We start from the raw sequence: 370241 nt of genomic DNA, 5'->3' as shown, positions 1-370241 counted from the left end.
CCACACCTGTTCCCATGCCGAACACAGCCGTTAAGCTCTCCAGCGCCGATGGTAGTTGGACATACGTCCTGCCAGAGTAGGACGCTGCCAGGCAAATAGTTAAGATCCGATCCCAGTGATTGGATCTTTTTTTGTGTTGTTTTTTAGTATAGGAAAATTAAAGCAGCCGCAGGATGTATCCTGCGGCTGCTTATCGATCAGCTTACTCTCATACTGCAGGAGGGCCGATGACTTTATCTGCCAGGCGACGGCAGTTTTCCTGATCAAAATAATCGAAGTAATACTCCGCCTTCTCATACCAGGGATTTTTATTTTCGCCTGTGACGATTTGTTCCAATATATTAATGACTTCTTTTATATCACTTGCTTTGTATCCATATAAATCCTTATTCAGGTCGAGATAGCTGCCACGTTTTTCCTCCAGCACTTTCTGATCAAACATATAAAAAATGATTGGTTTGTTCTGATATAAAAAATCCCATGAAACACTTGTGTAATCAGTCAACAGCATATCAGCATCAATCACTTCATCTTTAATGGAAGCTTCATCAAAAGTGATCAATGAGACCCTGGTTCCATTCTCTAAAGGCTTGAAATAATCTTCGTAAGTTTTCATAAAAGGATGTAATACAACTTTTATATTAAGGCGATAAGTTGCAATAAGCTCTTTCAATTCAGGATCGTTCAACAGATTCACCATACACCGGAAGTAATCACTTTCCAAAAACTCTTCTTCGGTAAGATCAAGCAACCATTCTCTCCATGTCATCATTAAAAGTATGTTACGTACTTTCTTTGACGGACTGTCGGGCTGTAAACGGTCAAAGCGAGCCATGCCTGTAGTAATCAATTTTTCTTCCGGGAATTTCCAACCATTTAATTTTATATCGCGTTCATACTCGGAAGCGCAATTAAAAAAGTCAGTTCGATTAAGAAGGGGTTTATCTTCAGGTTGTATTAATATTTTTTTAAAGCCTTCAATTCCATGGCTGACATGTGTCATCACCGTTTTTTTATTGAGGTGGATATACTCATCCATATTCGGTGCAATATCATAAAGGATGGAGTGGCCATGGAATGTATAGTCAGCTCTGAAAAACAATAAGTAATTCTTAAAGCTGCCAAGTGGGACGGCATACGGGATATTTTCTGCTTGGACGTAGTCAAAATTCTTGTCATACATCCAATATGTCTTTAGATCCTGGCGGTTTTCAACGAGATATGTATGGAAAACCGATGCATTGTCTTCGTATTTCTCTCCTAAGTTTCCTCCGACGAGTACTATTGGATTCTTATTTTTCGGCATCACTTTGGCAACAAGCCGTGCGGCAGTTATTTTAAGATTGATGAATAGAGATTCGTACCATTTAAAAGTTTTAAGTTTCATAAATCATCTCCTCCTTTACGTTAATACATATTCGTTCACCCTATATATTTATACCCATATTCATAGTTTTTTACTCTGTGAGTTGTTTAAGTAGTTGCATTTCGGGTATAAAACGGATACTCAATGTAAAGAATGTGTTAAAATAAGGATACGACATTTCAGAATATTGGTAAAATTAACGTTCAATGTAAATATCATGTTAATTACAACGTGATATTTCTAAATATTAAGGAAAGGGTGGAGTCATTTGAATGTACGAAAAATATTGTTCATTTCAGATCATGGTGACCCACTTGCGGAATTAGGTGGGGAGCAGGCGGGTGGCCAGAATAACTACGTCAAACAACTGGCGAATTACCTTTCTGATAGTGGACTGGTGATAGATGTGGTCACTCATTGGAGCGATGAAAATGCCCCCCGGATAGAAAGGTTCGGCAAATCATGCCGGGTCATTCGTATCGCAGCGGGGAGGAAAGGTTTTGTCCCAAAGGCAGAAATAGCAGATCTTCTCGATGATTTCTATAAAGAAATGAAATCGTTACTTAATTTAAAAGAGTATGATATTATTCATAGCCATTACTGGATGTCTGGACTTCTTGGACTTGCTGTAAAAGAAGAATTCGGCATACCAGTCGTGCATACATCACATTCACTGGGTGTCGCAAAAGCTGCAGCCACAGGAGTACCCGAAGGAAGACGGCTGAGAGCTGAAAAAAGGGTGCTTAGAAATGCAGATTGCGTCATAGCGACGACCCCGACTGAAAAGAAAATCATTAAAAGATTTGCTGGCCCGAAAGCGGTTATCTCTGTCATTCCTATTGGAGTAGCGGAAATCTTTGAAGAAACGCCGCTTCACAAACCGCCCGTACAACCGCTCTTTGTCTACGCCGGTCGTTTTGAAGAAACTAAAGGTTTGTTCACTCTCTTAGAAGCTTTTCAAAACCTTGTGAAAGAGGGCCAGGAAGGCCAATTGATTCTTGCAGGGGGAGACGAAGATGATATTGACGCAACGACGGGTGTACCCATCACCGCTGACCTTTGTGAAGCCATCAATGGTATTGAAGACAGGGTGACTTTTCTTGGACCAAAATCACAGGAAGAACTCGCAGCGTTGTTCTCCAAGGCGACAGCCGTTATTGTGCCCTCTTATTATGAATCGTTTGGCATGGTGGCTGCAGAAGCACAAGGATGCGGTACACCAGTCATCGCTTCTGAAACGGGCGGATTGAAAGATGTGGTAAAAGACGGACAAACCGGAATACTGGTGCCACCTGAAGATTCAGAAGCACTCGCACGAGCAATGCATAAGATGGCAGAAGAACCGGACTATGCTGAGACCTTGGGGCGGGGAGCAATGAAGCGTGCTAGGCTGCTGTTCACCTGGTCGTCCATCGCGAATTTGACGCAGGACTTATATGAGGTGGTATACAATGAAGAAAATTCGTCATTTGTTAGCGACGGATCTTGATGGTACTTTTGTAGGGGACAGAACAGGATTAAAGAACCTTTTATCTCATTACGAAACGCTTAAAGAACTTACATCGCTTGCATATATTACAGGACGGCACCGGGATTCTGCAGCTAAGCTCATCTATGAAGAATCACTGCCGATTCCGGATTTACTCATTACTGACGTTGGGACAGCCATCTACTCAGGTTCTGATTTTTCAGAAGATAAAGAGTGGAAAAAGAAAATGACCATTGAATGGTACCCGGATGAAATTCTTAAAGCTGCAAAAAATATTCCCGGACTCACGTGCCAGAATCTGCCTGACAAGAGACGTGTCTCTTTTTATTCAGACGGGCCCCGCCCTGCAAAAGCGTTGGAAGCAAAACTTTTAAAAAGACAAATACCCCACACTTTCATTTTCAGTTCAAATAGAGATGTGGATATTTTACCAAGGGGCGGCGGCAAAGGCGAAGCACTCAAGTTTTCAATCAATAAATATGTAGAAAAAGGTGCGAATATTCTTGTGGCGGGCGATTCGGGCAACGATCTGGACATGCTGACGGCAGGTTATCCGGCTGTAATCGTCTCGAATGCACGGGCAGAGCTGGCAGAGATAAAGGAGAATGATATGCTCTTTCGGGCGAATTATCCCCACGCACAAGGCATACTTGAAGCATGGCAGCATTTCTACGGAACAGGCAAATAGCTTTGTATTTATTGGAGATCAAATGTAATATGTAAAGAGACCGGTATGGTCTCTTTTTTTATATGTATTATTTATTTTTTGATATAATGGTTGAGGAACTTATGGATAGGAGTCATAATGATGGAAAAAGAAATTATTGTATCTTCTTTAGACGATATGGAGCGTTTAGCCGGACTGTTCGGTGAAAAAGTATATCCGAATCTCGTCCTCCTTTTATCCGGTGACTTAGGCGCAGGGAAAACGACATTTTCTCAATTCCTGGGGAAGAAGCTTGGGGTAAAACGGCATATCACTTCTCCTACATTCAATATCATTAAATCCTACAAAGGGGATCTGCCCATTCATCATATGGATTGTTACAGATTGGAAGATAGTGATGAAGATTTGGGTTTTGACGAGTATTTCAATGACGGTGCTTTAGTCATCATAGAATGGTACATATATATAGAAGAATTTTTGCCGGAGTCATATATAACTCTGGATATTAAAATGATGGATGATCAGAGGATCATAACGCTTGAAGGCACAGGGAGTAAAAATGAAAGAGTGGTCAAAGAAATTTATGAAGAGTTTACTGATTGATACATCCGATCAAGTATTATCGATTGCAGTCACTGATGAGATCATATTGGGTGAAATCAATATCAATATAAAAAGAACACATTCGGAAACACTGATGCCGTATATTGCTGAGTTGTTGGATATGGTTAAGGTGGAGAAAAATGAATTGGAACAAATCATCGTCTCAAACGGACCTGGATCCTACACCGGAATAAGAATCGGGGTGACGGTGGCAAAAACCCTTGCTGTGGCATTGAACCTCCCTTTATATACTGTTTCCAGTCTTTTTGTGATGGCGGCAAGTTACCGCGGAGTAGTGGCCCCTGTGATTGATGCACGCAGAGGAAACGTATATGGCGCAATCTACGAGCTGGACGGTAATTCTTTTGATGTAATAAAGGAACCGGAACATATGGATTTCGCAGCATTCAATGAGGAAGTAAAGAAATATGGTGCGCAGATAATCATGAACACTGCATTAAAAAGGAATTTTGAAGCGGAAGTCACCCACGTGATGAGCCGCATCGGTAATGTTGTGAATTATAAAGGCGCTTTGGTACCTGTGGACGCACATGAAGTGGTGCCGGAGTATTTAAGAATATCGGAGGCCGAGAAAAATTGGATGGAAAAGAATCAATAACGATAAGGCCGATGGGGATTGAAGATATCGATGCCGTCCACACCATAGAAACGGCGTCCTTCACCAAATCATCATGGACGAAAGAAGCTTTCCTGAGGGAAGTCGCGGCCAATAAGTTCGCACATTATTTCGTCATGGAGAAGGATTCCGAAATCATCGGATACTGCGGCCTCTGGCTGATACTCGACCAGAGCCAGATCACGACGATCGCCATCAGGGAAGACCAGCGGGGTCACGGATTTGGTCATCAATTACTGAAGTTCATTAAAGAGTACTCGGCGGAATCCACGACGACACTGTCACTGGAAGTGAACGTCGATAATGATTCCGCTAAAAGCCTTTACGAAAAAGAAGGATTCTCCTACGGGGGAATCCGGAAAGACTATTACGGACCCGGAGAGGATGCACATGTCATGTGGGTGAAACTGGATGAATGAAAATATAACAATATTAAGCATTGAGACAAGCTGTGATGAAACAGCGTGCAGCATCGTGAGGAACGGCAGTGAATTGCTGTCGAATGTCGTCGTCAGCCAGATAGAGAGTCATAAACGGTTCGGCGGCGTAGTGCCCGAGGTCGCTTCCAGGCACCATGTGGAATCGATCACGCTTGTGATCGAGCAGGCATTGGAGGAAGCTTCCATGACACCGGACATGCTGGATGCTGTCGCGGTGACGGAAGGGCCGGGGCTCATCGGGGCGCTCTTGGTGGGCATCAATGCAGCGAAGGCATTCAGCTTTGCACATGACCTGCCCCTCATTCCCGTCCATCACATCGCAGGCCATATTTACGCAAACCAGCTGGAGGAGGAACTGACCTTCCCATTGATGGCTCTGATCGTCTCAGGCGGGCACACTGAACTGATTTACATGAAGGACCACCTGAATTTTGAAGTCATCGGTGAAACGCGAGATGATGCAGTGGGGGAGGCATATGATAAAGTGGCCCGCGTCATCGGGCTCCCTTACCCGGGCGGCCCTCATATCGACCGTCTGAGCAAAGAGGGGCAGGATACGTTCGACTTCCCGAGAGCTTATCTTGAAGGCAGTTATGACTTCAGTTTCAGCGGCTTGAAATCCGCCGTGATCAACTCACTCCACAATCACAGGCAGAAAGGCCTTGAAGTGGATCCAAAAGATGTCGCATCATCATTCCAGCACAGTGTGGTGGACGTGCTCACCAGCAAGACGATGCAGGCGGTTGAGGAATATAAAGTCAAACACCTCATCATCGCAGGCGGCGTGGCTGCAAACAGCGGTCTGCGTGCAAGGTTCGATCAGCTCGCAAGAATGCACAATATCACCCTGCATATACCGGCCCTCAAATTCTGCACGGATAATGCAGCGATGATCGGCGCCGCTGCATATCAACTATATTTGAAGGGTCATTTCTCAGACCTCAATCTGAACGGCCGCAATTTCATAGATATTGAAGAATACACACATTAATACATTCAGCGCCCTGGTCTGTTCCACAGATCAGGGCTTTTGTATAATTATCTCTTCATAAAAACGTTTTCTAAAAATTACTATTTGACAGAATATTCATACCCTGTTAGTATGGTACTTAACTTAAAAATGAATAGATTCCTTATCGAGAGCCAGGGGAGGAAATTGGTCCTGAGATCCTGCGGCAACCTCACTTTTTTAAAAAAAGTTGAAAGGTGCCCATTCCAACAAGCGTCATGCTTGAAAGATGAGGAAGAGCAGCTTTCATCAGTGCCTCTTCCTCAGGAAGAGGCCTTTTTTTATTCCTGGTTATCCGCTAAGAATTAAGTTGATCAATGATATGAGGAGAGGTTATTATGAAAAAACAAATTCGTCTGAATGGTTTCACTCAAAATACTGTAGCGCCGCATTCCCCTGGATTATGGCGCCATCCAAAAGACCAGGGCCACCGCCATGGTGATCTGGATTACTGGACCGATCTTGCGAAACTTCTTGAAAAAGGCAAGTTCGACGCGATGTTTTTAGCAGATGTGATGGGTATTTATGACGTATTTGGCGACAGTCCGGATGCTGCGGTAAAAAATGCCGTGCAGGTGCCGCTACATAACCCGCTGCTCCAAATATCAGCGATGGCCGCGGTCACGGATCATCTGAGCTTTGCGCCGACGTATTCTGCTACTTACACCCAGCCATATAAGCTTGCACGCGAATTTTCAACATTGGATCATCTGACGAAAGGCCGCATAGCATGGAATGTCGTCACCTCCTACCTGGAGAGTGAAGCGGTCAACCTCGGAATGAAAGGGCAGATCGACCATGATACAAGGTATGACCGTGCGGATGAATATATGGATGTCGTTTATAAATTGTGGGAGCACAGCTGGGAAGAGGATGCAGTGGTGGCGGATAAAGAGACCGGAGTCTATACGAATCCTGAAAAGGTGCACCCGATAAACCATGAAGGTGAATTTTTCAATGTACCGGGCGAACACCTGGTGGAACCTTCACCCCAGCGCACACCTGTTTTATTCCAGGCAGGCGCTTCATCAAAAGGGAAGGGATTTGCCGCAAAACATGCAGAAGCCCTGTTTACGACACTCGCAAGCGACCTCGATGAGCTGAAGGCATTCACCTCTGAAATGAGGGAACGTGCAGTGGAGAACGGCAGAAATGCAGACGATATCAAGATATTCCCGGGCATCGTGCCGATTGTCGGCCGTACGAAAGAGGAAGCGCAGGAAAAATATGAAGAGCTTCTGACGTACGTCAGCTATGAAGGGACGGCGGCAATGCTTTCAGGCCATACAGGCGTCGATTTTTCAAAATATGACCCGGACGAGTATGTAGAGGATGTCACGACGGAAGCTTCCCACGGTTTCCTGAAGAAATATTCCGCGAGCACCACAAGGAAATGGACAGTGAGGGAAGCGATACTCCATCACGGCCTCGGCATCGGCGCAACAAAGGTCATCGGCACACCTGAACAGGTTGCAGATGAGCTGGAAGCCATGGCGAACGAAGGTGATGCAGACGGCTTCAACATTATACAGGCATCAAGCCCTTCAACTTTCGAGGACTTCATCGAGCTTGTCATCCCTGTGCTGCAGGAGCGCGGCAGTTACAGGACAGAATATGAAGCATCGACTTTAAGGGAGAACCTTTTTGGAAAAGGCAGGGTGAGGATCCCTGAGAGCCATCACGCAAGAAAAGTGAAATTGGCTGATAAGGTGCATATTTAAGTATATTTAAGGCAGTCCTGATTTCAGGACTGCCTTTCTTCATACTCATCTTTCAATATCGAATAATACACATCATTGAAATATTCGCCCTGCTTCCATTTATGTACGTGCCTCAATACGCCTTCCTTCTGCATGCCGAGACGTTCAAGGACTTTCCCGGAAGCGGTGTTCCGCTCATCGAACATCGCCGCGATGCAATCGAGACCGAGGACTTCAAAGCCCAATTCCAATATCGCTTCAGCGGCTTCGGTCATATGCCCTCTGCCATGGTGGGTTTTATTCAGGGTATAGCCGATAATCCCCCTCGAATCTTCGGTTTTTCTTCTCAGTTCAATCGTCCCGATCATTTTGCCGGAATCCTTCAGTTCAATGCCGTACTTTCCAAGCGGGCGCTCCAGGAAATACTCCACAATCGCCTTCTCCGTGTCAGCCTGCGATTCATGGCGGTCAAATACATAATACGTCGTTTCTTCATCCGAGGCATATTCGTGCATATCCCGGGCATCCTCCAAAGTGACCGGCCTTAGGATCAGCCGCTGAGTCTCCAGCCGCTGATGTTTTGCAAGCAATACTTTGTAATCGTCCATTGAAATCCCTCCATATCTCTTTTATTTATCCTAATGATAACAAAAAGAAGGCCGGAGGCCTTCTTTAAAATTGGTATTTTAAATTTATCTGTACTGGTTGAACTGATTGTTGCCTTTTTCCTGTTGGATTTCTTCTTCCTGGGCGTTTCTGCTGCCCTGTGTCTCATCCTGCTTCGCCCAGGCTTTCGTGTCATCATCTTTGAAGTTGCCTTGTCCCGGCTGAGCTTTCTCTTTCATCTGTGCTTTTTGTTCCTGGCCTTCTTCAGCCTGTTTTCTGGCTTCTTCCCTCATCTTTTCAGCCTGATCCTTATGTTCTTCAGTCATTATTACACGCTCCTTTGAATCATTGTATAGTTTGTTTACCATCATTCCGGTATTCTTAAACACCATTCACCGCACCGGGTGAAAAGCATGGGTAACTCTCATCTTCGATTTTGCGAACATATATTCTGTCCTCAGACGGCTTACTCTTCATTTGAGTTTGTCAACAGGGAACATTTGTTTTATCCACAACCTGTGGATAACTTGTGGGCAACTTTAAAAGTCCTGTTGAATAAGTTACCCACAGCTGTGGGTAAAAGTGTGGATAACTTTGCGTGTTTATGTGGAAATTGTGGATAACTCCTTGAAATAGCGCTATAATCACCTTGCTTTTGTGTATAAATCTGTGATGATCTATAATTCTGACTAGTCACCTTATACACCGAACACCCATAAAAAAAGAAGCGGATGGTCATGGACCAAACGCTTCTTCTATGATTCCGTGAGCAGTTCTTCACTTTCCGCCCACTCATCCATGACCTGCTCAAGTCTTTCATTCTTTTTGATGAGCTGTGTATTCAGCTCTGCAGACTTGGTGTAATCATTGTATATATCAGGATCCAGAAGACGGGTCTCCAGATCCTCTATCTCGGTTTCCAGCAGGGCGATTTCCTCTTCGTACTGTTTGACCTGCTTTTTCAATCTGCTGATCTCATTACGGAGTTTTTTCTGTTCCTCATAATCGAGGTTCTCTTTCGGAGATGCTTTCTCTTTCGCCGAAGCAGGGGGAACTTCCATCTGCCGCTTCTCCTCTTTTTTATGAAGGAAATAATCATAGTCGCCGTTCACGAGGAAGACATCTTCTTTTTGTATCTCGAGTATGCGGTCGGCAATGCGGTTGATGAAGTATCTGTCATGTGAGACGAAGATGATCGTGCCTTCAAAATCATCCAGTGCATCCTCCAGCACTTCCTTGCTGTCTATATCCAGGTGGTTCGTCGGCTCATCCAGTATCAGGACGTTATTCTTCTCAAGCATCAGCTTTGCCAGCTGTATCCTTGCCTTTTCCCCGCCGCTTAAATCATTCACGCTTTTCAGCACTTCATCCTGTGTGAATAAAAAACGGCCCAGAATTTTTCTGATGTCGCTTTCCTTCATTTCCGGGTACTCGCTCCACAGTTCCTCAAGCACGTTCTTATCGGAAGTGAACTCGGCCTGTTTCTGATCGTAGTAGCCGATCGAGACATTGGTCCCGTAAACGATTTCCCCGCTGATTTTGGAAATTTTCTTTGCGATGGTTTTTACAAGCGTCGATTTGCCGATGCCGTTCGGACCGAGTATGGCGAGTCTGTCGCCTTTTTCAACGCTGAAGCTGATGCCGCTGTTCAGCACTTCGTCATAACCGATGGTGAGGTCCTTGACCCGGAAGACGTCATTGCCGCTTTCCCGCCGGATTGAAAATGAGAAATCGGCATTTTTATGGTCCTGCCTCGGTGCATTGACCTTCTCCATCATCTCAAGCTTTTTACGCCTGTCTTTCGCCATGCCGCTTGTCGAGGCCCGCGCAATATTCTTCTCAACGAAAGTTTCAAGTTTCGATATCTCTTTCTGCTGACGTTCGTACTGCTTCATCTCCAGCTGGTGGCGCTTTTCCTTTTCGATGACATATTTTGAATAATTCGAGTGATAGAGGGTGCCTTTCCCGAGCTCCACTTCAAAGATCTTATCGACGGTCTTGTCCAAAAAGTACCTGTCGTGGCTGATGATGACGACCGCACCCTGGAAATTCTTCAAATAGTGCTCAAGCCACTCGACGGTTTCCACATCCAGATGGTTCGTCGGTTCATCGAGGAGGAGCACATCGGGCTTACGGAGGAGCATCTGTGCCAGTGACAGCCTCGTCTTCTGGCCGCCTGAGAACTCATCCACAGGACGGTCAAGATCAGCAATGTCAAAATTCAGGCCGGTCAGGACCATTTTGATGCTGGAGTCGATATTATAGCCATCTGCATTTTCAAAGGCATTCTGAAGCCTTGCGAGCTTATCCACATACTCCTCGTACTGTGGATGCGAATATTCATTATCGCCGAGCCAGCGGGTGACCGTATCCATTTCAGCCTTCAGTGCCAGAAGATCTTCGAATGGACGCATCATTTCCTCACGGACCGTGAATTTTGATTCCAGCGTCATCTGCTGGGTCAGGTAACCGATCGACGTCCCTTTCGGCATGCTGATGCTGCCGCCGTCATAACCCATTTCACCGGCCATGATCTTCATCAGGGTCGTTTTACCGGCACCGTTCTTGCCGACGATGCCTATATTTTCACCCGATTTGACTTCGAGGGTGACTTTATCGAAGACCAGATCGGTGACAAAAGATTTTCTTAAATTGGACAATTGCATTACAATCATAAAATTCCCTCACTTTCCTTCAGTTTACAATACTATGTGAAAAAAGACGATGGAAAATCATTGACATTATTATGTATGATTGCAGGGTGTGTGCTATAATGGATTACATTAGCACAACAGGCAGGTGTAATTGATTGTGAATACAAAGAAGAGAATTCCTAACGCCACCATGAAGCGGCTACCTCTGTATTACAGATATTTTAAGCAGGCGGAAGAAGCAGCTGTTGACAGGGTGTCATCAAGAGAAATAAGTGAAGCTTTGGATATCGACTCAGCCACGATCCGCAGGGATTTCTCATATTTCGGTGAGCTTGGACGCAAAGGATACGGTTATAACGTTAAGAGTCTTTTGAACTTTTTCATGGAACATATCCAGGGTACGGACAAGAAGAACATCATACTTGTTGGTGTGGGTAACCTTGGCAGCGCATTATTAAATTATAAGTTCAGTAATTTAAGTGATAAGATGAATGTTGTTGCAGGCCTCGACAGCAATGAGGAACTGATCGGCACCAAAATCAATGATGTCGAGGTACATCATGAAAGTGAACTTGAAGACATCATCGAAAAAGGGAATGTGGAAGTTGCAATCCTGACTCTTCCGGTATCAGCAAGTCAGGAAATGGCAGAGAGGCTTGTCGATGCAGGTGTCAAAGGCATTTTGAACTTCACGCCGACCAGGCTGGATCTGGATAAGGACATCTATGTACATAACATTGATTTGGGAGTAGAACTACAGGCATTATTCTTTTATATGAAGAATCTATAGGAGGGGAATACAGCATGCTTACATTTTTATTACCATCAACATTAATGATGGCCGTCGGACCGGTGAGTTTGATCGTCATCGCAGTAGTGGCCCTGATCATATTCGGGCCGAAGAAGTTACCGCAGTTCGGACGCGCGGTCGGGTCTACATTAAAAGAGTTCAAGGATGCGACCAGGGGACTTGCGGACGATGATGACGAGGAAGAAGAAAAGAAAAAAGAGCCGAAGAAAATTGAATCTGATACGAAATAACAGTGGTGGCGGAAGCCACCTTTTTTTAAGAGGTGACCCTGATTATGCACAATGAAGAAAAGAAGGAAATCATGGAGCATTTGGATGAGCTGAGGAAGCGGCTGCTCATCATAATGTATTTTTTTGTTGCTGCATTGATTGTCGGCTTTTTTTTATCCCAACCTTTAATTTATCAAATGCAGAATGCACCCTGGACGGCCAATATCCAGATGCATGCGTTCCAGGTTGCCGATCCGATTAAAATATACTTGATGGTCATCGTGATCATCGCTTTTGTGGTCATTCTCCCTGTGATACTTTACCAGCTATGGGCATTCATCTCGCCAGGGCTTTACAGCAATGAACAGAAAATGACCTTGAGCTATATACCGATAGTGATGGTCCTGATGCTTACCGGCATGGCATTCAGTTATTTCATCGTCGTGCCTTACATCGTCCATTTCACTTTCGACCTCTCGGAACAGATGGGTATTGCGACCACGATTGGAATCAACCAGTACTTCGGCTTCCTGTTCCGTACAGTGCTGCCGTTCGGCGTCATATTCCAGATGCCGATCCTCGTATTGTTCCTCACACAGCTCGGCATCATCACACCGATGCTGTTGAAGAAGAACAGGAAATATGCTTATTTCATTCTCTTCATCATTGCTGCAGTCATTGCTCCGCCGGACTTCATGACACACATACTCTTGACCATCCCGATGATTTTACTGTATGAGGTCAGCATCGTCATTTCCAAATATGGCTATAAACGATATTTGAAGGCAGAAGAGAAGGCATTGGAAGAATCATTGAACGAAGATTAGGGGGGAGACCGGGTGGACAGACATGAAGATATTCAGTTGAAGGCGTTGGAAACTTTGAGCCGTGACGATCTAAATTCGTATATTGAACATGTCAAAAGCAGCCCGTGGCGTCAAAAATACCATATAGGGAGTGTTTTTGGCGCTTTAAATGCACCTGCTGCAATATTTTATGATGCAGCAGGTGATATGTATCATCTGTTTTATACATGGCTTCCCCTGCTTGATGAGGATGAGCAGTACTGGTACCATGTGACCTCGAAAAACCTTGCCGATTTTAAGAATGCAGGCGTGAAACTCAAACCGGACACACTGTTCGACAGCGGGGGGCTGTCAGCGGGCTCCGCTGTACATATCAATAAAGAAAACCATCTCTTCTATGTGGGCCGCTCTGATGTCCGCAGCAGATGCACATATAAGGTGCTTGCGGCTGCCATGGATTTGGATCATAAGCTGAAGAAACATACTGTGCCATTGATTGAAGGTTTTGAAGCATATTACAGGCAGATGAAGGACCCGGCCATGGTGGTGTCGGGGGGCAGGTATTACATGCTCATCGGTGCAGAAACACGGGATGGCAGGGGACGCATCGCGGTCTTTGGTGCGGATGAATCATCCACATTCAATCATATGGGTGATCTTGATACCGGATTCGATGAGTTCGGGTGGCTCTGGGAGTATCCGGGACACTTCACGGCGGATGGCCGGGATGTGCTCGTATTCTCTCCCCAGGGCGTTGACCGGTACGGTGACTTCTTCAGGAATAATTACCAGTCCGGTTATATGATCGGTTCGATCGATTTTGAGGATGCTGTGATGACCCACGGCGACTTCAGGGAATTCGATGCAGGATTCGATTTTTATGCACCCCGGATATTCACTGACAAGACCGGCCGCCGGGTGATGATCGGGACACTCGGAATGCCGACCACCACGTATCCGGATGAAAAATTCCATGTCAGGCACACTTTGAGCATCCCGCGCATACTGGAGGCCGAAGGTGATCAACTGAGGCAGACACCGCACCCCGACCTGCATGAGTTAAGGGTGAATGAAATGACTGCACTCGGTTATTTCAAGCATTATAACAAGCGTATGAGGGATTTTTACGGGGATGCCTACGAGCTTATCATCGATTTCAACGAATATGATGCCTCTGAAATATACCTCCATCTCCGTGTGGGGAAAAGGGATGAAACACGCCTGATCTATGAGGCGGACGAGCAGAGATTCACCCTGGACACTTCCTTCAGCGGTGAACAGCCGGAAGGCGTGGAGGATTTCGACCGTTCCGTCCGGCTGGAAGAACCGTTGTATAAACTGCAGATCTTCATGGACATTTCAAGTGTCGAAATCTTCATCAATGACGGCGCAGCAGTGATGTCTGCAAGAATCTTCCCCGAAAAAGATGCGGTCGGTGTGGAACTTGCCACCCAGAGCGGGCAGTGCTACGTCAATTTGACGCGCTATGATTTGAAACCTCTGCCGCATGAAGAAATAATATATCAAAATTAAAAGCTGAAATATGTAAAATTCAGTAATAATTTGTTAAATTATAATAAAGCAGTCCAAACCATGTTATAATTGCTTAAATATTTTCTGAGTGTGACGGATTGAAAAAGTTTGGAGGAAAAAATATGTTTTCGGTACTGAGCCAGATCAACAAAAGACAGGAATACATGACGCCGGTGGAGCAGAGAATTGCTAATTTCATCCTGGAGAATCCAAGGAAGATCATTAATATGCCAGTGAAGGACATTGCTTTCAACAGTAACACAAGCGATGCGGCGATCGTCCGTTTTGCCAAGAGGGTCGGGCTTGCAGGCATCAAAGAATTGAAAGTCGAATTGGCGAAGGAATTACATACACTGGAAAAAGAAAAGATCTCCAGAGTCATCGATCTTGAAGCGGATAATCACAGGGATATATTCGACAAAGTGTTCAAAAACACGATCCAGGCACTGTATAACACCGAGAAGATCGTCAGCCGTGAAGTGATGGAGGAAGCCGCACATCTGATTCTGAAGGCGGATAACACTTTCATCTTCGGCGTCGGTGATTCGGCGAATGTCGGCCATGATATAGAGCAGAAACTCCACAGGGTGAACGTCAATGCATTTTTCACAGCAGATAAGTACCTATGCCTGACACGGTTGTCCAATGCCAGGGAAGATGATGTTTTATTCGTCATCACCTTATCCGGCAAGACGGCGGAAGTCATAGAAGTCGTCAAGAAGGCAAAAGCGCTCGGCATAAAAATCGTGATCCTCACACAGAACCATGCTTCGATCGCAAAAAGGCATTCCGATCTTGCGATTGAAATCACGGAAGAAGAAACGAATATCCAGTATATGAATATGACGAGCAGAATCGCACAGCTGGTGATATGCGACGTTTTATTCTTCTATGTATGCCGGGAACTCGGGAGTTCGGCCTACGATACCATTATGAAAACATATGATGCTACACATTAATGCCGGAGAGGGTGGATGACACCCTCTCTTTTTTTTTGCGCCGAATATTACAAAAGATATTTATTGAAACAAAATTGAAACATAAGCCGGGTAGTATTAAGGGTGTGTTACATCTTTCAAATTATGTAGATACGAATATGCATATTCTATATACTGAGTTTAAGCATTTTGAACAGTATATACATGTTTGAAAGTATGGAGGGAAAGATATGGACAAAAAGCACTTGAAGATCACACTAATATCCATACTCATCACATCAACACTTTTCAACTCGGCAAATGACCATATTGCCGAGGCGAATGAAGATATAGATGAAAACTATCAGGTAGAAAATGATATAGATGACGGTGCAGAAGATGCACCGTTGGATGAGGGTGAAGAGGCTGCAGAGAGTCTGAATGAAGCAGGAACAGTGCCGGAGGACGGTTCGGCAGAAACGGTGGAAGATATACCTGCAGAAGCATCCCGGGCCTCTGAAGATGAAGCCATTTTACAACCAGCCGATGGTGTCGAGGCAGAGGCATTTGAAACAATCGAGGAAGAGACGCTTCCGGTTGAGGTTGAAGGACCTGAAGAGCCTGTAATTGAGGAGTCCGGAACCGAAGAGCCTGTCATGGAAGATCCGGCCGAGGAAGCCCCGGCAGATGAGGATTCTGTAATTGAGGAACCTGAAGCCGAAGAACCTGCATTTGAAGAGCCGGAAGAGATAACTCATGGCGAAGGAAACGAAGCGGATGAATTCCACGGCGGGGGAGATGAGGAGATCATCGGTGACGGCGGCAATGTGGATAACGGTGAGCCTGAGTTCAATGATGCACAGGAAAATCCGATTGAATCCGGACAGCCGGTACAGGATGGCAATTTCACCGACGACGAACCTTCACAGCCTGTTGAAGAAGAACAGAGTGAAACTTTAGAGAGCTATGAATATCATTATGAAGAGCCGTCCGCAGAACAGCTTGAGGATGCCGGCAGCTGGAATACAGAGGAATATGAGGCTGCAGAGGCAGAAGAAGCCTTGTATGAAAATCATCCCGGCACGGCAGGGAAAAAACTCCACCGTTATGACCACGGGGATATTCTGAGCGGGATCAGCTTCAGTCCGGGGGAATCGGATGAATCCCTTGAACTCCTCGACAAGAGGGTCAACCGCATCATGACTTCCAAAATCCTTGAAGAGGATGAAGTTTCCGAAGAGGATGTCCTGGAACTTGAAGAAGAGATCAAAAATGAAGCGGGCATCACATCGTCGGATCGTGATGTATTGCCGAATACCGGTGAAGCAAGCAATTATAACTACTTATACAGCATCATGCTGATTGCGGCCGGCACCATCCTGTTCTTCATGACCAAAAGACCGCGGCAGGAATAACTTGATCAACAAAAGAACGGGCGCTTCCCAGCAGGGGAGCGCCCGTTCTTTTTCATTCAGGGACGGTTTAAATTAAAGTTTCGTATCATCTATCGCTTCCAGATAGCGGTCGGCTTCCTCGATGACCTCTTTCAGGCTGCCTTCCTCGAATGGCGACCTGAGTCCGGCGACATTGACTAAAGCGTTGAACGGCAGTGAACCGCCAAGTTTGCACAGTGCGACATAATCTTTCCATGCTGCTTCAAAGTCTTCGTTCGCACGTTGCCAGAATTGGAGGGCACACACCTGTGCCAGAGTGTAGTCGATATAATAGAACGGTGCACCGAACACATGGCCCTGGCGGTGCCAGAAGGAACCATCCACAAGGGGCTCAATGCCATCGTAGTCCCTGTGCGGCAAATATTTTTCCTCAAGCTTCTTCCATTCATTGCGGCGCTCTGCGGGTGTCATTTCCGGATTTTCATAGACGATGTGCTGGAATTCATCAACCGCCACACCGTAAGGGAGGAACGATATATTGTCCGCCATATGGGAAAATTTGAATTTATCCGTATCTTCTTCAAAGAACAGGTCCATCCATGGATAAGTGAAGTATTCCATGCTCATTGAATGGATTTCCGCAGATTCAAATGTCGGGAGCTGATATTCAGGAACGTCGAAGCGTGACATATATGTCTGGAAGGCATGCCCCGCTTCGTGTGTCAGCACCGTCACATCATCCAGTGTACCGTTGAAGTTCGAGAATATGAAAGGCGAATCATACTCAGGGATGAACGTGCAGTAGCCGCCGCCTTCCTTGCCTTTCTTCGCTTCGACATCGAATAATTCACGATCGGTCATGAAAGTGTAGAATTCATCCGTTTCCGAAGACAGTTCCTTATACATCTTCGCACCATTCTCCATTATGTCCTCAGTGTCACCTTTCGGTGCGGCATTGCCGGTGAGGAAATCGAATGATTCATCGTATGATTTCAAATCTGACAAACCGATGCGCCTGCGCTGGCGTTCCTTCAACTTCGTGACAAGAGGCACCACGTACTCCGCTACCTGATTTCTGAACTTCTCGACCATGTCGCGGTCGTAGTCAATCCTGTTCATCCTGACATACCCGAGTTCAACGAAGTCCTCGTAACCGAGCGTTTTGGCGATTTTATCCCGCGTCTTGACGAGCCTGTCATAAATATCGTCAATCTCATCCAGTTTATCCCCCATGAATCCCTGGACGGCGAGTGTCGCCTCTTTGCGGGTGTTGCGGTCGGAGTCCTGCATATATGGGCCGAATTCGGATAAGTTCAATACTTTACCGTCGAATTCTATCTCTGCAGCAGCCAGAAGCTTCGAGTACCTGGTGGAAAGACGGTTCTCTTCCTGCACCAGCTCCTTGATCGATGAATCGTAACTTTTCAGCTCATTTTCAGCAAGCGCAAAAAGCTGTCTGCCGTACAGATCCTCCAGCTCGAACCGGAAATCACTGTTCAGTATCGCATCATAATACTTGTTGTTTATTTCAGTTATGACAGGATCGTACTCATCAAAGAAGTTCCTTTCCGTATCATAGAACTCATCTTTTGTGTCTATGGATGCACGGATATTTGCGAGTGTCTCCATCGTATCCAGATGGTTGAAGATCTTATTGAGTTCATCGACGACTTTACTCTGCGCTTTTGCGCTGTCCGCCGCATTGAACTTTTCGATCAATTCCGATACTTCTTTGGAGATTTGCTGTAAATCGGGCCTTTCATATTTATAGTCATGAAACTTCGTGACCATTCTGTTTCCCCCTTATTGTTTGTCATGAATATTCTATCACACCCATACATGACAATCTAAAATTTAAGGACGGGGCGTTCATTAAAGTCATCATTTTTCGGGTAGAGTAAAGAGATGAAAACAGAAAGACGGGAGGAAAGGTGAATATGGAAATAGATGAAGAATTGGAATACCAATTAGGTGAAGTGACAAGAAAGACCCATGATATGGAAATTCCGGTCATGATCATAATAGAAGGACCGCCGGCATCAGGCAAATCCAGGCTGTCGAATGCACTGTATATGGCGCTCGATGCCAAATATACGGACTTCATAGCGACGAGGCCGGCGAGGGGGATCGACCTGAGGTATCCTTTCATGCAGCGCTTCTGGAACCACCTGCCGAAGGCCGGTGACATCAACATACATTTCAGAAGCTGGTATGCCCAGTATATAGAGTATAAGGAAGCGGGCATCACCGAAAACGTTGCGGTGGATTATGGTGAAATCGCAGAAGATATGCAGAACTTCGAGAAGATGCTGCACAACAACGGTTATGAAGTCCTGAAATTTTATGTCAATACTTCTGAGGAAGTCAGGCAGAGGCATCTGGAAAAGCTGAAGGAAAACCCGGTCCTCAAATGGAAGGCTGAGGAATTTGAAGAAAACCTTGAGCTTTTCAATTATGAGGAAGAGATGCAGGACTTCGTGGAAGAAGATCAGCTCATTCCATGGACTGAAATCGACTTTGAAAATAAAAATGAAGCGATCAATACAATGTTCTCCACAATCATTGAAAAGCTGGAGGCAAGGATCGAAAAGGAGAACACGACACCGGTCCCGAGGATCGTCAGTGACTTCACGCGGTACTTCGAGACGGAACTGTTCACGTTCGACTTTGAAAAAGAGAAGATTGAAAAATCCGAGTATAAGGATATACTGCCTGACCTGCAGCTGAAAATGCGTGAAATCCAGTTCAGGCTGTATCAGCATAAGATTCCACTGATTCTCGTATATGAAGGTATGGATGCAGCCGGCAAGGGCGGCAACATAAAACGGACCCGTGAACGGCTCGACCCGACGGGGTATACGGTCAATGCAATCAGTGCACCGACGGACATGGAACTTGCACACCATTACTTATGGCGCTTTGCGACGAGCATCCCGCGCAGCGGACATATCGGGTTCTTCGACAGGAGCTGGTACGGCAGGGTACTCGTGGAACGGGTCGAGGGATTTGCGAGCCAGAAGGAGTGGACGCAGGCGTATGATGAAATCAAGGACTTTGAGAAATCCCTCTGCAATTCCGGCGCCGTCATCCTGAAATTCTTCCTATCCCTGGATAAGGATGAACAGCTCAAACGTTTTGAAAAGCGCGAGGACAACATTGAAAAGCAATGGAAGATCACCAGCGAGGATTGGAGGAACAGGGAGAAATGGGATCGGTATCTGGAAGCGAGTGAAGATATGATCAAAAAGACGGATACCGATTATGCACCCTGGCACATCATCCCCGGAAACGACAAGAGATACGCACGTATCGAAGTGCTGAAGAAAATCATCTCCGCATGTGAAAAAGTGCTGGAAGATGAGTGATCCATCACTTTAATGTATAATCCATATAGTAAAACATTAAAAGAAAGAGGAAGAAAAGATGAGGAAATTATTATTACCCATAGGGATCATTGTTGGCTTAATCATCATTTTTGCGATTCTTGTCGTTCCGAGATACAACACACTGGTCAACCTGGATGAAGATGTGCTGCAGGCGGAATCCAATATCCAGACCCAACTGCAGAGGCGTGGTGACCTGATTCCAAACCTGGTCAACACCGTCCAGGAATATGCAGACCTTGAGCAGGAAATCTTCACTGACATCGCGGAAGCGAGAAGCAACATCACGAATGCGGATGATATGGAAGAAGTGTCTGAAGCGGATACGGAAATGCGTTCCGCCTTATCCAGGCTGATTGCGATCACAGAGGATTATCCTGAGTTGCAGGCAAGTGAACAGTTCACAGGTCTGCGTGACGAGCTTGCCGGTGCGGAGAACAGGATTGCCGTGGCAAGACAGGATTACAACTCCACAGTCCAGGCCTTCAACAGGAATGTGAGGACATTCCCGGGGAACATGATTGCCGGGATATTCGGATTTGAGGAAAAACCGTACTTCGAGGCGGATGAATCCAGCCAAGAGGTGCCTGAAGTGAACTTCGACTCAGGCGGGGACGAGTCCGGTGATGAGTGATGAAACGCTTTTTGCCGATCGTTGCAGCTTTATTACTCGCCGTGCTGTTCAGCCAGGACGTGATGGCACGCGAGGAACTGCCCGAGCTCGATACAAGTAATTATTTCATACAGGATCATGCAGATGTCCTCGGCCTCCAGACGGTTGAAGAATTGAACGCACTCGGTGCACATCTTGAAGAAGGCACCGGCGCGGAACTTCTGCTGATGACGATGCCGACCATCGGCCAGGAGCATAGGCAGGATTATGCGCTCAGGGTACTCAGGGAATACGGTGTCGGGAAAGCGGAGCATGACAACGGTATCGTGATTTTCCTGAATCTGGACAATGGGAATGAATTCAATAACCGGGGCGTCGACATCCAGGTCGGTTACGGCGTCGAAGGGTATTTGAACGATGCGAAAATCGGCAGAATCATCGACAACACCGCAATGGAGAGTTTCCAGAACGCAGCAGGTGCATCCGATGAAAGCACTGCAAATGCGTATTATGAAGAAGGGCTCGTGAACCTCTACAATGCCATCTACCAGGAATCCCTGGATGCATACGGCTTTGTCGACGGGGAATTCACGAGGGAAACACCCCAGGATGACGAGGAGGCGCTGAGCCTCTCCGGCAGCATCATAAGGATTTTGATCGCCATGGGTGCGATATACCTGCTTTATAAGATATTTTCCAACCGGGGCGGCGGGCCGGGCGGGCCGCGCGGACCGGGAGGCAGAAACAGGCGCGCAAGGCGCCGTGGCGGACCGATTGTACTGTTTCCGCCATCCGGCGGTGGCTTCGGTTCCGGCGGTGGATTTGGCGGCGGCGGTGGCTTCGGAGGCTTCGGCGGTGGATCCGGCGGAGGCGGCGGTGCCGGCCGGGGATTCTGATACACGACGAAAAAGAGACTGGAATCAATTCCAGTCTCTTTTCTTATGCCTTGAATTTAAAAATGGATGTGGCGTATGACCGAAACAATCACGGCCATCGTCTCCTCCAGCTGCTGCAGCTCATCGATGTAATCACCGAGGAGGACATTCAGTCCGACGACGAGGCTGTTCATGATCATATGCACAAAAATCGGGACGAGGAGGCGGCCGGTCATCACATACAGGAAACTGAATGTGTAACTCATGGCAAGGTAAATCAGTATATGGGTGAAGTCGAGATGGGCGACTGCGAATATCAGCCCGCTGACGAGTCCCGCAATCAGGAAGGCAAGCACTTTATATCCCGTATTATGCATGGGGAACAGTGTGTACACTTCACCGAATATCGCACGCCTGAATACATATTCCTCTATGATCGGCCCGAGTATCGCGACGATCAGGATCATCAGGGGCATGGATTCGATCATGTTGATGATTTCATTCGTGTTCTGGCTTTCAAGCGGATTGCCGAGAATATAGACGTTGATCATGCCGGCAATCACCTGGGAAGCATAGGCAAGGACGACACCGCCGATGATCCAGACGATGGTCACGGGGATGTCCGTCTTTTTACCCTGTTCAATGGCATTTTTATTATAGTGCATGCCGCCGATGATGATGACCAGTATCGTTCCGATCAGAAATGCTGCAAACTGATACGGTATGATGGAAGTGACGAGTTCGTCGGGGGACAGTTCCGGACTGGTCAGCCCCATGATGATGCCGACGGGGAGGACGGCGAGCTGCACACCGATGAATATGATTAAAATTAAAGCGCTGTTGATCTGACGTTTTCTGAACAAATTTTTCAAGTGATTCCCTCCAATGACAATAAAATAATTCTACATGAAAATTATCTCAACTTAAAGTGATATAAAATACTTGCATTTTTGACCTTCTTTGATTATCATATTAATTGTTAGCACTATCGGTAAGAGAGTGCTAAAATTATAAATGGAATGATGATATAAGGAGGACATTAAAGTGTTAAAACCTTTAGGAAATCGTGTAATCATTGATTTGACTCAAGAAGAGGAAACAACGAAAAGCGGTATCATCTTAACAGACTCGGCAAAAGAGAAGCCCCAGGAAGGTACTGTGGTTGCTGTCGGGACAGGAAAAATCCTGGACAACGGTACACGTGTGGAAGTGGAAGTGAATGTCGGGGACAAAGTCGTCTATTCCAAATTCGCCGGTACTGAATTGAAACATGAAGATAAAGATTATTTAATTTTAACTGATAATGAAATTCTAGCAATCGTTGAGTAAAAGATAAAACATTATAACTCAAATCATTAGGAGGCAGAATAATGGCAAAGGAAATTAAATTTTCAGAAGATGCACGTCAGTCAATGCTGGACGGTGTGGATAAACTTGCAAATGCAGTGAAAGTGACTTTGGGGCCGAAAGGTCGTAACGTTGTTTTGGATAAACAGTTCACATCACCTTTGATCACAAATGACGGTGTGACGATCGCCAAAGAAATCGACCTTGAAGATCCTTATGAAAATATGGGTGCGAAGCTGGTTGCAGAAGTCGCCAATCAGACGAACGAGATTGCCGGTGACGGTACGACGACCGCGACGGTCCTTGCACAGGCCATGATCCAGGAAGGCCTGAAAAACGTGACGAGCGGTGCGAACCCTGTCGGCATCCGTACAGGCATCAACAAAGCCGTTGAAGCTGCAGTGGAAGAGCTTAAAAATATCTCACGTCCTGTACAGGACAAAGAATCCATCTCACAGGTGGGTGCAATTTCAGCAGATGATCCGGTGGTCGGGGAATATATCTCTGAAGCCATGGAAAAAGTGGGTAAAGACGGCGTCATCACAATCGAAGAATCACGCGGATTCAAAACTGAACTTGAAGTGGTTGAAGGTATGCAGTTTGACCGCGGTTACACATCGCCTTACATGGTGACGGATTCAGAGAAGATGATCGCAGACCTTGAAAACCCATATATTCTGATCACTGATAAGAAAATTTCAAATTTCCAGGATATACTGCCGTTACTTGAGCAGGTTGTACAGCAGTCACGTCCGATCCTGATCATCGCAGACGATGTGGAAGGCGATGCGATGGCGAATATCGTCCTCAACAAACTGCGCGGCACGTTTACGGCAATCGCTGTAAAAGCACCGGGCTTCGGTGACCGCCGTAAAGCGATGCTTGAAGATATTGCGGTACTGACGGGCGGACAGGTCGTTACTGAAGATCTCGGTCTTGAACTGAAAGACACGACGATTGATATGCTCGGTAATGCTTCCAGAGTCAACGTCTCCAAAGACGATACGACAATCGTTGAAGGTGCCGGGGATACGAACAATATCGAAGCACGCATCGGCCAGATCAGATCACAGATCGAAGAGACGACTTCAAGCTTCGATAAAGAGAAGCTTCAGGAAAGACTCGCCAAACTTTCAGGCGGTGTTGCAGTGATCAAAGTGGGTGCTGCGACTGAAACTGAAATGAAAGAACGCAAGCTCCGCATCGAGGACGCATTGAACTCGACACGTGCAGCAGTCGAAGAAGGCATCGTATCCGGCGGCGGTACGGCACTCGTTACAGTGCATGAGAAAGTCGCGGAGCTTCAGGAATCAGGTGACGTACAGACAGGCATCAACATCGTGCTTAAAGCACTGGAGGCGCCATTGCGTCAAATCGTTGAGAACGCCGGTCTTGAAGGCTCCGTCATCGTTGAAAAACTGAAGTCCCAGGAAGAAGGTTACGGCTACAATGCTGCAACCGACGAATGGGTGAACATGGTTGATGCAGGTATCGTCGACCCGACGAAAGTAACACGCTCAGCACTTCAGAACGCAGGCTCCGTTGCTGCAATGTTCCTGACGACTGAAGCAGTCGTTGCAGACATCAAGGAAGACGATGCAGGCGGCGACATGGGCGGCATGGGCGGCGGAATGCCGGGCATGATGTAACCATTAAAAATAATAAATTAAAAGCTTCCCAGAGATTATTTACCTCTGGGAAGCTTTTTTTAATGAAATAAATTCCGCAAACATTGGTTTCAAAATTGGAGGGGCGATTACTTTCACATTCTAGGTATATCTAATTCACTTCAAAAAATACGTCACTATCAGGATAAGCATCATACTTAATCAGGAAATCCTGGTCTGCCGGGACCAAAGCGGAAACATACCCTGAGCTTGTTCCTCCTGAGTAAATATGCTCTCCACCATACGAATCGGGTGTAACTGCACTTTCGCGTGGTGCAGAGGAGCCATCTTCTTCGACGATTTCAAACCTGTCCATGACATAATAGGCATAATCATCGGTCTCAGCCTCGACTAGTTCTGAAGTAGCATGGATAAGCGCCCATTGATAACCTTCAGGGGCCGGGTCATTGTTTGGATTTTCTTCCACCAGCATATTGTAGGCTTCATCTCCGATTATGATGTCATTAACGGTCAGATCAACTGATGCTTCAAACCTTTCGTCAAAATCATCACCGGTGATGCTGGCCTCCAATTGTGCGGTATTTCCAATTTGCAGTGGGTTGGAACGCGTACCTTCTCCAGTTGAGGACGATTCGCCTGAAGTTTCTTCACTATCTTCATCATCTTCAGAGTCAGTGTCGTCCTCAGCAGCTTCCTCATTTATAGTTTCCAGCATATCTCCAAGCTCATCGTTCTCTTCTTCCAGCTCGGCCACCCTTTCCTGCAGAGCTTCATTTTCTGTTCTCAACTCTGCCAGCTCTTCTGAATTATCAGGTGCTGATTCCACTTCTGTAGTTGCAGTGCTTTCTTCCGCTTCGATCTCTTCACCTGCCTCCGGTTCTTCATTACCACATGCTCCCAACATCAAAACGGCTGCCAGGCCGCCTGTCAAAAGATATTTTTTCAATATTATCCTCTCCACCTAATACAATTTTAAATATTTCACTAATTTATATTGTACTATATATTATGGTAATAAATTACTTAATTGGTCATTTAAAGAGAGAATAGAAGTTCATTATTCAAGAAATAAAAGAGATGTTCTGTTGCCAAAACTTCTCTTGTGAAAATTTCACAAGAGAAGTTGATAATACTTCGGCTTATTGTTATAGTTAAAAACGTGTCGTAATAGAATTGTGAATCAACTCGCGTATAATAGGGTCAAAAATAGAAATTATTATAACAGGGAGTGGATTTTTATCAATTCAACTGATCATATAGAAGAGGCGGGACAGGGTGATGATTACTCACTCGAAAGAGTCCCCAGAAGTAAGAGGAACATGGGTTGGCTGAGCATCACAAACATAACATTCGGAATTGCCACGGCAATTTTCTACTTCCAGCTTGGAAGTGTCATGGCATTGCAGTTCGGAGCGATCAATGCGCTCATTTCATCTGCTTATGCCATTGTTGTAGCAGGGATACTTAGTACTTTTATATCTTACTTATCTGCTAAAAGCGGTTTGAACGTCAATCTGCTTTCAAGAGGTGGCGGATTCGGTTATATCGGGGCGTCACTCACATCTCTCATTTATGCATCAAACTTTATTATGTACTGTGCTTTTGAAGGTCTGATATTGGTTTATGCCCTTCATGCATTTTTCCCACATATCCCAATCTGGGTGTATATTCTAATTTTTGGAACAGTGGTAATACCTCTGAACTGGTTCGGCATTAAGCAGCTGGACAAGCTTCAGAAATGGTCGCTTCCGCTGTTCTTCATCTTCCTGGGTGCGGCAATCGTCATGGCATTCATCGTGACGCCGGTTTACAGCGGGAACGTCTTCACCTATATGCCTGAAGGGGTGCAGGTGGGCGGTACGGCCTTGTTGATGTGTATGGCGATGCATCACGGTATCATGGGACTGACTGCACTGATACCTTCGGACTACGCACGTTTCCTGAAGCCAAAAGATATTAAGGCGACGATTGCGATCGGATTCATACCCCAGATCTTCTGTTACGGATTCATGGGGATCCTCGGCATCTGGTTCGGCGTATTGCTTGCTGAACCCAACCCGGGCGTCTACATCGTTTACCTGCTGGGTGCCGGCGGTGCGTTATTCACACTGATCACCCAGCTCCGGATCAACGTGACGAACATTTACAGCAGCTCGCTGTCACTTTCGAACTTCTTTGAGAATGCTGTGAAATTCTCACCGGGACGCCGTTTCTGGGTTGTCGTAAGTGGAATCGCTGCGATTGTATTGATGCTTGGCGGCATCGTGGACCACCTTGATGCAGCACTGACATTCCAGGGCGTTGTCCTTCTGTCATGGGCATCAATCCTCGTGACGGATGCAGTATTCGTTAAAAAGCTGTTGAAGATCGGCCCAGGCTATTATGAATCCAGACAGTCCAACCTGTTCAAGTGGAATCCGGTGGGCGTCACCGCACTGATTGTTTCCAGCGTGCTTGGAACAGTGGCAGCTTTCGGATTCATGGGACCTTTCCTTGAGAGCACCGCAGCATTCTTTGCGGCCCTGCTTGCGGCAATCCTTACAATCATCATCGCACTGGTGACTAAAGGAGCCTACTATGTCAGGCAGGAGGCCCACGATATACCTGCGGAGGACCATATTGCATAAAATAATATAGTTTCTTTTATCCATCCTTCCAAAACCGGAAGGATGTAATCTGATATCGATATGAGGATGACCATTATATGCTTCTGCTTTCTTATTACGATACTTGATCTATTCATTCATATCCATGATTTGAAATCAGAGTCTGTAATCAATTATTCATAAAGATAAAAGAAACCGGCCCGTATGCAAAGCATACATATTACAGGGCCGATGTAAGGACCGGACATTCGGATGAATGTCCGGTTTTTTATTATCACTTCTTAAATATTAAATTAAAGCCGATGATCATAAGTCACCCCAGCCATTTTTTGTTATACTCAACTAAAGATTAAATATTCTAAAAAGATGGACGTCCGAATACAAAGGGGTTATATAAGTGCAGGGGAAAACACAATTTATAAAAGGGCTTGGCATGCTGTCGCGCATACTGGCCGTCGCCTTCTCAAGTTTTGTCACGATACTTTCAACATCCATTCCGCTGATTTTATTTTATCCGGAGGTCAGTAACACTAATACTCTGATCCTGATTGGCATTCTGCTGCTCGGTTCTTTCCTGACGCACGGTCTGCTGACGCATATCATCAACGACCTTGCTGATTTCAAATCGGGCACGGACGAGTACAGCCCCGGCGTGCTTTCCGGCGGGAGCAGGGTGATTCAGACGAAGGTGTTTACCTATGCACAGTTGAAGCTTTTCGGTGTCGTGCTCACAGCGGTGATGGCTCTCGCGGCGGTATTGTTCTTCATTTTCGGTTATACGGTGCTCGGCATCCTCACGATTCTCGGTATGTGGGGGGCGATTTCGTACTCGATGAGGCCGTTCAGCTTCGCCTATAAGCCGCTTGCGGGGGAATGGCTGAGCCTTTTCCCTTCGATGCTTGCCCTGGGACTTGCAGCGCCGTGGATCATGCTTGATTCGATACCGGTGTGGGCATGGTTCAACGCCGCGATCAACGCAATCTGGTGCATGGCCTGGGTCATGGTCCACCATATCCCGGACATGGATGCAGATCAGAGGGCGAAGCCTGTCAAGAACACGAGTGTGCTGTATGCGGCCAACAGATGGGGCAGGCGCGCAGCACATCTCCCTGCCGTCCTGTACCTCGCCATCATCGGGGTGCTCGCCGTCATCATGACTTTCACCCGCCCGCTTGCGGGCATCATCACACTCATTCTCATCATCATCACGATACTGATGCTTTTTGATACGGACAAACGTGATGTTGAAGCGGTCACAGAGACGGAGAAAAAAATGCTGATCATGGCGGCCCTGACCGCATTGATGCTCGGTTTCATCATTTAAAGCCGCCTTTTTATAGTGTATAATGAAACTGAACGGCCGGAGGTTTTCGATATGGAGAAATCTTATTTGAAAAAACGGTTTCTGGCACTGCTGATCGATTACATCATCATCTGGATCTACCTGATTTTACTGTTCCTCACTTTTTCAATCATCTATATTTTATTCTTTGATGAGTTTCCGGAATTCAATGAAATCTCAGCACATCTGATGGCATTTTTCACGACCGTGTTGCCCGTGACCCTGGCGTTTTCATATATGGAGTCAAGGCATCCTTACGCGACGCCGGGGAAGAAAAGGACTGGGCTCGCAGTCGGGAATAAACTTCCCCTGCTCCCTTCAAGCCTCCTCCGGAATGCATTTAAGTTTCTGCCGTGGCATATCGGCCACACCGGCGTGATCCGTGCAATGTATCAGGATTATTCCGTATTCTGGTTCATGGTGGGGAATGCGGGATTTGTACTCGCGGGAGTTTATGTATTGATGGTGCTCTTCAGAGATGACCACAGGCACCTGCCGGATATGATTGCGGGGGCAGAAGTGGGTGCGGGGAGGGTCGGATCATGAAGAAAAAAAGAAAACTTCTTATGATGCTCGGCGGGCTGATACTGGTTTTTTTCGTCATCATACCTTTGATTGCCGGCCTTTTCATCTATTTCAGGGACACACCTGAAAACATCACGTATGAGAGTGAAGTCTACAACACTGATTCGCTGGAGTTCCTGTACGATTTGACGTATGCGGACGAGGCAGGGGAGGAGGTGCACGAACAGGAAATTTTTGATGAAATTTTCCTCATGATCGAGGAAGCGGAGGACTTCCTGCTGATTGACATGTTTTTATTCAATGATGACTATGACCATGCGGATCCCGAACTTGATTTCCCGCAGCTCTCACAGGAATTATCGGATACGCTGATCCGGAAGAAGGAGCAGAATCCGGACATTGAGATCATTTTCATCACGGACCCGATCAACACCTTTTACCGGACTTACCTGCCGTCACATATCGAAAATATGAAGCGGGCCGGCATACAGGTGCATCAGACGGACCTTGGTCCGCTCCGGGACTCGAACCCGCTGTACTCGAGCTTCTACAGGGTGTATCTGCAGTGGTTCGGTGACTCCCAGGCGGGCTGGCTGCCCAATGTATTGAGGCCTGAAGGTCCGGAAGTGAACCTGCGTTCTTATTTCAGCCTTCTCAATTTCAAGGCGAACCACAGGAAGACCATCATGAATGAGAGTACTGCGATCATAACGTCGGCGAATCCGCATGATGCGAGTTTCTACCATTCCAACACCGCATTCAAAGTGGGCGGCCCGGTCCTCGAAGATCTTATGGCGAGCGAGCGTGCAGTGCTCGATATGGCAGGTGTGGATACTGAGGTGTTCGACGGATTTGATATCGACACGGGTGATGATACCGGCGAATATGAAGTGCAGCTCGTCACCGAAAGCAGGATCAAAGCACAGATGCTTGAGATGATTGAAGGGACCGGGGCGGGGGACGCCATCCGTACAGGCATCTTCTATATATCCGACAGGGATGTGATCCAGGCATTGAAAGATGCCCTGGACCGTGGTGTTGAAGTGCAGATGGTGCTGGATGTGAATCAGGATGCCTTCGGCAATGAAAAGATAGGGATACCGAACAAACCCGTCGCGGCAGAACTGATGGAGCACGATAATCCGCCTGGGATCCGCTGGTATGAATCGCACGGGGAGCAGTATCATGCGAAATTCATGATGGCGGAGACTGATGAGGGCATCACCGTGACCGCCGGGACCACGAATTTTACAAGGCGCAACCTCGACGACTATAACCTTGAGACGAACCTCGTCGTAACCGGCAGCAAAGAGTCTGAAGTGATGCAGGAACTGACGGCATATTATGAGCGCATCTGGAATAACGAGGAGGGGACGTACACGTCCGATTATGAGGTGCACAGTGAAGATATATGGTGGAAGAATATATTATACAGGATACAGGAAGGCCTGGGCACATCAACTTTTTAGCATGATGTTTACACCGGTACCCGGGGGGTAAAAGATAGTATGAAAGATGTGACAAATTTTTATAGGAGGCGTAAAAAATGAGAAGTATTATATATATTATCGGTCTTATTGTCGTCATAGCAGCAGTACTATCCCTAATCGGACTGATATAATTGAACGTTTCAACCCAAAAACTGAAGATGAAATTTAAAAATTGACCACGCATGCATCCCGTAATATGGATGGTTTCCATGCGTGGTATAAAAATGCCTTTTTTTAACCCTCCAAGGCGAATTCATATCTCACTTCGCCGTTCTCTTTCCCTTCTTCATAAGTCCTTTCGACAAAGGTCACATTATCCGACTGATCGATCAATATGACGGTCGAGCACCTTGTGCCGTATTTATCCATGTTGATGAAGAGAGGGGACAGGTCCCGTTCAAGTTCTTTTGAAAGGCCGGTGTCAGGCAGCCCTGAATCTGCGGTCTCATCATCCCTGAGGAGCCTGAACAATGCCTCGACATCTGCATCCTGGTCTTCCATGACCGACTTCAGGCCGTTCCTGCCCTTGACGACTTTCGGCCACGGCGTGTCAAGATGGTGGTTGGAAAGGCCGTGCACCCCGTCTTCGATTCGGACGACTTCGTTTTCATAATTATTCAGATAGTATAAACCATCCTTATCGCCGACGAGCAGGTTGAAACCGGCATAATCCCCGCCTTCTTCTGCGACTTTCTTCAAGTATTCCTCCGGCCGGTCATCGCCGGTCAGAAAGTTCCTGACCAGGTGCCCGCGTGATTTTGAATGGGTGGAGAGCAGCTCTTTAGTGTTCCGGACATTGGTGAGTGCGGAAAATCTGCCATCTTTTGTGATGCCGAGCCATGTGCCCATGCCCCGGAGGTCGCGCCCGCCGAGCAGGTCCGGGTGGTCCTCCCAGAAATGCGCCGCTTCCGTGGGACGGCTGTACTCCTCGTCACGGTTTGCCGCCATGACGAGCTTGTATCTGCTGTGGCTGTTCAGCTGGAAATTAATCAAACACATGAAATCAGTCCTATCGGGTTATAAGTTACATATTATTATACTGGAAAACGCGGACCCTCTCCAATACGCTGTTTCATGCAAAAAAACGGATGGCACAGAGCCATCCGTTTTCTGATATATCATCGGTGTTTATTTGAAAGTCTTATGGACGGATGCATCGAAGATGTCTTCGACCGCCTTATCGAGTGAAGTGTTGAATTCATCGTCCGATAAGTCCGCTTTCAGGTCGGAAGCGAGCGCCCTTGAGAAGCTTGCGATCAGGCCTTCGTTCTCTTTAAGCTTATCGTTCGCCTGACGGCGTGTATAACCGCCGGAAAGTGCGACGACCCTGATGACTTGCGGATGGTCGATCAGTTCCTTGAAGAAGTTCGCTTTCGTCGGGATGGTCAGCTTCAGCATCACATGCTCATCGTCGTTCAGTTCATTCAGATGGTTCATGATTTCGTCTTTAAGGATTCTCTCGATCTCTTCCTTGTCTTCAGCATGGATGCTGACTTCAGGCTCGATGATCGGTACGAGGCCGGACTGGGTGATGCGCTTGCCGACTTCGAACTGCTGGTCGACGACGGCTTTGATGCCGGACTCGTCCGCCTCAAGGATATTGGAGCGCATCTTCGTGCCGAACATGCCGCGTTCAACCGCACGGCGGAGCAGATCGTCAAGGTCAGGCATCGGCTTCATCAGCTGTGCGCCGTTTTCCACATCGGCAAGTCCTTTGTCCACTTTGACGAACGGGACGATGCCTTTGTCCGCGAGGTAATCACCTGTGTATTTACCCTCGATTTTACGATCCATCGTCTGCTCGAATAGAATCGCTCCAAGGATCCTGTCTTTGTTGAAAGAAGGTGAAGTGATGATGCGGGAACGCATCTCGTGGACCAAATCAAACATTTCCTCTTCGCTTGAATACTGGTCCTCATCCACGCCGTAAGCTTTCAGCGCTTTTGGAGTACTGCCGCCGCTCTGGTCGAGCGCTGCGATAAAGCCGTCATCATTTTTCATTCTGTTGAACTGTTCCTGATTCACTTATAATCACTCCTAATTTTTTTACTCTTCACTTATCATTATGCTAAATAAATACAATTCATGCAATGATTTAATGGACCTCACCCTTTATAGAGGATGAGCACTGCAAATACGTGGCCGACGGAAAACTTCACATCGATGACTTCAATGTGAGGATTCTCATACATGAAATCATCAAATTTCTTGTCCAGCCCCTTTTCCGTCATTGCACTCAATGTTTTCGTCTTCATGATGTTCCCCTCCCATACCATATCATTTACCCGGAATGTTATAATTTTAATGAACTTTGCCTCTTATTTTTAAGGATCGGCGGTGAATGAAGTGAACGAAGCTGTGGCGAAAGCTATTGCTCACTGGGAAGTTCGAATGAGCGATGGGGGTGTTCTATCGCTCACCGAGAAGATTGAATGAGCGATGGGGCGGTTCTATCGATCACTGGGGAGACTGGATGAGCGATGGGGAGTTTATTACAGGAGCAGGGTGATCATATGGATTTAACAATCAGGAAAGTGACCGTGGAAGATGCAGAAAGGGTCGCGGAAATCTGCAGGACGGGCTGGCTGGATACGGTGGAAGGTATATTTTCGGACACTTATAAGCGTAAGACCGTGGAATTCTGGTATGCGCCCGGCAAAGTGGAACAGGATATTAAGAAAGGCCACTATTCATATGTCGCCGAAGCCGGAGGGGAAGTCGCCGGCGTGATCGGCGGTGGTATGACCGGCAGCTCTGTAAATGAAATATTCGTCTTCTACGTTGACGGCAGGTTCAGATATATGGGGATTGGGAAGAAGCTGCTCGAAACTTTCACCGCACATTTCAGGAATAAAGGTGCGCGTCAACAGTGGGCGTCCGTCCAGGAAGGGAATACACTCGGCCTGCCGTTTTATGAGGCGCAGGGTTTCCGGTGCGAAGGCATAAAGGAGACACGGACCGGTACCGGGGAGATACAGCGGTCGCTCAGGATGAAGCGGGAGATTGGTTGATTGAGGAAGAACGCCTCTATTGGCCAAGTGGGGCTTCGTTTGGCCGATAATCACCACCACCCTCCCACAATAATTTGCTAAAATAACGATATATGAATAATTCGCATCTTACGATGGATGCAGAGTGGTTACGGGATGCCTTTTCATGTAATTTAAATTATAATGAAGGCATACAGAATGACGTGTTTCTACTAAACTGGAGGATGTAAATGATGTCAACGACTAGAATATTCGGCCATCGGGGCGCCAAGGGCCATTATCCCGAAAATACGATGCTCGGTTTCAATAAAGCCTTTGAAATGGGTGCGGACGGTATTGAAATCGATGTCCACCTGACTAAAGATAAAAAGCTCGTCGTGATTCATGATGAAAGTCTGGACCGTACGACAACCGACAGGGGGCTCGTCAAGGACTGGAAGATCTTCGACCTGAAAAACGTTAAAACAGGCGTGAGATTCAAAAATATGTCGAAGTATAATATGACATGGGATAAGGAAAGGATTCCGGAATTGTTCGAAGTGCTTGCACTTTTCGCCAGGGAAAATACCGTCATCAACATTGAGCTGAAAACGGATGTATATGATTATAAGGGTATAGAAAGGGAAGTGCACCACACCGTTGCGACACGGGGCATGCTCGACAGGGTGGTCTTTTCCTCATTCAATATGGATACTCTCGACCGGCTGAAAAAGCATGATCCGAATGTGAGGATTGCCTACCTGGTCAATGAACTCCCCGAAAACTATGAGAAGCTGATGGAAGATCATGACTTCGAAGCGTACCACTTAAGGGTGGATTCGGCACTCAAAAATATGGATATCATGAAGGAGAAGGGGATATTCTTCAGGATCTGGACTGTGAATGAAAGGGACCATATCAAGCAGCTGATCGATGCGGGTGTCCGTGGAATCATCACTGATTATCCGGATCTCGCACTCACTCTTCTGGACGATTAAAAGACCGCCATCCACAAAAGGATGGCGGTCTTCATATTTAGAGGCTCCAGTAATGGTAGCCTTTTTCTTTGCATTCGTTCCTGTCCAGTGTGCCTTTCACATCCACGATCACTCTCTGATCGTTCCTGAACAGGCCACTCAGGCTGTCCAGATCGAAATCCTTCAGATATTCCTCGTGGGGCACTGTCAGCACCACGCAGTCAAGGTCCTTCAAATCTCCATCACTGACGAGCTCTATACCGAGATCGCGCTTGACCGCTTCCGGCACCGCCACGGGATCGTGTACAAGGACATTGACGCCGTAATCTTCAAGCTCATCGATGATGTCGGTCACTTTGGTGTTCCGGACGTCGGATACATTCTCCTTGAAAGTCAGGCCGAGTACGGCCACCCGTGCATCCGCGACCTGCTGGCCGGCTTTGATCATCTGCTTGATGATGTTGCCTGCGATATATTTACCCATATCATCGTTCACTTTCCTGCCGGAGAGGATGATTTGTGAATGATAGCCCAGCTGTTCTGCCTTGTAGGTGAAATAGTACGGGTCCACACCGATGCAGTGGCCGCCGACAAGCCCCGGCGTGAACTTCAGGAAGTTCCATTTGGTGCCGGCCGCTTCAAGCACGGCATTCGTATCGATGTCCATCTTATTGAAGACCATCGAGAGTTCATTCATGAAAGCGATGTTGATGTCCCTCTGCGAGTTTTCGATCACTTTTGAAGCTTCAGCCACTTTGATGCTCTCCGCTTCATGCACCCCGGCTTCAATGATCGAGCTGTAGACGTCTGAGACTTCCTTCAGCGCTTCCTCATCGGAGCCCGAGACAACTTTGACGATCCGGGTCAGTGTATTCACCCTGTCGCCGGGATTGATGCGCTCCGGGGAATAGCCGACTTTGAAGTCCTCGCCGAACTTCAGACCGGACACTTCCTCGAGTATCGGGATGCATATCTCCTCGGTCGTCCCCGGGTAGACTGTGGATTCGTATACGACGATCGAACCTTTCGTGAGGTTCCTTCCGACCGTTTCACTCGCACCGATGACAGGTTTCAGATCCGGTGTCTTATCCGTATTGATCGGCGTCGGCACCGAGACGACGAAGAACTTCGATTGCCCGATGTCCGCCTCATCACTCGTGAACTGCATCGTCGTATTCCGGATCACTTCATCCCCGACCTCGTCCGTCACGTCCGTGCCGCCCAAATACTGGTCCAATTTTTCCTGATTGACGTCAAAACCAATCACATCATACTTCTTTGCGAACTCAACAGCAAGCGGCAGGCCGACATACCCCAGCCCGATGATGGCCATTGATGCTTCTTTTGCCTGCAGTTTTTCAAATAAACTCATACCATCTCTACCTTCCTTGATCCACTTTTTAAATGTGGAAAATCTATCTTAGTCATTATACAATCAATAATGTTTCCATGCACTACATCTACCCTAAAAAGTAGAATAATAAAAGAGCCTGTGATAAAATTAGTGGATGCAATTTATGAGATTAAATTTGAAAAATATATGATATAAATGGAACGATCAGGCTGTATATCAGTGTTCAGTAAAGACTGGGAGTGTAAAGTTTTATGGATATTGCAGTAATTGGTACAGGCTATGTCGGCCTGGTGACCGGGGCGTGTCTTGCCGAGGTCGGCAACCGGGTGACATGCATCGACATCGATGAAGAGAAAGTGGCAACATTGAAGCAGGGCATCAGTCCGATATACGAAGCGGGGCTTGAGGAACTGCTCCGGGAGAACATTTCCAGATCACGCCTGGATTTCACGACGGATTATGAAGAGGGGCTCGCTGGGAAGGACATCGTCTACATCGCAGTCGGCACCCCGCAGAACGACGACGGCTCTGCAGATCTGACCGCCGTTGAAGCAGTCTGCCGCTCACTGTCAAGACACCTTACACAGGATGTCATCATCGTCACGAAAAGCACGGTGCCGGTCGGGACGAACGAATACATCAAAGCCCTGATCGAGGAGGATTTGGAGGGGGATGTGACAATAAACATCGCCTCCAACCCGGAATTTTTAAGGCAGGGTTCCGCCGTCCATGACACGTTCAACGGGGACCGCATCGTCATCGGTGCCGATTCACCGGAAGTGCTGGATGTGCTCGAGACAGTCAATGAGGGCTTCGGCCTGCCGATCGTCAGGACGAACCTCCGCAGTGCGGAAATGATCAAATATGCCTCCAACGCATTCCTCGCGACGAAGATCAGCTTCATCAACGAGATGGCGAACCTTTCCGAGCGGATCGGGGCGAACATCGACGATGTGTCAAGAGGCATGGGGATGGACCGGAGGATAGGTGAGGCATTCCTGAACGCCGGCATCGGATACGGCGGCTCATGTTTCCCGAAAGATACGCGGGCGATCATATCGGTCGCAAGGGAAGCTTCATATGATATGCAGATCCTTGAAAACGTCGTCGACTCCAATGAGCGCCAGAGGGGCATCATCGTCGACAAAGTCATGGACCGCTTCCAGTCAATCAAAGGCAAAAAAGTCGCCGTCCTCGGCCTCGCCTTCAAACCGAACACGGATGATGTCCGTGAGGCGCCTTCGATATCGGTCATCGAAAAGCTGCTCGGTGAAGGCGCCGAAGTGCACACATTCGATCCTGCAGCCATGGAGAATGCCCGTAAAGTGCTGCCGGAAGGTGTACATTACACGGACAGCATCGAAGCGGCCGTAAAGAATGCGGAGATTGCGATCATACTGACCGAATGGAAGGAAATCAAAGAATTCCCGATCGAAAAGTATGAAGCGCTGATGGCGAACCCGGTGGTCTTCGATGGCAGAAACTGTTTTACGCTTGAAGAAGTCGCGGGGACCGGTGTGGAATACCACTCCATCGGCCGGCCGTCCATTGGAAATTAAGCCCGAAAGCCGACGTCGCTGTCGGCTTTTTTTATTAGGGCCATCCTGTGGCGGACAGGCGTTTATTTGTATACTGGACCTGCTGTGATATAATACACGGGATGAAATATCGGATTTCCCGGGAAGGCTTGAACATTTATGGAGAAGAAGAAAATACTGTTTTTCATATACCGGATGGGCGGCGGCGGTGCGGCAAGGACGCTTTTGAACATCATCAACAACATCGACCGGACACAGTTCGCACCCCTTCTTGTGACGCTCGACCGTGAAGGCGGGTATGAGGAGTATGTGGCTGCGGATGTCCCCTTCATCAAGCTCGGAACGAAGCGGCTCCGGGGTGCCGTGACCCGGCTCGCAGAAGTGATTAGGGAAGAACGTCCCGACATCGTCTTCAGCACGATACCGAATTACAACATCGTGGCACTTCTTGCGACGAAACTCTCACGCACGCCGGCCGTCAATGTGGTGAGGGAGGCGGCATACCTCGGCGGCACGGTGAAGGAGGATGCCAAGCTGCGTTTCGCAGGTTTCCTGTACAGGCGTGCAGCGAGGGTGATCGCGCTGTCGGAAGGCGTCAAAGAGAATATTATTAAGCGGTATAAAGTGAATTCTGATAAAATTGATATTATATATAATCCGGTGGACGTGGAAGGCATCCAGGCGCTGATGGGGCAGGATGATATTGAACCCGGGCATCAGGCTGTCTTCCATAGCGGCGGCAAGGTCATCATCACCGCGGGGCGCTTCCACCGTGATAAAGACCAGAAGACTTTGCTCGAAGCATTCAAGCCGGTGCAGGAGGAACTCCCGGGCACCCGGCTGATGATACTCGGCGAGGGTGAGCTTGAAGCGGAACTGAAGCAGCAGGCAGAAGACCTGGGGATAGCGGACGCCGTCCATTTTACGGGCTTCCGGCGCAACCCGTATGCCTACTTCGCACAGTCGGATCTGTTCGTATTATCCTCCGTCCGGGAAGGTTTCGGCCATGTGCTGACCGAGGCGCTCGCAACGGGCACGCCGGTCGTCTCCACAAAAGCACACCCCGGGGCCGGGGAAGTGCTGGATGGCGGGGAATTCGGATTGATGTGCGAACCTTCCGATCCAGAGGCCCTTGCGGAAAGCATTTCATATATGCTGAAGCTGGATGAGGCAAAAAGACAGGCCATCATTGAAAAAGGGCTCCGGCGCGCCGGGATGTTCCATGCAGAAAAAATAGTGAAGCAGTACGAACGGATGTTTACGGATGTACTGAAAAAAACTTGAAAAACAGGAGAGTCATTATGGAAAGAAAAAAAAGCGTGATACATATGACGACCGTCCATCACCCTTATGATCCAAGGATCTACCATAAGCAGTGCAGATCGCTCCAGGCGGCCGGCTTCGACGTCACACTGATCGCAAGGCGCGATCCGAAGCGGAACGAGGCGGGCAAAACCATTCCCCACATCATGCTGAAGACGTATAAGTCGAGGCTTGCCCGCATGGTCTTCGGCACTTATGATGCGTACAGGCAGGCGAAATCCCTGGGTCCGGACATCATCACTTTCCACGATCCGGAGCTGATGCCCGCAGCGTGGGCCCTTAAGAATAAAGGTCACACCGTGATCTATGACATCCATGAAGATTACATCACGAGCATCATGCAGAAGGATTACTTGAGCGAGCCCGTCAAAAGGATCGTCGCTTCCGGATATAAGTTGATGGAGAAGTTCTTCACCAGGAGCATGGGTCTGTCGCTTGCGGAGAAGTATTACGAAGAGCGCTACCCGGATGGTGTCTGGATACTGAACTATCCGACGGTGAATGAAAAATTCCTGCAGCACGAACGCACCGGACCCGCGGAGGACCGGGTGCTGTACACCGGGAACGTCTCGCATGTCAGAGGCGCACTGCAGCATGCGAAGCTGCCGGTGCTGGATCCGGATATCGAAGTGCACTTTGTCGGCAAGTGTCCGGGCGACCTCGCAGAAGAGATGTATGAAGTGGCCGGCAGTGCATCCGGCAGACTGCATATAGAAGGCATCGACAGCTTCATTGAAAAGGAAGTCATCGAGGAAAGGTATCTTGAGCGGAACTGGCTTGCGGGCATCGCGCTGTTCCCGCCGACGGAGCACTACAAAAAGAAGGAACTCACGAAATTCTTCGAGTATATGAATGCAGGACTCCCCGTCATCTGTTCCGATTTCCCGGTATGGAAAGCATTCATCGAAAAATATGAATGCGGCATAGCAGTCGATCCGGAAGATGACGCGGCGATCAAAAATGCGCTCGATTATTTGCGCGAACATCCGGATGAGGCCGCCCGCATGGGTGAAAACGGGAAAAGGGCCGTGATGGGGGAACTGAACTGGGAGACCCAGGAAAGGAAGCTCGTACGCTGGTACGATGCGCTCGGAGGGTCCGGGACTTCCGGTGAGGAACAGGAGGCATGAAATGATGAATCAGGACATACCGACGGTGTCGGTGATCACACCTGCATATAATGCGGAAAGATTCATAAAAGAAACGATACAATCCGTCCTCGACCAGACATACTCCGATTGGGAGATGATCATCGTCGATGACCAGTCCAAGGACAGGACGGTCGAATATATAAAAGAGATGCAGGCAGAAGACGACCGCATCCGGCTGATGGAGCTCGAAGAAAACTCCGGCTCCGCAGTGGCGAGGAACACCGCCATCGAAAATGCGAGGGGGCGCTATATCGCCTTCCTTGACAGCGATGACAGCTGGACGCCTGAAAAACTCGAACGCCAGCTCAGGTTCATGAAGGATAAGGATATCGCGTTTTCATTCACAGCATACGTACGCACGCTGGAAGACGGCACGGAAACGGATTACATTTCAAGGACACCGGCGACGGTGGACTGGGATGCACTGATGAAGCGCTGTGTCATCGGCTGCCTCACCGTCATGCTCGACCGCGGGAAGACGGGGGATGTGAAGATGGTGGACATCCGCACGCGTCAGGACTATGCACTATGGCTTGAACTGACACGCCGCGGATTCACGGCCCACGGCCTTGCGGATGTGCTCGCGAAGTACAGGGTCGTCGGCGATTCCATCTCGAGCAACAAATGGAAAGCGGCAAAGCGCAACTGGTATGTATTCAGGCACATCGAATCCCAGAGCCTTCCGAAGGCGCTGTGGTATTTCGGGCACTATGCAGTGATTGCCGTGAAAGATCTGATCAATTACAAAATTGCTTTGAACAGAGGTCCGGGAAACAGAAACCCCGGACGCGAGTAAACTAGGCGGTGTCATTTTAAATCATGAAAACTTATTTGAAGGAAATGCTGAGTCGTAAAGACTTGCTATATTATCTTGTGAGGTCCGGCCTGAAGGCGGAGCACCGCAACAGCTATCTCGGCTATTTGTGGTGGCTGCTCGATCCGCTCCTGAACGTATTGGTCTTTTATTTTCTCATCGTCATCATACTGGACCGCGGGGACACTGAAAACTTCCCGCTGTTCCTCGTCATCGGACTGATCGTCTGGCGGTGCATCAGCTCGACGCTGAACTCTTCTTCAGGGTCAATCATGCGGTACAGTTCGATCGTAAGCCAGGTCTACTTGCCGAAATCATTGTTCCCGATATCATTCACGCTGACGCAGCTGTTCAACTTCGCTTTCGGGTTCGTCGTGATTGCGGCGTTCCTCGCATGGTTCCGTGTGATGCCCGGGTGGGAGATCGTGTTCCTGCCGCTCCTGATCATCATACAGACGACGTTCCTGCTCGCCATCGGGATGATCCTCGCCTATGTGACGGTGTTTGTAAGGGACATCGAAAACGTGCTCACATATGTCACGCGGGCGTTCTTCTATGCTTCACCGATCATCTGGGAAGGTGGCAGGCTGCCGCCGGAGTACGGCTGGGCGGTCACATACAACCCGATCGCCGTCATCGTCACTTCCTACAGGGATATACTGATGTATGACAGCCTGCCGAACTTTTTGGGACTCGGCATCATCTTTGCAGTATCGCTTGCGGTCATAGTGTACATGCTGTGGTACTACAGCAGGAACGAATATAAGATTATCAAGGCGCTGTAAGGCTTGAAGCAGAAAACGAATTTTAAAAAAGAGGGTTTTTGAATTGACTCTTCATGAAGATTCAAAACTGAATGAGAACACACAGGAGAAAAAGACGGTCATCAAATCTGAGGGCACCGGCATCACCTTTTTCTCGGGCAACCATGCCGCCGATTTCAAATCGAGGATACTCGACTTTTTCCAGACTTGGAAACTGCCTGAAAGGAAACTCGTCCACCCTTTGAAGGACATCACCTTCGAAGGCAGGGAGGGCGAGATCCTCGGCATCATCGGCTCGAACGGTGCAGGCAAGTCGACGCTCTCCAAAATCATCGCAGGCATCTTGAGGGAAGACTACGGCGTGATGGACGTCAAAGGGAAAGTGACGGCGCTATTCTCTTTCGGGATGGGGTTCAACCAGGAACTGCCCGGGCGTGAAAACGTCTATTTGAACGGTCTGATGCTCGGCATCGAAAAGAAGGAAATCGATAAATACATCCAGGATATAAAAGACTTCTCGGATCTCGGTGACTTCTTCGAGCAGCCGATGAAATATTACTCGAGCGGCATGAAGTCGAGGCTCGGCTTCAGTGTCGCAGCAAACCTGCATCCTGAAATACTCGTCATAGACGAGGCACTGAACACGGGGGATGCCAAGTTTTCGCAGAAAGCTTCAGCGAAGATGAAGGCCCTCGTCAAGGATGCGAAGATGGTCATCCTCGTCACGCACAGCCTGAGGTATGCACAGCGCAACTGCAACAGGATCATGTGGCTCGACAACGGGGAAGTCCGTGAAATCGGCGACCCGAAGACGGTGATCGCGAACTACCGTGCCAGTGTGCCGAAAAGGCCCCAGAGGAGAAGGCAGGGCAAGCTCGAACTCCGGAAGACCGAGACGGAGATGAAGGACAATGTCGTCATCCGGGCAAAAGATGTCGGTGTGAAATATAAGCTCACGACCGGTGACTTCTGGGCTTTGAAAGATGTAAATTTCGAAGTCAGGGAAGGCGAGGTCGTCGGCATCATCGGGCATAACGGAGCAGGCAAAAGCACGCTCTGCAAGACGCTGACCAAGATCCTCCGTCCGGATGAAGGCGAAATGGAGCTGTACGGTGAAACTTCCGCACTCCTCGGGTACGGTACAGGATTCAACCCGCATTTGACAGGGGAGGACAACATCTACCTCAATGCCCTGCTGCTCGGCATACCGAAGTCGCTTGTGGAGGAGAAATTCGATGACATCATCGAATTTTCAGGCCTCGGCGCAAAGGTGAAGAACCCTGTTAAGGACCTCTCCAGCGGACAGAAGGCCCGCCTCGGGTTCAGCATCGCTGCAAACCTGCAGCCGGACATCTTCATCGTGGATGAAGCGTTGTCGACAGGCGACCTTGCGTTCCAGCAGAAGGCCAGTGAACGCATCCAGGAGATGATGAGCCGTGCGAAAGTCGTCATCATCGTCTCGCACAGCCTCGCCTTCATAGAGAAGATATGCACGCGCGGCATCTGGATGGAACAGGGCAGGGTGATGTTCGACGGCACTGCAGAAGAAGCGGTGTACAAGTACAAGGAAGCCCAGGGCCTCCTGAAGCCGCCCGTACAGAAGCGGCAGGTCCGAAAGCAGGGTGCTGCCGGCAACAGGCAGAAGCCTGTGAACAAAAGAGCGGGTAATCAGAACGTAAGGAAACAGGCTCAGAATCAGAATGAAGCGACGACTCACAAATGATATATGAAGGTGGTGCCTTGAATGCTCAAGAAAATAATATCGAAGCCGGTCGACTGGGTGGTCTATTCGCTGCTTGACGAGAAGCAGCGTAAAAGAATCGGTGATGCACTTTCGAAAAAGCAGAAAGAGAAGATCATACGCCTGTTGAACGGGAAGAAATTTCATCAGAGGAAAAAGCTGAAAGCGTTGAAGCACCATCTTTATAATCTGGGTTTTACGGAAAAGGCTCTGAGTGATATGGAAGGCTTTCTGGACCAGACGGATAATAGTGAAATCAGAAGACTCATCTCCTGGGAGATGAGTCTCTGGCATGCCAACAGAAATGACTTGGAAGGTGCAAAAGCGGCGGTAAAATATCTGCCGATCGCGACAGAAGGCGAAGACAGCCCGGATCAGCAGAGAAGAATCGTCATCGTCACTGCAGAGTGCTTCGACCGTCTGTCTCACAGGGAACATGCGCTGGAACTCCTGGAAGGCCAGCTGGATAAAGCGCCCCATCCCGACTTGTATCTGGCGATGGCGAACCTCGAGGAGGACCTCGAAAAACGGATGGCACTCATCAATAAGGCATTCCTGATGTATGACCTCACACCGATCGGTTTCAATGCGGACTTCGATAAGGCGACTTATGACGACCTCATCACCATGCCATCCGATGAAACAGTGGAGGAAGGGCCGAAAGTTTCCGTTATCCTGCCGGCCTACAAAGCGGAAACAGGGATCAGGGTGGCCATCGAATCCATACTGGCACAGTCATGGCGGAACCTGGAACTGCTGGTCGTCGATGACTGCAGCCCTGATACGACCGTGGAGACGGTGAAGGAATATGTGAAAAAAGACCCGAGGGTCAGGCTGCTGTCGACACCCAAAAACAGCGGGCCGTATGTCGCGAGGAACATTGCGATGAAAGAGGCGGCGGGAGAATTCATCACGATCAATGATGCGGATGACTGGTCCCACAGGCAAAAGATCGAAATACAGGTCAAGCACCTCATGGACAATCCGAAAGTGATGGCAAACACTTCCGAACATGCGCGGCTCACCGAGGAACTGAAACTGTACCGGAGGGGGACGCCGGGGAAATATATATTCCCGAACATGTCCTCGATCATGTTCAGGAAAAAAGAAGTGCTTGAAAGAATCGGCTACTGGGACAGCGTGCGCTTTGCCGCAGACGGCGAGTTCAAACGCCGCCTGATCAAAACGTTCGGACAGAAGAGCTACGTGGACCTGAAGTCGGGACCGTTATCGCTGCCAAGGCAGTCCGTATCATCATTGACGGGCAGCTCGGCATTCGGTTATGACGGTTTCTTCATGGGTGTCAGAAAGGAGTATGTCGAAAGCCTTGAGCATCATCATGAAAGGTCCCACAGCCTGTACTACCCTTATCCTCAAGCCGTACGGCCGTTCCCGGTGCCGGAACCGATGTGGCCGGAACGGGAGGAGAAACCGGACGGCTACAGGACGTTCGATGTCGTCCTTGCAGGGGATTTCAGGCAGAACAGCACGTTCCATATATATAAGATCAAAGCATTGAAAAAACAGCACGGCCGCATCGGCCTGGTCCAGCTCTATGAATATAACCTCGACATCGAAGGCGGCATGCAGCAAGATCTGCGCAACATGCTCGACGGGGAGAGCCTGCAGATGCTCGTCTATGGCGAGAAGATCAGAACGAAAGAACTGATTGTCACAGATCCCGGAGTGCTAAAGTTCCATCAGAAATACCGTCCGGAGATCCGGACGGAGAAGGTCACGGCGGAAAACCTGGAAAATCTCCAACCCGAGGAGCGGGAAGAAGTCCAGCACCGTATGGAAGAATATTTTGGCATGAGGGCGGAGGATGTGTCGCATGATTGAAAATGAACAGCTCACGGCCGAGCTGCAGGCAGCACGGGCGAGGCTTGCAAGAAGTGAAGCGGACAGAGACGAATCGTACGGGGAGCTGGCAGCTGCACAGGCGGAATTCAGGAATGCAGAAAGGTTCATCGAAGGCGCAAAACGCCTGCCGCAAAGTCTGAAAGGTTTCGTCCGTGCGACGGGCGCATACGCGCTCGGCAGGCGGAACCGTAAACAGCTGTACAGTCCGTCCTACAGGCAAAAAGATGCCCGCAACAAACTCAAACCCTACATCTATCACCTGTATGACCTTGGGTTTACCGGGAAAGCACTCCGCGACCTTGAAGCAGTCCATGCCGCATCGGACGGCAGCCTGAAAAGAGCGGCCGCCTGGGAACTCGCCCTCTGGCACGCCAATAAACACACCGAAACCGGTGCAAGGCGTGCTTTTGAATATTTACCGGGTGCCGTAAAGGGTGTGAAAGACGCTGACTTCCTGCGTCGTGCGGCGATCATGGCAGCGGAGTGTGCAGACCGTGCAGGCAGCAGAGATGCTGCAGGGCGGATACTAAAAACCGTGATGGATCAGGCGCATCCGGATCTCTATCTTGCGGCAGCGAATCTGGAAGATGATCTGGATAAGCGGGCAGAGTGGATCAACAGAGCCATGACCGTTTACGGCATCGCACCAATCAGATTCGACGGCAGCACGTATGAGGATCTTTCGGCAACAGCACCGCGTGAAACCGGGGGGCCCAAAGTCACCGTCATCATGCCGGCATATAACGCGGCCGAAGGCATCGCAACAGGAATGGAATCGATCCTGAACCAGACATGGCAGAATATCGAGCTCATCGTCGTGGACGACTGCAGCCGGGATAACACCGTTGATATCGTCAAAAAGTACGCAGAAAGGGATCCGAGGGTCAAACTGCTCTCCACCCCGACCAACAGTGGGCCGTATGTGGCGAGAAATATTGCGTTGAAAGAAGCGACAGGTGAATTCGTCACCATCAATGATGCGGATGACTGGTCACACCCCGAGAAGATCGAAACGCAGGCGAGGCATCTGATGGATAATATAGACACGATCGCCAACACTTCGGCGCATGCAAGGCTGACCGAAGAATTGAAACTCCATAGAAGAGGTACACCCGGTACTTATATTTTTTCAAATATGTCATCCTTGATGTTCAGAAGACGGCAGGTTTCAGAAAATATCGGTTACTGGGATACTGTGCGTTTCGCCGCCGACAGCGAATATAAAAAGCGCATTGCTGTCGTATTCGGCAACGATGCAGTTGTGGACCTCGACAGCGGACCGCTGTCGTTCCCAAGGCAGTCTTCGGGGTCGCTCACCGGCAGCTCCGCCTTCGGCTACAAAGGGTTCCTTGCGGGTGTGAGGAAAGAGTATGCAGAAGCCCACGGCCGCTTCCACAGGAAGGCAGATAAGCTGGAACTGCATTACCCTTACAACCAGACGGAACGGAAATACCCCGTCCCGGAACCGATGTGGACCGAAAGGGAAGAGAAGCCGGATGGCTACCGTCATTTTGATATCGTGATCATTGCAGATTTCAGGATGGGCAATGCACATCACCAGGAAACGATCAAGGAGATCCAGCTCAACAAACGGCGCGGACTCCGTACCGGGCTCGTCCAGATGGCCCATTATGATTTCAATATGCCGAAGGGTATCGACGAGGGCATCCGGCAGGTGATCGACGGCAAAGCTGTGCAGATGCTGGTATACGGGGAGTACATCAAAGCAGATGTGATGATCATCAAACACCCCGGCGTATTTTTGGAAAATCAGGAATATATCCCTGTCGTAAAGGCACGGGTGGTGCGCGGTGTACTCGAGGAAAATTTCAAACATCTAAGGCAGTGTACACGTAATGCTTCAGAATATGCAGGCAAAGAGGTAAAATGGTATCCAATGGATGATACGGTGCGTGAAGACATCAATGAAAAACAGATCAGGCTCTCCGCGGAGAACTGGACGGACTATATATCCAAACTGGATGAGTGGATCATATAAAATACCCTTATAAATATGGCGGTGAAAAACATGGCGGATGAACGGAAAAAAGAGAAGCGGGCGCTCATCAGGGCATTGATGGAGGCGGAAGCCGAGATCAATAAGACGAACCGGGAAAAAGAGGCGGCCGATAAACGCATCAAACAGATCAAAAGCAGCAGGACGTATCAGGCGGCCGGTCCTGCGAAAAAGTTCAGGACCGGTAAAGACGGCGGACAGGAAATCACCCTGCTCCGGGAAGAACTGGACAAAGTCAAAAAGGAGCTTGAAGAGACGAAGGAAGCGCTGCACCTTTCAAAGCTCGACAGCCGTTCGATGAACAGCATCAAAATACGTCATTCCGTCAGGGAGATGGAAAATGATGCACGCCTCCTTGATTACATCGATGAAGCGGTCAGGCAGAAAATCAAGCACGATGAAAATTACATCGATGCGCTGACGTATGCCGCAAGGCTCTTTATGAACGACCGGGACGAGTACAGGGAAGCGGTTTATTCAACGCTCCTGTCCGGTCTTAAAATCGAGGATATCCCCGAGTTCATGATGCGTGAAGCAATGACCGGCAGCCTCCAGCTGAAGCAGGCGGCCTCATTCAGGGCGGCCTTGAACATGCGGATCAGACAGTATCAGCTGACCGGGACGTTGCCGGAATACGTACTCGATGATAAGCAGACGGCCTATGCGTTCATGGATAAACTCGCAATCAGAAGGCCGTGGACTTCGGATCAGACTTACAAGGCGGATGAACTGCCGCTTGAACCCCAGACGGTTGTGAAGCCGAGGGACGGCGCAGGCGCGAGGGGCGTGTACCTGATCCATGACATTAATGATATAATCGACCTCAAGCGTGCGAAGGCACTCGACAGTAAAGAAGCCCTGATTGCGAGCATGAAGGCAGACGTTGAAAGCGGCTGGGTGGAAGAAGACGACTGGATGATGGAAGAACTCATCATGGAAGACAGGGAGAATAAAATCCCGGGAAGCGACATCAAATTCTACTGCTTCTACGGTGAAGTCGGCCTGGTGCTTGAGATCAAGCGATATCCCGAACTGAAATACTGCTGGTGGACCGCGGAAGGTGAGCGGGTGCATACCGGCAAGTATGACAACGAACCGTTCAAAGGTGCAGGGGTCACCCGGGAAGAAATTGAAATGGCACAAAAAATCAGCAAAGAAATCCCTGCACCGTTTATCAGAATCGATTTCCTAAGGTCCGAAGACGGACTCGTGTTTGGTGAATTCACGCCTAAACCCGGCAATTATGATGAGTTCGATGCGGAGACGGACCAGTGGATGGGGGACTTGTTCCTTGAAGCAGAAGGCCGGTTGTTCAGAGATTTAATGGAGCAGAAAACGTTTGATACTTTTGAAATGACTTAATAAAACAGAGCAGAAAATAATTTTAAAGTGAGGGAATAATATGGTTAAAAATCAATCAATGTACAAAAGACTAGGAATAAAAACTAAATCAGGCTCTTTTAAAAAATGGTATGGAGCCGGTTTATTGAATGAAGTAGATGAGAAATTTGTAGCCGAAGTTAAAGAATACTGGAATGATAAGACAGACCGCACACTGGATCCAGCTTTGCATCTTGCTTTTATGAACCTCAATGGTAAAAAAGAACCGAAGTTGCTATCCTACGGTGTTATGAATTATGAAGTTTATCCGGTTTTTAATGATTATAGTGTGACCAATTTTTACGGTGATAAAAATATATATGATCGCGTAATCCAGCCTTCGAATACAGTCGTAACAGTTTTAAGGGGAATAAGAGGGAAATACTTTGATGCTTCATATAACTACATCGATTCTTCAGAGGCACTGGAAATATTAAACAAAACTGATAAAGACATGATTATCAAGCCAAGCAGGTCAAATAACGGTTCTGGCATTTCGAAATTTAAGATAGATAATAATCGAGCATATTTTAGTGATGAAACTGTGAGTATCGATGATTTACTCAATGAATTTGGTGGGAATTTCATAATTCAAGAGATGCTTGAGCAGCATCCCAATATGGCTGAACCCCACCCTGACTCTGTGAATTCGTTAAGAATGGTCACCTTCAGGTGGAAAGGTGAGATAAGATATTTACTTGCTTATGTAAGGATAGGCAGTAATGGTGACATCAGAGATAATGGTGATACAGATACTGATCCACGAGTCGGTGTTAAGGATAATGGGGAGTTCTTCGACTTTGCACTTTCTCATGATGGTAAAAAGCATTTTGAACATCCAACGACCGGGTTTAAATTCTCTGAACTTAAACCTATACCGAATTATGATGAATTCATTCAATATGTAAAGGAGTTGCATGAGAACTTCTTACATCTGGATATCGTATCTTGGGATATCGCTGTGGGGAAAGAGGGTCAGCCTGTGTTCATTGAAGCAAACTTTGCTGGGCCTATTCCCTTCTATCAATTAGTGAGTCAGAAGCCGATGTTTGGTGATTTGACCGAGGAAGTTATGGAGTATGTTCAGAAAAAAAGGGCACAACGAAAATTCAAATTGATGAGTAAGCATGAAAAAGTTCAAATAAAAAGAGAAAAAAACAGGACACGCAAAGAGCTGAATGATAACAGAAGGCTTGTAGCAGAACTCAAGGAAGAAGTTAACAGATTAACAAATGAGAACTTAAAGAATGAAGAAGTGAATAAAAAGAAAAACTCTAAACTAAAACAAGAGAAGCAGACACTGGCAAAAGAAAATCGTGAGTTATTAAAAGAAAAAACTGGATATGAAAAAGAATATAAGAAAATGAAACAGAGCAACAGTTGGAGAATAACAGCGCCTGTACGCTTCATCAGTTCAAAATTCAAGAAAAAATAAATTGGATTTAACCGCTTTCGAAATCATATAAATTTAGTTGTGAGGAATTTTATGAATAACACATACCCTTATTGGTTGACCGAAAGAATGCTTCACGGAATACGCAGATTCAACATAGATGCCTACCTTGTGGCTCTGGAGGGATGGAGAAGAGGATTGTCCCTGACTTTTTATGAGCATAACACCACAGAAACAGATTTGAAATTGATTGGATTTGATCCAATCGGAAAGCTTTTCTCACTCGAGACGGAAATAAAGAAGCATTTCTTCTACCGTACCCGCGGAGACAAGATAACGAAGGAAGCCGTGGATATAGGTACTGATAAAGAAGCAGCAAAAAATTATTTGTCAGAAGCCGGTGTTGATGTTCCGCAGGGATTCAGCTTCACAAGTGAAACTCCTTTGGAAGAAGTTCGTGAAAAACTCTCCCGGTTGAAAGGGCCATTGGTATTGAAGCCTACATTCGGAAGTCTGGGCAAAGGTGTGACCACCAATATAAAGTCTGAGGGAAATTTTTTCAGCAGCCTTGAATATATCCAATCGACATATGATTACACGGATTTCCTGGTTGAAGAGTATATCACCGGGGAAGATGTGCGTGTGTATGTGGTCGGTGATGAAGTTGCAGCTGCAACCAAAAGGATCCCGGCCAACGTCACAGGTGATGGATCCAGCACCATCAGACAATTGATTGAAGAAAAAAATGAAAAACGTAAATTGAATCCGCACACATCTACACGTCTTATAAAGGCTGATGACAGAGCAAAAGAATACTTATCCCGGCAGGGGTTTGATTTGGAAAGCGTACTGGACGAAGGACAGACAGTATTCTTGAAAGGTGAAAGCAATATATCAGCAGGGGGAGACTCCATAGATATTACTGAGACACTGAGTGAAAGTGTAAAAAAAGTGGCAGTGGAAGCAGTCGAAGCCATTCCGGATCTTCATCATGCCGGGGTCGATTTAATAGTGAATGAAGACCGCGGCGCCGTGATTGAAATCAATTCAACCGGCAGTACTGCATTGCATACTTTTCCACTTTACGGTGAACCTCAAAACGTCGCAGAAAAAATCATTAACTACTACTTTCCTGAAACCAGGAATGTGACAACAAGTGATCAACTATTTTTTGATTATAAAAATATCTTGAAACAGTTAAGAGCGAATCAGCTTAAGAAAATTGAAATCACTGATGCACCGGTTGGTGAGTTTTATGCTAAAAAGTATATCATTTCAGGAAAGGGCCAAAATATTCATTACAGAATTTGGATTGAAAATCAAGCAATAGCTTATGGTTTGCATGGTTATGCTCGGAATATTAAGAATGATAAAGTTGCGGTGGTTATCGGAGGAATAGATAAAGAAGCTATTCAAATGTTTGAAGAAACTTGTTATGAAAATGCTAAAGTTTTGGATATAGATTACGTAAAGAAATGCGATTGGCATAAAGAGATTAATATTGGTTTTCAGATTTAAAAATGATACTAATACAAATTATAAATTTTGATAAAAGAACTATGTGAATACATTATTTAAAGAGTTTTATGAAAAATGAATACACTAATATAAAAAAAGAAATATGACTGGTAGATTAATTTATCGGAAGTTTAAGTAAGCAGGGTAAACATAAGTTAGATTTAATTAGTATTTTATTTATGAAATAATATGAAATCAAATAGCATTTAGTACCTTCTCTTATAGTTTGAAATCCGTAAGCGGAAAAAGAAAAATGATTACTAGGTAATCAAATTGCTTTCGCTCTCTATAATACACAAGGACTGTTAGTGAAGATAGTACTCTAAAAACGTGATTAAATAAGTTTCTAAATAGTTTAAATAATCGAATGAACGTGTAGTAGAATATAAGATATTATATAAATATGTTTCCTACACAAAAGTACTAAAAATCGATATTATCTCAAGGAGTGTTAGCTTGATGAACAATAACCCGAATTGTTTTTCAGAATTAGAGGACATAGTTCCAAAGACTGCATACGGAGAAGCCTTCACTATATACATGGTAGCATATGAAGCTTGGAGAAGAGGTTTAAATGTAAGTTTGGAAAATGTGTACTCAAGTACAGAATATAGAAACCATATACACTATAGAGTATTTGATAATGAAAACGATGAAAGTTTTACTTGGGAGAGACCATTATCAATGCCAAAAAGCACACTCAGAATTATCTCAAGTAAATCAAAGACAAGAAGAATTCTTACTAAAGAAGATGTTCCAACAGTTAAAAGTAAAGTTCTTAATACTACAGACCCCGATCTTATTACTTCTAGATTGGAAGGTTTTCTCTTCCCTTTAAGAATATCATCAATCGATTCGCCTGAACATAATGAAGTAAACTATATAGTGAGTGACTTTCAAGAAATCAAAACAATTATAAAAGAGAAAAAAGAAGAGTTCAAATCTAACAAAATGTTAATAGAGGAATCTTTATCTCATGAGCATTGTCATGCTTATATAGTGAATGGTGAAGTAGTAGGAGCGTATAGAAATGTACCTCTATATATCAAGGGAGACGGTAAAAAATCTGTTAATGAACTTTTAAAAGAGATCAATGAATTATTAAATAAAATTCCCTCTGATAGACAGTTCACAATTCGAATAAATAAAGAGATCGAAGAGATATTAAATCAACAGAATCATTCTCTCAACTCGGTTCTTAAAAAAGGAGAAATTATATTTTTAGACAAAGAGGATGAAAAAAATTTTTCTGTTGATATAACCGATAATTTACCATCTAATTTAAAAAATGATTTAATAAAGGTTATTAGTTTGATACCTAATCTTTCTCAAGGTGAAGTAGAATTTATATATGACGAAGAATATGATAAATATAAAATATATGCTATAAATACTCAAGTAAATTTGAAAAAATATTTATATCCTATAGAAGGATCAGCCAGATTTATCCCTAAAGCAATAATAGATTATTATTTCCCTGAAACCCAAGAGAAATACTTAAGTGATGACACCCCGAAATTTTATTTTGATTATGAAATTATTGAGGATGAAATACAAAACGCTCGATTATCAAAAGCTGTAATACCACAATATCCTTATGAACCAAATTTAGTGGCTAAATTAATAACTTTTACCTCTTCTTATGACGGTATTAAAGAGATAATTAAAAGTAATTTTTTTAAACTCAACATTAATGGTGAATTTAATGTTATAAATGAGAATCAATTTGAACTTATTTTAGCAGGGAACTATCAAGATGTAGCTTATTTTCATGATTTTCTCAAATCACAACCTTATTTTGAGAATATAGAATTTAAAGATCATCATTTTGGGGTTAGAGTGGGATACTCTTTCAATGGATTACCTATACCTAAATCGAATGTTCTAAATACCACTGAGAATCAAAATATTGAAGATCAAGAGATTACTTCCTCACTAAAAACGAATTATAATAATAATAACTTGAGAAAAACACCTAAAACTATAAAAAATATTATAGAAAAAATCAAAAATAAATTTTAGCAAAGATTATATATTTTAGGAGGATTTTAATCAATGGAGAAAACACTTTATCTAGATAGACCCACCGTAGCTATCACAGGCAGCTTCGGTAAAACAACTGCTAAAGAAATCACTGCATCAATACTCTCAGTAAAATATGATATTTATAAATCTAATAATAGTAACACTATTAATGCCGTAAGAAAACATGTAAAAAGAATAACTGATAAACATGAAGCTATAGTATTAGAGATGGCAATGAATATAAAAGGCACGGGTAAAACTAAATGTACAATGATACAGCCGAACATCGGTGTGATCACTTCCGTTGGTCATGCGCATTTTAAACATTTTAATTCTATCTATGAAATTGTGAAATCTAAATCAGAAATGATGAAATATATGGATCCTAAAGGAACACTTTATTTAAATTTTGATGACGAATATTCACAATTTATTGATACACAATATTTTACAGGAGATATCGTTAAATGCGGAGTTTCCTCTGGTGCTGATTATAGAGCCACAGATATTAGGTTCAACAACGATGGCATGGAGTTTTTTGTAAAATTAAAAGGTGTAAAGGAACGGATGTTTGTCCCGGTTCTCGGGGAACACAATGTCATTAATGCACTTTTTGGTATTGCTATAGCTGATAAATTTAATTTTTCAGCAGATGAAATAAGAAAAGGATTAGAAAATGTTGAAGTTCAAAAAGGGAGACTGGCATTGGAGCATCTTGAAGGCAATCGTAAATTGTTAGACGACTCTCATAATGCAAACCCTGCTTCAATGATTGCAGGATTAAAAGTTTTGAACAATTATATAGATGGAGACAAAAAAATTGCTTTATTAGGAGATATGGCAGAACTTGGATCTTTTAACCGTGAAGGTCATGAAAAGGTGGGAACAGCTTTAAAAAAATTTGAATTTGATAAGGTATATTTGTATGGACAAAGTAGTAAATATATATTAAATAAAGCAGTAGAAGTTGGTTTTTCGGAAAATAAACTATTTCACTTTGATAATATAGATCACTTAATAGAAGAGATTGTTAAAGAATTTGAAGAAAACACAACATTAATGGTAAAGGCATCACATGCTACAAATTTTAGCAAAGTAGTTGAGAAAATACTTGATATATATAAAAGAGTAGAGTAAGAACAGCCTTGCATAGGATTGCTTTATATAGAAAAAGAGTTTCTAAAGAAGAAATTAATATAGTTATAAAATTTGAAATGAACGGGGCTGGGACATAAGTCCCTGCCCATAACCAAAAATCCCCGGGTTAAAATGTGAATTTTAATCCGGGGATTTTTATATAAATATAAGACAAAAACAAGGCACAATCTTATAATGTAAGTAACCACACAAACAAAGGAAGAGGCGCCTGATGTAGAAAGATTATAACATGAACCAACTCACAATACCATTGGATATCGAAGTGATGATTCCGGAAGATGACATCGCGGTTGCGGTGAATGAGATGGTGGAGAGCATCCTGGAGGGGCCGTTCAAAGCATTCGAGCATGATCTCGGGGCATCCTCCTACCACCCGAGGATGATGATGAAGATCATCCTGTGCGGGTATGCCCAGTCCCTATGGTCCGGCCGGAAAATCGAAGCCGAGCTCAGCGGCAGCCTGCGCATGATGTGGCTCGCCCAGCACCAGCGCCCCTCTTACCGGCCCATCAACCGGTTCCGGGTGCATCCCGCCATGGCGGCCCTCATCAAAGAGGCATTCATCCAATTCAGGATGCAGCTCCAAGCCCATGATCCGATTGATGCGGATGCGATTTTCATCGACGGCACGAAACTCGCAGCCAATGCCAACAAATATACCTTCGTCTTCAGGAAAAGTGTCGAAAAGCATCAGGAGAAACTGCGGGCCCAGTCCAGGCTGATGTATGATACAATCCATGAACAGATGATCATCCCGGCGCTGCTTGAGGAATCGGAGTCACTGGTCACAGCCGGACACCTGGACACCATGCATCAGGCACTGGAGACGGTGAAGACCGGACTGACGGAGACCATCGATGCGACTGCGGCTGTCGAAGACCGGAAAGCCGTGCGGGCCAAGCGGGCCATCATCCGGAAGACCAAAAGGAAATGTGCCGACCTGCGGGCCCGGGAAGAGAAATACACCGAACAGCTGGCCATTCTGGGCACACGCAACAGCTATTCGAAAACCGACCTGGATGCGACGTTTATGCGGATGAAAGAGAGCCGGACGATCTATCAGCAGAGGCAGATCGATATCGAAATGGTTTTCGACAATTTGAAAGCGAATTTGGCGTTCAAACGATTCTCGGTCCGGGGCGCACGCAAGGTCAAAATTGAAACGGACCTCGCGTTACTCGCCCTGAATCTGCGGAAGTTCCGGCAGGTTCAGGCGGCTCCACCTGCAGGCATATAGAAAAAGCGGCGATCCGTCTGTAAACCCAGATGGATTGCCGCTTTTCTCAGGTGTCGAAGAACTTTATGTCCCAGCCCCGTTTTTTTGAATAGCAACAATACAATCACATTATTTTATAGCAAGCTATACATGCACTAATATTATGTTGAGTAAAATCATTACGTAAAGTGATATCTTTAAATTTATTATAAAAAGCCCCTAATGAAAGAGATTTATTTTGGAAGTGCATGATCGACTCTTCTCGTAATTGCATTTGTAGTTGAAACTGTACTCCTAAAATTATTGCTTTTTTCATTCTTTCAGCCTCTTCTTTATAACCAAAATCTTTTGCGATGATATACGCGTTGCTCAAACCTTCTGTGCGGCAGGCCACCGGAACAGATTTTGGTAAAGTACCAGCCTGAGGAGGATAACCACCTATAAATTCTTCTTCCTCTGTATTAACTTCAGTATATTGAGTATCTATAATGGAATCACTCATCATCAATAGATGTTTAATGTAAATCTCTTTTTTACGTAATCTATATAATCCATTCAAGCCATAAAGAAGCCAATGATCATGGTGTATAGTTGATTTAGTTGCATCTTTATTTTTGCTCAGTATAAGGTAGTCGGCGGCTTTTTCAGCAACATCTAGCCATTCTTCATTGTGATCCAACGTATATAATTTAGTCATGGCAAGTATCGCTTCTCCAATATAAAAATCTGAAACAAAATCAGTGGCCTCACCAGTGCTATAAATTTGTTTATGGACTTTAAAGTTACCAGTATTATCTTGCATTTCCTTAATCCATGTGGCTAAGTCTTGCATAAGAGGAAGATATTTTTTATCTTGAGTAACTTCTGTATAAGATGCTAGAGCTACTATTGCAAGCCCGTTACCTCCAATCTTTACAACGTCCCTTTCCACAATCACTTTCCCTTTTTCATCAACTATTGGTTCTTTGACTTTATTAGTAAGGAATTCAAGAGCTCTCTTAACCTCTATCATTATTTCTTCGTCTTGAGTCAATTCATAGGTTTGGATCATGGAAAATATTGTCCCTGCATGTCGTAGGATATTGTATTTTTTTTCTGCGATATCCTCGGCTGGGTTATAAGTATAGATGAATTTTCCTTTTTTATTAACTACATGTTTGAAATAATTGTCCTTTGTAAGAAGAATTGCTTCATATATATCTTCTTTTTCAATATTTTTAAAAATACGATGACCACGTGTGAGTTCGTAATAATTCTTTCCATCTGTGTAGAAGGTTTCAGTTCTAAACTTTATCGGCGTCCCTAAATTACTAAACGATATATCATTCCATTTTTGTTTTATTGCATTCTGCATATTTTTGACATCTAATTTTCTGTTGGAAACGATATTGTACCCTGTTACTTCAAGAGGGGTGAAAGATTTATGGAGTTCTCTATCGAAAGCAATACCATCTACCCCTTGGTTAAAGAGCAAAGTATCGGTTTCAATGTCAACATTCTCCTTAAAGGGTATTATCCGTGTGACCACATCAAGTTTTAAATGGTCTGGCTTGAATCCCGATGGCTTTTTTGACTTATAAATCTTCAAAGCCTCCTCGAGAGCCTTTACAAAATTCTCAGCTTGAGCCCTCACTACGTATGCTTTATCATTACTTTCATTAAGAGAAAGAAAAACAGTGGATACTCCATTAATTCTGTACTTTTCTTCATTGAAATCTAGAGAGTTGATGTCTAATTTCTCATCAGTGATTATAGCTTTGTATAAATTTTTCATAATGTCTTCCATGTATTTGCATCCTCCAATAGTTGTATAAGCAAAACTGTTTAATTAACCCAGACATATCAAAAAATTAAATTCCAAAACTGTTCATATTCATTTTTTAAATGGTGTCGAAGTTAAATGACTAATAACATCATTAAAGATAAATTCAGAGTAATTATATCATATTAAACAGTCCTAAACTAGATTCAGGAAGTTTACTAATAAGGGGATTTCATCAAACGCCTATTACTTGACTGGATAATAAATACTTAAATGAATAGAATATATATGCCTCAATTTAGTATTAAAATAAAGTAATCTTAAGATGATATAAATAACTCAATATAATAAAGGTACTCGGTATCTTAAAGATTGTCGTGTTGATATGAACACGGCAAGATAGACAATTGTAAAGTGATAGGTCTCTTTTGTAAAAGAAACGAGAAAGTATTGAGATGATGCTAATATGTAGGATCAGAACTTTTTTGAGAAGAGAATAAGATAAAATATCATTAATCCTGTTAAATAGATAACATTTCATCTTTATTTAATTTAAAATAGTTGGTGGAAACAATTTAAAGCAGTAATGGCTTTAATTCTGTAAATAGCAGTATTAAAATGGTTTTTACACTAGTTTGGAAAGTATATATATGCATGTATTGTAGGGCAGAGAGGCATTTTTATATTAGGCGGGCCAATAAAGCATGCGATGTTGCAACAGTTCAAAACCGGCACCCCCATACATCATTCTTTTAACGACGTTCAACTGATTGACATCGTCTTCGACGAATTCATTGCTTTCAGTATAAGTGATGATATTCACTATTGAGTTGAAATTACTGAGCAGTCTTCGAATGAAGTGTTTTGTCAGGGCATCATTGCGTTGTTGTTTATATAGTATGAGTTTAATGAAATGCGCCTCGTCTTTTTTGCAATCATGTCACAAAAGCCGGCAATGAATGCATAGATGGAGACCGTTTCAGGACATGGTTGATGGTGTCAAGCACTTCTGCGTTTGAGAGGGTATTCTGCCAGGGCAAGCAACGGCTGTCCCACTGGCTGTGATACTCAGCGTCCCGGGACATATCTGCCCGCTTTTTCTTTCTGAGTGTGGCAATCAAAACAGTGACCGCACCATAAGCCCTGGTATATCTGAGACGCTGATTCTTCTCATAAAAGAGTTGGAACGGAATGCCCTGCTTCTTCCAATTGAATGAACTGCTAATGATGAGTATTCAAAAGCTTGGTCCCTTTCTTTTTTGATGTGTCAGGCAGTCCCGTTATCTCAAGATAACACTTAAGCATCCTCGGGTTCATGTTGAACGGTTTGGAAAGGCGGGCAACCGAGTACCCCTGTTATAGTATTTTTGAAGTATCTGCGCCTGTGCTCACTTCTTTCGGAGTTTTTCCGCCTGCTAACCCTCTTTGTCTGCAACGGAAGGGATGAGTCTGGACCGGGAGATGGGGAAGCCATTCGAACCGTTTGGTAAACACTTTGGATCCGCAAAAAGGACTGGCACAAAACCATTTACGGATTTTCAAAAAAGATGGACCGGTTTCCTTTAGATAAATAAGTCACTAATGACACGCACCTAGGCACTATACTGTTAATGGGAGATGTGTTGACATTTTGAGCATCTGACTGATTTTGGATCTATGGTAATGGTATAGGTCAATCCATTAGGTGCTTCTGTCGGAGACAAAGTGATTAAACGGAGATCCAAATCTAAGGAATGGGGGTTGCATGATCATCATTCCTTTTTCCTGATAACACACTCCCGTTTTCTCAAAATTAGCGTAAGAACCACTTTCTTGATGCGAAACACACTATGGGTGAATTCCGGTCACTGAGTACAGAAAAGACTTCATCTTCATTAAATATGTATGGAGGGATATTGTGGATATAACATTACTGAAAAGAATATTGGAAGAGCATTTTAATGATGTCGAAATCAATGAGTATGATGAGAAAGGTGCTTCTGTCATTAAAATAGCTGAAGAAGCTGTCAATAATACAGAAAATTTCAGTTATAAAATAGTCAATGACTCGAAGATATTATTCTTCTATAAAGGTATTGAAGCAGGGGGCATAAATGGGCAGAACCTTTTGACCAATAAACGGGAAGGGACGCTCATCGCGAGGGATAAGTTCAAAGCCGAAGAGCACCTGAAAGAGAAGAATATTAAAACCACTTCCTCAATAATATACGACCTCAATCAATTTGAGGATGCAAAGATTGAAATACAAAATCATCAGGGACCATTCGTATTGAAGCCATATAATTTAAGTTCGGGAAAAGGTGTCTCATTGAATGTTGATGCCGACAATATAAAAGAAGCCTGGGAGAAAAGTGTTGATGCATATGGGGGAGACACTACCGGAGCCAGTTTAATAATGCAGCCGCAATTACCGGGCATCGAAGCCAGGTTTTTGGTGATCAATGAAAAGTTCAGTTCGGCGATTTTGAGAGTGCCGACAAATATGGTGGGTGATGGCAAATCGACGATAGAAGAACTGATTAAACAAAAAAATCATTTGAGGGCAAAAAACCCACATCTTAAAAAGTTCATGATTAAGAGTGACGATGAACTGGAAAATTATTTGAAGAAGAGAGACTTATCCCCTGGCTCTGTATTGGAAAATAAAGAGCTGGTTTTCTTCACTGAGGTCTCAAACATTGCGCTTGGAGGAGACACACTGGAAATCAGCCACTTGGTTTCAGATGACTTGAAACATCTTGCCGAAGCGGCCGTAAAAGCTATTCCTGCCTTGAAATCAGCCGGGGTTGATATCATGTTTTCAAGTTTTCAAGATAAAGAAGCATCGGTACTGGAACTCAACCATGCTGCCAACTTGATAATGCATTACTATCCATGGAAAGGACAACCGCAGCAACCGATACATGACTACATTTCAAGTCTTTATGAAGAGATGACCATTAATGATTCATTCAAGAACAAGGGGATCAATCTTTTGAAAAAATTGTTAAGTAAGTAGGAATGTTCATCCGGCGGAGATCTCTGCTTCTTCCATATATAAACAGTGTAAGTAATTTAATAGATAATCCGTATATGGTATAATGCTTTAAGTTCATTTAGAAGAAAATCGACTTCAAATATATAAATCAAGGAAATAAAAACCAGGTGTTGGATGAAGAGGAGATCTTCATCATTAATACAAACATCATTGGCGTGGAGGCTACATAAGATGAGTGATACAAGTTTCAAATGGAGGTGGATGCCTCATCACGAGGGGGCTGTACCGAAAGCAGGGCAGGGTAATAGAATCAGCACCTATACAGTAGCACTGGAGGGATGGCGCAGAGGACTGGATTTAAAGTTTTACGGCCATTATGATGAAGAACAAAACTTTAATGTCCGCTACTCTTTGAGCAATGAAGACAGGACCCATCATTTCCAATTGTCCATGGGTGATGGGGTTACAAAGGAAGCATTCGATATTTGTGATAATAAAGAAATTACCAAACAATATTTGAGGAGTGCCGAAGTCCCTGTGCCCGTCCCTGAGGGGAAGGTGTTTGATGAAACTTACACCGACGAGGACATCCTGGCTTTTGCGAAAACGATGGAGCTTCCGATAGTTTTCAAACCGACAGACGGTAATGCTGGAAACGGTGTATTTGCGAACATAGAATCGCTGGATGAACTGGAAGAAATCATTCCATATGTACGGGAAGAACTGGAATTTAAAGAAGTGATGGTTGAGGACTATATTCCGGGCAGAGAGTACAGGGTTTTTGTAATTGATGATCATGTATTGGGTGCGATGATACGCCGGCCGGCGAGCGTGTTGGGCGATGGTGAAAGCACAATCAAGGAATTGATTCATCAGGCGAATGAGGTCAGGATGACCAATCCGCATTTAACCAGCCGGCTGATTAAAGTGGACAGGGAAATCAGATCGATACTGAAGCGGAAGGGTTTCAAGCTGAGTACAGTCCCAGGGGATGGCGAACGTATATACCTTCGGGAAAAAAGTAATTTGTCCAAAGGTGGGGACGCCATCGATGTGACAGATAAATTGACTGATAATCTAAAAACCATTGCAAGAAACGTCGGCAAAGCAATTCCGGGCCTCAAACATTATGGAGTGGACATGATAGTGGATGAAAAGAATGACACCGGTGTCATTCTGGAAGTGAATACCCGACCGGGATTCGGCGGGCATCTGTTTCCCATGGAAGGGAAGCCGAGAGATGTTGCAAAAGATATTATAGATTTTTACTTTCCTGAAACTAAAGATAAAGGCAGATCGGGGTTATATTTTGATTTCGACAGTGTCTTGGAGCCCATTATAAATGGAACGACTTTATCCGTGGAAATCATCACCATCACTCCGGATCCACTTTATGGAAAGAAACTGATTTTAACCGGTGATGTCAACGTCTCAAGCTTTCATAACTGGATTAAACGTCAGGCGAAACGCAGGAATTTGAATGGTTATGTGCAGAATCAGGATGATGGTAAACTTCTGATAGTGGTTGCAGGAACAGGCCGGGCGGCAGTGGAAGACTTCATAAAAAAGTGTTCCAGTGGAACCGGGGACGTCGATATAAAATCGATTGAAGAAGACGAGTGGCATAAGCCGGTTAAAATGTCCTTTGAAATCAAGAGGCGTAAAACCGATTTAAACCCGGTCCAGCTTGAAAGAGAGATTGAAAAGCTGAATAAGGAAATCGTGAAGTTGAAAGAGAGCAATTCATGGAAAGTGACCAGGCCATTAAGAGCTTTTGGTGAAGTCAAAAAGAAACTTAAAAAATAAATGAATGATTTGGTCTGATATGTATAATTGTAAATAAACGTGATGGATATTATGAAGATGAGTATTCAAGAAGGATTTAGAAAGGCTGTTATCATGGATAATAGTGTGGAGGTTACATTAAATGAGTGAAGTGGAATTTAGATGGATGCCGCATCATGAGGGGGCCGTGCCACCAGCCGGCCAGGGGAAAAGGATCAGTACTTACACAGTTGCACTTGAAGGATGGCGCAGGGGATTAGACTTGAGGTATTACAGTTATTTTGATGAAAATAATCTGCTGAAAGTACGTTATTCATTAAGTGACGGCAAGAAGACACATCACTTCCAATTATCTATGGGTGACGGTGTTACACAGGAAGCGTTCGATATTTGTGACAATAAGGAATTGACAAAGCAGTATTTAAGTAAAGCAGAGACGTCGGTGCCGGTACCGGCAGGTAAAATGTTCGGTGCAGATTCAACTGATGAGGAGATTCTGTCATTCGCAGAAACCATGAATTTTCCGATAGTCTTCAAGCCGACGGATGGCAACGCCGGTAATGGAGTATTTGCAAATATCCAGACGATTGAGGAACTGAAGGACATCATTCCCCATGTCCGCGAAGAGATGGGCTTTAAAGAAGTCATTGTTGAAGATTATATACCTGGACGGGAATTCAGGGTTGTTGTGATCGGCGACAGGGTTCTCGGGGCAATGATCCGCAGACCGGCAAGTATACTTGGAGATGGCAGACATACCATCAAAGAACTGATTCATCAGACGAACGAAATCAGAATGACCAACCCGCATTTAACGAGCAGACTGATAAAAGTGGACAGAGAGATCAGAACAATGCTCAAGAGAAAGGGATATAAATTAAAAACGGTCCCTGCAGATGGTGAACGCGTGTATTTGAGGGAGAAAAGTAATTTATCCAAGGGCGGAGACGCCATTGACGTGACGGATAAGCTGACTGAGAACCTTAAGAATATTGCCAGAAATGTCGGTCCGGCCATACCTGGCCTTCAACATTATGGTGTGGATATGATTGTGGATGAAGAAAATGATACCGGCGTTGTGCTTGAAGTCAATGCCAGACCAGGTTTCGGTGGACATCTGTTCCCGATGGAAGGTACACCGAGGGATTTTGCCAAAGAAGTCATTGATTTCTATTTCCCTGAAACTAAGGATAAAGGCAGATCTTGGTTGTATTTTGATTTTGACAGTGTGCTTGAACCATTAAACAAAAGAACTGCAACGGAAGTTCAAGTAACCCCAATTACGCCTGATCCACTTTATGGCAAGAAATTAATCTTATCAGGGAAGGTGATCGTCCCTGGCTTCCGCAGGTGGGTCAAAGATCAGGCAAAGTACAGGAATTTAAACGGTTTTGTAGAAAATCAGGAAGATGGAACAGTTTTAATTGTTGTGGCAGGGACTGACAAACTTAAGGTCGAAAAATTCATTGAAAAATGTTTTAAGGGCCCTAAAAATGTCGAAGTCACATCAATTGAAGAAGAGGAATGGAATAAGCCGGTCAAGATTTTCTTTGAAATTAAAAACAGGAAGACTGATTTAACTCCATTGCAGTTGGAAAAAGAATTGGAAAGGCTTCAAGCCAGAAATATTGAACTGGAAGCCAGATACCAAAGATTTAAAGCCAGGAAAACATGGAGAATAATGGAACCTTTCAGGAAGGCATATAAAGTGATCAAAAGGGAAAAGTAGCTGCTGCACATTGGCATCGATAAGACTTATTACCACATAGGTGCATCAATCTTTATAAATACAATATATGATGCAGATTTATATCAAGTCTGGGGGATACTGAATGAATACAGAAAATGCTGAATGGCTCAACCACTTGAAGGAAGCTGTACCAACGGAAGGCTACGGCAATAAATTAAGCATGTACCTCATTGCACTGGAAGCATGGAGAAGAGGCATAAAAGTTAACTTCTTCACTATTGATAATCCAGAAAATAAGGTTTTAATCAGATATTCATTGGAGTATGAGGGAAAAAAACATTATTTCGAATCATCTCTTGGTGATAAGCTGTCACCGGAAGCTTTCGATGTCTGTGAGTATAAAGATTTGACCAAGAAATATCTGGCTGATGCCGGCATAAAAGTCCCAAAGGGGAGAGTGTTCAGGACTTCATCAAATGAAGAAGAATATCTTAGTTTTGCCGAATCATTAAATTTTCCAGTAGTCGTAAAACCAGTGGACGGGAATGCCGGAACAGGTGTCTTTTCCAATTTGAACTCAGAAGAAGAACTATTGGATGTCATAAACCATTTAAGGGATGAAATGAATTACAAAAATGTGATAATTGAAGAATTTATCCCCGGGGATGAATTCCGTGTTCTGACAGTAGATGGAAAGTTGACGGGGGCAGTAAATAGAATTCCTGCGAATATTACAGGGAATGGTAAAGACAGCATTAAAACCCTAATCAAAAGAAAAAACAGAACCAAACTGAAAAACCCGTCCTTATCAAAAAAGAGAATAATGATTGATAGAGAAGTGAAGCAGAATATCGAAAAGAATGGCTACACATTGGACAGCGTTCTGGATGCCGGGAAACAACTGTTTTTAAGAAGGAATTCAAACGTCTCAACAGGGGGCGATCCTGTAGAGGTTACTGATGACTTACCTGATAAGTTAAAGGAGATTGCTGAAAAAGCTACTCAAGCTATTCCAGGCTTGACTGTCGCCGGGTTGGATCTCATCGTTAATCCGGAAAATGATGAACCTACAGTCATTGAAGTCAATACTAAACCAGGGATATGGCTGCATGTATATCCGGCTGAAGGAAAACCGAAGGATGTAGTCCGCCCTATAGTTGATTTATATTTTCCTGAAACCAAGGATGTCGAAAGAAGTAATTTATACTTTGATTTTGACTCTAAGATTGAACCATTGGACAATATAACAGTATATGAAGTACAGGTTCATCCATTGAAACATACAGGCATATATCGGACTAAAAAGTTCATCGTTAAACTTGAATATTCGAGTCCAATCTTGACGACAGAGATCAGGCTAGAAGCTTTAAGGCTCGGCATTCATGGATATGTTAAAAAACTTAATCCCACTCAGTATCAGGTTATTGCAGCGGGTGAAAATGATGAAGTATTAATGAAACTCAAGAACTTCATTTCCAGTGAAGTTAAAGGTTTCGGTGTGAGTGACGTTGAAGAGCTGGAGTGGTTTAAGCCGGTGAATACAGGCTTTATCATCGAAAAGGAGTCCATTAAGGAAATATCTGAAAAGCTTAGAAAAAAAGAACGTGAAAATAAGGCACTTCAAAGTAAATATCAGGATACTGAAGAAAATTTATGGGATGAAAAAGAAAAGAACACAAATTATCTGAGCCAACTGGAGTATATACAAAGTCAGCTGAATGAACTGGAAGAGGAAAAAGAGGCTTTAACTATAAAGGTTGGAGAGAGTGAAAGAGCCCGTATAAGTTCAGAAAACTCACTGTCAACAAAAATACAAAATTTGGAAACAGAATATGCCACCCTTTGGAAGAAATATAAGAATACTGTAAATAGTAAATCTTGGAGAATAACTAAACCTTTAAGAAAGCATAATATTTTGAATAAAAAAGGAATATCATCGAGAAAAAGTAAAAAACTCAAATAAAAATACCTTCTTTGGCAAGAACTATTGTCAAAGAAGGTATTTTATTTATCAGATTCAGTAGTATCATGATGTTTTTTGTAATATACTATTCACATTATCTGGGAAATGTAAGCGCTTGTGATAGAAAGATTGTACTATTATAATATTTTTTTAGCTTGTGTGATAAATACTGGGGGAAATCAAAATGAAAAATCAAGAACAGGAAAGTAAGGATTACAGCCAACTGAGTATGAACACAAAATCGATCGCTTTCAAACGATGTAAAGAGAAGGGCGTATTGAGTGACATTGATGAAAGTTTCATAGGCGAAGTACAACAGTATTGGGAAAAACACTATGGTAAGAAAATTGATCCCACTCTTCATGTCGCTCTGATGAATCTTACCGGTGATAAAACTCCAGAACTTTTACCCAATCAAATAATGAGACGTGAAATTCTCCCTTTTTTAAATGATTATGATATGACCCCCGGTTATATTGATAAAAATCTCTATGATGTTTTCATCAATCCGCCAAGATCTGCTGAAACTGCCATAAAGAATGTGAGCGGTCAATATTATGATGCGTACAACAACAGTATCGATAAGGATCGAGCAGAAGAGATTTTTAAAGAAGCTGATGATTATCTCATTGTCAAACCAAGCCGAAAGAATAACGGAAAAATGATTAAAAAACTGGATGCCAGAGGAGACAAGTTGTTTCTTAATGGAAAGCCCATCGATCTTAAAAGATTGGAGAAATTATATAGGGAAAATTTTATCGTACAAAAAGCGATCAGGCAACATGAAATTATGGCCAGACCGCATCCGTCCTCGGTCAACACGCTCAGGATGTATACAATGAGGTGGAATAATGAAATCGTATATATATCTTCATTGGCCAGATATGGTGTCAACAATGATGTGAAAGATAATATGGGAGCCGGTGGTCTGTGTCTCGGTATCAAGGATACAGGTGAATTTTTTGATATTGCACTGGATGACCGGATGCAGACTTACACCCACCACCCCACGACAGGAGTGTGTTTTGGCGACTTGGATCCTCTAAGGAATTTTGAAGAGATAAAACAGTTTGCAAGGGATTGTCATAGAAATATACTCCATATAAATTATATTTCGTGGGATATAGCGATACGTGAAGATGGCAAACCGGTCTTTATAGAGGCAAACTTCACGGGTCCGCTCTGGATTGGGCAGCTTATCACCCGTAAGCCTGCTTTGGGGAATCATACAGAGGAAATACTTCAGTATGTGAAGGAGAAGATGCAAAAAACACAGCCAAAACTGATGCGCAAAGATAGGAAAAGAGAAGCAAATATGAAAATCAAAAGCCTTGAGGAGGAAAATATGAAGTTACGCATTCGTCTGGAAGAGAAGGAAGCAGAAATCATAAGAATGAAGCTCAGTAAAAGATGGCAGTACGCCTCAAAACTACAATCTGCAGTACCTTCTTTCATTAAGAAGAATAAATCGAAAGTCAAAAAGACGGAACCGAAATGAATCGGTTTCGTCTTGGGAGAATATAAATTTTCTTATATCATTTCTTCTGAAACGTCATAAACCTCATGATAAGGTTTCGACTTCAGCACACTCTCATCGCGGTCGAGACCTTTATCTGTACCTCGCTTCTGATGTGCATGTGAATAGGCTTCGGAGTCCTGCCAGTTCCTGAAAGCCTCTTCGGATGTCCACTGGGTCAGGACGATATAGGTATCGCCATCAAGCGGCCGGGAAACTCTTATGGCCTTAAAGCCTTCTTCGTTTTCGATTTTCTTCGGACGGTTCAAAAATCTTGCTTCGAATTTCTCCCGGCCTTCGGGTTTAACGGGTATGCAGTTCAAGACGACGGCGCCGCTGTCTTCCAGGCTGCCGGCCTGGTCGATGACTTCATAGTGGTCATCGCCGATTTGAATGTTTTTGCTTTCTTCTTTTACCTCGATCGTCTCATCAGTGTTTTTCTGTTTAAGCAGTATATTAATCACGTTCAGCCTCCAAAATAATATTAAATGTCATTAAAAATGCAATCGCTCTTCCATTTCCCCGAAAGCTTCCAGCAGTGTCTTCTGCCTGAAGTCAAAAATCTCCTCAAGGCGCTTTTCAACCACCAGTTTGTGGGCGGCGCGTCCGATGATCTGGAATGGAAGGATGTAATTCACCGTATCGATGATTTCCACACCGCCTTCAATTTCGCGGAAATGATGCTGGTGATGCCAGAATTTGAACGGGCCGAAGCGCTGTTCATCGACAAAATACTTCCCCTCTTCAACATGTGTGATCTCAGTGATCCATTTGACGGGGAACTTCGGGAAGGGTTCGATGTTGTATTGGATGATCATCCCGGCGTACATGCCGGGGAAGTCCTCACCAATCATCTTGAATGGCATGTCCCCCGGGGTGATTTCCTCGAGTTTCTGAGGGTTGGAAAAGAATGCCCAGGCTTCTTCGGGGGTGACGGGCAGTGTCTGATGACGGGTCAAAGTATACATCTTCATTTGGATATACTCCTTCTCAGATTCACTTTTATGATGCAGTTTATACATCTGAATCTTTTTGTAACGATTCCCCTCCCTCTATAAATTGAAACGTCCGGAGGATTACGTATATAATTCATTATAAGGTAAAGAAGGGGAAAGAGGCGATTTGAATGGCATTGAAAGCACTTGATATTTACGAAGATATCATGCTGAACCATCCTGTGGAAGCACAGGGAGCGAGCATCAGCATGTACAGGATGACACTTGAAGCATGGCGGCGGGGGATTGAAGTGAGGTTCATGACGGTGTACGTGAAGAACCGCATCAAGATCCGGCATAAGCTGTCCTACGGCGGCAGGGAATACAGGTTCCAGCTGTCCCTCGGCGATAAGGTCGCAAAAGAGGCAAGGCAGATCGGCAAGAGCAAGGAGCTGACGAAGCAGCATCTGGCTGCAGCGGGTGTTTCCGTGCCGGAAGGTAAAGTTATCTCAGTTCAAAATAATGATTTTGAAGAAGCCCTGGAATATGCGGAATCAATCGGCTACCCGGTGATCGTCAAGCCGGCACACGCGAGCCTTGCGATCGGGGTGCGGACGAATCTTATGGACAGGGGGTCACTGTCTGCGGCCCTGGAACATGTCCACGGTGAACTGGGGTACACTGAAATTATTGTCGAGCGTCATGCAGAGGGGTTCGACACGAGGGCGTACGTCATCGAGGACGAAATGATTGCCGCATTCAAACGGATCCCGGCCCATATTGAAGGGGACGGTGAACACTCCATTGGACAGCTGATAGAGCTCAAAAACCAGCGGCGTAAATTGAATCCGCATTTGAGCAACAGCCGGATCAAAATGGATGACACCCTCACCGATTACATCGGCCGTCATGGCTATACTCTTGATTCAGTGCCGGAAAAGGGTGAAAAAATCAATTTAACAGACAGTACATTTGCGAGCAACGCGGCGGACACGGTGGATATCACCGATAATGTCACCGAAGATTATAAAATGACCGCAGTCAACGCAGTGAAAAGCATACCCGGTATGAACATGGGCGGGGTCGATATCATCAGGGATGCGGAAAATGATGTCAACAAAGTGCTTGAAATCAACTGCAGACCCGATCTCGGCGGTCATATGTTCCCGATTTACGGGGAATCAAGGGATGTCGCAAAGAAAATCGTCGACTACTATTTTCCAGAGACTGCATCAATGGATACCGGCATCAATGAATACTTCACCTTCGACTTTGATGGTATCTTCCGGTTCCTTAAAAAAGGTATAGTGAAAGAAGTCATATTGCCGCCGCTGCCGAAGAGCAAGGTTGAAAATGTCCATCTGGAGCTGAACGGCAATATCAACTATTACCGGAACGTCCTGCTCAACTCGGCGGCAGGCCACAGGCTCGGCGGAAATATAAGGATGCTTGGGAAGAACAGGGCGAAGATGGTGGTGGCAGGGACGACGAAACATCTGACATCATTTCTGCAGGAACTGATCAAGATCGCCCCTAAACTGAACGTCACGGTCACCGCCCAGAATGAATGGGATTCACTGCTGATGTATAAATTCGAAATGCCGGAACAGACGGCATCTATCCCTCTAAATCGCCTGAGGAGGGAGAATATGGAGATGAGGGAAGAAATTGAAGCCTTGAAAAAAGAGCTCGCCGCCGTGAGAAACGGCAGCCCTTTATAAAGAAAATATAAAGAAGGTCTCAGTCATAATTTCTGACTGAGACCTTCTTTATTTACTCCGTCACCTGTTCACCGATTGGTGTTTTGACCTTCTTCCTGGATTTCAGGTAGCCCATATCTCCGATATGGTAGATGAAGTTCAGGACGATGGCGGTCGTGCTGCCCATGACGATGCCGCTTTCAGTGATCACCTTAAGGTTGTCGGGGACGATTGCGAACATTTCAGGGACGACGGTCACGCCGAGGCCCATGCCGATGGAGATCGCAACGATCATCAGGTTCCTCTGGTCGCTGAAATCGACGCGGCTGAGCATCTTGATGCCGTAGGCGATGACCATGCCGAACATGGCGAGCATCGCGCCTCCGAGTACGGAAGTCGGGATGGCGATTGTGATGGCCCCGATTTTAGGGACGAGGCCGAGCAGTATGAGCATGCCGCCTGCGATATAGATGATCTGGTTGCTTTTGACGCCGGACAGCTGCACAAGTCCGACGTTCTGCGAATAAGTCGTGTAGGGGAATGCGTTGACGAGTCCGCCGAGGATGATGGCGATGCCTTCGGCACGGTATCCTCTCTTCAGGTCGTCACCTTCCACTTTCTTATCTGTGATGTCGCCAAGGGCGAAATAAACACCCGTTGCTTCGACGAGGCCGACTGTCACGACAAGCATCATTGTAAGTATCGGGATCAGATGGAACTCAGGTGTCCCGAAATAAAAGACCTGCGGCAGATGGAACCATGACGCTTCGCCGACTGCACTGAAATCGACCATGCCCATGAATCCTGCCACCACGGTGCCGATGATGATGCCTGAAAGTATCGAAATCGATTTGATGAAGCCTTTACCGAAACGGAACAGGATCAGTATGACCGCGAGTGTGCCGAAGCCGAGCATAAGGTTGGTCATCGAGCCGTAATCTGCGCTGCCCTGGCCGCCGGCGATATCATTCATCGCGACCGGCACGAGGGTGACACCGATAATGAGGACAACAGCGCCCGTGACGACCGGCGGGAAGAGCCTCACCAATTTGCTGAAGAACGAGCCGATCAGGATGACGAAAAGGCCTGCGGTGATGATTGCCCCGTAAATTGCCGGTATGCCGTAAGTGTTGCCGATGGCGATCATCGGACCGACGGCCGTGAATGTACAGCCGAGCACGACAGGGAGGCCGATGCCCGAGAATTTCTTTTTCCATACCTGCAGGATCGTCGCAACGCCGCACATCATGATGTCGATGGCAATCAGGTAGGTGAGCTGTGCGGCTGTCAGGCCGAGGGCGCTGCCGACGAGGAGCGGCACGACGACTGCACCTGCATACATCGCGAGAACATGCTGGAGTCCGAGTGAAAGCTGCTTCGTTTTGGATAACTGCATCAGTTTTTCACCTCATCGACGAATTTGATCTCTCCGGCACCGAGCGACCGGATGCGTGCGAGTGACTCCACGTGATAACCGGCCTCACGCAGTTCATTGCCGCCTTTTTGAAACGATTTTTCAATGACGATGCCGACGCCTGCGACTGTGGCTTCCGCTTTTTTGACAATATGTATGAGTGCATTCGCCGCTTCACCGTTTGCAAGGAAGTCATCGATGATGAGCACATTGTCTCCCGGCTGGATGAATTTTTCTGCGACCGCAATATTGTTCGTCTCCTGCTTCGTATAGGAGTAGACGTCCGCCGTCAGAAGCCCGTCGGTGAGCGTAAGGGATTTCCGCTTCCGTGCGAATACGACGGGTACGGAGAGCTCAAGTCCCGTCATGACGCTCGGGGCGATGCCGGATGACTCCAGCGTCAGGATTTTATCGATTTTAACCCCTTCGAACCGTGTTTTGAATTCTTTCCCGATCTCCACCATGAGCACCGGGTCGATCTGATGGTTCAAAAACTGATCCACCTTCAAAACCGTTTCCGATAAAGCCGTACCATCTTTGATGATTCTATCCTTCAGTAATTCCACAATGACACCTCATTCTTATAATTAAAAAAACACCCGGAGCGTTTCATCATAGGATGAGTACACTCCGGGTGCAGACAGACCACGGCAGCCACCCACCCATAGTCGGGAATTTTAAGGCTTCCCGGTAGAAACTTGCAGACCATATCACTGCGATTATATGAGTGTCGGTTTATTTGATTGATATTTATAATAACATAGAACACGAACTTATCAAGGTCATTATCTGGGTTTTTTAATCAAAATAACGTTTTCATTAAATTTATGAGGCGTAACTTTCGTGTTTTTATAATCGAGGTGATAGAGACATACGTCTTTACATTTAGTACTTACGTTGCTAATATATAATCAAGAGGTGATGATATTGAACAAGGAGTTAAAGGTTTTTAAGAGCGGCAACGGACAGGCGATATCACTGAAGAAAAAAGCAATGGAAGATATGGGGCTCGAGATAGGAGACACATTAGTCTATTCAAAGTATGAAGATGGCATAGTCATTACTAAAAAAACTGAAAAAAATTTCGAGGAAAGATGGAATGAGTTCTTTGAAAATGGAGGCTCGTATCATGATAAAGAATCTTATGACTGGGGAGAGCCGCGCGGGAGAGAAATATGGTAAATCAATATGATGTCATAATGATTGATTTAGACCCGGTAAAGGGACGTGAAAAAGGAAGATACAGACCATGTGTAGTGGTAAGTAATTCAACTTATAATCAACGGGTTAGAAAGGTATGGGCAATTCCGGTGACAAGCCGTGATTTGAAATATCCTACGGATGTTCCCATTGAAACGATAGAGGGGAACATTCACGGTGTCATCGACTGTTCAGAAATCCGTACATTGGATTTAATTGAACGTCCATTCAAAGTGAAAGATAGGATCAACATGGCTTCTATAGTAAGGGTGAATGATGTTATCACTACAATAATGCAACTTTAATAAAAAGGACCGGCATATGGGTGGAAATGCAGTTTCATATCAGTAAAAATCGGCTTCCCCGGATTAAAATTCATATTCTAATCCGGGGAACCTTTATATGTAAAGCTTAATTGGCGTATGTACAGTACATCTTGTGTGCTGCTGTTGAAATTAAGGGCGAAGTATTAAAAGTTCATGATACAGGAAGATTTTCTGTATAATTTAAGGTGAACACTACTGTTCAAAGGGGAGGAATATAATATGATTCAGTCTTTAAACGATTTTTTCAGGAAAACATTCCAGTTCAGGGGGAGGGCGACAAGGAAGGATTACTGGCTGCCGACTTTTGCCCTGGTGGTGGCGAGCGTGTTGATACGTTCATTGAACCTGCCGCGCCGGCTGGAGGATGTCATCGGCGTCATTTCCGTCCTGCCGTCGATCAGCCTGACGTCGAGGCGATATCAGGACGCAGGGGTGTCGGGCTGGTTCCAGCTCCCTCAGCTGCTGTCGTTCCTGCTGCTGCCATTGGTGTTCATGAATTTTGTGGCAAAATGGATGAAAGCCGTCATCATCACCGTCATCGCACTGTTCAATACAGTCGGCATCATATTGACACTTCTGCCGAGCGACCGGCTTAGGAAATAGAGGAAAGGTCTGGTGACGATATTCGTGGATGAACTCCATATTTCTAAAGAGAACATCATAAGGAACGCACTGCAGGAGCAGATCATCAACCATACGCTGCAGCCGGGGGATAAGGTGCCGAGTGAAAATGCGCTCGCTGATGAATATCAGGTGAAGCGGATCGAAGTCCGCAATGCCCTAGTCACGATGGAAAAAATGGGCTTGGTTGAAAGCAGGCAGGGGGTCGGGCGTTTCATCAAGAAGAAGATACCAACGATTGAACTGGATATTTCCGGACGTGTCAGCTTTTCCGAGAAGATGAAAAACCAGAACCTTCCATATAGAAGTGAAGTGATCCATGCAGATTATGCATCCGACGAAGAAATCCAGCTGTATGCCGACCGCATCAACTGCGATCCGGATGAGCAGATATTCAAAGTTGCACGGCTCAGGATCGTCTATGATATCCCTTGCGCCATCCATATTTCATACATCCGGGAGAAGTTCGTTCCTGATATCGAGAGGGATAAAAATCAACTCGATTCGGTCTTCGGATATTACCAAAAAGAAGGTTTTACAAATTTAAAATCAAAGACATCCGTCATTTCTACGGCATTTCCGACAATCGATGAGCAGCAAATATTAAAGTGTAACGAATTGGTACCGCTCTTCATATACGAAACGGACACTCACGATGAAGAAAGAGGCATCCAGCTCGAATTTGTCCGCATCCTCTACAGAAGTGACCTTTTCAAACATAAACTGATTACAACTCAGTAAAAGTAATATTGATTTGCTCTGTCAAAAGACTTTGATAAGCGCTTTAAATTTCATAAGACTTTTTTTCATTAAAATATCCAGATCCCTGATGATGTGCATCAAGGTCTGGACATTTTTTATTTATGAATTTTTATTTTCACCACTATTTTACGCATTTCTAATATCTTCCAATAGCTCTTCATCATCTTCAAAATTGAATATGGAGATTTCATTTGAAGACAGTAACTTGATGAAATCCTCCTTTGGCATTTCAGCAAGTTCAGCACACTGCCCCAAGGAGAGTTTTCTTTCTTTGTAATACTTCACTGCCAGTGTCTGTTTCATATCTTTTACAATATCTTCATCACTTGTTCTTAAGGAAAGTACTATGTCTTCTGGAATGGTGATCTTCGTTTTGTATTCCATAAAAATCACGTCCTTTCATAATATCATTATACCTTAAATTTACTGAAGTCAGAATATTTTTGACTTTCATAGCTCGAGTCCCTTATGAAATCATCAGCGGACGCAAAATCTCATTGTAAAGATTTTGCGCACGTTTTTTCATTTTACCCGCTGATTGTATTCCAGTCTTTACATACTTTACAGACTCTTAAATGTTTTCAGCTTGGCAACAAGTTAGCATTATTCATGAGGGAGGCGGATGACATGAACAAGAAAAAATGGACAACCTTATTTATCCGTTACGGAAAAGAAGAAGCGGCGGAATTCTACGCCTTACATAAAGATCAGATGGAATGTACCACGGTCTCGGGACCGATGGAGGGACTCACGATGATCAAGGTGCGGGAACATGCACAGAATTCATTGTTCTACCTCGGTGAAGTGCGGGTCACCGAAACGAAGCTCAGGCACGGGAAGGAAATCGGTCTCGGTGTCGTGAAAGGCGACGAGCCGGAACTCAGCACCGCGCTCGCATTCATCGATCTGTGCTTCAAGACAGATCAGTTCACCGATACCCTGAACAATATTTTAAGTGATCTGGAAGACCGTGAAACAGAAGCGGTGCATAAAAAAACACAGGAAATTCTACGTACTAAAGTGAATTTCGACATGATGAACGATTAGGAGGCAGTCAATTGAATACACAGATCCATCAGACGCAGAAACATTACAGGACACTCGTCGACATATTCAGCTATCCGGGCAAGATTTCCGCAACGATGGAAAGCATGGATAACTACAGCACATTCGGTGACGGGGTGCTGATGACGGCGGTGACGCTGCTCGACAACGAAGTGACATTCCATACGACATTCAAAAGCGACGGCCAGGAGATCTCCCTTCTGACGGGGAGCGAACCGGGAGCGGACATTGGAAGCTCGGATTATCTGATCGTGAAGGAGAAAGATCTGGAAGCTCCGATGTTTGAAGAGGCGGCGGCAGGCACGCTCGCTTCACCTGAAAAATCGGCCACATTGGTCATCGAAGCGGACTCGCTGCACGAAGGCAGCCGGTACCGTCTGACGGGCCCGGGCATAAAGGAAGAAACGACCATCAATATTTCACTGGAACCGCGCTGGATTGGACTCAGGAATGAGAAATGTAAAGAATATCCGCTCGGCGTGGATATGATACTTACAGACAGTACGAACAATATGATGGCAATACCAAGAACTACGAAAATCGAGGTGATATAAATGGGTTACGTTGCTGTAAAGGGCGGAAAAGAAGCCATTGAAAAATCCGTTGAAATGTACAAATCAAGGCGTTTCAGGGAAGGGCACGACATTGAAGTCGAAAACATAAAGACGAACATGCGCCAGCTCATCAACCAGGTCATGTCGGAAGCGAGTTTCTACGACAGGGATTTATGCGCGCTCGCGATCAAGCAGGCGGAAGGGAACATGGAGGAAGCGGTCTTCCTGATGCGTGCCCACCGCTCGACACTGCCTAGGCTGTATTATTCCACGGTGACCAATACGCGGGAAATGTTCGTCAAAAGGCGCGTTTCTGCGAGCTTCAAGGATATACCGGGCGGCCAGATACTCGGTGCTTCCCCGGACTACACCCACCGCCTGCTGGATGACGCCCTTCTGGGGCTGCAGACGCTCGCGGATTATGTGACGGATGAAGACGAGGAAGAGATCGAATATGAGTACAAGCTTGATGCACTGCCGAAAGTCATCGACTACCTGGAGGCGGAAGGCCTTTATTCGAAGCCTGAAATCGATGATACACCGCCGGATGACATCACGAAGAAGTCGATAGAGTATCCGTCATCGAGGAGTGAACGGCTGCAGTCGCTCACACGCGGCCAGACCGGTGCGGTCACTTCGCTCGGTTACGCCGAAATCAGGGGCTACGGCTTCTCGACGCATCCGAACATCGGCGAATGCCGGGTCGGGGATCAGCCGATCCATATCGGTGATATGGACGGGGAGGAATATTTCATCGGGGATATCGAGCTCACCGAAATCGATGCTTTCCTGCCGGATGAAAAAGAGAGCTCGGATAAAGAGGATTATCAGTCGGAGATGACGTTCAACATCGGCTACGGCCTTACATTCGGACAGAATGAGACGAAGGCGATCGCGATGAGCGTGCTCGATTACAGCCTGTCGCATCCGGTGGAGAATGCACCGACGACGGATGATGAGTTCGTGCTGTACCATATCGATTCAGTCGAATCGACGGGTTTTATTTCACATTTGAAGCTGCCGCATTACGTGACGTTCCAGTCGAAGCTGGACCGCATGAGGCAGTCGGGAAGGAAGTCGGAATAATGGTTCAAAATTTTGCATTTCTCGATGAACATTCGAAAAAGGAGATCCGCCGCAAAACATTGAAGGCGATCGCGGTACCGGGCTACCAGGTGCCGTTCGCATCAAGGGAGCTGCCGATCGCACGCGGCTGGGGCACAGGCGGCCTGCAGCTGACGCTCTCGCTCATCGGGCGGGACGACATCATCAAAGTGATCGACCAGGGGTCTGACGAATCGGTGAACGCGGTCAATATCAGGAAACTGATCCAGGACACCACAGGTGTTCCGGAGACGATCGATATGAATGAGGCGACACTGGTCCAGTCACGCCACAGGATACCGGAAGTACCGCTCCGTCCGTCGCAGATACTTGTGCTTCAGGTTCCGATGCCTGAACCGCTCCGGGCGGTCGAGCCATCCGAACGGGTGACGAAGGCGCTGCACGGCGATAAGGAATACAGCGGTGCATGGATCAAGATGTTCGAACAGATCATGAAGTACGGCCATGTCACGGATGATGCGGACTATCCGGTGCTCGTGAACGGAAGATACGTCATGGCACCGAGCCCGATCCCGAGGTTCGACAACCCGAAGATGAACGACAACGAAGGATTGATACTGCTCGGGGCCGGCCGTGAGAAGAAAATCTATGCAGTGCCGCCGCATACGCATGTGGCCTCCCTTGCATTCGACGACCATCCGTTTGAGATCGAAGATTTTTCAGATAAAGTCTGCCGGGAGTCCGGTGTAAGCGGCGTCTTCATGGACGAGCTCATCGATCCGGATACAGGTGAAAACTATTATGTCACAAATGATACAAGCTACATGCTTGAGCAATTGAACAAGGAGGAAGAGCATGTCAACTAATGATATCGTGATGTCCATCCGCGACGTGTCAAAACGATTCGGCGAAGGCTGTGAGGTCTGCCGGGAGGATACATCCACATTGAACGGCAACATCTGTCCCAACTGCGGCACCGTGCATGCGGTCCGCGACATCTCATTCGACCTGCATGAAGGTGAAATACTCGGCATTGTCGGCGAGTCCGGCAGCGGCAAGAGTACGCTGATGAAGATGATGTACTTCGATCAGGAGAACACATCGGGGGACTACTACCTGCGCTCGTATGAGGAAGGCGCTGAAAACGTCTTTGACGTGTCATCCCAGAAAAAACGCGAGATCCGAAACGAGCAGCTCGGCATGGTCTACCAGAACCCGCTGCACGGTCTGAAAATCAACTTTTCGTCGATGACGAACATCGCCGAGAAATTGATTGCGGGCGGCAGCAGGAACGTCGGTGAAATGACGGCGCGCGGTGATATGTTCCTTGAAAAAGTGAACATCCCGTTATCGAGGAAGTTCGAAGCGCCGAAAAACTTCTCGGGCGGCATGCAGCAGCGGGTACAGATCGCAAAAGCGCTGTCCAACTACCCGCCGATACTGCTCCTTGATGAAGTGACGACGGGGCTCGACCTGTCGGTCCAGGCGGATGTGCTTGAACTGATCAAGGAAATCCAGAGGGAGATGGGCGTCAGCATGATTGTCGTTTCCCATGACCTCGCCATCATCCGGATGCTGTGCGACAGGACGATGGTGCTGTTGAACGGTGAAGTCATCGAAAGTGGCATCACCGATCAGATTTTGGAAGACCCGCAGCACGAATACACACAGCAGCTTGTCTACTCGATTCTTTAGGAGGAACCATTTTGAAAGTAATCATAAACGGTAACATCATTTTGGAAGATGAAATGCTCGAAAATGGTGCAGTCGTCATCGATAAGGACATGATCATAGATATACTGCCTGCAGCAGAGGCGGGGAATTATGTCAAAGATGCATCTTCAGTCATCGATGCGAAGGGCGGCTACATCACGCCGGGCTTCATCGACATCCATTCAGATTATATAGAGGGTATCGTCGCCCCGCGCCCGACGTCCATGATGGACGTCCACCTCGGGATACGCGAATCCGAACGCATTCTGAGCTCACACGGCATCTCAACGATCTTCCATTCACTGTCGATCTATAAGAAGGATATGTTCGGCCATAAGCCGGTCCGGTCGCCAGAGAATGTGGATAAGCTCATCCGGGCGATTGATCAGACCCACAATGAAAAAAGGCTGATCAGGCATCGCCTGCATGCGCGTTTTGAGATCGATTCGGTCGAACAGGTCCCGATGATCAGGGAGCACATTGAAGAGGACCGTGTCCATCTTCTCAGTTTCATGGACCACACGCCGGGCCAGGGGCAGTACCGGGATATTGAAATGTACCTGAAGACGATGAAAGGCTACCAGGACTTATCCGATGCCCAGATCGTGCAGGTGATGGAACAGAAGCAGAGCCATGACACATTGTCATTTGAAGATATGAAAGAGCTTGCGGATCTCGCCATCAGCAAGGGGATCGCCGTCGCGTCTCATGACGATGATTCAACGGAGAAAATCGACCTTGCCAGAAAGCTCGGCACGACGATCAGTGAATTTCCGATATACATGGATGTCGCAAAATACGCCCACGGCGGGGACATGCATACGCTCGCCGGTGCACCGAACATCATGCTCGGCGGCTCGCACTCCGGAAACCTGAATGCGCGTGAAGCCATTGAAGCGGGCTGCATCTCCATACTGTGCAGCGACTATTATCCGGCATCGATGCTGCACGGCGTTTTCCAGCTGCACCAGCAGTACGGTGTGCCGCTCGCGGAAGCGGTAAAGCTGATCACCATCAATCCGGCAAAAGCGGTCAATATGGATGATGAAATCGGCTCGATCCAGGTCGGCAAAAAAGCGGACATCAACGTGATCCAGATGGATGATGACTATCCGATGATCACAGAATGCATCGTCAACGGCTTCACCGTGAGCCGTTATCATTACAGAGTGGAGTGAGAGAATGTTAACAGTTGAAAATTTCGGCAAATCGTTTACGACCCATCATTTGAACCAGACGCGTCAGGCTGTATCCGGCATCTCCTTTAATGTTGAAAAAGGTGAATTCCTGGGCATCGTCGGGAAGAGCGGCAGCGGCAAGTCGACGGTGTTGAAAAGTATCTACGGCACTTATAAACCGAATGAAGGGCAGATCCTCTATGATTCCGAGCGCTTCGGCACGGTGAATCTGCATGAAATCCCGGACCATGATCTGATCAGGCTCAGGAAGACTGAAATCGGCTATGTATCCCAGTTTTTGAAAGTGATGCCGAGGACGACGTCCTTTGAGCTTGTCGTATTGTCACTGCTTGAGATGGGCGTGGACCGGGTGACGGCGGAAGTGACCGCCGAGGAGACGCTCCGCCATTTCGACCTGCCCGAGGCATTATGGCACAACTATCCGAACACTTTCTCAGGCGGCGAGAAGCTCAGGCTGAACATCGCATGTGCAGTCGTCAAGGCACCGAGGCTTTTATTGCTTGATGAACCGACAGCCTCGCTCGACCAGGCATCGAAGCTTAAGGTGCGGGAGGCCGTCTCAAAGCTGAAGGACAGTGGCACGACACTGATCGGCATCTTCCACGACCTAGAATTCATGGAAGGGCTGTGTGACAAAGTGTATGACATGTCCGCACGTGCAGTGAAGGAGACGGTATGATGCGTGTCGACCTTCATGTACACAGCAGCCATTCGGACGGGGCCGACAGCCTGGAGACGGTGATTGAGAAAGCCCGTCATGCGGGAGTCACCACACTCAGCTTCGTCGATCATGACATCACCGGGACTTATGAGGCGGCACTGCCGGCGGCGGAAGAAGCGGGGATCGACCTGATCCCGGGGATTGAAATTTCTGCCTATGACTTCAAACGGAAGAGGAAAATCCATGTGCTCGGCTACAGCTATGACCTGGAGGCCCCGAATATCAAAGCGCTCACGGAACCGCTGCTTGAGCGGCGCCATAAGCATTCACTGCAGCAGATCGAAAGCATCAACGCAGCCGGCTGCAGAGTGGACGCGGAGGCGATCGCAGAAATTGCGGCACCGTCCCGTGTGATATACAAACAGCATATCATGCGGTATTTGACGGATAACGGCTATGAATCGGAAGCCTACCAGCATCTTTACAAATCCCTTTTCAAAGGGGACGGTCCTGCAGCCGGGGACATCGAATACATCGATGCACGGGATGCACTCCGTGCAATCAGGGCGGACGGGGGACTTGCCGTCATCGCCCATCCCGGCCAGATGGACAGCTACGACTTCATCGAAGAGAATACGGACCTGATTGACGGGCTGGAACTGCTCCATCCGGATCACAACGAAGATGACCATGCGCGCATCCGGGAAATTGCGGATGGATATGGACTCGCGCTAACGGGCGGCAGTGATTACCACGGCAGCTTCGGTGTAGAAGTGCCCATCGGTGTCGACGCCGAAATGTTAAGGTTTGAGCGGCATTTGTTGGGAGATTCTTAACTTGTGTTAAGAGATGGTAAATCGTATTTACGCGCGGATGAATATCGTTTTTAATGAGGTAGGAATACAAAATCAATCACTAAGGAGCAAGTCTATTCATGAGAAATTTAATGTACTTATTATTGGGTCTCACAGTCTTTCTTGCAGCATGCGGCAATGGTTCAGGTGAGGATGCTTCCGCTGAGGGCAATCCGGATGAATCGGACAGTGCTGAGGCGAACGATGATCCGATCGTCCTCGTATGGTATCCGAACGAATCGGGCAACGAGCTGGAAGACGGCCGTGATGAAATGGGCGCAATCATCGAAGAGGCGACCGGACGTGAAGTTGAACATCAGCTGACGACGGATTATGCGATCGCAATCGAAAGCATCGTCAATGACAACGCAGACCTTGCATTTACAGGCGCAGAAGGTTACATACAGGCAAACGACAGAAATGACGCAATACAGCCGCTGGTCGTGCCATCAGGCCCGTCAGGGACTGAAGAAGACGCACTTTACTACAGCTGGTTTGCGGCTACCCCTGAAAACATGGAGGAATATTCGGACGGCGAAGGCGGCTATGCCCTCGATAACTTCGAAGACAAGAACTTCTCGTTCGTATCATCGTCATCCACATCAGGATTCAGGGTACCATCCTCCACACTGGTCGCACACTTCAGTGAGCAGGAAGAATATGCAGATCTTGAAGCGGAAGACCTTGCTGAAAGCGGCACGCTTTTCAATGAAGTGATGTTCGGCAACACGCACCAGGGTTCTGCAGTGAACCTCTTAAACGGCAGGGCGGATATCGCGGCGTTCTGTGATACGTGTGTCGAGAACTACGTTGAAGTGGTCGACGGCGAAGAGAATACGGCAGGCGCAATCTACCAGATCTCAGAAGATGCTGCACAGCCTTTCGAGAGCATGGGCGGCGAAGAGTTCGGCATCATCTCAGCAACCCCGGTACTGAACGCACCGTTCATCATGAACACAGGCACATTGAGCGAGGAAGAAGTTGCATCGCTGAGTGAAACGATGACTTCGGACGAAGTCGCAAATAACGAGAAAATCTTCGTCCCTGAAGATTCCGATGCACCGGCACTGTTCACGAAATCAGCGGATGAAAGATTCGTCGAAGTTGAAGATTCATGGTTCGACCCGATCAGGGAACTCAACCAGTAATTTATAAGAAATTCATAAAAGAAGGGAGATGGCTCCCTTCTTTTAATTAGGAGGAATATGAGTGGCCACCCAATTGAAAAGCCGTTCAAAAGTAACAGAAAAGAAAGCCGATCCCGTCATATTCAATTTTCCGGAAGAAGCACAGCTTGAGGAAACCATTGAGCGTCCGGTCATCATGCAGGTGAAGAATCTGCACAAAAATTATACGAAAGACACCAAAGTGCTGAAGGACATCAATTTCGACATCAGGGAAGGCGAGCTTTTGTCGATCATCGGACCTTCGGGTGCCGGTAAATCGACATTGTTGCGCACGATCAACCGGATGATCGAACCGACCAGCGGCGAAATCATCTTCGGTGATGAAAATATCACAAAACTTAAGGGCAAAGGTCTAAGGAAAATGCGTACGGACATCGGCATGATCTTCCAGCACTACAACCTGGTCGACCGTCTGAGCGTATTCGAAAACGTGCTGCACGGCCTGCTCGGCTACAAGAACAGCCTGCAGGGTATACTCTCCCTTTATTCAGAGGAGGAAAAGGAAAAGGCACTTGAGATCATCACGGAACTCGGAATCGAAGACCACATCTATAAGCGCTGCGATGAACTGTCCGGCGGCCAGAAGCAGCGTGTCGGCATCGCAAGGGCATTGATCCAGGATCCAAAAATCATACTCTGTGATGAACCGATCGCTTCACTCGACCCGAGGGCATCCATGGTCATCATGGAATACTTGAAACGCATCTCGCGCGAGCGCGGCATCACGGTCATCGTGAACCTCCACCAGGTCGACGTCGCCAAAAAATATTCCGACCGGATGATCGGACTGAACGCCGGTGAGATCGTCTTCAACGATGCCCCGGAAGTGATGGATCAGGGCATCGTCACAAAAATCTACGGCTCCAAAGCTGATGAACTGATAGTGGAGTAGGGTGAAAAATTATGAGCAGTAAATCATCGACACAACATTTATCCAGGGTGAACATCATCCGGAAGAAACATATCAGGCTGACGATCGCGGCCCTCATCATTCTTGGGCTGATCATCCTCGCGGGTGAGATCACCAGTTATGATCATATCGACGGTCTCTTAAGCATCCCGGCAGCAATTTCGTGGCTGTTTTCGAACATGCTTTTCTCCGCGGGGACGCTTGCGAACTTCCCGACGGTCCTCAGGCTCCTGTGGGAGACGATCCTCATCTCGATCGTATCGACGACGACGGCTTCAGTGTTCGCGCTCATCTTCGCCCTGCTCGGTTCACAGCTGACCCAGGTGAATACATTTCTGATGTATGTGGCGAAACTCGTCGCTTCCGTCAGCCGTAACATCCCGGTCGTGGCCTGGGCACTCATACTTGTCCTGAGTTTCGGGACGAACTCGGCAACAGGATTCCTTGCATTGTTTTTCGCGACATTCGGCTTCCTCGTCCGGGCATACATAGAAACGATCGATGAAGCGAGCAGCGATTCGATCGAAGCCCTGAGGGCGACCGGGGCGACCTATCCGCAGATGATCTTCAAGGCGGTGCTCCCGGGCAGCATGCCCCAGCTCTTCAGCTGGACGCTGTTCATGATAGAGACGAACATCAGGAGCGCCACACTCGTGGGGCTGCTCACAGGTACGGGGATCGGTTATTTATTCGACCTCTACTATAAGCAGCTGAATTACGAAATGGTTTCCCTGATCACGCTGTCGATCGTCGTTGCGGTATTGATCATTGAAGCGATTTCGAACCGCATCAGAAGGGAGATCATTTGATGGATATTCAATTGGACCGTACAAATGACGGCAAAATAAAGATCAACCGGCCCACACGCGGACAGAAATCCCTGAAATGGATTCTGATCGCGACGGCGATATTCACGGTTGCCGGATTCTTCATGATGGATTACAGCGGGCTTGTGCTGTCACAGGCGATCGCCGACACCCTGAACAACCTGTATCAGATGTTCCTGCAGCCTGAACTGAGCCAGGTCGGCTTCGGGACGGCGATGTCACAGGTGGTGGTGACGCTGTCGCTCGCATTCCTCTCGACCATCTTAGGTGCGGTGATTTCACTGTTCCTCGCATTCGGGACGGCAGTGAATCTATCCAAACCGTGGCTCAGCACTCTGATCAAAGGCGTGATCACGATCGCCCGTGCAGTGCCGACCGTCCTGTGGGTGCTCATATTCGCAATCGCAGCGGGGCTCGGTTCCATTGCGGCGGTGATCGGCATGATGTTCCACTCGGTCGCCTATCTCGTCAAGGCATACTCCGAAGCGTTCGAGGAGATCGATGAAGGGAAGATCGAGGCACTGCGTGCAACGGGTTCGAGCTACTGGCAGATTCTTTTCCAGGTCGTCATACCGGAGACGAAGAGCTACCTCATTTCATGGACGTTCCTGCGCTTTGAGATCAACTTCGGCGTCGCGGTCGCCATGGGTGCTGCTGCAGGTGCAGGCGGCATCGGTTATGAACTCTTCATGTCGAGCACTTTCTACTATGATATGAATGAAGTGGGCATGATTACGATCATCATACTGATCGTTGCGATCATACTCGAGCTCATTGCGAACAGGCTGAAGATCAAAGCTTAAAATTATATGGATATGAAAAAAACCGTACGCCGCTTCCACAGGAAGTCCGACGTACGGTTTTTAATATTCTCAAAAGAACTGCAGTATGAGTATCCCGGAAACGATGATCACAGCGGCGATGATGCGCCTCGGGCCGATCGGCTGCTTCGGCAGCCCGAGCAGTCCGAAATGATCGATCAGCAGACCCATGATGATCTGTCCGAAGATGGCCGACATCATCGTGAGCGTCACCCCGAGGTAGGGCATCAGGAGTATGTTCATCCCGATGTAGAGCGCCCCGAGCAGTCCGCTTGAAAAGTGCCATGGCTTCAGTGAAGTGCCGCCTGCTTTGAAATTGAAGGATAACCTCCGGTGCACGATGAGCGCGATGAAGAAGAGGGCGATCGTCCCCATCAGGAATGATATGAACGCTGCAAACAGCGTCGAATCGATTTCCCGGCTGAGCGCGCTGTTCACTGCGGTCTGCATCGGCGGGAGCATCCCCGTGAACAACCCGAGGAATACCCAGGCCCGGGAGTGCTGTTTCCCGACCGCGAGCTTTTTATTGATGTTCATATAAATGATGCCGATGATCAGCAGCATCACACCTGCAAGGTGCATCGGATGGAACGGCTGGGGCACGGCTTCGAACCAGCCGAAAGTGTCGATCATGAGGCCGATGATCATCTGTCCCGTCACTGTCACGATCACGGTGAGCGCCGCCCCGATCCGCGGCAGCAGCACGATGTTCGCCGTGAGGAAAACGACGCCCATCAGTCCCCCGACGAACCATATGTATGAATAATCCTGCGCACCGAAGAATGATGCGGAGAACTTTTCGGTGTTCAGAGCCAGGTTCACGGCGAATAAAGCGATCGTCCCGACCAGGAATGAATAGAATGATGTGATGAAGACGGCCCTTGAAAACCTTGAGAATTCTGCATTGATGGAAGTCTGCAGCGGTACGGCCATACCGCCGAGGACACCGAGCAATATAAGGAGGTACACGGCATTGCCTGCTTTCTTTGTAGGCCCGGACGCTTTGGATCCAGGCATAGTTATGATATCTGATATGACAATCATATCATTTTTCCAGTATATCAATTGAGAGTTTTTCACTAAACAAGTAATATAGTAAGGTGATACTGACCATAGGAGAGATAACCAATGAATGTTTCAGATGCAATCAGGACAAGAAGAAGTGTGAAGATCTTTAAGGATACGGAACCGCTTGACCGTGAAACCGTTGAAAGTCTGATCGAAGCGGCCACATGGGCTCCGAACCATTACTTCACCGAGCCGTGGAGATTCATTGTGGTGCAGGGCGAAGGACGGAAGCAGCTGTCGGATGTCATGAAGAAATGGGCAATTGCGAAAGCGGATGACCCGGAGTCGCCTGAAGCCGAAAAACGCATCATGAAAATGGCAGCGAAGCCGCTGCTTGCCCCGACGATCATCATCGCCGTACTTTCAAGGGACCTCGACAATAAGAAGGCGATTTATACGGAGGACGTCTGTGCAGTTGCAGCCGCCGTGCAGAATATGCTTCTTGAAGCCCACAGCAAAGGCATCGGAGCAATCTGGAAAAGCGGGCCGGCATATCATGCAGAGCCGGTCAAGGATTACTTCAATCTGCGTCAGGATGAGGAGATCCTCGGTGCAGTATTTTTAGGCGAATCCGCGATGAAGAAAGATCTCAAAGTCCACAGGGTGGCGCATCAGGAGAAGACTGAATGGATTACAGGTGAAACGGAATAATGAGGAAAATCCTGGCAACAGTCTTATTCTTTTTGGGTACATTATTAATGTTCGGAACGATGACGATCATTCCGGAAAACTGGATCATCCCCTCATATATCGGGGTGGCCATACTATTCATCATCGGCTTGTATATGAGTTATTCGGCCGAACTTTAAAGGAAACGGAGACTGTAACGTGAAGAATATATTTGAAGTCCTATTGGAACGCAGCCGTCTGCTGGTGATTCTGATCATCACCATCGCACTGCTCGGCGTATACACATTTCTTACCATTGAGAACAGGGAAATACCTGAGGTCGAAGTCAACATCATCAATATAACGACACCATGGCCCGGCGCCGACAGGGCGGATGTCGAGACGAACATCACCAATGTGATTGAAAGTGATATATTCGGTATAGATGGCATCGACACTGTGTCATCCGTCTCACAGGATGATATTTCAGTCGTCACCATGGAGCTCACGGATGAAGCTGAGCCGGACCAGGTGGAGAATGATATCAACAACCTGGTCGGCCAGGTATCCGGCGACCTGCCGGAAAATGCAGCCCAGCCGCAGGTGGAAAGCGTGAGCAATGCGTTCCCGCTGCTCAGCTACATATTCCAGAGTGAAAACGGGGAAGGGCTCGAAGATCTGAGGAACCAGGTCGATGATCTGGCCCTTGATGTGACGCAGATGGATGGCGTCAGCGATGTCACGATCAAAGGGTACGATGACCGTACGGTCAATATCGACCTCGACCGTGAGGCGCTGGAGGAAAACCAGATCACCCCGGATCAGATCATCCAGGAGATCGACCAGTCCTTCAATCCGGTCATCCTCGGAAGCCAGGTTGAAGATGATGAAAACATCCGGCTGAGTTTCGAGAGCATGGCCCCGCTCGAGACGTTCGAAAGCATCCGGATCGGGGATGATGACACACTCCTTACGGACATCGCGTCCATAGAACTCACTGCTGATGAGCGGGAGGACATCATCGAACATAACGGGGAAGAGGCTGTATCATTCACAGTGTTCCTGAGCCCCGGTGAGGATGTGCCTTCGACCTCGGAAAGCGTCGAAGCGGTCGTTTCAGAGCATACGGACCAGTTTGATGAAAATATATCCGTCACGACGATATCATCGGAGCGTGAGAATGTTGAGGACATTTTCGTCGGGCTGTACACATCACTCCTGCTCGCGCTCGTCGCAGTGATCATCGGTACATCACTCGGATTATCGTTCATCGGTTCCGCCGTAGTGATGATCACCGTCATACTGTCCATCTTCATCGGCCTGATCCCGCTGCCGTGGCTCGGGGTCGACCTGAATCAGATTTCCGTCATCGGGCTGATCATCGCACTCGGTATACTCGTCGACGACTCGATCGTGGTCAACGACAATATCGAACGCCGGCTGTCGGTCGGTGACAGCAAGCGAGATGCAATGTACAACGGCATGAAGGAAGTTGCGCCTTCCGTCATCGCCTCGACGCTTGCGATCGTCCTCGCGTTCTCGCCATTGCTTCTCCTGTCCGGAGCGAACGGTGAGTTCATACGCGCACTGCCGAGCATCCTGATCACGACGATCATCGTTTCGACGATACTTGCGATCTTCCTTGTGCCGGCATTGAGGTACCTCATGCCCGTCAAGAACATTTCTGAGAATGCAGGGATTTTCGGCAAGGCGTTCACGGGACTCTCGAACTGGTATGCGGACAGGATGCTGCCGAAATTCATCAGGCGGCCTGTCATCACGTTCAGCATCGTGCTGGTCATCGGTCTGCTGTCACTTGGACTTGTGCGGTTCACGCCATTTGAATTCTTCCCTGAGGCGGACCGGTCGGAAGTGACCGTGGATGTACTGTTCGATGACGGACAGACGATTGAGGAGACACATGAACGCACAGGTGATATCGTCGATTATCTGGGCGAGAACATCGATAACCTGGAAGGCGTGACCCGGTTTACGGGATCAGGGCTTCCGAACCTGTTTGGTGCATCCCTCGACCAGTCCGGCGAACACACTGCCCAGATTGCCTTATACATCGATAAGGAAGTCATGAGTGCTTCAGAGGTCATCGACACTTATGAAGCGGATCTCCGTGAGGAATTCCCGGAGGCGAAGATCTTTATGGACACGATCGTCCAGGGCCCGCCGGAAGGTGCGCCTGTGACGCTCGACGTCTACAATCAAGATCTCGGCCTCCTCGAAGAGTCACTTGAGACCTTCAGGGAAGGACTCGAATCGGAAGGTGCAGTCGTCACCTCCAACATGGGTGAGCCGGTGGACACCGTCAAGTATGCCATCGACCAGGAGGCACTGGAAGATGCAGAGCTTTCCGTCTCCCAGGTGAAGAATGAACTGAACCTGCTCGGACAGGGCATACCTGTCCAGGAAATCATCGTCGAGGATGAGCAGGTCGAATCGACGATGAAGTATTCAGGTGAATATGACCTGGAAGATATAGACATCATCAAGTTTTCAGGGGAAGAGCCTGAAACGTTCCCGCTTGCTGATTTCGTCGACCTTGAAGAGACGAACGAATACCAGACGATCGCCCATGATAACGGGGACCGCCAGGTTTCGATGGAAGTCTACAACCTGGAGGAAAATGAAGTCGGGGAAATCGTGGACGGGCTTTCAGGGGATCTGAACGATTCGACTGAAATCGTCGTCGGCGGGGAATCCACAGATCAGACGGATTTCTTCGTTGAAATCGGCGTCCTGTTCGCAGTGATCGTCGTGCTCGTCTATCTTGTGATCGCATTCGAGTTCAACTCGCTCGTGCTGCCGCTCGTCATCGTATTCAGCATCTTCCTTTCCATCAGCGGCGGATTCATCGGCCTGTTCGTCACCCAGACGCCGCTGTCCTTCATGGGCGTCATGGGTATGGTGTCCCTTGCCGGAATCGTCGTGAGGAACGCGGTCGTGCTGGTCGACTTCATCGAGGCGCGCAGGAAGGACGGCAACTTCGTGATCAATGAAGCGATCATCGAAAGCGGACGTGCCAGAATGAGGCCGATCCTGCTGACGACGATCACGACGATCATCGCGCTGCTGCCTGTCGCACTCGGCGGCGACCCGCTGTTCGAGCCGCTCGCCATCACCATCATCGCGGGCCTTGCGTTTTCATCGGTGCTGTCGCTGATCGTGACGCCGAGCCTGTATATGATCTACTACAGAATAAAGTACAAAGATTGATGAAATGGATCGCCTCCTGCCTGGTGCAGGGGGTGATTTTTATTATCTGAAAATATAATTGTAAGCGGATACAAAAAGATTGTAACAACCGGAATTATCGGATAAAATTGAATCATATCAAACAAAGGGGTGTATTAAATGGCATTTGAATTTCCGAATGAAGAAAATGCTCAATACAAAATCAAGGACAAGTACCAGAATTTCATAGGGGGAGAATGGGTCGACCCGGTGGACGGCGAGTATTTCGACAATGAATCACCGGTCATCGGCCAGGTCGTGTCACAGGTGCCGCGCTCGAAGCAGGCGGATGTGGATAATGCGGTGAAAGCTGCACACGAGGCGCAGAAGTCATGGGGGAAGACTTCTCCGGCCGAAAGAAGCATGGTTTTATTGAAGATTGCGGATAAGGTGGAAGAACATCTGGAGGAGCTTGCGGTGCTCGAGACATTCGAGAACGGCAAGGCGGTACGGGAGACGCTGAATGCGGACCTGCCTCTGGTGGTCGACCATTACAGATATTTTGCGGGTGTGATCCGTGCACAGGAAGGCGGCATCTCGCAGCTTGATGAGGATACCGTGGCATATCATTTCCATGAGCCGCTCGGTGTAGTGGGGCAGATCATACCATGGAACTTCCCGCTGCTCATGGCTGCGTGGAAGCTCGCACCGGCACTTGCTGCAGGCAACTCGGTCGTGCTGAAGCCGGCGGAGCAGACACCGACGACAATCCTGCATTTCGCAGAACTCATCCAGGACATCGTGCCGAAAGGTGTCCTCAACATCGTGAACGGTTTCGGCGCTGAAGCTGGGCAGGCGCTTGCGACGCATCAGGACATCAATAAAATCGCATTCACGGGCGAGACGACGACTGGCCGGATCATCATGCAGAATGCGAGCCAGAACATCATCCCGGTGACGCTTGAACTGGGCGGCAAATCGCCGAACATCTTCGCAAAAGATGTCATGGATGAAGATGACGGCTATCTGGATAAGGCGATCGAAGGACTTGTGATGTTCGCACTGAACCAGGGCGAAGTGTGTACATGTCCGTCACGTGCACTGATTCATGAGGACATTTATGATGAATTCATGGAAAGGGTCATCAAACGGGTCGAAGAGATCAAAGTCGGCAACCCGCTGGATGAAAATACGATGATGGGTGCACAGACTTCCCGCGAGCAGAAGGAGAAGATCACCTCCTACCTCGATATCGGCAAGAAGGAAGGCGCCGAAATTCTGACGGGTGGAAACGTCAAGGAGATGGACGGCGACCTCGGTGAAGGTTACTACATCGAACCGACGATCTTCAAAGGCAACAACAAAATGAGAATCTTCCAGGAAGAGATTTTCGGACCGGTACTTGCGGTCGCAACTTATAAAGACGATGAAGAAGCGCTCGAGATTGCGAACGACACCATGTACGGACTGGGTGCAGGTGTATGGACGAGGTCGCAGAACAAGGCGTACCGTTTCGGACGTGCGATCCAGGCAGGACGTGTATGGGTGAACACATATCACGACTACCCGGCACATGCTGCATTTGGCGGATACAAAATGAGTGGTATCGGCAGGGAAAACCACTTGATGATGCTGAGCCATTATCAGCAGACGAAGAACCTGCTCATCAGCTACGGGGAATCACCTAAAGGATTCTTCTAAATGACGACAGATAACAAATCTGTAGATGCAACACAATCCGCCAAGGATCTGATCAAAGAATTGAAGGAAGAGCACGGCGAACTCGTCTTCCACCAGTCAGGAGGATGCTGTGACGGTTCGAGTCCGATGTGTCTGAAGAAGGACATGATCATCATCGGCCCCGCCGATGTGAAGCTCGGGGAAATCGAAGGTGTGGAATTTTACATGCACCGCCAGCAATACGAATACTGGAAGCACACAAAACTCACGGTCGACGTCGTCAAAGGCAACGGCGGCATGTTCAGTGTAGAAGGCCCGAGAGGCGTGAGGTTCCACATCCGGAGCGAGCCGAAATGATTTAAATAAAAAACCTGCAGTGCCTTTTATTGAAAGGGCTGCAGGTTTTGATTTTGTTTGGCTTAACACCTGCTCGTTCCGTCCGCGAGCAGGTGTTGGAAAGTTAATGGATGCTCGTTTCCGTTCACGAGCAGGTGTTGAACTTCCAAAAGCTGTTTTATTCGTATAAAGGCACTCCGAAGTGATCCAGCACATATTTCGGCACGAAGTATCTCGCGGTCTTCTTCGGGTCCACGACCTGGTTGACCTGGGTGTGGCCGGTCAGGCTCATCAGCTTCGCCATTTCATCCACTGATTTTTTGGCATACGGTTTAAGGAACCTGATCATCTCCTTGACGCTCTGGTCGACCGCGGTGTCGAGATCGACTTTGGATACATTCATGAACGCGCCTTCCTCATTGACGAGCAGCGGGTGGGCGATGTAGATGTCTTCAACGACTTCGAGTTTCACCGTCACCTCGGATTCAACTTCAAGCCCCGATACGCCAATTTCCCCGTCGCCCATGGCAGCGTGGACGTCACCGAGTCCAAACAGTCCGCCTTCATGAAAAGCGGGCAGGTAAAGCGTCGCGCCTTCGGTGATCTTGATGGAATCCATATTTCCACCGTGGTCGCCCGGTGTACCATTGTTGACCGGATCTGCTTCAGGTGCGACACCGATGACGCCGATCATTTTATTGACCGGGATCTCAAGACCGTCGAAATCGACCGTCTGCTTCTCTTTGTCGATCGGCAGGATCTTCCGTGTGAATTCAGTGAGCTCATCACCCATGACACCGGACTCAGGGCCGGTCACGACGATGCCCTCATCACCGACATCGATCTTCTCGATCGTCACTTTCAGCACATTGCCCGGCTTCAAGCCGTTCACATAGACGGGGCCGGTCGCAGGATTGATCTCATCCCAGTTCAATCTTGTCGTCGTATCCTCCTCCGAAGTGATCTGGCCGGTGAAGCAGTCGTGTGCCTCCATAACGACCGTGTCCCCGGAATCGACGTAAAGTGCAGGTGCATTGTTCTTGTCCATCGCGTAGAATTTGTTGTCTTTTGTTAAATTATGATGCATGATTACCCTCCGTCAAATATATTTTAAGTTTTGAACCTTTATATATAGGATACCTTTAAAATAAGGATATATATAGTTTTTTGAATTGGACGGTGTTCATGGCACCGAAGTGAATTCACGCAAAACATCAAGCAGGGAGCAGGGTGGAAATGTCCGGTTATATCGTTTATCTCACAATATTCATATTAGGTGCAATACCGCTCTTCGAAGCGACATTCGTCGTGCCGATCGCCGTGCTCGGCGGGTCGAGCCTTGTGCCGTCACTGATCGCAGGCATCCTCGGCAACGCTCTGACGATCCTCCTGGTCGTCATCTTCAGTGAGAAGGTGAGGGACTGGTTCATGAAGAATAAAGAATCCAAAAGGAGCCGGCGCGCTGAAGGCATATGGAAGAAGTTCGGATTCTACGGTTTCGTGTTCCTCGGGCCGATCCTGCTCAGCTCACATGTCGCGGCCATTGCGGCCGTGTCCTTCGGGGCGACCAAGACGAAGACCGTGGCATATGTCACTTTGAGCCTCATCCTCTGGACAGTGCCGCTTGCGATACTCGCCCATTACGGTATGGATTTCCTGGGACTTGAGGAGATGCAGTTCCTGCAGCAGTATTTGAACTAAAAAAGGGCCCGGAGGCCCTTTTTTAGTTCGGATTTGGTTCAATCGAGACGATTTCACCGATTTCATAGTTTTCCCTTAACGGCAGATGCACAATCACCGTCTGTCCATTGACATCGACCGAATAGTGATATTCCTTCCCCTGGAATTGTTTTGTCATGACCGTACCTTTCAGCATGCCGCCTTCGGATTTGGCAAGGCTGATCTGTTCGGGGCGCAGGGGATAGATCCCTGCCTTCATGAAGTCTTCACTTATATTACTGTTATGCCATATGAGATCCGTATTTTCCGGCTGGAAGCCATCGTCTTTCCATTCTCCTTTGAAGAGGTTGGCTTTACCGACAAAGGTTGCCACGAACGGGGTTGCGGGATTCGAGTAGATTTCCTCGGGTCTGCCGATCTGTTCTATGCGGCCTTCGTTCATCACGATGATGCGGTCTGCCATGGCAAGGGCCTCCCCCTGGTCGTGGGTGACATAGATGATGGAGGCCTCAGTGATGTTATGGATGTTCTGGATCTCTCGCCGCATTTCAATCCTGAGCTCGGCATCCAAATTGGATAATGGTTCATCCATAAGCAGCAGTTTCGGCTTTGGCGCAATCGCCCGGGCCAGGGAGACCCTCTGTTTCTGCCCGCCGGAAAGATCCCCGGGAAGACGGTTTTTGAACGCTTCCAACCCGACGATGGAAAGGACCTCATCGATCCGTTCATCAAGCGCCGCACCGGACAGCCTTTTCATATGACGGTGGTGCTGCAGTGCAAACTTTATGTGGTCCCCGACATTCATATGCGGCCAGAGGGCAAATGACTGGAAGACCATATTGAGGTTCCTTTTCTCCGGTGGGACCGAGTTTTTATTGTTTCCGACCAGGACATCATCCATATATATTTCACCATCCGTCGGAGAGGTGAAACCTGCAAGCAGGCGGAGGAGGGTGGTCTTCCCGCAGCCTGAAGGTCCGAGGATCGCAATGAATTCGCCTTCCTCTGTCGTCAGGTTGATATCTTTGAGTGCCTGGAAATCCCCGAAGAATTTATTCAGGTCATTTATTTTTGTGGGCATCAGATGCCACCTTCTTTCTGATGATGTATTGAATGACGAAGAGGAGGAAATAAACCCCGATGATCGCCACGATGATCAGCGTTGAAAATGCATTGGCAAGCAGAGAATACCCCGACTGCTGGAATGAAAGTATGGATACGCCGATCGTCTGTGAAGTTGATGAATAGAGCAGGGCGGAGACCGTGAGTTCCGTCAATGCCGTCAGAAACACGAGGACCGTGCCGCTGAGCACGCCCGGCAGTATCAACGGCATGAGTATTTTACGCCATTTGGCCACCGGCCTTGCGCCGTTGACCTGTGCCGCCTCCTCGATTTCAATATCCACCTGCTGGAACGCTGTGATGCTGCCCCTGACCTGGAGCAGCAGGAAGCGGGTGAAGTAGGCGATGTACATGATCATCGCCGAGCCGTATATTCCGGGATTCCAGTCGACGCCCGGGATGGGGTTGATCCAAGTGAATATCATCGCCAGGGCAAGCACGGTGCCCGGCAGTGCATAGGGGATCGTCACCGCGGTTTCAACGAACCTGATTGTCCTCGTGCCTTTACGCACCCTGATGTATGCGATGATGGTGCCGAATAAAATGCCGAGCAGCGCTGTGACACCTGCAAATTTGATGCTGTTCATGATCGCTGCATAGGAAGAGCTGCTCGTCAGTACAAACTCGAAATTATCGAGTGTCAGGTTTTCCGGTGAGTAACTCAATCCAACCGCGTTCAGGAAAGATGACGCGATCATCGACAGCAGCGGGAAGATGCTGATGAATAAAAAGAATACGATAAGCAGAATTTCAACAGGCAGCTTCTTTTTACCGAGATGGTACCTCGGCTCCATATCGAGCTTCGTCGTCTGGATCCTCTTTGATTTCCTGAGGAAGAGCCACTGAATGAGCAGTCCAACCACCGCCATGACGCCGAGTATGACGGAAAGGACGGCCGCATTATTGAAACTGGAAGTGCCGAATCCGATAACCTGCTGATAAATATACGTCGACAGGACCGTAATGTTTCCCGGTATGCCGAGAAAGGCGGGGATGCCGAAATTGTCGAGACTTCCAAGAAATGCGATGAATGTCCCGCTCGCGATGCCGGGAAGCGCCATCGGCAGCAGGATCTTCCTGAATGATGCCAGCCTGCCGGCACCTGATGCCCGGGCTGCGAGCTCCATCTCCCTCGGTATTCTCCTGAGGACGTTCACTGTGAACAAGTAGACGAGTGGGGCATGACTGATGCCCATCACTACAATGATTCCGGACATGCTGTACAGATTCCAGCCGGATATTTCCATGCCGATCTGCTCGAACATATTGACGATTGTGCCCTGGCCGCCGAAAAAATCCACCCACGCAAGGGATATGATATAGGAGGGGATGATGAAAGGCAGCAGGATCAGCAGCTGGAACAAATTTTTCCAGCGGATGTCAGTATAGGCGATGAGCCATGAAAAAGTGACCCCGAGCACGGAGGAAATCAGTGTTGAAAGAATGACGATGATGGTCGTGTTGACCAGTACATTCCATGTCCTTTCCGAGAAGAGCACCTCGCTGTAGAATGCCAGTGTGATCCCGTCATCACCGGTGAAACTCATGAGGATCAGCCGGAAGATGGGCAGCACAAAGATGAAGAATATCAGAATCAGACTGATGACTTTCAATGCATTTTTAAAAAACGAAGGGTAGACTGCACCGTGCAGCCTACCGTCTTTATTTTTCCTCATATATAATCACCTGATGGTTTAATTATTGAACAATTCATCGAACTGATCTTTGTCGCTTTCGCGATTTTCATAAAGCTCTTCCACCGGAGCGGTCAGAGCGTCGATTTCTTCGAATGACTGGAGACCTTCGGGTGCATCGATGCCTTCTCTTATCGGTGTATAGCCGATATCACTCTGAAGCTGTTGTCCTTCTTCGGAAAGTACGAAATCGACGAAGGCTTCCGATGCTTCGAGATTGTCGGAATCTTTCATGATGCCGATCGGTTCGGTGATCACCGGGACGCCCTCGGAAGGATAGACCAGTTCAACCGGGGAACCATCCTGCATTGCACGTGCAACGAGGTAATCGACGACCATGCCGTAATCCTGGGCACCGGAGGCCACATTCTCTATGACGGCGCCGTTGCCTTCAGTGATCATCGGATTATTATCTTTGATGCCTTCATAAAATTCCCAGCCGAAGTCATCACTGCGTGTGAATACACCAAGGTTGTATGCCGCTGCTCCGGAATATAACGGACTCGGCATGACAATATTTTCATGAGCATTGTCTTCAGTCAACACCTGCCATGAATCCGGTATTTCATCGACATTTTCACTGTTGACGGCCATTACGGTCGCCATGATCTTGGTGCCGTAATAAGTGCCGTCTGGATCGGCGAATTCTTCAGGGATCGATTCCGCTTCCGGCGATTCATATTCGTGCAGCAGGTCCTCCTGCTTCAATCCTTCGAAAGTGGCATCGTCAGCGACAAGCAATACATCCGCAATCACATCCCCGGCTTCGTTTTCAGCATTGACTTTGCTGATGACTTCCTCGGTGCCTGAACGGAAGAGGTTGATGTCGACTTCAGGGTACTGTTCATTGAAGGCATCAATCAACTGTTCGGCGTCGATATCCGGCTGTGATGTATAAAAATCAAGCGTCCCGCTGATGGAGTCATCCGGATTCCCGACATTTTCAGCCGATGTATCTTCTTCATCCGTTCCTCCATTGCCGCATGCTGAGAGCATCAGTACGAAAACACTCATCAATGAGAGTGTGAACCATTTATTCATCTTTTTTTCCTCCTGTTTTTATGCTTTAAACTTTATCATATAAAAGCAATGTTAAGCCATTGTTAACTTATCATTTAGTAACAGTATGATTTATGTAAATATAAATTGAAAAAAATGCCACTTTGAGTCTGTACTCAAAGTGGCAGCTCCTGCTTACTCCGGGAATGAAACATTTTCCAGCCTGATGATGCCGACCGGATCCAGTTCAACGCCTTCCACGAGCGTATCGTTCACACCAATGCCGAGCTCACCGTAGTAGAGCGGGGCGATCGGCAGATCTTCAACGAGTATCTCCTGCGCTTCGGCATACGCATCTTCGCGTTCGCCTTCATCACTTGCCTGTCTGCCCGCTTCGAGCAGTTCATCAAGTTCAGGATTCGAATAGTTCCAGCGGTTGCCCGAGCCGTCCTGGCTGTCGGTGTGGAACATCGGATACAGGCCGTAATCCGCATCGCCCGTCACCGTGATCCACTGCAGCATGAACATATCATGGTCGCCCTGGTCGGCCATCTCAAGGAACGTGCCGAACTCATACTGTTCAATCTCCAGATTGACGCCGATTTCGCTCAATGTATCCTGCATGAACAGTGCGATGTCCCTGTTCACTTCGGAGTCGGACATCCAGATCGTCGCATCAAAGCCGTCCGGATGGTCCGACTGTGCCATGTATTCCTGTGCCTGTTCCAGGTCGTATTCCATTTCGTCCTGGGAATCGTCATGGCCGAAGACCGGCGGTGCGATATGCGTCGAGGCGAGGATGCCGCGGCCGTCCAGCATATCATTGATGATGCTGTCACGGTCGATCGCGTGTGAGATCGCCTTCCTGACATTTTCATCGTCAAAAGGTTCTTTTTCATAGTTGAATGCGAGGTAGGTCATGGACAAACCGTCCTGATCGATGATGTCGGTATCCTCATGATCCCTGACACGCGGCATGTTTTCGGCATCGACGCTGTCGTTGACCGCAATGCCGCCTGTCTCGAGTTCAGCGAGGCGCGACTGGTTCTCAGGGATGACCCTGTATGTCACCGTGTCGAAATTGCGCTCATCACCGTGGAAATCCTCAAAGCGTTCAAGGACGACATTGTCCCCCGGATTCCTTTCGGACAGCTGAAGATGATTGGTGCCGTCCGGGTTTTCAGCGATGACCTGACCGAGGTCCGCAGCGATTGCCTCGGAAACTTCCTCGAATTCATCCCCGCCTTCTTCCCTCAGTTCATAGTATTCTTCCAGTGTAACTTCAGATTCCGCATTATCGAGTGCATTCTGGTAATCTTCATCGATGACTTCCTTGCTCAGTATGCCTGCGGTGTTATGCGCAAGGTTGCTGAGGAGTGGTGCGAACGGATACTCCGTATGCAGTGTCACTTCATGGTCACCGGTGACTTCGACATCTTCAACCATTTCAAACATGAATGCCACCGATGCACCGACGCTCGGGTCGAGCAGGCGGTCGAACGTCGCTTCGACATCTTCTGCCGTGAAGTCGGAGCCGTTATGGAACGTCACGTCTTCTTTCAATTCAAAGCGCCACGTGTTGTCATCGACCTGTTCCCAATCGGTCGCAAGCCCCTCGCCGATTTCCATATCCAGGTCCTGGCTGACAAGCGTGTCGAAAATCTGTGTTCTCAGCTGTGCAGACGGAATATCATTGGATCCGTGCGGATCCATCGTGACAGGCTCGTTGATCAGCCCGATCGTGAGATCTCCCCCTTGGCTGCCTTCCTCCGCCGCATCGTCATCCGCTTCAACCTCTTCATCCACGCTGCTGTCGTCGCTGCATGCCGCCATTACAAGCATCAGCGCAAACATCAACGGGATGAGCCAAAATTTCCTCTTCATCTAATTTCCCCCTTGTTTGAATTTAAATATATTATACCTAATATGGAAGCGCTTCACAAAATTAATTTAAAATATTCAGTAAACTGTCGAATGCAGGAAAAAACGGGGCCAGTAAGGACTGACCCCGTGATTCAGGCATATTGGCGGACCGCCGCCGCAACGAAGGCGTGGAATATTTTCTTTGAAGCCTCGTCATTGAAGTAAGTGCCCTCCGGGTGCCACTGCAGCCCGATGACGAAGTCATGCACCGTGCTCTCCACAGCTTCGACGACGCCGTCGGGGGATAATCCTGAGATGATGAAATGCTCCGGCACATCTTTATTGGCCTGATGGTGGAAGGTGTTGGTCTTGATCGAGGTCTTGCCGACGATCCTGTGCAATAAAGAACTCTCTTCGATATCGACCGTGTGGGCAAGGTAATTCCTTGCCGCTTTCTGCGTGTGCTGGCTCAGTTCGCCATCCATCTGGCTGTATATATCCTGATACATCGTGCCGCCCTGATGGATGTTCAAAATCTGGGCGCCGCGGCATATGCCGAGTACGGGGATGCCTTTTTCGAGTGCGTGTTCGATGAGCGCACTTTCATACTCGTCGCGGCCGGGTTCGATCTCCCCGAGGTTTTGATGGGGTTCCTCGCCGAAGAGGGCGGGCTCGATATCGTTGCCGCCCGTAAGCAGCAATGCATCGATATTGTCGATCTGGGCTTTTATTTTCCCGGGGTCCTCTGTTTTGGCGAGCACCATCGGCACCCCGTCTGAATCATTGATGGCATCGATGTACGTCGTCGGCAGCGTCAGTCCTTTTTCAGAGATGAAAGTCGTGATTCCTATGATCGGCTGTGACATGGATAAGCTCCTTTAAATATATTTACAGACAAGGGTAGCATACTGCAGGCACACCGGCCAGCCCCGGAATCCGGACATAAAAAATAAGACCCGGAGGTCTTATTTCTTATCGTCAGAGGCGGCTTTGATGAACGCCTCCATGATCTTCCGGGAAGGTTCATTGAATTCGAACGCATCCTCCGGATGGAACTGGAGCCCGATGACGAAATCATGCTCCTTGCTTTCGATCGCTTCAATAACACCGTCCGGCGCGACTGCAGCGACTTCGAAAGAGGCGCCGATATCATGGTTTGCCTGATGGTGGAAGCTGTTGACGGACATCTCCGTCACACCGGTGATGTCGTGCAGCTTCGTCCCTTCGAATATCTCTATCTTATGGTTCAGGAAATCCCGGTTCGAAGTCTGCCTGTGCTGGATCAGCCCCTCACCGTATTCCGAATCCAGATCCTGATACATCGTTCCGCCGGCCACACTGTTCAGGAGCTGGCTGCCGCGGCAGATGCCGAGTATCGGGAGGTCCTTTTCAAGGGCGAGGTGAATCAATTCAAGTTCATACTCGTCCCGGCCGGCCTCGACGTTTTCAAGCTTCGGATGCGGGTTCTCGCCGTATGTCGCGGGGTTGATGTCATTCCCGCCGGTGAGGAACAAAGCATCGACATGCTCAAGCTGTCCCTTGATCACTTTTTTATCTTCGACTTTCGGCAGGAGCAGGGGGATGCCCCCGAGTTTTGAAATCGAATAGATGAACGAAGCGCTCAGTTCCAGATGGTCGCCGTCGACGACTTCCGTTGTGATGCCGATAATGGGTAATGTCATAATGATCTCCTCTTTTAAAAAGTGGTTTGTACACCAACTATTACCCTTTATCGCATGCATTAATCCACGGGGCTATTTATTACCGGATATATTGCCGTAGGCGGGGATTTTCCCCTGCTCGTAACTGCCGAGTATATTGACGTAGGCGCCCCTCCGGGTGATCTCATCCAGCGCCCTGGAAAGACCCGCTTCCTGGATGCCTTTCTCCACATCGATGAAGAAGCCGTATGAAAACGGCCTGTTCTGGATCGGCCTCGACATGAGGTAGACAAGGTTCACATCATTTTCCTTGAAGATGCTCAAAATCCCATGCAGTGAGCCCGTGCTGTGGCCCGTTTCAATGTAGAGTGACGTCTTGTCCTTGAAGTCCGGCGAGCTGCCGTTCTTATTCTTGAAGAATAAAAACCGCGTCGTATTCAGCGGATTGTCGCTGATGTTGTCCCGGATGACCGTCATGCCGTAAAGTTCTGCGGCATGGCGGCCGGCGATGCCTGCAATCGTCTCATCCGGCGAATCCTTCACCATCCGCACCGCACCTGCGGTGTCCGGGTATTCGAGCACCTCGATGTTCGGATAGCCGCTCAAATACGTGTAGCACTGCTCGAGCGCTTCAGGGTGGGAGTACACCTTCGTGATTTCCGATGGCTCGACCGGGTTCTTCGTGATCAGGGCATGGTCGATCTTTACATACACTTCGCTGACCGCTTCCATATCCAGATATTTCATCAAGTCGATCGTCCGTGTGATCGGGCCGCTCGTCGAGTTCTCGACAGGGAGCGCAATGTAGTCGACTTCCCTGTTCTCGAGGGCCTCGACGAGCAGTTTGAACGTCATGTATCCTTTCGTTTCATAATCTCTGCCTTCAGCAAAATTTTTACAGGCCACTGTCGAATAGCTGCCCTCAACGCCTTGATAGCCAATGATCATTTTTTACCTCTCCTTAATCGGACGCATGCGTCCATTTACGAAAATCTGTACTGGGCATCGTGCAGCGCCCTGTAGTGTCCATCATTGATATTCACAAGTTCTTCATGTGTACCGCTCTCTGCAATCCCGTCCTGGTTCACGACCATGATGCGGTCCGCGTTTTTGATCGTGGCAAGACGATGGGCGATGACGAGTGTCGTCCTGCCTTCGGACAGGCGGTTCAGCGCCTTCTGTATCTCGAGTTCGGTTGCGGTGTCGAGTGCGCTCGTCGCCTCATCGAGTATGAGGATCGGCGGATTCTTCAAAAACATCCGCGCAATCGAGATGCGCTGTTTCTGCCCGCCGGACAGTTTCACGCCGCGTTCGCCGACCACCGTATCAAGCCCTCTGGAGTAACCGTCCACGAGTGATTTCAGCTGCGCTTTTTCAAGCGCGGCATACACTTCTGCGTCCGTTGCGTCCGGCCTGCCGTAGGCGACGTTGTCCCTGAGCGTCCCTGAGAATAAAAACACATCCTGCTGGACCGTGCCGATATTCTGCCTGAGCGAGGATAAGGTATAGTCGCGTATATCCGTGCCGTCGATCTTGATCCGTCCGCCCGTCACGTCATAGAAGCGGGGGAGGAGGGAGGCGAGCGTCGTCTTGCCGGCACCGCTCGGGCCGACGAATGCGACGGTTTCACCCGGCCGGATGGTGAGCGAGATGTTTTCGAGTACATGTTTGTTCTCATAGCCAAACGTCACATCTTCATATTCGATATGACCTTTAACATTACGCAGTTCAACGGCGTCCTCATGCTCTTCGACATCCGGCACTTCACGCAGTATCTCTGTAAAGTGCTTGAACCCTGCGATGCCGTTCGGATACAGCTCGATGACCGCATTGATCTTCTCGAGCGGCTTGAACAGTATGTTCGAAATCAGTATGAAAGCCGCAAATTCGCCGAATGTGAGCTCACCCTGCATCGTGTAGTATGCACCGGCGATCAGTATGAAGACGGTCACGAGGCGCATCAGCATGTATGTGGACGAGTTGTTGAACGCCATGATTTTATATGCCTTCAGTTTGGTCGCCCTGAATGCTTCGTTCAGGCGTTTGAAGTTGTCCATTTCACGCTCTTCATTCGCATATGCCTGGACGAGGCGGATGCCGCCGATCTTGTCCTCGATCATATGGTTGAAGTCCGATACGCGGGAGAAGAGCTCCCTGAAAGCGACCGTCATCTTTTTATTGAAGTAGATTGCGATGATCAGTATGAACGGCACGATGATGAATGAGATCACCGCAAGCTCGGGATGTATGGATAACATGATACCAAAGGCGCCGAGGAGAGTCATCACGGCGATGAACAGGTCCTCGGGACCGTGGTGTGCCATCTCGCCGACGTTCATCAGATCGTTGGTCAGGCGGGTCAGGAGCTTACCGGTCTTCGTATTGTCGAAGAAGCGGTAGGACAGGCGCTGGATATGACCGTACAAGTCATTCCGTATATCACGCTCGATGTTCGTCCCGAGCATGTGGCCCCAATATGTAACGATGAACTGCATGAACGTGTTGAATGCATAGATGAGCAGGAGTCCTGCAGCTGCGAATATGATCCACCGCCAGTTTCCGGAAGGCAGCAGCTCATCGATGAACAGGTTGACGATCAGCGGGAATGCAAGCTCCAGCAGGCCCACGAGCACCGCGCTGAAGAAATCCGTGAAGAACAGTAACTTATAAGGCGCATAATAAGAAAAGAACTTCCGCACCGGCATGACCTCTTTTACTATATAATCATGCCTATCATTATAGCACGGCCGGCCGGGTATTTTGACACCGGAAATGAAAAAAACACCTGCTTCTGCAGGTGCCTTCATCCGCCGGTGATGCCGGCGAACCAGGAACGGTAGTCCTCGAGCTCACTTTCGCATGTGTTCCTGACCACGATCGGGGAGATTGTAATATAATTCTGCTGGATATAGAAGAGGTCGGAGCGTTTATTCGAAGGGAGGCTGTTGGCATCCTCCAGGAAATAAAAGATCTCCGAATCGAGTGAGACGAGTTTTTTGAAGCGGTATTTCGAGGCGTCCGCATCCATCGGCAGCACCTTCGTCCCGCGGATGTTCGCCTTCACATCATTCGGGATGTTGATGTTGAACGCCGAACGGCTGGGGAGGTGTCCGGCCATGAGGGAGGATAACAGTTCGTATATGGACTCCTTTATTTTGGAGAAGTTGATGTTGCAGGCCCTGCATTCATCGATGGCGATCGCCGCAGCCGGTATGTCGTGCAGGTACGCTTCCTCCACCGCCCTTGTGGAAGGCGATTTGAAGGCGTCGCGCCCGACGTTCGCCCCGAGGTTGATGCCTGAGAATACGAAGTCCGGGAAACCGTCCGTGATCTCCTCGATGCCGAGCTTCACGCAGTCCGACGGTGAACCGTTGATCGTGAAGGCATTGATGCCGTCCGGGTATTCGACCCGCTTCAGGCGGAGCGGACGGTTGAGCGACGGCTTCACATTATCGATGTAGTCATCATTCTGCGGGCAGATGACCGTCACTTCCCCGAAGTGGGTGAGCAGTTCACTCAAAGCCATCACACCGGCCGAAAAGATGCCGTCTTCATTGGTGACTAATATTTTCAAATAAAACATCCTTTCCTTGAAGCGGTAATTGATGTGTAAAGCTTTTGCCTCACTATTAATGTAAAGCATGATTATTAATTTTTTGTGAAGTTGCAATTACATATTGTAAATTTATATGCATTTTGAATTTACAGCGGTTTTTTATTTTATAAAAAAAGCGACTGGAAGCGGCTGATATGATAATATGATTTAGAAAAGTTTTGTATGAAATGCATGGAAATCGATAAAGATCTGGAGTGGTTCTTATGAAGAAATTGAATATCGGCCTGCTTTACGGCGGCAGATCGACGGAGCACGAAGTCTCGATGCGTTCGGCGGAAAGCATACTTGCGGTGCTGGACAGGGAGAAATATGATGTGAATCTGATCCACATCGCGAAGGACGGCGAGTGGCTGCTCGCACCGGACAGTGAGGAAATCAGGGATCTCGGCGGTGATGCGTCTGCGAAAAAACTCACTGTGCGGCCGTCAGGTCAGCTTGAGGGACTCGACGGGCTCGATGTCGTCATCCCCGTGCTGCACGGCACGTTCGGCGAGGACGGCACGGTGCAGGGACTGCTTGAGATTGCGGAAATCCCCTACGTCGGCTGCAACGTCCGGAGTTCGTCGGTGTGCATGGACAAGGATATGACGAAGCGGCTTTTGAAGCTTGAAGGCATCGATGTCGCGGAATCTGTCCTCTTCAAACACCATGAAAAGGATGATGTGGACTTTGCCGCGGTCGAGGCGAAGCTCGGCCTGCCGATGTTCGTAAAGCCCGTCAACCAGGGATCATCCGTCGGCGTCTCCAAAGTGACGGATGAGGAGAGCTTCCATAAGGCACTCGCCCTCGCATTCAAATTCGACACGAAAGTGATGGTGGAGAGCGCTCTAGAGGGCCGTGAAGTTGAAATCTCCGTGCTCGGCAACGCCGACCCGTTCATCTCAGTGCCGGGTGAGATCATCCCGGACGATGGTTTTTATTCCTATGATTCCAAGTACCTCGACGAAAACGGGGCGGCACTGGAAATCCCGGCGAAGCTCGATGAGGCGACGGTTAGGAACCTGCAGGATGTTGCGCGCAGGACTTTCGGTGCGCTCGACTGCGAGGGGATGGCGCGGGTCGACATGTTCCTTTTGGAGGACGGACGGATCTTCGTCAACGAAGTCAACACCTTCCCTGGCTTCACGAGCATCAGCATGTACCCGAAGCTGCTTGAGGCCTCGGGCGTCAGCTACACCGAACTCGTCGACCGCCTGATCGCGCTCGCACTCGAACGTCACGAGCTGGAAGCAGGCCTCACGACCGACTTCCTGTAGGGGTTGGCGTGTGCTTTCGCAAGGTTGCGCCGGCTTTGCGGTGAAGGTTACGAATTGCGGGTGTGTTTTCGCAAGGTTGCGCCGGCTTTGCGGTGAAGGTTACGAATTGCGGGTGTGTTTTCGCAAGGTTGTGCTGGCTTTGCAGTGAAAGTTGCGAATTTCGGGTGTGATTTCGCAAGGTTGGGGCGGTTTTACGGTGAAGGTTACGAATTGTGGGTGTGTTTTCGCAAGGTTGTGCCGGTTTTACGGTGAAGGTTGCGGATTTCGGGTGTGTTTTCGCAAGGGTGCGCTAGCTTTGCAGCGAAGGTTGCGATTAAAAATCGAACATGAGAATAAAAACCGGACAGCCGTGCGAGCACCGGTGCCTCCGTCCGGATGCAGCAACAAAATCCGGACCGCGGGACCAGCATCGGTGCCTCCATCCGGATCCGGCAACAAAGTCCGGACAGCGGCGTCAGCACCGGAGTCTCCATCTGGATGCGGAGACGAAATCCAGACAGCGGCGTCAGCATCGGGATCTCCGTCTGGATGCGGAGATGAAATCCAGACAGCGGCGTCAGCACCGGGATCTCCGTCTGGATGCGGAGACGAAATCCAGACAGCGGGGCCAGCACTGGCACCTCCATCCGAATCCGGAGACAAAATCCAGACAGTGGGGCCAGCACCGGCGTCTCCATCCGAATCCGGCACCCGTAGCCAACCCGACAACAGAAAAAGAGGCCCTCAGGGCCTCTTTTTTCATTCCATATCTTTTACGGCGTCGCGGACAATCGGGGCGACTTTTGTGCCGAAGAGTTCGATGGTCCTAAGCACCTGCTCATGAGGCATGGTGCCGACGGGGGTCTGCAGCGTGAAGCGGGTGATGCCCATGCGTTTCCTGAGGTCGATGATCTTCGCCGCAACGGTCTCGGGGCTGCCGATGTAGAGTGCACCGTCGGGTTCAATCATCCTTTCGTAGTTCTCCCTGGAATATGCACCCCAGCCGCGCTCGCGTCCGATGTTCGTCATCGCCTGCGAAATCGCCGGAAAGAACAAATCTTTCGCCTCTTCATCGGTATCCCATATGAAGCCGTGGCTGTTGGTCGCGACCCGGAGCTTCTCCGGCGGGTGTCCTGCCTGCACGCCGATCTGCTTGTAGAAGTCGACGACCCGCTGGAACTGGTAGGGGCTGCCTCCGATGATCGCGAGTACAAGCGGCAGTCCAAGCTGGGCTGCGCGTGCCGCGGACTGCGGGGTCCCGCCGCTTGCGATCCATATCGGGATTTCATCCTGCACAGGTCTTGGGAAGACTTCAATATTCTCCAAAGGGGCGCGCATTTCACCCTGCCAGTTGATCTTGCCGCCTTTCTGCAATTTCAATAAAAGGTCAAGCTTCTCATCGAACAGCTGGTTATAGTCATCCAGATTATAGCCGAACAATGGGAAGGACTCGATGAATGAGCCGCGACCCGCCATGATTTCCGCGCGCCCGTTCGAAATGCCGTCCAGGGTCGCGAACCTTTCATACACCCTGACCGGATCGTCGGATGACAGTACCGTGACACCGCTTGATAAGCGGATGTTTTCCGTCCTTGCCGCACCTGCCGCAAGCACGACGTCCGGTGAAGTGACGGCATAGTCCTCCCGGTGATGCTCGCCCACCGTGAATATATCCAGCCCGACTTTGTCCGCCATCTCGATTTCCTCCACCATATTCTGGAGCCTTTCACCATGTGTGATGGTTTTGCCGGTCTGCGGGTCGAATATCGTGTCGCCGAAAGTGTTGATTCCGAGTTCCATAAAATAAAATACCTCCGTCATTTTTACATCATTTTACCATGCACATGTTAAAATGGAGATGATAGTGCCTATAAGGAAATCTTAAATACAATTGGAGTGGACAGCAATGAAAGAGAAACTGATCGAAAGACTGATGCGCTACGCAAAAATTGATACACAGTCTGATCCAAAGAGTGAAACGACGCCTTCAACCTCGAAGCAGTGGGATTTATTGAACGAACTGAAAAGTGAGCTCGAATCGATCGGGCTTGAGGAGATCACCCTCGACGACAACGGCTACCTGATGGCATCGTTGCCTGCAAATGTGGAGAATGCACCGGTCATCGGCTTCCTTGCGCACGTCGATACGGCGACGGATTTCACCGGGACGGACGTCAATCCGCAGCGCGTCGAATACGGGGGCGGGGACATCGTCTTAAATGAGGAGAAAAACATCGTATTGTCGCCGGATGAATACCCGGAGCTGAAAAGGTATATCGGCCACACGCTCATCACGACGGACGGGACCACACTCCTCGGTGCGGACAACAAGGCGGGCATCGCCGAGATCATCACCGCAGTGGAATATCTGAAGGACAACCTGGACATCAGGCACGGTAAGATCCGCATCGCCTTCACGCCGGATGAGGAGATCGGCAAGGGGCCGCACAAGTTCGACGTTGAAGCGTTCGGCGCAGAATACGCATATACGGTTGACGGCGGGCCGATCGGTGAACTCCAGTACGAGAGCTTCAATGCCGCAGCGGCGGAAGTCACCTTCACCGGCAACAGCGTCCATCCGGGCACGGCGAAGGGCAAGATGGTGAATGCCGGCAGGATGGCGGCGGAACTCGTCATGATGTTCGATGAATTCGACACACCGGAACATACTTCAGGCTATGAGGGCTTCATCCACCTTGTGAACCTCGGCGGTGACGTGGAAAAATCGACGGCACAGTTCATCATCCGGGACTTCGATAAGGAGAACTTCGAAGCGAGGAAGATACTGATGGAGACGAACGTGAAGATGCTGCAGGAGAAATACGGTGAAGGCCGCATCCACCTCGACATGCATGACCAGTACTACAATATGAGGGATAAGATCGAGCCGAAGATGTACATCGTCGACAATGCGAAGCGGGCGATGGAGGCATTGAACATCACGCCGGTGATCGCACCGGTCCGGGGCGGCACGGACGGTTCCCAGCTGTCATATAAAGGGCTGCCGACGCCGAACATTTTCACCGGCGGGGAGAATTTCCACGGCAAATATGAATACGCATCGGCCGACGACATGGAAAAGGCGGCACGCGTCATCATCAAGATCGCAGAGTTTGCACATCAGTAATGAACATAAAAAATGAGGTTCCGGATACCGGAACCTCATTTTTTATTTACGATCAGGCATATCATCCTTATCGACCATCCTCACCCTCGCGCCGCCCTGTGATATGTTGGAGCGTGCAGTGACACGCTTCAGGAAGAAGGAGAGTATCATCGATATGAAGAGCAGGATCGATGCGATGAAGAATGACAGGTTGATGCCGTCAAGCATTGCCTGGTTCACCTGCTCGGGTGACGGGTCGGGGATGCCTGCAATCCTGAAATTGCTCCAGCTCTGCATGATCGAAATGAGCAAAGCTGTACCGACGGCGCCGCTGACCTGCTGGAGCATGCTGTTGAGCGATGAGCCGTGCGGAGTGAGGGCTGACGGCAGGTCATTCATGCCGTTCGTCATCACCGGGGTGTTGACCAGTGTCAGCCCCAGTGCACGTATCGCATAAATCGTGAGCAGGTAACCGAAGCCGGTCTCCATCTCGAGCCGGCTGAAGAAGAACGTCGTCGATGCAGCCAGGGCGAGTCCGATGACTGCGAGCACCCTCGGCCCGAACATATCGAACAGTTTGCCCGACAGGGGACTCAACAGCCCCATGATCAAAGCACCGGGCAGTAATAAAAGTCCCGTCTCAAGCGGGGAGACGCCCTGGATATCCTGCAGGAAGATTGGCATCAGGATCATGCCGGAAAACAGTGCCATGTTGTTCACGCCGATGATGATGGCGGACAGGCGGTACATCGGGAAAGTGTATACTTTGAAGTCGAGCATCGGCTGATCCATCCGGACCTGCCTCATGACATAGAAATAAGTCGTGATGATACCGATCAGAAGCGTCAGCATGACGTCGAGTGACAGCCATCCGCTGTTCCCGGCCGCACTGAACCCATACAGTATGCCGCCGAATCCGATGGTCGACAGGATGACCGACGGAATATCAATTTTGGCATTGTATTTATTGCCGATCTCGGGCAGTTGGAAATATCCGACTGCGAGAACGATGAGGAGCACCGGAATCATCATGTAGAAGAGCCAGTGCCACGAAAGCGTCTGGACGACGAAACCGGATAATGTCGGACCGATCGCCGGCGCAAAGAACATGACCAGGCTGAAGACGCCCATGGCCGTGCCGCGCTTTTCAGGCGGGAAGCTCGTGATCATCACATTCATCAGGAGCGGCATCAGTATCGCAGACCCCGAAGCCTGTATCATGCGGCCGAGGATCAGTATGGCGAACGTCGGTGAAAAACCGGCGATGATGGTACCTGCAAGGAACAGGAGCAGTGCCGCTAAAAACAATTTCCGTGCACTGAATTTCTGCATCAGGAAAGCGGTCGTCGGCACCACTACACCTGAAACGAGCATATATGCAGTGGTGACCCACTGGACCGTGGAGGTGGAAACATCAAATTCATCTTTGATCGAAGGCAGTGCGACGTTTAAAAATGTATTGGATAAAAAAGAAACAAAAGCACCGGAAAGCAATATGATGATTAATCTGTAATCCGGTTTTTTCTCGTGTTGTGCTGACATAAATACATATCCCCTAAATTAGAATATATATAATTATATTCCGATTATCGAAATAAGCAAGCGATTCAAACCGTCTAACCGATCCGGTTATCGATTTGAATGTATATGAAAAAGCCCAGGCTAACGCCGAGCAGAAGTGCGAGGGGAATGCTGTAGCCTGCAGTGGGCGGGAACAATCCAAGAACGAATTCGAACACAAGGACGAGCACCGCCATCAGGATGAGCACCAATAAAGTCTTTGTCATTTATAAACCTCCTGGCATCAATATATAAAAAAGGTATAATATAAGGAAATACCATTATCAATTTTAAAGAAAGAGGGATCATTATGCAAAAAGAGTTACTTACATTCCAGTTGAAGACGGTCAGGGGATGGGTGAATTATCACCTGGAGGATACGGATGAAAGTCTCATGGACATCGTGCCGGCCGGATTCAATAACAATCTGCACTGGCAGTACGGGCACGTGGCCGCAAATTTTGAAACCGAGCTCGTCAGGCTTCTCGGTAAAGACAGTACGACGGCGGATGCATTCAACAAGTATTTCGGCACCGGCACAAGCCCTGATGACTTCGATGAAGGGACACCGTCCATCGAGGAGATCAAGGAAGTCCTTGAGCGCCAGCCGGGTGAGTATGAGAGTGTCACCGAGGAACAGCTGCAGGAGAAGATGGATGAGCCTTTCCTGGGCATGACGATGAGCTATGAGCGGGCAGGATTCGCGATGCTGCACGAAAGTCTCCATGCCGGAAAAATCCAGGAAATGAAACGCCTCCTCGAGAACCAGTATTAAAGTGGAAATTTACGGTATCCATATGACTTTTACATTTTTATAACAATCTTAATGATGCTATTATAAATGTAAGAGGTGAGAGAGATGAAGAAGATGTATGATGCCGTTGCAGATGAATATATAAAATACCGCAATGACCTCCCTGAGATGCTTCTGCCGGGCCTGGAAACCAGGGGGATCGATTTCAGCGGTGCCAAAGTTGCAGATTTTGGCGCAGGCCCGGGTTTTTTAAGCGAGCAGCTGAGTGCGAGGGGCGCAATCGTCGATGCCGTGGAACCTTCCGGGGAATTCTACAGCCATGCCGTGGAGATGTTCAAAGACAACAACAAAGTCAACTTCAACCTATCATATGGTGAAAAGTCAGGCCTTCCAGTGAAGACTTTCGATATCGTCATCTCCCTCAGATCATGGGACTGGTTCGACCGTCGGGAAGTGCTGGAAGAAGTGCAGAGGATTCTGAAGCCGGATGGTTATCTGATCATCGCGGATTTCGGTTTTACCGATTCATCGGAAACGGTGAAGGAGTCGGTGAAAGTAATCAGGAAATGTGCCAAAAAATATAAGGTCAAATCAAAAATACATAAACAGGAAACTGACGGACTGATCACCGGTTTTCCGCTTGAATGGATAGAAGAATGGCAGGAGTACAGGTTCGACATACAGGATTTATATAAGCGGAGTTATAAGATGGAGTTCACGCATGAAGGATGGATCGACCATCTCAGCCCGCTGTCGAGCCTTGTCCCATTTAAACCGAAGCACCGGAGGAAGACTTTGAAGAAGATCAGCGAGCATCTGAAAGATAAATATGAAGATGATGTATACAGGATCGGTCATGAGATGAATGTGGCCATCCTCAGGAACAGAAGCTGAATATCGCAGACGGGGAAGCAGAACATGCTTCTTTTTTTTTGCATTTTCACGTATTCAAAAAGTGTAAAAAGAATGAAAAAAGAAAAATATCCATGAAAGCGTGAACATTCTGCATATGCATGCAGAATCAGGGTGTTTATGCAGAATGCCGGTTTCCGGATGAAATAAAATGACGCAATGACAAAATTATTATTAAACTTTCAAATTATTTTAAATAGATTTACTTTATGAATTTAATCACATATTATTTGAGAAACATTGATAATACTGGTATCATAGTAATTGAAGATAAGTCGTGGAAGACCTCTGTGTATAAAATAAATTTCAAATTGGGAGTGTGGATTTAATGTTTGCAACAGACCGTTTCTCAGCAGACCTGAAAGTTCAGGAGTATAAGAACATTGCGATGAACAATGCAAAGCTGGATAAAAAGAAGGCAGCGAAAAAATCGTTCGCAAGCCGGCTCGTTAGCATCATCAGCCTGTAAATAAGAGAACCGTCCCTGAAAAGAAGAGGGACGGTTTTTTTATTTGATGAAATTGAGCTGCCATGACAGGCCGAAGCGGTCCTGGACGAAGGCGAAATACCTGCCGGTCCCGTATTCATCCAGCGGCATCAGTATTGCGCCGTCCTTTTTGAGTTTCCTGTAATACAGTTCCGCTTCATCCATACTCCCGCATTCGATATAGAATGACATGCTCGGTGTGAAGCTGAATTCTTCCGGAGTCCGGCTGTCATTGATCATCAGCCGCTGCCGTCCGATTGAGACCACCGCCTGCATGACTTTCCCTTCGAGTCCGGGGGTCTCCTTCCCGAATTCCTGCAGAAATTCAATCTCCATATCATGGAAGGTGTCCTTGTAGAAAGTCAGGGCTTCCATCGCATTGCCGTTGAATGTCAGAAAAGGTAAAAATGACTTCATGTTCTCACCGCCTGTAAGTTATTTTACTGCATGCATATATGGTATACTACTAATAAACTTGACGCATTGTCAGTTTGGAAATTTCCTATATAATCTGTAAAGAATCGGGACGTAAAAATGATTAGAATTCTAATATCAAGTGTCATTATCGGCACAGTCACAGGACTGGTACTGCTGTTGTTTTTTGCCTACATTCAAATGCTGACGGGCATCGGACTGATGAATCTGCTGCTGGACATCGACTTCATATATGCGGGTTCCCTGAGCCTGTTCACGGAAATACTGCTGCATCTGCTGACCTCAGTCATCATTGCGCTCATATTGAAGACCGTCCATGTCCATAAGCGGTGGTGGTATTTACCGGTGGTCATCATGATGCTCCTCATCACTGTGGCGCTTTATTTCATTCTGCAGTGGGCCGGGAACACATCAATTTCGGATAACAGCATCGGTTTCATACTATGGGTCATTTTCCATATCGGTTATTTCGAATTGATCTATTATATGCATAAAAGCGGGTATTAGATGGGTAGTCGGATTTTTGATTTTAATGTAAGGGAGGATGGTTATGCGTAAAAAAGCTGTCGATGTAATGGAAGAGATGCTCAAAGTGAGGGAACGGGTCACCAGGGACGGCGAGGAACTTTACCGTTCGTGGGAGGAATATGATATCCGGGAATCCTACCGGGTGAGCGCCCGGAACCTGGCATATTATATGGCGTTCAGGCAGAAGGATATGCGTCATCTGCAGGAGGAGCTGATCCCCTGGGGCGTATCCTCCCTTGGAAGGCTGGAAGCCGATGTGATGGGGACGCTCAATGCCGTCTGCAAGACGATGAGCCTCATCACGGATACAAAACTTGAAGATCCGGATATCGATTACCACTCCATGCAGACGTTTGAAGAACGTTACAACTTATTGAATAACCACACCGCAGAAATTTTCGGCGACGCGGTGGATGACCGGAACACGCATGTGCTTGTGACGATGCCGACCGAAGCCGCCGAAGATAAAAAGCTCGTCCGCGGCCTGATTGACGCCGGGATGGATATGGCACGTATAAACTGTGCCCACGATGACGAGCACACCTGGGGCAGGATGATAGAGAACATAGAGGAAGCTTCAAAGGAAAGCGGCCGGAAATGCAGGGTGCTGATGGATATCGGCGGGCCGAAGATCCGGGTGAAGACACTGCTGACTTCAAAGCGAAACCCGAAACTCTACGTCGGTGAGAAGTTTTTATTATCGAACCAGGAAGCAATGACACTGTCGGCCGGCGTCGAGATCGCGATCAATACGACGGTCCCCGAAGTGTTGAAGAAAGTGGATAAGGGCCAGCTCATCAAGCTGGATGACGGCCATATCGAAGCTGAAGTCGTTGAGATCAAGGACGAGGGACTGATATGCGAAACGACGAAGGCGGTCAAGGAGAACGGTGTGAGAGTCAAAACCGAAAAGGGCATCAACTTCCCAGATCTCGACCTCGACCTTTCGGTGCTCACTGAAAAAGACTATAAGGATTTGGAATTCGTCTCAAAGCATGCGGATGTCATCGCATTCTCGTTCATCAAATCGGCAAGGGACATGCAGGAGATCGAAGCGGCGCTTGAAGCGGTGCTCGAGGGGGAACGGGCGGACCTGCCGATCGTCGCAAAGATAGAGACGGTCGAGGCGATCGACAACATGCCTGAGATCATCGTGAGCGCCAGCGCAAAAAGACCGTTCGGCGTGATGGTCGCACGCGGCGACCTTGCGGTCGAAATCGGCTATGAGCGGCTGAGTGAGATACAGGAAGAACTCCTGTGGATCTGTGAAGCCGGGCATACACCGGTGATCTGGGCCACACAGGTGCTGGAATCACTCGTCAAGAGCGGCATACCGACCCGTTCGGAGATCTCCGATGTCGTCGCCGGCTCAAGGGCCGAATGCATCATGCTGAACAAGGGCGACTATATCGTAAGCGGCGTCCGGGCAGTCGATGACATCTTAAGGAAGTTCGAGGATCACCATCATAAGAAGACATCGATGCTCCGTGCATTGAATATCGCAGAACAGCAATTCTGACACAACCCTCCGGGGTTGTGTCTTTTTTGATTGGACGGGTGTTTTATTTGGATGAAAGCAGCCATGGAGCGCGGGAATTCTGGTAAACTTTTGTATATGATATATGAAAAGGCGGGATGACATGAAGCAGGCGCTCGTTGTGATCAACAGGAAATCCGGACAATTTAAAAGACGCGGGATTGAATCGGCGCTGATACATCAGCTGAACGGGACCGGTTATGAAGTGATGATCAAACAGACGCCGGAGAGCGGTGCGGGCGGCATCATTTCAGCCCATGCTGCAAATAAAGATCTCGTCATTGCCGTCGGAGGGGACGGCACGATCAGTGAAGTGATGGATGCGGTGCTGAAGGAGGGGCTTGAAATCCCCATCGCCGTCATCCCGACCGGCACGGTGAATGACCTCGCCCGCGTCCACGGCATCCCGCTCGATGCGAAAAAGGCGATCCGGATACTCGGGGCCTCCACCCCGGTCCCTATCGACATCATCAGGATGGATGACAGGCATGCGAGCTATCTGATCGCGCTCGGTGCATTCATGACGGCTTTTGCCGAAGTGGATGCACGCATCAAACATAAGACCGGCCGCCTCGCATACCTATTCGCCGGCATCAAGATGCTCCTCCGCTTAAAAAAGTACAGTGTGACGATAAAGACCCGTGATACGGAAGTGCAGTCGGCCTCGGTGCTCACGATCATCTCAAAACTGCGGTCGGTCGGGAGCCTCGGCCGGCTCATCAAAGAAGCGGAGGCGGAGGACGGCCTGCTCCATATCATCAACATCGAACCTGTGAATGTATTCGAAGCCCTCCATCTCGTCTTCCTCGCAGTCAAAGGCAATCTGACGGACCATGAAAAGGTCACTTACCTCACCGCCGGGGAGGCTCGAATCAGGGCGGCCGGCCTTTCCCATATGAACATAGACGGGGACGTCCACGATTACAGGGATATGGACATTTCAGTGGCGCGGGGCGCTGTCTCACTGATGAAACCCCGGAAGTAGTGGGAATACTTAAACTTCTCCTCCAAATATTGAAATATTATACCAAAAGCTATATGCTATAGCGGTGATAATTATTATGGAGGAGGCGGCCCGATGAAGATCAGGAAAAAGCTCAAACAGACGAATTTTGAAAAGAAGAAGATTTCTTTCAACCCTAAAATCACTCAGCAGACGATCATCAATTTCATCACGATCATCGTGGGATCTTTTTTATTCGCAATAGGCGTCAACTCGTTCATGATTGCCGGAAACCTTGGTGAAGGGGGCTTCATCGGGATATCGATCATCCTCTTCTACGCATACGGCATCCCGACGGCGCTCAGCAACCTTGTGCTGAACTTCCTCATTCTGATCGTCGGTTTCAGGTTCCTCGGCAAGCGGGCGATGTATTATACGATCATCACGATCCCGATGACATCGCTCATGCTGTGGATCACGGAAGACTGGCAGATCGAGTCGAATGAGATTCTTGTGAACACCGTGTTCGGGGGCCTCTTCATCGGGCTCGGCATCGGGCTGATCATCCGCATCGGTTCGACGACCGCCGGAACGACGATACTTGCCCGTATGGCCAACAAATACCTGGACGTCAACGTCTCGTATGCACTTCTGTTCTTCGATCTGATCGTTGTGGCCATCGGCCTGACCGTGATGACGCTCGAGCAGGCGCTCCTCACCGTGATCGCACTGTACGTTGCGACGAAGGTGATGGACTTCATCATAGAAGGTATGAATCCGAAGAAGGCGATCACGATCATCACCGAAAAGCCGGAAGTGCTCGGCAAGATGATCAATACGGAAATCCGGCGCGGTGTGACAATCATGAACGGGCGCGGATTTTATTCGAAGAAGGATAAGGACGTACTATATGTCGTCATCAATAAATCCCAGTTGACGCGGCTGAAGCGGCTCATCAAGCGGTACGATGAAAATGCATTCGTCGTCGTGCATGATGTGAACAGCGTGCTCGGCAACTACTTCATATAAAGCAAAAAAGACAGGGCAACCTGTCTTTTTTTCATCCCTGCTTCTTATGGAAGACCTGGAAGCCCTCGACTTCGGCGACCCTTTTAAAGCCGCGGTATTCGAACCAGTTGATGGTGAAGGCCTTCGCGACCTTCCTGCCCGACATCATGTAGAGGTCCATGACTTCCCGGGTCTCCTCGAGATACATATCCATCATCTTTGAACCGATGCCCTTCGTGAGGTAGTCGTCATGGATCAGGATATTGTTTATGTATTGTGTGAAGATATGATCCCCCGATGAACGGATGATTCCGACGAGCCTGTGGCCGTCCCAGGCCGTCACGAGGTAATCCGATTTCACGACCGCCTCGTACAGCGCATCATCCCGGTTCTCATACTTCTTGATCTGTTTTGCGGAATAAAATTCCAGCAAAGCTTCTTTTGAAATGCCTCTCTCTGTAGAAAGATGAATCATGACGTCCAACTCCTCTTCAATAAACTCATCATAATGGAATGTTCTGAAAAATGAAAGAATAATTGTGTTTTCAAAATATGTTTCTTATAATTGGGTATATTGACGGAGAACCCTATAACAATCAGGAAAGAGTGAATCATATATGGAAATCTACAATTATCAGAAATGGGACGTTTCGGCGACCCCTGAAGAAGTTTTTGAATTCATCAATGACGATCGGAAGCTGCAGGAAGTCTTCGGCATCATCGACAGGATCGAGTACAGCACCAATGAAAAAAGGGAGGAAGGGGCGAAGTTCCTCACAACGCTGAGCGTCAAAGGGAAGACATACCGCTTCCGCAGTGAAGTCGTCGAATACGCCGATGATCGGAAAATCGCCGTCCGCTCAAGATTCAGACAGGCGGATGTGATCACGCACTTCACGGTCGTGCCGAACAACGGCGGCGTGGACATTTCAGTGCGTTCGGAACTGCGCAACGCAAAAACAAGGGCGAAAGTGCTTGCCGGTGCGATGAAACCCGTCATCGGCCTCATCATGAACCGCAGCATGGACAAGCTGGTGGACCATATAGAGAAATAAGCCGCGATGACGGCTTATTTTTTTATTTGAAACAAAAAAGTGAAAATTATCTTTATTCCTAGTCTGATACTATGTATAATATCAATGAATATAAGGAGGGGTTTTATATATGAAAAAGTTATACATATTATTGTTTGGCGCTTTGCTCATGCTCACCGCCTGCGCGGATGACAGCGGGGTCGAAGAGGCTGCGGATAACGGGGAGTCAGCGGAGGAGAATGAGGGTGAACATATCAACTTCAGCCTGCTGTCGCTGCCGAGTTCACTGGATCCGCACGCAGCGAATGACGGGTATTCCCTGTATGTCATGACGAACATCTACGAAACACTGGTGAAGCTCAATCAGGATCTGGAGCTTGAGCCGGGGCTTGCCGAGTCATATGAGCAGATCGAAGAAACGACTTGGGAATTCGTCCTGCGTGACGGCATCACTTTCCATGACGGCAGCGAATTCAATGCCGAAGTGGTGAAGGCGAATCTGGACCGTGTGCGCGACGCGGAGGTCGGCGCGCCGCTTGAATTTTTATTCACCGAAATCTCTGAAGTAGAAATCATCGATGACCGCACTGTCCATATTCATACCGCAGAACCATTCGCGGCGCTCCCGGCACATCTTGCGCACCCGGGCGGACATATGATCAGCAAAGAAGTGATCGATGAGGATTACGCGCAGATGGAGGAAGGCGGGGATCCGCTGACTGAAGTGCACAGGAATCCGGTCGGGACGGGCTTCTTCAAATTTGATGAAATCGTAGAAGGGGATCAAGTGACACTCGTCAGGAATGAAGAGTACTGGGGTGAGCCTGCGAATCCTGCCGGCGTGACATTCAAGACCGTTCCCGAAGATGCGACACGGATCGCCGAGCTATCGACCGGGGATGCAGATCTGATCTACCCGGTGAACCCGGGTGATGTGGAACAGATCGACGGTACCGACGGCACTTATGTCGAGCAGAATGAAAGTGCCAATATGACGTATATGGGCTTCAATACGGAAGTCGAACCGTTCGATGACCCGGATGTCAGACGTGCAATCGCAATGGCGATCGATAAGGAAGCCATCATCAATGAAATGCTTGAAGGCATCCCGGCAGTCGCAACGACACCGCTGAACCCGACGGTGAACGGCTACAGTGAAAACATCGAGCCGATTGAACATGATATCGAGGCGGCAAGGGAGCTGCTTGAAGAAGCGGGGCACGGTGACGGATTCTCTGCGGAGATCGTGGTGAACGACCGGACGAATGCGGACATTGCGACATTCATCCAGGGTGAGCTTTCAGAGCTCGGCATCGATCTGGAAATCAACCAGATGGAGTCAGGGGCCTATCAGGAATACACCGCAAACGGCAGCCATGATGTCTTCATGGGCAGCTGGGGCACGGTGACGCTCGATGCGGATTACGGACTTTATCCGATGTTCCATTCGGATAATATGGGTGCACCGGGCAACCGGACGCGTTATGCGAACGAGGAAGTCGATGCAATGCTGGATGAAGCGAGGACGGAGACGGATGAAGAAGCACGGCTGCAGCTCTATGAAGATGCCCAGCAGATCATCGTTGATGAAGCGCCGCTCGTCCCGGTCTACCATTCCGTGCTGCTTGCCGGACTGAATGAGGACTTGTCTGGCTATTACCAGTATCCGAGCAGTTTCCCATATTTGAAAGATTTGGAAAAATGATAAAAACTTTCTATATCGTTGAATTTTTTATGGTTGAATAGACAACTTCCTGATATAGTACTATTATATGAAAGATTGATTGGAGGTTTACTATGAAGGTCATTAAAGCGCACGATTATGACGCCATGAGTAAAGAAGCTGCAGAAATTATTTATCAGGCTATAAAAAATAAACCGGATATCACATTGGGGCTTGCGACAGGGTCGACCCCACACAGGATGTATGAATATCTGGCGGATATGCTGAACGAAAACAAGATCGACTTATCGAAAGTCCACACAGTGAACCTGGATGAGTATGTCGGTCTCGGCGAGGGCGACCCGCAGAGCTACCACCATTTTATGCACGAGGAATTTTTTGATAAAATCGACCTTCCTCTGGAAAATACACATCTGCCCGATGGCAAGGCGGAGGACCTTCAGGCTGAAGTCGAGAATTATGAACAGCTGATCAAGGACCTCGGCGGCATCGACCTGCAGCTGCTCGGCGTCGGCCGCAACGGACATATCGGTTTTAATGAACCCGGTACTCCATTTGACAGTGTGACCCAGGTCGTCGGACTGACCGACCTGACGATTAAAGATAACTCAAGATTTTTTGAAAAAGTTGAAGATGTACCGACCGAAGCCCTGTCGATGGGGCTGAAGACGATCATGGAGACGAAATCGATCCTCTTCCTCGCTTCAGGCGAAGGAAAGCAGTATGCCGTCGATGCACTGCTGAACGGTGAAGTGACTGAGGACATTCCTGTCACTATACTTCAGAAACATGATGACGTGACCGTCATCGTCGATAAGGAAGCGGCCGGGGAGTAACTTTATTTATGATTGAGAAGAAGCTGGGATTTTTCCCGGCTTCTTTTTTGGCGTTTTGGGAGTATCTTTCGAACGCCGCCGTTCAGATACGAAGATTTTCAAGGCCATCTGAACGGCACGGGCTCCCAAGTGTTTAGTTAGCGTGATTTTTAAGGTTATCTAAACGGCAGAGGCTCCCAAGTGTTTAGTTAGCATGATTTTCACGACCATCTAAACGGCAGAGGCTCCCAAGTGTTTAGTTAGCATGATTTTCAAGGACATCTGAACGGCAGAGGCTCCCAAGTGTTTAGTTAACGTGATTTTTAAGGTTGAGTGAGCAGCTTTATTCTCCTGCTGCTCATTCACGGTGATTTTTAAGGCTGAGTGAGCAGTTTTATTCTCCTGCTGCTCATTCACGGCGATTTTTGAAGCTGAGTGAGCAGATTTGACCCGCAGCTGCTCATTCACGGTGATTTTTGAAGTTGAGTGAGCAGTTTTATTCTCCTGCTGCTCATTCACGGTGATTTTTAAGGCCATGTGATCGCCTCATAATTCAAAAATAAAAAACCCGGGGAGCCCCGGGTTTCCATCATTCGCCTTTATTGAATTTCCTTATATTTTTGATTATGCCCTGGTCCGTCGACAGTATGCTGCCCTTGTAAATCCGGGCGGCGAAGTAGACGGCGATCCCGATGGTGATAAGCACAACGATGATGCCAATCAGCACCGTCACATGCGACGTATCCGGATCTAAAACCCGTAAAGGCATGACGAACGGTGTGAAGAATGGGAAGTAGCTGGTGATGCGGACAAGCAGGTTGCCCGGATCGAACAGGTTGAACATCCCTAAATACATGCCGCCGAGCGACATCATCGTAACCGGCAGCAGCGCCTGCTGCAGATCTTCCATCCGGCTAACAAACGAGCCGAGCAGGGCGGACACCGACAAGTACAACACGAGCCCGAGCAGCAGGAAGATCAGGCTGTAGATGATCATCGGCACGGTGCGGTCATTGGCCTCGAGGCCGAATTCCGAAATCAGCTCCCCGATATCGACGAGGTAGATGACCGCGATGATCGTCACGACGAAGAAGAACAGCTGGGTCAGGCTCACGCAGATGATTGCGAGAATTTTCGCAAACAGGTGATTGACCGGCGAGACGCTCGAGACGATCATTTCGATCACCCGCGACGATTTCTCCATCGCGATTTCCGTGCCGATCTGGCTCGCATAGTTGATGACGATGAAGAACATGACGAACACAGTAATGTAGAAAATGACGACGTTCAGATAGTTCGGTTCGGCACCGGCCTCCACCTCCACTTCACCTTCTGCAGGGGAGACCGAAGTTTCATAATCGACCGAAACCTCAGCCATCATCAGTGCCGCTTCCTCTTCGGAGAGGTCGAGCGTCTCCATCACCATCATCCGGTTCATATCTTCGAGCGCGATCTCAATCTCCGCCTGCTGTGCGGCATTGATGTTGAACTCGCTTTCGACGACCGCGCTGACGGGCACCGTCTCATTGACCGTAATGACGATATCCCCGTCACTTTCGACAACACTCATCTCTCCGCTCATCCGGGAGAGCACCTCGCTGAACTGTTCTGTGAATGCATCGGATGCTTCAACTTCCACCGTCCCGATCTCTTCGGAACCGTCGAATAAATTCATGATCTTATTGAAATTCCCCGCAAGGATGATCAGCAGCATGACGATGATCGTCGTGATGATGAATGATTTCGCTTTGACTTTGGATAAGTACGTATGACGGAAAGTGGTCAGGAATTTATTCATACTGGCGGCCCACCTTCGCAATGAATATATCGTTCAGTGACGGCTCATTCACCTGGAACCGCTTGAAGTAGCCGAGCTTGACGATTTCATGGAAGATGTCCTCCGCGTATTTCTCCTCGGCGATTTTAATGACGCTTTTGTTCCTGTTCTGTTTCATTTCAAGCACGCCCGGAAACTCCTTCAAAAATGAAATGTCATGTTTCCCTTCGATGATCAGCTCTTTCTGGCCGAAGTCCGCCTTGATATCATCGATGTTGCCGCTGACGACCTGGCGCCCTTTATTCAGTATGCAGAGCTCTTCGCACAGTTCCTCCACATGATCCATGCGGTGGGTGCTGAATAGGATCGTGGCACCGTTCCGGTTCAGCTCCTTGACCGCCTTCTTCAGGATCTCCACATTCACGGGGTCGAGGCCGCTGAACGGCTCATCCAAAATGATCAGCTCCGGTTCATGGATGATGGATGCGATCAGCTGGATTTTCTGCTGGTTGCCCTTCGACAGTTTTTCAATTCTCTTCTGCTTGTTTTCAGGCACTTCGAATTCCTCAAGCCAGAAGTCCAGCTGCCGGTCGATCTCCTGCTTTTTCATGCCTTTGAGGCGTGCGAGGTACTGGATCTGCTCATCGACCTGAAGCTTCGGATGCAGGCCGCGTTCCTCCGGCAGGTAGCCGATTTTATCGGTCATGTCATAACCGATTTTCGCACCGTCATATGTAATATCTCCGGCGGTCGGTACGAGCAGGCCGAGCAGCATCCGGAAGGTCGTCGTCTTGCCGGCGCCGTTGCCGCCGAGGAAGCCGTACATGCTGCCGCGGGGCACCTCGATATTTATATCGTCCACAGCTGTGAAATCATTGAATTGTTTTGTCAGATTTGAAAGTACGAGACTCATATTTATTCCCCCCTGAATAGATTTAGTTTATCATATTAGAATACAATCCAAATAGTTAAACCAGAATGAGGAATCAATAATGGAAAATGTAAAGGAAAATAAAAAACCGTCGGCTTCTTTTAAGGACTTCATGTCTTTATTGAACCGGACGGAAGTGAATAAAGGGCTCTTCATCACCGGTGTCGTGCTGTCGTTCTTCGGCATGATCGGTGGGCTCATCGTGCCGCTTCTGACGCAGTCGTTCATCGACGGCTTCGATACGGAGATGTTCACAGCGGGGCTCGCTGCGGCGATCATCGGGTTGTTTCTGATCAGTGCCGTGCTCGACGGCATCTCATATTATGTGCTGGCCAAAGTCGGGCAGACGATCATCCAGCGCCTCCGGGAAATGGTGTGGGATAAGTTTTTGAAGCTGCCCGTGAAATATTATGATGCGACGAAAAGCGGTGAATCGGTCAGCCGGCTCGTCAACGATACCGCCATCATCAAAAACCTGATCACCTCGCACTTCCCGCAGGTGATCAACGGCACGCTCTCAATCGTCGGGGCAGTGATCATTTTATTCATACTGGACTGGCGGATGTCTTTGATCATGTTCGTATCGGTGCCGATTTCAATCTTCATCATCCTGCCGCTCGGACGCCGCATGGGCAGGATATCGAGGCAGCTGCAGGATGAGACCGCGGCGTTCACCGGCACGTCCCAGGAGACGCTCGGTGAAATCCGCCTGATGAAATCATTCAACGGGGAAGCATATGAAAGGAAGACCGGCCGCAGCGGGATAAAGAGGCTTTACGACTACGGTATGAAGGAGGCGGCGATCAACGCGCTGCTTTCACCGATCATGTCGACCGTCATGATGTTCGTCATCATTCTGATCATCGCCTACGGCGGCCTGCGCGTCGCCGACGGCACGATGACGATCGGGACGATGGTGGCCTTCCTTCTATACCTGTTCCAGATCATCATGCCGATGACGATGTTCGCGATGTTCTTCACCGAATTCAATAAGGCACTCGGTGCAACCGAGCGGATCATCAATATACTGAAGATGGATGATGAGCCGGATGCCGCGGAACTTCCGGATAAGGACATCAAGTTCAACAGCATCGAGTTTGAAGATGTGAGCTTCGGCTATATCGAAGGCGCACCGGTGCTTCAAAATATTTCATTCCGTGCGGAACCGAACCGGAAGGTCGCCTTCGTCGGGCCGAGCGGAAGCGGGAAATCGACGATCTTCTCACTGATCGAGCGGTATTATGAAATCGATTCGGGGCGGATACTGATCGGCGGGGAGGATATCACCAACATCCCTTTATACGAACTCCGCAAAAACATCGGCTACGTCGCCCAGGAGAGTGCCATCGTCTCAGGCACCATCCGGGACAACATCACCTACGGCCTGGAAACGGGCGATTATACGGAAGAGGATATCGAGCGGGCCGCCGAAAGCAGCTACGCTTCGGAATTCATCGACGAGCTTGAAGACGGTCTCGATACGGAAGTCGGGGAGCGGGGCATCAAATTATCCGGCGGTCAGCGCCAGAGGATCGGCATTGCCCGGGCCTTCCTGAAGGACCCTGAAATACTGATGCTTGATGAGGCGACCGCAAGCCTCGATTCACGCTCCGAACGGTTCGTCCAGGAGGCGCTTGATGAATTGATGAAAGGGCGCACGGTGCTTGTGATCGCGCACCGACTGAGTACGATCATCAATTCAGATAACATCTTCTTCATTGAGAACGGCCGGCTGACCGGCAGCGGCACCCATACCGAACTGATGCGGACGCATACCATGTATAAGACGTTTACGGATCAGCAATTCACGCAGGAACGGGGCGTAGCGACATGATCGAGCTTTATCATGCATTTGCACCGGTCATCCCGGTATTCTTCATACTGTTCATCGGCATCGTGGCCGTATTTCTGCTGCTCGGCAGGACATCGGGGCACGAGCTGAATAACCTGAAACGGAAACTCACCCTGCTCATTTACATCGGATTCACGGTGAATCTCGTGGGCATGGTGCTGGTCACGCTGATGCCGACGGATTATCCGAACCGTCTTGTGCAGCTGACGCCTTTTTTGAGCATCATTGAAACACTGCAGTATGCGACCCCGAGGGCGATCTTCAACTCGCTATTTTTGAACATCATACTGTTCATACCTTTCGGCTTCTTCACATACATCCTGACGAGGCGGGCGGGGCTTACGGTTTTCCTGTCCCTTTTCGTCTCCGTCACCATTGAAGTGCTCCAATATGTCCTGCCGATCGGCAGGATTTCAAACGTCGATGATGTCATCTTGAACACCACCGGCGGTGTGCTTGGAATGTTATGCGGAGTGCTTGCTTTAAAGATACAGATTGTTTATAATATTCTCACAACGGGAAAGGGAAAATAAAGCAGGTCAAACAAGGGGGTATGCAAGTATGTACAAAAACAAGAATCTGTACGATTTATCAAATATTGAACTTGCAGCACATGAAGCCATCGGCCCGGAACTTGTCGGAACGATTGAATTTGAAAATGACGGAAAGTATATCTTCCAGGGCGCATTGGTGCTGACGACGGAGCGGGTATTCGTCAATATAGAGAATGTTGACGGGGAAATCGAACATCATCAGCTGAAATATACGGATATTTCACTCGTCACTGTGGAAAACCGGGCTTTATCGGGGAAGATCATCCATTTCTGGCTGGGCAAGAAGATCGAAGTGTCCATGAATGTCACCCATGATAAGAACCTTCAGAAGTTTTTGGAGTTCTACCGTAAACACAGAGCCCGTGCACTGCAATATGAAAACTACATTTATGAAGATGCGCGTTGATTATACGGCATCATGATAGGCCGGTTATGCACCGGCCTATTTTTATTGTATAATTGAGGGGATATTTTTTAGGAGCATACATGATTATGAAGATTAAAATTTTAATGTTGCTTGCAGGCGTCCTCATATTGACCGGCTGCAGCAATTTCAGGGAAACAAGTGTATCCGAAGACGGGGAAGTGCGCCGGCTCATGACGGACAACGAAGGCGAGGTGGAAATCCCCGCCGATCCGGAACGCATGGTGCTGATGCGGCCGGTCGATGTGCTCAATGCGCATCTCCTGGATGCGGATATCGCAGCCGTCACAGAAAGTGTGCGCGGCAATGAATTCGTCAATGAACATCTGGGTGACGTCTCATTCATCGGGGAAGCGGATTTCGAAGCGGTGCGCGGGGTCGATCCGGACCTCATCGTCCTCAGCGGCCAGCATATGCACCGGGCGGAGTACGGTGAAATCGCCCCGGTGATCTCACTCAACTACAACGATGAATTCTTCAATTCATACGGGGACCGCGTCTACCTCATGCAGCTTGCCAAGATGGGCGTGATCCTCGGTGAGCAGGAGCAGGCTGCAGCACTTACGGACGACTGGATGGAACGGATGACCGAACACAGGCGGGCGCTCACCTTCGACCCCGCTGAACATGAAGCGGCGGTGCTCGTCGAAGGCGCGGAGGGGTTCTTCATCTATGATGAGTTTTCAGCGTACGGCACCGAGATCATGTACGACCTGCTCGGTTTCGATGTCGCGGGGGATTTCCGCGGATTGAGGGAGGCGGAACCGTTTGAGCAGCATCCTCCGGCTGCGTTTCGGGACCTCGGCACGGATTACGTCCTTGTGAATAAACATCCCGATACCGAAGCAGGTGACCTTGCGGCTGAATTGTCGGCGGCGCTGTCGATTCCGGAAGCCCGTGTGCTCGTCGTCGAAGCGGAGGATTTCATCACCAATGACCTCATCTCGCTCGAAGGCCAGGCCCGCATTATAATTGAAAAACTAGAGTAAGTGGATGCCGTGACGCATCCGCTTTTTTTATGTATGATGAAAGCATTAAGGACGGTGGTAATATGACAATGGAAAATATATATCCTGAAGAGTTCGGCTATCATTTTTCAAACGGCAACTTTGAACGAATCTACAGGCAGACGGCCTCCGTGTTCAAATCCCGGATGAGCATGAACGATTTCGCGGAGGCCGCATCCGAGTTCCGGGACGGCACGGGCAGATTCCAGCTGAAACATCAGTCGCAGCTCGAGCCGGGCATCAAGCGGTTCTGCTGGGTGGATTCAGGCACTGAGCGGATGGTCGTCACCGCCTTCAACGATGCGGGGGAGATCGTCGGCGTCCAGTTCGACATCTACGAAAAATTCAAGACGGACCGGGTGCTCACGATCAACCGCTACCATCTGCCGTTCACGGGTGAATGGTTTGTGCTCTGGGGCGGGGCGAACAACTTCATGAACTACCATTATCCGCACAAACATCAGCGTTATGCCTACGACTTCATCAGGAAAGAGGGCGGCATGGCACACTCCGGCGACGCTGATGATTTGAATGCATACTACGCCTACAGCAGTCCGGTGACCGCCCCTGCAGCGGGCACGGTGGTGCGTGTGCTTGACGGCATCGCCGATAATGTACCGTTCGAGATGAACACCGAAGCGCCGGAAGGGAATGCGGTCATCATCGAGCATGCGAACAATGAATATTCCCTCCTCGCCCATCTCAGGAACCGTTCGATAATGGTCGAGGCGGGTGACGAGGTGGCTGCCGGCGATATGATTGCACAGTGCGGCAACAGCGGTGCTTCCGATACGCCGCATCTCCATTTCCATGTGATGGGCGGCATCGATCCCCATGAATCCGACTCCATCCGCATCCAATTTGCATCAGGCCGCGAACCGGTGCAGGGTGATAATGTGAGAGGCCGTAAATGATGGAGATAAAAGCGCGCGGCCCCTACAGCTTTGAAGAGACGCTCAGGTATATGAAGCGGCAGGACGACTGTCTGTATACGGTGAAAAATGATGCGGTCTACAAGGCCGAATCGTTCGGCGGCCATAAAGTGCTGATGAAACTGACTGCCGGTGCGGAAGACAGTGTGCAGATCGAAGTTTTATTCAATGAAGGGGCATCTTCTGAAGACATCAGGGACTACTGCATCGAATGGCTGGACCTTGGTTATGATCTGGAGTCATTTTATGAGTTTGCCTGCGGGGACCAGCGCCTCGGCCGGATGGTCGAAAAGCGCCATGGCTACCGGATGGTGGGCAAAGTCGATATCACCGATGCATTTTTATGGGCGATACTCGGCCAGCAGATCACGATGAGTTTTGCGTATGTATTGAAGCGGCGAGTCGTCGAATATTGCGGGCACCACCTCGAGTATGAAGGGGAGCGGTTTTTATTGATGCCCCCTGCGGCCGAAATCGCCGCAATCCACAGCGACGTGCTGCGGGAGATGCAGATCTCAAGGCGGAAGACGGAATATATACAGGACGTGATGAAGGGTGTCGATGCAGGCGAACTTTCGAAAGCGCGGCTCGAGACCTTTGAGGACTACGGGGAAGTGCTGAAATATATGACGTCATACCGGGGCATCGGACCGTGGAGTGCGAACACCGTCCTGATGCGCACGCTGAAGTTCAGGAATGCCGTACCGGTCGGAGATGCCGGCATCAAAAATGCGATCCGCCTCGTCGACGGCATGGATGCCGCCCCCTCCCGGGCATATATCGATCAAGTCACGGACCAATGGGGCGAATTCGGCATGTACGCAACACTTTACATGTGGGAGACGCTGTAACAGACCGTCCCGATGTGTGCGATGAGCTGCTGGATCAGTTGCGTCGTCCACGCTTTTTATTCATAAAATGAACCAAAGAGGGGTGCATTCAAATGACTTTTTCCATTACGGCAAGATGTGCAAAAACGAATCAGCTGGGCATCGCGATATCGACCAAGCTCCCTGCGGTGGGCGCATTATGCCCATACGCAAAAGCGGGCTTCGGTGCAATTTCAACGCAATCCTTCATCAATCCTTATATCGGCATCAACGGCATCAGTTACCTTGAAGACGGGCTGGGCGCCGAAGCGGTTTCGGAAAAAGTGCTCGCCGAAGACCCCGATCCGGAAAAGCGGCAGGTGGCCATCGTGGATGGGGACGGCGGATCTGCAGCATTCTCGGGAGAGCAATGTGACGGGTGGTACGGCCATTTGACGGGCACAGGTTATGCGGTTGCCGGAAACATGCTGGTCGGGGAAGAGACGATCATTGAAATGGAAAAGACGTTCAAAAACACTGAAGGTCAGCCCTTATCCGAACGGTTGACGGCTGCCCTCGAAGCCGGGCAGGAGGCGGGCGGAGATAAAAGGGGCAGGCAGTCGGCGGCGTTGCTCGTCGTTGATAAGGAAAAGTATCCGCTGTTCGATCTCCGGGTCGATGATCATCATGATCCCGTTGCGGAACTGCGCCGCATCTATACAGTCACCGTAAAAGAGCTCTCCCCGCTGATGAAGATGCTCCCCACACTTGCGAATCCGAAAGGCGCATTTGTCCCCCGGGACATCAGTCTGATTCAGGACGAGAAATAAAGAACACCGATCCGCCGGAAGCCACGCTTCATCCGGTTGACTGGTGTTCTTTATTATTCATCCTTACCGCTCCCCGGCGTCTCGCGCCGGAAGGCGACGATCAGGCTGACGACGACGATGATGACGAGGCCGATCATCAGGGGGATCTGGAATTGGGCGGGGATGCTGTCGTGCAGGAAATAGTAGATTGCGATCGCTGCGATGAGGGTGAGTAAAAAGTTGAGCCATTTGTAAGCTGCAGTATCCATAAGACCTCCAAAAGTCATGTGATTGATAGTCATCCATTTTCAATAATGTTATCATAAATTTAAAGAGATCATTACCAAATAGGAGGATTTATCATGAATTACATTATGAGCATCCAGTTACTCCCGTACTACCCGGATAAGAATGAGGCATTCTCAAATGTGGACAGTGCCATCGACATCATCGAGAACAGCGGGCTTACGCATTTTGTCGGCCCGATGGAGACGACCGTCGAGGGCAGCATCGATGAGCTGTTGAACCTTGTGAAGAAATTGAACAGTCATCTGGGTGAAGATGGTGCGGCCAGGGTCGTCAACAACATCAAGCTCGTCCAGTCATCAGAAAAGATCTCCATCAAAGAAATCCTGAAGGATTATTACGAGTTCGACGACGAAGAGTAGGCGAACCGGGGAGCGGGGTGGAATCATGGCGAAATGTCCGATATGCGGCCATAAGTGGACGTACAGACAAAAAGTGCTGGGGTATGCACTGAAACCGAGGACGCGGACGAAATGCCCCGACTGCAAATCATATATCGAGCCGTCCACTGCGTCGATCATCGTCGACTATGTGGCGGTCCTGTCGCTCGCGCTGCTCGTCTTCATCGGCATCCCGCTCATGCAGCTGCCGATGGGCACCTCGGTCATGCTGACAGGTGCCCTCATCCTCGTTTATATACTGGGCGTCATCCCGTTGACCGTCCGCTTCAAACAATATGATTACAAAATAAAGACACCCGGATAGGGTGTCTTTATTTTGCCCGCAGGTGGGTTGGGGAATCGCAACGTTGTGCCAAGGTTGCCTCGAAGGTTACGGAAACAGGTGCCGAAATCGCAACGTTGTGCCGGGACTGTCCCAAAGGTTGCGGAAATAGGTGCCGAAATCGCAACGTTGTGCCGGGCTTGTCCCAAAGGTTGCGGAAACAGGTGCCGGAATCGCAATATCATGCCTGGATTGTCCCAAAGGTTGCGGAAACAGGTGCCGAAATCGCAACGTTGTGCCAAGGTTGCCCCGAAGGTTGCGGAAACAGGTGTCGGAATCGCAACGTTGTGCTAAGGTTGCCCCGAAAGTTGCGGAAACAGGTGCCAAAATCTCAACGTGGTGCCAAGGTTGCCCCGAAAGTTGCGAAAACAGGTGCCGGAATCGCAACGTTGTGCTGAGGTCACCCCGAAGGTTGCGGAAACAGGTGCCGGAATCGCAACGTTGTGCCAAGGTTGCCCCGAAAGTTGCGGAAACAGGTGCCGGAATCGCAACATCAGCCCGAAACGACCTCAAAGGTTACGCATCCGGGTGCCTCTCATAATAAACTTCGCCGCGCACGATCGTCATCACGAGTTCTTTATTTTCATCGTACATAACGAGGTCGGCTGGGTGCCCCGCCCGGAGCATCCCGCGCTCATGGATCATCCCGAGTGATGTCAAAGCGTTGAAGGAGGTCATCCTCACGATGTCCATCCAGCCGCAGCCGGTGAACTCGAGCATGTTTTTGACCGCCTGCTTCATCGTCAGCACGCTGCCGGCAAGGGCGCCGCTTTTAAGGCGTGCTGTGTTCCCTTCGACGAAAACCTCCTGACCGCCGAGGTCGTACCGGCCGTCGCCGGCACCCTGTGCGCGCATGGCATCGGTGATCATGATCATCCTGTCGGATGTGATGTTATCGTAGGCGAGCTTCACCATTTGAGGCGTCGAATGCACGCCGTCCGCAATGATTTCCACATAAGCATCGCCCATGAAACTGTAGCCGACCACACCGGGCTCCCGGTGATGCAGCCCGCGCATCCCGTTGTACAGATGGGTGATGTGCGCGAGCCCGTGCCGGTGTGCATCCTCGAGCTCGCGGTATGTCGCATCGGTATGGCCGGCGGAGGGGATGATGCCAAGCTCTTCCATCGCCTGCAGCAATTCAGACTCCGGATCTTCCTCGGGCGCATAAGTCATGAGGCGTATTTGATTACCGGAAGCGTCCTGCAGTCTTCGGAGCGTCTCCGCATCCGGCGGCAGGATGAAGCGGGGGTCCTGTGCACCCGGGTGCTTCATCGAAATAAAGGGCCCCTCCTGATGGATGCCGAGCATCTCGGCACCGCCCGCATACCGGTAGTCCGACAGGTTTTCGATCGCGGCGCGGATCTCGTCAAGGCTTGAGGTCATGGTGGTCGCCAAAAATGCGGTCGTGCCGGTCGAAGGCAGGTGGCGGCTGATCGCCCTCACAAAATTTTCATCCGCATCCATGGCATCCACCCCGGCCGCCCCGTGTATGTGGGTCTCCACAGCGCCGGGGAGAAGATAGTGTCCCCGCCCGTTGATTGTCCGGGCGGCCGCCGGCACTTCACTCATCGGCCCGATGGCGGCGATATTTCCCCCTTCGATCTTCAGCCACTGGTTTTCCATCATTGATTCGTGGGTGACGAGTGTGATGTTTGTGATCAGCAAAGACATGGCAGGCTCCTTTTTAAATATAATTTCACAATAAAATTGTGATTTATCCCTTTTATTTTATGTGGTATATTTATGTAAGATTACATGCTTTACATATTTTATCATTTTTTGATGAGGGGGAGAAATATGAAGGGGAAAAGTACGAAGGGGACAGGTGCGTTTCGTTACATTCAGAACATGGGGCGTTCGTTCATGCTTCCGGTTGCGGTCCTGCCTGCTGCGGCGATACTGCTCGGCATCGGCTATGCAATCGATCCGGACGGCTGGGGGGAGAACAATCTTGCAGCGGCGATTTTGATCAATGCGGGCAACGCGATTTTGAACTATTTGGCGCTGATATTTGCAGTGGGTCTTGCATTCGGGATGTCGAAGGACAAAAGCGGTGCCGCGGCACTTTCGGGGCTGGTATCATTCCTTGTGGTCATCACACTGCTCAGTGCGGATGCGGTCGCAATGTACACCGGCACCTCGCCGGATGAAGTGAATGCAGCTTTCGGGGTCATCGAGAACAACGTCTTGATCGGTATTGTGACCGGTCTGATCGCGGCGGCACTCTACAACAAGTTCAGTGATGTGAAGCTGCCGGAATATCTGGCATTCTTCAGCGGACGCCGTGCGGTGCCGATCATCGCATCATTCGTCATGATTTTCGTGAGTCTGGTTTTATTCTTCTTATGGCCGCTCCTGTACGGTGCGCTTGTGACATTCGGTGAATGGATATTGAATATGGGTGCACTTGGTGCGGGGATCTACGGATTTGCGAACCGGCTTCTGATTCCGACGGGGCTGCATCACGCCCTGAACTCGATCTTCTGGTGGGATACCGTCGGTATCAACGATATTCCGAACTTCCTGTCGGGGTCGGGCGAACAGGGGATCACCGGCCGTTATCAGGCAGGGTTCTTCCCGATCATGATGTTCGGGCTGCCGGGTGCGGCACTTGCGATGTACCACACCGCAAAATCGAAATATAAGAAAGCGGCGGGGTCGCTTCTGCTTACAGCATCACTCACCGCTTTCCTGACCGGGGTGACGGAGCCGCTTGAATTTTCATTCATGTTCCTCGCACCGCTTCTGTACGTCGTACATGCGCTGCTAACCGGGATTTCAATGTTCATCGCGGCAACGTTCGAATGGACCGCAGGATTCGGCTTCAGTGCGGGGCTCGTCGATATGGTGCTCAGCCTGAACAATCCGGTCGCGAACCAGCCGTGGATGCTCCTCGTGCAGGGTGTGTTCTTCTTCATCCTGTACTACGTCATCTTCAGGGCGCTCATTCCGGCACTTGATTTGAAGACGCCGGGCCGCGATGATGCGGTGCTGAGTACTGAAGAGGCAACGGAGGATGACGGGGATGAGGATACGGTCCGGCCTTCACATGCAGATGACAAATACACGCGTAAGGCGGATCAGATCCTGATCGGTCTCGGCGGCAGGGAGAACATCGACACGGTCGACTACTGCACGACGCGCCTCCGCATCAATATCCATGATGAGTCAAAAGTGGATGAGGGGCAGATCAAGGCGGCAGGTGTGCACGGCATTGCGAAACCGGGCAAAAACAATATCCAGGTCGTCGTCGGCACAGAAGTCGAACATGTCGCAGAAGAAATGAAGAAAATGCTGTAAATTCATGAAGCACCTCTTTTCAGGGGTGCTTTTTTCATCGGACGGACGGGTAAAAGTGGTAGTATGATATTTAAAGAAAAGGGGAGGTACATCATGTTTTTATATCAGCATCCCGTCAAGGTCCATTTCGGGCAGGGCGTATTTTCGGAACTGGAAGATATGCTCAGGCCTTATAATTTTTCATCGTACGTCATCGTCATGTCGGCTTCCCAGATCGACAACGGGCTCGACCGCCTTGTGAAATCGCAGCTCGGGGACGACGTCAAAGATGTCGTGACCAACATCACACCGAATCCGACGCTTGAAGACGTCCGGCGCATCGTCGGCGTAATGGAGACGCATGAGGCGGACTGCCTGATCGCGATCGGCGGCGGTTCAGTGATGGATGCGGCAAAGGCGGCCGCAGCAGTTTATTTGGAGAGCATCGATATCGACCGGCTGCTGGAACGGACGGATTTTCAGGTGAGCCTGCCGGTGATCGCCATTCCGACGACGAGCGGGTCCGGGTCCGAAGTGACGCCGGTGAGCGTCATCAGTGATGAGGCGAACAGCCTGAAAGTGCCGCTTATGGGTGAGGGGCTTTATCCCGAAGTTGCAATCGTGGATCCGGAGCTGACTTTGACATGTCCGGCTGCAGTCACGGCGGTCTCAGGCATCGATGTCATCTGCCACGCACTGGACTGCCTCGGATCGGCCGCCCATAATCCGATATCGGACGCGCTCGCCGTTTCTGCTGCCAGGCTTGCATTTGAAAACCTGGAGCGTGCGTACCATGAACCGATGAACAACGGGGTTCGGGAGAACATGGCGGCCGCAAGCCTGATGGCGGGGATGGCCATTTCACAGACCGGGACTTCGGGTTCGCATGCTTTGAGTTACTATATGACCTCCCATTACGGTGTGCCGCACGGGGAGGCCTGCGCGCTCACTGCAGGCGACTGGTACATCATCAATGCACAGGCGAACCCGGAGCTTGATGCGCATGCTGAGATGATTGGGTTCAGTGATGCCCGGGATCTGAACCGGCGCCTTGATGAACTGAAGCTTGCGGCGGGCCTTGCGATGACATTTGAAGATCTCGGCATCGGACATGGCGGTATCGAAGAGATCATCGAGCGGGGGTTTGCAGCAGCGGATATGAAGAACAACATGGCCCAACCGGAGCAGGCGGAAGTGTTCAGATTTTTAAGTCAGAAGTAAATCTGGTATAATGACCGAAAATAGAAAAGGGAATGAACAATGGCAGACAAAAAGTACATCAGGGTCGTCGGTGCGGTCATCGTGAACTCCGATGATGAAATATTATGCGCCCAGCGGCCTGAAGACAAAAATTTAGCGCTGAAATGGGAATTTCCCGGAGGTAAGGTGGAAACTGGCGAAACTGAAACAGAGGCACTTGTACGGGAACTGGAAGAAGAGATGGAATGCCGGATCGACGTACTGGATAAAATAACGACAACCACATATGAGTACGATTTCGGCATTGTGGAACTCACGACTTATTACGCGGAATTGCTTGCAGGAGAAATCAAACTTTTGGAACATGTCGACATGAAATGGATGAGCCGGGAAAATATCGGTGACCTGGACTGGGCACCGGCGGATATACCGGCAATAGAAATGATTCAAACACAAAAGGGAGCTATCAAGTAAATGAAAGTCTCGATAATAGGGGCAGGTAACGGCGGCATTGTAGCAGCGGCGGATTTGACTGAAAAAGGGCACGAAGTGACTTTGTACCACTCGAAAAATGCTTTGAAGGATCCACACCCGAACATAATGGAAGGGCACGTGGGTTTCAAAGGCCGGCTGGTCCGCTTCCAGCAGTACACGCAGGACCCGAAACTCGCTGTGGCCGATGCGGATGTCATCATGACATGCCTGCCGACCAACGCACTGCTCGATATTTTTAAAGAAATCAGTCCGCATCTGAAAGATGGACAGATGATCTATATCAACGGTGCGAGCTCGATGTTCAGCATCCTGATCCACAATTATCTGAAAGAAACGAGACCCGAACTCCAAGTGTATGTCGGCGAATCCATGTCGCTCACATATGCTGCAAGATACGACTACATGGAAAACGAGGCGGCAGTGATCCTTTACAGCCATCACAACCTGTTCAGCGCCTACCCGGCGGCAGACACCAAGGTGATGCTTGAAAAGCTGGATCAATTGTATGACTGCTTCGTGCCGGCGAAAAACATCATGGAACCGGCACTGAACAACGGCAACCCGGAAAGCCATCCGGCGCCTGCGATTTTGAACACGGGGTTCATCGACAACCGGGGCGATGAGTTTTATTTGTATAAGGACGGCGTGACCGAACACACGATCAAAGTGATCGAAGAGATCGATATGGAGCGCCAGGGCATATGCAGGGCGCTCGGCCTCGATGCGGTCAGTAAAGCCGAACGTTCCGTGCGCAGCAAATATTTCAGGGAAAGCGAGTCGTTGCAGGAGCAGTATAATACAAGCCCGATATTGAAAGACCTGCCCGGCCCGTCGTCACTCGAGAACCGCTATATCGTCGAAGACGTCACCAACGGGCTCATGCTCTGGAAGAGCATCGCCGAAGCGGTGAAGGTGAAGACGCCGACGATAGACTCGATCATCCATCTGACGCGGTTGATGCTGGATGAAAAATATTTCCATCACCCGCTGACACTGGAACGCCTCGGCCTCGACGCCGGACGTGATCTGAACGCACAGGTATAAGAAAAGCCGGCTCTGGGCCGGCTTTTTTATTTTGAGATAACCTTCAAAACTTGATCTGGATCAATTTTTTAAAGCAGCAAAGCATCTATAATGAAGTTAAGATCAGATCAATACTAACGGGAGGTTATATGATGAAAACAAATTTGAAGACAGAGGACCTGACATGCCCAAGCTGCATCAAAAAGATTGAAACGGGCATCGGCGGCACGGCCGGTGTCAGCAAAGTGGATGTGAAGTTCAATCTCAATAAAGTGACTGTCGAACACGATGATACCGTGACGGGCGACGAATTGAAGAATACCATCGAAAAACTCGGCTATCCGGTCAAGTCGGTCAAGACATCCGCATAATATGAAAAAGCAGCCCAAGGCTGCTTTTTTTAATCGTTCTTATTATGGACCTTCATATTCGTGCCGCGGTTGTCCGCGATTTCTTTGGCACGCTTTTCGGCATCCTTCTTACGGTCGAAAGTTGCGGACGCCTGTTTTGCGCCGACAGATTTCACTTTCCATTCGTCATCTTCAAAATAAACTTCAACGTCGTTGTCGATCAGGTCCGGCCCGCGGCTGTTGTCATCGTCATGGTCCTGGAGGTCTTTATTCTCGAGCTTTTTAAGGTCTTCTTTGGAAGCGTCCTTGTACCATTCCTGCGCCTGCTCCGTGCCGATCGGGATTGCCCGGTTCTCATCGTAGCCTTCCTCGAGCATCGCATTGATGATGTCGATCGCCTTCCTGCGCTCAAGCCGGTCCAGGTTTTTCAGGGAATCCGGGTAGTCATTCATTGTGTAAGCCAAGATAGTACACTCCTTTTAAAGATTTTAGTATCATTATACCCGAATCGAAATCTTTTAATGGAGGCGGGAGTCATGTTTTTCACTTATGAAGTTGAAACGGCCGAGCGCAACGAATTCGTAAACATCGATCATCTGGCATCGGAGGTCCTCGGGAAGAGCGGAATCACGGAAGGCATCATCACGGCATTCACCCCGCACACCACTGCAGGGGTCACGATCAATGAAAATGCAGACCCGGATGTGACGCGGGATCTCGTCTACGGCATGGGGGAGACGTTCGATAATAAAAAAGAATACCGGCACGCGGAAGGGAACTCGGATTCCCATATGAAATCTTCGCTGACGGGGGCGAGCGAGACGTTGATCGTCCACGGCGGTGAAATCATCTACGGCACATGGCAGAGCCTTTATTTTGCGGAATTTGACGGACCGAGGACAAGAAAGGTTTATTTCAAAGTGCTGGAAGGGTAGAGTATAAAAAAGCCCACACTTCTTAGGAATGAAGTGCGGGTATATTAGGAAATGCTTATGTAATTGGAGCTGTCTATATCTTAAACGCATTTGGGACGGTTGTCCATAAGTTTTTTCCTGTCTTCACAATATTAATGATCAGGAGGTTTTATCATGTTCGGATTGATCAAGGGACTGCTCGGCGTACTGTTCAAACTCTTCATCGTCGGCCTTGCAGCAACGGCGATAGTGGTTGCGGTCGTCGTGTTCCTGCTGAAAAAAGATGTGGACGAAATCAAAGAGTTCACCGACCAGCTTAAGCGCGAAGGACTCGAAGGATTGAAGTTGAACCAGTAATAAGGGAAGGCCGGGTATCCCCGGCCTTTTTTGTATGAGTTTTGAGCAGTGGTGGAGAGAGAGGGGCGGTTTTGAGCCGGACAGAAGTGCGGGTGTTGGTGCCTCCGTCCGGATTGAGAGACGGAATCCAGACAGAGGTGCGGGTGTTGCTGCCTCCGTCTGGATTTGGAGATGGGGTCCAGAGGGAAGTGCGGGTGTTGGTGCCTCCGTCCGGATTGAGAGACGGAATCCAGACAGAGGTGTGAGCGTTGGTGTCTCTGTCCGGAATTGGAAGAGGAATCCAGACAGAGGTGTGAGCGTTGGTGTCTCCGTCCGGATTGGGAGACGGAATACAGACAGAGGTGTGAGCGTTGGTGCCTCCGTCCGGATTGAGAGACAAAATCCGGACAGGGCTGTAATCATCAGTTTCTCCGTCCGGAATCAGAAGCAGAATCCGTATGGAAGTTCGAAGCTCAGTGTCGCCGTCCGGAATCGAAAGAGGAACCCAGACAGACCCGGGAGTACTGCCACCGCCATCCGGTCAAAGACGCTGCACCGAAGAATCACCAACAAAAAAGAGGCCGTAAAGGCCTCTTTTGTCATTCGTTCAAAGCTTGTTCCAGGACGGAGATGTTCTCGCGCATGATCGACTGGTATGTGGCATCGTCTGGATCATCCGCCGTCAGCACTTCCAGGTTGTGGAACTCCAATGGTTCTGTATCAGTGGAATTCTGGATTGTATCTGTAATGCGGGAAGTGATGTTCTGCTCGTACAAAATATAATCTATATTGTGAGATTCGATGTCGTCAACGATGCTCATCAGTTCCTGCTGGCTCGGCTCCTCATTGTTCAAGCCGTTGATGGCGGCCTGCTCAAAACCGTATCTGTCAGCGAGATAACCGATGGATTCGTGGGAGATGTAGACGGTGTCACGTCCAGTTTCTTCAGTGGCGACTGCCAGCTCCTGATTGATTTCCTCCAGGTCGCTGATGAGCGCCTCGTAGTTCTCTTCATACATGGATGCTTCTTCAGGGTTCAATTCGGTCAGCTTATCTTTAATCACTTCCGCCATGGACTGGGAAAATACCGGGTCCAGCCAGATGTGGGGATCGGTCGAGCCGTGATCATGATCATGCTCCTCATGGCCATGCTCTTCATGTTCCCCGTGCCCGTGGTCATCATCTACCTCATGCCCATGTTCATGATCGTACTCCAGCAACTCTTCATCCGAAATGTCTGCAGCAGCGGGCAGGAACTCGGTATGGCCGTCGACGGCATTTTTAATGGTGTTTGCGACCGGATCGAATTCATCTGTCGTGTAGATGAAAAGGTCCCCTTCTGCAAAGCCGACCATATCTTTCTGGGTCGGTTCATAAGTATGGATGTCCACGCCTTCCGGGTAGATGGTCTCGACATCGACGGTGTCCCCGCCGATCTGTTCGGCGAAGCTTTTAAGCGGGAAGACGGTGGTGTAGACTTCGAGTGTCCCGCCGTCTTCGGCGCTGCTGTTTTCATTGCTGCAGGCGGCGAGTGCGAGCAGCATTACAGGTATCAATATTTTTATTATATGAGTCATTCATAGGGCTCCCTTAAATAAGAATCATTACGGTTTAAAGTATATCGTAACGGTTACGATTAATCAATATTTATTTAATAAATTTATTGTGATTACCAGTTGAAAAATCACACATAAGCATGTAGAATAGATGGGTGACTAAAAATGAAGGTCTTGGATATATACGATTCATCCAGCAAGCCGGATGATCAACTGGCCAGTTGATTAGTACACAGACCTCATGTTCAAGAATATTATTTAGGAGGGAATATTGATGAGAGTAAACGTAACTTTAGCTTGTACAGAATGCGGAGACCGCAACTACATTACAACTAAAAACAAAAGAAACAATCCTGAGCGTATTGAAATGAACAAATATTGCCCAAGAACAAACAAATACACATTACACCGTGAAACGAAGTAATGTTTTTAAAAGGTACAAAGTCTAAATATTTAGACTTTGCACCTTTTTTTTGTGAATAAAGCCAGGTGAGCCGAAGTTTGTCCCGGCCGTGCCGTTTTTGATTTGAATGATGTCTATATATGTTATAATCAACTTAAAATCACGATTAAAAAAGGAGTACACAAAATGACTACAATAATGGATGGTAAGAAAGTCGCCGCTCATTTATCAGAAGAGATCAAAGAGGTCGTCGAGAAGTCCCACAGCCTCGGCATCACGCCTAAAGTCGCTCTCGTCAGGGTGGGTGATCTATCCGATTCGATCTCCTATGAAAATGCGGCGGTCAAACGCTTTGAAAAGCTGGGTATCGAGACGGAGCGGTTCTCTTTTCCTGAAGACGTTTCGGCCAGAGCTTTCCTGAGCCGTTTCAGGGAAATCAATGAAAACTATGATATCAACGGCATTCTGCTGCTTCAGCCGGTTCCGGAGCATATCGACATGAAGCGTGTCGTCGAAATCATGAACCCGATCAAAGATATCGACGGCATGACACCTGAGAACATGGGGAAACTCCTCGTCAAAGAAGACAACCGTCTTGAGCCGTGTACACCAGCAGCAGTCATGGAAATGCTCAAATTTTACGATATCGACCTGAAAGGTAAAAATGTCACAGTCGTCGGTGCGAGTGCAGTCGTCGGCAAGCCGCTCTCCATCCTGCTCATGAACCAGGAAGCGACCGTCACGACATGCAACCTGTATACGGATGACCTTGTCTCCAAATGTAAAGATGCAGATATCATCATCAGTGCCGCGGGCGCTGTGAACCTGATCGACGAGCAGCACGTAAAAGAAGGTGCAGTCGTCGTCGATGTGGGCATCAACTTCAACGATGAAGGTAAACTTGTCGGCGATGTGAACTACGAAGCGGTCAAGGACAAGACTTCCTTCATCACACCGGTTCCCGGCGGTATAGGCGCAATCACGACGACTGTGCTTGCCTACCACCTGATGCTTGCGACAGACTATCAGAAAGAGCCTGTCCTGTTCCTGGAAAAACAATTGTCATAACATGACGATATCCAATATATCGATGAAAGAAATAAAAACCATCTCCTCATCGTCAGTCCTCTGACCAACGACCATCATGCTCCAGACGTCTACGGAGATGACTTTCAAGTCGACGGGGAACTTGTAGCCGTCATGGTAATATTCAATGCGCACCTGCCTTTTCAAGGCAAGTGCGTTTTTTAATGTGCGGTCGATCTCCTCCAGACGGTCGTCGGACAATTCGGGACGGCTGATCTTCACCTGATCCTCCTGCATCTTCCGGACATTTTCAAATTGTTCCGGCATCGTGGCGAAGGGTGCCCATTTAATCATGCCCCGGCCTTTGGGGATGTTTGAATTCAGCGATTCTCTCGGCATATCACGATAGTCCATCACAATTCCCTCTTTCTTCATGTTCTATTTGTTATCCACATTATACGAACATATGTTCTATTAAGCAAGAGGAGGAATTTATTCACAGCTCATAAAAGCATGTTAAAATAAACCTATCAATCAGAAAAAAGGTGACAGGATGAAGAAATTGATCGTAATACTTATACTGCTGGCCGCGGTGATCCTGGTGCTTTCGCTGCCGATCGCACCGGAGACGAGCGACACCGAAAGGGTGATCGTCGACCACACCCTGGGCGTGATGGTGCACCCGGCCTGTTATGAAGACGCGGGGCTCACCAACTTCATAGATGAAGTATCCTACAGCAACGCCGTGGAAAACTATGAATATGAAATTTTGGGAGAATGCTCGGAAGAGCAGCTCGAGACAGGAAGAACAAGTATCTTAAGTAAGATATTTGATTAATAAAAATATATTGTCTTTTCTGATAATTGATGTTATATTATAGCCATACCATTTTTTCATTCTTTCAACTATTATTTGGAAATAGCCTTCCAATGCAGAAAAGGAACCGGGGACGGTTCCTTTTTTGTGTCTTCAGGGAGTGGAGGATGGTTGGGAAACGCAACGTTGGGCTTGAGTTCGGCATGAGGTTGCGAAAACAGGGTGCTAAAACGCAACCTTGACCAGGGAGACATCACAAGGTTGCGAAAATGGGGTGCAGAATCGCAACGTTGACCAGCGACACCCCGCAAAGTTGCGAAAACAGGGTGCTAAAACGCAACCTTGACCAGGGAGACATCACAAGGTTGCGAAAATGGGGTGCTAAAACGCAACGTTGACCAGGAGACACCGCAAGGTTGCGAAACCTACCCGCCGCCACACCGCCCAACGCCATAAACCATCAAAAATAAAGACCGGCCGGAACTGCACAATGGCAGTTCCGGCCGGTCTTCGCTTTATTTAGCCAAGTGCTTTCGTGATGTTCGGAACGACTTGTTTTTTACGGGAGACGACGCCTTCAAGCAGCGCGGTGTCTTCATCGAGGGAGACGTCGAATGCCTGCTCGACGATGCCTGCATCGGAGCCGAGGGCGATGACGGTCGAATTGGATTCAAGGATGTTCGTCACGACAAGCACAAACAAATCGTAGCCTTCCGTTTCGATTTCTTTGTGGATCGCCTCGGTGATTTCCGGTTTACGGTCGAGCACTTCGTCCACATCGACGACGTTGATCTGTGCAATGCGTGTCGTCTTCGGTCCCATGTCGAAAGTTTTCGCATCGGCCGTGACGAGTGATTCGGCGGATTTGTCCTTCGTCGAAGCGCCTGCCTTCAGCATCTCGATGCCGTACTCGTCAGGGTCGACGCCGGCGATCTCCTGGAGCGCACGTGCTGCCGCGATGTCTTCATCCGTCGTCGTCGGCGATTTGAATAAAAGCGTGTCGGAAATGATCGCGGACAACATCAGTCCGGCCATTTCACGGCTGATTTCGAAATCATTCTCCTTGTACATCTTATGCAGGATCGTCGCCGTGCATCCGACGGGCTCAGCCCTGTAGTAGAGCGGGGATTCCGTCTGGAAGTTTGCGATGCGGTGATGGTCGACGACTTTCAGGATGTTCGCCTGTCCGATGTCTTTTGCGGACTGCTGGAATTCGTTGTGGTCGACGAGGATGACATCGTCGCCTTCACCGACGCCTTCAATCAGTTCCGGCGCCCCGACACCGAAGTGGTCGAGTGCGTACTGCGTCTCGGGACCGACTTCGCCGAGGCGTGTCGCGACGGCTTCGTTGCCGAGTTTAGTTTCAATATCTGCGAGTACAATCGCAGAAGTGATCGTATCCGTATCAGGATTCTGATGTCCAAAAATTTTAACAGCCATTATGAAACTCCTTTTTAAAGTATGATAATTTTATTTTAACATTTGAAGTGCGCGCGTGCTACGGTTCGATGACGGCGCCGAGGGAATTTTGGAAATGCTTGAGTGACTCGGTGTGTGCTTCCGGGTTGAAGGAGGCGACGCATGATTCCGGCACGATGATGTCATATCCGAGATTGTACGCATCGACTGCTGTGTGCATGATGCATATATCCGTCACCACACCGGTGAGGACGACCGTATCGACCCCGCGCTCCTGCAGCAGCTGATGGAGCCTTGTGCCCGAGAAGGCGCTGTAGCGTGTCTTATCGAGGAAAAATACATTTTCCTGCGACTTGACCGCCTCGTATTTCTTTAAAACTTCCCCGTACAGCTCGCGTCCCGGCGTGCCGTCGATGTTATGCGGCGGGAACAGCTTGTACTCCGGATGGTAGATGTCATTTTCGAAATGCAGGTCCATCATGAAGAACACGAACTCCCCGTCCCGAACGGCCGAATCGATCCGGCCTGCGATATTTCCTTCGATGCCCATCGCCGGTTCCCCGGCTGTGAGCTTTCCGTCGGGCGCGACGAAATCATATGAGTAGTCGATTACGAGTAATGCCTTGTTCATTTTATCATCCCTTTACATAATCTCGTTTAGTAACCATATACACTATATTCAACAGGAATACAATCAGAATCGCAACGACAAAAAATGAAAAGTACATATTTCCGGCAGTGCCCGTGATGACGGCTCCGCCGATCACGGGTCCGAGTATGCTGCCGACGGAGAAGGCCATGCCCGCGATCAGGTTTCCGGCAGGGAGGTTGTACGACGGCGTCATATCCGCCATATAACTGATGCCGAGCGAGTACATGGAGCCGACGAAGATTCCTGCGAGTATGAATAAAACCATCAGCAGCCAGAACGACGACGTATACACTTCCATCAGGAAAAACGCGCCGGCACCGAGGAGAAGCAGCACGCTGATCAGCCGGCCGCGCCCGACCCGGTCGCCGAGTGCCCCGATCGGCACCTGCAGGAGTATCGCCCCGAAGGAGAACATCGGCAGGATCCACGTGACCTGTGATATTTCAAAATCGTTACGTAAGGCGAACACCGGGAAGTTCGTATTCAATGAACCTTCGAAGATCCCGAAGAGCATCGGCATAAGGAAACATGCCCAGCTCGTGATGATGACGGCTTTGAAGTTCTTCAAAGTGTTGAAGAAGCTGCTCGGCACACCGGAATCCACAGGTTTTGCGCCCGGCGCATCCGGCAGCAGGAAGATCAGCGGCCAGGCGATCATCGTCAGTACCCCTGAGACGATGAACGGCAGCGCTTCATTGAAGACGACGAGCTCCGAGACTTTCGGCCCGATCATGAAGCCGAATGAGAAGAACAGGCCGTAGAACGCGATGATCTTGCCCATCTGCTTGGGCGGCGTCGATTGGATCAGCCACGTCTGCGTGCTGAAGTGGAGTACATTGTCCGCGACCCCGACGATGAGCCGGAGGACGAACCAGAACCATATGCTCTCGAACGCCGGGAATAAAAACAGCGAAATCCCGACGGTGGCGCCGCCGATGATGATCATCGGCATATAGCCGTATTTCCTGAGCGGCGCCTCGATGAACAGCGCGGAGACGAAGACGCCGATGTAGAGCCCGGAGGCATGCAGCCCGCTCAACGTCGGGGATATGCCGCGGTCTTCGAATATGAAGGAGATCAGCGGGAGCAGCAGACCCTGTGAAAATCCGGAAATGCAGACGATGATGGACAGTATGATGAATTTACGTTTAAAACCGGTTGAGTCCATGAAAACCTCCGATGTTTGATTGTTATATCCCGCCGGTCCTGTGTTAAAATGGTGGTGATTGAATTATAACCGATGACACACACCTACAGGAAGGACGGAAATTATGTATCAATATGAAGATGACAGCTTTATGCTCCATACAGATTTGTATCAGATCAATATGACTGAAGTCTATTATAATAAAGGGATGCATGAACGGACAGCAATTTTTGATCTTTATTTCAGAAGTATGCCTTTTGAAAACGGTTACGCCGTTTTTGCGGGACTTGAGAGGATCATCGATTACATCTCGAAGCTCCGGTTCACGGACTCGGATCTCGAATATTTGAGGTCGCTCGACTACAATGAAGACTTTCTGGCATATCTTGAAGACCTCAGGTTCACCGGGAATATACGTGCGGTGGAGGAGGGCCAGGTCGTCTTCAACAATATGCCGCTCGTGCAGGTGGAAGCACCGCTTGCCGAAGCGCAGCTCATAGAAACGGCACTTTTGAACATCGTCAACTACCAGACGCTCATCGCGACGAAGGCGAGCCGGATCCGGCAGATCGCCCCGGATGATACTTTGATGGAGTTCGGTTCAAGGCGTGCCCATGAATTCGATGCAGCGGTGTGGGGCGCAAGGGCTGCGGTCATCGGCGGCTTCGACGGCACGAGCAACGTCCGGGCGGCGAAGCTCTTCAACCTGCCGCCGAGCGGCACGCATGCCCATGCGATGGTGCAGGCATACGGCGATGACTATGAGGCGTTCAAGGCATATGCCACGACGCACAAAGACTGCGTGTTTTTGGTCGACACCTTCGATACGCTGCGTTCGGGCGTGCCGAATGCAATCAAAGTGGCCCGCGAGATGGGTGATAAGATCAACTTCATCGGCATCCGCCTCGATTCCGGGGACATCGCGTACCTTTCGAAGAAAGCGCGCATGATGCTGGATGAGGCGGGCTTCCATGATGCGAAGATCATCGTCTCGAACGACCTCGATGAAGTGACGATACTCTCACTCCAGTCGCAGGGGGCGAAAGTCGACAGCTGGGGCATCGGCACGAAGCTGATCACGGCTTACGACCAGCCTGCACTCGGTGCGGTCTATAAGCTCGTCGCGGTGGAGAACGATGCGGGTGAGCTTGAGAGCCGGATCAAGATCTCCGGCAATGTCGAGAAGGTGACGACACCGGCGAAGAAGAATGTCTACCGCATCATCAACAAGCAGACCGGCATGAGTGAAGGTGAATACATCACCCACTACGGGGAGGAAGTGAACACCGGGACGCCGCTCCTCATGTTCCATCCGGTGCATACGATCAAGCGGAAACTCGTCCATTCATTCGAAGCGGTGGATCTTTTGAAGGAGATCTTTATTGACGGTGAATTGGTTTACAAATCCAATACGGTGGAAGAGATAAGGGAGCGCCTTGATTACAATCTTTCCACTTTATGGGAAGAGTATAAGCGTTTCCTGAATCCGGAGGAATATCCGGTCGACTTGTCCCGGGAGCTTTGGCAGATCAAACAGGATCTGATCGAGGACGCAAGCAATAAAAAACTGGAGTGATAATATGAGACCACGTCAGGAAGAAATCATCAAAAAATTACATGTGAAGAGTGAAATTTCACCTGAGGAAGAAGCAAGGGAGATTATAGATTTCATGAAAGGGTACTTGAAAGACCACCTTTTCCTGAAGTCACTTGTGCTCGGAATATCCGGCGGGCAGGATTCATCACTGCTCGGCAAGCTTGCACAGATGGCGGTGGATGAACTGAATGAGGAGGGGGACACGGACAAATATGCGTTCCATGCATTGAACCTCCCTTACGGCGAGCAGCAGGACAAACAGGATGCGCTCGATGCAGTCGAGTTCATCAACCCGACAGAAATCAGAAAAATAAACATCAAAGCATCCGTGGATGCAAGCATCGATGCACTGCATGAGGCAGGCTATGAAATCAATGACTTCGTCAAAGGCAATGAAAAGGCGCGTGAGCGGATGAAGGCGCAGTATGCGGTCGCAGCAGCGACGGACGGGCTCGTGCTCGGCACCGACCATGGGGCCGAGGCGATCACCGGATTCTATACAAAATATGGTGACGGCGCCTGCGACATCGCACCGCTCGTCGGCCTGAACAAACGTCAGGGCAAAGAGATACTGAAGCACCTTGGCGCCCCGCGCCACCTTTATGAAAAGATACCGACGGCGGACCTTGAGAGCGACCGTCCGATGCTGAGCGATGAAGAAGCGCTCGGCGTCACTTATAATGCGATCGACGATTTCCTGGAAGGCAGGGAAGTGAGCGATGAGGATTATGAGACGATCATCACCTGGTATGAGAAGACGGAACACAAACGCGTCCTTCCATATAACCGCTATCACAAACCTATAGACTAACTTAAGAACCGGAAGGGAAATGTAAGATGCTGGAGATGATTTCCGAAAGTGCAATATTGATGGTGCTCGTCATTTTCACCATCAACATCGTTTATGTCAGTTTTCTGACGCTGCGTACGGTGGCCCTCACCAAGGGCTACCGTTATTTGGCGGCATTTTTAAGTATCATGGAGACGTTCGTCTACGTCATCGGACTCGGGCTCGTGCTCGACAACCTCGATCAGCCGGTCAACGTCATTGCGTATGCTCTCGGTTTCGGTGTCGGCATACTGCTCGGGCTCTACATCGAGGAGAAGCTCGCACTCGGCTACATGGTCGTCAACGTCACGACCGGCCAGCGCGACAGGGACCTGCCGGATCATCTGAGGAGCCTCGGCTACGGTGTGACCCACGGCACGCAGTACGGCCGTGACGGGGAGCGTACGACGATGCAGATCCTGACGCCGAGACGATTTCAGCGGAAGCTGATCGATACGATCAAGGAGCTCGATGACCGGGCGTTCATCATCGCCTACGAACCGAAGACGATCCACGGCGGATTCTGGACGAAGAAGGTGAGCAGCCGCAAAGTTGCGGACTACGAACCGGAACACGTCGAAGAAATTTTGGAAGAAATCTATGAAGAGGAAGCTGTTGAGGCAAATGGCGAAACCACAAAAAAAGAAGAAGTTCAAAGTCGAAAAGAATGAAACCATCCAGGACTGCCTCGCACGCATGAAAGACGAGGGCTACACCCCAATCAGGCGCTTCGAGGTGCCGGTGTTCAAAGAAGAAGGCGGCACACCCGTCGTCAGCCACCAGGAAATACAGTTCGAAGGCAGGAAGATGGAATGATTGGAAGAGGTCGGGACTGGTCCCGGCTTCTTTTATTTTATGTGAAGGGAAGCTGCTTACTCGTCATGGAAATTGCTTCTGAATGAGCAGGCGGCGAGGAAATCTGTTTATTCACCACAAAAATCGTCGCTGGATGAGCAGGCGGGAATAAAATCTGCTTACTCATCGCCAAAATCACCGCTGGATGAGCAGGCGGTGAGGAAATCTGCTCACTCGTCATGAAAATCACGGCTGAATGAGCAGGCGGGAATAAAATCTGCTTACTCGTCACAAAAATCATCGCTGGATGAGCAGGCGGGAATGAAATCTGCTTACTCATCACAAAAATCATCGCTGAATGAGCAGACACTGAGGAAATCACTTCACGACCATACGGAAAATAATCATTATCTGTTATAATGGCAGAGATAATGATTAAAGGAGCGAGCAGTTATGATTTCACGTTACACGAGAGATGAAATGGGTGCCATCTGGACGGATGAGAACAAGTACAAGGCCTGGCTGGAGGTCGAGATACTGGCGGCTGAAGCATGGGCGGAGCTTGGCATCATCCCGAAGGATGAAGTGAAGAATATAAGGCCGAACGCAAAGATTGATGTGGACCGGATCCTTGAAATCGAAGCGGAGACGCGGCATGATGTCGTGGCGTTCACAAGACAGGTGTCGGAGACGCTCGGTGAAGAGAAGAAGTGGGTGCATTACGGCCTCACTTCGACGGATGTCGTGGACACGGCGCAGAGCTATATGATCAAGCAGGCGAACGAGATCATCGAGGCGGACCTGGAACGCTTCATCGAAGTGCTGGGTGAGCGTGCGAAGGAGCATAAGACGACCTTGATGATGGGACGGACGCACGGTGTGCATGCCGAGCCGACGACGTTCGGCATCAAGCTCGCCCTCTGGTATATGGAGATGAAGCGTAACCTGAAGCGCTTCAAAGCGGTGCGCGAAGAGATCGAAGTGGGCAAGATGAGCGGTGCGGTCGGCACATTCGCAAACATCCCGCCTGAAGTGGAGGAGTATGTATGTGAGCATCTCGGCCTCGGGTTTGCCGAAGTCTCCACGCAGACGCTGCAGCGTGACCGCCATGCCCATTACGTCAGCGTGCTTGCACTGATCGCGACTTCAATCGAGAAGTTCGCAGTCGAAATACGCGGTCTTCAAAAAACCGAGACCAGGGAAGTCGAGGAAGCATTCGGGAAGGGACAGAAAGGTTCCAGCGCGATGCCGCACAAGAGGAATCCGATCGGCAGCGAAAACGTCACAGGTCTTGCGCGTGTCATCCGCGGCTACGTATCGACGGCTTATGAAAACGTGCCGCTCTGGCATGAGCGTGACATCTCCCATTCATCCGCAGAACGTGTCATGCTGCCGGATGTGACGATCGCGCTCAATTACATCCTGAACCGGTTCACGAACCTCGTCAAAAACCTCACGGTGTTTGAAGACAATATGAAGGCGAATATCGACAAGACATTCGGCCTCGTCTACTCCCAGCGTGTCATGCTGACGCTAATCGACAAAGGCCTCGCACGCGAGGAGGCTTACGACCTCGTGCAGCCGAAGGCGATGGAATCATGGGAGACGCGGCAGCCGTTCAAGGAACTGATCCTCTCGGACGACCGGATCACGGATGTGCTAGGGATGGAAGAGATCGAGGGTTTATTTGATGAAAACCATCACCTGCAGCGGGTTGATGTCATCTTCAGACGTGCAGGCCTCGAGTAAAATAAAAAGAGGTGTGGATGTGAGATTTACAACCCGTACATTTTTGATCATTACACTGCTCGCAATCCTTGCAGGCTGCGGAGGTCCAGAACCGTCCGACCAGCCGTTTACGGATTTTGAGAAGACCGTTGAAACATACGATGTGACTGAATATGCCGTGCCGGTCTTCCGTGAAGACGACGGTGTCACATACATCAACGACATCCTGATCGTCAACCGCGAATACAGCCTCCCGCCGGACTACAACCCAGGGCTTGAACCTGAAGTCATCGATGCGTACACCCGGTTGATACAGGATGCCGCGGCGGAAGGCTACAGCCTCACCATCGTCAGCGGCTTCCGCTCCTATCAGGATCAGGAAGCGGTCTATGCCGACCTCGCCGGGCGACTCGGTGAGGAGGAGGCGGACCTGATCGCCCTGCCGCCGGGGCACTCCGAACATCAGTCGGGGCTTGCGGTCGATATCGGCTCCGTCGAGAGCGCATCGAACGCGGCGGTGGCTTTCGGTGATACGCCGGATTATGACTGGATGAAGGATGTCGCGCATGAGTACGGCTTCATCGTGCGCTACCAGGAAGGCAAGGAAGATATAACGGGTCTCGATTATGAACCGTGGCATATCAGGTATGTCGGCGAGGAAGCGGCAGCTGAAATATATGAAGAGGACCTCGTCCTCGAAGAATATCTCGGCATAGATTAACAGACCGTCATGATGAGCCCTGCTTATCATGGCGTTTTTACATAAAACGGGGAATTCACATATAATTAATAAAAAGATGCCTCTGAAAATGATATAATATTTTTATGAAATTTATTGGGAGTTTTTAAAATGTTGAAGAATGCTAGACACATATTCAAACTCGATCCGGCTAAAGAAATTACGGATGAAGATCTTGAAATGATCGCCGAATCCGCGACGGATATGATACTGGTCGGCGGCACGGACGGCGTCACCGAGGATAACGTCCTGAATGCATTGTCCAGGGTGAGGCGCTTCTCCAAACCGGTCGCGCTGGAAGTGACGGATAAGGATTCGGTCATGCCCGGGTTCGACCATTACTTCATCCCGGCCGTCTTCAATACGACGAATATCAAATGGCAGCACGGCCTGATGCTTGAGGCTCTTGAAGAGTACAGCCATCTGATCGATTACAGCGAGATGTCGCTTCTGCCGTACCTCATCATGAACGAGGACTGCAAGGCTTTCAAAAAGTCGGAGGCGGAGCGGGTGACGATGGAGATGCTGCCGCATTATGTCGATATGATCGACAAGCTCTACAAGACGGAATATCTGTACATTGAATACAGCGGCATGTACGGCGATCCGGAAGTGATGGAGACCGTGAAGCAGCATGCCGAAAACACGCACATCATCTACGGCGGGGGCATCTCCTCGAAGGAACAGGCCCTCGAGATGGCACAGTTTGCGGACACCATCGTCGCCGGCAATGTCATACATGATGATGTGAAGAAAGCGCTGCGTACAATCATTAATTAAATTGGGGTTTTTAAAATGGATTTATCCTTGATGAATAAAGAACAAAGACAGGCGATCAAGCATACGGAAGGGCCGCTTCTGATCATGGCGGGTGCGGGGAGCGGGAAGACCCGCGTCCTCACACACCGCATCGCATATCTGCTCGCCGAGAAGGGCGTGCCGCCGTACAACGTGCTCGCCATCACCTTCACGAACAAAGCGGCCCGCGAGATGAAGGAGCGGGTCCATAAACTGATACCGGATCCGGAAAAGGCGGAACGCATATGGATTTCGACATTCCACTCGATGTGCGTGAGAATTTTGAGGCGCGACATCAACTATCTGGGTTATGAGAACAGCTTTTCGATCCTGGATCCGACGGATCAGAACTCGGTCATCAAAGGCATCCTTAGGAATCGGAACATCGATACGAAACAGCACCATCCGAGGAAAGTCTTATCCTACATATCGGACAAGAAGAACGAACTGATCGATGCGAAGACTGCGATTTCGGAAGCGGCGGGCTTCACCGACGGGCTGTACAGCGAGATCTACAAAGACTACCAGGAGATACTGTACCGCAACAGTTCACTCGATTTCGACGACCTGATCATGCTGACGATCGAACTGTTCAAAAAGGAGCCGGCTGTGCTCGACTACTACCAGAACCGTTTCCAGTACATCCACGTCGATGAGTACCAGGATACGAACCATGCACAGTATGAGCTCGTGAACCTCCTTTCAGGCAAATACCGCAACATCTGCGTCGTCGGCGATTCGGACCAGTCGATCTATAAGTTCCGCGGTGCGAACATTGAAAACATACTGAACTTCGAAGACGACTATCCGGATGCGAAGGTAATCCTGCTCGAACAGAACTACCGCTCGACGGAAACGATCCTCGATGCGGCGAATGCCGTGATCGGCAACAACACTTCAAGGAAGCCGAAGAACCTGCGTACGGAACGGAAGGGCGGCAAGAAGATCAAGACCATCCTTGCGGATTCCGAGCGGGCGGAGGGCCAGGAAGTGCTGCGTCAGGTGATGGAACTCTCGAGTGAGTATTCCTACAGTGATATGGCGGTGCTCTACCGGGCGAACTCGCAGTCCCGTGCAATCGAGGACGCCTTCGTCAAAGGGAGCATACCCTACAAGATGGTCGGCGGCATGAAGTTCTACAGCCGCATGGAGATCAAGGACCTGATGAGCTACCTTAAAGTGATCCAGAACCCGCATGACGACATCAGCTTCGAGCGGATCATCAACACGCCGAAACGGGGCATCGGCCAGAAGACGGTCGAAAAGCTCCTGGCATACGGCAGCATGAACGGCATCAGCATGTACGAAGCGGTCATGCAGGCGGACTTCGTCGGCATCCCGAAAAGTGCGGTGGTGACGCTCGTGAAACTCGACGAGATGCTGCAGAACTTAAAGGAGAAATCGAAGTACATGTCGATCACCGAGCTGGTCGATGAAGTGCTGGAAGATACCGGTTATATCGATGCGCTTGAAAAAGAGGATACCCTGGAGTCGAGGAGCCGTATTGAGAACCTGGAGGAATTCAAGACGGTGACGAGGGAGTTCGATAACGAAAACGAGATTTCAGATGATCTTTTATTCGACTTCCTGAGTGATATGGCGCTCGTCTCCGACCAGGACAGTGTCGAGGCGGACAGCGGTGTGACACTGATGACGATGCACGCATCCAAGGGCCTCGAGTTCAAGGTGGTCTTCGTCGTCGGACTTGAAGAGGGCATCTTCCCATCGCAGCGGGTGATGTATGACGAGGATGAGCTTGAGGAGGAAAGGCGTCTCATGTACGTTGCGCTGACGCGTGCAGAAGACCAGCTGATCCTCTCCCGGGCGGATTCGCGCATGATCTACGGCAAGACGGAGAGCAACGTGCAGAGCCGGTTCCTGAATGAAATCCCGGCCGAACTGGTCGACGGTGAAGTCGTGGAAATCGATTCGTCGAAATCCAGGAACCCGTTCCAAAAGGGAGGGCGCGCCCATCGCAGGACGCCTACGGTGCTTACGGATAACAGCGGTGTGACGTTCAAGGTCGGCGACAAGGTCGCCCATAAGAAGTTCGGCGACGGCATCATTTCCAACATCAAGGGAGAAGGTGATTCGAAGGAGCTCGACATCATTTTCACAAAAGAAGGGCCGAAGCGCCTGCTTGCGAATTTCGCCCCGCTTGAAAAAAAGGAGTAGATGATTCATGGAAGAGAAGATAAGATCACTGCAGGAGCGGCTGAACCGCTACAATTATGAATATCATGTACTGGATGCACCGACGATTCCGGACAGTGAATATGATAAACTGCTCCATGAATTGATCGAGCTTGAAGAACAGCACCCCGAGTTCAGGACGGCCTCCTCACCGACGGTGAGGGTGGGCGGCGAAGTGCTCGACCGCTTTGAAAAAGTGGCGCACGATACACCGATGCTGAGCCTCGGCAATGCATTCAACGAGGAAGACCTGCGTGCATTTGACAAGCGTGTGAGGGACAGTGTCGGCGACGTCGAATATGTATGCGAGCTGAAGATCGACGGCCTTGCCGTCTCACTCAAGTACGTGGACGGTGTATTCGTCCAGGGTGCGACGCGCGGTGACGGGACGATCGGTGAAGACATCACATCGAACCTCCGTACGATCAAGGCCGTGCCGCTGACTTTGAAGGAGCCGATGTCATTTGAAGCACGCGGAGAAGCCTACATGCCGAAGCGCTCCTTCCAGCGTCTGAATGAAGCGAAGGAGGCGCGCGGCGAGGCGCTGTTCCAGAACCCGAGGAACGCCGCGGCCGGCTCCCTCAGGCAGCTCGACTCGAAACTTGCAGCCGAGCGCAATCTGTCCATCTTCCTGTACAGCGTCAACGACCTCGCCCAGATTGAGGCAACGACTCAAGCTGAGGCGCTCGACATACTGGATGACCTCGGTTTCAAGACGAATAAAGAGCGCAGGCTTGTTGCAAGCATCGATGAAGTCATTGAATATGTCGAATATTGGACGACGCACCGGGCGGACCTCGATTACGACATCGACGGCATCGTCATCAAAGTGAACGATCTCGAGACACAGGAACAGCTTGGCTATACGGTCAAATCCCCGCGCTGGGCCGTCGCATTCAAATTTCCGGCCGAAGAAGTCGTGACTGAGGTCCTGGATATCGAACTCACGGTCGGGCGCACGGGTGTGATCACGCCGACGGCGATACTGACGCCGGTCAAAGTCGCGGGCACGACCGTCGCACGGGCTTCACTCCATAACCATGAACTGATCGAGGAGCGGGATATCCGCATCAACGATAAAGTCGTCATCAGGAAAGCCGGTGACATCATCCCCGAAGTCGTCCGCGTCATCATGGACGAGCGGACGGATCAGGAAGTCTACCGTGCACCGACGAACTGCCCGAGCTGCGGCCATGAGACCGTGAAGCTCGAAGAGGAGGTCGCCATACGCTGCATCAACCCGGCGTGCCCGGCACAGCTTGTCGAAGGCATCATCCACTTCGTCTCGAGGGGTGCGATGAACATCGACGGCCTCGGCGAAAAAGTCGTCAGGCAGCTGTATGATGCAGGCCTGATCCATGATGTGAGCGACCTGTACAACTTGAAATACGATGATCTGATAGAACTTGAGCGCATGGGGGATAAGAAGGTCACGAACCTGCTGAACGCAATCGAAGCTTCCAAGGACAACGATCTGAGTAAAGTGCTGTTCGGCCTCGGCATCCGTTTCCTCGGTGCCAAAGCCTCACGCCTCATCGCGGAGGAATTCAAAGACATCGACACGATCATTTCAAAGGAAGAAGAGGACTTCATCGAGATTCCGGAAATCGGGGAGAAGATTGCAAAATCCATCGTGACGTATACACATAACCCCGACTTCCAAAAACTGATCGGGAAGCTGAAGGAATACGGCGTGAACCTCACCGAGGAAGTCACAGTGCCTGAGAGTACGACTTTCGAAGGCATGACGTTCGTCCTGACGGGCAAGCTCACGAGGCTCACACGCAATGAAGCCAAGGCGCTCGTCGAGAATGCAGGCGGCAAAGTGACGGGCAGCGTGTCGAAGAACACGGATGTCGTCGTGGCGGGCGAGGATGCCGGAAGCAAGCTTGAAAAAGCGCAGTCACTGGATATCACGATATGGGATGAGAATGAATTTATTGAAAAGATGGAGCAATAATTATGAAATTTAAAGCGATAGTGTTATTCATGACCATCCTGCTTGCCGGCTGCAACGCGGCACCCGTGCCGGAAGGGGAAGGTGTGCCAGCCGATGAGGATAACGTATCCACAACAAGTCCGGCCGCCGACCGGGAGGAGACGGTGACCCAGAGCGGGGCAACGGATCATTACCAGACTGTCATCCCTTACGAGATCTCCCCGTCAAGGGGGCTGACCAGCACAAACATGGTTTCAAGCTATAATATAGAAGCATTTGAAAAGGGCCTGTTCGACATCAGCAAGAACGTATTCCCAACTGATGAGTACGTCTTCCGCGAAGGGCAGATCTTCACAGAAGACATGGTGAGGGGCTTTTTGGACCGCCGCTATACACGTGAAGAGATAGAAGACATGTCTGAAGAAGAGCTTGCTGACAGCAACGCCTTCAGCAACCTCGGGCTGAACCCGTCGACGGAAGGCGAAGAAGACCCGGAAGTGATTGCGGAAGAGGCGCCACTTTATTTGTCGCATATACTTGAGCAGAACTATCTGCTCCGTGATGAGGAAGGGGACATGACCCTTGATGGCATCACGATCGGTCTTGCGATGAACAGCACACATTATTACCAGACCGAGGAGTACGGCACAACCTACTCCCGCAGTCTAGATGAAGATGAAGTGCATGAACAGGGCCAGGCGATGGCGAATGAAATCCTCGACAGGCTGAGGGCGAATGAACGTTACAGCGACCAAACGATCACCTTTGCGATCTTCATCCAGTCCGACGGCACCGCCATCACCCCGGGGAACTTCGTTTCCTATGCCGTGGCTGAAGGCGGGGAGGACGAGCTTTCCTCCTTCACGGAAGTCAATGAGGACTATGTCCTCTTCCCTTCATCCGAAGCTGCCGAATTCAATGAACAGATCAACAATGACTACGAAGTCTTCAACCGCAACCTGGGGGCCTACTTCGACAGCTTCACGACATCCGTCGGTTACGGCAGATTCATCGACGGCTCGCTTCAGACGCTGTCGATCGAGATCCCGGTCGAATACACGAGCCACGGTGAAATCATCGGACTCGCGCAATACGTCCAGAACCTGCTCGGCGACCACTTCTCCGGCTCTGCCGTGGAAGTCTCCATTGCAGATAAAAGTGAAACGTATGCTTTGATCACGAAAAACGAGAGCGACGAAATCACTACACACATCTATGAATGATGCTCATCTCTGACGCCCGCCGGCTGTGTCCGGCGGGTTTTTATTTCCGCCGGCGTGCACTTCAATAAAAAGCCGCACTCCATAATAAGAAAGGGCCGAGACATCAGTCCCGACCCTTTCAGAATCCATTATCAGCTTTTAAGAATGCGTTCAGTTTCATCGAATTCAGCTTTCATTGCAGCTTCCTTCTCATCTGTCGGCGTGGCGATCTTACTCACCACGATACCTGCAATCAGTGAAAGGATGAAGCCCGGGATGATTTCATATAACCCCGTTCCAAAGCCATCTGCGATGATCCAGATGATGACGGTCGCAGCACCTGTGACGATTGCGGCCACTGCACCGTTCCTGTTCATGCCTCTCCAGTGGAGCGCAAGGAGTATCGCCGGACCGAAGGCGGCACCGAAGCCTGCCCATGCGTTTGCGACGATGTCCAGGATGACGGATTCGTCGTCCCATGCAATGATGATTGCAACGAGCGATACAAGGATGACGGAAATACGGCTCGCAGCAACGTACATCGTATCCAGCTGTTCACTTGTCTTCGTCTCTTTGCTGATGACTTTCTTACGGACGAGCCTGTAGAAATCCTGTACAAGCGAACTTGATGTCACGAGCAGCTGTGATGAAATTGTGCTCATGATCGCCGACAGGATTGCCGCGAGGAAGAACCCGCCGATGATCGGATGGAAGAGCACCTGGCTCATGAGGATCAGGATCGTTTCCGGATCTTCAATCGCATTCTGCGTCTGGTCGATGAATGCGATACCCAAGAGGCCGGTCAATGATACACCGATCAGGCCGATAACCATCCATGTGATGCCGATGCGGCGTGCCGCCGGCAGCAGCTTATGTGATCTGATGGACATGAAACGCACGATGATATGCGGCTGTCCAAAGTAACCGAGCCCCCATGCGAGGTTACTCAGTATGGTGACGGCGGATACCCCGGTCACCAGAGATAAGTAATCGATATCGGCGACAGCACCGAGCTGGTCTATAGTGACGAAAGGCTCGACTCCGTTCCCCGTCAAATAAAACCATGTAACGATCGGGATGAGCACGATTGCGATGATCATGATGACACCCTGGAACAAGTCGGTCAGGCTCACGGCCAGATAACCGCCGAGGAAGGTGTAGAACACCACGATGCCCGCAGTGATGATCAGACCCCAGTGGTAGGGGATGTTGAATGCGTTCTCTGCAAGCTTGCCGCCCGATACCATTCCACTTGCGGTGTAGACCGCGAAGAAGATGACGATGACAAGACCCGCAACGATCTTCAAGATATGATTATTGTCTTTGAAACGGTTCTCCAGAAAGTCGGGGATGGTGATCGAGTTGCTGGCAACTTCAGAGTATACACGTAGTCTTGGTGCAACCACCCAGTAGTTGACATATGCACCGATCGTGAGACCAATACCAATCCATGCACTGGATAAACCAACACTATACATATCTCCCGGCAGACCCATCAGCATCCAGCCGGACATATCCGATGCTCCTGCAGATAATGCGGTCACCCAGGGACCGAGGCTCCTGCCGCCCAGTGTATATTCATCCATATTGGATGTGGACTGCTTATAGGCATAAATACCTATGGAAACCAGCAATGCAAAATAGAGAAGTATCATGACCACTTCAATCCATCCTGCAGTGAATGTGAAACCATTCATTGAATTCAAAATCATTTTCTCGCCTCCTGATGATTACCATACATAAACGGTTTTCCCATTGCAACAAACGATTCATTTACACGATCGAAGTAAATTGTGCCGAACCTTGCCGTCATAGGGTTTATTGCGTGTAAAGATACACAATTTAGTTTACAGTATTTGGGTTGAGAATACAATAAGTTTTTTGAATAAAGGGAATAATGTAAATAATTTGAGGCGATTGCCGTCAATATGGATATTGATTAGATTTTTACCGTGATATTTGATAAAATTTAAATGTTGTTAAAAAAATGGGAGGGTTACTATGTCTGAAATTACCAGCGATGTCGTAAAGCACGTTGCAAACCTTGCAAGGATCGATCTTCAGGATGAACAAAAGACACAGGAATTCACTGAGGAACTGGATGAAATCCTCAATTATGCAAAGCAGCTGGAGGATGTTCAGCTGTCTGATACAGAACCGATGTTCCATGCAGTGGATCTCACAAACGTGATGCGTGAGGACGAAGCGAAAACGCCGCTCACCCAGGAAGAAGCTTTAAGCAATTCAAAATCCACAGAAGATGGACAATTCAAAGTACCTAAAATGCTGTAAGGAGGCAGACCGTGAATATATATGAACTGACAGTAGAAGAACTCTACGATAAAATTCAACAAAAAGAATTGAAGCCTTCGGAAGTCGTCGGCGCTTTATTTGAAGATATCGATAAAATCGATGAAACACTCGGATCCTTCCTCTTCATAAACAAGGAAGACGCAATGAAAGAGGCGGAAAAGCTCGATGCGCTGCAGGACGAGGGTAAGATGGACGGGGAACTGTTCGGGATCCCGATGGGCATCAAGGACAACATCGTCACCAAAGATGTGCTCACGACATGCGCAAGCCGCATGCTTGAGGATTTCAATCCGGTATATGATGCGACGGTGATGGAGAAGCTCAATGCGGAATCACCGGTCCTGATGGGCAAAAACAACATGGATGAATTTGCGATGGGCGGTTCCAACGAAAACTCCTATTTCAAAATCGTACGCAACCCTTGGGATACGGACGCCGTACCTGGCGGCTCTTCAGGTGGATCCGCAGCTGCCGTGGCAGCGGGACTCGTCCCGTTCTCACTCGGATCCGACACGGGCGGGTCGGTCAGACAGCCTGCATCATTCTGCGGCGTCGTCGGCATGAAGCCGACATACGGCCGTGTATCCCGCTACGGTCTGGTGGCGTTCGCCTCAAGCCTTGACCAGATTGGACCGATCACGAGGAATGTACGTGACAATGCAAAAATATTGAACCTGATTTCAGGATCGAACAACAAAGATGCGACAAGCATGCCGGACATCGATGCTGATTTCCTGAAAGGCATCGACGCGGATCTGACAGGCAAGAAAATTGCACTGCCGGATGAATATGTCGATGAAGGCGTCGACGAAGAAGTCAGGGAGGCCGTCGAAAAGGCCGTTAAAGTCTTTGAAGATCTCGGTGCGACTGTTGAACGCGTCTCGTTCTCCGACATCAAATATGTCGTTGCAGCATACTATCTGATTGCATCCAGTGAAGCAAGCTCGAACCTCGCACGCTTCGACGGCATCCGTTTCGGCCACAGGGCGGAAGGTGCAGAGACGCTGGAAGAGCTTTACAAGAAGACCCGTGCCGAAGGCTTCGGCGAAGAAGTGAAGCGCCGCATACTGCTCGGGACGTTCGTCCTCAGTGCCGGCCATTACGACCAGTATTACATCCGTGCACAAAAACTCCGCACGATCATCGAAGCGGACATGGAGAGGATCCTTGAAGATTATGATCTGATCATCGGTCCGACGACGACAAGTGCGGCCTACGATATCGGAGAAAAGATCGACGATAAGCTGCAGATGTACAAAGATGATATTCTGACGATCCCTGCGAACCTTACAGGAATGCCGGCAATCTCCATCCCGTGCGGCGTCACTTCCAAAAACAGACCGATCGGCCTGCAGATCACCGGAAGACATTTTTCGGAGGCCGAGATCTATAATGCAGCGTTCAAATTCGAAGAGAAGTTCAACCTGCATGAAGAATTAAAAGAAATTCAAAAGGAGCTGAGATAATGCATTTTGAGACAGTGATCGGACTCGAAGTCCACGTCGAATTGAAAACGGACAGCAAGATGTTTTCAGATGCACCGGCTCATTACGGCCAGGAACCAAACTCCAGCCTGAGCGTCGTCGACCTCGGCTACCCGGGCACGCTTCCGGTGCCGAACAAGGAAGCGGTCAACTATGCGATGAAAGCCGCGATGGCTTTGAACATGGATATTGCGGACGTGACAAAATTCGACCGTAAAAACTATTTCTATCCGGATAATCCGACTGCCTACCAGATTTCGCAGTTCGATAAGCCGATCGGTGAAAACGGGCATATAGATATAGAAGTCGACGGCGAGACGAGAAGGATCGGCATCACGCGCCTTCACCTTGAAGAGGATGCGGGCAAATCCACACATAAGGATGACTATTCCCTTGTGGACCTGAACAGGCAGGGGACGCCGCTTGTTGAAATCGTCTCCGAGCCGGACATCCGCTCTCCTGAAGAAGCGTATAAATACCTAGAGAAGCTGAAGGCGATCATCCAGTACACGGGTGTGTCCGATGTGAAGATGGAGGAAGGCTCCCTCAGATGTGATGCGAACGTCTCCCTGCGTCCGTACGGCCAGGAAGAGTTCGGCACGAAAGCGGAACTCAAGAACCTGAACTCATTCAACTTCGTGAGGAAAGGGCTCGAGCATGAGCAGATCCGTCAGGAGAAGACACTCCTGCAAGGCGGCGAGATAGAACAGGAAACGCGCCGTTACGATGAAAAGACGGGCAAGACGATCCTCATGCGCGTCAAGGAAGGTTCGGATGACTACCGTTATTTCCCTGAACCGGATCTCGTCGACATCCATATCGATGAGGAATGGAAAGAAAGCATCAGACAGACGATCCCTGAACTGCCGGATGCATTGAAGAAGAGATATGTCGAGGATTACAAGCTGCCTGAATACGATGCAGAGATCCTCACATTAAGGAAGGAGACTTCCGATTTCTTCAATGAGATGGTGGAATCCCACGGCGCGGATGCGAAGCTTGCTTCCAACTGGCTGATGGGCGGCGTCAGTGAATACCTCAATAAAAACCAGGTGGAGCTTTCCGAGATTGCGCTCACGCCGAAGAACCTGACTGAGATGATCGCGCTGATCGAGGATGGCACGATTTCAAGCAAGCAGGCCAAAAAAGTGTTCACAGTCCTCATCGAAAAGGGCGGCGAAGCAAAATCCGTCGTCAAGGAGCTCGGCATGGAGCAGATTTCGGATCCTAAAGTGCTCACTGAAATGATCACTGAAGTGCTGGATGCGAATCCGCAGTCGATCGAAGACTTCAAGAACGGCAAGGACCGTGCAGTCGGTTTCCTCGTCGGCCAGGTCATGAAGAAGTCCAAAGGACAGGCGAATCCTAAGATGGTCAACCAGATTTTAGTTGAAGAAATGAATAAGAGATAATATATTTGGGACAAACTCACCATGTGGGTTTGTCTTTTTTTATCAGGAGGGGACCGGATGGACACGGAAAAGCACATTGAAAAGTTCGATAAGCAGGTCGGTGTATATGAAAGGATGCGGGATAACGACAGGTTTTATAAGTACCGGAAATCACTCTTCAGCGAGGCATACGGGGAGGTGCTGGAAGTTGCGGTGGGGACGGGCCTGAACTTCCCGCACTATCAGGACATCAGTCATCTGACGGCCGTGGACTTCAGTGCCAGGATGCTCGCCTCCGCTGAAAAAGAAGCGGAAAAGTACCCGTTCCCGGCAGAGTTCATCAATGCAGACATCGAGGTCCTGGATTTTCCGGACGACAGTTTCGATACGATCGTCTCTTCGCTCAGCTTCTGTTCATATGAAAATCCGGTGGAAGTGATGAATCATTTCAACAGATGGTGCCGGCCGGGCGGGAAGATACTGCTGCTTGAACACGGGCTCAGCCGGTTCAAGGCGCTGCAGCTGCTGCAGAAAGCGGCCGACCCCATAACCATGAAATTGATCGGCTGCCATCAGAAAAGGGATATTTCAGCACTCGCCGGTGACTCGGAACTTCATCTTATTAATCTCGAAAGACTCATGTTCGGGGCGGTGTATCTGATACACGCCAAACCGCAAAAAAATGACGACGACAATTTGACAGAAAATTTTTAATCATTTAGAATGAGGTTTAGTAAGTCTTGTAAACGTATCCATGATTTTTACTGGATGAAGCTTTAGCTTATCCGTATACTTATTTTCTAGGAGGTTTAACATGGCTGGAAACCGTGGAGTAGTTTATACTGGAGCAGGTAGCGTTGAAGTAAGGGATATCGAATATCCGGATCTCGTACTCAGGGAAGGCCCGGGGGTACCGAAGGAGAACGTCGGGCGTAAATGTGAACATGGTGTCGTCTTGAAAGTCATTACGACGAACATTTGCGGCAGTGACCAGCATATGGTCAGAGGCAGGACGACAGCACCTGAAGGACTCGTACTCGGGCATGAGATTCTTGGTGAAGTCATCGAGGTCGGACGTGACGTTGAATTCGTCAAAAAAGGCGACATCGCCTCAGTACCTTTCAATATCGCATGTGGCCGCTGTGTCATGTGCCGGGAGCAGAACACACATATCTGTCTGAACACCAACCCGGAACGTGCCGGTGCGGCTTACGGTTATGTGGATATGGGCGGCTGGGTCGGCGGCCAGTCCGAATATGTAATGGTGCCATATGCTGACTTCCAGCTGCTGGTATTCCCGGACAGGGATGTGGCGATGGAGAAAGTATTGGATTTGACGATGCTTTCCGATATTTTCCCTACAGGATATCATGGTGCCTATTCAGCAGGCGTCAAGACCGGTTCTACAGTGTATATTGCAGGAGCCGGTCCTGTTGGACTCGCTGCAGCACACTCGGCACAGCTTCTCGGTGCATCCCGCGTCATCGTCGGTGACCTGCAGGATGAGCGCCTCAAGCAGGCCGAAAGCTTCGGATGTGAAACGGTCAACGTCGCAAAGCATGACCGCTTGAGTGAGCAGATTGAAGATCTGCTTGGAGTGGACGAAGTGGATTGTGCAGTCGATGCAGTCGGATTCGAGGCATCAGGGCATGGTGCCGATGCCGGAGAACAGCCTGCAGCTGTGCTCAACAGCATCATGGATGTTACGACAGCAGGCGGTAAGCTCGGTATTCCAGGCCTCTATGTCACTGAGGATCCAGGAGCTTCAGATAAGGATGCGCAACTCGGTACACTGAAAGTGCGTCTCGGCCTTGGCTGGGCGAAAGCACATACATTCGTTACAGGCCAGACACCTGCAATGAAATACAACCGTGACTTGATGAAAGCAATCCTTTCCGGCCGTGCAGACATTGCGAAAGCGGTCAATGCGACGGTTATCAGCCTCGATGAAGCACCGGACGGATACAAGGATTTCGACAAGGGTGCAGCGAAGAAATACGTCATCGACCCGCATGGTTCACTGAAGTAAAACCTTATATGAATTTATTGATATCCGGGACTGACGTCCCGGATTTTTTTGTGCCGTTTATCTGAGGGAGCCTGGCTGTTTAGTTAGTCTTAAAAATCGGGCTATCTGCACACCTGGAGGTCCTTGCCGTTTAGTTAGTCTTGAAAATCCGGCTAACTAAACACTTGAAGGCCCTTACTGTTTAGTTAACCTCAAAAATCCGGCTATCTGAACACTTAGAGGGCCTGGCCGTTTAGTTAGTCTTAAAAATCCAGCTAACTAGACACTTGGAGAGCCGTGCCGTTTAAATAACCTCAAAAATCCTTCCATCTGCACAGCACCCCCGATTCCGGCCAAATAAAAAAGCGGCCGGGGCCGCTTCAATCAAGATTCACTGATCAGATAATCATATATATTGGCGATGAGTTCATTTTCAACTTCCGGAGCCATCACATTTTCGTCTTCTTCATAATAATCATCAGCCGCGACATCCTGATTGTCGATATAGTAGTAGTCATTTTCGGTGAAGTAGGCTTCATCTTCCGAGAGGACGGCCTCCAAATCGCTGTCTGGATCCACATTCGGGTTACCGAGCAGGAAAACAATCTTATCATTATCATAAATGTTCATGTAGGCGACGCTGAGGGCCTCCTGTTCGCGCTCCGTCAGCATGCCGTCATCGTAGTCCCGGATCTGCAGGGCATCGATGATGACCGCATCACTGTTTTCATTGACGCCCACCTCACTCAACTCTGTAGTGTTCGCATCAAGTGCGAGCCTGTTGAACTGGATCGTCTCCGTCCCGAACTCATCTTCCAGATTTTCCGTGAAATCATCACTGTAATAGTCCGGGAGGAGCACATCGATGATCAAGGCTTCATTGTTTTCTGCCGCTTCTTCATGCAACTCATCCAAGCTTTCCTGGTTGAAAGCAACTTCAGGATCGGACTCTTCCGCAGCCGCTTCTTCATTTTCGGTCTCTTCGGCGCTTCCGCTGTCATCTTCCGGAGCCTCTCCCTGCTCTTCTGCATCATCCCCGGCGATATCTTCTGCGGGTTCCGTCTCATCCACTGAGTCCACCTGTTCTGCGGACGGTCCCACCATAAAATTGACATACAGCCCGCCGGCAAATAGAATTAAAGCAACAACCAATAATATTTTCTTCATGAGGTCCTCCTGGAATGTGTGTATATTATTCTGATGTTTCTGTGATATAATATGTAAAATAAAGAGATATCATACTATATTATACACAAAATGATTTTGATTGATAATATATAAGGATGAATATGTATGCTTACTATGAATGAATATTATAACATAACAAAACACCATTACATGGAAGCATCGATGGAGATGCTGGATCATTTCAGGGAAAACGTCATCGAAGTTCATCACATAGGTTCTACAAGCATCAAGGAAGTGAAAGGTTTCAACGATATCGATGTCCTTGTCATCCTTAAAACTATAACGGATACGTCCGAACTTAAGGAAATTCTGGTCGCTGAAGGCTATGAAATCATCGAGGATTTCAATCAGTATTTCAGTGATGAGATGGTGGCGCGGGGAAAATTCGGCGAGTTCAATGTGAACTTCATCTTTACGCCGCGCGGGCTCAATAAGAAGTCCCAGATTCTCGTCTGCAAAGAGCTGCTCACACAGAATGAGGCGCATCTTAAAAGATTTCAAACTTTAAAAAAACGATATGAAGAAAAGAAGATAAGTGAAGCACAATATCAAACTGAAAAGATGCAGTTTTTTTCCAACCTGCTGGAAAGCGCTGCAGATTTAAAAGGTGTTTAGTTTCCACCGGCATGCCGACCGGTTTTATCGAAGGTGATATTTCTTTCAACAACAGGACCTGGATCACTTTATTCTAAAACGAGTAGGAGAAAGAAATGAAAACTGCGAGGGTAATCTATAATCCGACATCAGGTCGGGAAACTTTCAAAAACGCGCTGCCTGATGTCCTCATACAGCTGGAAAGAAGCGGCTACATCGCGAGTGCGCATGCGACGACGCGTGCAGGTGATGCGACGGAAGCGGCGCGGGCGGCATGTGAGCTCGGCTTTGATCTGATCATTGCGGTCGGCGGGGACGGTACGGTCAGCGAAGTGCTGAACGGCATGGCCGACTTCGAGGCGCGGCCGCACCTCGGCATCATACCGATGGGGACGGTGAACGACTTCGCCTCCGCATTGTATATTCCAAGCGACATCAAGTCTGCTGTCGAGACGATCATCAACGGCCGGGCGATGTTTGTCGACATCGGCAAGATGAACAACAAATATTTCATGAATATCGCAGGCGGCGGCAAAATCACCGAAGTCTCCTACGAGGCGCCGAGCAAGCTGAAGGCGGTGCTCGGGCCGTTGGCCTACTATATCAAGGGGATTGAAATACTGCCCCAGATCACCAGCACGAACATCCGGATCGAATACGATGAAAATGTATTCGAAGGGGAAGTCATGCTGTTTTTGATCGGGCTCACGAACTCCATCGGCGGTTTCGACAAGCTGGTGCCGAACGCGAAGTTCAACGACGGCATGTTCTCCCTGCTCATCGTCGAAGATGTGAGCCTGGTCGAACTGGCACGGATCATGACGATGGCGGCACGGGGTGAGCACCTGAACCATGAGAAGGTGCATTACGCGAAAGCAAGCGACATCAGGGTGTCTTCCTATGATTCAGTGCAGCTGAACCTGGACGGTGAATTCGGGGGGCTTCTGCCTGCGCGCTTCGTCAATTATCAGCAGCATATTGCCATCCGTGTGCCCGATGAATTTTATGAAGAACATATGCATGATGGAATGTAACGGCAGCACAGTGGGGACCCACTGTGTTCTTTAGTCTTTAACCACAGGAGGTCAACATGAAGCTGACTATTTTTGCAACTTCGGATGTCCATGGGGCAATCTACCCCTACAATTACTTCGACCATAAACCCACAGGCCAGGGTCTGCTGGTCTTAAGATCATATATAGAACAGTATAAAAAAGATCATCCGGATGAAATCGTCATCACGGTGGACAACGGGGATCTGCTGCAGGGGGATGTATGGAGCGACTATGACGTCGAACACCCGGAAGGCCCGCTGATTGCCGAGCAGTTGAATGAAATGTATGACGTCATCGGGCTCGGCAACCATGAATTCAACTTCGGCCTGGAGTACCTGGATGCCGTCTACAGCAAAGTGGAACCCCCGATCATTAACTCCAACATCGAATTCCTCGACTCACCGCTCAGTGACAAAATCAAAAAGAATGTGATTCTGGATTATGATACGCCGGAAGGTGCGTTCAGAATCGGGTTCGTCAGTGCAGTCCCGACGCAGATCATGAAGTGGGATAAGCAGAACCTTGAAGGCAGGGTCGACGTCGACCCGATGCAGGACTCGATCGACCGCGAAGTCGCCGCATTGAAGGCGGAAGGTGCGGATATGGTGATACTGTTGTCGCATTCGGGGATGAGCCGTGCGAAGGAAGACCTTGAGAAGTTCGGGGAAAACCAGACGCTCCTCATGACGTTCTTAAAAGATATCGACGGGATCGTCTTCGGGCATACGCATGAACTCTTCCCGCATGACAGCTATGAAATTGATGTGAGCACACTCGACATCGTCAAAGGGACGGTGAACGGTGTGCCAATGGTCCAGCCCGACGTTTCAGCGAGCCATCTCGGCAAACTGTCATTTGAGATCGATATGGAGGACGGCTTCACCATCACCGATTCTAAGGCGCAGCTGATCGAAGCGGGGAAGATCACGCCTTCTGTCCGGCTGCTCGAAAAGTATGAAGGGCACCACAGGAAAGTGCTCAAATTCCTGAGCACCGAATTCGGTGAGATAAGGACGGCCTGGCATTCGTATTTCTCAAGGGTCGCACCATCCTATTCCGTGCAGGCGGTGGCCGAGGCGGTGAAGCATCATACGCATGAAATAAAGGACGGGATCAACCTGCCGGACCTGCCGGTGCTTGCTTTTGCGTCCGCGGTGAAGTCGGGGCGGGACGGCCCGGATGACTATACCGTCATCGATGCCGGACCGTTCACGCTGAGCGATGCGATCGATCTTTACAAGCATGCGAACAGCTTCATGATCATCAAGGTGGATGGGCGTACACTGAAGGAATGGCTCGAGTGGAGCGCTTCCCAGTTCACCTCACCGGATGAAGACAACCTCCTTCATCCGAACCGCTCCCGCGAAGGCTTCCCGGGCTACAACTTCGACTTGTTCATCGATCTCGACTATACGATCGACATCAGCCGCCCGCCGCGCTACAGCAGTGCAGCGAAGCAGATCAGTAACTCCGAACGGATTGTTTCTATGTCGTATGAAGGCGAGCGAATCGCACCGGACGATGAATTCATCATCCCCGCACACAACTACCGGGTCTCATACACACCGTTCCTGCGGGACCGTGAAGTGCTCCACGCATCGGACCAGTCGATACGCGATCTCGTAATTAAATATATGAAGGAAGAACCTGACTTCAAGCTTAAAAATCCAATCACCATCATCCCTGGAGGCAGGTATCACTTCATTTCCGCGACGAAGGCGCAGGAGTATATCAAGGATGAGCCGATCAGGCATATCCGGGAAATCGATGATGGATTCAGTTGGTACGAAATTGAAATGTAAGAGGGATAATAAATGACGCAACCCGTGACGAAGAACAGTTATTATACAAGTACGGTCGAGGACTACACCCATCAGGGACTCGGCGTGGTGAAAATCGACGGTTATCCGGTCTTCATACAGGATGTATTGAAAGATGAAAAAATAGAATTCAAAGTGATCAAGACGAATAAAAAGTTCGGTTTCGGCAGGATGATCAAGGTGATTGAACCATCCAATGAACGCATCATCCCGCCATGCGAATACTATTACCAGTGCGGCGGCTGCCAGATCCAGCCTTTGAGCTATGCCGAACAGAAAGGATTCAAGAAAGGGGCGGTTGAAGCGGACATCAACCGCCAGGCCCGCCTCGGCGTCAACATCCATGACACGATCGGCATGGAACAGCCGCTTTATTACCGGAACAAGTCACAGATGCCCGTCCAGAAAGTGGACGGCGAAATCAGAATCGGGCTCTACAGGCCGAGGAGCCATGATGTGATCGACATCAAGCACTGCTACATCCAAAAGGATATCCATAACGACATCATGAATGAAGTGCGGGAACTCCTTACGACGTTCGAGATCTCCATTTACGATGAACATAAGCATAAAGGCCTGCTGCGCCATCTGATCATCCGTTCGAATCATGATGATTCCGAAGTGCAAGTGGGCTTCATCACGAACGGCCGTAAAAATCCGTTCAGCGGCATCATCCAGATCCTCACTGAAAAATTCCCGATGATTACAAGCGTCGTACAGAACTTCAATATGGACAAGACCAATGTGATCTACGGTTCCGAGACGAAAGTGCTCCACGGCAGTGAATACATCACCGACGAGCTGCTCGGCAAAAAGTTCAAGATCCGTGCCCGCTCGTTCTATCAGGTGAACCATGAACAGACTGAAAAACTATATACCGAGGCATTGAAGCTTGCGGATCTTAAAGGCGATGAGACCATCGTCGACACATACTGCGGCATCGGCACCATCGGCCAGGTCGCAGCGGACCATGTGAAGAAACTCATCGGCATTGAAGTCGTCGACTCCGCGGTCGAAGATGCGCGGGAGAATGCGCAGCTGAACGGCATCAAGAATGCCGAGTATCACCTCGGCAAGTCCGAAGAAGTGATGAAGCGTCTCGTCGCCGACGGCGTCCAGCCGGATGTCGTTTTCGTCGACCCGCCGAGGAAAGGCTGCCACGAAGACTTCCTTCAAAGCCTGATCGACGTATCTCCTGAAAAAATCGTCTATATCTCATGCAACCCGAGCACGCTGCAGCGCGACTTGAAGATACTGAGCGGTCAGGGCGGCTACGAAGTCAGTCCCGTCACACCCGTCGACCTGTTCCCGCAGACGAACCATATAGAAGCGGTGACCGTGCTGACGAAAAGCGAGTAGATGACTGTATGAAAATCATCGATATGTCAAAGCTTGATGAAGCTCAGCTGAACCAGGCTGCAGAGATTTTGACCAACACATTAAACATCGGTTATCCGACGTTCAAAGACGCCATGGAAGAAATAGAAGAACTGCTTGTCCCTGAAAATACGCTGCTCGCTGCTGTGGCAGGGGACGAAGTCATCGGCTGGGGTGGCATTCTTGCGCCTGGATACGACGGCAATGTCTTTGGGCTGCATCCGCTCGCCGTCCGGGAGGATCGGCAGGGGAAAGGCATCGGACGAACAATCGTTGAAGCACTGGAAGAAGAAGCGAAGCGGCAGGGCGGCCTCACCATCTGGCTCGGTGCGGATGATGAGAGTGAAGAAGGCGAGACATCGTTGGCAGATGCGGACCTGTATGACGACCTGCCGTCAAAACTTGCGGAATTCAATCCGGGCACGCATCAGGCGGGGTTTTATTTGAAGATGGGCTATAAGATCATCGGTGTCCTGCCGGATGCGAACGGCCGGGGCAGACCGGATATATTCTTCGGCAAGAGATTATGAAGCGGGTGATGAACCATGGTCAAAAAGAAGAAGTCTGAAGTGATCGACGGCTACACGATCAAGTACCATGCAGACGGCAACTCGATCTGGTCGAAGGGGAAAATCGTCGATGGCCAGCCGGACGGCTACTGGGAATGGTACCGGACGGATGGCACCATCAAACGCTCAGGGCATTTTGAAGAAGGAGAACCGGTCGGTGAGTGGATCACTTATGACAGTGAAGGTGAAAAGTACAAGACGACGAATCGGGAGAAGAAGTGAGCAGGTCGTTGAAGTATCCGCCTGACTCATGTATATTGGCAGTATAACCGAATATGTTTCAGCTGGGGGCAGCCTTTACGGCTTGAGAAGTACCCTTTGAACCTGATCTGGTTAATACCAGCGGAGGGAAGTGGAAATCGCCGATTATTATGAACGATTTAATATAAGGGCATGTCCCTCTCCTCCGTTGTGAATATCATCAACAGGAGGAATTTTTTTATGCGTTTTTCAGTAATGTTGCGGGAAAAGACGAAGGACAGCTGGGAGCAGAGCCTGAACCATCCGTTCGTAAAAGGAATTGTCGAGGGGGATCTGCCGCTTCAGACGTTCAAGAACTATATCATGCAGGATATTTATTATTTGAAGCATTACGGTAAGATCCATGCCTTTGCTGCTGCACATGCGGATGATTTTCAAGTGTCGGCGAGCCTCTCGGAAAAGGCGAAGAATACGGCTGAAGCGGAACTCACGGTCCATAAGGAACATGCGGAAATTCTGAACATCACGGATGCAGATATGAAAGACTTTAAACCTGCACCGACGGCTTATGCGTACACGTCACACCTGTACAGGGCATCGCTTTCAGGCAGCCTCGCCCAGATTGTTTCGGCAATACTGCCGTGCTACTGGCTGTATGCGGATATCGGCAAAAAGTACGCGGATGCAGCCCCGGACACTGAAATTTACCGGAACTGGATCAATATGTATGCAAGCGATTGGTTCCAGGAGTCGACTGAGGAAATGATCGATCTCCTGGATGACCTTGCGGCAAAGGCAAGTGACGATGAGAAAGAGAAGATCATCGAACAGTTCGTCATCGCGAAGGAATACGAACTCGCATTCTGGGAGATGTCGTATACGTTTGAGACATGGCTTTCCGAGAAATGACAGATGTTTCAAATCTCCGCCTCAAGGGAATTATGTATAGGTAGAAAGCGTATACATGAACATCTTTCAGAGGAGGCAAATATATGTCTGTAAGAAAAGATATCAAACGTATCAACGGTATTGAGGACGACATCGGCGTACTGACTTTGTATCTGCATACGGATGCGAGCAATCCGGATCTGAACAACGGTGAGTGGAAAATCCATCTGAAGAATGAGATCAAGGATCTGAAGTACCATGCAGATAACGCAGCACCGGAAGCGGAGAAAAAGGCGTTGAAGAAACTGCTCAAGAACGTGGAGGACCGTGTCGGTGAACTGCAGAGGGATCTGCAGAAGGGGCTCGTCATTTTCACATCGGCTGATGAGAAGCTGTGGGAGGAAATGATCCTGCAGGTTCCGGTGACGACGACGATGCACTGGGATAAAGCACCGGCGGTGCAGCAGCTGCAGGAACTGGTCCAGAGGTATCCGAACACGGGGATCATAGTGCTGCAGCAGCAGGACGTGCGGTTTATTGAAACGGAGCTCGGGTCGATCAAGGACGAGTTCGCCTACAGCTGGGATCTGAACCGTGAAGATTGGCTGGATTACGGGGGTGACACGCCGCCCGGATCGAGGAGCTCGGGACAGGATGATTTCCAGCAGCGCTTCGAGGAAAATAAAAGCCGCTGGTATAAGAATCTGGCCCCGCGCCTCGGCAAGGAAATCAAGGACCGGGGGCTTGAATGTGCATACCTTGTCGGCAACAATGAAAATGTCCGCGACCTTGAGGATCATATGGCTTCAGCGCACCTTAAAGGTGTACTGCCGAAGAACATCGGCATGAAACCAAGCCACGAAATCGTTGCGGAAGTGTATGAAGAATTGGTTTAAAAGTGCAAAACAGGCATTCCATCCGGATGCCTGTTTTATATTTTAAATGAACCAGAATATGAGCACGCCGACCGAAAAGCCGAAAAACGCATGGCTCGCCGTCCAGTTGAACCAGGAGATCCAGTCCTCATGATCGGGCGGCGTCGGGGTCAGGGCACTCAGGAAGTACAGGATGCCGCCGCCGAGGGAAAATACAAAGATGTACGGCCATATCGCATATTCAAGCTCAAAAGGAATGAGGAGGTAAAATAAAACGACCGCGCTCACGATGCACGTCACATAATGAAAGATCAGGCCGGTGATTTTCTTATCCGCCCATTGCTTGAGGCCGGGGATGTAGTCCATATTGTAAAGCAGTATGTCTGCTTTGTTGCCTGTCACTATCCTTACAAGCTTCATGGCCGCAGCCAGAATGACCCCTGAAATTGTGCCGATCACAACCAGCATTAAAAACCTCTCCATCACACCACTCCATTAACAATTGATATTCACTAGTAACTCTCTACCCCGTAGAAACAAGGTGAAATCATGAAATTACGGAATTCGAAGATTTTATTTTGCATGTCCGTCGGCCAAGTGGGGTCTGGTCTGCCCGGTGGAACGCTGTTATAGTTAATAAGGTGAACAAACAGGGTATATATTTGTAATTGAGATTGGAGGCTGAAGAGATGGCGAAAAAAGATGAGAATAAACTGCTGAAGAAAGCCTGGCAGGAGACGAAGCAGCTGAAGGACGGAGAAGTTTTTATTCTAAAAGATCTGTTCAAGGGTTATAAATGGAACAGGCTGCCGACCGAGGTGAGGACTGCCCTCGGCCGTGCATTCCTGGAAAAGGCGGGCGGCAAAAAATCCGTTGAAGTCCTTGGGAAGACGCCCTCCCACCAGCAGCAGTACAAGAAGATAGGGTAGACTGGAAGAGGGGGCATGCCCCCTTATTCTTAATTATAAAGGCTGGTATATATAATGAAATATGTCGGAATCGACCTTGCGTGGACGTATAAGAATGAGACGGGCATCTGTATAATCGATGATGAAGGGCGCGTCGTGCACCTGGACGCGAAAGTTTATACGAATAAAGAGCTCCTCGAAATCATAAAACTGCATCATGACGGGGACATGATCATCGCCGTCGATGCGCCGCTCGTCGTCAACAATGACGGGGGTTCACGCGGGGCAGAAGGCGAGATGATGCGCGCAAAGATCAACGGGCACAGGCTCCGTGCCTTCAACGCCAACAGGAATTATTTCCTGAAGGTGTTCGGTGAAATCCGGGGCGAGACGTTCATGCACACGATTCAGGACGCGATGCCGGATATCCGGATCGGGTTCAGCCATGATGGATCAAGTATCGTGGAGACGTTCCCGACCGGCATCATCGCAGGGCTGTTCCCGGAAATTGCTCCTGTGAAATACAAGCGTAAACCAAAAGCGACTGCCGAAGAGACGGTCCTTGAAATGGGACGTTTATTGGAAAGGTTTAATAAGCTCGAAACGAGGGAAGGTGTGATTTCAGACCCTGGATTATCGGTCAGTGAGGCCGTCACTGTGAAATCCCTGAAGCATCTGGAGGATAAAGTGGATGCGTTCCTTTGCGCATTCGGCATGTATGCCATCCATAAAGGCATCGCGGCTGAAGAGACTTTCGGCACTGTGGACAGGGGATTCATCACCATACCGGTGAAGGATGACTTGAAAAAATAATGAAACTTCGCTGAATGGACATTATTTTAATCTATTTGTGAAAAAAGAAACATGTTAGAATGGACGATGCATTCATAAAAACAAGATTCCACTGGAGGTTATCAAATGGAGGAGAAGCAGACGTACCGTTCAGGGAACCTGATCATACTCGGTATCGTTTTATCCATCATTACTTACTGGCTGTTCGCCCAGGCATTTTTAAACATCGGGCCGCATGTACAGGAGACTTATTCCGGCGCGAGTGCGGGCATCATCAACTTATCGATCAGTCTGACGTCACTGATCACCGGTATCTTCATGGTGGCGGCGGGTAACGTATCGGACAATATCGGCAAGGTGAAGGTCACTTATGCGGGTATCATTTTGAGCATCATCGGTTCGCTTTTGATCATCATCACGGCAAACCCGGCGCTCTTGATCATCGGGCGTATCGTGCAGGGGTTCTCGGCTGCAATGCTCATGCCGGCGACGATTTCAATCATCAATACGATATTCACCGGTGACAGGCGCAGAAGTGCACTCAGTTACTGGTCGATCGGTGCTTTTGGGGGTACAGGATTTGCATCCTTATTCGCCGGGACGATCGCGACATTCATTTCATGGCAGTGGATTTTCATCATATCCATCGCACTGTCCGTGCTAGCACTGTTTTTACTTAAGGATCTGAAGGAAGTGAAGACCACGAAGGTCGAGTCATCAAGATTCGACTATCTGGGCCTCTTCATATTCATCATCATCATGAGTGCGCTCAGCATATTCATCACGCAGGGTGAGGAGCTCGGCTGGACGAGCGGCATTTCAATTGCCCTTATAGTCATCACGATCGTCGCTTCCATTGCATTCTACTTTGTGGAAAGACGCATCAAGGAACCGTTCATCGATTTCTCGATCTTCTCCAATAAAGCGTATATCGGCACGGTCACAGCAAACTTCCTGCTGAACACGACGGTCGGCTCGATCGCCCTGTTCAACATTTACACGCAGTCGGAACTGGAACTCACACCGTTCATGTCGGGGCTGATCACACTGCCTTACGTGGTGCTGATCCTCTTCACGATACGTGTCGGTGAGAGGAGCATCAAGAAGTACGGCGCGAAACGTGCCATCGTGGTTTCACCGCTGATCCTCGCTGTGGGTGTGATACTGCTGTCGCTCACATTCCTGGGTGACACTGCATACCTCATCAGCTGTCTGATCGGCTTCGCGCTGTTCGGCATCGGCATCGGATTCTTCGCAACACCTGCACTGGATACGGCAGTATCCACGACACCGCCTGAGAAGGTCGGCGTGGCTTCTGCGATATTCAAGATGGCTTCCACGCTTGGTGCAGCCTTTGGTCTTGCGATCATCATCTCGCTGTACACGGCGCTTGAAGGCGCGATGGACGTTTCAACAGCGGCAATGATTGCATTCGGCCTGAACGTCGTTGCGATCATCATCGGCTTCCTGTGTGCGAAGTTCGTCATACCGGACCGTGCAGTCGAATAAAGAGATTCATAATCCTTCCTTTCGGGGAAGGATTTTTTTATTGCTGCAGGTTACAGGCCGTGCTATACTACCTAACGTTCGTTAGTAAAAGTGAAGAGGTATAAATCATGAATCAGGAAAATACATCCATATTCAAAAACAGGACATTCATGCTGCTGCTCCTTGCCGGGATATTTGCGGTGACGGGCTTCAGTATGTTCCTGACCACCACGTCGTGGTATGTCATCCGGACGCTCGGCATGCCGGAAATGCTCGGGCTTGTGCTGATCGTAAGCACCGTGCCGCGGCTTGTGATGATGATCTACGGCGGGGTGCTTGCAGACAACTATAAGAAGTCGACGATCATGTTCGGGACGAACATCGCACAGGCTGTGCTGCTCGCCCTGATCACGCTCTTCATCTTCACCGACTTCATGACACTCGGATGGTTCTTGTTGTTCTCGGGGCTCTTCGGCATGCTTGATGCGTTCTTCGGGCCGGCGAGCACTTCGCTGATACCGAAGATCGTGGAGCGGCCCCAGCTTCAGAAGGCGAATGCCTATTTCCAGGGTGTGGACCAGATCTCATTCCTGATCGGCCCGGTGCTTGCCGGGCTGATCATGGAGTTCGGCTCCGTCACTCTGAGCTTCTTTACGGCATTCATACTTGTCGCACTCTCCGCCATCTTCGTATTCCCGCCGCTGATCAGAGAAGGACCGGTGGAGAACACCATCAAACAGACGCCGATGCAGAATTTCAGCGAAGGCTTCAATTATGTGAGGCAGTCAAACTTCCTGAAAATCGGCATCATCGTGCTGGTGAGCCTGAACTTCTTTGTGTTCGGCACACTGCATATCGCGGTGCCGATCCTGACCGACCTGTACGGCGGCACGCCGATCAACTTGAGCATCATGGAGATGAGCCTCTCCCTCGGCCTGCTGGTCGGCACGGTCGTGCTCGGCAATTACTATATCAGGCGCAAAGGGCGGATGGCACTTTACGGACTGCTTGCCACGCTCGTCCTCTACATCATATTCAGCTTCATCGAGAGCCTCACGGTGCTCCCGGTCCTGCTGTTCCTGATCGGACTCGCCATGGCGTCGGTCTTCATCCCGTTCTTCACCGCCGCCCAGCAGATTACGGAAAACAGGATGATGGGTCGGGTCATGAGCCTGATATTCCTTGCCATGAACGGCTTTGACCCGATCGCCTATGCGATCGTCGGCATCATGACATCCGCCGGCATCTCCATCCAGTCCGTGCTGCTCGGTTTCGGCGTGATCGGCCTGATCATCGGCCTCATCATACTTTGGAAGGCCAAAGGCTTCCAGAAACTTGAAACTTAAGGAGTGGGGATTTTGAATACGAAAGAGAAGATTTTAAGGACGGGCAAAATACAATTTGCAGCACACGGCTATGCGGGCACGACCATGGCGATGATCGCAGAGGCGGTCGGCATCAAGAAACCATCGCTCTATGCCCACTACAGCAGCAAGGAAGCGATCTTCAAAGGCGTCCTTGAGGCGGAATTCACTGACTACATCGCGTTCGTCACGGACATTTTGGAAAAAGAAAACCAATCGGCACTCGGGAAGCTCTCCGCCCTCTACATGGCGCATCTCCCGGAGGCCGGGGAACCGGACAGCTCGAACGATTTTTATTACCGTTTTATAAAATTCCAGCCGCCCGGTCTGGAAGAATATATAGCCGGAAAATACCGGGAAGCCGAAGATATACAGTTTGAAATATTCAGCGGTGTGGTCGAGGATGGCAAGAGGGAAGGTGCGATAGATCCCAGGCTTTCCGCCCGGCAGGTATATGAGGCATATTTCCTGCTCCTCGGCGGGATCGATTCGATGCAGGGGCTGTATGATGCTGAATATATACAAAAAAGCGGCAGGGATGCCTGGCAGGTTTTTTACCGGGGCATAAAAGCTTAAATCAGGTATAATGGACTCAACATGTCATTAGGGAGGAACAAGATGAATTCGATTACGTTGATGGATGCATATGCGATTGAAAATTTGCGGAGTTACGGCTACACGAATGAAGAGATCCTGTCGAAGGTGAAGGATAAGGATATTGATGAGTTCAAGAAAGTGAAGGAGAATCTGGATTTCACCTTACTGATTGATATGGAGGAGTCCGTCGGCCTCAGGACTTTATTGGAAGACGGCTATCAGGTGAAATTTCTGACTTTCAATGGTCTGAAGAACCTGATCAAGCTGAAGTTTGGTAAACTGGCGGAAGAGGACTATCATGTTGATGAGTTCACTTTATCCGGCCTCAAGCTGGATGAAGGGCAGGCAGTTGAATTGAAGAAAGCATTGTCACCGAACTGGCAGATGAATGGAGAAGACGGCAGTTACAAAGTACAACCTGTAAAATAATTGATTTCTAGGAGGATTATTTCATGAAAGCAGTATATCATCAGGGCAAGCAGAGTTTGGAAGGCGTGAAATATGGCGAGGTTGAAATTGATGAAATGGGCGAAGGCGATGTAAAGGTCAGGCTGAAGACGGCGGGACTGAACCACCGTGACCTGTTCATTCCAGGCAGGCATGCAGAGGACGATCCGGCACTTGTGCTCGGTTCTGACGGCGCAGGCGTGATCGAAGAAGTCGGCAGCGGTGTGAGTGACGTCAAAGTGGGCGATGAAGTGATCATCAACCCGGCTTTAGGCTGGCGTAAAAATGACGCGGCACCGCCGGAAGGATTTGAAATCGTCGGTTTTCCGTTCAACGGCACATTTGCGGAATTCATCGTGCTGCCTGCGGAGAACGTCCTGCCGAAACCCGGCCACTTGAACTGGGAAGAAGCGGGCGTGCTTGCGCTGTCGGCGATGACGGCATACCGCGCACTCTTCACGAGGGCGAAAGTCGAAAGCGGCATGACGGTGCTGATCCCGGGTGCGACAGGCGGTGCGGGTACGTTCCTGCTTGAGTTCGCAAAAGCGGCAGGTGCGAAAGTATACGTGACTTCACGTTCGGAAGAGAAGCGCGAGGCCGCACTTGAGCTCGGCGCGGACAAGGCGATCGACAGTGAAGGCGACTGGGACGAAGCTTTGGACGGCGAGAAGGTTGATATCGTGATTGAGAGCGTCGGCGCCGTGACTTTCAACAAGTCGGTCGATCAGCTGAAGAAGGGCGGCACACTCGTTGCCTTCGGCGCATCCGCAGGGGATACGGTCGACTTCAACCTCCGCAAATTCTTCTACGGGCAGTACAACCTGCTCGGCTCGACGATGGCGAGCACCGAGGAGCTTGAAGAGATGCTCGAATTCATCGAGAAACACGATATCAAGCCGGTCATGGACAAGAGCTATCCGCTGGACGAATACGAAGCGGCATTCGAAAGGCTGGACAAGGCAGGCATGATGGGCAAGATTGCATTTACGATGTAATTATGGAATAAAGACAGGCGGCTGCACCCGATATGGGGTGAGCCGCCTGTTTTGTGTTGTCCCTGCTCATCCGTGATGACATTCAGTCTTGAATGAGCAGCTTTCCTGTTTCCCTGCTCACTCGCGTTGATATTCAGACCTGAGTAAGCAGAATTTCGTTATCCCTGCTCATCCGTGATGATATTCAGTCTTGAATGAGCAGAATTGTGTTGTCCCTGCTCATCCGTGATGATATTCAGACCTGAATGAGCAGAATTTCGTTATCCCTGCTCATTCGTGATGACATTCAGACCTAAATAAGCAGAATTGTGTTATCCCTGCTCATTGGTGATGACATTCGGGCCTGAATGAGCAGACTTTTGTTATCCCTGCTCATTCGCGATGATATCCAGTCCTGAGTAAGCAGCCGGAGCACTTTATTTCTCCCGGATTTCCATGGAATATTTCAATTGCGCTAAAATCAGCAGCACGCCGGCGACAATGATTGAAAATATCTGTGATTCCCCGGTGAGGAGGGAGTAGAATATCATCAATATAATACCGATCATCAGACCGACCTGGATCAGGCCATGAGTTTTGTATAAACCGTTCAACATGATGTGGCGTTCACCTTCGTCACTCGCTGCAAGCAATTTCTCAGCATATTTCTTATCACCGGGCTTCGGCAGCTTCCTATCCGGATAAAGACGCCCGACTAGGCCGGTGTGCGTGATGGTAAGCCAGAGGGTCACGAGGAAAGCGATCACCGCGATGAGGGTCAGCAGGAAGTGCGACTCAAGTATGACGAATATTCCAACCGAGACTAAAGCCAGAATCATCATCAGGGTGTCCACGACCTGGATGTCGTTGAATTTGTTGTAGCGGTAAACATCGTAGGAATCCATATCCATATATTTCGTATAATCTTTTGAGACCGTATTGAGCTGCCTGTGCAGATAGACGCTCACAAAAATCAGGATGACCGCAATTAAAAGCAGCACAACCCCCGTCACCTGATAAATCCCCGCCATATCAATCTCATCATTCCTGGAAGCAAGCATGCTGATTACAAGCCCGGTGAAAAACCCTAAAACAAGATACATCAAAATCCTTAAAATACGTTTCATCTATAACTCCTCCTCTTCGAAAATAAAAATCTCCTCAATCGGCTCCTCAAATATCCTGGACAGGCGTTTGGCGATGAGCAGCGAGGGGACATATTCCTCGCGCTCGATCAAACTGATGGTCTGCCTTGAAACTTTGGCGCGTTTGGCAAGTTCCGTCTGGTTCAGCCGCTCACGTGCCCGGAGCTCCTTCAACCTGGTTTTCATGCTCAATCACCCTTTGCTTTTATATTCACTCAGATTGTAGCATAAACTTTTCATTTTGACTAATTTAATTGTCATAATGACAAGATTAATTGAACGGATGACTGAAAATTCTATTGACAGTGGAAGAGAGAGATGGTTTAATCTATCGTGGAGCTTTTTATACCTGTTCAAAATCAGGAGAAATTCAAAGCAAAGTATGGCATTTCATACCCGAAAAGCCTTATACTGTATATCAGACTATTCAGATTATTAGGGGGGGGAGGTCCATGAAGGACTTTATATCCGCATATCTTAAGGAACACGAAGCTTATTTCAGAGAGGTCAGTGCATACATATTCAATCATCCCGAAACACGGTTTGAAGAATATGATTCAGCCGCTTACCTTGCTGCAGAATGTGAGAAGCAGGGCTTTAAGGTGGAACGCAATGTTGCAGATATCGAAACCGCATTCATGGCGACTTTCGGCTCCGGTGCGCCTGAAATTGGATTTTTAGGTGAGTTCGATGCATTATCCGGATTGAGCCAGAAGCCGGGGGAAGTGAGCTACCAGCCGATGGAGCGTGATATCGGACACGGCTGCGGGCACAACCTGCTCGGTACGGGTGCATTTGCTGCGGCATGTGCAGTGAAGGCCTACCTTGAGGAAAACGATCTGCCGGGCACGGTGACTTTCTTCGGCTGTCCGGGTGAGGAAGGCGGTTCGGGCAAGACCTTCATGGTGCGCGAGGGCGTATTCGACGGGGTGGACGCTGCATTATCATGGCATCCGTCACCGGTCAACGCGATCATCAGCAACTCGACGCTCGCAAACTATCAGGTCTACTTCCAGTTCAAGGGCAAGTCGGCGCATGCGGCATCAAGCCCGCACCTCGGCAGAAGTGCACTCGATGCGGTGGAACTGATGAACTCGGGCGTGAACTACCTGCGTGAGCATGTCATTCCTGAAGCACGCATGCATTATGCCGTGACGAATACGGGCGGCTATTCCCCGAACGTCGTCCAGGCGAATGCGGAAGTGCTGTATCTGATCCGCGCACCGCGTACGGACCAGGTCGATGAGATCTACAAACGCATCGTTAAAATCGCTGAAGGTGCCGCCCTCATGACCGAGACGGAAGTCACGGTGAAGTTTGATAAGGGCTGCTCGAACTACGTACCGAACCGCAGCCTCGAAGCGCTGCTTTACGACGAGTTCGTGGAAGTCGGTGCCGGCAAGGCAACTGAGGATGAAATATCATTCGCAAAACAAATCTGGGAGACGCTCCCTGAGACGGAGCAGAAGAACTACCTCGACCCGCTGGTCGCATTCGGCTACAGGGGCGACGGCTCGGATTTTGAAGGGAAATATGTTGCAGAGTCCATCTCCACATACAAAGGTGAGGCAGGCCTCCTGCCGGGATCGACGGATGTCGGTGACGTGAGCTGGGTCGTTCCGACCGCACAGCTGACATCAGCCACTGCAGCACTCGGCACGGCACTGCATTCATGGCAGATGACATCGCAGGGGCTGAGCGATTTCGCACACCGCGGCACGCTCCGCGCAGCGCAGGCCATGGCACAGACAGGACTGCGCCTGCTGCAGTCCGAGGAGGAACTGAAGCAGATCAAAGCGGAGTTTGAAGATTTCAGGTCGAAACACGAATACATCAACCCGATACCTGAAGAGGTCAAACCGTCGCCATTGAGCGCCGAATGATTTAAAAATCCAATATAAGAATAAAGAGGTGACCTATGGAAAAGAAGAAAGGCTTTTTTGGAAAAGCGCTCGACGTGATAGAAAGGGTCGGTAATAAACTGCCGGATCCATTTGTACTGTTCGTCATGCTTGCAGCCCTCATCATCGTCCTGTCCGCCATCTTCAGCATGGCGGGCGCCTCGGTCATCCACCCGGGTACAGGGGAGGAGCTCGACATCCGGAGCCTCCTGTCGGGTGAAGGCCTGCAGTTCATGCTGACATCGATGCTTGAGAACTTCACAGGATTCGCACCGCTCGGCCTTGTGCTGGCGATGATGCTCGGTATCGGCCTGGCTGAGAAAGTCGGGTTGCTCGACTATGCGATCCGCAAGACGATTTTGAAATCACCACCGTTCCTGATTACATACACGCTTGTATTTGTCGGTATCCTCGGCAATATCGCATCGGATGCGGCAGCGGTCATCGTACCGCCGCTCGGCGCCCTCGTATTCTATAAGATCGGCAGGCATCCGCTTGCGGGTCTTGCGGCCGGCTTCGCCGGTGCAGGTGCCGGGTTCACGGCGAACCTGTTCATCGCGGGGACTGACGCACTCCTTGCCGGCATCTCGACGGAAGCGGCGCAGATCATCGACGAGTCATTCGTGGTTACGCCGGTGGACAACTGGTTCTTCAACATCGCTTCCGTATTCGTCCTGACGATCGTCGGCGGATTGATCACATCCAAATTCGTCGAGCCGAGGCTCGGTGAATACACAGGCGGCGCAATCGAAGGTGAGAACACGGAAGAGCTTCCGAATGCGAAGAAAGGCTTCATCACTGCAATCATCGCAGGTCTCGTGTACTGGGGCGTTATCGTTGCAGTACTCATGATGCCGGACAGCCCGCTCACGGGTGAAGACGGCACGATCATACCGTCGCCGTTCATAGACGGCATCGTACCGATCATCCTGATCTTCTTCATCATCATCGGCCTGGCCTTCGGTATCGTCACCGGGAAGATCAAGTCCGGCAAGGACATGACTTACTACATGACGGAATCCATCAAGGATATGGCCGGTTATATCGTGCTCGTATTTGCGATTGCGCAGTTCATCGCGTACTTCAACTGGTCCAACCTTGGAACATGGATCGCGGTCAACGGTGCAGAATTCCTGCAGGACATCGAATTCACAGGCTTCGGCCTCATCGTCGCATACATCCTGTTCACGTCACTGCTGAACTTCCTGATCACTTCAGGGTCGGCCAAGTGGGCGATCGAGGCGCCGATATTCGTGCCGATGTTCATGCAGCTCGGCTACCATCCGGCGTTCACGCAGATGGCATACCGTATCGGGGACTCATCCGTGAACATCATCACGCCGCTGTTCCCGTACATGGTCATCGTCCTTGCATTCATGCAGCGCTATGACAAGAATGCGAGCATCGGGACATACATCTCCCTGATGCTGCCGTACTCCATCGCATTCCTGATCACATGGATCATCATGCTGGCGATCTGGTTCTACACCGGACTACCGTACGGCCCGGGTGTCGGCACTTACCTGGAAGGTTAAAATAATTGAATACCATCAGATGACCGGAGACTCTAAGTCTCCGGTTTTTTTATTTAAGACCGTAGGGAAATAAAAACCGGGAGGCCTCAAAAGGCCTCCCGTCATTTTGGGTTCTGTTACAGATTTTTCACCGCTTCATCCACATCGATACCGCCCTGGTTGGCGTCGAACGATTTGCCGATTGTATTATCATGGTCGAGGGAGGCGACGGTCAGGTTCGCCACGTCTTCCCTTGGGATTTCGAGTTTTTTGCCTTCCTGGCGCAGGTGCGCAGTGGCCTCGACCTTCCCTGTGCCCGGCTCGTTCACAAGCAGGGTCGGGCGGATGACCGTGTAGTCCAGCCCTGAATTTTCAAGCCACACATCGGCGTAGTATTTCGCTGCAAAGTAATAGCCGCCGATGCCGTTGCCCTCCATGTTGTAGGACCAGTATTCACGGTCGTCGGCATTGATCGCGCTGACCATGACGTAACGTTTGACGCCCGCATTTTTGGCGGCCTCGATTGATTTGACCGCACCGTCGAGGTCGACCATCATCGTCTTATCCGCACCGGTATGTCCGCCGGAGCCTGCTGCAAAGACGACAGCAGTGACACCGTCCATCGCCTTTTCCATATCTTTTATGGAACCTTCGAGGTCGATGAAGCGTGATTTGATGCCTTCGTTTTCATAAGCCTGCTTCTGTTCTTCCTTGCGCACGCCTGCGAGCACATCATGTGCCGCATGGTCTTTCAGTTTACGTGTGAGGAGCCGGCCGATCTGGCCGTTCGCCCCGATGACAAGTACATTCATTCATCTCGCTCCTTTGTGATCATTTGTCTTCATTTAATATGTTATCTATTCAACCCGGCCGGTTCAACCAATCCGCATAGTGTTTATTTGAGGCACCCAGCGGGTATTTATAATCATATGAAAACAAGTTAATCAAATCATTCATACAATAAAAAATGAAACAGGAGTGAAGTTTGATGGGAAAGTCTAATTTGAACGATCCACGCGAAATGTTCCATACGGACAAGTTCCCGGATCAGGAGCAGGATACACCGGCCCTGCAGAACAGGATGGATCCGAAACCGGACTGCGGCGAGGAATCCTATAAGGGCCACGACCGGCTCGAAGGCCGCAATGCCCTCATCACCGGCGGGGACTCCGGCATCGGCCGTGCAGCGGCGGTCGCCTATGCAAGGGAAGGTGCGAACGTCGCCATCCACTACCTGCCGGGCGAGGAAGAAGACGCTGAAGAAGTGAAGGCACTCATTGAAAAAGAAGGCGGGAAGTCGCTGCTTCTGCCGTATGATCTGCGTGATGAAGGGGCTGCGACGGAAATCGTCGAGAAGACGGTCGAAGCGTTCGGCGCTTTGGATATCCTTGTACTGAATGCAGCACAGCAGATTGCACAGACCGAACTGTCCGATATCTCGATGAAGCAGGTCGAGGATACATTCAAAGTGAATGTCATCAGCATGTTCGAATCGGTGAAAGCTGCTGAGAGACACTTGAAGCCGGGCAGCTCAATCGTCACGACCGCTTCCGTCAACACTTATGATCCGAGCGAGACGATGATGGATTATGCTGCGACGAACGGTGCTGTGGCGAACTTCACGGTATCATGGTCCAAGTATTTTGCGGAAAAAGGTGTGCGTGTAAACGGTGTCGCACCCGGCCCGATCTGGACACCGCTCCAGATGGACAACGGCCAGCCGGAAGGCGCGATTCCCGAATTTGGCCAGTCGACGCCGCTCGGACGCGCCGGACAGCCGGTTGAACTGGCACCCGTTTATGTACTGCTCGCTTCAGACGAGGCAAGCTACATCACAGGCCAGATTTACGGCGTCACAGGCGGTATTCCAATCGATCTGTGACAACAATAAAAATTCATCCCGGACGAAACGTCCGGGATGAATTTTTTATGTCCTTTATACCTTTAATCCTCCGCTTTTTTCCTGCCGAAATGGAAGATGCCGAGCAGCAGCCAGCCGAGTGTGATGACTGCGGTGATGATGAGCATCGGCACCGGTCCGATTGCAACGATGAGCGGAGCGGATGCGGCTGTCACGATACCGCCGCCGACGATGAGGTCAAGGAAGAGCTGCTTATAGCTGAATCCTTCCTTTGCAGGGGACTCGTCGTCCGGGTCCGCAAGCTTGATCATCAGAAGGCCTGCGGCACTGAGCCCCATGCCCTGGCCGAAGTCGCCGATGGCACGTTCGAACCAGTAATCCGGCATGACGCGCGGTGCGACGACGAGGAATGAAAAGACCGACCACCCGATACCTGCGACACTCAACAGGATGAATGGAATCAGGTAGTCCCCGATGACCGTAAGAGATAGTGTCGCTATCGCTGAAGCGATCAGCATATCGAGTGCCAGCCCCTGAATGCGGCTGATGACGCCGCGGTCGACGACGTTGTATTTCACAAAATTGTTCAGGAACAGCTGTACAAGTACTGCACCGACCATTGCGAGCGGGAAGAGCGGCAGATGGGTGAAGACTTCGATCTGCTCGATCCATAACTGTTCCTCAATCCATATCAGACCCTGCAGCAGCGCATAGCCGATCGCGATGGCGAGCGCGATGTAACCGAAATGGACGGTGAGCGTCTCTATGAATTCAGAGCGCGTCGTCTGCCTGCCTGCCGGTTCCTCCTGCTGCTCCTCCTTCGAGAAGAGGACCTTCTTCCTGTCTTCGTCTATATCGTCAGGGTCTTTCAGCACTTCGGTCTCGCCTTTACGGGCCGCCCAGTTGAGCAGTGCGACACTGAGCATCACGCCGACGACAAGGCTGATCGTCGCAAGACCGATGGCGAGATCCAGCCCTTCTTCGAACCCGATTGAAGCGAATGTGTCGGATAAGCCTGCGGCGGTGCCGTGGCCGCCGACGAAACTGATTTCAAGCAGAGCCCCCGCTGCGGGATGCATGCCGAAGAATGGTGTAAGTATAAGCAGTGTCAATGTAATGCCGACCACATACTGCCCCCAGGACAGGAAATGGGCGAAAGTGATCTGAGGACCTGCAATTTCCCATGCGTCTCTCAATTTAGGGAAAGTCATGCCTAAAAACAACGATGCGAAGATGACGTTGATCAGCATGCCGGGCAGTGTGTCCCACACGTCGACCATGACCTGGGGGAACACACCGCCCTTATCAAAGAAGTTGATGCCGAGACGCCCGAGGATCTCCGGGCCGAGCAGCAGTCCGACCGCCCCGGCAATCAGCGAACTCGGTACGAAATAATTCTGCAGAAACGGGGTGAACACACGGATCCATTTACCGATCAGAAGCAGGATTCCAAGGATCAGCAAACTGAATCCAGCGACTTCGGGTGAAAGTTCCATTTACATTCTCCTTACATACAGTTTTAGCTGTAATACCTCTTACCGGATATGTAAAAATTAAACATCCCAGTCACAAAAAGCCCCGCACAGGGTGCGGGGCTCTTCATCAGCCTTTCAGGAATTCATTCTCGATTTCATTCTTGCGTACTTCGCGTTTGAAGATATATTCGCCGCTGCGGACGGATGCGAGCACTTCGGCGCGCTCACGGACCGCTTCATATGCATCATATGCATCGAGCACGATGAAGTTCGCGGGCTTCCCGGCTTCTATGCCGTAGCCGCCGTAGTCCTCATCGATGCGCATCACTGCAGCGCCGTTGAAGGTGATGAGATCGAGTGCCTTATTGATTTCATCAATATGTGTGTAGTGGGCGAGGTGGATGCCGTTGTCGAGTATGTTCATCATATTGCCGTTGCCGAGCGGGTACCAGTAGTCGGCGATGGAATCCTGTGCGAAAGCGACGGTATTGCCGTTTTCAAGCAGTTCCTTCACACGCGTCAAGCCCCGGCGTTTTGGATAGTTGTCGCCGCGCCCCTGAAGATGGGCGTTTTCTGTCGGGCAGGAGATGAAGTTGATCTTCGATGCCTTGAAGAGCCCCATCATTTTATTCGCATAGGAATTCTCGACCGCACCGAAGGAGCATGTATGGCTTGCAGTCGTCTTTTCACCGTAATCCTTCTCCATGACGAGCGCGTTCAGCACTTCCAAAAACCTGCTGTTCGGGTCGTCGTTTTCATCACAGTGGATGTCGATCATCACATCATACTCCAGTGCGAGGTCGACGATGCGCTTCAGCGACTCCACCCCGTGTTCATACGAAATCTCGAAATGCGGGATGCCGCCGACGACGTCCGCTCCCATATCGAGCGCTTTCCTCACCAGTTCCTCGCCGCCTTCATATCTGAAGAACCCTTCCTGGGGGAATGCGACGAGCTGCAGCGTCACAATGTCCTTCAGTTCCTCACGTAATTTGAGGAGCGCCTTCATGCCCGTCAGTTCCGGATCCGTCACATCGACATGCGTGCGGATGTACTGCACCCCGTGGCTCACTTCCTTGCGGATGCCTTCGAGCGCCCGTTCACGCACTTTTTCTTCGGTCAGCGTCTTTTTATTGTCGCTCCAGCGCTGGATGCCTTCGAAAAGTGTGCCTGAGACATTGGCATTCCCTTCGCCGAGGCCGGAGAAGATGTAATCGAGATGCAGATGCGGATCGACATACGGCGGAAGGACGAGCTTCCCTTCAAGGTCGACCACTTCATCGGCATCACCGAGATCCTTGCCGACGGCTGAAAACTTCCCGTCCTCAACCAAAATCTCCGTCGACCCGGTGTCACCGTATATGTTCGCATTAATGAACTTCTTCATACAATAAACTCCTTTTAAATCATTAGTGATATCCATGCCCATTATATCAAAATGCATTTTGAAAGGGGCATAATACCGGCCTGAAGGTGTAGACCTGCACTTAAAGGGTTATAATATAGTAAACATAAGGGGGTGGTGCATCATGCGGTTATTCTTTTTATTCATGTTTTTCACGATCGAGCTCACCGGCTGTACGGCAGTGGGGGATTCCGAAGTCGAGGCGGTGGATGTGGACGCGCTCGATGGAGACATGCAGGAGTATGTGCAGAATGAGGACATCAATAATGTCATACACATCTCGGCGGAAGGCGGGGAGGGCGATTACCTCGCCTTCTACGCACCGGGCGCCACACGGCTGACGGTGGAAGAAGCGGAAGAGGGCATCCTTGATATCAAAATGGAGAAACCAGATGATGCGGAAGCCGAAATCCTCCACGTCTATAAACTTGAGATCGGCACCGAAGTCGAGACGCTCAGATATTACATCAATGACATGGAGACGCACGTGGAAGTATTGCCCAAGTGATGAAATGATTTCGGAAGGCGGGGGATGCCATGGCGGATTACGGGGAATACATCGGCATATTCAGTATCGATCATCTGATCTATATTTTCGGGCTGATTGTTGTTGCAGCGGTCTTCTTCTCGAATATATCACGGGTCAAAGCCTGGAGGCGGACGATCACTGCAGTGATCCTCATCATCATCCTGCTGCAGCAGATATTGTTGTATGGATTCTACTATTTCATAGTGGGGGAAGAGATAGGATTTGACGCATCCGAGGCACTGCCGCTCCATATCAGCCGTATCAATTCACTTCTCGGCATACTTTACCTGCTGACCCGGAACGCTGAAGTCTTCAGGGTGCTCGCATTATTCGCACTGTTCGCCTGGCTCAGTTTCCTGTACCCAAGCCAGGTGTACGGCGTGACACACCCCATCGGCATCAGTTTCTTCGTGAACCACGTCGTCACTTTGCTGCTGCCGTTCTATGGGATGACCGCCTACGGGAAGGAAATAAAAACCGGTGACAGCCTGAAGGTCCTCCCGTGGTTTGTGGTCTACCTCGCCGTCGCTTACGCTGCCAATATGCTGACGGGCGGCAACTACTTTTATCTGAGGGACAGGCCGGTCTTCCAGGGGATTTCCGATACCGCCTATATCGTCGCCTCCATATTGTTCGCCTACGTGCTGTTCAAGGCGGGGGAGATGATGTATAAGAAAGTGCGCCCGCTGCTCGAATAAGAAAAGAAGATGACCCCGGCACTGCCGGGGTCATCTTTTCATGATTAATTGTTATTGCGGTTTTCCTGTATGGCTGATCAGATCCGGGAAGTCGGAGATGATGCCGTCGACGCCATTATCGATGAGTTCGTTGACACGCGTCTGGTCATTTATGGTATATGGTGCGATCTTCAGGCCGTGTGCATGGACGCGCTCAACGAGATTTTCATCCACCATCCTGTGATTCGGGTTGAAGTAATCGGCATAAGTCGCAAACTGTGCAAGTGCTTCATCTGAAATGCCGTCGGTCAGGTTGCCGACAAGAACACCCGTCGGAACGTTCGGAAGCAGTGAATTGAAGTGTGCAACCGAGCCGTGGTCGAAGGACTGGACGATGATCTTGCCGTTGTTCGGCTTATCCATGTTCCTTTCTGCAAGTGCTTCAGCGACAGCCGCTTCAATGCCCGGGTGGGCGGAAGGGTCTTTTATTTCAATCAATATGCCGATCTTTCCGCGGTAGGCATCCAGAATCTCATCCAATGTAGGGATCTGCGCGCCTGCAAATTCAGGGCCGAACCAGCTGCCTGCATCCAGCTGCCTCAATTCCTCCAAAGTGAAGTCATTGACCCTGCCTGAGCCGTCCGTCGTCCGGTCGACCATCAAGTCGTGGATTGCGACGACTTCACCGTCCGCACTCATATGGACATCGATCTCGATGAAGTCCGCCTTCATTTCAAACGCCCTGTCGAATGCCGCCATCGTGTTCTCCGGCGTATAGCCTGAAGCACCCCGGTGGGCGACGTTCAATGTGTGATCGGCAGCATTGGCCGACGCCTTTTTACCATCCATCAATCCTGCTGCACTGATCAAAAGCAGTGCAGCCATCAAAACTTTCAAGAAATTGCCTGCAGAAATGTTCAAAGATGTTTCCTCCTCTTAAAATGTCTTACCTGGATAGTGTAGGGGAGGAATATTCATGGCGGATGAAGTTCCTGTTAACGTGCAGTAAACTTTCAATCCCATTGTAAAGATCCGGAAAACTGATAGAGCTTCGGCAGGCTGCGTCTCCATCCGGATTTCTTCGGGAAGACCTAGCAGAACCCCGTTGGTCGGCGCCTCCGTCCGGAATATCTCATGGAAACCTGACAGGCAGTGAGGCGATGTTTATTCCGTCTGGAAAAACTCCCGGAAACCTGACAGAATGTCTCTGGCAGACACCTCCGTCCGGATTTCTTTGAGAAAACCAGACAGAGGCCCGCTTACCCACGTTTCCATCCGGCAGGACGGGAGAAATCTGTCTAACCGAGCAGGTAGCCGTGCGTCATTTTGATGCAGTCTTCCATAACGGGGGAGAAGTGCCTGTTCTTCATGAAGGAGAGGTACAGGTCGGGGCTCTTCAAGTCGTGCTGAAGGTTGATGCTCTTCACATCGTCGTCGGTGTAGTGCTTGGCGTAAAATTCCGGTATGACGGCGAACCCGAGGCCTTTTTTGACGAGCCGCACTGCGGTGCCGATCGTGTCCACACGGATGATGTTCCTGAACTGCAGGTTATTCTCCTGGAGGAATTTATTGAGCACAGTAGAGTTTTCGATGAATATCAGAGTATGTGCCGTCAGATCCTCAAGCCTCACGACCTGAAGCGGGAAATCCTTATGCACGAGCACCGAGTAGACATTCTGCCCGAGATGGATCGATTCCATGCCGTCTTCAAGGTAATTCAGGGTGGTGAGTCCGAAGTGCAGCTGGTGCGTCTTGACCTGTTTGATGATGTGCGTCGTCGTGCCTTCCGTCAGCTGGATATCGAGGTCGTTGTATTTATCAAGGTAGATCTCAAACAGCTCCGGCGTGACCATCCTGAAAGTTTCAGTGATGCCCACCTTCAGCTTGCCGCTCCCTTTCTTCCTTATATACTGCACTTCGTCTTCCATATTGCCGTACATCGACAGCACGAGCTTCACATGCTGGTAAAACTCGGCGCCGGCATCGGTCAGCTTGAACATGCCGTCGTTCCGTTCAAGCAGCCGGAAGCCGAGTTCTTCTTCAAGTTTGCTCAAAGACATGCTGAGAGAGGGCTGGGAAATATAGAGGGCGTTGGCTGCCCAGCTGATTTTTCCGTGCTTCACGATGGCATCAAAGTAACGCAATTGTTTGATATCCATGGCTTTCTTCTCCTTATATAAATAAAATTTATAGTTACATAACTTTTATATACTATTCAAATAAAATTATAGCATGTATTATGAGATTACGTTAAAAATATCACACAATAACTTCAGTTATAAGTTAGGATGAAACTCATGAAAGCGTCTTCTAAGAAGAATAATATTTATATAGTAGGTATGGTCATGGCCGTGCTGACATTCTGGCTGTTTGCAAACTCGATGATCAACATCATTCCCGCCATGAGCGCGGATATGGATGTATCAGCCGGTGTGCTGAATATCGCAACGAGTCTCACAGCCCTGTTCTCCGGGCTGTTCATCGTCGTTGCGGGTGGTCTCTCCGACCGTTCGGGCCGTAAGAAAATGACTTATATCGGTCTGATACTGAGCATAGTGGGGAGTATCCTCGTGATGCTTGCGCAGGGCCCGCTGTTCCTGATCACCGGCCGTGCGATCCAAGGTATTTCAGCGGCGTTCATCATGCCTGCGACGATTTCCCTGATCAAGACGGCATTTGATGAAAAAGACCGCCAGCGTGCACTCAGCTATTGGTCTTTCGGTTCATGGGGCGGCGGGGGTGTTGCGACACTCGCAGGCGGACTGATCGCAACTTATATGGGCTGGAGATGGGTCTTCGTCATCTCCATCATCGTGGCACTGATTGCAATGTGGATTTTGAGGGACATCAAGGAAAGCAAGGCGAACGACCACAATAAAGCACCGTTCGACTACGGCGGATTCGTTTTATTCGTACTGGTGCTGCTCGGCGTGAACATCATCGTCACCCAGGGTCAGGAGATCGGCTGGACAAGTCCGCTGATGATCGGATTGATGGTCGTGACATTACTGCTGCTTGCGGTATTCTTCGAATATGAGAAGAGAAGGAAGCATCAGTTCATCGATTTCAGCCTGTTCAAAATCAAGCCGTATACAGGGGCGGTCGTCTCGAACTTCCTGCAGAATGGAATCATTGCATCCATCGTCGTTGCGAATATCTACGTACAGGTCGCAAGGGGCTTCACTTCATTTGAAGCAGGACTGCTCACGATCGGACATATCATCACACTGCTTGTGATGATCCGGGTCGGGGAGCGCATGCTCCAGACGATGGGCGCAAGGAAGCCGATGCTATGGTCGATCCTGATCGCATCACTCGGGATGAGCATGGCTGCCATGACATTCCTGCCGGATACAGCGTATATCGTCGTAGTATTCATCGGATTCCTGATTGCGGGTGTCGGGGTCGGCATGTATGCCACACCTTCAATGGATACATCACTCGTCCACATCAATAATGATCAGGTGGGCATCGCCTCAGGCATCTACAAGATGGCGAGCTCACTCGGAAATTCATTCGGCATCGCGATTTCGACGGCCGTATACGGCACAGTGCAGCTGATGACGGACAACATCCATGTCGCAGGTGCACTGGGGATACTCACCGCATTCGTTTTTGGAATCATTTCATTCTGGGTCGTCGCAAAGACGATTTCACCGGAAGAGGGACTGGCTTCGGAATCATTCGAAATGGCAGGTAAAGCTTGATATCAACTTTCATAGGCTGCAGGGCTCACGCCCTGCGGTCTTTTTTATTTCGCCGTCACTGAACTTTGATAATATTTAAATTAAAACAAATTATTAGAAAATTATATTGGTTAAGAAGGGCGATTATGGTAAAGTTTATATAAGATATGCAGTAGCCTACATATTTATGTGAAAGCTGATGTATATTCACAAAAGTGTATAGGGGGAAAAAGAATGAGAAAGTATTTGATGCTTTCATTGATGTCTGTGTTCGTTCTGGTGCTTGCAGCATGTGCGGATGATTCAGATGTCGATGAAGAAGCTGCAGGGGACAACGCCGATGACGGCGATGCAGCGACGGAGGAATCTGTATCCGGTGATATCGTGGTCGCCATGCAGGATGATGCGGTTTCACTGGATCCGCACGGCAGTAACGACTCTGCCTCATCACAGGTGCGTCAGAACATTTACGAAAGTTTAGTGCAACAGGATGCAAATATGGAACTGGTTCCGGGTCTTGCAGAGGAATGGGAATCCGTTGAGGAAGATGTATGGAACCTGACACTCAGGGAAGGTACGACATTCCACAGCGGTGAAGAATTCACTGCCGAAGATGTCAAAGCGACATTCGACAGGGTGCGTGATGAAGCGGTCGCTTCAGAAGTCGCTTTCCTGTTTGAAATGATCGAGGAAGTTGAAATCGTGGGCGACTACGAAGTCAACCTCCATACGGAATATCCTTTTGCGCCGCTGCCGAGCCACCTGGCACACAACACGGGCGGCATCATGAGCAAATCACTGATCGATGAAGACTATCAGAATGCTTTGGATGAAGCGGGTGTCGACATGACTGCCGATGAATACTATGAACTCCGTGAAGAAGGCGGGGACGAGTATGAAGAAGTCATGGATCAGATTTCAGGAGACATCGGCAACGTCATCAGCTCCAACCCTGATGGCACGAACCATGGTGTCCTTGAAGAACGCAACCCTGGACAGGAAACGGTCCTCACGAAATTTGAAGATTTCCAGGGCGGGGAGCGGAACTTTGATTCAGTCACTTTCCGTGTCATCCCTGAAGTGAGTGCAAGGCTTGCCGAACTTGAAACAGGCGGTGTACAGGTTGCACGCGACATCGATGCATCCAACGCACAGCGTGTTGAAAGCGGTGAAAACACCGAGCTGCTGGAGCAGGAGTCACTGCGTACGGACTACCTCGGTTTCAACACCCAGAAAGAACCTTTCGACGATGAGAAAGTGAGACAGGCGATTGCACACGCGATCGATACTGAAGCAATCGTTGAAGGCGTGTACGACGGCATGGGCATTTCGGCAACACACCCGATCCCGCCGGATGTCTGGGGTTATGACGACAGCCTTGAAGGCCAGCAGTACGACCTCGACAGGGCGAAGGAACTGCTTGCTGAAAGCGATCATCCAGACGGATTCTCAACCGAATTATGGGTAAGGGATGACCAGATGATCGTCGATACAGCACTGTATATCCAGGAGAGCCTCGGTGAACTGAACATCGATGTGCAGGTTGAGCAGATGGAGTGGGGCGCGTTCCTCGACAGGACAGGCCAGGGCGACCAGGAAATGTACCTGCTCGGCTGGACGACTGTAACGGCGGATGCGGACTACGGATTATATGCACTGCATCATTCCGATAACTTCGGCGCCGTCGGCAACCGTTCATTCTATGCGAATGACGAACTCGACGAAGCACTCGATGACGGCAGGACCGAATCGGATGAAGATGCACGTGCAGAAGCTTACTCCACAGCACAGCAGATCATCATAGAAGAAGCGCCGATTGCACCGATCGTGCATTCCAACTTCTCAATCGGTGTCGATACAAACCAGGTTGAAGGCGTAGAGCTGGATGCCCTCGGTGATGTAAGACTCGAGAATGTGACGTTCAACGAGTAATTGAAAAAGGTTTCAACAGATGACCCCAAAGCGGATTTTGGGGTCATTTTTATTTTTGGAGGTCTTTATTTCGAAAACTATGTGAATTTTTTAATGAACTTCCGTCACTCAGCACATTAATGTGTTAAAGTATTAGTGATTTTATATGAAGGAGGAATAATGATGAATAAATACATATTGCTTATGATGACGGGCGTGCTTGCTTTGGTGCTGTCGGCCTGCGCGGATGATTCCAATGTGGAGGAAGCGGCGGATGGAGGGGAAGCGGCAGCCGGTGATCTTGTAATCGCCATGCAGGATGACGTCGTCTCCATCGACCCGCACGGCAGCAACGACACTGCTTCTGCGCAGGTGCGCATGAATATATACGAGACGCTGGTGAACCAGACCATGGAGATGGAACTCACCGCGGGTCTTGCCGAGGAATGGGAGACCATTGAAGATGATGTCTGGAACTTCCAGTTGAGGGAGGGTACGACCTTCCACAGTGGTGAGGGATTCACGGCAGAAGATGTGAAGGCGACGCTCGACCGTGTGAATGATGAGGCGGTCGCATCGGAAGCGGCATTCCTGTTCGAAATGATCGAGGAAGTGGAAATCGTCGGCGATTATGAAGTGAACATCCATACCGAATTTCCATTCGCACCGCTGCCGAGCCACCTCGCGCACAACACCGGCGGCATCATCAGCAAGTCGCTGATCGATGAGGACTATCAGAATGCGCTTGATGAAGCGGGCGTCGATATGACGGCAGATGAGTACTACGAACTCCGCGAAGGCGGCGGGGATGAGTATGAGGAAGTCATGGACCAGATTTCGGAACATGTCGGTTCGGTGATCGGCTCGGAGACGGACGGCACGAACCATGCGATGCTTGAGGAACGGAATCCGGGGCAGGAAACGGTCCTGACGAAATTTGAGGATTTCCAGGGTGAAAGCGGCGAACGCGGCTTTGATACAGTGACTTTCCGCGTCATCCCGGAGTCCGGTGCGAGGCTTGCAGAGCTTGAAACGGGCGGCGTCCAGATCGTCCGTGACATCGATTCTGCGAATGCGGACCGGGTCGAAAGCGGTGAAAATACAGAGCTTTTAGAGCAGGAATCATCCCGTACAGATTATCTGGGCTTCAACACTGAAAAGGCGCCGTTTGATGACGTGCGTGTCAGACAGGCCATCGCTTATGCGATCGACAGGGACATGATCGTCGAAGGTGTCTTTGACAACATGGGCATTGCCGCCACACACCCGATCGCACCTGATGTATGGGGTTATGACGATTCACTGGACGGCCGTGAATATGACCTCGACAGGGCGAAGGAACTGCTTGCCGAAAGTGATCATCCGGACGGTTTCTCTACCGAACTATGGGTGAGGGACGATCAGATGAACGTCGATACTGCACTGTATATCCAGGAAAGCCTTGCGGAGCTCGGCATCGAAGTTTCGGTGGAACAGCTCGAATGGGGCACGTTCCTGGAACGGACCGGCCAGGGCGACCATGAAATGTTCGCAATGGGCTGGACGACGGTGACCGGTGATGCCGACAACGGATTATACGCACTGTATCATTCAGAGAATAAAGGTGCGACAGGCAACCGCTCATTTTATTCGAATGACGAACTGGATGCAGCACTCGATGCGGGGCGGAGCGAGGCTGATGAAGGCGACCGTGCCGATGCCTATTCGGCTGCACAGGAAATCATCATTGAAGAAGCACCAACGGTCTCACTCGTCCATCCGAACTTCGCGGTCGGCGTGGATGCATCACAGGTTGACGGCGTGGCGATCGACCCAATCGGCCTTGTGCGCATAGAAAATCTGACATTCAAATAATTTATAGCAGGTCGGGACATAAGTCCCGGCCTTTTTTGCATTTTGAGGATCTTTATGGGGGCGGCGAGGCTTGCTGTTTAGATGGTGCATACGGCGCTGCAGAGTTACCATGAAAACGCGATTTACGATACCATGCAAATCGCGTTTATTGTTACCAGCTGAATCGGCAGTGTGGGTGCCACTTTATACTATCCTCCGTAAAGATGCACCACTCCATCCGTTTCTCTGCGGTAAATCGCCGTCGCCCATTCACGGTCCATTTTCTTTTCCGCATTGTTATCACCGTATGTTCTTGCCTTGCCGATAAGTAAATGTGCCACTTTGCCGAGTTCCATATTATGCCTCCAGCGTTTTAAATTATAGGGTTAAATCACTTTAAACTCATCTGTCAACCAGAATACGTTTTCTTCATCATGATACCTGAAAGCTTTGACGACACGGTAAACACCGCTGTTCAAAGTCAGGTGATACTCTTCAAGATCGATAATGATTTCATCAATTTCTCCAGGTGATATCACCTTACCATAATTATCAAATTCTGAAAAATCAGAAAAGGCCATGTCGTCAAAAGCGAGCATATACCACTCGCTTCCGACTTTCTTTTCAATATAGAAAAACTCACCGTAACCAAATAAAGAGTGGCCGGAATTTATAATATTCAGTTCGATGATTGTCTCCTCCGGCTGCCCGACTGTCATATACAAATCATTTTTTGAACCGGGCAGGTCCTGCCTGGGGCTTGGTTCATCAAGTAAATCCGGAGTGATCGGTGTGATACATGCAGTCAAAATAAATGGAATGAATAACATCATCATAAGGAGTGAATATTTTTTCATTCAAACACCTTCCTCACCCCTATTATATGCCAATATGTAAAAAGGCGAAGAGACCTCCGCCCTAATTTTCCATCATCTTAATATTTTTATCATTGAATTTCGTGATTTTCAGTACTGACAGAGCGATTTTGAGCCTAGTTAATGATAAAGATTATACCAGTTACCACCATTAGAAGCTCTATGGGTGACTGCGTTTTAAATAAACCATGAAATTCGAATTATATTCGATGGGATATTTTTCTAATAAAACAAAGTATTTAAACAGAGACATTTTATGTCACGCATTTTTCATATAAAAAACCCCAAGCATCCCTGTGGTTATAGGATTCTTGGGGTTTGGACCATCAAACTTGAGATATTGATTCCTATGGCACCTGGAACTTCCCCAACCTCGAGATCCAGTTACTTGTGATGCGCATCCATTAGCAACTCCAGTTTTGTATCCACAGCTTCGATGGAAGATTTGTCCAGATGGGAGTCATCGTATTGTATACCATGGCCTCTCAGGACCTGGTTCAGTTTAGGATGAAGGCTCTCCAAAGTATAGTTTTCCATCTCACCCGGTTCGCCCCCGTGGGCCCTGCAAAGATCATTTACTTTAGAGTGTAATGACTCGATAGTGTTTAAATCCACTTCCGTTTCATCAAATTCCACCCCGTGGTCCTTCAAAAGGAAATTCAACTTTTCATGATACTTTTCATAGTCTCGACTATGTTCACTCATAATATTCCCTCCAAGATATATTCATCTTAAAACTTAATTATAGTGTACCCACTTTGGTTGAAATTAAGCCCTTACATATTTTTTGATTCATGATAAAAGATCCCAGACAATCGATGGAATATCTGGGATCAGTTAAAGTGAAAATGATTAATTTGATCAGGCAACTTTTACTTTTGATTTGGTGACCGGGTACCCCAGGTTTTCAATCGCATTTTCTATATTTTCAATCGTTGTGACTGCTTCATCAAAATCTGCTTTGACTTTACTTGCGTTGAACATGACTTTGACACTGTCTTTTTCCACACCGTCCAAACCTTTTACAGCGTTATCAATCTTCTGGATACATGATGGACATGATAAAGTTTCTAATTGAATGGTTGCTTTTTGCATAATATATCTCTCCTATTTATAATTTTTATCCGTTTCTTTCTCTACAATTCAAGTATACGACTTTTTGCCGTTAAAATAATTGATGTAAATCAATTTTTGATTGGTCATTTAAAATTCTTGATTTTCTCAGGCAAGGCGCTTTGTTTCATCATCTTTCTGCTGCATTGGCGCTTCTGCCTCTTGGACGGTAAATCATCAATCTCGTCGCATTGAATGCCATCTCCATAAATGTGCCGAGTGTCACTTGAATGCGACACTCAAAGCATTTATAGCACGCTTACCATTTTAAAGATAATCTGGCATAAAAAAATCCTCAGGATGAGGATAGTGGTGACATATGCTTCGATTCAGGTGGTATCGAGGCGTGCGATTTTGGTGGTAACATTTACGCCGACGCAGTGGTAACATCAGAACGCCGTAAGCAGATGGCCTTAAAAATCTTGCTATCTGAACGTTTGAAGGACCTTGCTGTTTAGTTAACCTTAAAAATCCAACTAACTAAACACCTGGGGCCCCTCACTGTTTAGATAACCTTAAAAATTTCGACTATCTAAACGTTTGAAGGCCCTTGCTGTTTAGATGGCCTGAAAAATTCAGCTGTCTGAACGTTTGAAGACCTTAACTGTGCAGATAGTCCTGAAAACCTCTCCATCTGAACGTTTCAATGGACGGCCGGGGCTTATGTGTGTCTGTTGTACATCTTCAATAACTCGATTATGATGATGTATAAAGGGGGGAGTCACCATGATGAAAGAAGAGATAGACATGCTGGTGCGGCAGCAGTCGACGAAAAACATCTCGTATGTGATCGAACACGAAGGGGAAGTGATCCGTCACCGGGAAAATAAAGTCCACCGCTCGGCGAGCGTCGTCAAAATACCGCTCTGCCTTGCAGCGTTGAAAAAGGCGCACGATGTGGGCAGGGACGACCTGCTGCTCGTTAAAAAGAAAGTCGGCGGTTCGGGGGTGCTTCATGCACTGAATGATGTGGAAGTGATTCCGCTGAAGGATACGGTGGTCCTTGCGATGATCGTCTCGGACAATACGGCATCCAATATGCTGATGGACTATGTCGGATTTAAAAATATTGAGAAATCGTTCAAAGAGTGGGGCATCAACGACTCGGTGCTCGGGCGGCATTTTATGGATACATCGGGGGATGCGCCTAAAATATCGAACACCGCCACTGCCGAAGATATGATGACGGCATTGAACCTTATATATGAAGAAAATAAATTCATCCCGGAGCCTGTGAGGCAGGATATGCAGAAGCATATGCGCAATTCGCAGTTCAACGACCGCGTCGGCGGTGCGCTGAATGACGGCGGGGATGAGGATCATATCACCGTGTCCAATAAGACGGGCACGCTCGATAACCTTGAGCATGACATCGGAGTGCTGCAGTCGAAGGATAAGACCGTGAAATTCTCTGTATTTTCTGCCGGTTGGAACAGCAACCTCGAGGCACGGTATTTCCTGAATAATTTGGGGAAGATACTTCTAAAGCACTTTTAAAATTATCAGAACAGGGTATACGATGAATGCAGGCAAATTTCTACATGCCTTGAAAAAGGGCAGTTTAATCTGCTTATAGGAGGAATTACATTGGGTAAGTTAGATAATAAAGTAGCATTCATCACGGGCGCCGGATCCGGCATGGGTGCGGCACAATCGCTTTTGTTCGCTAAAGAAGGTGCTAAGATTATAGCAGCTGATATTAATCTTGAAGGCGTTAAAAAAATTGTTGAGAAAATTAAAGAAGACGGTGGAGAAGCGGTTGCTGTCGAGATAGACGTTTCCGACAGCTCAAGCGTGAAGGACGCAGTGAAAGAAGGACTTGAGTCTTTTGAAAGAATAGATGTCTTAAGTAATACGGCTGGTGTACTTGACGATTATGCACCGACGTTAGAAACATCTGAAGAACTTTGGGATAAAATTATCAATATTAATCTTAAAGGAGTATACAATGTTACGAATGCAGTGCTGCCACAGATGATCGACAATAAAGAAGGCGTCGTCATCAATATCGCATCCATCGCAGCATTTGTTGCAGGTGGTGGTGGAGCGGCTTACACGGCTGCTAAACACGGCATTGCGGGCTATACAAAACAACTGTCATTCGACTATGGTAATAAAGGCATCAGAGCGAATGCTATTGCACCCGGCGCAGTTGAGTCAGGTATGACAAAAGAGATATTTGAAAGCGGAGATGCAGCTGTCATGGAATCTGTGAACTCTGTACCTGCTGGCCGTTATGGCAGCCCGGAAGAAATCGCCACTGCTGCCTTATTCTTGGCGAGTGAAGATTCATCGTTCATGCATGGAGCAATTATGCCGGTAGATGGTGGATGGTTAGTTAAGTAAACTTCAAATTTCATTTCGAAAAAGCAAACGCACAGTCCAATTTTGGACTGTGCGTTTTTTAATAGCTATTCATATTTACTGGAATTACTCAAGTTCGAGTCCGAATGATGCGCCGTTCCTGTTTTCATCTGTAGAGCCTGTGTAGATGCCTTCGTCAGGATCGTACATGATGCTGCTCACGTTGCCGATCGGTGCCGGCTCGTCAGTGAAGCCGTGGCCCATATCGTTCAACTGTGAAATCACGTCTTCAGGGATGCCTTCCTCATGGAGGTAGTTGTCCGGGTTGTTCGTGAATATCCTAGGTTCGTTCAGTGCATCTTCGAGAGGCAGGTCATACTCATATGTGTTCAGTATCGTCTGAAGCACGGAAGTGATGATCGTCTGACCGCCCGGTGATCCGACTGTGAGCACCGGCTGGCCGTCATTGAAGACGATCGTCGGCGTCATGCTGCTGAGCGGGCGTTTATTCGGCTGAACTTCGTTTGCACCGCCCGGCTCTGCGTCAAAGTCGGTCAGTTCGTTGTTCAACAGGAAGCCGTATTCCGGCACCATGATGCCCGATCCGAAGACCTGCTCGATGGTGGTCGTGTAAGATACGACGTTGCCGTATGAATCGACGACGGAGTAGTGGGTCGTCTGGCCGTCCACCCTGTCACCCGGCTGGGCGACCGCACCCTGTCTTTCGAAGTCTTCCTGGTAAGGCATGACATCTCCCGCTTCAGGATTTTCAATTACGGAATCAAGGCTGATGAGGTTGCGTCTTTCTTCAATATAATCCGGATGGAGCAGACCTTCCACCGGCACATCGACGAACTCAGGGTCGCCTGCATATTCTGCACGGTCCGCATAAGCGAGATGCATCGTTTCAGCGAGCAAATGATATTTCTCGACCGACTTGATGTCGTACTGTGATAAGTCGAAGCCGTCAAGGATGCCGAGCATCTGAAGGAGGAAGACCCCGCCTGAACTTGGCGGCGGCATCGTTGCGATGTCGTAATCTTTATACTGTCCCCAAACAGGCTCATCTATTGTGACATCATACTTCTGCATGTCCTCCACGGCAAGCGTACCGCCAAATTCCTGTACGGTGTCGGCAACCGCTTCTGCGATTTCACCGTTGTAGAAGACATCGGTTCCCTGCTCGCTGATCATTCTTAATGTATGCGCAAGATCCGGCTGGACGAGCATGTCACCTTCAGCAAGTGGGTTGCCCTCACTGAAGAACACTTCGCTTGCGGCACTCCTTTCGAGTTTCTCCGCATGTGTCTCTATTTCACCCGCGAGGAAGTCATCAATCGGGAAACCTTCTTCGGCAAGCGCAATCGCCGGGGCGATCAGGTCATGCATGGCGATCGTCCCCCACATGTTGTGGCTGGTCTCAAGTCCCGCTGCAGTGCCCGGGACACCGACCGAGTTGCCGTGGATTACACGGTCTTCAAAATCCATCGGTTCTCCGTCATCACCGAGGAACATTTCCGGATCGGCACCTCCCGGTGCACGCTCACGGCTGTTGATGATCGTCGTTTCCTTCGTCGCTGCATCATACACCATCATGAAACCGCCGCCGCCGATGCCCGACATCATAGGCTCGGTCACCGTCAACGCGTACTGCATGGCGATTGCGGCATCCACCGCATTACCGCCGGACTCCAGAACATCAAGCCCGACCTGGGAGGCGAGCGGGTGGGCGGAAACAATCATGCCGTCACTGCCGGTCGCCGTATTGTTTTCCGTCCCGTAATCCGGCTGGAAGGATGAAGCGGCCGCAAACTGGGATAAAGTGACGGCCGTGAGCAGCGCCACCCCTGCAATCATGCTGAGACGTCTGAGGAAAGATTTCATAAAAAACACTCCTTAAGATAGTTTTAATGATTCAATCGTCGTGACTGCCGGCTACATCTTACTGAATTCCAAATTTTCAGATAACGTCAATGTAATAATACCATAAAGTGGATATGAGGGGAAGGGTGTTGCGGATTTCGGCAGATATCGAGAAGCAGTTGTTGATTCCAGCACATGCTCGCGGGGTGCACGAGAACGTGATAGACTTCCAGCGCATGTTCGCGGAGCGCACGAGCATGTGATGGGCCACTCAATATAATAAATATCTCCCCCCAACAAAAAACCTGAACGGATTCCGTTCAGGTTTTTGCCATTTCAGCGCCAGTTTCAGATCCACGTTCCGGGGTCTCCTTCTTATACCAGTGGTAGCAGAGGATGATGATCAATACCAAATCCACCACGTCTCCGCCGTAATACATCACCATGGCGCCTGTCCGGCCTTCGCCGGTCGGGACGCCCGGCGGCGGGCTCTGGTAGATCAGCTTCGACAGTGCCTTATGGAAGCCGAGTGCCGCCACGAGTGCGACCGCCCTGTACCAGTAGGCATGTCTGTGTGAAGTGATGTCCACATAGATGATGCTGATGGTGAATAAGTATCCCGCAAGGAACACATGCAGGTGGACGATGATGAAAAGAATCATGCTTTCATGCATCCACACATATAAGTCCGTCATATAAATCAGGAACAGTCCGCCGATGTTCAAAACGGATGCGGTGAACGGATTGGTGATGAATCTGCCGTAGGCGCTGTTCAGCACGCGGCTGACAATCCGCGCATCCTCGGTCGGCAGCGCCCGCAGAAGCAGGGTCATCGGTTTACTGTAGACGAGGAATATCGGCGCAAGCATCCCGAGCAGCAGATGGCCGTACATATGGGCGATGAAGTTTTCATGCGCAGCATCACCGAGCGGCCCGACGAAGGCGCTGGCGGCGGTGACGAGCCCTAAGATCCATAAAAACGGCCGTCTCACCGGCCATCTTCCGAATTTGCGGTTCGAGACGCGCATCGCCATCAGGTAGCCGAGGGTCAGGATAACGGCCGTGACGACGACAGCATCCTGTATCGCATGGAAATGATCGTGCATCTTTTAATCCCCCTGAACCGCGGGGTCATTCTTCCTGACCCTGTACCACAGGAATCCACCGATTGCGAGCAGCAGGATGGCTGATGAAATCCATGCGATATCATAAGGCAGCAGATCCACGTTGTAACGGATCTGGTGGATGCGCAGCACCTTATGACTCACGATCCCGTCAAAAAGCTGGAAGGCACCCATCCCCAAAAACAGCCCGGCAGCCCACCTGACGGTGGAGTAAGTATGGATTCTGACCACATGGGCAAATAAAAATATCCCTGCGACGATGGCGAACAGAGCGAATGAATTCAACAGGCCGTCTGAGAAGATCCCGAACTGGGTCGTATCGAAGTCGAAGAAATGATGCCACTGGAGCAGCTGGTGAAAAATGATTTCATCAACCAGCGCCATTACACCGATCCCGATCAGCACCCCGGAGGTCATGATTTTGCGTCTCGCAGACACCGAACTCTTTTTTCCCTTCATTATAAACAACACCCCTCCATTGTCTATGTATATTACATACAGTACCCTTAAACACTGTTGAAATAACGGGCATCCATGATTTTTATTTTTCAGAGCATGTGTTTATAAAGCTGTTTCATGGGTAAATATGAACTACATGCGAAAGACATTCGCTGTTGTTTAATGATGAAAACATGAATATGAATTAAAAATTTGAGTCTGAAATTTATAATCATCAAAATGGAGGTATTTATCATGCGGAAGATAGAAACATTTGCAACTGAAGAAGAACTGCTGAGAAGGATAGAGCAGCTTAGGGCGGATGGTGTCACTGAAGACATGATGACCGTCGTGGGCAACGAAGGCACTACGACCGATGCATTGAATGATACGGGCGTGAACTACCGTTCCGCCGACGGCAGTGCATGGGATAAGATCGCATCATGGTTCAGCGATGATCAGCCGGAGGACCGGGTGATGGATGACCTCGGCCTCACAAAAGATGAAGAGAATACGTTCATGAATGCACTGGACAGGGGCGAACTGCTGCTGTATGTCAACAACCGTACGACGGATGACGCCTATTATGCAGGCAATGACGGTTCTTTCGAAAAGGATGACGCTGCACCGGGTGCTGTGCCTCCTGCTGAAGATGCAAGGCGTCAGGATAACTTCGACAACCGTACAGTGACGGAAGACGCCGCACCGGGCAAGAGCGAACAGTTCGTACCGGAAACGCACAGGGAAGATCCTTTGAATGAAAGAGGTGCCGATTACGGCATCGATGAACCTGTCCGTGATGACAACTACAGCTATGACGATAATAATATAACGGAGGATGAGAGAATGAGAAACGATAAATTTATTACTGATGAAGAAAGACGTAAACATGATAATTTCGGTGTGACGGATGATGAGTGGAACAGACTTTCCGATGAAGAGCGGATTGAGCTCAGGGAAGAACGTCTGAGAGTGGATAAGGAAAACGTGAAAACCGGCGAAGTCCATGTGGATAAGCATGTGGAAACAGAGCATCAGGAAATTGATGTACCGGTCGAGCGTGATGAAGTGACGATTGAAAGACGTCCTGTCGAAGGCGAGCGGAGAACCGGTTCCATGGATGAGCGGATTGAAGACAATGATTCCATCCACATCCCTGTATCCGAAGAGCGCGTGAACGTCGAGAAGGAAAATGTGGTCGACGAAGAAGTCGTCGTCCGTAAGAATAAAGTCCAGGATACGGAGCACATCTCTGAAGATGTCCGCCATGAGGAAGTCGATATTGAAGAGACGACCAACACGGACCGCGAAACCCGTAACCGTGATGAAGTGAACCGTAGAGACAGAACTGACAGAGACAGAATATAATTTGAATACAAAAGCCGGACAAATTTTGTCCGGCTTTTTCATGTCCTAAGTGATGTCGGCATACTCACCTTCCGTGATCCTGATGAGATCATCCGGTGTCACTTCCACCTGCATGCCCCTTTTGCCTGCGGATACGACGATCGTATCAAGGTCTGCCGCAGATGAGGCCAGAAAAGTCGGGAAGGATTTCTTCATCCCGACCGGTGAACAGCCGCCGCGGACGTATCCGGTCGTCTTCTCAAGCGCATCAATGTCGAGCATATCCACTTTCTTGTTCCCGCTCACTTCAGCGAGCTTCTTCAAATCAAGCTTGGTCCCTGACGGTATGCAGGCGACGATTTCCCCGGTATTGCTGCCGGTTGCGACCATGGTCTTATAGATTTTATGGAACGGCATGCCGGTCTCATCTGCATCATTCTGGGCTTTTTCATTATCATCATTCCACGCATATTGATGGACATTGTAGCCGATGCCGTGATTTTCGAGCTGCCGCATCGCATTCGTCTTCTGTATCTTCTTTTTCTTCATGGAAGCACCCCCTTCGATATTCCATCGGTTTTATTTTAACACAGGCAGATTTTCCTGCCCGGAATAAAGTTTCGGGGGAAGCGCAATTCAGTTGTTTATTTTGTGCCGTTTCGGGGAAGCTGTTTATAGAGCAATCCAGAATATTTGAAAGGGGAAAAGGAATGGCTAAGAAATCGAATAAGAAAAAGACCGAAACCGCGAAAAAACCGGACCTTGCAGTCCATGAGACACTTGAGCTGCATGAGGTGCTGACGGTGAAGCAGGCGGCATACCTTAAAGCGAACATGATGGAAGAAATCGCCAAAGACGAGGACTTGAAGCAGATCATCCGCAAAGATGCGAGGAATTCGAAAAAAGCGATCAAAGAAATTCAGGAACTTTTACCTTAAGGAAGGGGCAGTATAGATGGACTTGATTAAAGAACTCGATAAATCAGGAGAAAATAAAGACCAGATCATCGCAACTGAGCTGCTCGTGACGGCGAAGGCGGCGGTGCGCACGTATGCCGTGGCACTCACTGAAACGGCATCCCCCGAAGTCAGGGATGTGCTGAAGCGCCAGCTGAAGCAGGCGATCGACCAGCATGGAAGAATTGCCGACTACATGATGGAGAACAACATGTACTATGCGCATAATATCGACAAGCAGCTCGAACTCGACAAGAAGAAAGTGAAGACCGCGAAGAAGCTGGTCAAAGATAAATAACACCGGAGGCCCCGAGCCTTTCCGGTTGTGTCCGGACATCCCTTTGGATATCATATCCTTTAGGGATGTTTTTATATTCTGAAAATTAAATGATGGAATTACAGGAGGCACTAACATGACACAGGAAAGTTTATATGAAAAAGGCAACATCAAAAGGTTATCGGAATTCGCAAAACTCGCACCCGATGCGTTCAAAAGCTTCGCAGCATTTGACAAGGCAGCGGTCGCTGACGGCGTGATTCCGAGACGGACGAAGGAACTGATCGCAGTTGCGGTGGCACACGTCACAGGATGCCCGTACTGCATCGACATCCATGTCAATGCGGCAAAAGAACTGAATGTATCAAAAGAGGAGATCGCTGAAGCGGTCATGGTGGCGACCGGCCTGAAGGCGGGCTCTGCGATGGCACACGGCGTGAACGCACTCCAGGCCTACGACGGCAACAACGACGGCGACTTGTATGAGAAGTCCAACATCGACCGCCTCGGTGAGTTCGCAAAACTCGCACCGGACGCATTCAGGGCATTTGCACAGCTCGATAAAGAAGCGGTGAAGCCCGGCAAGATCTCCGGGAAGGATAAAGAGCTCATCGCCGTTGCGGTGGCGCACGTCACGGGATGCCCGTACTGCATCGAGATACATACCGCCAATGCGAAGAAGCTTGATGTGACAAAAGAGGAGATGGCGGAAGCGATCCTCGTCGGCGCAGCACTGAAAGCAGGCTCCGCGATGGCACACGGTGTCAACGCACTGAACGCATTCGACGAATAATATAGTGATGAAATCCGGACAGGGTCCCCTGTCCGGATTTTTTTGCGGAAACGTGATGGGAATAAAGAACCCGCGGCTTCCGTCCGGATATCTCCTGTGTAATAGGACAGACGCAAAGAGTTCCCAGGTGCCGTCCGGATAGCTTACTAAAAATCAGACGGAGGCAAAGACTTCTCCGCCTCCATCCGTTTTCTCCGCTGATTTCCTGACAGCCTGCGGTGGCGGGTGAGCGCCGTCTGGATCTGAGTCCGGATTCCGAATGGAGCCGCTCTCGCCATCAGAAGTGTCCTTTATTCAATAAGAAAAACGGATGGAAATCCCACAAAGGGGAAATCCATCCGTCTGATGACTTAAGCATAATGCCGCTTCGTCAGCTGATCGAGCCTGATCCTCCGGAGCATCTCCTTCGGCACAAGGAAAGTCACGGTGACGACGCCCGGATTCCGGCCAATGTCGATCGAGCCGGTGATCGTCGCGCGGTTCATCACTTCCGGCACTTCTATATCCAACAGTTTCGCTGCGCGCTCAAGCCCATTCTGGGTGGCATCGTTCAATGTCGCACCGGTGCCGATGAAGGACAGCGGATAAGATTCCTCGATCCGCTCGACGCCCCATTGTTCAGCGAGCATCTGGGCTTTTTCCATTTCCTCCTCCGTATACGGTTTTGCGACCGCGGGCAGATCTTCCTTCAACGGCAGAAGTATCGGCCCCTCGACCTTCAAATCTTTGATGACGCTCACGCTGAGATCGACGACACCGGCGACATCGGTCGTATGCCCCGCGATTTCACCGTTCCCCTGCATGGCGTGCATATCACCGAGGTAGACGCCGCCGCCCGGGACTTTGACCGGGCAGATCAGGACCGTGCCTTCACGTACCCTGTTGATGTCCATATGGCCATCCGTCCGATCTTCAAGTTCTTCGACGGTCTTCACATAGTCATGCGGCGCATCGAGCAGGAACTGCCCGAAGTCCCCGGCATTATGGGAGTCCGGGAAAGGGCTAGCAGGCGTCGTGCCGAGCTGGCCGAGAAACGGGATGACCCGGGCGACCGCACCGACGATATCGTGCGGGGCGAATGTGACGACCGGGTTCTGGATGGAATTTTCCGGCGTGCACATGTAATCCTTCGATTTATGCGCGATCCGTTCCGCCGCTTCCCGGTTCAGGGCGATGCCGAGCGACCGCTCCTTGTTGAAGGCCATCGTATAGGCATTGGTGAAAGTGAACGGCGTGACATCTTCATCACATTCCGCGCACCGGACGGCACCCTGGCCGATTCCTTTAATGACGGTCTTCGGGTTTTTAGCTCCGCAGTTCGGACATATGCCTGCGACGAACGGGTCGCCCGTGAATCTGCCTTCCATCGGACGGTCATGTCCGGAAGCGGTCGCGATGGATGTCACGCGGATCGAGTTGATCTTGATCGCGATCGCATCACCGACTTCAGCCCCTTCGACATAGACCGGCCGGGTGACCTCATGGCCGCCTTTCAATTCCGGGGTGATCATCGGACCCCAACAGCCCGGTGCCGTATTGGCGACGATCGTGCCGTTGTTTTTGACATGATAAGACATTTCAATATTCGGGTCGAGTGTGCCATCGGTGAACTGGTCGACGTAAACGGTTTGCTTGAAATCATGGTTACTCATTCTTATCAGCTCCTCTTATCTTTCATTATATTCCAAAAACCCCTGTAAATCATCAATGAACGACGCTCCGGTGGGAATTTCAAGGTTTAACATATGCTCAATCGGTTACAGTAATACTAGACGACATCATTTCAATAAATCGCATAGTAAGGAAAGGATTGAAAACATGTCTGTAAAAGAAGAAGTGATCGATAAGCATCTTGATCATATCGTCAACTTCAGAAGACGGCTGCATAAAAAGCCGGAACTGAGCTTCAAGGAATTCGAGACGACTGATATGATAGTGAACGGACTTGAGGATACGAAAATAAAATTTTACGAGTTGAGTGAGGATACCGGTGCAATCGGCGTGCTGGAAAAGGACCCGGATTATGAATATGTCGGCGTGAGGGCGGACATCGATGCGCTGCCGATCGAAGAGGAGACGGACCTTGAATTCAAATCTGAAATCGACGGCAGGATGCATGCATGCGGACATGATATCCATTCAAGCATCCTTTACGGCTTCGCCAAAGTCATCGATGAATTATATGACGATCTTAAATACAATATCGTCTTCATATTCCAGCCGGCGGAAGAGATACTGAAAGGTGCCAAATACATCAAGGAAGAACTGAAGCGCCTGGAAGTGCCCGTCGATAAAATCGTCATGTACCACACGTGGCCGAACTTGAATGAAGGACTCGTCGGTTACAGGGATGAGCAGTTCTGTGCCGGTGCCCAGAGCTTCAACGTCAAGCTGAAGGCAAAAGGCGGACACGCCGCACACCCGCATAAGACGGCGGACCCGGTGTATCTGGCTGCGGACATCATCCACTTTATCCAGGCAATCGTATCGAGGTACAACAACCCGGCAACGCCCCTCGTCATGACGATCGGGCAGATCCACGCCGGTGAAAGGAATAACGTAATCCCCGACGTATGTACATTCGGCGGAACGATGAGGAGCTTCTCCGAGGAATCCATCAAGGACGCACGGGAAATCATGGAGAAGTACATTAAAGAAGTCACTGCCATGGTCGGGGCGGATTATGAAATCGAATTTAAGAACTACTGCCCGCCACTCATCAACACCCCTGAAGTCGTGGAGGAATTCGTCAACGCAGGTGAGGATGAATCCGTCTATCACAAACTGAAGGAACCATCCATGGGATCGGAAGACTTCTCCTTCTATCTGGACGAATATGTCGGTGCAGCATTCCGCATCGGCACACGCATGGAAGACGTGGAGGAAAGCGGCTATTCACTCCACAGCCCGGAAATCATATTTTCTGAGAAAAGCATCAGGACAGGAATAAAAGCTCTCGTCGACTTTACGACGAGAGCGGGGTAGAGGCATTCAAAAACACAAAATCCTCAATAATAAGAAACGGACGACACCATTCTGATGAGTGTCGTCCATTTTCATTTCTGCTGATCTTCATCAAGGTTGTGACCATTAAAATGCAAGGCAATCACTTTATCGGTATAAAATGAGGTCAATTGTTCATTCATGACTTCTGTTGAAAATATGAAGTCACTTTTGATCCAGTATTTTAGAACGCCGACAGTAGCGTGCAGCTGGAAGCTGAGGAAAAGTTCGTATTCGGTTTCCCCGGTGTCCGATTCACGCTCTACATAAATCTCTTTACTGAACAGATTCCATAAGAAGGACTCAAGGCGTCTGTAGATATCCTGATCACCTTCAATAAGATCCAGGGCTTTAAACAATTTTTTGTTCGCTTCAATATATTCAAATATAAGTTCATTGGAAGGGATGACCCCATCCACAAGAACTTTATCCATATCTTTGTACGGCTGCCTGATGGACTGGTGTATACCTCCGATGGCATCCTCATATAATGCTTCCAGTAAATCTGATTTATTCTGGTAATGGATATAGAAAGTGCCCCTGTTGAAATCGGCCCTGTCGGTGATTTCGCTGACAGTGATGGCATCGGCACCGTCGTTTTCCAGAATAAGATCTACAAAAGCGCTTTTCAGCAACTGTTCTGTCAATTGCTTCTTTTTCATCTGTCGATTTATATCATTCAGCTCCAATCGGTTTTCCTCCGTTTATACACATATATGGTAAACAAAGCGGCTCTGTTTGTCGAGTGCTCAACACATCCATCACCCCTGCTTATTGAGGGTGTGATTGATAATAACTATCATTATATATGAAAGCATTATCAAAGTTTCCATCAAATGCATCACAGTATACAGGAGGAATAATAATGGGACTATTAGACGGCAAAGTAGCGATAATCACCGGCGGAGCGAAAGGCATGGGAGAGTTTCATTCCAGAAAACTTGCTGAAGAAGGTGCGAAAGTTGTAATCGGGGATCTTGATGCGGAAAACGGAGAAAGAGTGGCAAAAGAAATCGGCGGCGATCAGGCTGTCTTTGCCGAGTTGGATGTTACAGATCCGGACAGCTGGGAGAGAGTGGTACAAGAGGCTAAAGAAGCGTTTGGAACCATTGATATATTGGTGAATAATGCAGGACTTGCAGGTGCAATTACCGGACTTCTGGATATAGAAGAGGACTTGTATAAAAAGATAATCGACATTAACCAGAATGGCATATTCTATGGCATGAGGGCAGTTCTGCCGACGATGATCGAAAAGAATGAAGGCTCCATCATAAACATATCTTCACTTGCGGGATTGAGGCATGACATTACAGTCAACCCGGCTTATACGGCATCAAAATTTGCGATCAGAGGACTCACGAAACAGGCAGCATATGAATTTGCGGATAAAAATATCAGGGTGAATGCCGTTCTTCCGGGAGCGATACTCACACCAATGGCGGAAGCCACACTCACTAAGGAACAAATTGATGATGTGTCTCAAAACCTGCTTCCAATGCAGCGTTTTGCACAGCCGGAAGAAGTTTCCGAAGTCATTGTATTTTTAGCTTCTGATAAAGCAAGCTATGTCAGTGGATCGGACTATGTGGTGGATGGTGCAAGAGCCACTATAAATAAGTGATTTAAGCGAAGGTATATAGAGTATTCAAAAAATCTCATATAATGGAGGAAATGAAATGGCGAGATTAGATGGAAAAGTTGCAATCATTACAGGTGCGGCAGGCGGCATGGGCCTGACGATGGCCCAGGTGTTTGCCAAAGAGGGTGCCAAAGTTGTCGCTGCGGATATTCAGGATGAACTTCTTCAGGAAGGCGTGGAGGGCATCAAAGCTCATGGCGGTGATGCGATTGCTGTAAAGGTGGATGTTTCTTCATCTGAGGAATGGAAAAATGTCGTCGATGAAGCTGTTGAAAAATACGGCAAGGTCGACGTACTGGTGAATAATGCCGCCATTCAGATTGGGAAAAATGTCAAAGAAGCGACATTGGATGAGTGGAATAAAGTTCTTACAATCAATGCGACCAGTGTATTCCTCGGCATGCAGACGGTCATACCCGAGATGCAGAAAATGGTAGGGGATCGATCATCAATATGTCGTCGATTGGGGGCATCGTCGGTGGTGCGCCTGACGGTCATGATGTGGCATACAGTGCTTCGAAAGGCGCAGTGCGGTCAATGACCAAGCACGCTGCAAAAATATTGGCGGAAGATAAGATCCGTGTGAATTCCGTACACCCGGGTGTGATCAATACGCCTATGGTTGAGAAATCATTCGAGGAATACCCGGAACTGAAGGAAACCGTAAAAGCGAACTTCCCGCTGCCACCGCATACAGGTGAGCCTGAAGATCTCGCATATATGGTGGTGTTCCTGGCTTCCGATGAATCGAAGTTTGCCACAGGCAGTGAATTCGTCATTGACGGCGGCGCAACATCGACAAGGTAAAAGATTATCAGGAGGAACAGAAATGAAGTTTGGAATAATGGGTGCAGGACCGATTGGGTCCAATATTTCTAAAAAATTAGTTGAAAAGGGTCATGATGTGAAAATTGCGGATGTCCGTAATATACAGCGTCTGGAAGGTAAAGATTTTGCGGGGACGGCTGTGGAAGTGGAGGATGTCACCACAGATATTGATGTACTGATCATTTCACTCCCACTCCATGTGATTCCGGATATTCGGGGAATCGTAAATAATGCCGATGAAGACATCATAGTCATTGATACATCCAATTATTATCCTTTCCGTGACGGTGAGATCACCGAACTTGAGCAGGGGAAGGTGGAGAGCATCTGGGTTGCAGAACAGCTCGGGCGCCCAATCATCAAGGCATTCAGCAATATGGTCGCCCATACTTTGGAATCCAAAGGAAAACCGGAAGGGGCAGAGGACCGTATTGCCATGACGGTGGCTGGTGATGATCTGTCGCAGAAGAAGATTGTCATGGATCTGGTGGATGAACTCGGCTTCGATACGGTGGACAGCGGCAGTCTGGAGGAATCCTGGAGACAGCAGCCGGGGACGCCTGCATACTGCACGGAGCTGACAAAAGAAGAGCTGACTGAAGCATTGGAAAAGGCAGATAAAGAGAGAGCACCTCTGCTCAGGGACAAAGTGATTGAAAACTTCCCGGCTGATGCGACGCATGATGATGTCGTAGAACTTAACAGGAAAGTTTATAAATCCTAAGTCGCAACAGACTCTCAAACCCACAATAATACCCTCTGAAATATATATTTCAGAGGGTATTTTATTATAAAAAATCAAGTTTAAAAGTCACTTTGTTCATTAGAAGGTCAGAGCAATGCCTGCTCGGTCCGACCCCTCGTCCTGATGACATTGACGAGGAGTCCTGCAAGGAGGACAAATCCTACATAGCCCTGCAGCGGGTATACGGTGTTCACAAGTTCGGTGAATCCTATGAAGCTGAGTGAGAACGCAGCGATGCTTAAAATAACGACGCCGATCTTGAAATTCCTTGTATCTGCCTGGATGAAGCGTGCGCCGACGGTGTAGAGGCACGGGACTGCCGTGCTCAGTATCATCCCGAACAGGGCGAGGCCCATCAGTGCGCCGAGCACCGGATGGAACTGGTCTGCAAGCAGCAGCATCGGCATTTCCGCATACTGCAGCACATCGATGTTCGCATACACCGCAAGGTTGATGATCAGCGCGATGAGTCCGAGGACGATGCCGCCGAGGACTGCGCCGCGCTTGGCGGAGACTTTATCCTTTTCATTCGCCCCGATCATCATCATGATGCCGAAGGCGATGACGATGTTGAACGATACATGGAGCAGCGCGCTCAGGAACCAATGGGGTGAAGCGGCGAGCTGCTGTGTCGCGACACTTTCAAGCGTCGCAATGTCCGTACTGCTCGTTGTGACAGAGTAAATTGCGATGATGATGACGAGCAGGAATGCGAACGGTGTGATCCAGCTGATGACCGTGACGATCCTGTTGAGACCGAGCGTCATCACGAGCATCACAAGCAGCGTCAAAACAATGTTGCCAATGATTGCCGGAATCCCGAACTGCTGTGAGACGAGTGAGCCCGCCCCCGCGACCATCACGACCGCGACGCCGAATAAAAAGAATACGATCAGAATATCTATGACCGGGCCGATGTATCTGCCCGTAATATGATAGAGTGCCCGCTTATGGGATGTCGCTTTCAATTTATCCCCGAGCACTATCAAGTAGTATCCAAGCAGGGGATAGAGGATCATCGTGATGATTGCACCGATGGTGCCGATCCATCCCGAGCTCGTAAAGAATTGGAGGACTTCCTGTCCTGAAGCATAGCCGGCCCCGATGATGGCTCCGATGTAGACGCCGGCAACTCTTAAGGTGTTCTTCATTTTACACTCTCCTGAAAGATTGGACTTGATGATATGAAATGATCCGGGGGGTGAAAATAATGATTGACACCGCTTACAATATATATGAAGATAAATTTACACCCGGTAAACTTCATACTTATCCATGTTAACGCACCTGTAAAAACTTAACAAGTTCATCCACATTTCGCCGATGCTGAAAAACCTCTTTACATATCCATTATAAATAATGTATAATTATTAAGTATTTTTAATAAAATTGAATAAAATCATGTCCCACATAAGAACGGAGGTCTTCATTATGAACGAACCTGATAAAAATCCCGCAGACAGCAGGATCACCACGAAAAGTCTGCTGAGGTTCCTGCTGCCTTCATTGTTCGGCATACTCATCTTCCTGGTGCCGATCACTGATGCGGATGGCAACTTCAACATACTGCTCGGCGTCATCACTGAATTCTTCATCGATTTATTCGCTGATTTCCTGCCGACCGTCATCACGCTCGTCATCATCGTTTCAACTGTATTATCCGTCATTACATATTTCTTCAAGCCAAATTTCATCACCTCGTCGCGGATGCTGAATTCGCTCTTTAATACGAATCTGCTCTGGCTCATAGTTAGGGTCATCGGTATGGTCGTCATCCTGATGACGTACTTTCAGACCGGGATTGAAGCGGTGTACTCCGATGTGACCGGCGGGACGATGCTCGGCCTTCTCACGACTTTGATCATGTGGTTCCTTGTTGCATCGTTCCTGATGCCGTACCTGATCAACTTCGGCATCATGGAATTCACGGGCACACTGCTCAGAAAACTGATCAAGCCGCTGTTCACGCTGCCCGGCAGGTCTGCGATCGACCTGCTTGCTTCATGGATCGGCAACGTCAACGTCGGTGTCGTGCTGACCCGTGAACAGTACGGGCGCGGCTTCTACACGGGGAGGGAAGCGGTCGCGATCGCGACGAACTTCTCGGCGGTATCACTGCCGTTCTGTCTGGTCATTGCGCGCATGCTGGAAGTGGACCATGTCTTCCCGCTGCTTTATCTGACGATCGTCATCACAGGCATCATCTGTGCGATCATCATCCCGAGGATCCCGCCGATTTCAAGGATACCTGACACTTTCGCAGTGGAGAACCATTACACTGAGACGGTGCCTGAAAACAAATCTGTATTCAAATGGGCGCTTGAGCAGGGTGTGGACCGCGCTGCAAAGTCCGGTTCGTTCAAGCAACAGCTGAAGCAGGGTTATGAAGTATTTGTGGACATCTCGTTCGTCCTGATTCCTCAGGTCATGGCGATCGGTACGATCGCTTTGATCATTGCCGAATTCACGCCTGTCTTCAATATCATTTCTCAGCCGATGGTGTATGTGCTGGAGTTCCTGCGCATCCCTGAGGCCGAAGCTGCAGCACCGGCGACGATCACAGGATTCATCGACATGTTCATCCCGGCCGTGCTCGCCACGGGCATTGAAGCGGAAATTACACGCTTCTTCATCGCAGCACTGTCACTCGTGCAGATCATCTATCTGACCGAGATGGCGACGCTGATCATCATTTCGAAAATGCCGGCGAACTTCTGGACGCTGCTGCTCATATTCATTGAAAGGACGATCATCGCGATGCCGATCATTGCGATCATTGCACACATCATCTATTAAGCATCTTCAGAGCAGGGAGGAAAAATCGTGATCAAAGTTCTACGCACCTATGATTTTCCGGGTGCACTTGAAATTGAAAAAGAAATCTTCGGTGATATGATGGAAATCATTGAAGCACCGTCATCCACCGAGGAAGAGCTGATTGAAAACTGCGAGGGTGCCGATGCGGTGATATGCGAATACGAACCGTTCACGAAACGGGTCATCGATGCACTGCCGAATCTGAAACTCATCGCCTTTGGCACAATCGGCTTCAATTACGCAGATGTCGATTATGCAAGATCGAAAGGCATCGCGGTCTCTCACATATCCAAATACTGCATCAAGGAAGTCGCGGATTACACGATCGGCATGATGCTGAACCTGAACAGCCGGCTTCATTCGTTTCACCGTCTCGTCAAAGAGGACAGGAAGTGGGACTTCGAAGCTTTCCCGGGGATACACCGCTTTGATACTCAGACGGTCGGGCTTCTCGGCTTCGGGAATATCCCGAGGCTTGTTGCAGAAAGGTTGAAGCCTTTCGGGGTCAGGGTCATCGCCTACGACCCGTTTGTGGACAAAGAGGAAGTGAAACGTCAGTATGGCGTGGATATCGTGCCTCTTGATGAAGTGCTTAAGGAATCAGATATTTTAAGCCTCCATCTGCCGGTCAATAAAGACACCGGACAGACCCTCAACGACTCGACCATCGCCAGGATGAAAGACGGCGTCATGCTGATCAATTCAGCAAGGGGCCAGCTGGTCGATGAATCAGCGGTGGTGAAGGGGATTGAATCGGGGAAGATCGGTTATTATGCAGCCGATGTGCTGGCGGAGGAAGACCCTGACCTTGAGACGCACCCTTTCATGCAGCATGACAACATCATTCTCACCCCGCATATTGCGTTCTATTCTGAAGAAGCGGTGAGGGAAGCCTCCATTGAGACGGCAATGAACGTCAAACATTTTTTCGAAGGCAATTATAAGGACGCACAGATTGTGAACGGCGTGCACCTCTGAACAAAACTAAATAATTCAATACAAAAAAATAAGCACCCAAGTTTAAAATACTTGGGTGCTTATTGCGTCATTCAATAAATTTTATTTCACTTCCACAAGCTGCCTCGTTATTTTAACCATATGGATCCTTCTGTCACCCACTTCGAGTATCTCGAAGACGAGGCCTTCAGTTTCCAGTGTCTCACCGGTCTCGGGCAGGTAGCCGAGCTCGCCGAGTATGAAGCCGGCGAGGTTGTCATCTTCATCGGGGATATCCCCATCGAGCATGTTGTTCAGCTGGTGAAGCGGGATTTTGCTGTCGCAGATGATTTCATCGTCGGTGTGTTTCTTGACCATGACGCCGTCCACGTCGGTTTCATCCCTGATTTCCCGGCCGATCATGGTTTCGATCAGTTCCTCGTGGGTGAGGATCCCTTCCGTGCCGCCGTACTCGTCGAGTACGATTGCGAGGTGTTTATTCTCCTGGAGCATCCGTTTGAAGACCACGTCGACCGGCTGGAACTCATATACGGTCAGCGGGTCGAGGTCGGAGAAGTCCGTGATGGCTTTCTCCGGCTGATCGGACCATGCGACGAAGAATTTCGTATGGAAGACGCCGATCATGTTGTCCAGGTCACCGTCGTAGACAGGGTAGCGGCTGTACCTTGAGTGAAGCATGACTTTCTTTGCATCCTCGTAGGATATATCCGCGCTGAGTGCGTCGACCTCCGTCCGGGGCGTCTGCAGGATATCCGCAACATTCAGGTCCGGGAAATCGAGCACGCCTTTCAGGCTGTACACTTCATCATTTTCAAAAGTACCTTCAGTATGGCCGATGTCGACCATCGCACGCATGTCCGACCTTGAAATCGTCAGTTCCCGGCCGTCATCTTTTCCAAGGAGCTTGATTGTCGTCTTGGTGATCAGGTTAAGCAGGAATATGAATGGTCTGAGAACGAAGAGTATGGCCATCGTCGGATAATAGACGATATGGGAAATCCTTTCGGGGAAAGCGGCTGCCACTGATTTCGGCAGGACTTCTGCGAAAATGATGATGAGAACGGTGAGGATCGCGGTCGTGATGCCGATGTTCCAGCCGTATTCAATCGCAACGATGGTGACGAGCGACGGCAGGACGATGTTCGGCAGGTTGTTTGCGATGAGGATGCCCGGGATGAAGATTGTCGGGTTGTTGACGAGCTTCAAAAGACGCTCGGATTTTTTATCGCCGCTTCGGGCTTTCATCTGCAGCTTCATCTCGTTGGTGGCGGTGAGTGCCGTCTCACTGCCGGAGAAGTAGCTGGAAGCGATGAATAAAAGAATTATTGCTATGAACAAAACTGTCAAAATGATTCACCTTTTTATAATTAGTTATTTTATGGGTCTGTGTTTAATGTGCAGGATATATTATACAGACTCCCGCCTCTATATGCCCGTATATACGTACCGGGAAACTGACAAATTCAGGCATATATGTACAAAAAGTGTCGGGGAGGGCCGGGAATCCAATAAAAAAGACAGACCGCTTCGGGTCTGTCCATATTAGGGTGATATTCAGCTGTGTGTTGTAATCGGCTCCCTCTGTTTCGTCAGGGCAGTCACGACGAGCAGTGTGATGAGTGACAGCGGCAGCCCGACGAATATCGGGTGCAGTCCGAAAGGGTGCCCCAGGATCTGCCAGATGACGGCTGTGATGAGGCCGCCCCACATGGCTGCAAGGCCAGCGGATTTCGTGACCCGCTTCCAGAAGAGGCCGAGCATGATAGGTGCGAGCAGGCCGGAGACTGTCATCGCCGTCCCGGTCACCATCAGGTTGACGAGTCCGGGGATCGACAGCGCCAGGACAAGCGCCACGACGGAGACGATTAGGACGGATATCCTGCTCCAGATCAGCATCTTCTTATCATTCTGATCCGTGACGAGCGGTCTGATCAAATCATTGATCACTGAGGAGGATCCCGCCAGAAGGAAGGAGTCCGCACTCGATATGACCGCTGCGAGTAATACGACAATCATCACAACGACCAAAGCGAACGGGAATACATCTCCGATGACACCGTAGTAGATGAGCACCGGATCGATGTTCTCGATTCCGAGGCCGTAACGGCTGAGTACACCGATGCCGATTGCAATCGCTCCAATTGCGACGGCGATGATCATGGAGATCAGGTAGCCGTTGCCCGCCGTCTTCAAATCATCAGCCGCCCATACACGCTGCCAGAGATCCTGGCGGACGAACTGGAATACAGCCAAAGTCAGCAGGTATATGAGGATTTCACCCGACGTGATGTTCATCACACTGAGCATATCCCCTTCACCTGCGGCATTGGCATTCGCTGCGATATCCCCCCAGCCGCCTGCGAATGCGAGCACCGTCACGAACAGCACGACCACACCGATCGTCAAGATCGTCCCGTGGATGACGTCCTGCCAGATGACCATCTTCAATCCGCCGAAGTAGGTCTTGAGCGTAAGCAGTACCCAGCCGATGAAGACGCCGAGGATGAAGTCGATTCCGAGCGTGAGGTTCAGGATCGTTGCGATCGCCACAAACTGCATGCCGGTCATTGCACAGTATGAGAATAAAATGCTGATGACCGTCGGTATGCGCGCCGCTTCGCCGTAGCGGAGGGCGGTGTAGTCACCGATCGTCACCATCTTATGCTCCTCACCGAGCTGCCTGATCCGCTTGAGCAGGAACGCGGCAAAGATGAGTATGCATAAGAACATCGTGATATGTATCCACTGCTGGCCCATCCCGAGGCTGTAGCCATTCTCCATATAACCGAGCAGCGTCGATCCGCCGACGCCCGTCCCGATGAATGTCAGTATGATCGGCCAGAACGAGACCGATCGGCCGGCGACGTTGTAGTCTTCATATGTCTTCGTTTTCCGGTTCAAGTATATGGCTGATACAAACAGGAAAATGAAGTAGGCGAAGACGATGACCGCCAATAAAATTCTTTCATCTGCATTGAACATGTAACAAATTCACCCCTGTAAAGTTAAATTCACGGACCGGCCCTAAAGCTTTCAAAATCATTATGTATGTGCCGGCCCGTGATGACCTTTTTTATTTTAACATACAACTCATATCCATGGACTATGAAATGATGCCTCTCCACTATCAATATGATACTTCTTGAAATCAAGTGAGATAAGATAAATTGATAGTATAGTCTAAGGTTGTTAATAACAACAAAATATCATTGAATCTTGCAATTTTTTTGGATGTATAGTAAAAATCATAAAAGTCATCCTTTAACATTCTGTTAAATGTAAGGGTTTTCAATTATTGTTACTCTTATTATTGTCAGACTAATTCAAAAATTTCGGGAAGGAAAACTACATCATGAAGTCAAAATCAATCATTCATCTAAAAGGAGAGAAACTGTAATGAAGGCGACCTTCAAATTACCAAAAACAAAAAAAGGGTGGGTAAGCTTAGGCTTGGTAGTATTTACATTATTACTGGGCATATGGCCGGTTATTCATCTGTTCAACCAGGATATATTAATATTTGGCATGCCATTACTCATGTTATGGTCAATAGTCATAATCATAATGACGACATCTGTAATGATGATTATAAATAAGATTGGCGGTGTAGAGTGATGTATGAATACATACCATTAGCAATCACACTCTCGTACGTCATCATCGCTATATTGCTGGGTTACTTTTCCGGACAAGGAAAGAATATGGACAACGTGGAAGAATGGGGCGTAGGCAGCAGAAGTATGGGGCCGATCATGATGTATCTGCTGATCGGCGCAGGAGGTGTCAGTGCTTACACATTCATGGGTTCTCCGGGCTGGGCATACTCTAAGGGGGCACCTGCATTATATGTGGTCGTTTATCTGACTTATATGGCATTTCTGGCATGGTATTTCGGTCCCAAAGTATGGGAGCTCGGTAAGAAATACAGGCACGTTACACAATCAGCAGCTATAACAGACCGTTATGAAAGCAGGGCTCTAGGCGGCCTGGCCGGAATAGTCACCTCGATCGGCATACTGGCCTATGCAATTATTCAGACGACAGGTGCCGCATACATTTTGAATGTAATGAGCTTCGGTGCCATCCCTATTTGGGTTGGTGTGTTTATATCGCTGGGTGCGATTTCAATTTACCTTTACAGGAGTGGCCTGAAGGCTATAGGTGTAACCAACGCTTTTCAAGGCGCTCTGATGCTTTTTGTATCCTTCTTCATCGGGCTTTGGGCTACTCAACAATTTACGGGTGGATTTTCAATAGCCCCTATCTTTGAACGTGTTAAAGAAGACATACCACAGTTTCTTACTCTTCCGGGTGCGCTGGGAGATATGAATGTTACTTTTTGGACGACATCCATTTTAATCTCCTTCTTTTCGATTTGGCAGACTCACTGGATTCAGTGGATGGGTGCGAATTCCAAACAGTCGATAAGAAGATCGGCAACCATGTTGCCAACATTCTACCTGGTACTCGTACCGATGATTATAGTTGGAGTTATAGGTATTTTCATGTATCCAGACATTGGCAATCCTGACCATGTAGCGATTCAATTGGCTGTTGATACCATGCCTGTCCTTGTGGCAGGGCTGCTTGGTGCTGGAACGCTTGCGGCTTCGATGTCTTCGAGTGAACCCTGTATCCATGCTACTGCACTGACTTACAGTAAAGATGTGTTGCAGCCTATTTTAAATTGGAGTGATGAAGTGGCGGGGAGAGCAACAAGAAGACTGATTTTCCCAATTATGGTACTCATCATCGCACCGATATCGATTATGCAGCCTGCGAGTCTCGTTTATATATTACTGATAGGATATGGATTCATAGCACAAGCTTTCCCGTCCATCGTGGGTATCTTTTTATGGCCGAGAGCGACTAAACAGGGCGCTTTCTGGGGATTATTCGGTGGATTCATAATCACGGTGATCTTCTCCTTCATCATTGTGCATCCTTTAGATATCCACGCAGGCATCTGGGGACTGATTGCCAACGGCATCATCTTCGTCATAGTTTCATTAATGACTCAACCTGCTTCCAGGGAGACCATTGAACGTTTCTTCCCTGAAATGATGGACGAGTTATATGAAGAGGAGGATAAGGCCGCTTCGACTGTGAAGTAAAGTCCCATCGATATTACGTATTAAAACTAAATATCAAATAAATCAGAGGTGCATTAAAATGGATGATCAAATTCTTTTCTTGAATGGAGAAGTTATAACAGTTAACAATAATGATGATGTGGTCGAAGCGGTAGCTGTAAAAGGAGGGAAAATCACAGCAGCCGGTTCGAACGGAGACATACTAGCTTTGAAGAATGATGCAAGCAAAGTAATTGATTTAGAAGGGAAAACTTTAATGCCGGGGTTCATTGACCCTCATTTGCATATTTCCATGTATGGGACGAATACGATATCAATATCCTGTAAGAGCGAAAGTGTGATATCGCTGGATGATCTGATGGCAAAGCTCCGGGAGGAAGTGGAAAGTACTTCCAGAAATCACTGGATCAGAGCATGGGGATATAATGAAACGCTTATTGAAGACCGACGCTTCCCTACGATAGAGGAATTGGATGAAGTCTCAAGAGATCACCCAATCATTATCACGAGGACTTGCGGCCATATCTCAACTGTAAACAGCAGGGCATTGGAAATCGCCGGTATAAATGATGACACCCCTGACCCCGATGGGGGAAAGATTGAAAGGGATGAAGAAGGTAAGGCCACAGGGTTGCTGTTGGAAAATGCGCATATGGAGATGTTTAATATAGCAGCTTTTTCCAAAGAAGAGCTTTCCCGTGCACATGAGGTCGCATCTGCGCACTTCTCAGCAAAGGGGATCACATCAATTCATGATGCCGGAGGATATGGCTTGAGCAATATAAACGCTCTGCAGACGGATTCAAAAAACGGTGTCATCAAGCAAAGGGTATATGTGATGGTCGGCGCACTCTATGACGCCCAAAGTGTCGTGAAGCATATGGTGGCCGCCGGAATCTATACCGGACTTGGAGATCCGAAGTTCAGAATCGGACCCGTCAAGCTTTTTCTTGACGGCAGCAGCAGCGGGCCGACGGTCTGGAGCCGGGAAGGGTATACGAGCGACCCTGAAAATCACGGCATACATTATTTCTCACAGGAAGAAGTAGATGAATTATTCATCCCCGCTCATAAGAATGGCTGGCAAATAACAGCGCATGCTCAAGGGGACGCAGCGATCGATATGCTCCTGAATACAATTGAAGAAGCGAACCGTGTCCACCCGAGGGAAGAAGCAAGACATAGGATAGAGCATGCGGGCATCGCCGCACCCGACCTCATCAGGCGTATGAAAGAGCAGAATGTGATACCGATACCCAATCCGGCATTTTTATATGAGTATGGGGAAAGTTATGTGAAGAATTATGGGGAAAGGGCAGATTACATGTATCCAATGGGCGACTATCAGAGAAGCGGCATACCTGCTGCAATAGCATCCGATAGTCCTGTGACGGACTATGACCCGATGCGTGGGCTACATGCTGCGGTCACGCGGGAATCCAACGCAGGCAACGTGATCGGAGAAGATAAGAGAGTCTCCCTACTTGAAGCGATCCGCATGTATACGCTGAATGGTGCATACGCCTCCTTTGAGGAAGATATCAAAGGGAGCCTTGAACCGGGCAAGGTGGCGGACTTGATAATTCTAGACCGGTCCATCATGAATTGTGACACCGAGGCTTTACCTGAAGTCCAGGTGGAGTACACGATGATAGACGGTGAAGTGGTCTATTCCGGATCGTGACTTCAATCGTCAAGTGAAAAATCAATCTTTAAGGAGGATTATATGAATACTCAAACGCCGCTGATTAATGAAGAACGGCTGCAAGAAACTATTGAAGACTTTGCAGATTTTGGAAGAACCAAAAACGGAGGGGTAACAAGATTGGCCCTCTCTGAAGAGGATATTAATGCTAGAGCGCATTTCAAGGCTCTGTGCGAAGGATCCGGTATGACAGTCAAATGGGATGACATGGGTAATATGTATGCGAGGCTGGACGGGCTTGAAAATAACCGGCCTCCGCTTGTGATCGGATCGCATTTGGACTCAGTGGAGAAAGGTGGTAAATTTGATGGTACCCTCGGTGTGGTAGCAGGATTGGAAATTGTGAGGACATTGAGGGAAAATGACATTACACCGAGAATACCTATAGTTGTCATGAATGTCACAAATGAAGAAGGTGCAAGATTTGAGCCTTCCATGATGTCTTCCGGGGTGTTGTCCGGTTGGTTTGATAAATCTGAAATAATGCAATCCAAGGATGCTCAGGGGACTTCATTTGCAGAGGCACTTCGGAACAGCGGATATGAAGGCTCAGAGGAGAACAGATTGAAAGAGGCACAGTGTTTTCTGGAACTACATATCGAACAGGGGCCGGTCCTTGAGAATGAGCATCTTTCCATCGGAGTCGTTGAAGCGGTGATGGGAATGGTCTGTTATCAATTTGAGGTGACGGGGATATCCAATCATGCAGGAACAACACCGATGAAATATAGGAAAGATGCATTATTTGCAACTAATAACCTGATTACGGAAATGCGTCAGGAAATGGATAAACTGGATGAGAGTCTTGTATATACTGTGGGAAGAATGAATCTGACCCCGAACATCCATACGGTCATTCCTAATAAGGTTATATTCACGTTGGAAGCCAGACATCAGGATATGGAGATAATCAGACAGGTGGAGAAAATCATTCAAAGTCTCCAAAATACTCAAGAGAAAGATGGATGTCATATCAAAGCGGATAAACTATGGGGTAGGAAGACCGTTCGTTTTGATAAAGATTGTATCAATTTAATTGAGGAATCAGCTGAAAAGATGGGCTATTCTTATAAGCGTATGGTGAGCGGCGCGGGGCACGATGCCCAATTCATGGCTGCGAATATGCCGACTTCAATGATTTTTGTCCCTAGTAAAAACGGCATCAGTCATTCTGAAGAGGAATTTACGAGCACTGAGGATTTGGTGAAAGGAGTCAATGTACTTTTGCAGGCGACAATCAGTCTGATAAAATAAGTTAAGAATCATAAAGGTCGAAAGCATAGTGCTTTTGACCTTTTTTCATGCTTCTATAACTTGAAGCCTTTATGTGGGAGCACTATTATTTTGAGCTCATATCACCCAATAGCCTGTGTGCATTGATGGCGAGCTCTATTGCCTGTCGGTTGACTGGCTCCATGAATTGTTCACCCAACAACTCTTTTATCTTTTCCAGACGATAATAAAGGGTTTGCCGGACGATGTAGAGGCGTTCAGATGTCTCTTTTTTGGAACCCATCGTTTCCAAGTAAATTGACAGGGTCAAAAGTAAGTTGTTGTTGTTCGTCCTTTTCTCGAAATCCAATAATGGTCCTAAATAAGCAGAGACGAAGGATTCCAATTCACTTTTATCCAGTTTCATCAGAAGGCGATAAACACCTAGGTCTTCGTAGAATAAAACGTCTTCGAGCACTTCTAAATGCTTTAAACGCAGGACCTCATTCGCCTCTTTATAACACTTGGATAATTTGGAGTAATCTTTGTTCAGGCTGCTGGCGCTAATGTGACATTCTTCACCATTAAATATATTCTTTTCATGTGTTTTTCGGATTGCATCAGTGACAAGGTTGAAACTATGATCTTTTTCTGTAGTCTGCTGATTTTCATAAAATGATGATATTACGGTGATGGAGTTGATGGTTACTGATATAGCGGTTCTGAAACCAAAATTTTTGAATAAATTTCTTAAAATGATTGCTTGAGTTAATTTGATTTCCTCCCAATCCTCCGGCCTAATTTCATCGTCTATATTTCTTTTTTCAATAATCACCACTCTGTAGTAAAGGTTTTCAGAAGGGTAGGGAAGGAATTTCTGGGCTCGAGAGGGGTCGAAAGATTCTTCATGCATTAGCTTCTTTACTATATCCCCCTCCTGGTTCTGCTTTCTTTCTTCTATCGTTTGATTTCGCAGGAGGATCTGCGCAACTGCCAGAGTAGCCCTGTCCAGTATGGAGTATGAGAACTCATCTATGGCCTCTGCTTCTTCCTGGAAATATAAAGTGCCCCAGGAATGACCAAGTCCTTTAATCGGAAATATGGAATAGTTCCTTTTATCCAACGTCAGCGATGTATAGGGTTGTATTTCCATATTGGTATCAATGAGGGAGTGGATATATTCAGCATGCTTTTTAACTTTCAACGGATAGTAATAGAGTTTTTTCTCATCTGTAATAAGTATGACGGTTTTTTGAAAATAGTTATGAACTTTTTTGAGTATTTTTATAATACCATTTGGTTCCAGTGAGAGTTCATTAAATTCTTTCGAGAGCAGATGAAGGTGCTCAAGCTGTGTGTGATGGCTGTTTATGATCAAAGTATGCAAGTCCTGTGTGATATCCACGAACTTCACTGTCTTTTTGAATATGATGATTGGAAATGTGTGTTGATCAGCTAGTTCTAATATTTCAGGATCCACTTTTGTAACATGTGGACCAAGCTCGAGGCAAATACCTGTAACACCGCTTTCGATTAATATTTTGATTTTCGACATTCCGTGAGGTGAGTTGAAGTCAATGTTTGATCCTGTGGTTAAAATTAACTCCCCGCCATTAATGAACGAATCGAATGATTTCATCTCTAAAATATGAGTCCACTTTATCTCACGGTTAAGACCTTTTTTTCCTGCAATAAGTTCAGCATCCATAAATAATTCGCGTCGCAAAATGTCCTCAACAGTAACTTTAAAATTTTCCATTTCCTGCCTCCGGATTGTAAAATCTAACTTATGATATTTTTACATTTCGTTAAAAGATAAATAATTCAAAATATTATAATATAATTATGAAAGAGAAATAAATCATTGTCAACAATCTAATTTTAAAAGCGAATTGTGTTATAGGAGGGTTGACTGGATGAGATTATAAAATAGACACTTCGTAAATATCCAATTCAATAAAATGAAGGGGGGATTCAAATGGAATCTCTGGAAATGAAAAAGACTCTCTCGCTCGAAGAAAGAAATCAAAAGGTAGTGTGGCCGCATATTTCACCATATCGGAAAAAAACCCCACCGATAGTCATTGAAAGTGGTGAAGGGTCTTGGATTGAGGATACGAATGGGAATCGTTATCTGGATGGAATGTCCGGTTTGTGGTGTGTGAATGTCGGTTATGGACGTGAAGAATTGGCGAAGGTCGCCTATGATCAAATGTTACAGATGGCATATACGCCCATGACACAGAGTCATTTACCGGCAATTGAATTGGCAGAAAAAATCAACGAGATGCTTGATGATGATTACATGATATTTTATTCGAATAGTGGCTCAGATGCGAATGAAGTTGCTTTTAAGATTGCACGTCAATATCATCAGCAGAACGGAGAGGTAAACCGTTATAAAGTGGTGTCACGTTATCGTGCGTACCATGGCAGTTCTATGGGCGCCCTGAGTGCCACGGGACAGGCATTGAGAAAATACAAGTATGAACCGCTCTCAACAGGATTTTTACATGTTGCGCCACCAGATAATTACAGAAAACCTGAAAATTTGACGATTGAACAATATAATCTTCAGAAAGCCAAGGAGTTGGAAGATGCAATCATATGGGAGCAAAAAGAAACGATTGCTGCAGTGATCATGGAACCTCTCATCACCGGAGGTGGTGTGTTGATTCCTGATTCGGCATATGTTCAGGAAGTTGAACGCATCTGTGAACGTCACGATGTCCTGCTTATTATAGACGAAGTCATATGTGGTTTTGGAAGAACCGGCAAAGCTTTCGGGCATCAACACTCTGGAATCAAGCCAGATATCATCACTATGGCCAAAGGCTTGACAAGTGCTTACTTGCCGCTTTCTATAACAGCTGTGCGTAAGGATATTTATGAAGCTTTTAAAAAGGAAGAAGAAAATTGCCATTTCCGTCATGTGAATACTTTCGGCGGCAATCCTGCTGCTTGTGCAGTCGCTTTGAAAAATATTGAAATCATGGAAAGAGAATCACTATTTGAGCGTTCTGCAAAGCTTGGCAAGCGACTGTTGGATGATTTGGAAGAATTGAAGAACCATCCTTATGTTGGGGATATCCGTGGATTGGGATTATTAGTAGGCATCGAAGTTGTGGAAGATAAAGAGACGAAAAAACCCGGTTCTGGAGAACGGGTCGGTAAATTAATTGCTGATTGTAAAGCACGGGGACTGATAATTGGAAGAAATGGAGAGACGGTAGCCGGACAAAATAACATTCTGGCGCTTTGTCCTCCATTGTCTTCGACTGACGAGGATATGGAATTCATTGCAGAGACCTTGAAAGAAGTGTTTCATGAAAACATTTCCTGACTGGAAGAAAGATTATAATCAGTCTGGCATGAGGAAAATGGAATAATCAAGCTGAAAGCGGTATTCAAATAAACATATATAAACTAGGAGGATTCAAATTGACACACACAACTTTAGAAGTGTTAAAAAACTATATAGGTGGTAAATGGGTTGAAGCAAAAACTGATAAATCGGAGCCAGTTATAAATCCTGCCAATGGAGAAGTCATTGCTCATGTCCCAGTTTCTTCTCAGGAAGATGTGGACTATGCAGTCGAAGTTGCGAATGAAGCATTTAGAACGTGGAAGGATATAGCAGTCCCGAGACGAGCACGCATTTTATTTAAATATCAGCAATTACTGGTGGAGAACTGGGAGGAACTTGCGAAAATCATCACGTTGGAAAACGGTAAAAATTTAACTGAAGCACGCGGGGAAGTCCAACGTGGCATTGAGAATGTGGAATTTGCAGCAGGTGCACCTTCTCTCATGATGGGTGAACAGTTGTCCTCGATTGCAACAGATCTTGAAGGTGCAGTTTATCACTATCCAATTGGTGTTGTTGGTGGTATCACACCATTCAACTTTCCGATGATGGTTCCTTGCTGGATGTTCCCGATGGCGATTGTAACAGGTAATACCTTCGTTTTGAAGCCGTCAGAGCGTACACCTTTATTAGCAAATCGCTTGGCTGAGTTATTGGAAGAAGCCGGGGTGCCTGAAGGTGTTTTCAACATCGTTCATGGAGCCCATGATGTAGTGAACGGTTTGCTGGACCATGAAAAGGTTGAAGCTATTTCATTTGTCGGCTCTCAGCCTGTAGCAGAATATGTTTACAAGCGCGGAACATCCAACTTAAAACGTGTACAAGCTCTGGCGGGTGCTAAAAACCATTCGATTGTCCTTGGTGATGCCAACCTTGATAATGCGACCACACAAATCATGAATGCTGCATTTGGTTCAGCCGGTGAACGTTGCATGGCGGCATCTGTAGTGGCCGTAGAGGATTCTATTGCAGATGATTTTATTGAATTATTAAATAAAAAGACCAACGAAATTAATATCGGTGATGGACAGGTGGATGGTAATTTCCTTGGACCGGTTATACGGGAAGGGCATAAAGAACGTACTTTGGAATATGTTGAAGCCGGGGAGAAAGAAGGTGCAACAATAATCCGGGATGGAAGGAATGATGAAGAAGTCAAGGAAGATGGTTATTTTGTAGGACCTACCATTTTCGATAATGTTACTTCTGAAATGAAAATCTGGCAGGATGAAATTTTTGCACCAGTGTTATCCATCGCAAGAGTGAAAGATTTGGACGAGGCAGTTGATTTAGCCAATAAATCAAAATTTGCAAACGGAGCATGTATTTTCACCAAAGACGGTGGCAATGTTCGCAGATTCAGGGAGACTATCGATTCAGGAATGCTCGGGGTCAATATCGGTGTACCGGCGCCAATGGCGATGTTCCCTTTCTCAGGCTGGAAAGACTCATTCTACGGAGATCTTCATGCAAATGGAAAAGATGGACTCAATTTCTATACGCGTAAAAAAGTCGTTACCACTAAATGGGTCTAAAAGATAAAAAGTTTGGCTAAAAAATAAGCGCAGCAAATGTTTGAATAGGTGCTGCGCTTATTTTTGTCTGTATTTTTTAGTATTAGATTTGAGCTGATTTTTATATTTGGTAAAGAGTTCACTGGTGCAGCGGGATGAGCCTATTGATATAATCATTTAAAAGGGTACAGGCAGTTTGATACATACAAGGAGGCATAATGATGAAAGAAGGAATAAAAACACTCGATTGCCGCGAGGAAATCCTCGCGATAACGAAGCGGCTCGTCGGCATACGGAGCGAGGTCAATACGGAAGGGGAGCGGGTGATTGCCGCTTCCATCCACGGAATGCTTGCATCACACCCGTACTTTGAGGCGAATCCGTCGCAGTTCGTCATGGCACCGACGGTCAATGATGAACGGAAGCGGTACAATGTCATGGCCTACGTCAAAGGAACAAAGGCGGAAAGCAACCGCACGGTGGTGCTGATGGGGCATATGGATACGGTCGGTGTCGAGGACTTCGGTGCACATCAGGAACTGGCATTCAGGCCGGGGGACTGGATGGCGCACCTGAAGGATGTGGAACTGACAGAGTCCGTGAAATCTCAGCTTGAGTCGGGCGACTGGCTGTTCGGCCGCGGCGTCCTGGATATGAAGAGCGGGGTGGCAAGCAACCTGCACCTGCTCACATATTATGCAGAGCATCCGGAAGAGCTTTCCGGCAACCTCGTCTTCATCGCCGAATGTGATGAGGAGGACAGCTCGCACGGCATACTGTCTGCTCTGAAGACGCTGAAGCGCTGGCAGGAGGAAGAAGGGTTTGAATATGCAGCCGCCATCAATGCGGATTTCGTCGCACCGGCCTACGAAGGGGATGAAAACCGCTACATCTATAAAGGCACGGTCGGAAAGCTTCTACCATCCTTCTTCATCACGGGCGAGGAGACGCACGTCGGTTCCGCCTTCGACGGGCTCGATCCGAACTTCATTGCGGCTGAACTCACGCGCCAGATCAGCTATAATCCCGAACTTTCCGATATGGCGCTCGGTGAGGCGACGATCCCGCCGGTCTCATTAAAGCAGACTGATCTGAAGCCGAATTATACCGTCCAGACCGCACTCTCGGCCTACGTCTACTACAACTTCTTCGTCCATTCATGGGCGCCTGAAAAAGTGCTGGAACTGTTGAAGGCACAGGCTGAGACCGCATTTCGCAATGCGCTTGATACTTTCCAGGAACGCCACCGGAAATACGGCGAACTGAGCGGCGGCGAGGAGCGTGAAATCCCGTGGAAACCGAGGGTATATACGTATGATGAAATGGATGCATTGCTCAAAGACGCACACGGGGAAGAATACGTAAATCATATGAAAGACTTCAAGGCAGAACTTGAACAGGACGAGAGTCTCGATTCCCGCATGCTCGCCGCACGCGTCGTCGAGGAGGCATGGCAGTTCATGCCCGATAAGAACCCTGCAATTATCGTCTTTTACTCATCACTTTATTCGCCGAGGGTCGCGCTGACGGGCGAGGAGGAGAAAGAGCGGAGGCTCCTGGATGCGCTGGATACGGCGATCGAGGAAATGCAGCCAGAGTATGATCATCCCATTGTCGCGAAGAACTTCTTCCCGCACATTTCAGATATGAGCTTCGTCGCGATGAGCGACGACATGTCGGAGATTGATGATATGATCCGGAACACACCGTCGTGGGGCAGGAAACTGTACGTCGAATATCAGGATGTCGCAGATCTGAACATCCCCGTCATCAACATCGGCCCGTACGGCATGGATGGCCACAAGCGCCTCGAGCGGATGGAGATGACCTATTCGCTGGAAGTGGTGCCGAATCTTACGAACAACGTCATCAGGCAGATGCTTGAAGCGGAATAAAACTCATACCGGCTTTGTTCTTTCAAATACCTCACAACGGAAAAAACGGTGAATGTCCTATTAAGGACACTCGCCGTTTTTTAATCGGGACACTGGAGCTGTTGACTGCCAGTATCGCTCTTCTTAATCTACATTTATTCTGCTTCGTATTCAGCCGGGTTGAACCGCCCGCCGGGATTTTCTTTCGTCGGCATCATCGGCATGAAAGGGAAGAGTTCTTCCTTTGCCACATCATACACACGTGAAAGTTCTGCTACAGGGTCCGCGTGTTCATCGACACGGAGATCGACGAGCGGGTATTCTTCTGTGTCGAAGACTTTGAGTGCCGCCGACTGTTTGCCGCGTTTATCACCACCGGCTGCCTGTCCGGCTTCCAATGCCTGCAAGAGGCGTTCTGCCAAATCAAGGTCGCTGTGGTTTTCAAAAGCGCTTTTCATATCGGTCAGGGTCTCTTCGTTGACCAGCATATTGCCGGCAACGACAAAGCCGTCCCCTTCGAAATGGTTATAATAACCGTCGGATTCATCACCTGAGAAAGCCGCTGTATTGCCGTGTTTATCAACAATCGCAAACTGCCTGTGTTCAAGGTTGATCTCCTCTGACATTATCTTCTCTTTCGTTTCTTTTGCAGACATACCCTCTGAAAGGTATTCCAACCCCCGGATACCTATGTATGGATTGACGAATGACTGGGTCGCGATGGCCCCTGTACCAGCCTTCACGAACGGGCAGAGCATGCCGACCGCCGGCAGTTTCGTCGAGACTGCCACGCCGAGCTGTCCCGTCCGGGCACAGCGTGCAGTGATTGAAAACGTATTGAACTTAACCATATTGATCATATCCCCTTTATTTATGATGTGATGCTTTCATGACTCAATTTTACTATATCAATGATGTATTGACATGTATGGTGGTCGAATGGTGATTAAAATAATGATGACAGCGAATCGATAAAATGGAAGCGCTCGACCAGGAGCTTGAGGACACTTTAAATGACGGTAGTGAAAAGCACATCATCGTACCCCATGCAGCATTCGGCTACTGGGATAAGTATGGCATTGAACAGATACCGATTACAGGCTATACAATGACTGACGAGCCCTCTCAAAGACAGCTTGCCGGCCTGATTGACACAGTGAGGGAATATGATCTGGAATATGTCCTCTATGAACAGAATAATACAAACAACATATCCGAAGTCATACAAAATGAGATCGGTGCCGAAGCAGAAATGATCCACAACATGGAGGTAAGGACTGAAGAAGACATCAATAATGATGCAGATTATATATCCTTGATGCAGTATAACCTTGATGTACTTGAAAAAGTGACTGAATAGTCAATTGAATATATGTTGGAAGAACTATTCAATAATTTTTATTTATTTAAGGAGATAGTGTGTAAGTAAATTTTAAAGTTCAAATGCAGATAACAAAAATAAAGCTGCAGAAGATTTTCTACAGCTTTATATATGTGGATTCAATTCTTATTTAACCAAAGAACTCTCATGTTCTCTCAAAAATTCTTCATACTTTATCAAAGATTTGATAGCGGCCGGAGCGTTCATGTGTGTATTAAAATAATATTCTATACCCTTTTTAGTGACATATTTATTTGCTTTAGGGAGCTTTTTACCATCAGGATTTTTATTTGTTTTACTGACTAATGTTTTATTGTCAGTTAAATCCATTGGTCTGATTTCGTATTCTTTCTCCAAGCTTTCTAATGAAGATATTAGGAGGTTTCGAATAGAGTCATTTTTATTTAAAGTATGTCTTTCAATAAAATCCAACTCTTTATCAGAGAAATTTCTTTTTGTTTTCTTCTTTGTATTGTCTTCCTCAATTTTTTCGTCATTTTTTTCATTCAACTGCCCATTTTCTTTGAGCACTGCTAAAATATATTTTTCTAAAAGTCGTTTAATATACCCTTTACTATGGTGAGCTTCGATAAAAATATTATCGGAGGGATAGATATGATAGTTTACAAAATCTTGCCCATTTTTATGTTTAGGAGTTGTATTCAAAAGATATCTGTTACTGGCATCTGAAGAAGACCACTTTTTTATTATTTCTAAGTCGGCTTTCTTTAATCTATCTAAAGTTGTTATAACTAATTCTGCTACTGGAAGTTCTGTTGATTCTTCATCGGTAGGAAACAAATCTTCAAAGTCCTCTAACTCTTGCTCATTCGTCTTTTTTACTTGTGAAATATCAGTGAATTCTTTCTCCTTGTACTTATCATCTTTTTTGTCAGTGTTAGGGTTGAGAATTCCATTAAAATAGATTTTGCTAATTTGATCTTCAACATCCTCAATAGTATCAGATATCTCCGGAACTACTAATTTTATAAAATCTCTGCCTTTCCTCTTTTCAATGGTTAATCTATTTATATAGAAAAGACTTTGTTGTAGTTTGAAAAGAATATGCTTATAAGAGTCGATAAGGGAGTCATTAACTATAATAAAATTATCTTCAGAATCTTTATTAGAATTACCTTCAGAATTTTCCTTGGAATTATCATTAGAAATGTCTTTATCCATACGGATTACATCTGATTTATTATAAGACATGACGTTTTCCAATAATATCATCATTGTAAAAATTGCCTCTTCAATGGTGTCTTTTTCATTGTCTTTTTGTTCACTTTTAGACACTTTTCTTCTTAAATATAATTTTTTATCATCTTTTCCTTCTCTAACCCCTGCACCCCTAAAGGCGTGATTATTATGTAAGAAGAAGTTTTTTTGGTCAATTTCAAAAGAAGGAAACTCTAAATTGACTTTGTTTCTAATACTTTTCAACTTTTCAATATTTTCAAGTCTTTCCTCGCTTGAAGTTCTGTAATTTGAATTTGTTGCTTTAAAGAGAAGAATAGTTTCATCCAAAGCATCATTATACTCGTTCATTGTTGCCTTACTATTTTCTATAAGAATGTTCTTCTCTTTTTGCATAATAGCGTTATAGTTTTCATCAGAACTTTTTTTGTTGGTAAGGTTTGTTGTAACTAATGCACTAATAACCCCTATGACACCAATTAAGATGCCTGATATAATCTCCATATTTTCACCTCGTATAAAGTTTTGTATATTAAAAATATTTAATATACTATTACTATAACCATAAATAGAAAATTAAGGAAGTATCGTAATAATGCTATTTAAAGAAGATTTTAGTCATTATTGTATTTTGAGATTTTGTAGTATACTGGAACCAACTTCCAATTTTATCGAATGGTGGGATGAGATATGAGCACCCAAAGTGAGCTGGCTCTGGAGAGTAAGGTGATGGACCAGCTGGAGAGGGTTGGATATGAAAGAGCGGCTATACATAACAATGAAAGTCTGGAGGAAAACTTCAGGCTTATATTAAATGAAAGACACGCAGATAAACTTGACGGTCAGCCGCTGACTGACAGTGAGTTCAAAAGGCTGATGATCCAGATCAACAATAAGAGTGTCTTCGACAGTGCCCGGATATTAAGGGATAAGTTTGTCTTGAAGCGGGATGATGAGACGGAGCTTTATCTGGAGTTCTTTGATTCGAAGAACTGGTGCAGAAATAAGTTTCAAGTCACCAATCAAATCAGCGTGGAAGATAAATATAAAGGCCGTTATGATGTGACCGTACTCATCAACGGTCTGCCTGTCATGCAGATAGAATTGAAGCGCCGCGGTGTGGCGATCAATGAAGCATTCAATCAGGTCGAACGTTACCGTAGGCACAACTTTACAGGGTTGTTCAGATATACCCAGTTATTTGTCTTGAGCAACTATAACGACACGAGATACTATGCCAACAATGATAAAGAAATATATAAGAGCCATATGTTCTACTGGACGGATGAAGAGAATAACCGTCTCACCAATGTTCACGAGTTCATAGACAGTTTCATGCTGCCGCATCATCTGGCGAAAATGATCGGCCGCTATATGGTGGTCGATGAAACGGATAAGAACTTGATCGTGCTCCGGCCGTATCAGATGTATGCGACAGAGGCGCTGATCAAGCGTGCGTTGGAAACGAACAACAACGGCTACATTTGGCACACGACCGGCAGCGGTAAAACTTTGACGTCCTTCAAGGCGAGCCAGCTGCTTGCCCAGGAGAAGGAGATAAAGAAAGTCATCTTCCTTGTGGACCGAAAAGATCTGGACACCCAGACGCAGAAAGAGTTCGATAAGTTCGAACCGGGTTCTGTGGACTATACAGATAATACAAAGCATCTATTAGAGCAGTTGGAAGATAAAAGCAAACCGATGATCATCACGACGATACAGAAGATGGCGAATGCCGTGAAGTCGAATGCTCCGGTGATGCACCAGTATAAAGAAGATAAAGTCATTTTCGTCATCGATGAATGTCACCGCTCACAGTTTGGTGATATGCACAGGATGATCCGCAGGCATTTCCAGAATTCCCAGTACTTCGGCTTCACTGGTACACCGAGATTTGACGATAATAAGAGCCAGGATGGAAGAAGTACCGCAGATATATTCGATAAGTGTCTGCATCATTATCTGATCAAGGATGCCATAAGGGATGGGAACGTACTGGGCTTCTCCATCGAGTACATCAATACCTTTAAAGATAAGGCAACCTCTTCTGGTGAAGAATATGTGAAAGCCATCGACACAAATGAAATATGGATGGCGGATGATAGAATCGATATGGTGGCAAGGCATATCCACAGTATTCATGACAACAAAACAAAAGACCGTCAGTATTCCAGTATATTTGCGACCCAGAGTATAGACACAGCAATGAAATACTATGATAAATTCAGGGAAATCAATCATGAAGCAGGCAGTAAGCCTCTCAACATCGCCACAATCTTCAGCTATCAAGCCAATGAAGATTTGAGGGAAGGCGATGTCAAGGAACATGCCAAAGACCGGCTTGCGAGAGTCATCGATGATTACAATGAAAACTATAATACGAACTTCTCGCTTGAAACCTACGACCAGTATTTTGATGATATATCCAAGCGGATGAAGAAGGGGATACCGGGTGAGAAAATTGATCTCCTGATTGTGGTCAATATGTTTTTGACCGGCTTTGACAGTAAAGTATTGAATACGTTATATGTAGATAAATACTTGAAACATCATGATCTGATCCAGGCATACTCCAGGACCAACAGGGTGGAAAAGCAGACTAAGCCATACGGTAATATTGTGAGCTACCGTGATCTGAAGAAAGAAACGGATGAAGCCATACGATTATTTTCCAATACTGAGGATACTGATGTAGTATTAAGCAAGTCCTTTGAAGAGTATCTTGAGGATTTCCAGGCAGGCATGAATGAGCTACATACTGTAGTAGCGACCCCTCAGGACGCCTACCACCTGGAAGACGAAGAAGAAATCAAAGCGTTTATCGTCTCCTACAGGCAAACGGCAAGGGCCTTGCTGAAACTTAAGACGTTCGAAGAATTCGACTTCACCAAAACACTCCTGGGCGTTTCAGAGCAGGGCTATGAGGATTATAGAAGCGCATATTTGGACTACTACGATAAGTATGTCCGACAAAAGGATAGTGAAAAGGTTTCGGTCATCAATGACATTGATTTTGAGATAGAAGTGATCAGAAATGACAAAGTGAATGTCAGCTATATTCTCAATTTGATTGGGAATATCGACCTGGAAAATAAGAAGAAACAGGCCGAGGAGCGTAAGCAGATCAAATTGATGCTTGAGCGTGCGGACGATGAAAATCTGCGTCTGAAGGCAGATTTGATTCAGGAGTTCCTGGATGAAGTCCTGCCTAAACTGGATAGGAACGCCAACATAGAGAAGGTCTACCTGGATTTTGAGGAAGATAAAAAACTGCAGGAATTCAAAAACTTTGCAGAGACTGAACAATACCCGGTGGAACAATTACGGAGTTTATATACAGAATATGACTACAGCGGTCTGCTGTACCGTAAGGATATAGAAAAAGGCGTCACCGGCGGGCTTTTGAAGAAGCGGAAGAAAGTGAATAAGGTTTACCAATTTGTAAAAAATGTATCACGTAAATTTGGATTGGTGGAATAGACTCAAGTGGTGCATAAGCATCACTTGTTGTCTTTTCTGTATTAATAGGAGGAACGATTTAAATGATGACAGTAACGGAGAAACAGCGCCAGCAGCAGTCTGAACTGCACAAGAGATTATGGTCTATAGCGAATGACCTCAGAGGGAATATGGATGCAAGTGAGTTCAGAAACTACATATTGGGACTTATCTTCTACAGGTTCTTATCGGAAAAGACGGAAGATGAAGTGAATAGCCTCTTGGAAGAAGATGGGATTTCATACAAAGAGGCCTGGGAAGACGAGGAATACAGGGAAGCCTTACAGGATGAACTGACGACACGCATCGGTTACATTGTGGAGCCAAAGTATTTGTTCAGCCGGATGATTGAGGAAATCGAGCAAGGTGAATTCGATATTGAGAAGCTGTCGGAGGCGATTTCTGCAGTGGAAGCATCTACACTCGGGGAAGCCAGTGAGGATGATTTCACTCATCTGTTCGATGATATGGACCTGACGTCATCAAGACTCGGAAATAACGTGTCCGCCAGAACTAAATTGATTTCCAAAGTAATGGTAAATCTATCGACATTGCCGTTTGTACATAGTGATTTGGAAATAGATATGCTCGGTGATGCCTATGAGTATATGATCGGCCAGTTCGCGGCAACGGCCGGAAAAAAGGCCGGTGAGTTCTATACGCCGCAGCAGGTATCGAAGATTCTGGCGGAAATAGTCACGACAGGTAAGGAAAACCTGAGGAATGTCTATGACCCGACCTGCGGGTCCGGTTCACTTCTGCTCCGTGTTGGGAAGCATGCGAATGTCAGACACTTTTACGGGCAGGAATACAACAGTACAACTTACAACCTGGCACGCATGAATATGCTGCTTCATGATGTGAACTATAAGGCGTTTACGATTGAAAACGGCGATACACTTGAGGAGCCGGCTTTCATGGACATGAAGTTTGAAGCGGTTGTTGCGAATCCACCGTACAGTGCGAAGTGGAGTGCTGATCCGTCATTTAATGATGACGAACGGTTCAGTGGTTACGGTAAGCTCGCACCTAAATCTAAAGCTGACTTTGCATTCGTCCAGCATATGGTGCATTACTTGGATGATAACGGCACTATGGCAGTTGTACTTCCTCACGGCGTACTTTTCAGAGGCGCAGGGGAAGGTACCATCCGAAAGTACTTGATTGAACAGAAAAACTATCTTGATGCAGTGATTGGACTGCCTGCGAATATCTTCTTTGGAACGAGTATTCCAACGACGATCTTAGTTTTCAAGAAATCAAGAGAAACAGATGATGTACTGTTTATTGATGCTTCAAGTTCATTCGAGAAGGGCAAAAATCAGAATCACCTGCGTGATGAAGACGTCGAGAAGGTCCTCGAAACATACCGCACCAGGGAGACTGTAGATAAATACAGCTATGCCGCAACACTCGAAGAAATAGAAGAGAACGACTATAACCTGAACATTCCGAGATATGTCGATACATTCGAAGAAGAAGAACCCGTAGATCTCGAGCAGGTCCAGAAGGACATCAAGGCAATCGATGCAGAAATCGAAACACTTGAAGCAGAAATCGATGGATATTTGAAAGAACTGGGTGTGTTGTATGATGAGTAAACAGAATGTACCTGAGTTGAGGTTCCCAGAGTTTAGTGGAGAGTGGGAAGAGAAGAAACTAGGAGAAATCAGTCAAAATGCTATGTATGGTATGAATACAGCTGCAACTGACTTCGATGGTGAAAACGTATATGTACGAATAACAGATATAGAAGAACAGTCAAGAAAATTGAATACGAAGGACTTTACTAGTCCTTCTGAAATAAACGATAGATACTTATTGAATGAAGAAGATATTCTTTTTGCTCGCACTGGAGCGAGTACTGGAAAGAGTTATTTACATCGTTCTTTAAATCAAAATTTAAAGTATTACTTTGCTGGCTTTCTTATTAAGTTTGAGTTGAAGGGGGGATTCAATCCTAACTTCATCTATCCTCAGACTTTGACTCAGAAATATGATAAATGGGTTAAGGTCATGTCCATGAGATCTGGGCAACCAGGAATCAATGGAAAAGAGTACAGTCTATTACCAATTCATACTACTTCAGAAGAAGAACAAGAAAAGATTGGCGAGTTCTTCAACAAGCTTGATCGACTGATTGAGTTGGAAGAGAAGAAGCTTGAATTATTGGAAGAACAGAAGAAGGGGTATATGCAAAAGATTTTCTCTCAAGAATTAAGGTTCAAAGATGAGAATGGTAATGACTATCCGGAGTGGGAAGAGAAAAAAATAGGTGAGATTGCTAGTTTCAGCAAAGGGAAAGACATATCCAAAAGTGATCTTACAAATGAGGGTGAACCTTGTGTGCTTTACGGAGAACTATATACAAGGTATAAGGATGTAATAAATGAGGTTCATAGTAAAACAAATTTGCCTGCACAATTTTTAAAAGTAGCTTATAAAAATAGTGTACTGATTCCGTCTTCAGGAGAAACACCAATTGATATTGCTAAGGCTACTGCTATTAATGTCAGGAGTGTTTTAGTAGGGGGGGATATAAACATTTTGAATCCAATAAATGGCTATTTAGGAACTTTTATTTCAATGATAATAAATGGAAGATATAAGAAGAGACTCTCTAAGTTTTCTCAAGGGAAGACCGTAGTTCACCTTTATAACAATGATATTAAAAAATTAAAAATTGACTTGCCTACTTATGAAGAACAAAAAAAGATAAGTTCATTTCTAGAAAAATTTAATAAATTAATTGAGATAAGAAACTCTAAGATTGAGCAAATGAAAAATAGAAAAAAAACATTACTTCAAAAAATGTATTTGAGTTAAAAAGTATTGGATGAATAAATGACAACTCACTTAGCCATGAGTCACAAATTTACAGTTATATAAAAAGAGGATGTGAATACAACTTAATTAATAGTAATTTACAAGATACTAAAAGGTACTACTCAAGAATTTTAAAAGATATACTATTTTGCAAAATAAAAATATTTTTATCGGTTATAGGCGCTTTGAAAGTAAGAAAATCAATAAGTGAAATATTTTAAAACTTCTAATCGATATAATATTACATTTATGAAAATTTGAAAATCTTAAGTACTTACAATATTTATTGAGAAAACAATAATTTTATTTATTGCGTAGTAAGGTTCTTTAACAAGCTCTCCTGCTTGAGTATTTTAGTATTCTTATATAGTAATAAATATTGTTAAAAATCTACTTTATAGTTACAATTAAGAAAGAATTATTTTATAATTTAAAATTATCAGATTTAATATGAGTGGGATTGATTATATGGATAAAATAAAAGATTCATTTGTTAAGCCTAGAGATGTTAGTGGTCCTCGCTCTTCAAACAGATTTGATTATCAAAAAGATTGGGCTATTTTAAAAATGATGGAAATGTACGAAATCGAAGAAGATTTCTTATTAATTATGGACTATTATGATGATGTGGTTATTTATGACTCAGCTACAGATCCTGAAAACATTTCTTTTTTTCAAATAAAAACAAGTTCAAAAAATTGGACTTTGAAATCTTTAACCAACAGAAAAGAAGGAAAAAAGGGCCCGTCTTTATCAATTCTAGGGAAAATGTATGAATGCAAGATGCAGTTCCCGGAACACACCTTATCTCTTAATTTCATTTCAAATTATACTTATAATTTGAAGTTATTAAATGGTGGACGGAGCATTGAAAAGAAAAGAATTTGTCTTTCTGAATTAGAACAAGATTCAATTTCAGAAATTATTCATAAAGTTATGGAGGAGCATCAATTAGAAGATGACCCTGACTTTATTGAGTTAACATTTTTTGAGGTTTCAGATCTATTAATAAATAATCGTGAAACTTACTTAAAGGGAAAAATTTCTGAGTTCATTGAAAAACAGAATCCTGACATTAAATATAAGGTTAGTGTAATATATGATGCCCTATTTAGTGAAGTGAAGGTAAAGAATAACTATGAAAATGATATTTCGTCTTTCGAAGAATTAGCAAAACGTAAAGGGATTAGCCGAGAGCAATTTAAAGAACATATCCAAGTATTCTCTTTAGATGATGAAGATCAAAAACTATGGGAATTTATTAGCGACTCTCTGATAAAAGAAAAGATACCTTTTTCAGATCGTCTTAAAATAAAGCAAGAATGGGATAAATTCAGAATTGACAAGATGAATTATGCTAATTTGAAATTGAAAGAAATTATTGATGAAATATCAAAAATGGTACAACCATATAAAGGAAAACAAATCATCAGTCTTCAAGAGGATTTACTGAAACCTGTCTTTAATGATTATATTTCGAGAAACACTCGATCCTTTTACAATGAATTTTATATCAAAGTCATAATCTTAATGGAGTTTAGCAAATGAACGAAAATTTTAGAAGATTAATTCGGAATTTGAGGTTAAATAACTATGAAAAAAATGATTATAAAGGAAATAAATCTAATATCATTCCAAGAAGAAAGAGCAAAGAAGATAATATTTCATCCAAATATAACAGTGATAAGTGGAGATAATCACACTGGAAAGTCATCCTTACTAAAAAGTATTTATTGGACTTTTGGAGCTGATCCTAAAGATCTACATCCTAAATGGAAGGATGCAAATGTTATTTCTCTAGTTAAATTTTCTCTTGAAAAAAAGACCTATTCTATTCTAAGAAAAGAGAAATTTTTTGCTGTTTTTGATGAAGAACTGAATATTATAGATACTTTTGATAATATAACAAATGGTATAGGGCCTTTTATAGCGGAATTATTTAACTACAGGTTAATCCTTAATAATAGACAAGGTGAATCCCAAACTCCACCTCCTGCTTACTTTTTTTTGCCCTTTTACATCGACCAAGATATAAGCTGGACCAGTAATTGGGCATCCTTTAATAACTTAAGCCAATTTAGTAGTTGGAAGAATGATGTAATAAATTATCATACTGGTATTAAACCAAATGAGTACTATGAACTAAATGCAGCCATAAGAAATATTAAAAGAGATATATCTGTTTTAAAAAATACAAAGAAAATTTCTAGTGATTTTACTACTAAAGTTAGTGAACAAATACAGGATGAAATTGTGGCTGTTGATACAGTTCAATTTAAAAAAGAAATTGATGAATTATTATGGCATTACGATGAATTAAATAGAAAGGGCTCTAAACTCAAGCAAGGAATTTTAGAGTTAGAAAATCACAAAATACATATAGAGCAACAAATCAATGTAGTGAAGAGCACTCTCGCTGAATTAGAAGATGATTTTGAATTTGCAATGGAACAAACCGATTCAGTAGAATGTCCGACATGTGGGAATATATATGAGAATTCATTTGCAGAACGTTTTTTTATCGCTAAGGACGAAGATACATGTCAAGACTTACTACTTGAATTGAACTTTAATTACAAAAAGACGGTAAAAGATATTCAAAATGAATATGAAATTTACGATATGAATAATCTTGAACAAGAAAAAATAGAGGAAATACTTTCAAAAAAACAAGGAGCAGTCAAGTTTAAGGATATAATCCTAAATGAAGGTAAACGAGAAATGAATCTTCTTATGAAAAATGAAATAAGTTTATTAAATAACGAAATCGTCAATAACGAAGAAAGAATAGACTCTCTAAAAGAAGAGATCCAAATATTTGAAGACAAAAAAAGGCAAAAAAAAATCAAGACAAAATACTATAAATTAATGCAAAATAATTTAAAGGAGCTTAGGGTATTAACGATGAATGAGAAATCCTATAAATCAATTTACGCAAAAATTTCTGAAACAGGAAGTGGTAAACCGAGGGCTTTACTCGCATACTACTTTAGCATACTCGAAGTAATGAGTGAGTATTCCACTTCGGTTTTTTGCCCTATAGTTATTGACTCACCAAATCAACAAGACCAAGAAAAAGCAAATTTAGATAAAATGTTAGAATTTATTATAGAAAAGAAACCGGAAAATTCTCAACTGATTTTGGGTCTTGTGGAAATGGATGATATAAATTTTGAAGGAAAGACTATTGTCTTGGAAGAGAAGCATAGTTTACTCGAAAAGAGAGATTACACTGAAGTTTCTTTAAAGATAAAAAAACTCTTAGCGAAATGTGTTTAAAATTAACCTGAACTTCTATGCCCATTAATATTATAGAGTTTATTATAATTAAATTGAATCTCTTTGATTATACAATATTTGATGGGTTATTGCGAAAGAGAATCTTGCTTTTTAGTAAGTAATATAATGCTCGTAGACAATCTTTATTTATTTACGAATTAATGTAGATAAATATCATTTATTTTACTTAGCTGAGCTATTATTCTATTTAGTAGAATTTATGGTAATAAGGATAATTAAAGTATGAAGTTGAAAGACGATTAGAAGAATTGCGACTGTTAGATAACTTTGAACAGAAGCTAGCTATCGTCTTTTCTTTATAACTAGTAAATGCATGGTATTTTAAATGGCGAGGTAGTTCATCTTTAATAATTTTTCCAAGCAACTAAGTGGCTTGATTAACTGCTTGTCATTAGTTGTTGGTTAAGTTGCTTATTATAGCTTCTACTTTGACCTAAAACTTATATTCTAAGGGCTTATCCCCTTTCTGTGTGACTCAACTTTGCCAGTAATCGAACAGCGAACCATCTTGACCATACACAGGATCGAACTCAGGCATCGGAACCTGCTTTATATTCTCCACCTTCTCAGGGCGCTCTCCCGGTTCTCCATAGCACATATCAAAACTGACACCTCCGGGGTAGGCACCGTAATTAGCATAATCGTCACTTTCCTCTATCTTCTTATGTCCATAGCCGGCTGGGAGGATGATGACATCACCTTTTTCCGCTTCTACCACCTCACCCTGCTCACCGCCAAGTTGCAGTGCGGCATGTCCTTGTTTGACCGCCAGCACCTCATGGGTGTTGCTGTGGTAGTGGTGGAAAGGGTGGACGGAACCGATCCACTCCCCGGACCAGTTATTGGAGTTGAGGATGGCGGTAATATTATCTCCACCTTCAAACACACCCTTATAGATCAGCAGGGGGAAGTCGGGGTGGTTGGGTATCTTGCTGTCATCTTCGACCTTTATTGGAATGATTTCAATATCTTCAGCACGTTTCATCTTCATCCCTCCATATAGTGATTATTATACTTTTACCGCTTCTGACTGAAACTAACCATTACATCAAAAGTCCATAAAAAAGAAGCAGATTGCTCTGCTCCAATAGATTCAACATATGGGAGTCTCCACAGTGGTGGAGGCTCCCTTTATTTTCCTCAGTCCATCTCATAATACGCACTGAACCGGTCGAGCTCCTCAATGGTCGTGATGTCATGGGGGAGCAGGGGCACGCGGATGAGGTTCTGATCCCTGAAGGTATCTTCAATCTCCTTCAGATACCGCTGTTCATGTTCCCGCCTCTGAGCGAGGAAGGTGCCATCGGCTTCATCAGGCAATACTTTATTGATGATGAGCGTCTTTACATGCAGGTGATACTTGTCGAGGAGGCCCACGGCCTTCTTGGTTTCAAGTATCGGCAGCCTTTCCGGGTTCAGGACGAATATGAATCCCGTCTTGTCGGACTCAAGCATAATCTCCCGTGCCCGGGAGAAGCGGTTCTGCCGGGTGAGGAGGACGTCGTAAATCGGGTCTTCAATTGAATGTCGTCGGATTCCATCGTGTGAATAGGTGGGTTTATTTATGCCGAATAGTGAGTATCGTAAACCGCGTTTTTTGTGAATTTATCAGATGCAGGTACAAAGATCACTAAAAGATTACCTCATAATATTCTTTAGTTTTGCTTCTTCATGAAGTATAACTTCTTCAAACGTGTCAAAGTCGCTTTCCTGGCTTGGGATGCCGAGACCATATTTAATCACATTAACATTCGGATCTCTTGCACTTGTTTCTTCAACACCACTTAATAGCGTTAATGTCTTTTCACCTTTTTTATTCAATCTTTTCTGCAAAGGATAGATAAAGTATCCTTCAGCGGCTTCAAAGCGGTGTAAGTAGGCAACCAACTGCAAATAATCACGACCCCGTATATTATTAATCGGTTTATACTTGGCATCTGCAATTTTCCGATTGATACCGCTTCTACTTATAAAATCAGGGTAGATTAATCCATTAGCATCATTGAATAAGTAATGTCGACCAATGCCTTTGGTATTCTTTGGGTGTATATAGTGGTCTCCAATCAGGGTGTTGATATATTCCTCGAACAACCAGGCGCCATCAAAGAGGATTCCAAATACTTCATTGTTTGAATCCTTTTTAAAATAATTGGATTCTGCCCTCAAGATCGCAATACATAATCTCTGTAATGCCTGATATTCAAAAAAGTACCCATGCCTGACCGGCTTACGAATATTTTGGTGAATTATCTTTGCTGCATGAATGGAGTTAAATTCCAACGAATTTTCTTCTATGATATGAACATTTTCTTTTGTAACATCATTCATGTAGAGCACTTTCCGCAGATCTTTTCTTCTCTTTATATACTCCATCGTATACCTGATCAAATGAATGACATGATTTTCATAACTGAATTCACGGGTATTATAAGCCACTTTGCCGAGAAAAGGGACATTCTCTTTCAATTGTCTTTTGAAGTCAATGACGCCTTTCACGTTTGCTTCATTATGATGACGTACTTTATATTCCTTATACAGCCCTTTTTTCATGGCATTATTCAGGAACTTAGGGAAGAGGGGAATCAACAGCTCCAGAAAGTCACTCTGGTGCTCCATATTCACTTCAGTGTTGATCACGTTCATATTCAACACTTTTTTCAACAAGTAATAGAAGAAATAGTCATTGCCTTCATCAAACCTTGAACCTATAAACAATCTTTCATTTTTATAACCGATCACACCCATGACATTTGTTGTCCTGATTTCATCAATATTCGCCATCATCACAAAATGTGAAGCATCCAGATCGTCGACCTCACTCACTTTGGGCGGAAACAAAAATAAGTTCGAGCTCTCCAAATCCTCAATATTTTTATTTGCGATTTTATTAAGAAAATCCTCACTGATGGTCACATCACAGGTCCTGGTTACTGTATTATCTTTAGTTTTCATAGTCATTCTCCGAAAGCATCCCATCATAAGCAGCTTTCAAGCTTGAGAGTATACTCATTTCATCGAAGAACCCACGGACATATTCTTCTAATAGTGGTTCCAGATAATCCTGCCATAATAATTCGTAGTCATTATTGATATCATTCAATTTCAGGAAGTAACTCGGACCAATATGGTAATGACTGTTCAGTCCTTCGACTTCTAATATCGCATTATTCAATCTGAGCAGACGGCTCACAGCTTCTTCATGATCATCGACTTTATCTTCGAGCATACCGAGCTGGCTCTCGGCAGTCACTTCTATAAATCTGAATCGGCGACGCATCGCAAAGTCAAAGCTTTCAACACTGCGGTCTATATCATTCATAGTGCCGATGATATATACATTCTCCGGTATATAAAGGAATTTATTTTCATCATCGAAAGAAGAGTATTGGGTCCTGACTGCACCGCTTTTTCCCCGGTAGCCGGGATCGATGGCGAAGAACAATTCACCAAAAATCTTGGAAATCTCGCCACGATTGATTTCGTCGATGATGAAGACGAACTTATCTCCTGAACTTTGTCTGGAGATTGCTTTTGAGATGAATTCCTTAAAAATACCGGGTATAATCTCATAGCGCATTTCACAGGTATCTTCATCAATGGTAGGTCTGAAGCCTTCTACAAAGTCTGTATAGTCATAGCTTGGATGGAATTGAATGAATTCGATATTACTTCTATGATTTTCATCCAACTCATCAAAAGATTTGGTTCTTCCACCACTGGCAACTTCAACAGCAATATTTCTTGCAAGGTATGTTTTTCCTGTGCCCGGCGCACCTCTCAAAATGATATTTTTTGAAGAGATGAGTTTACGGGCATATTCGGAGAGGTCTGCATCTTCTAAACTTGGCGAGGGAATATTTTCTGCTTCGTTTATATCTTTATCATTTTTTTGAGTTGAATACCATGCATGGAAAGATAATTCAGGGAAAGTGCTGTATTTGGAACGGCTGCTTTTCAACGACGCACGAGCAGCTTCAATAATAGAGATATATTCTTCGCCGGAAGGCATTTTAGCAATGTATCCATATTTTCTTACGAATTCAGATGACATATTTTCTTCACTTGCGATAAAAGCTCTATTCTTGGCATCAAGGTTGATGAATGCTTCGGGCCGGATCCAATAAAGTCCCATAGTCAGGTTCCATTTCATCCCTTTTTGTCGAATAACAGTGTCAAAATCTTCGACGAACTGCCCTTTGCTTTCTTCTGAATAACTCTCCTCATAATCCAGTGCAGAGTTGAAAACCGCCCATAAGTTGTCTATATCATGTTCATCTCTGTCACCCTTAAAATAATAGAATGTTGCGGCCATATTGTTCACTACAGGGATGCCATCAAAAGATTCTGGAACCTCTGCATCAATGGAAAACTCTTCTTTCAATCCCTGGATAATTCTAATCCTGTTTTTATCTGTAATCCCTTTATTAAACAGGGCAAAAATGGTGAATGGGTCAATATCGACGATATTTCCTTCCCTTTCGAGTGTCGGCAGTTTCATATTGATGGCTTTATAGGTCTCTATTACTTTCTCAATCAGTGCATCTCTGTCATTAAAGTAGGGACGCAGTTTATCGGCAAACTCCTGGTAAAAATGTACCCATGCAAACTGGTTCTCAGACTCTTGCTCCTGCTGTAACAATTCAAACTCATTGAACTGTTCGTCAGTGTAGAATTGATTTTTCCAGTAGTCATCCTTCAGAAAAATACTGTAGTCCTGTTCTACATCATTTAATGTGAAGTCAATCAGATGTCCACTTAATTCACTTTTGTAATCCAGCATCCATATCGCAACCCTTGAAGTATAGAAATACCATTCCTTCATAGTTGTTCGATAGTCCCCGAACCAATCGACCTTAATTGTATGGCCGTCCTCAAGGTTTTCTTTTATAATTCCCACCGCTTTAATCCTCATTACAGAGGCAGTCTTATTGTTCGGGTTGAAAAACGGGAGATTATTTTTTCGGGTATAAGATGCTTTAAGAATAATATAGTCACCTTCACGCATTTGATCATAATAGGTTCGCATGGACTGGTAGTGGTCGTCATCTTCATTTCCTTCCCATCCAAGCCGCCATTCATTGTTTTCCACAAACTCATTGGTATAATCTTTTCCATCGATAGTACTCCCTACGAAGAAAAAGTTTTTATCTTTATAGTTGCTCATTGGAATATTCCTCCTCTATACTACATTGCCGTTAATTTTATGATATCACATCAAAATTATCCCGGAATTATTTTAAGAGAAGGCTACGGTATGAGGCATATGGCGGGAGAAGTGCATTAAACGCTCCACTCGTAATACGCAGTCAATTTTCTCTTTTACTTCATGATTCATTGTCAGTCGTTCCTACGCAGTAGCAGCACATGATTATTGAAAATAATTCAGGGTAGAGAATAGGGAGCCGGGGTTTCCGGTTTCTTATTTTTATGTAAAAAGGCAGTTGCCTTTCTAAAACCAGTCTCTCTGACAGACTGAAATACAGGTAGTATTTACTTCACGCATTTTCGTATGAATCACATGATTTTATGGAAATCTGAAAGGAGCAATTATCAATGCAAAAAAGAGTATTTATTTCACCGAAAAAATATATACAGGGTGCCGGGGTTCTCGCTCAACTTGGAGAAGAAGTCGAGAAAATCGGAAAAGCACCGCTTATTTTATCCGACGAAACTGTGTGGGGTATCACAGGAGATGCTGTAGAGGAAAGTTTTAAAGCTTCGAACATCTCTTACTCTTATGAAGAGTTCGGCGGAGAAGCATCAGTAACGGAGATTGACCGCCTTACTGAAGTTGGAAAAGAAAACAATGCCGATGTAGTGATTGGACTCGGCGGCGGGAAAACAATCGACACGGCAAAAGCAGTCGGGGATAACCTGGACATCGCGGTTGTTGCTGCACCTACCACTGCCTCTACAGATGCACCAACAAGTGCGCTTTCAGTGATTTATTCAGATGAGGGTGTATTTGAAGGATATAAATTCTACAATAAAAACCCTGATCTGGTTTTAATTGATTCAAAAGTGGTTGTTGGAGCACCTATATCCCTGCTGGCTTCCGGTATGGGGGACGCAATGGCGACACTGGTTGAGGCAAAAGCTTCACAAAAAAGAAATTCAGACACAATGGCTGGCGGAAAGGCAACACTTACGGGAACAGCGATTGCTGAAAAAGCAGAAGAGGTTTTATTCACTCAAGGTATTGCCGCATATAAAGCAGCAAAAGAAGGATTGGTCACACCGCAAGTGGAAGCAATTATTGAAACCAATACACTGCTGTCCGGCTTAGGATTTGAAAATAGTGGATTGGCGGCGGCACATGCCATTCATAACGGCTTCACCGCACTGGAAGGTGACATCCATGGCCTGACTCACGGACAAAAAGTAGCGTATGGTGTCCTTACTCAGTTAGTGCTTGAAGGATATTCAGAAATGGAAATCCTACCTTATGTAGAATTCTTTGAAGCGATTGATTTACCGACAACACTGGAAGACCTTCACCTGGAAGATGCATCCTATGAAGATTTAGTTGAGATTGGTAAATTAGCCACTGCAGAAGGCGAGACCTCCCACAATATGAATCCAGAACTTACACCTGAACAGATTGCAGATGCAATTTTGGCAGTTAATGCAATGACCACTGCTTAATCGTTAATCAATTATAAAGTGTATATTTCTCTAAAGGTTCCTTCAGAAAAGTGTCTGAAGGAACTTTTTTGTTCCAGTGCAGTCAACTCCTTTTTCCAGTTACTTATTTTTATATAATCTCATTTTATAGAAAGAAGTAACTCCCATTCAAAAGATATCTCCATTAAACCACCTTTATACTCTCCAACTTCAGAAATAAAAAATGTGTCAGCTGTTCAGCCATATCTTCCGGTGTCTGTTTGAATCCCGACTTCAACCAGTATTGAACCTGGCCAAAAGCAGCATATGCATAGAAGTTCGTATACATGTCATAGTCTATTTCAACATCAGCCGGATTTATGAAAGTGACTTCAAGATTTCTGTTGAAGTGTTTGACCGCTTCAATGAATTTTTCGGAAAACTGGTTGGAGACATCGCTGTTCAACAGTGATACATAATATTTTTTATATTCATAAATATGTTTAAACATTATAAGAGTGGAGGGGAGGGTTTGATCACTCACGTTATAGACCTCCGGTTCCTGTATACTCTCTTCCATTTTCCTTACCAACTCTTCAATGGTTACGTCAATGATTTCATTCAGTACTTTCTCCAATTCATAGTAATGATAATAATATGTGCTTCTATTTATCCCGGCTGTTTTAATGACATCAGTGATTGTTATTTTATGAAATTGTTTTTCCTGCAATAAACACACCACTGCATCTTTGATTTTCTCTTCAGCTGATTTTTCTTTCATCAATTTGTAACACCTCGCTCTTCGACCAACAAAACCGCTTTCATTTGATGGTTGTTGAAATATTTACTTCATTATATAGTTGAAGTATACAACATAGTGTAATCAGAATGATAAATAGTGGAAAGATTAAACCGCAAGGTTGCAATAATTACAGCTTCTGCGAGTGGAATGGACCTGGCGGGTGCTCAGATCTTCATCAAAGAAGGTATAGAGGTTGTCCTTACGGATGTAGCGGATAAGTTGCAGGACCGTGTGGGTGAAATCACGGCTGACGACGGCTGGATCAGCAATTAATTATAAGGGCATATTCTCGTTCGGGAGTATGCTTTTTAAAAAATCATAAAGGAGTTTTATTAAATGGCTAGACTTTCAGACAAGGTGGCAATCATTACTGGAGCGGCACGCGGGATGGGCGCAGTACATGCGAAGAAATTCATTGAAAATGGTGCGAAAGTCATTGTGACGGATATTTTGGAAGATGAGGGTAAGGCATTGGTCAATGAGCTGGGTGAAAATGCGATGTTCATCAAGCATGACGTGACAAGTGAAGAGGATTGGGAAAGCGTGGTTGCCAAGGCAAAAGAAAAATTCGGAACTGTGGACATTTTGGTGAACAATGCGGGAATCGATCTGCCTGCACAGAATATTGAAGATGTAGAGACGGAGCAGTTCAGAAAAATCACCGATATTAACCAAACATCTGTGTTCTTCGGAATGAGAGCCGTTGCACCTGTAATGAAAGAAAACAATAAAGGGTCAATTGTCAATATCTCGTCACTCGCAGGTATCATCGGTGCGAATCAAAAAATTGCATATACCGCTTCTAAATTTGCAGTGAGAGGTATGACGAAAGCAGCGGCTTTGGAGTTGGGTGAATTTAATATTAGAGTGAACTCCGTACACCCCGGCTTTATAGCAACGGACATGACCTATCATCTCATCAATGATGAGCTCGAACAGTCTTTTCCACTGAAAAGAGCTGGACGTATTGAAGAAGTGAGTGGTATGGTAATATACCTCGCATCGGACGAATCAAGCTATTCCACAGGCGCTGAATTTGTCATCGATGGCGGTCTGGGCGCGCAATAGAGTATTATAAAATATAGACTGATAAAGTGTTATGGAACTCTATTCCATCTATAAAAATTAATATGACTAAAGTATCAGTCCACTGTTGTTAACATGATTCACCAACCCCCAATTTATGGTCTGGGGTGCCCCCATAAAGTTGAACTCCAAAATTCAACTTTATGGGGTTTTTGTATTTTAAGTATTCAATAGATGGTTACTTCACGCTACACATCCTAATAACATCGCAGGTCTTTTTAGGGTGAATCGGTTTTCTTTATTAAATATTTGTAAATTACTTTGTCAATATACGAGTATTTTCTTGCTTAAAAGCAAGGTTCTGCTCTATAATAAAGAGCATTGATAAAGCTTGTTAATTATTTGTAAAGAATTTGAGATTGTAAGTGAAAAGATTGAAATGATCAATATAGGACGCTCAAAAGGGATAATGCCTCAATGAAGTGGGGGAAGTCACTGTCTATATAGTGATGATCAGTTGTTACAGCCCTTGGTATTAAAGTTTTTTAATTACTCTTGTCGTCCCTCACCAAACCCTCCGCGCCTAAGTTTGAGGGTTTTTCTTATATCTTACTCTACCTTAATTTACTAAGAAGAATCCGGATAGAATATTTATATATTATTTGAAATTTAGAGAAAAGGTAGAGAATCAGGAAGTGGAAACATGTCAAAAATAAAAGAATTATTGAATAAACGTTATGGATATTTCATCTTATTTCTTTTTTTATTCTGGTTGAAAACATACATAGCTTACTGGATTGAGTTCAGTTTAGGCGTATCAGGTATAATGGAAAACATTATATTGTTCATCAACCCGATTGCCACCGGTGTAATAGTATTGTCCATTGCACTGTTTTTTAAAAGCCCCACTTTAAGAAAATGGGCAATGTTTACATTATTGCTGTTAATGACTCTATTGTTATATGTGAACATTCTATATTACAGGGAGTTCGCTGATTTTCTGACATTCAATATCGTATCCAGTACTAATAACGTGACCGGTGCGTTATTTACTTCCACATTTGAAATGATGAGGATCTGGGACCTATTATACTGGGTCGATATCATGTTGTTTGGTTATTTATTCTTCTATAAAAAGGAGACACCGTTCGCCGAAGATAAGAAGACATATAAGAGGCGTACAAAAACCCTTGTTACATCACTGGGTGTCTTACTTTTGGCAGGGAACTTGATACTGGCGGAAATTGACCGTCCGGAATTATTGACCCGGACTTTTGACAGGAATTATATCGTTAAATATTTAGGTTTGAATTTCTTTACCGGCTATGATGTTTTCCAGGCATCACAAAACAGTCAAATGCGAGTGAGTGCCGACGAGTCGGATTTAGGGAAGGTGTTCAACTTTGCATCCGAAAACCATGCAGCGCCAAATCCTGAATACTTCGGGGTGGCAGAAGATCGCAACGTTATCGTGATTGGATTGGAAAGTGTGCAGCAGTTTTTGATTGATTACGAATTGGAAGATGAGTATGGCGAAACTCATGAAGTCATGCCTTTCCTTTCGAGTATATATGACAATGAAGACTCATACAGCTTCGAAAACTTTTTCCATCAGACCGGCCAGGGCAAGTCATCAGACGCTGAAGTTCTAGGGGAGCTGTCACTGTACGGTCTCCCGCAGGGCAGTGTTTTTCAAACATTGGGATCCACAAATACATTCCATTCAGCGTCAAATATTCTGGAACAGCACGGGGGCTATACCTCAGCTGCTTTTCACGGGAATGTCGGCTCATTTTGGAACAGGACGGATACTTACCGAAGTTTCGGCTATGACTACTTCTTTGATTCTGAGTTTTACGATGTATCCGGGGACAGGTCAATGGAATATGGCTTGAAGGATAAATTGTTTTTCCATGATTCAGTAGAGTACCTTGAGCAGCTGCCGCAGCCATTCTACTCCAAGTTCCTCACTGTTTCCCATCACTTCCCTTATCCTTTGGATGAGGAGAATGTGGAGTTTCCAGCTGCCCAGACAGATGATAATACAATCAATAATTATTTCGTTACAGCGCATTACGCCGACCAGGCGTTGGAAGAATTCTTCAATTATTTGAAGTCTAGCGGCTTATACGAGGATTCAATCATAGTCATGTATGGTGATCATTATGGTATTTCTGATATGAGGAACCCGGAATTGGCACCTTTAGTGGGTGAAGATCCGGAAGAGTGGAATGATTACCATAATACTCAAATACAAAGAGTCCCTTTCATCATGCATGTTCCCGGCGTTGAAAACGGTGAAGTGTTTGACACGTACAGCGGTCAAGTGGACATGCTTCCAACCTTGATGCATTTATTAGGCATAGAAACAGATGGTTATTTATTTATGGGGCAGGATATTTTATCTGAAGAACATGACAATACCGTACCCTTGAGAAATGGACGTGTAATCACCCCGGAATATACTTTCCTTGAACAGGAAATCTATGATACAGAGACAGGGGAGCCGTTGCTGGACCAATTCACCGAAGAAGAATTGGAAGAACTTTATCTCTTTAGAAACGAAGCGAGAGAAGAATTAAATCATTCCAATGAAATTCTGATGAAAGATCTACTGCGTTTTTATAACCCTGAACCTTTGGATGAATTAAAAGAAATCGATTATTTATATCGTGATCAGTTGGACATCCTCGAAGAGCATCCAGGAAAAGAAACGAGCCTGATCGAACAACGTGATGGAGAATCAAGCAGGGATCTATATGAAACAGATGCACCGGAGATGGAAGGAACAGAAAGTAGTGCATCAGAAGAATATTCAAATTCACCCGGCCAACCGGAATGAATCAATGGTGTAATCATGAATAGAATACAGAATTGATGACTTTCGCACAAAAGAAGGACCCGAATATTCGGGTCCTTGTTTTTATACAGTATCATCATTTCTCAGTCCATCTTCACTACAAGCCTTGCCACGTCGCCTTTATGCAGTCTGTCGAATCCTTCGTTGATATCTTCGAGTTTGAGAGTGTCTGATAGCAATGTATCGACAGGTAGTCTTCCCTGCTTATAAAGCTCGATGAATCTCGGGATATCCCGGGTAGGGACACAGCTGCCGACGTAGGATCCTTTGACTGTCCTTTCTTCCGCAGTTAACGTCACCTGCGGGAATGAGAAGTTATGCTTGGGATCGGGCAGGCCGGTGGTCACCGTCATGCCGCCGCGTCTTGTGATCTTATAGGCCACTTCCATCGCGGGCACGACGCCTGCAGTCTCGAAAGCATAATTGACGCCGCCGTTTGTCAGTTCTTTCACTTCCTCCAAAACCGTTTCATCGGATGAATCGAAAGTGTTGGTCGCACCGAGTTTCTTCGCAAGGTCGAATTTATTCGGGTTGATATCGAGTGCGATGATTTTACTTGCTCCGGCAAGTTTTGCGCCGAGTATCGCGTTCAGGCCGATGCCGCCGAGTCCGACGACTGCAACGGTGCTGCCTGGCTTCACCTGGGCGGTGTTGATGATGGCACCGATGCCGGTGATCACTGCACATCCGAAGATCGCGACTTTCTCAAAAGGTATATCCTTATCCACTTTGACCACCGAATTGGCGGATACGACAACATGGGTGGCGAATCCTGATACACCGACATGGTGATGGACATCCTTGCCATCGGCATGCAATCTCACACCGCCGTCGAGCAGTTCTCCTTTTTCGTTGGATTTTGCGCCTTTCTCACAAAGGGCAGGTCGTCCTTCACGGCAGGGGATGCAGTGTCCGCAACTCGGTACAAACACACAGACGACATGATCACCTTCCTGCAGGTCTTTCACATTGTCACCGACCTTGACGATCTCACCCGCCGCTTCATGGCCGAGCGCCATCGGTGTCGGACGGGGCCTTGAGCCGTTGATGACGGACAAGTCTGAATGACACAGGCCGATCGCACCGACTTTAATCATCACTTCATTGCTTTCCGGGTCATCCAGTTCAAGTGTCTCTATCTTTAACGGTTTGCTTTCTGCATAAGGTGCAGGCAAGCCCATCTCATGTAATACCGCAGCTTTAATCTCCATAATTGCCTCCTATTGAATGTGAAGTTTATTCGTAATAGCCTTCAGTGGATTTCCGGAACCCTTCGAACTGTTCACCGTCGTGGCCGAACCATATATCCGCATTCTTCTCTTTTGCCATCTTCTTGATCTTTTCGACGGATCTGGCCCAGCCGATGGAGTCATAGATGATGCCCGGCGGTTTCAAGGTCGGTTCCATGCTGTCTTTTGTATAGATGGCATCGGAAGCAAGGATGAGCGTGCCAAGTTCCTCGGATTTGATTTCAAGCCCGATCATGCCCCAGACGTGTCCGCTGCCGAAGTTCAGAACTTTGATACCTTCAACCAGTTCGAGATCATCCTCATATGGCTTAATAGTCCGCCAGCTCAACTCATTCTTGATCCAGGCATCGATATCCGCCCATATATATGCGCCTTCCTTCTGGTTCCTGGCATACATCTGCATCGTGCCATTCAATTCATCATCATGTACAATCACCAGTGCGTTCGTGAAATACTCAAGGCATCCCGCGTGGTCGAGGTGGAGGTGGGAAGCGACGACATAGTCGACTTCTTTAGGGTCGACGCCGATCTGTTCCAGCCTGTTGGGTAAGTAACATTCTTCAGTGGCAGAGTAGGGGAAAGCTTTCTGGATATTCGGGCCCCAGCGCCCTTCGTGGTCTTCGTTCGCCATACTTTCAGGGTTGCATGCAGTATCGAAAAGAATCTTTGCTTCAGGGTGATCAATGAACACGGTGTAGATCGGGAATTCAATCATCTCGTTCGGTGCATTGGGATTATCGATGGTGGCCTGGTTGGAGTTTGCGATCATCAAGTTCTTGTCCATGCGAAGGGTTCCATTGTCCAACACATAAATCTTCATCCGGCTTTTGTTCACATTTACCACTTGCATCACCTCTTCTGTAAGATATGTCTATTATATAAGAAAGCGCTTACATATACAAAGTAGAAAAATAATTTTTTCAGTTTTTATTTGAAGGGAGCAGAGAAGTAAATGATTTAAATGGATTTTGAGTTTGAAGGAGTTTTGATTAATCACTCTATATAGCTCTCAAGGAAGCTATGGTAAAATTAAAGAGTCATCCAGTTCACTTCCGTGCTTAAAGCATGGAAGGAGGTGACACCATGTTTAGCACTTTAGTTGAATTGTGAATTGCACCGATTATCGTAGGTGCAATCCTCGCATTGTTCTCTTATTGGCTGAACAATCGCGATGAATGACTGGATGACTAGTCGAATACACCAAAAAAACCCCAATCTACTGCCATAGATTGGGGGTTCGGTGTTCCATGTTGAGCACTTTAGTTTGATACTTACATTATAGCACATTAATTTTGGTGTTAAAAGTAAATTATAAATCTGAGAAATTGTAAAATTTTAAAGTACTTACTAGCTAAGTCGGCTGCTTCTGGTTAATTGCTCTTCTAGTATGCAGTATCACTTATCTGTTCAAAATCGATGATTGCATAAGTTTCTGTATCCATGAGGTAATTAACAGTTGAAATGCGCTTGCCGTTTGAGCTGGCATGAGAATAAACTCTTGTTGCATTTAATAGAACTGTGCCGTCGTTTTGCTCTGTAACATCATTTAAGAATACGTCGTAAGTAGAATGATCATCAAAATCTTCCGTCGCCTTATTTGAAGTGATCTTATCATAAGCAGGCGTGCCTTCTTTCAAGTAATAATAGATATCGTCGTAATTATCATAACTATAATAAGTAGCCAGCCTATGCAGATATTCAGAAATCAATCCTTCATATATAATGAAATCATCCGCTGTGATATCTTCGGAGTCCCCTTCGGAACCTTCTACTTCTTCGTCATAAGGATTTTCATCAAACAAAGTCCGCTGTATTATGCCAACTCTTTGACCGTCCGGTGTACCGATGATACCTGTTCCTGTACTGTAATATCTTCCGTCATCATCTTCGCCTTCATAAGCATATGCAGGGAGACCATTTGTAGACCTGGAACCATCATCATAAGAGTCAGGTTCACCCCAGGCTGCATACAATTGAGATTCTGACACTCCTGCATAATAGTAGACTGCTTTTACATAATTATAATCCGGATTGATAGAAGAATCAGAGGCATCGTCTCCTGACCCATACGGTGCACCATATTCATAAACAACAGCTAGATTTCCATAATACGCGGGGGAGGCGCCGCCACCGTCGGCTGTAAATTCATATGGACCATACTTATCTTCTACCTCAGTTTGGGACATACCTGGAGTGATGACATTCTGCTCAAAAGTGCCTTTTGAATTGCCGCCTGTAGTGCCAAGAAGTTGAGACTTCACTTCACTCGAATCCAAAGAGAATTGTAAGTCAGCTTTATTTCCAGTCAGCTGCTTATCTTGTTCTGACTCAGGAGGTGTTTCTTCTGCAGATTCTTCTTCAATATCCTCTTTCTCTTCTTCTTCACTTGCTGAATTTGGTTGGTCCTCAGTTCGGGACTGCTGATTTTCGGAGTCTTGCTCTTCCAATTCTTTTCGTAACTCTTCATTTTCTTTTTCAAGTTTTTTACGCTTCAATTCTTCATTTTCCTCTTCAAGTGCAGCGACTTCATTCTCATCTTGGCTTTCAGATGTTTCAGTAACTTCTTCTGATATTGCACCTTCGTTGCCACAAGCTGCCAGGGCTAGTAATAATAGAGTTAAGGCTAGATATCTCTTCAACCACTCAACCTTCTTTCCATATATTTTAATCAATTATACTCTAAATCTGGAAAATATTATATTAATTCTGAGATTTTATTTACTTTAACATCACTTATCATGTTTAGCTTTCTTGGGGCTCGAGGTAAAGTAATTATAGCTAGAAGTGAACAAACTTTCTAAAGGAGGCATGATTGATGGAAGTCAGAGACATCATGAGGACTGAAGTCGAGACATGCGGGCTTGAAATGACAATTGAGGCAGTGGCATCGATGATGAAGGAGTTTAATATAGGATCCATACCTGTACTTGGGAATGGTGAACTGAAAGGGACGATTACAGACAGGGATATTGTCATCAGTGGAATTGCTTCACACTTCCCTGTGGATACGCCGATAAATTTAATCATGTCCTCTGAGACGCCCCTGATGGGCACCCCGGTCATGACTATTGAAGATGCAGCGGATATCATGATAAAGAACCGTATGCGCTGCCTGCCGATTGTGGAAGATGACAGGGTCGTCGGCGTTCTTGCCCTCAATGACGTGACGGCGGATGAAGGACAGGAGATATTATAAGCAGATGAAGTTGATCGGCATAACAAAGACTGGCGATTTGCCATTTGTGTGTTAAGGTGATCGTCGTCTTTTTTTAATGCAAAAATCTTATAAGAGGGGAGGCGCTGCTGGATTAATTAGATATCCTCGAAGAGAGAACCGATTCTGATAGAACGACATGATGGAGAACTCGCATTGTTCTCTTGATGACTCGTCCAATACACCAAAAAACCCCCAATCTATGGCAGTAGATTGGGGGTTCGGTGTGCCATGCGTAGCACTCTGGTTTGATAGTGAAACTATAGCACGTTAATTTTGGTGTTAAAAATAAACTATAGTGATAAAGAATTTGCCCTCGGATATTCAACTTTTCCCTATGTTGCTGTCCAGTCACTGAAAGCAATCTTTAGCAGCTTTCCTGCCGCTTCATCCGGATTGATGGCTCAACCGTCTTTCAGTGATTTATGCAGATACTCATCATGCTGCGATTCCGCAAATAATCATACTCCCAAGCCCGTAACTTTCATATCTTATTGTGGGATATGAGGCAAATCTTTTTGTTTTGGAATATTGATTACATGGGAATCAACATATTCAAGCATACCTTCTTCGCCGTACTCGCGACCGATACCGGATTGCTTCACACCGCCGAATGGGTAGCGGATGTCGAGACCCTGTATAGCGGCCGTATTGACCATCGTCACGCCGGCTTCGATATGCCTGGATACTTCGATGGCGTGTTCTTCCTCTCCCCATACGGAGCTTGTAAGTCCCAGTTCGCTGTCATTGGCAAGTTCGATTGCATGCTCATCATCTCTGAACTTGAGAATCGGCACTACCGGACCAAACTGTTCTTCGGCCACGACGCGTGAGTCGTAGTCTGCACCGAGCACGACTGTCGGATACATGAAGTAGCCGTTGTTGAAGAAGTCCTCATCGGCCACTTTGCCGACTTCCCTGATTTCGTAGCCATTCTGTCTGGAATCTTCGATAAGTTCCTGGACGAACTCAAGCTGCTGTTTGTTGTTCACCGGACCGACCGTCGTCTCTTCCAGAGTCGGATCGCCGATGCGGAGCCATTTATTCGCAGCTTCCATATATTTCTCAACGAATTCATCATAGATGGATTCATGGACATACATGCGTTTGGCAATCATGCAGATTTGTCCGCCCGTCAGGAAATTCGATATGACGATGCGCCGCATAGCCGCTTCATCATTTACATCAAAATCCTCAAGGAAAATCGCCGGGTCGTTGCCGCCGAGTTCAAGGGTGATGTTCTTGATCGTGTCTGCTGCGGATTTCATGATGTGACGGCCTGTAGCGGTGCCGCCGGTGAAGGCGATTTTGCGGACTTTTTCATTCGAAGTGAGCTCGATGCCGATTTCCGCTTCGCCGTTAACGATATTCAGCACACCTGCAGGGAATTCCTCCGCGATGAGCTGCGTGACGAGTGTCACAGTGAGCGGCGCCATCGGACTCGGTTTCAATACCATCGTATTTCCTGCGAGCAGCGCCGGTGCAATTTTTTCGGTCGACAGCGCCAATGGATAGTTCCACGGGCTGATCGCTGATACCACACCGATCGGTTCATGACGGAGTACGTTCTTACCCCGGTCGTCCTCGTTCACCGTCTCGCTGTAGACTCGTTCCGCATTGTCCACTGCATACTGCATGAACATAAGGGAGACCGTCATCTCACCCTCCGCGTCGTAAAGCGGCTTGCCGTGCTCTTCGGAGAGCAGCTTGACCAGATCGTTCTGGTTCTCCCTGACTTTATCAATCGCTTTCTGCATGCGTTCGATACGCTCGTTCAAATCCGTCTTCTTCCATGATTTGAAAGCTTCATCCGCCGCATCGATGGCACGCTTGGCATCATCGACTGAATTGAGCGGCCAGTAGCCCGCCGTCTCCTGTGGTTTGGCCGGATTCTCACGCGGTTCATGTTGCTCCGACTCCACAATTTCTCCATTTATATAAGCATTCACAGTGAGTGGTGTTTCCGTTTTGATTGTCACTTCTGTCATGCCTCCTAATTTAATGATTGTTCCATTCATAGATTTTCCCATTCGATTCCGGAGTCAAACATGAGTGATATTATAGAAGGGATTAAATCATATCGTGAATTTGAAGTGGTCGTGATTCGTGTTAATGTGACTGCCTGTTTCTCATTCAATAATTAAATTATTGTAAATTAGGGATGAAATTTAATTCTCAAAGTGTTATAATTAAGAAGTGACTGATTATCAGACTAAAATTATGGCCCCGTAGCTCAGGGGATAGAGCAATGGTTTCCTAAACCATGTGCCGCAGGTTCGATTCCTGCCGGGGCCGTTAAATTGTCAAAGTAGTGAGAACTGAATATAGATTCAACTGTAGCTGCATCCATTAGGATGCAGCTTTTTTTTATTTTCGATTCTAAAATAATTGGTTCAACCACAACTTATTAAGGTGTTGTATTCATTAAATAATGAATATTCAAATGTAAAAGTGTCTATGCATTCAGAATCTAGTCTCTGTTTTGTCATAACTTTATTTCGAAATGGATATAAAATAATTAAAATCTAGGGTATAGTATTGTGTGACTTATTTAACATAATGTGGGAAAGGAGAGTAAAATTTTATAGATTTCATAGCTAATTAGAGTTAATTTACTTCTTATATTAATTTTTATTATGTCCATTTATATTATATGAATTATTAACTATACGTGGAATATTTTAGAAATTAAGACTTTAGGCCTATTTTTTATCTCGAATTAGTACTTTTATGGGAAATTATGCTACATTATTCATTGATGTATGTTAGTTGTTTAAAAGACTTCACGAAAAAGTAAATCTAGAAAGAAATTAAACAGGAATCGCAGAGCAGGGGAAGCTAGATTTACTAAAAAAGAAAAGGGACAAGATCCAAGGAGGAAAATTAAATGAAAATGAAGAAACTGGCAGTGAGTATGTTAAGCGCAGGATTGGTTATGACGATGGGGGCAGAAGCGGTGATGGGGAATACGGATGAAGAAAATCAAAATGACCGTTCAGCTACATCAGAAGTCAAAGTTCAATTTTCAGTACCAGATGAAGCAGATGTAAAGTTATATAATCCAGAGAATCTGAAAAAAATTGACAAAGATGATGCTGAAAAATTGGGTAAGGTAACAAATTCAAAAGGCAAATTGACCCTAGATGTTGTTCCACTACTTGATTTTAAAGGTAAAAATATTGATGCTTCTTATGAAGAGTACTTATTCTATACCGAGTCAGACCATCATTTGCAAGTCACCGATCGGAGAGGGACTGGTGCAGGATGGAACGTGACCGCAAGAGCTGAGAATTTCAAAGATGCTACAGGAGCGATGACATTACCAAGTTCAGAAATAACTTTTGAAGAAGGTGACGTACAATCCCCTGTTGATTTTCAAAAAAGTCAAAAACCTACTTCAAATGGATTTACTTTAGAAACTGGCAAAGAAGCAACTAAGGTAGCGAGCGCCAACGCCTCCCCTGAAGGAGAAGCAATTGATAAAGCACAGGGGGTAGGTGCTTGGTTGATTAAATGGTTCAGTAATAACGAAGATGTAGAGAATGAGAAGGTAAAGCTTAAAGTCCCCGCAAGATCCGCTTCAGCAGGTGAGCATACAACTAAGATAATTTGGACGATGGAAGATGGTCCATATAAATCTGGTCAAGTTGCTACAGACACGACAGAGAGTCAATAAAACCAAGTAAATGGAATTTCGCCCCGGCTGTGTTCCCGGGGCGTGCATTTAAAATAGGAGTAAATCAATGAAATTTAAACTTAACTTTATATTATTCTTAACCATATTATTCATGCCGTCTTTTGTAACCGAAGCGAATGAAAGTGTCGTTCCTTACTCTATTGAAGCTGTAATACCAAATAATCAAGTAGATCAGGGATCAACATATTTCGACATTGAAATGGAAAAAGGGGAGACCCAGAAGCTTGAAGTGGTAGTTTATAATTCCTCTGATGAACCGATTACGATTGAAGCGCAGGCCAACTCTGCGACGACGAACAGTAATGGTTTGATCATCTACGATGCAGTGGATTTGGTGCCTCATGACTCAATGAGCCATCCATTTGCCGAAATCGCCACCATCGCTGAATACAAAATCGAAATAGAACCTCAAAGTCAGGAGACGGTTACCATTACCGTGGAAGCGCCGGATGAATCATTTGACGGTCTCATTCTCGGCGGACTTTATTTCAGCCAGGAAGCTGACGAATCAGAAGAAGATTCCGGTGTGCAGATTCAAAATCAGTACTCCTACGCCCTGGCCGTGCAGATCCGGGAGGCAGGCAATGATAATGATGTCGAACCCGAACTCGACCTGCTTTCACTCGAGGCAGGGCTCATCAACCACCGAACCGGCCTTCAGACAAGTTTCGTGAACACTGCCCCGACAATCATCGGCGGGCTGGAGTTTACAGGAGACGTCTATGCCGAAGGGTCGGAGGAGCCGCTTTACACCCGGACGGTCAAGGACTTCAACATCGCTCCGAACTCAGAGTTCAACTTTCCCGTGATGTTTGAGAACCAGGGTCTTGAAGCGGGGGATTATGTCTTCAAAGGGACCGCAAGTAATGGAGACCATGAATGGTCCTTCGAGGAGATGTTCACAATCGAAGCTGAAGCAGCGGAAGAGGCGAATGATGAAGCAGTGGAAATCGAAGAAGAAGAAATTGAAAACGAGTGGATGATGCCGGTATTAATCGGTCTTGGAGTGCTTGTAGTATTACTACTTGTAACTATTATCTACCTATTGGTCAAAAGAAGAAAATAGGAATGGGAGAGAATTGATGTGAAGAAACTTATTATATGGACACTCGCGTTTATTTTGATATTCACGGAAATTCTCTTTCCAATCCAAATGAATGCTGAAGAGATAACAGACCAATGTGAAGACATGGCCTTCAAAGTCGAAGAGCCTATTGCAGTTGATGAGAAACTTGTCGGTGAAGGACAGGCAGGACAGGAAATTGAGGTGCTTTTCAACAATCTTACTGATGTTATAAAAGTGGATGACGCTGGCAGCTTCGAGTATGAGTGGAAAGACGAAGTCCCTGAAGCAGGTGGAAATATCATTCTGAAAAGCGGACCTTACGAAATTGAACTCACCGTCAAAGAAGAAGGTGTTGAGACGGAACCTAGAGAAGCAAAACTTGTGGAAGCCTGCGAAGTGAGTGTCATTCCTGAAGAAGAACCTGTTGAAGAAATTATGGACGACGAAGATCAACTTGACGTCGAAGAAGAACAATCAGGTGCAGTTGACGAAGAGGTTTTTGAAACGGAACAGGAAGTACCTGTAGAATCTTCAGCTGGGGAAGAGGCAACCAGTAGGGAAGGAAATGAGTCAGATAAACAAACTGAATCTGAGGAAGTAAAACCGGAGAAAACTCCTGAGCGAGCATCTGAAACACACGCTTCAGAGGGAGGGGAAGAACCTGTAAAAGCTGATGAAGAAGGTGGCGAAGAAACTCTAGTAGACGAAGCTATAGATGAATCCTCTGAAGAAAAAGAATCGGGAACAGAAGAAACTGGTGATGAGACACTTTCTGATGAATCAAAATCAGATGAAGTGTCACATTTAGAAGGATCTGAAGGGATGCTATCAGAAGAAAACGACCCGGGAGATGAAGCTGACCAAGTAGAAGAGAGTGCCAAGGAAAACTCAAGAGAAGAGGACAATAAAAATAAACTTGAAGATGATGATTCAGAAGAAGGCGAAGAAGATAATGATGAAAGAATTGGAAAATCAGGAAAGAAGAAAACGTTAGAAGTAGATAAAGATGAAGAAAATGAAGCCAGAGACAATAAAATGGTCAAGGGCGCGGGATTTTCTTTATTCAATACTTTCTCTACAGCAATGGCCGAGAGTGAAGTGCCAATTATCATAAGTGAAGACACCAACTCTGTTTATGTAAGTACACCATCTGGATTTAATGACGCTTTAGGTTCAAAAGATGTAGAAAGAATAATTCTTATGGATCATATCCAACAACCAAAGCCGTCCGTTGTTGAATCAGAAACTGGGAAAAAAATCATTGATGGAAATGGAAAGAGCATTGACTTAGTGAATTCTACTATGATATTGAATAATAGTCGTGTATTTAATACTAATGTAACTGAAATGGTAATAAGAAATACTAACCTCCTTACAACAAACGATGATACAGACGGGGGATTTATTAAGAAGGAAACACATAGTGCCAACATTCATCTTGAAAACGTAAACTTTGATACAGGAAATAATGGTAAAAATGGTAAGTTGGGATCAAGTTGGGAGAGTACAATAAACTTTTATGGATCTAATATCATAAATACAAGAAGTTCACAAAATGGAATGGCTTTTAAGCAAGTTATTGTTCATGAAGGTGCAAAGTTAACATTGCATAATGAAGGAAATGGTTCAGCTTTCAAGTTCGAAAACCATTTTTTGAGGAACGGTGTATTTGGTCTTGAAATCAGAAAAAACAGTAATGTTGAGATTTCTTCTGAAAGTAAAATCCTTGAGACAAATCTAACGAGATTAGGTAGTAGAGTTAAAAATATAATTCAAGATGGTGCTCAAGTCATATTTAAGGGGAATCATTCAGACAATCTTTTCGATATAGACACCAATACAAGTTTTATGGTTACAAACGCTAAGTTAGTAAGCTTTAACAATGAAAACCCAAACGGTGGTTTGTTCTCTGTACGAGGTCTTTTCGGGATCCCTATAGACGCGAGCTTTGAAGTATATAATGTTGTAAGAAAGTATTGGTATAAAAAAGATAGGATTGAAAAGAAACCAGATGTTTCTGTTGAAATCCAAGAAGATAAATTCACTCTCGACTCTAACAGTAACATTAGACGTATGGATTTAGAACAGCCTATATATGAACTTGAACCATTTGAAGTGGATGCGGTATCTGACACTCATGCTATGATAACTGGGAAAACACGGCCACGTGCTACAGTTATAATTTATGATATTGAAAATGTAGAGCTTGCCAAAACGGAAAGCGATAGTGAAGGGAATTTCAGTTTTACATTAAAAGAACATGAAAAATTAAAAGATAAGGTTGAGGCCGGGACAGTTTTAACATTCAAAGGTGAGCTTGATAATGCACAGGCAGAAACTGAAATGACGGTGCAAGGGAATCGTTTGCAGTTTATTGAACCACCTCCAGATATCATTTTTGAAACGGCAGAAATCAAAAATGAAGAGAAAATTATTAAGAGAGAATCTCCTCATTATGACTTTGAAGTTGTTAATACTAGAAAAAATAGTGACTGGAAATTGACAGCTCAAGCAGTTGAACCCTTAAATGATGGCAATGGTAACGAATTGAGAAATACCATCAATTACTTTTACGAAGATGGGAATAGTACTCCAATGGAGAAAGAACCTATCAAAGTTGTTTCGAAAAATACAAATGGAACTCAACAAGTGAGTTGGGGACCAGATGAAGGTATACTTCTGAAAATGAATCCAATCCGTGCCGAAGCTGATAAAGAATATTCGGCTACGATAAATTGGACACTTTCCGACGGGCCTTAGTATAAATCAAGTTAGATCTGTTTACTAACTGAACCAGTCTATATATCTTCTCGATATTACAGACGATAAAAAGTGAACCCCATTCCACACTGGAACGGGGGTTCATTTTATTTTACTGCTATAATTTTAAGCTGCCTGCGATTTCCTTATACAATTCTTCCGCTTCTTCCTGTCCATCCAGCCCATACACATTCATCCTGCCGTCTTTGAACAGTGTCATTTCGTATCCATTATAAGAGATAAATTTGACGAAGTGGTTCTCTTTGATGATTTCACCACGCATTTCTTCTTCGAAAATTTCATCATCGAATCTCAACGTGAACACACGGCCGCAGTTCGACTGGACAGGGCGGAAGGTCTCTTTCTCAAGATGATCATACTTGTGTTGTCCGCATACGCCACAATTTTCGTCTTTCAAAGCATCGACGTTCATCGTCTTATAATTCATGCCAAAAGTGTCGATAGTGATCAGTTTCTTCGAGAATCCTGCGCCGGATAAGAAGCGGATGGCTTCAGAAACTTCGATGCCTGCGGTCTGGGTGATGACCGGCGGCAGGACGCCGTTGATTTCACAGCTTTCACCGGTTTGGGGCATGGTTCCCATCAGGCATTTTAGACACGGGCCGTTGAAATCTATGCCGTAGACGCTGCCTTTGCTGCCGACGGCGGCCCCGTATACCCACGGGATACCGAGCTTGTGGCACGCCTCGTTGATCAGGAACCGGATTTCGAAATGATCCATTGCATCGATGACGATGTCCGGTTGATGTTCCTGCAGAATTCCGATGATATTGTGGGAGTTGAGCTCTGTGTTGATGTTCTTTATTTCAACTTCGCTGTTGATCTGCTGGAGCTTTTCCTTCAAAGCTTCGACTTTCGGCTTCATCAGTCGAACGTCTTCTTCCGTGTATAAGGTCTGGCGGTGCAGGTTGGTCAGCTCGACGATGTCCATGTCAATCACAATCAGTTTGCCGGCGCCCATCCGTGTGAGCAGTTCGGCTGCATGAGTGCCGAGGGCGCCGGCGCCCATCACCATGATGGCAGCCTGGCTCAAGTGTTCCTGGCCGGACTCTCCGAAACCGGTGAATCTGACCTGTCTGTCGTATCTCTCCATCACAGGAATCCCAGTCCTTCGGCCGGGCTTGAGGCCTGTGCCGTGTACCTCACCGGTATGCGTCCGGCTTCCTGGCTGAGCATGCCCGCTTCAATGCCGAGCTTCATCGCTTTTGCCATCTTGACCGGGTCTTCTGCACCCGAGACGGCGGTGTTCAGCAGGATGGCATCTGCACCGAGTTCCATCGCGTAACATGCATCTTTCGGTGAGCCGATTCCGGCATCGACGATGACGGGGATGTTGGCCTGCTCGATGATATACCTTAAATTGAGCGGGTTGTTGATGCCGCGTCCGGTCCCGATCGGGGAAGCGAGCGGCATGACGGCGTGCACACCGAGTTCTTCGAGCCTTCTTGCGAGCACGACGTCGTTCGAGATGTAAGGGCAGACCGTATAGCCTTTATCGAGCAGGATTTCGCATGCTTCATATGTTGCGATCGGGTCGGGGAGGAGCGTCTTGTCGTCACCGATCACTTCCACTTTGATCATGTCACATACGCCGGCATGGTTTGCGATCTCTGCGATGCGCACCGTTTCTTCGACGGTCTTTGCGCCTGCCGTGTTCGGGAAGGTGGTGAAATTTTTCAGGTCGATGTTTGCGAGCGGGTTCGGCAGGTCTTTATCATATAAATTCATGCGCCTCACCGCGAAGGTGAGCACTTCGGTCTCCGATGCCTCGATCGCTTTTGTCTGCGTCTCCTCATCTGAAAACTTCCCTGTACCGAGGAACAGCCTTGAGTTGAATTCGAAATCTCCTATTTTAAGCATTTTATCCGCCTCCTACAAATTCCAGCAATTCAAGCCTGTCGTCACTTCTCACGATATGGCTGTCGAATGCCTCTTTTTTGATTAATGTTCCGTTATGCTCCACAATGATGCGGTCCGGGTCGATCTCCATCTGCTCAAGAAGCTGTGAGACGGTGAGTTCCTCATCAAACGTGAATGTTTCATCATTGATGATGCATTGCATCTTTACTCCTCCTTTCAATAGTGAATTCATTTAATATGGCGGGGCGCCTGCCTTCTGTGATCCATTCGCTCATCAATATACCGGTGGCGGGGGATAACAGTATGCCGTTGCGGTAGTGGCCGCTCACGACGAACAGGCCGTTTTCCACCTCATCCATGACCGGTGTTTCTGTTGGTGTATACGGACGGACGCCGGATGATTTCATCAATACGTCCGCGCTTTTCAGCCTCGGCATGTGCTTCAGTATTTCCATCCACAGCCATGTTTCGCCATCCTTCGTCATGCCGGAAGAGAAGTCGCCAAATCTGCTGGTCGCGCCGACCAGGAAACGGTGGTTCCGCTTCGGTATGATGTAGAAGCCGTTCGTCATGAAAAGCGTGTGCTTCAGTCTCACTTCCGGCTGCTCCAGCAGCATGATTTCACCCTTGACGCCGGTCACTGATGACTCGATCCGGAAGGGTGCGAGCAGACTTTGCGACCATGCGCCTGCGGTGACGGCCACTTTTGAAGCGTGGATGTCCCCGGTTGAAGTTTTTAATCGGTAATCCTGTCCTTCCCGGTGGATGGAAATGACTTCAGTGCGGCTGATGCGCGTCACCCCGTGATGGAGCGCTGAAGCGGTCAGTGCCTTTGTGTACTTGTTCGCATTCACCTGGCCGTCATCCGGGATATGCATCGCAAAGTGTTCGCCCGGAGTGATGAACTGGTTGCCGAGGTCCAGGATATCTTTTTCATTTACTGCCTTCACGTTGTCATTATGGCCTTTTAAAAATTGGAACTGCCTGTGCAAAGCTGCCCTGGATCCTTTAGAGTCCGCCATCTTGATCAGCCCGGTTTCCATGTACTCGATATCAATGCCGGTCGTCTCCAACAGTTCTGCGGCGAGCGGCTCAAAGTATCTCCTGGACGCTTTCGCAAGGCGGAATAAAGGACTGTCGTCCGAAAACTCGTTCTGGGCACCGAGCATGCCGCCGGCCTTCCAGGAAGCATGCATCCCCGGCGCGTCACGGTCGATGACCGCAACTTTCAACCCCTTTTTGGCGAGTGCATTGGCGATGGATAACCCCATCACCCCTGCACCCACGGTCACTACATCAAATTTGATAATTCCCATCCCTTTCTGAGTACTTTTATTTCGGAAGGTGCTGCATCCATGAAATATGAAATCGCGGCGATGCCGCCAAATCCTGACGGCAGCTGATGAATCGTCCGCTCATTGATGCCACCGAGCGCGATCACCGGGATATCCGATGACAGCGCCTCGTTGATCTCCCGCTCCGAACGGGGCGGGCGGTCCGGTTTTGAAGCGGTTTCAAAAATATGGCCGAAGAGGACGAAATCCAGGCCGTTTTCCCCGGCCGCTTCAACAGCCCGGGCGGAGTGCGTGGACATGCTGACGGTGATTTCAGGATGCTTCTTTTTATAATCGAAGGCATCTGCATCATTTTCCCTGAAATGGATGGCGTTCAGATCGAACCTCTCCAGCAGAGCCATATCACTGTGGACAAGCAGTTTATTCTTCGGGAAGCCGGCCTCAAGCAGCGATGTTAAAAAATCAGCAGTTTCCCGGTGCGACATGGGTGTCCTGATCAGCAGGTAGTCTATAAAAGGCGTAATGCTGATGAAATGATGGATATCTCTTGAAACGGGCTGTCTGTATGGTGTGATTGCGATGAACATGGGCTCACCTCCATAAAAAAATGCGCTGCTTTCCTTATAGGAAAACAGCGCAATATATATTCATATACTTCGATTCGTTATCGTTACGCCACTTTCCTACGCCAGCATGATCTGGATCAGGTTCCGGAATCCCGAAGTCGCTACTTCGATCTCAGCCTTTTCTAAAAGGCACTTCCAGTGGTCTTTCTATTCGGTTTTGTGATGCATTGGTTTCATGATAACGCATATTTACACATATTACAAATTTAGACTCAAATCATTATTCCCCATTAGCAGGTTGTCTATCACTTAAGAATAATATCCAGATCAGCAATCCAGTTATTAGTAATAAGACCAGGAATAGAACAAACCAACCGGTTTGATAAGAACCTGTATCCACTATCAGCCCAAAGATTAGTGGACCTATAATAACGCCCCAGGATCCGAGCATTATGCTGAAACCACTAGCCGAACCAGCCAGTTTTTCGGGAACATACTCTGTCACTGCATTCATCCAGATACCATTAAACCCAGAGATACAGAATCCGAAAACAAAGACGATAGGAACAAAAATTTCAAAAGATGTACCAGCTGGAAGTGAAAAAAGAGTGAGCGCAGAGATTGAAGATATGATAGCTATAATGACTAAGACAATGATTCTGTTGCCACGGAATAATGTATCGCTGACGATACCCCATACAATTCTGCCAATCGATCCTCCAACCTCAGAAATCACCAGTAAAATTCCCGCAGCCACCAGAGGAATGGCATGGACTTCATAAGTGAATAAAACAATGTAAGTATTCAATATCATCTGCGAGCCATTGAGCGCCATCGCGCTGATACTGACCATCAAATAGAGCCTGTTCTTAATCAAATATTTAATGGAAGAGAGTATATTCTCAGCTGTACCAGCAGGTGATTCCGATTCGATTGGCCTAGGTTCTTCATATATTTTAAATATAATAAAACCCATTACAATCAGAAGGCAGGAAGCGATTAAAAGCACAGGCCGCCATCCCCATTGAGTAGCGAGCGGCAGCAGAATCAGAGCTGCCATGGCAGAGCCTGCTGTAATACCAGTCTGCTTGATTCCCATTGCAGTGCCACGTCTGCGGACGGGGAACCAGTAAATGACTCCCCTGTTTGAAGCGGAGTGCATGGCTCCATAACCGAACCCGCCAACCATAATAAGAAAAAGTATCAAGGGATAAAAAGATGAGAAACTCAATGATGCAAAACTTAACCCCAGGCAAAAAGTCAGTAATAGCAGCATCTTTTTGGTGCCTGCCCGGTCAACCAGAAGACCTGCGGGAATCGATACAAGTGCCTGCCCAAGGAAGAGGGCAGCCGGAAGCATGCCAATCTGAGTTTTAGAGAGGGAGAGATCCGCTTCGAATAATGGACCAAGAGGTGCGAGGCTTCTCCCGACCAGTGCCATAAGCACCTGAATCATAAAAAGGCAGCCAAGCATCTTCCAAGGATCATATTTGCTTGTTGCGTTTATATAATCCATCTGTATCCTCACCTTCCAGGAGTCCGATCAATGAACTGCTTTATAAATACTTATTGTTAAAGTAATTGTTTATAATGCTTACGGTTTTTTTTATTTCTTCTGCAGAGATGTCCTTATATGTGGCCATACGGACTTTTGTATCTGAAATGGCCTGCAACCTCAAACCTTTCTGTTCAAGTTCATTGACCAAATGGGCTGCAGAACGACCGGAAGAAGATATATCTGCAATGATGATATTGGTTTGTACGGCATCCACATCAATTTTCATATATTCAGTGTTGATGTTCCTTGCGAGGTAAAGTGCATTCTCATGATCGACCTTTGATTTTTCTACTGCGTCTTCCAGTGCTACTATGCCTGCAGCTGCAATGACGCCTGCCTGTCTCATTGAGCCACCCAGTATCTTACGCAATTTTCTGGCACGATATATGAAATCCCGGTTGCCGCAGAGCATGGAACCCACAGGCGCTCCCAATCCTTTCGAGAGGCAGAACATCATTGAATCGGCAGGGGAGGTGAGTGCTTTGACATCTATATCGAAATAAGCCGCTGCGTTGAATATCCTTGCGCCGTCCAGATGTACTGGAGCGCTGTACAAATGGGCAATAGCACAAAGTTTCTTCATCTTAGAAACAGAAATACAGGTACCTCCATATGCATTATGGGTATTCTCAAGCAATAGGAGCCTACTTTGTCCATTCTTAACAATATTTTCAATGGCGTCCGAGTCTGGTATGCCATGGTCGTCAACCGGATAAAATTCCGGAGTCAGCCCAAAGAGATGCTCCATGAAAAGTCCTTTTTCGCTTCTGGAAATGTGACTAGATCGATCTGTCAAAATACTGTCGCCACGTTGTGCTTCATGAGTGAGTATGGCAATATAATTAGCCATGGTGCCGCTATTGCAAAAAAGAGCAGCTTCATGGCCGCTTATCTCTGCAGATAAATCTTCGAGTCTGCGGACTGTCGGATCTTCACTCCTTCCGAATGAATCGATTCTGCCGTCGTCTCCGGTTTCAGCTTCATACATCGCTTTTCTCATTTCTTTGCTGGGTTTTGAAAGTGTATCACTCCGTAAATCAATCATCTAAATTCTCCAATCCTACTAATATTCCTGGAAACAGGTGAGATCTTCACAACGTTAAGTTTATGTATCTTCCATGGAAAGAGAAAATCATCTCATGGAAGAATGAATTCATTAAAGCAGTATGCACTTAAAAAGAATTTAAAAATAGTGGAGGAAACATATCCTCCACAAAATTTTTATCTTTTTTTAGCTCTGATTTGTTTTATTATCGGGAAAACAAATGTGAGCAGGGCAACGATGATCAACGAAAGTGCAATCGGATCATTGATGAAAATCATCAGGTCGCCATTGGATATGGTCAGGGACTGACGGAAGGATTGTTCCATCATGCCGCCGAGTATGAATGCCAGTATGAAAGGCGGGGCAGGGAAAGCGAACAATCTCATAAGAAATCCTACAACCCCGAAAAGTAGGAGCATATATAAATCAAAAGTGTTGAAGCTGATTGAGTATACACCGATCATACTGAACATGATGACCAACGAAATCAGGAGAGGACGTGGAATCTGTAATATTTTAGCGAAGTAAGGTATCAGAGGTAAATTTAAGATCAATAAGAATATATTACCTATGTACATACTTGCAATGATACCCCAGAAAATTTCCGGACGATCTGTCATCAAGAGTGGTCCGGGTTGTATACCGAGAACTAAAAATGCACCAAGCATCACAGCCGTCGTACCCGATCCAGGGATACCCAGACTGAGCAGGGGGACGAAGGCGCCGCTGGTAGCGGCATTGTTAGACGATTCAGGAGCCGCAAGTCCTTTTATGGAACCTTTCCCAAACTCTTCTGGATTTTTGGCAAGACGCTTTTCCATGATGTAAGAAATGAATGAGGCAATTGTAGCGCCTGCACCTGGGAGCACACCGATGATGAAACCTAAGAATGATTGTCTTGTAACAGGCCCCTTCATTTCATTCAAGTCATTTTTGGACAAACGCAGGCTGCCCAGCTCTTTATTTTTTGACATGGAAGAGTCTTTTCGATTGATGATCAATGTAGTAACCTCAGCAAGCGCAAATAAACCGAGCGCGATGACAAGAAAGTCCAATCCTTCCATCAAATTGCTGTTGCCAAAAGTGAAACGTGGTGTGCCTGATTGCCCATCGATTCCGATGGTGGCGACCATGAAGCCGACAACGGCCGAAATCAAAGCTTTCAAAGTGGAACCTTCAGATAAACTTGATATGGCAGTCAATCCCATGAACATCAACGCAAAATATGCAGGAGGGCCAAAGGAGACTGCTACACTTGATAGTGCAGGGGCGAGAGCCATAAGTAAAAACACACTGACAGTTCCACCTACAAAAGAAGCAATTGCTGCAATGGCAAGCGCTTTACCGGCTTCCCCCCTCTGTGCCATCGGATAGCCATCAAATGCAGTAGCCACCGTCCCGGAAATCCCGGGAGCATTCAACAGTATGGATGATGTTGATCCACCAAACACTGCCCCGTAATACACCCCCGCCATCATGATTAAGGCTGATGAAGGATCCATACCGAATGTTACCGGAATCATTACAGCAATGGCTGTAATCGGGCCAAGCCCAGGGAGCATACCAATGATGGTACCGACCAAAACCCCGATTGAAACAAATAGTATACCCTGCAAACTGAATGCAGTCTGAAAACCTGTTATGATGCCTTCTATAGAACCCATGTACTACCTCCTCTAAAACGGTAATATTCCTTGTGGTAGATTAATCTGTAAAAATTCAGTGAATGCAAAGTAGAGGATTACAGGGAATAATACAGATACAATGCCATTGGTGATGTAATTTTTATAACCGAGAATCAATGATGAAAAAAAGATGAATAAAAGTGTGACGAGTATAAAACCCAAAAACTCAAACAGAAAAATATATCCGAGAATCAATAAAAATACTATTGCAATCATACCTAGATCTTTCCGCGGTATATCTCTACGGGCTTTTTGTTCTTCGGTCTCTGAATCCTTGGAAAAGAACAAAGCTATGGAGAGCACCGCAAGCAGCCACCCCAAGGCCTTCGGCAGAACATCGGCATCCACATTTGTATATGCGAATGATGGCAGCTGGTAACTCAGATATAAATATCCTATAGCAAGTAATAATAAAATGATGCTTACACGTTGATTAATTGTCTTTAACAATGGATCACCGCCTTTTCAAATGAGTAATTTTAAAAAAACAAGTCAATGGCAGATTCCATTGACTTGATAATGGGCTTATTCTCCTTCACCGAGCCCCAACTCATTCAGAAGTGCTTCCATTTCTGAATTTTGTTCTTCCAGGAAGTTCTGATATTCTTCACCTTCCATGTACATTTCATTCCAACCATATTGATCACGGATTTCTCCAAAGGCTTCGGAGTCACTTAATTCTCTGAATTTCTCCTGATAATATGTGACTGCTTCTTCATCCATATTTGGAGGTCCAAAGAAACCACGCCAATTGATGAATGTGGAATCAATGCCCTGTTCTATCATAGTTGGGAAGTCTTCCAATACTTCACCTTCTAGTCTTTCTTCGGAGGTGACACCCAGAACTTTGATTTCTCCGGCTCTTACCTGCTCAATCGTTTCAGCCACACCAGTGGAAAACACGTCTACACTGCCGTTCAGCAACTGAGTCAACGCGCCGCCCTCCTGATCGGAAACATATCTGATTTCTGTAATATCAACATCTGCAGCATCTGCTATCTGAACGAATTGGATGTGATCCATACTACCGGGGGAGGATGTACCAACGACTGTGACACTGGAAGGGTCTTCCCTCATATCTTCAAAAAGTTCATCCATCGTGTCCCACTCTGCATCGGCACGTACTGCAAAAGCTGCATAGTCTGCAATTAAGTTTGCAATTGGTGTGAAATCTTCGTAAGTTTGCTCAGCCTGTCCATTTAAAGGTACCAGAAGTAATGGTGGGGAACCCACGAACATATGGTGGTTGCTGCCATCCTGGCCAGCGATGTAACTCCATCCTACCGCACCGCCGCCTCCTTCCCTGTTGATGACACCGATATCTTCTTCAATGATGCCTTCTTCATTAAACACCTGTGCTGTCATCCTTGCAGTGGTGTCCCAGCCGCCTCCAGCTCCTGCGGGCGCTACAAATTCAATTGACTGTTCCGGTTCCCAAGCTGTTTCTTCTCCATCTTCTCCTGCGGCTTCTCCGTCGTCTCCGCCTTCATCTCCACCATCTCCGCCGTTGTCCCCTCCGCATGCAGCGAGTATAAGTACAAAACTGAACGATAATAACAGTAAAAATTTCTTCATCGATAAAGCCCCCTTATTTATAATATACTCAAGCTGTTGACCTGAGTTATTCCCCCTTATGTAACCCCTTTCATAATGTAGTAAAAAAACAAAATTTGTATAATCTAAGTATATAGTTGTAATAAGAAACAGAAAAATAGAAAAAATTAATGACTGAGCATAGATTATTTTTATATCAGGTGAATCACTCGGCGAATTTATCAGTTTATAAATTTTTTAAGTCGAGTGTGCGTACAAAGTTGACGAAAGCATCAACTACATTCAAACGTAAAGAATCATTATGAAAGTACATGGAGGTGCTCCTGGTAATACTATTCCCTGAAGCATCCTTTAAAGGTTTAGTTACAAGATCAGGGTAAGAACTTACAGGCAGGTCGGCCAAAATTGCATATCCAAGTCCATTGAGGACCATTTCCCTGCATGCTTCAACTTGATGTACCTGTATGCTTACCTTGGGGTGATGTTTATAATTTGAGTACCACCAATCATCGATAGTGTAGCGCATTTTATCATCAGTGGAATATTCAATACGTGGCAGAGTGGGCAAGTCTTCCCATTGGAATTCCCATGGAGCGGCCACACAGACACTTTCTTCATATAATAATTCTTTCTTATCTTTCCAACTGTAATCTCCGCTTATAAAGCTAATATGAACATCCTGATTCAGAATATTTCTGTACATTTCCTTGCTCCATCCTGTCACCACCTGAAACTCTACATCTGGATACTGTTGTTTAAAGAGAGATAATAGTTTTGGCATTTTATTCAATGCGAAGAAGTTGGAAGCCCCGATCCTCAGTGTACCTGCAACTTCTTTTTTTAAGTTGTTCAAGTCTTCTTCAATTTTAATTTGCTCCTCTAACATCTTTCTGGCATGCTGTGCCAACACTTCTCCTTCAGGAGTAAAAGTGATGCCTCTTTGTTTTCTTAAGATGAGCGGAACATTATAGTGAGCTTCAAGTTTCCTGATCCTTGAAGTTAAAGTGGGCTGTGACAGATAAAGATGCTCTGCAGCTTTGGTTATATTTTCTGTTGATAACAATACATCAAGCATTTCCCAATCCTGGTGTTTCAAAATATTTCCTCCTAAAATTTCATATTGTTTCTGTCATATAAAAAAGCTATGGTAAATTATTAAAATTATATGTTTTTTTAATCTCATAATCAAATTCATAATACGTATAATATTAAAGATACGTATAATTAAAATTTAAAAAGTGGTATAATATAATTATCAAACAATGTTATGAGCATGAGTCACCAAATCCCCATTCTACTGCCATAGAATGGGGGTTTTTTGGTGTATCGGCCATGTACCTTAAAGTCCATTAAAATCTCCTTTCTGTGGTAAACTATGATAATAAAATTGATATTAAATTTCAGGACCGGGTGATTGTTATGCCGTTGGATTATACAAATTCCATCCCGCTTTACATACAATTGAAGGAGAAGATCGAGGAGAAGGTCATGGACGGGACTTACACGGGTAAAGTGCCGAGTGAGCGCGAGTTCATGGATGAATACTACATCAGCCGGAGCACGGTGCGGCAGGCGATTGATGCGCTTGTGCGTGAAGGGACTCTTGTGAAGAAGCCGGGGAAGGGGACCTTCGTTGCAGTGAAGCCCATCAACGACTGGCTCGGAAACTTGAGCAGCACTACCGAGACGATCGAGAATATGGGCATGGACCCGGGTGCGAAGCTGATCAAGGTGCGCACGATTGTCCTGCCGGCGTATCTTCAGAAGATCACCGGTTTGAATGAAGCGGTCCATATCAAGCGTGTGCGCTACGCCGACAGCATCCCGATCGGTGTCGAGAACAACTATTATCCGGTAGGGCTCGGTGAAAAGATCAGGCAGTACGACCTCAACAAAGTGACGCTGTATGACCTGCTCGAACAGGAACTCGGCATCATGTCGATCGAAGCGGAGCAGACCATCAAATCGAAGAAGGTCAAAAAAGGGGATGCCAAACTGCTGGAGGTCTCGCCGAACACAAGCATGCTCATTGCGGAGAGAAGACTCGTCGACCACAACGGCGACTTCATCGAATACGAACGTGCCGCCTATAGGGCGGACATGTATGCCTTCAACATCAAGCTCTCCAGGAAGAAATGCATGGATGCCGCCGTCAATTCCGACGGCGGTGTTTTTATTTCCACTGGTACGGACGTCCTGACCATATTGCCATTTATATGCATCCTTCATTAATATGGACAATATAATTAAAAGATGACTGAGAATTTAAAATACTCAAAAGTCCATTGGAGGAAATCATTTTATGACATTCATGATCGCATTCGGGCTGGCGAGCGTCATGCTCGCCATCGGACTCATCATACGTTCGAAAGTCGGCTTCATCCGGCGCATGCTTGTGCCGACCAGTGTCATCGCCGGCATCATAGGATTTTTTGTCATGAACAGCGGGATGGTCACTGCAGTGGATGCAGGGATGTATATTCAAATTGTGACATTGCTCTTTACGGTCACATTCATCTCGATCGGGCTGACGAGCAATCCGAAGTCAAAATCCACGGCATCAAGCGGCCGGGACGTCGCAAAAGGTTCACTCGGTATGGGCTTCACATGGAATATACTGTATGCCCTGACGCCGTTTGTTGCAGTGGTGATACTGCTCGCCATCGGCGGCATCTTCGGTATGGATGCGGTGTACGGGCTGCTGATTCCGTTCGCATTCACGCAGGGTCCGGGCCAGGCGGCGACATACGGCGCCATCATGGACGCGGCGACTGTTGGTGTGACATTCGCGGCCCTCGGCTTCGTGCTCTGCTTCCTCATCGGTGTGCCGCTCGCAAGGTACGGGATCAAGAAGGGCCTCGCAAAAAGCATGGCTTCCAGGAAAATAGAGAAGCCTGTCGAGCGCGGTTACTACACGAAGGATGAAGAACGTGAATCCCTCGGGGACGAGACGATGTACAGCGGGAACATCGATACGATGAGTTTCCACTTTGCCGTCATCGGCATCTGTTTCCTGCTGGCGATCGGGCTTGCGGAACTTGCGTCAATGATTCCGGGCATCGGCCCGACAATCAGCGGAATGCTTTTCATCTACGGTATGATCGCCGGCTATCTTGTGAAATACGTGATGCGGAAACTCGGCATTGAACATTTCCTCGACAATAAATTCCAGTCGAAGATCACGGGCTGGTCGACAGATTACCTGATCGTCGCCTCATTCATGAGTGTGACATTCAGCGTGATCGGCAACTGGATTGTGCCGATACTCGTCATCTCGGTCGTCGTCACGCTGATCAGCCTGGCAATCTGCCTGTACTTCGGGCAGCGTTACGGCGGCAAGAATGATTACGAGCGGACGATCGGGATTTACGGCACCTCGACCGGGACGGTACCGAGCGGCATCGCACTTGTGCGCATCGTCGATCCATCACTCAGGACGTCCACTTCGGTGGAACTCGGACTGATGAATATACCGATGATGATATCGAACGTCACTTTCGCAACCATCATGCTGATAGCTTCAGGCGTTTTATCGATGCCGCTCGGACTGCTGCTGCTTCTGGCACCGATACCGGTCTATCTGATCGTCATGAGGGTCTTCAAAGTATGGGGACCGAAGACGTATGATCTGAAAGAAGATGACACAGCGTATGTCGGGGACATGGAAAGTGTCCCGTCAAAATAGTAATGGGAGTGTCTGATCATGAAAAAATTATTTTACAACGGGGACATCATCACGATGGAAGGTGAATCGGAAACCGCAGAAGCGGTGCTGGTCGAGGACGGCCTGATCCGGAGCGTAGTGGAAGACGGGATTGATGAGTATCTAGGCGATCCCGCAGTCGAAAAGGTTGATCTCGGGGGCCGGACTTTATTGCCTGCCTTCATCGACCCGCACAGCCACCTTGCGATGATGGGGCCGACGTCACTGCTTGCCGATCTGAAAGGGTGCAGCAACTCCAAAGACATACAGGATACCCTCGCTGCCTACATCAAAGACAACGATATAGAAAAGGGCGGTAAGGTGATTGGTTTCGGCTACGACCCGAATTTCATGGAGGAGCAGGCGCATCCGACAAAAGACGTGCTGAACGCGGTGTCGACAGAACATCCGATCATGATCACTCATGCTTCGGGCCATATGGGTGCCGTGAATGACTATACACTCGAGATGGCCGGGATTAATGAGGACACACCGGATACGGAAGGCGGCCTGATCGGCCGTATCGAAGGCACGAAGGAGCCGGAGGGTTATCTTGAAGAGACGCCTTTCATGAGCCTGAGGCGCAAAGTGTTCAGCGGCACCGGCGGAAATCCGGAAGAGGTGCTTGCCATCGGTGAAGCCGCCTATATCAAAAACGGCATCACCACGGTGCAGGACGGGGCGACCTCCACTGCGACCATCGAACTTTTCAAGTCGTACTCCGATAAATTCAAAGTCGATGTGGTGATGTATCCGCTGGTGGCTGAAAATCCGGAGGACCTGGAGGCGAACCGGGAAATGGTCGGAAAGTACCATAACCGCGTGAAGATCGGCGGCTATAAGATGTTCCTCGACGGTTCACCGCAGGGCAAGACAGCGTGGATGACCGAACCGTATGAAGGCGAAGGGGATTACAAGGGGTATCCGATCTATCAAGATGATGAGGTGCAGAAATATGCAGAAACGGCGATCCGCGCCGGTGTGCAGCTACTGACCCACTGCAACGGCGATGCAGCGAGCGACCAGCTCATCGAAAGTTACGGTGCAGCCCTGGAAGCAGCTGACCATCCAAATAAAAATAATCTCAGGCCGGTGATGATCCACTGCCAGACCGCGCGTGACGATCAGCTCGACCGGATGACGGAACTCGCAATGATCCCTTCCATCTTCGTCTCGCACACTTATTACTGGGGTGATGTGCATCTTAAAAACTTTGGGGAAAAGCGCGGCAGCCGGGTGAGCCCCGCAAGGTCCGCCTTCGACCGGGGGCTTGCGGTGAACTTCCATCAGGACTCACCGATCGTCGACCCCGACATGCTGCACACGATATGGTGCGCGGTCAACCGCATCACACGAAACGGTGCATCAATCGGCCCTGAGCAGCAGGTCTCCGTCTACGAGGCCCTGCAGGCGGTCACGATCAATGCGGCATATTCCTACTTCGAGGAGGACAGGAAAGGCAGCATCAAGGAGGGGAAGCTTGCCGATCTTGTGGTGCTTGATGCCAATCCTTTAAAAGTGCCGAAAGGAGAAATAAAAGACATCAAAGTGCTCGAGACGATCAAAGAAGGGGAGACCATCTACAAGGCTGAGCACGTCTCCATCAGATAATTAGGGAGAAATAAGGGGTATTGAATATATAGGACATCTCGGTCAGAGGTGTCTTTTTTTATTCCACCGGTTTATTGAAGCACTCGAGCATTGTCACTTCACATGACAAGTATTTCATAGAGCAGATCACAGACGACATATAAAATCGAAAATCAAAAATAGTGATTAAATTCACAAAGTTGTAACTTCCAGCATGCGGGGATGACGGATTTTAAGGCTTTGGATGTTATAATTGAGATGTAGAAAAATTCAATTCAGGAGGCGTTTCAATGATTTCTCTGGAAAACAAATCAGCAATCATTACAGGAGCTGCAATGGGCATGGGGAAAGCGACGGCTTTGAAATTCGGTAAAGCCGGAGCGAAAGTGGTCGTTGCAGACATGAATGAAGAAGAAGGCAACAAAGTCGTAGAGGAGATCAAATCAGACGGCGGTGAAGCGATTTTCGTCAAAGTCGATGTTTCCAATGAAGAGTCCGTAAAACAGATGGTGCAGAAGACGGTGGAGGCGTTCGGCAAGCTCGACGTTGCCGTGAACAATGCGGCAATCACGCCGGACGACAAACCGATCGCGGACATGGACTTCGATTATTACGAGAAACTGATGTCGGTCGATTTGAACGGTGTCGCGCTCTGCCTGAAATATGAATTGAAACAGATGGAAGAGGACGGCACACAAGGTTCCATCATCAACACCTCATCCGTCAGCGGCATCCGTCCGCAGCCGACGAACCCGGCTTATGTGGCGGCGAAGCACGGCGTCATCGGCCTCACCAAGCAGGCTGCGATGGACTACTCACCTAAAGGCATCCGCATTAACAGTGTGGCGCCGGGTGCAATCGATACACCGATGCTCCGGGGTGCGCTCGACCAGTTCGGCTTCGATCCGGACGAGTATGCAAAACAACTGAGCATGCTCGGGCGTTTTGCCCAGGCGGATGAAGTCGCAGAAGCGAACCTCTGGCTGGCATCCGACTTATCCTCGTATGTCACGGGTACCGTTTTGAACGTGGACGGCGGCTACACTTCAATGTAAATCAGGATTGAATCAGGGCATCTGCCGCTTCGGCAGATGTCTTTTTTCATTCATGCCGCATTTATCATCCCTGGATGCTATAATTTAATGAACAGTGAATATAAGGAGGTGAGCGGATGGATCAGTGGTACAGGATAGATAATACAGGAAAGATTTTTCATGCGGTCTCGAGTGCGACCAACTCCTCGGTATTCAGGGTGTCCATGATCATGAATGAAACGGTGGAGCCCGAATGCCTGCAGGAGGCACTAGATATCGTCGCGGTGCGTTTTCCGACGCTCACCGTGCGGGTGAGGAAGGGGCTGTTCTGGGACTTCATGGAACATAATGATGAACAGCTGCTGGTGAAGCCCGAAACGGGCCATCCATGCTCACCGATAGACAGGAAGGAGAATAATGCCTACCTGATACGGGTCCTTTATTTCGAAAAGCGGATTTCCGTGGAGATCTTCCATTCGCTGACCGACGGCGGCGGTGCGGTGGAGTTCCTGAAGACACTCGTCTACCAGTACCTGGTACAGAGAGGTGAAGAAGTGGAGACGGACGGGGTGATACTCGATCCGGAAGATGCACCCGAGCCTGAGGAGATGGAGGACAGTTTCGAGCGTTATGCCTCGTCCGATACGGCCTTGCGGCAGGCGGGCCGGGCGGAGAAGGCCTACCAGATCAAAGGCACCGCCTTTGAGCCGCCGGGCATCCATGTCACGCACGGCGTGGTGGACGGCACGGCGCTCAATGCCTTCGCCAAAAGCCGGGGGACATCGCTGACCGGATTTTTGACGAGCGTGCTGATCCAGGCGATCCACGAGGAGAGGATGCGTCGGGATATGACGGATGGCACCGTCTCGATTGCACTGCCGATCAGCCTGCGCCGGCAGTTCCCTTCGGTGACGCTCAGGAATTTCTTTTCTGTTGCGAACATCGGGGTGCCGATGGACGGGTATATGCACCTTGAAGACATCATTAAAGAGGTGACCGGGCAGCTCATCAGCCATACCGATAAAAATATGCTGCAGGCGGGGATCGACCGCTTCGTCTCGCTGCAGGGCAAGTGGATCGTCCGGGCCCTGCCGGTGCTTGTGAAGTATCCGATCATGCGGATCGGGTTCAACCAGTACGGGGAACGTTCGAAGACGATGACTTTCTCGAACCTCGGCAACATCGCGCTGCCGGAATCCCTAAAGCCCCATGTGGACAGGATGGAAGTCATACTGTATCCGACGCGTAAAAGTCCGATCAATGCCGCCATCGGCACATTGAATGGCAGGCTCACGATCACGTTCGCCCGGTCGATTGAAGAGGCGGACATCATCCGTGCATTCTTCAAATCGCTCACCGAAATCACCGGCCTCGATGTCGAGGTATATTCGAACGAATGGGGTGAAGTGCGATGAACCAATGTCCGAACTGTGATGTATGGACAAAAGACGGCCACTGCCCGCTGTGCGGCGAAAACCTCGTCGAGGGCGGAGGGGCTGCATGGTATCCATACTACGACCCCGAACTTCAGAAGAAGCGGACCAATATATCGAGGCTTGCGATACTGCTCGGCGCCCTTGCGGTGTTCATATGCCTCGCCATCAATATCATCGTCATCCCCCAGTTCCTGTGGGTGTTCTATGTGGCAATTGGCGTATTCTATGTCGTGGTGTCACTGACGCATACGATTTTGTCGGCCTCACACATCGGCGGCAAGATCACCGCCCAGGTCGTGAGCCTCACCCTTGTGCTGCTGGTGATCGACTTCTTATCCGGTGATTTCCAGTGGTCGGTGAATTATGCGGTTCCATTCCTCATCGTCGCGGGTATCCTCGTGATATCGATCATCATTTTGACGGTGCGACTGAAATGGACCAGCTACTTGAGCTTCCTGCTCATCATGATTGCACTCGGCTTCCTGCCGCTCGTGTTTTATTTTTCCGGCCTTGCGGACGTGCTCTGGCCGAGTATCATCGCGGCCGTGTTCGCGGTGACGGTATTTACGCTGCTCCTGTTGTTTGCCAACCGGTCATTCATGACACAGCTCGGGAGAAGATTTCATCTGTAACACCGTGCCAAAGGGTGCGGAATCGAAAGGAATGATTGAATGAAACGTGTTTTAAGGACAGCTGCACTCATCGCCGGAGCAGGGGTTTTATACTGTACGGCACGCGCCGGGCGTGCGGCATTGTTTGAGGAGAGGAGCATCGAAAGCAAGATCGTGGAAGACCTGATACGGGTCTTCAACTTCGACCTCGAAGATGTCGATGCCGAGATGCTTGCGAAAAACTTCAAGGAGAACAGGAAAGAACATAAAATCCGGGAGAACCTTATGCGTTCTGATGTCGAATCCTACTATGACAATGGGATGAAGGTGTACAGGATCATGCCTGAGGAGAAGGCCGCCACACGCCGCGTGCTCTACCTGCACGGGGGCGGCTACATCCACCAGCCGTCCGCGTTCCACTGGCTGTTCATCGACCAGATGGTCCAGGAGACGGGGCTTGAATTCATCGTGCCGATCTATCCGAAGACGCCGGAATATTCTTATGAGAGTGCATATGATGCAGTGGCTGGGCTGTATGACAACTTGCTTGAAGAATGCAGCGATGAACTCATATTGTTCGGGGACTCTGCGGGTGGCGGACTCGCTATCGGATTCACCCAGTGGCTCGCCGAGGAAGGGAAGGTCATGCCGGCGGGACTCGTCATCATTTCACCTTGGCTCGATATCACTTTGGAGCATCCCGAGATGGACAAGTACGCAAAAATGGACCCCATGCTTCGGCCGGATCACCTGAAGATCATCGGCCGGATATGGGCAGGGACCTCGGACCCGTCATATTATAAAGTGTCCCCGATCAACGGGGTGCTCGAGGGCCTTCCAAAGATATACTTATTTGTCGGTGAACGTGAAATCTGCCTGCCCGATGCACGCGATTTCGCTGAAAAACTTGAAGCGGCCGGGGCGCCCTATGAATACTATGAGTATCCGATGATGAACCACGTCTTCCCGCAGTATCCGATACGGGAAGGTGCGAGGGCGAGGCGCCAGATCAAGGAGATACTGGAGTCGCTTGTTTGAAGAATATTTTAGATGATTGCCGGGACAGACGTCCCGGCTTTTTTTGTTTTGTGCCGGCAGGGCTGCTGGTCAAGGGATAGTGTTTAGATAGCGTTGGGAATCTGTCTAACTAAACGTTTGGAGGTGGCAAGTGTTTAGATAGCATCAGAAATCAGCATAACTAAACGTTTGGAAGGCCGTAGTGTTTAGATGACAATAAAAATCTTTCTAACTAAACGTTTGAAGGACCCAACTGTTCAGATAGCATTAAAAATTATCATAACTGAACACTTGGAAGCCGGCGGAAAAACATTTAAACGTATTGACGGCAAAAAAAGAACTCTGTGCTGATATCAGCACAGAGTTCTTTTATGTTTTATCAGGTCTCCAGGACGTAATGCCTGCTGAATGCATCGAGCTCATCGAGTGTCGTGATGTCATGCGGCAGCAGGGGCACGTGGATCTTCCTCTGATCCGGGAATGTCTCCTCGATGTCCTCAAGATAGCCCTTCTCATGCGTCCGCCTCTGTTCAAGAAAAGCGCCGTCCGCTTCATCCGGGAGGACTTTATTGACGATTATGGTCCTTACATGAAGATGGTACTGATCGAGCAGGTCTATCGCCTTCCGCGTCTCGAGGATCGGCAGCCTCTCAGGGTTCAGGACGAATATGAAGCCCGTCTTGTCCGATTCGAGCATGATTTCACGTGCCTTCGAAAACCGGTTCTGCCGCTCAAGCAGCACTTCGTAGATCGGGTCTTCGATCGGTTCGCCGTCATTCAAAAGCTGGGTGTAGTTCTCGTTCGTCTTCCTGCGCTTTTTCAAAAGCCCCTCGATCCAGACGCCCATCAGTTCCGGAAGCGTCAACAGCCGGATCGTATGCCCGGTCGGTGCGGTGTCGAAGACGAGGTGGTCGTATTCCTTCTCCTCTTCAAGGATGATGGAGATGAGCTTGTCGAAGAGTGCCGACTCATCCGCCCCGGGTGAGGCTTTTGCGGTGTCGAGCTGGCGGTTGACTTCCTCGATCATGCTGGAATGCACCGTCCCTTTGATGTTCTCCTTCACCTGATTGATGTACTTCGTCGTTTCACGCTCCGGATCGATCTCAAGGGCGTGCAGGTTGTCCGTGACCTTCTCCGTCTCCCCGCCGATCGTCATCGAGAAAATGTCGCCGAGGTTGTGCGCCGGGTCGGTCGAGATCAGGAGCGTCTTTTTATTTTCTTTTGCAAGTTTCCACGCGATGGCTGCAGCGGACGTGGATTTGCCCACGCCGCCTTTGCCGCCGACGAATATTATTTTATGATGCAGTGCGTCCATACGGCATCCTCCTTCAATTTGATCAACAGCAACGGATGCCTGTGAGTGGTGATTTATCCATGCCCATCCTGAGGTGCCAGTCATGGAAATCCTCGATGATGTGCGGATAGAGCTCGAGTGTGTAATAGTAGACCGGATTCGGTATGCCGATCATTTCGGAGTAGAGCAGGAGCAGGAACATATCATCCTGATCCCGGAGCTCCCGTGCAACTTCCGTCCTGTGCGGCATCTCCAGCACTTCCTCATAATACTTGATGAGCTTCTTCATTTTATCCAGCATATTCATCACCTTCCTTTAAAACTTTAATCTCTGTGCTTCTCCAGCTCGTCGTCGAACTTGCCGCTCAGTGCCTGGATGGCTGTGACGATGATCCAGATTGCAAATACGAAAATGATCGCGCCGAGTACGAAGAGCAGCATGTTTGAGCTGTCGCCGTACCATGCCCATTGGAAGAACACCTGCGTGAACATGGCGTACATGGTCATGAAGAGCAGGAAGATCATCGGGATCAGTGTGATGAGATAATTCACACCTTTACGTTTCAGCCAGATCGTGATCAGCAATAAACTGATGCCCGCCAGCAGCTGGTTCGATGTACCGAACAGCGGCCAGATGAGATATCCACCGGAACCGAAACCGCTCGGTCCTTCAGGTATGAGGACAAGTGCGGCAGTCGACAGCACCGCGACGGATGTTGCGACGTGCTTCTTCGTGAGTGCCGGCACTTTATACTCTGAACCGATCTCTGCGATGATGTAGCGCATCAGGCGGACGGCGGTGTCGAGTGTGGTTGCGGCAAAGCTCACCACGATGATGGAGACGATCGTCGTTGCGATATGTGCCGGGATGCCGAGACCCCCGGCAAGAATGGCAGCACCTTCTACGAAGTTGCCGAGCCCGCCGGCGTTCGCCGCTTCAAAGCTCGAGTAGACGGCTGAAAAGTCTGCAGCACTGCTGAACAGCGTCACGACCGCAATGATTGAAATCAGTGCGAGCACGCCTTCACCGACGGCACCGAAGTAACCGACGAAACGTGCATCAGTTTCAAGGTTCAGCTGTTTGGATGACGTACCGGAAGACACCAGGCCGTGGAAGCCTGAAATGGCTCCGCAGGCGATCGTGATGAACAGAAGCGGCAGCCATGAAACGTCGGCATCCGCATTCGTCGCCGGTGCGTTGATCGTCGGGTTCGTGAACAGGAGACCTGCATACAGTATGATCAATCCGACAGACAGCTGATGGGAGTTGATGAAGTCCCTCGGCTGAAGCAGTTTCCATACAGGAAGCGTCGAAGCGATGTAGACATAGACGAGCAGGACGCCGATCCAGATCATGAATGCAGTGGACACCGCACCAAGGCCGAACAACCCTTCGCCGCCTTCACCGCCCATATATGACACAAGGTCGATCTGCAGCCATGAAACTTCTGCGGTCAAAATCGCGGTCGCATACATCACCGCAAGGGCGATCAGGGACGGGATGAGCATCTTCATATTACGCTTGTAGGCTGCATAACCAATCCAGATCGCCAGCGGTATCTGGATGAACACCGGCAGGACGCTTGCAGGGTATGTAATGAAAAGATTTGCGATCACCCATGCAAACACCGCGTTGATCATGAGTACGAGTGTCAGGATGATGAACAGGAATAAAATCTTCCCGCGCCTGCCGATGAACTTTTCTGCAATCGTTCCGATGGACTGGCCTTTATTCCGGACCGACAGTGCCAGTGTGCCGAAGTCGTGCACACCTGCAGCAAAAACGGTACCTAATATGACCCACAGGAATGCAGGCAGCCATCCCCAGTAGACGGCGATCGCAGGACCCAGTATCGGTGCAGCCCCTGCGACGGAAGTGAAGTGGTGGCCCCACAGGACGAATTTGTTCGTCGGGACGAAATCCACGCCGTCTTTGTACTTATGTGCCGGGGTGATGAAATCAGGATCCAGCCTGAAGATCCTTTCTGCGATGTACTTCGAGTAATAGCGGTAACCGAGCGCGAATACCGCAAGGCCGATGACGGCCATCAATATAGCATTCAATATGACTCCCCCTTATGTTTAATATAAAAACAAGCATATCGAATATTCTAATAATTGTAAATACAATTTTTAACGATTCTAATTTAAGTGTTTTGGGAGGTAAGGCACTTCCGGACGGAATCCTTTAAATTGCTCATCTGAACTTATACGATGGATATAGAATTGATCAGGAGGGTGAAAGATGAAAATTGTAATTCTTGGTGCCGCAGGCCAGATCAGCAGGATGCTGACTGACAATTTGAGGCGGGAAACGGATCATGAAATCGTCCTGTTCGCACGGAATGCTGAGCGCCGTCTGGAAATCGAAGATTCCGGACGCGAGACGCTGATTGATGGTGATTTTAATGATACCCAGGCACTGGAAGCAGCCATCAGCGGTGCGGATATCGTCTATCTGAATGAGATGGCGGATGAGACGGGGACGGAAAACATCATCAGGGTCATGGAGAACAGTGGTGTGAAGCGGCTCGTTGCTGCGTCGGTGCTCGACATATATGACGATGTGGCGGGCGAGTTCGGCCGCTGGAACGATCAGATGATCGGGAGCCTTCCAGTGATGCAGGTGTATAAGGAAAAGGCGGAATCGGTTGAAGCATCGGATCTGGACTACACTTTGCTGCGGCTGACATGGCTGTACAATGAACCTGGAAATGAAGCTTACAGCACGACGGACAAGGGCGAACCTTTCGTCGGTGCGCAGGTGACGCGCAATGCGGTCGCGAGGATGGTCATAGACATCATCGAAGATCCTTCGAAATACAGCCGGGAGAGCCCCGGTGTATACGAACCGGGTTCTGAACATATGGATAAGCCGGAATTTTATTAGAAGAAAGAGGATTCATCTTATGTTATGGATGAATCCTCTTTTTTGCTGTACATATTTAGTTTCCTGCAGGTACTCGCGGGGCTTACGAGTTCCTGTTAAACTTCCTGCAGGTATTCGCGAGTGTTACGAGTTCCTGTTAAACTTCCTGCAGGTACTCGCGGGGCTCACGAGTTCCTGCTGGACTTTGGGTTACTGCCTGTCTCAGTCATTCCAGTAGTTGAAGAGCGGACCGTCCTCCCCGAAGATGGGGTCCGCCTCTGGCATCGGGACTTTCTTGATGTTATCAAGCACTTCGGGGCGTTCATCCGACTCGCCGTAGTTCATGTCGAATTCGACTCCGCCGGGGTAGGCACCGTAATTCTGGTAGTCGTCGCTCGACTCGATCATCTTATGGCCGTAGCCCGCCGGCAGTATGATGACATCTCCCGGGCTGACGTCGACCTTCTCCCCGAGCTCACCGCCGAGCTGGAGTGTTGCGGTGCCTGAATCTACGACCAGCACTTCGTGGGTGTTGCTGTGGTAGTGGTGGAACGGGTGGACGGAGCCGAGCCATTCGCCGGACCAGCCGTTTTCATTTAAAGTCTTCGCGGCATCATCTTCGGAATCGAGCGCCTCCTTGTAGATCAGGAGCGGCAGCTTCCAGTGGTTCGGTATCCTGCCGTCATCTTCGACTTCAATCTGTATGATTTCTGTTTCTTTCGCTTCCTTCATGATCATCATCCTTTATTCAGATTACTTATCATTAACCTGTTTGAAGGACTTTTAATCATCCGCCATGGCAGGCGGGGCGGGGGAGTGATATACTTTCATGTATTCTGTAAATAAAATGATCATTTAAGAGGATAATGTCATGACTGTACATATGAACAAAGGAAATGAAAACAAATACTGGATCGTCATACTGCTCGGCGCACTCACGGCGATCGGGCCGATCTCGATGGACATGTATCTGCCCGCGCTGCCGATTGTTGCAGAAGATCTGGAAACGAGCGCTTCCCTTGTGCAGCTGAGCCTGACGACATGTCTTATCGGCCTTGCCGTGGGCCAGCTGATGTTCGGCCCGCTCAGCGACATCAAAGGTCGCAAAAGGCCGCTTGTTTTGAGCCTGCTGATCTACGCCGCCGCATCGGCCGCGCTCGCTTTCACGACGAGCATCGGGCTCTTCATTGCGCTGCGCTTCATCCAGGGATTCACGGGTGCTGCAGGCATCGTCATCGCACGCGCTGCGGCACGGGACATCTACTCGGGTAAAAACCTGACGAAGGCCTTCGCACTCCTCGCGCTCGTCAGCGGGGCTGCGCCGATACTCGCGCCGATTTCGGGCGGGTTCGTCTTGAACTTCGGTTCATGGCCCATCGTCTTCCTGATCATCGCAGGGATCGGTGTGCTGCTCATCCTATCCGTGCTCTTCTTCTTCAATGAAACACACCCGGAAGACCAGAGATCGGAAGGGACGGTGTTCGCTGTCGTGAAGACTTTCGGTGATCTGCTTAAGGATAAAGTGTTTCTCGGCATCTCGTTCACACAGAGCCTCATCATGTCGGCGATGTTTGCATATATCGCAGGTTCGCCGTTCGTCCTCCAAAACATTTACGATGTATCACCACAGCAATTCTCACTCATATTCGCATTGAACGGGCTCGGCATCATCATCGCCGCCCAGGTGTCTGGCAGAATTGCCGGAAAAGTGGAGGAGACGAAGATCATGATGGCCGGGGTGCTGCTGTCACTCGCCGGCAGCATACTGCTTGCCATCGTCGTCGCACTCGGACTGCCGCTCATCTTCATCATCACCGCGCTTTTCATGGTGGTCTCGAGTGTCGGGTTCGTTTCGCCGACGGCTTTCTCACTCGGTTTGAAGAACCAGAAGAAATCTGCCGGCAGCGCATCGGCATTCCTTGGGCTGCTGCCATTCATCGGCGGAGCGGTCGCATCCCCGCTTGTCGGACTTGCGGGTGACGAAGCCGCATGGCCGCTCGCAGTAGTGATTGCCATCTGCAGCATCTCCGCACTTGTCATATTCATGGTGCTTGTCCGCGGAAAGGCCGTGCAGGAGGCATAGTATAAGAAACACCGGAACCTTTTACGGGTTTTGGTGTTCTTTATTTTTCAGGCATAAAGATTGAAGGGGAATTCCTTTCCTGTTATTATAATTACCATTGTGGATAAGTGTTATCCATATTATAAAAATTTTGAGGAATGCGGTGAGTGTCATGCAGATGAAGACGGGTGTCGAACAGTCGGTATACGCAGTGCTCCTGCTCAATATGCTGCCGGAGCGTGCGGTGCTCGACAGTGAGGTCATCAGCGAACAGCTCGGCGCCTCGCCGACATATATGCAGAAACTGCTCAGGAAACTGGTCAATGCGGATATCATCAAATCCGTCACCGGGGTGAAGGGCGGTTTCAAGCTCAATAAAGACCCGGAGGCCATCAGGGTCTACGATATATATGTCGCGGTCGAGGGGCAACAGTCGCTCTACAGTTCAAGCGGCATATTGGACGGGATGCTTGAGCTTGAGAAGACAGAGAGATGCTGCATCCTGGGTGAACTGATGGAGGAAGCGGAAGCATCATGGAAACGGGTGCTTAAGAGGGAAACCATTGCCTCACTCACCGAGGAGATCCAGTCGGAGCGCTTTGCCGGGAATACGGCGGAACTGCAGAGCTGGATCAATGAGAAGATGGTCGTTTAATTCAAATGAAATCAGGTGTAAATATGAACCGGTTTGAAAACCATAAAGGATTCAAAAGGACTTTCAAGGAAAATAAAATGTCGCTCGGCCTGATGTTCCCGCTGGAATCCTATACGGGGAGCTTCCCGGAGATGGATCCGACAGAACAGATGCGGCTTGCCAAAATGGCGGAGGATTACGGATTTGCATCACTGTTTGTAAGGGATGCACCACTTTATGACCCGGACTTCGGTGATGTCGGCGGGCTGTACGACCCGTGGATGTTCTTAAGCTATGTCGCTGCGCACACGGAAGAGATTGCGCTCGGCACCGGCAGTATCGTGACGACACTCAGGAATCCGCTGCATACGGCGAAGTCCGCAGCGACATTGGAAAAATTGTCGGGCGAACGGCTTTTATTCGGTACGGCAAGCGGGGACCGGCCGATCGAGTTCCCGGCCTTCAGGACGGATATCGAAGATAAGGGTGAACTGTTCCGGGAATCCATCGAAGTGATGAAGCAGCTGTGGCGTGAGGAGTTCCCGAAGATACAGACGGAACGCGTGAACCTCACGAAAGGTGATGTCGTCCCGAAGCCTGGGATGTCGGATATCCCGGTCTTCGGTACGGGATACGGTGGACAGACGCTGGAATGGCTCGCCGCAAACACCGACGGCTGGCTGTTTTACCCGCAGGATCTCGGCGGCCAGAAGAAACTCATCAATCAGTGGCGGGCGGCGGCAGGAGGCTTCAAACCATTTGCGATGCCGCTTGCCATCGACTTATCCGAGCGGCCGGGGGAGACGGCAAAACCGCTCCCGGTCGGCTTCCGCGCGGGACGCCATTTCCTGATTGATTACTTGAACGCTTATCAGGAGGCAGGCGTGAACCATGTGATGATCGCGTTGAAGCAGAACAGCCGGCCGGCTGAAGAAGTCATCCAGGAGCTCGGGGAGTACGTCGTCCCGAAATTCCCGGCACACATCGAACCAAAATACAGCTTTTTAAATTTTAAATGAAATGAGGAAATAAAATGATTCAAGGATTGGACAGGATCAACGAACTTGCAAGAATACAGAAGACGGTCGGATTGACCGAAGAACAGAAAGAAGAGCAGAGGGTGCTCAGGGAAGATTACCTGAAGCAGATCAGGGGTCAGGTGCTGGATTCCTTCTCAGGCCTCACCGTCATCGACCCGCTCGGCAATGACGTCACCCCTGAAAAGCTGAAAAAAGAACAGGAACAGGGTAATATATAAATGATGAAACCGCCCGGAACAAAAATATGTTCCGGGCGGTTTTTGATTTGGTGTTTATTTTATATACTGCCTTGCACCTTTCAGCACGCCGAGTACGCTGCCGTTTGAATTCTTCACTTTGGAAGTCAGTGATTTGAAGGTGACATGCTTTTCCTTGCTGATGTGGTAGAGGATGACGTCGTCATCATCCAGGTTCCTGCGTTCAGATGACGGGATTTCCGTGATGTCGTTGTCCTGGATGTACCTGTTCAGCACACGGTAGGTCAGGTCCTCATCACAGAGTATGTGGTTGCGTTCCCAGTCTTCGATCGTCGTATTCGGCACGTCTTTCGGCGGTGCGATGACGTTCACGTTCTTCACCCCGAACTCTTCGCTCAGCACGTTGAAGGCGAGGTTGTTGAAAGTGAATGAACGTGTGAGAAGGAGGCACTGGTCGAAGCGGGTCATATCCTGGAACATGCGCTCTGATTCTGCGAGCAGGCTGCCGGATATCTTCTCTATGCCGTATTCCTCGATATCATACTTCCTGCTTGCCAGCACGTCGGAGATCGCGACGGGTATGTTATGCTCCTTCAGCTTCAAAGCGAGCTTGATCGAGAGCAGATGCTCACCGAGGAGGATGACACCCGGCGGCTTCCGGCTGGAAAGGTCGAGTGCCTTGCTCAGCGGCTTGAAGCTGAAGCCGTACACGACGACCGTGATGAATACGAGTGCGAATGTGACCGGCACGATCATTTCCGCCATTTCGACGTTCATTTCAGTGAACAGCCCGCCGAAGAATCCCGCGACGGTCAGTGCGACGATGCCGCGTGGTGCAACGGCACCGACGAAAAGCCGCTCCTGGATCGAGAGCTCCGTATTGACCGTGGACAACAGCACGGAAGCGGGGCGGACGATGAGTATCATGACCAGGCAGAACAGCAGCACTTCCCATGCGATGACGATTTGGAGCATGTCCATCGTGAGGGATGAGGTGATCAGGATGAACACCGTCGAGACACTGATGAGTGACAGGTCGTCGATGAAATGATCCGATTCCTTGAAGATCAGGTGCTGATTTTTAAGCTGGGCCATGACGAAGCCGAAAATCGTGATGGCGAGCAGCCCCGATTCATGAAGGATCGCGTCACTGATGCTGAATATCAGGATGATGAAGACGAACTGCATCGGCGTCATCAGGTTCTGCGGCAGGATGTCATTGATGAGCAGCACCCTGAACAGCATGGCACCGCCGTACCCGAGTGCCGCCGCTGCGGAAAATCCGATGATGTAATCCATCACGAGCCCCATCTGGAAGCCGTCCGCTGCAAATTGGAAGATGTAGAATGCGAGCAGGGCGAGCATCGGACCGACGGGGTCGAGTATGATGCTTTCCCATCTGAGTATCGAATCGACCGACCGCTTCACCTTCGCTTGTTTCAATAGCGGCTGTATCACCGTCGGGCCGGTGACGATGAAAAGTCCGGCCAGGACGAGTGAGATGGAGAGCGGAAAACCGATGATGTAGTACATGGCGAGCGTGCCGAGCGCCCAGCCGATCAGTGCATTCAAGGTGAGGATGCGCCGCATCGCGATTGAGATGCCCTTCAGTTCACGGGCATTCAGGTTGCTGCTGCCTTCGAACAGTATGATTGCGACCGCGAGTGAAATCACGGTGCCGAACAATTCACTGCCGAGCAGCTCTTCAGGATTGGTCCAGCCGAACACCGGCCCGATCAACAGGCCGACGATGGACATGATGACGATCGCCGGAAATTTCAAAAGCCTCGCCGCCCACTGGCTGAGTATGCCGAGGCTGATGAAGATCGCGACGATCAGGAGAGTCGGCATGGTGTATTCCATTGCGCGCACCTCACTTCCATAAAGTCATTTATATAGAATCAAATTCGTATACTAAAGTCTTATCACGAAAAAAGCAAGGGGTGATTTACTCATCCCTTGCTTTGTTTTTTACTTCATATGATTTTCATGCAGCCACTCGACGGCTTCGTCCCTGGAATTGATCTCGCCGTTCAACACCGCGACTTCAAGGTCTAGGAGTATGCCCCTGAAGTGGGGGCCGGGCTTCATGCCTTCCCGGATCAGGTCCTCCCCGGTCAAAAAGATGGGCATATCGATGCGTCTCTTCAAATAGGACGTGATGATATCTTCATTTTCCATGTTTTCCTTCGCAATCATGAAGATGATCGCCTCGTCCTCATAGTGTTTCAGGAAGCGGTGGAATTCCCCGGGCTCCCTGATGCGTTCGACGCCTTCCATATCCGAGAGGTTCCGGATGTCCTGGAGGAATTTATTGTTCCTTTTGGTCAGTGAGAACTGGCTCATCAAATACATCTTCTTGCTTGTGAAGAAGGGGATCGCGAAATAGTTGAACCAACGTGCCTTCTGCCCGGCGGGAGGCTTATGGATCTCATAGAACATCTTGAGCTGGCCGGCGTGTATATAGCTCTGTTCGGCACTGCCGTCATCCACGCCGAACTGCTGCCAGAAAGTAAGTTTGAAGAGCCTTTTGATCGTCCCCGGCGGATCTTCATCTTTGAACAGCCGCTTCATCTCCTCGACGATCCGGTGGGCGGATAGATCCCGCATCCTCGCCATCGAATTCAGTGCGAGGCTCTCGGTCTGCTTATCCATCAGGAAGTCGAAGCGGGTCTCGAAACGCACAGCCCTCAAAATCCGGGTCGGGTCGTCGATGAAGCTCAGGTTATGCAGCACTTTGATCGTCTTGCTCCTGAGGTCCGCCTGGCCGTTGAACGGGTCGACGAGGTCGCCGAACACTTCAGGGTTCAAACACAGCGCCATCGAATTGATGGTGAAATCCCGGCGGTACAGGTCTTCACTCAGCGTGGACAGCTCGACATCCGGCAGGGATGCCGGGCGCTCGTAATATTCGAGGCGCGCGGACGTCACATCGATGTAGAGCCCTGACGGGTGGATCCATGAGGCGGTGCCGAACGTTTCATGCATTTTGACGCTGCCGCCGTAATCGGTGCGGAGATGCTCTGCAAAGTCGATGCCGTTCCCTTCGACGACGATGTCGATATCATCATTCGGGCGTTCGAGGAAGAGGTCGCGCACAATGCCGCCGATGAGGTAGACGCGCATATCGGCACGCTCCGCCGTCCTGCTGATGTCGGTGAGGAGGGAATTCGTGCTTTCCGGCAGCTGCTTCTCCATCTCCTCTTTCAAGTTTTTAATGTCGGGCCGTCTGAGGTCCTCGCTCAGCTCCTGGTTGTGCATCACTTCGATGATGTCGGTCCTTGTGACGATGCCGATCGGCTGACCGTCCTCCATGACGGGGAGACGTCCGATGTTGTTATCGATGATGAGCCGCTGCATCTCTTCGATCGTCGTCTCCGGTTTGATCGTCCTCGGGTTGCGGCTCATATACGCCTTGATCGGCGCATGGCCGAGGCCGTGGTGATTGGCCTTGTCGAGGTCGCGGCGTGTGATGATGCCGATCAGACGGTCATCCTCGACGACGGGGTAGCCGGAATGCCCGTAACGGTACATGAGGTGGCCCGCTTCCCTGATCTTCGTATCCGGCGGCAGCATCTTCACGGGACTCGCCATGATATCTTCTGCGGTGATTGCAGGCTTTAAGATCAGGTCGAGGTGGCTGTTGACCTGTTGGAGGACTTCTTCAAGCTCCTCCCTTTTGACCGTGGCTGACCCAGCCTGCGGATGCCCGCCGCCGTCGAACTTTTCAAGGAGCGGCAGCAGGTTCACACGGTTCGAATTGCACCGGCCGACGATGTGCACATGCTTCTCCATCTTGACGACCGTGAGCACCATGTCGGCCCCGCTGATGTCGAGCAGTTTATCCGCAATGGTCGCAAGCTCCCGCAGATAGACATCAATCTGATAGGCGCACACGAGAAATTTCAGTCCGTCCCTGTAGTACGTCTTCGCATTGCGGAACAGCTGGTTCAAAAGGTCCTGCTGACCCGGTGTGAGCTTGTAGTCGGCAAAGCGCTGGATGATCTCCAGGTTCATTTCGTTCTTCATCAGGAAGCTCGCCGCCTGGAAATCCCTGTCCGTCGTGTTCGGGAATGTGAAGGAGCCGGTGTCGGTGTACAGCCCGAGCCCGAACAGCGTCGCTTCGAATGATGAGATGGGGATCTTCCGCCGGATGATCTCTTCTATCAATAAAGTGACCGTCGCCCCGACCGGTTCGATCACCCTGCGGGCCGCCTTGACAACTTTCGAGCCCGGCGGGTGGTGGTCGTACACCGTGATGTCCAGTTTTTCGGCATCAAGCTTCTTCGTATAATTGCCGAGCCTTGAGAGTGACGCGGTATCCACAAGGATCAGGCCGGTCACTTCCTCCCATTTGACCAGGTGATCGTCGGTCATGTCGAAAGTATCCCTGTAGATCGTCAGAAACTGCCTGACGGGTGCCGTCTGTTCATTCGGGATGACGACTTTCGCCTCGGGATGGAGCTTCTTCGCCGCGATCAGTGAAGCCAGGGCGTCGAAATCGGTGTTCACATGGGACATGATTATTTGCACAATGATCATCCTTGCTTAAATTATTCCAATATGGTCTGTATCCATTCATATATTATGATACTACAGACAGTGGGGGAGTCACCACATCCATTTCATTCAGAAAATTTCAAAATTTCATTGAAGTGCGTTTTCATTATGTCTACAATGAAATAAAAAGGGGGAAATTTCATATGAAGAAATTGTTGTACCTGCCGTTCATTTTGGCAGTGGTCTTTATTTTACAGGCGTGCACCGATGACGGTGGGGTGGAGGAAAGCGCGGAAGAATCAGGGGAAGAAAGCGGCGGTGAAGCGACCGGTGACATCGTCATCGGCAGTGCGGATGACGTGGTGACGCTGGATCCGCACGGTTCGAATGATTCCGCCTCATCACAGGTCCGGCGGAATATTTACGAGCCGTTGATTTTCCAGACGGTGGATATGGAACTTGAGCCGGGGCTTGCGGATGAATGGGAAGCTGCGGAAGATGATGTATGGAATCTGACATTAAGGGAAGGGACGACTTTCCATAACGGCTCTGATTTCACGGCAGAAGATGTGAAGGCGACGCTCGATAGGGTCAGGGATCTTGCAGTCGGCTCGGCTGTGACGTTTTTATTTGAAATGATCGAAGAGGTGGAAGTCGTGGGGGACTATGAAGTGAACCTGCATACCGAGTATCCTTTTGCACCGCTGCCGAGCCACCTTGCGCACAGTACGGCCGGCATCATTTCAAAGGAACTCATCGATGAAGACTATCAGGCCGCACTGGATGAAGCGGGTGTGGATATGACGCCTGATGAATATTATGAACTGCGTGAGGCCGGGGGAGATGAATTCGAGGAAGTCATGGATCAGATCACCGAACATATCGGCCTGGTGCTGAGTACAGAAACAGACGGCACGAACCATCTCATGCTGGAATCAAGATCTGCAGGGGATGAAGTGGTCACGACAAAATTTGAAGATTTCCAGCGCGGGGAGAGGAATTTTGAAACGGTGACATTCCGCGTGCTGCCGGAGTCGGGTGCGAGGATGGCCGAACTTGAAACGGGCGGGATTGATATTGCGACCGATGTCGATTCATCCAATGCGTCCCGGATTTCCGAAGGTCAGGATACTGAACTCGTCGAGAGGGAGTCCGTGAGGCTGAATTATCTCGGCATGAATGTGGAAAATGAACCTTTCGATGATGTGAGGGTCCGCCAGGCGATCGCCCATGCGATTGATAAAGAAGAGATCATATCCGGTGTGTATGATGATATGGGTGTGCCGGCAGAAGGGCCGCTTGCACCTGATGTATGGGGCTATAACGAAGATCTCGAAGGACGGACATTCGATCTTGAGCAGGCGCGTGAACTGCTTGCTGAGACGGATGTAGCGGACGGCTTCAGCACAAAGATCTGGATCAGTGAAGACCAGGAGATCAGGGACACTGCACTGTTCGTCCAGGAAAGGCTCGGCGAGCTGAATATTGATGTAGAAATCGAACAGTTCGAGTGGGGCGCATACCTTGATATACTCGCAACAGGCGATCAGGACATGTTCATCCATGGCTGGACGACGGTGACTGGTGATGCGGACTATGGGTTATACGCACTGTTCCATACAGACAGCATCGATGCATCAGGCAACAGGACATGGTACTCCAACCCTGAACTGGACGACCTGCTGGATCAGGGCCGCACCGAACCCGATGAAGACGTGAGATATGATGCGTATACAGAAGCCCAGGAAATACTTGTTGAGGAAGTGCCGATGAGCTACATCTTCCATAACAACTTCATGATCGGTGTGAACAACAGCACCGTCAACGGCGTGGAAGTCGACCCTTCCGGTGCAGTCAGGCTGGATGACGTCACGTTTGAATAAAAATCTTGAATCATATTTAAAATCCCGGATGGATACTCTTGTAACGAGTAATCCATCCGGGATTTTTAGTTGGAGTGAGATAGCTTGAATGAAGAGCGGTGTTCTATCCGGATTCCCGGGGGACATCCAGACGGAGCTTCTAGGATGCGGTCCTCCATCCGGAATCTTGGAGAATATCCGTACAGGGCTTGCAGGACGTGGTGTTCCATCCGGAATCCCGGGAGATATCCAGACGGAGCTTACAGGACGCGACCCTCCATCCGGATCCCCGGAGGATATCCGGACAGAATCAGGCTAGACAGCAGCTGAAATCGCATCAAACCCCGGAGCGCGGGGCTTTATTCACCGTCTAAACCATTTGGCGACGGAATCGGAGACGGCTTCCATGATCGAGCGGTCGTCCTCTGTTGCCGCTGGCTTAAGCTGGTCCGGGGTGAACTTCTTTCTGTCCTGGTCGGGCGTCGGCCGGGCAATATCCCCCTGCATGGGTGTGCTGCCGTCGGCAAATCTGATGCGAAACGACTTGGCTCTCACAGCCCTCGCCTTATCCATCACCTGGAAGTGGAGGTGGGGTTCCGATGAGTTGCCGGAGTTGCCGCATTTGCCGAGGGTGTCGCCCTGCTGGACGATATCGCCTTCTTCGACGGTGATCGACTCTTTTTTGAAATGGGCGATCATACTGTATTCCTGATGGGCATGCTGGATGATGATATGGTTGCCGCTCGGTCTTTTTTCATTCATTTCGCCGGGCACATTATCTCGTATATGGTTCACCACTTTGACGACTTTGCCGCCTGCCGGGGCGGTGATTTCTTTCCCGAAGGCGTGGTAATTCTCATTCTGACGAGGGTCCCCTTTATGCGTCTTTCCGTCTTTCATCTGGAGGAGGTCATAGGCGTACCTCTGTGCGCCGTATACATAATGATAATTGATGAATTCATTGTCGCCGCCCCAGAAGACGAGCCATTCCTCTTTTACAGGCATTGAGTACGAAACTTCTGAAACACTTTTCCCATAGTCCTCGAAGATGGTGAATGGTTTCATGGTGAGCATATGTATCATTCCATCCTCTCCGAAGTATACGCTGAGCGCTTTTTTCCTTTTGTCGTCGACCCACAAATAATGTGTATGCATACCGAGATGGGCCACGTGCTTCAAATAAAACTGCCCGATATCCTGATTGAAGGTGACCACCATCTTCTCGAACTGATCGAGTGTGATGACCCCTTTTAAGTCATCGATGAACTGGGTGTAGATGACTTTGGGGCGTTTATTCAAAAAAGCGGCTGCAAAATCGTCGGGTTTGATTTTTTTCTTGCCTTTCATAATCCAATTTCCCCTTAACTTGTTTTACATACCATTATACTGATGTGTGCGGATTATTAAAATATTTCATCATTTCATTTATATATGTTTTCTACATACATTTCCGGGTAAAGTCCTACAGAACATAATTCTTGATTATGAAGTGGAGGGAATTTCGTGGAACACGTCAAAGCACTCGGTATCAAAGGAATCATGACGCTTATCGTTTTATGGATTGTGCTCGGTGTCGGATATGATATGTCATTCTGGCCGATGATCCTAGTGACGACGATTGTACTCGGTGCAATTTCCTACCTTGCAGGTGATCTGGGCATCCTGCCTGCTGCAGGCAACATGGTGGCGACCATTTCCGACCTGGTTGTGACATTCCTGGTTGTATGGCTGCTCGGTCTCGCATTGACCGATATGAGCGGTGGTACAGTTGCGGTTGCTGCAATCATTTCTGCAGTCATCATCGCGGTGGGTGAATATCTATTCCATATTTATCTGCTTAAGAACGGACCTTTCCCGGCAAATGCGAAAGAGAGAAGGAATCCTTCTTAACTTGAATATGATGAAGCCCCCGAAGCCGTTATATGAACGGTTCGGGGGCTTTATTCCATTACATATGGATTCAGTCGTTGTTTTCGGCGAGCAGATGGAGCAGGTCTTTTCCAATGGATGCAGCGGCGACGGCAGTCATCTCCCCGGAATCATAGCTTGGCGTCACCTCGACCAGGTCGGCGGCAACTATGTTCAGTCCGGCGAGGTGCTCCAGGAACAGGCGCATCTCCGTGGTGGAAGGGCCGCCGGGCACCGGTGTCGCGGTTCCGGGCGCAAAGGCGGGGTCGAGTGCATCGATGTCGAAACTGAGGTATACGGGGTTGTCCCCAATGACCGACTTCACTTTTTCAGCAAGTGCTTCCGGACCTTGTGCCATCGCTTCCTTCGCATGGATGATATTGTATTCGAAGTCTTTCGGCATACTCGTCCTGACATATGCCTGAACGGATGCCCCGGGGTCTATTGCGCCTTCTTCAGCGAGGTCATGGGCGAATGAATTCCGTGAAATCTTACCGCTTCCGCCCGGGAGCGACTCCTGGTGGCTGTCGATATGGAGGAGGGATAGTTTCCCATATTTCTCTTTTGCCGCCCGGATCGTGCTGTACGCCACCGTGTGGTCGCCCCCGATGGTCAACAGCTTCGAACCTCCGGAGAAAATCTTGCGTGCATGCTTATAGCTTTCCTCAAGCATGTAGTTGAGCCGTGTCTCGCCAAGGTCGTAACCGACGTCCCCGTAATCGATCAAGTCATTGTCCTCTTTTACGTCATAAGGCCATGGATAGTGCATACTCATATCATGCACCGATGCTTCCCGGATCGAGCGCGGTCCGAACCGTGCCCCGGGCCGCCTTGTCAGACCCAGTTCGAACGGCACGCCCATCACTGTGATGTCCCTGCCTTCAGCCTCCCTTGAAGGGGGCAGGCCCCAAAAAGTCGCATGGCCGGCATAAGCCAGCATATCTCTGCTGCTCACGTGATCACTCCTTATACAGATTTTGTTATTCGTCTACCCGCGTCCCCGGAAAATAAAACTGCGTCATGCCTTCGAACCGCGCAGGGGATTTCAATAAAAATCCGCACGATACCTTCAATCTGGAAGATGCCGTGCGGACATGAATTTCATTATTCTATTTGAAGAGATCTTCGACCGGCGTGTCACCTTCGAGCAGGGTGTACACTTTATTCTCAGCCTTACCGGCATCAACCGCCTGCACGATGACAGAGGCGACATCTTCACGCTGGACATTGCCAAATTCCTGATTCTCTTCGGACAGGCTCACTTTACCCGTGCCGGATTCGTTTTCGAGCATGCCCGGACGGATGATCGTATAATCGAGCCCGGAAGCTTTCAGGTGCTCATCGGCGCGGTGCTTCGCATATAAATAATGTTTGATATCATCGTATTCCTTAGGTGTATCGGCACCCATGGAGCTCACGATGATGAAGTGTCTGACTCCGGCATCCTTGGCATTCTCCATGCTTTCGATGGCACCTTCCTGGTCGATGATGATCGTCATATCCGCACCGGTGTCACCGCCTGAACCTGCTGCGAACACGACAGTATCCACACCTTCGAATGCGTGCGAGAAATCTTCCTGCAGATTGCCGAGCACCGTCTCGATGCCTTTTTCCTTGAATTTCTCCGTCTGCTCTTCCTTACGAACCATGGCAACAGGGTCGTGGCCCTTGTCCTTCAGCTTTTCAACGACCTGATGGCCGATCTGTCCATTTGCTCCTACTACAAGTACTTTCATAAATGAAATACCCTCCTTGATTGATTAATGGTCTATACCCTTAAGGGGTGGGGGTGTTAAACATAATATAGTCATGGTGCTTTTACACTGCTCGACATATAATGAAGGCAGGTCATACCATCAAGGGGGATTTGTGGGGATGGAATCCATTTTAAAGGAACTGGCACAGTTGAATCAGTACGGTGTCGCTTTTCTTATGTCATTCGGCGTGACATGGTTGATTTGCGGGGTTTTCTGGAAAGTGTCTTCTGCGAACACCGCCGGCTATGCGACTTTATTCCAGGGGCTTGCCGCACTCCCTGCCGCACTTTTGATTTCCTATTGGATGGGTGCGCTCACGGAGCGGCCCGGCAGTGACATACTCACTTCGCTGGTGATGACGATCGCCATGAGCCAGATGCTGATCCTTCCGCTGATCATCGTCATGCAGGCGAAGAAGCATCACACTTTGATACCGTTCGTATTCAGCGCGTCACTCACAATCCACTTCGTCATGTATTTCTGGCTGTATCAGACATGGATTTATGTGGCGATGTCGGCCGTCATCGCTGCAGGCGTTGCTTTCATATACTCAAGGGCAAAGGGTGAAGGGATGCCTTCAGGAAGGGACGCTGCAAGATGCTGCTTCTTCACGGGCGGCACGCTGATTACAACGGGCATCATATTTTTATTTTTATGATGCTTCTCCCACGGCATTCACCTTTGCACGCGGTCCTCAGTGCATTGCCGATTGATATTTTCCCTGAAATGTATTATATTTAATACGAACATATGTTCTGTTTTGGATGGGCGGGGGGGTTATCATGTCGGCAAAACATTTTTTCAGTTATGTGATCAGTCTTATTTTCGTTGTGACAGCCTTGATCCTCTTCAGCGCGGGCACCGCGAGGCTGCTGGAGCAGACAGGCATCGGGATCAGCTACATCACCATCATCACCGCCGTCTGCGCCGTCACCGGGTTTTACACGCTGGTTGTGGCATCGGCCCGGGGTTTCAGGTCTTCGGCGGAGAAGATATCACTGTTCGGGCTCAGGTTCAACAACCCGGTGTATGACCCTGAGTTCGAAGATGTGCCGCAGGAGGAAATCAAAAACATCAGGTCGGACAATAAAGCGCTCCAAAACGAGCTCGCACAACTCAAGGAATTCACGGAGACGCTGCTGCATGAACTGGAGCTGAAGGATGAAGAGCTTGAGGACATACAGTATGTCAGTGAAACATATATCAGGCACCATAAGAACAGCAGCCGGCTCATCCGCACCCTGATGGGGCTGATGGCGGATGGGGGGCCGGGCTGGGTCACGGAGTTCTATGACAATGTACTGGATGAGTCGATCACCGTCCTGCACCGGGACCGTGCCGACAAATCCTCGACATTGTTCATGGCGGATGACGGGAAACTGAAGATGGCCGCATACCACAGGGTGAACCTGATTTCGGTGGATACACGGGAATTCAGCCCGGGCGAAGGGTTCGCCGGGAGGATATGGGAGACCGGTGAGGTGGAGCTGGTGAACAACATCAATGAGAGCAGTTATTTTGAAGGGGATTTTTCACCGATCCATAATTACGGCTCGGTCATCGGTCTGCCGGTCAAGATCAACCAGGCGACCGTCGGAGTGCTCTGCATCCAAAGTGAAGGCATCGACGGCTTCATCGAGGAAGATGTCGATACGTTGAAATTTTACGCTGACATTTGTGGCCTCGCATATTATTATGATAATATGAATGTAAAGATCGATGCGGGGTGACTGTATGGTGAGTGCTTCATTCAAGAAATCCAGTAGTGATATCGGCAAGCGTCAGCGCGAGATGCTGAAGGCTTCGAAGGCACGTTCAAAAGCACTGTACAAAAAGGCGGAGGCACTCGGTTTCAAACGCAGGAAAGACTCCGATGACCGCAGCAGGAAAAAAGACACGTGAATACATCAATCCCCATGCAGTCCACTGCACGGGGATTTCTTCATCCATCACTGTGTTTCGAGGTTCCTTTTCGTATAGATCACTGCGGATATGAAGGCGGCGGAGATGAGTACGGTGATGAAGATCAGGATGAGATGGAATAAACTGATCCCCAGGAAATCAAGCGCCATAAGCAGCAGTCCCACCGCCATTGATATGAACAGGGCGATGAAGCCGGTGATGACGCTCCGCCTCACGATCCTGTACTTATCCGTCTCATCATTTTTCCCGAAATTCGGGGCAAGGTAGGAAAAGCAGAAACTCATCACAGCGACGATGAGCAGACTGTAGAAAGTCATGAGCGGCAGGGGCACATCATTGATGAGCAGATTCCCAAGGTGGATGACGGGCAGTATCAGAAAAAATGCACCGTAGACGAGGAATGAAATTTTATTATCATTCATGTAATCACCTCATTAATTAATCACTGGTCACTTTAATGATATCATGCGGAATGCATATGATAAACGGATGTGCACCCGGATTTCATGAGCGCTGCACGGGGTATACTTCAATTGAGGTGATTTCAATGAAGGAATATGAATCGGTGTATGTGGACGCAGGCGGTGTAAATCTGCATATGAAAGTTGCAGGAGAGACGGCGGGGGAGCCGGTCATCCTGCTGCACGGCTTCCCGGAATTCTGGTACGGCTGGCGGCATCAGATCGATGCGCTTGCGGACGTGGGTTTCAGGGTGATCATCCCCGACCAGCGCGGCTACAACAAAAGCGGCAAACCTGAAGGGGTGGAGAATTATCATATCGACAAACTCCGTGATGACGTCATCGCCATCATGGACCATTTCGGTTTGGAGAAAGCGAACATCGCCGGCCATGACTGGGGCGGGGCGGTCGGCTGGCATCTTGCATCGACCCGGTCGGAAAGAGTGAAGAAGTTCATCGCCGTCAACATCCCGCATCCGGCGGTCATGCCGGAGGCGATGAGAAAATATCCCAAACAGATCTTCAAAAGTATGTATATCGGCTTCTTCCAGCTGCCTGAACTGCCCGAGGCACTCCTCACCATGAATGATCATCAGATGATGGTGCGGGCTCTCACCGCCACCAGCAATAAAAACACGTTCAGCGAAGAAGAGCTGGAACAGTACAGAAGTGCCTGGTCCGAAAAAGGGGCGGTGACCGCGATGCTGAACTGGTACCGTGCTGCGCCGAAAAGCTTCCCGGATCTCAGCAGGGATGTGGATGTGCCCGTACAGATCATCTGGGGGACGGGGGATCAGTTCTTATCGAAGGAGCTGGCAGAAGAAAGCTTCAGGCTGCTTAAAAGAGGAGATATCCACTGGGTGGAGGATGTCACGCACTGGGTGATGCACGAACGGCCTGAAATCGTCAATAAACTCATGCTCAGATTTTTGAAAGGATGAAAAAATGCCACCGTGCAGATTGAGGGGCGGCCTCAAAATGCTGCGGTGGCATTTTTCATCAGAGTATTTTATGAAACTTGAATTTGAACCCCATGAATACGAAGGAATACGGGTCGGGCGAGGCATTAACTTCTTCGGTCACGTCATAACTGGCATAATACAGGCTGTCGTCCACTGAATATAGAGTCGCTTTTTCATCGTTCCTGATGAGGAAGTATGAATTTTTCCTCACCCTCGCAGCCAGGGCCGATTTTGAAGTGAAAGGCATGTTCTCGAAGCTTTTGATCGAGAGCTTGGCAAAAGACTTGTCTTTCCTCGGTGCCAAAACGATCACTTCGTCTTTTTCCCCGGCAAGCGCATAAATCTTCTTTTCCTGAGCGTTCATGGCAGACCTCCACTCTTTGGCGTTCTTCTTCCAATATATACCCTTTATATGGTTTTTAAATACATGTCATGCACAATCATTTACAGGGGTCCGAGGTTGAAGTACACGGCGACCGTCAAAAGTATGATTGATGCGAGCGACAGCAGGAGGAACAGCGGCAGAAACCATCTCGCCCATTTCAGCCATGGCACCGCAGCGACCGCAAGGCTGGCCATAAGCGGTCCGGATGTCGGGTAGATCGCATTCGACAGACCGTCCCCGAACTGGAAGGCGACCACGGTCACCTGTCTCGTGATGCCGATCATATCCGCAAGCGGGACCTGTATCGGCATCATGATTGCTGCCTGGCCGCTGCCGGAAGGGATGAAGAAGTTGAAGATCGAGTTGATGACGAACATCCCGATCGCAGTCAGCACCGGCGACAGTGCTTCCAGAGGGGTCGCAAGCGTGTTCACGAGCGTATCGAGTATGTTCGCATTCTCCATGATCACAAGAACTGCACGGGCGAGCCCGATGATCAGTGCACCGTATACGAGCTTTTTACACCCTTCCAGAAATGTGAGTGTCAACGTGTTGTAGTTCATCCCGGCGATCACCCCGGCGACGAGGCCGATGATGATGAAGAATGCGGCCATATGGTCGGTCGTCCACTGGAACTGGACCACGGCAAACACGAAGAATGCGAGTGCGGCGGCCGTCCAGCCGAGCACGAGCTTATGCCTTGCGGTGAATGTATCATCAAGTTCCGGATCATCCGCTTCCGGTTCAAGGACGCCCATCAGGCTCCTTTCGGGGTCATCCATGATCTTTTTACAGTAGCGCCATGTATACCATATCGATATGCCGACGAACAGGACGAATGCGATGACCCTGAAAAGCATGCCCGAGAATAAAGGCACATCGGCGATGTTATGGGCGATGCCGACGGTGTAGGGGTTCAGGAACCCGGCGGTGAACCCGATGAACGCCGCGTTGAACGTGATGGCGACCGCAACGATTGCATCGAGCTTCAAGGCGCGGGCAAGCATGACACCGATCGCGACAAACGGTATGACGGAGTTCGCAAGCGCACCGACGGCGCCGCCGAGTGCGAACAGGATGGTGATGACTGCAATCATCAGGAACTCCTTACCTCTCATGGTGGAAATCGTCGACAGCATGCCGGCCCTGATGGCACCCGAGCGTTCAATGACTTCGAACATGCCGCCTGCGAACAGTACAAGGAAAATCAGTCCGGCAGAATCGACCATCCCGGTCTGGATCGCAAGGAACACATCCATGAATCCTGCAGGGTTTTGTGCGGCTTCACTGAAGGAGCCCGAAATGACGCGCTCCACACCGTCAATCTCTTCGCGGTCAAACATGCCGGCAGGTACGAAATATGTTGCGGCGGTGACGAAGAGCAGGACGAGGAATACGATGACGTACGTATCCGGCATCTCCCATTTCTTCTTCGGCAACTGGTTTTTATTGGATTGATCAGTCATTGGCGGCCTCCAGTCCGAGCAGGTGGTGGGATACTGCAGTCAAAAACACTTTCCCGATGTCGGCCATCGATCGTTCGTCCGGATTGAATTTCGGATGATGCAGCGTGTAGTTCGCTTCTGCATCAGACTTCTGTGCACCGACGAAAAAGAAGGTGCCTGGGAATTCCTTCAAATAATCCGCAAAATCTTCAGCCGTGAGTGCCGGAGGCTTTTCACGCGTTGTAAGTTCAGGCACATGGGTATCCACGAGTGATTTCAATTTCTGAGTCTCGGGGATATGGTTGTAGACGGCATCATACCCTTCCGCGAAGACGACTTCGGCTGTGACGCCGAACTGGTCTGCGGTCGTTTTTGAAATGTGCTCAAGCGACTTTCGCATGATGCTTTTCGTCTCATCGTCGTAACATCTGGAAGTTCCTGCAATGTATGCCTTTGACGGGATGACGTTATGTGAATCGCCGGACCTGATCGTGCCGACGGTGACGACGCCCGATTTCTGGGGATCGAGGTGCCTGCTCACGATATTCTGCAGGTTGCCGACGAGCTGGCAGCCGGCGACCAGAGTATCATTTGAAGTGTGCGGCATGGCACCATGGCCGCCGTCGCCGTGAAGCGTGATTTCAAAGTTATCACCTGCGCCCATGGCATAACCTTCGGTGAAGCCGATCTCACCCGGTGCACCTTCGTCCCAGACATGCGCACCGTAGACGAAGTCGACGTCCTTCAACAGGCCCGAGGCGATGATTTCGGATGCACCGCCCGGCGGCTGCTCCTCTGCATGCTGATGTATAAAGACGACATTCCCGTTCAGCTGGTCCTTGTACTGTACAAGTACGCGTTCGACCATCATCAGGGCGGTTGTATGTATATCGTGGCCGCATGCGTGTGCGACGCCTTCGACCGTCGATTTGTAAGGCACGTCTTTCTCGTCATTCATCGGCAGCGCATCAAAGTCTGCACGCAGTGCCACGCTCGGCCCGGGATGCGCACCCCTCAGTATGCCGACGACACCGCTCGTGCCGACGTTTTCATGAGTTTCAATATCAAGGGATCTCAAATGTTCTGCAATGATGCGCGGTGTGCGCACTTCTTTGAAAGAGAGCTCCGGATGCATATGAAAATCCCTTCTGACTTCTATCATTTCAGGGTATACGGATTCGAGGCTGCCGAACATCTGACCCAGCACTTCTTTGGAAGCAGTTATTTCCATTGTAAAACCTCCTTCAAAAATAAGATAATATTCATAATAATACAGTAAAATGCAAAAGTAAACACAATTTCTGGTGCTGGAGAAATTTATTCATATAGTAAAAACGGTTTCACGGATATTGGGTATAATGGTAGTATGAAAGTAACCTGTAAAAAGGCAGTGGATATGATGGACAAAAAGATGAGCATACGGGTTGTGAGGAAAACCGGTGTTTTTGGATTTTGGAAATCCGTACATTTCAAGCTGGACGACAAGCGGTTCGCAGAAATCAGGAATGAAGAAGAGCTGACCATCGACCTGCACCGTGAAGGGGCGCTTTTCAGCATCAATTATAATGAAGTGTTCGATTTGAGCAATAAAGTCACCGTGAAGAACGGCGACGTCGTCCTGATCCGGCACACGTGGGTGAACTATATACTCTACGCCTTGCTGATATCGATACTGCTGCTGCCGGTCATGTTCCCGATATATGACTATTTCGGCCTGTGGATTTTATTTCCGATTGTCTTATCGGTCATCATCACGGCCAAATATTCGAACACCTTTAAAGTCGAAGTGCTCGAAAACATATTCGCAGCTGAAAAAAGCAGGCGGGCGGTTGCACACGAACGTGAAGAAGCGGAAGAAGAATACGGCGGCGTCATCAATTATGAAAGCGCCCGGCCGAAGCCGCCGCATGAGAGCGGAAAGACGTGAGTACAGCGTGTTTCCGGACAGAGGCGTACAGAAGTGTGGCTGTGTCCGGGTTTAGGGTGGGCATCCTGACAGGAGGGCGCGTGTGCGTGGCTCCATCTGGATTCTGGATGAAGTTCCGGACAGGGCGGCTCGAAAGTCGTGCGCCATCCGGATTTAGGCTGGGTATCCTGACGGAGAGCCCTGCATGCTGTGCGCCATCCGGATTTTGGATGAAGATCCGGACGGAGTGACCTGCACGTCAAGCTGCGTCCGGAATCAGGTTGGGTATCCTGACGGAACAGCACATGCACATGTTTCCATCCGGATTTTGAGTGGGAATCCAGACAGAACGACCTGCACGCCGAACTGCATCCGGTTGAGGACACTAAAGCCGGTTACATAGGAAAGGGGTGAGTCAGCAATGGATATCAAAGTGAAGCGGGAATACAACAAGATCGATTCGGTCACGCCGCTCATCATTACAATCAATGGTGAAGAGGTGGATAAGATAAAAAAGGGAGAGGAAACGACGGTCGCTCTGCCGGCTGAAACGGCGGAGATCGGCCTCGAGCCCATATTCGAAAGGGTGAAGCCGGTCCCGGTGAGGGATGGGGACATCGTCCTGCTCAGCCGCAGGAAGCTCCATTATATCCTGCAGTTCATCGCGCTGTTTTTTGCGCTCGCCCCGGGACTGTTGATGATCATCAACATCGAATACTGGCCGTCACTCATCTTCTTCCTCCCGTTGGTGGGCATCACGTTCCTCATCGATTTCTTCATGAAGACCTACCAGATCGAAGTCGTGGGGAACAGTAAGAAAAAGGGGTATGATTCATGACGGTGAAAGTGATCAGGAAAAAAGAAAGGCTGAACACGCAGTGGACGGAGCTTGAAGTGTACATGGACGGAGAGAAAAAAGCTTCGATATTTGGCAGCGGTTCATCTGAAATCGGACTTGAAGATGAAACGGCCGAACTGAAAGTGAAGCACATCATGTCGAGGGGTGCGGCCAGGCAGGTGAAGCGGGGCGATATCGTCGAAGTATCGAATGCGCCGCTGGCGAATTACCTGCTTTACGCCATGCCGGTCATATTACTTTTGATGTTTGCATCTTCGTACTTCGATCTTTTCAACTTTTGGGTTGCAGTCGTGGTTGCTGCAGTGTTCATCATCGCAGCAGGGAGCATCAAACCGCTTCAGATTAAAGTAATCAGCAACAGCCATGAATCCGGAAAGTGATGAGCAGCCGGGGATGTTTCATCTTTTCCGTAAAAAGGTACATCAATAAGAAAAGACTCACGAAAGGGAGTGCGGAGATATGAATGCACTGTTGATATTCGGTCTCGCCACGGTGATCATCGCCATCATCATCGGGATGGTCTTCAAAGGCATCGGTAAATCGAAAAAATAAAAGTCCATATAAATGACAATTGGCAGCCGGGGAACCCCGACTGCCGTTTTTTTAATTATTCATCAAAATAATGAGTACAAAGACGATGACAATGATTAAAGTGATTGAAATACCATATTTCATAATGAATACCTCCTGCTTGAGTTATCTTTCCATACCCCTATTTACACTTTTGATAACCATTTCCTTAAAATTCATCGCCGGTATGACAAATGTCATATATTATTGCTGACAAACTTGTCTATCCGCTTTCCCGTGCGCACTATATAATTATAGATGAATAGAAAACAGGGAGATGGTTTTTAATGACTAAACAGAAGCAGGCGGAACTGAGAAAGTCGGTCATGCCCTACGCAAAATCTCAAACAAAGACAAGCATCATACAATTACTCAATACAATCGTGCCATTCTTTTTATTATGGTTCCTGGCATACCAGGCACTCAGTGTTTCATTCTGGCTGAGTCTGCCATTCAGCATTCTTGCTGCAGGTTTCATGATACGTTCATTCATAATTTTTCATGACTGTGCGCACGGCTCATTTTTCAAAAATAAAAAGCTCAACAACTTTTTCGGTACATTCACCGGCGTCATCACGCATTTCGCTTTTGACAGATGGAAAACCGAACATGCGATGCACCACGCAACGAGTGGCAACCTCGATAAGCGGGGCATCGGCGATATATGGGTCATGACGGTCAAGGAGTACGAGGAAGCAGGCAGATGGCAAAAACTGCAGTACAGATTGTACCGTAACCCGATCGTATTATTCGGTCTCGGGCCGCTTCACCTGTTCCTCAGTGCCAACCGTTTCAACCGTAAGGCAGCGAAAAGGAAAGAACGATTGAATACGCACCTGATCACTTTTATATTGATTGCAGCTTATCTCACAATCGGCTTCACTTTAGGGTGGCATGTCCTCCTGATGGTCCAGCTGCCGATCATCTACATCGCCGGAATGGCGGGTATCTGGTTGTTCTATGTCCAGCATCAGTTCGAAGATTCCTATTTTGAAAATGAATCGGAATGGGATTTCGTCAAAGCGGCAGTCGACGGCAGTTCCTACTATAAATTGCCGAAATGGCTCGAGTGGATGACGGGAAGCATCGGTTACCACCATGTCCATCATCTGGCGCCGAGGGTTCCGAACTACCATCTTGAAGAGGCGCATGAAAATACACCGCCGCTTCATCAGGCGACGACGATCACTTTGAAGACAAGCCTCGAGTCGATCAAGTTCAGGCTCTTCGATGAAGACCATAAAAAATTCATCACGTTCAGGGAACTGAAGCAGCGTGTCGCTGAGAACGGCATGAAACGACAACAGACGAGTCAATAGAACTTTAAAAGACCTTTCCATATATTGTGGGAGGGTCTTTTATAATATTTAAATGACTCATAAACTGATATAATTAAACAAATAAAATGAAGGGAGGCAGTACAATGAGAGATTGGTATCATATTTTCGCCAAAAATACCGGACTCAGTTTATATATATGGATCGTCTTCTGTGTGCTGCCTTTCTACTTCATATTCCGTTCGACATCATCACTTGAAATCGTCTTCGGCGTTGTGGCCACCGCGTTGTTTTTCGCGGTGTTCTGGCTGACGTATAACGTGGAGGGACCGAAAATATATATCGGTCTCAGCATTGAATTCGTCATCAACATCATCATGACTTATTTATTTGGATATGTATACTTCGCCTTATTCATCGCATTTTATGTAGGCATCATACGTAACAGGGCGGGGTTCATATCCATGTATGTGATCCACCTTGTAACGACGATCGCCGCGATGGTGGTCGGTTTCATCGGCGACTATTCTTTATTCATCAGCCATCTGCCATTTTTGATCATGACGGTGCTCGGCGTCATTTTGATTCCGATCGGCAAACGGAGCCGTATCCAGACTGAAGAGTTGGAAGACCAGCTTGCGGATGCAAATCAGAAGATCGCAGAGCTTGCGATTGCCGATGAACGCAACCGGATCGCCCGTGACCTTCATGATACACTGGGTCAGAAACTGTCGATGATCGGCTTGAAAAGTGAACTGTCATCGAAACTGATTGATATAGATACTGTGAAAGCGAAAAATGAGCTGGAAGATATCCACCATACTTCAAGGCAGGCACTGAAAGAAGTGAGGGAACTGATCGGTAATATGAGGCATAATGGGCTGGCTGAAGAGCTGGAAAGGGTGGGGGACATACTCGATACGGCAGGCATAGACCATGAAATAACGGTGGATGCAGAAATTGGTAAGATTCCCGAGCTGAGTGAAAATATACTGAGCATGTGCTTAAAAGAAGCCGTCAACAATGTTATCAGACATGCCGGGGCAGACTACAGCTTCATAGAATTATCCGAATCGAAAAGGGATCTTCTGCTGAAAGTATCCGATAACGGCACCCGTAACAAGCAATTTCTCAACGGCAACGGCCTGGACGGTATGAGGGAGAGGCTCGCATTTGTGAGCGGTGAGATGCATATCACCCAGACGCCTGAAGGGTTCGAAATCAATGTCTCGGTGCCGAAAATACTAAAGGAAAGGGAGGAAGGATAAATGATACGTATAGTGCTTGCGGAAGATCAAAACCTGCTGCTCGGCGCCCTGGGTTCCCTGCTGGATCTGGAGGATGATCTGGAAGTCGTCGGCAAAGCAGTGAATGGCGAAGAGGCATTGAAACTGGTCGAAGAACTGGAACCGGACGTCTGCCTCATGGATATAGAAATGCCGGTGATGACAGGCCTTGAAGCGGCCGAGAAGTTGAAGGACACAGACTGTAAAGTGATGATACTGACAACGTTTTTAAGGCCCGGATATTTCGAGCGGGCGAAGAAGGCCAATGTGCGCGGGTATTTATTGAAGGACAGCCCGAGTGAGACGCTCGCCGACGCCATCCGGCAGATCATGGACGGCAAAAGGGTGTACTCGCCGGAACTGATTGATGTGGCATTCGAGCTGGATAACCCGCTGACGAAGCGGGAGCAGGAAATCGTCCAGCATCTGGCTGAAGGTGAGCCGACGAAAGTCATTGCGAAAAACCTCAACCTATCGAACGGCACCGTGAGAAATTACATTTCAATCGTGCTGGATAAACTCGATGCAAAAAACAGGATCGAAGCCATATCGAAGGCAATTGAAAAAGGCTGGCTGAAATAGGGTAGAGATAACCGTGTGATAAGCGGAATAGGAGGAATTGCATGTCAAAGAGAATTGATAAGGCCAGTGCCCTGGTTGGTGCACCGCAGGAAAGCATCTACCAGTCGTTCGTAAAAGAGGAAGCCTTCAAGAAATGGATGGCCCCGCACGATATGACGATGGAAATTGAAGCTTTCGATGCCGTCGAAGGCGGGATGTTCACCGTCAACCTGATATACAATGACCGGGAGGCGGCGGGGAAAACTGTGGATAATATCGACCGCTACACGGGTGTCTTCAAAACACTGGAGCCCTACAACCGCGTCATCTTCACCGTGGAATTTGATACAGATGACGAAAGTTTCCAGGAGATTATGGAGCAGGAATGGACGATGATCGGGCAGGGGAATGAAACGGAAGTCTTCGTGACATGCCGTAATGTGCCGGAAGGCATCGACCAGGAAGTTCATGAAAGAGCGCTGATCGTGGCCCTGTACCGCCTGGCCGACCATCTCGGCGTGGAAATCAGATAAGATGTTACCGGAAACCATTGTGGTGTCCGGTTTTTTATTATTGTGTTTAAGAATGAGGACGCAAGGTTGGCGCTGAATTTGGGAGAAGGTTGCGAAAAAAATCTGGATTCAAATAAAAACCCCTACCCTGAGGAATAAGGAGTATAATGTAAATGAGTATATTTACAATATGAGGGTGGGGGATCGTCTATGCTGAGAAAATTCCTGTTGCTTATGGGTATCACACTGCTTGCTGCCTGTAGCGCAAATGAGACGGAAGAAGCGGTCAATGATGAAGAGGATGCTGTTGTGGAGGAAGCGGAGAGTACGGAGGTGGACGAGGCTTCACCGGAAACTGCGGAAGAGGACAACGATACGTCAGAAGAAACGGAATCTGCCGAAGCGGATTTGGCCGAAGTCGAGGTTGAAACCGTTGAAGAGGAAGTCGACATCGCCGCTGCGAGTGCGGATAAAGCGGCTTTCGGTCTGGTGAAGGATGATACGTTCACCAACGAGACCGGACAGGCGGTCTGGGAGAAGTATCAGGAAATGACTGAAGAATACACACTTAAAGATGTCTTTATTCCGGAAGGCAGTGGTTCTTCAAGCGCCGAGGTTGAGGAACTGATGTCTGATATGGAAATTGAACCGGACTCGATGGATCTCGGCAACGGGCATACTTTGATGATCTATCATTTCCCGGACGATGAGCTGGCCCACGAAAACGGGGAGCCGTTCATCATGGCGGACATGACTTTCATTTTCGATGAAGATGATCACCTCATCCATTCTTCGATTGCCCCGGGGTTTTACGAGCTGGACCTCTCCGGTACGCCGAATGCCGAGGATCTTGGGGATGTGATATCGATGGACGACCTCGCAGACGACCATGATCCGCAGGTGTTCGCGGTCGGTGAGATGCTGATCAATGAAGCAACGATTACGCAGGCTTTGATCCCCGTGGATGCGGATGACAATACGCTCGGGCTTTATGTCTACGCGCTCGGCGATACCATCGTCTACAGCAACGGTGATCTGTTCTTCACCATCAGCGCGGATTTCCCGACGTATTCCTATCTTTATTTCCAGGACCTGGTCCAGGCCTACAGCACCATGTAAAATAAAACCTTCCTTCACGGAGGGTTTTATTTGTGGAATCGGCTTTAATTTAATGATGGATCGCACGGTTTCCTATATAATGTGATGAAGAGATGTGCCTCACTGATGATCACCGGAAGAACAGGAATAAGAGGTGTCTGATTTGAAATTTTTAACGCGCCGTCTGAATATGATGCTGTCGGTTCTGATCATCGGATTCCTGCCGCATCAGGAAATGACGGATTACATACCGCTGGAATCGCTTGAAAAAGATGAACAGATCGAAAATCTGATTTTTGAACGGATCGATTACGACACGCTGCATGGTGCCGTATTCATGATTGAGAATGACGGTGAATTGACGGCAGCTGCTTCCGGCAATCTGGATCTTGACACACCTATCAGCATCGCAAGTGTCACGAAGATGTTCACGGCAAGCGTCATCTTCCAGATGATCGAGGCGGACATGCTCAGCATGGATGATACGATCGACATGTATCTCACACCTGAGGAATACTCGGGCCTTCATATATATGATGGGATGGAGTACAGCGGGAGCATCACCATCAGCCAGCTGCTTACCCACACGACGGGCCTCCCGGCCTACGCGGAGAGCGAAGCGGAAGGGCTGACCTTGGTCGAGGATTCAATCGATAACGGGGAAACGTTCACCTTCGAATCCAAATTGGACGACGCCAAAGGCAAGGGTGCCAGGTTCATCAACGGCACAGGTGCCTATTATGCAGACATCAATTATGATATATTGGGTGAGATCATCGAACGGGCATCCGGCGGGACACTGGAATCCCAATATGAAAGCTATATATTCGAACCGCTCGGATTGTCAGATACGGAATTTGCGGATGACGCGGATGCAGTGCCGCCGGTCGCGGTCGACGGGGAGCCTGCGGACATCACGCCGATCCTTGCAAATATGCGGGCAAGCGGCGGCATCGTCAGCACCGCATCCGACCTCCTCACATTCACGAAAGCATTTTTCGAAGGGGAGATGTTCGACACCGTGTTCATCGAAAAGGATATGCAGGACATCCAGTTCCTGTTCCACCAGTACGGCAGCGGCGTCATGAAGTTTGATGTGGCGGAGGAGATACCGGTGCTGCAGCTTTACCCGCTGACCGGGCATGCCGGGATCACCGGGAGCTTTGCCTTTTACAACGAGGGACTTGATGCATACATCGTCGGGACGACGAACCAGGCGGATGACCCGATGCTCACATATGAACTGATCCAGCAGTTTTTGGAAGTGACGGAAACAGAAGAATGAAAGGAATTGACAGATGGACAGGATCAATAAAACATCGCTCATACTCGGAGTGGTATGGGTGGTCGTATCATATCTGATGGTGACCCAGCTTTTATCGGAATGGTTTTACGCCCGCCCGGTATGGCTGATCCCGCTCACCATCATCGGCGGGGTCATCGTGATCAGGATATTATTCGATTACATACTCAAATACGATTTTTTCAATAAGAATTACAAGAAACGGGAGAGAGGGAAATGAGGAACGAGAACACGATGAAATATGTAATATCGGCATTGCTCGGAGTGGGTTTATTCGGCTTCCTCTACATCATCATGGAAGTCATCACCTTCTACAGCTTCCCGAGGATGCTCGGATCGATTGCGGTGGCATTGATCGGCGGCGGTGCGATCGGCACGATCCTGCAGCGGCTGCCGGACAAAGATGAAAAGAATGCATGGAAATATTACGTTGTATGCTTCACGGTGATGGCCGTGATCGCATTCACATATGTCACATTGGTCGACTACTGAAAAACGTCCGGGATCCCCCGGACGTTTTTTCATTTATCATTCACTTTTTCAATTATGAACCCGTCGATCTTGGACAGGTAATAAAAGACCGCCATGGCGAGGAAGACGATGAAGGCGGTGGAGGTGAGGAAGTCATCTATGAAAAATATGACCGCCATCAGCGCAACGAAGAATGCCGTGAAGATCCGGCTGTACTTCTTATTCGTTTTGATCACCACATCGTCGCCTGTTTCGACTTCCAGTGCATTGCTTTTCATGCCCTGCTGGCTGACCGTCAAAGTCGCACGTTTGCGTTTCTTCGGCAGCTCGTAATGCTTTTCTTCAAGACGGTGGATCTTTTCAGCCTCCGCCCCGTCGATATATACATCCATGCCGGTGGCACTGCCGAACCAGCTCGTTTTTCTAGTCAATTTGAAAGACATAATAAACTCCTCAATCATATTTTCTGCATCAGCACCTCTGATTATAACACGAAAAATCAAACGGCACAGTGAAGGGCAATATGTTTGAAAAATATGCCTTTCCGGGTAGATAATAATGAAACAAAGCCAGCAGCACCAAGGGTTTGAAGGATATTAAAAAGTGTGAGCATCCGGGTTGATTTTCTCCTGAAACGGTGTATAATATAGTTATAGTCAAAGATAGTCAAAGTCAAGAACTTGACTATTTATGAATCCAAAAAAAGGAGGCATTTAACCATGAAATGTCAAAATTGTGGTATCAATGATGCGAATGTCAACTTGGCGATGAATATAAATAATCAAAAAATGCAGGTACATCTATGTAATGCATGCTTCCAGGAAATGAAATCAAAAACAATGAACCCGAACAGTTTCTTTGGCGGAAACGGCTTCGGTGGACAGGAATTCAACAACTTCAACCAGTCAAATGGTGGATATAAAGCAGGGGCGCAGACACACACTAAAGCGCCGCAGAAAGACGGCCTTCTCGATCAGCTCGGTACGAACCTCACCGACAAGGCGCGTCAAAACGGAATTGATCCGGTCATCGGCCGTGATCAGGAAGTGAAGCGCGTCATAGAAATACTGAACAGACGCAATAAGAACAACCCGGTCCTCCTCGGTGAGCCCGGTGTCGGTAAGACGGCGATCGCAGAAGGTCTCGCAGTCAAGATCGTCGAAGGCAACGTGCCGACAAAACTGATGAATAAAGAACTCTATATCCTCGATGTCGCTTCCCTTGTTGCGAACACGGGCATCCGCGGTCAGTTCGAAGAGCGCATGAAGCAGCTGATCGAAGAGCTGAAACAGCGTGACGACGTGATTTTATTCATCGATGAAATCCACCTGATCGTGGGAGCGGGCACTGCTGAAAGCTCGCAGATGGACGCGGGCAACATCTTAAAACCTGCGCTTGCACGCGGTGAGATGCAGCTGATCGGTGCGACGACATTGAAAGAGTACCGTCAAATCGAAAAAGACGCTGCACTTGAAAGACGTCTGCAGCCGATCACGGTGAAGGAGCCGACGCTTGATGAAGCGGTCCAGATCTTAAACGGCATCAAAGACAGATATGAAAGATTCCATGAAGTGAAATACTCAGATGATGTGGTGCAGGCATTCGTCAACTTGTCACACCGCTATATCCAGGACAGATTCCTTCCGGATAAAGCGATCGACCTGATGGACGAAGTCGGTTCAAGACTGAACCTCGCAAATGCGGAGAAGGATTCCGACTCCATCGAGACACAGCTTGAAAAAGTGCGGGGCGATAAAAAAGCCGCCGCGGAAGCTGAAGATTATGAAAGAGCGGCAAACCTGCGCTATCAGGAAATGCAGCTTGAAAAGCAGCTTGAGAAATCACAGTCTGCAGACACTGAAAAAGTCATCGATGTGGACGTCACGGATGTCCAGCTGATTGTCGAAGAAAAGACGGGCATCCCTGTAACGAAGATGCAGTCCGACGAACAGTCCAAGATGCGTGAACTTGAGAACAACCTTGCGGAAAAAGTCATCGGACAGGCTGAAGCTGTCGGTAAAGTCGCGAAAGCGGTGCGCCGTTCAAGGGCAGGCCTGAAATCCAAATACCGTCCGATCGGTTCCTTCCTTTTCGTCGGTCCGACCGGTGTCGGTAAGACCGAACTGACGAAGGCACTTGCTGAAGAATTGTTCGGTACACGCGAATCCCTGATCCGACTCGATATGAGTGAGTACATGGAAAAACACAGTGTGTCCAAGATCATCGGTTCACCGCCGGGGTATGTCGGCCACGAAGAAGCGGGTCAGCTGACTGAAAAAGTGAGACACAACCCGTACAACATCATCCTGCTGGATGAGATCGAAAAAGCACACCCTGATGTGCAGAACATGTTCCTGCAGATCATGGAGGACGGCCATCTGACAGACTCCCATGGCAGAATGGTGAGCTTCAAAGAGACCGTCATCATCATGACAAGCAACGCAGGCACCGGAGTGAACACAAACAGTGTCGGATTCGGCAAAAACGAAAGTGACGCCGTTTCAACTCTGGAAAACTTGAGCGACTTCTTCAAACCTGAATTCCTGAACAGATTCGATGCCATCATCAACTTCAACGAACTCTCAGAAGACAACCTGCTTGTCATCGTCGACCTGATGCTTGATGAGCTGAATGAAATGCTCAAGGAAAATGAAATAGAAATGACAGTGACTGACGAAGCGAAGGAAAAACTGGTCAAGATGGGGTATGACAAACGATTCGGCGCAAGACCGCTGAGACGTGTCATCCAGGATAAAATCGAAGACCAGCTGACAGACCTCATCCTGGAAGAGGAAAATGTCGGCAAAGTCATCGCCAATGTCGTAGACGACGCAATCGTAGTCCAAAAAGCGTAATGAAATCCAGAAGCACAACCCATACGGGTTGTGCTTTTTTGTGTTGCGTAAGTAGTATATGCCACGGGATGACCTGATTTGAAGCGTTCATAGCAGGAGAAGATAATTTATGCCATGAACGCTCTTCAAACCCGGGTTTCATGGCAGCGAAGGGCATTTTATGCCATGAAAACGATAAAGGCACGATGTTCATAGCATGAAAGTGCTTTTCATGCCATGAACTACATAGAAATACAGGCTTCGCGGCATGTGATCAATCGGCAGGAATCACTTTATTTTCCACCGCTGCCACAGTCCCCAAAAAACGGGGCCGAGGGCGAGGATCAGAATCAATGGAAGCAGTAATGGTCCGAAGGTGGAGGTGCCGGTGAGGCCATAATTCGTGATTTCAATGAAAACAATCGCAAAAATGATCAGACAGGCATTTTTGGCAAAGTTCGAGATCGTTCTGCTGTTCAAATAAAAGGCTTCCGCATTTGATTCATTCATCCGGAGGGGATAATTATGAACCTGCGGAAATCTCTCCAGGAGTTCTAGCCCGGGTATGAGTATGAATGGGAGGGCGAGCAGGATGATCATTTCATACGGCGAGCCGTACCGGTTCACTTCACCGTCCGCGCCAAATTGCATCGGTATCTCTGCAGGGAGCGAAGGAAAGTTGATGATGACATAGATCGAACCTCCGATGAAGACGCTGTAGCCGATGATGTTTGCGAATTTTTCTGCAGCCGTTTTAGGAATATCCAGTTTCGGTCTTTGCTTGATGTGAATCACCTCTTATAAATTTGATTTTATTATTTTGAACATGTCGTCCGAGTTGTCCACGATGACATCGAACTTATCTTTCAATGGATGCATAAATAAATCATACTGATCACGCCTATGTGATTGTGCATTAATCAATGATTCCAAATCTCGTCCACGGTCCTCAACATCTCTTTTCTTTCTTCGGCTGAGCTCGGTTTTGGAATCCGTATAAATATATATGGAAAAATTAAAGGCGAATGGCTCCAAAAACGCAACTGACATCCCTTCAACAATTGTCACTTTTTTAGAACCCTTCAATATCCTCGCAGAATCCCATGGCTTATCTATTGTTATGAGATCATGCCCTTTTTTTAATAATTCAATGTCCCTTGCCAGACTGTTCAATTCATGCCGTATCGGCATGCATGCAGTAATTTTAGATTTCGAAATATTTCCTTGCGTCTCATAGCAGGCATATGTATTGCTAAGATGATGATTTTCAATGATGTAGGAGTCTGTATGCAGAAGATTATAATCCACATAGAGAGCCTCACAGAGGCTTTTGGAGAAGGTGGTTTTTCCTGAAGCACCATGACCAGAAACTCCAATAAAGAATGACCCCTCTGATGAGTTAACTATTTCTGTTATTTTTTTAATTAATATTTCCATCTTGCACCCCCTTAATCAATTTAATTATCCCATAATGAAAGGACGGTTTACATACAAAAATGCGCACAGATTATCTGTGCGCACTGGATTTAAATGACGTCGCTCTTCGCTGCCTGCTTCTGTGCGGTGAAGTAGGTGACGGCGAAGGTGAGGATTCCTGCCGCAAGCACGAAATAGGGGAGTGTGTACAGGATGAATTCCCACTGCGGTATCGTCGACAGGTCGGCGCCGAGAAGGTTCAGCATCGGCATGTAGTAGAACATGAAAGTGAATCCCATCGGTACAAGGTAGAGTGCAACCATGATGTTCACATTTTTAAACCATTCCGCCGCAAAAAATGTGTAGTAAAGGCTCGCTATGAGCAGGTTGACGCCCGTGATCATGATCATCCCGAACAAGTGATGAAACCCGTCCTGGACGAGGCTGAATGTGAAGATGACGAAAATCGACAGCAGCGTCATGAATATATGGAAGATATAATCCGTCCGGATGATATCTCTTTTATTTGCCGGGAGCGCCATGAAGAATTCGTGGCTCTTATTATAAGTCATAAGCACGTGCACGTTCATATAATTGGCGGTCAAATAAAGTACGATGAACAGATTCGCAAGGTTCAGCACCGGCATCAGACCGGCAGTGTCAGGATTCAGGAGCAGGGCGGATGCAAGGTTCAAAACGATGACAATTGCCGTGAAAATCAGCGTCCATTTGGAGTAGACCAGTTTCAAATAAAAATGCTTATCCATAGTCAGACATCCTTTCCTTTTTTCAGATGGTGCATCAGTTCATCTATACGGAGCTGCTCCGTCAGGATTTGGGAGCCGTATAATTCCTCGAGTGCCCGGTGTTCGTCCGATATCGCCTCGAATCCGACGGCGGTTTTCTTTATTCCGGTGAGCAGGTCTTCCGTTTGTGCATCCAGTATTTCGACGGGGCCTTTTAATTTTTTATACTTTTCCAATAAAAGATCTTTCTCCTCATGGAAGACGATTTTTCCTTCATCGATCATGACGATGTAGTCGGCGATGGAATCGAGGTCGGATGTGATATGCGTGCTGAACAGTATGGTCATGTTTTCATCTTCCATAAGCGCCTGCAGTATTTCCAAAAACTCGATTCGGAAGTTCGGGTCAAGGTTTGATGTCGGCTCGTCAAGCACCAGCAGCTCGGCATTGTGGCTGAGCGCGATCGCAATTGAGAGTTTCATCCGCTCACCGGTGGAGTAGTTTTTAAACTTTTGTTTTTCCCTGATTTTGAATTTCCTGATGTAATGTTCGAACTGCGGCGCATTGAAATCTTCATAGAAGCGTTTCAATATCTTTTTCAGCTGGGGGACGGTCATTTTCTCCGGGAACCTGTCCTCTGAAAAGACGAAGCCGATCCGGTTCAAAAGCGCTTCCCTGTGTGCTTCCACGGCGTGATCGCCGAAGAGGGATATGTCCCCGGCATCCGGCTTTTTGAGCCCGAGGATCAGGTGGATCAGTGAAGTCTTCCCGGCTCCGTTTTCGCCGATCAGCCCGGTGATGAAACCTCTTTCGATATTGAGGTCGATGTTCTTCAGTTGGAAACTGCCCTGGGTTTTGCTGACATTTTTCAGTTGGATGGCTGTCATGTCATATCCTCCTCGATTATTGAAATCATCTCGTCCAGTTCCTCTCTGGAGAGGTTGATCTGCCGTGATGCCAGGAGCATCGCTTCAATATGGCCTTCGATTTCATTTAAAATGCGTTCCTTCTGAAGTTCAGTATTCTGTTCACTGACGTAAGTCCCTTTGCCGACGATGGAATGGACGTAGCCCGCACCTTCCAGATCCTGATAAGCCCGCTTTGTTGTAATGATGCTGATGCCGAGGTCTTTGGCGAGCCGCCGCATGGAAGGCAGCGCATCCCCGGGCCCGAGTTCACCACTCATGATGAGGCGGATGATTTCATCCTTGACCTGCTCATAAATGGGGACGTCCATCGTATTTGATATTTTAATGTTCAGTTTGAACACCTCCACCTTACATAGTGTATATACTTAATATATACACTATATACGGGAAAGTCAAACATTTTTTCGATGCGGCCGTGGATTGCTGGAAAACCCATTAGAAGAAGGCAGATCGGTATATGGCGTTTCGTATAAGTCTGAGGAAAGTTGGAAGTTATGCGAATTTAAGTGCTGAAATCATATAAGTCACGGGAACCTCAAAATTTATACGAATTCAAATAAAAAGCCGGCCAACATAAGGTTGGCCGGGCATGATTTCAATATTCAATTTCCTCAAGCAATTCGAGCTGTTCGAATCCGAGGTTTCCGCCTGAAACAACGAGGCAGACTTCATCATCTTTGTCGACATCGAGTTTGCCGTCGATGAGCGCACCGAGCCCGATGGATGATGAGACTTCTGCCAGGATCTTGCCTTCCATCAGCATGATCTTCTGCGCCTTCAGCATCGTTTCGTCTGATACGGTCAGAAAGCCGTCGACGTGTTTCTGCACGACTTCAAAGTTCAAATCTCCCGGACGGTTGACGACCAGCGCATCGGCAATCGTCTTCTTCGATTCAAGCTGTACGGGTTCTCCTGCTTCCAGGCTTTTCGTGTATCTCGGCAGTTTGTCAGGTTCGACGCCATGCACTTTCCCTTCGAATCCGGATTCCTTCAATGCCGTGGACACGCCGCCGATCAGGCCGCCGCCGCTTGCCGGTACCAGTACATGATCGAATGGGATCTCTTCTTCCATGATCTCAAGTCCCGCAGTACCCTGGCCGGCCATGACGAGATCATCCTCGAACGGCGGGACGATCGTGTAGCCATTTTCTTCAGCCAGTCGTTCCGTCACGATGAAGCGGTCATCGACCGTGCAGAATTCGGTGGCGGCCCCGTGCTGCCTGATTGCTTCCACTTTGAACTTCGGAGCGGTCTCCGGAATCACGATGGTGGCCTTTATTCCGAGGAGTTTCGCAGCATAGCTCACGGCCTGGCCATGGTTGCCGGAAGAGGAGCAGATGATGCCTGCCTCCTTTTCCGTCTCGTCGAGGCTCAGGATTTTATTCATCGCGCCCCGGAGCTTGAACGCCTTCGTGTTCTGCATGTTTTCAAGCTTCGCGTACACTTTGCATCCGGCATATTCATCCAGGTTCTGCAGCCGGATTAAGGGTGTCTTCACGATATAAGGTTTAACCCGCTCCCGGGCTTGGTATATAATATTAAGGGTAATCATCAAAAGACCTCATTTCTTTAAAGTGATGTGCTAATTGATTGACTTCATCAAATAAAAGGGATAAAATTATCTCGAAATCGAAATAATTTTAGTTCGCGATAGAAGGTGAGACAATGGATCGGACGAAGGAGTCTTTGAAAGCATTCATCGGTATCAAGCGTACCAATGAATATTTGGAACGTCATGTGAAGCGGGATGCTTTGCGGCATGGCCTCAACATCACGGAATTTGCCGTCATGGAACTATTATACAACAAAGGGGACCAGCCGATACAGCATATCCGCAACAGAATTTTGATTGCCAGCAGCAGCACGACTTACGTGGTCGATAAACTGGTCGAGAAAGGTTTTGTAGAAAGGCGCCCGGATACGAAAGACAGGCGCATCAGCTTCGCCACATTGACAGATGAGGGCAGGGAGCTGATGGAGAAAATATTCCCGCCGCATGCGGAATTGATCACTGAATTGTTCAGTCACCTGACCGATGGGGAACTGTCGATCTTGAGGGAGACGCTTAAGAAAATTACTATGGAAACGGCTCAGACTAAATAAGTCTGAGTATCGTCCTTGAATTGTATCTCGAAATCGAGATACAATGATTTTATTGATGGAAGGAGTGATTTCCAATGTCCGACAACCGATTGCTGGGCATTCATCATGTGACGGCGATGACGGATGATGCCGTCAGGAATTATCATTTCATGACCAATATCCTTGGGATGCGTCTTGTCAAAAAGACGGTCAACCAGGATGATATCCACACTTACCATACATTCTTCGCTGATGACGTAGGAAATCCGGGCACCGATCTCACATTCTTTGATTTTCCAGATAAAAAGAAAGGCGAGCGGGGCTCTAATGCCATTACCCGGATCGGCCTCCGGGTCCCGGATGATGCAGCGCTTGAGTATTATAAGTTGCGTTTCGGTGAGTTCGATGTGAAGCATGAAGGCATCAGGGATTTATTCGGCAGGAAGGTGCTGCCTTTCGAAGAGCCGGACGGTCAGAGGTACCGGTTGTTTTCCGATGAAGAGGATGAGGGCATACCGGCCGGGATTCCGTGGAAGGGTGGTCCTGTCCCGGAAGATAAGGCGATTTACGGACTCGGTCCGATTGAAATCTCGATTTCCTACCAGGATAAATTCGTCGGCAGCCTGAAGGAAATCTACGGTATGAAAGTCGTTGCCGAAGAGGATGATGCCGTCCTGCTGGAAGTCGGGGCAGGAGGCAACGGCGGCCGGGTCATCGTCCATAAAGACCCCGGCCAGTCTGCAAAGCAGGGTTACGGCGAAGTGCATCATGTGTCTTTCAGGGTGAAGGATCATGACGCACTTGCCGGATGGAAAGAGAGATATGACGACCTCGGCCTGAAACATTCGGGCATTGTGGACCGGTTTTATTTTGGCGCATTATATACTCGGGTCGGTCATATATTGATCGAGCTGTCGACGGACGGGCCGGGCTTCATGGATGATGAACCTTACGAGACGTTGGGCGAGTCACTGGCGCTGCCGCCGTTTTTGGAGCCAAAAAGGGAAGATATAGAAGCACAGATCAAAATATTTGATACGACACGCAGGAAATAATAGAAATTCAGGAGGAAATATTTTATGTTGCACATTTTTAAAGAAGGTAAAAAAGGCGCACCGGTTTTCGTGGTACTTCACGGTACTGGAGGCACCGAACACGATTTGATTCCGCTTGCGGAGATGCTGAATGATGAATACAGCATCCTCTCAATCCGCGGGAATGTACGGGAAGGCGGGATGAACCGCTACTTCAAACGCCATGGGGAAGGGCAGTACGATCTTGAAGACCTTGAATTCAGAGGACAGGAGCTGCTCGACTTCATTAAAGATTCCGCGGAGAAATACGGTTTCAAGACAGAAGATGCGATTCCGATCGGATTCTCCAACGGTTCGAACATCGCCATCAACATGATGCTGCGGGAGGAAGCGGACTTCAAAAAAGCACTGCTATTTGCACCGTTATATCCGGTGGATCTTTCGGACAACAAGAAAGATCTGAGCGGCGCGGAAGTGTTCCTCTCCCTCGGCAAAGGCGATCCGATTGTACCTGAGGACGAGAGTGAAAGAGTGGTCGAAATCTTCAAGGAGCGCGGTGCGGATGTGCATCACACATGGGTGAACGGCCACAGCCTGCCGCAGGAAGTCGCCGAGGAAGCGAAGAATTGGCTGAACCGATGATATACCGATCTTCAACGTAATAAAGCCCACTTGTACTTTAATACAAGTGGGCTTTGTGCTGTCTGCAGGAGCGGTGGAATCGCCACCTTGTCCCGAATTCAGGCCGGCCTTGCGAAAAGCGACCCCGGAATCGCAACCTTGTCCCGGAATTCGGTCCGGCCTTGCGAAAAGCGACCCCGGAATCGCAACTTTGTCCCGGAATCCAGGCCGGCCTTGCGAAAAGCGACCCCGGAATCGCAACCTTGTCCCGGGATCCAGGCTGACCTTGCGAAAAGCGACCCCGGAATCGCAACCTTTGCCGGGAATCAGGCCCTGTGCTCTTTATTCCCAAGGCCATACAAAGTATTTCCCATGCAGATCAGGCATTCACCGGTGCTTCCCGTCTGTTCCGTCTCGACTGCAGCACGAGGATCACGATTCCCGCGAGCAGCATCAGCAACCCGACCCATGACAGGGCGTCGAGGTTCTCCCCGACCAAAAACACGCCGAGGAGTGAGGCGGTGAGCGGTTCTGCGAGTGACAGTGTCACCGCCGTCGAGGATTTCACGAACTTGAGTCCGCTCGAGAATAAAAAATACGCGAGTGCCGTCGCGAGTACACCGATGTGCAGGGCGACGAGCAGGCCGTTCGTCTCACCCAGCCAGCTCATATCATTGATGAAGAAGAATGGTGATAGGATCAGCGCGCTCAGGCTGAAGATCATCGCGACCGATGCGATCGGGTCGTGTGTACGGACGAGCCTCGAGTTCGACATCGTGAAGCTCGCAAACGAAATGCCGGCACCGAGTCCTGCGAGTATGCCGAGCGGATTGACGGTGACGTCATTCGTATTGAACATCAGGATGATGCACCCGGTGATTGCAAGTATCGTGGAGAGCCACCATACCCTTCCAGGCCTGATCTTGAAGATGAGCCATTCAATCAGCCCTGAAAACACGGGTGCACTGCCTATGGAAACGACCGTGCCGACGGCAATCCCCGTCAGCTCCACTGCACTGAAGAAAAAAGGCTGGAAGAGCGCCATGGCCAGGCCCCCGATCAGAAGCGGCCTGACGGGCCAGCCCTTGAAAGTGATCCGCCTCGTCAACAGGGCGATGAGCATGAGGAGCAGGCCGCCGACCGCGAGCCTCACCGCGCCCATCGAAATGCTGTCGACGTCACTTGCGAAGGCTTTTGCAGTGCCCGCCGTCCCCCAAAGCATTGCTGCAAATAATATCATGTAAGGTGCCAAACTCTGTCTCATATGATCTCTCCTAAATTAATTACATACAAACCCTTTATAAGCTATAATATATGTAAATCTGATGAGATGGATAATAAAATGACTTGCGCGGGGTGAGTATTATGCTGGAAGTGATCGCAACGAATTTACAGGACGTCATCGACGCAAACCAATATGGTGCAGACAGGATTGAGCTGTGTGCAAATATGCATGAGGGCGGCCTGACGCCGAGCATCGGACTGGTGGAAGAGGCGACGAAGCTCTCAAAGATTCCTGTCCATGTCATGGTGAGGAGCCATGATCACGGTTTCGTGTACAATGCACTCGATCAGCAGGTGATGCTGAGTGACATCAAACATATCAAAGAGACAAATGCAGCAGGCATCGTCATCGGCGCCCTTACATATGAAGGTGTGGTGGATGAGTACTTCCTTAAAAAAGCCATCCAGCGCGCAGAAGGGCTAGATATCACATTCCACCGGGCATTCGACTCGGCAAGGATCCAGTTCGAAGCGCTGCAGACGCTGATGAAGTACGATGCGGTGAAGACGATCCTCTCCTCCGGCGGAGAAGGGAAGGCGGCGGATAATCTTCCGCTGCTCATCGAGCTGAATAAAGTCGCGCGTGAACATGGCAAGACCATCATGCCGGGGCACGGCATCAATGAAAATAATGCCGGCATGTTCAAGGCGGATTTCGACTGGATACATGCCGGAAGCGGCATCAGGCTGGACGGGACTTTCCAGACAGGGATATCCCAAAAGCTTGTGCATGCATTCCTGTAATCTGAAGCATAGCCTGCGAATGGATTGAAATGAGGTGTCCGAAGTGATGAATATATTGGAAGTCGAAGATGTGACGGTCGGCTACGGCAAAAAAATGATCCTTGAAGACTTTAATATGACCATTCCAAAAAGCACCATCACATCGATCGTCGGGCCGAACGGCTGCGGCAAGACGACACTGCTGCATACGCTCGCCAGGGTGCTCAAGCCGAAATACGGAGCAGTGTCCATCGGCGGGGAGGACATCTTCTCACTGGATACGAAAGATGTGGCGAAAAGGCTGAGCCTGCTGCCGCAGTCATCGGCTGCCCCCGCCGGCCTCAATGTACACAGTCTCGTCAGTTACGGCAGGTATCCGCACAAGTCGGCGTTCGGGGGGCTGAACTCAGAAGATGCCGAAAACATCGACTGGGCAATGGAAGTGACCGGCATCAGGGACCTCGCGGAAAGGTCGCTTGATGAAATCTCCGGCGGGCAGGCGCAGCGCGTGTGGCTCGCCATGGCGCTCGCTCAGAACACCGGCATCATACTGCTCGACGAACCGACGACCTACCTGGACATGAAATTCCAGATGGAGATCCTGAACCTCCTGAAGGATTTGAATGACACGGCAGAAAAGACCATCGTCATGGTCCTCCACGACATCAACCATGCATCGCGTTTCTCGGACGGCATCATTGCGGTGAAAGATGGGGAGGTCATCAGCACAGGCAGCGCAGAAGAGGTCATGACCGGAAGCATTTTAAGCGAGGTCTTCGATATCACGCCGGTGATGGGCCGGTGTCCGTTCACGGATCGTCCCATCATCACATCCTACCGGCTGAGGAGTTGATAGGCGTGGCTTATATCATGACGCTCATCATCTCCTTCCTCCTGCTGGCTGCAGCTATCACCTTAAGCCTTATCACAGGTTCGGTGGAGCTTTCCCTGCATGATGCAGTGAATGCATTCATTGCTTTTGATCCTTCCGACAACGGGCACATCATCATCCGTGAAGTCCGGGCACCGAGGGCTGCTGCGGCCGCCATCGCCGGTGCGGCATTTGCCGTCGCCGGAGGAGTCACGCAGGCGGTGACAAGGAATCCACTTGCCGAACCGGGCATCATCGGCCTGAATGCCGGTGCGCTTTTTTTCCTGACAATCGCCTTCATCTTCATGCCGGGCCTCCCGTTTACATATTTGATCCTAATCTCATTTGCCGGGGCTCTGTTCAGTGCGCTGATCGTCCTCACGGTCTCATTTTTCGGCAGGGCGAGGATGTCGCCATTGAAGTTGATCCTCGCAGGCGTTGCGGTGACTTTATTTTTTGGGTCACTCAGCACTGCATTCCAGCTTTACTTCAATATCGGCCAGGACATCGCTTTCTGGTTTGCCGGTGCGATACAGACCATCGGCTGGGCCCATCTATCCGTAATCATCCCGTGGTTCCTGTTCGGAATTGCGGTTTCACTGTTGCTCTCACCTGTGCTGACCGCGATCAGCTTCGATGAACAGACTGCTGTAAGCCTCGGTGTTTCCGTCAATAAAACCCGCCTGTCGGCCTTGATCGCCGTGGTGATGCTTGCCGGGCTCGGTGTGTCCATCATCGGGGCCGCTGCCTTCATCGGGCTGATCGTCCCCCATATGGCGCGCTTTCTTTCGGGCGGGGACTACAGACGGATACTGCCGCTTTCGGGGGTGCTCGGTGCGGTGCTCACCGTGTGCAGCGACCTTGCTGCAAGGACGCTCGCCGCTCCGGTGGAACTGCCCGCCGGTGCGCTGATCGCGTTGATCGGCGTGCCGTTTTTCCTCTATCTTGCACGCAGGGTGGTGCGTTATGAAGTATAATCGGCAGGGAATCGTTTTGACGGCTGCGTGTGCTTTGCTTCTGGCAGCCATGCTCGTCAGCTTGAAGGCGGGTTACACATATATCGGCTGGGGAGAGATGTTTAAGATTCTCACCGGGCAGGGCGGCAGTGAAGCACATATACTGACCGGGATCCGGCTGCCGCGGGTGATCGCGGCGCTCCTTTCAGGTGCAGCGCTCGCGCTTTCGGGCGCGATACTGCAGAGCATCATGCAGAACCCGCTGGCGGATTCCGGCATCATCGGCATCAATTCAGGGGCGGGGCTTGCCGTACTGTTGATCATCATCTGGGGCGGTGCCGCAAACATATTTTTAATACCCGCAGCAGCTTTCATCGGCGGGCTCATCACCGTCCTCATCGTGACCGCGCTCTCCTACAGCAGAAGGTATGGTGTGACGCCGATGCGTCTCGTTTTGAACGGGGTGGCTGCAGGGGCGGGGCTCAGTGCATTGATGATCGTGCTTTCACTCATCATCTCAAATGAGAGCTATCAGTTTGCTGCAAACTTCCTTGCCGGCACCATCTGGGGGAGCACATGGCAGCACGTCATGATGGCTGCAGCCGGGCTCGCCGTCATCCTCCCCTTCGTGATTTCGCGGGTGTGGGTGCTTGATATTTTGAGCCTCGGCACATTGAATATCATCAGCCTCGGCGTTAATATAAAAAAGGAACGGTTACTGCTCCTCTTCTGTGCGGCAGGGTTCTCTGCAGTGAGTGTCTCGGTCAGCGGTGGGATCGCGTTTGCCGGGCTGATCGCACCGCACCTCGCAAGGAAACTCGTCGGAAATCCTCACCGCTTCATGCTGCCGCTCAGTGCGGTTTTGGGCGGGCTGCTCGTCCTCTCGGCGGATACGGCGGGGCGGACTTTATTTTTTCCGTCGGCACTTCCTGCAGGTGTCATGGTCGCCATCATCGGGGCACCTTATTTCATATATATACTGATGCAATCGGAAAACAGGTAATTTGGAGGTAATCATTTGAAAGAACAAAAAAGTGTCACATTGACCACGAAAATACACAGCCTGGATAAGAAAGGCTCGGGTATGGGCCTTGCGTACAGGGACCACGGCGGCAACATCCCCCGGAAACTCAAATTGAACATACCGCAGACGCTGATCGGGGAGGAAGTGGAGGTCACCGTGCCGAATGCGGACGGCAGGCGGCGTGCAACAGTCATGCCGGATAAAATACTCACACCCCATCCGGAGAGGACGACACCGCCATGCCCGCACTTTGAGCTGTGCGGCGGATGCGTCTGGCAGCACTGGGAATATCCGGGCCAGCTCGCCTACAAGACGGATTTTGTAAAGTCACACTTGAAGCGGCATGATTTCGATACATCGGTCGTCAGGGACACGATCGGGATGGAACATCCTTTCGAATTCAGGAATAAGATGGAGTTCACATTTTCAAAAGAAGGCAGGCTCGGCCTGCACGAGCTTGGGAACTTTAGGAACATCATCGACCTCGATACATGCCTCATTTCAAGCGAGGACATGGTGACGGTCATGCGGATCGTCTCGGACTGGGCAGCTGAATACAGCCTGCCGGGTTATGATAAAGACACCAACTCAGGACTTCTCCGTCATCTCAGGCTCCGCCAGTCTCAGGTCACCGGGGAATTGATGGCCGCACTGTTCGCGACGGAAAGTCCTGACGGCGGGTTGTCGGATGCCGTCAATGCGCTGGTGATGCGCCTGACTTCCGAAGTCGAGTCGATCGAGAGCCTGATGTGGATGGAGAACCGGGACATTGCGGATGTTGCACAGGCGGATGATGAGGATATCCATCTTCTGCACGGCAGGACTTACATCCATGAAGAGATGAGCGGATACACTTACCGTGTATGGTACGATACATTCTTCCAGACGAATCCGACCCAGGCTGAAAAGCTTGTGGACCTCGCGATTGAAATGGCCGACGTGAAAGAGCACGAATCGATGATTGATCTGTTTTGCGGTGTCGGCACATTTTCACTGCCTTTCGCAAGCAGGGTCAAATCGCTTGCCGGGGTGGAGATCGTCGAATCTTCAATCGAGTCGGCCAAACGGAATGCGCTCGACAATGACATTCAGAACACTTACTTCCTCGCCAAAGATGCCCGCCGCGGAATGGATGAAGTGCTTGAGACATGGGGCACACCGGACCTCCTGCTACTCGACCCGCCGCGTTCCGGTGCCGGCGGCAAGGTCATGCGCCGCATCGGGCGCCTTGGTACGGACAGGGTCGTCTATGTCTCCTGCAATCCGGAAACCTTTGCAGAAGACATCACATGGCTGCGTGAATTCGGCTACACGCTGAAAAACGTCCAGCCGGTGGATTTATTCCCCCACAGTGCGCATGTCGAGATCGTGTCCGTCCTGGAACTTGAAAATTGATATTCCGCATATTGAAGCGCCCTGTGCTGAATTTCAGCGCAGGGTGCTTTTTATGGGCGGGTAAGGCATTTTATCTTTATGCGCTTCCGGGTAATGTATATAATAGAATATGAAAAGAGGGTGTGAAATGCAGCAGTTCAAATATAAAATTTCAATCGTCGATAAAAAGCAGAATGTTGTGATTGCGGATGATGACGGAGGGGAATATGGGACTATAACGAGATCCGTGCTCAGGAACTGTGACAGGCGCAATACCTATCAGTTCACGGGTACGGACGGCGGTACAGTGGTCATAGGGATGAAGAAAAGGCGTTTCCGGGACTTGAATGTGGCGAGTTATATCGTCCAGTCTGACAACTATGAATTCAAATTGAAGGAACGTCCCGGAACCAACCTCCTGTATTTTAAAGTCGAGGGTAAATTCGACAACAAGCTCATCATCCTGGATGAGGACTGGAGCGGGAATCTGGAAGTTTATTTTCATGGGAGTCATGTGATGACGGTGATTGAGGATCCGGTCACCGGGGAGGCACAGATCAATTTGGGGGAGAAGTTCACTGAAAAGTCCTTCCCATTCATCATAGGGGTGCTGATGTTCTTCATGTTCAAGGCATATAAGAGGGAAAACTGGCATATTGAACGGGCGTTGTGACTAAATCCCAATATGACAGTCATATTACAAAGTTGTTTCATTTATAGAAATGTTTTGAAAATTTACATCAATAAGTGTAGAATCTAATTACTCATATGAATAGGGGGGAGTCGCATGCTCAGAGTGTTATGTGCACTTATTCCGGCGGCGATCATATTGCTGCATCTCGTCTTCGAAGACAACCTGCTTTGGCTGATATCACTGTTATTCGGACTGTTGGGCTTCATCTTCAGTTTCACCAATTTGAAATTCAGGGCGAATGCACTCGCATGGGGCTTATTGGTCTTGAATACGGGAGTGCTGATTTTCTCAATCGTCTACACGATCCAAAACTTCAGCTGAGTACAGTAAAACAAAGGGACAGGGCTGAAGACAGCCCCTTTTTTGTATTTTAATTTTCCGGCTCCATGTAATTGTAGTCATCCAGGTCGAGGCTGGTGCGAAGGCCGCTCAGGAAGCGTGCGGCTTCATGGCCGATATAAGGTCCCGCAGTGAGTCCCGTGGCGCCGAGTCCGTTGATGACGAATGTCTTATCATCATGGTATCCGATGAACGGCAGGTGATCCCTTACATAAGGTTTGAAGCCGGTCATCATCTTGATGTCCGTGATGGCATTGTCCGGGAAATACCGTTCGGCGAGCCCCCTCAAATAACGGTGGTTTTCCGCGGAAGGCGAGTCATCGAATGATTCGGTGTCGATATGCGTTGTGCCGATCGCAAATTCGTTATCGCCCATCTCCACGATATAGATGGGCCCGAGCGCCATGACGACCGGCGTATGCACAACATCGGGTGCTTCGACTTTAAAGTGCAGCACCTCGGAGCGCTGATGGCGGACCGCCGGCCCGAAATCCTGCTCGGCGCCCCATGCACCGGTTGCGTAGATGGTGACATGGTCATCAGCCTGCTCCGGTGCCTCGCCTTCAATCCATTCGCCCCCGGTGGAGATGAAGGCATTCTTCAGTGCGTCCCTGAGGAGTGCGCCTTTGACCTGCGCACCACCCTCGACATACACCCCTGGGTAGCTGCCGTTCAAATAAGGATGGTGCTTTTTGACTTCCTCCCTTGAAAGCTTCAGGACTTCACCCATTTCAGGCGCTTCCGCTCTTTTCCCGCTGATGCGGTCGAAGCCGAGCTCGAGCACGTCATCGTCTTTGAATAAAGAGATGGCACCCCGCTGTGTATAGCCCGTCTCAAGTTCCGTCTCCTGCTCAAGCCGGCGGATGAAGTCCGGATAATATTCCGCCGCTTTCGTCACGAGGCGGTACCATTTCTTGTTCCTCCGCTGTGAGACCCATGGATTGATGATGCCTGCGGAAGCAGCTGTCGCATTCCCGTCATCATTGCGGTCATACAGGGTGACTGCATGCCCGTGCTGCTTCAGATGGTAGCCGAGGGAAGCACCTGCGATGCCGCCCCCGATGATCGTGAATTTTTCCATTTTATACTATCCCTCCGTGCATGATTCTTTGAATTTATATGATAGACTGTGTACTGATGTCATTTTGAGGAGCCTGCCCATGAACAAGTACGTACTGGACATATTCAAAGATCAGGATGCACTGAAAACTTTGAATAAATGGTCCATCCTGATCACACTCGGCGCCTTCATATTATTTTACTTATTCGAGGTGCTTTTCACAAATACGACGGGTCCGGCCGTCATCGGCTGGTCGCCGCTCGAACTTCTGTTGTCGGTGATACTGATCTTTTTGATCATCTTCGCGATCATCACCGTGCATGAAGCCATCCACGGCCTGTTCTTCAAGCTGTTCAGGCCCCGTGGCAACGTGAAGTTCGGATACTCCAAGGGGATGTTCTATGCGACTTCGCCCGGTGAAGTGTTCAGAAGGCATGAATTTAAAATCATCATCATCATGCCATTTGTCATCATCACGGCGCTGATGATGATGCTGTGGTTCATCATACCACACGCATCGATCAAGTATTTCCTCGCACTGCATACAGGCGCCTGTGCCGGTGATTTTTATTACCTCCATCTGCTGAATAAACGCCCCGAGATGCAGTATGTCGAGGACACCGATGTCGGCATGACGATGTACGAAAACCATCCGGATGGATAGAACGCCTGTTCGTATCATGTTATAATGGAGGCAACGATAAGTGTTGGGTGATGATTATGGAAAAAAGGATCATTCATATAGATATGGACGCTTTCTACGCACAGATAGAGCAGCGCGATCATCCCGACTACCGGGGGAAGCCGGTCATCGTCGGCGGCAGGTCGCAGAGCCGGGGCGTGGTTGCGACTGCGAGTTATGAAGCCCGGAAGTTCGGCGTGCATTCGGCGATGCCGACGCGTACGGCCTATAAGCTCTGCCCGGACGGCATTTATGTGCGGCCCCGTTTCGATGTCTACAAATCGGTCTCAAAAGAGATCATGGATGTCTTCCTGTCCTATTCGGAACTGGTGGAACCGCTGAGCCTGGATGAGGCCTACCTCGACATCACGCATCTCGTCTCCCGGGAGCGCACCGCGAAGTCGGTTGCGCTGAATATCCAGCGGGATATATTCGAGAAGACGCATCTCACATCTTCGAGCGGCATTTCCTACAATAAATATCTCGCAAAGATCGCATCCGGGATGAACAAACCGAAGGGGACGACCGTCATCCATCACGGGAATGTGATGGAGATACTGAAGGCGATGCCGATCGGCAAGTTCCCCGGTGTCGGCAGGGTGACCGAGGAAAAGATGAAATCGCTGAAGATCTTCAACGGGGAAGACCTCCATGGCTGGGATGAGGCCGACCTCGTGCGTGAGTTCGGGAAGCGGGGGAGCTCGCTGTACCGGAAGGCACGCGGCATCGGTACGAGTGAGCTTAATGTCGACCGGGTGAGGAAGTCGGTCGGCAAGGAGACGACGTTCGACCATGATGTGAATGATGATGAGTACATTCTGAAAGTACTTGAAGAACTCAGCCATAAAGTCAGCGAAAACCTCGACAGGCGGCAGTTTGCCGGCAGGGTGGTGACGGTCAAGCTGAAAACCCATGACTACAAGACGCATACGAAGCAGATGATGACCACCAACCCGATCTTCAAAGGAGACGAAATCTTTCATTATGCTTATAATCTTTATCATGAAGTGAAGGAGCCTGAGGAGCCGATCCGCCTGATCGGTGTGACCGTCTCCCATCTCGAGGAAAGAAGTTACCGTAATTTGACGATATATGATTTTTTATAATAATATAGGTTTAATTAAATTTTAAAGGAAGACAAGTGACTTATGATAATTAAAACAGAAAAAGAAATGAAAGCATTGGAAGAGATCGGCCAGATATGCGGTAAAGTTTTGAAAGCAGCCGTCGAATTTACGGAAGCCGGCATGACGACCAAGGAGATTGACGAAGAAGCGGGACGCCTGCTTGCAGAATACGGGGCGGAGAGCGCGCCTATCAGCGAGTACGATTTCCCGGGCTACACATGCATCAGTGTGAATGAGGAAGTCGCACACGGCATCCCGGGTTCACGTGTCCTGAACGACGGTGACCTTGTGAACATCGACGTCAGTGCGAAGAAGAACGGATACTTTGCGGATACGGGGGTTTCATTCGTGGTAGGTGAAACGGATGATCCAATGAAGCAGAAAGTCATCGATGTATGCGAAATGGCCTTCGAAGCGGCGATGGAGAAAGTCAAAGCCGGCGGCAAAGTGAGCCAGATCGGACGTGCCGTGCACAATGTCGCACGCAAAAATGGCCTCACGGTCATCCGCAACCTGACCGGACACGGGGTGGGCAAGAGCCTGCACGACTCCCCGCAGCACATCATGAACTATTATGAAGCATCGAAGAAGGAAATCCTGAAAGAGGGCATGGTCATTGCAGTCGAGCCGTTCATTTCGACGAAGGCGAGCCTCGTCACGGAAGGCAAGAACGACTGGGCCTTCGAAACGAAGGACGGAAGCTACGTCGCACAGAAGGAACATACAGTCGTCGTCACTAAGGACGGCCCGAAGTTCCTGACAAAAATTGAAGATTGATCTGTCCGAGGAATCCGGCAGTGGAGGGCTTTGCTCATCCGCTGCCGGATTTTTGTGTGAATGAGCAGAATCTGCCTTTTCTTGCTCATTCATGAGTGATTTCGGATGTGAATAAGCAGATTCTGCCTCTCCCCGCTCATCCAGTTGTGATTTCAGGTGCGAATGAGCAGAATCTGCCTTTGCCTGCTCATTCATGAGTGATTTCGGATGTGAGTGAGCAGAAATTGCCCCTCCCTGCTCATCCACGTCCAACTTTCGATGTGAGTGAGCAGGTTCATAAAAAAGCCCAGACACAAAAAGGAGAAAGGGCTCCTTTTCATATCCGGGTTTTATTCAGTTTTAAATATAAAAATAAATTGCCTGGTATCCGTAATAGAAAGAGGCGAGGGCGAGCAGGCTGAATATGACTTCTTCCACGATGCTCCCGGTTTTTGTGGTGAGCGGGAATCTGACCCTGTAGTCGAGGGGGAAGAAAAGCTGTATGCCGCGTTTCGTCCCCATATCCAATATGTAATGGCTTGCCATGCCGACGACGATGCCTGCTGTGACTGCATCATAAGGCTGGAATGCTTTCAGCAGGAATGCCATGATGACCAAAAATAACAGGCTGTGTGTAAATGAGCGGTGCCCGAATATCAAATTCACAATTCTGGAAGTGACGGGCAGTTTTCTGCCGATCATACTCCCGCTGTGGCAGATATCGGGGAGCAGGGCGCCGATGATGCCTCCACCGGTCAGAATAATGGGGTCCATGCCTGAAAAATAGGAATAGGCGAGACCTGCAGCAATTCCGCCGGTGATATGTGTTTTTCCCGTCATAATTTTCCCTCCTTAGATTATTTATGATACCATTAAATGCATAATAATTTCATTTTATATGTGAAATGATTTCATTTATTATGAAATATTCAAGACAGGAAATTTTAAAATAAAAATATTGAGGAGAATGAAAATGCCGGGAACAAGAAGAGATAATATCGCGCCGGGAAAGAGAGTCAACGTCGTACAGAAACAGGATCAGAGGACGGGGAGGCTGACCGAAGGGGTGGTCGCAAGGATCCTTACGAATTCACCGACACATCCACATGGCATCAAAGTGAAGCTTGAGGACGGGACCGTCGGCAGGGTGAAGGAGATACTGGACTGACTTCACCCGGTGAGCCATCCGGCGAATGACAGGAGATCCGGGAACTGATGGTCCGCGCCCGCCTTCTTTTTATCTTTTCCGATGAAAATGGTGCGGGTGCCGGCATTTTTACCCGCCTGTATGTCCACTTCACGGTCGCCGGCCATGAAACTCCGGGACAAATCGATGTCATGTTTTTTAGCCAGATCCAAAATCATGCCCGGTGCGGGTTTCCTGCACCGGCTTTTTGCCTGCGGCATGTCGGGGCAGTAGGCGATATCATCGAGGTAAGCCCCGTGCTTTTCCAATTCCTCTTCCATCTTCCCATGCACCTCATGCAAGTCCTCATCCGTCATGAAACCGAGCCCGACACCGCCCTGATTGGTCACCACGAAAACTTTATATCCTGCTTCCTTCAATTTCTTCACGCCCGCACCCACACCTTCCAGCAAATAAAAATCTTCAGGTGTGTTCACGAATCTTACACGTTTACTCAGCACTTCATTGATGACGCCGTCACGATCGAGAAATACGGCCTGGTTCATACATCATCCACTCCTCATTAAAAAAATCCCCGTCCTCTCACCTGAGGACGGAGTTCATATATCATCAATCCAGACCCTGGGCATCTCCCGGTCTTGGGAAATCGGCGCCGCCGTAAAGCCGGCCATCACGGGCCTGTTCAATCATTATGGCCTGTACGTCGCCGATCCTCGTATCGGCACCTACCTCCCTGAATGACTGGTCGAATTCATAGCCGAGGTCTGCGAGTTTTTCAAGCATCTCATCAGACAGGCCGTCCTCCCACTGATCGTCAAGGTCCGGTGTGACATAGACACGGGGGTCTTTGATGGCTTCGTCGATCGGCATCTTATAGTCGATGACATTGACGATGGTCTGTACGACGGATGCGATGATCGTTGCCGCCCCCGGTGAACCGAGCGTGAAGAACGGTTTGCCTTCATGGAACAGGATCGTCGGTGACTTCGAACTTTTCGGGTATTTGTTGCCGTTTGGTTCATTCATGCTGCCCGGTTCCGGTGAAAAGTCGGTCAGGTGGTTGTTCAATATGAATCCGTACCCCGGCACCATGATGCCTGAGCCGTAGATGCGCTCAATGGAAGTGGTGCATGCGGCAACATTGCCCCACTGGTCGACGGCGGTGTAATGGGTGGTCTCCATCCCTTCCTTGCCTGATGGTTCACCCTGTTCACGGTCGCTGTGTCCTTCCTCTTGATACTTCCACGGGTCGCCCGCCTCTTTTTTCTCGGCTTTCCTTTCGGCGGAAAGCTGTTCCAGACGCTCCTTGATGTAGTCTTCATGGAGTACGCCGTCGAGCGGGGCAGGGGTGAAGTTCGTGTCTTCGATATGGGCATTGTCGTCCGCGAGGGCGAGCTGCAGCGTCTGCGCCATCAAGTGGTATTTTTCCAAGGAATGCGGATTATACTGTGAAATGTCCACCTGCTCCAGGATCTTCAGCTGCATGGCCACACCGATGCCGCCGGCACTCGGAGGTACAGGCAGTGCGATGTCGAATCCCTTATAATTCGTCCACAGCGGTTCATCGACGATGACTTCATAATTGAGAAGATCCTGATGCGTCATGATGCCGCCGTGATCTTTGACCGCCTTGATGATCGCATCTGCGATTTCACCTTCATAGACATCATCGAATCCTTTGTCCCTGATTGTTCTGAGTGTATGTGCAAGCTCCGGCTGCCTGAGGGTGTCTCCCTCTTTAAGGTGTGTACCGCCGGGCATGAACTTCTTCCGGGCCTCTTCATGGAGCCGGTGATCGAACAGCTCAAGCGTCCGCTCCATAAGACCGTGGACTCTGTAGTCCGATTCTGCAAGACGGATTGCAGGGTCTATCAACGTCTCCAGCGGGAGCGTCGCATAATTTTCATGGAGGTGTTTCAAACCTTTCATGATGCTTGGTATACCGACCGCCGTCCCGTGTGTGGAACGTTCATCGAAAGGGATCTCGTCGCCGTTTTCATCCACGAAAGTTTCCGGCGTCATGGCCGCAGGTGCCTTCGGGTGGGCATTGACCATCCTGGTTTCATTCTTTTCAGCGTCATAGCACATCAGGAAGCCACCTGAACCGATGCCTGTGTTCATGCCTTCGACGACCGAAAGTGCAAGCTGCACCGCGATGACCGCATCGAATGCATTCCCGCCTTTCTTAAGCATCTCATTGCCGGCCTCGGTCGCTTCCTTGACCGCACTTGAGACCATGCCGTAACGGCCCGTATCACCTTTCATGTCCTTATCGGGCTCTATATATTTCTGTACCGCAAAAATTTCTTCTATATTTGCCATTCATATGTCACTCCTAAGTCTGTGTTTGATTGAGATACATATTTATAACCTTTATCGGCGAGTTTAAAACGCAGGGGGAGGAAATGCCGTGAATTCATGCCCTCAATTTAATAAAAACGGCACCTCATAGGCGCCGTTTTTCATTCAATCTAATTTTTATAACCGTCGACGACAAGGTCGACTTTGCCGTTTTCAGGATCAATCACAAGGCCGTGGACCGGGACACTGTTGTCGAACAGCGGATGCTCATGCACTTTACGCACGCTTTCCCTGACGCTGTCCTCGACGGATTCAAAGCCTTTCAGCCATGATTCGATATCGATCCTCGAATGCTTGAGCACCTCGAATGTATTGTCCGAAATGCCGCGGTCCTTCATCTCCTGAATCATCGGCTCAGGCTTAAGGGCCCCGAAGCCGCAGTCGTGATGGCCCATGATGACGACTTCCTCGACGCCGAGCATGTACACCGCAACAAGTATGCTGCGCACTGTACTGCCGTAAGGGTGGGAAATGACACCGCCGGCATTCTGTATATGCTTGATGTCGCCGTTCTTCAAACCGAGTGATTTAAAGGACATTTCGGTCAGTCTCGTGTCCATGCAGGACACGAGGACCATTTTCTTCTGTGGTGATTTCGTTGCACCGTAATTTTTATACTCCTCATTTTCGACGAAACTCTTGTTGTATTCGAGCAGCTCATATAGTAATGGCATCTTAGCTAGTTCCTCCCGCTTCTGCTGTATTGGTATCGCTTTGTTTTGCCAGGTCATTCTTGTGGATGATGGCATTGATCTGTGCACCTGTAATGATGATGATTCCGGTGATGAACAGCCATAAGAGCAGGATGATCACACCGGCAAGGCTGCCGTATGTCGCCGAGTAGTTACCGAAGTTGGAAACATAGAACCCGAAGCCCCATGAGGCGACAAGGAACGCAATCGTTGTGAATATCGTACCGGGAATCACGGATTTCCAGTCTATCTTAATATTCGGGGCGACTGCGTACATGATCAGGAATACGACGAACACAAGCAGCAGAGGCAGAATGCTTCTGATGAGGTTCCATACCGTCGAGAACTGCTGGTCGAGTCCGATCACGCCGAACATCAGGTTGCCGATCTGGCCGCCGAATACGATGAGTACGAATGTAAGTAGGACTGATAATGTCAGGACGATGGTGAAAATGATTGAAAGTCCTTTCGCAACGACGAAGTTGCGGTTGTCTTCCACATCATATGCAACGTTGAAGGCATTCATCAGGGCGGTCATGCCATTCGATGCAGCCCACAGCGTCGCAATCAGACCGACTGATAAGAGTCCGCCGTTGGATTGTGCCATGACATCATCAATGACGCCTGCCAGCATCCCCGAAATCTCCGCCGGAGCGTAATCCTCGATGAATCCTGTGATCGTCGCCTGGTCGATGTTGAATAAAGGGACCAGCGTCAGAAGGAAAATCAGCAGCGGGAAGATCGCGAGCATGAAATAATATGCCAGCTGTGCGGCCATCCCCGTCGTGTTGTCCTTCGAGAACTGGAACATCAGCTTCTGGAAGAAGTTTGCATCCTCCTTCGCCTTGGCCGGTTTGTTTATCTGGGAGACATACAGCTGTTCATCGTCCTTTTTGGGTTCCTTCGACTTGAAGACGGTGTTTTCAACGTATGTCTCATCACCCTTTTTCTTGTTTCCCTTTCCCTTATTGTCTTTTTTACCTTCAGACTCTTCCTTTATCTGCGACAAATATTTAGAATTTTTATTTTCATCTTTAGACATCAGTACACCCCGCTTAAAGAAAAGGACCAACATCCGTCAGTCCCTTCAAGTATTTATGTTACTCTGATTTCTTCTCTTCGCGCTTTTGCATCAATGTATCCTTGGCATCCATGATCTGTTTCTCTAGCTCAGGATTCTCTTCCCTGATCTGCTGGACGGTGTCTTTCCAGAACATGACTTCGTCCTTCAGCTGTTCAAATTTGGAAGAGCCGTCGGAACTGCTCTGTAATTTATCTTTTGCCGCTTCAGGATGCTTCGCGTAGTAGCCGAGCTCCTTGCCGCTGCTCATCACCGTCTGGCGCGTATTTTTGTCGATCAGACTCACCAATGCGCCAATGCCGGCACCAATCAGAATTGCTGGAATCAATTTGTTTTTCATAATGACATTTCTCCTTTAGGCTATTTATAGTTGATATATCCATTTTGAATGGAATATAAACTTATATACAAAATATATTAATCTTTTTATTTATAATACTCAACCTGGGCATTCTTTGTTACTATATATTCATGTATAAATTGACAAGGAGGCGGAGGAGCCGTGGATAAGGAAACAATGCTGAAAGAAATAGAATCGAGATTGAAGGTCGTCAATAAAGGGATGCTGAATCCCGATGATTTCAGTGACGCCCATATGGAGGAAATCGCTGAATACCACAAGATGGTGACATCGAGGAATGAAATCAGCCCGATGGAGCAGTCGGCGATACTTGAGGAACTGTCCAAGCTGAGGAAATAATTTCATAAAGGGGTTTTTTGAATGTCGAAATTGGAAAGATATGCTTCACTGCTGGTCGAAGTGGGCCTGAACGTCCAGGAAGGACAGAGGGTCTACATCAGCGCCTCGGTGGATGCACTGCCGCTTGTGCGCCTGGTGACTGAAAAGGCTTATCGGAAAGGCGCCAAAGACGTCAAAGTCAATTTGAAGGATGATCATCTCACACAGCTCCATGCCCACCACAAAAGCACGGAGGAGTATGCTAAAGTGCCGCAGTGGACGATTGATGAACGCATGTTCTACTCGGATGAGAAGGCGGCCTTCCTGAGCATCACTTCATCTTCACCCGAACTGTTGAAAGGTGTGGATCCCGACAAGCTTAAAAGCATGCAGGTCGCTTACGGGAATGCCTTCAAGGAGTATTCCAACCGCATCCAGTCCGATCACCACAGCTGGTGCGTCGCCGGATATCCTTCAGCCGGATGGGCAAAGCTCGTATTCCCTGAAAAGACGGAGGATGAAGCTGTGGATGCACTGCTCGACCTCATCTTCTATACGATGCGGGTCGACCGGGAGGATCCGGTGGAGGCATGGCAGGAACTTGACGCCACGCTCCATGAAAAAGTGGACATCCTGAATGAAAACCATTTCCATGCCCTGAGGTACTCAGGTCCGGGTACGGACTTCACAATAGAGCTTCCGGAGAAGCATCTATGGGCGGGGGCCTCAAGTGAAAATTCGGACGGGATGCGCTTCATGGCGAACATGCCGACGGAGGAAGTGTTCACGGCTCCGAAGAAGACCGGGGTCAACGGCTATGTCTCCAACACGCTGCCGTTGAGCTACGGCGGCAACATCATCGACGGCTTCAAATTGACCTTCAAGGACGGTAAGGTCGTCGAGTATGAAGCGGAGCAGGGCGAGGATGTACTCAAAAATCTGCTTGAAACTGATGAGGGGGCGAAGTATCTGGGCGAGGTCGCCCTTGTGCCGGATGATTCCCCGATCTCCAACACCGGGACACTGTTCTTCAATACGCTGTTCGATGAGAACGCCTCCTGTCATATCGCACTCGGCAGCGCATACGGCTTCAGCATCGACGGCGGCAAGGACATGTCGCGTGAAGAACTCGCCGAAGAAGGTCTCAATGATTCGATCACCCATGTCGATTTCATGATCGGGAGTGCAGAACTCGACATATACGGTATCGACCCGGAAGGCAATGAAACACTGATATTCAAGCAGGGCAACTGGGCAATATAAAATATAGTTCACTAATGCCGGCATTTTATGATAAAATATAAGTAACGAGGATTTCTGATAACTTTGTTAGGAGGGCTTTCATGAGCTATGCAATGATGTTACTCGTAGTGATAGCGTTCGTTTTCGCTATTCTTGGGTTTGCGGCAGTGCTGGGTTATTTCCTGCAGCAGGCATTCCCGGGCAGATCATCAATTGAAGTGGATTCACCCGAGGAAGCTTTGAACAGGAAAATATAATATATTCAAATCAAGAGTGGAGAGGGGGATTAAGGTTCTCCTCTCTTTTTGGATTTAAAAGAGGCGGTAGCGATGATAAAAATCGATAAAGTTTCATTGAAGAAGAATGGTTTATATGAGGTTCATCTCTCCAATGGTGATAAGATGACGGTACACGAGGAATCACTCGTCAGGCACCGTCTGCTCAGCGGGAGGGAACTCACCGGGGAAGAACTGGAAACAATTACCGAAAGTATCCAGTACGACCAGGCCTATGTGGATGCACTGAAATACATCAGCTATAAACTCCGGTCACATCATGAAATCAGGGACCATCTCGGGGAGGACTATGCACCTTACATCGTCGATGATGTGGTGCGGCGCCTCATGGATGAAAATTACATCAATGATGAGATGTATGCCGAAGCGCTTAAAAATACGATGCTCAACACTTCCGACAAAGGGCCCGGAATGCTTGAGCGGGAGCTGAAGAAACACCGCATCGATGAGGATATCATCTTCAAGAAGACAAGCGCCTTCAGCGGGGCGGTGGACAGTGAGCGCATGAACAAACTGAAGGCCAAAGAGCTGAAAAGATATAAAGGTTCGAAACGTCATTTTTCGATGAAGCTTCAGGAGAAACTGATGACCAAGGGCTACTATAAGGAACATATCGATATGATCACCTCCGGCGATGATTTCGATGAGACCCCTTATTTTGAACGCGATTTTGAAAAGACATACAAAAGATACCGGAACAGGCATGAAGGCTACATACTGAAGCAGAAGCTGACAGAGGCACTGCTCAGAAAAGGCTATGAGTATGATCTGATCCAGGAGAAATTAGGTGAGATGACAGATGAAACCATTGGGTAGGATGACCAGGCGCGAAATAGATGCATATATCGCTGAAAAGCGTGAAGCGATGAGGAAAGCTGAAATGCTCGGTGTGGAGAACGAATACAGGGTGAACGAACGGCAGGTCCTGATTGCGGAAAGTTATCTGATAGATCTGAGCCAGATAGAAAAAGGGAAGATATACAAACTCGTCAGCAACGAAGACCATTATTTCAAGGTGGAATATTTAAAAGGTGTTTTTGCATGGGGCTTTTTCATCGGCGGCACTGAGAAAGAGACGGGTATTCCTGTAAGCATGCTCCAACTGAAGCGGAAGGGATAAATCATGCAGAACATAATTCTGCTGAGGGGGCAGAACCTCTCATATGCCAAAGAATCGCGGCGCCTAAGGAAAAGGATTCTTTCAAAAGATGAGACCCTCGTGATGAAGAATGTCTCGTTCACCTTATACCGTGGGGAAGTCCTTGGAGTGCTCGGTGAATACGAGGCACTTTATTATTTGAAGGACATGACCACCGGGACAATCAACCCGAAGGCGGGGAAGGTGAAGTCGGAGGCGGCCATTGCGGCATTCGACGTGATGGATCACGTACATAACCGTCATACCTCGGTCCGTTTTCTGACTGAACTGTTCAATGAATACATGAAACCGGATGGAGTGTCGGCTTCACTGGAAGCCTTGGAGAAGAAAGTGTTCATGAAGCGGATATGGCAGAGGCGCGTGAACACTTTGACGCGTGCTGAAATCGGTGCATTGCTGGTCGAGGCCGCATGTCACATCGATGCGGATGTATTCATCTTCTGCAATATGAGCAGCCATTTGAACGAGGCCACCAAAACCCGCTTCAAAGAGGCTGTATCAAATTTTGAAAAACAGGATAAAGGCATCATGCTCCTTGAAACGGATATCGGCCTCATCCAGGAAGTTTCCAACTATTTCATATGGCTGAGCTACGGGCAGAAGCGGTATGAAGGCAGTGTGCAAAAAGGCGTGAGCCGTTACAATGAATATCTTAAAGAGAAGAGCCGGGTCAAAAACACCGATGAAGAGAAAGCGTTCGACCTGAAATGGAAAAGGAACATATCCGAATACGCTCATTATGAATATAATATGCAGCGGCTCAGCAAAAAACAGACGTCCCTGATTGACAGGCTCAGCATCAGGAGGCTCATTATCTCCTTCGTCCTCCTGTTCATCGTCATGGCCGCATCCACGGTGATTTTCATGGACATCAACTTCACTGGAGCCGACCAGACTGCCGAGCAGCAGGCGGTGCCTGCGCTGGAGGAGGATGCTGAAAGCTTCGCCTATGGTTTCGTCTCGGCGGAGTCGCTTGAACTCGGTGGAGAAGCGGTGCCGTATATGACGATGGTGGATGTTGTGCGGACCGGGGAAGGCAGTTACACTGTGCTTTTCAATGATACGGAGTATGAAGTGCCGGAAGATGATATCATCTATTTCAATCCGGCAAGTCTTTACACCGAAACCACCTTTGAGGACCTGCTGCCGTATGCCGGAGATTCTTTTGCCGACAGCTATCAGTTCTATACATTGTGGCTCGCCGGGGACGCAGAAAGCGTCACGGATGAGCTGAATCTCGAGGTGGGCGAACGCAGTGGATCGGTGCCGGGTTTCCCGATCACTTATCATTTCAGGAACGGCAGGGTGCTCTCGGTTGCATTCCCGGCTGAAGACACGGAAGAGCTCCTGGATGAATATGATCTGACGAATGAAGAACAGATTTTCAGGGTGCAGGATGGCTATATGGTCCTGGACGGTGTAAACGATACCTGGCTGTTCGTCAGCAGGTGAGGAGAGTATTATGAAACAAAAGATTAACTATTTGATCCGTGAATTTTTCCATCAGGTTGAAGATTATAAGACCCATAACCTGACACCGCTTTTGATGTATGCAATCTGTGCGGTGTTTCTGCTGATCGGCGCCCTGACGCTGTCGGAAGCTGAAAATGTACGGTACTTGTACCTCGTCATGGGACTGATGGCGACGATCTGGCTTTTCAGCATGGTGGTGCTGAACCGCAACATCGTCTTCATCAAGGATTCGATCGTCAAGATCAGCTATGTATCGGTATTTTACAGGATCATGCCGGTGATCCTGTTCCAGACATTCATATTTGTACTGTTCATGGCGGTGAACGCCGCGATCGTCTCCCTGTCATTGAACGACTGGATGATCAACTTGTTCACGATGATGTACTATATCATCCTCGGCGTCCTGTTGATTGTTCCTTTCATATTATTTTATCTGATCGTCAAGTCGCCGAATTACAAATTCAATATGCTCGTCTTCATCATACTGGTGCTTGCCGTCCCGGTCCTGTATCTGCCGGAACAGCTGCCGTCGGGGCTTGAGAGCCTTCTCAGCCTGAATCCATTTTATTATGTGGTGAACGGGCTTCAGGCGAATGCGGTCAACATCGCATGGAACATCAACCGGCTGCCGCATGATGTGCTGTTCTTTGCACAGATGGCTCTATTGTACATGTGGATATTCAAACTCTATGACAAAATGAAATTCACTTTTTATGATTTCAATAAGAAGCACCGGGGCAGTGCTGTGGAATGAACCAAACAAAAAAAGACAGGCGATGCCTGTCTTTTGTTATGATTCCAAAAGTTTCCTCTGAAGCTTCTCTTCAGAGAAGACCCATCCGGTGTAGCTGTGGATGACTTCATAGCTCTTTTTATCCAGGTGCATGATGCAGACGAACGGGTAGTGTCCTTCCTTTAAATACCTGAGATCGATATAGCGCACTTCGAAAGTGTCCGCATCCAGCGATTTCATTTCGTAACGGTAGATGGACGAGAAGAACGTGAAAGCCTTGAAGTTACGGTCATGCTTGATTGCCATGAAGATCTTATGCGGCAGTTTGTCTTCCCGGTTGAACCTGTCGTAGAATATGATGTTCTCTTTGAAGCTCCGGCCCACATAATATGCCTTGTCGGTGACGACGACGATGCGCCACTGGTTGAAATGGATGGTCGGCATGACGAATGTACGCTTGATGGTATCATTCGGCAGCTGCTTTTCGACTTTCCTGACCAAAAACTGCTGCATGAAGTATCTGGCGATATAATATGCCGCGAGCAATGCGTACATTATAATGAATAAAATGACCGGGGAGAACCCGAGGAACCACAGCACGAAGTAGAGGCCGTGGGCAACCAGTATCGGCACATCCACCGTATTTATGATACCAAGCTGTATCCATGTGTTGTCCAACGGCCGGAGGGCCTGGGTGCCGTAGGAATTGAATATATCCACGAACACATGAAGGAATACTGCAAGCTGGACCCATAAATATGTATTGACCAGCGGAAGGCCGAATGTAAAGTGCGCAATCGCCGTCAGCAATACAGGCCAGATTAAGAATGTGAACGGCAGTGAATGGGTGAGGCCGCGGTGGTGGGTGATGTAGACGGCATTGTTCCTCATCTTCAGGACCGTATCTATATCAGGCACAAGGGATGCACCTACTATTGTTGCGATAAAACCCGTCGAAACCGCATCGATGTTCGGATCGATCGTCGCGAGCCCCACCAGGGTGCCGCCCATTAAAGTATGTGTAAGAGTATCCATAGTTATGCCTCCAGTCAGTATGATATCATTGATAGATAAAAATCAATTTGTTAAAGGAAAATCAGTATGTTACAGCCATCGACATTCAATAATAACCTACTCGAGTGGTATCACTCAAATAAAAGGGATCTGCCCTGGCGGCAGACGGAAGACCCGTATAAGATATGGCTCAGCGAAGTCATGCTGCAACAGACTCAGGTCATTACTGTTATTCCCTATTTCGAGAAATTTATAACAAAATATCCGACGTTATCCGACCTTGCGGATGCAGATGAAGAGAGCCTCCTGAAGGACTGGGAGGGTCTCGGATATTACAACAGGATCCGCAATTTCCAAAGTGCAGTCAGGGAAGTCAAAGAAAATTACGGGGCGGAAGTACCGGAAGATCCGGATGAATTCTTCAAACTCAAAGGCGTCGGCCCGTATATCGGCGGCGCGGTGCAGAGCATCGCATTCAATCATCTCCTTGCAGCGGTGGACGGCAACGTGCTCCGGGTCATGTCACGGCTCAATGCGGATGCGAGGGATACGACGAAGGCGGGTGTCCAGAAATCCGTCAAGGAAGAGATCGAATCCATGATGCCGCTTGAAGCGGGGGATTTCAACCAGGCGCTGATGGAACTCGGAGCGACGATCTGCACACCCCGGACGCCGAAATGCATCGTATGCCCCGTCCAGGAACACTGTGAGGCATTCAGGGATAACACCGTGCACGACTACCCCGTAAAGAAGAAGAAGTCAAAGAAAAAAGAGGAATATTACAATGTCTATTTCATCGTGAACGACAGGGAGGAAATCTACCTTTACAGGCAGGAGGGCGACCTGTTGAAAGGGATGTATGAACTGCCGAAGTTCGATGTCGACACGAGCATTGAGAATATAGAAAGTGAACTCGGCGTGGAGCTGGACCAGAAAAAGGTCTATATCGGCAGTGATAAGCATGTCTTCACACATAAGGTATGGTATATGGAGAGCTACCTGCTCCATACGACTTCTTCCAATGAACACTTCATGCCACTCGATGAAGTAAGGAATGTGCCGATGAGCACGGCGATGAAGAAGGTCTTCAGGAAATTGGCCGCGGACGGGGCGGGCGGCCTGTAAAGTCCAAAGTCCTGTGTTATAATATAAAAGTATTAACTCCAGAGGTGGTGTGGAATATGGGTGTAGAATCCATACCAAAAGAAGGCAACAAAGTCAGAGTGCAGAGTTACAAGCACGACGGCTCCATTCACCGTGTCTGGTCGGAGACGACCATATTGAAAGGCACGGATCATGTGGTGATCGGCGGAAACAACCGTACACTGGTCACCGAGAGCGATGGCAGGACATGGGTGACAAGGGAGCCTGCAATCGTTTATTTCCATACGGAATACTGGTTCAATGTGATATGCATGTTCCGGGAGGACGGCGTCTATTACTACTGCAACCTGTCTTCGCCCTATGTCTATGACGGCGAAGCGATCAAGTATATCGATTATGATCTGGATATAAAAGTGTATCCGGACGGCAAGTACCATCTGCTGGATGAAGATGAATACCATCTGCACAAGGAACGCATGGGCTATTCAGAGGACATCGATGCCATCCTGAGAAGGAATGTGGATGTGCTGCAGCAATGGATAGAACGTAAAAAAGGGCCCTTTGCGCCCGATTTCATCAAAGTCTGGCAAAATCGCTTCAATAGTGACTTCAAGTCATACTGAACCAATCAACCCGGTTGATTGGTTTTTCGAATGTTAAGGAGGATCCCCATTGATAAGAAGATACTTGAAGTTTGTACGGCCATACATGTGGCTGATATTTCTGACGATCATCATCGGTATACTGAAATTCGGTATTCCGCTCCTTATTCCACTTTTAATCAGGTACACGATCGATGATATCATCATGCCCGAAGGTCTAGGTGCAGATGAACGGATCACAATGCTGATACAGATACTGCTCGTTTTCGCATTCATATTCGTGATCATCAGGCCGCCGGTTGAATACTTCAGGCAGTATCTGGCACAGTGGACGAGCAATAAGATCTTATATGATATCCGCAAGAAGTTATACGGGCATCTGCAGATGCTGAGTGCCAAGTACTATTCGAACAATAAAGTCGGCGAAATCATTTCGCGCGTCATCAACGATGTGGAACAGACCAAGGACTTTATAATGACCGGCCTGATGAACATATGGCTGGACCTTGCGACCATCCTGATTGCACTTGCGATCATGTTCAGCCTCCACGGCCAGCTGACGCTCGTTGCAATGATCATATTCCCGCTTTACATTTTCGGGGTGTGGTTCTTCTTCGGCAGGCTGCGCAAGTACACCCGCAGACGTTCACAGGCGCTGGCAGAAGTGCAGGGGTACCTGCATGAGCGTATCCAGGGCATCAACGTCATAAAAAGTTTTGCGGTGGAAGAGAATGAAGCCGGACGCTTCAATGACAGGAACGGTAACTTCCTTGAAAAAGCGACGACCCATGCCAAGTGGACGGCCCGCAGTTTCATGGTGGTCAACACCATCACCGACATCGGCCCGCTCCTTGTGATCGGCTTTGGAGCCTACCAGGTAATCCAGGGCAACCTGACCGTCGGTACGCTCGCAGCATTCATCGCCTACCTCGATCTGCTGTACGGGCCGCTGCGCCGCCTCGTCTCCTCATCGACCGCGCTCACACAGAGCATCGCTTCGATGGACCGTGTGTTCCAGCTGTTCGATCAGAAGTATGATGTGACGGATAAGCCAGGGGCAGTGGAGATGGAATCGACGGACGGGAACCTCAGATTCAACAACGCCGGTTTCAGATATACCGATGAAGGCAGGCAGGTGCTGAAAAACCTGAACCTCGACATCAGCAGCGGGGAGACGGTTGCCTTCGTCGGCATGAGCGGCGGCGGAAAGTCGACGCTCGTGAACCTCATACCGAGATTTTATGATGTCACAGAGGGCAGCATCACGCTTGACGGCACGGACATCCGGGATTTCACTGTGTCCTCGCTCAGGAATCAGATCGGCATCGTCATGCAGGAAAACGTCCTGTTCTCGGAGACGGTCAAAGAAAACATCCTCCTTGCCCGTCCGGATGCAACGGATGAGGAAGTCGTCGAAGCGGCGAAGCATGCGAATGCACATGATTTCATCATGATGCTCGAGAACGGATATGAGACCGAAGTCGGCGAACGCGGCGTCAAATTGTCGGGCGGACAGAAACAGCGCATCGCGATTGCCAGGGTATTCCTGAAGAATCCACCGATCCTCATACTGGATGAAGCGACAAGTGCACTGGATTTGGAGAGCGAAAGCATCATCCAGGAAACGCTGCTCGAATTATCCGCAGAACGCACCACCGTCATCGTCGCCCACAGGTTATCGACAGTGACCCATGCAGATAAGATTCATGTCCTGAGCAACGGAGAAGTGGTCGAATCCGGCACGCACAATGAATTGATGCGTAAGCAGGGAGACTACTACGACCTCTACAGCATTCAAAATTTATAAGGTGATTCATAATGACAGATAAATTTCAATCCGATGTGGATATCAGTTTTTTAAAGGCGGATACTTTAGAGGCGGCAAAAAGACTGCTTGGTCTTGAAATCATCACCAGAGTCGGTGATGAGGTGACCAGCGGATTCATCACCGAAGTGGAAGCCTACCTCGGCGTGAATGATAAGGCAGCCCATACATTCGGCGGCAGGCGGAACAAGAAGAATGAAATGATGTATAAGCCGTACGGCCATATATATGTCTACACGATGCACGGCCACAACTGCATGAACTTCCTCACCACTGAAGGTGAGCCGGAAGGGATTTTAATCCGTGCGGTCGAACCGAACATGGGCATCGATGTGATGAAAGAGCGGCGCGGGAGGGACATCAACCTGACCGACGGGCCCGGCAAGCTCACGAAATCGCTCGGCATCAAACGCAGCGAACATAACGGCATGGAACTGAACAATGGTGTCCTGATCGTCAGGCACGGCAGGACGCCCGCCAATATTCTGTCGACACCGAGGATCGGTATCGACAATAAGGAAGAAGCGGTGGATTACCCTTACAGGTTCATCGTGGAAGGCAACCCGCATGTCAGCAGGTTTAAAGGTAAGGCCGCCGCAAACAACGGCTGGAAATGAAAGAGCTGGAATCTCAAGTTGAGATTCCAGCTCTTTTTTTAATGCATCATCCTGTCCGTGAATGCGGCGAATTCATCTTTCAGACGGCTGTACCATGCCTTTGCAAAAAGTTTCCCGCTTTCTGCAGGGATGCTTGCATACAGCGGCTGCCTGATGTTCAGATGTTCCAGATTATGGACGGTGAATTTTGGATGATTATATTTCAGTATCCTGCACTCCTCATGGGTGAGTACGGCGATGTAGGGATGATGGATGAGGAGGTGCTGTATGATGGCGGGATCGTTCATATTCAGGATGGCTGCATTTTTGAAATGTTTCTTCATATCCAAGAGGGGATCCATCACAAGCAGGGGGAAATCCTCAAGCTCGTTCATGGAAGCTTTTACGGGCAGATTCACTTTGCCGCTCTCCTTGAATATATAATAGTAGTTCTGGTCGAAAAGCAGTGTGCTCCTGATGCTTTCCCCATTGAACCTCTCCGTTGAAATGGCGATGTCCAGGGAGCCGTCATTCAGCTTCTCTTCTATTGTATTTTCATCGAGCGTTCCAATATTGAAATCAATATCGGGGTGTTCCCCGATAATGCTTTGGAACGTATGCAGGATCTTCGAAGTCATATCGGATTTGGTGATATGGATGTTCAGCGACTGCCTGCTTTTCAATTTATTATCAGAAATCTTCTCCCTCGTCCTGTCCACCGCTTCAAGGATTTTTATAGCATCTTCATAAAATTCCCTGCCGTCTTCAGTCAGGATGATGTTCCTGCCTTCCCGCCTGAACAGCTTGATGCCGAGGTCACTTTCAAGCAGGCCGATCTGCCTGGATAATGCCGACTGGGCGACATTCAGTACTGCTGCAGCTTCCGTCATATGCTGCAGCCGGGCGGTCTCGGTAAAATAAACCAATTGTTTGATCTCCATAAAAATCCAACCCATCTCATTTTGATATCAATATTATATCATTGATATATTGATTGTATAGAAATATCCGTGGATAATATTGACTTATAGAAATATTCTGAATCAGGGGTGACACGGATGAGCTTATTCCAAAAAGTGAAACAGCACGGCCTGTACGACATAAAAAATGAACATGATGCATGCGGCATCGGCTTTTATGCAAATATGGACAATAAAAGATCACATGAAATCGTACTCAAATCTCTGGAGATGCTGGTCAGGCTCGACCACAGGGGCGGCATCGGCTCCGACGGCATGACGGGGGACGGCGCGGGCATCATGACGGAAATCCCGCATGATCTTTTAAAGTCGGAATATCCGGAGCTTCCGGATTTCGGCCGTTACTCGGTCGGGATGTATATGCTTGATTCCAGTGCATCCCTTGATGAATTCAAGGAGACCGTGCGCGGGACGGTCGCGGGGGAGGGCCATGAGCTGATTGCGTTCCGGGATGTGCCCGTGGATGCTTCGGCAGTTGCGGATGTGGTCAGTGAAGCGATGCCCCGGCTCATCCAGGTGATCACGGACTGTCATGAAGCGCTCGATTTATATTTTTTAAGGAAGATGATCGAACAGGATCTCGACAGCCGGCTGGTGGAGCATTATGTCTCTTCCTTCTCGAATGAGACCATCGTCTATAAGGGCTGGCTCAGGGCTGCACAGATCAAAACTTTCTATGTCGACCTCAGCAATCCAAAGTTCGTCTCGAAATTCGGATCGGTCCACTCGAGGTTCAGCACGAACACTTTCCCGAGCTGGGCGCGTGCCCATCCGAACAGGCTGCTGATGCATAACGGGGAGATTAATACGATCAAAGGCAACGCCAACTGGATGCGCGCACGCACCAGGCAGTGGCTCGCTGATGTCTACGGTGAAAAAGGTGAAAGGATATCAGAAATCATCGATGAGAGCGGCAGTGATTCCGCAATCGTCGACAATGTGCTCGAATTCCTGAGCCTCGTCATGCCGCCGGAGGAAGCGGCGATGATCATGATACCGGAGCCGTGGAAGTATCAGGATTTCGACAATCCTGCAGTGAAGGATTTTTATGAATTCCACAGCTATATCATGGAGCCGTGGGACGGCCCGACGATGATCAGCTTCTGCGACAACCATAAGATCGGGGCGCTCACCGACCGTAACGGCCTGAGACCCGGCAGGTATTACGTCACCGATGAAAATGAAATCATCTACTCTTCAGAAGTCGGCGTCATCGATGTCGACGAAGACCATATCATATACAAAGGGCAGCTCAGCCCGGGCAAACTGCTGCTTGTGGATTTCGATTCATCAAGGATCATAGAAAATGATGAACTGAAAGCGGCGATCGCAGCCAAAAGGCCTTACGGCAAATGGCTCGCCAGGAGGAAGGCTGAAGAGTCGAAAACAACTGATGCCGAAAGCACGCCGGTCGATAAGGCGCAGCTTGAGCGCATCCTGATCCGTTTCGGCTACACGAAGGAAGATATTGAGAAATACATGCTGCCTTTGCAGCGTGAGGTCAAAGATCCGGTCGGTGCGATGGGGTTCGATATGCCGCTTGCATTTTTATCGGACAGGCCGAAATTGCTGTTCGACTACTTCAAGCAGCATTTTGCCCAGGTGACGAATCCGCCGCTTGATTCATACAGGGAAAAAGTGGTGACGAGTGAAATCACCTACCTTGGCGGAGAAGGGCGCCTTATACGTCCCGGGGAAGATGTACTGAAACGGGTGCAGCTGGAATCACCGGTAATTGATGAGCGTGTGTATAACCGATCGGACGTTAAAGCGCTCGGTGTAAAGAAGATTGACATCACATATAACGGTTCGCTTGAAAAGGCGCTGGATAATCTGATGAAGGAGGCGGTGATGGTCGCAGCAACCCACGGGGTCATCGTACTGACCGACGAATCAGTGCTTGAGGATGAGGCGCTTTACGTCATGCCTTCACTGCTCGTCACCAGTGCCGTGCACCAGGCTTTGATGAAGGCGGATAAGAGGACGGGGACGAGCATCGTCATCAAATCGGGGGAAGTCCGTGAAGTCCATCATGTGGCGGCTTTGATCGGCTTCGGCGCCAATGCCGTCGAGCCGTATATCGCCCAGGAGACGATCAGGACCGCAGGGGGAACAGAAGCAGCGGATGATTACAATAAAGGACTCACCGCAGGACTCATCAAAGTCATGGCCAAGATGGGTATTTCCACCGTGCAGAGCTACCATGGTGCACAGATATTTGAAGCGGTGGGCATCTCCCGTGATGTGATGGAGAAATACTTCGGCGGCGCCGCTTCCAAAATAGGGGGTGCCTCCATCGACGATATCGACAGGAACACGAAGGAGATGCAGGACGTGAGCCTGGAATACCTCGAGTCCGGCAGCAGGTTCCAGTGGAGGCAGCAGGGCGAACACCACGTCATCAACCCGACTTCAATCAGGCTGCTGCGTGAGGCCTGCATGACCGGGGACGGGGAAAAGTACGAGGAATATAAAAACTACATGAATGAAGGCCATCATTCGAGCATCCGGCATTTATTGAAATTCAAAAACAAAAGGGCGATTCCGATCGAGAAGGTCGAGCCTGCTGAAAATATAGTCAGGCGCTTTAAAACCGGCGCTATGAGTTACGGCTCATTGTCGGAAGAAGCACACCAGACGCTCGCCGAAGCGATGAACAGGATCGGCGGCAGATCCAACAGCGGCGAGGGCGGGGAGAACCCGCGCCGCTTCAGGATGGACAAGGATGGGAAAAGTTACAACAGTGCGATCAAACAGGTCGCATCCGGACGTTTTGGGGTAAACAGTGAATATTTGAACAGTGCGGAAGAAATTCAGATTAAAGTGGCCCAGGGCGCAAAGCCGGGCGAAGGCGGACAGCTGCCGGGCGAGAAAGTGTATCCGTGGATTGCGGAGACGAGAAATTCAACTCCCGGGGTGGGATTGATTTCACCACCGCCGCATCACGACATCTACAGTATTGAAGATCTGGCACAGCTGATACATGACTTGAAGAACGCCAACAGGAAAGCGGACATTTCGGTGAAACTCGTGGCAAAAGACGGGGTCGGCACGATTGCTGCAGGTGTGGCCAAGGCATATGCCGATAAAATCGTCATCAGCGGATTCGACGGCGGTACGGGTGCTTCACCGCTTACGAGCATCCAGCATACCGGCCTCCCGTGGGAACTCGGGCTTGCCGATGCGCATCAAACTTTGATGCTGAACGGGCTGCGCTCCAGGGTGACGCTTGAAACCGACGGCAAGCTGATGACCGGACGGGATGTGGCGATGGCAGCGGCACTCGGGGCGGAAGAGTATGCATTTGCGACGGCGCCGCTTGTCGTGATGGGGTGCATCATGATGAGGGTGTGCCATAAGGATACATGCCCCGTGGGGATCGCCACCCAGAACGGCGAACTGCGCAAATTATTTGAGGGCAAGGCTGACCATGTGGTCAATTTCATGAACTTCATCGCTGAAGATATCAGGGAGATATTGAGCAGTCTCGGACTGAAGACGATGGATGAACTGGTCGGGGCCGTGGATCTCCTAGAGGTGGATCACGCGAAAGCCGCCCGACACCGCATGAGCGACCTCGAACTTGAGCCGCTGCTCACATATATTGAAGGCGACAGGATCAAAAAGATCAGGCAGAAACATCCATTCGAACATTCCCTTGATGAAGGGAAGATACTGCCGGAGTTCGGCGGCAGTCTTGATGAAGGCGCATCATTTGAAGCGACATATCAGGTGACGAACAGGCACAGGGACATCGGGACAAGGCTCGGCAGTGAAATCACTGCAAAGTTCGGTCGCGGCGGACTTGAGCACGACCATTATACGGTGAATACGACCGGCCACGGCGGCCAGAGCTACGGGGCATTCATCCCGGAAGGCCTGACGCTCCATCATACCGGTGACTTGAATGATTATGTCGGGAAAGGGCTGTCCGGCGGGCGGATCACCGTGACTGCACCGAACATAAGCCGCAGCCATGAGATCATCGTCGGCAACGTCTGCCTGTACGGGGCGACGGGTGGCCAGATGTTCATAAACGGCAAGGCGGGTGAACGTTTTGCGGTAAGGAACAGCGGGGCGGAAGTCGTCGTCGAGGGCATCGGTGACCATGGTCTGGAATACATGACCGGCGGACGTGTGGTGATCCTCGGTGATACAGGCAAGAACTTTGCGGCCGGCATGAGCGGCGGCATCGCCTATATCATCAACAACCGTCCAATCGGTGAAAACATGATCGGGATGAATACAGAAACAATCGAAGTGAGCCATGTGGATGACGCCGATGAGATTTCCGAGGTGAAGAATCTTTTATTTGCACATCTTTACTTCACGGAGAGCCGTAAGGCGAAAAGTGCATTGGACGACCTGGAGGACGGAACTGTCCGCATCATCAAAGTCATCCCGTCTGAATACAAGGCCATGCAGCAGAAGATCCGTCACGGCATCAATATGAAACATTCAAAAGAGGACGCGGAACTGGATGCATTTTACGGCAGGACAATCATCGCCGCAGATGATGCGGAGAAGATGAACATCTATTAAGGAAGGGGACGGCATATGGGTGAATTCAAAGGATTTTTGAAATATGACCGTAAAAATCAAAGCGAAGAGGATCTGAAGGAAAGGATCAATAACCATGATGCCTACCAGCACCGGTTCTGCAATGATGATGCATCGGAACAGGGTGCGAGGTGCATGGACTGCGGGACCCCTTTCTGCCAGACGGGATCGAGTGTCGGGAAAGAGACGGTCGGATGCCCGATCGGGAATTATATACCGGAGTGGAATGACCTTGTCTATAAGGGGGATTTCAAGGAAGCGTTCAGGAGGTTGTCCGAAACGAACAACTTCCCTGAATTCACCGGCACGGTATGTCCGGCACCGTGCGAATCCTCATGTGTCCTGTCGATCAACGGCGACCCTGTCGCAATAAAGGGCATCGAACGGACGATCATCGATGAAGCATTTGAGGAGAACTGGGTGAAGCCGAGGATGCCGAAGCACAGGCTGGATACTAAAATTGCAGTGATCGGCAGCGGCCCCGCGGGGCTGACGGCGGCGGATGAGTTGAACTCCTGGGGGCATCACGTCGATGTGTTCGAGCGTGATCAGAAGCCCGGCGGCCTGCTCATGTACGGCATACCGAACATGAAGCTGGATAAAGGGATGGTGGACCGGAGAATCCGCCTCATGGAGGAAGCCGGGATCAATTTCAAGTGCGGGGTCGATGTCGGGAAGGACATCGGTTTTGATGAAATGGATGCCGGGTATGACGCGATCATCATCACCACCGGCGCAAGGAAGCAGCGTGATCTGAGACTGGAAGGCCGCCAGTCGAAGGACATCCGGCTCGCAATGGATTATTTGACCGAGCAGACGAAATATCAGCTCGGTGAACTGGAAGAGACGACGATTTCAGCCGAGGGCAGGCATGTGGTCGTCATCGGCGGCGGTGATACTGGCGCCGACTGTGTCGCCATGGCGCTCAGGGAAGACTGCAAATCGGTGTTCCAGCTGAATAAATACGACCGCCTGCCTGATGAGGTGGAAGGGAACCCGTTCTGGCCGCTTGAGAAAAAGACGTTCAAACTGGATTATGCCCATGCCGAGTATCAGGCGAAATATGGTATCGAACCGAGGGCATACGGTGTCCAGACGATGGGCTATGATGTCGATATGCTCGGCGGGCTGAAAGGCCTGAAGACACAGGTGCTGCCCCAGAAGTCGCTGGAAGGCATGACGATGGAAGATCAGGAAAGGTATTTCAAAGCCGATCTGATTTTATTGTCCATCGGATTTGAAGGTGTCGAGAGCGCCCTGCCCAAAGCATTCGGTGTCCATATGGAAAACAACCGGATTGCGGCCGACGAGGAAACCTATAGGACGAACCGTGAAAATGTGTTCGCTGCAGGTGATGCGAGACGCGGAGCCAGCCTGGTCGTCTGGGCCATCAAAGAGGGCCGGGGCGTCGCAAAAGCGGCCCACAGGCATGCAGTTAAAAATGTGTTCCATAGTAACTCCTAATATAGATGAAGAACCCCCGGGGATTCCCGGGGGTTCTTCGTGTCTCATATCATATATCCAGCGTCTCATCCTGGATGTCGATCTTGTTTTTCTCGGAATGGAATCTGAAGAAGCTGTCCGTCAGACGGTTGATGCGCTCAAGCGAGTTCGCATATTCGTACAGCGAGGAAAGGATTTCCATAATGCTTGTATACTGCATCTTTTCTTCCTCGGTCTCTGCTTCATTATAATGTCTGATGAAATCATCCATCAGGGTCGTCTCATACAGGTCTTCATGTATGCCGCCTTCGTTCGGGACATTTGCCTTGATCTTCTCGGTGAACTTCATGAAGATCTGTTCATGGAAAGTCATCAGATATTCAAGCTCGAACCGTATCCTGTTCTGAAAATCCTCATCCAGATGGTTGTAGTCATTCTCAAAACGGTTGAATTTGCGGAGGAGTTCAAACGCACGGCGCGTCGAGGAGATCAGATGTTTGAACAAAATCTTCCTTCTTGCGTCGGCAAAGCGGTCTTTCCTGAAGAACGACCGTTCCTCCCTGTACCACAAATACATCGTTTCAAGCTTGACGACCCGCTCCCTGAGCGATTCGATGTCTTTTTTGACGATCTGGAATTCGCTGATGCTGCTGAGTTCGAGCCGGATATACTTGAAGATGTCCGTCGTGATGTTGAAGCAGTTGTGGTACATCTTCGTTTCATATCTCGGCGGGATGAACACGAGGTTGATCAGCAGTGAAGAGAGCACCCCGATCATTACAAGTGCGAACCTTATACCCGCAGCCTCGAGGAAAGCGAGCGTCGATGCGTCCTCTTCAAGAATCTGCGGTGCATCCATGACGGCGATCACCGTAACGACCGCAAGGGTGGATACACTCTGCAGATTGAAGAACAGCAGTGTGGCCAGCACCAGCACCACGGTCAGGCCGATGACGATGATGTTGTTGCCGAACAATAAAACCATTATAATCGCTGCAATCGCACCGATCCCATTGCCCTGGAACTGCTCCCAAGTCTTCATCGCAGAACGGTGGACGTTCGGCTGGAGTGCGAATACTGCTGCGATGCCTGCAATCAGGCTCGGGCCAAGTCCGAAGAGATGGGTGATGAATAGTGTAAGTACAACTGTTAATCCTGTTTTAAGTACCCGAGCGCCAAAACGCATGGCACCATCTCCTAAAAGTCATTTTTGAAAACATCCTCCACAACAGCCAGGGTATCCTCTATATCCTCATCCGTATGGGCGGTGGTGAGGAACCACGCTTCATATTTGGATGGTGCAATATTTACACCGCGGCTGATCAGACCCCTGAAGAATTTCGCGAACATTTCCCCGTCCGTATCTTCAGCAGCCTGATAATTGGTCACTTTCTCAGTGGTGAAGAAAATCGTGAGTGCACCGACCAGACGGCTCGTATTCGCCTGAACGCCGTACTTTTCAATGAGTGCATTGATGCCATCTTCGAGCTTTTTGCCCAACCGGTCAAGTTCTGTATACACATCCGGTTTCTCAAGCACTTCCAGGCAGGCAAGCCCTGCAGCCATGGAGAGCGGGTTTCCCGCCATCGTCCCCGCCTGGTAAGCAGGTCCGAGCGGCGCGACACTTTCCATGATGTCCTGTCTGCCGCCGTACGCACCGATCGGCGTACCGCCGCCGATGATCTTGCCCATTGCGGTCAGGTCGGGGTAGACGCCGAGTAAGTCCTGGGCACCGCCGTACATGAACCTGAATGCGGTGATCACTTCGTCGTATATGACGAGCGAGCCGTTGGCATGCGCGATTTCATTGATTTCTTCGAGGAATCCTTCAAAAGGTTCCACAATGCCGAAGTTTCCGACGATCGGTTCGACCATCACTGCAGCCACTTCATCCCCGAAGTGTGCAATGGCTTCTTTCAAAGAGTCGATATCGTTGAAGGGCACGGTGATCATATCCTGTGCGACACCTTCAGGCACGCCGGCGGAATCCGGTGAACCGAGCTGTGCGGGACCACTGCCTGCTGCAACGAGTACAAGATCGGAGTGGCCGTGGTAGCAGCCTTCAAATTTGATGATCTTGTTCCTGTTCGTATAAGCCCTTGCGACCCGGATCGTCGTCATCACGGCTTCGGTGCCGGAGTTCACGAAACGGATCTTTTCCAGTGCCGGCATGGCCTGGCGGATTTTATTCGCAAAATCTATCTCGAGTTTTGTCGGCGTGCCGTATAAAATGCCCCGGGAACTCTGTTCGACGATCGCTTCATGGATGCGGGGATGGGCATGACCAGTGATGATCGGGCCGTATGCACTCAGGAAGTCGATGTACCGATTGCCGTCCACATCATAAAAGTAGGCACCGTCCGCACGGTCCATCACGACCGGTGCGCCGCCGCCGACAGCCTTATATGAGCGTGAGGGGGAATTGACACCTCCAAGTATGACATCTTCAGCTTCTTTCTGTAATGCTTCTGAGTTCTTGTGTGTAAACATATTTTCATCCTCTTAATATCGATTTGTTCATTAGATATAATAACATAAACAGTGTATGCTTTTAAGGGAATCGGAAGTTCTTGAGTGATAAAGAGATGTTTTGTATCATTATGGTAAGTTAAATATATGGAGGCGTGTTTCATTATGGAGAAATTCCCTGAATTCAAACTTGAAAACCAGAACGGTGAAATTGTTTCAAATGAGGATCTTAAAAATACGACTGTGATCTATTTCTATCCGAAAGATAACACTCCGGGATGCACGACGCAGGCGAACGACCTGAAAGATATCATGGACGAGCTGAAAAATATGGATGTCACGGTATACGGCGTGAGCGGAGATTCAAAAAAGAAACACCAGAACTTCATTGAAAAGAATGATCTGAACTTCGACCTGCTCGTGGATGAGGATTTCGAGCTGGCCAAGGAACTTGATGTGTACCGTCTGAAGAAAGCGTTCGGCAAGGAATCGATGGGCATCGTCCGCACCACGTTCGTCGTTGACGAAAACAGCAACATATTAAAACGGATGGATAATGTGAAGGCGAAGACGCACGCTGAAGACTTGAAGGCATTTTTAGAAGAGGTATAAGTGCATGAAAAATATAGTTTCTACCATTAAACTGCCGGAAAAGATAATTTCAAGGATAAAAGAGCTCCTGCCGGGGGCGGAATACGAATATGTTTCACCAAAAAAGATATCGGCAGAGGAGCGCGGCCGGGCGGAAATATTCATCACTTACGGCACCGATATGGAAGAAGGCCATGTGGAGGAGTTCAAAAATCTGAAGTGGATCATGGTGATGAGTGCCGGACTTGAAATGATGCCGCTGGAAAAACTGGATGATGTACTGATCACCAACGCAACCGGCATCCATAAAATACAGATGACCGAATACACAATCGGCCTCATCCTTTCATACTATAAAGATTTTTATCAACTGTATGAAGATCAGAAGTCAGGATACTGGCGGGATAATGCATTCACGACGGAACTGTACGACAAGAACGTACATATTCTCGGTACCGGCAGCATCGGCAGCCACCTCGCAAAAGTGTTGTCCGCTTTCGGTGTCAACACCGTCGGTTACAACACGAACGGCAGGACGGTGGAGGGGTTCGACCGCTCGCACCCGCTGGAGGAGTTGATGGACCATATCGGAGAAGCGGATATACTGGTCAACATCCTCCCGAGCACAGATGCCACGACAGACCTTCTCACCGAAGCCCATTTCTATGCAATGAAGGATGATGCCGTATTCGTCAATATAGGCCGCGGTGACGTCGTCCCGGATGAAGTTTTGTTCAAAGTGCTGGAAGAGAAGATCATCGGGCACCTCATCATCGATGTGTTCAATGAAGAACCGCTCGAAAGCGACAGCCCGTTCTATAAGTATGACAACATCACGATCACACCGCATGCTTCATCGAAGACAAGCGGATATATAGAGAGGGCCTTCGATATATTCGAGCATAATATCAAACATCTGAATGACATCAGTGAAATGAAAAATGTCATCGATATTGAAAAGGGCTATTAGGGTGATAAGAAGTCTTTATTGACAAGTAAATTTGAAATTCAGTACAATAATGATACTACCAGTAGTCAATTCCAAGAAAGTGGGTATCGTTATGAAGATGATGGACGCGGATAAAATTTATAATGAGTCTATTGAAACGCTTAAAGAGACCGGTGTAAGAATTACACCTCAACGAAAAGCGGTATTGAATTACATGATACAGTCTGACGAACACCCGACTGCTGATGATATTTTTAAAGCCTTATCAAGTGAATATCCAAATATGAGTGTGGCTACTGTATATAATAATTTGAAATTATTCAAAGAGACGGGCCTGGTGAAGGAGCTGACCTACGGGGATGCTTCCAGCCGCTTTGATTTTGTGACAGACACACATTATCATATCATCTGTAGTGAGTGCGGGAAGATTACGGATTTCCATTATCCCGGACTGAATGAAGTCGAACAGCTGGCAGGGGCCGTCACTGAATATGACGTGAGCCACCACCGGTTGGAGATTTACGGATTATGTCCAGACTGTAGATAGCTTTCAATATGGAAAGCATAAAAAAAGAAGACCAGTTTATGACTGGTCTTCTTTTTGTTTCTTCTCTTCCACAAATTTGTCTCTTCTGTGCTGGACGTTGTAATCAAGATTGAACGCTTCACCTTCCAGCTCCTTATCTATCGTGAGGGGCTCTTTACAGAAGTAGCAGTAGTCCACCCTGCCGAGAAACTTTGTCGGGCGGTTGCAGTTGGGGCACTCGACGGTGATGATCCTCGTACTGATCATGCCGACCCAGAAATAAATGACCACTGAAAGTGCGAGCGGTATGAATCCGATCAGTATGAACAGCCCCAGCACCCACGGCGTCTCCCTGAAGAACACACCGAGGTACATTATGATAAGTCCGGCAAACACCATTATAAGGGCGTAGCCTCTGATTCTTTTGATCTTATTGGTTTTTCTCTCCATCATTTCACCTCAAAAATTGTTATATACATAATAACACAAATATGATAATCTAATAATTACATTCTTAACAAGTTAATGTCCGGTTAAGAATTTTACATGAAATCAACATTTCATATTGACGGATTTTGAAAAGCTTGGTACTATATAAAAGTCGCTGATTCGAGCGGCAGGCAGAGAGCGAAAAAGAAGTTGATAATAACTATTGACGGAAGCTTGAAAGCTTGGTATGATATAAAAGTCGCTGTTTTAAGCAGCTGACTTCGAGAGCACTGATTAGAACTAAACACACCGAAAAGAAAAGTGATTGAAAGTGTAAATTTGACGCTTGATATTACAAATCGAATCGAGTATAGTTGTAAGAGTGACCGAAAAACAAAACACTAAAGAACATTGAAAACTGAATGACAATATGTCAACGTTAATTCCGATAAAAGAAGTCTTCCATTATGGAAGCAGTTGAGGCGACCAACGCAAAACGCAATTGATACTGTCAGTATCATACGAGCTCAAGATGAGCTTTCCATTTATG

351 protein-coding genes, 1 tRNA gene, 1 rRNA gene, 2 pseudogenes and 4 riboswitches are annotated in these 370241 nt (G+C 48.4%); of the genes and pseudogenes, 230 read left to right on the top strand and 125 right to left on the bottom strand.

The annotated features are described in order from the left end of the window. Positions 1 to 93, top strand: a 5S ribosomal RNA gene (gene rrf / locus CRN96_RS06540); the annotation flags it as partial. A gap of 115 nt (positions 94 to 208) precedes the next feature. On the opposite strand, the gene CRN96_RS06535 is transcribed toward rrf, so the two are convergent. Further along, positions 209 to 1387 carry a CDP-glycerol glycerophosphotransferase family protein gene (locus tag CRN96_RS06535; protein WP_097040326.1) on the bottom strand — a complete coding sequence of 393 codons (1179 nt, stop codon included), beginning with the start codon at positions 1385 to 1387 and terminating at the stop codon, positions 209 to 211. Between the two features lie 247 nt (positions 1388 to 1634). Between CRN96_RS06535 and CRN96_RS06530 the strand changes: the two genes are divergently transcribed. From CRN96_RS06530 to CRN96_RS06500, 7 genes are all read left to right on the top strand, one after another. Then, the gene (locus CRN96_RS06530) at positions 1635 to 2855 is read left to right on the top strand and encodes a glycosyltransferase (protein WP_097040325.1); all 1221 of its coding nucleotides are present in this window, start codon (positions 1635 to 1637) and stop codon (positions 2853 to 2855) included. After that, positions 2818 to 3543: an HAD-IIB family hydrolase gene (locus CRN96_RS06525; protein ID WP_097040323.1), complete on the top strand. Its 726-nt coding sequence runs from the start codon at positions 2818 to 2820 to the stop codon at positions 3541 to 3543. The genes CRN96_RS06530 and CRN96_RS06525 overlap by 38 nt, the downstream gene beginning before the upstream one ends. Before the next feature lie 120 nt (positions 3544 to 3663). After that, the gene (tsaE, locus tag CRN96_RS06520) at positions 3664 to 4125 is read left to right on the top strand and encodes a tRNA (adenosine(37)-N6)-threonylcarbamoyltransferase complex ATPase subunit type 1 TsaE (RefSeq protein ID WP_097040322.1); all 462 of its coding nucleotides are present in this window, start codon (positions 3664 to 3666) and stop codon (positions 4123 to 4125) included. Beyond that, positions 4106 to 4744, top strand: coding sequence for a tRNA (adenosine(37)-N6)-threonylcarbamoyltransferase complex dimerization subunit type 1 TsaB (gene tsaB / locus CRN96_RS06515; RefSeq protein ID WP_097040320.1), 639 nt, complete (start codon positions 4106 to 4108; stop codon positions 4742 to 4744). Before tsaE ends, tsaB begins: the two co-directional genes overlap by 20 nt. Continuing rightward, positions 4723 to 5181, top strand: coding sequence for a ribosomal protein S18-alanine N-acetyltransferase (gene rimI / locus CRN96_RS06510; RefSeq protein ID WP_245844570.1), 459 nt, complete (start codon positions 4723 to 4725; stop codon positions 5179 to 5181). Before tsaB ends, rimI begins: the two co-directional genes overlap by 22 nt. Then, a complete protein-coding gene (gene tsaD / locus CRN96_RS06505) occupies positions 5174 to 6193 on the top strand; it encodes a tRNA (adenosine(37)-N6)-threonylcarbamoyltransferase complex transferase subunit TsaD (protein WP_097040318.1) in 1020 nt (339 codons plus the stop codon). The genes rimI and tsaD overlap by 8 nt, the downstream gene beginning before the upstream one ends. Positions 6194 to 6332: 139 nt before the next feature. After that, a riboswitch (SAM riboswitch) is annotated at positions 6333 to 6447 on the top strand. Between the two features lie 102 nt (positions 6448 to 6549). Continuing rightward, a complete protein-coding gene (locus CRN96_RS06500; RefSeq protein ID WP_179647134.1) occupies positions 6550 to 7932 on the top strand; it encodes an LLM class flavin-dependent oxidoreductase in 1383 nt (460 codons plus the stop codon). A gap of 23 nt (positions 7933 to 7955) precedes the next feature. Here CRN96_RS06500 and CRN96_RS06495 read toward each other — a convergent pair whose 3' ends face one another. The 3 genes from CRN96_RS06495 to CRN96_RS06485 all read right to left on the bottom strand — a co-directional run bounded on the left by CRN96_RS06495 (position 7956) and on the right by CRN96_RS06485 (position 11192). Beyond that, positions 7956 to 8519: a GNAT family N-acetyltransferase gene (locus CRN96_RS06495; protein ID WP_097040314.1), complete on the bottom strand. Its 564-nt coding sequence runs from the start codon at positions 8517 to 8519 to the stop codon at positions 7956 to 7958. A gap of 84 nt (positions 8520 to 8603) precedes the next feature. Beyond that, on the bottom strand, positions 8604 to 8843 hold the full coding sequence (locus tag CRN96_RS06490; protein ID WP_097040312.1) for a hypothetical protein: 240 nt from the start codon (positions 8841 to 8843) through the stop codon (positions 8604 to 8606). Positions 8844 to 9272: 429 nt separating this feature from the next. Then, the gene (locus CRN96_RS06485) at positions 9273 to 11192 is read right to left on the bottom strand and encodes an ABC-F family ATP-binding cassette domain-containing protein (protein WP_097040310.1); all 1920 of its coding nucleotides are present in this window, start codon (positions 11190 to 11192) and stop codon (positions 9273 to 9275) included. 133 nt (positions 11193 to 11325) lie between these two features. Here CRN96_RS06485 and CRN96_RS06480 point away from each other — a divergent pair, with 133 nt between their 5' ends. From CRN96_RS06480 to CRN96_RS06450, 6 genes are all read left to right on the top strand, one after another. Then, on the top strand, positions 11326 to 11961 hold the full coding sequence (locus tag CRN96_RS06480) for a redox-sensing transcriptional repressor Rex (RefSeq protein WP_097040393.1): 636 nt from the start codon (positions 11326 to 11328) through the stop codon (positions 11959 to 11961). Positions 11962 to 12005: 44 nt separating this feature from the next. Next, on the top strand, positions 12006 to 12212 hold the full coding sequence (locus tag CRN96_RS06475) for a twin-arginine translocase TatA/TatE family subunit (protein ID WP_097040391.1): 207 nt from the start codon (positions 12006 to 12008) through the stop codon (positions 12210 to 12212). Between the two features lie 44 nt (positions 12213 to 12256). Beyond that, positions 12257 to 13018 carry a twin-arginine translocase subunit TatC gene (tatC, locus tag CRN96_RS06470; RefSeq protein WP_097040308.1) on the top strand — a complete coding sequence of 254 codons (762 nt, stop codon included), beginning with the start codon at positions 12257 to 12259 and terminating at the stop codon, positions 13016 to 13018. A gap of 12 nt (positions 13019 to 13030) precedes the next feature. After that, on the top strand, positions 13031 to 14530 hold the full coding sequence (locus tag CRN96_RS06465; RefSeq protein WP_097040306.1) for a sucrose-6-phosphate hydrolase: 1500 nt from the start codon (positions 13031 to 13033) through the stop codon (positions 14528 to 14530). Between the two features lie 122 nt (positions 14531 to 14652). Then, positions 14653 to 15489 carry a MurR/RpiR family transcriptional regulator gene (locus CRN96_RS06460; protein ID WP_097040304.1) on the top strand — a complete coding sequence of 279 codons (837 nt, stop codon included), beginning with the start codon at positions 14653 to 14655 and terminating at the stop codon, positions 15487 to 15489. 209 nt (positions 15490 to 15698) lie between these two features. Next, complete coding sequence (locus tag CRN96_RS06450; protein ID WP_097040301.1) at positions 15699 to 16862, top strand: LPXTG cell wall anchor domain-containing protein; 1164 nt, start codon at positions 15699 to 15701, stop codon at positions 16860 to 16862. 72 nt (positions 16863 to 16934) lie between these two features. Here CRN96_RS06450 and CRN96_RS06445 read toward each other — a convergent pair whose 3' ends face one another. Next, complete coding sequence (locus CRN96_RS06445; RefSeq protein ID WP_097040299.1) at positions 16935 to 18632, bottom strand: M3 family oligoendopeptidase; 1698 nt, start codon at positions 18630 to 18632, stop codon at positions 16935 to 16937. A gap of 146 nt (positions 18633 to 18778) precedes the next feature. Here CRN96_RS06445 and CRN96_RS06440 point away from each other — a divergent pair, with 146 nt between their 5' ends. From CRN96_RS06440 to CRN96_RS13455, 3 genes are read left to right on the top strand one after another with little or no spacing between them, the layout of a single operon-like run. Next, entirely contained in the window at positions 18779 to 20206 is a 1428-nt protein-coding gene (locus CRN96_RS06440) for a phosphate--AMP phosphotransferase (protein WP_097040297.1), read from the top strand. Between the two features lie 58 nt (positions 20207 to 20264). After that, positions 20265 to 20858 carry a LemA family protein gene (locus tag CRN96_RS06435; RefSeq protein ID WP_097040295.1) on the top strand — a complete coding sequence of 198 codons (594 nt, stop codon included), beginning with the start codon at positions 20265 to 20267 and terminating at the stop codon, positions 20856 to 20858. Further along, positions 20858 to 21733 (top strand): TPM domain-containing protein, encoded by an 876-nt coding sequence (locus CRN96_RS13455; protein ID WP_097040293.1) that lies wholly within the window; start codon positions 20858 to 20860, stop codon positions 21731 to 21733. The genes CRN96_RS06435 and CRN96_RS13455 overlap by 1 nt, the downstream gene beginning before the upstream one ends. A 56-nt stretch (positions 21734 to 21789) precedes the next feature. On the opposite strand, the gene CRN96_RS06425 is transcribed toward CRN96_RS13455, so the two are convergent. Further along, positions 21790 to 22584: a CPBP family intramembrane glutamic endopeptidase gene (locus CRN96_RS06425; protein ID WP_245844569.1), complete on the bottom strand. Its 795-nt coding sequence runs from the start codon at positions 22582 to 22584 to the stop codon at positions 21790 to 21792. 172 nt (positions 22585 to 22756) lie between these two features. Here CRN96_RS06425 and groES point away from each other — a divergent pair, with 172 nt between their 5' ends. Both groES and groL read left to right on the top strand, forming a co-directional pair. Continuing rightward, entirely contained in the window at positions 22757 to 23041 is a 285-nt protein-coding gene (gene groES, locus CRN96_RS06420) for a co-chaperone GroES (protein ID WP_097040291.1), read from the top strand. A 41-nt stretch (positions 23042 to 23082) separates the two neighbouring features. Continuing rightward, positions 23083 to 24708, top strand: a complete 1626-nt coding sequence (gene groL / locus CRN96_RS06415) for a chaperonin GroEL (RefSeq protein ID WP_097040289.1) — start codon at positions 23083 to 23085, stop codon at positions 24706 to 24708. Between the two features lie 130 nt (positions 24709 to 24838). Here groL and CRN96_RS06410 read toward each other — a convergent pair whose 3' ends face one another. Next, on the bottom strand, positions 24839 to 25633 hold the full coding sequence (locus CRN96_RS06410; RefSeq protein ID WP_097040288.1) for a hypothetical protein: 795 nt from the start codon (positions 25631 to 25633) through the stop codon (positions 24839 to 24841). 286 nt (positions 25634 to 25919) lie between these two features. On the opposite strand from CRN96_RS06410, the gene CRN96_RS06405 reads away from it, so the two are divergent. The 4 genes from CRN96_RS06405 to CRN96_RS06390 all read left to right on the top strand — a co-directional run bounded on the left by CRN96_RS06405 (position 25920) and on the right by CRN96_RS06390 (position 30629). Beyond that, positions 25920 to 27314: a purine-cytosine permease family protein gene (locus CRN96_RS06405; protein WP_245844571.1), complete on the top strand. Its 1395-nt coding sequence runs from the start codon at positions 25920 to 25922 to the stop codon at positions 27312 to 27314. 376 nt (positions 27315 to 27690) lie between these two features. Beyond that, positions 27691 to 28617: a prenyltransferase gene (locus CRN96_RS06400; protein WP_245844568.1), complete on the top strand. Its 927-nt coding sequence runs from the start codon at positions 27691 to 27693 to the stop codon at positions 28615 to 28617. A 51-nt stretch (positions 28618 to 28668) separates the two neighbouring features. After that, the gene (locus tag CRN96_RS06395) at positions 28669 to 29181 is read left to right on the top strand and encodes an RDD family protein (RefSeq protein WP_097040282.1); all 513 of its coding nucleotides are present in this window, start codon (positions 28669 to 28671) and stop codon (positions 29179 to 29181) included. Further along, the gene (locus CRN96_RS06390; RefSeq protein WP_245844567.1) at positions 29178 to 30629 is read left to right on the top strand and encodes a phospholipase D family protein; all 1452 of its coding nucleotides are present in this window, start codon (positions 29178 to 29180) and stop codon (positions 30627 to 30629) included. The genes CRN96_RS06395 and CRN96_RS06390 overlap by 4 nt, the downstream gene beginning before the upstream one ends. 255 nt (positions 30630 to 30884) lie before the next feature. Here CRN96_RS06390 and CRN96_RS06385 read toward each other — a convergent pair whose 3' ends face one another. The 3 genes from CRN96_RS06385 to CRN96_RS13250 all read right to left on the bottom strand — a co-directional run bounded on the left by CRN96_RS06385 (position 30885) and on the right by CRN96_RS13250 (position 32905). Continuing rightward, complete coding sequence (locus CRN96_RS06385; protein ID WP_097040280.1) at positions 30885 to 31649, bottom strand: NRDE family protein; 765 nt, start codon at positions 31647 to 31649, stop codon at positions 30885 to 30887. A 129-nt stretch (positions 31650 to 31778) separates the two neighbouring features. Then, on the bottom strand, positions 31779 to 32675 hold the full coding sequence (locus tag CRN96_RS06380) for a fructose bisphosphate aldolase (protein ID WP_097040278.1): 897 nt from the start codon (positions 32673 to 32675) through the stop codon (positions 31779 to 31781). A gap of 80 nt (positions 32676 to 32755) precedes the next feature. Further along, complete coding sequence (locus CRN96_RS13250; RefSeq protein WP_097040276.1) at positions 32756 to 32905, bottom strand: hypothetical protein; 150 nt, start codon at positions 32903 to 32905, stop codon at positions 32756 to 32758. 258 nt (positions 32906 to 33163) lie between these two features. Here CRN96_RS13250 and CRN96_RS06370 point away from each other — a divergent pair, with 258 nt between their 5' ends. Then, positions 33164 to 33661 (top strand): GNAT family N-acetyltransferase, encoded by a 498-nt coding sequence (locus tag CRN96_RS06370; RefSeq protein ID WP_097040385.1) that lies wholly within the window; start codon positions 33164 to 33166, stop codon positions 33659 to 33661. A gap of 212 nt (positions 33662 to 33873) precedes the next feature. Beyond that, complete coding sequence (locus CRN96_RS06365; protein WP_179647133.1) at positions 33874 to 34617, top strand: glycerophosphodiester phosphodiesterase; 744 nt, start codon at positions 33874 to 33876, stop codon at positions 34615 to 34617. Positions 34618 to 34654: 37 nt separating this feature from the next. Here CRN96_RS06365 and CRN96_RS06360 read toward each other — a convergent pair whose 3' ends face one another. Next, complete coding sequence (locus tag CRN96_RS06360; protein ID WP_097040272.1) at positions 34655 to 35968, bottom strand: nucleotide sugar dehydrogenase; 1314 nt, start codon at positions 35966 to 35968, stop codon at positions 34655 to 34657. Between the two features lie 233 nt (positions 35969 to 36201). On the opposite strand from CRN96_RS06360, the gene CRN96_RS06355 reads away from it, so the two are divergent. From CRN96_RS06355 to CRN96_RS06290, 14 genes are all read left to right on the top strand, one after another. Further along, positions 36202 to 37509 carry a UDP-glucose dehydrogenase family protein gene (locus tag CRN96_RS06355; RefSeq protein WP_097040270.1) on the top strand — a complete coding sequence of 436 codons (1308 nt, stop codon included), beginning with the start codon at positions 36202 to 36204 and terminating at the stop codon, positions 37507 to 37509. Between the two features lie 138 nt (positions 37510 to 37647). Then, positions 37648 to 38772, top strand: a complete 1125-nt coding sequence (locus CRN96_RS06350) for a glycosyltransferase (protein WP_097040269.1) — start codon at positions 37648 to 37650, stop codon at positions 38770 to 38772. A 17-nt stretch (positions 38773 to 38789) separates the two neighbouring features. Beyond that, positions 38790 to 39941: a glycosyltransferase gene (locus CRN96_RS06345; RefSeq protein WP_097040267.1), complete on the top strand. Its 1152-nt coding sequence runs from the start codon at positions 38790 to 38792 to the stop codon at positions 39939 to 39941. Positions 39942 to 39945: 4 nt separating this feature from the next. Then, positions 39946 to 40758, top strand: coding sequence for a glycosyltransferase family 2 protein (locus tag CRN96_RS06340; protein ID WP_097040383.1), 813 nt, complete (start codon positions 39946 to 39948; stop codon positions 40756 to 40758). A gap of 23 nt (positions 40759 to 40781) precedes the next feature. Then, complete coding sequence (locus CRN96_RS06335) at positions 40782 to 41561, top strand: ABC transporter permease (RefSeq protein WP_097040265.1); 780 nt, start codon at positions 40782 to 40784, stop codon at positions 41559 to 41561. A gap of 43 nt (positions 41562 to 41604) precedes the next feature. Next, the gene (locus tag CRN96_RS06330; protein ID WP_097040264.1) at positions 41605 to 43263 is read left to right on the top strand and encodes an ABC transporter ATP-binding protein; all 1659 of its coding nucleotides are present in this window, start codon (positions 41605 to 41607) and stop codon (positions 43261 to 43263) included. A 21-nt stretch (positions 43264 to 43284) separates the two neighbouring features. Beyond that, complete coding sequence (locus CRN96_RS06325; protein ID WP_097040262.1) at positions 43285 to 45123, top strand: glycosyltransferase family 2 protein; 1839 nt, start codon at positions 43285 to 43287, stop codon at positions 45121 to 45123. Next, positions 45116 to 47143: a glycosyltransferase family 2 protein gene (locus CRN96_RS06320; RefSeq protein WP_179647132.1), complete on the top strand. Its 2028-nt coding sequence runs from the start codon at positions 45116 to 45118 to the stop codon at positions 47141 to 47143. Before CRN96_RS06325 ends, CRN96_RS06320 begins: the two co-directional genes overlap by 8 nt. 15 nt (positions 47144 to 47158) lie before the next feature. Continuing rightward, complete coding sequence (locus CRN96_RS06315) at positions 47159 to 48523, top strand: ATP-grasp fold amidoligase family protein (protein WP_245844566.1); 1365 nt, start codon at positions 47159 to 47161, stop codon at positions 48521 to 48523. A 40-nt stretch (positions 48524 to 48563) separates the two neighbouring features. After that, positions 48564 to 49976: a sugar-transfer associated ATP-grasp domain-containing protein gene (locus CRN96_RS06310; protein WP_097040258.1), complete on the top strand. Its 1413-nt coding sequence runs from the start codon at positions 48564 to 48566 to the stop codon at positions 49974 to 49976. Positions 49977 to 50027: 51 nt separating this feature from the next. Then, positions 50028 to 51452, top strand: coding sequence for an ATP-grasp domain-containing protein (locus CRN96_RS06305; protein ID WP_097040256.1), 1425 nt, complete (start codon positions 50028 to 50030; stop codon positions 51450 to 51452). A 459-nt stretch (positions 51453 to 51911) separates the two neighbouring features. After that, positions 51912 to 53474 carry a hypothetical protein gene (locus CRN96_RS06300; protein ID WP_097040254.1) on the top strand — a complete coding sequence of 521 codons (1563 nt, stop codon included), beginning with the start codon at positions 51912 to 51914 and terminating at the stop codon, positions 53472 to 53474. A gap of 33 nt (positions 53475 to 53507) precedes the next feature. After that, the gene (locus tag CRN96_RS06295; RefSeq protein WP_097040252.1) at positions 53508 to 54614 is read left to right on the top strand and encodes a UDP-N-acetylmuramoyl-tripeptide--D-alanyl-D-alanine ligase; all 1107 of its coding nucleotides are present in this window, start codon (positions 53508 to 53510) and stop codon (positions 54612 to 54614) included. Positions 54615 to 54864: 250 nt separating this feature from the next. Next, positions 54865 to 55872, top strand: coding sequence for a transposase (locus tag CRN96_RS06290; RefSeq protein WP_097040250.1), 1008 nt, complete (start codon positions 54865 to 54867; stop codon positions 55870 to 55872). A 103-nt stretch (positions 55873 to 55975) separates the two neighbouring features. Here the strand turns inward: CRN96_RS06290 and CRN96_RS06285 are convergent, their stop codons facing one another. Beyond that, a complete protein-coding gene (locus CRN96_RS06285; protein ID WP_097040248.1) occupies positions 55976 to 57637 on the bottom strand; it encodes a beta-L-arabinofuranosidase domain-containing protein in 1662 nt (553 codons plus the stop codon). A gap of 1873 nt (positions 57638 to 59510) precedes the next feature. Between CRN96_RS06285 and CRN96_RS06280 the strand changes: the two genes are divergently transcribed. The 5 genes from CRN96_RS06280 (at position 59511) to CRN96_RS06260 (ending at position 67526) form a co-directional block, all read left to right on the top strand. Further along, the gene (locus tag CRN96_RS06280; RefSeq protein WP_097040246.1) at positions 59511 to 60611 is read left to right on the top strand and encodes an ATP-grasp domain-containing protein; all 1101 of its coding nucleotides are present in this window, start codon (positions 59511 to 59513) and stop codon (positions 60609 to 60611) included. Between the two features lie 210 nt (positions 60612 to 60821). Then, the gene (locus CRN96_RS06275; RefSeq protein ID WP_179647131.1) at positions 60822 to 62396 is read left to right on the top strand and encodes an acylphosphatase; all 1575 of its coding nucleotides are present in this window, start codon (positions 60822 to 60824) and stop codon (positions 62394 to 62396) included. Positions 62397 to 62517: 121 nt separating this feature from the next. Then, positions 62518 to 64104 (top strand): acylphosphatase, encoded by a 1587-nt coding sequence (locus tag CRN96_RS06270; protein ID WP_097040243.1) that lies wholly within the window; start codon positions 62518 to 62520, stop codon positions 64102 to 64104. A gap of 103 nt (positions 64105 to 64207) precedes the next feature. Continuing rightward, positions 64208 to 66028: an ATP-grasp domain-containing protein gene (locus tag CRN96_RS06265; protein WP_097040241.1), complete on the top strand. Its 1821-nt coding sequence runs from the start codon at positions 64208 to 64210 to the stop codon at positions 66026 to 66028. A 184-nt stretch (positions 66029 to 66212) separates the two neighbouring features. Then, positions 66213 to 67526 carry a sugar-transfer associated ATP-grasp domain-containing protein gene (locus CRN96_RS06260; protein WP_097040238.1) on the top strand — a complete coding sequence of 438 codons (1314 nt, stop codon included), beginning with the start codon at positions 66213 to 66215 and terminating at the stop codon, positions 67524 to 67526. 32 nt (positions 67527 to 67558) lie between these two features. Here CRN96_RS06260 and CRN96_RS06255 read toward each other — a convergent pair whose 3' ends face one another. Together CRN96_RS06255 and CRN96_RS06250 are read right to left on the bottom strand one after the other, a co-directional pair. Then, entirely contained in the window at positions 67559 to 68008 is a 450-nt protein-coding gene (locus CRN96_RS06255; RefSeq protein WP_097040237.1) for an antibiotic biosynthesis monooxygenase family protein, read from the bottom strand. Positions 68009 to 68038: 30 nt separating this feature from the next. Next, positions 68039 to 68566, bottom strand: a complete 528-nt coding sequence (locus CRN96_RS06250) for an SRPBCC family protein (RefSeq protein ID WP_245844565.1) — start codon at positions 68564 to 68566, stop codon at positions 68039 to 68041. 104 nt (positions 68567 to 68670) lie between these two features. Between CRN96_RS06250 and CRN96_RS06245 the strand changes: the two genes are divergently transcribed. Then, positions 68671 to 70200 (top strand): ATP-binding protein, encoded by a 1530-nt coding sequence (locus CRN96_RS06245; protein ID WP_097040235.1) that lies wholly within the window; start codon positions 68671 to 68673, stop codon positions 70198 to 70200. A 52-nt stretch (positions 70201 to 70252) separates the two neighbouring features. On the opposite strand, the gene CRN96_RS06240 is transcribed toward CRN96_RS06245, so the two are convergent. Continuing rightward, positions 70253 to 71575 carry a nucleobase:cation symporter-2 family protein gene (locus tag CRN96_RS06240; protein ID WP_097040233.1) on the bottom strand — a complete coding sequence of 441 codons (1323 nt, stop codon included), beginning with the start codon at positions 71573 to 71575 and terminating at the stop codon, positions 70253 to 70255. Further along, complete coding sequence (locus CRN96_RS06235) at positions 71575 to 72159, bottom strand: xanthine phosphoribosyltransferase (RefSeq protein ID WP_097040231.1); 585 nt, start codon at positions 72157 to 72159, stop codon at positions 71575 to 71577. The genes CRN96_RS06240 and CRN96_RS06235 overlap by 1 nt, the downstream gene beginning before the upstream one ends. A 79-nt stretch (positions 72160 to 72238) precedes the next feature. After that, a riboswitch (purine riboswitch) is annotated at positions 72239 to 72340 on the bottom strand. A 180-nt stretch (positions 72341 to 72520) separates the two neighbouring features. Here CRN96_RS06235 and CRN96_RS06230 point away from each other — a divergent pair. From CRN96_RS06230 to CRN96_RS06215, 4 genes are all read left to right on the top strand, one after another. Next, positions 72521 to 72775, top strand: coding sequence for an AbrB/MazE/SpoVT family DNA-binding domain-containing protein (locus CRN96_RS06230; RefSeq protein ID WP_097040230.1), 255 nt, complete (start codon positions 72521 to 72523; stop codon positions 72773 to 72775). Further along, positions 72769 to 73098 carry a type II toxin-antitoxin system PemK/MazF family toxin gene (locus tag CRN96_RS06225; protein WP_097040228.1) on the top strand — a complete coding sequence of 110 codons (330 nt, stop codon included), beginning with the start codon at positions 72769 to 72771 and terminating at the stop codon, positions 73096 to 73098. The genes CRN96_RS06230 and CRN96_RS06225 overlap by 7 nt, the downstream gene beginning before the upstream one ends. Before the next feature lie 240 nt (positions 73099 to 73338). Next, the gene (locus CRN96_RS06220; protein ID WP_097040226.1) at positions 73339 to 73722 is read left to right on the top strand and encodes a DUF805 domain-containing protein; all 384 of its coding nucleotides are present in this window, start codon (positions 73339 to 73341) and stop codon (positions 73720 to 73722) included. Between the two features lie 12 nt (positions 73723 to 73734). Next, the gene (locus CRN96_RS06215) at positions 73735 to 74481 is read left to right on the top strand and encodes a GntR family transcriptional regulator (protein ID WP_245844564.1); all 747 of its coding nucleotides are present in this window, start codon (positions 73735 to 73737) and stop codon (positions 74479 to 74481) included. A 147-nt stretch (positions 74482 to 74628) separates the two neighbouring features. Here CRN96_RS06215 and CRN96_RS06210 read toward each other — a convergent pair whose 3' ends face one another. After that, entirely contained in the window at positions 74629 to 74886 is a 258-nt protein-coding gene (locus CRN96_RS06210; RefSeq protein WP_097040224.1) for a UPF0175 family protein, read from the bottom strand. 243 nt (positions 74887 to 75129) lie between these two features. Between CRN96_RS06210 and CRN96_RS06205 the strand changes: the two genes are divergently transcribed. The 12 genes from CRN96_RS06205 to CRN96_RS06150 all read left to right on the top strand — a co-directional run bounded on the left by CRN96_RS06205 (position 75130) and on the right by CRN96_RS06150 (position 85340). Beyond that, complete coding sequence (locus CRN96_RS06205) at positions 75130 to 75549, top strand: phosphonate C-P lyase system protein PhnG (RefSeq protein WP_097040221.1); 420 nt, start codon at positions 75130 to 75132, stop codon at positions 75547 to 75549. Between the two features lie 11 nt (positions 75550 to 75560). After that, positions 75561 to 76121: a phosphonate C-P lyase system protein PhnH gene (gene phnH / locus CRN96_RS06200; protein ID WP_097040219.1), complete on the top strand. Its 561-nt coding sequence runs from the start codon at positions 75561 to 75563 to the stop codon at positions 76119 to 76121. Beyond that, the gene (locus tag CRN96_RS06195) at positions 76122 to 77207 is read left to right on the top strand and encodes a carbon-phosphorus lyase complex subunit PhnI (RefSeq protein WP_097040217.1); all 1086 of its coding nucleotides are present in this window, start codon (positions 76122 to 76124) and stop codon (positions 77205 to 77207) included. Beyond that, complete coding sequence (locus CRN96_RS06190) at positions 77207 to 78052, top strand: alpha-D-ribose 1-methylphosphonate 5-phosphate C-P-lyase PhnJ (protein ID WP_097040215.1); 846 nt, start codon at positions 77207 to 77209, stop codon at positions 78050 to 78052. The genes CRN96_RS06195 and CRN96_RS06190 overlap by 1 nt, the downstream gene beginning before the upstream one ends. Then, a complete protein-coding gene (locus tag CRN96_RS06185) occupies positions 78042 to 78881 on the top strand; it encodes an ATP-binding cassette domain-containing protein (protein WP_097040213.1) in 840 nt (279 codons plus the stop codon). The genes CRN96_RS06190 and CRN96_RS06185 overlap by 11 nt, the downstream gene beginning before the upstream one ends. A gap of 11 nt (positions 78882 to 78892) precedes the next feature. After that, positions 78893 to 80077 carry a phosphonate metabolism protein PhnM gene (gene phnM, locus CRN96_RS06180; RefSeq protein WP_097040211.1) on the top strand — a complete coding sequence of 395 codons (1185 nt, stop codon included), beginning with the start codon at positions 78893 to 78895 and terminating at the stop codon, positions 80075 to 80077. A 4-nt stretch (positions 80078 to 80081) separates the two neighbouring features. Further along, on the top strand, positions 80082 to 80777 hold the full coding sequence (locus CRN96_RS06175) for a phosphonate C-P lyase system protein PhnL (protein ID WP_097040208.1): 696 nt from the start codon (positions 80082 to 80084) through the stop codon (positions 80775 to 80777). After that, entirely contained in the window at positions 80774 to 81595 is an 822-nt protein-coding gene (locus tag CRN96_RS06170; protein WP_342745138.1) for a PHP domain-containing protein, read from the top strand. Before CRN96_RS06175 ends, CRN96_RS06170 begins: the two co-directional genes overlap by 4 nt. A gap of 110 nt (positions 81596 to 81705) precedes the next feature. Beyond that, positions 81706 to 82761, top strand: a complete 1056-nt coding sequence (locus CRN96_RS06165) for a PhnD/SsuA/transferrin family substrate-binding protein (RefSeq protein WP_245844563.1) — start codon at positions 81706 to 81708, stop codon at positions 82759 to 82761. Between the two features lie 61 nt (positions 82762 to 82822). Beyond that, on the top strand, positions 82823 to 83692 hold the full coding sequence (phnC, locus tag CRN96_RS06160) for a phosphonate ABC transporter ATP-binding protein (protein ID WP_425442515.1): 870 nt from the start codon (positions 82823 to 82825) through the stop codon (positions 83690 to 83692). 11 nt (positions 83693 to 83703) lie between these two features. After that, entirely contained in the window at positions 83704 to 84519 is an 816-nt protein-coding gene (locus CRN96_RS06155) for a PhnE/PtxC family ABC transporter permease (protein WP_097040202.1), read from the top strand. Beyond that, complete coding sequence (locus tag CRN96_RS06150; RefSeq protein ID WP_097040200.1) at positions 84519 to 85340, top strand: PhnE/PtxC family ABC transporter permease; 822 nt, start codon at positions 84519 to 84521, stop codon at positions 85338 to 85340. Before CRN96_RS06155 ends, CRN96_RS06150 begins: the two co-directional genes overlap by 1 nt. A 69-nt stretch (positions 85341 to 85409) precedes the next feature. On the opposite strand, the gene CRN96_RS06145 is transcribed toward CRN96_RS06150, so the two are convergent. Continuing rightward, positions 85410 to 86375, bottom strand: a complete 966-nt coding sequence (locus CRN96_RS06145) for a DMT family transporter (RefSeq protein WP_245844562.1) — start codon at positions 86373 to 86375, stop codon at positions 85410 to 85412. Positions 86376 to 86486: 111 nt separating this feature from the next. Here CRN96_RS06145 and CRN96_RS06140 point away from each other — a divergent pair, with 111 nt between their 5' ends. From CRN96_RS06140 to CRN96_RS06125, 5 genes are all read left to right on the top strand, one after another. After that, positions 86487 to 87077 (top strand): nitroreductase family protein, encoded by a 591-nt coding sequence (locus CRN96_RS06140; protein WP_097040198.1) that lies wholly within the window; start codon positions 86487 to 86489, stop codon positions 87075 to 87077. Between the two features lie 32 nt (positions 87078 to 87109). Beyond that, entirely contained in the window at positions 87110 to 87235 is a 126-nt protein-coding gene (locus CRN96_RS13450) for a hypothetical protein (RefSeq protein ID WP_281254127.1), read from the top strand. 19 nt (positions 87236 to 87254) lie between these two features. Next, positions 87255 to 90263, top strand: a complete 3009-nt coding sequence (locus CRN96_RS06135) for an efflux RND transporter permease subunit (protein ID WP_097040195.1) — start codon at positions 87255 to 87257, stop codon at positions 90261 to 90263. A gap of 138 nt (positions 90264 to 90401) precedes the next feature. Beyond that, positions 90402 to 91922, top strand: coding sequence for an acetaldehyde dehydrogenase ExaC (exaC, locus tag CRN96_RS06130; protein ID WP_097040193.1), 1521 nt, complete (start codon positions 90402 to 90404; stop codon positions 91920 to 91922). Next, positions 91923 to 92258 carry a DUF779 domain-containing protein gene (locus CRN96_RS06125; RefSeq protein ID WP_097040191.1) on the top strand — a complete coding sequence of 112 codons (336 nt, stop codon included), beginning with the start codon at positions 91923 to 91925 and terminating at the stop codon, positions 92256 to 92258. Positions 92259 to 92415: 157 nt separating this feature from the next. On the opposite strand, the gene CRN96_RS06120 is transcribed toward CRN96_RS06125, so the two are convergent. Further along, a complete protein-coding gene (locus CRN96_RS06120; RefSeq protein ID WP_097040189.1) occupies positions 92416 to 93324 on the bottom strand; it encodes an acetamidase/formamidase family protein in 909 nt (302 codons plus the stop codon). Between the two features lie 149 nt (positions 93325 to 93473). Between CRN96_RS06120 and CRN96_RS06115 the strand changes: the two genes are divergently transcribed. Further along, a complete protein-coding gene (locus CRN96_RS06115; RefSeq protein WP_097040187.1) occupies positions 93474 to 93938 on the top strand; it encodes a small multi-drug export protein in 465 nt (154 codons plus the stop codon). A 22-nt stretch (positions 93939 to 93960) separates the two neighbouring features. Here the strand turns inward: CRN96_RS06115 and CRN96_RS06110 are convergent, their stop codons facing one another. From CRN96_RS06110 to surE, 9 genes are all read right to left on the bottom strand, one after another. Next, entirely contained in the window at positions 93961 to 94998 is a 1038-nt protein-coding gene (locus tag CRN96_RS06110) for an ABC transporter ATP-binding protein (protein WP_097040185.1), read from the bottom strand. Continuing rightward, on the bottom strand, positions 94979 to 96715 hold the full coding sequence (locus tag CRN96_RS06105) for an ABC transporter permease (protein ID WP_097040183.1): 1737 nt from the start codon (positions 96713 to 96715) through the stop codon (positions 94979 to 94981). The genes CRN96_RS06110 and CRN96_RS06105 overlap by 20 nt, the downstream gene beginning before the upstream one ends. 18 nt (positions 96716 to 96733) lie before the next feature. After that, positions 96734 to 97774 (bottom strand): ABC transporter substrate-binding protein, encoded by a 1041-nt coding sequence (locus CRN96_RS06100; RefSeq protein ID WP_097040181.1) that lies wholly within the window; start codon positions 97772 to 97774, stop codon positions 96734 to 96736. A 153-nt stretch (positions 97775 to 97927) separates the two neighbouring features. After that, on the bottom strand, positions 97928 to 99616 hold the full coding sequence (locus CRN96_RS06095) for an ABC transporter substrate-binding protein (RefSeq protein ID WP_097040179.1): 1689 nt from the start codon (positions 99614 to 99616) through the stop codon (positions 97928 to 97930). A gap of 131 nt (positions 99617 to 99747) precedes the next feature. Then, complete coding sequence (locus CRN96_RS06090) at positions 99748 to 100461, bottom strand: gamma-glutamyl-gamma-aminobutyrate hydrolase family protein (RefSeq protein WP_097040177.1); 714 nt, start codon at positions 100459 to 100461, stop codon at positions 99748 to 99750. Positions 100462 to 100560: 99 nt separating this feature from the next. Next, complete coding sequence (locus tag CRN96_RS06085) at positions 100561 to 101277, bottom strand: gamma-glutamyl-gamma-aminobutyrate hydrolase family protein (protein ID WP_179647129.1); 717 nt, start codon at positions 101275 to 101277, stop codon at positions 100561 to 100563. Between the two features lie 72 nt (positions 101278 to 101349). After that, on the bottom strand, positions 101350 to 102204 hold the full coding sequence (locus CRN96_RS06080) for a prephenate dehydratase (RefSeq protein WP_097040173.1): 855 nt from the start codon (positions 102202 to 102204) through the stop codon (positions 101350 to 101352). 35 nt (positions 102205 to 102239) lie between these two features. Beyond that, positions 102240 to 103961: an ABC transporter ATP-binding protein gene (locus CRN96_RS06075; RefSeq protein ID WP_097040372.1), complete on the bottom strand. Its 1722-nt coding sequence runs from the start codon at positions 103959 to 103961 to the stop codon at positions 102240 to 102242. A 98-nt stretch (positions 103962 to 104059) separates the two neighbouring features. Next, the gene (surE, locus tag CRN96_RS06070; RefSeq protein WP_179647128.1) at positions 104060 to 104830 is read right to left on the bottom strand and encodes a 5'/3'-nucleotidase SurE; all 771 of its coding nucleotides are present in this window, start codon (positions 104828 to 104830) and stop codon (positions 104060 to 104062) included. 245 nt (positions 104831 to 105075) lie between these two features. On the opposite strand from surE, the gene CRN96_RS06065 reads away from it, so the two are divergent. After that, positions 105076 to 106128 (top strand): D-alanine--D-alanine ligase family protein, encoded by a 1053-nt coding sequence (locus CRN96_RS06065; protein WP_097040169.1) that lies wholly within the window; start codon positions 105076 to 105078, stop codon positions 106126 to 106128. 203 nt (positions 106129 to 106331) lie between these two features. Here the strand turns inward: CRN96_RS06065 and CRN96_RS13145 are convergent, their stop codons facing one another. Then, positions 106332 to 106754, bottom strand: coding sequence for a hypothetical protein (locus CRN96_RS13145; protein WP_143544292.1), 423 nt, complete (start codon positions 106752 to 106754; stop codon positions 106332 to 106334). Positions 106755 to 106866: 112 nt separating this feature from the next. Further along, positions 106867 to 107907: an LLM class flavin-dependent oxidoreductase gene (locus CRN96_RS06060; RefSeq protein WP_097040168.1), complete on the bottom strand. Its 1041-nt coding sequence runs from the start codon at positions 107905 to 107907 to the stop codon at positions 106867 to 106869. Between the two features lie 106 nt (positions 107908 to 108013). On the opposite strand from CRN96_RS06060, the gene pepT reads away from it, so the two are divergent. Continuing rightward, positions 108014 to 109234: a peptidase T gene (pepT, locus tag CRN96_RS06055; protein ID WP_097040166.1), complete on the top strand. Its 1221-nt coding sequence runs from the start codon at positions 108014 to 108016 to the stop codon at positions 109232 to 109234. 42 nt (positions 109235 to 109276) lie between these two features. On the opposite strand, the gene CRN96_RS06050 is transcribed toward pepT, so the two are convergent. Together CRN96_RS06050 and CRN96_RS13245 are read right to left on the bottom strand one after the other, a co-directional pair. Then, positions 109277 to 110755 (bottom strand): DHA2 family efflux MFS transporter permease subunit, encoded by a 1479-nt coding sequence (locus CRN96_RS06050; protein ID WP_097040164.1) that lies wholly within the window; start codon positions 110753 to 110755, stop codon positions 109277 to 109279. Positions 110756 to 110829: 74 nt separating this feature from the next. Beyond that, the gene (locus CRN96_RS13245) at positions 110830 to 111000 is read right to left on the bottom strand and encodes a hypothetical protein (protein WP_179647127.1); all 171 of its coding nucleotides are present in this window, start codon (positions 110998 to 111000) and stop codon (positions 110830 to 110832) included. An 83-nt stretch (positions 111001 to 111083) separates the two neighbouring features. Between CRN96_RS13245 and CRN96_RS06045 the strand changes: the two genes are divergently transcribed. The 3 genes from CRN96_RS06045 (at position 111084) to CRN96_RS13240 (ending at position 112908) form a co-directional block, all read left to right on the top strand. Next, positions 111084 to 111548: a DinB family protein gene (locus tag CRN96_RS06045; protein WP_097040162.1), complete on the top strand. Its 465-nt coding sequence runs from the start codon at positions 111084 to 111086 to the stop codon at positions 111546 to 111548. Positions 111549 to 111632: 84 nt separating this feature from the next. Then, a complete protein-coding gene (locus CRN96_RS06040) occupies positions 111633 to 112421 on the top strand; it encodes a class I SAM-dependent methyltransferase (RefSeq protein ID WP_097040160.1) in 789 nt (262 codons plus the stop codon). 346 nt (positions 112422 to 112767) lie between these two features. Continuing rightward, positions 112768 to 112908 (top strand): hypothetical protein, encoded by a 141-nt coding sequence (locus CRN96_RS13240; RefSeq protein ID WP_179647126.1) that lies wholly within the window; start codon positions 112768 to 112770, stop codon positions 112906 to 112908. A gap of 39 nt (positions 112909 to 112947) precedes the next feature. On the opposite strand, the gene CRN96_RS06035 is transcribed toward CRN96_RS13240, so the two are convergent. Beyond that, a complete protein-coding gene (locus CRN96_RS06035; RefSeq protein WP_097040158.1) occupies positions 112948 to 113343 on the bottom strand; it encodes a VOC family protein in 396 nt (131 codons plus the stop codon). A 117-nt stretch (positions 113344 to 113460) separates the two neighbouring features. On the opposite strand from CRN96_RS06035, the gene CRN96_RS06030 reads away from it, so the two are divergent. The 4 genes from CRN96_RS06030 to CRN96_RS06015 all read left to right on the top strand — a co-directional run bounded on the left by CRN96_RS06030 (position 113461) and on the right by CRN96_RS06015 (position 117398). Further along, positions 113461 to 113868: a hypothetical protein gene (locus tag CRN96_RS06030; protein ID WP_143544291.1), complete on the top strand. Its 408-nt coding sequence runs from the start codon at positions 113461 to 113463 to the stop codon at positions 113866 to 113868. A 43-nt stretch (positions 113869 to 113911) separates the two neighbouring features. Beyond that, a complete protein-coding gene (locus CRN96_RS06025) occupies positions 113912 to 115408 on the top strand; it encodes a pyruvate kinase (RefSeq protein ID WP_097040154.1) in 1497 nt (498 codons plus the stop codon). A 103-nt stretch (positions 115409 to 115511) separates the two neighbouring features. Continuing rightward, positions 115512 to 116411 carry a diacylglycerol/lipid kinase family protein gene (locus CRN96_RS06020; RefSeq protein ID WP_097040152.1) on the top strand — a complete coding sequence of 300 codons (900 nt, stop codon included), beginning with the start codon at positions 115512 to 115514 and terminating at the stop codon, positions 116409 to 116411. 93 nt (positions 116412 to 116504) lie between these two features. Then, positions 116505 to 117398, top strand: a complete 894-nt coding sequence (locus tag CRN96_RS06015; RefSeq protein ID WP_097040150.1) for a YitT family protein — start codon at positions 116505 to 116507, stop codon at positions 117396 to 117398. A gap of 31 nt (positions 117399 to 117429) precedes the next feature. Here CRN96_RS06015 and CRN96_RS06010 read toward each other — a convergent pair whose 3' ends face one another. Continuing rightward, the gene (locus tag CRN96_RS06010) at positions 117430 to 117852 is read right to left on the bottom strand and encodes a GNAT family N-acetyltransferase (protein WP_097040148.1); all 423 of its coding nucleotides are present in this window, start codon (positions 117850 to 117852) and stop codon (positions 117430 to 117432) included. 142 nt (positions 117853 to 117994) lie between these two features. Between CRN96_RS06010 and CRN96_RS06005 the strand changes: the two genes are divergently transcribed. The 3 genes from CRN96_RS06005 to nagB all read left to right on the top strand — a co-directional run bounded on the left by CRN96_RS06005 (position 117995) and on the right by nagB (position 120931). Continuing rightward, positions 117995 to 118432 (top strand): SRPBCC family protein, encoded by a 438-nt coding sequence (locus tag CRN96_RS06005; RefSeq protein ID WP_097040146.1) that lies wholly within the window; start codon positions 117995 to 117997, stop codon positions 118430 to 118432. Positions 118433 to 118541: 109 nt separating this feature from the next. Further along, positions 118542 to 120116: a glutathione ABC transporter substrate-binding protein gene (locus CRN96_RS06000; protein ID WP_097040144.1), complete on the top strand. Its 1575-nt coding sequence runs from the start codon at positions 118542 to 118544 to the stop codon at positions 120114 to 120116. A 92-nt stretch (positions 120117 to 120208) separates the two neighbouring features. Beyond that, a complete protein-coding gene (nagB, locus tag CRN96_RS05995) occupies positions 120209 to 120931 on the top strand; it encodes a glucosamine-6-phosphate deaminase (protein WP_097040142.1) in 723 nt (240 codons plus the stop codon). A 210-nt stretch (positions 120932 to 121141) separates the two neighbouring features. Here the strand turns inward: nagB and CRN96_RS05990 are convergent, their stop codons facing one another. Genes CRN96_RS05990 through CRN96_RS05980 form a run of 3 tightly spaced genes read right to left on the bottom strand, consistent with a single transcriptional unit; the run spans position 121142 to position 123600 of the window. Further along, on the bottom strand, positions 121142 to 121447 hold the full coding sequence (locus tag CRN96_RS05990) for a hypothetical protein (protein ID WP_097040140.1): 306 nt from the start codon (positions 121445 to 121447) through the stop codon (positions 121142 to 121144). Between the two features lie 52 nt (positions 121448 to 121499). After that, a complete protein-coding gene (locus CRN96_RS05985; protein WP_097040138.1) occupies positions 121500 to 122708 on the bottom strand; it encodes an ABC transporter permease in 1209 nt (402 codons plus the stop codon). Further along, positions 122701 to 123600, bottom strand: coding sequence for an ABC transporter ATP-binding protein (locus tag CRN96_RS05980; protein WP_097040135.1), 900 nt, complete (start codon positions 123598 to 123600; stop codon positions 122701 to 122703). The genes CRN96_RS05985 and CRN96_RS05980 overlap by 8 nt, the downstream gene beginning before the upstream one ends. A 79-nt stretch (positions 123601 to 123679) precedes the next feature. On the opposite strand from CRN96_RS05980, the gene CRN96_RS05975 reads away from it, so the two are divergent. The 7 genes from CRN96_RS05975 (at position 123680) to CRN96_RS05945 (ending at position 130026) form a co-directional block, all read left to right on the top strand. After that, complete coding sequence (locus tag CRN96_RS05975; protein WP_097040133.1) at positions 123680 to 125452, top strand: ABC transporter ATP-binding protein; 1773 nt, start codon at positions 123680 to 123682, stop codon at positions 125450 to 125452. Beyond that, positions 125449 to 126003, top strand: coding sequence for a VanZ family protein (locus CRN96_RS05970; RefSeq protein WP_097040131.1), 555 nt, complete (start codon positions 125449 to 125451; stop codon positions 126001 to 126003). The genes CRN96_RS05975 and CRN96_RS05970 overlap by 4 nt, the downstream gene beginning before the upstream one ends. 28 nt (positions 126004 to 126031) lie before the next feature. Then, a complete protein-coding gene (locus CRN96_RS05965; RefSeq protein WP_097040130.1) occupies positions 126032 to 126430 on the top strand; it encodes a PH domain-containing protein in 399 nt (132 codons plus the stop codon). 86 nt (positions 126431 to 126516) lie between these two features. Continuing rightward, on the top strand, positions 126517 to 127437 hold the full coding sequence (locus tag CRN96_RS05960; RefSeq protein WP_179647125.1) for an ABC transporter substrate-binding protein: 921 nt from the start codon (positions 126517 to 126519) through the stop codon (positions 127435 to 127437). 68 nt (positions 127438 to 127505) lie between these two features. Continuing rightward, a complete protein-coding gene (locus tag CRN96_RS05955) occupies positions 127506 to 128369 on the top strand; it encodes a M23 family metallopeptidase (RefSeq protein WP_245844560.1) in 864 nt (287 codons plus the stop codon). After that, entirely contained in the window at positions 128366 to 129238 is an 873-nt protein-coding gene (locus CRN96_RS05950; protein WP_097040126.1) for a DNA-3-methyladenine glycosylase family protein, read from the top strand. Before CRN96_RS05955 ends, CRN96_RS05950 begins: the two co-directional genes overlap by 4 nt. 92 nt (positions 129239 to 129330) lie before the next feature. After that, a complete protein-coding gene (locus CRN96_RS05945) occupies positions 129331 to 130026 on the top strand; it encodes a DUF1028 domain-containing protein (RefSeq protein ID WP_097040125.1) in 696 nt (231 codons plus the stop codon). A 53-nt stretch (positions 130027 to 130079) separates the two neighbouring features. Here the strand turns inward: CRN96_RS05945 and CRN96_RS05940 are convergent, their stop codons facing one another. Then, positions 130080 to 130274, bottom strand: a complete 195-nt coding sequence (locus CRN96_RS05940) for a hypothetical protein (protein ID WP_097040124.1) — start codon at positions 130272 to 130274, stop codon at positions 130080 to 130082. A 93-nt stretch (positions 130275 to 130367) separates the two neighbouring features. Between CRN96_RS05940 and CRN96_RS05935 the strand changes: the two genes are divergently transcribed. Together CRN96_RS05935 and CRN96_RS05930 are read left to right on the top strand one after the other, a co-directional pair. After that, positions 130368 to 130673, top strand: a complete 306-nt coding sequence (locus CRN96_RS05935) for a thiamine-binding protein (RefSeq protein ID WP_097040123.1) — start codon at positions 130368 to 130370, stop codon at positions 130671 to 130673. A gap of 25 nt (positions 130674 to 130698) precedes the next feature. After that, a complete protein-coding gene (locus CRN96_RS05930; RefSeq protein WP_097040122.1) occupies positions 130699 to 131016 on the top strand; it encodes a hypothetical protein in 318 nt (105 codons plus the stop codon). A gap of 534 nt (positions 131017 to 131550) precedes the next feature. Here the strand turns inward: CRN96_RS05930 and nagA are convergent. Then, positions 131551 to 132708, bottom strand: a complete 1158-nt coding sequence (gene nagA / locus CRN96_RS05925) for an N-acetylglucosamine-6-phosphate deacetylase (protein ID WP_097040120.1) — start codon at positions 132706 to 132708, stop codon at positions 131551 to 131553. A 126-nt stretch (positions 132709 to 132834) separates the two neighbouring features. Between nagA and nagE the strand changes: the two genes are divergently transcribed. From nagE to CRN96_RS05900, 5 genes are all read left to right on the top strand, one after another. Beyond that, entirely contained in the window at positions 132835 to 134337 is a 1503-nt protein-coding gene (gene nagE, locus CRN96_RS05920; protein WP_245844559.1) for an N-acetylglucosamine-specific PTS transporter subunit IIBC, read from the top strand. Between the two features lie 93 nt (positions 134338 to 134430). Continuing rightward, a complete protein-coding gene (locus CRN96_RS05915; protein WP_097040118.1) occupies positions 134431 to 135537 on the top strand; it encodes an iron-containing alcohol dehydrogenase in 1107 nt (368 codons plus the stop codon). Positions 135538 to 135576: 39 nt separating this feature from the next. Continuing rightward, a complete protein-coding gene (locus CRN96_RS05910) occupies positions 135577 to 135990 on the top strand; it encodes a (deoxy)nucleoside triphosphate pyrophosphohydrolase (protein ID WP_097040116.1) in 414 nt (137 codons plus the stop codon). Further along, entirely contained in the window at positions 135991 to 137055 is a 1065-nt protein-coding gene (locus CRN96_RS05905; protein ID WP_097040114.1) for an NAD/NADP octopine/nopaline dehydrogenase family protein, read from the top strand. A 131-nt stretch (positions 137056 to 137186) separates the two neighbouring features. After that, positions 137187 to 137405, top strand: a complete 219-nt coding sequence (locus tag CRN96_RS05900; protein ID WP_425442513.1) for a heavy-metal-associated domain-containing protein — start codon at positions 137187 to 137189, stop codon at positions 137403 to 137405. 29 nt (positions 137406 to 137434) lie between these two features. Here the strand turns inward: CRN96_RS05900 and CRN96_RS05895 are convergent, their stop codons facing one another. After that, entirely contained in the window at positions 137435 to 137848 is a 414-nt protein-coding gene (locus tag CRN96_RS05895; RefSeq protein ID WP_097040110.1) for a DUF2188 domain-containing protein, read from the bottom strand. 72 nt (positions 137849 to 137920) lie between these two features. On the opposite strand from CRN96_RS05895, the gene CRN96_RS05890 reads away from it, so the two are divergent. Together CRN96_RS05890 and CRN96_RS05885 are read left to right on the top strand one after the other, a co-directional pair. Then, on the top strand, positions 137921 to 138319 hold the full coding sequence (locus CRN96_RS05890) for a secondary thiamine-phosphate synthase enzyme YjbQ (RefSeq protein WP_218839919.1): 399 nt from the start codon (positions 137921 to 137923) through the stop codon (positions 138317 to 138319). Between the two features lie 153 nt (positions 138320 to 138472). Then, entirely contained in the window at positions 138473 to 138655 is a 183-nt protein-coding gene (locus tag CRN96_RS05885) for a hypothetical protein (RefSeq protein WP_097040106.1), read from the top strand. A gap of 578 nt (positions 138656 to 139233) precedes the next feature. Here CRN96_RS05885 and CRN96_RS05880 read toward each other — a convergent pair. Next, positions 139234 to 140211, bottom strand: a complete 978-nt coding sequence (locus tag CRN96_RS05880) for a metal ABC transporter solute-binding protein, Zn/Mn family (RefSeq protein ID WP_097040104.1) — start codon at positions 140209 to 140211, stop codon at positions 139234 to 139236. A gap of 253 nt (positions 140212 to 140464) precedes the next feature. Between CRN96_RS05880 and rpmG the strand changes: the two genes are divergently transcribed. Next, positions 140465 to 140614 carry a 50S ribosomal protein L33 gene (gene rpmG, locus CRN96_RS05875; protein WP_097040102.1) on the top strand — a complete coding sequence of 50 codons (150 nt, stop codon included), beginning with the start codon at positions 140465 to 140467 and terminating at the stop codon, positions 140612 to 140614. Between the two features lie 165 nt (positions 140615 to 140779). Next, positions 140780 to 141661, top strand: coding sequence for a bifunctional 5,10-methylenetetrahydrofolate dehydrogenase/5,10-methenyltetrahydrofolate cyclohydrolase (locus tag CRN96_RS05870; RefSeq protein WP_097040100.1), 882 nt, complete (start codon positions 140780 to 140782; stop codon positions 141659 to 141661). Here the strand turns inward: CRN96_RS05870 and CRN96_RS05865 are convergent. Beyond that, entirely contained in the window at positions 141656 to 142033 is a 378-nt protein-coding gene (locus CRN96_RS05865; RefSeq protein WP_097040098.1) for a YolD-like family protein, read from the bottom strand. The two genes, CRN96_RS05870 and CRN96_RS05865, sit on opposite strands and share 6 nt — an antisense overlap. A gap of 139 nt (positions 142034 to 142172) precedes the next feature. Here CRN96_RS05865 and CRN96_RS05860 point away from each other — a divergent pair, with 139 nt between their 5' ends. Further along, positions 142173 to 142457, top strand: coding sequence for an alpha-amylase (locus tag CRN96_RS05860; RefSeq protein WP_097040096.1), 285 nt, complete (start codon positions 142173 to 142175; stop codon positions 142455 to 142457). A 498-nt stretch (positions 142458 to 142955) separates the two neighbouring features. On the opposite strand, the gene CRN96_RS05855 is transcribed toward CRN96_RS05860, so the two are convergent. From CRN96_RS05855 to CRN96_RS05845, 3 genes are read right to left on the bottom strand one after another with little or no spacing between them, the layout of a single operon-like run. Beyond that, positions 142956 to 143879: a manganese-dependent inorganic pyrophosphatase gene (locus tag CRN96_RS05855; protein WP_179647138.1), complete on the bottom strand. Its 924-nt coding sequence runs from the start codon at positions 143877 to 143879 to the stop codon at positions 142956 to 142958. A gap of 55 nt (positions 143880 to 143934) precedes the next feature. Next, on the bottom strand, positions 143935 to 144486 hold the full coding sequence (locus CRN96_RS05850; protein ID WP_097040092.1) for a cysteine hydrolase family protein: 552 nt from the start codon (positions 144484 to 144486) through the stop codon (positions 143935 to 143937). 4 nt (positions 144487 to 144490) lie between these two features. After that, positions 144491 to 145675, bottom strand: a complete 1185-nt coding sequence (locus tag CRN96_RS05845; protein WP_097040090.1) for an MFS transporter — start codon at positions 145673 to 145675, stop codon at positions 144491 to 144493. A gap of 103 nt (positions 145676 to 145778) precedes the next feature. On the opposite strand from CRN96_RS05845, the gene CRN96_RS05840 reads away from it, so the two are divergent. Genes CRN96_RS05840 through CRN96_RS05825 form a run of 4 tightly spaced genes read left to right on the top strand, consistent with a single transcriptional unit; the run spans position 145779 to position 148896 of the window. After that, on the top strand, positions 145779 to 147230 hold the full coding sequence (locus CRN96_RS05840) for a nicotinate phosphoribosyltransferase (protein ID WP_097040089.1): 1452 nt from the start codon (positions 145779 to 145781) through the stop codon (positions 147228 to 147230). Between the two features lie 4 nt (positions 147231 to 147234). Continuing rightward, the gene (gene nadE / locus CRN96_RS05835; RefSeq protein WP_097040087.1) at positions 147235 to 148062 is read left to right on the top strand and encodes an ammonia-dependent NAD(+) synthetase; all 828 of its coding nucleotides are present in this window, start codon (positions 147235 to 147237) and stop codon (positions 148060 to 148062) included. Between the two features lie 29 nt (positions 148063 to 148091). After that, complete coding sequence (locus CRN96_RS05830) at positions 148092 to 148751, top strand: DUF2179 domain-containing protein (RefSeq protein ID WP_179647137.1); 660 nt, start codon at positions 148092 to 148094, stop codon at positions 148749 to 148751. Beyond that, positions 148705 to 148896 (top strand): NETI motif-containing protein, encoded by a 192-nt coding sequence (locus CRN96_RS05825; RefSeq protein ID WP_097040083.1) that lies wholly within the window; start codon positions 148705 to 148707, stop codon positions 148894 to 148896. The genes CRN96_RS05830 and CRN96_RS05825 overlap by 47 nt, the downstream gene beginning before the upstream one ends. Positions 148897 to 148933: 37 nt before the next feature. Here the strand turns inward: CRN96_RS05825 and CRN96_RS05820 are convergent, their stop codons facing one another. Beyond that, positions 148934 to 149215 (bottom strand): hypothetical protein, encoded by a 282-nt coding sequence (locus CRN96_RS05820; protein ID WP_143544290.1) that lies wholly within the window; start codon positions 149213 to 149215, stop codon positions 148934 to 148936. A gap of 113 nt (positions 149216 to 149328) precedes the next feature. On the opposite strand from CRN96_RS05820, the gene purB reads away from it, so the two are divergent. From purB to CRN96_RS05790, 6 genes are all read left to right on the top strand, one after another. Then, positions 149329 to 150624 carry an adenylosuccinate lyase gene (purB, locus tag CRN96_RS05815; RefSeq protein WP_097040079.1) on the top strand — a complete coding sequence of 432 codons (1296 nt, stop codon included), beginning with the start codon at positions 149329 to 149331 and terminating at the stop codon, positions 150622 to 150624. After that, positions 150593 to 151324, top strand: a complete 732-nt coding sequence (locus CRN96_RS05810; RefSeq protein WP_097040077.1) for a M15 family metallopeptidase — start codon at positions 150593 to 150595, stop codon at positions 151322 to 151324. The genes purB and CRN96_RS05810 overlap by 32 nt, the downstream gene beginning before the upstream one ends. Positions 151325 to 151453: 129 nt before the next feature. Next, positions 151454 to 152122, top strand: coding sequence for a heptaprenylglyceryl phosphate synthase (gene pcrB / locus CRN96_RS05805; RefSeq protein WP_097040075.1), 669 nt, complete (start codon positions 151454 to 151456; stop codon positions 152120 to 152122). 15 nt (positions 152123 to 152137) lie between these two features. Continuing rightward, the gene (pcrA, locus tag CRN96_RS05800) at positions 152138 to 154315 is read left to right on the top strand and encodes a DNA helicase PcrA (protein WP_483880244.1); all 2178 of its coding nucleotides are present in this window, start codon (positions 152138 to 152140) and stop codon (positions 154313 to 154315) included. Positions 154316 to 154322: 7 nt separating this feature from the next. Continuing rightward, positions 154323 to 156293: an NAD-dependent DNA ligase LigA gene (gene ligA, locus CRN96_RS05795; RefSeq protein WP_097040073.1), complete on the top strand. Its 1971-nt coding sequence runs from the start codon at positions 154323 to 154325 to the stop codon at positions 156291 to 156293. Positions 156294 to 156295: 2 nt separating this feature from the next. Further along, positions 156296 to 157495: a CamS family sex pheromone protein gene (locus CRN96_RS05790; RefSeq protein WP_097040070.1), complete on the top strand. Its 1200-nt coding sequence runs from the start codon at positions 156296 to 156298 to the stop codon at positions 157493 to 157495. Positions 157496 to 157626: 131 nt separating this feature from the next. Here the strand turns inward: CRN96_RS05790 and putP are convergent, their stop codons facing one another. Next, positions 157627 to 159186 carry a sodium/proline symporter PutP gene (gene putP / locus CRN96_RS05785; RefSeq protein WP_097040068.1) on the bottom strand — a complete coding sequence of 520 codons (1560 nt, stop codon included), beginning with the start codon at positions 159184 to 159186 and terminating at the stop codon, positions 157627 to 157629. A gap of 289 nt (positions 159187 to 159475) precedes the next feature. Here putP and gatC point away from each other — a divergent pair, with 289 nt between their 5' ends. From gatC to fdhA, 5 genes are all read left to right on the top strand, one after another. Continuing rightward, positions 159476 to 159766, top strand: coding sequence for an Asp-tRNA(Asn)/Glu-tRNA(Gln) amidotransferase subunit GatC (gene gatC / locus CRN96_RS05780; RefSeq protein WP_097040066.1), 291 nt, complete (start codon positions 159476 to 159478; stop codon positions 159764 to 159766). An 11-nt stretch (positions 159767 to 159777) separates the two neighbouring features. Then, a complete protein-coding gene (gene gatA / locus CRN96_RS05775) occupies positions 159778 to 161253 on the top strand; it encodes an Asp-tRNA(Asn)/Glu-tRNA(Gln) amidotransferase subunit GatA (RefSeq protein ID WP_097040064.1) in 1476 nt (491 codons plus the stop codon). Continuing rightward, entirely contained in the window at positions 161253 to 162683 is a 1431-nt protein-coding gene (gene gatB, locus CRN96_RS05770) for an Asp-tRNA(Asn)/Glu-tRNA(Gln) amidotransferase subunit GatB (protein ID WP_097040061.1), read from the top strand. Before gatA ends, gatB begins: the two co-directional genes overlap by 1 nt. Before the next feature lie 57 nt (positions 162684 to 162740). Beyond that, positions 162741 to 163376 carry a class I SAM-dependent methyltransferase gene (locus tag CRN96_RS05765; RefSeq protein WP_179647124.1) on the top strand — a complete coding sequence of 212 codons (636 nt, stop codon included), beginning with the start codon at positions 162741 to 162743 and terminating at the stop codon, positions 163374 to 163376. A 100-nt stretch (positions 163377 to 163476) separates the two neighbouring features. Then, positions 163477 to 164691 carry a formaldehyde dehydrogenase, glutathione-independent gene (gene fdhA, locus CRN96_RS05760; protein WP_097040058.1) on the top strand — a complete coding sequence of 405 codons (1215 nt, stop codon included), beginning with the start codon at positions 163477 to 163479 and terminating at the stop codon, positions 164689 to 164691. Between the two features lie 363 nt (positions 164692 to 165054). Here fdhA and CRN96_RS05755 read toward each other — a convergent pair whose 3' ends face one another. Further along, on the bottom strand, positions 165055 to 165837 hold the full coding sequence (locus CRN96_RS05755) for a hypothetical protein (protein ID WP_097040056.1): 783 nt from the start codon (positions 165835 to 165837) through the stop codon (positions 165055 to 165057). Between the two features lie 135 nt (positions 165838 to 165972). On the opposite strand from CRN96_RS05755, the gene CRN96_RS05750 reads away from it, so the two are divergent. From CRN96_RS05750 to CRN96_RS05715, 8 genes are all read left to right on the top strand, one after another. Then, positions 165973 to 166473: a GrpB family protein gene (locus CRN96_RS05750; protein ID WP_218839918.1), complete on the top strand. Its 501-nt coding sequence runs from the start codon at positions 165973 to 165975 to the stop codon at positions 166471 to 166473. A gap of 95 nt (positions 166474 to 166568) precedes the next feature. Further along, positions 166569 to 167486 (top strand): diacylglycerol kinase, encoded by a 918-nt coding sequence (locus tag CRN96_RS05745; RefSeq protein ID WP_097040053.1) that lies wholly within the window; start codon positions 166569 to 166571, stop codon positions 167484 to 167486. A 56-nt stretch (positions 167487 to 167542) separates the two neighbouring features. Continuing rightward, positions 167543 to 169309: a metallophosphoesterase gene (locus CRN96_RS05740; protein ID WP_097040051.1), complete on the top strand. Its 1767-nt coding sequence runs from the start codon at positions 167543 to 167545 to the stop codon at positions 169307 to 169309. A gap of 12 nt (positions 169310 to 169321) precedes the next feature. Next, positions 169322 to 170686, top strand: a complete 1365-nt coding sequence (rlmD, locus tag CRN96_RS05735; RefSeq protein ID WP_097040049.1) for a 23S rRNA (uracil(1939)-C(5))-methyltransferase RlmD — start codon at positions 169322 to 169324, stop codon at positions 170684 to 170686. A 23-nt stretch (positions 170687 to 170709) separates the two neighbouring features. Beyond that, entirely contained in the window at positions 170710 to 171234 is a 525-nt protein-coding gene (locus CRN96_RS05730) for a GNAT family N-acetyltransferase (protein ID WP_218839917.1), read from the top strand. A 15-nt stretch (positions 171235 to 171249) separates the two neighbouring features. Next, positions 171250 to 171495 (top strand): toxin-antitoxin system YwqK family antitoxin, encoded by a 246-nt coding sequence (locus CRN96_RS05725; protein ID WP_097040045.1) that lies wholly within the window; start codon positions 171250 to 171252, stop codon positions 171493 to 171495. A gap of 54 nt (positions 171496 to 171549) precedes the next feature. After that, a riboswitch (TPP riboswitch) is annotated at positions 171550 to 171641 on the top strand. 73 nt (positions 171642 to 171714) lie between these two features. Beyond that, the gene (gene tenA / locus CRN96_RS05720; RefSeq protein ID WP_097040043.1) at positions 171715 to 172383 is read left to right on the top strand and encodes a thiaminase II; all 669 of its coding nucleotides are present in this window, start codon (positions 171715 to 171717) and stop codon (positions 172381 to 172383) included. 83 nt (positions 172384 to 172466) lie between these two features. Next, complete coding sequence (locus CRN96_RS05715) at positions 172467 to 173258, top strand: VLRF1 family aeRF1-type release factor (RefSeq protein ID WP_097040040.1); 792 nt, start codon at positions 172467 to 172469, stop codon at positions 173256 to 173258. Between the two features lie 42 nt (positions 173259 to 173300). On the opposite strand, the gene CRN96_RS05710 is transcribed toward CRN96_RS05715, so the two are convergent. After that, the gene (locus CRN96_RS05710) at positions 173301 to 173720 is read right to left on the bottom strand and encodes a hypothetical protein (RefSeq protein WP_097040038.1); all 420 of its coding nucleotides are present in this window, start codon (positions 173718 to 173720) and stop codon (positions 173301 to 173303) included. 206 nt (positions 173721 to 173926) lie between these two features. Between CRN96_RS05710 and CRN96_RS05705 the strand changes: the two genes are divergently transcribed. The 7 genes from CRN96_RS05705 (at position 173927) to CRN96_RS05675 (ending at position 179828) form a co-directional block, all read left to right on the top strand. Further along, positions 173927 to 174166 (top strand): DUF1413 domain-containing protein, encoded by a 240-nt coding sequence (locus tag CRN96_RS05705; protein WP_097040036.1) that lies wholly within the window; start codon positions 173927 to 173929, stop codon positions 174164 to 174166. Between the two features lie 54 nt (positions 174167 to 174220). Continuing rightward, positions 174221 to 174958 carry a DUF429 domain-containing protein gene (locus tag CRN96_RS05700; RefSeq protein WP_097040034.1) on the top strand — a complete coding sequence of 246 codons (738 nt, stop codon included), beginning with the start codon at positions 174221 to 174223 and terminating at the stop codon, positions 174956 to 174958. A gap of 105 nt (positions 174959 to 175063) precedes the next feature. Continuing rightward, on the top strand, positions 175064 to 176446 hold the full coding sequence (locus CRN96_RS05695; protein WP_097040032.1) for an MFS transporter: 1383 nt from the start codon (positions 175064 to 175066) through the stop codon (positions 176444 to 176446). A gap of 107 nt (positions 176447 to 176553) precedes the next feature. Next, positions 176554 to 177771, top strand: coding sequence for an MFS transporter (locus tag CRN96_RS05690; protein WP_097040030.1), 1218 nt, complete (start codon positions 176554 to 176556; stop codon positions 177769 to 177771). 12 nt (positions 177772 to 177783) lie between these two features. Next, complete coding sequence (locus CRN96_RS05685; RefSeq protein WP_179647123.1) at positions 177784 to 178365, top strand: TetR/AcrR family transcriptional regulator; 582 nt, start codon at positions 177784 to 177786, stop codon at positions 178363 to 178365. 42 nt (positions 178366 to 178407) lie between these two features. After that, positions 178408 to 178815: a hypothetical protein gene (locus tag CRN96_RS05680; RefSeq protein WP_097040026.1), complete on the top strand. Its 408-nt coding sequence runs from the start codon at positions 178408 to 178410 to the stop codon at positions 178813 to 178815. Between the two features lie 23 nt (positions 178816 to 178838). Next, positions 178839 to 179828, top strand: a complete 990-nt coding sequence (locus CRN96_RS05675) for a zinc-binding dehydrogenase (protein ID WP_097040024.1) — start codon at positions 178839 to 178841, stop codon at positions 179826 to 179828. A gap of 416 nt (positions 179829 to 180244) precedes the next feature. Here the strand turns inward: CRN96_RS05675 and CRN96_RS05670 are convergent, their stop codons facing one another. Beyond that, complete coding sequence (locus tag CRN96_RS05670) at positions 180245 to 180934, bottom strand: DUF3169 family protein (protein ID WP_097040022.1); 690 nt, start codon at positions 180932 to 180934, stop codon at positions 180245 to 180247. Further along, positions 180935 to 181138 (bottom strand): helix-turn-helix transcriptional regulator, encoded by a 204-nt coding sequence (locus CRN96_RS05665; protein WP_097040020.1) that lies wholly within the window; start codon positions 181136 to 181138, stop codon positions 180935 to 180937. Positions 181139 to 181404: 266 nt separating this feature from the next. On the opposite strand from CRN96_RS05665, the gene CRN96_RS05660 reads away from it, so the two are divergent. Then, positions 181405 to 182835, top strand: a complete 1431-nt coding sequence (locus CRN96_RS05660; RefSeq protein WP_097040018.1) for a M20 family metallopeptidase — start codon at positions 181405 to 181407, stop codon at positions 182833 to 182835. A gap of 35 nt (positions 182836 to 182870) precedes the next feature. Beyond that, the gene (locus CRN96_RS05655; RefSeq protein WP_097040016.1) at positions 182871 to 184388 is read left to right on the top strand and encodes an AbgT family transporter; all 1518 of its coding nucleotides are present in this window, start codon (positions 182871 to 182873) and stop codon (positions 184386 to 184388) included. Between the two features lie 116 nt (positions 184389 to 184504). Here CRN96_RS05655 and CRN96_RS05650 read toward each other — a convergent pair whose 3' ends face one another. Further along, the gene (locus tag CRN96_RS05650) at positions 184505 to 185179 is read right to left on the bottom strand and encodes an SDR family oxidoreductase (RefSeq protein WP_097040014.1); all 675 of its coding nucleotides are present in this window, start codon (positions 185177 to 185179) and stop codon (positions 184505 to 184507) included. Positions 185180 to 185355: 176 nt separating this feature from the next. On the opposite strand from CRN96_RS05650, the gene CRN96_RS05645 reads away from it, so the two are divergent. Continuing rightward, the gene (locus tag CRN96_RS05645; RefSeq protein WP_097040013.1) at positions 185356 to 186249 is read left to right on the top strand and encodes an SDR family oxidoreductase; all 894 of its coding nucleotides are present in this window, start codon (positions 185356 to 185358) and stop codon (positions 186247 to 186249) included. A gap of 62 nt (positions 186250 to 186311) precedes the next feature. Here the strand turns inward: CRN96_RS05645 and CRN96_RS05640 are convergent, their stop codons facing one another. Both CRN96_RS05640 and CRN96_RS05635 read right to left on the bottom strand, forming a co-directional pair. Next, positions 186312 to 187724, bottom strand: a complete 1413-nt coding sequence (locus CRN96_RS05640; protein ID WP_097040011.1) for a sodium/glutamate symporter — start codon at positions 187722 to 187724, stop codon at positions 186312 to 186314. 106 nt (positions 187725 to 187830) lie between these two features. After that, the gene (locus CRN96_RS05635) at positions 187831 to 189090 is read right to left on the bottom strand and encodes an amidohydrolase family protein (protein WP_097040009.1); all 1260 of its coding nucleotides are present in this window, start codon (positions 189088 to 189090) and stop codon (positions 187831 to 187833) included. Between the two features lie 142 nt (positions 189091 to 189232). Here CRN96_RS05635 and CRN96_RS05630 point away from each other — a divergent pair, with 142 nt between their 5' ends. Further along, entirely contained in the window at positions 189233 to 189616 is a 384-nt protein-coding gene (locus CRN96_RS05630; RefSeq protein ID WP_097040006.1) for a hypothetical protein, read from the top strand. 29 nt (positions 189617 to 189645) lie between these two features. Next, positions 189646 to 190335, top strand: coding sequence for a TMEM164-related integral membrane acyltransferase (locus CRN96_RS05625; protein ID WP_097040003.1), 690 nt, complete (start codon positions 189646 to 189648; stop codon positions 190333 to 190335). A 51-nt stretch (positions 190336 to 190386) separates the two neighbouring features. On the opposite strand, the gene CRN96_RS05620 is transcribed toward CRN96_RS05625, so the two are convergent. Both CRN96_RS05620 and CRN96_RS05615 read right to left on the bottom strand, forming a co-directional pair. Further along, positions 190387 to 191235 carry a glycerophosphodiester phosphodiesterase gene (locus CRN96_RS05620; protein ID WP_245844558.1) on the bottom strand — a complete coding sequence of 283 codons (849 nt, stop codon included), beginning with the start codon at positions 191233 to 191235 and terminating at the stop codon, positions 190387 to 190389. Between the two features lie 377 nt (positions 191236 to 191612). Then, the gene (locus CRN96_RS05615; RefSeq protein ID WP_097040000.1) at positions 191613 to 192473 is read right to left on the bottom strand and encodes a LysR family transcriptional regulator; all 861 of its coding nucleotides are present in this window, start codon (positions 192471 to 192473) and stop codon (positions 191613 to 191615) included. 138 nt (positions 192474 to 192611) lie between these two features. On the opposite strand from CRN96_RS05615, the gene CRN96_RS05610 reads away from it, so the two are divergent. The 3 genes from CRN96_RS05610 (at position 192612) to CRN96_RS05600 (ending at position 197765) form a co-directional block, all read left to right on the top strand. After that, on the top strand, positions 192612 to 194021 hold the full coding sequence (locus tag CRN96_RS05610; protein WP_097039998.1) for an MFS transporter: 1410 nt from the start codon (positions 192612 to 192614) through the stop codon (positions 194019 to 194021). A gap of 213 nt (positions 194022 to 194234) precedes the next feature. Further along, positions 194235 to 195932, top strand: coding sequence for a glutathione ABC transporter substrate-binding protein (locus tag CRN96_RS05605; protein ID WP_097039996.1), 1698 nt, complete (start codon positions 194235 to 194237; stop codon positions 195930 to 195932). A gap of 162 nt (positions 195933 to 196094) precedes the next feature. Then, a complete protein-coding gene (locus CRN96_RS05600) occupies positions 196095 to 197765 on the top strand; it encodes a glutathione ABC transporter substrate-binding protein (protein WP_342745137.1) in 1671 nt (556 codons plus the stop codon). A 188-nt stretch (positions 197766 to 197953) separates the two neighbouring features. Here CRN96_RS05600 and CRN96_RS13235 read toward each other — a convergent pair whose 3' ends face one another. The 4 genes from CRN96_RS13235 to CRN96_RS05585 form a co-directional block, all read right to left on the bottom strand. Beyond that, complete coding sequence (locus CRN96_RS13235) at positions 197954 to 198100, bottom strand: hypothetical protein (RefSeq protein WP_179647122.1); 147 nt, start codon at positions 198098 to 198100, stop codon at positions 197954 to 197956. Between the two features lie 30 nt (positions 198101 to 198130). After that, positions 198131 to 198601: an immunoglobulin-like domain-containing protein gene (locus CRN96_RS05595; RefSeq protein WP_097039991.1), complete on the bottom strand. Its 471-nt coding sequence runs from the start codon at positions 198599 to 198601 to the stop codon at positions 198131 to 198133. 402 nt (positions 198602 to 199003) lie between these two features. After that, on the bottom strand, positions 199004 to 199324 hold the full coding sequence (locus tag CRN96_RS05590) for a hypothetical protein (RefSeq protein ID WP_097039989.1): 321 nt from the start codon (positions 199322 to 199324) through the stop codon (positions 199004 to 199006). Between the two features lie 156 nt (positions 199325 to 199480). Next, positions 199481 to 199714: a heavy-metal-associated domain-containing protein gene (locus CRN96_RS05585; RefSeq protein WP_097039987.1), complete on the bottom strand. Its 234-nt coding sequence runs from the start codon at positions 199712 to 199714 to the stop codon at positions 199481 to 199483. 744 nt (positions 199715 to 200458) lie between these two features. On the opposite strand from CRN96_RS05585, the gene CRN96_RS05580 reads away from it, so the two are divergent. Beyond that, a complete protein-coding gene (locus CRN96_RS05580; RefSeq protein WP_097039985.1) occupies positions 200459 to 201229 on the top strand; it encodes a serine hydrolase in 771 nt (256 codons plus the stop codon). Positions 201230 to 201319: 90 nt separating this feature from the next. Further along, positions 201320 to 202078: an SDR family NAD(P)-dependent oxidoreductase gene (locus CRN96_RS05575; RefSeq protein WP_245844557.1), complete on the top strand. Its 759-nt coding sequence runs from the start codon at positions 201320 to 201322 to the stop codon at positions 202076 to 202078. 84 nt (positions 202079 to 202162) lie between these two features. Here the strand turns inward: CRN96_RS05575 and ggt (CRN96_RS05570) are convergent, their stop codons facing one another. The 3 genes from ggt (CRN96_RS05570) to CRN96_RS05560 all read right to left on the bottom strand — a co-directional run bounded on the left by ggt (CRN96_RS05570) (position 202163) and on the right by CRN96_RS05560 (position 205482). Then, complete coding sequence (ggt, locus tag CRN96_RS05570) at positions 202163 to 203920, bottom strand: gamma-glutamyltransferase (RefSeq protein WP_097039983.1); 1758 nt, start codon at positions 203918 to 203920, stop codon at positions 202163 to 202165. A 299-nt stretch (positions 203921 to 204219) separates the two neighbouring features. Continuing rightward, entirely contained in the window at positions 204220 to 205005 is a 786-nt protein-coding gene (locus CRN96_RS05565; protein WP_097039981.1) for a cytochrome c oxidase assembly protein, read from the bottom strand. A gap of 3 nt (positions 205006 to 205008) precedes the next feature. Beyond that, positions 205009 to 205482, bottom strand: a complete 474-nt coding sequence (locus tag CRN96_RS05560; protein ID WP_097039979.1) for a DUF2243 domain-containing protein — start codon at positions 205480 to 205482, stop codon at positions 205009 to 205011. A gap of 234 nt (positions 205483 to 205716) precedes the next feature. Between CRN96_RS05560 and CRN96_RS05555 the strand changes: the two genes are divergently transcribed. Next, positions 205717 to 206829 (top strand): YsnF/AvaK domain-containing protein, encoded by a 1113-nt coding sequence (locus CRN96_RS05555; protein ID WP_179647121.1) that lies wholly within the window; start codon positions 205717 to 205719, stop codon positions 206827 to 206829. A gap of 45 nt (positions 206830 to 206874) precedes the next feature. Here CRN96_RS05555 and ybaK read toward each other — a convergent pair whose 3' ends face one another. Beyond that, on the bottom strand, positions 206875 to 207357 hold the full coding sequence (gene ybaK, locus CRN96_RS05550; protein WP_097039975.1) for a Cys-tRNA(Pro) deacylase: 483 nt from the start codon (positions 207355 to 207357) through the stop codon (positions 206875 to 206877). Positions 207358 to 207518: 161 nt separating this feature from the next. Here ybaK and CRN96_RS05545 point away from each other — a divergent pair, with 161 nt between their 5' ends. The 3 genes from CRN96_RS05545 to CRN96_RS05535 all read left to right on the top strand — a co-directional run bounded on the left by CRN96_RS05545 (position 207519) and on the right by CRN96_RS05535 (position 208834). Further along, positions 207519 to 207746 carry a hypothetical protein gene (locus CRN96_RS05545; RefSeq protein ID WP_097039974.1) on the top strand — a complete coding sequence of 76 codons (228 nt, stop codon included), beginning with the start codon at positions 207519 to 207521 and terminating at the stop codon, positions 207744 to 207746. Between the two features lie 16 nt (positions 207747 to 207762). Continuing rightward, on the top strand, positions 207763 to 208062 hold the full coding sequence (locus tag CRN96_RS05540; RefSeq protein WP_097039972.1) for a spore coat protein: 300 nt from the start codon (positions 207763 to 207765) through the stop codon (positions 208060 to 208062). Positions 208063 to 208177: 115 nt separating this feature from the next. Further along, on the top strand, positions 208178 to 208834 hold the full coding sequence (locus tag CRN96_RS05535; RefSeq protein WP_097039971.1) for a carboxymuconolactone decarboxylase family protein: 657 nt from the start codon (positions 208178 to 208180) through the stop codon (positions 208832 to 208834). Between the two features lie 350 nt (positions 208835 to 209184). Here CRN96_RS05535 and CRN96_RS05530 read toward each other — a convergent pair whose 3' ends face one another. Next, complete coding sequence (locus tag CRN96_RS05530) at positions 209185 to 210486, bottom strand: acetamidase/formamidase family protein (protein ID WP_097039969.1); 1302 nt, start codon at positions 210484 to 210486, stop codon at positions 209185 to 209187. Between the two features lie 166 nt (positions 210487 to 210652). On the opposite strand from CRN96_RS05530, the gene CRN96_RS05525 reads away from it, so the two are divergent. After that, positions 210653 to 211819 carry a M20 metallopeptidase family protein gene (locus CRN96_RS05525; RefSeq protein ID WP_179647120.1) on the top strand — a complete coding sequence of 389 codons (1167 nt, stop codon included), beginning with the start codon at positions 210653 to 210655 and terminating at the stop codon, positions 211817 to 211819. Between the two features lie 71 nt (positions 211820 to 211890). Here the strand turns inward: CRN96_RS05525 and CRN96_RS05520 are convergent, their stop codons facing one another. After that, a complete protein-coding gene (locus CRN96_RS05520; protein ID WP_097039965.1) occupies positions 211891 to 212526 on the bottom strand; it encodes a TetR/AcrR family transcriptional regulator in 636 nt (211 codons plus the stop codon). 176 nt (positions 212527 to 212702) lie between these two features. Here CRN96_RS05520 and CRN96_RS05515 point away from each other — a divergent pair, with 176 nt between their 5' ends. The 3 genes and pseudogenes from CRN96_RS05515 (at position 212703) to CRN96_RS05505 (ending at position 215031) form a co-directional block, all read left to right on the top strand. Next, complete coding sequence (locus CRN96_RS05515) at positions 212703 to 213461, top strand: SDR family NAD(P)-dependent oxidoreductase (RefSeq protein WP_097039963.1); 759 nt, start codon at positions 212703 to 212705, stop codon at positions 213459 to 213461. A gap of 55 nt (positions 213462 to 213516) precedes the next feature. Continuing rightward, a pseudogene (locus CRN96_RS05510) lies at positions 213517 to 214286 on the top strand (SDR family NAD(P)-dependent oxidoreductase). A 22-nt stretch (positions 214287 to 214308) separates the two neighbouring features. Then, positions 214309 to 215031, top strand: coding sequence for an NADPH-dependent F420 reductase (locus tag CRN96_RS05505; protein ID WP_097039961.1), 723 nt, complete (start codon positions 214309 to 214311; stop codon positions 215029 to 215031). 107 nt (positions 215032 to 215138) lie between these two features. On the opposite strand, the gene CRN96_RS05500 is transcribed toward CRN96_RS05505, so the two are convergent. Beyond that, positions 215139 to 216203: a YkvI family membrane protein gene (locus tag CRN96_RS05500; RefSeq protein ID WP_097039959.1), complete on the bottom strand. Its 1065-nt coding sequence runs from the start codon at positions 216201 to 216203 to the stop codon at positions 215139 to 215141. 280 nt (positions 216204 to 216483) lie between these two features. On the opposite strand from CRN96_RS05500, the gene CRN96_RS05495 reads away from it, so the two are divergent. Both CRN96_RS05495 and CRN96_RS05490 read left to right on the top strand, forming a co-directional pair. Beyond that, positions 216484 to 217848, top strand: a complete 1365-nt coding sequence (locus CRN96_RS05495; protein ID WP_097039957.1) for a YjiH family protein — start codon at positions 216484 to 216486, stop codon at positions 217846 to 217848. 27 nt (positions 217849 to 217875) lie between these two features. Further along, complete coding sequence (locus tag CRN96_RS05490) at positions 217876 to 218847, top strand: C-terminal binding protein (protein WP_097039955.1); 972 nt, start codon at positions 217876 to 217878, stop codon at positions 218845 to 218847. A gap of 81 nt (positions 218848 to 218928) precedes the next feature. Here the strand turns inward: CRN96_RS05490 and CRN96_RS05485 are convergent, their stop codons facing one another. Together CRN96_RS05485 and CRN96_RS05480 are read right to left on the bottom strand one after the other, a co-directional pair. Further along, positions 218929 to 220164, bottom strand: coding sequence for a hemolysin family protein (locus tag CRN96_RS05485; protein ID WP_097040359.1), 1236 nt, complete (start codon positions 220162 to 220164; stop codon positions 218929 to 218931). Positions 220165 to 220380: 216 nt separating this feature from the next. Next, positions 220381 to 221808 (bottom strand): sodium:solute symporter family protein, encoded by a 1428-nt coding sequence (locus tag CRN96_RS05480; RefSeq protein ID WP_097039953.1) that lies wholly within the window; start codon positions 221806 to 221808, stop codon positions 220381 to 220383. Between the two features lie 632 nt (positions 221809 to 222440). Between CRN96_RS05480 and CRN96_RS05470 the strand changes: the two genes are divergently transcribed. Genes CRN96_RS05470 through CRN96_RS05460 form a run of 3 tightly spaced genes read left to right on the top strand, consistent with a single transcriptional unit; the run spans position 222441 to position 226878 of the window. After that, complete coding sequence (locus CRN96_RS05470) at positions 222441 to 223940, top strand: sodium:solute symporter family protein (protein WP_097039949.1); 1500 nt, start codon at positions 222441 to 222443, stop codon at positions 223938 to 223940. Between the two features lie 58 nt (positions 223941 to 223998). After that, positions 223999 to 225603 carry an amidohydrolase gene (locus CRN96_RS05465; RefSeq protein ID WP_097039947.1) on the top strand — a complete coding sequence of 535 codons (1605 nt, stop codon included), beginning with the start codon at positions 223999 to 224001 and terminating at the stop codon, positions 225601 to 225603. Positions 225604 to 225645: 42 nt separating this feature from the next. After that, positions 225646 to 226878, top strand: coding sequence for a Zn-dependent hydrolase (locus CRN96_RS05460; protein ID WP_097039945.1), 1233 nt, complete (start codon positions 225646 to 225648; stop codon positions 226876 to 226878). A gap of 85 nt (positions 226879 to 226963) precedes the next feature. Here the strand turns inward: CRN96_RS05460 and CRN96_RS05455 are convergent, their stop codons facing one another. Further along, on the bottom strand, positions 226964 to 228595 hold the full coding sequence (locus tag CRN96_RS05455; protein ID WP_097039942.1) for a PucR family transcriptional regulator: 1632 nt from the start codon (positions 228593 to 228595) through the stop codon (positions 226964 to 226966). 219 nt (positions 228596 to 228814) lie between these two features. Between CRN96_RS05455 and CRN96_RS05450 the strand changes: the two genes are divergently transcribed. The 3 genes from CRN96_RS05450 (at position 228815) to CRN96_RS05440 (ending at position 233612) form a co-directional block, all read left to right on the top strand. Beyond that, positions 228815 to 230179, top strand: coding sequence for an aspartate aminotransferase family protein (locus CRN96_RS05450; RefSeq protein ID WP_097039940.1), 1365 nt, complete (start codon positions 228815 to 228817; stop codon positions 230177 to 230179). 98 nt (positions 230180 to 230277) lie between these two features. Beyond that, entirely contained in the window at positions 230278 to 231738 is a 1461-nt protein-coding gene (locus CRN96_RS05445; RefSeq protein ID WP_097039938.1) for a CoA-acylating methylmalonate-semialdehyde dehydrogenase, read from the top strand. 200 nt (positions 231739 to 231938) lie between these two features. Further along, positions 231939 to 233612, top strand: a complete 1674-nt coding sequence (locus tag CRN96_RS05440) for a M20/M25/M40 family metallo-hydrolase (RefSeq protein ID WP_097039936.1) — start codon at positions 231939 to 231941, stop codon at positions 233610 to 233612. A 134-nt stretch (positions 233613 to 233746) separates the two neighbouring features. On the opposite strand, the gene CRN96_RS05435 is transcribed toward CRN96_RS05440, so the two are convergent. Continuing rightward, the gene (locus CRN96_RS05435; protein WP_097039934.1) at positions 233747 to 234442 is read right to left on the bottom strand and encodes a DUF1028 domain-containing protein; all 696 of its coding nucleotides are present in this window, start codon (positions 234440 to 234442) and stop codon (positions 233747 to 233749) included. A 125-nt stretch (positions 234443 to 234567) separates the two neighbouring features. Between CRN96_RS05435 and CRN96_RS05430 the strand changes: the two genes are divergently transcribed. Then, complete coding sequence (locus tag CRN96_RS05430; RefSeq protein ID WP_097039932.1) at positions 234568 to 234951, top strand: metal ABC transporter solute-binding protein, Zn/Mn family; 384 nt, start codon at positions 234568 to 234570, stop codon at positions 234949 to 234951. A gap of 147 nt (positions 234952 to 235098) precedes the next feature. Here the strand turns inward: CRN96_RS05430 and CRN96_RS05425 are convergent, their stop codons facing one another. Next, positions 235099 to 236673: a hypothetical protein gene (locus CRN96_RS05425; RefSeq protein ID WP_097039930.1), complete on the bottom strand. Its 1575-nt coding sequence runs from the start codon at positions 236671 to 236673 to the stop codon at positions 235099 to 235101. 186 nt (positions 236674 to 236859) lie between these two features. On the opposite strand from CRN96_RS05425, the gene CRN96_RS05420 reads away from it, so the two are divergent. The 5 genes from CRN96_RS05420 (at position 236860) to CRN96_RS05400 (ending at position 245772) form a co-directional block, all read left to right on the top strand. Further along, positions 236860 to 239649, top strand: a complete 2790-nt coding sequence (locus CRN96_RS05420) for a type I restriction endonuclease subunit R (protein WP_097039928.1) — start codon at positions 236860 to 236862, stop codon at positions 239647 to 239649. A gap of 65 nt (positions 239650 to 239714) precedes the next feature. Beyond that, positions 239715 to 241268, top strand: coding sequence for a type I restriction-modification system subunit M (locus CRN96_RS05415; protein WP_097040356.1), 1554 nt, complete (start codon positions 239715 to 239717; stop codon positions 241266 to 241268). Continuing rightward, positions 241261 to 242493: a restriction endonuclease subunit S gene (locus CRN96_RS05410; protein WP_179647119.1), complete on the top strand. Its 1233-nt coding sequence runs from the start codon at positions 241261 to 241263 to the stop codon at positions 242491 to 242493. The genes CRN96_RS05415 and CRN96_RS05410 overlap by 8 nt, the downstream gene beginning before the upstream one ends. A 450-nt stretch (positions 242494 to 242943) precedes the next feature. Then, positions 242944 to 244041 carry a DUF4297 domain-containing protein gene (locus CRN96_RS05405; RefSeq protein WP_097039925.1) on the top strand — a complete coding sequence of 366 codons (1098 nt, stop codon included), beginning with the start codon at positions 242944 to 242946 and terminating at the stop codon, positions 244039 to 244041. A gap of 45 nt (positions 244042 to 244086) precedes the next feature. After that, on the top strand, positions 244087 to 245772 hold the full coding sequence (locus tag CRN96_RS05400) for an AAA family ATPase (protein ID WP_097039923.1): 1686 nt from the start codon (positions 244087 to 244089) through the stop codon (positions 245770 to 245772). A 496-nt stretch (positions 245773 to 246268) separates the two neighbouring features. On the opposite strand, the gene CRN96_RS05395 is transcribed toward CRN96_RS05400, so the two are convergent. From CRN96_RS05395 to CRN96_RS13330, 4 genes and pseudogenes are all read right to left on the bottom strand, one after another. Beyond that, entirely contained in the window at positions 246269 to 246778 is a 510-nt protein-coding gene (locus CRN96_RS05395) for a cupin domain-containing protein (RefSeq protein WP_097039921.1), read from the bottom strand. Positions 246779 to 246933: 155 nt separating this feature from the next. Further along, positions 246934 to 247314, bottom strand: a pseudogene (locus tag CRN96_RS05390) (ArsA family ATPase); the annotation flags it as partial. A gap of 117 nt (positions 247315 to 247431) precedes the next feature. Beyond that, positions 247432 to 248745: a 5-methylcytosine restriction system specificity protein McrC gene (locus tag CRN96_RS05385; protein ID WP_179647117.1), complete on the bottom strand. Its 1314-nt coding sequence runs from the start codon at positions 248743 to 248745 to the stop codon at positions 247432 to 247434. Beyond that, positions 248735 to 250957, bottom strand: coding sequence for an McrB family protein (locus CRN96_RS13330; protein ID WP_245844556.1), 2223 nt, complete (start codon positions 250955 to 250957; stop codon positions 248735 to 248737). The genes CRN96_RS05385 and CRN96_RS13330 overlap by 11 nt, the downstream gene beginning before the upstream one ends. Before the next feature lie 389 nt (positions 250958 to 251346). Between CRN96_RS13330 and CRN96_RS05375 the strand changes: the two genes are divergently transcribed. Further along, positions 251347 to 252438 carry a glycerol dehydrogenase gene (locus CRN96_RS05375; protein ID WP_097039917.1) on the top strand — a complete coding sequence of 364 codons (1092 nt, stop codon included), beginning with the start codon at positions 251347 to 251349 and terminating at the stop codon, positions 252436 to 252438. 163 nt (positions 252439 to 252601) lie between these two features. Here CRN96_RS05375 and CRN96_RS05370 read toward each other — a convergent pair whose 3' ends face one another. Further along, the gene (locus CRN96_RS05370) at positions 252602 to 253033 is read right to left on the bottom strand and encodes a TetR-like C-terminal domain-containing protein (protein WP_218839916.1); all 432 of its coding nucleotides are present in this window, start codon (positions 253031 to 253033) and stop codon (positions 252602 to 252604) included. A 261-nt stretch (positions 253034 to 253294) separates the two neighbouring features. Between CRN96_RS05370 and CRN96_RS05365 the strand changes: the two genes are divergently transcribed. The 3 genes from CRN96_RS05365 to CRN96_RS05355 all read left to right on the top strand — a co-directional run bounded on the left by CRN96_RS05365 (position 253295) and on the right by CRN96_RS05355 (position 257066). Continuing rightward, on the top strand, positions 253295 to 253471 hold the full coding sequence (locus CRN96_RS05365) for a hypothetical protein (RefSeq protein ID WP_179647116.1): 177 nt from the start codon (positions 253295 to 253297) through the stop codon (positions 253469 to 253471). A gap of 63 nt (positions 253472 to 253534) precedes the next feature. Continuing rightward, a complete protein-coding gene (locus CRN96_RS05360) occupies positions 253535 to 254266 on the top strand; it encodes a glucose 1-dehydrogenase (RefSeq protein WP_097039914.1) in 732 nt (243 codons plus the stop codon). Between the two features lie 661 nt (positions 254267 to 254927). Then, on the top strand, positions 254928 to 257066 hold the full coding sequence (locus CRN96_RS05355; protein ID WP_097039912.1) for an LTA synthase family protein: 2139 nt from the start codon (positions 254928 to 254930) through the stop codon (positions 257064 to 257066). 101 nt (positions 257067 to 257167) lie between these two features. On the opposite strand, the gene CRN96_RS05350 is transcribed toward CRN96_RS05355, so the two are convergent. Together CRN96_RS05350 and ahlS are read right to left on the bottom strand one after the other, a co-directional pair. Continuing rightward, a complete protein-coding gene (locus CRN96_RS05350) occupies positions 257168 to 258295 on the bottom strand; it encodes a zinc-dependent alcohol dehydrogenase family protein (protein ID WP_097039910.1) in 1128 nt (375 codons plus the stop codon). 25 nt (positions 258296 to 258320) lie between these two features. Continuing rightward, complete coding sequence (gene ahlS / locus CRN96_RS05345) at positions 258321 to 259178, bottom strand: AhlS family quorum-quenching N-acyl homoserine lactonase (protein ID WP_097039908.1); 858 nt, start codon at positions 259176 to 259178, stop codon at positions 258321 to 258323. Positions 259179 to 259444: 266 nt separating this feature from the next. Between ahlS and CRN96_RS13140 the strand changes: the two genes are divergently transcribed. Further along, a complete protein-coding gene (locus CRN96_RS13140; protein WP_143544295.1) occupies positions 259445 to 259513 on the top strand; it encodes a type I toxin-antitoxin system Fst family toxin in 69 nt (22 codons plus the stop codon). Positions 259514 to 259716: 203 nt separating this feature from the next. On the opposite strand, the gene CRN96_RS05340 is transcribed toward CRN96_RS13140, so the two are convergent. Then, positions 259717 to 260973 (bottom strand): hypothetical protein, encoded by a 1257-nt coding sequence (locus CRN96_RS05340; RefSeq protein ID WP_143544286.1) that lies wholly within the window; start codon positions 260971 to 260973, stop codon positions 259717 to 259719. Between the two features lie 176 nt (positions 260974 to 261149). On the opposite strand from CRN96_RS05340, the gene CRN96_RS05335 reads away from it, so the two are divergent. Then, entirely contained in the window at positions 261150 to 261530 is a 381-nt protein-coding gene (locus CRN96_RS05335; protein WP_097039904.1) for a CBS domain-containing protein, read from the top strand. Between the two features lie 509 nt (positions 261531 to 262039). Here CRN96_RS05335 and CRN96_RS05330 read toward each other — a convergent pair. After that, a complete protein-coding gene (locus tag CRN96_RS05330) occupies positions 262040 to 263536 on the bottom strand; it encodes an aldehyde dehydrogenase family protein (RefSeq protein WP_097039902.1) in 1497 nt (498 codons plus the stop codon). A gap of 234 nt (positions 263537 to 263770) precedes the next feature. On the opposite strand from CRN96_RS05330, the gene CRN96_RS05325 reads away from it, so the two are divergent. The 4 genes from CRN96_RS05325 (at position 263771) to CRN96_RS05310 (ending at position 269071) form a co-directional block, all read left to right on the top strand. Continuing rightward, positions 263771 to 263843: transfer RNA gene (locus tag CRN96_RS05325), tRNA-Arg, on the top strand. 592 nt (positions 263844 to 264435) lie between these two features. Then, complete coding sequence (locus CRN96_RS05320; RefSeq protein ID WP_097039900.1) at positions 264436 to 265224, top strand: WxL domain-containing protein; 789 nt, start codon at positions 264436 to 264438, stop codon at positions 265222 to 265224. A 67-nt stretch (positions 265225 to 265291) separates the two neighbouring features. Then, the gene (locus CRN96_RS05315; protein ID WP_097039899.1) at positions 265292 to 266311 is read left to right on the top strand and encodes a WxLIP family cell surface protein; all 1020 of its coding nucleotides are present in this window, start codon (positions 265292 to 265294) and stop codon (positions 266309 to 266311) included. Between the two features lie 18 nt (positions 266312 to 266329). Beyond that, a complete protein-coding gene (locus CRN96_RS05310; protein WP_097039896.1) occupies positions 266330 to 269071 on the top strand; it encodes an Ig-like domain-containing protein in 2742 nt (913 codons plus the stop codon). Positions 269072 to 269189: 118 nt separating this feature from the next. Here the strand turns inward: CRN96_RS05310 and CRN96_RS05305 are convergent, their stop codons facing one another. The 11 genes from CRN96_RS05305 to CRN96_RS05255 all read right to left on the bottom strand — a co-directional run bounded on the left by CRN96_RS05305 (position 269190) and on the right by CRN96_RS05255 (position 279751). Then, the gene (locus tag CRN96_RS05305; protein WP_097039894.1) at positions 269190 to 270185 is read right to left on the bottom strand and encodes a HesA/MoeB/ThiF family protein; all 996 of its coding nucleotides are present in this window, start codon (positions 270183 to 270185) and stop codon (positions 269190 to 269192) included. Continuing rightward, positions 270185 to 270952 carry a thiazole synthase gene (locus CRN96_RS05300; protein ID WP_097039893.1) on the bottom strand — a complete coding sequence of 256 codons (768 nt, stop codon included), beginning with the start codon at positions 270950 to 270952 and terminating at the stop codon, positions 270185 to 270187. Before CRN96_RS05300 ends, CRN96_RS05305 begins: the two co-directional genes overlap by 1 nt. A gap of 1 nt (position 270953) precedes the next feature. Then, a complete protein-coding gene (thiS, locus tag CRN96_RS05295) occupies positions 270954 to 271154 on the bottom strand; it encodes a sulfur carrier protein ThiS (RefSeq protein WP_097039890.1) in 201 nt (66 codons plus the stop codon). Continuing rightward, a complete protein-coding gene (locus CRN96_RS05290) occupies positions 271135 to 272268 on the bottom strand; it encodes an NAD(P)/FAD-dependent oxidoreductase (protein WP_097039888.1) in 1134 nt (377 codons plus the stop codon). Before CRN96_RS05290 ends, thiS begins: the two co-directional genes overlap by 20 nt. After that, the gene (locus CRN96_RS05285) at positions 272244 to 272834 is read right to left on the bottom strand and encodes a thiamine phosphate synthase (protein ID WP_097039885.1); all 591 of its coding nucleotides are present in this window, start codon (positions 272832 to 272834) and stop codon (positions 272244 to 272246) included. Before CRN96_RS05285 ends, CRN96_RS05290 begins: the two co-directional genes overlap by 25 nt. Positions 272835 to 272910: 76 nt before the next feature. After that, positions 272911 to 273020: riboswitch (TPP riboswitch) on the bottom strand. A 73-nt stretch (positions 273021 to 273093) separates the two neighbouring features. Beyond that, positions 273094 to 274329: an MFS transporter gene (locus CRN96_RS05280; protein ID WP_097039883.1), complete on the bottom strand. Its 1236-nt coding sequence runs from the start codon at positions 274327 to 274329 to the stop codon at positions 273094 to 273096. Positions 274330 to 274369: 40 nt separating this feature from the next. Then, complete coding sequence (locus CRN96_RS05275) at positions 274370 to 275416, bottom strand: GntG family PLP-dependent aldolase (RefSeq protein ID WP_097039882.1); 1047 nt, start codon at positions 275414 to 275416, stop codon at positions 274370 to 274372. Positions 275417 to 275592: 176 nt separating this feature from the next. After that, positions 275593 to 277080, bottom strand: coding sequence for a tripartite tricarboxylate transporter permease (locus CRN96_RS05270; protein WP_097039879.1), 1488 nt, complete (start codon positions 277078 to 277080; stop codon positions 275593 to 275595). Positions 277081 to 277092: 12 nt separating this feature from the next. Beyond that, positions 277093 to 277551 carry a tripartite tricarboxylate transporter TctB family protein gene (locus tag CRN96_RS05265; protein WP_097039877.1) on the bottom strand — a complete coding sequence of 153 codons (459 nt, stop codon included), beginning with the start codon at positions 277549 to 277551 and terminating at the stop codon, positions 277093 to 277095. Between the two features lie 75 nt (positions 277552 to 277626). Next, complete coding sequence (locus CRN96_RS05260; protein ID WP_097039876.1) at positions 277627 to 278676, bottom strand: tripartite tricarboxylate transporter substrate binding protein; 1050 nt, start codon at positions 278674 to 278676, stop codon at positions 277627 to 277629. Positions 278677 to 278881: 205 nt separating this feature from the next. Further along, on the bottom strand, positions 278882 to 279751 hold the full coding sequence (locus tag CRN96_RS05255) for a LysR family transcriptional regulator (protein WP_097039874.1): 870 nt from the start codon (positions 279749 to 279751) through the stop codon (positions 278882 to 278884). Positions 279752 to 280074: 323 nt separating this feature from the next. On the opposite strand from CRN96_RS05255, the gene CRN96_RS05250 reads away from it, so the two are divergent. From CRN96_RS05250 to CRN96_RS05220, 7 genes are all read left to right on the top strand, one after another. Next, complete coding sequence (locus CRN96_RS05250; protein ID WP_097039872.1) at positions 280075 to 280887, top strand: GntR family transcriptional regulator; 813 nt, start codon at positions 280075 to 280077, stop codon at positions 280885 to 280887. A 70-nt stretch (positions 280888 to 280957) separates the two neighbouring features. Further along, positions 280958 to 282340, top strand: coding sequence for a sodium/glutamate symporter (locus tag CRN96_RS05245; RefSeq protein WP_245844555.1), 1383 nt, complete (start codon positions 280958 to 280960; stop codon positions 282338 to 282340). An 18-nt stretch (positions 282341 to 282358) separates the two neighbouring features. Further along, positions 282359 to 283969: an amidohydrolase gene (locus CRN96_RS05240; RefSeq protein WP_097039871.1), complete on the top strand. Its 1611-nt coding sequence runs from the start codon at positions 282359 to 282361 to the stop codon at positions 283967 to 283969. Positions 283970 to 284238: 269 nt separating this feature from the next. Next, complete coding sequence (locus CRN96_RS05235; RefSeq protein ID WP_097039869.1) at positions 284239 to 285003, top strand: SDR family NAD(P)-dependent oxidoreductase; 765 nt, start codon at positions 284239 to 284241, stop codon at positions 285001 to 285003. 116 nt (positions 285004 to 285119) lie between these two features. Next, positions 285120 to 286397, top strand: a complete 1278-nt coding sequence (locus CRN96_RS05230) for an alcohol acetyltransferase (RefSeq protein ID WP_097039867.1) — start codon at positions 285120 to 285122, stop codon at positions 286395 to 286397. Continuing rightward, a complete protein-coding gene (locus tag CRN96_RS05225) occupies positions 286394 to 287050 on the top strand; it encodes a DUF6320 domain-containing protein (RefSeq protein WP_097039865.1) in 657 nt (218 codons plus the stop codon). The genes CRN96_RS05230 and CRN96_RS05225 overlap by 4 nt, the downstream gene beginning before the upstream one ends. A gap of 39 nt (positions 287051 to 287089) precedes the next feature. Beyond that, the gene (locus CRN96_RS05220; RefSeq protein WP_097039863.1) at positions 287090 to 288067 is read left to right on the top strand and encodes an alpha/beta hydrolase; all 978 of its coding nucleotides are present in this window, start codon (positions 287090 to 287092) and stop codon (positions 288065 to 288067) included. Positions 288068 to 288425: 358 nt separating this feature from the next. Here the strand turns inward: CRN96_RS05220 and CRN96_RS05215 are convergent, their stop codons facing one another. From CRN96_RS05215 to CRN96_RS05205, 3 genes are read right to left on the bottom strand one after another with little or no spacing between them, the layout of a single operon-like run. Then, on the bottom strand, positions 288426 to 289361 hold the full coding sequence (locus CRN96_RS05215) for an ArsA family ATPase (RefSeq protein ID WP_097039861.1): 936 nt from the start codon (positions 289359 to 289361) through the stop codon (positions 288426 to 288428). 22 nt (positions 289362 to 289383) lie between these two features. After that, positions 289384 to 289641 carry a cory-CC-star protein gene (locus tag CRN96_RS05210; protein ID WP_179647115.1) on the bottom strand — a complete coding sequence of 86 codons (258 nt, stop codon included), beginning with the start codon at positions 289639 to 289641 and terminating at the stop codon, positions 289384 to 289386. A gap of 23 nt (positions 289642 to 289664) precedes the next feature. Beyond that, positions 289665 to 291404 carry a carbon starvation CstA family protein gene (locus CRN96_RS05205; RefSeq protein WP_097039858.1) on the bottom strand — a complete coding sequence of 580 codons (1740 nt, stop codon included), beginning with the start codon at positions 291402 to 291404 and terminating at the stop codon, positions 289665 to 289667. Between the two features lie 181 nt (positions 291405 to 291585). Between CRN96_RS05205 and CRN96_RS05200 the strand changes: the two genes are divergently transcribed. After that, positions 291586 to 292230, top strand: a complete 645-nt coding sequence (locus CRN96_RS05200) for an NAD(P)H-binding protein (protein WP_097039857.1) — start codon at positions 291586 to 291588, stop codon at positions 292228 to 292230. Positions 292231 to 292431: 201 nt separating this feature from the next. Here CRN96_RS05200 and CRN96_RS05195 read toward each other — a convergent pair whose 3' ends face one another. Next, the gene (locus CRN96_RS05195; RefSeq protein ID WP_097039855.1) at positions 292432 to 292941 is read right to left on the bottom strand and encodes a cupin domain-containing protein; all 510 of its coding nucleotides are present in this window, start codon (positions 292939 to 292941) and stop codon (positions 292432 to 292434) included. A gap of 139 nt (positions 292942 to 293080) precedes the next feature. Between CRN96_RS05195 and CRN96_RS05190 the strand changes: the two genes are divergently transcribed. The 4 genes from CRN96_RS05190 (at position 293081) to CRN96_RS05175 (ending at position 296163) form a co-directional block, all read left to right on the top strand. Beyond that, positions 293081 to 294292 (top strand): multidrug effflux MFS transporter, encoded by a 1212-nt coding sequence (locus CRN96_RS05190; protein WP_097039853.1) that lies wholly within the window; start codon positions 293081 to 293083, stop codon positions 294290 to 294292. A gap of 151 nt (positions 294293 to 294443) precedes the next feature. Beyond that, positions 294444 to 294926, top strand: a complete 483-nt coding sequence (locus CRN96_RS05185) for an RrF2 family transcriptional regulator (protein WP_097039852.1) — start codon at positions 294444 to 294446, stop codon at positions 294924 to 294926. A 23-nt stretch (positions 294927 to 294949) separates the two neighbouring features. Continuing rightward, positions 294950 to 295924: an LLM class oxidoreductase gene (locus CRN96_RS05180; protein WP_097039850.1), complete on the top strand. Its 975-nt coding sequence runs from the start codon at positions 294950 to 294952 to the stop codon at positions 295922 to 295924. Positions 295925 to 295938: 14 nt separating this feature from the next. Beyond that, entirely contained in the window at positions 295939 to 296163 is a 225-nt protein-coding gene (locus CRN96_RS05175) for a DUF896 domain-containing protein (protein ID WP_179647114.1), read from the top strand. A 54-nt stretch (positions 296164 to 296217) separates the two neighbouring features. Here the strand turns inward: CRN96_RS05175 and CRN96_RS05170 are convergent, their stop codons facing one another. Together CRN96_RS05170 and CRN96_RS05165 are read right to left on the bottom strand one after the other, a co-directional pair. Beyond that, a complete protein-coding gene (locus tag CRN96_RS05170) occupies positions 296218 to 298005 on the bottom strand; it encodes a cation:proton antiporter (protein WP_097039848.1) in 1788 nt (595 codons plus the stop codon). A gap of 108 nt (positions 298006 to 298113) precedes the next feature. Beyond that, on the bottom strand, positions 298114 to 300675 hold the full coding sequence (locus tag CRN96_RS05165) for a CBS domain-containing protein (protein WP_179647113.1): 2562 nt from the start codon (positions 300673 to 300675) through the stop codon (positions 298114 to 298116). 170 nt (positions 300676 to 300845) lie between these two features. On the opposite strand from CRN96_RS05165, the gene CRN96_RS05160 reads away from it, so the two are divergent. Then, positions 300846 to 302525, top strand: coding sequence for a glutathione ABC transporter substrate-binding protein (locus CRN96_RS05160; RefSeq protein WP_097039844.1), 1680 nt, complete (start codon positions 300846 to 300848; stop codon positions 302523 to 302525). 342 nt (positions 302526 to 302867) lie between these two features. Here CRN96_RS05160 and CRN96_RS05155 read toward each other — a convergent pair whose 3' ends face one another. Further along, a complete protein-coding gene (locus CRN96_RS05155; protein WP_097039842.1) occupies positions 302868 to 303851 on the bottom strand; it encodes a M23 family metallopeptidase in 984 nt (327 codons plus the stop codon). Between the two features lie 156 nt (positions 303852 to 304007). Here CRN96_RS05155 and CRN96_RS05150 point away from each other — a divergent pair, with 156 nt between their 5' ends. Further along, on the top strand, positions 304008 to 304394 hold the full coding sequence (locus tag CRN96_RS05150) for a DUF2512 family protein (protein WP_097039841.1): 387 nt from the start codon (positions 304008 to 304010) through the stop codon (positions 304392 to 304394). Between the two features lie 70 nt (positions 304395 to 304464). On the opposite strand, the gene speB is transcribed toward CRN96_RS05150, so the two are convergent. After that, entirely contained in the window at positions 304465 to 305367 is a 903-nt protein-coding gene (gene speB / locus CRN96_RS05145; protein WP_218839915.1) for an agmatinase, read from the bottom strand. Positions 305368 to 305521: 154 nt separating this feature from the next. After that, positions 305522 to 306148, bottom strand: a complete 627-nt coding sequence (locus tag CRN96_RS05140) for an SDR family oxidoreductase (RefSeq protein ID WP_097039839.1) — start codon at positions 306146 to 306148, stop codon at positions 305522 to 305524. A 139-nt stretch (positions 306149 to 306287) separates the two neighbouring features. Here CRN96_RS05140 and CRN96_RS05135 point away from each other — a divergent pair, with 139 nt between their 5' ends. The 3 genes from CRN96_RS05135 to CRN96_RS13230 all read left to right on the top strand — a co-directional run bounded on the left by CRN96_RS05135 (position 306288) and on the right by CRN96_RS13230 (position 308071). Further along, complete coding sequence (locus CRN96_RS05135; protein ID WP_097039837.1) at positions 306288 to 306827, top strand: DUF7010 family protein; 540 nt, start codon at positions 306288 to 306290, stop codon at positions 306825 to 306827. Positions 306828 to 306951: 124 nt separating this feature from the next. Next, the gene (locus CRN96_RS05130) at positions 306952 to 307899 is read left to right on the top strand and encodes a GAF domain-containing protein (RefSeq protein WP_179647112.1); all 948 of its coding nucleotides are present in this window, start codon (positions 306952 to 306954) and stop codon (positions 307897 to 307899) included. A gap of 4 nt (positions 307900 to 307903) precedes the next feature. After that, positions 307904 to 308071: a hypothetical protein gene (locus CRN96_RS13230; RefSeq protein WP_179647111.1), complete on the top strand. Its 168-nt coding sequence runs from the start codon at positions 307904 to 307906 to the stop codon at positions 308069 to 308071. Positions 308072 to 308118: 47 nt separating this feature from the next. Here the strand turns inward: CRN96_RS13230 and CRN96_RS05125 are convergent, their stop codons facing one another. After that, positions 308119 to 308514 (bottom strand): hypothetical protein, encoded by a 396-nt coding sequence (locus CRN96_RS05125; RefSeq protein ID WP_097039833.1) that lies wholly within the window; start codon positions 308512 to 308514, stop codon positions 308119 to 308121. Positions 308515 to 308639: 125 nt separating this feature from the next. Here CRN96_RS05125 and CRN96_RS05120 point away from each other — a divergent pair, with 125 nt between their 5' ends. Beyond that, on the top strand, positions 308640 to 309494 hold the full coding sequence (locus CRN96_RS05120; RefSeq protein ID WP_097039831.1) for an alpha/beta fold hydrolase: 855 nt from the start codon (positions 308640 to 308642) through the stop codon (positions 309492 to 309494). A gap of 58 nt (positions 309495 to 309552) precedes the next feature. Here CRN96_RS05120 and CRN96_RS05115 read toward each other — a convergent pair whose 3' ends face one another. From CRN96_RS05115 to CRN96_RS05105, 3 genes are all read right to left on the bottom strand, one after another. Further along, entirely contained in the window at positions 309553 to 309879 is a 327-nt protein-coding gene (locus CRN96_RS05115; protein WP_097039829.1) for a hypothetical protein, read from the bottom strand. Positions 309880 to 309959: 80 nt separating this feature from the next. Then, positions 309960 to 311366 carry a YfcC family protein gene (locus CRN96_RS05110; RefSeq protein WP_245844554.1) on the bottom strand — a complete coding sequence of 469 codons (1407 nt, stop codon included), beginning with the start codon at positions 311364 to 311366 and terminating at the stop codon, positions 309960 to 309962. Further along, complete coding sequence (locus CRN96_RS05105; RefSeq protein ID WP_245844553.1) at positions 311359 to 312576, bottom strand: M20 metallopeptidase family protein; 1218 nt, start codon at positions 312574 to 312576, stop codon at positions 311359 to 311361. The genes CRN96_RS05110 and CRN96_RS05105 overlap by 8 nt, the downstream gene beginning before the upstream one ends. A 168-nt stretch (positions 312577 to 312744) precedes the next feature. Between CRN96_RS05105 and CRN96_RS05100 the strand changes: the two genes are divergently transcribed. The 11 genes from CRN96_RS05100 (at position 312745) to CRN96_RS05050 (ending at position 321209) form a co-directional block, all read left to right on the top strand. After that, positions 312745 to 313272, top strand: a complete 528-nt coding sequence (locus CRN96_RS05100) for a hypothetical protein (protein WP_097039828.1) — start codon at positions 312745 to 312747, stop codon at positions 313270 to 313272. A gap of 400 nt (positions 313273 to 313672) precedes the next feature. Further along, on the top strand, positions 313673 to 314089 hold the full coding sequence (locus tag CRN96_RS05095; protein ID WP_097039826.1) for a hypothetical protein: 417 nt from the start codon (positions 313673 to 313675) through the stop codon (positions 314087 to 314089). Beyond that, the gene (locus CRN96_RS05090) at positions 314086 to 314490 is read left to right on the top strand and encodes a hypothetical protein (RefSeq protein ID WP_097039824.1); all 405 of its coding nucleotides are present in this window, start codon (positions 314086 to 314088) and stop codon (positions 314488 to 314490) included. Before CRN96_RS05095 ends, CRN96_RS05090 begins: the two co-directional genes overlap by 4 nt. A gap of 477 nt (positions 314491 to 314967) precedes the next feature. After that, positions 314968 to 315999, top strand: coding sequence for a Delta(5) desaturase DesA (gene desA, locus CRN96_RS05085; RefSeq protein ID WP_097039822.1), 1032 nt, complete (start codon positions 314968 to 314970; stop codon positions 315997 to 315999). A 104-nt stretch (positions 316000 to 316103) separates the two neighbouring features. Continuing rightward, positions 316104 to 317225, top strand: a complete 1122-nt coding sequence (locus CRN96_RS05080; RefSeq protein WP_097039820.1) for a sensor histidine kinase — start codon at positions 316104 to 316106, stop codon at positions 317223 to 317225. Next, a complete protein-coding gene (locus CRN96_RS05075) occupies positions 317226 to 317825 on the top strand; it encodes a response regulator transcription factor (RefSeq protein WP_097039819.1) in 600 nt (199 codons plus the stop codon). A gap of 41 nt (positions 317826 to 317866) precedes the next feature. Further along, on the top strand, positions 317867 to 318337 hold the full coding sequence (locus tag CRN96_RS05070) for an SRPBCC domain-containing protein (RefSeq protein ID WP_097039817.1): 471 nt from the start codon (positions 317867 to 317869) through the stop codon (positions 318335 to 318337). Positions 318338 to 318526: 189 nt separating this feature from the next. Continuing rightward, on the top strand, positions 318527 to 319435 hold the full coding sequence (locus tag CRN96_RS05065; RefSeq protein ID WP_097039815.1) for a hypothetical protein: 909 nt from the start codon (positions 318527 to 318529) through the stop codon (positions 319433 to 319435). A gap of 142 nt (positions 319436 to 319577) precedes the next feature. Beyond that, positions 319578 to 320699, top strand: coding sequence for a serine hydrolase domain-containing protein (locus tag CRN96_RS05060; protein ID WP_097039813.1), 1122 nt, complete (start codon positions 319578 to 319580; stop codon positions 320697 to 320699). A gap of 13 nt (positions 320700 to 320712) precedes the next feature. Continuing rightward, positions 320713 to 320937 (top strand): hypothetical protein, encoded by a 225-nt coding sequence (locus CRN96_RS05055; RefSeq protein ID WP_097039811.1) that lies wholly within the window; start codon positions 320713 to 320715, stop codon positions 320935 to 320937. Beyond that, positions 320934 to 321209, top strand: a complete 276-nt coding sequence (locus CRN96_RS05050; protein ID WP_097039809.1) for a hypothetical protein — start codon at positions 320934 to 320936, stop codon at positions 321207 to 321209. Before CRN96_RS05055 ends, CRN96_RS05050 begins: the two co-directional genes overlap by 4 nt. Before the next feature lie 29 nt (positions 321210 to 321238). On the opposite strand, the gene CRN96_RS05045 is transcribed toward CRN96_RS05050, so the two are convergent. Continuing rightward, positions 321239 to 321619, bottom strand: coding sequence for a hypothetical protein (locus CRN96_RS05045; RefSeq protein WP_179647109.1), 381 nt, complete (start codon positions 321617 to 321619; stop codon positions 321239 to 321241). A 288-nt stretch (positions 321620 to 321907) separates the two neighbouring features. On the opposite strand from CRN96_RS05045, the gene CRN96_RS05040 reads away from it, so the two are divergent. Then, the gene (locus tag CRN96_RS05040; RefSeq protein WP_097039806.1) at positions 321908 to 324043 is read left to right on the top strand and encodes an ATP-dependent Clp protease ATP-binding subunit; all 2136 of its coding nucleotides are present in this window, start codon (positions 321908 to 321910) and stop codon (positions 324041 to 324043) included. 267 nt (positions 324044 to 324310) lie between these two features. On the opposite strand, the gene CRN96_RS05035 is transcribed toward CRN96_RS05040, so the two are convergent. The 6 genes from CRN96_RS05035 to CRN96_RS05010 form a co-directional block, all read right to left on the bottom strand. Beyond that, positions 324311 to 324817: a DUF1648 domain-containing protein gene (locus CRN96_RS05035; protein WP_097039804.1), complete on the bottom strand. Its 507-nt coding sequence runs from the start codon at positions 324815 to 324817 to the stop codon at positions 324311 to 324313. A 3-nt stretch (positions 324818 to 324820) separates the two neighbouring features. After that, positions 324821 to 325459 (bottom strand): uridine kinase family protein, encoded by a 639-nt coding sequence (locus CRN96_RS05030; RefSeq protein WP_097039802.1) that lies wholly within the window; start codon positions 325457 to 325459, stop codon positions 324821 to 324823. A gap of 89 nt (positions 325460 to 325548) precedes the next feature. Further along, positions 325549 to 326205, bottom strand: coding sequence for an ABC-2 transporter permease (locus tag CRN96_RS05025; protein ID WP_097039800.1), 657 nt, complete (start codon positions 326203 to 326205; stop codon positions 325549 to 325551). Positions 326206 to 326207: 2 nt separating this feature from the next. Next, positions 326208 to 327071 (bottom strand): ABC transporter ATP-binding protein, encoded by an 864-nt coding sequence (locus CRN96_RS05020; RefSeq protein WP_097039798.1) that lies wholly within the window; start codon positions 327069 to 327071, stop codon positions 326208 to 326210. Continuing rightward, positions 327068 to 327445: a GntR family transcriptional regulator gene (locus CRN96_RS05015; protein WP_097040341.1), complete on the bottom strand. Its 378-nt coding sequence runs from the start codon at positions 327443 to 327445 to the stop codon at positions 327068 to 327070. Before CRN96_RS05015 ends, CRN96_RS05020 begins: the two co-directional genes overlap by 4 nt. 263 nt (positions 327446 to 327708) lie before the next feature. Next, on the bottom strand, positions 327709 to 328611 hold the full coding sequence (locus tag CRN96_RS05010) for a threonine ammonia-lyase (RefSeq protein ID WP_245844552.1): 903 nt from the start codon (positions 328609 to 328611) through the stop codon (positions 327709 to 327711). Positions 328612 to 328778: 167 nt separating this feature from the next. Here CRN96_RS05010 and CRN96_RS05005 point away from each other — a divergent pair, with 167 nt between their 5' ends. The 3 genes from CRN96_RS05005 to CRN96_RS04995 all read left to right on the top strand — a co-directional run bounded on the left by CRN96_RS05005 (position 328779) and on the right by CRN96_RS04995 (position 330871). Continuing rightward, positions 328779 to 329216 (top strand): MarR family winged helix-turn-helix transcriptional regulator, encoded by a 438-nt coding sequence (locus CRN96_RS05005; RefSeq protein ID WP_097039795.1) that lies wholly within the window; start codon positions 328779 to 328781, stop codon positions 329214 to 329216. A 74-nt stretch (positions 329217 to 329290) separates the two neighbouring features. Continuing rightward, positions 329291 to 330250, top strand: a complete 960-nt coding sequence (locus CRN96_RS05000) for a ring-cleaving dioxygenase (protein ID WP_097039793.1) — start codon at positions 329291 to 329293, stop codon at positions 330248 to 330250. 24 nt (positions 330251 to 330274) lie between these two features. Continuing rightward, positions 330275 to 330871, top strand: coding sequence for an alpha/beta hydrolase (locus CRN96_RS04995; RefSeq protein WP_097039791.1), 597 nt, complete (start codon positions 330275 to 330277; stop codon positions 330869 to 330871). Between the two features lie 358 nt (positions 330872 to 331229). Here CRN96_RS04995 and CRN96_RS04990 read toward each other — a convergent pair whose 3' ends face one another. Further along, positions 331230 to 332114, bottom strand: a complete 885-nt coding sequence (locus CRN96_RS04990) for an EamA family transporter (protein WP_097039789.1) — start codon at positions 332112 to 332114, stop codon at positions 331230 to 331232. Positions 332115 to 332215: 101 nt separating this feature from the next. On the opposite strand from CRN96_RS04990, the gene CRN96_RS04985 reads away from it, so the two are divergent. From CRN96_RS04985 to CRN96_RS04955, 7 genes are all read left to right on the top strand, one after another. Beyond that, on the top strand, positions 332216 to 332878 hold the full coding sequence (locus CRN96_RS04985) for a copper homeostasis protein CutC (protein WP_097039786.1): 663 nt from the start codon (positions 332216 to 332218) through the stop codon (positions 332876 to 332878). Positions 332879 to 332924: 46 nt separating this feature from the next. After that, entirely contained in the window at positions 332925 to 333710 is a 786-nt protein-coding gene (locus CRN96_RS04980; RefSeq protein ID WP_097039784.1) for an ABC transporter ATP-binding protein, read from the top strand. Between the two features lie 5 nt (positions 333711 to 333715). Next, entirely contained in the window at positions 333716 to 334705 is a 990-nt protein-coding gene (locus CRN96_RS04975; protein ID WP_097039781.1) for a FecCD family ABC transporter permease, read from the top strand. Further along, positions 334695 to 335687 carry a FecCD family ABC transporter permease gene (locus CRN96_RS04970; RefSeq protein ID WP_097039779.1) on the top strand — a complete coding sequence of 331 codons (993 nt, stop codon included), beginning with the start codon at positions 334695 to 334697 and terminating at the stop codon, positions 335685 to 335687. The genes CRN96_RS04975 and CRN96_RS04970 overlap by 11 nt, the downstream gene beginning before the upstream one ends. Positions 335688 to 335702: 15 nt before the next feature. Beyond that, positions 335703 to 337103 (top strand): 23S rRNA (uracil(1939)-C(5))-methyltransferase RlmD, encoded by a 1401-nt coding sequence (gene rlmD, locus CRN96_RS04965; RefSeq protein WP_245844551.1) that lies wholly within the window; start codon positions 335703 to 335705, stop codon positions 337101 to 337103. Between the two features lie 127 nt (positions 337104 to 337230). Next, positions 337231 to 337755, top strand: a complete 525-nt coding sequence (locus CRN96_RS04960; RefSeq protein WP_097039777.1) for a hypothetical protein — start codon at positions 337231 to 337233, stop codon at positions 337753 to 337755. A gap of 114 nt (positions 337756 to 337869) precedes the next feature. Continuing rightward, on the top strand, positions 337870 to 338097 hold the full coding sequence (locus CRN96_RS04955) for a hypothetical protein (RefSeq protein ID WP_097039775.1): 228 nt from the start codon (positions 337870 to 337872) through the stop codon (positions 338095 to 338097). A 49-nt stretch (positions 338098 to 338146) separates the two neighbouring features. Here the strand turns inward: CRN96_RS04955 and CRN96_RS04950 are convergent, their stop codons facing one another. Further along, entirely contained in the window at positions 338147 to 339196 is a 1050-nt protein-coding gene (locus CRN96_RS04950; protein WP_097039773.1) for an NAD(P)/FAD-dependent oxidoreductase, read from the bottom strand. Between the two features lie 79 nt (positions 339197 to 339275). Here CRN96_RS04950 and CRN96_RS04945 point away from each other — a divergent pair, with 79 nt between their 5' ends. Genes CRN96_RS04945 through map form a run of 3 tightly spaced genes read left to right on the top strand, consistent with a single transcriptional unit; the run spans position 339276 to position 341761 of the window. Beyond that, positions 339276 to 339839 (top strand): DUF3267 domain-containing protein, encoded by a 564-nt coding sequence (locus CRN96_RS04945; RefSeq protein ID WP_097039770.1) that lies wholly within the window; start codon positions 339276 to 339278, stop codon positions 339837 to 339839. 56 nt (positions 339840 to 339895) lie between these two features. Beyond that, positions 339896 to 340963, top strand: a complete 1068-nt coding sequence (dinB, locus tag CRN96_RS04940; RefSeq protein ID WP_179647135.1) for a DNA polymerase IV — start codon at positions 339896 to 339898, stop codon at positions 340961 to 340963. Positions 340964 to 341005: 42 nt separating this feature from the next. Continuing rightward, positions 341006 to 341761, top strand: a complete 756-nt coding sequence (map, locus tag CRN96_RS04935) for a type I methionyl aminopeptidase (RefSeq protein WP_097039768.1) — start codon at positions 341006 to 341008, stop codon at positions 341759 to 341761. A 339-nt stretch (positions 341762 to 342100) separates the two neighbouring features. Here map and CRN96_RS04930 read toward each other — a convergent pair whose 3' ends face one another. After that, positions 342101 to 342580 (bottom strand): metal-dependent hydrolase, encoded by a 480-nt coding sequence (locus CRN96_RS04930; protein WP_097039766.1) that lies wholly within the window; start codon positions 342578 to 342580, stop codon positions 342101 to 342103. 133 nt (positions 342581 to 342713) lie between these two features. On the opposite strand from CRN96_RS04930, the gene CRN96_RS04925 reads away from it, so the two are divergent. Continuing rightward, positions 342714 to 342908, top strand: a complete 195-nt coding sequence (locus tag CRN96_RS04925; protein WP_097039765.1) for a YwbE family protein — start codon at positions 342714 to 342716, stop codon at positions 342906 to 342908. Between the two features lie 2 nt (positions 342909 to 342910). On the opposite strand, the gene CRN96_RS04920 is transcribed toward CRN96_RS04925, so the two are convergent. The 5 genes from CRN96_RS04920 to CRN96_RS04900 all read right to left on the bottom strand — a co-directional run bounded on the left by CRN96_RS04920 (position 342911) and on the right by CRN96_RS04900 (position 347361). After that, complete coding sequence (locus CRN96_RS04920) at positions 342911 to 343432, bottom strand: D-glycero-alpha-D-manno-heptose-1,7-bisphosphate 7-phosphatase (RefSeq protein WP_097039763.1); 522 nt, start codon at positions 343430 to 343432, stop codon at positions 342911 to 342913. Between the two features lie 64 nt (positions 343433 to 343496). Continuing rightward, positions 343497 to 345209: a gamma-glutamyltransferase gene (gene ggt / locus CRN96_RS04915; protein WP_097039762.1), complete on the bottom strand. Its 1713-nt coding sequence runs from the start codon at positions 345207 to 345209 to the stop codon at positions 343497 to 343499. 149 nt (positions 345210 to 345358) lie between these two features. Next, positions 345359 to 345922: a beta-class carbonic anhydrase gene (locus CRN96_RS04910; RefSeq protein WP_097039760.1), complete on the bottom strand. Its 564-nt coding sequence runs from the start codon at positions 345920 to 345922 to the stop codon at positions 345359 to 345361. Position 345923: 1 nt separating this feature from the next. Continuing rightward, the gene (locus CRN96_RS04905; RefSeq protein WP_097040333.1) at positions 345924 to 346982 is read right to left on the bottom strand and encodes a YihY/virulence factor BrkB family protein; all 1059 of its coding nucleotides are present in this window, start codon (positions 346980 to 346982) and stop codon (positions 345924 to 345926) included. A gap of 58 nt (positions 346983 to 347040) precedes the next feature. Continuing rightward, complete coding sequence (locus CRN96_RS04900) at positions 347041 to 347361, bottom strand: hypothetical protein (protein WP_097039759.1); 321 nt, start codon at positions 347359 to 347361, stop codon at positions 347041 to 347043. A 162-nt stretch (positions 347362 to 347523) separates the two neighbouring features. Here CRN96_RS04900 and CRN96_RS04895 point away from each other — a divergent pair, with 162 nt between their 5' ends. The 7 genes from CRN96_RS04895 to CRN96_RS04870 all read left to right on the top strand — a co-directional run bounded on the left by CRN96_RS04895 (position 347524) and on the right by CRN96_RS04870 (position 352624). Next, a complete protein-coding gene (locus CRN96_RS04895; protein WP_097039757.1) occupies positions 347524 to 347721 on the top strand; it encodes a DUF1128 family protein in 198 nt (65 codons plus the stop codon). 21 nt (positions 347722 to 347742) lie between these two features. Then, the gene (locus tag CRN96_RS04890) at positions 347743 to 348963 is read left to right on the top strand and encodes an aminopeptidase (RefSeq protein WP_097039755.1); all 1221 of its coding nucleotides are present in this window, start codon (positions 347743 to 347745) and stop codon (positions 348961 to 348963) included. Between the two features lie 80 nt (positions 348964 to 349043). After that, the gene (locus CRN96_RS13225; protein ID WP_179647108.1) at positions 349044 to 349199 is read left to right on the top strand and encodes a hypothetical protein; all 156 of its coding nucleotides are present in this window, start codon (positions 349044 to 349046) and stop codon (positions 349197 to 349199) included. Between the two features lie 48 nt (positions 349200 to 349247). Further along, positions 349248 to 350054, top strand: coding sequence for a RecX family transcriptional regulator (locus CRN96_RS04885; RefSeq protein WP_245844550.1), 807 nt, complete (start codon positions 349248 to 349250; stop codon positions 350052 to 350054). Continuing rightward, positions 350038 to 350358, top strand: coding sequence for a YfhH family protein (locus CRN96_RS04880; protein WP_097039753.1), 321 nt, complete (start codon positions 350038 to 350040; stop codon positions 350356 to 350358). Before CRN96_RS04885 ends, CRN96_RS04880 begins: the two co-directional genes overlap by 17 nt. A gap of 3 nt (positions 350359 to 350361) precedes the next feature. After that, a complete protein-coding gene (locus CRN96_RS04875; RefSeq protein WP_097039751.1) occupies positions 350362 to 351849 on the top strand; it encodes a hypothetical protein in 1488 nt (495 codons plus the stop codon). Between the two features lie 10 nt (positions 351850 to 351859). After that, complete coding sequence (locus CRN96_RS04870) at positions 351860 to 352624, top strand: hypothetical protein (RefSeq protein ID WP_097039749.1); 765 nt, start codon at positions 351860 to 351862, stop codon at positions 352622 to 352624. Positions 352625 to 352660: 36 nt separating this feature from the next. Here the strand turns inward: CRN96_RS04870 and CRN96_RS04865 are convergent, their stop codons facing one another. Beyond that, the gene (locus CRN96_RS04865) at positions 352661 to 353638 is read right to left on the bottom strand and encodes a metal-dependent hydrolase (RefSeq protein ID WP_097039747.1); all 978 of its coding nucleotides are present in this window, start codon (positions 353636 to 353638) and stop codon (positions 352661 to 352663) included. Positions 353639 to 353704: 66 nt separating this feature from the next. Between CRN96_RS04865 and mutY the strand changes: the two genes are divergently transcribed. Genes mutY through CRN96_RS04845 form a run of 4 tightly spaced genes read left to right on the top strand, consistent with a single transcriptional unit; the run spans position 353705 to position 357765 of the window. Continuing rightward, entirely contained in the window at positions 353705 to 354742 is a 1038-nt protein-coding gene (gene mutY / locus CRN96_RS04860; RefSeq protein WP_097039745.1) for an A/G-specific adenine glycosylase, read from the top strand. Positions 354743 to 354798: 56 nt separating this feature from the next. Continuing rightward, positions 354799 to 355344: a nucleoside tri-diphosphate phosphatase gene (gene ntdP, locus CRN96_RS04855; RefSeq protein ID WP_097039743.1), complete on the top strand. Its 546-nt coding sequence runs from the start codon at positions 354799 to 354801 to the stop codon at positions 355342 to 355344. 49 nt (positions 355345 to 355393) lie between these two features. Continuing rightward, positions 355394 to 357130, top strand: coding sequence for an ABC transporter ATP-binding protein (locus CRN96_RS04850; protein ID WP_097039741.1), 1737 nt, complete (start codon positions 355394 to 355396; stop codon positions 357128 to 357130). Positions 357131 to 357141: 11 nt separating this feature from the next. Next, the gene (locus tag CRN96_RS04845) at positions 357142 to 357765 is read left to right on the top strand and encodes a DNA-3-methyladenine glycosylase (protein WP_097039738.1); all 624 of its coding nucleotides are present in this window, start codon (positions 357142 to 357144) and stop codon (positions 357763 to 357765) included. A 38-nt stretch (positions 357766 to 357803) separates the two neighbouring features. Here CRN96_RS04845 and CRN96_RS04840 read toward each other — a convergent pair whose 3' ends face one another. Then, positions 357804 to 358685, bottom strand: coding sequence for a LysR family transcriptional regulator (locus tag CRN96_RS04840; RefSeq protein WP_097039736.1), 882 nt, complete (start codon positions 358683 to 358685; stop codon positions 357804 to 357806). A 117-nt stretch (positions 358686 to 358802) separates the two neighbouring features. Between CRN96_RS04840 and gltB the strand changes: the two genes are divergently transcribed. Beyond that, positions 358803 to 363266 (top strand): glutamate synthase large subunit, encoded by a 4464-nt coding sequence (gene gltB / locus CRN96_RS04835; protein WP_097039734.1) that lies wholly within the window; start codon positions 358803 to 358805, stop codon positions 363264 to 363266. Between the two features lie 15 nt (positions 363267 to 363281). After that, positions 363282 to 364748: a glutamate synthase subunit beta gene (locus CRN96_RS04830; RefSeq protein WP_097039732.1), complete on the top strand. Its 1467-nt coding sequence runs from the start codon at positions 363282 to 363284 to the stop codon at positions 364746 to 364748. Between the two features lie 49 nt (positions 364749 to 364797). Here the strand turns inward: CRN96_RS04830 and CRN96_RS04825 are convergent, their stop codons facing one another. Continuing rightward, complete coding sequence (locus CRN96_RS04825) at positions 364798 to 365913, bottom strand: FUSC family protein (protein ID WP_097039730.1); 1116 nt, start codon at positions 365911 to 365913, stop codon at positions 364798 to 364800. Positions 365914 to 365924: 11 nt separating this feature from the next. Further along, on the bottom strand, positions 365925 to 367217 hold the full coding sequence (locus CRN96_RS04820) for a glutamate-1-semialdehyde 2,1-aminomutase (RefSeq protein ID WP_097039728.1): 1293 nt from the start codon (positions 367215 to 367217) through the stop codon (positions 365925 to 365927). 144 nt (positions 367218 to 367361) lie between these two features. Between CRN96_RS04820 and bcp the strand changes: the two genes are divergently transcribed. The 3 genes from bcp to perR all read left to right on the top strand — a co-directional run bounded on the left by bcp (position 367362) and on the right by perR (position 369283). Then, positions 367362 to 367808 (top strand): thioredoxin-dependent thiol peroxidase, encoded by a 447-nt coding sequence (bcp, locus tag CRN96_RS04815; RefSeq protein ID WP_097039727.1) that lies wholly within the window; start codon positions 367362 to 367364, stop codon positions 367806 to 367808. Between the two features lie 4 nt (positions 367809 to 367812). Continuing rightward, the gene (locus CRN96_RS04810; RefSeq protein WP_097039725.1) at positions 367813 to 368757 is read left to right on the top strand and encodes a D-2-hydroxyacid dehydrogenase; all 945 of its coding nucleotides are present in this window, start codon (positions 367813 to 367815) and stop codon (positions 368755 to 368757) included. A gap of 91 nt (positions 368758 to 368848) precedes the next feature. Next, a complete protein-coding gene (gene perR, locus CRN96_RS04805; RefSeq protein WP_281254122.1) occupies positions 368849 to 369283 on the top strand; it encodes a peroxide-responsive transcriptional repressor PerR in 435 nt (144 codons plus the stop codon). 36 nt (positions 369284 to 369319) lie between these two features. Here the strand turns inward: perR and CRN96_RS04800 are convergent, their stop codons facing one another. Then, positions 369320 to 369712: a DUF2614 family zinc ribbon-containing protein gene (locus tag CRN96_RS04800; RefSeq protein WP_097039723.1), complete on the bottom strand. Its 393-nt coding sequence runs from the start codon at positions 369710 to 369712 to the stop codon at positions 369320 to 369322. Positions 369713 to 370241: the final 529 nt, after the last annotated feature.

Source organism: Salinicoccus kekensis (assembly GCF_900220995.1).
GTDB classification, from domain to species: Bacteria; Bacillota; Bacilli; order Staphylococcales; family Salinicoccaceae; genus Lacicoccus; species Lacicoccus kekensis.
Note: the sequence above shows the minus strand (reverse complement) of the source record. Positions and strands in the feature narration are given on the sequence as shown.

Coding starts and splice junctions, on each gene's coding strand:
- CRN96_RS06205 (WP_097040221.1), top strand. CDS start 75,130: ATGAACAAGAAAAAATGGACAACCTTATTTATCCGTTACGGAAAAGAA.
- CRN96_RS05160 (WP_097039844.1), top strand. CDS start 300,846: ATGAAGAAATTGTTGTACCTGCCGTTCATTTTGGCAGTGGTCTTTATT.
- CRN96_RS05715 (WP_097040040.1), top strand. CDS start 172,467: ATGTCTGTAAGAAAAGATATCAAACGTATCAACGGTATTGAGGACGAC.
- CRN96_RS05095 (WP_097039826.1), top strand. CDS start 313,673: ATGGATATCAAAGTGAAGCGGGAATACAACAAGATCGATTCGGTCACG.
- CRN96_RS05650 (WP_097040014.1), bottom strand. CDS start 185,179: ATGAATGTACTTGTCATCGGGGCGAACGGCCAGATCGGCCGGCTCCTC.
- CRN96_RS06175 (WP_097040208.1), top strand. CDS start 80,082: ATGTTAACAGTTGAAAATTTCGGCAAATCGTTTACGACCCATCATTTG.
- CRN96_RS06295 (WP_097040252.1), top strand. CDS start 53,508: ATGGAGAAAACACTTTATCTAGATAGACCCACCGTAGCTATCACAGGC.
- CRN96_RS06460 (WP_097040304.1), top strand. CDS start 14,653: ATGTTTTCGGTACTGAGCCAGATCAACAAAAGACAGGAATACATGACG.
- CRN96_RS04980 (WP_097039784.1), top strand. CDS start 332,925: ATGAATATATTGGAAGTCGAAGATGTGACGGTCGGCTACGGCAAAAAA.
- CRN96_RS05355 (WP_097039912.1), top strand. CDS start 254,928: ATGTCAAAAATAAAAGAATTATTGAATAAACGTTATGGATATTTCATC.
- CRN96_RS05645 (WP_097040013.1), top strand. CDS start 185,356: ATGGGAAAGTCTAATTTGAACGATCCACGCGAAATGTTCCATACGGAC.
- CRN96_RS06095 (WP_097040179.1), bottom strand. CDS start 99,616: ATGAAGAGGAAATTTTGGCTCATCCCGTTGATGTTTGCGCTGATGCTT.
- CRN96_RS06350 (WP_097040269.1), top strand. CDS start 37,648: ATGGAGAAGAAGAAAATACTGTTTTTCATATACCGGATGGGCGGCGGC.
- CRN96_RS06005 (WP_097040146.1), top strand. CDS start 117,995: ATGGAAATCTACAATTATCAGAAATGGGACGTTTCGGCGACCCCTGAA.
- CRN96_RS04930 (WP_097039766.1), bottom strand. CDS start 342,580: ATGACGGGAAAAACACATATCACCGGCGGAATTGCTGCAGGTCTCGCC.
- CRN96_RS05980 (WP_097040135.1), bottom strand. CDS start 123,600: ATGAGTCTCGTACTTTCAAATCTGACAAAACAATTCAATGATTTCACA.
- mutY (WP_097039745.1), top strand. CDS start 353,705: ATGTTACAGCCATCGACATTCAATAATAACCTACTCGAGTGGTATCAC.
- CRN96_RS04820 (WP_097039728.1), bottom strand. CDS start 367,217: ATGTTTACACACAAGAACTCAGAAGCATTACAGAAAGAAGCTGAAGAT.
- CRN96_RS05535 (WP_097039971.1), top strand. CDS start 208,178: ATGACACAGGAAAGTTTATATGAAAAAGGCAACATCAAAAGGTTATCG.
- CRN96_RS05360 (WP_097039914.1), top strand. CDS start 253,535: ATGGCTAGACTTTCAGACAAGGTGGCAATCATTACTGGAGCGGCACGC.
- CRN96_RS05690 (WP_097040030.1), top strand. CDS start 176,554: ATGAATCAGGAAAATACATCCATATTCAAAAACAGGACATTCATGCTG.
- ybaK (WP_097039975.1), bottom strand. CDS start 207,357: ATGAAGAAAAAGAAGATACAGAAGACGAATGCGATGCGGCAGCTCGAA.
- CRN96_RS06015 (WP_097040150.1), top strand. CDS start 116,505: ATGAAGATCAGGAAAAAGCTCAAACAGACGAATTTTGAAAAGAAGAAG.
- CRN96_RS05605 (WP_097039996.1), top strand. CDS start 194,235: ATGAGAAAGTATTTGATGCTTTCATTGATGTCTGTGTTCGTTCTGGTG.
- CRN96_RS05695 (WP_097040032.1), top strand. CDS start 175,064: ATGGAGGAGAAGCAGACGTACCGTTCAGGGAACCTGATCATACTCGGT.
- CRN96_RS05740 (WP_097040051.1), top strand. CDS start 167,543: ATGAAGCTGACTATTTTTGCAACTTCGGATGTCCATGGGGCAATCTAC.
- CRN96_RS05230 (WP_097039867.1), top strand. CDS start 285,120: ATGGATCAGTGGTACAGGATAGATAATACAGGAAAGATTTTTCATGCG.
- CRN96_RS04845 (WP_097039738.1), top strand. CDS start 357,142: ATGACAGATAAATTTCAATCCGATGTGGATATCAGTTTTTTAAAGGCG.
- CRN96_RS05845 (WP_097040090.1), bottom strand. CDS start 145,675: ATGGACTCAACCGGTTTTAAACGTAAATTCATCATACTGTCCATCATC.
- CRN96_RS05180 (WP_097039850.1), top strand. CDS start 294,950: ATGAACCGGTTTGAAAACCATAAAGGATTCAAAAGGACTTTCAAGGAA.
- CRN96_RS05185 (WP_097039852.1), top strand. CDS start 294,444: ATGCAGATGAAGACGGGTGTCGAACAGTCGGTATACGCAGTGCTCCTG.
- groL (WP_097040289.1), top strand. CDS start 23,083: ATGGCAAAGGAAATTAAATTTTCAGAAGATGCACGTCAGTCAATGCTG.
- CRN96_RS05215 (WP_097039861.1), bottom strand. CDS start 289,361: ATGGACGCACTGCATCATAAAATAATATTCGTCGGCGGCAAAGGCGGC.
- CRN96_RS04840 (WP_097039736.1), bottom strand. CDS start 358,685: ATGGAGATCAAACAATTGGTTTATTTTACCGAGACCGCCCGGCTGCAG.
- CRN96_RS13230 (WP_179647111.1), top strand. CDS start 307,904: ATGGTGAGTGCTTCATTCAAGAAATCCAGTAGTGATATCGGCAAGCGT.
- CRN96_RS06315 (WP_245844566.1), top strand. CDS start 47,159: ATGGCGGTGAAAAACATGGCGGATGAACGGAAAAAAGAGAAGCGGGCG.
- CRN96_RS05480 (WP_097039953.1), bottom strand. CDS start 221,808: ATGTTCAATGCAGATGAAAGAATTTTATTGGCGGTCATCGTCTTCGCC.
- CRN96_RS05425 (WP_097039930.1), bottom strand. CDS start 236,673: ATGGAGATTATATCAGGCATCTTAATTGGTGTCATAGGGGTTATTAGT.
- CRN96_RS05455 (WP_097039942.1), bottom strand. CDS start 228,595: ATGGAAAATTTTAAAGTTACTGTTGAGGACATTTTGCGACGCGAATTA.
- CRN96_RS06435 (WP_097040295.1), top strand. CDS start 20,265: ATGAGGAAATTATTATTACCCATAGGGATCATTGTTGGCTTAATCATC.
- CRN96_RS05915 (WP_097040118.1), top strand. CDS start 134,431: ATGTTTTTATATCAGCATCCCGTCAAGGTCCATTTCGGGCAGGGCGTA.
- CRN96_RS05110 (WP_245844554.1), bottom strand. CDS start 311,366: ATGACTGATCAATCCAATAAAAACCAGTTGCCGAAGAAGAAATGGGAG.
- CRN96_RS04970 (WP_097039779.1), top strand. CDS start 334,695: ATGAAGTATAATCGGCAGGGAATCGTTTTGACGGCTGCGTGTGCTTTG.
- CRN96_RS06080 (WP_097040173.1), bottom strand. CDS start 102,204: ATGATCATTGGCTATCAAGGCGTTGAGGGCAGCTATTCGACAGTGGCC.
- ligA (WP_097040073.1), top strand. CDS start 154,323: ATGGAAGAGAAGATAAGATCACTGCAGGAGCGGCTGAACCGCTACAAT.
- CRN96_RS05435 (WP_097039934.1), bottom strand. CDS start 234,442: ATGGTTAAGTTCAATACGTTTTCAATCACTGCACGCTGTGCCCGGACG.
- CRN96_RS05880 (WP_097040104.1), bottom strand. CDS start 140,211: ATGACTCATATAATAAAAATATTGATACCTGTAATGCTGCTCGCACTC.
- CRN96_RS06050 (WP_097040164.1), bottom strand. CDS start 110,755: ATGTCAGCACAACACGAGAAAAAACCGGATTACAGATTAATCATCATA.
- CRN96_RS05950 (WP_097040126.1), top strand. CDS start 128,366: ATGATGGAGATAAAAGCGCGCGGCCCCTACAGCTTTGAAGAGACGCTC.
- CRN96_RS05670 (WP_097040022.1), bottom strand. CDS start 180,934: ATGAAACGTATTTTAAGGATTTTGATGTATCTTGTTTTAGGGTTTTTC.
- CRN96_RS06150 (WP_097040200.1), top strand. CDS start 84,519: ATGGATATTCAATTGGACCGTACAAATGACGGCAAAATAAAGATCAAC.
- CRN96_RS13250 (WP_097040276.1), bottom strand. CDS start 32,905: ATGAAGACGAAAACATTGAGTGCAATGACGGAAAAGGGGCTGGACAAG.
- CRN96_RS13235 (WP_179647122.1), bottom strand. CDS start 198,100: ATGGAACTCGGCAAAGTGGCACATTTACTTATCGGCAAGGCAAGAACA.
- CRN96_RS04825 (WP_097039730.1), bottom strand. CDS start 365,913: ATGCGTTTTGGCGCTCGGGTACTTAAAACAGGATTAACAGTTGTACTT.
- CRN96_RS04880 (WP_097039753.1), top strand. CDS start 350,038: ATGAAACCATTGGGTAGGATGACCAGGCGCGAAATAGATGCATATATC.
- CRN96_RS06085 (WP_179647129.1), bottom strand. CDS start 101,277: ATGACATTACCCATTATCGGCATCACAACGGAAGTCGTCGACGGCGAC.
- nagA (WP_097040120.1), bottom strand. CDS start 132,708: ATGTCTTTGCTGATCACAAACATCACACTCGTCACCCACGAATCAATG.
- putP (WP_097040068.1), bottom strand. CDS start 159,186: ATGATTTTGAATTCAATGAATGGTTTCACATTCACTGCAGGATGGATT.
- CRN96_RS05560 (WP_097039979.1), bottom strand. CDS start 205,482: ATGAAGGGAAAAAAGAGTTCGGTGTCTGCGAGACGCAAAATCATGACC.
- CRN96_RS06500 (WP_179647134.1), top strand. CDS start 6,550: ATGAAAAAACAAATTCGTCTGAATGGTTTCACTCAAAATACTGTAGCG.
- desA (WP_097039822.1), top strand. CDS start 314,968: ATGACTAAACAGAAGCAGGCGGAACTGAGAAAGTCGGTCATGCCCTAC.
- tenA (WP_097040043.1), top strand. CDS start 171,715: ATGCGTTTTTCAGTAATGTTGCGGGAAAAGACGAAGGACAGCTGGGAG.
- CRN96_RS06395 (WP_097040282.1), top strand. CDS start 28,669: ATGGAGAAATCTTATTTGAAAAAACGGTTTCTGGCACTGCTGATCGAT.
- CRN96_RS05600 (WP_342745137.1), top strand. CDS start 196,095: ATGAATAAATACATATTGCTTATGATGACGGGCGTGCTTGCTTTGGTG.
- CRN96_RS05630 (WP_097040006.1), top strand. CDS start 189,233: ATGCGGTTATTCTTTTTATTCATGTTTTTCACGATCGAGCTCACCGGC.
- CRN96_RS05750 (WP_218839918.1), top strand. CDS start 165,973: ATGAATGAATATTATAACATAACAAAACACCATTACATGGAAGCATCG.
- CRN96_RS06155 (WP_097040202.1), top strand. CDS start 83,704: ATGAGCAGTAAATCATCGACACAACATTTATCCAGGGTGAACATCATC.
- CRN96_RS05285 (WP_097039885.1), bottom strand. CDS start 272,834: ATGTTCATCGCAATCACACCATACAGACAGCCCGTTTCAAGAGATATC.
- CRN96_RS05665 (WP_097040020.1), bottom strand. CDS start 181,138: ATGAAAACCAGGTTGAAGGAGCTCCGGGCACGTGAGCGGCTGAACCAG.
- CRN96_RS05350 (WP_097039910.1), bottom strand. CDS start 258,295: ATGGAGATTAAAGCTGCGGTATTACATGAGATGGGCTTGCCTGCACCT.
- exaC (WP_097040193.1), top strand. CDS start 90,402: ATGGCATTTGAATTTCCGAATGAAGAAAATGCTCAATACAAAATCAAG.
- perR (WP_281254122.1), top strand. CDS start 368,849: ATGAAGATGATGGACGCGGATAAAATTTATAATGAGTCTATTGAAACG.
- CRN96_RS06265 (WP_097040241.1), top strand. CDS start 64,208: ATGAATACAGAAAATGCTGAATGGCTCAACCACTTGAAGGAAGCTGTA.
- CRN96_RS06535 (WP_097040326.1), bottom strand. CDS start 1,387: ATGAAACTTAAAACTTTTAAATGGTACGAATCTCTATTCATCAATCTT.
- CRN96_RS06325 (WP_097040262.1), top strand. CDS start 43,285: ATGCTCAAGAAAATAATATCGAAGCCGGTCGACTGGGTGGTCTATTCG.
- CRN96_RS06335 (WP_097040265.1), top strand. CDS start 40,782: ATGAAAACTTATTTGAAGGAAATGCTGAGTCGTAAAGACTTGCTATAT.
- CRN96_RS05290 (WP_097039888.1), bottom strand. CDS start 272,268: ATGGGAATTATCAAATTTGATGTAGTGACCGTGGGTGCAGGGGTGATG.
- CRN96_RS13330 (WP_245844556.1), bottom strand. CDS start 250,957: ATGAGCAACTATAAAGATAAAAACTTTTTCTTCGTAGGGAGTACTATC.
- CRN96_RS05450 (WP_097039940.1), top strand. CDS start 228,815: ATGGAATCTCTGGAAATGAAAAAGACTCTCTCGCTCGAAGAAAGAAAT.
- CRN96_RS06115 (WP_097040187.1), top strand. CDS start 93,474: ATGTCCGGTTATATCGTTTATCTCACAATATTCATATTAGGTGCAATA.
- CRN96_RS06285 (WP_097040248.1), bottom strand. CDS start 57,637: ATGGAAGACATTATGAAAAATTTATACAAAGCTATAATCACTGATGAG.
- gatB (WP_097040061.1), top strand. CDS start 161,253: ATGCATTTTGAGACAGTGATCGGACTCGAAGTCCACGTCGAATTGAAA.
- CRN96_RS05055 (WP_097039811.1), top strand. CDS start 320,713: ATGGACAGGATCAATAAAACATCGCTCATACTCGGAGTGGTATGGGTG.
- CRN96_RS06310 (WP_097040258.1), top strand. CDS start 48,564: ATGGTTAAAAATCAATCAATGTACAAAAGACTAGGAATAAAAACTAAA.
- CRN96_RS05675 (WP_097040024.1), top strand. CDS start 178,839: ATGAAAGCAGTATATCATCAGGGCAAGCAGAGTTTGGAAGGCGTGAAA.
- CRN96_RS06210 (WP_097040224.1), bottom strand. CDS start 74,886: ATGGAATACAAAACGAAGATCACCATTCCAGAAGACATAGTACTTTCC.
- CRN96_RS04865 (WP_097039747.1), bottom strand. CDS start 353,638: ATGGATACTCTTACACATACTTTAATGGGCGGCACCCTGGTGGGGCTC.
- CRN96_RS05460 (WP_097039945.1), top strand. CDS start 225,646: ATGAATACTCAAACGCCGCTGATTAATGAAGAACGGCTGCAAGAAACT.
- CRN96_RS06000 (WP_097040144.1), top strand. CDS start 118,542: ATGAAAAAGTTATACATATTATTGTTTGGCGCTTTGCTCATGCTCACC.
- CRN96_RS05225 (WP_097039865.1), top strand. CDS start 286,394: ATGAACCAATGTCCGAACTGTGATGTATGGACAAAAGACGGCCACTGC.
- CRN96_RS05395 (WP_097039921.1), bottom strand. CDS start 246,778: ATGAAACGTGCTGAAGATATTGAAATCATTCCAATAAAGGTCGAAGAT.
- CRN96_RS05000 (WP_097039793.1), top strand. CDS start 329,291: ATGTCCGACAACCGATTGCTGGGCATTCATCATGTGACGGCGATGACG.
- CRN96_RS05635 (WP_097040009.1), bottom strand. CDS start 189,090: ATGAAGAAGTTCATTAATGCGAACATATACGGTGACACCGGGTCGACG.
- CRN96_RS04875 (WP_097039751.1), top strand. CDS start 350,362: ATGCAGAACATAATTCTGCTGAGGGGGCAGAACCTCTCATATGCCAAA.
- thiS (WP_097039890.1), bottom strand. CDS start 271,154: ATGCAATGCATCATCAATGATGAAACATTCACGTTTGATGAGGAACTC.
- CRN96_RS05140 (WP_097039839.1), bottom strand. CDS start 306,148: ATGAAAGTACTTGTAGTAGGAGCAAATGGACAGATCGGCCATCAGGTC.
- CRN96_RS06445 (WP_097040299.1), bottom strand. CDS start 18,632: ATGGTCACGAAGTTTCATGACTATAAATATGAAAGGCCCGATTTACAG.
- CRN96_RS05190 (WP_097039853.1), top strand. CDS start 293,081: ATGACTGTACATATGAACAAAGGAAATGAAAACAAATACTGGATCGTC.
- CRN96_RS06065 (WP_097040169.1), top strand. CDS start 105,076: ATGAAGAAATTGAATATCGGCCTGCTTTACGGCGGCAGATCGACGGAG.
- CRN96_RS06075 (WP_097040372.1), bottom strand. CDS start 103,961: ATGCCGGTGCGGAAGTTCTTTTCTTATTATGCGCCTTATAAGTTACTG.
- CRN96_RS05825 (WP_097040083.1), top strand. CDS start 148,705: ATGGCGAAACCACAAAAAAAGAAGAAGTTCAAAGTCGAAAAGAATGAA.
- CRN96_RS05940 (WP_097040124.1), bottom strand. CDS start 130,274: ATGGATACTGCAGCTTACAAATGGCTCAACTTTTTACTCACCCTCATC.
- CRN96_RS05945 (WP_097040125.1), top strand. CDS start 129,331: ATGACTTTTTCCATTACGGCAAGATGTGCAAAAACGAATCAGCTGGGC.
- CRN96_RS05200 (WP_097039857.1), top strand. CDS start 291,586: ATGAAAATTGTAATTCTTGGTGCCGCAGGCCAGATCAGCAGGATGCTG.
- CRN96_RS05660 (WP_097040018.1), top strand. CDS start 181,405: ATGAAGGACTTTATATCCGCATATCTTAAGGAACACGAAGCTTATTTC.
- CRN96_RS05330 (WP_097039902.1), bottom strand. CDS start 263,536: ATGACAGAAGTGACAATCAAAACGGAAACACCACTCACTGTGAATGCT.
- CRN96_RS04800 (WP_097039723.1), bottom strand. CDS start 369,712: ATGGAGAGAAAAACCAATAAGATCAAAAGAATCAGAGGCTACGCCCTT.
- CRN96_RS05385 (WP_179647117.1), bottom strand. CDS start 248,745: ATGAAAACTAAAGATAATACAGTAACCAGGACCTGTGATGTGACCATC.
- pepT (WP_097040166.1), top strand. CDS start 108,014: ATGAAAGAGAAACTGATCGAAAGACTGATGCGCTACGCAAAAATTGAT.
- tsaE (WP_097040322.1), top strand. CDS start 3,664: ATGGAAAAAGAAATTATTGTATCTTCTTTAGACGATATGGAGCGTTTA.
- CRN96_RS05220 (WP_097039863.1), top strand. CDS start 287,090: ATGAAACGTGTTTTAAGGACAGCTGCACTCATCGCCGGAGCAGGGGTT.
- CRN96_RS06495 (WP_097040314.1), bottom strand. CDS start 8,519: ATGGACGATTACAAAGTATTGCTTGCAAAACATCAGCGGCTGGAGACT.
- CRN96_RS06030 (WP_143544291.1), top strand. CDS start 113,461: ATGATTAGAATTCTAATATCAAGTGTCATTATCGGCACAGTCACAGGA.
- CRN96_RS05410 (WP_179647119.1), top strand. CDS start 241,261: ATGAGTAAACAGAATGTACCTGAGTTGAGGTTCCCAGAGTTTAGTGGA.
- CRN96_RS04905 (WP_097040333.1), bottom strand. CDS start 346,982: ATGTCTAAAGATGAAAATAAAAATTCTAAATATTTGTCGCAGATAAAG.
- CRN96_RS06025 (WP_097040154.1), top strand. CDS start 113,912: ATGCGTAAAAAAGCTGTCGATGTAATGGAAGAGATGCTCAAAGTGAGG.
- CRN96_RS05300 (WP_097039893.1), bottom strand. CDS start 270,952: ATGCTTAAAATAGGAGATTTCGAATTCAACTCAAGGCTGTTCCTCGGT.
- CRN96_RS06370 (WP_097040385.1), top strand. CDS start 33,164: ATGGATTTAACAATCAGGAAAGTGACCGTGGAAGATGCAGAAAGGGTC.
- CRN96_RS06145 (WP_245844562.1), bottom strand. CDS start 86,375: ATGCCTGGATCCAAAGCGTCCGGGCCTACAAAGAAAGCAGGCAATGCC.
- CRN96_RS06305 (WP_097040256.1), top strand. CDS start 50,028: ATGAATAACACATACCCTTATTGGTTGACCGAAAGAATGCTTCACGGA.
- CRN96_RS05615 (WP_097040000.1), bottom strand. CDS start 192,473: ATGGATATCAAACAATTGCGTTACTTTGATGCCATCGTGAAGCACGGA.
- CRN96_RS05040 (WP_097039806.1), top strand. CDS start 321,908: ATGAAATGTCAAAATTGTGGTATCAATGATGCGAATGTCAACTTGGCG.
- dinB (WP_179647135.1), top strand. CDS start 339,896: ATGGAAAAAAGGATCATTCATATAGATATGGACGCTTTCTACGCACAG.
- CRN96_RS06120 (WP_097040189.1), bottom strand. CDS start 93,324: ATGCATCATAATTTAACAAAAGACAACAAATTCTACGCGATGGACAAG.
- fdhA (WP_097040058.1), top strand. CDS start 163,477: ATGGCTGGAAACCGTGGAGTAGTTTATACTGGAGCAGGTAGCGTTGAA.
- CRN96_RS05555 (WP_179647121.1), top strand. CDS start 205,717: ATGCGGAAGATAGAAACATTTGCAACTGAAGAAGAACTGCTGAGAAGG.
- CRN96_RS05420 (WP_097039928.1), top strand. CDS start 236,860: ATGAGCACCCAAAGTGAGCTGGCTCTGGAGAGTAAGGTGATGGACCAG.
- CRN96_RS05985 (WP_097040138.1), bottom strand. CDS start 122,708: ATGAATAAATTCCTGACCACTTTCCGTCATACGTACTTATCCAAAGTC.
- CRN96_RS06020 (WP_097040152.1), top strand. CDS start 115,512: ATGAAAAGGCGGGATGACATGAAGCAGGCGCTCGTTGTGATCAACAGG.
- CRN96_RS06290 (WP_097040250.1), top strand. CDS start 54,865: ATGAACCAACTCACAATACCATTGGATATCGAAGTGATGATTCCGGAA.
- CRN96_RS06490 (WP_097040312.1), bottom strand. CDS start 8,843: ATGACTGAAGAACATAAGGATCAGGCTGAAAAGATGAGGGAAGAAGCC.
- CRN96_RS05865 (WP_097040098.1), bottom strand. CDS start 142,033: ATGGACTATCGTGATATGCCGAGAGAATCGCTGAATTCAAACATCCCC.
- CRN96_RS05625 (WP_097040003.1), top strand. CDS start 189,646: ATGGCGGATTACGGGGAATACATCGGCATATTCAGTATCGATCATCTG.
- CRN96_RS05025 (WP_097039800.1), bottom strand. CDS start 326,205: ATGGATAAGCATTTTTATTTGAAACTGGTCTACTCCAAATGGACGCTG.
- CRN96_RS05430 (WP_097039932.1), top strand. CDS start 234,568: ATGGAAGCGCTCGACCAGGAGCTTGAGGACACTTTAAATGACGGTAGT.
- CRN96_RS05640 (WP_097040011.1), bottom strand. CDS start 187,724: ATGGAACTTTCACCCGAAGTCGCTGGATTCAGTTTGCTGATCCTTGGA.
- nadE (WP_097040087.1), top strand. CDS start 147,235: ATGAGACCACGTCAGGAAGAAATCATCAAAAAATTACATGTGAAGAGT.
- CRN96_RS05260 (WP_097039876.1), bottom strand. CDS start 278,676: ATGAAGAAATTTTTACTGTTATTATCGTTCAGTTTTGTACTTATACTC.
- CRN96_RS05730 (WP_218839917.1), top strand. CDS start 170,710: ATGTCAAAGCTTGATGAAGCTCAGCTGAACCAGGCTGCAGAGATTTTG.
- CRN96_RS04830 (WP_097039732.1), top strand. CDS start 363,282: ATGGGTGAATTCAAAGGATTTTTGAAATATGACCGTAAAAATCAAAGC.
- CRN96_RS06275 (WP_179647131.1), top strand. CDS start 60,822: ATGAGTGATACAAGTTTCAAATGGAGGTGGATGCCTCATCACGAGGGG.
- CRN96_RS06385 (WP_097040280.1), bottom strand. CDS start 31,649: ATGTGTTTGATTAATTTCCAGCTGAACAGCCACAGCAGATACAAGCTC.
- CRN96_RS04945 (WP_097039770.1), top strand. CDS start 339,276: ATGAACAAGTACGTACTGGACATATTCAAAGATCAGGATGCACTGAAA.
- CRN96_RS04990 (WP_097039789.1), bottom strand. CDS start 332,114: ATGAGACAGAGTTTGGCACCTTACATGATATTATTTGCAGCAATGCTT.
- CRN96_RS06010 (WP_097040148.1), bottom strand. CDS start 117,852: ATGATTCATCTTTCTACAGAGAGAGGCATTTCAAAAGAAGCTTTGCTG.
- tsaB (WP_097040320.1), top strand. CDS start 4,106: ATGAAGAGTTTACTGATTGATACATCCGATCAAGTATTATCGATTGCA.
- CRN96_RS05245 (WP_245844555.1), top strand. CDS start 280,958: ATGACATTCATGATCGCATTCGGGCTGGCGAGCGTCATGCTCGCCATC.
- CRN96_RS05070 (WP_097039817.1), top strand. CDS start 317,867: ATGTCAAAGAGAATTGATAAGGCCAGTGCCCTGGTTGGTGCACCGCAG.
- CRN96_RS05415 (WP_097040356.1), top strand. CDS start 239,715: ATGACAGTAACGGAGAAACAGCGCCAGCAGCAGTCTGAACTGCACAAG.
- bcp (WP_097039727.1), top strand. CDS start 367,362: ATGGAGAAATTCCCTGAATTCAAACTTGAAAACCAGAACGGTGAAATT.
- CRN96_RS05400 (WP_097039923.1), top strand. CDS start 244,087: ATGAAAAAAATGATTATAAAGGAAATAAATCTAATATCATTCCAAGAA.
- CRN96_RS05105 (WP_245844553.1), bottom strand. CDS start 312,576: ATGGAAATAACTGCTTCCAAAGAAGTGCTGGGTCAGATGTTCGGCAGC.
- CRN96_RS05545 (WP_097039974.1), top strand. CDS start 207,519: ATGGCTAAGAAATCGAATAAGAAAAAGACCGAAACCGCGAAAAAACCG.
- CRN96_RS05500 (WP_097039959.1), bottom strand. CDS start 216,203: ATGAAGAACACCTTAAGAGTTGCCGGCGTCTACATCGGAGCCATCATC.
- CRN96_RS05820 (WP_143544290.1), bottom strand. CDS start 149,215: ATGAGTAAGCAGATTTCATTCCCGCCTGCTCATCCAGCGATGATTTTT.
- CRN96_RS04925 (WP_097039765.1), top strand. CDS start 342,714: ATGCCGGGAACAAGAAGAGATAATATCGCGCCGGGAAAGAGAGTCAAC.
- CRN96_RS05075 (WP_097039819.1), top strand. CDS start 317,226: ATGATACGTATAGTGCTTGCGGAAGATCAAAACCTGCTGCTCGGCGCC.
- CRN96_RS05745 (WP_097040053.1), top strand. CDS start 166,569: ATGAAAACTGCGAGGGTAATCTATAATCCGACATCAGGTCGGGAAACT.
- CRN96_RS05540 (WP_097039972.1), top strand. CDS start 207,763: ATGGACTTGATTAAAGAACTCGATAAATCAGGAGAAAATAAAGACCAG.
- CRN96_RS06165 (WP_245844563.1), top strand. CDS start 81,706: ATGTACTTATTATTGGGTCTCACAGTCTTTCTTGCAGCATGCGGCAAT.
- CRN96_RS06190 (WP_097040215.1), top strand. CDS start 77,207: ATGGTTCAAAATTTTGCATTTCTCGATGAACATTCGAAAAAGGAGATC.
- CRN96_RS05910 (WP_097040116.1), top strand. CDS start 135,577: ATGGCAGACAAAAAGTACATCAGGGTCGTCGGTGCGGTCATCGTGAAC.
- CRN96_RS06060 (WP_097040168.1), bottom strand. CDS start 107,907: ATGGAACTCGGAATCAACACTTTCGGCGACACGATATTCGACCCGCAG.
- ntdP (WP_097039743.1), top strand. CDS start 354,799: ATGGGTGTAGAATCCATACCAAAAGAAGGCAACAAAGTCAGAGTGCAG.
- CRN96_RS06185 (WP_097040213.1), top strand. CDS start 78,042: ATGTCAACTAATGATATCGTGATGTCCATCCGCGACGTGTCAAAACGA.
- CRN96_RS05130 (WP_179647112.1), top strand. CDS start 306,952: ATGTCGGCAAAACATTTTTTCAGTTATGTGATCAGTCTTATTTTCGTT.
- tatC (WP_097040308.1), top strand. CDS start 12,257: ATGCACAATGAAGAAAAGAAGGAAATCATGGAGCATTTGGATGAGCTG.
- CRN96_RS06440 (WP_097040297.1), top strand. CDS start 18,779: ATGGAAATAGATGAAGAATTGGAATACCAATTAGGTGAAGTGACAAGA.
- CRN96_RS05850 (WP_097040092.1), bottom strand. CDS start 144,486: ATGAACAAGGCATTACTCGTAATCGACTACTCATATGATTTCGTCGCG.
- CRN96_RS05065 (WP_097039815.1), top strand. CDS start 318,527: ATGCTGAGAAAATTCCTGTTGCTTATGGGTATCACACTGCTTGCTGCC.
- CRN96_RS05610 (WP_097039998.1), top strand. CDS start 192,612: ATGAAAGCGTCTTCTAAGAAGAATAATATTTATATAGTAGGTATGGTC.
- CRN96_RS13240 (WP_179647126.1), top strand. CDS start 112,768: ATGTTTGCAACAGACCGTTTCTCAGCAGACCTGAAAGTTCAGGAGTAT.
- CRN96_RS05030 (WP_097039802.1), bottom strand. CDS start 325,459: ATGGAAATATTAATTAAAAAAATAACAGAAATAGTTAACTCATCAGAG.
- CRN96_RS05885 (WP_097040106.1), top strand. CDS start 138,473: ATGTTCGGATTGATCAAGGGACTGCTCGGCGTACTGTTCAAACTCTTC.
- CRN96_RS05020 (WP_097039798.1), bottom strand. CDS start 327,071: ATGACAGCCATCCAACTGAAAAATGTCAGCAAAACCCAGGGCAGTTTC.
- CRN96_RS06225 (WP_097040228.1), top strand. CDS start 72,769: ATGGTAAATCAATATGATGTCATAATGATTGATTTAGACCCGGTAAAG.
- CRN96_RS13145 (WP_143544292.1), bottom strand. CDS start 106,754: ATGGAGGTGCCAGTGCTGGCCCCGCTGTCTGGATTTCGTCTCCGCATC.
- CRN96_RS05195 (WP_097039855.1), bottom strand. CDS start 292,941: ATGAAGGAAGCGAAAGAAACAGAAATCATACAGATTGAAGTCGAAGAT.
- CRN96_RS05315 (WP_097039899.1), top strand. CDS start 265,292: ATGAAATTTAAACTTAACTTTATATTATTCTTAACCATATTATTCATG.
- CRN96_RS05505 (WP_097039961.1), top strand. CDS start 214,309: ATGAAGTTTGGAATAATGGGTGCAGGACCGATTGGGTCCAATATTTCT.
- CRN96_RS06355 (WP_097040270.1), top strand. CDS start 36,202: ATGGATATTGCAGTAATTGGTACAGGCTATGTCGGCCTGGTGACCGGG.
- CRN96_RS05810 (WP_097040077.1), top strand. CDS start 150,593: ATGTCATCTTCAGACGTGCAGGCCTCGAGTAAAATAAAAAGAGGTGTG.
- CRN96_RS05755 (WP_097040056.1), bottom strand. CDS start 165,837: ATGAAGAAAATATTATTGGTTGTTGCTTTAATTCTATTTGCCGGCGGG.
- CRN96_RS05565 (WP_097039981.1), bottom strand. CDS start 205,005: ATGCACGATCATTTCCATGCGATACAGGATGCTGTCGTCGTCACGGCC.
- CRN96_RS05595 (WP_097039991.1), bottom strand. CDS start 198,601: ATGAAAAAATATTCACTCCTTATGATGATGTTATTCATTCCATTTATT.
- CRN96_RS05270 (WP_097039879.1), bottom strand. CDS start 277,080: ATGGGTTCTATAGAAGGCATCATAACAGGTTTTCAGACTGCATTCAGT.
- CRN96_RS05175 (WP_179647114.1), top strand. CDS start 295,939: ATGATTCAAGGATTGGACAGGATCAACGAACTTGCAAGAATACAGAAG.
- CRN96_RS06485 (WP_097040310.1), bottom strand. CDS start 11,192: ATGATTGTAATGCAATTGTCCAATTTAAGAAAATCTTTTGTCACCGAT.
- ggt (WP_097039983.1), bottom strand. CDS start 203,920: ATGAAATCTTTCCTCAGACGTCTCAGCATGATTGCAGGGGTGGCGCTG.
- CRN96_RS05710 (WP_097040038.1), bottom strand. CDS start 173,720: ATGGAGAGGTTTTTAATGCTGGTTGTGATCGGCACAATTTCAGGGGTC.
- CRN96_RS05120 (WP_097039831.1), top strand. CDS start 308,640: ATGAAGGAATATGAATCGGTGTATGTGGACGCAGGCGGTGTAAATCTG.
- CRN96_RS06105 (WP_097040183.1), bottom strand. CDS start 96,715: ATGAGGAAAAATAAAGACGGTAGGCTGCACGGTGCAGTCTACCCTTCG.
- CRN96_RS05470 (WP_097039949.1), top strand. CDS start 222,441: ATGTATGAATACATACCATTAGCAATCACACTCTCGTACGTCATCATC.
- CRN96_RS05930 (WP_097040122.1), top strand. CDS start 130,699: ATGGCGAAATGTCCGATATGCGGCCATAAGTGGACGTACAGACAAAAA.
- CRN96_RS06140 (WP_097040198.1), top strand. CDS start 86,487: ATGAATGTTTCAGATGCAATCAGGACAAGAAGAAGTGTGAAGATCTTT.
- CRN96_RS04960 (WP_097039777.1), top strand. CDS start 337,231: ATGCAGCAGTTCAAATATAAAATTTCAATCGTCGATAAAAAGCAGAAT.
- rlmD (WP_097040049.1), top strand. CDS start 169,322: ATGACGCAACCCGTGACGAAGAACAGTTATTATACAAGTACGGTCGAG.
- CRN96_RS06365 (WP_179647133.1), top strand. CDS start 33,874: ATGTCAACGACTAGAATATTCGGCCATCGGGGCGCCAAGGGCCATTAT.
- CRN96_RS06090 (WP_097040177.1), bottom strand. CDS start 100,461: ATGTCACAGCCGATCATAGGAATCACGACTTTCATCTCTGAAAAAGGA.
- CRN96_RS05320 (WP_097039900.1), top strand. CDS start 264,436: ATGAAAATGAAGAAACTGGCAGTGAGTATGTTAAGCGCAGGATTGGTT.
- CRN96_RS05465 (WP_097039947.1), top strand. CDS start 223,999: ATGGATGATCAAATTCTTTTCTTGAATGGAGAAGTTATAACAGTTAAC.
- CRN96_RS06125 (WP_097040191.1), top strand. CDS start 91,923: ATGACGACAGATAACAAATCTGTAGATGCAACACAATCCGCCAAGGAT.
- CRN96_RS06220 (WP_097040226.1), top strand. CDS start 73,339: ATGATTCAGTCTTTAAACGATTTTTTCAGGAAAACATTCCAGTTCAGG.
- CRN96_RS05375 (WP_097039917.1), top strand. CDS start 251,347: ATGCAAAAAAGAGTATTTATTTCACCGAAAAAATATATACAGGGTGCC.
- CRN96_RS04995 (WP_097039791.1), top strand. CDS start 330,275: ATGTTGCACATTTTTAAAGAAGGTAAAAAAGGCGCACCGGTTTTCGTG.
- CRN96_RS05170 (WP_097039848.1), bottom strand. CDS start 298,005: ATGGAATACACCATGCCGACTCTCCTGATCGTCGCGATCTTCATCAGC.
- CRN96_RS04870 (WP_097039749.1), top strand. CDS start 351,860: ATGAAACAAAAGATTAACTATTTGATCCGTGAATTTTTCCATCAGGTT.
- CRN96_RS05970 (WP_097040131.1), top strand. CDS start 125,449: ATGATCGAGCTTTATCATGCATTTGCACCGGTCATCCCGGTATTCTTC.
- CRN96_RS05680 (WP_097040026.1), top strand. CDS start 178,408: ATGAATTCGATTACGTTGATGGATGCATATGCGATTGAAAATTTGCGG.
- CRN96_RS05905 (WP_097040114.1), top strand. CDS start 135,991: ATGAAAGTCTCGATAATAGGGGCAGGTAACGGCGGCATTGTAGCAGCG.
- CRN96_RS05275 (WP_097039882.1), bottom strand. CDS start 275,416: ATGATTGATTTACGGAGTGATACACTTTCAAAACCCAGCAAAGAAATG.
- CRN96_RS06390 (WP_245844567.1), top strand. CDS start 29,178: ATGAAGAAAAAAAGAAAACTTCTTATGATGCTCGGCGGGCTGATACTG.
- CRN96_RS05115 (WP_097039829.1), bottom strand. CDS start 309,879: ATGAACGCTCAGGAAAAGAAGATTTATGCGCTTGCCGGGGAAAAAGAC.
- CRN96_RS05515 (WP_097039963.1), top strand. CDS start 212,703: ATGGGACTATTAGACGGCAAAGTAGCGATAATCACCGGCGGAGCGAAA.
- CRN96_RS05840 (WP_097040089.1), top strand. CDS start 145,779: ATGTATCAATATGAAGATGACAGCTTTATGCTCCATACAGATTTGTAT.
- CRN96_RS05765 (WP_179647124.1), top strand. CDS start 162,741: ATGGACACGGAAAAGCACATTGAAAAGTTCGATAAGCAGGTCGGTGTA.
- purB (WP_097040079.1), top strand. CDS start 149,329: ATGATTTCACGTTACACGAGAGATGAAATGGGTGCCATCTGGACGGAT.
- CRN96_RS06320 (WP_179647132.1), top strand. CDS start 45,116: ATGATTGAAAATGAACAGCTCACGGCCGAGCTGCAGGCAGCACGGGCG.
- CRN96_RS06360 (WP_097040272.1), bottom strand. CDS start 35,968: ATGAGTTTATTTGAAAAACTGCAGGCAAAAGAAGCATCAATGGCCATC.
- CRN96_RS06045 (WP_097040162.1), top strand. CDS start 111,084: ATGCAAAAAGAGTTACTTACATTCCAGTTGAAGACGGTCAGGGGATGG.
- CRN96_RS05585 (WP_097039987.1), bottom strand. CDS start 199,714: ATGCAAAAAGCAACCATTCAATTAGAAACTTTATCATGTCCATCATGT.
- pcrB (WP_097040075.1), top strand. CDS start 151,454: ATGTTGAAGAATGCTAGACACATATTCAAACTCGATCCGGCTAAAGAA.
- CRN96_RS05960 (WP_179647125.1), top strand. CDS start 126,517: ATGAAGATTAAAATTTTAATGTTGCTTGCAGGCGTCCTCATATTGACC.
- CRN96_RS05530 (WP_097039969.1), bottom strand. CDS start 210,486: ATGAGTAACCATGATTTCAAGCAAACCGTTTACGTCGACCAGTTCACC.
- CRN96_RS05135 (WP_097039837.1), top strand. CDS start 306,288: ATGGAATCCATTTTAAAGGAACTGGCACAGTTGAATCAGTACGGTGTC.
- CRN96_RS05210 (WP_179647115.1), bottom strand. CDS start 289,641: ATGCTGGATAAAATGAAGAAGCTCATCAAGTATTATGAGGAAGTGCTG.
- CRN96_RS05870 (WP_097040100.1), top strand. CDS start 140,780: ATGACTACAATAATGGATGGTAAGAAAGTCGCCGCTCATTTATCAGAA.
- CRN96_RS04910 (WP_097039760.1), bottom strand. CDS start 345,922: ATGCCATTACTATATGAGCTGCTCGAATACAACAAGAGTTTCGTCGAA.
- CRN96_RS05125 (WP_097039833.1), bottom strand. CDS start 308,514: ATGAATGATAATAAAATTTCATTCCTCGTCTACGGTGCATTTTTTCTG.
- CRN96_RS06245 (WP_097040235.1), top strand. CDS start 68,671: ATGGCATTGAAAGCACTTGATATTTACGAAGATATCATGCTGAACCAT.
- CRN96_RS06040 (WP_097040160.1), top strand. CDS start 111,633: ATGAAGAAGATGTATGATGCCGTTGCAGATGAATATATAAAATACCGC.
- gltB (WP_097039734.1), top strand. CDS start 358,803: ATGAGCTTATTCCAAAAAGTGAAACAGCACGGCCTGTACGACATAAAA.
- CRN96_RS05250 (WP_097039872.1), top strand. CDS start 280,075: ATGCCGTTGGATTATACAAATTCCATCCCGCTTTACATACAATTGAAG.
- CRN96_RS06300 (WP_097040254.1), top strand. CDS start 51,912: ATGAACAATAACCCGAATTGTTTTTCAGAATTAGAGGACATAGTTCCA.
- CRN96_RS05890 (WP_218839919.1), top strand. CDS start 137,921: ATGTTTTTCACTTATGAAGTTGAAACGGCCGAGCGCAACGAATTCGTA.
- CRN96_RS04890 (WP_097039755.1), top strand. CDS start 347,743: ATGTCGAAATTGGAAAGATATGCTTCACTGCTGGTCGAAGTGGGCCTG.
- tsaD (WP_097040318.1), top strand. CDS start 5,174: ATGAATGAAAATATAACAATATTAAGCATTGAGACAAGCTGTGATGAA.
- CRN96_RS13245 (WP_179647127.1), bottom strand. CDS start 111,000: ATGACAAAGACTTTATTGGTGCTCATCCTGATGGCGGTGCTCGTCCTT.
- CRN96_RS06250 (WP_245844565.1), bottom strand. CDS start 68,566: ATGTATAAACTGCATCATAAAAGTGAATCTGAGAAGGAGTATATCCAA.
- CRN96_RS04985 (WP_097039786.1), top strand. CDS start 332,216: ATGCTGGAAGTGATCGCAACGAATTTACAGGACGTCATCGACGCAAAC.
- CRN96_RS05005 (WP_097039795.1), top strand. CDS start 328,779: ATGGATCGGACGAAGGAGTCTTTGAAAGCATTCATCGGTATCAAGCGT.
- CRN96_RS06345 (WP_097040267.1), top strand. CDS start 38,790: ATGGAAAGAAAAAAAAGCGTGATACATATGACGACCGTCCATCACCCT.
- CRN96_RS05655 (WP_097040016.1), top strand. CDS start 182,871: ATGGAAAAGAAGAAAGGCTTTTTTGGAAAAGCGCTCGACGTGATAGAA.
- CRN96_RS05705 (WP_097040036.1), top strand. CDS start 173,927: ATGGCGAAAAAAGATGAGAATAAACTGCTGAAGAAAGCCTGGCAGGAG.
- CRN96_RS06170 (WP_342745138.1), top strand. CDS start 80,774: ATGATGCGTGTCGACCTTCATGTACACAGCAGCCATTCGGACGGGGCC.
- CRN96_RS05495 (WP_097039957.1), top strand. CDS start 216,484: ATGAACGAACCTGATAAAAATCCCGCAGACAGCAGGATCACCACGAAA.
- CRN96_RS05405 (WP_097039925.1), top strand. CDS start 242,944: ATGAGTGGGATTGATTATATGGATAAAATAAAAGATTCATTTGTTAAG.
- CRN96_RS05990 (WP_097040140.1), bottom strand. CDS start 121,447: ATGGCCTTAAAAATCACCGTGAATGAGCAGCAGGAGAATAAAACTGCT.
- CRN96_RS05080 (WP_097039820.1), top strand. CDS start 316,104: ATGAGAGATTGGTATCATATTTTCGCCAAAAATACCGGACTCAGTTTA.
- CRN96_RS04900 (WP_097039759.1), bottom strand. CDS start 347,361: ATGAAAAACAAATTGATTCCAGCAATTCTGATTGGTGCCGGCATTGGC.
- CRN96_RS05240 (WP_097039871.1), top strand. CDS start 282,359: ATGAAAAAATTATTTTACAACGGGGACATCATCACGATGGAAGGTGAA.
- CRN96_RS05050 (WP_097039809.1), top strand. CDS start 320,934: ATGAGGAACGAGAACACGATGAAATATGTAATATCGGCATTGCTCGGA.
- CRN96_RS06100 (WP_097040181.1), bottom strand. CDS start 97,774: ATGAATAAATGGTTCACACTCTCATTGATGAGTGTTTTCGTACTGATG.
- CRN96_RS06110 (WP_097040185.1), bottom strand. CDS start 94,998: ATGCCCACAAAAATAAATGACCTGAATAAATTCTTCGGGGATTTCCAG.
- CRN96_RS06475 (WP_097040391.1), top strand. CDS start 12,006: ATGATGGCCGTCGGACCGGTGAGTTTGATCGTCATCGCAGTAGTGGCC.
- CRN96_RS05935 (WP_097040123.1), top strand. CDS start 130,368: ATGAATTACATTATGAGCATCCAGTTACTCCCGTACTACCCGGATAAG.
- CRN96_RS06035 (WP_097040158.1), bottom strand. CDS start 113,343: ATGAAGTCATTTTTACCTTTTCTGACATTCAACGGCAATGCGATGGAA.
- CRN96_RS05790 (WP_097040070.1), top strand. CDS start 156,296: ATGAAATTTAAAGCGATAGTGTTATTCATGACCATCCTGCTTGCCGGC.
- CRN96_RS06240 (WP_097040233.1), bottom strand. CDS start 71,575: ATGCAGTTATCCAAAACGAAGCAGCTTTCACTCGGACTCCAGCATGTT.
- CRN96_RS06340 (WP_097040383.1), top strand. CDS start 39,946: ATGAATCAGGACATACCGACGGTGTCGGTGATCACACCTGCATATAAT.
- pcrA (WP_483880244.1), top strand. CDS start 152,138: ATGGATTTATCCTTGATGAATAAAGAACAAAGACAGGCGATCAAGCAT.
- CRN96_RS05975 (WP_097040133.1), top strand. CDS start 123,680: ATGGAAAATGTAAAGGAAAATAAAAAACCGTCGGCTTCTTTTAAGGAC.
- ggt (WP_097039762.1), bottom strand. CDS start 345,209: ATGGCAAATATAGAAGAAATTTTTGCGGTACAGAAATATATAGAGCCC.
- nagB (WP_097040142.1), top strand. CDS start 120,209: ATGAAGGTCATTAAAGCGCACGATTATGACGCCATGAGTAAAGAAGCT.
- CRN96_RS06525 (WP_097040323.1), top strand. CDS start 2,818: ATGAAGAAAATTCGTCATTTGTTAGCGACGGATCTTGATGGTACTTTT.
- CRN96_RS05235 (WP_097039869.1), top strand. CDS start 284,239: ATGATTTCTCTGGAAAACAAATCAGCAATCATTACAGGAGCTGCAATG.
- CRN96_RS13225 (WP_179647108.1), top strand. CDS start 349,044: ATGAGCTATGCAATGATGTTACTCGTAGTGATAGCGTTCGTTTTCGCT.
- CRN96_RS05335 (WP_097039904.1), top strand. CDS start 261,150: ATGGAAGTCAGAGACATCATGAGGACTGAAGTCGAGACATGCGGGCTT.
- CRN96_RS05155 (WP_097039842.1), bottom strand. CDS start 303,851: ATGAAAGGCAAGAAAAAAATCAAACCCGACGATTTTGCAGCCGCTTTT.
- CRN96_RS05590 (WP_097039989.1), bottom strand. CDS start 199,324: ATGAGTGAACATAGTCGAGACTATGAAAAGTATCATGAAAAGTTGAAT.
- CRN96_RS05090 (WP_097039824.1), top strand. CDS start 314,086: ATGACGGTGAAAGTGATCAGGAAAAAAGAAAGGCTGAACACGCAGTGG.
- CRN96_RS06195 (WP_097040217.1), top strand. CDS start 76,122: ATGGGTTACGTTGCTGTAAAGGGCGGAAAAGAAGCCATTGAAAAATCC.
- CRN96_RS05700 (WP_097040034.1), top strand. CDS start 174,221: ATGAAATATGTCGGAATCGACCTTGCGTGGACGTATAAGAATGAGACG.
- CRN96_RS05725 (WP_097040045.1), top strand. CDS start 171,250: ATGGTCAAAAAGAAGAAGTCTGAAGTGATCGACGGCTACACGATCAAG.
- CRN96_RS04955 (WP_097039775.1), top strand. CDS start 337,870: ATGCTCAGAGTGTTATGTGCACTTATTCCGGCGGCGATCATATTGCTG.
- CRN96_RS05965 (WP_097040130.1), top strand. CDS start 126,032: ATGTACAAAAACAAGAATCTGTACGATTTATCAAATATTGAACTTGCA.
- CRN96_RS05955 (WP_245844560.1), top strand. CDS start 127,506: ATGGAAAATATATATCCTGAAGAGTTCGGCTATCATTTTTCAAACGGC.
- rpmG (WP_097040102.1), top strand. CDS start 140,465: ATGAGAGTAAACGTAACTTTAGCTTGTACAGAATGCGGAGACCGCAAC.
- nagE (WP_245844559.1), top strand. CDS start 132,835: ATGAAGGGGAAAAGTACGAAGGGGACAGGTGCGTTTCGTTACATTCAG.
- CRN96_RS04950 (WP_097039773.1), bottom strand. CDS start 339,196: ATGGAAAAATTCACGATCATCGGGGGCGGCATCGCAGGTGCTTCCCTC.
- CRN96_RS05860 (WP_097040096.1), top strand. CDS start 142,173: ATGAAGAAATTGATCGTAATACTTATACTGCTGGCCGCGGTGATCCTG.
- CRN96_RS05580 (WP_097039985.1), top strand. CDS start 200,459: ATGATGAAAGAAGAGATAGACATGCTGGTGCGGCAGCAGTCGACGAAA.
- CRN96_RS06450 (WP_097040301.1), top strand. CDS start 15,699: ATGGACAAAAAGCACTTGAAGATCACACTAATATCCATACTCATCACA.
- CRN96_RS05440 (WP_097039936.1), top strand. CDS start 231,939: ATGAAAGAAGGAATAAAAACACTCGATTGCCGCGAGGAAATCCTCGCG.
- map (WP_097039768.1), top strand. CDS start 341,006: ATGATAATTAAAACAGAAAAAGAAATGAAAGCATTGGAAGAGATCGGC.
- CRN96_RS05280 (WP_097039883.1), bottom strand. CDS start 274,329: ATGGATTATATAAACGCAACAAGCAAATATGATCCTTGGAAGATGCTT.
- CRN96_RS05525 (WP_179647120.1), top strand. CDS start 210,653: ATGTCTGTAAAAGAAGAAGTGATCGATAAGCATCTTGATCATATCGTC.
- CRN96_RS04810 (WP_097039725.1), top strand. CDS start 367,813: ATGAAAAATATAGTTTCTACCATTAAACTGCCGGAAAAGATAATTTCA.
- gatC (WP_097040066.1), top strand. CDS start 159,476: ATGTCTGAAATTACCAGCGATGTCGTAAAGCACGTTGCAAACCTTGCA.
- CRN96_RS05305 (WP_097039894.1), bottom strand. CDS start 270,185: ATGGAGAGATACGACAGACAGGTCAGATTCACCGGTTTCGGAGAGTCC.
- CRN96_RS06260 (WP_097040238.1), top strand. CDS start 66,213: ATGAAAAATCAAGAACAGGAAAGTAAGGATTACAGCCAACTGAGTATG.
- CRN96_RS06270 (WP_097040243.1), top strand. CDS start 62,518: ATGAGTGAAGTGGAATTTAGATGGATGCCGCATCATGAGGGGGCCGTG.
- CRN96_RS13455 (WP_097040293.1), top strand. CDS start 20,858: ATGAAACGCTTTTTGCCGATCGTTGCAGCTTTATTACTCGCCGTGCTG.
- CRN96_RS04920 (WP_097039763.1), bottom strand. CDS start 343,432: ATGAACCAGGCCGTATTTCTCGATCGTGACGGCGTCATCAATGAAGTG.
- CRN96_RS05100 (WP_097039828.1), top strand. CDS start 312,745: ATGGACAAAAAGATGAGCATACGGGTTGTGAGGAAAACCGGTGTTTTT.
- CRN96_RS05900 (WP_425442513.1), top strand. CDS start 137,187: ATGAAAACAAATTTGAAGACAGAGGACCTGACATGCCCAAGCTGCATC.